Genomic DNA, 380,575 nt, shown 5'->3' with positions numbered 1-380,575 from the left:
GCCCGCTTCCTTCAGACGGATCGCCTCTTCAACCGCGATCTCGTCAAAAGGGTTCATCGACATCTTCACGTTCGAAAGCTCAACCCCCGAACCGTCTCCCTTTACACGGATCTTCACGTTGTAATCGACAACCCGTTTCACTGCGACAAGGACTTTCATCCGCGATTACCTCTTCAATGACTTCTGCAGCACGACTATGCCGCCGTGAACTCCCACCCGCATGTCAAAATCCGACATGAAAGCGGCACCGGCGCAAAACTGGGTAGTGACGCAAATGCGCTGCCTCTCCGCCGGGAACCGGCACGAAACCTAAAGACGGTTGACGTGCACGTCAATCAGGCACAGGCCGCTATATCGATTAAAATCAATTTATTCTGACAACAGGTCATTCCGAATCCGAGCAACCCGACGCCTCCCCTTTTTCGTGTCGTTTACAAGCGATGCAGCATGCTTTAGGTAACGCCTCGCAATCCGGTCGCAGCCTACCCGGTCAAAACAAGGAACCCTGACTTATGAAAACGCTCGTCGTCTGCTCCGGCGGACTCGATTCTGTTTCGCTTGCTTATAGAATAGCAGCCGAACATCAACTCACAGCCATCCTCTCCTTCGACTATGGCCAACGCCACAGGAAGGAACTGGATTCGGCCAAAGCCTGTGCCGAAAGGCTCGGCGTTCCCCATCAGATCATCGACATACGGACTATCGGCGCGAGCCTTACCGGCTCCGCCCTCACCGACGATGTCGATGTTCCCGACGGGCATTACGCTGAAGAAACGATGAAGATTACCGTCGTGCCGAACCGCAATGCAATCATGCTGGCGATTGCCTTTGGGGTGGCCGCTGCACAAAAGGCCGACGCTGTGGCGCTCGCCGTCCATGGCGGTGATCATTTCATTTATCCCGATTGCCGCCCCGATTTTATTGATGCTTTCCAGACCATGCAGGACCATGCACTGGACGGCTATGCCGACATAAAACTGCTCGCGCCTTATGTGCACGTTTCCAAAGCCGACATCGTTATCGATGGCGCAAAATATGGCACGCCCTTTGCCGCAACGTGGTCCTGCTACAAGGGTGGCGAACATCATTGTGGACGCTGTGGCACCTGTGTCGAGCGACGGGAAGCCTTTCATCTCGCCGGTATCGAAGACCCGACCTTCTATGTGGATGCCGATTTCTGGCGTGCGGCAATCGAGAAGCGGAGCGTCTGATGTTTCGCATTACCAAGGAATTTCATTTCTCCGCATCGCATCAGCTGACCGGCCTGCCGGAAGACCATCAATGCGCCCGCCTGCACGGGCACAACTATATCGTTGAGGTCGAACTCTCGGCTTCCGATCTCAACGAGCACGGCTTTGTTCGCGACTATCATGAGCTGGCGCCGTTCAAGCGCTATATCGATGATTGTTTTGACCATCGCCATCTGAACGACGTTCTGGGCCATGATCAGAGCACGGCTGAAACCCTCGCCCGGCACTTTTTTGAGTGGTGCCATGCGCGCTGGCCGGAAATATCCGCCGTGCGGGTCAGCGAAACGCCCAAGACATGGGCCGAGTACCGACCGTGACGCGGATACGGATCGCGGAAATTTTCGGTCCCACGATACAGGGCGAAGGCGTGCTCATCGGCCAGCCGACGGTATTCGTGCGAACCGGCGGCTGCGATTATCGCTGCGCATGGTGCGACAGCCTGCATGCCGTCGAGAGCCGTTTTCGTCATGAATGGAAGCCAATGAGTGTCGAGGCGATTTGGGATGAAGTGACGGCACTTTCCCGAAATAAGCCCCTGACAGTGTCACTTTCGGGGGGCAATCCGGCCATCCAGCCACTGGGACCGTTGATCGAACATGGCAGGAAAGACGGCTATCGCTTTGCGCTGGAAACGCAAGGGTCAGTTGCACAGGGCTGGTTTTCAGCGCTCGACACGCTGGTATTGAGCCCAAAGCCGCCCTCAAGCGCCATGGACACCGATTTCGATGCGCTGGCCGCATGTATCGAGGCTGCGGGCAATACGCCGCGAACGGTGCTGAAATTCGTGATCTTTGATGACGCCGATTACGCCTTTGCCAAAGAAGTGGCTAATCGGCATGCTCACCTTCCAGTCTATCTCCAGCCGGGTAATCACACTCCGCCACCGCCCGAAGCGAATGACGCTGCAATAGACATCGACGGCATCATGCGGCGGATGGAATGGCTGGTGGAAAAGATGATTGCGGATGGCTGGTACGAAGCGCACGTCCTGCCCCAGCTCCACGTGCTGATCTGGGGCAACAAACGAGGGGTTTAGACTAGCGGTTCGCGCCCGGCACCCAGAGAACATCCTGCGCGCCATTATCATTGACGGTTCGCGACGCCACGAACAGGAAATCGGAAACGCGGTTGATATATTGCAAAGCCTCCGCCGAGACGACTTCACCTTCGACACGGGCAAGCGCAACCATCAGCCGCTCGGCCCGGCGAGAGATCGTGCGGGCAAGGTGCAATGCGGCAGATGCAGCCGACCCACCGGGGAGAATGAATGAGCGGAGCGGCTGCAGATCGGAATTGAGGAGATCAATGTCGGCTTCCAGACGCGCGACCTGCGAAGCGACGATGCGCAGCGGTTCGTAGGCGAGCGGTTTCCCGTCATCCGGCGTCGACAGATCAGCGCCAAGGTCGAAAAGATCGTTCTGGATGCGTGCCAGCATGGCATCAATCTGTGCATGAGGATTGTTTTCACCGCCTGTATGGAGGCGTGCCATACCGATGCAGGCATTGGCTTCATCCACAGTGCCATAGGCTTCGACGCGCAGGTCCGACTTCAGCCGGCGCGGCCCGCTGGCCAGTCCTGTCGTGCCCTTGTCGCCTGTACGGGTATAGATCTTGTTGAGCTTGACCATGCCTTATTGACCGTTTTTCACACGGGCGTAATAGATCGCCCCGACGATCAGGACTATGGCAATGAACTGCAGGAAAACCCGCAGCTGCATCATCTTGTTGGAAAAATTGGCGTCGCCGCCGCGCATCATGTTGCGCAGGCCGATGATCAGAACGACAGCCACCGCAAACATGGCCACCATTGCCGCGCCCTTGAACAGAACGTCCATTTCATTTCCTTCCCATGCGCACTGTTCCTGACCTCATGACTGGTCGGACAGCATTCGGTAAAGCCAGCGTGCAGGCATCAGGCGCCGCGCCAGTGAACCAAGTTTCGCCGGTCTCGTCACCACGTAATGCGGGCGGGGACGCGGCGCCTCCAATGCATGAAGCAGTACAGCATAGACGGCTTCCGGTCCAAGCTTGTTCTTGGATTTTGTGCCGCCACTTTTCAATTTCGCCATCTGGCGCTGGTAAAGCTCGCGATGAACAGACGCTTCCATGTCGATATTGGCTTCCGCATGGCTGGCGGCATTGTAGGTAAAGCGCGACGCAATCGGACCGGGCTCGATCAGCGACACATCGATACCGGAACCTTCCAGTTCCATGCGTTGCGCAAGCATCAGCCCTTCAAGCGCAAATTTGGACGCCACATAAGCGCCGCGCCATTTCATGGGCACCAGTCCCAGAATCGATGAGCAATGAACGATGCGCCCGTGCCCTTGCCGGCGCATGATGGGAATCACGCGGCGGGTCAAATCATGCCAGCCGAAGAAATTGGCTTCGAATTGCTGGCGCAAGGCTTCGACCGGCAAGTCCTCTATCGCGCCGGGCTGTGCATAAGCGCCATTGTTGAACAGCGCATCAAGCGTGCCGTCAGTCTGGCGCAGCACCTCGTCGACCAGATTCGCGATCGACTGCGGCTGCGTATAATCGAGATAGTGCGCCTCAATGCCCTTTGCCCGGAGCGCATCGATATCCGCATCCTTGCGGGCGGTCGCAAAGACGCGCCAGCCTTGGCTCTTCAGCGCTTCCGCGCAATAAGCGCCGATCCCGGAGGAGCAACCGGTAATGATGATGCTGCGCTGTCGGTTCTGACCGGATCGTGCCGGAGCCATATGTTCGTTTCCCGCTGCCGTTTTGCCAAGATTGCTTGATTCGTGCCCGGTTTAAAACGGGGCCTGCCCTTGCAATCCGCGGACCGATGCTAGATTTAAGGCCTTGAAACACCGGCTGAACGCGTTTCAGACGCCAATCGCGACTTTGGGGACAAATCTGCGGATGCGAAAAATCAGACGTTTTCTCCGTCAGATCACCTGGGACGTCATTGGTCATTTCAGTTCGGACGACGGTTGGGCTTTCGCCAGCCACATTGCGCTTTCCGGCCTGATGGCGCTGTTTCCGTTCCTCATCTTCGCCACGACGCTCGCGAGCTTTCTCGGCACCAAGGAATTTGCCGATACGGCGGTGCATGTCATCTTCGACATGTGGCCGTCGAACATCGCCGCTCCCATCGCCAACGAAGTGATGAACGTGCTGACCGTCCAGCGCAGCGGGCTTCTGACCCTTAGCGTCATCGCAGCCGCCTATTTTGCCTCCAACGGCGTAGAGGCGCTGCGCATCGCACTTAACCGCGCCTATCGGGTGACAGACCAGCGTTCGATCATTTTCTGCCGCCTGCAAAGTCTCGGCTTCGTTCTGGTCGGCACGCTGAGCCTGATGGCCATCAGCTTCCTGCTGGTTCTGGCCCCGCTTGCCGTGCGTATTGCCGAACAATGGTTTCCTGACATAGCGCCGTTCACAGGCACCATCGCCTTCTGGCGCTATACGGTAGCGGTGGCGGTTCTGGTTCTGGCGCTGTTCATGGTACACATCTGGCTTCCCGCCGGGCGACGCAGCCTCGGCGACATCCTGCCGGGCATACTGGTCACGCTCATCGCCTGGCTTGCCGCTGCGATGGCCTTTGCCAAATATCTGGAAACCTTTGCCAATTACGTGACGACCTATGCCGGTCTGGCCTCGATCATGGTGGCGATCGTCTTCCTCTACATGCTGTCGGCCATTTTCATCATCGGCGCGGAAATAAACGCCGCCATCATGATTTTCCGCAAGCGAGAGCAACAGCCCGAGCTTAACTCATAAAAATCAGCGCATGATCCGGTCCGAAAACCAGTTCCCACTTTTCGGCATCATGTCCGGCGTAACGTCGTCAGCGCAACGCCGAGCGTCGTCACCACCATGCCCGCAATCTGGATCGCCGACAGCGTTTCGCCGAAAATCAGATAGGCCATGATCGCGGCCGTGCCGGGGACGAGATAGAACAGCGAAGCAACTTTCGACATTGCGCCTTCGCGTATCATGACCAGAAGTGCCAGAATCGCCCCGATGGAAATGGCAAGCGTCAGCCAGACCAGCGCAAAGATCAGCGATCGCGACCAGATCATGATGCGCGTCTCGAAGGCAAACGCACACACAGCGGTGAGAATGGCCGCAGCGATATACTGAACGGCTGTCCCGGCCTTGAGGTCGCCCGCCGTGCCGAAACGTTTCTGCCAGACCGTGCCGGTGCTGATCGCCAGCACGGCCACGAAAGCCGCCGCAAGGCTTTTGGGATCGACGCCGCTGCCCGCCGAAAATTTCGGCCATACCACCATTGCCACGCCGATGAAGCCGATGAGAAGCCCGGCCCATTGCCGCCCGCTCGCCCGTTCGCCCAAAAGAATGGCGGCGATCAGCGTGGTCAACATCGGCTGAAGACCTGCCACGAGACCCGACATTCCCGCAGGCAGACCGTGGTGAACGGCCCAGAACAAGGCGGAGAGATAAACGCCGTGGATGAGACATCCGGCAATCGCCACATGGAGAAGAACATCTCCCTTGGGCCAGATGCTCCGGCTTGCCAGCGCCCAGAGCGTCATGATGAGGGCTGCAATGGAAAAACGCACCGCCATGAAGGTGAACGGTTCGGCATAAGGCATGGAAAGCCCCGCGCCAATGAAACCGGTGGCCCAAAGCAGGACGAACATGATGGGGAAGAAACGGGCGGCCATGGCGGAACTCTCACTTTTGCGGCCCGCCTTATACCGTTTTTCGCCGATCCCCTATCGCATAAAACTGATCGCAGCGTTGAATTTGCCAAACAGCCGCTCCCATTTTATGAAGCAGCATGAACACGCAACCCGAAACGATCCACATTTTTGTCGATGCAGACGCCTGCCCGGTGAAGGCTGAAATCTATCGTGTGGCGGAACGGCACAATCTGCCGGTCATGCTGGTGGCCAACAGTTTCATTGCCATCCCGCGCGATGCGGAGCGCGTGGAACGCGTCATCGTATCGGACAAGCTGGACGCTGCCGACGACTGGATCGCCGAAAATTCCCGTCCGGGCGCCATCGTGATTACCGCCGACATTCCTCTGGCCAGCCGCTCGCTCGAAAAAGGTGCCTCGGTAATTGCACCGAACGGGCGCGTTCACACCCAGAGCACCATCGGCAACACGCTGGCGACGCGCAATCTGATGGACAGCTTGCGTTCCGCAGGCGAAATCACCGGCGGCCCTGTCCCCTTTTCACCGAAAGATCGCTCTGCATTTCTCTCGGCGCTGGATCTTGCCATCGTTCGGCTGAAACGAGCCGGTTTTGTCTCAGGCTGACCGCATCGAGGCAGTGGCGACACCCGCGCCGATCAGCAAAGTTCCGCCCGCCCGATTGAAGATGCGCAGCGCCCGTTCGCTCGAAAAGAAGCCGCGCGCGCGGGTTGCCAGAAGCGCATAAGAAAAGGCATTGAGGAAAGCGAGCACGAGGAACGTGCTTTCGAAAACCAGCATCTGGGTCAGGAAATCCCGATGCGGGCTCAGGAACTGCGGAAGAAAAGCCACAAAAAAGGTAATGCTCTTCGGGTTGAGCGCCGTCACCAGCCATGCATGAACCAGCATCCGCACCGGATGCACCTTGTCATGCCGGGCGTTTGCATGAAGGGCGCCGCCAGCCCGGAACAGCTTTATGCCGAGCCAGATCAGATAGGCCGCACCCGCCCATTTGACTGCGGTGAACACGGTTGCCGATGCCGCGAGCAGCGCACCCACGCCAAGCATGGAAAGCGTCATCGCTGTAAAATCGCCAAGCGCGACACCGACCGCCATCGGAAAAGCCGCCTTCCACCCCTGTCCCAGAGCGTAGGATACGACGAGCAATACGGTCGGTCCCGGTATTACCAGAAGCACGATGGATGCGGCGGAAAATGCGAGCCAGACTTCAAAGCTCATGGACGGTCTCCTTCCCTCACAGGAAAGAAAGCCACCGCATTTCGCTTTTGTCGAGACTAAAGATTTTTGGCCGCTTCGATGAGTTTTTTGGCTTCCGGGCTGTCCCACGGCGCAGGTCCGTTCATGGATGCTATCTGACAGCCATCCTTGTCTACGAGCAGGGTTATGGGAAGGCCAAAAGCCAGGTTCTTGCGCTTCAATTCGTTGAAGCTCGACATGGAAGCATCCCGGTGCAAGGTCAGGTTGTTGATGCCGATTTCATTGAGAAACCCCTTGGGCTTGTCGTCGGAGCCGGTATCGATGTTGATGGCGACAACGTCGAAATCGCTGCCGCCTTTCTCGCCTTGCAACTTGTCGAGAGCGGGCATTTCCTCACGGCAGGGAGCGCACCACGTCGCCCAAAGATTGACCAGCAGCGTCTTGCCCTCGAAGTCCCCGAGCGTCATCTGTTTGCCGTCCGGGCCGGTAAAGGCGATATGCGAGACGGAAATCGGCTTTTCGGCAGCGCGCATGGCTGCCACACCGCCGGTCGCAGCTGCATCCAGCGCCTTCAGCGCATCAGCTTTAAGAGCGCACTGCGCCGATGCTTCGTCGCTTTCGGCCGCAACATTCGCTGAAACATTCTGGTCAACGACATTGCCAGAAGGCCGCTCCATCACGTATACCGCCACGATACCGGCAATGACACCGGCAAGGGCGGCAAGAAGGACGATCTTGCGATTTCCCGATTTCGTCTGCTGTTCGGAATTCGCCTTTTCGTTGTCTTCTGCCATGTCGCGTTACTTCTTTCCAATATTCCGCCAAATCGTCACTCGGGGCATATGAGCATGAGCGAACAAAAATCAAGCAACCAGATGTGGGGCGGCCGTTTTGCCTCAGGCCCGGATGCGATCATGGAAGAGATCAATGCATCGATCGGCTTCGACCGCAAGCTCTATGCGCAGGATATTCAGGGCTCGCTTGCCCATGCAGCCATGCTGGCAAAGACAGGCATTATTGCGGCGGAGGACCATCGCCAGATCGAAGATGGCCTGAAAACCATTCTCAAGGAAATCGAGGAAGGCAAGTTCACATTCTCGCGCAAGCTCGAAGACATTCACATGAATATCGAAGCGCGGCTTGCCGAACTGATCGGCCCTTCCGCCGGACGTCTCCACACCGCCCGCTCGCGCAACGATCAGGTGGCCGTCGATTTCCGCCTCTGGGTCAAGCGGGAACTGGAAAAGACCGCCGCCGCGCTCAAGAACCTGATCGAAGCATTCCTGGAGCGCGCCGAAGAACACGCCGCAACCGTGATGCCGGGTTTCACCCATCTCCAGACCGCGCAGCCCGTCACCTTCGGTCATCACTGCATGGCCTATGTGGAAATGTTCGGCCGCGACCTGTCGCGTGTGCGCGATGCAATCGAGCGCATGGACGAATCGCCTTTGGGTGCGGCAGCCCTTGCGGGAACAGGCTTCCCGATCGACCGTCATATGACCGCCAAGGCGCTCGGCTTTCGTGAGCCGACCCGCAATTCGCTCGACAGTGTTTCCGACCGTGACTACGCGCTGGAATTCCTGTCGCTTGCCGCGATCTGCGCCGGCCATCTGTCGCGGCTCGCCGAAGAGATCGTCATCTGGTCCACACCGCAGTTCAATTTCGTGCGGCTTTCGGACGCCTTTTCGACCGGCTCGTCCATCATGCCGCAGAAGAAGAACCCGGATGCCGCCGAACTGGTTCGCGCCAAGACGGGCCGCATCAACGGATCGCTGGTTGCACTTCTGACCATCATGAAGGGGCTGCCGCTCGCCTATTCCAAGGACATGCAGGAAGACAAGGAACAGGTCTTCGACGCCGCCGAAAATCTGGAACTCGCCATTGCAGCCATGGCCGGTATGGTGCGGGACCTGTCAATCAATGTGGCCTCGATGAAGAAGGCGGCAGGTTCCGGCTATTCCACTGCGACCGATCTCGCCGACTGGCTGGTGCGCGAACTGGGACTTCCCTTCCGCGAGGCCCATCACGTGACCGGACGCGCCGTCGCTCTGGCTGAAAGCCGCAAGGTCGATCTGTCGAAGCTGTCGCTGGAGGAACTGCAATCGATCCATCCGGGTATCACCGATGCCGTTTTCGGCTACCTGACAGTCGAAAAGTCGGTAAAGAGCCGCCAGTCCTTCGGCGGCACGGCCCCGCAGGAAGTGCGCCGCCAGATTCGTTACTGGAAGAAGCGCATTACCAAGGCCTGACAGTCGATCAACATGACGTCATGTGGAATCATCCAGTCAACGGATGATTCCACTCTTGGAAATTTTGCGTTACAGCTAGCGCCAACAGATTTTATTTCGGGAACCAAAGCTGATGACAGGCCGCTCCGCCATTTCTTCCGTGCTTCTGATCGCCGCGCTTAGCGCCACGCTTGCCGCTTGCGGCCGCAAGGGCCCGCTTGAGCCGCCGCCATCTGCCGTCGTGACCGACGAACAGGGTCACACCAAGCCGAAACCGAAGGAAGACAAGCCAATCATCCTCGACAAGCTGTTGTAAGTTTCCGCTGTAGGGCCTTTTCTGTGAACCATTTCGAATATCGCAACGGCGTCCTTCACGCCGAAAATATCAGCCTGCCTGAAATCGCACAGGCCGTCGGTACGCCGTTTTACGTCTATTCCCGCGCGACCGTGGAGCGCCATTTCCGCGTGTTCAGCGAAGCCTTCGCCGGTATGGAAACGCTCGTTACCTATGCGCTGAAAGCCAATTCCAACCAGGCCGTCCTGAAAACGCTGGCCAAGCTGGGCGCGGGTGCCGATACCGTTTCGGAAGGCGAGATTCGCCGTGCGCTTGCGGCGGGCATCCCGGCAAACAAGATCGTGTTTTCCGGCGTAGGCAAGACGCCGCACGAAATGGACTTTGCGTTGGAAGCTGGCATTTATTGCTTCAACGTGGAATCCGAACCGGAACTCGAAATTCTTTCCGCCCGCGCCGTCAAGGCAGGCAAGGTCGCATCCGTATCGCTGCGTATCAACCCTGATGTGGATGCCAAGACCCACGCCAAGATTTCGACCGGCAAGTCCGAGAACAAGTTCGGCATTCCCCGCGTCAAGGCGCGGGAAGCCTATGCCCGTGCAGCAAGCCTGCCCGGTCTCGACGTGGTCGGCATCGATATGCATATCGGCAGCCAGATCATCGATCTGGAACCATTCGACGATGCGTTTGCCCTGATGGCGCAACTGGTCAAGGAATTGCAGGCCGACGGCCACGATATCCGCCACGTCGACGTTGGCGGCGGACTGGGCATTCCTTATCGCACTGACAATACGCCGCCACCTTTGCCCGCGGCCTATGCTGAAATCGTTGCCAGGCATATCAAGCCGCTCGGCCTCAAGACCGTGTTCGAACCGGGCCGCCTGATTGTCGGCAATGCAGGACTTCTGGTGACGGAAGTGATCTTCGTGAAGGAAGGCGATGCCAAGAACTTCGTCATCGTCGATGCGGCGATGAACGATTTGATTCGTCCCACACTTTACGATGCGTTTCACGACATCAAGCCGGTCGCCCTGCCGAAAGACGATGCCCCGCGTATCCGCGCCGATTTCGTTGGTCCGGTCTGTGAAACCGGCGATTATCTGGGCCTCGACCGGGAAGTGGCCAAACCGGCGCCCGGCGACCTGATTGCCGTCTGCACCACGGGCGCTTATGGTGCCGTGCTCTCCAGCACTTACAACAGCCGCCTGCTTATTCCGGAAGTGCTGGTGGATGGCGACCGCTATCACGTCGTGCGCCCGCGCCGAACTTATGAAGAACTGCTCGCACTCGATTCCGTGCCCGAGTGGTTATAATCCCCAGAATACAATTATCATGGCAAAGCCTCGCCTTTGCCATGATGCGTGTTATCCTGTTGCAAGATAAAAACGTGATACACGCCAGAAAGCCCAGATGACGGATCGTAGCAACGACAGGAAAGACAGGCCGCGCCTTGCGCGAGATGCTTTTCTGCGGCTGTTTTGGGGCGACGGTGCCAGCCTCCGCCGTTTACGTCTGCGCGCCTTTCTCTCAATCAGCTTCGAGCGGTTCTGGCCGCTCATCCTGCCGCTGATACTTCTGATCGGCCTGTTTCTCAGCCTCGGCTGGTTTGGCCTGTTCGGCATGATGCCGCGTTGGCTGCATTTTGGCATTCTGGCGCTTTTCGGGCTTGCCGGCCTCGTATCGATCTACCTGCTGTTCCGCTTTCGAGCCCCGATCGACAGCGACATTACAAGCCGTATCGAGGCGATCAACGGCCTCGTTCACGAACCGCTCGCCGTGCAGACGGGCCATATGGCAACCGGAGAACATGATCCATTTGCCGTGGCCTTATGGCGCGAACACCAGCGCCGCATGGCGGACCGGCTGAAAAACCTGCAATCCGGCCTGCCTTACACGCGGGTTCCCGAACACGACCCTCTTGGTCTTCGAGCGGTGGTCGCTCTCCTTTTCGTAACCGCTTTCGCTTATAGTTTCAGTCCGAACAGCGGCCGCATTGCCGATGCCTTTCATATCCGTCCGGGCAATGGCACTGCCGTTGCGCGCATCGATGCATGGGTGACGCCACCACGCTACACCGGCCGCGCTCCCGTGTTCCTGACCGCCACGAACGAAGGCGACGAGGCCGCAATCAACGTGCCGCAAGGCAGCATTCTTTCGGTCCGGGTGATTGGCGGCGGCTCTGAACGGCTTACCGCGACCGATGCGAAAGGCGAGCGCCGCGACGTCCAGCCGGTAAACGCCAGTGAAGACCAGAAGGCCCCTACAGAACATGCTGTCGTCGATGGCAGCCGCAATTTCCGCTATGATCTGCAGCAGGACGAAACCCTGGCGCTTTCCGGCACCGATGCCCGCTGGAAGTTTTCCGTTACTCCGGACAACCCGCCGACGATCCGCTTTACAAAAGAGCCGGGGCGTGCGTTGAATGGCACATTGCAGCTCTCCTACCAGATCGATGACGACTATGCGCCGGTTAAGGCCGAAGGTGAGATCGTCCCGCTCAACAACGATGAGGATGAGGAAGCCGCGCCGCTTTACGACGCGCCGGAACTGCCGCTTGCTTTGCCGCGCCGCGGCGTGAGGGACGCCACCACGTCGAAGGACCTGACCGAGCACCCATGGGCCGGCGAAAAGGTTGCGCTCACGCTGGTTGTAACCGATGCGGCAGGACAAACGGGCCGCAGTGAAACCAAGGTCATCACCTTGCCGGAGCGCCCTTTCAGCAACCCGCTTGCCCGTGCTGTCGCGGAGCAGCGCCGTATTCTGGCGCTTGACGCGACGCAGCGCGATCATGTGCTCGACATGCTGTCGGCAATAACTCTCCGTCCGGAAGAAACCATCAAGAATGCCGCCCATTATCTGGGACTGGTCACGATTGGCACACGTCTGCGGCTTGCCAGAAGCGATGACGACTTGCGTGATGCGGCGGATTATATGTGGCAGGTGGCACTCGGTATCGAGGACGGCAATCTGTCCGCCGCCGAAAAACGCCTACGGCAGGCACAGGAAGCCCTGAAGAACGCTCTGCAGAATGGCGCCTCGCAGGAGGAGATCGAAAAGCTGTCAGCAGAGCTGCGCAAGGCGATGCAGGACTTCCTGCGGGAGTTCGCCCAGCGCCAGCAGCAGAATCCGAATGCCCGCCGGGCCGCACCGGACCCCAATGCGCGGATGCTCACGGAAAAAGATCTCCAGCGCATGATGGACCAGATTGAAAATCTGGCGCGTCAGGGCTCACGTGATCAGGCGCAAGAACTCCTGTCGCAATTGCAGAACCTGATGAACAACCTGCAAATGGGGCAGGCGCAGCAGGGTCAGCAAGGTCAGGGGCAAGGCCAGCAGGGCCAGATGCAGCAGCAGATGAACAAGCTTGGCGAATTGATGCAGCGCCAGCAAAAGACCATGAACGAGACCTTCGACCTCGATCAGAAAATGCAGCGTCAGTTCGGCGGCAGCGACGGTGAAGGCGGATTCGGCGACAACATGCTCCCGGGTGATGACGGTTCCATGGGCGGTGAAACCGGAAACGGACAAGGCCAGGGCGGAAAGGGCGATGTTCCGCCCGATATGGCGGAAGCCATGCGCAAGCTGCAACAGCAGCAGAAGGACCTCCAGTCCGATCTGCAGAAGCTGATGGACGATCTGAAGGGCATGGGCATCGAACCCGGCAAGGATTTTTCGGATGCCGGAAAATCAATGGGCAATGCAACGGACGCGCTGGGCCGAAGCGAAGGCGCGGAAGCAAACGACCAGCAGGGCAGTGCACTTGACGCGCTGCGCCGCGGTGGGCGCGACATGATGCAGAAGATGCAGCAGGCCATGGGTCAGGACGGACAGGGGCAAAGCGGAGCCAACGGCAGCAGGGGCCGCGATCCACTCGGACGGCAGCAGGGCACCGGGGACAGCCTTAACGATGACGTCAAAATTCCCGGCGAAATCGATATTCAGCGCGCGCGTGAAATTCTCGATGAAATCCGCCGCAAGCTCGGCAATGCGCTGACGCCGCAGATGGAAAAGGAATATCTGCAGCGCCTGTTGAAGTTCGATTGAGAAACAGGCTCTATTCCATCACCCGACCGACATAAGGCAACTGGCGGAAGGCGTGCCCCACGTCCATGCCATAGCCGACGACAAAATAATCCGGGCATTCGAAAGCCACGAAATCGGCGTGGAGATCGACCTTGCGGCGCACGCTCTTGTCGAGAAGAACGGCGATACTGACGCTGCGAGCTCCGCGTTCCAGCATCAGTTCGCGGACGAACTTCAGCGTCTTGCCGGATTCCAGAATATCGTCGATCAGAAGCACATCGCGGTCGCGCACGTCACTGTCGATATCGCGCAGCAGACGAACTTCCGTGCTTGTCGTCCCCTTGCCGTAGCTCGAAACGGTGATGAATTCCACATCGGGTTCCACACCCGCATCATGCATTGCGCGGATGAGGTCGGCTGCAAAGATGAAGGACCCTTTCAGGATCGAAATCGTCAGCAGATTGTGGAACTTGCGTTCGGCGATGGCCTTGGCAAGCTCAAGATTGCGGCCTGCAATCTCATCCGGACTAAAGAGAACTTCGATTGTCTTGCCGCCGACTTCGGGCATCTGCTGCTTCTCCTGATCGTTCGCTTACGCGCAGACTTGGGCGGCGCATGAAGGCGCCGGAAAGGCCGCTCTATACCATGGTTTGAGGAAATTGCACCCCACCACTTGAAGATGCTCCGGCTTCTCCATTTCCCAACGTCGAGATTTCATATAGCGTGGCTTCCATGCATCCGGACATCATCGAACTGCGATCATTTTACGATACCACTCTGGGCCATCTCGCGGAACGCGCCATCCGTATGGCGCTTGCCGGATTGTGGGATCGCGTGCCGGGAGAGCGGCTTGTCGGCATGGGCTACAGCCTGCCCTATCTCGACCGTTTCAGCGCCGATACGGAGCGGACCTTTGCCTTCATGCCTGCCGGTCAGGGAGCCGTCGCCTGGCCGTCTGTGGAAAAGCCGGCGACAGCGCTCGTTTTCGACGAGGAACTGCCGCTGCCCGATTCCTCGATTGATCGCGTGCTCATGGTGCATGCCCTGGAGTACGCGGAAAACCCGACGGAAACGCTGAAGGAGATGTGGCGCGTTCTCGCGCCCAATGGGCGGCTCGTTATCGTGGTGCCGAACCGGCGGGGTCTCTGGGCCCGCTTCGAGCATACGCCCTTCGGCAGCGGGCGGCCCTATAGCCGTACCCAGCTGACGACCTTGCTGCGCGAGGCGAATTTCACCGTCAGCACTGTGAGTGACGCCCTGCACTTCCCTCCTGCCACGCGGCGTTGGATGATGCGGCCCTGTCTCGCGCTCGAAGGCATGGGGCGGCGGCTGTGGCCGGTCTTTTCCGGCGTTCTGGTGGTGGAAGCACAGAAGCGGCTTTATCAGGGGCTGCCCGTTGCCCAGCGCTCGTCGCGCCGTGTTTTCGTTCCGGTTCTTGCGCCGCAAGGAACACCTGTCGGCGGGTTGCGGAAAGTACCGGCAGGAACCGGCAAGACAGATCGTAAAAACTAGTGTGGAGCCGAATTTCGGATTCTAACGCAAACTAGGACATTTACGCACCAAGCCCCGCAAAAACGTACAGTTGCTGCGGCCGACAAGCATTATCGGCCAAGGTTTTTCTCGACTTGGACGCAATGGCGGGATATGCCCCATCAGACCTTTAATATTGACCTTTTGGCGGAGCCAAAATCATGACCGATACGCAGAACCTTACCCGTCCCCAGCCCAAGGCAGGCCTGCTCGACATCGCAGCCTACGTACCCGGCAAGGAACATGTGGAAGGCGTCGCCAAGGTCTATAAGCTCTCATCCAACGAAACGCCGATCGGTCCGAGCCCGCATGCCGTGGAAGCCTATCGACGCGCAGGCGAAAAACTGGAGCTTTATCCCGACGGGCAGGCGCTGGCTCTGCGGCAGGCGATTGCCGAAACGCAGGCGCTCAATTTAGCGAATATCATGTGCGGCAACGGCTCAGACGAACTGCTTGGCCTGCTCTGCCAGACCTATCTTGCTCCGGGCGATGAAACCATCATCACCGAACACGGATTTGCGGTTTACAAGATCCAGACCCTGGGTGCGGGTGCAACGCCGGTCACCGTCAAGGAGAAGAACGAGCGGATCGATGTGGACGCCATTCTGGCTGGCCTGTCGCCGCGCACGAAGATCGTCTTCATCGCCAATCCGGGCAATCCGACCGGGACCTATCTTCCTTTCGAGGAAGTCCGTCGCCTTCATGCCGGACTGCCCAAGCATGTGCTTCTTGTTCTCGATGCGGCCTATGCCGAATATGTGCGCCGCAACGACTACGAAGCAGGCCTTGAACTCGTTTCTTCCAACGAGAATGTCGTCATGACGCGCACCTTCTCGAAAATCCATGGGCTGCCGGGCCTGCGTATCGGCTGGATGTATGCGCCCCTGCACGTCATCGATGCCGTCAATCGCATTCGTGGACCGTTCAACATGAATTCGGCCGCCATTGCAGCAGGCGCTGCCGCTATCCGGGACCGCGCCCATGTCGACAAGTCGATCGCCTACAATGAGAAATGGCTTGGCTGGCTGACCGAGGAGTTCACAAAGCTCGGACTTCGGGTAACACCTTCGGTCACGAATTTCCTGCTGATCCACTTTCCCGAAGATGCTGCGCATTCGGCGGACAAAGCTGACGAATGGCTTTCCAGACGCGGTTATATCCTGCGTCGCGTCGGCGGTTACGGCTTTCCGAATGCATTGCGCATTACGGTTGGACCGGAAGAAGCCAATCGCGGCGTCGTCGCCGCCCTGACCGAATTTTTGAAGTAAACCAATGTCCACGGTCCATTTCAACAAGATCGCCCTGGTCGGCATCGGCCTTATCGGTTCATCGCTCGCGCGCGTCATTCGACGCGAGAAGCTTGCCGATCACATCGCCATCGCCACGCGCAGCAGCGAAACGCTGAAGCGCGCCGAGGAACTGGGGCTCGGCGACAGCTACGCCACGGATAGCGCTGAGGCCGTCAAGGATGCCGATCTCGTCATCGTGTCTGTGCCGGTCGGCTCGTCAGGCACCGTCGCGCGCCAGATCGCTGCAAATCTCAAACCCGGTGCCATCGTGACCGACGTTGGCTCCACCAAGGCGTCCGTAATTGCCCAGATGCAGCCGGAATTGCCCGACACCGTGCACTTCATTCCCGGCCACCCGCTGGCGGGAACCGAATATTCCGGGCCGGACGCGGGCTTTGCAGAACTCTTCACCAATCGCTGGTGCATTCTGACGCCCCTGCCCGATACGGATGAAGCGGCGCTGGAAAAGCTGAGCGATTTCTGGAGCGCGTGCGGCTCGCGCCTTGATCGCATGGACCCGCAGCACCACGATCTGGTGCTGGCCATCGTCTCGCATCTGCCGCATATCATTGCTTACAATATCGTCGGCACAGCCAGCGATCTGGAACAGGTGACGAAATCGGAAGTCATCAAATATTCCGCTTCCGGTTTCCGCGATTTCACGCGTCTGGCCGCCTCCGACCCGACAATGTGGCGCGACGTGTGCCTGCATAACAAGGACGCGATCCTCGAAATGCTCGGGCGTTTTTCGGAAGACCTTGCCTCGCTGCAACGTTCGATCCGCTGGGGCGACGGTGAAGCACTGTTCGATCTTTTCACACGCACACGCGCCGTGCGTCGCGGCATCATTGATGCCGGACAGGAAGTTGATGCGCCGGACTTTGGCCGTCAGGCTGCGACGCGCGCATAGGGCAGCACAACTGCCCTACTCCCTTACTGCCTTATTCCCCTGCTCCCCTAAAGAGCGGGCAACCGCCCAAGTGGAATGAAGCCGGCGCTGACCTTGCCCTTGCGAACGGCAATTTCCATCACGGGATTGCCGTTTTCGTCTTTCGGCATGGCCGAGAGAGCAAACAGCACAGTGGCTATATTGCCCCCCTGCTCGGGAAACACCGTCTGCCCCGCCTGTGCCAGCGATTGCGGGTTGACCAGCGTCAGCTTCACATCCGCATTGATCAGCCCGTCCGCATCGATGGAAAACGGTCCCGCAACGGAAACCATGGCTCCATTGGGCATGGACAGGAAAGCCTGATTGACAGTGCCGGAATGCCCGCGCAGCCGTTGATGAAACGGTGCGTCGCTCCTCGCCAGCAGGGTTGCGGCATCGGACACATCAATATCTGCCACGCCGTCGACTTCAGGGCTGGTGGCATTGCCTATGGCCGCCTTGGCGAGCTTCAATCCGGCAAAGCGGCCATTGAGCTTCAGGGCGCCATCCGCTTCGCTCATGCGGAAATCCATCTGCTCGAGCGTGCTGAGCGGTTCTGTCGTCGTGGTTTCCGTGCGCAGACCAACCGCGACTTCGCGCGCGGCCAGTTCGATTTCGGTCGGGAAAGGACGCGCCAGCCGGGTGTTGGAGTTGAATTTGCTCCAGTTCACTTCCAGCGGCGCCAGCCCCGGAAATTCGATGAAGGCGGGGCCCGTCAGGTCATTCGACAGGGAACGCGGTGCATAGACAGGAGAGCCGGAAGTAAACCGCCCGGCGCGGAACGACATGCCTTCGGAGGGGCGCTGCCATGAAATACTGTCGCAGATGACATTGACGCGCAGCGGATAGCCGCCCATGCGCAGGTCTTCGCATTTCACGCCGACACCCTGAGCGGCAAGCCTGGCCATGTCAGCCTTGGCTCGTGCTTCAAGCTTGTTTGCGATATAGAACCAGCCCGCCGTATAGCCAGCAACCAGGACAACAAGAATGACGAGGAGCGTTATAGGACGCTTTCTGGCTTTCGGTGCGTTCATTCCAGTATGCGCCATTTCAAAAGCCTTATTTATCAGTCAGTTGTTCGAGGAGCCCGCGCCGGATTCGGACCAGATCCGAAATCTCGTCAACATTGTGCTCCTCTCGACTGGTGGCCATATTATGGCAGGATTGTGCCTTGTGAAGGGAAGAGGAAGAAAAATCGAGGGATATCCGATGATTACTGGTGGAAATCGACACGCGTCAGAGTGCGTTTCAATCTGATTGAATGAGGGTGGCGCTCTTCCTATCTGTTTTGACGCGCATCTTTTCCGAAAATCATTTCACACTTTTCGGGATGCGCTCTAATCATTAGAGCTTGAATCAAAAGCGGCAGGCGATTTGCAGACCGGCCTGGCGCCTTTTGGAACAAGCTCTCATAGGCACCCCCAATGGCCACGGCTCTCGATGACAGGCAAATGAACGATTTCTGGGTTTTCGGCTATGGATCGCTGATGTGGCGACCCGGCTTTGCGCATGTGGAAACGGTCCGCGCACGTCTTTATGGCTACAGGCGCAGCCTTTGCATCTATTCGCATGTCCACCGCGGAACACCGGACCATCCCGGCCTGGTGCTGGGATTGGATGCCGGCGGCTCGTGCCTCGGTATCGCCTTTCGCGTGCCCGGCGACATGACCGGCGAAGTGATGACCTATCTGCGCGAACGTGAAATGTCGAACCACGTTTATCACGAGAAGCATCTCCGTCTGCGTCTCGCCGACGGTCGCAGTGTCGATGCGGTCACCTATGTAGCGGACCGCCATCACGTCCAATATGCCGGTTCTCTTTCAGCCGAGAACGCGGCGGCAATCGTCGCGTCCGCCCGGGGCGATTCAGGTGCCAATGTGGATTATGTCGCCAATACGCTCAAGCATCTGCGCAATATGCGCGTGCGCGACCACTGGCTGGAACACGTCAACGATCTAATCCACCGCAATATCGACCAGAATTCGACGATTTAAGCAGTTGCGAGCAGGCACAACGCTCCTCAAAAATTCCGGCGCTCAGGTTCTCAGCCCTTGTTCTTGACCGACGCAACCGCTACATCTCCGCCAATTGCCAAGGAGGCCCCCATGATCGCATTGTTCCGCACCATTGATCTGGCGCTTGATATCTATACCTATATCATTATTGCGAGCGCCATTTTCTCATGGCTCTATGCGTTCAATGTCGTCAACTCCGGCAACCGGTTCGTGGCGTCGATCGGGGAGTTTCTCTATAAGGTAACGGAACCCGTCTTGCGGCCGATCCGCAATCTTCTGCCCAATCTGGGCGGCATCGATATTTCACCGATCATCCTGCTGCTGATCATCTTCTTCATCCGCCAGTTCATGTGGACGACGCTGCTGCCGCTTTTCCTTTAAAAAGGCCTCTCCAAAAGTGGGGGTCGGAAGCTGGTACGAACGAACGATCAGTACATATACAAAAGCGCCCGGACATTGCCGGGCGCTTTTGCTTAGACGGGTCGAGAAACTGGCGCTTACTTGTTCTTGGCGCGTTCGATAGCTTCGACGATGAACTTGCGTGCGTAATCTTCGTCACCCCAGTCACCGATCTTCACCCACTTGCCGGGTTCCAGATCCTTGTAGTGTTCGAAGAAGTGCGCGATCTGCTTCAGAGTGATCTCCGGCATATCGGTATAGTCGTGGATCTTCTCATAGCGGCGCGTCAGGTGCGGCGACGGCACGGCGATGATCTTCTCATCCTTGCCGGAATTGTCTTCCATGACCAGAACGCCGATCGGGCGAACATTGATCACGCAGCCGGGAACCAGCGGGCGGGTGTTGCAGACGAGAACGTCGATCGGATCGCCATCTTCCGAAAGCGTATGCGGCACGAAGCCGTAATTGCCCGGATAGGTCATTGGCGTGTAGAGGAAGCGGTCGACGATGAGGGCGCCGGCCTTCTTGTCCATCTCGTACTTGATCGGCTGGCCGCCGACAGGCACTTCAATGATGACGTTGACGTCTTCAGGAGGATTGGAGCCGATGGAGATGGCATCAATATTCATGATGTGTCCTTTCGTGTCGGGCTCTGATAACGGGTTTCAAGGTTGCACGCAAGAAAAACGAAAGTTCTAGAAAACGCGGCGAATTGTCGTTCTCGCAACGCAATTGAACGTGATCAGGCCGTTAACATGGTGTGAAGGTTAAACGCCGAGCTCGTTCAGTCGTTGAACGGCGGTCGGCGGCATCGGGGGAGGATTTGGATCGCGGCTGGCGGCGAGCAGAAATTCGTCGCAGGCGGTTTCCGTCGTTTCGATCAACCTCTTGAGGAATTCCTCTTTCGGCAAACCCGGCGGAATGGGCGGCAGGATACGGGCCCGAACGGTTCCGGGATAACGCAGGAACTTGCGGCGTGGCCAGTAGAGGCCCGCATTATGCGCAATCGGAACAACCGGAATATTGAGCGCCTCATAGAGATGAACGATGCCGTATTTGTATTGCGGCGGAGCGCCCGGCGCACGGCGCGTTCCCTCGGGATAAATGAGGATCTGGCGGCCGTCCGCAATCGCCTTTTCCGCGCCCTTGGTGATGGAGTGCAGCGCCTTGACGCGGGAGCCCCGGTCAACCGGAATCATCTGCATCTTGGCGATATACCAGCCGAAAAGCGGAATACGCATCAGTTCCCGCTTCAGAATCAGCACGGGATCGTCAAGATAGGGCAGGAAAGCATAAGTATCCCAGGCAGATTGATGCTTCGGCGCGCAGATATAGGCGCCTTCGGGAATGTTCTCCAATCCCTCGACGACACAGTCCGTACCGACGATATGCTTTTGAAGCCAGAGATTGACCCGTGCCCACAGCTTCGGCACGATCCAGGCCTTCTTGCGGGGCAACAGGAAATAAAAGGGCGTATAGACGATCATCTGAACAAGTGTGCAGATATAAAACGCCGCATTGAACAGGATTGAGCGCAGGTAGAGAAGCATCAGTCGGCGGAGACCCTGGGCTAAAGCATTTTCGTTTCCGGGTTCCGGCAAACGATCACGCGCGAATTCTGGACTTTCTTCAGAAAGTGACGGCACCGATATATCAGGAAGATCGGCCATTTCCATCAGGAAATCGTATTCCGTGGGCGAGATCAGTTTGCCGCCGTCGCGCTTTGCTGGGGCTGCGTTCCAAACAACTCGCTTGCACCCACACGCACTACGGCGCCCAGATACTTCACATATTCGATGAACAGCACGCGCAACGTGTCGCCTTCGGCAACCCAGCTGTGTTCGCGACGTTCCCCGTTCACCACCGGATAGGGAATGAATTCCACATCCTTCATGAGATAGGACATTTCCAGCGTGCTGCGCGGAATATGATAATTATTGGTGACCAGGATCACCCGGCGATAATTGTTTGTGCGAATCCAGCGTTCACTTTCCGCGGCATTGCCGATGGTGTTGAGCGCCGACCGGTCGAGATCGACGCAGCAGTCGAACAGGCTCTGGTCGGCATGTGTCGCGCGCTGCAGCACCTTTTCGTTGGTCGATGGATGAACGCCGCTGATCAGAAGCCGCTTTCCGCGCTTGTCTTTCAGAAGATTGACCGCAGCCTGGATTCTGGACTGGCCACCGGTCAGGACGATGATCGCATCGGCAGGCTCATCGATGGCGGGAGGCTGCATGCTGGTGACCTTTTCACCGAACGCAAAGAAGCCGACGAGAAACGCCAGAAGAATGACAAACAGAACGATGGAAACCGGCTGAAAACGTCTGAACATGCGCATCATGACAGACCATAGGAAATTACCGGATGCAAGTGCAAAGGATTGGAGGGAAACGTCGTTCCGGCGGCGGCGCCAGACCACATTGCCTCTAGAGAGCCTGTTTGCCGTCTGCCTCTGTGCCACTGCATCGTCACTCGACCGGTGCCCGCCCGATAGCGCTTGCGGGATTCGCGTACCATCTCTCCTTCCATCATAGCCAGCATTGCGGCGAGAAGTCGGAGAAACGGATGAAAATCTCGTCCTGAAAGCGCCCGTGGCGGAAAAGGTCTTCATTCGGAGCGCACTCCCGGACCGTCCATGGTTGCAAGCTGGCGGATCACCGTCAGGCGGCTGGTCAGCATGGTCAGGAAACTGACCAGAATGATGATGACGGCAGCACCGATATAGCCGCTGCGCCCGATAGCGAAATTGCCGAACAAGGCAGCCGCCTGATCACCTTCAGGCGTTGCCATATGGCTCGACGCCCACCAGGAAAAGACCAGAAATACCAGCATCGCGGCCGCACCGCCGCACAGCGCACCCTTCAAGGCGGTGCGGAAGAAATGCCATTCAAATTCGCGCGCCACGAATTTCGATTCCGCACCGATGAAATGCAGCACTTCGATAATGTGGCCGTTGCCCGACATTGCGCCGCGCGTGGCGAAGATCACGGTCAGGACCGTCGCCGCGATCACGAGCGAGAGAACACCGGTCCCGACGAACACCGTCGTATGCGCCATGGAGACAAGCCTGTCGACCCAGGTGCGATGGTCGTCGAAGGTTGCAGCCGGAATGGCGCGCGTAATTTCAGCGCGCATGGTTTCAAAGTCAGGCGGTGCATTTTCATCGATGGTAACGACGACAAGGCGCGGCACAGGCAGTTCATCGATGTTGAGACCACTGCCGAGCCATGGTTCGAGCAGCCGTGCAGTCGCATCCTTATCGATAATGCTCGTGCCTTTGACGCCGGCAAAACCGCGTGCGATCTCGCTCGCCTGGGTCAGCGCCTTCTCCATGTCCTGTCCGTCGACAGGCCGTATCTGGATCGTAGCTTCGCGTGCGATCTGGCTCTGCCAGGCTGCAGCCGAAGCGCGAACGAGCGTCACACCGCCCATCGTCAGACATGCCAGAAAGGTCATGATGGCGATCACAATGACAAGTGCGGTGCCGGTAACGCTGCCATCGGGAACGATGGGACTTGGCCCATGCCGCTTCCGGCGCTTGCCGATACGCACAAGCAGCATGTCCTTGAGGTCTTCAAGACGGACCCGGACATCATCCAGCTTGCGTTGCAAGGCGTTCTTTGCATCAATCATAGATGTCGAGCCGCCCATGTTCGAGGATCATGCGCCGCGCATCGACCTGATCCATCAGGGAAAGGTCGTGGGTCGCTATAATGACAGCGGTACCCGAACGGTTCAGCTCGGTAAAAAGGCGCAGGAGACGCTTTGCAAGCGGCGGATCGACATTGCCGGTCGGTTCGTCCGCCAGAAGCAGTTCCGGCTGGTCGATCAGGGCCCGGGCAATTGCGGCGCGTTGCTTCTCGCCGCCTGAAAGGACCGGCGGAAGGACATTCATGCGATCGCCCAGCCCAACCCAGTGCAGAAGCTCCTCCACCTCATGTCGGTAGGTCGCCTCTTCCTTCCCGCGCACGCGCAGCGGAAGCGCCACATTCTCATAGGTCGTCATGTGGTCGAGCAGACGAAAATCCTGAAACACGATACCGATGCGGCGGCGCAAAAGCGGAACTTCCGCGTGATTGAGCCGCGCAACATCCTTGCCGAAAATATTGATAAGGCCGCGCGTCGGCTTCAGCGCCATGAAGAGAAGGCGCATGAGCGATGTTTTTCCCGCCCCGGAAGGGCCGGTCAGGAACTGGAACGAACGCGGCGGAATATGGAAACTGACATCGCGCAGGATTTCAGGACCCATTCCATATCGCAGGCCGACATTCTCGAAACGTATCACCGGGTTGTTTCTCTTCAATTGTCCGCGCGCTGAAGGACGCACGGATGACATCGATATCGGATCGACCTTTATCCTCTATGGTTAATGTTGCGTTAATTCAGCCCGAACGAGCCTTAAAAAATGCGTGACCGTTGCATCGGCCATGAAGCATTAACCATTATGAGCCAGTGTATGACACCGGTCGAAGGGGCGAAAACGCAAAGGAAGATGTCGTCATGATGGCGAAACGACCATCAACAGCGCAGACGTCGCGTACGCCTTCGCGTGAAAGCCATCCCGCGGCGTGGTTTGCCGCCGGTCGCGGTCCCGTCGAGGATGCCGAATTCGAAACCATCGTCCCGGTTTCGCCTCGCCGAAAATTCCCCTTCCCCGTCATCGCACAAAAGCCGCCCGCTTCGCGGCAGTTCCTGTCGGAAACCCGTCCGGCCAGCGAATGGCCGGGGTTCGGATATTGGGTTCTCGTCGCTCTCTGCGCGACAACCGCTTTCTGGATTGCAGGCGGAGATACGCTGCTTGCCGACAAGCCCGCTTCCGGCGGACAATCGATGCTGCCGCTGGTTTCGGCACTTCAGCTGACCGATCTCAAAACCAATATGCGTGAGAACCACGATGTTCTCAGCGTCGGGGGCCGCATTCAGAACACCACATCGGAAGAACGCCCTGCTCCCCCGCTGATCGTCATGATTACCTATAGCGACGGCAGCAAACGCGAACGCCGTCTGGCTTCGGGAGAAACGATGCTGAAACCGGGCGAATCTATCGACTTCGAGACGATGCTGCCAGCCCTGCGCGGCACCATCGAAAAAGTCGACGTTCGGCTGGCGGACCGGGCTTAGCAGGCGCGGCCCATACAACCCCGATCTGACTTGTTTGCTACTGCCAGCAGCCGAGATTGCGGCCCTTGAGATTGTGCGAGTCGATCTCGACCACAAGGCGCGGATCTTCACGCAGGAGGACCAATGTCGTGCGCTGTTTGAGATCGATCTTCTGCCAGCCTGCACATTCAGTCGGCATGGGGGTACTGTCGATTTTCACTTTTTCCGTCCATGCCGTCGCCGTGCAGCCGGACAGGACCGCAACGATCGGAACGACTTTGGCCGCCCCTGAAACGAGCCTTTGCGCTTTCGTCCCACGATGAGTGTTCAAGGCTGACAACTCCAATCTGCCCCGCGAAACCACCCGCCAATCGCTTCTGCGCTGGAGAGCGTCGCCCGTTCGACCTCAATGCTTATAACGTGCCGCGCCACCGTTCCGCAATATAGCTGAACTGGGTTGACGGCTTTAAAAAAGTTCGGCTGAGCGCGGTTGAATGTCCGCAGAAACCCGGTTTAGAACAGATATAAAAGCAAATTCGAATATAAGAAGAATAGCCTTCCTGTTTACTGGAACGACAGGACAAATCCACAGGAAACAAACGCCGAAGTTCAAGTTAAACATTATTGTTGAAAGAAAAAGGGGATTATATGCTTCTTGCTAAATGATTCGCATGCAGCAGTTTCACTACACCAACCCTGGGGATTTCCATGCTGAACAAATTATCGGCTGAATTTTTCGGCACATTCTGGCTCGTTTTCGGAGGCTGCGGCAGCGCAGTCCTCGCTGCGGCCTTTCCTGAACTGGGCATTGGCTTTCTCGGCGTAGCCTTCGCCTTCGGTCTGACGGTGCTTACCATGGCCTATGCCGTTGGCGGCATTTCCGGCGGCCATTTCAATCCCGCCGTCTCGTTGGGACTCATGGTGGCGGGCCGTCTCCCGGCCAAAGACCTTATCCCTTACTGGGTTGCGCAGGTTCTGGGCGCCATCGCGGCTGCGGCCGTACTCTTCCTGATCGCTTCCGGCAAGGACGGTTTCACCGCCGGAGGATTTGCTTCGAACGGTTATGCCGAGCTTTCGCCCGGCGGCTACAGCATGATGGCAGCACTGCTTATCGAAATCGTTCTGACTGCCTTCTTCCTCATCATCATTCTGGGTTCCACTTCGTCGCTGGCACCGGCTGGCTTTGCTCCGATTGCCATCGGCCTGGGCTTGACCCTGATTCACCTGATTTCGATCCCAGTCACCAATACATCCGTCAACCCGGCTCGTTCGACGGGTGTGGCTCTGTTTGCCGAAACGGCAGCACTCGGTCAGCTTTGGCTGTTCTGGGTTGCACCGCTCATCGGCGCTGCCATTGGCGCGATCATCTGGAAGGGCCTGCTCGGCAAGGATTGATCCGAAACGACAACCCTCAACAACAAGGAAAGGCCGGTTCAAACCGGCCTTTTCTGCTTTCAGGCCGCACCGCAATTTTCCAGTTCCTGCCTTACAAAATAGTTCACAAAAGTGGTTCCGATCATGGGAAGGATGCTGTAAGTAACGTCTATCTTCTTGTTGTCCCGCATTGTCCAACACAAGATCGCTTCGCACTTTTGCTGGAAATGCTTCAGATGTTATGAGCAATGTCCCCCACAACCGACGCTTCTTCTGCTGATCGTTACGCAGCGTTCCGGCATTCTGCCTTCAAAAAATATTGGGGCGCCCGTTTCCTGAGCGCTTTTGCGGTCCAGATCGTAAGTGTGTCTGTGGGTTGGCAGATCTATGATCTGACCCGCGACGCCTTCAATCTGGGCATGGTCGGGCTGGTGCAGTTTCTGCCGTCGCTGCTGCTCGTTCTGGTGACCGGCGCCGCCGCCGACCGTTTCGGCAGACGCTTCATCATGGGTCTTTCGCTCATCCTGGAAAGCATCGTGACGGCATTGCTGCTCGGTCTGACGCTCGCAGGTCTGTTTGAGCCCCTTACCGTCTTTGCGGCACTGACACTTTTTGGCGTGGCGCGTGCGTTTCTCGGACCATCCTCAGCTTCGCTCGTGGTCAACCTCGTGCCGACGGAGGATTTCGCCAACGCCGTTTCATGGAACTCCTCCGCATGGCAGGTGGCTACCATTGTCGGTCCGGTCGCAGGCGGCCTGCTTTACGGCATTTCGCCGGTGGCGGCCTACTCCGTCGCAACTGTCTTTCTGCTCATCGGTTCGGTCCTGATCTTCTCCATCCCCAAGCCAAAGCAGCACACGCTCGCCGAACAACGGTCGCTGACGAGCATGCTGGCCGGGTTCCGCTACATCTGGAAGGAAAAGATTGTCCTCGGCGCGATTTCCCTTGATCTCTTCGCCGTTCTTCTCGGCGGGACAGTGGCACTGCTGCCGATTTATGCGCGCGATATCCTCGATCTCGGGCCGTGGGGGCTTGGATTGCTGCGCTCCGCTCCCGGCATTGGCGCTGTTCTGACCGCCATCTGGCTGGCCGGACACCCGATCCGCGATCATGCTGGCCGCGTGATGTTCGTCTTTGTCGGCCTCTTCGGCTTCTTCAATATTATTTTCGGCGTTTCTACACTGACATGGCTGTCGGTCGTTGCCCTTGCGCTTGCGGGCGCCGCTGACATGATCAGCGTCTATATCCGGGAAACGCTGATGCAGTTGTGGACGCCCGATCACGTGCGCGGCCGCGTCAATGCGGTCAATATGGTCTTCGTAGGCGCATCGAACGAACTGGGTGAATTCCGCGCTGGTCTGATGGCTGCGGCCATCGGCGCCGTTCCCGCCGTTGTCATCGGCGGACTGGGATCGATCGCCGTTGCCATCGCCTGGGCTGCGATGTTCCCGCAACTGCGTAAGGCCCGGCACCTGCAAGGCCGGACCTGATCATTTGAAATGCCGGGAGTTAGGAGGCGGAGGTGCTCCGGTTCGCCTTGTCCATGCGATCCTCTATGGCATTCCGGTCATCTTGCCGGATGCCGACCAGTTCGGCCACCCGCCACATCACGTCTGCCTCGACTTCGCTCACCTTGCCGTCGGCATAAACCATTTCCCACATCAGGCCGATCAGGTCGAGGCGAGCCTGATAGTCGAGCTGCCGCTTGAGGACAGACGTGAAATCCGACAGATCGATTGCTTCCTGATCGGCTTTTTCGGCTGCACGGATCAGCCGCTTCAGACTGTCGCCCTTCAGACCATATTTCAGCGACAACATTGAAGAGAGCTTCTTGCGCTCGCTTTCACGCGTTTCACCGTCAGCATCCATGATGTGATAAAGCAGGGCAGCGGCAGCCAGTCGCGGGTCGTCATTGGAAAATTTTTCATTCCGGTCACGAAAACCGCTGGCCGGAAGTTCTTTTAGAAAATCCAGAAGACGATCGAACATTCAACCTCGCTGCCACATTCAGAGTTTGCCGACCGTATCGGCGGCGTTGGCATATTTCATCAGCAAGATTGAAGGTAACGGGCTGGATACGCCGCGCAAGGCGCTAAGCGGCCTATACAACCGTTTAGCGTCCAAGAGTTGCGCTGCGTTGTTTTTCGGCAACGATCAGCGGGGCAGAATCAGAATAGCCGCAATCCGCTCTGCGCCTTTTGAGCAGTTTGGCCTTCATCGACGCCCGGATCATCCACCACGATATGCGCGTGATGCTGCCCATCCTCTGAATCACTTGCGCCGGTAACATCAACAGGCACAGGCGGCTTCATCTCGTCGAGCTTGGGCACCGGAGGCACGGAGGGCCCCTTGACTGGCTCGGCTGCTGGCACGATGACCACAGCCTCCTCAACATCGCGAACGATCGGCTTGTTTTCGGCACGCACTGCAGCTGCCGTGACCCCGGCTTTTTCCCCCGGCTCTGCCAGAACGATCTGATTGACCGGTTTGTTTTCCACCGGTCCCTTGATTTCGGGTTTCTCCGCCTCGATAACCGGGGCCAGTTCCACCACAGGAACCTTCCACTCGAAACTGTTCAGCCGTCCGCTAACAGGCGATACCGGCGACCATTGTTCGGAAACATAGCCATCGGCGGTCCAGGCAGGATCGCGCGGTGCCTTGACGGCGCGCGCCAGCCATTCACGAACCTTGCCCTGATCGCCGGTTTCAGCTTCTTCGATGTCAGCAAGCAGCAGATAGGCGCTTTCGCGCGGCGACGCACGCAGAACCTGCTCGGCATTGTCGCGGGCAGACCGATAATCGCCAGCCTCGTAAGCCGCACGCGCCAGGGCGAGACTGCCCTCGGCATTGTTGGAGCGCAACGATACGAGATGCTTGGCACGCTTCAGGCGATCCTGTGCCGTATCACCGGATCGGGCATAGACATAGGTTGAGGCAATGTCAGGATGCGGAAAGCGTTTCCAGGCCGCTTCCAGAATTTTTGAACCTTTCCGGATATCACCATCGGAAAATAGCGCACGCGCAGCAACCACGGCGGCGGGAACCAGATCGGGTGCGAGCTTGTTCGCCTCCAGCGCAAGCGTCCGCGCCTGCGCATGATCGACATCGACGACCGCCATTGCCTTGGCTGTCAAAAGCGCGGCGCGCTCTTTCTTCACCACGTCCTTGCCGTGGCTGAGCGCCTGCTTGCGTGCATCGACAAGCTTCAGTGCGGCATCCCAGTCGCCCTCGGCACAAAGCTGGCCTATCACGGCCGACGAAGCCCATTCGAGTTGCGGGGCCTGGGCGGCGGCTTCGGCGGCATAATGGCGGGCGGCATCGCGAGCGCCCACGCGCTGGGCTTCGATATAAAGTCCACGCAAGCCGAGCAGCCGGGTCTCGGGATCGTCCACCATCGCCTCGAAACCCTTGCGGGCATCTTCCGTGCGCCCTTCGAGCATGGCCGTCTGTGCTTCCAGAAGCTTTATCAGCGGCTCCTGATCGGAACTCAACAACTGGCCTGCCTGCTTCGTCATGCGGCGCGCGGCTTCGGCATCGCCTGCACCGGCTGCGATCAGTCCGGTGGAAAGCGATTGATAGCCCCGGTCTCGCTTGCGTGCACGAAAATGACGGCGCAGCGTGTAAGGGGACTGTATGATGCTCTTGACCAGCCACCACAGGATGAGGATTGCCGCGACGATGGCAACGATCCCCGCAACGGCGGTAATCAGCGGCACATTGTAGTGGTTGCCCGCGAAAGTGACATCGAGTTCGCCCGGACGGTCCGCAAGCCAGGCAAAGCCGAAGCCAAGGGCAGCAACGATGACGAGATAGAACAGGACCCGCAGCATCGGCTCGTCTCCTATTGGCCGGAAGAGGCCGGAGCCCCGCCGGTTTCATCTGCGGACGCCTTGGGTTTCAAGCTGTCGGCAACAAGTCGCTGCACAAGCGCATCGGCATCACGCCGCGCCCGCATCTGATCGGCAAATTCCTGCGAAGTCACCTTGGCATCGGCAGGCAACTGTTCCCACTCGGTGAGCGCGCGCTCCAGATCGCCAGCCTGAAGGGCAGCTTCCATACGGGCGGTGATCGGGCCGACGCCGGTGCCGCTGACATTGCCAGCAACAGGGCGCACGCTGACCAATCCTCTGGCGCTGGCGACAAGCTGGTCCCAAATCCCGGCGTCTGGAGGCAGCTTGTTCTCTGTTGCAACAATCCGGTTTGCGACGGCACCGAACCACGCATTCAGGTCTGCAACAGTCGGGACGCCCTTGTCGGCGTGGGCGCGCAACTGTTCGATGGAGGCTTCATCCGGTGCAATCGACGCATAAGTGTCGAGTTCCGCCTTGAACGAACCGCCGCGATCGATCGCCATTTTCAACGCGTTGGCTGCTATCAGCACCGTCGCATCCGGCTGCCGGGAAGCCTGAGTGACCTTTTCCTGCAAGGAGGTCAGTTTCGATTCGAGCGATGAAATCGTGCCGGTATTTCCCGTAACTCCGGCTGTCGCCTCATCGGCCCTGTTTTGCGCGGCTGAAAGCTTGGTTTCCAGCGCGTCGAGTCGCTCTGTCAGAGCAGACGTATCGGCTGCGGCCTGCTGGCCAGTTTCCTTCGGCAATGCCGCCATTTGCTGCTGGAGATCGGCAAAGGAACCTGCAACTGCCTCCGCCTTGATTTCGGCTGCCTGCACGTTCTTTTCCAGAGCTGCAAGCTGCGCGCGGCTTGCATCGTCGAGTGGCGCCGGTGCCGGATTGCTCCGCAGATCGGCGATCTGCTGTTCCATATGCGCCAGCTGTTCCGCCGTCACTTTCGCCCCCGGAGACGGGATAACATTGCCCCATTGCAGGGCCAGCAGACCGCCAAGCCCGATCACGCCGCCCGCAATACCGGCAAGGAGATGCGACGCCCCCGCGCCGTTCTTTTGTGCAGGCTGCGGGATTTCTGGTTTCACACCTGACGTAAAGGGCGGTTTCGCATATGCCACACTTTCAGGCTTTTCCGTCTTCACGGTCTTTTCGGCGGTTGACGATTCCGCCTTGGGTGGGACGGGCTTTGCAGCTTCCGGCTTCGGGCTCTCGGATTTTGAAAAATTTCCCACCGGCTCCGCGTCTGGCGTTGCCTTCGCTGGTTCGTCAACCCGCTTCACATCCGAGGGATCGAGATTGATCGTCACGGGATTACGGGCCGATTTGGAATGTCGCGGAGTGCCGGGTTTCGCCATGGATCCTCTCGAAAGTGCCGATTGGTTGACTCAAACTCTAGCAGATAAAATCGCCAGATGAAGGAAGGTTGCGCCAAAATGAGTCAAAGTTTGGCAAACAGCCGGAAAAGTCCTTCTTCATCGGGATGGTCCGCAACAAGCGCATTTGCCCGCCAGACCGGCGGCAATCGGCCAGCTACACGGGCCGAAATGCACAGGAATCGTGTTTTCTCGTCAAAAGGCGGTTCGATTTCGCGCATCGCAGCCACGAGGCTCGTCGCTGCAACACCGGAATAGAGCATGACTGCGGCAAAAGGCGTGTCGCCCAGCGCATTTCGAAGTGCCACGCTCGTATAAGCGATCGCCTCGGTGTCGTAGACATCGACGGCATGCATATCAAGTTTCGCAGCCTTCATTTCGTCTTCAAAAACCGGCTGGCGCACCCTTCCGGCGAGATAAAGGATACGGGCCTGTTCGGGAAGTTCGCGCTGCATGGTCGCCGCAAGCCGAACCGCATCGCCGCCGCCGTCGATAACGTGGCCGAAACCGGCCTTCCGTGCGGCCTGTGCCGTTCCCTGCCCCACGGCAAAGAGCGGCAAGCCAAGAAACGGCTTCAGCCGTTCCATATCCAGATGGCGAAAGGCATTGGCGCTCGTCACTGTCAAAGCCGCAAATGAGCCTTCGGGGAAAGCGAAGGAAAGCGCAATGGTCCGGCTCAGCGGAAGCAGAACCGGTTCATAGCCCCCAGACACCAGTCTTGCGGCGGTCTCAGAGCCAGCTGGCTGTGGCCGCGTCACCAGAACACGGCCGAGCGAAATGGCGTGCGCCCGCCCCGTCAAGTCTACTCCCAGCCTTCAAAGAATTGCGGACCCGCCTTGGCGCGTATCCGCTCTGCTGCTTCCCTACCCAGTGCGGCGGCATTCGATACCGGACCCTCAGCCCTTATTTCATGCGCCTCAGACCCGTCCGGCTTCAGGATCATGCCGTGGAATGAAACCCTATCGCCGTCCACGGTTGCGAGACCCGCTATTGGCGTGCGGCAGGAACCGTCAAGGGCAGCCAGAAACGCCCGTTCACAGGCAAGGGCTATACCTGTTTCGCGATGTGCGAGAGGCGCCAGCAGCGCATCGATGCGTGTATCCCCGATACGAGTCTCGATCCCGATGGCGCCCTGTCCCGGTGCGGGCGGAAAGCTTTCCGGATCGACCAACTCGGTAATGACATCACCAAGGCCCAGACGCCGCAACCCCGCGCAGGCGAGAAATGTCCCGTCGACTTCGCCAGCTTCCAGCTTGCGCAGACGGGTATCGACATTGCCGCGAAAGATCACCACTTGTATGTCGGGTCGAAGGCGACGGATCAGGGCCTGACGACGCAATGATGACGATCCGACCGTCGCTCCTTGCGGCAGGTCGAGAAGCCGAGAGGCCGTGCGGCCGATAAAAGCATCGCGCGGATCTTCGCGCTCAAGGAAAACGGAAAGATGAAGACCGTCCGGCAGGACCGTCGGCATATCCTTGGTCGAATGGACGGCGAGATCGATTCGCCCGTCCGTCAGCGCCTGCTCGATTTCTTCGGTGAAAAGCCCCTTGCCGCCGATTTCGGAAAGCGCGCGATCCTGAATGCGGTCGCCCGCCGTCGACATGGGAACGATTTCTATGGCTTCTTCCGGAAGACCATGTGCCTCCATCAGGCGGCGACGCGTCTCGTAAGCCTGGGCGAGAGCAAGCTTGCTGCCCCGCGTGCCTATCTTCAACGTGCCATTCTTCAAGGATGCTGTTTGCATATTGCGTCGTCCATGGTACCGGATTTTTCAATGAATTATGAGACAGGCAGGGTCTAACCGCAAATGCGCATTCTTGGAATAGAAACAAGTTGCGACGAAACAGCCGCCGCAATCGTCGAACGCGGCGATCGGGGCGAAGGACGGATTCTGTCCAACGTGGTTTTGAGCCAGATCGCCGAGCACGAGCCCTATGGCGGCGTGGTGCCGGAGATTGCCGCCCGCGCTCACGTGGAAGCGCTGGACAGGCTGGTGGAACGGGCGCTGGACGATGCTGGCATGAAGCTTACCGATGTCGATGCAGTGGCAGCCACGGCAGGACCGGGACTGATCGGGGGACTGATCGTCGGACTGATGACCGCCAAGGCGCTGGCCATGGCTGCGCAGAAGCCGTTTTATGCCGTCAACCATCTGGAAGGTCACGCCCTGACGGCGCGTCTCACCGATGGTCTGGCTTTTCCCTATCTGCTGCTGCTCGTCTCCGGCGGTCATACGCAGATGGTTCTGGTACGCGGCATTGGCGATTACGAACGCCTTGGCACCACGATTGATGACGCACTAGGCGAAGCCTTCGACAAGACAGCCAAACTTCTGGGCCTACCCTATCCCGGCGGCCCGGCAGTTGAACGCATGGCGCTTCAGGGCGATCCGAAGCGATTCGCCCTGCCACGACCGTTGAAAGGCGAAGCACGGCTCGATTTTTCCTTTTCGGGCCTCAAGACTGCCGTGCGTCAGACGGCGACCGAGCTGGTGCCGTTGTCGGATCAGGACGTGGCCGATATTTGCGCCTCTTTTCAGGCTGCAGTTGCCGACACGCTGTCCGATCGGGTGGGCCGATCGCTGGAACGTTTCAGAAATGAATTTCCCGATTGTGAAACACCGGCGCTCGTCGTCGCTGGCGGGGTTGCAGCCAACAAGACGTTGCGAGCCGCGCTGGAAAGTCTTTGTGCCCGGCATGGTTTCAGCTTCATCGCTCCGCCGCTCGATCTGTGCACGGACAATGCCGCGATGATCGCCTGGGCTGGTGCCGAGCGGGCAACAACCGGAGCGCCTGATAGGCTTGATCTCGCGCCGCGCTCACGCTGGCCGCTTGATGAGAAATCAGCTCCGCTGATCGGCACCGGACGACGCGGAGCTAAGGCATGAGCGGTCGGGGCATGAGCGGAAAAACCAGCAAGATTGCCATTCTGGGCGGCGGCGCCTGGGGCACGGCCCTTGCGGCCATGGCAAGCAGCAGCGGCCACGACACATGGCTTTATGCCCGCGACGACGAGACGGTCGAGGCCATCAACCGGACACAGCGCAATCCGCGCTATCTGGGCGAAATCGCGCTTCCCGTCGCTATTCAAGCAAGCACGGATGTTGCCGCGGTCGTAGATGGTGCGGATGCCGTTCTGGCGGTCATTCCTGCCCAGGCCATGCGTACCGGGCTTTCGCAATTGAGCAGCCTCATTCCGCAAACAGCGCCCGTCGTGCTTTGCGCCAAGGGGATAGAACGCGCCACCGGGCGGCTGATGTCGGAAGTGGTGGCCGAGGTTCTGCCGAACCACCGGATTGCCGCACTCTCCGGTCCAAGCTTTGCGACGGATGTTGCTCGAGGCCTGCCGACTGCCGTGACGGTTGCCTGCGAGGATGCGGCAACCGCCGATCAGCTCGCAGCGCTTCTATCCGGCCCGGCTTTCCGTTGCTATTCGACGACCGACCTTAAAGGCGTCGAAATCGGCGGCGCATTGAAAAACGTCCTTGCCATTGCCGCCGGTGCCGCCGTCGGGCGCGGGTTTGGCGCAAGCGCGCAGGCCGCACTCGTCACGCGGGGTTTCGCGGAACTGCGCCGCATCGGACAGGCCATGGGGGCTAAGCCTGAAACGATCATGGGCCTTTCCGGCCTTGGCGATCTGATGCTGACCTGTTCCTCGTCGCAGTCGCGCAACTATTCCTACGGACTGGCATTTGGACGCGGAGAAGACCTCACCAATCGCCCGCTCGCCGAAGGCGTGGCCACCGCGCCGATTGCCGCCGAATTATGCCGCAAACACGCCATCTCCGCCCCCATCATCGATGCGACGGGCGCACTGCTGGACGGCACCATCACCATTGACGAAGCCGTGACGGCTCTGCTCAACCGACCACTCAAGACCGAGGACTAAACAACTAGAGCATTTCCTTTTTTGATTGAATCATTGGAAATGCTCTATCTATTTGTTTTATCGCATGTCTTTGACCCGAAACCGGTTCCCACTTTCGGGAGACATGCTCTAGGGCGCATCCCGAAAAGTGTGAAACGGTTTTCGGACAAGACCATGCTCCAACGGAAAGGACGATTGACAATGCTTTTTGCTCTTCTGTGCAACGACAAGCCGGACCATCTGCAAGTGCGCCTCGATACGCGCCCGGCCCATCTCGATTATCTCAAGGCTCTTGGTGACGGGTTGAAGTTCGCAGGCCCCTTCCTTGGGGAAGACGGCAAACCGAACGGCAGTCTGGTCGTTGTGGAAGCTGCCGACCAAGCCGCAGCGGAAAAGATCGCCGCCAATGATCCCTATGCATTGGCAGGGCTGTTCGAGAACGTGACCGTGCGCCCGTGGAACTGGGCAATCAACAATCCGGCCAACGCTTGAGGCTCATGACTGATGGCTTACTGGCTGTTCAAATCCGAACCCTTCAAATGGTCATGGGAAATGCAGAAAGCCCGTGGCGAAAAAGGCGAGCAATGGGATGGTGTGCGCAATTATCTCGCGCGCAACAACATGCGCGCCATGAAACTGGGCGACAAGGGCTTCTTCTATCATTCCAATGAAGGGCTGGAAGTCGTCGGGATCGTCGAGGTCTGTGCGCTGGCGCATCACGACAGCACAACGGACGATCCGCGCTGGGAATGCGTGGATATCAGGGCTGTCCGCGACATGCCGAAGCCGGTAACGCTGAAAGATGTGAAGGCCAATCCGAAGCTTGAGAAAATGGCGCTCGTCACCTCGATGCGCCTTTCGGTGCAACCGGTGACGGAAGATGAATGGATCGAAGTCTGCCGCATGGGCGGACTGGACCGAAAGGACGCTCTGGCATGAGCGTCTCATCTTCCAATCGGAACCCGCTTTGGAAAAGCATGTTCTGATGCTCGATCCGGCACATAGAACCGCGCGCGATTTCATTCTGGCCAATACCAGTCTGCAAGCGCCACCGCATGTGCCGGAAATTCGCCTGCATCTCGCCGACGAAGCCCATGACCTCTGGCACAAGACGGAGGAAGAGCTTGCCACAATCGGCCTGCCGCCGCCCTTCTGGGCTTTCGCCTGGGCGGGCGGTCAGGGTGTGGCGCGCTATATCCTCGATCATCCCGAAACAGTCAAAGGCAAGACCGTTCTCGATTTCGCGTCGGGTTCCGGCCTTGTCGCCATCGCTGCCATGCAGGCGGACGCTGCAAGCGTGCTGGCATCCGATATCGATCCCTTCGCGCTTCCCGCCATTGAGATCAATGCATCGGCCAATGGCGTGACGGTTTCCCCCACTCTGGATGACCTCATCGGCCAGGACGGCGGCTGGGATGTGGTTCTGGCAGGCGATGTCTTTTATGAAAAGCCGCTCGCCGAGCGGCTTATTCCCTGGTTTTCGAAGCTTAGCCAACGCGGCGCCCGCATCATCGTGGGTGATCCGGGCCGCGCCTATCTGCCCAAGGAAAAGCTGCAACAGCTTGCCGTCTATACCGTGCCTGTCACCCGCGCCCTTGAAGATGCGGAGGTCAAGCGCACGACCGTCTGGAGCTTTAGTTAAGCGAAACGCTTCGCGCCCGCCACGCAGACCACCACCACAGCTGCCGTCGCCACCATCCCCATGCTGACGGGTTCACCAGCAATACCGGCAGCCAGCATAAGCCCAAAGAAGGGCTGGAGAAGCTGCAACTGGCCGACACTGGCGGCTCCGCCCTGTGCGAGACCGCGATACCAGAAGAAAAAGCCGATCAGCATCGAGAACAGCGAGACATAGCCTAGGCTTATCCAGGCTGGCGTGCCGATGCCGACCCATGTCTCCGGACGCGTCATGACGCTCAGCGGCAGCATGACCGGCAGCGAGAACACCAGCGCCCAGCAGATCACCTGCCAGCCGCCGAGCCTGCGCGAAAGCTGCGCGCCTTCCGCATAGCCCAGCCCGCAGACGATAACGGCAGCGAGCATCAGCACGTCACCCAGAAGGGTAGACTGGCTCCCCTGCCCATAGGCATAGGACGCGACGATGAGGCTCCCGACCACGGAAAACAGCCAGAACATCGGACGCGGACGCTCCCCTCCGCGCAGGACAGCGAAGATTGCGGTAGCGAGCGGCAGCAATCCGATAAAGACAATCGCATGGGCGGAGGTCATGTGCTGGAGTGCCAACCCCGTGAGAAGCGGAAAGCCGACAACCACGCCGAGCGCCACCACGACCAGCGAAATCACGTCGTTGCGGCGGGGAAAAGGTTCCCGAAAGGCCAGCAGAAGCGCCAGTCCCAGCGCACCGGCAATGGATGCGCGCGCCATTGTCAGGAAGGTTGGATCGATATCGATAACGGCCAGTCGCGTTGCCGGCAGCGACCCGGAGAAAATCAATACACCCAGAAATCCGTTGATCCATCCCGCAGTTTTACTCCCAACATTTTTACGCATTGTGTCTTTTCGGCTTTCTCTAAAATCGTATAAGGATTCGCGAGACAATGCCGTGAAACTGCCGGATTAATCAGGGACAGTTTCCGGACAATTCTGACAAACTGTACTGGTACAAGGGATAGTACAGATGATTTCGACGGGCCTGCTGCGCAGCCTCGAAGCTGTAGAAGCCGCTTATGCAAGCGGCGAAATCGAGCGCGGCAAGGAGAACGCCGCCGTCGACAAAATCCCGCTCGTCGAAAGGGTGATGGGCATTATTCGCGGACGCATTACCGCGATGAGCCTCGCACCCGGCGCCAGACTGCCTTCCATCCGTCGCCTCGCCGAAACCATGAACGTGTCGAAATCCACCGTCGTCGAAGCTTATGACCGGCTGGTGGCGGAAGGGATCATCCAGTCGCGGCGCGGTGCCGGATTCTATGTTTCGGAGCGCGCGCGCCAGCCGTTTTCGCTCGCCGCCCATACACCGCACAAGGAACGCCAGATCGATCCGTTCTGGGTCATGCGCCAATCGCTGGAGGCAAACGAAGCCACCCTGAAGCCGGGATGTGGCTGGCTGCCCGATGCGTGGCTTCCGCAGGATGCGATTCGGCGCGCGATGCGCATGGTCGCCCGGGATGAAACAAGCAATCTCGCGACCTACGGCGAACCGCTGGGCTTCCGGCCCATGCGCCAGCATCTGGCCCACCGGCTCGGTGAACAGGGGATCGACGTTTCGAGTGGAGAAATATTGCTGGCCGATTCCGGCACGCAGGCGCTCGATCTCATCTGCCGCTACCTTCTGCAGCCGGGAGATACGGTTCTGGTCGATGATCCCTGTTATTTCAACTTCCAGGCCGCGCTCCTGACGCATCGGGTCAAGATCGTCGGCGTCCCCTATACCCCTACCGGTCCCGACCTCGAAGCCTTTGCGAGCGCTGCGAACGAACATGCGCCAAAACTCTATATATCCAATGCAGGGCTGCATAATCCCACCGGCGGCTCAATGACACCGGCCACGGCGCACCGGCTGCTGAAGCTCGCCGAAGCGCACGGCATCACGCTGGTCGAAGACAATATCTTTGGTGACTTTCACCCTTCGCCCGCGCCGCTGCTCGCCGAGCTCGACGGGTTCGATCGCGTCCTGCATATCGGCAGCTTCTCCAAGACGCTGTCGGCGGCCGCCCGCGTCGGCTATATCGCCGGGCGTCGCGACTGGATCGACGGGCTCACCGACCTGAAGCTCGCAACAAGCTTCGGCGGCAATGCATTGTCACCGCAGATCGTGCATGCACTTCTGACCGACGGCACCTATCGCCGCCATGTCGACAGCCTGCGCGCCAAGCTGGCCGACACCATGACGCTGACGGCCAGCCGCCTGAAAGCCGAGGGCCTCACGCTCTGGACCGAGCCGCAGGGCGGCATGTTCCTTTGGGCAAAATTGCCGGATGGGCTGGACTCTGGACAGGTTGCCCGGCATGCTCTGGAAAAAGGCGTGCTTCTGGCACCCGGCAACGTCTTCAGTCCCTCGCGCACGGCTGGCGCCTTCCTTCGCTTCAACGTCGCGCAGTCGCTGGAACCATACGTCTTTGCGGTGCTCCGCGACGCAATGCGGGACGCCCGCAGCAAAGCCGACGGCTGAAAACACCCTCGGCATTAGCGCTCTCGCATCGAAAACAATTTCAACCAAAAGAAGCACAGTCATCCGGACGGCTCCGGTTATACTCCTGCGACATGTCTTTGGAGGAGACATCGCGCATTGCATCGTCGATCTGGCGTCGAATGACATGATGCCATGACGATACAGCGCAGGGAGAACGGAGAGAGCAGGCTGGCGATGCGTTCGCGCCTGCTGGGAGGGAGTATCATTGAATACGCACCAGTCCGGGGCGGATACGCTTTCGCGTCCCGAAGATGAAAAACTATCTGTCACGGCCAATCTGGCTTACGGTTTCCAGCATGTGCTGACCATGTATGGAGGCATCGTGGCGGTTCCGCTGATCATCGGACAGGCGGCAGGCCTCAGCCCGGCCGAAATCGGTCTGCTGATCACTGCGTCGCTTTTTGCCGGCGGCGTTGCAACCGTCCTGCAAACCATCGGCATCCCCTTCTTCGGCTGCCAGTTGCCTCTGGTTCAGGGGGTCTCCTTTTCGGGCGTCGCAACGATGGTCGCCATCGTCACTTCGAGCCAGACCGGCGAGGCAGGCTTGCAGGTCGTGCTGGGCGCCGTCATCGCGGCAGCGGTGATCGGCCTTATCATCACGCCGATATTCTCGCGGATAACGCGTTTCTTTCCGCCGCTCGTCACCGGCATCGTCATCACCACCATCGGTCTGACGCTGATGCCGGTAGCAGCACGGTGGGCCATGGGCGGCGACAGCAACAGTCCCGAATTCGGCAGCATGGCCAATATCGGCCTTGCAGGCCTTACGCTGGTTATCGTTCTCATTCTCAGCAAGATGGGCAATGCCACGATTTCCCGGCTTTCGATCCTGCTCGCCATGGTCATCGGAACCTTTATCGCCTGGGCGCTCGGCATGACGGACCTTTCCCGGGTGGGCGAAGGCTCGATGATGGCGCTGCCTGAAATCTTTCATTTCGGAATGCCGGTATTCAGCCTTGCGGCAACGCTCTCGATGTTCATCGTGATCATGGTTACGCTGGTCGAGACTTCTGCGGACATTCTGGCCGTCGGTGAAATCATCGGCACGAAAGTGGATTCACGGCGTCTGGCCAACGGCCTGCGTGCGGATATGCTGTCCAGCATCCTATCGCCCGTCGTGGGCTCGTTTACCCAAAGCGCTTTTGCGCAGAATGTCGGCCTTGTCGCGGTAACGGGTGTGAAAAGCCGCTATGTCGTGGCAACCGGCGGGCTGATTCTCATCACGCTCGGTCTCTTGCCGGTAATGGGCCGGGTGATTGCCTGCGTTCCTCCGGCTGTTCTGGGCGGGGCGGGCATCGTCCTGTTCGGCACGGTGGCTGCAAGCGGCATCCGCACGCTTGCCAAGGTGGACTACGAGAACAATATCAATCTCATCATCGTGGCAACCTCCATCGGGTTCGGCATGATCCCGATTGCCGCGCCGCAGTTCTATCACCACTTCCCGACCTGGTTTGAAACCATCTTCCATTCCGGCATCAGTTCGGCGGCGTTGATGGCTATTGCGCTTAACCTGATGTTCAATGAGATCAAGCTCGGCAACAGCAACCAGATGTCGGTCTTTGCGGAAGGTACGGAACGCATCATCCGCCATCACAACATCGCAGAGCTGCATGACGGGGATTATTTCCTGAACGGCAAGCTTTACGATGCCAATGGCAACGAGGTCAAAGTCGCCGCCATACACTGAAACAACTATCTCAGGACGCGGATCACGGTCCGGTCCGTCAGATGAGGCAGGAGGCGCGCCATGTCGGCGCGCCTCAATGCTATGCAGCCTTCGGTGGGTGTATAGCCGGGGCGCGCCAGATGAAAGAAGATCGCACTGCCGCATCCGCGGCGGCGCGGCGCGATGTTCCAATCCATGACGATGCAGACATCGTAGAGATCGTCTCGTCGCCACATATCCTCATGACTTGCGGCATAAGGCAGCCTGACAGGCCGGTTGTAGTTGGCATCGGAGGGCGCATCGCACCAGCCGTCGAGACGGCGAACGCGACCAAGCGGCAGCCGTGAGGAGGGCAGCAAACCCTTGTCGCCGCGACGGTATCCATAGAGCAGCCGCATCGTCGCCAGAGGCGTCGCACCATCACCTTCACGCTTGAAAGCGCTGATTCCCCCCTTGCCAAGAGCACATTCCAGCACCAGATTGCCCGCAACAAGCAAGCCGCGAGTCTTGTGGCCCGGTTTGGCCCGCACATCAATGACGCCAATTCCCCGGCTGATTTCGTATCTGGCCAAGCCCCCGCCTCCGTGACATGCATGTTTTAAAACCGTTGGCGGCGAGAGCAAAAACCTCTTTCGCGTTTCGCCGCTTCAACTTGTCTGCATTAAATGTCATAAAACACCAAGAGCCATTTAAATCAAAGAGTAACGAGGACAGGCATGACAGGCCGTACGATACTGATTGTGGACGATGACGAAGATCTCCGTTCCATCCTCGTCGAACAGCTGGAGCTGTGCGAAGAATTCCAGATTCTGCAGGAAGACAATGCCACCAAGGGCATTCAGACTGCGCGAAACGGCATTGTAGACCTCCTGATCATGGATGTCGGCCTGCCGGATATGGACGGACGGGAAGCCGTAAAGCTGCTGCGCAAGGGCGGCTTCAAGGCGCCGATCATCATGCTCACCGGTCACGATACGGAATCGGATACGATTCTCGGCCTCGAATCGGGTGCCAACGATTACGTCACCAAGCCGTTCAAATTCGCGGTGCTTCTGGCCCGCGTGCGTGCACAGCTGCGCCAGCACGAACAGAGCGAGGATGCCACCTTCATCGTCGGCCCCTATACGTTCAAGCCCGGCCAGAAGCTGCTCATCGACGAGAAGGGCAGCAAGATTCGCCTTACCGAAAAGGAAGCGGCGATCATCAAGTATCTCTATCGCGCCGGAGACAAGGTTATCGGCCGCGATGTCCTGCTGGAAGAAGTGTGGGGCTACAATTCGGGCGTCACCACGCACACGCTGGAAACCCACGTCTATCGTCTGCGCCAGAAAATAGAAAAAGACCCGTCCAATGCGGCGCTTCTGGTCACAGAAAGCGGGGGATACAAGCTTGTCCCATGATGGACAGCGCCCGATGCAGGTGTATTGACGATCCATGGCGCTTGATGACGATATTCGCATTCTCGGCACGGTGGGCCTGTTCGAGTCTTTCACGGCCGAACAGCTGCGGTTGCTCGCCTTCGGAGCCGAACGCCTCGTTCTCAGAGCCGGTCGTGAGCTTTTCCGTGAAGGGCAAAGCGCCGACTGCGCCTATATCGTCGTATCGGGCAGCATTACCCTGTTTCACGAACAAAACGAGGGGCGGGTTGCCATCCGCCCCGTCGGCCCCGGCGCCATGATCGGAGAAATGGCCCTCATCGCCCAGACCTCGCGTCTAACCGGTGCTGTCGCCGAAGCCGAAACCGAAGTCATCCGCATCAGCCGTGCAATCTTTCGGCGTATTCTGGAAGAATATCCGGAAGCGGCAGCCGCGCTTCATTCCCACATCAGCCGCAACCTGCTGGAATTGATCGGCGAAATCGAAAAGGTCGCGCCGCGGCTCAACGACGACTGACCTTTTTCACAGCTCAATCACCCTTTTCGTGCCGATGGCGTCCAGGAAAGCCTGATCGTGACTCACGACGATGAGCGCCCCTTCATATGCATTCAGCGCGGTTTCAAGCGCTTCTATGGAATCGAGGTCGAGATGATTGGTCGGCTCATCGAGGATCAGGAGTTCGGGAAGTTCGGTTCCGCCCAGGACACAGGCAAGTGCCGCGCGTAACAGCTCGCCGCCGCTGAGCCCCCCGGCAAATCGCGAGGCTCCCTCGCCACGGAAGGAAAACCGCGCCAGCGCGGCGCGCGCTTCATTGTCGTTCGATCCGGGATTGAGACGACGATAATTTTCATAAAGAGTCTGACCGCGATCCATGAGACTCATCTGCTGGTCGAACATCGCCGTTCGCGCGGGACGGATGACGGTCCCAGCCACCGGCTGAAGCTCTCCCGTCATCAGCCGCAGCAGACTGGTCTTGCCCGCGCCGTTCGGCCCCGAGACGACCACCCGCTCGGCGCCCACGATCTTCAACGACAGATTACGGATGACCGGGCGGTCGGCCCGGGGACCACCAGAAACATTCTGCATTTCCAGCAACACACGACCGGAAGGTGGAACCGCGCCCGCCACATCGAAATGCATCGGCTTCACGCGCTCGACTTTTGCCTCGGCGTCCCGCAGCTGCTCGCTGGCACGGCTGGACTGACGTTCCGCCAGCGCGGCACCCCGGCCCTTCGACTGTTGCGCACGGTCTTCCCGTGCGTCGAGCAAAAGCTTGCTCATGCCCGCGTCAGCGCGCGACTTGCGGCCGCGCGCGTCGCTGCGAGCCTGTCTTTCGGCTGCGGCCTGAGCCTTGCGTTCGACCTGCCTGACCTCGCGCCGCGCTGTGGCGAGATCGCGTGTCGCCGTCTCGCGCTCCTCTGCCCTCTTCCCCTGATAAAAATCCCAGTTGCCGCCGTAAAGCCGAAGCCCGTCGGGGGACAATTCCGCGATCATATCCAAAGACTGCAACAGCTCGCGATCGTGGCTGACCACGACGGCCGCGCCCCGCCAGGCGGTCAGCAAGTCGGCCACAGCCAGGCGACCGGCGCGATCGAGATTATTGGTCGGCTCATCCAGGAGAATGAGATCGGGCTTATGAAAGATGAGGGCCGCGAGCGCCGCCCGCGTTTGCTGGCCTCCGCTCAAGGCTGAAAGTGGAGTGTCGGGAGTCATATCGGGCAGGCCAAGTCCCTGCAGCGCGTCCGTAAAGCGCTGCGGCAAGAGCCAGTCGGCCTCGTCCAGATCGCGCTCGCTGGCCACGCCCTGTTCGACGCGTGCTAGAATATCGAAACCGGTCCGTGCCTCGAAAAGATCCGCCAGCGTCTCGGCATCGCCACCGCCGATGTTCTGCCGCAGCACGCCGATGCTTCCGGTTGCCGTCACACTTCCATGTGTCGGAAGCAGCATCCCGCTCATGATGCGCAATAGCGTTGATTTACCGACGCCATTGCGTCCCACCAGACCGATGCGGCCTGCGGTTACACTGAAATTGACGGATTCGAAAAGAGTACGGCCATCAGCCGTGACGAAGGAAACATCCTGAAGTGTCAGAAGAGAGGACATAGCGAGCCATGGATTGGTTGAACACACTGGTCATTTGAAACAGTGCTGCATAATCCATTGCTCTTGGCTCCTTTTCTGAACTCGCCTCTATATAGAGGCTGCTGACCCGTTAATCCAGATTAAATGTCGCGATAACCGGAACGTGGTCGGACGGGCGATCCCAACCGCGCGCGTCGCGGAGAATTTGCAGGCCCTGAATGTGCTCCTCCAGGTCCACCGAACCCCAGACGTGATCCAGCCTGCGGCCACGGTCCGATTCGGCCCAGTCCTTGGCGCGATAGCTCCACCAGGTGAAGATTTTCTGGTCTGCCGGAATAAGCTGCCGCATCAGGTCGCTCCAGCCGCCTTTCACACGCAGGTCTTCCAGCGTCTCGGTTTCGATCGGCGTATGGCTGACGATCTTGAGCAATTGCTTGTGCGACCAGACATCGTTTTCGAGCGGGGCGATATTGAGATCGCCAACGAGAACCGATGAATGCCCGTCCTGCCGGTCGGCGACAATGGCGCGCATTTCCTCGAGAAAAGCCAACTTGTGCGCGAACTTCGGATTGATCTGCGGGTCCGGCTCGTCGCCCCCCGCCGGAACATAGAAATTGTGGATGCGGAGCTTTTTGCCGCCTGCCTCCACCACAGCGCTCAGGTGCCGGCAATCGCCCATGTCGCAAAAGCCGATCTTTTCCACGCCCGTCAACGGACGTTTGGATACCGTCGCCACGCCATGATAACCCTTCTGGCCGCTGATCGCGATATGTTCATAGCCGAGCGCGCGAAACCCCTTCGACGGAAACAGATTGTCGGGGCATTTCGTTTCCTGAAGACACAGAACATCGGGCTGATAATCGCGCAGAAACTGTTCGACCAGCGGCATGCGCAGACGAACGGAATTGATGTTCCAGGTAGCAACGGAAAAGGCCATGAAGATAGGACTCGCAGCAACGAAAGAGATGCCGCGAACCTAATCATTTATCCGGCAAATGCAAACGGATTGCCTGTCACAAACTGACGATTACTGACCTTTGCGCTTCATCGCGATGCGCTGATAATCGATCTTGAACATATCGTCGGTGAAACGCACGCCGCTGCGCACATTGAAGATCATGACTGTCGTATCGAGCTTCTGAGCATCGGTAATGGTCCACTGCTTCAGCTCATAGGATTTGGGATCGAACATCATGGTGATTTTCGAATCGCCGAAGATCGACTTGTCGCCCAGCACGAGCGTGGTCATGTCCGGCTCCTGCTTCACATTCTGAAGACGTCCCCCACCTAGGTCGATGCGGTCTGCCAGAAGCAGTTTCAGCGGCGTCTTGGAAAGCGGATAGAGGTCCCAGGTGTCCAGCTTGCGATTGTTGATGACGACCGATTCGCCATCCGAAATCACGCGGATCGGGGAGTTGTTATAGTTGAAGCGGATCTTGCCCGGGCGCTCGATATAGAAAGTGCCGCCAGTCTGCTCACCCTTCGGGCCGAACTGCACGAACTCGCCGGTCATGGTGCGCACCGATGAGAAATGGTCGGCAATCTGCTGTGCAGCCGCACCGCCGCCAGCGCCCTGCGCCATCGCGGCGACCGGCGCCAGAACCAGCGATGTCATGCCAAGGCCAAGCGCTCCCATTCCCAGCACGGCTGCAACACGACCAGCTTTCGCGAAGGCGGAGACACGGGAGAACATCATCGACAAACTTTCTCTTTTCATCATTCTGTTTAACTACGCCGCCAGTTGGGCGCGAGTATGGCCATCAGAAATCATCGTCGCCAGTGGGAACCAAAATTTCACGCTTGCCCGCATGATTGGCCGGGCCGACGATGCCCTCATCTTCCATGCGTTCGATGATTGAAGCCGCACGGTTATAGCCGATGCCAAGGCGGCGCTGGATATAGGAAGTAGACGCTTTCTTGTCGCGCAGCACCACGGCCACCGCCTGATCGTAAGGATCGTCGGATTCCTCCAGATTGCCGGTACCAGCCGGGCCGCTGCCGCCTTCGTCGTCATCTTCATCCTCGGTGATCGCATCGAGATATTCCGGCACGCCCTGAAGCTTCAGGTGCTGCACGATGCGTTCCACCTCGTCGTCCCCGACGAAAGGCCCGTGCACACGCTGGATGCGCCCGCCGCCGGCCATGAACAGCATATCGCCCTGGCCGAGAAGCTGCTCGGCGCCCTGCTCGCCCAGAATGGTGCGGCTGTCGATCTTCGACGTCACCTGGAAGGAAATGCGGGTCGGGAAGTTCGCCTTGATCGTGCCGGTAATGACATCGACCGACGGGCGCTGGGTAGCCATGATGACATGGATACCTGCCGCACGCGCCATCTGCGCCAGACGCTGCACCGCGCCTTCGATATCCTTGCCAGCGACCATCATCAGGTCCGCCATTTCGTCGATAATCACAACGATATAGGGCATCGGCGCCAGATCGAGCTCTTCCGTCTCGTAGATCGCCTCGCCTGTATTGCGGTCGAAGCCGGTCTGCACGGTGCGCGCGATCGGCTCACCCTTTTTCTGCGCAAGGCCAACACGCTGATTGAAGCCGTCGATATTGCGCACGCCGACCTTGGACATCTTGCGATATCGGTCTTCCATTTCGCGCACGGTCCATTTGAGCGCGACGACCGCCTTCTTCGGATCGGTCACGACCGGCGTCAGCAGGTGCGGAATGCCGTCATAGACGGAAAGCTCCAGCATCTTCGGATCGATCATGATCAGGCGGCATTCCTGCGGCGTCATGCGATACAGCAGCGACAGGATCATGGTGTTGATCGCCACCGATTTGCCCGAGCCGGTCGTACCGGCCACGAGAACGTGCGGCATCTTGGCAATGTCGGCTATGACCGGCTCGCCATTGATGGTCTTGCCGAGCGCGAGCGCCAGCTTTGCCTTCGACTGTTCAAAGTCGCGGCTCGCCAGCATTTCGCGCAAGTACACCATTTCGCGCTTCGGGTTCGGCAGTTCGATGCCGATGGCATTGCGGCCCGGAATGACGGCGACGCGCGCTGCAATCGCGCTCATCGAGCGGGCGATATCGTCGGCAAGGCCGATGACGCGCGAGGACTTGATGCCAGGCGCAGGCTCAAGTTCGTAGAGCGTGACCACCGGGCCGGGCTTCACATTGATGATCTCGCCGCGCACGCCGAAATCTTCCAGCACGCCTTCCAGCAGCCGGGCGTTCTGTTCCAGCGCATCCTTGGAAAGCGCCGGATCACGCTGGACGAGCTTCGGTTCGGCCAGGAAATGCAACGATGGCATTTCGAAAACGCCATTGTCCTTGAGGAAGGACGGCTGCGCTTCGCGCTGAGCGCGCGCGCCGGGCTTCGGCGAAGGAGCGGCCTGTTCCACGCGGGCCTTGCGGGCGCGGGGCGGCGGCGCATCGTGCCATTCCTGACCGGCCAGCGGCGCGCCGCCGTCCATGTCGTCCATATCGAAAGGCGGCTCGTCTTCAATCGGGGCAGGTGCCCCGAAACCGGGCTCGCGGCGCGGCGCATTGCGCGTTTCGGCATTGCGGCGCACCACGCGCATATCCTCGAAATCTTCGTCGCGCGGACGGCGACGGCCAAGACCCGTCAGGCGCTTGAAATTCGCAGTCGTGGTTAGCGCCAGATGGGTGAGAGCCCCCATAAGCTGGAAACCGCCACCCGTTGATGCTTCATCGTCCTCGTCTGCCGCATAATCATCTTCTTCAGCGCCACGACGCGCTGACGGCTGGGCAGGGTTGACGATTCCTGCGCCCCGCCCGACGATGCCGCTGGCAAAAAGGCAGAGCCAGAAAGCCGGTACTGCAAGGATGAGCGCAATGCCCGATGCAATGGCGCCTTGCGGGAAACTGCCGAGGAAGAGGCCCGGGAATTTCAGGATCATGTCTCCGAAGACGCCGCCGAGGCCGATCGGCATCGGCCAGCTTGCCGGAACTGAGAAGCAACTCGCGATGGCGGCGAACAACAATGCCGCGCCGAGCCATGCGAAGCTGCGCTTGGCCACGCGCCCGATGCCGCCGCGCGTCATCAGCAGCAGCGACCAGACAGCAAGCGGAAGCAGGGCCGGAACGCTCGCCAGCCCGAAAAACTGCATGGCAATGTCGGAGAACACGGCGCCCGGATACCCAAGCGCATTCGTTACCGGATTGTCGGTCGCATGGCTGAAACTCGGGTCAGCCACATTCCATGTCGCCAGCGCGCCAACAGCCATGCCGGTGAGCGCCAGAAGCCCCAGACCGAACAGGATATAGAACTGCCTGCGGAAGAGATTGGCCAGTTTCAGCCTGTCTTCCGTAATCCGCTCGTCACGCAGCGGGTATGAGGGCGAATATCCTTGCCGCATATAGCCTGTCCCGAACCGAATATCTTTGCTGGCCCGTGAGCGGAAATGCTTCGGGCACATTGAATCGGTCCGATCCTAATCGCCGGATGGTTAATTCCTCATTAACCATGCAGAGGCCGCGAACAAATCCGGTGGATGAAATGAAAAAGGCGCGGTTTCCCGCGCCTTTTTCCGCTTGAGACAATCCCGTTCTATTGAACGGATTCGCCGTGCAACGCGATGTCGAGGCCTTCGATCTCGGCCTGCTTGCTGGGCCGCAGGCCCATGATGGCCTTGACCACATAGAGAATGACGGCGGTGGCAATCGCAGTATAGACGATGGTGATGGCCGCGCCGAAGAACTGCTTGCTGATGGTAGCCCCTTCGCCCGCCGGGTTGATCGCCGCATCGGCAAAGAGGCCGGTCAGCACCGCACCGACGAAGCCGCCCACACCATGGACGCCGAACGCATCGAGCGAATCGTCATAGCCGAGCGCGTGCTTGATCTTGACGGCTGCCACATAGCAGACCGCACCAGCGACGACGCCGATGATAAGCGCGCCCATCGGATTGACGAAGCCGGCGGCAGGCGTGACGGCAACAAGGCCCGCAACGGCGCCTGAAATGATGCCAAGCACGCTTGGCCTGCCCGCGACCGCCCATTCGACGAACATCCACGCAAGGGCAGCACCTGCGGTCGCAACCTGCGTGTTGAGCATGGCGACCCCGGCAAGTGCGTTGGCCCCGACAGCAGAGCCTGCATTGAAACCGAACCAGCCTACCCACAGAAGGGCAGCGCCGATGACGGACAGGACGAGATTGTGCGGCGCCATGTTGGTATGGCCGTAACCATCGCGCTTGCCGATGATGAGCGCCGCAACCAGACCGGCGACGCCGGCATTGATATGGACAACCGTGCCGCCGGCAAAATCAAGCACGCCATCCGACGCCATGAAGCCGCCGCCCCAGACCCAGTGCGCGACCGGGATATAGACGATGAACAGCCATAGGGTCAGGAAGACCAGCATGGAGGAGAACTTCATGCGCTCGGCAAACGAACCGGCGATGAGTGCGGGTGTGATGACGGCGAAAGTCATCTGGAAGGTGATGAACACATATTCCGGAATGGTTCCGGTCAGCGATTGCATCGTGACGCCCGAGAAGAACGCCTTGGAAAGACCGCCAATATAGGAATTGAGCGAGCCGCCATCGGTGAAGGCCAGCGAATAGCCTGCGATCATCCACAGAATGGACATGAGACAGGTGATGGCAAAGCTCTGCATCACCGTGGACAGCACGTTCTTCTTGCGCACCATGCCGCCATAGAACAGCGCCAGACCCGGTATGGTCATCATCAACACCAGCGCGGTTGAAGTCAGCATCCAAGCCGTATCGCCCGTATCGAGGGTTGGTGTCGGTGCGGCGTCCTGCGCCATTGCCGTCCCGGCCATGGCGACGAGCGCAGGCAAGGTAGCCAGAAGGGCCGTTTGCTTGTTTCTTCCTGTTATGAGCATCGAATATCTCCGTCGAAGGGCGGCTTCAAACGCGGCTGCGCTGGAAAGACCGGTTCAAACGGAGAGAAACAAAATTCATGCCAGTTGGCGGAGGTCGGCAAATTAACTTCAAATTTTGTGGCATCGGCGCGGCTTACGGCGAAATTCCGGGCCGAGGATAAGCGTGGTTTCGGACCGAATGAATGACTTAAACGATTCATTCGATTCGCTTTTTACGCATTGGCAGCTCGCAAACGATCAGTGAAATGCCTTATATTTAGCCACACGCCTACCCTGTGATTAAAAAATAATCACTCCTTTTCATCGTGAACGCGGATCAAGCCTTCCTGCGCCACGGATGCGATCAGCACACCATCGCGCGTATATAACGCGCCACGGTTGAAACCCCGTGCGCCGGAGGCGCTCGGCGTGTCCTGAGTATAGAGCAGCCAATCATCGAGCCGGCACGGGCGATGGAACCACATGGCGTGATCGAGGCTCGCAACCTGCAGATCGCGATCGAATATGGTGCGGCCATGCGGATGAAGCGAGGTGTCGAGCAGCGTCATATCGGAGAGATAGGCGAGAATGGCTGCCTGCAGCGCCCGGTCGTCTGGCACGATGCCGCGCGCCCTGACCCAGACATGCTGGACGGGTTCAAGCTTCTCGCGGGAGAAATAGTGGGTGAGTGAGACAGGCTTGATCTCTATGGGCCGTTCCCGCTCCCAGTATTTGCGGACATTGGGTGGCGCCATATGGAGATATTGTTCCTTGATGTCGCGATCCCCGACGAGCTGTTCAGGCATCGGCAGTCCTTCCGGCATCGGCATCTGATGATCAAGCCCGCCTTCATCGATCTGGAACGAAGCGGACAGCGAGAAAATAGCCTTGCCATGTTGCTTGGCCAGAACGCGCCGGGTGCTGAAGCTGGAACCGTCGCGGATACGGTCCACCTCATAGACGATGGGAATGGCCGGGTCGCCGGGGCGCACGAAATAGGCATGGAGCGAATGTACATGGCGCTCGGGCTCGACAGTGCGTTGCGCGGCAATCAGCGCCTGCCCGATGACCTGCCCGCCGAACACCCGCTGCCAGCCGACCTGTGGACTGTTGCCCCGGAAAAGATCCACCTCGAGGTTTTCCAGATCGAGGATGGAAAGAAGCTCACGCATTGCCGCCGTCTGCTCGACCCCGGACTTTTCTTTCTCAGACATGGACAGCCTGCCTTCCGCAACCATATATGCTTTACAAAGTTGGAGAGGCATGTTTGAGCCTGCGCATCCATGCCTGTCAAGAAGCGGGCAGCCCAAGGGAAATGCAATCCCGTGCCAATGGTTGGGTCGGGACGGGCGGCGCGGCAAAATATCGGGTTTCATGCGCGGCGATATGTGCCAAAACACTGCGCGAAAGACGGATTCTGGAAAGGAACGACAATGGCTGGCCAGAAAAAAGTGGACGCGCCGCGCAATAACGATGTGGTGATTGCGGGCGGCGGCTATGTCGGGCTTGTCACGGCGGTTGCGATCAAATCGGCGGCGCCGCACCTCGTCCTCACCGTGATCGACGGCGCACCGGCTGGTGCCTGGAAGAACGACCCGCGCGCTTCCTCCATCGCCGCCGCTGCCTCACGCATGCTGGACCAGCTCGGCTGCTGGCAGGAAATCCTTCCCGAGGCACAGCCCATAACGGAAATGGTCATCACCGATTCGCGCACTTCCGATCCCGTGCGCCCGGTGTTCCTGACTTTTGAAGGCGAAGTCGAGCCCGGCGAACCCTTTGCCCATATGGTGGAAAACCGCGTTCTCAACACCGCCCTTCACAACAAGGCCGAAACGCTCGGCATCACCTTCCTCGAAGCCACCAGCGTGGATAGTTTCAATACGCTCCCGGAAGGAGTGACCGTCACGCTTTCAAATGGAGACACGCTTGAAACGCGCTTGCTGATCGCCGCAGATGGCGCGCGCTCCCGCCTGCGCGACCTGGCTGGCATCAAGACGGTCAACTGGGATTACGGCCAGTCCGGGATCGTCTGCAATGTCGCGCATGAACTGCCGCATGGCGGCCGGGCCGATGAGCATTTTCTCCCGGCCGGACCTTTTGCGATCCTTCCGTTGAAGGGCAATCGCAGCTCGCTCGTCTGGACCGAGCGTACCTCGGATGCCGAGCGCCTCATTCGCGAAGACGACTTCGTATTCGAAGCCGAACTGGAACAGCGCTTCGGTCATCGTCTGGGCGCCCTGCATGTCGAAGGTCCGCGCCGCGCCTTCCCGCTCGGCCTAACGCTGGCGCGTGAATTCGTGAAGCCGCGCTTCGTGCTGGTGGGCGATGCAGGCCACCGCATCCACCCCATCGCAGGTCAGGGGCTTAATCTCGGTTTCCGCGATGCTGCCGCAATCGCGGAGGTCGTGGTCGAAACCGACAGGCTCGGCCTCGACATCGGTTCATTTGCCGCTCTGGAACGTTACCAGTCCTGGCGCCGCTTCGACACTGTCCAGATGGGCGTGACAACAGATATCCTGACCCGACTTTTCTCCAACGACCATCCAGCAGTCCGCTCGATCCGCGATATCGGCCTGGGTCTCGTCGACCGGGTTCCGGTACTGAAATCCTTCTTCATCAAGCAGGCAGCCGGTCTTTCCGGCGATACGCCGCGCCTGCTGAAGGGCCAGTCCATCTGAGCGCTGGACCCGCTCCCCTGCCGCCCTATATCGGAAGCGGAAATCCCAACCGAGAGGAGAGCTTCCCATGGACAGAAAAGCAACCGCCGTCTGGCAAGGCACACTGAAGGAAGGCAAGGGCACCCTCAACACGCAAAGCGGCGCGTTGAAGGATCTGCCTTATGATTTCAAGGCCCGTTTTCAGGACGAAAGCGGTCGCTCCGGCACCAACCCGGAAGAACTTCTGGGAGCAGCGCATGCAGGCTGCTTCGCCATGCAGCTTTCCGCACTCCTGACCGAACACGGCACCCCGCCGGAAAAACTGGAAGCGACTGCCGCCGTCACGGTCGGCCCCGCAGCCGGTGGCGGTTTTGAAATCAGCCGCAGCGCGCTGACGCTGAGTGCCACGATACCCGGAATCTCGGCGGAGGATTTTGAAGCGCTTGCCACCAAGGCCAAGCAGTCCTGCCCTCTCTCCAAAGCGTTGGGCGCTATCGAGGTGACGCTGGACGCAAAACTCGTCTGAACAGGTAAAAGACACGCCAACGAAGAGCGGGCGCAAGCCCGCTTCTTTATTCGGGCAGGTGGCAGACGGCCTCGATATTGTGACCGTCCGGATCGATGACGAAGGCGGCGTAATAGTCGGGGTGATAATCGGCCCTCAGGCCGGGCTTGCCATTGTCCTTGCCGCCTGCGGCTATCGCTGCTTCATAAAAGCGGTCAACCTCGGAGCGGGTGCCAGCCGAAAATGCGACATGAAGCACGCCCTCAAGCTTCGCGCCTTTCTGCTTGCCGATCCAGAATTCCGGCTTGCCATTGCGGCCATACCCCACCCAATCGCCGAACTCCATGGCCCGGCCTATGCCGAGCGGTGCCAGCGCCGCATCATAGAAAGCCCGCGACTTGGGCATGCTGGAAATGTTGAAGCCGATATGATCGAGCATGATTGCCCTGTCTCCGATGGATATGCCTAATGAGATATCGGCGCCGCTATAAAGATCAAGCCTTCGGCGAAGATGTACCAAAGTTCAGGTAAAGAAAAAGGGGAAGGTTTGGACCTTCCCCTTTTGGTTCGTGGAACGAGCGCGCAACTACACGCGGCACTCGACCATCATCTTCTTGATCTCGGCACAAGAGGCGCGGAGGCCGGAGGCCGACAGGGACTAAAAAGACAGGCGATTGCCGCGATTACACGCGGCGCTCGACCATCATCTTCTTGATCTCGGCGATCGCCTTGGCAGGGTTCAGACCCTTCGGGCAGGTCTGTGCGCAGTTCATGATCGTGTGGCAGCGATAGAGCCGGAACGGGTCCTCGAGATTGTCGAGGCGTTCGCCCTTGGCTTCGTCGCGGCTATCGATCAGCCAGCGATAGGCCTGAAGCAGCACGGCGGGCCCGAGATAACGGTCGCCGTTCCACCAGTAGCTCGGGCACGAGGTCGAGCAGCAGGCGCACAGGATGCATTCATAAAGACCGTCGAGCTTCTGGCGATCCTCATGGCTCTGCAGCCACTCCTTCTGCGGCTCCGGCGAAACCGTCTTGAGCCAGGGCTCGATGGAACGGTGCTGAGCGTAGAAATTGTTGAGGTCCGGCACGAGGTCCTTCACCACCGGCATATGCGGCAGCGGGTAAACCTTAATGGCGCCCTTGATGTCGTCCATGCCCTTGGTGCAGGCAAGCGTGTTCGCGCCGTCGATATTCATGGCACAGGAACCGCAAATGCCTTCGCGGCAGGAACGGCGGAGCGTCAGCGTCGGATCGATCTTGTTCTTGATATAGAGAAGACCGTCCAGAACCATCGGGCCGCAATCGTCGCGATCGACATAATAGGTGTCGATGCTCGGATTGGCGTCGTCGTCCGGCGACCAGCGATAGATGCGGAATTCCGTGACGCGCTTGGCGCCATCAGGCCGGGGCCAGGTCTTGCCCTCCTGAATGCGGGAATTCTTGGGAAGTGCGAGTTCAACCATTGCTCTTTCCCTTGATTAGTAAACGCGCTTCTTCGGCGCAATCTTGGCGAGGCTGATGCCGCCTTCCTCTTCCGTCGTCAACGGATCGAGGTGGACCGGGCGATAGTCAAGCTTGACCTTGCCATCCGGCGACAGCCAGGACAGGGTGTGCTTGCGCCACTCGGCATCGTTGCGATCCGGGAAATCCTCATGCGCATGGGCGCCGCGGCTTTCCTGACGCGCTTCCGCCGAAACAACCGTGGTCAGCGCATTGGCCATCAGGTTTTCCAGCTCCAGCGTTTCCACCAGATCGGAGTTCCAGATCATCGAACGGTCCGTGACCTTGATGTCCGGCAGTTCATGCCAGAGCTTTTCCATGCGCTCGACGCCCTGCTTGAGCGATTCCGACGTGCGGAACACGGCGGCATCTTCCTGCATGGTGCGCTGCATCTTTTCGCGCAGTTCCGCGGTCGGCTGGGAGCCGTTGGCAAAACGCAGGCGATCAAAGCGCTCCATGATCCTGTCGCAGGCAGCGAGGTCGAGATCGGGAATCTTCGACTTGCGATCGATGACCTGACCGGCGCGGATTGCAGCCGCACGGCCGAACACCACCAGATCGATCAGCGAGTTGGAGCCGAGACGGTTTGCCCCATGCACCGAAGCGCAGCCCGCTTCGCCGACGGCCATCAGGCCCGGTTGTACGCGGTCCGGATCGTCGGCGGTCGGGTTCAGCACCTCGCCCCAGTAATTGGTCGGGATGCCGCCCATATTGTAGTGAACGGTCGGCAGAACCGGGATCGGTTCCTTGGTCACATCCACGCCTGCGAAAATCTTGGCCGATTCCGAAATACCCGGCAGGCGTTCATGCAGAACAGCCGGATCGAGATGGTCGAGATGCAGGAAGATGTGATCCTTGTTCTTGCCGACGCCGCGACCAGCACGGATTTCCATGGTCATGCAGCGCGAAACAACGTCACGCGAGGCAAGGTCCTTGGCCGATGGCGCATAGCGCTCCATGAAGCGCTCGCCTTCGGAATTGACGAGATAGCCGCCTTCACCGCGTGCGCCTTCAGTAATAAGGCAGCCAGCGCCATAAATGCCGGTCGGATGGAACTGCACGAATTCCATGTCCTGCAGCGGCAGGCCGGCGCGCGCCACCATGCCGCCACCGTCGCCGGTGCAGGTATGCGCGGAGGTTGCCGAGAAATAGGCGCGGCCATAACCGCCCGTGGCCAGAACCACCATCTTGGCGGAGAAGCGATGGATAGTGCCGTCATCGAGGTTCCACGCCACGACGCCGGTGCACACACCGTCGGTCATGATGAGATCGAGCGCGAAATATTCGATGAAGAACTGCGCGTTGTTTTTCAGGCTTTGGCCGTAGAGCGTGTGCAGGATCGCGTGACCGGTACGGTCGGCGGCAGCGCAGGTGCGCTGGACCGGAGGACCGTCGCCGAAATTCTGCATGTGACCGCCGAACGGGCGCTGATAGATCTTGCCTTCCTCGGTACGCGAGAACGGCACGCCGTAGTGCTCAAGCTCATAGACGGCGGCAGGCGCTTCACGCGCCAGATATTCCATCGCGTCGGTGTCGCCGAGCCAGTCCGATCCCTTGACGGTATCGTACATGTGCCACTGCCAGCTGTCCGGGCCCATGTTCTTGAGCGAGGCGGCAATGCCGCCCTGCGCGGCGACAGTATGCGAACGGGTCGGGAAAACCTTGGTGATGCAAGCCGTCTTCAGGCCCTGCTCGGCCATGCCGAGCGTTGCGCGCAAGCCCGCACCGCCAGCCCCGACGACCACCACGTCGAACTTGTGATCGACATAGGTGTACTTGCTTGCAGCGGCAGGCGCCGCATTGTTTACTGCACTAGCCATCGGGCTATCAACCTCCGAAGCTCAGCTTGAGGATCGCAAAAATGCAGGCGAAGCCGACAACAGCCGTAAAGAAGCTGTTCAGCATCACCAGCACGACCTTCATGCCTTCGCCATGCACATAATCTTCGATAATGACCTGCATGCCCAAACGCATGTGATAGACGCCGGTCAGGACGAACAGCGCCATCACGATTGCAGTGAATGGATGCGACAATGCAGCCCGGACTTCCGCATAGCTTGCGCCATTGAGCGAAACGACCAGACCGATGAAAAACATGACCAGCGGCACGAGGGCGACCGCGCTCAGGCGCTGATACCAGAAATGGCCGGTGCCTTCCTTGGCCGATCCCAGACCCCGGACCTTGCCGAGCGGGGTACGCATATCCTTGTTCATACCGTTCATGAAACCAGCTCCCCTTAGCGCACCGAATAGGCGACGACCCAGACGAGGATCGTGGCGATGACGGAGAATACGACGGTCGTCCAGGCGATCCTGGAAGCGGTGTGCTTTTCAAGGCCTGCACCCGTATCCCAGATCAGGTGGCGGACACCGCCGGCCAGATGGTGCAGAAGCGCCCAGGTATAGCCGAACAGGATCAGGCGGCCGATCCAGGACGAGAACAATGCATTGACGGTGTTGAAGCACTCTTCGCTGACCGCAGCCGAAATCAGCCAGGCCGCCAGCAGCAGGGTGCCGAAGTAAAGTGCGCCGCCTGTGATGCGATGGACGATGGACATCGTCATCGTAATGACCGGCTTGTAGATAGACAGGTGCGGCGACAAAGGACGCTGGCGCGTTACAGTCGGTTGTGTCATGGCTCTGTAGGCTTCCCTGACGTTTCTCTCCGGCCACACCCGGCTGACGATCATCAGCAAGGCAGCCGGGTTGCGGGTTCTCCCGAACCCTGGTTCGATGCCGTCCGAGACACAGGGAACCGGACTTTACGATCCCGCGCCGGTACGACCCAAGAAAATATGGCTGGACCGTGGCGTACGGCCCTATGTGGCGCTTTCTACTGCGCTTTTACCATCACGTCAAAGAAGCTTTTTCACGAAAAGACTAACAATTGGTCGCACCTGGGCGACACATTCGCGTGATTGCGGCATTCAAACGATTGAAGACCGCAACCGGCAAAAACATGTGTAATTTCATCAACTTTCAGGAAATCGATCAGTTGCCGAATCGAATCACATAGCTCGACCAGTCGGCAGCCGTGGCGATCTGTTCATAGAGCTTGCGCCCGTCTTCCGGAACGCGCGGGGCATTCAGCACCAGCTTGGACCAGCTGCGCTCCTCGGCCTTGTCGGCAAGGACGTCGATCAACGCCTTGGCGATACCCTTCCCGCGATGATCGTGGTGGACATAGATATGATCGACCTGTCCTGCACGCAGGCCCGTCACCGGTTCGGGCAGATCGTAGAAGATCACGAAGCCGACCAGATTTCCGTCGACCCGGGCCCCCAGCGTTTCAGCGGCGCGGTCCTGAAGCAGGTGCTCGGCATAAAAATCATCGGGGCGGCGTGGCGCACCGCGCTTCAGCGCCTGCGCGTAGCTTGCCAGCAGCGGCGCGAACTCATGGGCATCCCGCAGATGGAGGAGCGCAATATCGACGGCATGATCTTTGGTCATTGGACGTTCCTTGGCGTTTCCAGTTCTTCCATGCGCCGCCTGCGAAGCAGCAGCGCACCGGAAGACCGGTTCGATTGTAGCCAGCACGGATGACAAAGGTAAAGAAAGAGTTAAGATAGTCCTCATTCTCTTGGTGGTCACGGACGATGAGGCTCGAACAACGATGGCAAAACGCAGACCGGCAATGCTTGGCGTGGTTGTCGTCGGGGCGCTTGCACTGACCAGCCCCACGCTGGCCAGCGATGCGATGCGTTCCATCGATGCATCGGGGAACCTCGTCATCCAGATGCCGGATAATGGTGCCAGAATCATCCGGGTCGGAACCGTGCAGCCTGTTTCTGCGCCGCCGCAGCACTTGCGGATAATTTCTGCGCCACGCGATAATGCCATCGCCCACATCGTGGCCAAGCCCAACAGCAATTGCGAAAGCGCGGTCGTGCTGCGTGGACGCTCTTTCATGTATGGGATCGACCGCGGGGAAACGCCGGTTCTGGATCATCCGGGTTGCCGCTACGAACAGCGTCGTTCAGCGCCCGGTCATTGAACGAAGTTCCAGAACGTTTTCATCCACCAGTATCGGAAGCGCGCTGCGGACGCAGTTGCGCCCTCCCTTCTTCGCCTCATAAAGCGCACCATCCGCGCGCTTGTAGAGATCGGAAAACACGTCATCGAATTCCATTTCCGCGATGCCGAAGCTCGCGGTAAAGACAATTGCGCCATTTCGCCCGGGAATATGGATATCGCGGCAGACAAGCCGGGCCTTTTCCGCGAATCGCCATGCTGACTGGATCGTGTTTCCCGGCAGGATGATCGCAAATTCCTCACCGCCTATGCGGGCCGAAATTCCGTTCTTACCGTTCGCTGCCTTGCGCAGTTCGGCAGAGAACGCCGCAATGACGCGATCTCCCAGCGCATGGCCATGCGTATCGTTGATCGCCTTGAAATGATCGATGTCGCACAGGACCAGCGACAGGGCCTGCCGCATGCGCTTCGACTTTTCAATTGCGGCTTCGGCGCGAAACTCGAAACCGCGCCGGTTGAGCAATCCCGACAGCTGGTCCGTCTCGGAGCGTATCAGCATATTGGCGATCAGTTCCCGCATCAGGCTCAACAGCAGGAGCAAACCACCAGCAACGGAAAGAGCCGCCCCGATGGACTGCGAAAACATCGCATAGGTCGTATCGATGTAATCTCTCGGTTCTACGCCTGTCCCTCCCGCCAGCATGGCGATGACCGGCTTGAACAGAAAATGGAGGGCGCTGATGCTGAACAGCACCACCATCAAGGTATCTACGCCGTTGCGATCCACCCGCAGGATCACCCACACCGCTAGAAGCAGAATGAGGAAATAAGGCGTCTGATAGAGAAGCATGCCGAGCATCTGGCTGCGGGCGACGTCATATATGCCGTAAACCATCGCGAGCGATGCAACAGTCAGAACTCCGAGCGCGATCCACGGCACGGGCCGGGCATACATGCGTGCCAGACCGATGACCAGACAGGACAATGCCAGATAGTAGGTCGTGAAGGCGAGCATATAGCCCACGCGGGGATTGGGAATGGAAGGCATGGCAAGCTCTGTGAGGAAATAGAGCATTGCGAAAATAAAGCCGAAGGCAAAGACGGGCGCCGCCGCATTATCCCGCGCGTATACGGCTATGCCGAGGAACGCGAAAGCAAACAGACCTGAAACGGTCATGTTAATCAGAAGGATAAAGTCGGCTCCATTCATCGATTCTCTTCCCATGCCGGCTGTCAAAGTCTTCCCAGACGCCAGCCACCCCACCCCTCCATACAATCAAAGCGTGAAAAACATGCTAATATACATCTAAAGAAAAACCGCCGGGGATGAACCGGCGGTTTGATCAGTTGAAAGCCTGCGGGGGAACCTTAGTTCCACTCGCGAATGTCGACGAAATGTCCGGCAATCGCGGCAGCGGCTGCCATGGCTGGCGACACGAGATGCGTGCGGCCCTTGAAGCCCTGGCGTCCTTCGAAATTGCGGTTCGAGGTCGATGCGCAACGCTCGCCCGGCTTCAGGCGGTCGTCATTCATGGCAAGGCACATCGAGCAGCCCGGCTCACGCCAGTCGAAACCGGCTTCGATGAAGATCTTGTCCAGACCTTCGGCTTCCGCCTGTTCCTTTACCAGACCAGAGCCCGGTACGATCATGGCGCTTACGCCGGCGGCAACCTTCTTGCCAGCGGCCATGCGGGCGGCATCGCGCAGGTCTTCGATGCGGCCATTGGTGCACGAGCCGATGAACACGCGGTCGATCTTGATGTCGGTCATCTTGATGCCCGGCTTCAGGCCCATATAGTCAAGCGCACGCCACTTCGATGCACGCTTGGTCTCATCCTTGATCTCGTCGGGATTCGGAACGATGTCGGTGACGAAGACCACGTCTTCCGGCGAGGAACCCCAGGAAACGACCGGCGAAATCTTGGCAGCGTCCAGTTCGACGATCTTGTCGAAATGCGCCCCTTCATCCGAATGCAGCGTCTTCCAGTAGGAAATCGCCTGTTCCAGCGCTTCGCCCTTCGGCGCGCGCGGCTTGTCCTTGATATAGGCGAAGGTCGTTTCGTCCGGCGCGATCAGGCCGGCGCGTGCGCCGCCTTCGATCGACATGTTGCAGACAGTCATGCGGCCTTCCATCGACAGGGAGCGAATGGCATCGCCCGCATATTCGATCACATAGCCAGTGCCGCCTGCGGTGCCGATTTCACCGATGATGGCGAGCGTGATGTCCTTGGCGGTGACGCCGGGCGCCAGCTTGCCATTCACACGCACCAGCATGTTCTTGGCTTTCTTCTGGATCAGCGTCTGGGTTGCCAGAACGTGCTCCACCTCGGACGTGCCGATACCGTGCGCCAGCGAACCGAAAGCGCCGTGCGTGGACGTGTGGCTGTCGCCGCAGACGATGGTCATGCCCGGCAGGGTGAAGCCCTGCTCCGGACCGACGATGTGCACGACGCCCTGACGCTTGTCGCGCTCGGAATAATATTCGACGCCGAAATCGGCGGCATTCTTCGCCAGAGCCTCGACCTGAATGCGGCTTTCCTCGTTCTTGATGCCGTTGATGCGGTCCGGCGAGGTCGGCACGTTGTGATCGACAACGGCCAGCGTCTTTTCAGGATGGCGCACCTTGCGGCCAGCCATGCGCAGGCCTTCGAAAGCCTGCGGGCTCGTCACTTCGTGCACAAGATGGCGATCAATATAAAGGAGGCAGGTTCCGTCTTCCTGCTGATCCACTACATGGTCGTCCCAGATCTTGTCATAAAGTGTACGCGGCGCGCTCATTGCGAGAGGTCCTTTGATTAGTTCGAGAGCATTTCCAGCAAAATGTGAAACGGGTTTTGCATGGGCCAATGCGTGAAAAAAACAGCCAGAGCGATTCCTGCGCTTCAAGCCTTGGCTGGAACCGCTCTAACTTCCTGTCATATGCACCCGCCGTCACGCTTCGTCAAGAAAGTGAAACCGCAACAGGGTGTCGCAGTAACAATCTTGCGAGATGTTGGCGGAAATATGCGATATGTTACGCAACCCTTTGCTTTTGGCAAATAAAAAAGGCGACCCAAAGGCCGCCTTTTCCAAACAGATCGCTGTGAAACTTATTCAGCAGCAGCCTTGGCAGCTTCGGCCTTGGCAGCGGCAGCCTTGTCGGCTTCGCGCTCGGCCTTGGTGCGGTTGTCTTTCTTTTCAGCGATACGGGCAGCCTTGCCCGTGAGGCCGCGCAGATAGTAAAGCTTCGCGCGACGAACCTTGCCGCGGCGAACCAGTTCAACGCCTTCTACGATCGGCGAGTAAACCGGGAATACGCGCTCCACGCCTTCGCCGTAGGAAATCTTGCGAACGGTGAAGTTTTCGTTGAGGCCAGCGCCGGAACGGGCAATGCAGACGCCTTCATAGGCCTGCACGCGGGTACGCGTACCTTCGGTAACGCGAACCTGAACGCGAACGGTGTCACCTGGCTGGAAATCCGGAAGCTTGCGCTTTTCTTCGATCTTTGCTGCCTGTTCGGCTTCAAGCTGACGAATGATATCGGTCATCGTCTTTCTCCTTCTGAATTCTTCTCAAACAGTCAGAGCGCTCTGCACTTGCCACCAAGCAATCCTTGGCCCTGTGGCTATGCCTTCAAATTCAGGCAGGAGCGGTACACCATTTATTGGTTTAGGACGTATCGGGCTTTGCCCGAACGGGATATTACAATGTCGGGACTAGCCCGAACTGGCGCGGCAATACACCATTGCCGGCGATGAATCAATATCAGGACGCCAAAATCGCCTCAGATGCGGCCCAGATGCGTATCCTTGAAACCCGATCCATATTTGAGGCCGAAACCGAGTGCGCGGTCGACGCCGATATGCACGGCCCAGATCAGCGCAATTGCAAAGCAGAGCGGCCAGTTCATGGCCCAGCCGAACACCGCCACAAACACGACGCCGATCCAGCTATGGGCCATATTGTAGATGACCGCGCCGGTACGCGGCCCCTTCATATAGCCGAAGAATGAAAGATCGGGCGCAAGGATGAGGATGGCAAACAGCCACCAGCTCGCGCCGCTGACCCAATAGGCTCCGAGCGCCAGCAGTGCGAGAGAAAGACTTTCGAGCCGCTGGATCAGATTCATTTGCGCTTGCCCTCGCCATAGGCTTCCCAAAGATCGGGACGCCGCTCCCTGGTGATCCGTTCCGCCTGCTCGTGTCGCCATTTGTCGATGGCGCCATGATTGCCCGACGTCAGGATTTCCGGAATCGATCTTCCTTCCCATACCTGCGGGCGGGTATAATGCGGATGTTCGAGCAGGCCGGTCTCGAAGCTTTCCGTCTCGCCGGATTCGCGATTGCCCATCACGCCCGGCAAGAGCCGCACAACAGCATCGAGCAGCACGATGGCCGCAGTCTCTCCGCCCGACAGGATGTAATCGCCGATCGAAACTTCCTCGAGATCGCGCGCTTCAATGACGCGCTCATCCACGCCTTCGAAACGACCGCACAGAATGATCGCGCCCGGCCCGTCGGCCAGTTCGCGCACGCGCTTCTGTGTCAGCGGTTTTCCGCGCGGGCTCATCAGGAGCATCGGGCGGCGACCGTCGGCGACTGAATCCAGTGCACGGGCGATAACATCCGGCTTCATCACCATGCCGGCGCCGCCGCCAGAAGGCGTGTCATCCACCATACGGTGCCGCCCTTCCGCAAAGTCGCGAATCTGCACCGCATCGAGCCGCCATTTCGCTTCAGCGAGCGCCTTGCCGGCAAGCGAGGCGCCAAGCGGTCCGGGGAACATTTCCGGATAAAGCGTCAGCACGGAGGCATGAAAGAAACCGGCCTCGTCCGTGACCTTTGGAACTTCGGTCATCACTTCTTCGGCTTTTTCTTTTCGCCCTGCGGGCGCTCGTCCTCATCCTCGGCGATCAGTCCGGCGGCATGGGGTTCGACCAGCAATATGCCCTTGTCGAAGTCGATCTCCGGTACGGCCGCTTCCGTGAACGGAATGAGCATGGGACGCTTGCCCTTTTCGGAAAGCTCGATGAGATCGCCGCCGCCGAAATCGAACAGGGCGCTCACCACGCCATAGGACTTGCCTTCCGCATCGACCGCCAGCAAGCCGATCAGATCGGTCTGGTAGAATTCGTCTTCGTCCAGTTCGTCATCCGGCAGTTGCGAGCGGTCGATGAAAAGCGCGGTCCCGTTCAGCGCCTCGGCCGCATTGCGGTCGTTGATGCCCTTGAAACGCACGACCACGACCGTCTTGGCCGGGCGCGCTTCCAGAACTTCGTAGCTCTTGCCCTGTTCGTCATAAAGCAGGCCGTAATCGGCGATGGCCAGCGGATCGCCGGTAAAGGTCTTCACTCGCACTTCACCGCGCGTGCCATGGGCGGCACCGATGACGGCGAGTTGGATCGGGTTTTCTGGACGCGGCATTGCCAACCTTGTTTTTTGCTGCACGGAGAGAACTATTTTTCGTTCAATAGCTCTTTCGTTGGCCTTTTTCACGTCATTTCGTCACAAAAGCGCTCTTCAACCCACGAAAACCAGCCGGTAACCTATCGCTGGCAGACTGCCTTGCGAATCCAGAGTGAACGATCGGCCCGATTATGACGACGAACAGCGAATTTCTGATCCCTGCCCGCGCCGACCTCGCAGCCGCCAGGGAAGAATGGCTGAAGACGCTGAAAGATGCGCGGCGCCTGTCGGAAAATACGCTTGATGCCTATGAGCGCGATACGCGCCAGTTTCTCAATTTCCTGACCGGCCATCTGGGCGAACCGCCGTCGCTGAAGGATGTCGGCAATCTGCGGATCGCCGATCTGCGCTCGTTCCTGGCCAGCCGCCGCAACGAAGGCGTCGGCGCGCGAACGCTGGGGCGCGGACTTGCGGGCGTGCGCTCGCTGCTGCGTCATCTGGAAAAACGCGGTCTTGCCAATGCCGCAGGCGCGAGCGCGATGCGCGCGCCGCGACAGCCGAAATCACTGCCCAAGCCACTGACCGCCGAAGATGCCCGCCGCGTGGTTGCCGCCGACGGGCAACTGGCGGAGGAGCCATGGATTGCCGCGCGCAACGCCGCCGTTCTGACCTTGCTCTATGGTTGCGGCCTGCGCATCTCCGAGGCGCTCGGCCTGACGGGTGACGCATTATCCGACAGCACCGCCCTTTCCATCACCATTACCGGCAAGGGCAACAAAGCCCGCCTCGTGCCGTTGCTGCCGGTGGTGCATCGCGCTGTAGCGCAGTATCGGACGCTTTGCCCATTCGATCTTTCGGCCGACAAACCGCTGTTTCGCGGCGCCAAGGGCGGCATTCTTCATGCGGCGATCATCCAGCGTGAAATGCAGAAACTGCGCGCTGGCCTTGGCCTGCCGGACAGCGCGACGCCGCATGCGCTGCGCCATTCCTTTGCAACGCACCTTCTGGGACGCGGCGGCGATCTGCGCACCATTCAGGAACTGCTTGGCCACGCCAGCCTTTCCACGACACAGGTCTATACCGGCGTGGATACAGAGCGATTGCTGGAAGTTTACGACAAGGCGCACCCGCGCGCTTGATATTGGTCTGGCATCCGTGAAAACCGGCTCTATATTGCCCTCATGAAAAAGCTGTTTCTGACCCTTCTCCTTGCCTGTCTTGCAGGCTCCATCGCCGCTCGCGCCGACAATGCCCCTGCCGCGGCTACCTGTACCCCACACGGCGTCAACCTCATGGAAGGACTTGAGGCGAAAGACCCGGTTAGCTGGCAGGAATTGCAGCGCGAAGCCGATAAGGTTCCCAATCGCACGGGGCTCCTCTGGAAAATCGAGAAAGAGGGCATCGAGCCATCCTATCTCTTCGGCACGATACATTTTTCCGATCCCCGCGTCATGACATTGCCGAAAGCGACCGACACGGCCTATCGATCGGCGAACACGGTTGTCGTGGAAACGACGGATATGCTGGACCCGAAGTTTTTCCTGCGTGTCAGGCTCGAACATCCCGACCTGCTGCTCTTCACCGATGGCACCACGCTCAAATCCCATCTTCCCGCAGAGCAGCGTGACGAGATCGAACGGAAGCTTGCAGAACGCGGCATCATTCTCGACGCGGTCGCCACAATGAAACCCTGGGTCCTATCCAGCCTGCTGACGTTTCCCAAATGCGAGAGACAGCGCAAAAGCGAGGGCGAGAAATCGCTCGATGAAAAGCTTGCTCTCGACGCGCAGGCCGAGGGCCGCGATGTTCAGGGCCTTGAAAGTGCGGAAGAACAGCTCCTGGCGATGAGCCGGATGCCGCTCGATTTCCATGTCCGCAGCCTTGTGGCTACCATCGATTATGGTGACGGGATCGAGAATGCCATGGAGACAATGACTGCACTTTATCTCAAGGGCGAGATCGGGATGATCATGCCGACGCTCCGGAAGATTGTTCCCGACAACCTTTCCGACGAGGACTATGATTTATTTCTAAAATATCTCATTTCGGACCGCAATCACGTCATGGCTGATCGCGCCGTCCCGATCATCGACAAGGGAAATGCCTTTATTGCCGTTGGCGCGCTGCATCTGCCGGGCGCGGATGGGGTAATCGAATTGCTGCGTGCAAAGGGTTATCGGGTGGTTCCGCTATAATCGTCGATAGAGCATTTCCGGTGTTGCAGGAAATGCTCTAGCCGGCTTTCAGGTCCGTGATGCTGTTCTCGATGGCGGTTATATTGAGTTCGAGTTCGGCAATCTGTCTCAATATGGATTTTCCCGGAAGCGCTTCTTCCCGAGCCGCCTCATCCAGAAGCTTGAACTGTTCATCGCGCAGAAGCGACGAAAGTTTCTCGAAGCGTTCAATGGTTTTCAGGTTTTCTTTCGACGGCATAATGTCATTCCTCAAAATTTCGGCGTCGTCTCTGATCGCTTGTAACGATCCTGCCTTATCAGTGCTTTACAGTGATAAAGCCCGGATAGCCAGTTGATCGATCATATTTTCGATCAGCAGATCGCATCCGTGATTGGATATACATAAATGATGCGCAGTTTCTCTTGCGTTAACACCAGCGCCGCCGCCCCGCTCCGCACGTCTATTCGTACTGGCTCGTACGCATATTAGCGCTTCTGGAACTATCCGCTCTTTTTCGCATTGATATACACCGGGTTTGTTATTGCAGCGCATGACGGCACGCATTCGAGGCGGTCGGAACATCGATTGCCCGAGGACCACACGCAATGCCCGGCCAACTGTCACTTCCCGACTGTCGTTTCGATGGCGGAAGGGACCATTGGAGGACCCGATATGGTTGACCCCCTCGACCCGCGAAACAATGACCCGCGGAACAACGACCCGCGCACGACAACCGACCCCAGGCTTTCGACCCATCCGGGATGCCGCCGCCACCGCCCGCGCGCGGCGGAAGCGGCTATCTGCTTGGCGCGGTGCTGCTGGCGGCGATAATCATCCTGGCTTATTTCTTTTACCGCAACGGCAGCGGGACAGACACAGCCGCTCCACCTTCGCCTCCCCCTGCGACGCAGAGCGAGCCTGCAACACCTGCTCCGGCTCCCCCGGCCAGCCCGCCAGCGCAAAACTAGAGCGGTTCCTGTTCTGACAGAATCGTCGGAAATGCTCTAGACATCGAAAAAAGGCCCGCATCTGCGGGCCTTTTGCAGTTCCATATAATGGCCGATCACATATGGATCGGCTTGGCGAAGGTCGCCAGGGCGGATTCGCGCACGGCTTCCGACATAGTCGGATGCGCGTGGCAGGTGCGGGCCAGGTCTTCCGACGATCCGCCGAACTCCATCAGAACAGCCAGTTCGTGGATCATTTCGCCGGCATTGTAGCCGAGGATATGAGCGCCCAGGACGCGGTCCGTCGCCTTGTCGGCGAGGATCTTCACGAACCCGTCCGTGTGCAGCATGGCGCGTGCGCGACCATTGGCCGTGAACGGGAACTTGCCGATCTTGTATTCGATACCGGCAGCTTTTAGCTCTTCTTCGGTCTTGCCGACGGAAGCCACTTCCGGCTGCGTGTAAACGACGCTCGGAATGACATCGAAATTCACGTGACCGGCCTGACCGGCAATGATTTCGGCAACCGCAATGCCTTCGTCTTCGGCCTTGTGCGCCAGCATCGGACCCTGCACCACGTCGCCAATGGCATAGATGCCTTCGACATTGGTACGCCAGTGACCGTCGATGGCAACGCGGCCGCGATCATCGACATTCACGCCAGCTTCCTGCAGGCCGAGACCGTCCGTGTAAGGACGGCGGCCGGTCGCAATCAGAACGGCATCGGCTTCAAGCGTTTCAGCCGCGCCACCCTTTACCGGTTCAACGGTCACTTTCGCGCCCTTACCTGCCTTCTCCACGCCGGTCACCTTGGCGCCGAGCTTGAAGGCAATGCCCTGCTTTTCGAGGAGACGCTGGAACTGCTTCGACACTTCGCCGTCCATGGGCCCGAGCACCTTGTCGAGATATTCCACGACCGTTACCTTGGCGCCGAGACGCGCCCAGACGGAGCCAAGTTCGAGGCCGATCACGCCGCCGCCGACGACGATCAGGCTGCCCGGAACCTTGTCGAAGGAAAGCGCGCCGGTCGAGGAAACGATGACTTTCTCGTCAATATCGACCTTGACGCCGGGAATGCCGGCGACGTCGGAGCCGGTGGCGATGATGATGTTCTTTGCTTCGATTTCCTCGACCTTGCCGTCTTCGGCGGTCACGGAAACCTTGCCCTTGGCTACGATCTTGCCGGTGCCGATGAAGGACGTGATCTTGTTCTTCTTGAACAGGAATTCAACGCCGGTGACGTTGGACTTCACGGTCGCATCCTTGTGCGCCAGCATCTTGCCCAGATTGAGCTTCGGCGTCACTTCCACGCCGAGCGTATCGAAGGAATGACCGGCTTCGGCAAAAACTTCCGATGCATGCAGCAGCGCCTTGGAGGGAATGCAGCCGATATTCAGGCAGGTGCCACCGAAGGTCTTGCGCTTCTCCACAACAGCAACGGAAAGACCAAGCTGTGCAGCCTTGATCGCGGCGACATAACCGCCGGGGCCCGTACCGATGACAACCACATCGTATGACATTGAACTATCCTTCTTCAGTCTGTCCTGAACGCTTTCGGGCGACCCGGTTCATCCGGCGATGCCCTTCATCCGCTATTATTCACATGCAACCGGCATTTTTCAGGAGCCGGTCATTCCTGGTCGGGCGTGCATCCCTGAAAGCGGAACACTTCCCACTGCAGCGGCTTTTCGGGTTTTGCCGCTCCAAAATCATAACCGTCGAGCGCCGTCACCAGATCGGGCAGCAGGATCGCCTGCGCCGCCGGTTCTTCCGCCTTGGGCAGCACCTCGGCTTCCGCGCCTTCCTTCAAGGCATAGATGACGCTCTGCCAGATGCTGCAATCGTCGAGGTCTTCCGGATTGGAACCATCGCCCTTGCAGTTGAAGGTCAGCAAGGCATAGGGGCGCGCCACGCCCTCCTCCGGCCAGATCACCATGCCGCTCAGCTTGAACTCCGGCTTGTCGTTGGCCGTGATGGTGAATTCATTGGTCGGCGCCGGTGTCATTTTCAGATCATTCGGCTGCTCCGGACGGAAGGTCAGCGTGTAGGCATCGTCGCGATCGCGATAAATCGCGCGGTTCTGCGTACAAGCCGCCTGAACGGCGGTGGAGAACACCGAAAGCGCGAGCGCGGCAAAGGCGGTGGTCCTGAAAAGCTTGTGTGCAATATGCATCTGTCGGTTCTCCCTGGGTGTTCCGGCTGAGCTTTTCCGGCAGCGAATCCTCGGCTTGCGAAGATAAGGATTACATAGCCTTTTCGGTGGCAAGTTTAAGCCCCAACGCGATGAACACAACTCCGCTGGCGCGATCGATCCACTTCGAGGCGCGCGAGAAGGCCGCGCGCATCTTCGGTGTCGTCATGAAAAGGCTGACGCCGACGAACCAGGAGATCAGCGCGGTCGCCATCACGACGCCATAACCGAGCTTCACCTCCGTCGGCGTATGGGCATGAACGACCGTGGAGAAAATCGACAAAAAGAAGAACACTGCCTTGGGGTTCAGCGCATTGGCGGCAAAGCCGAGGCCGAAGGCCCTGGCGAAGCTCTGCTGCTTGCGCGGCTCCTTTGGCGAAGCCTCCACGTCGATCTTCGTCGTGCCAGCTCGCAGCGCCTTGATGCCGATATAGACCAGATAGGCCACGCCGCACCATTTGACGATGTTGAACAGGTAGATCGACTTGGAAATGATGAGCCCGAGCCCGAGCACCGTATAGGTGACATGCATCATCAGGGCGGTACCGATACCGAAGCTCGTGATGATCGCTTCACGGCGGCCATGCAGCAGCGATTGCCGGATGACCATCGCAAGATCAGCGCCGGGGGAAACGATGGCGAAGACGAAGATCGCCATCAGGGATGCAAGTTCGAAAAGATAGGGATGCATCGTGTTTCCTTCGTTGCGCGTGTTTCACGTGCAGGCTGTCATCACAGAACCAAAGCCAGAAGCATGATACCGAGCCCCATCAGGCTGATGAGCCAGACGAAGGAACGGAAATAGGGAATGCCCGCCAGATAAAGCGGGATATAGACGATGCGGCCCAGCAACCAGAGCCACGCCCCGAGGATACCCCACCCGGACGGGTCGCCTTTCAGCACGAGCGCCAGCGCCAGACCGATGAAGGCCGGATAGGTCTCGCGGAAATTGGCGGAGGCCCGTTCCGCGCGACCGGCAAACTTGCCGGAGGGTTTCAGCCCCTCGTCGCGCGGACCGGCATTCCACCGGGAGCCGAGTTCCTTCGTTGCCGCAAAGCCCTGCAGGAGGATATGAACCACCAGCAGGACGACGCTCCCGCCGATCAGCGGCAGGAACGGGGATGCGGAGAAGAGGCCCGGCTCCATCGTTCTTCCTTAGAGATCGAGAACCAGACGTTCCGGATCTTCCAGGCTTTCCTTGACGCGCACGAGGAAGGTCACAGCTTCCTTGCCGTCCACGATGCGGTGATCGTAGGAAAGCGCCAGATACATCATCGGGCGGATCACGATCTGGCCGCCGACGACAACAGGACGGTCCTGGATCTTGTGCATGCCGAGAATGCCCGACTGCGGAGCGTTCAGGATCGGCGAGGACATCAGCGAACCGTACACGCCGCCATTGGTGATGGTGAACGTGCCGCCCTGCATGTCGGCCATGGACAGCGAACCGTCGCGAGCCGCCTTGGCCAGACGTCCCAGTTCCTTTTCGATTTCCGCGATCGACATGCTGTCGGCGTCACGGATGACCGGAACCACGAGACCCTTGTCCGTGCCGACGGCCATGCCGACATGGGCGAAGTTCTTGTAGATGATGTCGGTGCCGTCGATCTCGGCGTTGACCGCCGGGATTTCCTTCAGCGCATGCGTCACGGCCTTGGTAAAGAAGCCCATGAAGCCAAGCTTCACGCCATGCTTCTTTTCGAAGATGTCCTTGTACTTGGTGCGCAGTTCCATCACCGCTGACATGTCGACTTCGTTGTAGGTCGTCAGCATGGCGGCAGTGTTCTGAGCATCCTTCAGACGCTTGGCGATCGTCTGGCGCAGGCGGGTCATCTTCACGCGTTCTTCGCGCGATGCGTCGTCAGCTGGCGACGCCGGGCGGGCAGCAGCCGGTGCGGCGGCGGCAGGAGCAGCCGAAACACCTTTTGCAATAGCGTCAAGCACATCGCCCTTCAGCACCTGGCCGCGCTTGCCCGAACCTTCCACCTGATCGGCGGAAAGGTTGTTTTCAGCAAGCAGCTTGGAGGCTGCCGGAGCAGGCTGCATGGCCGGGCCGGACGAGGCGGAAGCGGCTGGCGCCGCAGCAGCAGGAGCGGCAGCGGCAGGCTTGGCTTCTTCCTTCTTCGCAGCCGGGGCCGCAGCGGCGGCAGCGCCGTCACCGGAAATCTGGCCGAGAAGCGCATTGACTTCGACCGTGTCGCCTTCCTTGGCCACGATCTCGGCCAGCACGCCAGCAGCAGCAGCCGGAACTTCCACTGTCACCTTGTCGGTTTCCAGTTCCACCAGCGGTTCGTCGATAGCGACGGCATCGCCAACCTTCTTGAACCACTTTCCGATGGTTGCCTCGGTAACGGACTCCCCAAGCGTGGGAACGCGAATTTCGGTAGCCATGGTTTCTTCTTCCGTTGATCTTCAGTCTTTAAAGTTCGTTCGATGTGAATTGCCGGTCGGCGCTCAGCCGAGCGCATCCTCAAGGAAAGCGGCAAGCTGTGCAAGATGCTTCGACATCAGGCCCGTTGCAGGCGATGCTGCGGCCGGACGGCCCGCATAGCGCACGCGCTGATGCTTGGCGTCGATATGAGCGAGCACCCATTCCAGATACGGGTCGATGAACGACCATGCACCCATGTTCTTCGGCTCTTCCTGGCACCAGACCATTTCCGCCTGACGGAACCGCGACAGCTCGTTGATGAGCGCCTTGGCCGGGAACGGATAGAGCTGTTCCACGCGCAGCAGGTAGACGTCGTCGATGCCGCGCTTTTCGCGCTCTTCGTAAAGGTCGTAATAGACCTTGCCCGAGCAGAGAACGACGCGACGGATCTTTGCATCCTTCTGGAGCTTGATGCCTTCGTCCTTGTTGTACTGCGCATCGTCCCACAGCAGGCGGTGGAACGAGGATTCGCCCGACATTTCGGCCAGCGTCGAAACGGCGCGCTTGTGGCGCAGCAGCGACTTCGGCGTCATCATGATGAGCGGCTTGCGGAAGTCGCGCTTCATCTGGCGGCGCAGGATGTGGAAGTAGTTGGCCGGCGTCGTGACGTTCGCCACCTGCATGTTGTCTTCGGCGCAGAGCTGGAGATAGCGTTCCAGACGAGCGGAAGAGTGTTCCGGACCCTGGCCTTCATAGCCGTGCGGCAGGAGGCAGACGAGGCCGGACATGCGCAGCCACTTGCGTTCGCCCGACGAGATGAACTGGTCGAACACGACCTGTGCACCATTGGCGAAGTCGCCGAACTGGGCTTCCCACAGGACCAGAGCGCGCGGATCGGACAGCGAATAACCGTATTCGTAGCCGAGCACCGCTTCTTCGGAGAGCATCGAATTGATGGCCTCGTAGATCGCCTGACCCTTCTGGATATTGTTGAGCGGGATGTAGCGGTTCTGGGTTTCCTGATCGTAGAGAACCGTATGGCGCTGCGAGAAGGTGCCGCGCTCGACGTCCTGACCCGACAGGCGGATCGGGCTGCCTTCGGCAACCAGCGAACCGAACGCCAGCGATTCCGCCGTCGCCCAGTCGATCCCCTCGCCCGTTTCCATCATCTTGGCGCGGTTGTCGAGGAAGCGCTGGATCGTGCGGTGGACGTGGAAGTACTTCGGCACTTCAACCAGCTTCTTGCCGATTTCCTTGAGCGTCTTCATCGGCACGGCGGTCTTGCCGCGGCGCTGTTCGTCGGCGTTGTCGGCAGTACGCAGACCAGCCCATGCGCCGTCCAGCCAGTCGGCCTTGTTCGGCTTGTAGCTCTGTCCGGCTTCGAATTCGGCTTCCAGATTTTCGCGCCACTGCGCTTTCATCTGGTCGATTTCTTCCTGCTTGATCAGGCCTTCGGCGATCAGCTTTTCGCTGTAGAGCTGAACCGTGGTCTTGTGCCCGCGGATCGCCTTGTACATCAGCGGCTGGGTGAAGGACGGCTCGTCGCCTTCGTTGTGACCGAAGCGGCGATAGCAGAACATGTCGATGACCACCGGCTTGTGGAAGGTCATGCGGAATTCGGTCGCAACCTTGGCTGCAAACACCACGGCTTCCGGATCGTCGCCATTGACGTGGAAGATCGGCGCTTCGATCATCTTCGCCACATCCGACGGATAAGGCGACGAACGCGAGAAGGCCGGATTGGTGGTGAAACCGATCTGGTTGTTGATGATGAAATGGACCGTACCGGCAACGCGGTGGCCCTTCAGGCCCGAAAGGCCGAGGCACTCGGCCACGACGCCCTGACCGGCAAAGGCGGCATCACCGTGCAGCAGCAGCGGCAGAACCTTGGCGCGAGTTGCAAGCGGAACCATGTCGTCGCGGGTGCGACCGGCCAGCAGGTCCTGCTTGGCGCGGGCCTTGCCCATGACGACCGGGTTGACGATTTCAAGGTGCGACGGGTTGGCGGTCAGCGACAGGTGAACCTTGTTGCCGTCGAACTCACGGTCCGACGAAGCGCCCAGATGGTACTTCACGTCGCCCGAACCTTCCACGTCGTCCGGCGCGTAGGAGCCGCCCTTGAACTCGTGGAAGATGGCGCGATGCGGCTTGCCCATGACCTGGCTGAGCACGTTCAAACGGCCACGGTGGGCCATGCCGAAGATGATTTCCTTGACGCCCATGGCGCCGCCGCGCTTGACGATCTGTTCCAGCGCGGGGATCAGCGATTCACCGCCATCGAGGCCGAAACGCTTGGTGCCCTTGTACTTGACGTCGATGAACTGCTCGAAGCCTTCCGCTTCGATAAGCTTCGACAGGATGGCCTTCTTGCCTTCCGGCGTGAAAGCAACCTTTTTGTCCGGGCCTTCGATGCGTTCCTGAATCCAGGCCTTTTCAGCCGGATCGGAGATATGCATGAATTCGACGCCGATCGTGCCGCAATAGGTGCGCTTCAGGATGTCGAGCATTTCCGGCACGGTCGCATATTCGAGGCCGAGCACGTTGTCGATAAAGATCTTGCGGTTGTAGTCGGCAGGCGTGAAACCGTAGTTTTCCGGTTCCAGCTCGTTGTAATCGTTCGGCTTTTCGGAGAGACCGAGCGGATCGAGATTGGCGTGCAGATGGCCGCGCATGCGATAGGCGCGGATCATCATGATGGCGCGAACGCTGTCGCGTGCAGCCTGCGTGATCTCTTCGCTGGTCAGCGCTGCGCCGGTCGCGCCCTTCGCTTCGCCCTTTGCCGCCTTGCCCTTCAGCTTGTCGGTGACGTGCTTCTCGACTTCGGCCCAGTTGCCATCGAGCGCGGAAATCAGTTCGCCATTGGCTGCAATCGGCCAGTTCTTCCTGGTCCAGGACGCGCCTTCAGCGTTCTTTTTCACATCGTCGGCATTATCGCCCAGCTTCGCGAAGAAATCGCGCCACTGCGGATCGACCGAATTCGGATCGTCCTCATATTTGGCGTACAGCTCCTCGATATAGTCGGCATTGCCGCCATAGAGGAATGAGGTAAGGGCGAAAACGTCGTTGGCTTGTTCTTGCCTTGCCATAGCCTATCCGGAGCAGCGCTCCGTCTCCTTGTCAGTGGCTCATCTTGCGCGGGCCGGAAGTTTGAAACTTCATCCCTCACGCCGCCGGGGAGGAACCGCTACAGACCCCGGCATGACTAAACTCTACGCGTCGGAACGGATATCCGTCCCTCTAACCGGATCACATGACCCGCTCTTATGCCAAACCCGGCAGCGGCTTTCGCCGCAGCCGGGATATTCAGATCGTTACGCGATCTCAGCCCTTGAGGACTTCGACCAGCGTCTTGCCGAGCTGCGCCGGCGACGGCGACACGCGAATGCCAGCCGATTCCATGGCGGCAATCTTGTCTTCCGCGCCGCCCTTGCCGCCGGAGATCACGGCGCCAGCATGGCCCATGGTGCGTCCGGCAGGAGCCGTACGGCCAGCGATGAAGCCGACCATCGGCTTCTTGCGGCCGCGCTTGGCTTCGTCCTTGAGGAACTGCGCCGCATCTTCTTCAGCCGAACCGCCGATTTCACCGATCATGACGATCGACTTGGTTTCGTCGTCGGCCAGGAACATTTCCAGCACGTCGATGAACTCGGTGCCCTTGACCGGATCGCCGCCGATACCGACAGCGGTCGTCTGGCCGAGGCCTTCGTTGGAGGTCTGGAACACTGCTTCATAGGTAAGCGTTCCGGAGCGGGAAACAACGCCCACCGAACCCTTCTTGAAGATATTGCCCGGCATGATGCCGATCTTGCATTCTTCTGGGGTCAGGATGCCCGGGCAGTTCGGTCCGAGCAGGCGCGACTTCGAGCGTTCCAGACGCTCCTTGACGCGAACCATGTCCATGACCGGAATGCCTTCGGTGATGCAGACGATGAACGGGATTTCAGCTTCGATGGCTTCGATGATCGCGTCTGCTGCGCCTGCTGGCGGAACATAGATCACGGATGCGTCGGCACCGGTGCGTTCCTTGGCTTCGGCAACGGTTGCGAAGATCGGCAGCTTTTCGCCCTTGGCGCCTTCCCAGGTTTCGCCACCCTTCTTCGGATGGATGCCACCGACCATCTGCGTGCCGTAATAGGCAAGCGCCTGTTCGGTGTGGAAGGTGCCGGTCTTGCCGGTCAGGCCCTGCACGAGAACCTTGGTGTCCTTGTTGACGAGAATGGACATGCCTTAATTCCCCTTCACTGCAGCGACGATCTTCTGCGCCGCATCGTCGAGATCGTCGGCCGAAATGACGTTCAGGCCGCTCTCGTTGATGATCTTCTTGCCGAGTTCGACATTGGTGCCTTCGAGACGGACAACCAGCGGAACCTTGAGGCCGACTTCCTTGACCGCGGCGATCACGCCTTCAGCGATGACGTCGCACTTCATGATGCCGCCAAAGATGTTGACCAGAATGCCCTGGACAGCCGGATCGGCGGTGATGATCTTGAACGCCGCCGTCACCTTCTCCTTGGAAGCGCCACCGCCAACGTCGAGGAAGTTGGCAGGTTCTGCGCCGTAGAGCTTGATGATGTCCATCGTTGCCATGGCAAGGCCTGCGCCGTTGACCATGCAGCCGATATTGCCATCGAGCGCGACATAGGCGAGGTCGTACTTGGAAGCTTCGATTTCTTTTTCGTCTTCTTCCGACAGATCGCGCAGTTCCTGAATGTCGGGATGACGGAACAGGGCGTTGCCGTCGAACGACACCTTGGCGTCGAGAACGCGCACGCGGCCATCGGTCATGACGATCAGCGGATTGATTTCCAGAAGGCTCATGTCCTTCTCGGTGAAGGCCTTGTAGAGGATCGGGAACAGCTTGACGCCGTCTTCGCGAGCCTGACCTTCAAGCTTCAGCGCATCGGCGAGCTTGTTGGCGTCCTCATCCGTCACGCCCTTGGCAGGGTCGATGGCGACGGTGACGATCTTTTCAGGGGTTTCCTCGGCAACGGCTTCGATGTCCATGCCGCCTTCGGTCGAAACGACGAAAGCCGGACGACCAACGGTGCGGTCGATCAGGATCGAGAGATAAAGCTCGCGATCAATGTCGGCGCCGTCTTCGATGTAGAGACGGTTGACCTGCTTGCCGGCAGGGCCGGTCTGCTTGGTGACGAGCGTGTTGCCGAGCATTTCCTTCGCATTGGCAACCACTTCCTCGACAGACTTGGCGAGGCGCACGCCGCCCTTTGCATCGGCTGGCAGTTCCTTGAACTTGCCCTTGCCGCGTCCGCCAGCATGGATCTGGCTCTTGACGACATAAAGCGGTCCGGGAAGCGTCTTTGCCCATTCTTCCGCCTGTTCGACGGAATAGACAGCCACACCATTGGCGATCGGCGCGCCGTAGGTGTGAAGCAGGCGCTTGGCCTGGTATTCGTGAATATTCATCTGGTTGTCCTCTGCGGATTCCCGGTCCGTTGCATATTGGGATTGAACGGAACCGGTACGGATTGACAGCCGGAAAAGGCCGGAGCCGCAGGCAAGCGGCAATCCGGCCTTGTCTGGAATTTACTTCAGCGACGGAGCGATGGCGATGCAGGCTTCGCAAAGACCGGCGACGGAAGCCACCGACTTGTCGAACTGCGCCTTCTCGTCCTTGTCGAGATCGATTTCGATGATGCGCTCGACGCCATTGGCGCCGATCACGGTCGGCACGCCGACATACATGTCCTTGACGCCATACTGGCCGGAAAGCTGGGCAGCGACCGGCAGGACGCGCTTCTTGTCCTTGAGGTAGGATTCAGCCATCTGGATGGCCGACGAGGCCGGAGCGTAGAAAGCCGAACCGGTCTTGAGCAGGCCGACGATTTCCGCGCCGCCGTCACGGGTGCGCTGGATGATCTTGTCGAGCTTGTCCTGGCTGGTCCAGCCCATCTTGACGAGGTCTGGCAGCGGGATGCCGGCAACGGTCGAGTAACGGGCGAGCGGAACCATGCTGTCGCCGTGGCCGCCCAGCACGAATGCCGTGACGTCTTCAACCGAGACGTTGAATTCTTCCGAGAGGAAATAACGGAAGCGGGCGCTGTCGAGAACGCCGGCCATGCCGACAACCTTGTGCGCCGGAAGACCGGAGAACTTCTGCAGCGCCCAGACCATGGCGTCGAGCGGGTTGGTGATGCAGATGACGAAAGCTTCAGGGGCATATTTCTTGATGCCCGCGCCAACCTGCTCCATCACCTTGAGGTTGATGCCCAGAAGGTCGTCGCGGCTCATGCCCGGCTTGCGCGGCACGCCTGCGGTCACGATGACAACGTCTGCGCCTTCGATTGCAGCGTAGTCGTTGGCGCCGGTGTACTTCGCATCAAAACCGTCAACGGGCGAAGATTCGGCAATGTCCAGTCCCTTACCCTGCGGGATGCCTTCCGCAATGTCGAAAAGGACGACGTCGCCGAGTTCCTTCAGACCGGCCAGATGAGCGAGCGTGCCGCCGATCATGCCGGAGCCGATGAGGGCAATCTTGTTGCGTGCCATGATTGTTTCTTTCCTCACTTTTGATCCAGAAACGCATCAAGCCATCCGGAATCCTCCCCGGAAACGCTCAAGCGTTGGAACTGCGAGATAGGACTCTTTGGCGATAAACTCAACTCATTATTTTGCGACCAATGTTTTCAATCGGTTAGATTTATTGGTTCTTACGTAAACGTAAGATAATTTGTCAATATCAAGGCAAAAACACCCTTCCCGCCGTCGCAGACCATCCCCGACGAAGCGGCGAGGGAGCGACCGGCAAGCTGCCAATTCCAACAGCGTCGCACACCCGTCCGAAACCGGTTCCGGATTCCAGACAGGCGCCGTATCGGAAGTGCCGCGCAAACGCGCCCCGCCTCCGCATGAATTGCGTGAGCAACATAGCCCACCCGGCTTATAAGTCCAGTCTGTGGCAGTCTGATGATGGGCCGCCTGACGAGGAGGGACGCGGAAGGCCTCAACCGGCCTTGCCGGGGGGCTCGGCCAGATATTCCGCGCTCTGCATCTCGAAGAGGCGGGAAGCGGTTCGGTCGAACTCGAAGGCCTCCGTGCCCTTGCTGGCAAGATAGAGCTTTTCCGGCTGCGCTTCGGCGGAAATGAACACCCGCGCATGATGATCGTAAAGCACGTCTATCAGCAGGATGAAGCGCTTCGCCTCGTTGCGGCGCGCATAGTCCAGCACCGGCACATCCTCGATGAACAGCGTCGGATAATGCTTGACGATGGCGATATAGTCCGAGGCGCCGAGCGGCTTCGTGCAGAGCGCATCGAAAGTGAAGCGCGCCGCGCCATGCACGGAACGGGCGATCTCGATGTCGCGCCCCTTGATGCGGATGACGTCCGGCTTTTCGTGCGCGCCATTCTTTTGCGCCGCCCAGGCCGCATCCATGCGCCTGGTGGTCTCAGCACCGAGCGGCGACAGATAGACCGGCTGGCGGTCCAGCTTTTCAAGGCGGTAATCGGTGCGGGAATCCAGATTGATCACATCGACATGGCTCTTGAGAATATCGATGAAGGGCAGGAAGAGCTGCCGGTTCAGGCCGTCGCGGTAAAGATTGTCCGGCGCGACGTTGGATGTCGCCACCAGCACCACGCCACGGGCGAAGAGCGCGCTGAACAGGCGCGACAGGATCATCGCATCGGCGATGTCGGTCACGGTGAATTCATCGAAGCAAAGCACCCAGGCCTGTTGGCTGAGCGCGTCCGCCACCGGCGGTATCGGATCGTCCTGCTTGGTCTCGCCGCGCTTCAGCGCCTGGCGGTGCGCATAGATGCGCTCATGCACATCGGCCATGAAATCGTTGAAATGCGCGCGGCGCTTGCGTTCGACCGGCAGAAGCGAAAAGAACATGTCCATCAGCATGGTCTTGCCGCGCCCAACCTCGCCGTGCACGTAAAGCCCCTTGATGACGCTCGTCGCCTCCTTGCGCTTGCCGAACAGCCAGCCGAGCGCGCTCGACTTGCGTGACAGGCGCCGAGTGCAGATTTCCTCGATCAGCCGGTCGTAACGGACGGTAAGTTCGAGTTGAGCGGGATCGGCGTCCACATCGCCTGCCGCGACCATCGCATCGTAATGTTCGCGGACGGAGGGGAAGGCTTTCAGATTACCGTCGAAAGACATGATTGCTTCCGTTCAACCTTTCAATTGCAAAAACGGCGGACCATCTTGCGATGATCCGCCTGTCTCCAGAGCGCATCCCGAAACTTGCGAAGCGGTTTTCGGGCAAGATGCGCGGCAAAACAAACAATTGGGCGCCGACCTGGTTCAATCAGATCGAAATGCGCTCCAAACGAAAGAATGTCTTAGCGCGAGAGCGATACGGCCTGACCGCCCGAGGTCTGTCCGTCGAAGCGGCTCGCCCCCGAGGAATAGAGCGAGGCGACGGTGCCGCCATTCACATCATAGAGAACGAGCTGCTTGCCGTTGACGGCCCAGGAAGCGAGATTGCCGAGTTCACCGGGGCAGCGCAGCGGACCGGCGCGGAAGCCCTGGCCATATTTGGTCTGCGGCGTCGCGATCTTGCAGCTCTGGCCGCCAAGCGATGCGTTCCACACACCGGCGACGGAGCCGGGCGTCAGATCGGGCGCGGAAGCCGGCGGCAGGCTTGCAACCTGCGTGCCGGGCTGCGCGTTCGGGTTCGTGGTCGGAGCCGTCGGGAACTGCGAAGCATTGGGAGAAGAAAGATTGCCCTTCTGCACCGTGCCAGCCGGAGCGGCGGCTACGGGTGGTGGCGGCGGCGGTGGCGAAACCGTATCGAGATTGCCGAACCGGGAGCTCTGGCACCCGGCCAGGACAATGCCAGCCGCCGCGAGGCTGAGCAGACTTGCTTTCGAAATTCCCATCTGGTTCTCCATTTCCGCATTTCTCATCAGGGGTGGGGATGCCCCGGGCTTCCTACCGAAGCCCTGCAATGTGACAATATTGGACCGATAAAATGGCTATATGGTTAAAAAAGCAACACCGAATACTGTCATTTTTCCCCTCCAAACCCTTCAAGATCGCTTGAAACCGCATGATAATCCTGAAACTGGGACAGGAAGGCCACAGTTTCTCCGATATTGGGGGCTGTTCTGCAGAAACCTCCGGGCCGCAACTTTTCCCAATCTCATCCGGGTACTGGCAATTTGCGGGCTTTTCCGCCATATAGACCCTAATTGTCCCATAGGCTTCATGAGCATAAGCCGCAGGAAAACGGAACCACGATAGTTATGGCCACCAGGGCAGCCTTCGCCAAGATGAACGGGCTCGGCAATCAGATCATCGTTGCCGACATGCGCGGCCGCGCGGACCGGATCACGCCTGAAGCCGCGATCCGTCTTGCAAGCGACAGCGAGACCGCCTTCGATCAGATCATGGCGATCCATGATCCACGTACAGCGGGAACCGACAACTATATCGCGATCATCAATTGCGACGGCACACAAGCCCAGGCATGCGGCAATGGCACGCGCTGCGTGGTGCAGGCGCTGGCCGCCGAAACCGGCAGGCAGGCCTTTACCTTCGAGACCCGCGCCGGAATTCTGACCGCAACAGAACACGAAGATGGCCTGATTTCGGTGGACATGGGCAAGCCGCGCTTCGACTGGCAGGACATTCCGCTTGCCGAAGAGTTTCGCGATACGCGCATGATCGAACTGCAGGTCGGCCCCATCGACGCGCCGGTGCTGCACTCGCCGTCGGTTGCATCCATGGGCAATCCGCACGCCATATTCTGGGTCGACCGCGATGTCTGGTCCTATGAGCTGGAAAAGTTCGGACCGCTTCTGGAACATCATCCGATCTTCCCGGAACGCGCCAATATCTCCATTGCCGAGGTCACGTCGCCCGAGACGATGAACCTGCGCACATGGGAGCGTGGCGCGGGCCTCACCCGCGCCTGCGGTTCCGCCGCCTGCGCCGCAGCCGTCTCCGCAGCGCGCACGCGCCGCACGGGGCGAACTGTCACCGTCAATGTTCCGGGCGGTCCTCTCCTGATCGAATGGCGTGACGACGATCACGTCATCATGACCGGGCCGGCCGAATGGGAGTTTTCCGGCACTTTCGATCCGGCAACCGGTGAATGGAGCTGCGACGCCCAGTCTCACAAGCCATCTGACAGGGGTGCAGCCTGATGTCGGTGGAAGTCGTCACATTCGGATGCCGCCTCAACACCTATGAATCGGAGGTGATGAAGCGCGAAGCCGACGCCGCCGGACTGGGCGAGTTGAAGGACGGGGCGATCATCTTCAATACCTGCGCCGTGACGGCGGAAGCCGTGCGTCAGGCGCGTCAGGCGATCCGCAAGGCACGCCGTGAAAACCCGGAAGCGCGCATCATCGTCACCGGCTGCGCTGCGCAGACCGAAGCGGACAATTTCGCCGCCATGGATGAAGTGGACCTCATTCTCGGCAATGAGGAAAAGCTCAAATCCAACTCCTACCGGATGCTGCCGGATTTCGGCGTCAACCAGTTCGAGAAAGTACGCGTCAACGACATCATGGAAGTGCGCGAAACCGCAAGCCATATGGTCGATGCCATCGAGGGCCGCGCGCGCGCCTTCGTGCAGGTGCAGAACGGCTGCGACCATCGCTGCACCTTCTGCATTATTCCCTATGGCCGCGGCAATTCCCGCTCGGTTCCGATGGGTGCGGTGGTGGACCAGGTCAGGCGTCTCGTCGGCAATGGCTATGCCGAAGTGGTGCTGACCGGCGTGGACATGACCTCCTACGGTCCCGATCTTCCCGGCAATCTGCGCCTCGGCAAATTGGTGAAGACTGTTCTCAATCAGGTGCCGGATTTGCAGCGCCTGCGTCTTTCCTCCATCGATTCCATCGAGGCGGATGACGATCTGATGGATGCGATTGCCAATGAAAAGCGGCTGATGCCGCATCTGCACCTGTCGCTGCAGGCGGGCGACGACATGATCCTGAAGCGCATGAAGCGCCGCCACTTGCGCGACGATTCGATCCGCTTTTGCGAAACAGTGCGCGGGCTTCGTCCCGATATCGTCTTCGGCGCTGACATCATCGCCGGTTTCCCGACCGAAACCGAGGAGATGTTCCAGAACTCGCTGAAAATCGTCGAGGAATGCGGCCTCTCCCACCTGCACGTCTTCCCCTACAGCGCGCGCGAAGGCACGCCTGCCGCCCGCATGCCGCAGGTGCGGCGCGAAATCGTCAAGGAACGCGCGGCACGCCTGCGCGCGGAAGGCGACCGTGCCTATGAAAAGCATCTCGGCGCGCTGAATGGCACCATGCAGCGCCTTCTGGTCGAGAAGGAAGGCATTGCGCGCACCGAAGGCTTTACGCTGGCATCGGTTGACGGCGGCGCACCGGGCGAAATCATCGAACGTATCGTGACAGGCCATGACGGTGAAAAACTCCTCACCCGTCAGGCAGAGCCGCAAGCGGCTTGAAGCTTAAGGGCATCAGAATTCATGGCAATGGGTTTCATCAAGAAAATGTTCTCCTTCGGCAAGAAGGAGGTCGAGGAAAAACCGGTCGAACAACCGGCCCCCGATGCCGTGGAAGCGGCTTTGGAAACAGAACTTCCTGAAACCGCCGCAGCGTCTGAAGAAACGCAAGACACCGCCGTCGAAGTGGTCATTTCCGAACCGGAAATGCCGGTGATCGCCCGCGAGCCAGAGCCGATGGAAGAGCCTGCCTCTGAAACGGTTGAGGAGGAAAAGGCGAAAGCGGAACATCCGGTCGCCGAGATCGAAATCCCGATCGAACAGCCTCCGGTGATGGAACCCATCGCGGTCGAGGCACCTGCGCCAGAACCGGTTGTTGAGCCTGTTGTTGAGCCTGGGCCGGAACCGGTCTCCGAACCCGAGCAGCCCGAAGTCGCAAAAGCTCCTGATGCCCCTGTAGTTAAGGAAGAAGCAGCCGAACCCGCAGCTCAGCCGGAGGCGGCGAAGCCCAAGAAGGTAAAGGTCGCCAAGGCCGTCGAGGAACACAAGGAAGAAGCGCCGGTTGAGGCGGCGCCTGAACCCAAGCTGTCCTGGTTCGAGCGGCTGCGTCGCGGCCTGCTCCGTTCATCGAATTCACTCAGCGAATCCATCGGCGGCATTTTCACCAAGCGCAAGCTCGATGACGATACGCTGCAGGATCTCGAAGACGTGCTGATCCAGGCCGATCTCGGGCTTGAAACCGCCATGCGCGTCACCGACGCGCTTGCCTCGGGGCGCTACGGCAAGGACGTGACGGGCGAGGAAGTGCGCACCATCATGGGCGCGGAAATCGAAAAGGTTCTGGGCCCGGTGGCAAAGCCGCTGGAACTTGACCTGTCGCACAAGCCGCATGTGATCCTCGTCGTCGGCGTCAACGGCACCGGCAAGACGACGACCATCGGCAAGCTTGCGGCAAAGCTCACCGCTGGCGGCCTCAAGGTCATGCTCGCGGCAGGCGATACGTTCCGCGCAGCCGCGATCGAGCAACTGCATATATGGGGCGAGCGTACCGGCTCGCCGGTCGTCTCCTCCAAGCTCGGCGCCGACGCGGCGGGGCTTGCCTATGATGCATGGGAAAAGGCCAAGGAAGCGGGCAGCGATGTGCTGATCATCGATACGGCGGGACGCTTGCAGAACAAGGCCGAACTGATGGACGAGCTTGCCAAGATCGTGCGCGTTCTGGGCAAGCATGACCCGGAAGCGCCGCATACGGTGTTGCAGACGCTCGACGCCACCACCGGCCAGAACGCGCTTAATCAGGTCGAGATTTTCAAGAATATCGCGGGCGTCAACGGCCTCGTCATGACCAAGCTTGACGGAACCGCGCGCGGCGGCATTCTGGTAGCCATTTCGGCCAAGCATAAACTGCCGATCTATTTCATCGGCGTCGGCGAAGGCGTCGACGATCTGGAACCCTTTGCGGCCAAGGATTTTGCCCGCGCCATCGCAGGAGTTGCCTGATGGAGCATCCCGTTTTCGAGCGCGACCCGTCGCAGAAAAGTGAAGTCGAGCGCCGCGAAGTCCCGCCGCTCCTGAAGCTGGCGCTGGAACTGGGGCCGCTTCTGGTCTTCTTCTTCGCCAATGCGCGCGGTGAAATGCTCATCGAGCGCTTTCCGGTGCTGGCGTCCATCGGCGCGCCTATCTTTCTGGCGACAGCCCTCTTCATGGCGGCAACCGTGATCGCGCTTGCCATTTCGTGGTCGATGACGCGCACGCTGCCCATCATGCCGCTCGTCTCCGGCATTGTCGTGCTGGTGTTCGGCGCGTTGACGCTCTGGCTGCACAACGACACCTTCATCAAGATGAAGCCCACCATCGTCAACACGCTGTTCGGCGCGATCCTGCTGGGCGGGCTTTTCTTCGGCAAATCCCTGCTCGGCTATGTCTTCGATTCGGCCTTCCGTCTCGATGCCGAGGGCTGGAGAAAACTGACGCTGCGCTGGGGCCTGTTCTTCATCTTCCTCGCCGTGGTCAACGAACTTGTCTGGCGGAATTTTTCGACCGATGCCTGGGTATCGTTCAAGGTCTGGGGCATTATGCCCATCACCGTTGTCTTCACGCTTTTACAAATGCCGCTTATCCAGAAGCATTCACTGACGGAAGACAACAAGACCGCGTCGTAACGGGAGGACGGACACCATGAACGACATCGCACCACGGCTTGAAATCGAACAGTTCATCTGCCGCAGCGACAATTACGGCGTCCTCATCCACGATCCGCAAAGCGCGCTCACCGCTTCCATCGATGCGCCCGACGCGGCGGCTGTCGAGGCGGCGCTGAAACGGCGCGGCTGGACGCTCGACTTCATCTTCACCACCCATCACCACCTCGACCATGTGGAAGGCAATGAAGCGCTGAAGGCGAAATACGGGGTCGGCATCATCGGTCCCAAGGCCGAGGAAACGAAGATTCCGGGCATCGACCGGACCGTGAAGGATGGCGACGAGTTCACCTTCGGGCTCTTCCGGGTGAAGGCCATTGCGACGCCGGGGCATACGGCGGGCGAAATCTCCTACTATATTCCCGACGCGAAAGCCGTCTTCACGGGCGACACGCTGTTCGCGCTCGGTTGTGGGCGGCTTTTCGAGGGAACGCCGCTCACCATGTTCCAGTCGCTGCAGAAGCTGATCGCGCTTCCGGGCGACACGGCGGTCTATTGCGGCCATGAATATACCGAAAGCAATGCCCGCTTTGCGCTGACCATCGATCCGGCCAATTCCGCACTCAAGGAGCGTGCCGCAGAGATCGCGCGCCTGCGTGCCGCCGATCGCATGACATTGCCGTCAAGCATCGCGCTTGAAATGGCGACGAACCCTTTCCTGCGCTGGCACGATGCAGGCATTCGCAGCCGCCTCGGCTTGCAGGATGCGCCCGACGAAGCCGTGTTTGCCGAAATCCGCAAGCGCAAGGATATGTTCTGACATATGGTATTGAGCGCGAATCGTTCCACAGTTCGAGGTTAGAAGAATGACGGTGTTATCCCGTTTCAAGATTGCAGGCTGCGCCGTTTTCCTCGGCCTCTCGCTTGTCGCCCTGCCCGGTTCGATGACTGTCACGTTTGCCGATGACCTGCTGCTCGACGTCGCACCGAAGCAGACGCCTGCCGAGATCAATAATTTCAAGCTGAGCGAAGATTTCCTCTCGCGCATGGAAAAGGTGCAGGAACAGCTGGGCGGCATGGAACTTTCGGCGACGGAAGAGGAAGGACAGGACGCCACGCCTTCTTTCGACAAGATGGTGAAGAGCGTTGAATCCCGCCCGCAGGTCGTGGAAGTGCTCAAGGCCCAGAACATAACGCCCAGTGATTATATCCTGGGCTATTTCGCCCTGATGAGCAGCCTTGCGGCGGCTGATGCGGAGAGCGAGCCGCAGCTGGTGGACGAATTGAAGGACATCAATCCCGAACATCTCGCCTTCGGCAAGCAGTATAGCGAGCGCATCCGCGTCCTGATCGGCAAGTAAGTTTTCCGCGATTGCCAATTTCCTCATCTTGAGGTGGTATCTTGAGCTTGCGAAGGATACCGTCTCGAAAGATCGGAGATGGACCCTTCGAGACGCGGCCCTCGAATTCTCGGGCCGCTCCTCAGGATGAGGGACGGAAAAACAGAGCAGTGGGAACCGCTCTAAGTATTTTCTTCATCGCATTATCCCACGCATCGAAGCGGGATAAGAAATCAGTCCAGTGGACTGATTTCCCCCCGGGCTTCGCACTTTTGCTGGAAATGCTCTATTTTACCGCACAGGTTGCCTCAAAAGCCGCAATGCGTTGATCGTCACAAGAACGGTCGCGCCCGTATCGGCCAGAATGGCGGGCCAGAGGCCGGTGATGCCCAGCACCGTGGTCACCAGAAAGACAGCCTTCAATCCAAGCGCTATGGCAATATTCTGATGGATATTGCGCATGGTCCGCTTGGAAAGGTCGACCATTTCCTCCACATCGCCAACCCGGCCGTGCAGGACGGCGGCGTCCGCCGTTTCCAGCGCCACATCGGTGCCGCCGCCCATGGCGATGCCGACATCGGCGGCGGCAAGCGCTGGCGCGTCGTTGATGCCGTCGCCAATCTTGGCGACGATCAGACCTTCCTTGCGCAATTCGCCGACGATGCGCTGCTTGTCTTCCGGCAGAAGCTCGGCCCGCACCTCGATCCCCAGATCGCGCCCGATGGCTTCCGCCGTGCGGCGATTGTCGCCGGTCAGCATGAGGGTGCGGATGTTGGCCGCCTTCAACTCCCGCAAGCCGGCAATGGCATCGGCGCGCGGTTCGTCGCGCATGGCGATCGCACCGGCGATCCTGCCATTGGCAACCAGCACGGAAACCGTCTTGCCTTCGTCGTTGCAGGCGGCAATGCGGTTCGCCAGCGCATCCGGAATGGCTGAAATATCATTGGCGGCGCGGCGCGAACCCAGAAGCAGGTCCTTCTCGCCCACCATGCCCGACACGCCCTTGCCGCCATGGGCCTTTCCTCCCGCCACGGGGGCAAGTTTCAGGCCGCGCTGTTCTGCGGCACCGACAATGGCCAGCGCCAGCGGATGGCTTGAGCCCGCATCCAGCGACGCGGCAAGACGCAGCACTTCATCCTCGGGCAGGTCGCCCGCCAGCACATCGGTCACCTTCGGCTTGCCTTCGGTCAGCGTGCCGGTCTTGTCGAAGCAGGCCGCCGTGATCTTGCCGATGGTTTCCAGCACCGCGCCGCCCTTCATCAGAAGACCGCGCCGGGCGCCCGACGAGAGCGCGGCTGCAATTGCCGCAGGCGTGGAAATGACCAGCGCGCAGGGGCAACCGATCAGGAGGATCGCAAGTCCCTTGTAGATCCATTCGTTCCAGTCGCCGCCCGCAAGAAGCGGCGGCAGGATGGCGACAAGCGCCGCCACCACGACCACGCCCGGCGTGTAATAGGTCGAAAAACGATTGATGAAACGCTCGGTCGGCGCCTTTGCTTCCTGCGCTTCCTCGACCAGCCGCACGACGCGGGCGATGGTGTTATCCTGCGCGGCAGCCGTGACCCGGACCCGCAGCACGCCGTCGCCATTGATCGTGCCGGCAAAAACCGTGTCGCCTTCAGCCTTCCCGACCGGCGTGCTTTCACCGGTGACGGGCGCTTCATCGACCGCGCTTTCACCCGTCAGGATTTCACCATCGGCAGGCATGCGGTCGCCGGGCCGCACGGAAATCACATCGCCAACCGCGAGACTGTCAGCCGCAACTTCCGAAGTCGTCCCGTTTTTCTCGAGAAACGCAGTCTTCGGCACCAGCGCGGTGAGCGACTGGATACTGGCGCGCGCCTTTCCGGCGGCCACCCCTTCCAGAAGCTCACCGACCAGGAACAGAAACACGACGGCTGCCGCTTCCTCGGTCGCGCCAATGAACATTGCGCCTATGGCGGCAATCGTCATCAGCATCTCGATGGAAAACGGCGTACCGTTGATGGCCGCCATATAGGCGCGCCTGGCAATCGGCACGAGACCGATCAGCATCGCCGCGGTGAAAGCCCACAGCTCGATCGCCGGGTAGAGATGCCCGGCTATATAGGCGGCGACCAGCCCGCCGCCGCAGGCCAGCATCATCTGGCCTTTCTTCGAGCGCCACCACGGCAGCGGTTTTGCAGGCGCGCTTGCCTTGGGCGCAGCCCTGCCGCCGCTGGCAGCGGCAGCGGTGTCGGCAAGCGTGGTCCTGTAGCCCAGAGCCGTCACCCTGGCGGCGATTTCATCGCTCTTTGCCGTCCCGTCATGATTGACGTTCATCGCGCCATTGGTCACGGAGACAGACACATCCGTCACGCCGGGCAGGCGGCGCACGGCGGTATCGATCTTGGCCGCGCAGGATGCGCAATCCATGCCATCGACCCGAAAGCGCAGACTGTCCGGCGTTGCCGCAATCTCGCTGTGGCCGTCATGATCGTGCTCATGCCCGTGATCATGCGCATGATCGTGGTGATCGTGGTTGCCGCCGCACGCCCCGTGGTCATGGTCATGGTCATGGCGAGAATGATCGTGCGAATGCTCGTCCTTTGCCGGGGCTTTTTCCGAGGCGACCAGCTCCGCGCCATATCCGAGGCTGCGAACCTTGGCGGCAATCTTGTCGAGATCGCCCGTTCCATCATGGCTGACGGTCATCGTGCCTCCCGCAACCGAAACGGAGACATCCTTGATCCCGCGCACGCGCCGCACGGCAGTTTCGATCTTGGCTGCGCAGGACGCGCAATCCATACCGTCGATGCGAAAGCGAATCTGGTTCAGTGTTTCACTCATGATCTGCTCTTTTCAGGACTGCTCTTGAATTGTCTTGAGCAAGGTCTACATCCTCTAGTGACTAGAGGAGCAAGCGGAAAATGATCACGAATATGCCCATCGGCGAAGCATCGAAGGCGAGCGGCGTCAAAGTGCCGACCATCCGTTATTACGAGCAGATCGGCCTGCTGCCTTCCCCGCCGCGCAGTGACGGCAATCGCCGCCTCTATGACCGGAGCGACATCCAGCGGCTTCTCTTCATCCGCCATGCGCGCGATCTGGGGTTCGAGGTGGATGCGATCCGCACGCTTCTCGATCTTCAGGACAATCCCGACCAGTCATGCGCGGCAGCCGACGCCATTGCACGCGCGCGCCTGAGCGATGTGGAGCATCGCATCGCAAAACTGCTTTCGCTCAAGACGGAATTGCAGCGCATGCTGGAATGCACCGCGCATGGCCGCATCGACCAGTGCCGCGTGATCGAGATTCTCGGAAACCACGAGGAATGCGTGCACCCGAAGCATTAATCGGAACTAGAGCGCATCCCGAAAAGTGGGAACCGCCTACGCAGGGAAATCAGCCACTGGACTGATTTCTGATCCAGCTTCGATCGGATGAGATGCGCGATAAAACAAAAGACAGAGCATTTCCAACGCTTCATGAAAAACAGGAAATGCTCTGGCTGCCGGTCAGTTCACCTTTGAAAAACGGGTCGCCTGGATCTTGAGCGTGCCGATCTGGGTGCCGATCCGTGCCACGACGGGCGCATAGATGCCCGAATTGCCGAGCGATGCGAAGGAAATCGTCATCCGGCTGCGATTACTCAGGTAATCGATGGCCTTCTTGCCCTTCTGATAACCGGAAATCGGAATGAACTTCGCCGAGCAGATGACCGATTCGCCGGTAAAGCCATCGGTCGTGAACGATTCGGTGCCATTGAAGGAAAGCCTGATCTCGGCCCGCGTCTGGCCGTCGAAGACGCTCAGCGAGCGATCGCAGACTGCCCGGCCATTCTTCGCCGGAATCATGAGGGCGCTCAGCGGATCGCTGACATTCAGCAGGTCCTGCGGCGATGTTTCCACCCAGGGGTCGCGCTTTTTCACCGGAGGCTGGTTTTCCGCCGCCACGACATTGCCATTGGCGAAGCGGATCGTGGTGCTCTTGTTCTTGCGGCCATGCTTGTAGGCCAGATCGAAGCTCTTCGGCACGACCTTGCCGCCGACGGCGCTGCCGGTAACGTGCACGGTGCCGTCCGTATCGTCGAACACCCGCGCCAGACCGGAGGTCAGGAAACGGCCATTGAGGTTGTAATTCGCGCCATTGACCGTGGTTTCTATGGCGGACCGCGCAATGGAAAGCCCGAAAATGGAAATATCGTATTCCGTCCGGTAAAGATCATCGGCCCGGGCCGGGCCGCTGGCCATCGTCAGTGCCCCCAAGCTCAGGCCCGCGAAGGCCAGTCCTGCCGCAGCCGCCACACCATACTGCGCCAGCCGGTGCCGGACGGGCTTCAACACATGCGACGGTTCGATCATACTCGGCATTCCTTTCGCCTGCTTTTCCAATGAAGGTTTTCAACCACATTGGACCGCCAGAAAGTTGCGTGGGATTCTTCGATACAGTATCTGTGCAACAGGCAAAACCGGCGAAGTTATGATTGCAAGCTTTCGTGAAGACCGTTCGGAAGCCGGAAAACCGCGTCTTTGCGCGATGGATACGGAATCTCACTTGACTGCAACGGCTGCTGTCACTATAGAAACGCGACTTTCCCAATAGGCCGCCTGTCCGAGATCGCGCGCCAGCAGCATCAAACTGCGTTGATTGCTTGAATTCGGACATTCGGGTCGGGGCCTGAAGAACGTAATTGAAGGTGAGACCAAAATGTCCCGCGCTTGTGAATTGACCGGCAAGTCGGTCCAGTACGGCAACAATGTCAGCCACGCGAACAACAAGACGCGTCGCCGCTTTCTGCCGAACCTCTGCAATGTTACGCTGATGTCCGAAACCCTCGGCCAGAGCTATCGTCTGCGCGTTTCCGCCAACGCCCTGCGTTCGGTCGAACATCGCGGCGGTCTGGATGCGTTCCTCGTCAAGTCCGACGACAAGGAACTGTCGCAGCGCGCTCGCCTGCTGAAGCGTCAGATCGCAAAGAAGCAGGCTGAAGCAGTCGCTGCCTAAGCTTTCGGCCAAATGATTTGACAAAAAAGGCCGGCTCTCGTCGGCCTTTTTTGCTGGTTCCATCACCCAGGATAAAAAAATGTCAATCGAGACACCCTCTTTTTCCCGGCTTATGCCAGCGATACTGGCCATGTGCGTGGCGGTTGCCGCGTCGAATATTCTCGTCCAGTATCCGTTCCAGCATTTCGGCCTCGGTGAAGTTCTGACCTATGGTGCCTTCACCTATCCTGTCGCCTTTCTGGTCAATGACCTGACGAATCGCCGCTTCGGCCCTGCCGCCGCGCGCAAGGTCGTCTATGCCGGTTTCGTGCTGGGCGTCGTCATGTCGATCTGGCTGGCAACCCCGCGCATCGCGATTGCCTCGGGCTCGGCCTTTCTTTTCGCACAGCTGATGGACATCACCGTCTTCGACCGCCTGCGCCGCAAGACCTGGTGGAAGGCACCCTTTGCCGCCGCCATGTTCGGCTCTGTGCTCGATACGGTCCTGTTCTTCTCGATTGCCTTCGCAGCCGGATTTGCGTGGATCGACACGCTCACGGGAATGCCCGATTCGTCGCTTGCCGAACCGGCGTCCTTCCTCGGCCTCGGCGTGCCGCTCTGGGCGTCGCTGGCTTTTGGCGACTTCTTTGTGAAGGTCATCATGGGGACGCTTATGCTGATCCCCTATGGGGCAATCCTCGCCGTCTTCGCCCCGTCGCTTTATGCGCCAAGCCGGACAACGGCGGAAGAGGCATGACCAAGGGCGCTTGAAGCATTTCCAGCAAAAGCGTGAAGCGCCTTTGCGTTCGGAAATGCATCAAAATAAACTTCAAGCGTCCTTTGCTTTACCTTCTGCCAGCCCGGCGCCTGCCCTTGGCCGGAGCCGCAGCCCCCTGCTCCTCGAAAAGCGAGGCAAGCTGTTCGGTCATGGCGCCAGCCAGTTCTTCCGCATCGACGATGGTGACGGCGCGCTGATAATAGCGCGTGACGTCATGGCCGATGCCGATGGCGATCAGTTCCACCGGCGAACGCGTTTCGATTTCCTCGATCACGGCGCGCAGGTGCCTCTCCAGATAGTTGCCGGGATTGACGGAAAGCGTCGAGTCGTCGACCGGCGCGCCATCCGAAATCATCATCAGGATCTTGCGCTGTTCAGGCCGTCCAAGCAGGCGCTGATGCGCCCAGATCAGCGCCTCGCCGTCGATGTTTTCCTTCAGCAGCCCTTCGCGCATCATCAGGCCGAGATTGCGCCGGGCGCGCCGCCAGGGCGCATCGGCGCTCTTGTAGACGATGTGGCGCAGATCGTTGAGGCGACCCGGATTGGCGGGCTTGCCGCGTCCAAGCCACGCTTCGCGCGACTGGCCGCCCTTCCACGCCTTGGTGGTGAAGCCCAGAATTTCCACCTTCACGCCGCAACGCTCCAGCGTGCGGGCGAGAATATCCGCGCAGGTCGCGGCAACCGTGATCGGGCGACCGCGCATGGAGCCGGAATTGTCCAGCACCAGCGTGACAACCGTATCGCGGAAATCCGTATCGCGCTCCTGCTTGTAGGAAAGCGGCTGCGTCGGATCGATGACGATACGCACCAGACGCGCCGAATCGAGATAGCCCTCTTCCAGATCGAAATCCCACGAGCGGTTCTGCTGCGCCATCAGGCGGCGCTGCAGGCGGTTGGCGAGACGCCCCACCACGCCCTGCAGATTGGCAAGCTGCTTGTCGAGGAAACCGCGCAGACGATCGAGTTCCGCCTCGTCGCAAAGATCGGTCGCTTCGACCTCTTCATCGAACTCGCGCGTGAAGACCTTGTAATCGACATGCTCGGCAAAATTGGCGAAAGGCTGGTTCGGACGGCGCGTATCGCCCGGCGTTTCCGCGTCGATATCCTCGCTGTCGTCCATGTCGTCGGCGGAAGCGTCGGCGGCATCCATTTCGCCCTGCTCGCCTTCATCGCTCGAACTGTCGGATTCCTCGCTTTCAGCCGAATCGGAACCTTCCTGACTTTCGTCGCCGCCTTCCTCGTTCTCGTCGGAATCCGGCGTCTGTTCGTCGTTCTGTTCTTCCTCGTCGCTCGGTTCTTCCTGCGACAGCTCTTCCGCCATGTCCATGGAAGCGAGCATGTCGCGCACCGTGCGCGCAAAGGCCTGCTGGTCTTCGAGATTGTCGCCGAGCCGCGCAATGTCGGCCGCAGCCTTCTGTTCGATCCAGTCGCGCCACAGCTCCAGCACCTGCCCTGCTTCCGCCGGTGCGGCCCGCCCGGTCAGCTTCTCACGCAGAAGAAGCGACACGGCTTCCTCGAGCGGCGCATCTTCCCTCTCGGTGACGGTGGAGAAATTGGCTTTCGAATATTTATCCGCAAGCATGGTGGAAAGATTGTCCGCCATGCCCGCCATGGCGCGCGCGCCGATGGCTTCAACACGCGCCTGTTCGACCGCATCGTAAATGGCGCGCGCCTGCTTTCCTTCCGGAGCGAGGCTCGCATGAATGCGTGGGTTATGGCGCGCCTGACGCAGCGCCATGGAATCGCCAAGGCCGCGCGTGACGGCAATATCATGCGCGGTTGGACGTTTCGGCAGGTCGGGAAGGCGGGCACGATTGGCGCTCAAGGCCGGACGGTCGTTGGTAAACGCCACTTCCAGCTCATGCTCGCCGGAAATGGCGCGGACGCAAGCCGTTATCGCACGCTTGAACGGTTCGGAATCCACCGGTCCCGGTTTACGCTCGCGCGAATTATCGCCTATTCCTGACTTCTGGCCCGACATATGCCTATCCTGACTTCGCTTTCAAGCAAGGGCGAAGCTCATCGCCCCCGCACCAGACAGTGCACTGCCGCCGGATTATCGGGCGGCAGGCTTCCTCCGCATCAAGCGAGAACGATATTGGCCGCCGATTCCGGCAGTTCAACGCCGAAAGCACGCTGATAGAACTCAGCCACGGTCGCGCGTTCCAGCTCGTCGCACTTGTTGAGGAAGGTCAGGCGGAATGCAAAGCCGACATCGTTGAAGATCGCGGCATTTTCGGCCCAGGTGATGACCGTGCGCGGGCTCATGACGGTCGAGAGATCGCCATTGATGAAAGCCTGGCGGGTCATGTCGGCCACGCGCACCATCTTGTTCACGATCTCGCGGCCTTCGGCATTCTGGTAATGCTTGGCCTTGGCGAGAACGATGTTCACTTCATTGTCGTGCGGCAGATAGTTCAGCGTCGTCACGATGGACCAGCGGTCCATCTGCGCCTGGTTGATCTGCTGGGTGCCGTGATAAAGGCCGGTCGTGTCGCCGAGACCGACGGTGTTGGCGGTCGCGAACAGGCGGAAAGCCGGGTGCGGACGGATGACGCGGCTCTGGTCGAGAAGCGTCAGGCGGCCCGAGGATTCCAGAACGCGCTGGATGACGAACATCACGTCCGGGCGGCCGGCGTCGTATTCGTCGAACACCAGCGCTACATTGTGCTGATAGGCCCAGGGCAGGATGCCGTCCTTGAATTCGGTGACCTGTACGCCTTCCTTGACCACGATGGCGTCCTTGCCGACGAGATCGATACGGCTGACATGGCTGTCGAGGTTGACGCGCACGCAAGGCCAGTTGAGGCGGGCCGCGACCTGCTCGATATGGGTCGACTTGCCGGTGCCGTGATAGCCGGAAACCATCACGCGACGGTTATAGGCAAAGCCTGCGAGGATCGCGAGCGTCGTCTGACGGTCGAAAAGATAATCCGGATCAAGCTCCGGCACATAGGAATCGCCTGCCGCATAAGCCGGCACCGTCATGTCGGAATCGATCCCGAACACTTCGCGCACCGAAACCGTCGTATCCGGCAAATTGGCTATATCCCGCTCAACCTTGTTCATCATGCCTCCAGAGCGGCAGGCAGCGACCGGCCGCGAATTAATACCGGCAAGCTGCCGACCGGCAACTTTCATCCGCGGGCATGTTTTTCCGGCGCGCCGGACGGTATGCCCCTTCCGTAATTCGTTGCGGGCATCCGTGCTTGCATCCACGCCTTGGCGCGGCAGAAGAATGTCCGTCGGAGCCGTCGGCGACCGCTCCATAGTCAGCTTTCAGTCCCAAACAGGCTTTAGCAAAAACCTGCCTGCTTGAGCAATTGATAAGCCTGAATAACATCGCGAAATCTCTCTTCCGATCCGCGATCACCACCATTCGCATCCGGATGGTGCTGCTTTACCAACTCTTTATAGCGCGCCTTGATCTTATCGCCAGTCGAATTTGGTTCAAGACCGAGGGTGGCCAGCGCCTTTATTTCCAGCGTGCGGGGTTTGCGCTGCGCCTTCTGTCCCGGCGCATGCCCCTTCGCTTCCTTGAAAAGATTGAAGGGATCGCGGATGCGGTTGTGATAGGAGGCCGAACCTGACCGCATCTTGGCCACGTCGGGCGAGGTGCGCGCCTTGGCGGTGGAATTCGCCGTCGTCGACCAGGTTGGGCGGTGGCCGGTGATCGCATCCTTCTGGAATTTCGCGATGTCGCCATCGGAAAGACCGGAGAAGTAATTGAAATTCTTGTTATATTCCCGCACATGGTCGATGCAGAAGCGGAAATATTCGCCTTCACGCATCCGCCCCACAGGCGCGCGATGCGTGCCCGGCTTGTCGCAACCATCCCACTGGCAGCAGGGTGCTGAAGACTTCGCTTCCGCGGTCTTCTTGGGCTTGATGCGGATACTGTCGAAAAATTTTGAGTTCGTTGTCATCGAATCGAATTATGCGGATTATCAGTTGCTGAACAAGAATTGACATTTCGTCCGGTCGGGCTTTTGGCCATTTCAACTGGGCGAAATTTTGAAGCGGAGTGCTTTCCTGTGCGGATTTGCCCCACCTTTTGCCGCCGAAGCAGCGTTATATGAGGCACAGCGTCTATATGGGGAGAAGTGGCTCAAATGTCCATTCACAATAGCAAACAAAGCGCGATGGAAGCGAAACTGACCACGGCTTTCGCTCCCCAGCGCCTTGAAGTCATTAACGAAAGCCACCTCCACGCCGGCCATCACCATGAGGATCGCGGTCATCATGAAGTCTATGACGGCACCGGCGAAACACATTTCCGCATCCGCATCGTTGCCGACGCCTTTGCCGGAATGAGTCGCATCGAGCGCCACCGCGCCATCAACGCGCTGTTGAAGGACGAACTGGAGAGCGGCGTCCACGCGCTGGCGCTTGAGCCTTCCGCCCCCGGTGAAGCAACGCGCCGCTGAAGATTTTTTCGGAAAGAGCATGTCTTCCGAAAGCGGAAATCGTTCGGGTAAAGCCAGGCGCAAACCGGACGGATGGAGCATCTCCGCGATTCAATCGAAACGGAAATACTCTGGAGCCGGACCCTTCGGCTGTGCCTAGCAGCCGGGACCGGGAGGGCAACTTCGCTGAGCCCTATCAGGAAGCAGGCTATCCAGAGCCCGCCCCAAAACATGCAAAGCGCCCTTTCGGGCGCTTTTGCTATGCATCCAATGCCATGCGATCAAATCGATCGAACTTCGCGGAGAAAAGCAATTTCAGAATAGCATCCGATGTTGGCACAAATAGAGAAGGCTGTATCTATCTCATTATAAAGCATGCGATATGAAATTTCTCCGCAGTTTTCGTATCAGAACATAAGCTATCTACAATGAACGGCATCACATGCTTATAGATGAACATGCCCGCCGCAATACAACCTCAGTAATACATAAATCCGGCGATATTTCAAATGAAATATTCTATGCTTAAATAGAGCACGACCAGCGTTTATTAGTAATATTTGTTATTACCGTCTTTCTGCCGCCATCTGTTCTATCGGCGCGGCACCGCCGCAACGATGGGGGCCGGTTTTCCATCGGCGTCGAGCGGCACGATGCGCAACCGCGTCAGGCGGTTCCTTTCCTTCTTGAGCACAGAAAAGCGTTTCCCGTAAAAGGTGAAGGCCTGCTTCACTTCCGGGATCGTCTGCGTCTCATGAATGACCAGCCCGGCGATTGTGGTCGCCTCCTCATCCGGCAGGTGCCAGTCGAGCGCGCGGTTGATATCGCGAATCGGCAGCGAACCATCGACGATCACCGAACCGTCCGGCTGCAGGCGAACGCCCTGCATGTCGATATCGTGCTCGTCGGCAATATCGCCGACGATTTCCTCCAGGATATCCTCGAGCGTCACCAGGCCCTGCACATCGCCATATTCGTCGACAACGATGGCGATATGCGCCTTGCGGCGGAGAAAAGCGTCGAGCTGGTCCTGCAATGTCGTCGTGTCGGGCACGAACCACGGCTTGCGCGCGACCTTCATGATGTCGATGCGGGTGAAATCATTGTCGACGTCGTAAAGTGCGCGCAACAGGTCCTTGGTGTGGATGATGCCGACGATATTGTCGATATCGTCGCGCCAGAGCGGCATGCGCGTGTGCGGGCTGGCCAGAATATCGCGCACGATCTCTTCCGCCGCGGCATCGGCATTGACGGTGCCCATCGAGGTCCGGTGCACCATCACATCGCTGACTTCCAGCTCCTTGAGGTCGAGAAGGCCGCCAAGCTGGTCGCGGTCTTCCTTGATGAGCGACTTGTCGCGATGCAGCACCTCGACCGCGCCGCGCAATTCCTCCTGCGGGCTCAACATGGACCGGCCTGCGGCAAGATTGACGCCGCAGAGCCTCAGGATCGCGCGCACGATCCAGTTCACTGCGGCAGAGACCGGCCCGAGGATCAGCACCACCAGCGAAACGCTGCGCGCAACGACAAGCGAAAACCGGTCGGGACCGGAGATCGCCCAGGATTTCGGCAGCACTTCAGCGAAGATGACCAGAATGACCGTCATCGCGAGCGTCGCATAGGCGACGCCCGCATCGCCGAACAGGTTGAGGAAAATGCTGGTGGCAATCGAGGAGGCCAGAATATTGGCGAGGTTGTTGCCGATCAGAAGCACGCCGATCAAGCGGTCGCGACGGCTGATGAGCCGCTGGACCAGTCCCGCGCGCTCGTCGCCATTATGCTCGAGCGTGAGCATTCTGGCCCGCGACGCCGCCGTCAGCGCCGTTTCGGAGCCTGAAAAGAATCCGGAAAGAATGACGCAGAGCAGGATAATGCCGCACAGAACCCAGAGCTCGAAAGCCATTCGCCTTGTCCTCTTGCTTCGTATCTAGTGGATTTTCGAATTTGACCTTTGAAACAGCATCGCATTCAGGCGGCATTCAAATGTCGAATTCAGTCCACCAGACGGTCTTTCAAAAATTCCAGCACGGCTGCCGGCGGCACATCCTTGGCAATGAAGGACTGGCCGATACCGCGTGTCAGGATGAAGGTGAGCGCGCCGCGCGCCACTTTCTTGTCCTGTGCAATATAATCCATCAGTTTTTCCGCAGACGGCAAGCCGCCCGGTACGTCCGACAGGCGGTATGGCAGGCCGACGGCTTTCAGATGCCTCTCGACGCGCTCCGCATCCTCGATGCCGCACAGATTCATCTTGACGGAGAAGCGATGGGCCAGCGCCATGCCGATGGCAACACCTTCGCCATGCACGAGGCGGGCTGAATCGTAGCCCGTCGCCGTTTCCAGCGCGTGGCCAAACGTATGGCCGAGATTGAGCAGCGCCCGGTCGCCAGTCTCGCGCTCGTCGCGCGCAACGACAGCCGCCTTGCAGCGGCAGGATTCGGCGATGGCTTCCGTCCGCGCCGCGCCGCCGGAGAAAACCTCCTGCCAGTTCCGTTCCAGCCATTCGAAGAAGTCAGGGCGGTCGATCAGGCCATATTTCGCGACCTCCGCATAACCCGCGCGAAACTCACGCGGGCTCAGCGTATCGAGGACTTCCGTATCGGCCAGAACCAGTTGCGGCTGATAGAAGACGCCGACGAGGTTCTTGCCGTGCGCCGTGTTGATCCCCGTCTTGCCGCCGACCGAGGAATCGACCTGCGACAGGAGCGAGGTCGGCATCTGCACGAAATTCATGCCGCGCCGAACGATACCGGCAACGAAACCGGATAGGTCGCCAACCACGCCGCCGCCAAACGCCACGACCGCATCGCCGCGTTCCAGCCGCGCCGCCAGCACGGCATTGGTGACCGTTTCAAGCGTGCCGAATGACTTGGATTTCTCGCCCGGCGCAACGATCACCGGCGTTACATCGATGCCGGCCCTGACGAAGCTTTCGGTGAGCCGCTCCAGATGCGCCCTGGCGACATTCTCGTCCGTCACCACCGCCACGCGCACGCCTTTCAATCGCTTCGCCAGTTCTTCGCCCGCCCGGTCAACCAGCCCCTTGCCGATCAGTATGTCGTAGGAACGGTCGCCGAGCGACACGGGAACGGTGGTGACACCGGCGATGGAAGGCGCGTTCATGCATAGTCTCCGATACATATAGCGAGGCAGGCAGCCGTTAAGCCTCTAATCCTTCGAGATGACCGGCCAGAACATCGAGCAGTTCGGCGGCGATCACTTCCTTCTTGTCGTCCCGCGTCATCAGCTGGAGATCGGCCAGCGCATAGACCGGATAACGCTCGTTCATCAGCCGCAGCATGACACCGCGCGGATCGCTGTTTTTCAAAAGCGGGCGGTTCTGGCGGCGCGATACGCGCTCCATCAGAATATCGATTTCCGCATTGAGCCAGATGGAAACGCCTGCACGCGCGATTGCCGCGCGCGTTTCGGCGTTCATATAGGCTCCGCCGCCGGTTGCCAGAACCATCGGCCCGTCTTCGAGCAGGCGCATGATGACGCGGCGTTCGAGATCGCGGAACTCGACTTCGCCATAGGCTTCGAACAGTTCGGGGACGGTCATGCGCGAAACCGCTTCGATCTCCGTATCGGCATCGCGAAACGGCAGGCCGAGAAGGCTCGCCGCCTTGCGTCCGACGGTGGATTTGCCCGCGCCCATCAGCCCCACAAGCACCACGACTTTCGAACCGAGCAGATCGCGGATCAGTTCCGCTTTCTCATGTAGATTGTTTTGTTTTGCCGTGCTGCTCATTGTCCTCGTCCATTTGTTCCGGTTCCACATGAAAAACGGTTCGACGTCAATTGCTTTGATTGGTTTTGGAGGCGCGCGCGGCCGCAAGCACGGCTTTTTTGCAAGATGGGGCGCGCGGGTTCCCTTCGTCGCCGTCCTTGCTTTCGTCCAAATGCCGCAGCATAAGTGATGCATGCCAACGCTGACGCGCCTTGTCCTTTTTCTCGCTCTGGTCGCCGCCATCGTCTATGGCGCGATGTACGCGCTTGCCAATTTCGTGGAGCCCGACACGCGCGAGATCACCGTCGAAATACCGGCCTCGAAGCTGAAGCCGGTGACGATTGCGCCTCCCGTGGCCACGCCCGATCCGGCGGAAACTGCCGACACGGCCCCCGAACCGCCCCAGGCACCGCAGGAGTGAGGATGCGCGCATCGCTGGCGATCGAAAACTTTCTGGAAATGATGAGCGCCGAACGGGGTGCTGCCCGCAATACGCTTGAATCCTACCGGCGCGACCTTGAAGCGGTGGCGGAAGCCATGGCGGCGCGCGGCGTCAATCTTGCCGAAGCCGGCGCGGACCATGTCCGCAGCGCCATCGATGCCATGGCCGCGGAAGGTTTTGCCGCCACCTCGCAGGCAAGGCGCCTGTCCGCGCTGCGCCAATTCTTCCGCTTTCTCTATTCGGAAGGCTACCGGCAAGACGATCCGACCGGCACCGTCGATGCGCCGAAAAAGCAAAAGCCGCTGCCGAAGATCATGAGCGTCGAAAACGTCACGCGGCTTCTCGACCGGGCAGTGCTTGAAGCCGGTGAGCCCGGCGAACCGGCTGATCGCACTTCCGACCGGCTCCGGGCCTTGCGCCTTCATGCGCTACTCGAAACGCTTTATGCGACGGGGCTTCGCGTCTCGGAACTCGTCGGCCTGCCCGTCACCGTCGCCCGCACCGATCACCGTTTTCTGCTGGTGCGCGGCAAGGGTTCCAAGGAACGCATGGTTCCGCTTTCGCCCAAGGCGCGGGAAGCCTTGCAGCGCTTTCTCGCTTTGCGGGATTCCCTGCCCGGCAGCGATGACAATCCCTGGCTGTTCCCGGCATTCTCCGAAAGCGGCCATCTGGCGCGCCAGGTTTTTGCCCGCGAGTTGAAGGGCCTTGCCGCGCGCGCGGGATTGTCGGCCTCTGCCGTCTCGCCGCACGTGCTTCGCCACGCCTTTGCCAGCCACCTGCTGCAGAACGGCGCTGACCTGCGCACCGTGCAGCAATTGCTCGGCCATGCCGACATTTCAACGACGCAAATCTATACGCATGTGCTTGAGGAAAGACTGCATAAGCTTGTCAGCGAGCATCATCCGCTTGCCGATTAGCCGCTCTACGGTTATGAGAAAACCGAAAATTTGCAAGATGAGCCAGTAGTGAATATGTAAGGCGCCGTAAAACAGCCTTTTTCAGGCTGGTCATAGAGCGGCACGTCCCTTTGTAAAACGCACGAACAGTCAGGCCCGATGTACAATTATCTCGATTTTGAAAAACCCGTCGCCGACCTTGAAGGCCAGATTCTCGAGCTGAAGAAGCTCGCGCAGGAACAGGGCAGCGTCGAGATGAGCGACGAGATTCGTCGCCTCGAGAAGCGTTCGGCGGATGCGCTGAAGGACATCTATCGCAAGCTGACCCCGTGGCAGAAGGCGCAGATCGCCCGCCATCCGGACCGCCCGCACTGCCTGGAATATATCGACCGGCTGTTCACCGAATTCACGCCGCTTGCCGGCGACCGCAAGTTCGCCAATGACGAAGCCCTCCAGGCCGGTTTCGGCCGCTTCAACGGTCAGCCCGTCGCCATCATCGGGCAGGAAAAGGGTTCCGACACCAAGACCCGCCTCAAGCACAATTTCGGCTCGGCCCGCCCGGAAGGCTACCGCAAGGCCGTCCGCATCATGGAAATGGCCGACCGCTTCCAGTTGCCGCTCATCACCTTCGTGGATACTGCGGGTGCCTATCCCGGCGTCAGCGCCGAGGAACGCGGCCAGGCGGAAGCCATCGCCCGCTCGACGGCGGAGTGCCTCAAGCTGCGCGTTCCGGTCATCTCCATCATCATCGGTGAAGGCGGCTCCGGCGGCGCGATTGCAATCGCCGTCGCAAACCGCGTCTACATGCTCGAGCATTCGATCTATTCGGTGATTTCGCCCGAAGGTGCGGCCTCGATCCTCTGGCATGATTCGACCCGCGCCAAGGATGCCGCTTCCAACATGCGCATCACCGCGCAGGACCTGTTCGACCTCAAGGTCATCGACGGCATCATTCCCGAACCGATGGGCGGCGCGCATCGCGGCAAGGAAGCCGTGATCGACGCCACCGGCGACATCATCACCGCATCGCTGCGTTCGATGAAGGATATCGACGGCGAAACGCTGAAGCAGGAGCGCCGCCAGAAGTTCCTCGAAATCGGCCGCAATATCTGATTTTCGCCGGGAATTGGCGCGCATCCCCGCAAACTCGGCGCGGTTTTCGGGACAGGATGCGCGGTTCAAGACAAAGTGAAAAACCGTACGGGAGGCCAGGCGCCTCCCGCATTTGCATCAAGCTGCAAATTCGGCCATATTGCCGACGCGCCGGGTTTTAGCTATCTGGGCAAGGATTTATAAACGATACCGTAAGGTTTCATTTATAGGATCGGACCTTCAGGAAATCGACTTTTGCTCATAAAGTCTCTGGCGTAGCTCTAACAGACTTGATGCGACATGAAGATCAGAACCGCAATTCTAGGCTCCTTACTGGCAACCACGCTTCTTGCGGGCTGTCAGGGTTCGTCCGTATCCGACCTCAGTCTGCGGGCCGAAAAGCCGCTTCCCGAAAAGGTCGTTGCCAAGATGAAGGCGAAGGGCATGACCCGCACCTCGCCGATCATGGTGCGCATCTTCAAGGAAGAAGGCGTGCTCGAAGTCTGGAAGCAGAAGAACAACGGCAAATACGACCAGATCGCTTCCTACGAAATCTGCAAATGGTCGGGCAAGCTCGGCCCGAAATATATCGAGGGCGACCGTCAGGCGCCGGAAGGTTTCTACACCGTCCGTCCCGCCCAGATGAACCCCAACTCGAATTATTACCTGGCTTTCAACATCGGCTTTCCCAACGCCTATGACCGCGCCAATGGCCGCACCGGCCAGCACCTGATGGTGCATGGCGCATGTTCCTCGTCGGGCTGCTATTCGATGACCGACGAGCAGGTCGCCGAGATCTACGCCTTCGGTCGCGACGCCTTCAAGGGCGGCCAGCGCGACTTCCAGATTCAGGCGTTTCCGTTCCGCATGACCGCCGCCAACATGGCGCGCTACAAGAGCGATCCGAATTATTCGTTCTGGAAGATGCTGAAGCAGGGCTATGACGCCTTCGAGACCACCAAGGTTCCGCCGAAGGTCGACGTCTGCGAGAAGCGCTACGTGTTCAACGTATCGACGCCGGACGGCCAGCCCCTTTCGCCGACCGACGCCTGCCCGCCCTCGGTTGGCGGCGAGGCCATGTCCTATGCGTCTTATGAAAAGACCTATCAGTCCGCTTTCAGCGCTGCGCAGAAGGCACCGGCACCGTCCATTCAGGGCATTGCCGAAGCCAAGCTCGTCTCCGCATGGTCTGCGGCCCGCGCGCGCGGCGAAAAGGTAACGCGCGAACCGCCGTCGCTTACGCCTGCTTCGGCTGAAAAGGCCGGTGCGCCCGACATTCGTGCGCCCGACATTCGCCCGGCAACGCCGTCCGTGCAGCCGACAGCCATTGCTGCAACGCCGCAACCGGTCGCCGTTCCGGCGCAGCCCGCGACGCAGACCGCAGCCGTGCCCGCACTGCAGCCCAACCCGGCAGCAGCGCAGGCTGCTGCCCCACAGGCTTCACAGCAAGTCTCACCCCAGATCTCGTCAATGACGACCGCCAGCACGGTGGCGCAGAATGTCGAACAGGCGGCACCTGTCGCAGCCGCCGAACCGAAGAAGCCGTGGTGGAAGATCATCGGGAATTGATCGCCTTGCAGGAAGAGATTCCTGTCTACGATCTGAGGGGGCTTAAATGCCCCCTTCCGGTTTTGAAGACCCGCAATCGTCTGGAAAAAATGCCGAGCGGAGCGCTTCTCTGGGTGGAAGCGACCGATCCGCTGTCAGGCATAGATGTGCCGCATTTCTGCACGCAGGAAGGCCACGCCCTCATCACGCAGGAGCGGGAAGGCCCGCTGCACCGCTTTCTCATTCGCAGGAAGTGAATGTCAGTTCCGGGGCGAAAAGCCCGGAATGGCCAGCGGATTTTCGGTCAGCGCGGCCCGGTCCGGCCGGTCGAGGCCCGGACGTCCGAGAAACGCATCGAAAAGCTCACGCACATAGGTTTCCGGCAGATCCTTCACGATCATCACCAGAAGCGTCTCATGCTTGTCCTGCGGCCACTGCGGCAGGCGTGCAGGCGGATGGAAAATCTTCTGCACCCCGTGGATGACCACCGGACGATCCGGGTCTTCGGCAATCTGCACGATGCCCTTCACCCGCAAAAGCTTTTCCCCATGCGTCGACCGCAGAAGATCAAGGAACATGTCGAAGGTCGAGAGCGGGATCGGCGCATCGTGACGCAGTGAGAAGGACCGGATCGCATCGTCGTGGTGATGATGATGCGTGTGCCCATGATGGTGGTGGCCCTGATGGTGGCCATGATGGTGCCCGTGATGGTGATCATGGTGATGATGGTCGTGATCGCAATCCGGCCCGCAAACATGATCATGGTCATGATGCGCATCCTCATAGGCTTCCGCCTTGAGCCAGCGCTGCACATCGGCCGATTTCGTTTCCGGATTATAGAGGCCGCATTCGAAAAGCGCCGCATAGCCTGTGCGCTGTTCACCGGCTTCCAGAATGTCCGCGCCGGGATTGAGCGCACGAAGACGCGCGGTCAACGCCGCAAGTCCTGCCTGCGCTTCCGGCAGATCGGTCTTGGTGAGCACGATGCGGTCGGCCATCGCCGCCTGCTTGACGGCTTCCTCATGATTGTCGAGCGTGGCCATGCCGTTGACGGCATCCACCGTCGCCAGAACCCCGTCCAGCCTGAAAGCCTGCATGAGCACCGGATGCCCCATGATCGAATGCAGCACCGGCGCCGGATCGGCAAGGCCGGTGGTTTCGATGATGACGCGCTTCAACGCCTTGATGCGCCCGGTCTGGAGCCGGTCGATCAGGTCGGCCAGCGTATCCACCAGTTCGCCGCGCACCGTGCAGCACAGGCACCCGTCGGCAAGCTCGATCACGCCTTCGCTGGCCTGCTCGACCAGCAGATGATCGATGCTGACCTCGCCGAACTCGTTGATGATGACTGCCGTGTCGCTGAGCGCCGGATCCTTCAGAAGCCGGTTGAGGAGCGTCGTCTTGCCTGAACCGAGAAAGCCGGTCAGCACGGAAACGGGAATGGGATTTGGCATATCAGTTGATCGCGGTGGTCGTGGCGCCCGCCGAACGCTGCGGACGCGGCATCGGCACCGGAACCTGCGAAATATCGAGCTGGCTCGGCCGGGTGATCGGCCCCGGTTCGGACACCAGGCCCACGCGAACCGGAACCGGATCGCGATCCATCGCATGGATATAGGGCGAATTGATTTTCAGCTTGCCTTCGACATCGCGGCCATCCCAGCGATCGGCCATCGCTTCCTGGCTGCAGATCGCCTTGCGCATATCGGTGGCCTGATTGAGATTGCCGCCTCCCGTCGGGCGCAGCGTCGCCAGCGTCGCGCCGCCGCCGGCACTGGCGCGGAAAGCATCGGTCATCAGCTGCGCGGCCTGAACCGCGCGCGCTTCCTGCCGGTCGGCGCCCAGAACGATTGCCAGCACGGTGCGGCCATTGCGCGTGGCCGAGCTTGCAAGATTGAAGCCGGATGCGCAGACGAAGCCGGTCTTCATGCCGTCCGCACCGTCATAGCGGCCGAGCAGGATGTTGTAATTGGCCTGCACTTTCTTGCCTGCGCCCGGATCGATCGCCTCGGTCGCGAAATAATGCGCATATTGCGGAAATTCACGGCGAAGCTGTACGGCCAGAACCGCCAGATCGCGCGCCGTCGTGTAATTCTGAGGATCGTGCAGCCCGTTCGGATTGGCGAAATGCGAACCGACCATGCCGATGCGCTGCGCTTCCGCATTCATGCGCTGCACGAAGGCGGATTCGGTTCCGCCCACGGCTTCGGCAACCGCGACCGCAACGTCATTGGCCGACTTCACCAGCATGATCTTCAGCGCCGAATCGAGCGTCATGACCGATCCCGGCTTGTAGCCCATCTTGCTCGGCGGCTCCTTGGCGGCATTGACCGTCATGCGCACCGGCGACTCGAGCGTCATCTGCCCCGACTGAAGCGCGCGGAATGCCACATAGGCCGTCATCATCTTGGTCAGGGATGCGGGATACCAGCGCTGGAAGGCATCCTGCTGTGCATAGACCTTGCCGGTTGCCACATCCACTGCAATCGAGGGATTAGCCGCAGCAGACGCCAGTGCGACAGCGGAAAGGCCCGCAGCTGCAAACCAGATTTTCAGTGATTTCGACATCATTCCGTAGTTCCAATCGAAACGGCTTGCGACTTCTGCGGATTCGAATTGCGCCATAATGGGAGATTAACGATTTCTTTATCTATGCCATGTGGCGATGAAAAGGCAAACAGGGATTGCCCGCTTTCACCGAAACGTCATATCCTTGCAGGATCAAATCATGTCCATTCCGGCCCAATCCGGGGAGTCATCCAAAAATGCCAGTGCTGAATCGTGCCGTTGAATCGCAAGCGGAAATTGCCGCATGGCGGCGAAAACTGCACCAGAATCCCGAACTTCTCTATGACGTGCACGAAACCGCAAAATTTGTCGCCGAAAAGCTCACATCCTTCGGTTGCGATCATGTGGAAACCGGCGTCGGCCGCACCGGCGTGGTCGGCATCATCAGGGGACGGCACGGCGACGGCCCGGCCATCGGCCTGCGCGCCGACATGGATGCGCTGCCCATAACTGAAACGAGCGGCGTGGAATGGGCCTCGCAAAATCCGGGCAAGGCGCATTCCTGCGGCCATGACGGACACACCTCCATGCTGCTGGGCGCGGCGCAGTATCTGGCGGAGACCCGCAATTTCCGCGGCTCGGTGGCCCTTCTGTTCCAGCCTGCCGAAGAAGGCGGCGCCGGTGGCCTTGCCATGGTCGAGGACGGCGTGATGGACCGTTTCAGCATTTCCGAAGTCTATGGCGTCCACAACATGCCGGGCCTGCCGGTCGGACAATTCGCGATGCGAAAAGGCCCGATCATGGCGGCGACTGATGAATTCGATCTCTTCATCAGCGGGCGCGGCGGCCATGCGGCACAGCCGCACCGCACCATCGACCCGATCCTGGCCGGTTCGCAGCTCATGATCGCCTTGCAGGGCATCGTGTCGCGCAATACCGATCCGCTCGATTCGCTTGTGATCTCGGTGACGAAGTTCATCGCGGGCGAGGCTTATAATGTGATCCCGGAAAAGGCGACACTTTCGGGCACGGTGCGCACGCTCAAGAAGGAAACCCGCGCCTTTGCCGAACGTCGCATCCGCGAAGCCGCCGCCGGTATCGCAGCAGCCACTGGTGCTGAAATCACCGTGCGCTACAAGAACAATTATCCGGTCACCTTCAACCACGATGCGCAGACGGAGTTTGCCGCCCGTGTCGCAGGCTCGGTTGCAGGCGAAGGCAAGGTTAACGAGAATGTCGAGCCGATGATGGCGGCGGAAGATTTTTCCTACATGCTGGAAGCGCGCCCCGGCGCCTATATCTTCCTCGGCAATGGCGACACGCCCGGCCTTCACCACCCGGCCTATGACTTCAACGACGACGCCATTCCCTATGGCGTCAGCTATTTCGCATCATTGGTGGAAACGGCGCTTGCCGCCTGAAACTGAATAAATCCGCCTGCCCCGCTTTTTGCGGGGTTGGCGACCGACTTGAAAAACAGTATGTGTCTGAAAGCGTTCACGATGCCGGAATCACCGGCGAATGCGCATCGGTTGGTCCCGTAGCTCAGTAGGATAGAGCGACAGATTCCTAATCTGTAGGTCACAGGTTCGATTCCTGTCGGGATCACCACCGAAATCGGCTTTGTGAAGACTGCCGGTTTTCCGGAGAAAGCCGCCAACCTCGCCGTTCCAAAACGGACAATCCAGGAAACACCATGCTTTCATTGAATTGGTGGCAAGTCGTAATTGCCTTGCTGTCGATCTATTGGCCCCTAACGGTGCTGAGTGCAGCAGCTATTGTTGCGACAGGCTTTTTGGGCACTGAACGCACGGCATGGCGAATAGTCTGGATAATTGTGGCGCTGCTTTTATCTTCGCCGGTCTGGTGGTTTTTCCTCTTCGTCTGAGCGCAAAATGCGCCCGTTGCAGACTGGAACCAAAACCGCGCTATCCCTCATACGGCCAGTTGGCCTGCGAAAAGACCCCGCCATCGACCCAGATGGTCTGGCCTGTCACAAAACGTGCCGCGTCGGACGCAAGGAACAGGACAGGGCCGGAAACATCCTCCGGCGTTCCCACCCTTCGCAGCGGCGTGATGCGCGCCCAGGTGCCCGCATAGTCGGGCTGCTCTTCCGCCGTCCGCTCATTGAGGATCGCACCCGGCGCAACGCAATTCACCCGGATACCGTGCGGCCCGAGTTCCACCGCCGAAGCCTTGGTGAACTGCTCTATCCCGCCCTTCGATGCCGTGTAGGAAACGAGCCTGGGAAAAGCGAGCTTGTTGCAGCCGGAGCCGATATTGACGATGGCGCCGTCCTTGTCCGCCTCCACCATGCGCTTGGCAGCGGCCTGCGTATTGAGGAAACAGCCTTTCAGATTGGTGCGGATGACATCGTCCCAGCCCTCTTCGGAAAGTTCCAGCAAGGGCGCCCAGGTCTGGATGCCTGCATTGTTGACCAGCACGTCCGGCGCATCGCCGAACCAGTCGCAAACCTCGTCGAAAAAGCTTTCAACCTCGACGCGCCGTCCGACATCGCAGCCGAGCCCCAGCGCCTGACCGCCAGCCTCCTCAATGGCTTCCACGAGCGATTGCGCAGCTTCGTCGTCGTGCCTGTAGCTGAACGCCACCGTGTAGCCCGCTTCCGCAAAGGCGGAGACGAGATGCCTCCCGATGCCGGTGCTGCCTCCCGTCACGACTGCGAATTCACCCATGGCCAACTCCCTCCCGGATATATTTCCCGCACCGAATTTAATCGGTTTTCGGCAGTGGTAAACCAGCAAAAAACAAAATAGCTTTCGTGCAAATGCGAGGTGAGAAAATGAATCCCGATATCAAGGAAGCCAATGGCGCGTGCCACTGCGGCACCGTGCGTTTTCGCGTCAGATTATCCAACGGCCTGCATTCCGCGCGGCGCTGCACCTGCTCCTATTGCCGGATGCGCGGGGCCGTCGCCGTTTCCGCCGATCTGGACGGGCTGGAAATTCTCGAAGGCGAGGATGCGCTGACGCTCTACCAGTTCAATACCCGCGTGGCGAAACACTATTTCTGCTCGAAATGCGGCATCTACACCTTCCACCAGCGCCGCTCCAATCCGCGCCAGTACGGCGTGAACGCGGCCTGTCTGGAAGGCGTGTCGCCATTCGATTTCGCGGCCGTCGCGGTGAGTGATGGCGTCAACCACCCATCCGATAACCCGAACCGGAAAGGCTCGGGCGTGGTCGGCTATCTGCGCTTCGAGCCGGTCGAAAACGATTAGAGCACGGTTCCGCAAAGCGGGAACCGCCTGCGGCGAAAAACAGTCAAAAACCCGGAGCGGGACGGCGATTCCGCTTTAGGACCTTCGGTCTAGCGTCCGATCACTTTGCGTGCGTTGCGCTCCCATGAAAAGACGACCGGCGGCAGCGGGTCGAGGCCGCGAATGATGTCTGCGCCCTTTTCGCCGATCATGATGGTCGGCGCATTGGTGTTGCAGGAAGGAACGCGCGGCATGATCGAGCTGTCGCACACCCGCAAGCCCTGCAGGCCCCGCACTTTCAGATCGAGATCGACAACCGCCATCGCGTCGGTTCCCATCTTGCAGGTGCCGACCGGATGATGATCGGTCTTGGCATTGGCGCAGGCATAATCGAACAGGTCGTCATCGCTGACGACCTTCGGCCCCGGCAGGCGCTCGGCCATGACATAGGGTTTCAATGCGTCCTGCTGCATGATTTCGCGGGCGATCTTCAGGCCCTCAAGCGACATTTTGCGATCATGCGGGTCGCTCCAGTAATTGGGATCGATCAGTGGCGCCGCAGCCGGATCGCTGGAAGCAAGCCGCACCGTCCCGCGCGAGCGCGGATGCAGATAGGCGGAATTGAGCGTCACGCCGGCATTCTTGAGCTTTTCGACGCCGGCTTCGATGCCCGAACCAAGCCCCAGATGAAACTGTATATCCGGTGAGCGCGCATCCGGGTCCGCATACCAGAAGCCGCCGGTTTCAAACAGGCTCGACGCCACCGGGCCGGAGCGCAGCAATATATATTGCAGGCCCGCGCCAAGCGTGCGGTGCAGTTTCGCCACGCCGTCATAGGTATGATCGCCGGTGCATTCGGCAATGACAAACAGGTCGAGGTGATCCTGCATGTTTTCGCCGACGCCGGGCAGATCGTGCTTCACGCCAACGCCCACCTTTTTCAGATGATCGGCAGGGCCAATGCCCGATTGCAGCAGGAGTTTCGGTGAGCCGATCGCGCCGGACGCAACGATCACCTCACGGCCTGCCCGCAAGGTTTCTCCGCTCATCAGCGTGACGCCGGTGACCAGTGTCTTTTCCAGCTCGATATTGGCTACCTGCGCATTCATGCGCACGGTAAGATTCTTGCGATCCCTGATCGGCGCGAGATAGGCAAGCGAGGCCGAAGAGCGGCGGCGGTCGCGTTGTGTGAGTTGATAAAAACCGACGCCCGCCTGCTCGCGCCCGTTGAAATCCGGATTATAGGGAATGCCAAGTTCCTGCCCTGCGCGTATATAGGCATCGCAGATCGGCAGCGGCGCGGAAGGCATCGAAACACCAAGCGGCCCGCCATAGGAATGATAATCGTCGTTGAAACGCTGATTGTCTTCGGCCCGTTTGAAATAGGGCAGCACATGGCGATAATCCCAGCCGGTGCAGCCATCCTCGCCCGCCCACAGATCATAATCGGCGGCATTGCCGCGCGTATAAATCTGCGCATTGATCGAGGAGCCGCCGCCGATGACTTTCGCCTGCGTATAGCGCAGAACGCGGTTCTTCAGGTGCTTTTGCGGAACGGTTTCAAAACCCCAGCTGGCAACGCCCTTGGTCATTTTGGCAAAACCGGCGGGCATGTGAAACAGCGGATTCCAGTCGCTTCCGCCAGCTTCCAGCAGCAGCACTTTTACGGACGCATCTTCGCTCAAGCGATTGGCGAGAACGCAACCGGCAGGCCCGCCACCCACGATGATATAATCGTATTCCATCGCCCTACCCCTACAGTTTTGCAATCGACAGGCCGCCATCGACATTGATTGCCGAACCCGTCGCAAAGATGAAATCGCCACCGGCAAGCCCGGCAACAATCGCGCCGACATCGCCCGCCTCGCCCCAGCGCTTCATCGGCACTAACCCACCTTCGATCAGCCCGTCATAACGCTCTGCGACCTTTGCCGTCATATCGGTGCGGATAATGCCGGGGCGCACCTCGAACACGCCGATCCGCGCTTCGGCAAGCCGCAGCGCCAGCCCCTGCACGAAGGCAGTCAGCCCGGCCTTGCTGATGCAGTAATCAAGCCGTTCCGGCGACGTCATCACGGACGAAACCGAGCTGATGGTTATGATGCTGCGCGGAAACTGCACCTCATTTGCCGCCAGCATGGCTTTCACGACTGCCTGCGTGAAAAACATCGTGCCGCGCAGGTTCACATCCATGATCGCGTCAAAATTTTCAGGCTTCAGTCCCAGAAAATCGCCGCGCTCGACCGAACCCATGCCAGCATTGTTGACCAGACAATCAATGCCGCCAAATTCCTTCATCACCGCGGCAACGGTCGCCTCATGGGTTCCCACTGCTGCAAGATCGCTTTCAAGGAAGGCCACCTTTCCGCCCAGCGCCCGCAATTCATGAATGACGGCATCGTCACGCTCGCGATCGGTAATCGCCAGGTCGAAACCCTTGGCGGCGAGCGTGCGGGCGATGCCAAGCCCGATCCCGCGCCGCCCGCCAGTAATCAGCGCAACAGGTCTTTGACGGTTCATGCCAGCACCTCCCGGTTCAAATGGTCTGCGACGCGCAAGGCCTGCGCGGCGATGGTCAGCGCCGGATTGACCGCCGCCGAGGTTGGCAGGAAGGACGCATCGACCACATGGAGATTGGGGTGGTCGTAGGCGCGGCACCAAGGATCAAGCGGCGCTGCCGCCGGATCATTGCCGATGCGCACCGTGCCGCATTGATGCGACGGCGTGCGCCGGTCGAAGGCCCGCGACAGCACCACCGGGAAACCTGCCTGCCTGAGAGCTGATTTGAGCTTATCAACCAGCATCAGATGCGCTTTCCAGTTGCTGCGCACCCAATGCAGGACGATGCGGTCGCCATCCACGCTCACGCGGCTTTCCGGCGAGGGCAGGTCTTCGCTCATCGCGTAAAAATCGATCGTATGCCCGGCAATGCGGTGCAAAAGCCATTCCGGCACATGGCGCATGTTGGATTTCAGGATCGCGCCCGATACACGGCCCAGCAATTGCACATTGCCGAGCGGTGGCCCGCCCGCTCCATCCGACAGATAGTAATCATTGAAGCCGAATGTCTTCTGATAGACGCTGTCATTGCGATAGCGCGGATCGAAAGCGATCACGGCGCTGGAATTATGGTTCATGAAATTGCGGCCAACCTGATCGGAACTGTTCGCCAGCCCCGAACGCAGCAGGATTGCCGCCGACTGCACCGCACCCGCTGAAAGAATGACCAGCTTCGGCCGCAGCACCAGCGCCTCGCCATTCTTCACATAATGAACGGCGGTGATTGCCTTGCCATCCGGCCCCGCTTCCAGCCGCGTTACCCGCGCCGAGGTTTCCAGCCGGACATTCGGATATTGGAGCGCCTGCGCAAGGGGACAGCTTTCCGCATCCATCTTGCCATCATCGCAATTGGGATGCGCATCCCACGGCGTTTTTGCCTTGGCAAGCCAACGCTCAATATCGACGCCAAGCGGCAGTGACGCCGGATGCAGGCCCGCCTTCTTCAGCCGCGCCCGCACATCGGCAATCGGGCGTTCATCGCGGACAGCCGGATAGGGATAAACCTTTGAATGATGCGGCTCGGTCGGGTCGTCGCCCAGTTCACCGCGCACCTGGAACAGTTCTTCCGCCCTGCAATACCATGGTTCCAGCACGTCATAGGCAAAGGGCCATGCCGGAGACACGCCTTCCAGATGCGCAAGTTCCTCAAAATCCTCGCGCCGATAGCGGATCAGCACCGCGCCGAAGAATTTGGAATTGCCGCCGACATTGTAATAATTGCCGGGATTGAACGGCGCACCATTGGTCTCATACCAGAACTCTTGCGGACGAAAGAAACCGCGCTGGAAAATGGCGCGTGGATCGCGGTTTTCCGGCCTGTCCGGCAAGCGCTCCCCCGCTTCCAGAATGAGAATGTCGGCACCTGACGCAGCAAGTCCGGCGGCCATGGTTGCACCGCCGATACCCGATCCGATGATGACGATATCCGGCTGTCCTCCCAAAGCCGTCACTCCCTACTTTGCTTGCGGCATCCACCAGCCCGTCCGCGCGCCGATATGCATGTTGAGCGTCTTGGTTTCGGTATAATCCTCCACCGCATGACGCCCCAGCTCGCGGCCCAGACCCGACTGGCGATAACCGCCGAAAGGCAGCTCCGGCGTGCCGTCCATGAAGGTGTTCATCCAGACCGTACCGGCCCGCACCTTGCGGCCAATGCTCATGCAGGTATCGAAATCACGGCTCCAAACACCTGCGGAAAGCCCGTAATCAACCGCATTGGCAATGGAGATCGCCTCATCCACCGTATCGAAGGAAAACACCGACAGAACCGGCCCGAACACTTCCTCACGCGCCACGGCCATATCCGCCTTCACGCCTGCAATGATGGTCGGCCCCATATATTGGCCAAGGCCCAGATCCAGAACATCGCCGCCATGGGCGATTGCGGCACCCGCCTTTCTGGCCTGATCGACATAGGCGCCGACCTTGGCGAGATGTTGCGGCGTGATGATCGCGCCAACCTGCGTGCTGACATCGAGCGGATCGCCAACGATCACCTTTTTCGACAGATCGGCCACCCGCTCGACAATCTCATCGACAATCGAGCGATGCACGATCAGCCGCGACCCGGCATTGCAGCATTCGCCCGCATTGAACCATGCGCCGAACACAGCCGCATCGATGAAGGCATCCATATCCGCATCCGGGAACAGGATTTGCGGGTTCTTGCCGCCAAGCTCCAGCGACACTTTTTTCAGCGTTTGCGCGGCATTGGCCATGGTCAGCTTGCCCACGCCCGTGGAGCCGGTGAACGACACCATATCGACTTGCTGGTGTGTGCTCATATGCTGGCCGACATCGGCACCCGTTCCGGTGATAATGTTGACCACGCCGTCGGGAACCCCCGCTTCGGCCAGAATTTCGCCCAGCACCAGCGTCGAACCTGAAGTCAACTCCGAAGGCTTCACCACCGCCGTGCAGCCCGCAGCAAGCGCGAAAGGCAGCTTTTGGCCGACGATCAGGAACGGGAAATTCCACGGTGTGATGATGGAAACGACGCCGATCGCCTCGCGCAGCACGACGCCCAGGGTGCCATCGCCCAGCGTGTTGTAGCTTTCGCCATGCAGATCACGCGCGAGTGCGGCGGCATAGCGCCAAATGTCAACAGAACCGGCAATCTCGCCGCGCACCTGCGAAATTGGTTTGCCGGCTTCAATCGCATCGAGATAGGCAAGTTCTTCCGCCCGCGCCTCGATCAGATCGGCAGCGTTCAGCAGCACCAGCGAGCGCTGCGAGGCAGTTTTGGAAGACCAGCGCCCATCGTCAAACGCCTTGCGCGCAGCCGCCACGGCGCGTTCCACATCGGCCTTGTTTCCCGCCGGATAACGGCTGACGGTAACGCCATGGCCGGGGGCCACGCGGTCAATCGTCTGGCCGCTCTCACTTTGCACCCATTTGCCATCGATCAGCATGGAGAATTCGCGGACTTCCAGCCCGGTCAACGGCTGCGGCTTTACGATCATGCTCATTACCATTTCCCTTCAAAATTCGCTTCGCGCTTTTCGGCAAAGGAGCGCACGCCTTCCTTCAGATCGCCGGTCTTGGCGACGAGGATGGAACCCAGCGCCTCAACCGCCGTGCCATTGTCCTCGCCATTGGCGACGGACAGCATCAGTTTGGAAATTTCGAGCGCTGCGGGCCCGCGTTTGGCCACCCGCGCCGCATAATCCAATGCTGCCTGCAAGGCCGCGCCCGTTTCCACAACGGCATCGACAAGCCCATGAGAAAGCGCTTCTGTGGCTGTGAACATTTCGCCGCCCAGCACCATGCGACGCACGATCTGCGCCCCAAAACGACGCACAAGGCGCTGCGTGCCCGACCAGCCGGGCACCATGCCAAGCGAAGTTTCCGGCAGGCCAATCTTGGCCTGCTTTTCAACAATGCGAATATCGGCAGCACCTGCCAGTTCCAGCCCACCGCCAAGCGCATGACCGTTCATCGCCGCGATCAGCGGCATACGCAAAGTCGCCAACCGCTCGAACACGCGATGACCATAGCGCACCCATGCATGGCCGAACTCCTGCGGTTCCATGCCGCCCCAGGCCTTGATGTCGCCGCCCGCGGAAAAGGCCTTACCCTCGCCGGTCAGGATCGCAACCCGGACGCTGCTGTCAGCCTCCATCCGGTCACAGGCGGCAGACAATTCCTGCAACAATTCAATATCAAAGGCATTGAGCTTTTCAGGCCGCTTGATCGTCATGACGGCGATGTGGTTTTCGACCGAGATTTCTATCCGTTGAGCCATTTATGCCTCCAGCTTTCGCGCAGGCATTTGCGGCAATTCCAGCCCGATTGGTTCTTCGCGGAACAGTGCCTCATCCATGGTCTTGAGCTTGTCCGAGACAATCAGCGGAAACTCGGCCTGATCCAGAACATGCGCCTGCAAATCCACACCCGGCGCGATTTCGGTCAGCACAATGCCTTCCGGCGCAAGCTTCATCACCGCCCGTTCGGTAACATAGGTAATGTCCTGTCCCTGCGCGACGCCACGCGGGCCGGAGAAGGTGACATGCTCGACCGCATTAACCAGCTTTTTGAGCTTGCCTTCCTTCTCGATCACCAGTTTTCCGTCCATGACCGACAATTTCGCACCGGCGTTGAACATGCCGGAAAAGACGACCTTCTTTGCCCTTGATGTAATATCAACAAAGCCGCCCGCACCCGCCGTCACATGCGGACGGAATGACAGCTTCGACACATTGACCGAGCCGTCACGCCCGATCTCAAGGAAGGACAGAAGCGAGGCATCAAAGCCCGCGCCCTGAAAATAGGTGAACTGATAGGGCGACGGCATATAGGCATCGGCATTGGAGGCGCAGCCAAAGGCAAAATCCAGAAGCGGCACCCCGCCGACCGCCCCCTGCTCTATCACCCATGTCACGGCACCATGCAGGCCCTCTTCCAGCAGAATGCGCGGCACATTGGCGGAAATGCCGAAGCCGAGATTGACCGCGCTGCCCGCCTGCAATTCCTGCGCGACACGCCGCGCAATCGCCTTCTGGATATTGAATTCGGGCAGACGGAACGTATCGAGCGGGCGGAAAATCTCGCCGGAAATCGCCGGATCATAAAGCGTCTGCGTCGTTTGCTTCTGATCGGGGTCAACCACGATATAATCGACCAGAACGCCCGGCACCCGCACATCATGCGGCTTCAGCGTGCCTTCCTTGGCGATGCGCTTGACCTGCGCAATGACAATGCCGCCATTGTTGCGCGCCGCCAGCGCCTGATCCAGACCGCCCAGATAGGCGCCCTCATGTTCATAGGTAAGGTTGCCGCGTTCATCCGCGGTGGTGGCGCGGATGATCGCGACATGCGGCACGATATTGGGGAAATAGAGCCAGTCCTCGCCCTCAAAGCTGACATGCTTGACGACCGGTTCCTCTCGCGCCTTGTCGTTCATCGCCGACCCCTGACGCTTGGGATCGACAAAGGTATCAAGCCCCACCTTGGTCAGCACGCCGGGGCGCCTGGCAGCAGCCTCACGGTGCATGTCGAACAGAATGCCGGACGGGATATTATAGGCCGGAATCTCGTTATTGGTGATCATCTGCCAGATCAGCGGCGGCTCTGCGCTTGACGGCCCGGACGGATAGGACCCGCCGATGATCTTTTTCAAAAGCCCCTTCTTGGCGATGTAATCGACACCCTTGATGCCGCTCATATCGCCCGCCGCAATCGGGTGCAGCGTGGTGATGTTTTGGGGATGGCCGGTTTCGTCAAACCGTTCGCCAATGGCTTTCAGCATCATATCCGGACAGCCGAGCCCGCTCGATGAAGAAACCGAAACGATGGCATTGTCGGGAATAAGGGAAGCGGCTTCTGGAAATGAAATATGCTTGCTCATAATTCTCAAAGTCCTGAATGAACGGCGGTGGCCTTGCCGGTCTTTACGGCTTGCATGACGGCAAGCCCGGTCGCCAGCGACCAGATGCCGTCCTCCAAAGTGGCCGATGGCTGGCCCCTGCCCGCAATGGCATTGTGGAAAGAATGCAAGGCGGTTTCGTAGAGATTTTTCTGGTCGAGCGGCAGTTCATGCTCGCCGTTGTGATCGCGCAGGATGACGCTCCCAACCGGCTTTTGCGTCATGACATTGCGCGCAATGAGCGAGCCTTCGCTGCCATGCACCTCGAAGCCGGTTTCGGCATATTTGGTGGTGAAGGCATCGTGGAACTGGGCAATCGCGCCGGAAGGAAAGCGCAGCACACCCATCACGCCGTCTTCCAGCCCGTGACCGCTTAGGCCTCCCTGCTGGCTGAAAGCCACCGCTTCGACCGGGTTTTCACCCAGCACGAAGCGCAGCGTATCGGCATCATGCACGGTAATATCGAGGATCACGCCGCCGCCCGCATCGGGCCGCTCGATGCGCCAGCCTTGCAAGTGCGGCGGCAGATAGACCGCATGGAAAACCCGCGCACCCAGCACCTTGCCGATCTTGCCCGCAGCAATGGCATCACGCATGGCGCGGTGGCTTGCGCCATTGCGCAAATGATGGTTGGTGCCGGCCACGACACCCGCCTCGCGCACGGCTTTCAGCATCTGGTGCGCGTCATCAATCGTCAGCGCCAGTGGCTTTTCGCAAAGTATATGCTTGCCCGCTTGTGCCGCGGCAATCGCCTGATCGCGGTGCAGTTCATTGGTGGTGGAGATATAGACGGCATCGATTTCAGGGTCGGACAAAAGCGCTTCAAGGCTGGTCACGGAGCGGGATATGCCGTTTTCGCGGGCATAAGTTTCACCGCGCCCGGCATTGGTGCTGTAAACAGAAACGACCTCGCCACCGGTGGCGCGAATGGCTCCGATCACCCATTCCTTCGCAATCGTGCTTGCGCCTATAAGGCCCCACTTTGCCATTCGAGTTTCTCCTCCTGTTTCCGCAATGGCGCACCGCAACTTGCCCGCACCGCAAGGCGCACCGACAGGCGCTGCGCCTCCGCCTCCACCCGTTCCGAATTGATCTGTTTCAGCAAAAGCTGCGCCGCACGTTCTCCCAAGCCTTGCGGATCAACAGCCACAGTCGTCAGCGCCGGAACAGCGGTTTTGGCTTCGATCACATCGTCAAAACCAACCACGCCAAAATCCCGGCCCGGCTCAAGATTGGCGGCCCGCAGCCCGTCGCAGACGCCGAAAGCCACCGCATCATTAAAGCACACCGCCGCCGTGGGCTTCATGCCATGCCGCAGCATCTGTTCCACCACCTCAACGCCGCCGGCGCGGGACGGAGCGCTTGCAAAGACCAGCGCATCATCAAAGGCAATTCCGGCCTGCTCCAGCCCGGCGCGATAACCCGCGACACGCTCCGCAAACACCGCCGTATCGGCATAACCGCCCATGAAAGCGATGGCGCGATGCCTGAGCGACACCAGATGCTCGACCGCCTTTGCCACGCCGCCGCGATTGTCCGACACGATGGAAGAAACACCCGATCCCGGCACATCGCGCACCATCTGCACAACCGGCAGGCCGCTTTTCGCCAATGGTTTCAGATCGTTCGCCTCGGTCCCGCGCGCTGGCGAAACAATCAGCCCGGCAATGCCATGTTCGCGCATCGAGGCAATCACCTCGCGCTGCCGATCGATGCTTTCCGCCGTATTGGCCAGAAACTGCACATAGCCAGCCGACTGCATGACGCGATCCACGCCAACGGCCAGTTCGGCAAAGAAACTGTTGGTCAGATCATTGACCACAAGACCGACGATCCTCGAATTCGACTGGCGCAGATTGGCGGCGGAACGGTTATAGACATAACCCAGTTTCTCGATCGCCTCCTGCACCTTGACCCGGGTGTCAGCATGAACCAGCGGACTGTCACGCAGCACCAGCGACACGGTCGATTTCGACACGCCAGCCTCGCGTGCAATATCGATAACGGTGACGCTGCTCTTGCTCATGACTTGCTCCGGTTTATGCGGCTCATTTAATTGGAACGTTCCAATACTGTCAAGAGCAGAGCGGAAAACCGTCATTTGCCATGTGTTCGCCACAATTTGCGTTGGTTTCTAGTGCCAATTTTCTGCTGAAACACGTATTTTAGGTGCAAACCCCGTAAAATCACATTTCTGCCGCAATTTTCGACGGGATTGCCATTTGGAACGTTCTAAACTAAAAATCGGCTGACAAGCGGAGGAGCGATCATGGGCATGAACGACCAGCAACTGATCTTGCCGGATGGCAACGGGAGCCGTGTTTCCTACACGCTGAGCGGCAAGCCAACCCCGCGCCCGGCAAGCCCGCCGCAGTTCAACCGCATCGCCTATGCGGCAGCGCATGTGGTTTCCGATCCGCTGAAAGATGCCCGCCCGTGGAACGACCCGGCCATCGACTGGGACGCGACCATGGCTTTCCGCCATCACCTGTGGAGCCTCGGCTTCAAAATCGCCGAAGCAATGGACACCTCACAGCGCGGCATGGGCCTGAACTGGGCTGGCGCGCAGGAACTGATCCGCCGCTCTTTGGCAGAAGCGAAAAGCGTAGCGGGTGCCGATCTTGCCTCTGGTGCTGGCACCGACCACCTTGATCCGGCGGAAACAAAAAGCCTTGATGACGTTATCAGGGCTTATGAGACACAGGCAGGCTTCATCGAGAAGCACGGCGGGCGTTTCATCCTGATGGCAAGCCGGGCGCTGGCCCGCATCGCCAGATCGCCCGACGATTATGCCAGGGTCTATGGGCATATTCTGGCGCAGGCTCGCGAAAAGGTCGTGCTGCACTGGCTGGGCGACATGTTCGATCCACAGCTCAAAGGCTATTGGGGTTCAAAAAATTTCGATGAAGCGCTGGATACCGTCATCGGCATCATCGAGGCCAATCGCGACAAGGTGGAAGGCATCAAGATTTCGCTGCTGGAGGAGCGCTACGAAATCGCCTTGCGCAACCGCCTGCCGAAAGGCGTGCTGTGTTTCACCGGCGATGATTTCAATTATGCGCCGCTGATCGAAGGTGACGGAAACAGGCACAGCCATGCCCTGCTCGGCATTTTCGATGCGGTCGCCCCACAGGCATCCAACGCGCTTGCAGCGCTCGCCGCAGGCGACAATGCCCGCTTCCGCGCGATCATCGAGCCGACCGTGCCGCTATCGCGAAGAATTTTTGAAGCACCGACGCAATATTACAAGGCGGGTGTCGTGTTCCTCGCCTGGCTGAACGGCCACCAGAGCCATTTCACCATGCCTGCCGGAATGCAGTCGGCACGCGGCATCCTGCATTATGCCGACATATTCCGCCTTGCCGACAAGGCCGATGTGCTCGACCAGCCGGAGCTTGCCATCCACCGCATGAAAAAGCTTCTGGCCGTTCATGGCATATCGTAAAGACAGGCGGCTGTTGCCGCCTGTCCCGTCAAATCACCGCCAGCCAAGCCCCGGTGCAACATGCTTGAGGATCGCTTCGATCACATGGGCATTGTACTCGACGCCAAGCTGGTTCGGCACGGTCAGAAGCAGCGTATCGGCCTCGGCAATCGCCTCGTCTTTGGCCAGCTCCTCGATCAGCCGGTCAGGCTCGGCAGCATAGGACCGCCCGAAGACGGCCCGCAGGTCTTCCTCGATATAGCCGATGGAATCCTGCTCCTTGCCGCCATTGCCGAAATAGGCCCGGTCGCGATCATCGACCAGCGCGAAGATGCTGCGGCTCACCGAAACACGCGGCGTGCGCGTATGTCCGGCTTCCTTCCAGGCCTCGCGATAGGCACGAATCTGCCTGGCCTGCTGGATGTGCAGCGGCTCGCCTGACTCGTCCTTCTTCAAGGTCGAGCTTTGCAGATTCATGCCGAGCTTTGCGGCCCACACAGCCGTGGCATCCGAAGCCGCACCCCACCAGATACGGTCCCGAAGACCTTCCGAATGCGGCTCGATCCGCAGCAGGCCGGGAGGGTTCGGAAACATCGGACGCGGGTTCGGCTGTGCAAAGCCCTGCCCCTTCAGCGCTTCGAAGAACACCTCGCCATGCTGGCGACCCATATCGGCATCGCTCTTGCCCTCTTCCGGCGCATAGCCGAAATAACGCCAGCCATCGATCACCTGTTCCGGCGAGCCGCGGCTGATGCCGAGTTGCAGCCGCCCCTTGGAAATCAGGTCGGCGGCACCGGCATCCTCGACCATATAGAACGGGTTTTCATACCGCATGTCGATGACGGCGGTGCCGATCTCGATCCTGCTGGTCTTCGCGCCAATGGCTGCGAGCAGCGGAAAGGGCGATGCAAGCTGGCGCGCGAAATGGTGCACGCGGAAATAGGCGCCATCCGCGCCCAGCTCCTCTGCGGCGACCGCCAGATCGATGGATTGGAGAAGCGCGTCGCTGGCCGAGCGGGTTCCCGACTGGGGAGACGGCGACCAGTGGCCGAAGGAAAGAAAGCCGATCTTCTTCATGATGATGTTCCCTGAATTCGGGCGAGAGGATTGTTCCTGCCCAATATGGCGGCGCGCGCCACGAATGGAAGGGCGCGGAAAGGAACACACTGTTCAGTATTTGCACCCTCTGTTCCGTCCGCTTTTTATCGCGCGCCATGAGTTGCCCGATACCCACGCCTTGTCCGGTACATTGACAGTGCATCCGGACGCTATTAAGCCTCGAAACAGGCGGATAAACCTTCAATCTGAGGTTATTGGAGAAAAGGTGTTTGCCGATAAGCAACGCACCAAAACAGGGGAGATTTTCATGCGTTCCAAATTTCAGGCTATGCTTCTGGGCTTGCTGGCCGCAACGGCCCTCGCCACCTCGGCACAGGCCAAAGACGTCACCGTCACCGTGACCGCCATCGTGGAGCATCCCGCCCTCGACGCCGCCCGCGACGGCGTGAAGGACGCGCTGGCAGAAGCCGGCTTCAAGGAAGGCGAAAATCTCAAATTCGTCTATCAGTCCGCACAGGGCAACCCGGCGACCGCAGCGCAGATCGCCCGTCAGTTCGTCGGCGAAGCTCCGGACGTGATCGTCCCGATCTCCACGCCGTCGGCGCAGGCCGTCGTTTCGGCCACCCGCGACATTCCTGTCGTCTTCACCGCCGTTTCCGATCCGGTCGGCGCGCAGCTCGTCAAGGACATGGCGAAGCCCGGCGGCAACGTGACCGGCCTGTCCGACATGTCGCCCGTGGCTGAGCACATCAAGCTCATCAAGGAAGTGATGCCGAACATCAAGAAGCTCGGCTATCTCTACAATTCCGGTGAAACCAATTCCGTGTCGCTGCTGGCGGCACTGAAGGAAGCCGCTGCCGCCGAAGGCATCGAAATCGTTGAATCGGCCGCCACCAAGTCGGCGGAAGTCCAGGGCGCGGCCCGTGCCCTCGTCGGCCGTGCCGATGCCATGTATGTGCCGACCGACAACACCATCGTTTCGGCCCTGGAAAGCGCCGTCGGCGTCGCCGAGGAAAGCAAGCTGCCGCTCTTCACCGCCGATACGGATTCGGTCAAGCGCGGCGCGCTGGCAGCGCTCGGCTTCAACTACTACGATGTCGGCAAGCAGACCGGCGCCGTCGTGGTGAAGGTTCTCAAGGGTGAAAAGCCGGGCGACATTCCGGTCGACATCGCCAAGGGCACCGATCTCGTCATCAATCTTGGCGCCGCCAAGAAGATGGGCGTCGAATTCCCGCAGGCCGTGATCGACCGCGCCACCAGCAAGATCGACTAGACACACAGCATGACGGAAAAAGGCGGGGTCGCTCCCCGCCTTTTTCTTTGACAGGATTTGACCAGAGTTTTCGAAATGCCCGCTATTCGCATTCTTCCCGCAGACGACAATACCAATGGCTGGAGCAGGATATTGCCAACCCGCACGCCGAAGGCGGCGCTGGCAGGCGATATCAAGGCCGACTGGATCGTGCTCGGCGCGGGCTATGCGGGCGTGGCGGCCGCGCGACGGCTGGCCGGGAACCGTCCCAATGACCGGATTGCATTGATCGATGCGCAGGAGGTCGGGAAAGGCACATCGGGCCGCGCTGCGGGCTTTGCCATCGACCTGCCGCACAATGTCAGCTCCTCGATGGAGGAACTGGCCAAGTCGCAAAGCTATCGTGCGCTCGCCCGCGCCGCCATCGATCATCTGAAACAGCAGATCGACCGGCATGGCATCGATTGCGACTGGCGGCAGGATGGAAAATTTCACGCAGCGGTTTCCGATCAGGGCATGCGCGAGGTTCTTGAGCCGACCGTCAGGGAACTGGAACGCCTCAAGGAACCCTTCGACTGGCTCGAAGGCGATGCACTGGCCAAAAGGCTTGGCACGAACCATTTCAAGGCGGCGATCTTCACCTATGGCACGTCGCTTCTGAACCCGGCTGCCCTTGTGCGCGGCCTCGCCGACAGCCTGCCCGACAATGTCACGCTTTACGAAAATTCCGCGGTCACCAGGATCGATTACGGCGAGCGCATCCACATCACGACGGCAAAGGGCAGCATTCAGGCGCCTGTCATGATCCTGACGGTCAATGGCTTTGGCGAGCAGTTCGGCTTTTTCAGGCGAAAGCTCCTCAACTTCGCCGCCCATGCCAGCCTGAGCCGCAAGCTTTCCGACGACGAATACAAGGCCATTGGCGAAATCGCGCCATGGGGGCTGACGCCCGCCAATTCCTTTTCCGGCATCACCATGCGCCTCACCTCGGACCGGCGCATACTGGTGCGGCAGAACGTGCATTTCTGCCCGTCGCTCCGCCAGTCGGATGCGCGCCGTGAAACGGTCAGGCGTGAGCACAAGCGCCTCTTCGACGAGCGTTTTCCCATGCTGCCCAATGTCGATATGGAGCATACATGGACGGGCTTCATCTGCCTGTCGCGCAATGGAGCGCCGGGTTTCGGCCAGATTGCGAAGAATGTCTACACATCGCTCTGCCAGAACGGCGTCGGCATCACCAAGGGCACGATTGGCGGCATTCTTGCCGCCGACATGGCCTGCGATATCGACAATCCGCTGATCGACGACATGCTCAAGCTTGGCAGCCCCACCGGGTTGCCGCCACGGCCTTTCCTCGATCTCGGCGTGCGGGCGCGTTTCGCATGGGAGCTGTGGCGAGCGCGCGCCGAAGTGTGACCCAAATCAGCCTGGCCAGATGTTGTATCACTCCCACAGAATAGCGCTTTTTAGCGGTCTTGCAGCGATAATGCTTGCGCGCTGCCGCGTTTTGCGTTGTATCGCCAGAGCGATATAGCAAGAAACCGCAAGCAATGCGGTGAATGGAATTTGCAGTGCGCTGCGCCCGGTCGGATGCGGGTTCGCTGCAAGCATAAACCGGGGAAATGTTTCAGGTGGCAGGAACACCGGAAGCGAACTCAGAACAAACCGGTCGTGACTGAAGCTGGCCGAGCGGAACACCCGGATTTCCGGTTTCCGCAACGCCGATGATCGATGCCGCGCTGAAGCGGAAATCGTTCGTTTGGTCACGGCGAGAAACAAGGAATGACATTGTGAGTCAGATCGCCTTCTGGGGTGCGGTCGAATTGGGCCTCGTCTTTGCATTTGTAGCCATCGGCGTCTATCTGGCGTTCCGTGTCCTCGATTTCCCCGATCTGACGGTTGACGGTTCGTTTCCGCTGGGCGCCGCCGTAACCGGCGTGCTGATCCTTGGAGGCATGAATCCATGGCTCGCCGCGATCATCGCCATGATTGCCGGTGCCGCCGCCGGGCTCGTGACCGCGACGCTGAATGTGCGCTTCAAGATTCTCAATCTTCTTGCCTCCATTCTGACCATGATCGCGCTGTTCTCGGTCAATCTGCGCGTCATGGGCGCACCCAATATTTCCCTCATCAGCCAGGACACCATGCTGACGCCGTTCTTCGGCCACGGCATCCCCGAATATTATGTGCGTCCGCTGTTCCTGTTCGTGCTGGTTGCCATCGCAGTGTTCATCGTCTGGCGCTTTCTGGAAAGCGACATGGGGCTTGCCATGCGCGCAACCGGCGCCAATCCGAAAATGGCGCGCGCACAAGGTGTGCGCACCGACCGGCAGATCTATCTCGGCATGGCGCTCTCCAACGCTCTGGTGGCGCTCGGCGGCGCGCTCTTCGCGCAGACCAACGGCTTTGCCGATGTGACCTCGGGGGCCGGCACCATCGTGGTTGGTCTTGCGGCGGTCATCATCGGTGAAACGCTGCTGCGCAGCCGGTTCATCCTGGTCATCCTGCTTGGCTGCGTGCTCGGTTCGATCATCTATCGCATCGCCATCCAGTTTGCGCTTTCCAAGGGATCGGCGTTCGGCTTGCAGGCATCCGATCTCAACATCGCGACCGCCCTTCTCGTCACCTTCGCCCTGATATTGCCGCGCCTGCGTCGCGGAGGAGCATCGGCATGATCGAACTTTCCAATCTCGATGTCGTCTTCGGTCGCGGCACCCCGCTTGAAAAACAGGTCCTGAACAAGATCAGCCTGACCATGGACAAGGGCTCCTTCGTCACCGTCATCGGGTCGAACGGTGCCGGCAAATCGACCATGCTCGGCGTTCTTGCGGGCGATGTGATCCCCACCGCCGGCAAGGTCGTCATCGCCGGGCAGGACGTGACCCGCAAATCCACCGCCGACCGCGCCGGGCTGGTGGCCCGTGTGTTCCAGGATCCGCTGGCCGGAAGCTGCGGCACGCTGACGATCGAGGAAAATCTTGCGCTGGCAGCTTCGCGCGGCAAGTCGCGCGGCCTCACCCACGCGCTCAATTCCAAACGCCGCGCCTGGTTCCGCGAGCGGGTGGCAAGCCTCAATCTCGGGCTTGAAAACCGCATGCATGACCGCATGGAACTCTTGTCTGGCGGCCAGCGTCAGGCCCTCTCGCTCATCATGGCGACCCTTTCCGGCTCGGAGGTTCTGCTGCTCGACGAACACACGGCGGCCCTTGACCCCGGCATGGCCGAATTCGTCATGGAACTGACCCGCACGCTGATTGCCGAAAACAAGCTGACCGCGCTGATGGTCACGCACTCCATGCGTCAGGCGCTCGATTATGGCGACCGGACGATCATGCTGCACGGTGGCAAGATCCTGCTCGATGTCACCGGCGACAAGCGCAAGACGCTGGGCGTCGAGGACCTCATCGACATGTTCCGCAAGGTGCGCGGCCAGACGCTGGACGATGACGCGCTGCTGATCGAATAGGACATGCTCAAAAAAACTCAGGTTTTGCAAACAGCTTTGTTTCCCGGCCGTCGTTCAGTTTGAGCGGCGGCTGTTTTGTTTGAAGGCGAATTGCGCTAGTGAGTTTGCATGGCGCAGAAGAAAGCAAATGAAGTCGATAGTTTTCTGGCAAGACCGACGAGCTCTTTCCCGGTCGTGCTGCTTTATGGCCCGGACAAGGGGCTGGTGAGCGAACGTGCGCGCCGTTTTGCCGAAGCCAGCAAATTGCCGCTGGATGACCCGTTTGCCGTCATTCGCATGGAAGCCGACGAAATCGAGGCCGATCCGGCGAAACTCGCCGACGAAGCCCGCACCATCTCCATGTTCGGCGGACAGCGCCTGATCTGGATCAAGAATGCTGCCGGCCAGAAGAAGCTTGCCGAAGCGATCAAGCTGCTTGCGACCGAGCCGCCGCAGGAAACATTCGTTCTGGTGGAAGCGGGCGATCTGAAGAAGGGTGCGGGTTTGCGCAGCGCCGTCGAAAACGCGCCAGCGGGCATGGCGCTGCCCTGCTATTCCGACGACAGCCGCGGCATCGATGGCGTCATCGATGATGTTCTGGCCGAATGGAAAATGCAGATCACGCTCGACGGCCGCCAGCTTCTGCGCGCAAGCCTTGGCGGTGATCGTCTTGCCACACGCGGCGAACTGGAAAAGCTCTGCCTTTATGCACGCGGCAAGGAACGCATCGATATCGATGACGTGCGCGAAGCGGTGGGCGATGTCGCGGGCCTTTCCACCGACGAGGTGATCGACGCGGTTCTCGCTGGCGACCTGCCACGTTTTGAAATTTCCTTCGATCGCGTCGTGAAATCCGGCACGGCGCCCTTTCTGCTGCTCAACACGGCGATGCGCCAGTTCCAGCAGGTGCAGACATTGCGCCATATTGCCGACACCGAGCGCAAAAGCGCTTCCGTGGTGGTGGCTGCAGCCCGCCCGCCGATCTTCTTCAACCGCAAGAAACTGATCGAGAATGCCGTCAGCCGCTGGACCGGGGACAGCCTTGCCCGCGTCATGGAACGCCTGCAGCGCGCCGTTCTCGAAAGCCGCCAGAATGCGAGCCTTGCCATTCCCATCATTCGCCAGTGCCTGCTGGCAATCAGCGTCGAGTCCCTGCGGAATGGGCGCCGATAACAGAGCATTTCCAGCAAAAGTGCGAGCCGGTTTGCGTTGGATAATGCGCAAAAACAAAGGGATAGAGCACTCCCACTCGCGATACAGGAAATGATCCATCAATAACTTCAAGTATTTTTTCAAATGAACGAAAAAAGCTCGCCGCCAATATGGCAACGAGCTTTCATCATCATCTATTGTTTTGTAAATCAACTCTGGAGACGGCGGCAAATCTCATCGAGCTGCTCAAGAGAACTGTAGCGTATCTTGACCTCTCCACCGCGATCACGATGATTGATTTCAACCTTCATGCCGGTAACATCGGAAAGCAGCTTTTCCAGCGCCTTCGTGTCGGCATCCTTTTCAACCGGGCCCGGCTTGACTGGCCTGGCATTGGCTTCGCCACGGGCTTCCGCCTGCGCCAGCGCCTCGACCTGACGGACCGACAGACCATCCTTGACGATCCGTTCCGCCATCGCGGTCGGGTTTTCCATCGTGATGAGGCTTCGCGCATGACCTGCCGAAAGCGCTCCATCGACAATGAAATCCTGCACGGGCTGCGGCAGCTTCAACAGGCGCAGCGTGTTGGCGACATGGCTGCGGCTTTTGCCGATGACCTGCGCCAGATCGTTCTGCGTATAGTCGTGATTGTCGATAAGCTGTTGATACCCAAGCGCTTCTTCAACCGCATTCAGGTCGGCGCGCTGCACGTTTTCGATAATGGCGATCTCAAGTGCCACGCGGTCATCGACGTCGCGAACGATCACCGGGATCGTATCGACACCGGCCCGCTGCGATGCGCGCCAGCGGCGTTCACCGGCAATCAGCTCGAACCGGTCGGGCTGGCCGGGTGCGGGGCGCACGACGATCGGCTGCACGACACCGTGTTCCTTGATCGACTGCGCCAGATCCTCCAGCTCGCCTTCCGAAAACATGCGACGCGGATTGCGCGGGTTGCGCGTGACGAACTCAATCGGGACGTTCCGTTCAATGGGAACGGGCGCCTTGCGCTCTTCCACAGGGCGGTCGATTTCACCGATCAGCGCCGCTAATCCGCGGCCAAGGCGCTTTTTTGAAGGATCGTCATTCATCGCTCGGCTTATTCCTGATTGTTTCGTCGTCGAATCGATCTGGAGCGGTTGCTTTAGTTAAATCGCCCCAAGGTGTTGTTTGCGCATGATTTTGTCCGAAAACCGTTCCCACTTTTCGGAGCCATGTTCTATGCCGCCTGTAACTGCCGCTCGCGCTGGATCACTTCCGATGCGAGCTGCAAATAAGCCTGGCTACCGGCACATTTCAGATCGTAGAGAATTGCCGGTTTTCCATGCGAAGGCGCTTCCGAAACGCGCACATTGCGTGGAATGACGGTACGATAGACCTTTTCGCCCATAAAGGCGCGAACATCATCCACCACCTGCGCCGCGAGATTGTTGCGGCTGTCGAACATCGTCAGCACAATACCCTGAATCGAAAGCTCGGGATTGATTGTCGAGCGGACCTGATCGACCGTCTGCAAAAGCTGGCTCAAGCCTTCCAGCGCAAAAAATTCGCACTGCAGCGGCACCAGAACGGAATCGGCGGCAGCCATCGCATTCAATGTCAGAAGATTGAGCGAAGGCGGGCAGTCGACCAGCACATAAGAAAAGCGTTCGGCCACGGCAGAATCGAAGCGCAGAGCGTCGCGCAAGCGCCGTGTGCGGTCGGCTGACTGGGCAATCTCCATTTCGATACCAAGCAGATCGAGCGTCGACGGCACGATGTGGAGATTTGGAACATCTGTCGGCATGGCGGCATCGGGCACCGAAGCTTCCTGCGTCAGCACGTCATAGGAAGACAGAGGCCGGTTGCGACGATCGATACCAAGACCGGTGCTGGCATTACCCTGCGGATCGAGATCGACAATCAGTACGGTCTCGCCAATCGCTGCCAATGCCGTGGCCAGATTGATGGCAGTGGTCGTCTTGCCCACGCCGCCTTTCTGGTTTGCAATGGTTATGATCCTGGACATTTTGTTCATCACCGTCGCCTTGCTGCTGTCCGCCCGTTCGAAATTTCCGCTATTCAGGCGCCTTTGCGCCGAAGATTGGTGATTTCGAGTATGACCGAAGCCTGATCGATAGCACTTTGATGTTGTACCAGATCGAAACTCCAACCGACATGGCTTTCATCGATCTCGCGCTGATAATCCCGACCTTTTTGGAAAAGGGCCTTTGCGCCCCTGGTCAGCCATGGCTCTGTCAGGCCGAAAAGATCATCGAGCGAAGCCAATGCCCGCGCGGTAACCACGTCCGGCGTCTCGATTTTCTGCCACATCGTTTCAATACGCGCCGAATGAACCCGTGCCGGGACATTCAAATGTCCCGCAGCGGTGCGCAGGAACGCCGCCTTTTTCCCCGCACTTTCGATGAGATCGATAGCGCCGCCCGGTTGCTCTGCAAGGAAACAGGCCGTCACGATGCCGGGAAAACCGCCACCGGAGCCGATATCCAGCCAGTTCCGGGCGTCTCTCGCCAGCGGAAAAAGCTGTGCGCTGTCCAGAATATGGCGCGTCCAAAGCTCGTTCAAAGTGGAAGGCGAGGCAAGGTTGATCGCCTTGGACCATTTGCGAAACAGCTCTTCAAAGGCGATCAAACGGTCCGCTGTTTCACGTGAAACAGCGGGTATGATTGCTTTCAGGCTTTCAAAGCGGGTATCGGCGCTCATGCAGCGCCCTGCCCTTCAATGAGTTCTGCAGCCGCCTTATTGCGATAACCGAACTTCTTGATCTGCGCGATAAGAAGCGCGAGCGCTGCCGGCGTCATCCCGTCAACCCGCTGTGCCTCGGCAATCGTTTCCGGCTTGCGCTGCTTGAGCTTGTGCTTCAACTCGTTGGAAAGACCGGATATTCCGTCAATGTCCAACCCGGCTGGAATGAGCAGTTGTTCCTCGCGCTCCATCACCGCGATGTCGCTTTTCTGCCGATCCATATAGACGGCATATTGCGCTTCGATTTCCAGAGCTTCGCGCGCTATCGCATCGATGGCGTCCAGTTCGGGCCAGATAGGCTTCAACCGATCCAGATCGATTTCGGGATAGGACAGGAGATCATAGGCCGACCGGCGAACTCCATCCTGATTAAGATGCAGATCATATTGCTTGGCGAGATTGGGCGTAATCGTCAGCGACTGGGTCAGCGCCCGCGCCCTGCTCAAGGCCGCTTCGCGGGCTTCAAAACGCTCCTTGCGGGCGTGTCCCAATATGCCAAGCCGGTCCGCCAGCGGTGTAAGACGCTGATCGGCATTATCCGCGCGAAGCGACAGGCGGAACTCGGCCCGCGAGGTAAACATGCGATAGGGTTCACTAACCCCGCGCGAGGTCAGGTCGTCAACCATCACGCCAACATAGGCTTCGGTGCGCTGGATAATGACGGGCTCGCCGCCGGAAGCACGACGCGCAGCATTGATGCCAGCGAGCAATCCTTGCGCGCCCGCTTCTTCGTAACCGGTCGTGCCGTTGATCTGTCCGGCCAGAAACAGGCCGGTGACTTTGCGGGTTTCAAGGCTGCGCTTCAGTTCACGCGGATCGATGAAATCATATTCGATCGCATAGCCGGGTTGCAGCATAACTGCTTTTTCAAGCCCCGGTATCGTCTTCAATATGTCGAGCTGCACGTCTTCCGGCAGCGAGGTTGAAATACCGTTTGGATAGACCGTATCGTCGTCCAGCCCTTCCGGCTCCAGGAAGATCTGATGGCCGTCACGGTCGCCAAACTTGACGATCTTGTCTTCCACAGACGGACAATAACGTGGCCCAATACCCTCGATCGAACCGGAATACATGGCAGAGCGATGCAGATTGGCGCGAATGATAGCGTGAGTTTCCGGCGTGGTGCGGGTAATGCCGCAGTCGATCTGCGGCGTGGTGATCCGGTCCGTCATAAGCGAAAACGGCACCGGGTCCTCATCGGCAGACTGCATGTCAAGGCTTTGCCAATCGATGGTGCGGCCATCCAGTCGCGGCGGCGTGCCGGTCTTGAGCCGCCCGAGCGCGAAACCGAAGGAGGTGAGACGTTCGGAAAGCCCAAGCGCGGGCTTTTCACCCATGCGGCCAGCCGGAATCTTCTTCTCGCCGATATGGATCAACCCATTCAGGAACGTGCCTGTCGTCAGGACGACAGCGCCGCATGTCAGGGTTCGCCCATCGGACAGAATGACACCGGTGATGCGCCCATCCTGTTCCAGCAGATCATGGGCGCCGCCCTCGACCACCGACAGATTGTCCTGCGCGGCGATCATCTTCTGCATGGCAAGCCGATAAAGCTTTCGGTCTGCCTGGGTGCGAGGGCCGCGAACGGCTGGGCCCTTCCGGCGATTCAAAAGGCGGAATTGGATGCCGGCTTCGTCAGCGACACGGCCCATCAAACCATCGAGCGCATCGATCTCGCGCACAAGATGGCCCTTCCCCAATCCGCCAATCGCAGGATTGCAGGACATAACGCCAATAGTATCAAAGCGATGCGTCACCAGTGCGGTTCTGGCGCCAGCGCGCGCAGCAGCGGAAGCCGCCTCGCATCCCGCGTGGCCGCCGCCGATCACAATGACATCAAAGACTGTGGCTTCGGTCGAACTCATGAGGTTCATCCTGACGCAACTCGAATCCGTTTCAGAAAGATGTCTCTTTGCCACGAATGGACTTCAAACGGAAGACCCAATCGGCTGATGGTGCGATCATCCCGGCGAAAGCGCGACTCATGAATGAATGAGCGAGTCAATCGCTCCGGCGAGATTCCACAGATGTTTCACGTGAAACAATCTTCAATGCAGGTCATGCACCTGTTTCACGTGAATCATTTGCCGATGCAGAACTGGGAGAAAATGACGTCGAGTATTTCTTCCACATCAACATCGCCGGTGATGCGCCCGAGATATTGTGACGCCAGACGCATATTTTCTGCGCGTAGCTCGAGCGGGAAATTGGTTCCGTTCAATGCCTTGTCGATCTCCGCAACAGTGGATCGCAGAAGGCTAATATGCCTTTGTCGCGTAGGAACTGCGTCCTCGATCTGCCCAATCTGGGCTTCTGCAAAGTTCTGCAGATCGGTCAGCAAGGCATCGAGCCCCTGGCCCGTTCTCGTCGAGATGCGGTAGGACCACCCGCCATCTGCCTTTTCGCTGAGGTCGGCTTTAGTACCGACCGTCCAGAGAGTGGCGGGCTTCTCACCCGTTCCAATCGCGACGGGGTCGTTCATATCTTCAAGCAGCAAAACCAGATCGGCATCGGCCATTCGGGCGCGAGCGCGTTCAATGCCAATCTTTTCGACCACGCTTTCGGTCTCGCGCAGGCCCGCCGTGTCCGTCACATAGACCGGAATACCGCCTAGATCGAGCTTGACCTCGAGAAGGTCGCGGGTCGTGCCCGCTTCTTCCGATATGATCGCCACTTCGCGGCCAGCCAGAAAATTCAACAGGCTGGATTTACCCGCATTGGGTGCGCCGACGATAACAACATGCAGCCCATCGCGCAGCATGGAAGCGCGTTTGCCGCTCGCAATATGGCTCTCGATCTCTGTCCTGAGCAGGGCGAGGGATTGCCAGACCTGCTCCGAGACTGATCCCGGCACATCGCTTTCATCAGCGAAATCAAGCTCAGCCTCGATAAAGGCACGGGCACGCAAAAGACGCTGGCGCCATTCCGTATAAAGCTCGCGCTGCGTACCGGAAGCGACCTGCAAGGCAAGCCGTCTTTGTCCCTCGGTTTCGGCCGCAATCAGATCGGCCAGACCTTCGGCAATCGTCAGATCCATCTTGCCATTGGAAAACGCCCTTCGGGTAAACTCTCCGGCTTCCGCTATCCGGCATCCGGCGATTTCTCCAAGCTCCGCCAAGAGCCTTTCGACGACGGCCTTGCCGCCATGCGCATGAAATTCGGCGCAGTCCTCACCGGTAAAGCTGTTCGGACCAGGGAAAAAGAGCACCAGGCCGTGATCAATCGGATCACCATTACGGGCACGGAACAGCTTATAGGCCGCGTGACGCGGCGCGGGTAAGACGCCAATTATCGTTTCGAGTACGAATCGAACTCGTGGACCGGAGATACGCACGACAGCGACGCCAGACGGCAGACGCCCGCTCGACAAAGCAAAAATCGTATCTTGAGGGAAAGCGATCTCGCTCATTCCGTTTCCTGACCTATAATCATAAGGACAATGCAGCCAACGCGTGCTGAAGGAATGGCATATTCATTCGCACAGTGAAAGAAAAGCCTTATGACAGAGTTCGACCGCAACGCCCTCGCTGGCAGCAACCGCCTTGCCGATGAACCGAGCGCCTATCTGCGCCAGCATGCCGATAATCCCGTTCACTGGCAGCCCTGGGGCAGGCAAGCGTTGGATGCTGCGAAGGAGCTGGACCGGCCCATTCTGCTTTCGGTCGGCTATGCCGCCTGCCACTGGTGCCATGTCATGGCGCATGAGTCTTTTGAAGACCCGGATGTAGCCGCGGTGATGAACGCCCTCTTCGTCAATGTGAAGGTGGACCGCGAGGAACGGCCCGACATCGACCAGATCTATATGGCGGCACTGGGAGCAATGGGGCAGCAGGGCGGATGGCCGCTCACCATGTTTCTGCGCCCCGATGGCAAACCCTTCTGGGGCGGTACTTACTTCCCCCGGCACAAGCGCTACAACATGCCGGGTTTTGTCGATGTTCTGCACGCGGTCAATAATCTCTGGAACAAGGATAAAGAGAAAATTAACCATAATGCGCAAGCAGTGTTCGACCATCTGGAAGGCAGGCTTGCGGCCCAGATCGCCCCGGTTACCAACGAGGTGGAGCGGTTTGACGAGATCGCTACACGCATAGGCAGCCTGATCGATCCGGTGCGCGGCGGGATTGAGGGAGCGCCAAAGTTCCCGAATGCGCCTTTCATGGACAATTTGTGGCTGTCCTGGCTCTATGGCCGCAATGAAACGCATCGCGACAATTTTCTTCTTTCGCTGAAAGTGATGCTGCAGGGCGGGATATATGATCATCTGGGTGGCGGGCTCTGCCGCTATTCCACGGACGCCGAATGGCTGGTGCCGCATTTTGAAAAAATGCTCTACGACAATGCGCAATTCATTCGCCATGCGACTTACGCTTTTGCCGAGACCGGAAATGATTTGTTTCGTTTGCGAATCGAAGAGACGGTTGACTGGCTGGTCCGGGAAATGCGCCTGTCCGATGGAAGTTTTGCCTCCAGTCTCGATGCCGATAGCGAGGGCGAAGAAGGACGGTTTTACGTCTGGAGCGAACAGGAAATCGATGAGGCGCTCCGCGAGGACAGCAAAGCCTTCAAGGACTATTACGGTGTCACGCAGGGCGGAAACTGGGAAGGCCACAACCTCCTGAACCGCCTTCATGCGGTCGATGACGGCGCTATCCTGCCCCCGATGATAGAAGCGTCGCGCCAGAAACTGCTTGCGCGTCGCGAATTGCGGACACGCCCCGGACGGGACGAGAAAGCGCTGACCGACTGGAACGGGCTTGCCATCCGTGCGCTGGCCGAAGCAGGCCGCAGCTTCGGCAGGCAGGACTGGATCAATCTGGCGGTCGATGCCTATCGCGCCACAATGAGCAGTTTCCGCGATGGCCGCATCGCCCATTGCCGCATGGAAAATTCGCTTCTCTACCCTGCCCTTTCAACCGATTATGCGGCGATGATCAACGCGGCCATCGCCCTTCATGAAGCAACGAGCGAGCGGTCCTATATTGATGACGCGTTGAAGTTCAAGCAGGCGCTCGATGAGGCTCACAAGGATGGCACCGGGAATTATCGCCTCTCGGCGCTGGACGCTGATGACGTCATCCTGCACGCCTATGGCGACTATGATGAAGCGATACCCAGTGCCACGAGCCAGATCATCGAAGCGCTGACCCGACTGTTTCTGGCGACGGGCAATATCGAGCTTTATCAAAGCAATGAGGCGCTGATCGAACAGGCGCTCGGGCGAGCCTTCGCCCAGCAATATGGGCAGATCGGCATATTGAATGCCGCGCGTTTTGCTGCCGAACCGCTCTCCCTGGTCGTAGCGAGTGAAGACGATGCCGGAGAACTTGTTTCGATGGCGAATCGAAATCCCGATCCCCGCCGTGTCGACAAGTTCGTGCGTTTCGAGCCCGGCAAGCCTATAGAATTGCCCACCGGCGGAACGGCTGAGACGGAACGTCCGTCAGCCTGGTTCTGCAAGGGGCATGTGTGCCTGCCGCCCGTTGAAAACGCCGACGCGTTGCGGCTATTGCTCGGCAAAACATCGTGAAACAAAAACGCCGCGACGGTTTCCCGCGCGGCGTTTCTGAAACGCTACAATCGAGCAAGGTTTAGGTATTCATCGAATCGAAGAATTCACCATTGCTCTTGGTCTGCTTCAGCTTGTCGATAAGGAATTCGATTGCGTCGGTCGTGCCCATCGGCGCGAGGATACGGCGCAGAACGAAAATCTTCTGCAGATCGGCGCGCGGTACGAGCAGGTCTTCCTTGCGGGTGCCGGACTTGAGAATGTCCATGGCCGGGAAGATACGCTTGTCGGCCACCTTGCGGTCGAGCACGATTTCCGAGTTGCCGGTGCCCTTGAATTCTTCAAAGATCACTTCGTCCATACGGCTGCCCGTATCGATCAGCGCGGTTGCGATGATGGTCAGCGAACCGCCTTCTTCGATATTACGCGCGGCACCGAAGAAACGCTTCGGGCGCTGCAATGCGTTGGCATCCACACCGCCGGTGAGAACCTTGCCGGAAGACGGCACAACGGTGTTGTAGGCGCGGCCAAGGCGAGTAATCGAATCGAGCAGGATCACGACGTCGCGGCCGTGCTCGACAAGGCGCTTGGCCTTTTCGATGACCATTTCAGCCACTTGAACGTGACGCGCTGCCGGTTCATCGAAGGTCGAGGAAATCACTTCGCCCTTCACCGAGCGCTGCATGTCGGTCACTTCTTCCGGACGTTCGTCGATCAGGAGAACGATCAGATAGCATTCCGGATGATTGGCGGTGATCGAATGGGCGATGTTCTGGAGAAGGACGGTCTTACCGGTGCGGGGCGGAGCGACGATGAGACCGCGCTGGCCCTTGCCGAGCGGCGCCACCAGATCGATGACGCGGGGTGACAGGTCCTTGGAGGTTGGAACTTCCAGCTCCATCTTGAAGCGCTCATTGGGATAGAGCGGCGTCAGATTGTCGAAGTGAACCTTGTGCCGGATTTTTTCCGGATCTTCGAAATTGATCGAGTTGACCTTGAGCAGCGCGAAATAACGTTCGCCTTCCTTGGGACCGCGGATCGGCCCTTCGACCGTGTCGCCGGTCTTGAGGGAAAAACGACGCAGCTGCGAGGGAGAAATATAGATATCGTCAGGACCCGGCAGGTAGTTGGCGTCGGCAGAGCGCAGAAAGCCAAATCCATCCTGCAGCACCTCGACGACACCCTCGCCGATGATTTCGACGTCCTGGGCCGCCAGCTTCTTGAGGATCGCGAACATCAGTTCCTGCTTGCGCATGGCGCTCGCGTTTTCGACCTCAAGCGTTTCGGCAAAAGCCAGCAGCTCCACCGGTGTCTTGTTCTTCAGTTCTTGTAGTTTCATTTCCTGCATGGATGAGGAACTCTTTTAAAATGTAGGGAGAAAATGCAGTTGTTCGGAAAGGTGGCCACATGAAGTTGTGACCGGCATCGAAGGCCTGCTGTCTTGAAGGGAAGAGGCTTACTACATACTGATTTGCAGCATGGAGAGCAAGTCTCATGTAGGGATAGCGCGAAATTTCTGCAACAGAAAAATGGCAGAAACCGGGTCGTGTGGTGCATTTGAAGTCATCTTGCCCACAAATGGACAGGTCATCAATCACTTCAAATCCGCAAACCACACGAATTCAGGGTGTTGCCGGTGCGGTTTTTGAAACCGGAATTTCCATTTTCACGGGCATCTTCGAGAAAATTCCGGTTTCGCCACACACTGGGTCTCTTTTTGAAGTCGTTTCCAGATCAGAACGGCTTCACGATCACCAGTATGACGATCAGGATCATCAAAACTGTCGGCACTTCATTGATGATTCGCCAGTGCTTTGCCGAGCGCGTGTTGCGGTCTTCCGCAAAAAGCCGCGTGGATTTCGACAGATAGCCATGCAGGCCGGACATCAGCACGACGAGCAGCAACTTCGCATGCAGCCAGCCGCCCTGAAAACCATAGATTTCCCACGCCATCCACAGGCCGGCGATCCAGGTGACGATCATGGCCGGGTTGATGATGAAGCGCAAAAGCCGCTTTTCCATCACCTTGAAGGTTTCCGATGTTTCGGAACCGGGTTTCGCGGCGGTGTGATAGACAAAAAGGCGCGGCAGATAGAGCATGCCCGCCATCCATGCGATGACCGCGATCACGTGCAGCGATTTGACCCAGAGATAGGCGTCGGCTGGATTCACGTGAAACAATGCCCAGACGCCCAGCGCCACCACGACGAGCGCGACGACGGTGCGAATGGCTACCGCAGAACCGCGATTTTCCGGAGCTGTCTGGCTCATGATTTTCCTCCGCGAATACGGTCGATCATGCGTTGCACGTTTTCAACAGGCGCCTGCGGCGTGATCCCGTGCCCGAGATTGAAGATCAGCGGTCCCTGGCCGAGACGCTCCAGAATGGCGTCCACGCCCTCATCGAGAGCATTGCCGCCGGCCACCACGCGCAACGGATCGAGATTGCCCTGTATCGCGCCCTCGTTCTGTAGGGAAGCGGCAAAGGACAGGGGAACGGACCAGTCGAGACCGAGGGCGTCCACGCCGGTCTTCTCGCGATAGCCTGCATAAAGCATCCCTGCCCCTTTCGGGAAGCCGATGATGCGGGCTTCGGGATAGACTGCCCTCACCTTCTGGACGATCCGGGCAACGGGCTGGATGCAGAAACGTTCAAAACAGTCCTCGTCCAGAACACCAGACCAGGAATCGAAAATCTGCACCGCATCGGCACCGGCTTCGAGCTGTTCGATGAGATATTCGGCGGAAACATCGGCAAGATCGTTCAGAAGCTTTTCAAAGGCTTCCGGGAAGCGATAGGCGAAAAGACGGGCGGGCGCCTGGTCCGGGGTTCCATGACCGGCGATCATATAGGTCGCAACGGTCCAGGGAGCGCCACAGAAGCCGAGCAGCGTGGTTTCGTCGGGCAACTGCTCGCGCAGCAGCCGAACCGTCTCATAGACCGGCTCCAGCCGTTTGGCGACGCCTTCGGTCTCAAGCCAGAAAATCTCGTCGGCATCGATCGGTGTCATCAAGGGTCCCCTGCCTTCTTCAAAGCGAAGGTCGCGTCCAAGGGCATGGGGGATGACGAGAATGTCGGAAAACAGGATGGCTGCATCAAAGCCAAACCGGCGGATCGGCTGAAGCGTCACTTCGACAGCCAGATCGGGCGAATAGCAGAGGTCGAGAAAGCTCCCGGCCTTTTTCCGCGTCTCGCGATATTCGGGAAGATAGCGTCCAGCCTGGCGCATCATCCAGATGGGCGGTGGGAAGATCGCTTCACCGTCGATCACTCTCAAGACTTTGCGCTTCATGTCTTTTCCATTCCACCCTGTGTGTTGCCTCAACCGTCCTTGGTCTGAAACTTATCCAATGCGGTTCTCATAAAGAAAGGATGATTCAAGAATCTTTTGATTCTTAGAGTCTGTTGGAATCGGGGATTAAGGTCTGTCCTGTTTTTCCCCACAGTTTCCATGCGGTCATGTCATCCTGTGCAATCATTCACCGATAGTCTGACCAAAAACAATGAAAACTCAATTCCCTCTTTTAATATAAGAGGTTACCAATTGACGCAGTTCATGCGCATTTGTGGAAAAGCTGGGAATAAAGGCGGGCTTTCGCGGATTCGTGAGTCTTGTCCACATTTGTTGATGACCGCTCGCCACATGTTCGCCCGCTGTGGATGACTTGCCAAGTTTCCCACGGCCTGCCATGGCTTGTGGAAGACGTTCGGCCTTTACGCACAGCCGTCAACAGGAGGGCAACAAAACTGTGACCAGACCGCTTTCCTACTTTCATCTTCATCTGATTTCTGATGCGACCGGAGAGACTCTCCTGGCGGCGGGCCGTGCGGCAGCGGCGCAATATGCCAATGCGCGCGCCATCGAGCACATCTACCCGCTGATCCGCACCGAAAAGCAGCTGCGCAAGGTTCTCGAAGGCATCGATGCGGAGCCGGGCATCGTTCTCTACACGATCGTGGACCAGAAACTGGCGGCGATCATCGACGAATCCTGCGCCGAAATGGGCGTGCCGAGCGTTTCCGTGCTGGAGCCGGTGCTCAATACGTTCCAATCCTATCTCGGCGCGCCGGCGCATCGCCGTGCGAGCGCGCAGCATGTCCTCAATGCCGATTATTTCCGGCGGATCGACGCGCTCAACTTCACGATGGAACATGATGACGGGCAATTGCCCTTCGATATAGAGGAAGCCGACGTCATTCTGGTCGGCATTTCGCGCACGTCCAAGACGCCGACGAGCATCTATCTGGCCAATCGCGGCATCAAGGCCACCAATGTTCCGATCGTGCTAGGCATTCCCCTGCCCGAGGTGCTTTTCACGACGAAACGACCATTGATCGTCGGGCTGGTTGCGACGGCCGAACGGATTTCGCAAATCCGCCAGAACCGGCCGCTCGGCAATGTGCCGTCGCTGGATACCGGACTTTATACGGACCGCGTTTCCATCTCGGAAGAACTGGCCTATGCGCGTAATATATGCAATCGGCACGGCTGGCCGATCATCGATGTGTCGCGCCGGTCGATAGAGGAAACCGCGGCGGCTATCCTCGCTTTGCTGCGCGAAAAGACGAACAGAAGGGATCTCGATCATGTCTGACCTCATCCTCGCCTCCAAAAGCCCTTTCCGTTCGGCCTTGCTGAAAAATGCCGGCATAGAGTTTTCGACGGCAAGCGCGGAGATCGACGAGCGCGCGGTGGAAGCCCCGCTTTACGAAACGGGCGCCACGCCGGAGGAAGTCGCGCAGGTTCTGGCCGAGGCGAAGGCGCTCGATGTGAGCGAGAAGAACCCCGGCGCGGTGGTGATCGGCTGCGACCAGACATTGTCGCTGGGCGACGAGATTTTCCACAAGCCCGCCGACATGGAAGCAGCCCGCCGCCAGCTCCTGAAATTCTCCGGCATGACCCATCAGCTGAACAGCGCCGTCGTGCTGGTGAAGGATGGCGAGACCCTGTGGCGTCACGTTTCGATTGCCCGCATGACGATGCGCGACCTCGATCCGGGCTTTGTCGGGCGCTATCTCGGTCGCGTCGGCGACGCCGCGCTTTCCAGCGTCGGCGCCTATCAGGTCGAAGGACCCGGCATCCAGCTTTTCGACAGGATCGATGGCGATTATTTCACGATCGTCGGTCTGCCGCTCCTGCCGCTGCTGGCTGAACTGCGGAAGGAAAAACTGATCGATGGCTGATCAAGTCACGAAGAAGGCTTTTGTCACAGGCTTTCCCATAAAACATTCGCGCTCGCCGCTGATCCACGGTTTCTGGCTCGCCGAACTGGGGATCGACGGTTCTTATGAGGCGGTAGAGGTGAAGCCAGAGGACTTTGCCGCCTTCGCTTCCTCGCTTGCCGCAAACGGTTTTGCCGGTGGCAATGTCACCATTCCGCACAAGGAAGCAGCCTTTGCCGCCGTGGAAAGTCTGGATGATGCCGCCAGGGCCATCGGCGCGGTCAACACGCTCTGGCTCGAAAACGGCAGGCTTCATGGCGGCAATACGGATGCTTACGGATTTGCCGCCAATCTCGATGCATCGGCTCCCGGCTGGAACAAGGCCGACAGCGCCCTTGTTCTGGGTGCGGGCGGCGCAAGCCGGGCAATCGTCCATGCGCTTTTGACGCGCGGCTTCACGAAAGTCGCCATCATCAATCGCACGGTGAGCCGGGCGCAGGATCTCGCTGCCCATTTTGGACCGCGCGTCTCGGCGCATGGCTGGGACGCGGCGCAGAATCTGGTTTCGGACGCGGGGCTGATCGTCAACACGACATCGCTTGGCATGAGCGGCCATGACGAGGGCGAGACCTTTCCGCTCGATCTCGGCAAGGCGTCACCAAAGGCGGTCGCCACCGATATTGTTTATGTGCCGCTCCAGACCCCCTTCCTGAAGAAAGCCGAAGAGGCCGGACTGACCACCGTGGACGGGCTTGGCATGCTGCTGCATCAGGCCGTTCCGGGCTTCGAGCGCTGGTTCGGCAAAAGGCCGCAAGTGACGAAAGCCCTGCGTGAGCATATTCTGGCGGATATGGAAAAGGCTGGCGCTCTGGTATCTGAATCAAAAAGCGTCAGGCCGTCGTGAAATGGCGATCTTGGAACAGACAGCATGATCATCCTCGGACTAACCGGCTCCATAGGGATGGGTAAAACAACGGCGGCGAACATGTTCGCCGAAGCCGGTGTGCCGATCTATAGCGCCGACGACGCGGTGCATCGCCTTTATTCCGGCCGCGCCGCGCCGCTGATCGAGGCTGCGTTTCCGGGCAGTGTCGAAAACGGTTCGGTCAATCGGGAAAAGCTTTCCGCTGCCGTCATCGGAAAACCGGAGGCCCTTAAAAGACTGGAAGCTATTGTTCATCCGCTGGTGCGGGAGGAAGAGGAAGCCTTTCGCCGCAATGCGCAGGAAACGGGCGCGCCATTGGCGCTGATCGACATTCCGCTGCTTTTCGAAACCGGCGGCGACAAGCGTGTGGACAAGATCGTGGTCGTCTCCGCCCCCGCCGAGGTGCAGCGCACGCGCGTGCTGGCACGACCGGGCATGAGCGAGGAAAAGCTCGATGCCATTCTCGCCCGCCAGACGCCGGATGCCGAAAAGCGCGCAAGGGCAGATTTCATCATCGATACGAGCGGCAGTTTCGACAATCTGCGCCGCCAGATTAACGAGATCATTGCCGAATTGAGTGGAAAGCCGGCAGTCACTGCGCAATGACCGGCAGCGCCATGCTATAGCTATACGAGATTCTTCCCGAGAGGTTCTTCAATGCGTGAAATCGTTTTCGATACGGAAACCACCGGTCTGGAAAGACTGGAGGACCGCGTGATCGAAATCGGCGGCGTGGAACTGATCAACAAGTTTCCCACAGGCCGCACTTTCCATAAATACATCAACCCGCAGGGGCGTCAGGTTCATGCCGAGGCGCTTGCGGTGCACGGCATCAGCAACGAACAATTGCTGGACAAGCCGACATTCGCGGAAATTCTGGACGAGTTTCTCGAATTTTTCGACGGTGCGAAGCTCGTCGCGCATAATGCCATGTTCGACCTTGGCTTCATCAATGCCGAACTGGCGCGGCTCGGACAGGCGGAAATCCAGGTGGAACGCGTTGTCGACACTCTGGCGCTTGCCCGCCGCAAGCACCCGATGGGGCCGAACTCGCTCGACGCTTTGTGCAAACGCTACGGCATCGAGAACGGCCACCGCACCCTGCACGGTGCCTTGCTCGATTCCGAGATATTGGCGGAAGTCTATATCGAGCTGATCGGCGGCAAGCAGACGGCGCTTGGCCTCAGCATCGGGGGGACCGCAAGCGGCAGCAATGCAGGCGACAGCGGCGCGGCCATCATCCTTGCGGCGCGCCCAAGGCCGCTTGCCCCGCGCATTTCCGATGAGGAACGCGCGGCCCACGCAGCACTTGTGGCCAGGCTCGGCGACAAGGCCATCTGGAAGAAATATCTGTCCTAGAGCATTTCCCGCAAAAGTGTGAAACGTCTACGGGGGGAAATCAGTTCACTGGACTGATTTCTTATCCCGCTTCGATGCGTTGGATAATGCGATAAAACAAATAGTTAGAGCATTTCCAGCAAAAGTGTGAAACGGTTTTGCGTTGGATAACGCGACAAAACAAATATTCAGAGCGGTTCCACGATTCCTTTTTCACTGGAACCACTCATCCCCCAAACGAAAAAGCCCGGTCGAAACCGGGCTTTTTGCTTGATGAAGCCTGCGATCAGCTCTTCACGGCGGACTTGGCCTGTTCTTCGGCCATACGGCTCTGGAACATCTGCGCGAAATCGATCGGGTCGATCATCAGTGGCGGGTAGCCGCCATTGCGCGTTGCGTCGGCGATGATCTGGCGCGCGAACGGGAACAGGAGGCGCGGGCATTCGATGAACAGAAGCGGCAGCATGTGCTCCTGCGGGATGCCCTGAATGCGGAACACGCCGCCATAGACGAGTTCGGTGTTGAAGAGGACGTCCTTGCCGTCGACGGCCTTGGCTTCCAGCGTCAGCACGACGTCGAAATCCGTTTCGGAAAGCGGATTGGCGTTGACGTTCACGTTGATGTTGATGGACGGCGCCTTTTCGCGCGGGCGCAGCGACAGCGGCGCGCCCGGGCTTTCAAAGGACAGGTCCTTCACATATTGCGCCAGAATGTTGAGGGACGGCTCGGCCGTCGCGCCATTGCCGTTCTTTACTTCGCCCGCGGCCTTATCGCTCATTATCGGTATGCCTTCTATCGGTGATTAAAATTTGGGCCCCTCGGGCACAAGCTGCGCTTGCGCTGCCCCGAAAGGTCGGAATGTTTGGCTAGCATGTGCGCGGGCATGAGGCAAGAAAGGCTTTTTAGGTTAGTATTTGCGTATTCAATGATCCTTGCGGTCGTCTTTCCCGGGCAAGTTTTCGTTCGGCCTGGTGGTGTAATCCTCGGGATCGAGATCGATGATATGGTCCTGGCGCGGATTCTGGCCGGGGCGCTGCTGCCCGTAACCGGTCGAATAATGCGTGGACGTGGCGACGACCATGCGGCCGCGCATGAATTTTTCCCACATGAAATCCCGAATGAAGGGAACGAACAGCAGGATGCCGACGGCGCTGCTGACAAAGCCCGGCACGATCAGCAGGATCGCCGCCAGAACCAGCATGGCGCCATGCACCACTTCACGGTCCGGGACGCGCCCGGCTGCCGTTTCGGTGCGAATGCGCTGCAAAAGCCCGATGCCCTGCACGCGCAGCAGAAAGAAACCCAGCATTGCGCTCAGAATGACAAGGCCCAGAGTCGCGAAAACGCCGATCTTGCTGCCGACGATGACGAAACCGGCAATTTCGATGAAAGGCATCGCCAGCAGGATGAAAGGGGCGAAAGAGGGGGACACGGAGGTACGACCTTTGTTGTTTGGTTCCGGGTTTCAGTCTAGCCTGAATTGTAACTTTTTGAGGTTCGGAACGAAATTGAAACTGTCTGTCATGCAATATCAAATAGGTACGCGTGATCGGGATTTGAATGATGACGTAAGCCGATCTATATGTATGGAATACAGACAGGGATAGGAAAGGCGCAACGCCGGTTCCTTCAATCAGCGGCAGGCGGCATGGAATTTTTTGATTTTGGCACGATATTCTTCTTCATCGCAGCGGTGATCATCTTTCTCCAGCTGAGGAATGTTCTTGGCCGTCGTACCGGAAACGAAAAACCGCCCTTCGATCCGTATACGTCCGCGCGCAGTGCCGATGCTGCACCGGCAGGCAGCGAGACCGACAATGTCGTCTCCCTCCCGCGTAGGACGGGCGAAAAGGATTTCACCGCCATCGACAAGGCCGCTCCGGCCGGCACGCCCGTCAATGACGGCCTGCGCGCGATTTATGCCGCCGATCCCTCGTTCGATCCGGCCAGCTTCGTGGATGGCGTGAAGATCGCCTATGAAATGATCGTGATGTCGTTTGCCGATGGCGATCGCAAGGTTCTGAAGAATCTGCTTTCCAAGGATGTCTATGAAGGGTTCGTTTCGGCCATCGATGAACGCGAGGCCCGCGGCGAGAGCGTGCGTTCATCCTTCGTCGGCATCGACAAGGCGGAAATCACCGGCGCCGAGATGAAGGGATCGGAAGCGCATGTGACGGTCAACATCGTCAGCCAGATGATTTCCTCTACTTATGACAAGGACGGCAAGCTGATCGACGGCGATCCGGAAAACGTCCTCGAAATCAAGGACCTCTGGACCTTTGCCCGCGATACGCGGTCGCGCGATCCGAACTGGAAGCTTGTCGCGACCGAAGCGGAAGATTAAGAAAAAGCTTGTGAATCGGGCCGCTGACCCAACGCAGCGGCCTTTTTGTTTATGCATGATAGACGGATACGGCGATGAACGGCTTGGCGAGGATTTTGCGCCCGGTGGCTTTTTCCGATTGTCCGGGCTGGAACCGGGACGATCAGTCCGCCGCATTTGCTGCATTTCGCCGTTCAGCCGACCATGCTGCCCGCCAGACCTACAAAAGCGGCAGTCTCGGCATTGGTTTCGAAGCGCTGCAGCCGGTCTTTGCCGCTGCGCGCAGCCTCGATAATCCGGGCATGGAAGAAGCGCGTGCTTTCTTCGAACGGAATTTTCTCCCCTGCCGCATCGTGCCCGATACGGAAAAGGGCTTTGTAACCGCATTCTATGAGCCAGAGATCGAAGCCTCGCTTCAAGCCGACGACCGTTTCAAGGTGCCGTTCCTGCGCCAGCCGGACGACCTCGTGAAGGTGACGGACGAGAATCGCCCACAGGGTTTCGATCCGTCCTTTGCCTTTGCGCGCCGGACGGAAAACGGTCTGGTGGAATATGACGACCGCCGGGCGATCGAACGGGGCAGCCTTTCCGGGCGCGGGCTGGAAATCGCTTTCGTCGCCGACCGGGTCGATGCGTTTTTCGCGCATGTGCAGGGTGCAGCGCGTCTGAAACTGCGCGATGGCCAAGTGCTGCGCATCACCTATGCGGCCAAGACTGGCCATCCGTTTACCGGGATTGGCCGCATTCTGGTCGCCGATGGCGAAATCCCGGCTTCTGAAATTTCGATGCAGGCGATCCGCCGCTGGCTGGCGGAACATCCCGACAGGGCCGATGATCTCATCTGGCAGAACCGGTCCTATATCTTCTTCCGCGAAGCGCCGGTTGACGATCCGGATGCCGGCCCCGTCGCCGCCGCAAAAGTTCCGCTCACCGCCGGGCGTTCGCTTGCCGTCGACAAATTGCTGCACACATTCGGGACGCCGATCCACGTCAGCGCGCCGACTGTCACCGTCTTTGACGGAGAGCCTTTTGCGCGGCTGATGATCGCACAGGACACCGGCACGGCTATCGTCGGCCCTGCCCGGGGTGATCTCTTCGCCGGTTCGGGCGATGCGGCGGGCGAGATCGCCGGCGGCGTGAAGAACGATGCCGAGTTTTATGCGCTGGTGCCGCGCACCCTTCTGGGGGCTTGAACGGGATGGCGCGCGCGACCGACAAGCCGGAAAAGGACTATCTGCGGCCCGAAGACCGCATCTTATGGGAAATGGTCGCGAAAACCGCAAAGCCGCTGGTAAAGCCGAAGGCGGAACCGGACGAGCTTCCCGATTTCAAGACATTGATGGCGGAAGAAGAAAAGCGCCCGGCAAAGGCGAAGGTCCAGCCTGCGGCAGAGGCGGGCAAGCCGAAGAAGGGGCTCTCGGCGCTCAGCGAAATGCAGGTTCAGTCGCTCGACAAGCCGACGCACCGAAAGCTTGCGAAGGGTCGCGTCGATATTGAAGCGCGCATCGACCTGCACGGTCTCACGCAGGGAGAAGCGCACGGCCTGCTCTACGGATTTCTGGTCAGCGCCCATGCGCGCGGGCTGCGCCACGTCATGGTCATCACCGGCAAGGGCCGTTCATTCGGCAGCGAAGGCATTTTGCGGCAGGCGGTGCCGCACTGGTTCTCCACGCCGCTGTTCAGGCTTCTGGTCAGCGCCTATGAGGATGCGGCGCGTCACCATGGCGGGCATGGCGCCCTTTATGTAAGGCTTCGCCGCCAGACCCAGAACACGGCACAGCAGATATTGCCCGGAGGAAACAGGCCGCGATGACGCCATTTGGGATACGCCTGCGCGAGTTGCGGGAAGAGCGGGGGGTGACGCAGAAGGAAATGGCGGCGGCACTTCGCGTTTCACCGGCCTATCTGTCGGCGCTGGAACACGGACGGCGCGGCCAGCCGACCTGGGACCTGCTTCAGCGCATCATCACCTATTTCAACATCATCTGGGACGAGGCGGAAGAATTGCAGAACCTCGCCGCCGTGTCGCATCCGCGTGTGGTGATCGACACGTCGGGCCTGTCGCCGCAGGCGACGGAGCTTGCCAATCTTCTGGCGCGCAATATCCGCATCATCGACCGCGAGACGATCAAACATCTGAGCGAGGAAATTGAAGCCGCTCGCAAACGCCGCCGGGGAAACAGACCGGCGGGTTGAAAGCCTTCCCGGTCACTGCGGGTTGGACGGGCCGTATAATGTGTAGGATTTGGGAATGCCCATGAACCATTCCGTCGAGAGCTTCGCGTTCGGCGCGTAACCCTGGAATTCCTTGAGCGTCAGGATCTGGATTTCGTTGAAATAGTCCCGGATATGTTCTTCCGTCGGTTTTGACATGAAGCGCCAGGGCGAAATGCGCACCGCATGTCTGGCCACCGAGCGGGGAAGCCAATGCAAGGCCGGGCAGAAGAAATGCGGCTCGATGGGAAACACGAAGGCCGGTGTCTGGATGAAGAAATAGTTGGAGACGCGCTGCACCTCCTTCACCAGATTGGCCCGCAGATGCAGCGGCACATGCTCGATGACCGAATTGCAAACGGCGACATCGAAGGACTTGTCCTCGAAAGGCAGGTGCTCGCCGTCATAAAGGACGACCTTCATATGCCCGAAATCACCGCTGAAGGACCGCGCCTGGCCGTCATCGCGGATGTTGACCAGCGTGATGTCCCTCGGCACGTTGACGGCATCCTGCTTTTCCCAGAAATGGCGCGAGCCGCCCACGTCGCAAATCTTCAGCGAGGTGAAATCCGGCAGGGCCTCGCGGAAAAGCGCGCCGCGCTTGCGGCGAAAATACTCCGATGAAGAATGGACGAGCCGGTCCCAGGCGGTTGATTTGACATTGCGTTCGACACGGCTCATCTGCAGCTCTCTTCCCATCCCCGATAAATTGTAGGGATATACCTAGCTGGTTTCATTTTTCCGGTCATCAGAAAACAAGGCTAGTTGTTAAAAGAGTGTATCGCCGTCCTATTATTAGGATCACTTAAAATAAACTGCGCAACTCATCCAACTTGGAATTGACCAGCCAGCCATAGTAGTTTTCCTGCGGCAGCACGGGTTCCTGGCCGTCTGCCCTGCGCCTGGCGTTTTCACTGGCCAGCGCCCGCGCCCGGGCTTCCGCGCCGCCCGTATTGTAGAGCGTGGCGGTGAGGCCCGGATTCTTCGAAATGTCGAAATCGGCGATCTGCCGGTAGGAGTTGATCGACTGTTTCAGCGTTGCCGCGATGTATGGCAGCGTCAGGTCGGGGTCCATGATCGTCTTGTAGACCACATTGCCGTCCTCGGCGTTGAGCTTGGGCAGGCCGGAAACGCGGTTCACCATGTCCGACATCTGCAAGGCCGTCAGCGGGTTGATCTGGCCGAGGCCGAATGTCTGGCCCGCATAGAAGGGCTGGAAGAACACCGCGCTGAAGCGGTTGTTGGGATAGGCGTTGCCGCCGACCGACTTGCCGCGGAAATTCTTGTTCCAGACGTTCTCACGGCAGGACCACAGCGAATAGCTGTCCTTGTGCTTCAGGCAGTCGGCAAATTCCGGGCGCTTGATGAACTGGCCGATGCTCTCGCCATTATAGCCGAAGCTGACGCCCTGGTTCACATAGGACATGGCCTTGACGTAATAGGTCTGCAGCCGGTCATAGACATCGACATTATAGGTATGCTCGCCGACGATCGCGCCGACTATATGGATCGGATCGATGCCATAGGCCGCTGCCGTGGAACGGATCTTGGAGCGCAGCGAGGCATCCTTTTTCAGCAGACTGTAGATCTTCTGATACTTCTTCTCATAGGTCGTGCTCAGTTCGCGCGTGCGCTTGGCGGATGCTCCGGGGATCGGCGGCTGTTCCGCATTGCGGTTGCCGGGAGGGACAAGTGTTGCCGCATGGGCGCTCTGGCTGGCTACGATAAAGGCGAGGCAAAGGCCCGCAATGCGGTTCAGTGATCTGGTCATTATGCGGAAACAGCCCCGATATGGTGAAGATCTGGTAAATTTGCCGGAAAATAGAAAACCCCCCGATGCAAGTCGAGGGGTTTTTGCGCATTCCTGACAAGTGGCCGGAAGCCGTGGCTTTCCGGTCACTTACAGGCCTCTTCGTCAGAGAATGAAGCGCGACAGATCGGTATTCTTGGCAAGGCCGCCGATCTTGTCTTTGACATAGGCCGCGTCGATGGTGAAGACCGCGCCGGTCTTGTCGGGAGCGGTGAACGAGATTTCGTCCAGAACCCGTTCCATCACCGTCTGCAACCGGCGGGCGCCGATGTTTTCAACCGTTGCATTGAGGTCGACGGCGATGTCGGCCAAAGCATCGATTGCGTCGTCGGTAAAGGTGAGCTTCACCTCTTCCGTCTCCATCAGGGCGATATACTGCTTGATCAGGCTCGCTTCGGTTTCCGTCAGGATGCGGCGGAAGTCCTCGCGGGTCAGCGCGTTCAACTCCACCCGGATGGGCAGTCGGCCCTGCAATTCCGGCAGCAGGTCGGACGGCTTGGAAACGTGGAACGCGCCGGATGCGATGAACAAGATATGATCGGTCTTCACCGGTCCGTATTTGGTCGCAACCGTCGTGCCTTCGACCAGCGGCAGGAGATCGCGCTGCACGCCTTCGCGTGAAACGCCCGCCCCCATGCCGCCTTCCCGCGAGGCGATCTTGTCGATCTCGTCGATGAACACGATGCCCTCGTCTTCGGTGACCCGAAGCGCTTCCTGCACGATCTGCTCCTGATCCAGAAGCTTGTCGGATTCATCGTTGATCAGGATCGCATAGGAATCCTTCACCGTGGTCTTGCGCGTCTTGGTGCGCCCGCCCATGGCCTTGCCCAGCATGTCGGAGAGGTTCATGACGCCGATATTGGCGCCAGGCATGCCGGGTATCTCGAAGCTTGGGCCGGAGCCGGTATCGGCGACCTCGATTTCGATTTCCTTGTCGTCCAGCTCGTTATTGCGCAGCTTCTTGCGGAAGCTGTCGCGCGTCGCGGGGCTGGCGGTCTTTCCGACCAGCGCTTCCAGCACGCGTTCCTCGGCATTGAGATGCGCCTTGGCCTTCACATCCTCGCGGCGCTTTTCGCGCACCAGCGTGATGGCAACCTCGACCAGATCGCGGATGATCTGCTCGACATCACGGCCGACATAGCCGACTTCGGTGAACTTGGTCGCTTCCACCTTGACGAAAGGCGCACCGGCGAGCCGGGCGAGACGGCGGGAAATCTCCGTCTTGCCGACGCCGGTCGGTCCGATCATCAGGATGTTCTTCGGCATGACCTCTTCGCGCATCTGGCCTTCGAGCTGCTGGCGGCGCCAGCGATTGCGCAGCGCAATGGCGACGGCGCGCTTGGCGTCATTCTGGCCGATGATGAAACGGTCGAGTTCCGAGACGATTTCACGGGGGGAGAAGTTACTCATGATTATAACCCACTTTGCCACTGCTTGATGAACTCGAACGGATGCAGCAGCATGATCACGTTGAGCGTAAGGTTGTCGCGGATGACGATCAGCGCCAGAACTTCAAAGAACAGCGCGATGGCGACGGTTATTTTCGTTGGCAGTCTGGCTGCGAGCAGGAAGCCGATCAGGGCGGCAAGCGTGTCAGAGACCGAATTCACGATGCTGTCGCCGAAATAGTCCACCGAGGATGTATTGGCGCGATAGCGCTCGATGATGAAACTCGAGTTCTCGACCAGTTCCCACAGGGCTTCGATGCCGACCGCCGCTGCAAGCCTCAGGCCGAGCGGGGCTTTGGGGGCGATGATCGTGAAAAGCCAGTAGAACAGGAAGCCATGGATGATGTGCGACAGCGTATACCAGTCGGATATATGCTGCGAGTTTTCGGACATCAGCGAACCAGACCATAATTTTATGGTCCCGCATTCGCACATGGCGATCCGCCCGTCGAGGTGAAGCCAGAAGGCCTGGACCGCGAGTATGGCGAGAACGATCAGGGCGCCCAGCCCCCAGCGTTGCGCACTCGGTTTCGAGGCCTGCGCGAGCGAGCTCATTCTGCGTCCAGGCTTTCCACGATGACGTTGTGGTTGGTGTAGATGCAGATATCGGCTGCGATCTCCATCGCCTTGCGGGCGATTTCCTCGGCTGACTTGTCCGTATCGACGAGCGCGCGTGCGGCGGCGAGCGCATAATTGCCGCCCGAACCGATGGCCATCACGCCATGTTCGGGTTCAAGCACGTCGCCGGTGCCGGTGAGCGCCAGCGTCACCTTGCTGTCGGCAACCAGCATCATGGCTTCCAGCTTGCGCAGGTAGCGGTCGGTGCGCCAGTCCTTGGCCAGTTCCACCGAAGCGCGCATGAGCTGGTCGGGATATTGCTCGAGCTTGGCTTCGAGCCGTTCCAGAAGGGTGAAGGCGTCGGCGGTGGCTCCGGCGAAACCTGCAATCACATTGCCCTTGCCGATACGGCGAACCTTGCGCGCATTGCCCTTCATGACGGTATTGCCGAGCGAAACCTGTCCGTCACCGGCGATGACGACCTTGCCGCCCTTGCGAACGGTAACGATGGTCGTGCCGTAAATTGTCGTGGGATGATGTTCGATCATGGATGCTCCTTTGGCGGCACAGGCAATCCCGGAAGGCAATTGCAGATGCCCCTTGATCTAGAGCATTTCCTGTTCGCTTGAATCATCGGAAATGCTCTAACTGTTTTTAACGCGCATCCTGTTCCGAAAACCGCTTCGCACTTTTCGGGATGCGCTCTGTTGGGAAACAGGCTCCGTCAGCCATCGGCGGATGAATCGTGCTTCGGTGAGAATATTTAAGAACGTATCGATGAATTGCAAATGCCGAATTGCAGCTTGCCTGACCGGCAAAAGGAATTGGCAAAGTGGGCAAGCTGTTCTAGAACGCCTCCAAGCTATGTAATGAGGAAAGCTTATGACTGCTGAAAGCACCCGCAAGGCAAGCATCGAACGCTCCACGAAGGAAACGAGCATCGCCGTTTCCGTCGATCTGGATGGCGTCGGCAAGTTCGACATCACCACCGGTGTCGGCTTCTTCGATCATATGCTGGAGCAGCTTTCCCGACATTCGCTGATCGATATGCGCGTGATGGCCAAGGGCGACCTGCATATCGATGATCACCATACGGTCGAGGACACCGGCATCGCGCTCGGCCAGGCTATCGCCAAGGCGCTCGGCGAGCGTCGCGGCATTGTGCGCTATGCCTCGATGGACCTCGCCATGGACGATACGCTGACCGGCGCTGCCGTCGACGTGTCGGGACGCGCCTTCCTGGTCTGGAATGTCAATTTCACGACCTCCAAGATCGGTGCATTCGACACCGAACTGGTGCGCGAGTTCTTCCAGGCTTTCGCGATGAACGCAGGCATCACGCTGCATATCAACAATCATTATGGTGCCAACAACCACCATATCGCGGAATCGATCTTCAAGGCCGTGGCCCGGGTTCTGCGCATGGCGCTCGAAACCGATCCGCGCCAGAAGGATGCAATTCCCTCCACAAAGGGTTCACTGAAAGGGTAAGCCATGGCGCAATTCGTCGTTCTTGAACCGGAAGATACTCAAAACCCTGAGCAAGCCGTGTTCGTGCGCGATGGATTCCATATATGGGCGCTGGTCCTCCCCTTTGTTTGGCTGCTGGCGCAGCGTCTGTGGTTCGAAGCCTTTGCCGTGTTGGGCGTCACGATCCTGCTCGGGCTTGTCGCGACCCATTTCGGTATCGAAGGCGCGGTGCCGGTTCTGACCTTGCTGATGTCGCTCTTCGTCGCGCTGGAAGGCGCCAACTGGAAGATCGCCCGGCTGCGGCGGCGGGGTTTCGTCGAAAAGGCGGTCATCGATGCGTCCGATCTGGAAGAAGCGGAAATCCGCTATTTCTATCGCCTCCAAGATGCGGGCCAGCCGGTTGCGGACCTTGCGGACAAGCCTGGCCCTCAGCCTGCCCCTCACTGGGCGCAGCAGCCTCCTCGTCCCGCCTATTCCTCATTTGGCTCGACCATCGGGTTTGTCGGCCATCGCGGAGAAAACTGAAAATGCGTGTTGCAATCATCGATTACGGCTCCGGCAATCTGCGCTCGGCCACCAAGGCTTTTGAGCGTGCAGCACTTGAGAGCGGTATCGCGGCGCAGATCGAATTGACGGCGGATGCCGAACGTGTGGCGTCGGCTGACCGCATCGTGCTGCCGGGTGTTGGCGCCTATGCCGACTGCCGTCGCGGCCTCCATGCGGTGCCGGGCATGGTGGATGCGCTGGAAGATGTCGTGCTGAAAAAGGCGCATCCCTTCCTCGGCATCTGCGTGGGCATGCAGCTCATGTCCGAGCGCGGGCTTGAAAAGGAAGTCACCGAGGGGCTGGGCTGGATCGCGGGCGATGTGCGCGAAATGACGCCATCCGACCCGGCGCTGAAGATTCCGCAGATCGGCTGGAACAGGATTCACGTGAAACATTCCCATCCGATCTTCGAGGGAATCGAGACCGGCGAGAACGGATTGCACGCCTATTTCGTGCATTCCTATATGTTCGATGCGAAGAACAGGTCCGACATTCTGGCAGTCACCGATTACGGCGGCGATGTCACCGCGGCGGTCGGGCGCGACAATATGGTGGGAACCCAGTTCCATCCTGAAAAGAGCCAGCTGCTCGGCCTTTCGCTCATCGCCAATTTCCTGAAATGGAAGCCCTGAGACCATGATCCTTTTTCCCGCCATCGATTTGAAAGACGGTCAATGCGTGCGCCTGAAGCTTGGCGACATGGATCAGGCCACCGTTTACAACGAAGACCCGGCAGCACAGGCCAGGGCCTTCGAGGATCAGGGTTTTGAATGGCTGCATGTGGTCGATCTCAACGGTGCCTTTGCTGGCGAAAGCGTCAATGGCAAGGCTGTGGAAGCAATCCTGAAAGCCACCAAAAACCCGGTGCAGCTCGGCGGCGGCATCCGCACGCTCCAGCATATCGAGAACTGGCTTTCCAAGGGACTGCGCCGTGTCATCCTCGGCACGGTTGCCGTGCGCGATCCGGCGCTGGTGATCGAGGCCTGCAAGGCGTTCCCGGGTCAGGTCGCCGTCGGCATCGACGCCAAGGGCGGCTATGTCGCCGTCGAGGGCTGGGCGGAAGCTTCCGAGCTCGGCGTGATCGAACTGGCGAAGAAGTTTGAAGGCGCAGGCGTTGCCGCCATCATCTATACCGATATCGACCGCGACGGCGTTCTGGCCGGTATCAACTGGGATTCGACGCTTGCGCTCGCGGACAGCGTTTCCATCCCGGTGATCGCATCGGGCGGCCTCGCCTCGATGGATGACATCAAACGTCTTGCCGCTCCTGATGCCCGCAAGCTGGAAGGCGCGATTTCCGGTCGCGCGCTTTACGATGGTCGCATCGATCCGGCGGAAGCCTTGTCTGTACTGAGGGCCACAGCATGACCTTGAAAGCACGCGTAATTCCTTGCCTCGATGTTAAAGACGGCCGCTCCCGCCTGCCCGCAGCGAACAGTCCGGCAAAGGCCGGACCGCGAGGACAGGCAAAACTGAAAAGAGACGCGGCAGATCGAGGACAACCATGCTGAAAGCAAGAGTGATACCGTGCCTCGATGTGAAGGACGGACGCGTCGTCAAGGGCGTCAACTTTGTCGATCTGATCGATGCCGGTGATCCGGTGGAAGCTGCCCGCGCCTATGATGCGGCGGGCGCGGACGAACTGTGCTTCCTCGACATCACGGCGTCTTCGGACAATCGCGAGACAATTTTCGACGTGGTGGCCCGCACGGCAGAACAGTGCTTCATGCCGCTCACCGTTGGCGGCGGCGTGCGTCAGGTGGCCGACATTCGCAAGCTGCTTCTGGCCGGTGCCGACAAGGTTTCGATCAATACGGCTGCGGTCAAGAACCCGGAATTCGTTGCCGAAGCTGCCGACAAGTTCGGCGACCAGTGCATCGTCGTGGCCATCGACGCCAAGAAGGTGTCCGGCGACGGCGAGGCCGACCGTTGGGAAATATTCACCCATGGCGGACGCCAGACGACAGGCATCGATGCGGTGGAATTCGCGCAGAAGGTGGTGAGCCTCGGTGCTGGCGAAATCCTGCTGACCTCGATGGATCGCGACGGCACCAAGGCCGGTTACGATGTGGCCCTGACGCGGGCCGTGGCCGACAGCGTGCGCGTTCCGGTCATTGCATCGGGCGGTGTCGGAAATCTCGATCACATGGTTGCGGGCATTCGCGACGGACACGCGACGGCAGTTCTCGCAGCATCCATCTTCCACTTCGGCACCTATACGATTGGCGAGGCCAAGCGCTATATGGCCGAAGCTGGCATTCCGATGCGGCTTGATCCGGTTCGCTGAACAATACAGGAAATACCACAATGAGCCAGTTCACTCTTTCCGACCTTGAACGGATCGTCGCGGAACGTGCCAGCGTGACGGACGGCTCGTCCTATACGGCAAGCCTGGTGGCCAGGGGCCAGTCGCGGGCGGCGAAAAAACTTGGCGAGGAAGCCGTGGAAACGGTCATCGCCGCCGTTGAAGGCAACCGGGCAGAGGTGGTGACGGAAAGCGCCGACCTGCTTTATCACCTGCTGGTGGTTCTGAGGGTTGCAGGCGTTTCGCTTGATGAGGTGCTTCAGGAGTTGCAACGCCGCACGGCGCAGACCGGCCTTGAAGAAAAAGCCGGTCGTCCGAAAGCCTGAATGCAAATTGGACCGGAAGCTGCTAGTGCAGGATTGGCGTTGAGGGAGAGCAGCGACAATATGTGGGAAAAAGTGGATCAGCTAACGCCGTCGCGTTACTCGCCTTACCGTTTCTTTTCGGCTGAGGAATGGGCGGGCTTTCGCGCCGATACGCCCCTTACCCTGACTTATGACGAGGTCAAGCGGCTGCGTTCGCTGGGCGACCCCATCGATCTCGATGAGGTGCGGCGCATCTATCTGTCGCTGTCGCGCTTGCTGTCGGCGCATGTGGAGGCGAGCCAGCTTCTGTTCGAGCAGCGCAAGCAGTTCCTCAACATGGAGGAGTCGTTCAAGACGCCGTTCATCATCGGCATTGCCGGTTCGGTCGCGGTCGGGAAATCCACGACCGCACGTATCCTGAAAGAGCTTCTTGCCCGCTGGCCGTCGAGCCCGAAGGTCGACCTCGTGACGACCGACGGTTTTCTTTATCCCAATGCGGTCCTGCGCGAGCAGAACATGATGGAGCGCAAGGGCTTTCCCGAAAGCTACGATGTCGGCGCGGTCTTGCGCTTCCTGTCGGCGATCAAGGCCGGCATGAGCCAGGTGCGCGCCCCACTCTATTCGCATCTGAGCTACGACGTCTTGCAGGGCGAATATCAGCTCGTCGACAAGCCGGATATCCTGATCTTTGAAGGCATCAATGTGCTGCAGGTGCGCGATCTGCCGGAAGACGGCAAGATGGTGCCCTTCGTGTCGGATTTCTTCGATTTCTCCATCTATATCGATGCGGAATCGGAACTGATCCACAAATGGTATATCGACCGCTTCATGCGGCTGCGGGAGACCGCCTTCGTCAATCCGGAATCCTTCTTCCATCGTTATTCGCAGCTTTCCGAAGATGCGGCGCGTTCCATCGGCGAAGGGCTGTGGAACAATATCAACCTGAAGAACCTCAAGGACAATATCCTGCCGACGCGCCCGCGCGCCGATCTGATCCTGCGCAAGGGCAGCGATCACCTGATCGAGGAAGTCGCGCTCAGGAAGATATGAAAAAGGGCCGGTTTCCGGCCCTTTTCTTTTGGTGGAACGCAGCGGGTCAGGCGGTGCAGTCGCGCATGAAGCGCTCAAGATAAGCATCGAAGACGGCTGGTGTCTCGCGGAAGGGCGCATGCCCCGCCCCGTCGATGATGTGGGCCTTGCCTTCCCACAGATTGCCGAACCGGACTTTCGAGACGAAATCCAGTTCGACGAAAGGCTCGTCGCGCCCGTTGACCACAGCTATGGGAAGCGTCGCCGCGGCAACGATATCGCGCTGGTTTCCGCCGGTCCCGGCTGCGAACTTCTCGAACATGATGCGCCGCGCGCGCCCATCCGTGCGGGCGACAATATCGAGCAACCCCTCTTCGAACGGTTCGCCGCAGGTGCTGCGCGCATAGGATTCGACATCGCGGGCGGAAAAGACTTCCTGCCCGGCCAGCGCCATGTCGGGACCGCTCTTGAACCCCTGCCCCACTTCCTCCCGCGCCACGGGCGGCGTGCCGGTGATCATCAGGCCGCGCATGCCGGGAAAGCGCGAGATCATCTCGATGCCGATATGGCCGCCGAGCGACCAGCCGAAGACGACCGCCTCGGATATGCCGAGTTTTTCGAGAACCTCCGTCATGGCGTCGGCATAGCCTTCCATGGAATAGCTGCGGTCCGGATCGAGCGCATCGCCGGACCGGCCATGGCCCGGCAGGTCCGGCGCGATTATCCGCCAGTTCCGGCCAATCTCGCCTTCAAGCTGGGGCGCGAAGATTGCGCCTGCGCTGGAATTGCCGTGAATCATCAGAAGCGGCATCCCCTCGCCCGCGCTTTCACGAATGGCAATTCTGCCGTGGCTGGTTTCAAGCTCGCGATAATTGATCGTCATGTCATCTGTTCCCACAGTCTGGATATTTAGTCGAAGGAAACCTTTCCGCGGCCCTTCTTGATGTCGGATCGTCCGGATTTGGCCTTGAGGCGGCGTTCGATGGAGCCTTTTGTCGGTCTGGTCTTCTTGCGCGGCGGCGGCGGTGGTTCGGCTGCCTTGGCAATAAGCACGATCAGCCGTTCGCGGGCGTCCTCGCGGTTGCGCTCCTGGGTGCGGAAACGATTGGCTTCGATCAGGATATCGCCGTCCTTGGTGCCCTTCTGTCCGGCGAGCTTGAACAGCCGCGACAGGATATCCTCCGGCAGGCCGGAGCGGGCGGCATGAAACCGCAGCTGCACGGCGGTGGAAACCTTGTTGACGTTCTGGCCGCCGGGACCGGAGGCACGGATAAAACTTTCCTCCAGATCGTCTTCACGGATCGTCAGGCGATTGGTGATGCGGATGATGTTCCGGTTCTCTTCCATGACGAGGAGATATACCGCTTTGTATCCCTTATACAAAAGAAAAACCCGGCCTTTCAGCCGGGCTCTCCCTCCTCCTCAGGATGGTAAAAGCATGTCTCCAAAAAGTGGAAACCGGTTTTTGGATAAAGACATGCGTAGAAAAAGCTATTCCGCGGCGATGCGGATCGCCGGAGCCGCGTCCTTCACCTCGTGATCGACATGGCTTTCGAACTTCTCGAAATTCGTGACGAACATGTCGACCAGCTTCCTGGCCTGCGCGTCATAGGCAGCCTTGTCGGCCCAGGTCGAACGCGGATCGAGGATGGATTTGTCCACGCCCGGCACTTCGACCGGAACCGCGAAACCGAAATTCGGATCGATGCGGAATTCGGCATTGTTCAGCGAGCCGTCGAGCGCGGCTGCAAGCAGGGCGCGGGTTGCCTTGATCGGCATGCGCTTGCCGGTGCCATAGGCGCCGCCTGTCCAGCCGGTATTGACCAGCCAGCAATCAACCTTGTGCTCGGCGATCAGCTTGCGCAGCAGGTTGCCGTATTCCGAAGGATGGCGCGGCATGAACGGTGCGCCGAAGCAGGTCGAGAAGGTTGCTTCCGGTTCGGTCACGCCCTTTTCGGTGCCGGCGACCTTGGCCGTATAGCCAGACAGGAAGTGGTACATGGCCTGTGCCGGGGTCAGCTTGGCGATGGGCGGCATCACGCCGAAGGCATCGGCGGTAAGCATGATGATGTTCTTCGGCTGGCCGCCCTTGCCCGTCTTCGATGCGTTCGGAATGAAGTCGAGCGGATAGGCGCAACGGGTGTTTTCGGTCAGCGAGCCATCGTCGAAATCCGGCTGGCGGTGTTCGTCGAGAACGACGTTTTCCAGAACCGTGCCGAAACGCTGCGTGGTCGCATAGATTTCCGGCTCCGCTTCGGCGGACAGGCGGATGGTCTTGGCGTAGCAGCCGCCTTCGAAGTTGAAGATGCCGTGTTCGCCCCAGCCGTGCTCGTCATCGCCGATCAGCGTGCGGGTCGGGTCGGCGGAAAGCGTGGTCTTGCCGGTGCCGGACAGGCCGAAGAAGACGGCCGTGTCGCCGTTCGGGCCTTCATTGGCCGAGCAGTGCATCGGCATGACGCCCTTGGCAGGCAGGATGTAGTTGAGTGCGGTGAAGACCGACTTCTTCATTTCGCCGGCATAGGAGGTGCCGCCGATCAGGACGATCCTGCGGGTCAGGTCGACCGCGATCACCGTTTCGGTGCGCACGCCATAGCGTTCCGGATCGGCCTTGAAGGACGGCAGGTCGATGATCGTCATTTCCGGCACGTAGAAAGCAAGCGCTTCCTGCTCGGGGCGGATCAGAAGATTGCGGATGAACAGCGAATGCCAGGCATATTCGGTAATGACGCGGGCATTGATCTTGTTGTCGGCATCGGCGCCGCCGATCAGATCCTGAACGAACAGCTCCTTGCCCTTCGCATGTTCGATGAAATCGGCATGAAGCAGGTCGAAGGCCTCGCGGCTCATCGCCTTGTTGTTGTCCCACCAGACGTGATCTTCGGTGTCGGCGTCGCGCACGACGAACTTGTCCTTCGGCGAGCGGCCCGTGTGCTGGCCGGTGCGTGCGACGAGCGCACCCTGCGCCGACAGTTCGGCTTCGGCCCGGCGGACGGTTTCCTCATAAAGACGCGCTGGCCCAAGATTGTAAAAGACTGCGGAGAGTTCCTTCAGTCCTGAAGTGGCAATGGAAGCGGCCGTGTTGTGAATGCCGGTCTCTCTCATGATGTCTCCGCCGTGGTTTGACAATTGATCGGTCTCTTTTCGCGTCACCAGAATGAACGCAAAACAGAGGATGGCAGTCAGAAACAGATTAATCGTGGCAATTCAAATATTTAATCGATTTAAAATTTTTGAAATTTTTTTAAATCGGTTAACCTGTGTGTTATGAGCCGTTCGATTCCGGGAATGTCAGTCCTGCGGCCATTAACCAAACGGCGATTCGGTGAGACGCAGTTCCACTGCTTCTTGGGGCGCCGCCACATTTTGTACCTAATTTGTACTGCACAAGCAGGCGCATTATACTAGTATCGACGCCGAACCGGACGTTCGATCCAGGAATCCGCCAGTTTCTGGCGGCCGAAAGACGAAAAACGTCAGACGTCACCGGCTGGAGATACCGGTCGGCTTAGTTGAAGGAGAAAGGTTCGCATGAAGGAAGCCTCGGCAACGCAGACAATTGCGCTGGTCGACGACGACCGCAACATCCTGACCTCCGTGTCCATTGCGCTGGAATCGGAAGGCTATCGGGTTGAAACCTACACCGATGGCGCATCCGCGCTGGATGGTCTGATGGCGCGTCCGCCCAATCTTGCGATCTTCGATATCAAGATGCCGCGCATGGACGGCATGGAGCTTCTGCGCCGCCTGCGCCAGAAATCCGACCTTCCCGTCATCTTTCTGACCTCCAAGGACGACGAGATCGACGAGCTTTTCGGCCTCAAGATGGGCGCGGACGATTTCATCACCAAGCCGTTCTCGCAGCGTCTTCTGGTGGAGCGCGTCAAGGCGGTGCTTCGCCGGGTTGCCGCACGCGACGGCACGGCCAAGCCGACCGGGCAGCAGGCGAAGTCGCTTGAACGCGGCCAGCTGGTCATGGATCAGGAACGCCACACCTGCACCTGGAAGGGCGAACCGGTCACGCTGACGGTCACCGAATTCCTGATCCTTCATTCGCTGGCGCAGCGTCCGGGTGTGGTGAAAAGCCGTGACGCCCTCATGGATGCGGCCTATGATGAGCAGGTCTATGTGGATGACCGTACCATCGACAGCCATATCAAGCGCCTGCGCAAGAAGTTCAAGGCGGTTGACGACGATTTCGAAATGATCGAAACGCTCTATGGCGTCGGCTATCGCTTCCGCGAGGCCTGATAGATAATTGCATATCGCCAGTCCGCGAGGCCTGGCGATAGCTTAATGAGAGCAGACAGGCGACATGGTCGCAGAAACCCGGAACGACGGCCTCGTCGGCCAGAAATCGGATTTGCGCGAACGCAGGGCCCGGCGGCAGCGCTCGGTGTTCTGGCGTCGCTTCTTTGCGCCCCTGCGCAAGTTTCTCGGCCAGTATCTGTTCTCGAGCCTGACGCGCCGCATCCTGTTTCTCAATCTCGCGGCGCTGGCGGTTCTCGTTTCCGGCATTCTTTATATGAATCAGTTCCGCGAGGGACTGATCGACGCGAAGATCGAAAGCCTGCTCACGCAGGGCAAGATCATCGCAGGCGCAATCTCGGCTTCGGCGACGGTCGACACCAATTCGCTGATGATCGACCCGGAAAAGCTTCTGGAACTGCAGGCCGGGCAAAGCCTGACGCCCTCGCCGGATTCCCCGGATAACTGGGAATTTCCCATCAATCCGGAAAAGGTCTCCCCGTTGCTGCGCCGGCTGATCTCGCCCACGAGCACGCGGGCGCGCATCTATGATCGCTATGCCAACATGCTGCTCGATTCGCGCGCGCTCTATTCGCCGAGCTTCCCTTCGGCGGGACCGGTGCTGCGCTATGACCTGCCGCCGATCGAGGAAGAGACCCCTTCCATCTGGGAACGTGCCGGAACATGGATTTCACACCTGTTCTACGGCGGTGGCCTGCCGGTCTATCAGGAACAGCCGGGCGGCAACGGCCTTGCCTATCCGGAAATCGTCAAGGCGCTGGCCGGTTCGCCGCAAACGGCGCAGCGGCGCAACGAAAAGGGCGAGCTGGTCGTCTCCGTGGCCGTGCCGATCCAGCGTTCGCGCGCAATCCTGGGCGTCCTCCTGCTTTCCACCGAGGGCGACGATATCGACAAGATCGTGCAGGCCGAACGCATGGCGGTTTTCCGCGTGTTCGGCGTCGTGTCGCTCGTCATGGTCATCCTGTCGCTTTTCCTCGCATCGACGATTGCAAGCCCGCTCCGCAAGCTTTCCGCCGCCGCCGACCGCGTGCGTCACGGCGTGAAAAGCCGCGTCGAAATTCCCGATTTCTCGGAACGTCAGGATGAAGTCGGCCATCTTTCCACGTCCATCCGCGAGATGACCGATTCGCTTTATACTCGTATCGAGGCTATCGAAAGCTTTGCCGCCGATGTCAGCCACGAGTTGAAGAACCCCCTCACCTCGCTGCGCAGCGCCGTCGAAACGCTGCCGCTGGCCAAGACCGAGGAATCGCGCAAACGGCTTCTCGACATCATCCAGCACGACGTTCGTCGTCTCGACCGCCTGATCACCGATATTTCCGATGCCTCGCGTCTGGATGCGGAGCTTGCGCGCGAACATATCGACCGCGTGGACATGAAGACGCTCCTGACCAATCTCGTCACGGCAGCGCGCGAAGTGCGCCGCAACAAGGTCGGGACGGAGATCGTCTTCAATACCGGCAAGCTGCCAGCCGGAAAGAAGGGTTTTTATGTTGCCGGTCACGACCTGCGTCTCGGCCAGGTGGTGAGCAACCTCATCGAGAATGCCCGTTCCTTCGTCCCCGACGATACGGGCCGCATCGTGGTGACGCTTTCCGGCGAAGGCAGCCGCCTGCGCGTGCTGGTCGAGGATAACGGCCCCGGCATTCCGATCGAAAATATCGAGCGCATCTTCGAGCGCTTCTATACGGATCGCCCGGCATCCGAGGCTTTCGGACAGAATTCCGGTCTGGGGCTTTCGATCAGCCGCCAGATTATCGAGGCGCATGGCGGCACGCTGACGGCTGAAAACATCGTCGATCCCGCAAAGCCCGACCAGTTCAGGGGCGCGCGTTTCATCGTCGATCTGCCGGCAAGCGCATGACGCCGGATGAGGAAAAAAGCGGACTTCACGCGACGACGCTTCAGGTGCGGGGTCGCGGCGTCATGATCCTTGGACGCTCGGGCGCGGGCAAGACGGAGCTTGCGCTGACGCTTGTCGAAAGAGCGCTCCTGCGCGGCGAGGCGGCATCGCTGGTTGCCGACGACCGCACATTGCTTCATGTGGAAGACGGCAGGCTCGTCGCCAGTGTTCCCGCAGCCCTCGCCGGTGGCGTGGAGATTCGCGGCGCGGGGCTTTTCAAGGTGGCTTTCGTGGAGGCGGCGCCGCTTTATCTCGTCGTCAGGCTTGTGGATCGTGACGAGGCGGAACGCTATCCGAGCGGCGAGACATGGGAATTCGAAGGCGTTTCGCTGCCCCGGCTTCTTTTGCCGGCTTTATCGTCGAACGGTGATTCCAACGCGCTTTCGCGGGCCATCGAGGCCAGTTTGTTCTACGAAAAATGGCCTTCTGACGACGGGTGAAGCGGGCTTCGTTACGAATCGATTAATATTTCGCCGCACTGCGGCATTTTGCTTTTTTCATGGCAGCGTGGGAATTTTTCACTTGCTATCAAGATTTGCGCTGCCAAGATGCACAACTCGCCGGCGTTTTTCCGGCGTGGTTTCAGTGCCATCTGACACTCTGGCGGGGTGATGCGGCGGGCACGCGACGGGAGCTTTTATAGTATGATCGGACTCGTGCTTGTCACGCACGGAAGATTGGCCGAAGAGTTTTTGCATGCTGTCGAGCATGTAGTCGGGCCGCAGGACAATTTCGAGACCGTATGCATCGGTGCCGAAGACGATATGGAACAGCGTCGGCGGGATATCGTTGACGCGGTGGAGCGCGCCGATAACGGCAGCGGGGTCATCATTCTGACCGATATGTTCGGCGGCACGCCGTCCAATCTCGCCATTTCCGTCATGAAGGAAGGCAAGGTCGAAGTCATCGCAGGTGTCAATCTGCCGATGCTGATCAAGCTGTCGAGCGTGCGCATCGGGGGCGACATCAAGACGGCGCTGCGCGAGGCGCAGGATGCGGGGCGCAAATACATCAATGTTGCGAGCCAGGTCCTGACAGGAAAGTAATTCATGCACTCCAGCGTGCCCGTTACCGGTCAATACGAACCCGAAACCGCAGTTTCCCGATCCTTCGAGATCGTCAACAAGCGCGGCCTTCACGCCCGCGCCTCGGCCAAGTTCGTGCAGCTGGTCGATGGCTACAACGCACATGTCCGCGTGAGCAAGGACGGCATGACCGTGGGCGGCACCTCGATCATGGGCCTGATGATGCTTGCCGCATCGCCCGGCTGCTGCATTGATGTGAGCGCTTCCGGCGAGCAGGCCGATGCCGTGCTCGACGCGCTCCAGACGCTCATTGCCGACAAGTTCGGCGAAGAATGCTGAAGCACGAAACCGCTGCCGCCGTGGGAAATCTCCACGATCCGGTGGCCGTTTTCGATGCAGGGATCGGCAGTTACGCGCTGGTTGAACTGATAAGGCGCAGCCAGCCGCAGCGCGACATCATCTATTTTGCCGACCGGGCGAGTTTTCCTTATGGCGCCAAAAGCCGCGATCAGCTGCTTTCGATCATGCGCCATACGATCCGCTATCTGACCGGCCTTGGCGCGCAAACCATCGTGCTTGCGTCCAATGCGCCCTCGGTCATGGTTCTCGACGCCCTGAAAAGCGAGTTTGCCGTGCCGGTCCACGGTGTTGCGCCGCCGGTTCGCGCCGCATTTGCGGTAAGCCGCAGCGGCAAGGTTGCAGTCATGGGCGTGCGCTCCATGATCGAAAGCGCAGAGCTCGCGCGCTTTGTCCGGGCCGAGGCCAACCGTCCGGAGGACGTTGCCCTGATCAATGCGTCGGCGATGGTGGAACTGGTGGAAAACGGTGCTTTTCTTCGGCAGCCGGATGAGACCGGGCAGAAGGTCACCGCATTCTGCGATGAGATTGCCGCAAGCCATCCGCGCATCGACACGCTGACCCTCTCCAGCACCCATCTGCCATGGCTGCGATCGTTCTTCGAGACCGCGCGTCCGGACTGGCGGTTTCTGGACCCCGCAGACGATGTAATCGCCGCGCTCCCGCAACCCTTCGGCGGTTCAGGCCGCACGGTCGCCCTTGTCACGGAAAGCGACGCCTATCCCGTTTCCGGGTTTCGCCGCATGCTGGAAATATTGCAGGTCGATCTTCCTTTGACGGTCGTCGACCCAGCATCCGGCCAGCCTGCCTGATATGCACGTATAAAGATTTCTTTATATTGCGTTGTGCTTCGGCCCGCAATCTGCTAGTCAGATCGCCAGCCGGAGCGCTTTCCCGCATGGAAAGCCGCCCCACATTGGAATGCAATTCCGGTGGCTGATTACATCTTTATCGAGCTGGAACTGCCTTTTATTGGAGCACGCGATGACCGCAAGCCAAGATTTTGTCGTCAAGGATCTTAGCCTGGCCGATTGGGGCCGCAAGGAACTCGACATCGCAGAAACCGAAATGCCGGGCCTGATGGCTGCCCGCGAGGAATTCGGCAAGTCGCAGCCGCTGAAGGGCGCGCGCATTTCCGGATCGCTGCACATGACGATCCAGACCGCCGTTCTGATCGAAACGCTGCAGGCGCTTGGCGCACAGGTCCGCTGGGCTTCCTGCAATATTTTCTCCACGCAGGATCACGCCGCCGCCGCGATTGCCGCAACCGGCACGCCGGTTTTCGCCATCAAGGGCGAGACGCTTGAAGAATACTGGACCTATACCGACAAGATCTTCCAGTGGCCGGACGGCGAACCATCCAACATGATCCTCGATGATGGCGGCGACGCCACCATGTATATCCTCATCGGCGCGCGCGCCGAAGCGGGCGAGGACGTTCTGTCGAACCCCGGTTCGGAAGAAGAGGAAGTGCTTTTCGCGCAGATCAGGAAGCGCATGGCTGAAACGCCGGGCTTCTTCACGCGCCAGCGCGACGCCATCAAGGGCGTGACGGAGGAAACCACCACCGGTGTCAACCGTCTTTACCAGCTGCAGAAGAAGGGCCTCCTCCCCTTCCCGGCCATCAACGTCAATGACAGCGTCACCAAGTCGAAGTTCGACAACAAGTATGGCTGCAAGGAATCGCTCGTCGATGGCATTCGTCGCGGCACCGACGTCATGATGGCAGGCAAGGTTGCCGTCGTGTGCGGTTATGGCGATGTCGGCAAAGGCTCCGCCCAGTCGCTCGCCGGTGCAGGCGCGCGCGTCAAGGTGACCGAAGTCGATCCGATCTGCGCGCTGCAGGCCGCAATGGACGGTTTCGAGGTCGTGACGCTCGATGACGCCGCTTCGACCGCCGACATCATCGTGACCACGACCGGCAACAAGGACGTGATCACCATCGACCATATGCGCAAGTTCAAGGATATGGCGATTGTCGGCAATATCGGTCACTTCGACAATGAAATTCAGGTGGCTGCACTTCGCAACCTGAAATGGACCAATGTGAAGCCGCAGGTCGATCTCATCGAGTTCCCGGACGGCAAGCGCATCATCCTGCTTTCCGAAGGCCGCCTGCTCAATCTGGGCAACGCAACCGGCCATCCGAGCTTCGTCATGTCGGCATCGTTCACCAATCAGGTTCTGGGCCAGATCGAGCTGTTCACCCGCACCGATGCCTACAAGAATGAAGTCTATGTGCTGCCGAAACATCTCGACGAGAAGGTCGCTCGCCTGCATCTCGACAAGCTCGGCGCCAAGCTGACTGTGCTTTCCGAGGAACAGGCCGCCTATATCGGCGTCACTCCACAGGGCCCCTTCAAGTCGGAACACTACAGGTATTAACCATACATTAAGCATTGCACTACATGTTGAGATCGGGCGGTTGACAAACCGCCCGGTCTTTCTTTTTGCGTGCAAGATGCTTCACGTGGATTCGCCGGAAGGGTATTGTGTAGGCGAATCAAGGTGTTTGAGCGGGTGTTTGCGTTGCGCGTTTTTTGCCGGTTGTGGCGGGAAGCGAGAGGACGATTCATCCCCGGAATACCTCAAAACGGGTTGGTCATCGTGCACTGTGGCGGCGTGCGTATGGTCAGGCTTTGATGTGTATTGAAGTGTTTTAATACGGCCAGTCTGCCTTTGCGGCAGTTTTCATGGCCGGGTGGCGGAGAAAAGGACAACATGCCAGAGTTCGGCGCAACGGGGATTTTGCGGAATGTTTCCGCAATCGTTACTGGCAGGCAATGGCGTCCTGCTGCCCTTGTTGCAAAGCCGCTTGGATGGCTTTCTCCGAAAAAGGCCGTGATGAAGGCTTCCGTTTCTCTTGCAACGCTTTTTGCTGCCATGCCCGCCTTTGCGCAAGGCGCAGAATCGACCCGCATCGCCCTGCCCTTCGGCGGCGGCAGCGTGGGCGCTTTCGAGGTCATCCAGTTTTCCATGTTCCTCGGCGTCATGGGCGCCGCTCTCCTTTCTGCCGGATGGCTGATCCGCGAACGGTCGCGCGTTGCCGCAGAAAACAAGGAACTGCGTTCCAAATTCGCCGATCTCAATCTCGTCGCCCAGCGCAATGAAGCCCTGCTCAACCTCAAGGATCAGCGCATCGTGGTCTGGGACGGCCACAGCACGCGCGCCGAGGTTGTCGGACTGCTGCCGGACGAAAGTGCCGCCCCGCAGGATCGTTCCGCCTTTCTGGCCTTTGGCCGCTGGCTGCGTCCGCAATCGGTCGTGGCGCTAGAGCGCGCCATTGGACTGCTGCGCGAACAGGCGCGGTCTTTCGATCTTACGGTTGAAACCGTCAACGGCACCTTGCTCGACGTGCGGGGACGCACCTCCGGCGGTTTTGCCGTTGCCCGTTTCCTCAGCCTCCAGGGCGTGCAGGCGGAACGCGCGGCATTGCAGGCGCAGAACCGCGAATTTTCCGAGCGTATCGAGCTTTTCCGCCGTCTTCTCGACCGGATCGACCAGCCGGTCTGGGCGCGCGATGCTGCTGGCCGTGTGGATTGGGTCAATGCGGCCTACGCGCAGGCGGTCGACATGGCGGATGCAAGCCAGGTCATTTCCGAAGGGCGCGAGCTTTTCGGGGCGCAGGCACGCCAGCGCCTGGAGCGCGACCGTTTTGCCGAGCCCGTCCTGCAGGAACAGCTGACCGCTGTCGTGCATGGGGATCGCCGCCTTTTCAACGTGACCGATGTCAGCGCGGAAACGGGTTCCATTGGCCTTGGCGTCGATCTCACCGAAGTGCAGGCGGTGCGGGAGGAACTGAACCGCACGCTGAAAAGTCATGCCGAAACGCTCGACCAGCTTTCGACGGCAGTGGCGATTTTCGATCCCGAGATGAAGCTGCAATTCTTCAATCAGGCTTTTGCCAAGCTCTGGTCGCTCGATACGGCATGGCTGGAATCGCAGCCGAGCAACACGCTGATCCTCGACCGCCTGCGTTCGGAAGGAAAATTGCCCGAACAGCCGGAATGGCGCAAATGGAAGGATTCAGTGCTTTCCGCCTATCGCGCCGTCGAGCCGCAGGAACATATGTGGCACCTGCCGGACACGCGAACCATGCGCGTCGTCGCCAATCCGCATCCGCAGGGCGGCGTGACCTGGTTCTTCGAGAACATGACGGAAAAGTTCGAACTCGAAGGCCGTTACAACACGCTCATCAAGGTGCAGGGCGAAACGCTCGACCATCTGGCGGAAGCCGTGGCGGTGTTCGGCTCCGATGGCCGCATCCGGCTTTCCAACCCGTCCTTTGCCGATCTCTGGGCGCTGCCCATGCCGCTCATCGTCGAAGGCACGCATATTTCGTCTATCGCCAAAATCTGCAGCGAGCGCGGCGGCGACGGGCTGTGGGATGATTTCGTTTCCACCGTCACCGGCTTCCTCGACAAGCGCGACGGGCGCATGGGCCAGGTGGAACTGGACGATGGCACCATTCTGTCCTTTGCCGTGGTGCCGCTGCCCAAGGGCCAGACGATGCTGACCTTCATCGACGTCACCGACACGGTGCGCGTCGAACGGGCGCTCAAGGAAAAGAACGAGGCGCTGGAACTGGCCGACCAGATCAAGAACGATTTCGTCCAGCACGTTTCCTACGAGTTGCGTTCGCCGCTCACCAACATCATCGGCTTTACCGAACTGTTGCAGACCCCGGCTTTCGGATCGCTCAACGAACGCCAGATCGAATATCTCGACCATATCAGCACCTCGTCATCGGTATTGCTGACCATCGTCAACGACATTCTCGATCTTGCCACCGTCGATGCCGGCATCATGGAACTGGAGGTCGGCGAGGTTTCCGTCGTGGAAGCGATTTCGGCTGCCGCCGCACGGGTAGGCGAGCGGATGCGCGACCACGATATCGGTCTCGATATTGATATCGCCGACGATGTGGACGTGTTCAAGGCTGATGCCAACCGCGTCCGTCAGGTGCTTTTCAACCTCCTGTCCAACGCTACGAACTATGCGCCGGAAGGCTCCAGCATCCGGCTGCAGGTGGCGCGCGAAGGATCGGAAATCGTTTTCGCGGTCCACGATGACGGTCCGGGCATGCCGGGCGAGGTGCTCGACACGGTTTTCAAGCGTTTCCAGTCCTATCCCAATGGCGGTCGCCGCCGCGGCGCCGGGCTCGGACTTGCCATCGTCAAGAGCTTTGTCGAACTGCATGGCGGATCGGTGGATATCGACACGGGTTCCGGTCGCGGAACAACGGTGATTTGCCGTTTTCCATCGGAAACACGCAGCTTCCGCATCGCCGCCGAATAAGATAAAGGGTGCCCATGAGCGCCTCACAATCCAGCATCAGCTATTTCTTGCCCGACGAAACCGCAACGCAGCGTTTTGGTGAAGATTTCGCCCTTGCGCTTCAAAAGGGCGATCTTGTCACGCTTTCCGGCGATCTGGGGGCGGGAAAATCCTCGCTTGCCCGTGCGATCATCCGGGCAATCGCTGACGATGAAGGACTGGACGTTCCAAGCCCGACTTTCACGCTTGTGCAAAGTTACGAGGCCTTGCGGATTCCGGTCGCCCATGCCGACCTTTACCGTATTTCGCACGGCGAAGAACTGGATGAGCTGGGACTGCCGGAATTTATGGAGGATGGCGTGGTTCTGGCCGAATGGCCGGAGCAGGGCGAGGGGTTTTTGCCGGAACCGTCTTTTGCCGTCACACTGAGCCATGAAGGGGCAGGGCGGCGCATTGCCGTGTCGGGACCTGTAGCTGCCATCAGCCGTCTGGAACGTTCGCGGGCTATTCGGGCATTTCTGGACAGCCATGGCCGTTCCGATGCGACGCGTCGTTATTTCCAGGGAGATGCTGGTCCACGCAGATATGAGCTTATCGCAAGTGCCGTCGATGATGTCGAAGTTCTCATGAACGCGCCAGCGATGTCGTATGATCCGCCGTTACGTAATGGCAAATCCTACCGCCAGCTTGCCCATATTGCAGAGAACATTCAGGCTTTCGTGGCAATTGATGGTTTGCTCGCAAAGCACGGTTTTCGCGCACCGCAAATGCGTGCCATGGATATAGATGCAGGACTTTTGATCCTCGAAAATCTGGGGACCGAGGGTGTGCGGGCAGCGTCCGGCGAACCTGTTGCTGAACGTTATGAAGCCGCCGGGCGCTTTCTGGCACATCTGCACGGTATCACCTGGCCGAACCATGCGCCGGTTGCCGGCTATCCTGATCACATCATCGCCGGTTTTGACCGCGACGCGATGATGATCGAGGTCAGCTTGATCGGCCAGTGGTATGCGCCGCGCATGATGGGCAGAAAGCTGACAGAGGCAGAAAAGCAAGCTTTCGAGGCGGCATGGGATCGCGTGATCGCCGATATTGCCGATGTCGAGAAGAGCCTGCTCCTGCGCGACTACCATTCGCCGAACCTGTTCTGGTTCCCGGAGGCGCAAGGCAAGGACAGGATCGGTGTCATCGATTTTCAGGATGCGATGATCGGGCCCGCAGCCTATGACGTCGCTTCGCTGGCGCTCGATGCGCGGGTGACGATTTCGCCGGAGCTGGAACAGGCCGTAGTCGCAGCCTATTGCGATGAGCGCCGTGCGCTTGGACATGCCTTCGATGAGGCTTCGTTCCGCAAGGCCTATGCGGCCATGGGCGCGCAGCGCAATGCCAAGCTGCTGGGGCTTTTCGTGCGGCTTGACGAGCGTGATGGAAAGCCGGCTTATCTGGAGCATCTGCCGCGCATTCACGACTATCTCGGACGTGTGCTGAAGCATCCGGTCATGGCGCCCGTGGCGGCATGGTTTGAGGAATTGGGGTTGATGCAGCAGGAAGAGGCCGCGTAATGAGAACGCCGAAAATGGCCCTGGAGACGGCTATGGTTCTTGCCGCCGGTCTTGGCAAGCGCATGCGCCCCATCACCGAAACCATTCCAAAGCCGCTGGTCAAGGTGGCGGGCAAGCCCCTGATCGACTGGGGCCTCGATGCGGCCGCACAGGCCTGTATTCGCACCGCAGTCGTCAATGTGCATTATCTGGCCGACCAGCTTGAAGAGCATCTTCGGGACCGTAACGATCTGGAGATCGTGATTTCGGATGAACGCGACATGCTGCTCGATTCCGCTGGCGGCATTGTGAAGGCGCTGCCGATACTGGGAACGCAGCCGTTTTTCATTCTGAACGCCGATACATTCTGGGTCGGTGACGAGAAAGCCCCCAACCTCACGGCGCTGGCTGAAGCCTGGGATGCGGAGCAGATGGATATTCTGCTGATGACGGCGCGTCTCGATCAGGAAACCGGTTATGAAGGCAAGGGCGATTTCGTTGCCGACGATAACGGGCATCTACGCCGTGCGCGTGATGTCTCCGGCGAGCCGGTGATCTATGCCGGAGCAGGGATCATCCATCCCCGCATCTTCAATGGCGCGGAGCCGGTCGTGTCCTCGCTCAATCGTTATTTTGATGAAGCGATTGCGGCGGGTCGCCTTTATGGTATGCCAATGACCGGGCACTGGCTGACCGTCGGCACGCCGGACGCAATCGGCGAGGCGGAGGCGGCGCTTACCGCATTCGCATAAGGAGGTGGAGCGCATGAGCGCACGCAGACCCAGAGATGGGAAACAGCGCCTGTTTTCAATTCCTCCCGGCACACCGTTTTTGCCAGCTTTTGCCAGGGCGCTTCTGGAAGGGCGGCTGATAGAAGGTTTTCCCGGCAATCCTTCCGATCCGCTGGCGCTGGCCAATGCGACCATCTATGTGCCGACGCGCCGTGCGGCGCGTGCTTTGCGGTCCATTTTGGTCGATATGAATCCGGCTAAAGTACTTCCGGCAAGAGTGGCGTCCGGTTTTGCATCCGGAAATGCGTCGGAAAAAAAGAGCGCCATTTTGCCGACGATAAAACCGTTGGGCGATGTGGATGAGGACGCCGCTTTCTTCAATGCCGGTTCGTCAGGCGTGTTCGATATCAATCCGCCAATCGGCACGGCGGAACGGCTTCTGCTTCTGGCGCGATTGATCCGTCCGTGGCGGGAATCGCTGCCCTCGCATGTGCGTGCCTTGTTTGGCGTTGACGACGTTTCCGTTCCGGCGACCACTTCCGATGCGATCTGGCTTGCCCGCGATCTGGCCGGCCTGATGGATCAGGTCGAAACCGATGGGGCGAAGTGGAGCGAGCTTGCGACGATTGCCCCGGAAGACCTCGCCGACTGGTGGCAGGTCACGCTTGGCTTTCTCAATATCGTCACCAATCTCTGGCCTGACATTCTGGCGGAGCGCAAGCTTTCAAACCCGGCTGCGCATCGCAACGATCTCATCTGGAGCGAAGTTAAGCGGCTGCGCACCCATCCGCCCGCCGGTCCTGTCATCGTTGCCGGTTCCACCGGTTCCATACCCGCCACTGCGGAACTGATTTCCGCCATTGCGGACTTGCCGAATGGCGCGGTGGTGCTGCCGGGGCTGGATCGCGACCTCGACGATGCAGCCTGGCAGCTGCTGGCATCGGCAACCGACAATCCCTCGACTTACGGTCATCCGCAGTTCGGTTTGCGCAAGCTTCTGGATGCAATGCAGACCTTGCGCGATGATGTGGAACATCTGGATGACATGCCCACTTCCAAACGCCTGCGCGAGCGGGTGGTGAGCGAGGCGCTGCGCCCGGCGGAAACGACCGATGCATGGGGCAAGCTCGATATGGAGGCGGACAGCCTGCACGCTGCCGCGCAGACGATCGACCTGATCGAAGCCGCCAATGAGAGGGAGGAGGCGCTGGCCGTCGCTCTCGCCTTGCGCGATGCGATCAATGAAGAAGGCAAGACGGCGGCGCTCGTCACCGCCGACCGCAATCTGGCGCGGCGCGTGGTCGGCGAACTGGCCCGCTTCGGCATCGATGCCGACGATTCCGGCGGTCGGCATCTGCGCGACGTCGAAACCACGACATTGCTGCGCCTGCTGGTCGAGACGGTCTTCAATCCGGGTGATCCGGTTGCCCTGCTGGCGCTGGTCAAGCATCCGCTGCTTCGGCTGGAAGCTCCCCGTATCGAACGACGCCTTGCCGCAGAAACGCTTGAACTCATCGCCTTTCGCGGTGGCACGGGCCGGGCCTCCGTGCTCGATCTTCCCGCATTTTTCGACCGGCGGCTGGAGGAAAGCGCCAGCCAGACGTGGCAACCGGCATGGCATGACACGGTTACGCCGGACATGATCGCGGCGGCACGAAATCTTTGCGAAAGCCTGTCGAAAGCCGTGGCGCCGCTCGCCCCTTTCGTCATCGCCGGACGCCGAACCGAGATCGGCGAAATCGCCCGCGCCACGGTCGAGGCGCTGGAAAATCTTGCCCGGAACGAAAAAGCCAGCGTCGCGCCATTTTATTCCGGCGAACGCGGGGAACAGCTCGCCGCCTTTTTGCGCGGTCTGGTTTCAAGCGAAGCCGGGCTTGATTTCGAAGCTTCGGAATGGCCAGCCGTGCTGGATGCGCTGATGGCGGGCGAGACGGTCAAGCCGCATCCGGGCGGTCATCCGCGTCTCTTCATCTGGGGTGCGCTGGAAGCGCGTCTGCAAACCATGGATACGGTGGTGATCGGCGGTCTCAATGAGGGGAGCTGGCCTGCCCGCACCCGCAACGATCCGTTCATGTCGCGCCCGATGAAGTCGATGATCGCGCTCGATCCGCCTGAACGCCGTACCGGCCTTGCCGCCCACGATTTCCAGATGGCGCTGGGCATGGATCATGTCGTGCTGACGCGCTCACAGCGTTCCGACAATGCGCCGACGGTTGCCTCGCGCTGGCTGCAGCGGCTTGAAACGGTGCTGGGTGCCGATGTCACTGCGCAGATGCGCAGGCGCGGGTCACGTTTCATCCAGTGGTCACGTGAAATCGACCGGGCCGAAGACGTACCTTTCGTGAAAAGGCCGCAGCCCGCTCCTCCTGTCGCTGCCAGGCCGAAGCATTTTTCGGTGACGGAAATCGAGACCCTGCGCCGCGACCCTTATGCGATCTTCGCCAAGAAGATATTGAAGCTGCGGCCGCTGGAGCCTCTGATCCGCGACCCGGCTGCAGCTGAACGCGGCACTTTGTTCCACGACATTCTGGGTCATTTCACGCAAGAGGCAATCGATCCGCTGGCGCCCGATGCCGCCGACCGCCTGATGGAACTCGGTCGCATTCTTTTTGCCGATATGGACCTGCCGACGGAAATCGAGGCCGTGTGGTGGCCGCGCTTCACGGCGCTCATCCCGCAATTTCTGGCCTGGGAGCGTGAGCGCGCCTATAATGTCCAGACCCGCTTTGCCGAGATTTCCTCCGACAAGCGCGAAGTGGAAGGGCTCGGAATCACGCTTTCCGGCCGTGCTGACCGTATCGACCTGATGCGCGACGGTACCGCCGAAATCATCGATTATAAGACCGGCTCGACACCGTCGCCCCGACAGGCCCATGTGCTGCTGTCGCCGCAGCTCGCGCTGGAAGCCGCACTTCTGGTGCGCGGCGCGTTCCGGGAACTGGGCTCGGTCCGCGCTTCGGACCTCACCTACGTACGCCTCAAGGCGGGCGGCGAGGTGAAGCCGGAGTCGATCCTCAAGATCGGACGACCGCCCTCGGAGAAAACCGCACCGGCGCTTGGCGAGGAATCCTGGCAGCGGCTGGCGCAATTGCTGGCCGAGTATCAAAAGCCGGAAAAAGGTTATCTTTCCCGTGCGCTGCCATTTCGTGAAACCGATCTGACGGGCGATTACGATCATCTGGCGCGGGTGCTGGAATGGTCCGCCGGTGGCGATGCTGGCGGGGAGGGCGAGGCGTGAAGAAGAAGCTCCATATTCCGCCGGAAACATTGCTTGCGCAGGGCAGGGCCGCCGATCCGGCGGCTTCCGTCTGGGTGTCGGCCAATGCAGGTTCCGGCAAGACGCATGTTCTGACGGAACGGGTTATCCGCCTGTTGCTGGAAGGCACCGACCCTTCCAAGATTCTCTGCCTCACCTATACCAAGGCGGCGGCGGCGGTGATGCAGAACCGCGTATTCATGCGGCTTTCCGAATGGGCCGTCTTGCCCGACGAAGAACTGACCGAACGTCTGAAATCACTGGAAGGCCGCAGACCGGGCGATGCCCGTCTCGCGGCGGCGCGACGGCTGTTTGCGCGTGCGCTGGAAACGCCGGGCGGGCTTAAAATCCAGACCATCCACGCTTTCTGTGAAGCGATCCTGCACCAATTCCCGCTTGAGGCGAACATTGCCGGTCATTTCGAGATGATGGATGATCTGATGCAGGCCGCACTCGTCGGTGAAGCGCGGCGTCAGTTGCTCGAAACCGCGCATGGCGGCGGCGATATGGAACTGGCGGCTGCCTTCGCCGATGTCTTGCAGGCAGCCGGCGAGATGGGCCTGCAATCGCTTCTCGATGAAGCCGTAAGCCGGCGCAATGGTTTGCAGACCTATATCGCCGAACTGGGCGTTACCGCGCATCGCAGCGAAGCTTTGCACCAGGCATTCGGCTTTGATCCGCAAACCAGCGAAGACGATCTCCTCGCCGATCTCTGGCCTATACCGGAATTTTCCGACGATGCGCTCGATCTCATCATGTCGATCCAGAAGGGCGCGTCGCGTGCGCAGGATTTTGCGCTGCAACTGCGCCGTTTCGACAAGGTGACGGGCCAGCGCGACCGCGAAGCGGTGTTGCGCGCGGCATTTCTCAAAAGCACGGGCGAGCCTAAATCCGGCTCCTATGTCTGCTCGGCGGCGGTGAAAAAACTTCTGCCGGATTTCGAGGAGGATTTCGACGCGGCGGCGGCGCGTGTCGAACGGGGGCTCGACCGGTTGAAGGAATTGCGTCTGGTGCGGCTCAATCTGGCCGCGCTGACGCTGGTTGACAATCTGCTGCAACGCTATCACGATCTCAAACGAAAGCGCGGCCTGCTCGATTTCGAGGATCTCATCACCCGGACCGTGGCGCTGCTTGCCCGCAACGGAGCAGGGCAATGGGTGCAATACAAGCTTGATCGCGGCATCGACCATATTCTGGTCGATGAGGCGCAGGATACCAGCCCCGACCAGTGGCAGGTGATCCGCATGTTGTCGGAGGAGTTTTTCTCCGGCCTCGGCCAGCGCAATATCAGCCGCACGCTCTTTGCTGTCGGTGACGAAAAACAGTCGATCTATTCGTTTCAGGGCGCAGTGCCGGAGGATTTCGCGGCACAGGGACGGTCCGTCAGTCTGCGCGCGGAAGATGCGGAGCTGAAATTCGAGCGCGTCAGCCTCAATTTCTCGTTCCGCTCGGCCCCCGATGTTCTGCAGGCGGTGGACGAGGTTTTTGCCAGACCCGAGGCTCATCGCGGCCTTGCGGGCGCAACGGTGCATGAAGCCATTCGCGCCGATGCGCCGGGCGAGGTGGAAATCTGGGACATGCTGACGCCGGAAGAGGTGGAAGAGCCCGATGACTGGCGCGAGCCTGTCGATCATCTGGCGGCGCCTGCTGTGCGGCTCGCGGATCAGATCGCGGCCACCATTCGCCATTGGCTGGATAGCGGCGAAATTATTCCGGGCCAGAACCGGCGGATCATGCCGCGCGACATCATGGTTCTGGTGCGAAAGCGCGACCAGTTCATGCCCGCCTTGTCGCGTGCACTGAAAAACCTGTCCGTTCCGGTCGCAGGCGCCGACCGCTTGCGGCTCACCAGCCATATCGCCATTCAGGACCTGATGGCGCTCGGTCGTTTCGTGTTGCAGCCTTCGGACGACCTTTCGCTGGCATCGGCTCTGAAAAGCCCGCTGTTCGGCTGGGATGACGATCAGCTTTTCGAGCTTGCGCACCCGCGAGGCTCAAGCCTCACGCTGTTCGAGCGGCTTTATCAGGTCTCGCGTGGCGATGCGGCGCTGGCCGAGGTGCACAAGACCCTGAGCCGCTGGCGCAACATGGCCGATACCATGCCGGTGTTCGAATTCTATGCGCGCATATTGAGTGCGGATGGTGCGCGGCGAAAACTTCTGGCCCGGCTGGGGCCGGAGGCTGGCGACATCATCGATGAATTCCAGAATTATGCGCTTTCCGCGGAGCGCGCCGGTCTGCCGGGCTTGCAGGCATTCCTTGAAACGCTGGATGCGGCATCGCCGGAAATCAAGCGCGAACTCGATCAGGGCCGCAATGAGGTGCGCATCATGACCGTCCACGCCGCCAAGGGGCTGGAAGGGGCGGTGGTGTTCCTGATCGATCCGGGAAGCGCGGTCTGGACCGGCAGCCGCGCGCCAAAGCTCATTCCCTTTGATTTTTCAGACGGTAATCCGCCAGTGAAAGGCTATCTCTGGCAACCCAATGCCGGATACCAGACCGGGTTCACGGCAGCGCAGATCGATAAGCTGAAGACGCGGGCCGAGGAAGAATATCGCCGCCTGCTTTATGTCGGCATGACGCGGGCCGAGGATCGCCTCATCATCTGCGGCTATCGCGGCGCGCGCGAAAGCGGCGAGACATGGCATCGTCTTGTCGAGGATGCGCTGGCCGCCAAGGCCGAGACATTCGTGCATCCCGTGTTGAAACTTGCCGCACGGCGCTATCGCAACACGCCGCGCGGAATGGTCGAGATTGTCGATCAGGACAAGACCGAGGATCATGCGCTGCCTTCGCTGCCGCGCGACTATATGCGGCCGATAAAGCCGGAAACCGGATTGCCGCGTCCGCTGGCGCCGTCGGGCGCTTCGGCCCTGATCGAAGCGGACGAGGAACCGCCGCTCGATACGTTTTCGCCGGTTCTGGGACCGGGCAACGGGTCGCCAGCCTTTGCGCTGCGGCGCGGCACGGCGATCCATATGCTGCTGCAATATCTGCCCGATGTGCCACAGGCCGACCGCGAAACGCTTGCGCATGACTATCTTGACCGCATCGCTGCCGACTGGCCCCAAACGGAACGGCAGTTGGCATGGCAAAGCGTCAGGACTATTCTCGACGACCCGACCTACGCGCCGGTCTTTGCGCAAGGCTCACGCGGGGAAGTTGCCATCATGGGCACGATCGAGCTTGGCGGGCGCGATCATGCCGTGTCAGGTCAGATCGACCGCATCAGCGTCGGTGAGACCCGGGTGCTGATCGTCGATTACAAGACCAATCGACCGCCGCCGAAAACCATCGATGCGGTTCCTTTCGCCTATCGGGCGCAGCTTGCGCTTTATCGGGAATTGCTGGCTCCCCTCTATCCGGGGCGGATTGTCGAAACGGCGCTTCTGTTCACCGAAGGTCCGTTTCTGATGCCGTTGCCGGATGCGATTCTGGACGAGGCGTTGCAGTCACTGAAAGACTCTCAAGTAAAGGTGACGAACCAGAACTTGACGGATGGCAGCAGACACGCCACATGATATAGCGAATAAAGAGCGGAATGTGTTGTGAGTCTGGAAAGACGTCTGCCGTTCTTGGAGAGAAAAGAGGATAGCCCTATGGCAACCGTTAAGGTCGATAACAGCAATTTTCAGTCGGACGTTCTTCAGTCCAGCGAGCCTGTCGTGGTGGATTTCTGGGCGGAATGGTGCGGTCCCTGCAAGATGATCGCTCCGGCTCTGGACGAAATCGCGACCGAAATGGCCGGTCAGATCAAGATCGCCAAGGTCAATATCGACGAGAATCCGGAACTGGCCGCGCAGTTTGGCGTGCGTTCGATCCCGACGCTTCTGATGTTCAAGGACGGTGAGCTCGCCGCAAATATGGTCGGCGCTGCTCCGAAGAGCCGCCTTGCCGACTGGATCAAGGCTTCGGCTGCGTAAAACAGCATCATAAAACGAAAAAACCCGGCCTTTGTGCCGGGTTTTTGCTTATTGGGGTGGTGTGCCATTGTCTCGCAGGACTTCACCCGCAAGGTAAAGCGATCCGCCGATCAGGATACGAGGCGGCACTTCATCCGGGGGCCAGGTGTCGCGCAGAAGTTTCAACGCATTGGCAACCGAATGAACGGGCTCCGCCGAGAGATTGGCCTTCTGCGCTGAAACCGCCAGCTCATCATTGGGAATGCCCGCATCGCTGGACGGGATCGGCACGGTGAAAACATGCCGCGCCATGCCGGAAAAGGCTTCGAAATAGCCGACCGGGTCCTTGGTGTTGATCATTCCGGTGATGAGGAACAGGGGGCGCGCATTACGCTCCTCAAGATCGCCGAAAGCTTCCGCGATCACTGCGCCTGCACCCGGATTATGACCGCCATCGAGCCAGATTTCGGATGCAGCCGGAGCCATGTCGACCAGCGCCCCGTGGGTCAGCCGCTGCATGCGTGCTGGCCAGTCCACCACCATCAGCGCCTTTTCCACCGCCTTGTCGGTCAGGCTGAAACCAGCCATCTGCACGGCCTCGATTGCGGCTGCGGCATTGGAAATCTGGTGGCGTCCCGGCAGGCGCGGCAATGGCAGGTCGATCAGGCCGTCCTCGTTCTGGAACACCATGCGTCCGTGTTCCTCGAAGGCGAGGAAATCCTGTCCATAGACCGAAACCGGACAGTCGAGCCGGTCCGCTGTCGAGACAAGCACTTCGCGCGCCGCATCGAAGGGCTGGAAGCCGACGACGACCGCGCAATCCTTCTTGATGATGCCGGCCTTTTCGGCGGCTATAAGCTCCACACGGTCACCGAGATAGGCCTGATGGTCGATGGAGACGGGCATGATGAGCGAGACGGCGGGATCGGTAATGACATTGGTAGCGTCGAAACGTCCGCCGAGGCCGACTTCCATGACGACGACATCAGCCGGATGCTCGGAAAAGAGCACGAAGGCGACCGCCGTCAGGATTTCGAAAACGGTGATATGCTGCCCGTCATTGGCGGCTGCAACACGCTCTATCGCGTCGGCCAGAACATCGTCGCTGACCAGCCTTCCGCCTCCGGGCGCCCCCAGACGATAGCGCTCGTGCCAATGGACGAGATGCGGCGAGGTGTGGACGTGAACGTCGAAGCCTCCCGCTTCCAGAAGTGCGCGGCAGAAAGCCGTCGCCGATCCTTTGCCATTGGTTCCGGCAATGTGGATGACCGGCGGCAGCTTCAGGTGCGGATTGCCGAGCTTTTCCAGAAGACCGCGGATGCGGTCGAGGGAAAGGTCGAAGCCCTTTGGATGCAACTGCATAAGCCGCTCGATTGCGGCGGCGGCTTTTTCTGTCACGATCAGGCTGCCTTGCCGTTAGCTTCCGTCTTCTTGCCGTCCGGAGTATCGCTGTTGGCGGGCTGCTTGGTCATGATCTTGAGCAGGCGCGCAATCGTGCTCTTCAGTTCAAGGCGCGAGACGACCATGTCGACCATGCCGTGTTCCATGAGATAATCGGCGCTCTGGAAGCCTTCCGGCAGCTTTTCGCGGATCGTCTGCTCGATGACGCGCGGCCCGGCAAAGCCGATCAGTGCACCGGGTTCCGCGATGTGGATATCGCCCAGCATGGCATAGGATGCCGTCACGCCGCCCGTGGTCGGATTGGTCAGGACGACGATGTAGGGCAAACCGGCTTCTTTCAGCATTTCCACAGCAACCGTGGTGCGTGGAAGCTGCATCAGCGACAGGATGCCTTCCTGCATACGCGCACCACCCGAAGCGGCGAACAGGACCATCGGGCGCTTCAACTCGATAGCCTTTTCAAAGCCCTGGATGATCGCTTCGCCGGCGCCCATGCCGAGCGAACCGCCCATGAAGCCGAAATCCTGAACGGTGGCGACGATCGGCAGGCCTTCAATGGTGCCGATGCCATTGACGATCGCGTCGTCCATGCCAGTGCGGGTGCGGTAATCCTTGAGACGGTCGATATATTTCTTCTCGTCACGGAATTTCAGCGGATCGACCGGCACTTTGGGCGCTTCAAGCGTGGTGTATTCGCCATTGTCGAAGAAGAAACGCAGACGGTCCTTTGCCTTGATGCGCATGTGATGGCCCGAGGACGGGATCACGAACTGATTGCTCTCAAGGTCCTTGTGAAACACCATTTCACCGGTCGACGGATCCTTGATCCAGAGGTTTTCCGGCATTTCACGGCGGCCGAGCATCGAATTGATCTTCGGACGAACGTAGTTGGTGATCCAGTTCATGACGTTTGGTTCCGTTTCTTGTTCTTCGGCAAAGAGCTTGTCAGGCGCTTAAATGGACGATTTGTTGGGCGGCTTCAAGGCGTGTGGCGCGCACGCTCTCTGCAAGAGCGTGGACAAGCCGGGTTGCGGCGGCGACTGGATCGCCCTTCGCCTTGCCGTTTTCGTCCAGTTCACCGGCAATCGCGTTGACAATCGCCGTGCCGACGACGACGCCATCGGCATGGGTGGCGATGGCTGCTGCCTGCTCCGGCGTCTTGACGCCGAAACCGACGCAGATCGGCAGGTCAGTGCTCTTCTTGATGTGGCGCACGGCTTCGCCGACCTTTGCCGTATCGGCAATGGCTGATCCGGTAATGCCGTTCATCGAGACGTAATAGACGAAGCCCGATGAATTGTGCAGCACCTTCGGCAGACGCTTGTCGTCGGTGGTCGGCGTGGTGAGGCGAATGAAATTGATGCCGGCCTTCATGGCAGGAATGCAAAGCTCGGCATCCATTTCGGAGGGAAGATCGACGACGATCAGCCCGTCCACGCCGGCTGCCTTGGCGTCGGCCAGGAAGCGCTCCACGCCATAGATATAGATCGGATTGTAATAGCCCATCATGACGATCGGGGTGGTGTCGTCTTCCTTGCGGAATTCTGTCGCCATGTGCAGCGTCTTCGCCAGCGTCTGCCCGGCATTGAGGGCGCGCAGGCCAGCGGCCTGAATGGCGGGGCCGTCTGCCATCGGATCGGAGAAGGGCATGCCCAGTTCAATCACGTCCGCACCGGCCTTCGGCAGGGCCTTCATCACCTTGAGCGAGGTTTCCAGATCGGGATCGCCGCCCATGAAATAGGTGACGAGCGCCGGACGGCTCTCGGCCTTCAGTTCAGCGAATTTGGTGTCGATGCGAGTAGTCATACCGTGCCCCGTGGCAAAGTGCGCGCCAGATAGTCGGCAACGGGCTTGCCCGCCATCGCCGTTTCCATCCATGCGCGCCGTTCAAAGTCTATGATTCCCAGTTCCCACACGCAGGCCATCAAAAGCGGCTGTGCGGGCATGAATTCCACCTCGTCGCCGAGTTCCGACTGCCAGAGGATTTCCGTCGCGATGCCGCCCTCAAGCCACCAGTGCAGGAGCAGCCACAGGCCTTCCTCACCTTGATGCAGAATGGCGAAACCCACGCCCAGATGTGGCAGGGCGGCCAGTTTTTCAGCGGCGGTCTCGATCTGTCTGCGGGCGAGGCCGACAGCGGCTTCCGCGACAGGATTGGCCGGATCGGCTTCGATGATACTGAGCTTGATCGTCGCCGGACCGCACGTCGCCAGACCGTCGAACCATGCGGCACGCGGCTTGTAGACGGAGATTTCGGCGACGTCGCTAACCATGTCAGATGTCCATGCCGAGAAGCTTGCCGACCGTGTGGACATCCTTGTCGCCACGACCGGACAGATTGACGATCATGACCTGATCCTTGCCCATGGTCGGGGCCATTTTCACGGCCTGCGCGATGGCATGGGCGGATTCGAGCGCCGGGATGATGCCTTCGGTGCGGGTGCAAAGCTGGAATGCGTCGAGCGCCTCATCATCGAGGATCGGCACATAGTCGACGCGCCCGCTGTCCTTGAGCCACGAATGTTCGGGACCTACGCCCGGATAATCGAGACCAGCAGAAACGGAATGGCCTTCGAGAATCTGGCCGTCATCATTCTGGAGAAGATAGGTGCGGTTGCCATGCAGCACACCGGGACGGCCGGCGCTCATCGAAGCGCAATGTTCCTCCCCGTCGAGACCGCGTCCGCCTGCTTCGACGCCGACGATCTTCACGGAGGCATCGTCGAGGAAAGGATGGAACAGGCCGATGGCGTTGGAGCCGCCGCCAACCGCTGCCACGATCACGTCCGGCAGGCGTCCTTCCTGTTCGAGTATTTGCTGGCGCGCCTCATTGCCGATCACGGACTGGAAGTCACGCACCAGTTCCGGATAGGGATGCGGACCGGCGGCGGTGCCGATCAGATAATAGGTGTCTTCGACATTCGTCACCCAGTCACGCAGGGCTTCGTTCATCGCGTCTTTCAGCGTGCCGTTTCCAGCGGTGACGGGCTTCACTTCGGCACCGAGCAGCTTCATGCGGAACACATTCGGCTTCTGGCGCTCGACATCGGTCGCGCCCATATAGACGACGCAGGGCAGGCCGAAACGCGCTGCAACGGTGGCAGACGCCACGCCATGCTGGCCAGCGCCGGTTTCGGCGATGATGCGGGTCTTGCCCATGCGCTTGGCAAGCAGAATCTGGCCAAGACAATTGTTGATCTTGTGGCTACCGGTATGGTTCAGGTCTTCGCGCTTGAAGTAGATTTTTGCGCCGCCCAGATGCTTCGTCAGGCCTTCGGCATAATAGAGCTTGGAAGGACGACCGGCATAATAGGTGGAAAGCGCGGAAAGCTCAGCCTTGAATTCAGGGTCGTTCTTCGCCGTTTCATAGGCTTCCTGCAATTCGAGGATCAGCGGCATCAGTGTTTCGGCAACGAAGCGTCCGCCGAAAATACCGAACATGCCCTCTTCATCCGGGCCTGTTTTATAGGAATTGGGTTCAACCGGCTTGTTCAACGCTTTCGCTCCGTCATTTCAGGCTGTCTGCGGGCGTCAGCGACAGCCCGGAAAAAATTCTCGATGAGACGCACATCCTTTTCGCCGGGCGCGCGCTCGACGCCGGACGATATATCGATACCCGGCGCCTGCGTCTTGTGCAGCGCTTCGGCGATATTGTCCGCATTCAATCCACCGGAAAGCATGTAATCGATATCGGCGTCAAGCGCAGCCAGAAGTTCCCAGTCGAATGACACACCGTTGCCGCCCGGAAGGTCTGATCCCTTCGGCGGCTTGGCGTCGAACAGGAAGCGGTCGGCTATGCCCTGATAGGCTGCAATCGCGGTAAGATCGCTGGCTTCACGCACCGAAAAGGCCTTCATGACCGGCAGGCCATAACGCGCCTTGATGAAGGCTACGCGTTCCGGCGTCTCATGACCGTGCAGCTGCAGAATGTCGGGCTTCACCGCTTCCACGATCTCATCCAGCGTTTCATCGTCGGCGTCGACCGTAACGGCGACCGCAAGCGCTCGTCCCCTGACCGCACCGCGCAAGCCTGCCGCTTTCTGCGGTGTTATATGGCGCGGGCTTTTGGGAAAGAAGATGAAACCGATATGCGTCGCACCGCCGTCGAGGGCGGCGGCAACGGCGTCGGGGGTTTTAAGCCCGCATATCTTGATATCGAGAACCATGGTTTTCCGTCGCATAAATCGGGGGGCTACTCAAGCTATTCCGTCCATTCCCATCTATTCGGAGACCGGATGGCCATCAAAACCCTGTGCGATCAGAAAATCATACGCCTCCATGACCTCAAGGGGAACTGCCTGCGCGATCTGGTAGCCCTTGGCGGGATACTCCAGGATACGCTGCAGGTCGCCCGTCATCTCATGGACAAGCATTTCAACCGGATGATCAGCCGTCGGCTGGTCCTCGAAGGCGGTGAGCGGCGCGGTGATGCTTGCGCGCGCTTCCGGCCATTGCCGGGCCACGGTCGCCAGAACGCGGCGCTGGGTCTGCGGCTTGGTCACGAGGATGGCGCTGACGGCGCCGGGGGCGAGTTTTTCGCGGCTGAATCTTACGTTTTCGCCGATATTGGTGGCGTTGGGCTCGATCGTGATAGCTTTTTCCGGCACGCCGCGCCTGATGGCTATCTCGGCAAAGGCTTCCGCTTCGCTGTTCTTATAGAGTTTCTCCGTCCAGTGACCGCTTTTGCCGGTGAACACGAGCCACGTCGCCATGCCCTCCAGAAACAGATCGGCAGCCCTTTCGGCCACGCGTGGATCGTAGCTGCCCAGCCCGATGATCACATCGGCGGTTTCAAGCGGATCATAGATGCAGTGATAATCCCACAGCACCCGGGCGGCGTTCAGTACGGATGATTTCATGTGAAGTCGATTGCCTGCAATGCGCTGCCATTGCGCTTCAGCCAAGCCTTGCAGCGCTCCGTATCGGGGCAAAGCTCATGGCAGAGTTTCCAGAATTTCGGCCCATGGTTCATCTCGATGAGATGAGCCACCTCATGGGCGACAAGATAGTTGATCACCGGGGCAGGCGCCATGCCGATGCGCCAGGAGAAGGAAAGGACACCGTCCGAGGTGCATGATCCCCAGCGGCTTTTCGTATCCTTGAAACGCACCGCCTTGGCCTTGCGGCCCACAGTGGTGGTGTGACGGACGACAAGCGCCTCGATCTCGCGCCTCACGTCGCGCTTGATGTGATCGGCAACGCGGCGCGGCAGATGTGCCGGGTCACCATGGACGAGTAGAATATTGCCTTCGAGAAGCTCGGTCGTGCCGCGTCCCGGCTGGTGCACGATCTTGTGTGGAACGCCACGCAGGGGAATTTTGATGCCGGCGCGCACGCCCGGCTGGTCCGGCAGTTTTGCGATGCGGCTTTCGATCCAGCCCTCGTGGCGGTTGAGGAAGCTCAACACTTCGCGCTCGGGAAGTCCGGGCGGAACCGTGACGCGCAATCCCTTGCCGCCTGCTTCTATGCGCAGGGTCAGCCTTTTGGCGCGCGGATTCTCGAAAACGCGCAAGGGAAGTTCCCGTCCGGCGACCGCGTGAATGCGTTCGCTGCGAACTGTCGTCGTTCCAGCGGATGCCCCTTTACCGCTGATTTGCCGAAGAAAGGAAAGGCCCATCGTCCAAGAATAAGCGATTCGCTCCGGAGCGCATCCCGAAAAGTGCGAAGCGGTTTTCGGGATACGACTTGCGTGGAACGTGTTGAAAAGGCCGGTATTTCTGTGAAAAACAGGAAAAACGGCGCGGTCATGCCGCGCCGTCCAATGATTTTTGAGGTCTGTTTCATCGATCAAAGATCGGTGATGTCGTCCTTGCCGCCTTTCGCGCGCGGGGCAGGCGTCTTCTTCGAGGCCGCACGGCGCTCGGCCATGAAACGGTCGAACTCTTCCTTGTCGCGGGCGCGGCGAAGTTCGGCGGCATAGGCCTCGAATTCGGCGCGTGCTTCTTCAAGCTTGCGGCGTTCTTCGGCCAGTCGCTCCAGCTCGGCGCGACGCCAGTCGTCAAAAGCCTCGTTGCCAGTTGTGCCGCCGAAGTTGAAGCTTTCGCCCTTGCGGCAGTTGCGGAACGAGCCGAACACGGAATCAGTCTTCTCGTTCATGCCGCGCTTGAATCCTTCGAGGCGATCACCCCACAGGATATAGGCGAGCATGGCAAGGCCAAGCGGCCAGAACAGGAAAAAGCCGAGCACCATCAGCGCAATCGTGGCTGGCGTCCATGCCGGGCGGATCAATGCAGTGTTGGTCATGGTCTGCTCCGTCAAAAAGCGCATGCCATTCAACCGTTCGACAATCGTCCGGCCACATGCGCGAAACCAGGGCCTGCCAGCCCACCCCTATGGGGATTTTCTTCTGGCGGCTTGACTTCGACGTGGTGAAAAGATTGCGGCTTTTCAAGAATGCAACCGGAGGATTCAGGCTGCACGCCCCGTAACCAATGTGATTAATTCGAAATTTTTTTACGAAGATGTTCGAGAAAAGTCACGCAAAGCCCGGCTATCAGCGCCCAGAAGGCGGAGCCGATGCCGAAAAATGCCATGCCGGAGGCTGTCACAGCAAAGGTTATGGTCGCCGCAAGCCGCTCCTGTTCATCCTTGAGCGCCAATGACATCGCATTGATGAAAGGGCCTGTCAGCGCCAGACCGGCAACAAGGGCGATGAGTGTCACCGGCAATACGGCGAAGATCGCGACCAGTGATGCCCCGAAAAGGGCAAACACCACATAGATCGCGGCATAGACCGGGCCGGTGAGCCAGCGCCTGGAGGCATCGGGATGCGCGTCTGGATTGGTGCAAAGCGCTGCCGAAATCGCGGCAAGGTTGGTGGTCGACGCGCCGAATGGAGCCGTCAGCAGGGAAAACAGGCCGGTTACGCGCAGGCAGGCGCTGGTCGGCGGCTCATAGCCGGAAGCGCGCAGCACGGCGAAACCCGGCAGGTTCTGCGAAGCCATGGTCACCAGATAGAGCGGGATCGCAATGCCGACCATCGCGCCCATGTGGAACTCGGGCCAGATGAGGGTGAGCGTGGAAATCTCGGGCGCGGGCAGGGCGGGCGACCGCCCCGTGACCAGAGCAAAGACCATGCCGATGACCAGAACGGCAATGACGGCGAGCGACGGATTGAACAGGCGGATGACGAAGAACAGCGCCACCAGTGGCAGAACGAACACCGGATCGCCGGGCACGGTCTTGGCGGCGGCAATGACGAAACTGAGCAGCACGCCTGCTAGCATGCCCGACGCAACGGAAGCCGGGATGCGCGAAACGAGCACCGACAACTGGCGGATAAGCCCGGTGGCGACGAGCGCCAGTGCAGTCACGATGAATGCGCCGACTGCTTCCGGCATGCTGAAACCGGCGCTGGCTCCGATGAGCGCCAGGCCCGGTGTGGACCAGGCTGCGATGATCGGCATCTTGTAGCGGATGCTGAGCCAGGCGGATGAGGCAGCAATCGCAAGGCATATCGCCGTGACCCAGCTTGCGGTTTCGGCCTGTGTGGCGCCCAGCACCTGCGCGGCCGCAATGATGAGCGCCAGCGTGCCGCCGAAGCCGACAATGGCTGCGACCGCGGAGGAAGCGAAAACCGAAAACCGCATAACTGTGCTCCGTTACGATTTTTCGCCGATGCGTTCCGCCAGACCGGACACGGTGCGGATGAGGAGATCGAGATCCTGCGGTCGTGACAGGCGATGGTCGCCATCGCGCACCAGCGTCAGGGTCACGTCGTCGACGGGCAGGTGTTCCACCAGCGTCAGCGCGTGCCTGTAGGGAACATCCGGGTCCTGCATGCCCTGCAGGATGTGGACCGGACAGCCGGTCTCAATGATGCCGTTGAGAACCAGGTTCTTTCGTCCGTCCTCGATCAAGGCGCGGGTATAGATATAGGGATTGGGCGAATATTCGGAGGGTTCTTCGAAATAGCCTTTTTCCTGAAGATCGTTTTTCTGCGCTTCGGAAAGCGTGGGTTCAACGAGCACGGCTGTAAAATCAGGAGCGGGTGCTACCAGCACGATCCCGGCGGGCGGGTTGCCTTCCTTCATGAGTTCCTGCGCCATGCGCAGCGCAATCCAGCCCCCCATGGAAGAGCCGACCAGAATCTGCGGACCTTTGGCATATTTGCGATAGACGGCGAGGCTTTCGTTCAGCCAGCGCGAGATGGTGCCCTGATTGAAATCGCCGCCGGAGGAGCCGTGGCCGGAATAATCGTGGCGTAAGGCGCTGTGCCCGGTCTCCGCCGCCCATTCGTCGAGAACGACAGCCTTGGTGCCCAGCATATCCGAACGATAGCCGCCGAGCCAGACGACACCCGGAGACTTGCTTCCGGCTCTGTGATGCAGCGCGATTTTCGCTCCGTCCACGTCGATGAATTCCGGCCCCGCAACGTTCATGTCAGATCTCCTCGATTTGCCGGATTGTTTTGGCATGTTCGGAAAAGAGAGAAAACCCGCCATCTGAAGCGAGGCCCTTGAAATGACGGCAAATGTGACCGATATGCCGCTTGTCCGCCGCGAAATGATGATAAAAAGAACGTTTATCACGCGGGGGTGATTTTTCCTGACAAAGATGCTATTGACTTCGCCGCCTGCTTGACGACATTTCCGCGATCAACTGCGGTTTGATCGGGGACATGCCGTCTGGCAGCAAGCATCCGACCGCATGAGACGTAACAATTAGGAGATAACGACCATTCGCCGACCCTTTAGAGCGACGCCGGTTCAGAAAGACGGACCGCGCTCCAACCGTGATATCCGGGTTCCCCGGGTTCAGCTTATCGATGCCGAAGGCCAGAACCATGGTGACGTTTCCATTCAGGAAGCGCTGGCCATGGCGGAAGAAGCCGGTCTCGATCTCGTTGAGATCGTGCCGAATGCCGAGCCTCCGGTTTGCAAGATCGTCGACCTCGGCAAGCTGAAGTATCAGAATCAGAAAAAGGCCGCCGAAGCGCGCAAGAAGCAGAAAACGGTTGAAATCAAGGAAATCAAGATGCGACCGAACATCGACACCCATGACTATGAGGTGAAGATGAAGGCTGCTCAGCGTTTCTTTGAGGAAGGCGACAAGGTCAAGGTTACCTTGCGTTTCCGCGGACGCGAAATGGCGCACCAGGAACTTGGCATGAAGCTTTTGCAGCGCGTCAAGGAAGACACTGTTGAAATTGCCAAGGTCGAGTCCGAGCCGAAGCTTGAAGGCCGTCAGATGATGATGGTTCTCGCTCCGCGCTGAACATTTCGAAATGCCTTGGAAAAGCCGCCTTCGGGCGGCTTTTCATTTCCCCGGACAATTTTGGGATCATGGAACGCAATGAAGACTTTGGGCGAACTGGGGAAATATCAACAGCGGCGGCGTTTTGCGATCGGTGCGGTCATCGTGCTTCTGGTGGTGGCGCTGCTTTTCGTAGGCTCGCGGTCGACCGGGCATTTTCATGAATATATCGAGGCTTTCGGGCTCAGCCTGATCGTTGCAGCCATTATCGGCCGCATGTGGTGCACGCTCTATATCGGCGGGCGCAAGAGCGCGGAAATCGTGCAGAGCGGTCCCTATTCGGTCACGCGCAATCCGCTCTATGTCTTCAGCAGCATCGGTGCGATGGGTATTGGCGCGCAGACCGGCAGTCTCACCATCGCCATCACTTTCGGCGTGCTTTGCTACCTCGCTTTCTCGGTCGTCATCCGGACGGAAGAGAAGTTCCTGAAGCAGAATTTCGGCAAGCCTTATGAAGCCTATTGCGCCAGTGTTCCGCGATTCTTTCCGAATCCTTCGCTTTTTCGTGACGACAAGGAACTGATCGTCCGCCCCGACCGGCTTTACCGCACGTTCACGGATGGTCTGGTGTTTTTCGTCGCCTATCCGTTTTTCGAGTTCGTGGAATATTTGCAGGACACCAATGTCCTGCCGGTGCTTCTGCATCTTTATTGACGTCCGGAGTGCGATTCAGCCCAATTCGGGCATTGCGTTTTGCGGTCTTTGAGCCTATAAGGCCGCGTTCGAACCGCCCGGCAGGGCATGCCGTGGCGGTTTCGTATGCTTTTCGGGCTTGGTCAGTCCGGAAGTGAAAACAGAGTTCCGGTCGGTCGCAGATACCGATGCCGCTTGAAGCACGAGGCGTGGAGTGCCGCAGGCACGACGGGGACTAAACAAAGGAGTAGCAAAATGCCCAAGATGAAGACCAAATCGGCCGCCAAGAAGCGGTTCAAGATCACCGGCACCGGCAAAATCAAGGCCGCAGCTGCTGGTAAGCGTCATGGCATGATCAAGCGTTCGAACAAGTTCATTCGCGATGCACGCGGCACCATGGTTCTCGCCGATGCCGATGCAAAGATCGTGAAGCAGTTCCTGCCGAACGGCCTCTAAGATTAGTCTGAGAAGGAGATCATAACATGGCACGCGTAAAACGCGGCGTTACCGCCCACGCAAAGCACAAGAAGGTTCTGGATCAGGCTGCTGGTTTCCGTGGCCGTCGCAAGAACACCATCCGCACCGCCAAGGCTGCAGTTGACCGTTCGAAGCAGTATGCTTACCGCGACCGCAAGAACCGCAAGCGCTCGTTCCGCGCTCTCTGGATCCAGCGCATCAACGCTGCTGTCCGCGAGCAGGGCCTGACCTACGGCCGTTTCATCGACGGTCTTGCCAAGGCTGGCATCGAGATCGACCGCAAGGTCCTGTCCGATATCGCAATCCACGAACCGGATGCGTTCGGTGCGCTGGTTGCATCGGCAAAGAAGGCTCTCGAGTACCTCAAGAACACCGAGACGCCGAACGCTTTTGAAGGCGCTGTCCGCTAAGCCAGCCGCCTTTCCCAAGCAGTATCGATAAATTTGGGGACCCGCGCTGGCTCGGCTGGCGCGGGTTTTCCCTTTTGGGGAGTTCAAACCGGACATGAAGGATGAACCGGGCAAGCTGCGACTGGATCTGGATGCGGACGATCTCCGCAGCCTGCTGGTTCTGCTCGTCCAAAGCCAGGGCAAGCGCATTTCCAGCGCTGTCATCGGCGGCCATCGTGTCTGGATCAAACGCTATGATGCCGAAAGGCGCCCGCTCCCGAAGCGTCTGCACAGCCTGATTTCGCCGCTTCTTCCATACCCCTTCCTGCGCAGCCCGAAGGATGTCGGAGAAGCAGGCATGGCCGATCGCGAAGAGCGCAAGATGAGTGCTTTCCTGCAGGCTGGCTTCCAGGTGCCAAGGATCGTCTACCGCCATGGAGCGGTGATGGTTTTGAGCGATGTTGCGCCGATCATCCAGGATCGGCTCGACCATCTGCGCCATGATGACCCGCAAGGACATGACGCGCTTCTCATCCATTGCGCGCGTGCGTTGGCTGACGCGCATGCGGTCGGGCTTTGCCACGGGCGTCCGCACCCGCGCGATTTCTTCGAGAAGAACGGCGTTGCCGGTTTTCTGGATTTCGAAGAGGAGCCGGAGACGGTCATGCCGCTTGCCGCCGCGCAGGCGCGCGATGTCTGGCTGCTGTTCTTCCAGATCACCGCGCAGGCGCGCCTTGCAGAGACGCCGCAACAGGCATTCGCAGCTTACCGGACGGTAGCACCGGGAGCAGTGCTTCCGGAATTGAAGAAAATCGTCGGATTTTTCCGATTTACCATCGCGCCGTTGCGGCTGTTCCGCCGCATTTTTCTTGGCGGCGACGGAAGACGGCTACTGCAGGCGATGGAATTTTTTGACGCAAATCTTGATGCGTCTCACCAATCAGGTCAAAGAGAGTAACGACAAGGCTTCTTTGGCTGCAAAGCAAAATATGTGGAGCGCCAAGGCGCGACAGGGATTGAACCAAGAGGCGTGGAGCGCCGCAGGCGCGACAGGGATTTAAACAATGAGTGATCTAGAACAACTCGAACGGCAGATTCTCGAAGACATCGCGGCGGCGGCTGACGAGCCGGCGATTGAAGCCGTGCGTGTCGCGGCCCTGGGCAAGAAGGGCTCGGTTTCGGAAAAGCTGAAGACGCTGGGCAGCATGACGCCGGAGGAACGCCAGGCGCAGGGGCCGGCCATCAACGGCTTGAAGAACCGGGTCACCGAGGCGCTGACGGAGCGCAAGACGGAACTGCGCCGTCAGGCGATTGCAGCGCGCCTTGAGCGCGAAAAGGTCGATGTAACGCTGCCTGTGCGTGAAAGCGCTGCGTCGCGCGGCCGCATTCATCCGATCTCGCAGGTGATCGACGAGATCACGGCAATCTTCGCCGATATGGGGTTCTCGATTGCCGAAGGCCCGGATATCGAAACCGACTATTACAATTTCACCGCGCTGAACTTCCCCGAAGGCCATCCGGCGCGTGAAATGCACGACACGTTCTTCTTCAATGCGGACGAGAAAGGCGAGCGCAAACTTCTGCGCACGCATACCTCGCCGGTGCAGGTGCACACGATGGAGAAGTTTGCTGCGATCCGCGACAAGGAAGGCCGCGACGAGCCGATCCGCATCGTCATCCCCGGCAAGACTTACCGCATGGATTCCGACGCGACCCATTCGCCGATGTTCCATCAGGTGGAGGGACTAGTGGTCGACAAGTCGGCGAATGTCGCCAACATGAAGTGGGTTCTGGAAGAGTTCTGCAAGGCCTTCTTTGAAGTGCCTTCGGTGAAGATGCGCATGCGCCCGAGCTTCTTCCCCTTCACCGAGCCATCGGTTGAAGTGGACATCCAGTGCGACCGTTCCGGCCCGCATGTGAAGTTCGGCGAAGGCAATGACTGGCTCGAAATTCTGGGCTGCGGCATGGTGCATCCCAATGTGCTGCGCGCTTCCGGCTATGACCCGGACGTTTATCAGGGCTTTGCCTGGGGCATGGGGATCGACCGCATCGCAATGCTGAAATACGGCATGCCTGATCTGCGCGCCTTCTTCGACGCCGATGTGCGCTGGATCGAACATTACGGTTTCCGTCCGCTCGACATTCCGACGCTTTTCGGCGGACTGAGCGCATGATGCAACTGCCCGAACCTTATCGCGATGCCGTGACCTTCGCCTTTGGCGATTCGCCGGAACTCGCCGATGAGCTGCTTGCGCTGGTGCTCGCGGGTCGGAAGACCGCGACCTGTGCCGCGCTTGCCTCATTCGGGGAAGACGGCGAGCCGATGCCGGTCATCGGACGTCGCGATGTGGTTCTGGACGGTCGGGGCCGCCCTGCCGTGGTGATAGAAACCGTCGAACTGACGGTCCGCCGCTTTGATGAAGTTGATGCCGCGTTTGCGGAAGATGAGGGGGAAGGCCCACTGGATGACTGGCGAAAAGGGCACGAAGCCTATTTTCGCCGCAACGGCGGCTTCTCTCCGGACATGAAATTGCTTTGCGAGCGCTTTCGCGTGGTCGAAGTGCTCAAACGCTGAAATTTAGGAAAGAACACGATCATGAAATTCACGCTTTCCTGGCTCAAGGATCACCTTGAAACCGATGCGACACTGGACGAAATCGTCGAGAAACTGACCGATATCGGTCTGGAAGTGGAATCGGTCGATGACCGCGCAGCTTTCAAGGCCTTCAAGATCGCCAGGGTTTTGACGGCAGTCCAGCATCCGGATGCCGACAAGCTGCGCGTGCTTTCCGTCGATGCGGGCGACGGCAAGCCGGTTCAGGTGGTCTGCGGTGCCCCCAATGCACGGGCCGGTCTGGTCGGTGTTCTGGGCCGTCCGGGCGACTATGTTCCCGGCCTGGATGTCACGCTTTCCGTCGGCAAGATTCGCGGTGTTGAAAGCTTCGGCATGATGTGTTCCGAGCGCGAGCTGGAGCTTTCCGACGAACACAATGGCATCATCGACTTGGCCGAGGATGCTCCGGTCGGCACCAGCTTTGCGACCTATGCCGGGCTGGACGATGCGGTGATCGAGATTGGCCTGACGCCAAACCGCGCAGACTGCACCGGCATTCATGGCATCGCACGCGATCTTGCAGCGGCCGGTCTCGGCACGCTCAAGAACACGCTGCCGGAAGTCGTGAAGGGCGAGGGCGAAACCCCGGTCAAGGTCATTCTGGATCAGGATGCGGAGCACCCGTTCTGCACCGGCTTCGCGCTGCGCATGGTCAAGGGCGTCAAGAATGGCCCAAGCCCGAAATGGATGCAGCAGCGTCTCAAGGCGATTGGTCTGCGTCCGATCAATGCGCTGGTGGACATCACCAATTACGTGACCTTCGATCAGGGCCGTCCGCTGCATGTCTTCGATGCGGCCAAGGTCAAGGGCAATCTGACGGTGCGTGCTGCGAAGGATGGCGAAACCATTCTTGGTCTCGACCAGCGGGAATATAAGTTCAAGCCCGGCATGTATGTGATTGCCGATGAAAACGGCCCCGAATCGATTGCCGGCATCATGGGCGGCGAACATTCGGGCTGTGATGAGAACACCACCGATGTGCTGATCGAGTCCGCTCTGTGGGACCCGCGCATGATCGCGCGCACGGGTCGCGAACTCGGCATCGTTACCGATGCGCGCTATCGCTTCGAGCGTGGCGTCGATCCGGAAATGATGGTGCCCGGAGCAGAAATCGCGACCAGGATGGTGCTGGAACTGTGCGGCGGCGAGCCAACGGTTCTCGATGTTGTCGGCTATGGCAAGCCGGAGCCGCGCGTGGTCGATTTCCCGGTGTCGGAAGTCAAGCGCCTGACGGGCATCGACGTGCCCTACGAAACGTCGCTCGATATTCTGAAGCGCCTGGGCTTCGGGGTCGAAGGCGATGGGAAGGTCATCAAGGCAATTGTTCCGTCATGGCGCGGCGATGTGGAAGGCAAGGCCGACCTCGTTGAAGAAGTCATGCGCATTCACGGCATCAACCGGATCGACCCACAGCCGCTGCCAAGCCATGGCGCGGTCAACGGCCGTATCCTGACGACATTGCAGATCAGGACGCGTCATGCCCGCCGCATGCTCGCCTCGCGCGGCATGATGGAAGCTGTGACCTATTCCTTCATTTCTGAAGCGCAGGCGAAGGCGTTTGGCGGCGGTAAGCCGGAACTGGAGCTGGCGAACCCGATCGCGGCCGATATGTCGGACATGCGCCCGTCGCTGCTGCCGGGGTTGCTTGCCGCTGCCCAGCGCAACGCAGATCGCGGTTTTGGCGATACGGCGCTGTTCGAGGTCTCAGGCATCTATGAAGGCGACACCTCGGATAGCCAGCGTCGCGTTGCGGGTGGCGTGCGTCGCGGTACGGCCAAGGTCGACGGCTCGGGCCGTTTCTGGGCCGGCAATGCCGCGCCCGTCGGCGTGTTCGACGCCAAGGCCGACGCGCTCGCAGCACTGGAGGCCGCCGGTGCGCCGGTAGATCGCATCCAGATCGAGGCTGGCGGTCCCGAATGGTTCCATCCGGGCCGCTCGGGTACGCTGAAACTCGGGCCCAAGGTCGTGCTTGGTTATTTCGGCGAGTTCCATCCGGATACGCTGGAAGCGCTCGATGTTTCGGGCGCGCTTTGCGGCTTCGAAGTCTATATCGACGCGATCCCTGAGCCGAAGGCTAAATCCACACGCACCAAGCCTGCGCTCAACCTCTCGCAGTTCCAGAGCCTCAAGCGCGATTTCGCGTTCGTGGTGGATGCAGACGTGGAGGCGGGCAATGTCGTGAAGGCAGTCTCGACTGCCGACAAGAAGCTGATTGTCGGCGTTCAGGTCTTTGACGTGTTCACGGGTGCATCGCTCGGCGAAGGCAAGAAGTCTATTGCGGTCGAAGTGCTGTTGCAGCCGCAAGACCGCACATTGACGGATGAAGATCTGGAAGCGCTGTCGAAACAGGTTGTGGCAAGCGTTGCCAAACAGACCGGCGGCGTTCTTCGCGGGTAAAACCGCCATGTGATGAAGTTGAAAGCGCCAGCCCCGATGAATTCGGGCTGGCGCTTTTTGCATTCGGAAATATGATCGTGGAATTATGCAATAAATTTTTTTGAGTTTATAATTGCCGGAAAAGGATAGATATGCGCTATTTTCAGGCCGTATTCATTTTGTTTTTATTTTCTCTTTCTGGGTTGTCTTTCAGTACGGCGTCCCCACAATCAAGGCTGGATGAAATCATGGCCCGCGGTGTGCTGAAAGTTGGCACACCGGGCGATTACAGCCCGTTCAGCTTCAGGGACCCGAAGACCGGAGCGTTCACCGGACTTGGTATTGATCAGGCCCAAAGTCTGGCAAAGGCTCTGGGTGCGCGTCTGGAAATCGTCGAAACATCCTGGCCGACACTCACGCAGGATTTTCGCGACGACAAGTTCGACATCGCGATGGGTGGTGTTTCCATCACGCTGGAGCGGCAGAAGATCGGTTTGTTTTCCCGTCCCTATGTGGAGGATGGGAAGGCCCCGATTGCACGCTGCGCCGACAAGGATAAATTCAGGACAATTGCCGAGATCGATAAGCCCGGCGTCAAGGTTATCGCCAATCCGGGCGGAACGAATTCGATCTTCGTCCACGACAATATCAAACAGGCGCAAATCATCCCGTGGAAGGACAATAAGAGCATCTTTGATGCGCTTGCCGCCGGAGAGGGCGATGTGATGATTACCGACGGCGCGGAAACGTACTATCAGCAGAAGCAGCATCCCGGCATTCTATGCGCTGTTGATGTGGAGAAGCCATTCAACCATATCGACAAGGCTTACTGGATACAGCGCGATCCATACTGGGCCGCATTCGTCGACCAGTGGATCGACTTGTCAAAAAGGGATGGCAGCTTTGATGCGATCCGTGACAAGTGGCTCAACTGACGAGATTAGAGCATTTCCAGCAAAACTGTGAAACGTCTACGCGGGGAAATCAGTTCACTGGACTGATTTCTTATCCCGCTTCGATGCGTTGGATAATGCGATAAAACAAACAGTTAGAGCGGTTCCGGCGATTGTGTCAGAACAGGAACCGCTCTAGGCTTGCCGCTCACACGGGTGGGAATGGCCATCAATGCCATATCGATGATCTTTTGTACCGCGGCGCGCGAATTGCCGTCGCGGGCTTCAAAAGAAATGCTCTGCTGGATCATGTGATAGAATTCGGTCATCTGCACGATATCGGCGTCGGCTGGCAGGTCGCCCGCGGCTGCCGCTTGCTGCAGGCGGTTTGAAAGCCGCTCGTGATTGGCGTGACGGATGGCCTGGAGAAATTCCTTCACAGGCACATTCTCCGGTTTGCACTGGATCGAGCAGACGCTGATCATGCAGCCGCCCGCCGGGCAGGCAAAGGCGCTGTCGGCGGATTTCTCCAGCCATTGGCGCAGGCCGTCATGAATGGTGGGCGCATTTTCAAGCGCGTCGAAAGGGACGGCACCGATGGTGCGGCGATAATAGTCGACAGCTTCACGGAATGCCTGCTCCTTGTTGCCGAAGGCGGCATAGAAGCTTGGCGGCGTGATGCCGATGGCGGTCGTGAAATCGTTGATCTGGGCGCAGTCATAGCCCTTGGCCCAGAAAACCTTCATCACCTTGTCCAGCGCCGCATCACGGTCGAAGCTGCGCGGACGTCCGCGTGGAACCATTTTTCTCCCTTTCTATAATCATCCTTATATAATTCTCTTGACCCCTTCGGGCAAGTCGATATTAATTATGTAATCAATACTATATAAATAGGATTCGTCCCATGAACGATACGTGCGATTCTGCCCTGGCGGCGGAAGGGGTCCCTGCGTCCGCGCAAAAGGCACGGGCAATCCCGCTCGTCGTCTATTGTCTCAGTCTCGGCGTTTTTGCGCTCACGACTTCCGAACTCATGATTTCGGGAATGCTGCCCTCCCTTCAGGTGGCGTTCGACCGTTCCATTGCCGATATCGGCAATCTCATCTCGCTTTACGCGCTGGGCATGATGATCGGCGGGCCGCTGGTAACGATATTGTTTCTGGCGCTGAAGATCGAGAACAAGCGCGGGCTCCTGCTTTTGCTGGTCTTTTATGCCGCCGCGCAAAGTGTAGCCGCTTCCACAAGCAGTTTTCAGGTTCTGCTGATCGCGCGTGTGCTGACCGGGATGGCTGCGGCAACGAGCTTCGGGCTGATGCTTGCCATCACGGCGCAGCTTGTCGGACCGGAACTGCGCGGGCGCGCTTCCTCGCTCGTCTTCGCAGGCCTCATGCTTTGCACCGTCTTCGGCGTCCCCATCGCAACGGCAATCACCAATGCGTTCGGCTGGAGGGCGAGCTTCTGGGCCATTGTTGTTCTGATCCTCGCCTGTGCGCTCGTCATTGCAATCAAGATCGAATCTTCACCCGATGCGCCGCAGGCCGATCTGCGTTCCGAACTGAAGGAAATGCGCAAGCCGAAACTCTGGGCCGCCTACGCCACAAGCGCGCTGGTCATCGGTTCTTCCTTCGCCGTCTACAGCTATCTGTCGCCGATCACGGTGCAGCTTGCAGGTTTCTCGGCCATGCAGGTGCCATTGCTGCTTGCCGTTTACGGCGGCGCCAATATCGTCGGCAATTATGTCACCGGGCGCTTTGCGGATCGCCACACGATCCCGACTATCGCCATCGGCCTCGTTCTGATGCTGTCTGCCATGCTGATTTTTGCGCTTTTCGCAGAATTGAAGCCCGCTGCAATTCTCGCCATTGTGATGATCGGCCTGACGGGCATTGCCCTCAACCCCGCCTTCATTGCGCGGGTGATGCGGATCGCTCATCCCGGAGCGCTGGTGAACGCGATGCATGCATCGGTCATCAATATCGGTCTCGGGCTCGGGCCGTGGATCGGCGGACAGGCGATGGAGGCCGGCTATGGCCTGCATGCGCCGCTGTGGGTGGGCTTCGCCATGACGCTGGGCGGTCTTCTGACGCTCGCTCCACCAGCCTTGCGCCGGATGTAAGGAGGAAGGGAGCCCGTGGGGCTCCCTTTTTGTTTGGGGCATCCAATCAGAGGCCGGTCAGCGCAAGCTGGTGTTCGTTGTAACGCTCGCCTGCAATCAGGTTCGGCGTGGACACTTCGTCCAGGCGTTGCAGCTCTTCCGGCGTCAGCACAACTTCGACGGCTTTCACATTGTCTTCCAGATGGCGGATTTTGCGCACGCCGGGGATTGGCACGATGAAATCCCCCCGGCTCAATACCCAAGCCAGCGCCAGTTGTGCCGGCGTGACCTGCTTTTCCTGCGCGATCTCCACGATGCGATCCACCTGCCGGTTGTTGGCTTCCAGATTGCCCGGCTGGAAACGCGGCAGCGTCTTGCGGAAATCGTCTTCTGCAAGGTCCGACTGCGAGCGCACCGTGCCGGTCAGCATGCCGCGCCCGAGCGGGCTATAGGGGACGAAACCAATACCGAGTTCGCGACAGACCGGCAGAACACCATCTTCCGGATCGCGAGCCCATAGCGAATATTCGCTTTGCAGCGCGGCGATGGGATGGACCGCATGCGCGTGGCGCAGCGTGGAGGCGCTCGCTTCGGAAAGACCGATCGCCCGAATCTTCCCCTGATCGATGAGGTCCTTCAAGGTGCCGACCACATCTTCGATCGGCACGGACGGGTCGACGCGGTGCTGGTAGAACAGGTCAATCACATCGATACCGAGCCGCTTCAGGGAAGCCTCGGCCACGTCGCGAATATGTTGGGGACGGCTATCGACACCCTTCATCTGCCCGTCTTCGATCCTGAAGCCGAACTTCGTTGCAATCGTCACCCGCTCCCTGAAGGGCTTCAGCGCCTTGCCGACGAGTTTCTCGTTCTCGAACGGGCCATAGACCTCCGCCGTATCGAAAAAAGTCACGCCGAGATCGACGGCGCGGTGCAGTGTGCGGATCGCGTCCTGCTCGTCCTGTCCGCCATAGGCATAGGTCATTCCCATGCAGCCGAAACCAAGGGCGGAAACGCTCAATTGCGGGCCGAGTTTGCGCTGTTGCATTGTAGTTCCTTTCGAATGACTGATTGAAAGTACTGAAATTTGTGCGGGAAATCGGGAGGCGAACCGGCTGGAGACACATTCGGGGCGGCTGCAGTCCGGAGGGATCATGCCGTGAACCATAAAACAGGGCGATCAGTTCGATAATACCGATTTATTTTCACGGGTTGTTCTGTAATTTATAACAATGAATCGAAGCCAACTGTCACAGCTTGCCGTTCTTGCTGCCGTTGCCGCGCATGGAAGTTTTCGCGGCGCGGCGCGGGAACTGGCGATTGCCCCCTCTGCCGTCAGCCATGCGGTGGCCACGCTGGAGGACAGTCTGGGCGTGCGCCTTCTGGCGCGCACGACGCGCAGCGTCGCGCCAACGGAGGCGGGCCGTCGGCTTCTGGAGCGGCTTGCGCCCGCGCTGGCGGAAATCGATCAGGCGCTGGGCGCGGCGCTGGAAACCAAGGACCGCCCGGCGGGGATCCTGCGCATTTCCTCCCCGCTCGTCGCCACGCAGTTGATACTTGCGCCTCGCCTTGGTGAATTCGCCCGGCTCTATCCCGACATCACTCTGGACCTGCGCATTGACAACGCCTTCACCGATATCGTCGCTGCCGGTTTCGATGCGGGTGTGCGGCTTGGCGAAAATCTGGAAGCCGACATGATCGCGGTGCGACTCGGCGGCCCGCAGCGTGGCGCCGTGGTGGGATCGCCCGCCTATTTCGAAGCCCGTCCGGCCCCTTCGCATCCGCGCGATCTGGCGCGGCACCGCTGTTTGCGTCAGCGCTTTCCGGGAGGGCGGCTCTATCGCTGGGAGTTCGAGAAGAACGGTCAGATCGTGGAAATCGGCGTCGAAGGGCCGTTGATCGCCAACGACAACGGCATACTGCTCGAGGCGGCGCTCGCCGGTGCGGGACTGGTCTGGCTGTTCGAGGACTATACGCGGGATTTTCTGGCCGAGGGTCGGCTGGTCCGGGTTCTGGAAGACTGGTGCGCGCCCTTCGAGGGTTTCCACCTTTATTATCCAAGCCGCCGCCAGATGCGCCCGGCCTTGCGCGCATTCATCGACTTTTATCGCCATGGAACAGGAACCGACAGATGAACACGCTGCCGGAGCATCTGCGCTACGCTGGTCTCTCGCCTTCACAGCAGCGGAATGTCTTTTCGCATATGGTGCTGGAAAGTCCGATGCTGGCGGACGCGCTGCATCGGCTGCAAGACCTGGGCGTAAAGGCGTCCGGGTCCTGGCTCGTCTCGGGCGCGCTCTACAACACCATCTGGAACCGGCTGACCGGACGGCCCAACCTGCATGGAATCAAGGATCTCGACATCATCTATTTCGACGGCGGCGATCTTTCCTGGGAAGCGGAGGATGCGGTTATCGCACGGGGCGCCGAGGTCTTTCGCGGGTTTCCGCTTCCCGTCGAGATACGCAATCAGGCACGGGTGCATCTGTGGTTCGAAAAGCGTTTCGGACAGCCTTATCCGCCGCTTCGTTCCGCGACCGAATCCATAGAGCGTTATTCGACGATCGCCCATTGCGTAGGGGCAAGGCTGGCCAAAGACGGCGAGACGGCAGAGGATGGGCTCAACATCCACGCTCCTTTCGGTCTCGACGATATTTTTTCGTTTCGCATTCGGCCCAATCGTGCCATCGATAACCGCGAAACGCATGAAATCAAGGCGGCCCGCGCGCTGCAATTCTGGCCGGAACTGACCGTTCAGGGCTGGGACGCGCCAGAGTGAATTCATAAGAACGAGGGAATTGCATGTTTCGTTGGGGTATTCTTTCCACCGCCAGGATCGGTGTCACGCAGGTGATTCCCGCACTTTGCGCGTCCGAAAATGGCGTCGTTCATGCCATCGCAAGCCGTGATCAGTCACGTGCCCGATCGGTTGCCGACCGCTTTGGTGCGCCGCTGGCATTCGGTTCCTATGAGGAGCTCCTCGCAAGCGACGCCGTCGACGGCGTCTATATTCCGCTGCCGACTTCGCAGCATATCGAATGGAGCCGCAAGGCAGCCGAAGCGGGCAAGCATGTCCTGTGCGAAAAGCCGATTGCGCTCAAGGCCGACGATATCGACCAGCTCATCGCGGCCCGGGACAAGCATCAGGTCACGATAGCCGAAGCCTTCATGGTCTATTACCATCCCCAGTGGATCAAGCTGCGCGAACTTTTGGCCGAAGGCGCCATCGGCAGGCTCCGCCATGTGCAGGGTGTCTTTTCCTACTTCAACGTCGATCCAGACAATATGCGCAACCAGCCGGAACTGGGCGGCGGTGCTCTGCCGGACATCGGCGTCTATCCGACCGTCGTCACCCGTATGGTCACTGGTCAGGAACCGCTGTCGGTCCAGGCGTCGGTGGAATATGATCCCGCCTTCGGCACCGACCGCTATGCCAATGTTTCGGCCCGTTTCGACGGCTTCGATCTGACCTTCTACGTCGCGACGCAGCTTGCAGGACGCCAGACAATGGTTTTCCATGGCGACAAGGGTTTCATCGAAGTCTATGCGCCGTTCAATACCGGTAAATATGGCCACGGCAGCATCGCGCTTTTCGATGCCGGACACACACGAGCCAGCGAATGGTCGTTCGGTGATGTCAATCATTACCAGCTTCAGGCCGAAAGCTTTGTGCGGGCCGCACGCGGCGATGGGGATGCGCGGCTGTTCTCGCTCGAAAATTCCAGTGCGAACCAGAAATTCATCGACGCGATCTATCGTGCGGGCAAAACCGGCGGGAGCGAGACAGTCCGTTGATCCTGTAAGGAATATCGGGCAAGGAATCTGTCTTTGTCCGGTTCTTGTGACTTGCAGTGAAAAACCGCGTTTCTTATATACGCCTCGCACAGGGCATTGATGTGCGTCTGGAAACCGGGACCGGTATCCGGATATGCATCGTGAAAAGAGCATTGTGAAACCGATAGGAACCGCCCATGGAACGCTCGGTAGAGGTCTTGGCGGTTTGCTGAATGGAGAGAAATATGGCTAAAGTTATTGGTATCGATCTGGGAACGACCAACTCCTGCGTATCCGTCATGGACGGCAAGAACGCGAAGGTCATCGAAAATGCCGAAGGTGCGCGTACAACCCCTTCGATCGTTGCATTCAGCGATAGTGACGAACGTCTCATCGGCCAGCCTGCAAAGCGTCAGGCCGTCACCAATCCGGAAGGTACCATTTTTGCGGTCAAGCGCCTGATCGGCCGCCGCTTTGACGACCCGATGGTCGCCAAGGACAAGGACCTGGTTCCATACCAGATCGTCAAGGGCGACAATGGCGATGCCTGGGTTGAAGTCCACGGCAAGAAATATTCCCCGTCGCAGGTCTCCGCGATGATCCTTCAGAAGATGAAGGAAACCGCTGAATCCTATCTCGGCGAAACGGTCACGCAGGCGGTCATCACCGTTCCGGCCTACTTCAACGACGCTCAGCGCCAGGCAACCAAGGATGCCGGCAAGATCGCCGGTCTTGAAGTGCTGCGCATCATCAACGAACCGACTGCGGCAGCGCTTGCTTACGGTCTGGACAAGAACGATGGCAAGACCATCGCTGTCTACGACCTTGGCGGCGGCACCTTCGACGTGTCGGTTCTTGAAATTGGCGATGGCGTCTTTGAAGTGAAGTCGACCAACGGCGACACCTTCCTCGGCGGTGAAGACTTTGACATGCGTCTGGTCGAATACCTCGTTTCCGAGTTCAAGAAGGAAAGCGGCATCGACCTCAAGAACGACAAGCTCGCTCTGCAGCGCCTCAAGGAAGCTGCCGAAAAGGCCAAGATCGAACTGTCGTCCTCGCAGCAGACCGAAGTGAACCTGCCGTTCATCACGGCGGATGCCACCGGTCCGAAGCACCTTGCCATCAAGCTGTCGCGCGCCAAGTTCGAAAGCCTGGTCGACGATCTCGTCCAGCGCACCATCGAGCCTTGCAAGGCTGCGCTGAAGGATGCCGGTCTCAAGGCTGGCGAAATCGACGAGGTTATTCTGGTCGGCGGCATGACCCGTATGCCGAAGATCCAGGAAGTCGTTAAGGCCTTCTTCGGCAAGGAACCGCACAAGGGCGTCAATCCTGACGAAGTCGTCGCCATGGGCGCGGCAATTCAGGCCGGCGTTCTACAGGGCGACGTCAAGGACGTTCTGCTACTCGACGTGACCCCGCTTTCGCTCGGCATCGAAACGCTGGGCGGCGTGTTCACCCGTCTGATCGACCGCAACACCACGATCCCGACCAAGAAGTCGCAGACCTTCTCCACCGCCGAAGACAACCAGTCGGCCGTGACGATCCGCGTCTTCCAGGGCGAGCGTGAAATGGCTGCCGACAACAAGATGCTCGGCCAGTTCGACCTCGTCGGCATTCCGCCCGCACCGCGTGGCGTGCCGCAGATCGAAGTGACCTTCGACATCGACGCCAACGGCATCGTCAACGTTACGGCCAAGGACAAGGGCACCGGCAAGGAACACCAGATCCGCATTCAGGCATCCGGTGGTCTGAGCGATGCCGACATCGAAAAGATGGTCAAGGACGCCGAGGCGAATGCCGAAGCCGACAAGAAGCGCCGCGAGGCAGTGGAAGCCAAGAACCAGGGCGAAAGCCTCGTTCACTCGACCGAAAAATCGCTGAGCGAATATGGTGACAAGGTTTCGGCTGACGACAAGAAGGCCATTGAGGATGCGCTTGCAAGCCTCAAGACCGCGCTCGAGGGCGATGATGCCGACGACATCAAGGCCAAGACCCAGACGCTCGCCGAAGCTTCCATGAAGCTCGGTCAGGCCATGTATGAGGCCGCTCAGGCTGCTGAAACCGGTGCTGCCGGCGGTAGCGAAGAGAAGGCTTCAAACGACGATGTTGTCGACGCCGATTATGAAGAAATCGATGACGACAAGAAGAAGTCGTAATTTCAGGCTTAATACGCTCAAGCCCGGGGTTTGCCCCGGGCTTTTGCCAATTTTCGAGATGTTCATATTCGCAGGTTTTGTATAAGCCTGCATGTTGGCCGGTGTCGGTGGAATACCGATGGAAATATCGGGCAAAGCCTCCATTTGAAAAATCGCTCTGGCCTGCATACATCTTGAAAAGCACGAGACGGTTTCGGGCAAAGTGGGTGTTGATACTGAAACCCGGAGTGCTCCTCCGACATATGGGTCGGGAAAGGCACTTCGATTGATGAACAATTGGAAACGCTGGCCCCTGACAAGTGTTGAACGCTTCGGGGCGTGTCGCACGAATCTGGGGACCGGTTTCGGGATACGATGTCCGTGAAAGCAAAAGGCGCGTTCCTGTCGCCGGGATAACGAACTGATGAAGATCGACTACTACGAAGCTCTGGGTGTTGAAAGAACAGCAGACGACAAGACGCTGAAGACAGCCTTTCGCAAACTCGCCATGGAATATCATCCGGATCGCAATCCGGATAATCCGGAAGCTGAACGCAAGTTCAAGGAAATCGGCGAGGCTTACGAAACGCTGAAGGACCCGCAGAAGCGTGCCGCATATGACCGGTTTGGCCACGCAGCCTTTGAAAATGGCGGCATGGGCGGCGGTTTCGGCAACGGTTTTGCCGGCGGTGGCGGCTTTGCCGATATCTTCGAGGACATTTTTGGCGAGATGATGGGCGGCGGTCGCCGTCGCTCCAATGGCGGACGCGAACGCGGCGCCGATCTTCGCTACAATATGGAAGTGACGCTGGAAGAAGCCTATGCGGGCAAGACCGCGCAGATCCGCGTTCCGACGTCCATCACCTGTGACGAGTGCTCCGGTTCCGGCGCGAAGGCCGGTTCACAGCCGACCACCTGTACCATGTGTTCGGGTTCGGGGCGCGTCCGCGCTGCCCAGGGCTTTTTCTCGGTCGAGCGCACCTGCCCGACCTGTAACGGCCGCGGGCAGATCATCAAGGACCCGTGCGGCAAGTGCCACGGCCAGGGCCGCGTCACGCAGGAACGTTCGCTGTCGGTCAATATTCCGGCAGGCATCGAGGATGGTACGCGTATCCGTTTGGCCGGTGAAGGCGAAGCTGGCATGCGCGGCGGCCCGTCGGGCGATCTCTACATTTTCCTTTCAGTCAAGCCGCATGAGTTTTTCCAGCGCGACGGCTCGGACCTCTACTGCAAGGTGCCGATCTCGATGACGACGGCAGCGCTCGGCGGCCAGTTCGAAGTGTCGACGCTCGACGGCACCCAGACGCGGGTCAAGGTTCCGGAAGGCACGCAGAACGGCAAGCAGTTCCGCCTCAAGGGCAAGGGCATGCCGGTCCTGCGGCAGGCAGCCGTCGGCGATCTTTATATACAGATCGACATCGAGACGCCGCAGAACCTGTCCAAGCGTCAGCGCGAACTGCTCGAAGAGTTCGAAAAACTTTCCTCGCAGGAGAATAGCCCGAAATCAGCCGGGTTTTTCTCAAGGATGAAAGAATTCTTCGAAGGTATCGGAGAATAGAAATGGGAGCCTTTCGGCTCCCTTTTTTGTTCTTTTCCTTATTCACGCCTTGCTTAGGGAATTCAAAGCGGCATAAACTTGTCCAATAACGACAATGGGAGCAGCGAGAATGGCAGGACAGCTCGGCAGGAAACTGGCCGCTAAGTTCGATGAGGAGATTCGTTTTTTCAAGGGATGGATAGACGGGCCGAAAGCTGTCGGCGCCATCCTGCCCACGAGTTCCGTTACCGCGCGCCGCATGGCGAGCGTCATCGACACCGGTTCCGGCCTTCCGGTTCTTGAACTTGGACCGGGTACGGGCGTCATCACCAAGGCGATCCTGAAACAGGGCGTGAAACCTGCCGACCTTTATTCCATCGAATATTCGCAGGACTTCGTGGATCACCTGAATACGATCTTTCCGGAGGTCAACATCATTCAGGGTGATGCATTCGATCTTGACAGCGCGCTGGGCGAGAAGAAGGACCAGAAATTCGACTGCATTATTTCTGCCGTGCCGATGCTCAATTTCCCGATGGACCGGCGCATCCAGCTCGTTGAAAGCCTGCTTTCGCGCATTCCGCGTGGACGGCCCCTGATGCAGATCACCTATGGTCCCTTGCCGCCGGTTCCCGCCGGCCGCGGCAATTATACCGTTCAGCACTATGATTTCGTGGTGCGGAACGTGCCGCCGGCGCAGCTCTGGGTTTATCGCAGCCCACTGGTGTAAATTCTCGCGAGGCTTTCATGACTGCACGTATTCTCGTCTTCGCGGGTTCGGTTCGTATCGGCGCTTTTTCCGGACATATGGCTGATGCAGCCGAAAAGGAGTTGCGGATGCAGGGGGCTGAGGTCACACGCATCACGCTCGCCGACTATCCGCTGCCGATCATGGATCAGAACCTGGAAAAGGAACATGGCGTTCCCGAGAATGCGATGAGGCTCGGTCGTCTGTTTGCCCAGCATGACGGGCTGATGATCTGTTCGCCGGAATATAACGCCTCGATCCCGCCGCTTCTGAAAAACACCATCGATTGGGTCAGCCGCATCTCGAAGGATGGCGACCAACCATTCAGGCCTTATGCCGGTCTGACGGTGGGTCTCTGTTCGAGTTCCGACGGCGTGTTTGCGGGAATGCGAGGGCTTTATCACCTGCGCGCCGTGCTGATGAATGTCGGAGTGCAGATCGTCACGGAGCAATGCTCCGTCGGTCATGCATCCATGGCGTTCAATGAGGATGGAACGCTGAAAGAAGAGCGCAGCGCCAGGATGCTTTCTGCTGTCTGCCGCAGCCTCATCACGCGGGTGGAAGAAGCAAAAAGCTGATTCCATCTCTTTCGTAATGGGTCCTGTTGTGCGAAGAGAGTAAAAATCACCACGGAGACTCTCATGACGACGACAGATTTGCGCGATCAGCTGATCGTGGGCCTTGACGTGCCGACTATTACTGAGGCGGAGAAGGTAGTCGAAGAGTTGGGAGACGCCGTTTCCTTCTACAAGATCGGCTACCAGCTCGTATTCGCGGGCGGTCTCGATTTCGCAAAAAGCCTTGTCGCGGCGAAGAAAAAAGTCTTCCTCGACATGAAGCTCCTCGATATCGACAACACCATTGCGAAGGGCGTCGAAAATGTCGCGAAAATGGGCGTTTCCATGCTCACGCTTCATGCCTACCCGAAAGCGATGCGGGCAGCAGTGGAAGCCGCAAGGGGATCAAACCTCTGCCTCCTGGGCGTCACGGTTCTGACCTCAATGGACAATGCGGATCTGCGGGAAGCCGGATATTCCGACGATCCGGAAACGCTGGTGCTGAAGCGGGCCCGTCAGGCGCGCGAGGCGGGCATGGGCGGCATTGTCGCTTCTGCCGCCGAGGCTGGGGCCATCCGTCAGGCGGTCGGCCCGGACATGGCCATCGTCACGCCGGGCATTCGTCCAGCCGGTTCGGAAAAGGGCGACCAGAAACGGGTCATGACACCTGCCGATGCATTGAAAGCCGGAGCCAGCCATCTGGTCGTCGCACGCCCGATTGTCGGCGCGACTGATCGTAAAGCGGCGGCCCTTGCCATTCTGGAAGAAATGCGCTCGGTTGCGTGAAGGAGTTACTGGAGGAGAGAGCATGACCAAAGCTTACTGGATTGCCCGCGTGGACGTCCGTGATCCCGAGCGATACAAGGACTATGTGTCGACGGCGAAACCGGCATTTGAGCGTTATGGCGCAAATTTCATCGCACGCGGCGGCAAGGCTGAAGCCGTTGAAGGGCCGGGCCGCGCGCGCAATGTGATCATCGAATTCGAGACCATGCAGCACGCGCTCGATTGCTACAATTCTCCGGAATATCAGGCGGCGAAGGCGATCCGGCAGACAGTCGCCGATGGCGAGATCATCATCGTCGAAGGTGTTTAGATCAAAGGGCCCCAAGGGCCCTTTTTATTTGCTATTCAAAGCCGAACTGGCGGATCGTGCCGTCCGGCAACTGTGAGATCAAGCAGTAATACCTTTCCGGCATGGGGATCGGACCGGCGGGCCTCATCGTCCAGGCCTTCATGGGCGCTCGTCACGATCAGCGCCGTCGCATCCGGCCCGACAAAAGCTGGGCACGATGGCTGGCCCACAGGCAGTGGAACGGAGCGGATCAGGCGGCCTTGCGGTGAATAGGCATTGAGCGATCTGCCGCCCCAGCAGGCATTCCACAGCGTGCCTTCGGCATCAACAACCGAGCCATCGACACCGCCCTCTTCGGTTCGGTGGTGGAAGACGCTTTTGTCGGATACCGGCAATCCGGTTTCGGGGTCCGTATCAACCCGCCAGATGATGTTGCGATCCGTATCGGCAAAATAGGCGATCTGTCCGTCAGGGGAAAAGCAGATCGAATTGGTGATCGTGATGCCGGAAAACAGCTTTTTCACCTGACCTTCGCGATACCACCAGATGGAGCCTGCATCGGGTTCGGCTTTTTTGCCCATCGTGCCGATCCAGAACGATCCCGAAGGATGCACGCGCGCGTCGTTGGAGCGGGTGACTTCATTGTCTGCTTCAAGCGGGTGATGAAGGGTGAGGCGCCCATTGGCGCGCTCACGAATGAACAGGCCGTGTTCGCTGACGATCAACTGCCGGTCGCGGTCGATCACGGCGAGAGCGCTCGCTTTCATGCCGAGCGCATGGACGTGGGTTTCGCCGCTGTCCCAGTTCTTCTCGATCAGTTTCTGACCGAGAATGTCGAACCACCAGACATTTCCGCTCAAGGGATCATAGCCGGGGCCTTCGCCCAGTTCTGCTACATGGTCGGCGAACAGCGTAGTTCTAACAACGGTCACATTTTCCTCCCGAAACGCCAGCAGCGATTTGCAGCTACAGTGCCAGCATAGACAATGGAAGAAAACTGATCCAGTTCAGCTTCACACATTGAAAAGGCGCAAGCGCAGCCCACGCCGGATTGGGAGAAAGGACTATGTTGCCTGGTCATTCCGTTTTAGATTTCCCGCAACTTCGAATCGCGAGGAAATCATGGCTCTCAAAGTCGCGGTCCAGATGGACCATATCAGCACGTTGAATATCGCGGGCGATACCACATTCGCCCTTTCGCTCGAGGCGCAGAAGCGCGGTCATGAGCTTTACCATTATACGCCGGACCGGCTTTCAATGCGCGATGGCGTCGTATCCGCCCGCCTCGAAAAGATGGAAGTGCGCGACATCAAGGGTGATCACTATACGCTGGGCGAGCCAATTCGTCGCGACCTGTCGGAAATGGATGTGGTGCTTCTGCGTCAGGACCCGCCTTTCGACATGAACTATATCACCACCACTCATCTTCTGGAGCGGATTCACCCGAAGACATTAGTGGTCAACGACCCGGCATGGGTGCGCAACAGTCCCGAAAAAATCTTCGTGACGGAGTTTCCCGACCTCATGCCGGAAACGCTGATCACCAAGGACCCGCAGGAAGTCATGGATTTCCGTCGCGAGTTCGGCGACATCATCTTGAAGCCGCTTTACGGCAATGGCGGTGCTGGCGTGTTCCATCTGGCCGATGGCGATCGCAACCTGACCTCGCTTCTGGAAATGTTCGGTCAGCTGTTCAAGGAGCCGTTCATTGCGCAGCGCTATCTGAAGGACGTGCGTGCTGGCGACAAGCGCATTATCCTGATCGATGGCGAACCGGTAGGGGCAATCAATCGCGTGCCGTCGGAAACCGATGCCCGTTCCAACATGCATGTCGGTGGGCGTGCCGAACAGAGCAAGTTGACGCCGCGTGAACGCGAGATCTGCGAGCGCATTGGCCCATCGCTGAAAGAGCGCGGCTTCATTCTGGTCGGCATCGATGTGATCGGCGACTACATGACCGAGATCAACGTCACCTCGCCAACCGGCATCCGCGAAATCCAGCGTTTCGACGGAACCAACATTGCGGCCTTGTTCTGGGAGGCGGTGGAAGCCAAGCGGTAGGAACTGCCCTCACTTCGTTCTCTTATTGTTCTTGAATTCGCCGCTCGCTCGTGCTTAACTCTCTGAGTTGTATTTGGACTTTAACTCACTTGAGAGATGTGGTGCGTGGCGAGCGGGGGCACATGGTCGCGCGGGTTGGGACGGTTGCTTTTCAGGGCATAGAGGCTGTGCGTGTCGACGTGCAGGTGATGGTGGCGCCGGGCAAGATGGGCATGTCCATCGTCGGCCTGCCGGACAAGGCTGTGGCGGAAAGCCGGGAGCGGGTGCAGGCGGCCCTGCATGCTTCCGGCCTGTCCATGCCAACCAAGCGGGTGACGGTCAATCTGGCGCCTGCTGACCTGCCGAAAGAAGGGTCGCATTATGATTTGCCCATTGCCGTCGGGCTTATGGCGGCGATTGGCGCCATTCCAGCGGATGCGATCCAGTCCTATCTCGTTCTGGGTGAATTGTCGCTCGACGGTTCGATAACATCGGTGGCGGGTGTCCTGCCCGCTGCAATCGGCGCTAACCGGGAGGAGAAAGGGCTTATCTGCCCCCATTCCTGCGGTCCGGAGGCAGCATGGGCGGGGGCCGACATCGACATATTGGCACCGCGCAGCCTCATCGCCCTTGCCAACCACTTTCGCGGCACGCAGGTTTTGACCCGGCCCGAACCATCCATGCGGATTTCCGGTGAAACGGAACTCGATCTTGCCGACATAAAGGGGCAGGAGACCGCCAAGCGGGCGCTTGAAATCGCCGCCGCTGGCAACCATAATTTGCTGCTTGTGGGGCCGCCTGGATCAGGCAAATCCATGCTCGCCCAGCGATTGCCATCCATTCTGCCGCGTCTTTCTCCGCGCGAATTGCTGGACGTGTGGATGATCGCCTCGATTGCGGGTGAGCTTTCGGGCGGAAAACTGTCGGACCGTCGTCCGTTCCGCGCACCGCATCATTCGGCATCAATGGCGGCAATGGTTGGCGGCGGACTGCGCGCACGGCCCGGCGAAGTATCGCTTGCGCATAATGGCGTGCTGTTTCTGGATGAGTTTCCGGAATTCTCGCCGCAGGTGCTGGATTCGCTGCGCCAGCCGCTTGAAACCGGCGAATGTCTGATTGCCCGCGTCAATCACCGCACCAGCTATCCGGCGCGTTTTCAATTGATCGCCGCCATGAATCCCTGCCGTTGCGGCATGGCGGGCGAACCGGGGCATGTCTGCGCGCGCGGGCCGCGTTGTCAGGCTGATTATCAGGCCCGCATATCGGGCCCGCTTCTGGATCGTATCGATTTGCGGGTGGATATGCCCGCTGTCTCCGCCTTCGATCTCATCAAGCCGTCCCGCTCGGAAACAAGCGGGGCGGTCGCGCAACGCGTCGCCCGCGCCCGCGCAGTACAGAGCGAGCGCTATTCCGCGCTCGGTCTGGAACCCTCCATGACCAACGCCTATTGTTCGGCCAAACTGATAGAGGAGGTCGCGGAGCCGGATGCGGCAGGACTGAAGCTTTTGCGCGATGCGAGCGAGCAGATGCATTTTTCCGCCCGCGCCTATCATCGTATCCTGAAAGTGGCCCGCACGCTGGCGGATCTCGATGGAAGCGACAAGGTGGGTCGCATTCATCTGGCCAGTGCCATCTCCTACCGCATGGGCGCGGAAAGGCTGGTTCCAGCAGCCTGACCACCCTTTACGAAGGCACGAGCGGCTTGGTTCCAGTGCGCGATTGCACGCGAATCTCGCCATTGTTGAGAAAGAGGCATGTATCGAACAAAGCAAGATCAAGCGGATTGGGAAGCCGGACATCCTCGATCCCCGGACACGGCTTTGTTGCTGGATCAAAGAAACGGTCGATTTGGGATATACACAGAATGGTGAGCCTTCGCTCGGAAGCAAAAGATCTGAGTGCCGCAATCTGGGTCGACAGGGCAGGCTTGTCTCGCTTGTGATCCAAAATCTGCAGATAATCAATGACCACAACGGTTCCAATTGGGGCGTCATCGAGTTTGGCGATTATATAATCGGCGCAGATGGCATCGGAGCAATCGAAGCGGAACAGATGCCGAAAATCATCCTGTTTACAATCGAGTGCCTGGAAGCGCGCGGCGATATCTCTTTCCGAGTAATCGAGCGAAAAGAACACGCCGCAATTGCTGCCTCGCATGGCTTCTATCATTATATCCAGGCTCAACAGGGTCTTGCCATGACCCGGTCTCGCACCGATCAGCACCATGTTGCCGGGTTTGAGAAAGCTGTAGATCTCACTGGCAGAAACGGGAGCGGATGACTTGTTGACGAGCAGGCTCCAGCTTCTATAGCCTTCCTGCGCCGCAATGCGATCAAGCGCAGCATGGAACGGAATATCAGCCTCGTTTGCCAGACGTCTGGCGTGCCGCTTCAGGTGATAGATAGGGGACGATGACCGCATCGATAAACCTCCTGTGACGAGCTGTCGCTGCAGTCCCTCCTTGTGCATGTGCCCGAACAGTTGGTTCGATGATTTATTCTTCCTGCATGAAAAAATGCTTTCCCGAACGGAGGGGGGAGGCTTGGAAGAAGCCAGAATCAAAGCATAGCGTAAACAGCCCGCCCGGGAAACCACATGTTAGCGATGTCCTTGATGAAATTCAGCGTGGCGCTATCGGTTTCCAATGATGGAGGACAGTTCTTTCCTCACATGAATAGCACCAGTAGTGTCCCTGATGGGGCTGGTCATATTGGCGGCTGATCGGGAGTCCCGCAAGATAACAGAGAAGTATCGTGCCGGAGCCGCCATGGCCGATAATGGCAGTATCGTGCGAAGCCGAGAGCCGTTCCACGTATTTGAAGCCCCGCGTGATGCGGTATTGTACATCAATGGCCCGCTCCCATCCGCGAATGCTGTTGTCTGGGGCTGAAAAGAACTGGTCGGCCACCATTTCGTGCTGGTCGGGAGGCAGAAAGCCGGTGGAGCTTCGGTCGGTTTCACTAAAACGATCGTCGGTCGCAGGAACTATTCGTAAAACACCGGCCAGGATTTCGGCGGCTTCAATTGCCTTTGTTTCAGTACTGGACCAGATCGACCCGATCGATTGCAGCTCAGGCCGACCGGCAAAAGAACTCATCCGTTCGATACCACGCTCCGAAATGTTCCATGAGGGAACAGGCTTTGCCGGATCGACGATGACTTCCGGATGCGAGATGAAATAGATTTTTGCCACGCGCCGCCCCGCAATAATCACATCGTTATGAGGCTAAGGGCGCGAAAAGCGCCCGTTGCCAGCCCTATCCGGCTCATATTCCAAACGTCACAAGACCATTCTCGTCGATTGCCCAGGCCGGGTTCCAAGCAATTTCCCAGGCGTGATCGTCGGGGTCGGCGACATAACCGCGAAAACCGCCATGGATTGGCACGTCGGCCCGGCGCAATAATTTGCCGCCAGCCTCAACCAGCCGGTTCATCAGCGGCGTGACCTCGGCTTCCCGCTCCACATTGTGAGCAAGCGAAAAGGCACCCGGTTGCAAGAGACCATCTCGGTCCATGTCGGATTCGAGCGCGAATTTCAGAAAGGTTCCGAGAACGAAACCGTTCATCTGATAAAAGATGATTTCGTCATTCTCGAAAACCGGAATCCAGCCGAAGCCTTCCGTGTAAAAGCGACGTGAGCGCCCGAGATCGGCGATGCCAAGTGTGATGACGGAGATTTGCTGTTTCATAACCAAGACCTCTTGTTCTCCAATGCACCATTGCATTGGAGTGGAAGGTCAAGGGACTCGACGCATCTGCCAAATGCGGCAATCGCGAAGGCCAGGACCCGCTTTGCAACGGGGATCGGGCTAACCGCACCGATCTCTCCTTTTTAGACCCGGAACGGATAGCACATTCCGGGGCCTTTTCCAAACAGATGGAGAGCTCTCGATGTCAGCGCACTGAGCCGACGAGGAGATTGTCGGGACCTTCAATGGTAACCCAGCGACCGGTGTCGTTCGCGGCCTGACGCTTCAGATACGTGTAATCCGTCTCGTTCCAGCGCATGACTTCGTCCGTCAGGTTATCAAGAACGAAATCGCCGCGATCAGTGCGAACGGTGAGGACCGCGTGCCCTTCGCCGTCCGGCTTGCGTACGACGGTGATCAGAAGATCGGTGAGCGGGATGCCGGCCTTCTGCAATTCACGCTGCTTCAGCAACACGTAATCTTCGCAGTCGCCAACGGTCGTCGGATAAGCCCAGTATTCCTCGACGCCGTAGATTTCCATGTCGGTCATCGGCTTGATGCGCTCGTTGATCGCAAGGTTGATCTCGACGATGCGCTGCCAGTTCGAATGGTTGAGTTGGAGCGCGCGGGTGTCTCGGCTGGTGATGCCGCATTCCTTGGGCTCGCGCTTGCAGAATTCATAATGTCCGATCGGCTGCGAGGTCAGCTTGCCGGTCTGCATGAAGTCGCCGGAGGCTGCTTCCGCACCAAAGCTTGCCATCAGCAGCGAGACTGCGAAACCGGCGGCTGCCATAATCTTTGTGGTCGAGCGAACAACGCAAAACATACTCAACGCCCTTTGGCTCTCGCCATTACTCATTTATTAACGAAACGTTAATGTCTGAAATAGTCCGGAGTCAATTCGGTTTGCCTCGCGATCGCCTGACTTCTTAATTAATGGTTAATACGGGTGGTTCCCAATAATGCAATCTGTAATTGAAATTGTCAGCTCTCGGAAAGCCAGCTTCGACGGTAAAAATTACCCATAATTTTGCCACGGTCCGGGCGCTTGTTTTTTGCCTCGAATGAGCCAATTGTTGGTGTTCGACCGGATCGGAACGATCCCTTTGCAAAGGCCAGAAGATGACAGGCGCAACGACGCGCAAGGCCACGGCAGACGACATAGATGCGCTCCTGCGCATCGAGGAACGCTGTTTTGAGACAGACCGGATTTCCCGCCGTTCCTTTCGCGCCCTCATCGCGCGGCCGACCGCAGAAACCATTGTTGCAACGGTGGATGGCACAGTCATCGGCTATGCGATGATCCTGTTTCGCCATGGCACTGCGCTGGCGCGGCTCTATTCGATAGCCGTCGATCCGGAGGCAAAGGTCAAGGGCGTCGGCTCGCTTCTGCTGCAGGCGGCGGAAACAGCGGCTTATGACCACGACCGTCCATTGCTGCGGCTTGAGGTGCGCGAGGATAACGAGCGCGCCATTGGGCTCTACAAGCGGCACAGCTACCGTCCCATCGGGCGCTATCTCGATTACTATGCCGACCATTCTGACGCGCTGCGATTTGAAAAGACGGTTCGCGGTGACATTTCGCCGGTCACCGCCTTTCCCTATTACGAGCAGACGACCGATTTCACCTGCGGCGCGGCCTGCCTGATGATGGTGCTGGCCCGGCACAATCAGGAGACCCGACTTGATCCAGTGCTGGAAGTCCGTCTGTGGCGCGATGCGACTACCATCTACATGATGTCGGGGCCCGGCGGTTGCGAACCCTTCGGACTTGCAGTCGCCGCGCATGAACGCGGACTGAAAGCATCGGTCATCGTATCCATCGAGGATATGCTTTTCCTGCAATCGGTGCGTTCGGAAGAAAAGCGCAAGGTCATGCAACTGGCCCAAACCGATTTCCGGCAGCGCACGGAAGCCTATGCCATACCGGTGGATTATCGCAGCTTTACCCTGCACGACATTCTGACGGCCCTGCGCCGTGGAGCGGCAGTGATCGTGCTTGTCAGCGGTTATCATATGTTCGGCAAGAAAGTGCCGCATTGGGTGCTCGCTCATGGCGAAGACGGGCGTCACATTCTCATTCACGACCCCTGGGTGGAGGAAGAGCTGGGCGAGACCATCGCCGATGCCGCAAATGTTCCTGTTCCCTTTCACATTTTCGACCGTATCGCACGGTTCGGCAGTGATGGGCTCAGGGCAGCCGTTATTCTGGAAAAAAGGACGGACTGATGACGATCTGCGTCATTCTGGTAGGACGCCTCTCGGATATCGATAATGGGGCGACGCCGCACAAGGTCATGACCACGCGTGATTACCTCGCACATCCATCGCTCTTCAATGGCCAGTTGCGCCCGCGGATCATCAATCTGTCGCGCTCCTACGCTTATCAGAGCCGCGGCTATTATGCTTCGCTTCTGGCGGAAGCGCGGGGACACCGCATCATCCCTTCCGTGGAAACCATGATCGATCTCTCGGAACGGCGGCTTTATGAAAACGCCATTCCCGAACTTGAAGACATGCTGAACAAGGCGCTCGGCAAGCATCCGCAAAAGGCGCCCGAGACAATCCACGTGCATTTCGGACTTGCCGACAGCCCCGACTTTGAAAAATTCGGACGACTGCTCTTCGACTGGTTTCGCGCACCATCGCTGGAAGTATCCGTCAAGCCAGGTGAATGGGCCCGAATCCAGAAGATCGGCTTTGCCAACATCGCCAAGTTTTCCAAGGATCAGAAGGAGCGTTTCGAGGAGGCACTCGACCGATATACCCAGCGCGAGTGGCGCGCGGCGCGCCCAAAGGTGCCAGCGCGCTATTCCTTCGCAACGCTGTGCGACCCGAAGGAAGCGATGCCGCCGTCAACCGTTTCAACGCTGAAGCACTGGGCAAGGATCGCGGCAAGGCTCGGCGTGGAAGTGGAACCGATCGGCAAGCGCGATCTGCCCCGGCTCGCCAATTTCGACGCATTGTTCATCCGCGAGACGACGTCGATCTCCAATCACACCTATCGTTTCGCCCGCCGGGCGCAGCAGGAAAACATGCCGGTGATCGATGACCCGATGTCCATGATCCGCTGCACCAACAAGGTTTATCTGCATGAATTGATGCAGGCCAACGAGGTGGCGGTCCCGCCGACGGTGATGATCGCGGGTGAGGAGGACCTGGAACGCGCCGCCGACATGCTCGGTTTTCCGATGGTCATCAAGATACCTGATTCGTCATTCTCGCGCGGCGTGAAGAAGGTGAAGGATTTCGGCGAACTGAAAGCGCTTGCTGCCCTGTGGCTGGAGGACAGTGATCTCCTGCTGGCGCAAAAATACATGCCGACGAAGTTTGACTGGCGCGTCGGCGTTCTGGACGGCAAGCCGCTCTTCATCTGCCAGTATATGATGGCCAAGAACCACTGGCAGATTGTCAAGCACGATACGGGCGGCAAGCCGCTGGAAGGCGGGTTTCGATCCTATGCGCTGGGCGACGCGCCGCCATTGGTGCTGGAAACCGGCTTACGCGCGGCACGGTGCATTGGCGACGGGCTTTATGGCGTCGATCTGAAGGAAACGGACGATGGGGTGGTCGTGATCGAAGTCAACGACAACCCTAATCTTGAGCACGGGATCGAGGATGCCGCCGAAAAGGACGAGGTCTGGATCAATCTGACCCGCTGGTTCACCGACAGGCTGGATCGGAGATAGCATTCCCCAAAAGCGAAAACCGGCTTTTAGGGGAAGAATATGCCGAAAACAGTGGGAGGGAGCATTTCCAACGATCAAATCTGGATCGGAAATGCTCCATGTCCAGCGACTGAACGCGACCTTGCTGGATCACAAAGGCGTAAAGCAGACCTTGGTGTGTCCTGCGCCTATGAAGCCGAGCCGGCCTGCGGCACCCTTGGACAGGTCCAGGACACGTCCCTTGATGAACGGGCCGCGATCGTTGATGCGCACGACAAGCGACTTGCCGTTTCTCTGATTGGTAACCTTGACCTTGCTGCCAAGCGGCAGGGTGCGGTGTGCTGCGGTCAGGCCGGACGGGTTCATGCGTTCACCCGAAGCCGTACGGGAAGTGAGGGCGTACCAGGAGGCACCGCCGCATTGCTGTGCTGAAGCCTCGATTGCGGTGGCCGCGAGAAGACCGGTTGCCGCAACGGCAAGCATAGCCATACGGGTCTTGAAAGTCATGCCAGTTCCACTAGTTGTTAACGGGGTGTCCCACAGTTGTCGCTGAGAAAGACGGTTCCGAACTGGAATCTAAATGTGGCGCTGGCGTGGTTCGAATGAGAACATTATGCGATAACTGAATCTATATCCCGCAGGGAAAATCATCCTATACTGACCGTTGTTTACTTAATGGCTTAAACACAACAAAGGAATATTAGGAAGTGTTCGCGCCATTTACTGTAAAGCTGTTTACGATTCGTTAGGAATCTGCGGCGGCACTTCGCTGTGCCTTGATTTCGCGCGCCCGTTGCAAGAAAAGCTGCTTTCGTGGGTGGCAGCTGTCCCCGGCCGCGATGCAATTTTTATTTGCAAGGTAAGTTTTCAGCGTCGGGGGCAAAGTTGACGAAATGAGGCGTTTTGGGGGCAAAAATGCAATTTCTGACTGTGCTCGAGAAGCTCTTGTCGAATTTTGAAAGTTATCCACAGGCCCGAAAGAGGGTGAGATGACGTTTCTTTGACTGCTATCACCCTGCACGAAAGCGTTGAATTCCTGCTATAAGCGTTCAGACCAGACGACGGAACGCCATGCAGGACCACCCGGAAAAAGACAGGATCGACGCCGCTTCGCCCGCAATCTCGGCGAGCAAGCGGATCGTCTATCTTTGCCTCGGCTTTCTCATGCTCGGACTTGGCATTGTGGGTGCCTTCCTGCCGGTCATGCCGACAACGATCTTCATCATTTTTGCTGCATGGTTCTTCGCGCGGTCGTCGCCGAAGATCGAGGCCCGGTTGCTCGCGGATCAACGTTTCGGACCGTTGGTCATAAAATGGCGCGAGCGTGGTGCCATTCCGCCGCGCGCCAAGCTCTACGCCTGTCTTGGCATGGCATTCGGATATGGAATTTTCTGGTGGGGCGCCAAACCTGGCTGGCTGCTGGCAACAGTAGTAACACTGTTCATGCTGGGCTCTGCCGCCTATGTGTTGTCTCGCCCGAACGAGTGAGTTTAGATCATGATTCCGAAAGGTGGGATCCAGTTTCAGGATTAAATCATGCTCAAACAAAAGGTTAGAGCGGGGAATAACTCAACTTAAAGGCGTCGCGTTCCAATCACCTACGGGGTCACGTCGAACCCGAACCATTTTTCGGATAGCCTTTTGAGAGTGCCATCGGCCTTCGCCGCCATGATTGCAGAATCGAATTGGCGCTTGAGATCAGCTTCGTCCTTGCGCAGACCGACAGCGACCCCGCGCCCGAGCAGGCCGCCTTTGAAAAAGCGGCCCGGTCATGACGACGTCGGAATAGGCCTGCGTCTTCTGGATCGTGTTCAGATAGGATCGGGCGGTGGCCTGCATGTCGATGCGTCCGTTTGCGAGATCGAGATCGACCTGCTCGGCGGTTTTATACTCGCGGATAGTGGTTCCTTCTCTGAAATATGCATTGATCAGAGATTGGGCTATTGATCCACTTACGACACCGACGGTCGCTCCCTTTATCGCGGTATTCACATCTTGAAGGGCTTGCTCCGTTTCATGCTGATTGCCCGAAAGGTCCAGGTTCTCCTCCATGTGAGGCAGCTTGCTGTACGGACCGTCGCGCAGGGTGGCGAAGACTTGCGGCGTGCGGCCGTAGGATACGGAGAAATCGATGACTTTCTCACGCGTTTCTGTTGCTGACAGCGCTCCCATCACAGCATCGGCTTTGCCAATCTGCAGGCTTGTTACGATGGCGTCGAAGGGAATGGCGATAAAATTGCATTCGACTTTCATCGTCTGGCAAAGGTGCTGGCCCAACTCGACCTCATAGCCGTCGAGCGTGCCATCGGACCGCGTGAGATTATAGGGCCGAAAATATCCTTCGGTAGCAATGGTGAGCACACGGCTTTGAGCATGGGACTGCGACGGGGAGCTCGCGAGCGCAATGATCCAGACGAGGTTGAACAGACTTGAATAGATCACTGTGGAAACCTTGTATTGTCACTTTGTCGTTCAAAGCATAGGTCTGGAGAGGCGGCTGGGTAAATTGGCTGGAAATTGGGAGCCGTTATTCGGTGGGCCGGTCGATCATTCGAAACCGACACTCAAGCGGTGGACGAACGCCGCATTATTCTTTGCCGGTTCAAGGCGCGTCAAAACCCCACAAAATCACTGGCAAGCGGCTCTGATACAAACCTGTAACAATAGTGTCATATGAATGTAATATAGAGCGCGTAGAGGGCTAACGACGCCACATCGTCATATGTCTTTTACAACAGGAGCCGCAGCTCATGAACAAGATGATTTCCTCGACCGCAGCGCTTGCCATCGCTGCCGTTATGTCGGTTTCCGCCGCTCAGGCGCGCGATCAGATTCAGGTTGCCGGTTCCTCGACCGTTCTGCCTTATGCAAAAATCGTCGCCGAAACCTTCGGTGAAACCTTCCCGAACTTCAAGACGCCGGTTGTTGAATCGGGCGGTTCGGGCGCAGGTATCAAGGAATTCTGCAAGGGCGTCGGTGAGAACACCATCGACATCGCCAATGCATCGCGCGCCATGAAGGACTCGGAACTGAAGTCGTGCATCGACGCCGGCGTCAAGGACGTTCAGGAAGTGCGCTTCGGCTATGACGGCATCGTTTTTGCGACCGACGCCAAGGGTCCGGATTGGAAGCTGAAGCCGGAAGACGTCTACAAGGCGCTCGCAGCCAAGCTCGTCGTGGACGGCAAGCTGGTCGACAATCCGAACACCAAGTGGAACCAGGTCAACCCGAACCTGCCGGATTGGGACATTGCTGCCTACATCCCGGGCGAAAAGCACGGCACCCGCGAAGTCTTTGAAGAAAAGGTTCTGGCTGACGGCTGCAAGCACTCCGGCGCTCTGGACGAAATCAAGAAGGCCGGCCTCGACGACAAGGCTGCCGCTTCCGCCTGTATCGCAGTGCGCAAGGACGGCAAGGCCGTGGACATTGATGGCGACTACGCTGAAACGCTGGCCCGCATCGACTCCAACAAGACCGGCGTTGGCGTTTTCGGCCTCTATTTCTTCGAAAACAATGCCGACAAGCTGAAGGTTGCCACCGTCAACGACGTTACTCCCTCGGCTGCAACGGTTGCTTCGGGTGAGTATCCGGTGTCGCGTCCGCTGTTCTTCTACGTGAAGAAGGCGCATCTCGGCGTCATCCCCGGCCTCAAGGAATACGTTGAGTTCTTCCTCAACGACCAGATGATCGGTCCTGACGGTCCGCTCGCCGAATATGGTCTGGTTCCGGCCCCGGATGCAGAACGTGAAGCACAGCGCGCTGCCTTCTCCGAAGGCAAGACGTTGGCTGCGAAGTAAGTTTTGATCTGTGGAACGCGGGGATGAGGAATCTCCGCGTTCTTCTCCTTTCGCGCCTTTGTATTATGACAGGCGCATTCGCGTGGAACGGCGTGGGTGGAAGCTGCACCTCAACGCCATCCGCATTCATCAGGGCAACCGGGGAAATTGAATGTCCTTCTTTCTGGTTCTCGTCAGTATCGTTGCAATCGGGCTGATCGGATTCTTCATAGGCCGCCAGCGTGCCGTTGCACTGGACAAGGCGCAGTCTGCTTCCGCAAAAGCTTCGCCGACCGAGAAAATGCATTCCCGCCCGCATTATCATGGCTGGTGGGTTTTCCTCGTTTCAGCATTGCCTGCGGTTCTGTTCCTCGCCATATGGGCCGTAGGAACGTCGGTTTATCTGGATCACAGTGCGACCGCCCGCTTGCCGGATGCCGTTGAGGAAGGGTCTTTCACCAATCGCAGCCTGCAACTCGGCATGGTTCGCGGTCTTGCCAGCGGGCTTGACCGGCTGACGCCTGCCGAACTTGAAAATTTCCCGTCGAACTATCAGGACGCCCGCACGCTTCTGGGGGCAAAGGGCGTGGCGCTCGCGACCGAGGGCCAGGACTATATGGTGCCGATCGCGCTTTACCTGAAAAAGGCAACGGCCCTCACGCACACCATCGGTTCGGCTGTTTCCCTGGTGATCGCCGTGGCCGGCCTGATTTTCGGCCTCTCCACGATCAGCCGGCGCATGCGCGCACGCAACAATGTCGAGCGGATCGTTCTCTGGGGCCTGATTGCAGCCTCCGGCATCGCCATCCTGACGACCATCGGCATCATCTGCTCGATGCTGTTCCAGACCATCAGCTTCTTCCAGTCCGTTTCGCCGTGGGACTTCTTCTTCGGCACGGTGTGGGACCCGCGCTTTGCCGCTGCCGGTTCGGGCGGCGAGACCGGCCAGTTCGGTCTCATCCCGCTTCTGGCAGGCACGCTCTATATCGCCTTCGTGGCCATGCTGTTCGCGGTTCCGGTCGGATTGTTCTCCGCCATCTACATGGCCGAATATGCTTCGCCGCGCGTACGCACCATCGTAAAGCCGGTTCTGGAGCTTCTGGCGGGTATTCCCAGCATCGTCTACGGCTTCTTTGCGCTCGTGACCGTTGGACCTTTCCTGCGCGATCTGTCCATCGCCATTGCTGGCGGGCAGGGTTTCATCATGGCGCAGAGCGTTCTGACCGCCGGCCTCGTCATGGGCGTGATGCTGATCCCGTTCGTGTCTTCGCTTTCCGATGACATCATCACTGCCGTGCCGCGTGCGTTGCGCGACGGCTCGCTTGGTCTTGGCGCGACCCGTTCCGAAACCATCAAGCGGGTGGTCCTTCCGGCGGCATTGCCGGGCATCGTAGGCGCGCTTCTGATGACTGCTTCGCGCGCCATCGGCGAAACCATGATCGTGGTTCTGGCGGCAGGTGTTGCGGCCCGCATCAACATCAATCCCTTCGAGGCGATGACCACCATCACCGTGAAGATCGTCAACCAGCTCACCGGCGATCTTGAGTTCAATTCGCCGCAGACGCTGGTGGCCTTTGCACTCGGCATCACGCTTTTCGTCCTGACGCTGATCATGAACATCTTTGCGCTGCACATCGTGCGCAAGTACCGGGAGCAGTACGAATAATGACCGATACGACCTTTAATGCCAGCGGCGCCGCGGCACAGCCGACGCGTCGCGATATCGGACTGAAACGCCGCTACGCTGCCGAACGTCGCTTCCGCTATTACGGTATTGCTGCGATTGCCATCGGCGTATTCTTCCTGTGCGCGCTCCTGTTCTCGGTTTTCTCCAAGGGCTATACCGCCTTCTGGCAGACGACGCTTTATCTGCCGGTAAAGCTTGAAGAGAGCGTGATCGATCCGGGCAACAAGCGCGCGGCCGATCCGAATGTGCTGATCACGGCCAATTATCCGCTGCTGGTGCGCAACGCTCTGGCTGAAAAGCTTGGTGTTTCGACGACAGATCGACCGGCAATGCGGGACCTTGGCCGTTTCTATTCGGACGGCGTGCGCATTCAGCTGCGCGAGATCGTGATGAACAACCCCTCGCTCATCGGCACGACACAGGTCGTTCCGGTTCTGGCGGGCGCGGACATCGATTCCGCCTTCAAGGGGCAGATCGATCTTTCGGTGCCGGAGGCGAATCGCAAGGTTTCGGACCGTCAGGTGGGATGGATGAGGACGCTTTCGGAAGAAGGCGTGATGAAGGAGTCCTTCAATACGGGCCTCTTCACCTTCGGCGCATCCAGCCGTCCGGAAACCTCCGGTCTCGGCGTGGCATTGGTTGGTTCGCTCTACATGATGCTCATCGTTCTCGGCCTTTCCCTGCCGATTGGTGTTGCTGCTTCGATCTATCTGGAAGAGTTCGCCAAGAAGAACCGCTTTACCGACATGATCGAGGTGAACATCAACAATCTGGCGGCGGTCCCGTCCATCGTGTTCGGCCTGCTCGGGCTTGCGGTGTTCATCAACTTCTTCGGCCTGCCGCGCTCCGCCTCGCTGGTCGGCGGTCTGGTACTGACATTGATGACGCTTCCAACCATCATCATCGCGACCCGCGCCGCCCTTCGCGCCGTGCCGCCATCGATCCGTTCCGCGGCCCTTGGCCTTGGCGCGTCGAAAACGCAGATGGTGTTCCACCATGTTCTGCCGCTTGCCGCACCCGGCATCCTGACCGGCACGATCATCGGCCTTGCCCATGCGCTTGGTGAAACCGCGCCGCTTCTGCTGATCGGCATGGTGGCCTTCGTCGCCGACGTACCGTCAACGCCGATGGAACCGGCTACTGCTTTGCCGGTGCAGATCTATATGTGGGCAAACGAAGCAGAGCGAGCCTTTGTGGAACGCACGTCAGGCGCTATCATCGTCCTGCTTCTGTTCCTTGCCGTGATGAATATTGCAGCAATCATTCTGCGCCGCCGCTTCGAGCGCCGCTGGTAAACGGGAGTCGAAAGCTATGAACCTGATGACTGAACGATCTCTCGAGAAAGCCGTAGGAGAAAAAATGAACGCCAACGCCAGTTCCATAAAGATGCGCGGCGACAAGGTCTGCGTGTTTTATGGGGAGAAGCAGGCTCTGTTCGACGTCGATCTGGAAATCCAGGAAAAGATGGTCACAGCGCTGATCGGCCCTTCCGGTTGCGGCAAGTCTACCTTCCTGCGTTCGCTCAACCGCATGAACGATACGATCGAAGGCTGCAAGGTCGGTGGCAAGATCACGCTCGACAACGAGGACATTTACGATCCGAAGATCGATGTCGTCGAACTGCGCGCCCGCGTCGGCATGGTGTTCCAGAAGCCGAATCCGTTCCCGAAGTCGATCTATGAAAACGTCGCATACGGCCCGCGCATCCACGGTCTCGCCCGGACCAAGGCCGATCTGGAGGAAATCGTCGTGACGAGCCTGAAGAAGGCGAGCCTGTTCGAGGAAGTGAAGGATCGTCTGCACGATGCGGGCACCGGTCTTTCCGGCGGCCAGCAGCAGCGCCTTTGCATTGCGCGCGCGATTGCGGTCAGCCCGGAAGTCATCCTCATGGACGAACCGTGCTCGGCGCTCGACCCGATTGCAACGGCGAAGGTGGAAGAGCTGATCGACGAACTGCGCCAGAACTATACGATCGTGATCGTCACGCACTCCATGCAGCAGGCCGCGCGCGTTTCGCAACGCACAGCCATGTTCCACCTCGGCAATCTGGTCGAAGTGGGCGACACGGAAACCATGTTCACCGCGCCGACCGAAAAGCGCACGCAGGACTATATCACCGGACGCTTCGGCTGATCCGGAACTGCGTTTCAACAGACAGTGCGGCTTCCCCGCAATTTATATTACGAGGTCTACTATGCCGTCTCAGCATACCGTTCGCTCCTACGACGAGGAATTGAAGTTTCTCACCCACAAGATCGCCGAAATGGGCGGACATGCGGAACGTATGGTCGAGCAGTCGGTCGCCGCTATCGTCAATGCGGACAACGCGCTCGCACAGCGCGTCATCTCCGACGATCTCATCCTTGACGCCAGCGAGCGCGAGATCGACGACAAGGCCGTGATGATCATCGCCAAGCGCCAGCCCATGGCCGTAGACCTGCGCGAGATCATCGGTTCGATCCGCATCTCGGCCGACCTGGAGCGCGTCGGCGATCTGGGCAAGAACATTGCCAAGCGTGTTGCCGCCGTTTCGGAATCGCGTCAGCCGGTAAAGCTCTATCGTGGTCTGGAAACGCTGGCCGAACTGGCGCTGACCCAGCTCAAGGACGTGCTCGACGCTTATGCGTCGCGTTCGGTGCAGCAGATCAATGTCGTCCGTGACCGCGATGACGAGATCGACGCCATGTACACGTCACTGTTCCGCGAATTGCTGACCTACATGATGGAAGATCCGCGCAATATTTCCGCCTGCACGCATCTTCTGTTCTGCGCCAAGAATATCGAGCGTATCGGCGATCACGCGACCAACATCGCGGAGACCGTTTATTACATCGTGACCGGCCTGCAAATGCCGGCTGAGCGGCCCAAGGAAGACCTGAGCCACGGTATTGTCGTGGATGAGGCGCGTAAACCCTGAACTGCATCCGACCGGACCTGGAGTGATCCCGAGTCCGACGGCTGAGAATGAGTGAATAGCGCGGCGGCACGCGGTCGATTGGGGGGATTGTATCCACCGCCCGCCGCATTTGGATAGGGAAATACTGGATGTCACAGGCACCCAAAATCGCTGTGGTAGAAGACGAAGAGGCGCTGAGCGTGCTACTTCGCTATAATCTTGAGGCAGAGGGCTACCAGGTCGATACCATGCTGCGCGGCGACGAGGCCGAAATCGCATTGCGCGAGAATGTGCCGGATTTGCTTATTCTGGACTGGATGCTGCCAGGGGTTTCGGGCATCGAATTGTGCCGCCGCCTGCGCCAATGGCCGGAAACCGAGCGCCTGCCGATCATCATGCTGACGGCGCGTGGCGAGGAAAGCGAACGCGTCCGCGGGTTGAGCGTCGGCGCCGACGATTATGTGGTAAAGCCGTTTTCGACGCCGGAACTTCTGGCGCGCGTCAAGGCGATGCTGCGCCGGTCCAATCCGAGCATTCTTTCGCATGTGCTGAAAGTGGGCGACCTTGTTCTGGACCGTCAGCAGCATCGGGTTTACCGCAAGGAAAAGGAAGTCCGTCTCGGACCGACTGAATTCCGACTGCTCGAATATTTCATGATGTCGCCCGGCCGTGTCTTCTCGCGCAGCCAGCTTCTGGATGGCGTCTGGGGTCCGGACATCTATGTGGACGATCGCACGGTGGACGTCCACGTCGGACGGCTGCGCAAGGCGATCAATGTCGGTCGCGCGCTCGATCCGATCCGCACCGTTCGCGGTGCCGGTTATTCTTTCGGTTGATCGACACCGTCATTCAAACTCTCAGATATAGCTCCTGATCGGCCCGCCATTTTCATCGTGGCGGGCCGTTTGCGGATGGTCAGCCTGCGGCAACGTTGATCCGATTCGCATAGGCCCGACCAAAACTGCGCGCCAATCACGCATTTTCACGCGATGTTACAAATCTGTTTTCAAAGTTGACAGCGACCAATGGAACCCATGGGAAACAGAATTTTTGCAGATCATTCGAAGCAGCGCGGATGTGGTGGGGAAAACCATCCAAGCAAAAGCGAATTAAGGCAGCGATATGGCGTGTATTGCGGGAATTTGTATCGCATTAAATCAATGCCTTATCTGAATTCGTAATTCTTGTTAATAAATTATTAATATATTTAAAGGGCTTGTAGGCATATTCGCACTCTCGATTCGGATTTCGTTTCAGGCGGGTTGACCGCCGCCTGCATCGTTGGGATTTGACCCTTCGCCTTTTTTTGGCCTAAAAATTCCAAAACCTTGAATTCGATTGAGCGACAGTAGGACGTATGATTTTGATCTTCGTCCTCTTTGACTTGCACCGCGGTCAGACGTTCGCGCGCATCATTCCGGATGTGTCTGCCTGAACGAATGACTGGATCAGTTAAGGGTCCTAACATGAGATTGAGCCATTGACGCGCGCCGCGAAGTGGAAATTGCCCGTTCTTGTCGGGCTGGTGGTTGCGCCTTTCGTGGTCACCGGATGCACGACGACCGGAACCACGGGAAAAGCCAATTCGGAAAAGACGGCGGCCAACCACGTCAAATCCGTCAATGGCGTGAAGACCTACACCTACACAGCGCGTGACAAGGAATGCCTTGAGCGCGCGATGTTCTTCGAATCGAACCGTTCGAGCCCCGACGGGCTTCTCGCTGTCGGCACGGTCGTCATGAACCGTCTCGCATCGGGCCGTTATCCCGATACGATTTGCGGCGTCGTTGGCCAGAAGAACCAGTTTGCGCCGGGCGTCCTCACCCGCAGGATGGATTCCAAGGCGTTGCCTGATGTTCAGGCAACTGCCGATGCAGTGTTGAAGGGGCAGCGCCATCCGAAACTCAAGAACGCCCTGTTCTTCCATACGGCGGGCCTGAGGTTCCCTTACAACAACATGCACTATGTGCTCGTCGCCGGTGGCAATTCCTTCTACGAAAAGCGCAACCGCGACGGCTCGCTGCAGAACCCGGTCCCGCAGGAGCCATACAATCTTGCCCTCGCATATTCGCCGCAATCGCCTTCCGTTCCGCAGGATCCATCTTATGATGTGACCCTGCCGCAGACCGGTCCGGTTCCGGGAACGGAACCGACTGTTCAGGTGGCACTCGCGGAGGCTTCCAAGGCTCAAAGCGCAGACCAGAACAGCGGCGTCGGTCCTCAGGCGCGCAGTGACCGTCTGGCGCGTCATCGCGATGTTGCGGTGCCTCAACAGGAACAGCATATGCAGATGGCGTCCTACCAGCCGCAATTCGATACGACGGCCCCGCAGCCGACCTCGCTTGGCTATGCTCCGGCGAGCCAGAAGCAGGCTGACGCCATCGGCGCGCTTCTTCTCTCCCAGGATCGTCCCGAAGCTCCGCTCTAGGAAGCGCATTTATAATCGGATGCTCTGCAACGCCGGTCTGCTCCAACCAGACCGGCGTTTTGATTTCAATGGCAGATTGCAGTTGTTTTCAGCGAAGGCGTCAGGGCCGATAGACCGGACGATAGATCATCATCGGAGCATCATAGAAATCGACCTGATTCTGCCAGGCGCGCCTGTCGGCCCTGCGATCGAGGTCGAGCCGCATGAGGCAATTGGCGAAAGCGTCGGTCCTGGGTTTGAAACCATAGCTTTGGCAGGTCTGCTCGTCAGCTGCACGGCGCTGTTCGGGCGTCATCGTTACGCAGCCGGTCAGAAGGCCGGTAATGCCCAGTAAGATAAGCACTTTCTTATTCATTGCTGTCTGCTTTCTTCTGCAACTGACCGCGTGAATACTATAGCGTAAAGGCAGGAAAAAAGGTGGTGAAATTATGCCGTCTGATAAACTGTCGGTGATTCCCTATCGAAAGAGGTCTTCCACCCATGGCTCCTGAACAGCTGAACCCAGTCATCGATCCGGTGAAACTTGAACGTCTCGCGGAAGTCGCCGTTCGTGTCGGTCTGCAATTGCGCGAGGGGCAGGATCTCGTCATCACCGCCCCGGTCGTGGCGCTGCCGCTGGTGCGCCTCATCGCCAAGCATGCCTACAAGGCCGGAGCCGGGCTGGTAACGCCGTTCTTCGCGGATGATGAAATGGCGCTTGCCCGGTACGAGAATGCATCGGATGCGAGTTTCGACCGTGCGGCAAGCTGGCTTTATGAAGGCATGGCAAAGGCCTATTCGGACGGCGCTGCCCGTCTGGCCATCGCAGCCGACAATCCGATGCTGCTTTCAAGCCAGGATCCGGCCAAGGTTTCACGCGCCAACCGCGCCAATTCAAAGGCCTATCAGCCGGCGCTGGAAAAGATCGCCGGTTTCGACATCAACTGGAACATCATCTCCTATCCCAATCCGGCATGGGCGCAGCTCATGTTTCCAAACGAACCGGAAGATGTTGCGACCCGCAAGCTGGCCGATGCGATCTTCGCGGCGTCGCGCGTCGATGTCGACGATCCGGTCGGCGCCTGGGCGGCGCATAATGCAGCACTTCGCACCCGCACCCGCTTCCTGAACGGCAAGGCTTATAGCGCCCTGCATTTCAAGGGGCCGAACACTGATCTGACTGTTGGGCTTGCCGACGGCCATGAATGGCACGGCGGCGCGTCCACTGCCAAAAACGGCATCACCTGCAATCCGAACATCCCGACGGAGGAAGTGTTTACGACCCCCCACGCTCTTCGTGTCGAAGGCTATGTGACCAGCACCAAGCCTTTGTCGCATCAGGGCACCTTGATCGAGAATATCGTGGTTCGCTTTGAGGGCGGGCGGATTATCGAGGCCAAGGCGAGCCGTGGTGAAGAGGTGCTCAACAAGGTGCTGGATACGGATGAAGGCGCCCGTCATCTGGGCGAAGTGGCGCTGGTGCCGCATTCCTCACCGATCTCGCAGAGTGGGCTTTTGTTCTACAACACCCTGTTCGATGAAAACGCAGCAAGTCATATCGCGCTCGGCCAGTGCTATTCCAAATGCTTTATCGACGGAGCGAAGATGACGCCGGAACAGATCAAGGCGCAGGGCGGCAACGCGAGCCTTATCCATATCGACTGGATGATCGGCTCCGGCCAGATCGACGTCGACGGCATCAACGCGGACGGAACCCGCGAGCCGGTGATGCGCGGCGGCGAATGGGCTAACTGAGTATAGCCAGACAACAAAGGCCGGGATTTCCCGGCCTTTATAGAAACGACGGTTGCCAGGCCGTCAGGCTCTCATATTAGTTCGTTTCCTGAACATGGGCCTCGAGGAACCACAGCGCCTTGTCGAGGCTGCGGGACGCGGCGGTAAAGATGTCCGCCGTATCGTCGTCCCCCGCTTCATCTGCATCCTTGATCGACTTGCGCAGCAGGTTGGCGACATCGCCATAGCGCTCGATCAATGCCAGCAGATGGTCGTGAACGGCATAGATGTCGGTCGGATAAGGCTTGAGCTTGCTTTCCTTGGCAACCACCTGCGTCGTGCCGTAGGCCGTGCCGCCGATCTGTACGGCGCGCTCGGCAATCGTGTCGACATGGTTGTCGAGATCGGCACGGAAGCCATCGAGCATTTCATGAACGGCGATGAATTGCGGCCCCTTGAGATTCCAGTGAGCCTGCTTGGTGATGAGGGCAAGATCGATTGTCGCGGCGAGGTTTTGGTTAAGCAGCGCGATCATTGTCGTCTTCGTATTGGAAGGAAGATCGTTGCGGGTTGCATGCATCGACTTCTGGGGCATTTTATCCTCACATCCTTTTGCTCGATCCGGCTAGGAGAGACTGGGAGAATGTCGCTCATGGTCGTGGGCAGCTGTTCCAACACAAACGAACCCGCCAGATCCTTACAAGGCTCGATTGCCGGAGGGCCTTCGTTACCTTCAAGGCAACGCAAAACATTCCCGCACCCGGTGGGAAAATGCATGCCGACAGATTTTGTTCCGTGGGTCGGTTAAAAAACGGGACCGATTGGGCTTGCACCAAGTTGCGGCTTGTCGCAGCGCGAAATCTGATTTACCCGGTTGCGCATGAAAATACTCGCGCTTGATACTGCCGCTTCGTGGTGTTCCGTTGCCGTCTACGATTCCGATGGCGATCTCGTGCTTGCCGATGTGAGCGAAAACATCGGCAAAGGACACGCGGAAGTATTGATGACCTATGTAGAACGCGCTTTGACGGAGGCGAAACTATCGCTCCGCGACATGGATCGCATGGCGGTCAATATCGGGCCGGGATCGTTTACCGGTGTGCGTATCGGCGTTTCGGCGGTGCGCGGCTTTGCATTGGCCCTCGGCGTTCCGGCGCTCGGCATCACAGCCTTCGAAGCGCTGGCCGCTGAAAGCCGGCTCACGAAGCCTGAAAAGCCGGTGCTCGTCCTCCTCGACGCGCATCGCGGCGAAATTTATGCGCAATCATTCGATGCGAAGGGTTTGCCAGGCGCGAAGCCTCTGGTCCTGTCACGGGAGGAGGCAGAGGCCCTTGCCGCTTCCCAGGCCGAAAATACGGTTCTAGCGGGTTCTGCTTCCGTTTCAATCAATGAGGCGGTTGGCGGACGTTTCGCGCTCGGCCCGTCAGAGCCGACCGCGACAATCGGCGTTTATGCGCGTCTCGCAGGCTCGCGCCAGCCGGGGGATGCGCCGAAGCCGCTTTACATGCGCGGGACTGATGCAAAGCCACAGGTCGGGTTTGCGCTGCCGCGGAAGAGCGCTGGGGAATAGCCGATGATGGGCTTGCCGTTCGGCCGTTTCGGTCGCAGGGAGGTTTCGATAGAACCGCTGAACGCACAGGACAGCCATGCGATCCAGCGCATTCATGCCGCCGCCTTCCATCATGGCTGGAGCTCCGATGATTTCAGGTCGCTGATTGGCGAAAACACTGTGTTCGGCTTTGTGGCGCGTGCGGAAGGCAAGCCGAACGATGCGTGCGGCTTCGTGCTGGCCCGTCTGGTCGCAGGAGAAGCGGAAATCCTCACAATCGCCGTCGCGCGCGTCGTGCAGCGGCAGGGCGTGGGGCGCGCGCTCATGGATGCCGTGCTGCGCCATCTCTACCAGGAACGGGCCGAAACGCTTTTTCTCGAGGTGGACGAGGCCAACGTCGCCGCGCAGGCGCTTTACCGCCGCCTCGGCTTCCGGAAGGTCGGCGACCGTCCTGCCTATTACGAAACGGCGAATGGGCGTTCGGCGGCCCTCATCTTGCGGCGTGACCTGAAGAGGGCGCCATGATCGGCGCGATACGGATATTCCTGGTCGTTTCGGCCATGGTTGCGCTGAGCCTGTCGCTGATTCCGGTGCAATATCTGTTTTTGAAACTGAAGAACGGCTGGAAACGCAGCCTGCCGAACTTCTTCCACCGCGTCGTGGCGAGGCTTTTCGGCTTCCGCATCAGGACCGTCGGCCAGATGCACGAAGGCCGCCCGCTTCTCCTTGTCGCCAATCATACATCATGGAGCGACATTGTCGTGCTGTCGGCCGTAGGGCAGGTGTCCTTCATCGCTAAATCGGAAGTGCGCGACTGGCCCGTCTTCGGCATGTTCGCCGTCTTGCAGCGTACCGTTTTCGTGGAGCGCGAGCGGCGAGGCAAGACCGGAGAGCAGACCTCGGAGATTGCGCGGCGTCTGGCGACCGACGACGCAATGGTGTTGTTCGCCGAAGGCACGACATCGGACGGCAATCGCGTTCTGCCTTTCAAGACGGCGCTTTTCGGTGCCGCGCACGCCGCAATCAGGGAAGCGAATGTGCCTGAAGTCATGGTTCAGCCGGTCGCCATCGCCTATACGGGGGTTCACGGCATGGCGATGGGCCGCTATTTCCGCCCCATTGCGTCGTGGCCGGGCGATGTCGAACTGATGCCGCATCTCAAAGGCATCTTGCGAGAGGGCGCGATAGACGTCGAGGTGCGTTTCGGGGAACCCATTGTGGTAACGGCCGAGACAGATCGCAAGGCGCTCGCTCGCACAATGGAAAACCGGGTGCGCGCGCTTTTGCAAAGCGCATTGCTGGGGCGTGATATCCCCGAAGAGTGACAGCCGTCAGATTGTCACCTTCCAAAATGACGACAAAAGCTGTAGATAGCCGCGCATGAGCGACAATATCACCGAACTCGACCCCGCGGCAGAGCGCCCGAATGCGCGCAAGGTTTTCGTAAAGACCTATGGCTGCCAGATGAACGTCTACGATAGCCAGCGCATGGCCGACAGCCTTGCAGCGGAAGGCTATGTCGCGACTGATACGCCGGATGATGCCGATCTGGTTCTGCTCAATACCTGCCATATTCGTGAAAAAGCGTCGGAAAAGCTCTATTCCGCGCTTGGCCGTCTGCGCAAGATGAAGGATGCGCGCGAAGCGAATGGCAAGGAACTGACCATCGGCGTTGCGGGCTGCGTGGCGCAGGCGGAAGGACAGGAAATCCTGCGCCGTGCGCCGAATGTCGATCTGGTCATCGGGCCGCAGACCTATCATCGCTTGCCTAATGCGCTTGCGCGGGTTCGCAGCGGCGAAAAGGTGGTGGAGACCGAATACGCTATCGAGGATAAATTTGAACATCTGCCATCGCCGAGGCGCGAGGAAACCCGCAAGCGCGGTGTTTCAGCGTTCCTGACCGTGCAGGAGGGCTGCGACAAGTTCTGTACCTTCTGCGTGGTTCCCTATACGCGCGGCTCGGAAGTTTCGCGCAGTGTGAAGCAGATTGTGGCGGAGGCCGAGCGCCTTGCCGACAGCGGCGTGCGTGAATTGACCCTGCTCGGCCAGAACGTGAATGCCTGGCACGGCGCTGGTGACGATGGTCGCGAATGGGGCCTGGGCGAACTTCTGTTTCGTCTGGCGCGCATTCCGGGGATTGCCCGCCTTCGTTACACCACCAGCCATCCGCGCGACATGGATGACAGCCTGATTGCCGCCCATCGTGACCTGCGCCAGCTGATGCCTTATCTGCATCTGCCGGTACAGTCCGGCTCGGACCGCATTCTCAAGGCGATGAACCGCCGTCACAAGGCGGATGAATATGTGCGCCTCATCGAGCGTATCCGCGAAGTCAGGCCGGATATGGCGTTGTCGGGTGATTTCATCGTCGGCTTCCCCGGTGAAACCGATCAGGATTTCGAAGACACGATGCGGCTCGTGCGCGAGGTCAATTACGCGCAGGCCTATTCGTTCAAATATTCGCCGCGTCCCGGCACGCCGGGTGCCGATCTTGACGATCATGTCGAGGAAGCGGTCAAGGATGAACGCCTCCAGCGGCTTCAGGCACTATTGTCCGAACAGCAATATGCGTTCCAGGATTCCATGATCGGTCGCGAGATGGATGTGCTGCTCGAAAAGCCGGGTCGCGTTGCGGGCCAGATGGTGGGCCGTTCGCCATGGCTGCTGCCTGTCATCATCGATGACAATCAGGACCGGATCGGCGACATCATTCATGTGAAAATCACGTCCACAGGCACCAACAGCCTTATTGCGCAAAAACTGGCCTGAAGGCATGATGATGCCGAGGCAGAAAATTTCGGCGTATTGAGTCGCTTGCCGGTAATCCTGTCGAGACTATGATTGCAGTGTGTGGACGGTTTGCGTTCATGCATAGTCTGGTCTGAAAAGTCCCCTACTTTTCAGGATTGTGCTTTAAGGAGATACGGTTGAGCGCTACGGAAAAGCTGAAGTCTGCCAAGCCAACCAATCAAACGCAAAAAAGCCCGACGACCGGGGCCTCGGATATGGCCCATATCGTGCTCACCTTCGACAACAACCGTCTTGCCAGCGCGCTTTACGGTCAGTTCGATGAAAACCTTGCCCGTATCGAACAGAAGCTTGGCGTGGATGTCCGCTCCAAGGGTAACCAGTTGTCGATCCGGGGTGAGCCGACCGCGACCGAGCAGGCGCGGCGCGCGCTCGATCATCTTTATGCCACGCTGCAGAAAGGTCATGAGCTTGGACCATCCGATGTGGATGGCGCACTCCGCATGGCAATCGCTGCCGATGACCAGTTGACGCTGCCGACCATGGAAAACAAGGGCAAGCTTTCCGCAGCCCAGATTTCCACGCGCAAGAAGACGATCTTTGCCCGCACGCCGACGCAGGATGCCTATATGCGGGCACTCGACCGGTCGGAGCTGGTGTTCGGCGTCGGACCGGCCGGTACCGGCAAGACCTATCTTGCCGTTGCTCATGCCGCCATGCTTCTCGAACGCGGTCTGGTGGAACGCATCATCCTGTCCCGCCCCGCTGTCGAGGCGGGGGAACGTCTGGGCTTCCTGCCGGGCGACATGAAGGAAAAGGTCGATCCCTATCTGCGCCCGCTTTACGATGCGCTCTACGACATGATGCCGGCGGAAAAGGTGGAACGTGCCATTACCGCGGGTGTGATCGAAATTGCACCTCTTGCCTTCATGCGTGGGCGTACGCTGGCGCATTCTGCGGTCATTCTCGATGAGGCGCAGAACACGACCTCCATGCAGATGAAAATGTTCCTGACCCGCCTTGGCGAGGGTTCGCGCATGATCGTGACCGGCGATCCAAGCCAGATCGACCTTCCGCCGGGGCAGAAATCGGGCCTCGTGGAAGCACTTCGCGTGCTGGATGATGTCGAAGGCGTCATCAAGGTGCGCTTTACGGAGAAAGACGTTGTTCGCCATCCGCTGGTGGCAGCAATCGTCGGCGCTTACGACCGCGACGGGAAACAGCACGCGCGTTCGGAATGATCTTGCAATTGCCTGCTGGAATCACGATTTAACAAAGGCTGTCTGTCTCTTGGCAGGCAGCTTTCCAGAGCATGATTCCGAAAAGCCGAACCGCCTGCGCAGGGAAATCGGTCCACCGGCTGATTTCTGATCCTGCTTTGATCGGGAAAATTATGCTCAAGCAAAGGCTTCTGTGCGTCTGATTGGACGCACGGCGCTCTAATAACTGAAAGGATGATGCGGCTAACCAGCATGGAGAGCCGCCGCAGAACGTGTCAAATAACGCGATCCATATCGATATCATGATCGAAGCCGGCAACTGGCAGGACGAAAACGCCCTTGAAGGGCTCGTCAGAAAGTCCGTCGAGGCCGCCTGGTCCAACCTTGGACTGAAAAGCGCAGCAAGCGAACTCAGTGTCGTCTTCACGGATGATGCATCGATCCAGACCCTGAATGCCGAATGGCGTGGCAAGGACAAGCCGACCAATGTGCTGTCGTTTCCGGCATTTCCGGTCAAGGCCGGATCGCAGCCGGGACCGATGCTGGGCGACATCATCATCGCGCGGGAAACCCTCGAGCGAGAGGCTCTTGAAGAGGGAAAGCCGCTCGAAAACCACCTTGTACACCTTGTCGTGCATGGCTTTTTGCACCTTTTGGGTTACGATCACGAAACCGATGCGGAAGCGGAGGTGATGGAGGGCCGCGAGCGTGAAATCCTTCATGCTCTTGCCATCCCCGACCCTTATGCTGTATCCGATTGAGACCTTAACAACGATTGACCATGGCTGATCAAACATCGCACCCCCCGTCCGCTGGCGAAAATCGCAGCGAGACTCAAGACGCCGAAGGGCAAAGTACGCAGCGGTCCGTAGTGGCCGAAAAGCGTTCCCTGTTGTCGAATATTTTCCCGTTCATGCGCTCGCGCCAATCATCTTCGCTGCGTGAAGATCTGGCCGATGCCCTTTCCAGCACGGCAAGCGAACAGGATTCAGCATTCTCGCCCGAAGAAAAGGCGATGCTGCACAATATCCTGCGCCTGCGCGAAATCCGCGTTGAAGACGTGATGATTCCGCGCGCCGACGTCGAGGCCGTGGAAATTTCCACGCCGCTCTGGGAAGTGCTGGAGCTTTTCGAAAAATCCGGCCATTCGCGTATGCCGGTCTATGCCGAAACGCTGGACGACCCGCGCGGCATGATCCATATCCGCGATGTTCTCAACTACATCACCAAGCAGGCCCGTCAGAAGACCACGCGCCGCAGTACCACGCGCAGCAAGGCGACAGCCGAAGACAAGGCCGCCAAGTTCGACATGGGCCGCATCGATCTCACCAAGACGATCGGTGAACTCAATCTCATGCGCAAGGTCCTGTTCGTGCCGCCATCCATGATGGCGAGCGGATTGATGGCGCGGATGCAGGCGACCCATATCCAGATGGCTTTGGTCATCGACGAATATGGCGGCACCGATGGTCTGGTCTCGCTGGAAGACATTGTCGAAATGGTCGTCGGCGATATCGAAGACGAACATGACGACGAAGAAATCATGATCGCCGAAGAAGCCGACGGCGTGTTCGTCGTGGATGCACGCGCCGATCTGGAGGAACTGGCCGCAAAGATCGGCCCGTCTTTCGAAGTTGGCGAGCATGGCGAGGACGTCGATACGGTCGGCGGTCTGATCTTCTCGGTTCTCGGGCGCATTCCGGTTCGCGGCGAGGTCGTTCAGGCAATTCCGGGCTACGAATTCCACGTGCTGGAAGTCGATCCGCGCCGGGTAAAGAAAGTGCGTATCGTGCCGCTTTCCGCGGCTGACCGTCGCCGCCAGCAACGCGCTGTCGTATCCGCCAAGCCGGGAGAACAGCCCGCACAAGCCGAAACGGCAACCGACGCCCCCAAAGAGGCCGGATGATCGAAAGGCTGGCGGGGAAAATCATTCTGTCGAGCGGCTGGCGTCGTGCGCTGGCCGCTTTTCTGAGTGGTGCCTTCGCCACACTGACTCAGCCGCCCTTCGATATCTTTGTGGCGGGCTTCATCTCTTTTCCAATTCTCGTCTGGCTGATCGATGGCGCTATCGCCAATGCGAATGCCGGTCCGGTCAGGCGCCTGCTTCCCGCAGCAATGGTCGGTTGGTGGTTCGGCTTCGGTCATTTCGTTTCCGGGCTGTGGTGGATCGGCACGGCGCTGCTCATCGATGCGGACCAGTTTGCCTGGGCCCTGCCGCTGGCGGTTTTGGGCCTCCCTGCATTTCTGGCTCTGTTCTACGCGCTTGCGACGATGGTCGCGCGTGTCTTCTGGTCTGACGGCTTGGGGCGCATCGTTGCGCTTGCGTTCGGCTTTGCGCTGGCGGAGTGGCTGCGCCTCTTTCTGTTCACCGGTTTCCCGTGGAACGCCATCGGCTATGCCATCATGCCAACGCCGCTTCTGATGCAATCGGTCGCCGTGCTTGGCCTCACCGGGATGAGCGCCCTGGCAGTGTTTGTCTTTGGCGCACCAGCATTGCTGATCGGCGGGCGGTTTGCAAAGACGGGCATTGCATTTGCCCTGATACTCTTCGCTGCCCATATCGGCTTCGGTGCGTGGACGCTTTCACAAGCGCCCGCATTGGGCGAGGAAAAAACCTCGCTCGCGGTTCGTATCGTTCAGCCATCCATCGCCCAGACCATGAAGTGGGATAATGCCGAACGCCGGTCCATTTTCGACAAGCTGGTATCCCTGACGGCGGAAGCACCCGCCGAAGGCAAGCCGAAGCCCGATGTGATCATATGGCCCGAAACGGCAGTTCCTTATATCCTCACCTCAACGCCCGAGGCTCTTTCGCGGATCGGCGAAGTTCTGCAGGACGGTCAGGTGCTGCTTACCGGTGCCGTTCGTGAAGAAAAGGCATCCGGTGGCGGCGAGCCGCGCTATTATAATTCCATTTACACGATCGATGACCGGGGCGTCATCGTTGATGCCGCCGACAAGGTGCATCTCGTCCCCTTCGGCGAATATCTGCCTTATGAGAATTTTCTTCGCAAGCTTGGGCTTCAGGAAGTGGTGGAAATGCCCGGCGGGTTTACCGCCGGCACCACGCGCCGGGCGCTGACCGTGAAAGATGGCACAAGCTTTCTGCCGCTGATCTGCTATGAGGCGATTTTCCCGGACGAACTCGGCTATTCCGGACAGGCGGCAGGCGCCATCATAAATGTGACGAATGACGCGTGGTATGGCGATACGCCGGGACCATACCAGCATTTTCGACAGGCACAGGTGCGGGCCGTGGAGCAGGGGCTGCCCCTCATTCGCGCAGCCAATAATGGTCTTTCAGCGGTGGTGGATGCTTATGGTCGAATCACTGACGGCCTTGCGCATGATGCCGTCGGGGTCATTGACGCTTACCTACCGTCAACTCGTGCACCATTTTGGAGCACGCCGCCCGGCTCGCGACAATCTCTGGTAGCGCTGTTAACCTTACTCGCGGTGAGCGTGGCTCTCCGACTGCCAATCGGCAGGCGTTTTCATTGACAGACTAATATTGTTACGATGTTATGGCTCGGCGGCGACGGTTTTTGCGGAAAATCGTCAGACTACCTCCCAAAACTTATTGTTATCGCTGTTCAGATGAACAGAGCATGAATGAAAGCTCGCAGCTGCGAGGAGTGACAGTTGTATGATTGAGAATAAAAAGAAGCCCAACCCCATTGACGTGCATGTCGGCAGCCGCATCCGTCTTCGTCGTAACATGCTGGGCCTCAGTCAGGAAAAACTAGGCGAAAATCTCGGCATTACCTTTCAGCAGATCCAGAAATACGAGAAAGGCACCAACCGCGTCGGTGCAAGCCGCCTTCAGGCGATCTCGGCAATTCTGAATGTCCCGGTCTCCTTCTTTTTTGAAGACGCACCAGGTTCCTCGAACCAGGCCGGTTTTGCAGAAGATAATGAAGCGACCTACGTTGTCGACTTCCTGAATTCCAATGAAGGCGTTCAGCTGACCCGCGCCTTCACGAAAATTTCAGATCCGAAAGTGCGCCGCAAGATCATCGATCTCGTGAAGTCGCTCGCTGCGGACGCTGACTGACTGCATATCCTGAAAAGGCGATAGGTGCGGGGCATGGCCGTGCCCCGCCGGACTTGGCGCTTCATGGCGCCGGAACAGTCGGAAAATGCCGTGCGGAACGAATTTTCGTGCCGAGGCGCTGTCGCAACAAGAATATGCATTGACGGTTTAATCCCAACTTCGCTAACACATTACCGTGCCCGGAACGCTGGAACCTGTTCCGGGCGCTACTGTGTTTCCATGGCGGAGATATTCTCCGTTGGATTTTCAAGAGGGGTTACCCGTGTCGCGCAGTTCTTATCTCTTCACCAGCGAATCTGTGTCCGAAGGCCATCCGGACAAGGTTTGCGACCGCATCTCCGATGAAATCGTGGACATGATCTACAAGGAAGCGCGCCGCACCGGCGTCGATCCGTGGTCTGTCCGTGTTGCCTGTGAAACGCTTGCGACCACCAATCGCGTCGTCATCGCCGGCGAAGTGCGCGTGCCGGATACTTTCCTGAAGAAGAATAAGGACGGCACCATCGCCCATGATGCTGCCGGGCATCCGCTCATCAATCCTTCGCGGTTCCGTTCGGCGGCCCGCAAGGCGATCCGCGAAATCGGTTACGAACAGAACGGCTTCAACTGGAAGACCGTGAAGATCGACGTGCTTCTGCATCCGCAATCCGCCGACATCGCGCAGGGCGTGGACAACGCTGCTGACCGTCAGGGCGAAGAAGGTGCGGGCGATCAGGGCATCATGTTCGGCTATGCCTGCCGTGAAACCCCCGATCTCATGCCGGCGCCGATCTATTATTCGCACAAGATTCTGGAAAAGCTGTCCGAAGCCCGCCACAAGGGCGAGGGCGACGCGGGCAAGCTCGGTCCTGACGCCAAGAGCCAGGTCACGGTGCGCTACGAGAACGGCAAGGCCGCCGAGGTTACGCAGATCGTTCTTTCCACGCAGCATCTGGATGCAAGCTGGGATTCGAAAAAGGTCCGTTCGGTTGTCGAACCCTATATCCGCGAAGCGCTCGGCGACCTTCCGATAGCCGCCAACTGCAACTGGTACATCAATCCGACCGGCAAGTTCGTCATTGGCGGACCGGACGGCGATGCCGGGCTGACCGGCCGCAAGATCATCGTGGACACTTACGGTGGTGCCGCTCCGCATGGCGGCGGTGCATTCTCCGGCAAGGACACGACCAAGGTTGACCGTTCCGCCGCTTATGCTGCCCGTTATCTCGCCAAGAACGTGGTTGCCGCCGGACTTGCCGACCGCTGCACGATCCAGCTTTCCTATGCCATCGGCGTTGCACAGCCGCTGTCGGTCTATGTCGACCTGCATGGCACCGGCAAGGTGGCCGAATCTGCGGTCGAGGAAGCGCTGCGTGAAGTCATGGACCTGTCGCCGACGGGCATCCGCAAGCATCTAGACCTTAACAAGCCGATCTATGCCAAGACCTCGTCTTATGGTCATTTCGGCCGCAAGCCGGGCCGTGACGGTTCCTTCTCCTGGGAGAAGACGGACCTGACCAAGGCTCTGAAGGCTGCGGTGGCGTAAGTTCCGGCGGGAAGTTGCATCTAAAGCCGCTTGGCATTATGTGTGCCGACGATTTTCGAGGAGCGCGGTCTTGGATCGCGCTCTTCTGCTATTGGAGCACATCCCGAAAAGTGTGAAACGGTTTTCGGACTAGATGCGCGTCAAAATAGATGGATAGAGCACCAGATATGATGCCCACGGATAAAGTATGACTGAAGAATCTCATCCTCTGCGCGGTGCCGGAAATTTCTTCGGCCGTCGCCACGGCAAGCCTTTGCGGAGCCACCAGAAGAACCTGTTCGAGGATCTTCTGCCGCGCCTGAAGATCGATGTCGAAAATCCGGCACCGCAGGATTTGCGCACGCTCTTTGACGCAAAGGTTGATGCCGTGCGTCTGGAGATTGGCTTCGGCGGCGGTGAGCATCTGCACCACGAAACCGGCCGCTATCCGCAGACAGGCTTCATTGGCGTCGAACCGTTCATCAACGGCATGGCCAAGATGCTGGCGGCACTGGATGCAGAGCCGCGGCAAAACCTGCGCCTCTATGATGAGGATGCGACGGCGGTATTGGACTGGCTGCCGGATGCTTCCCTGACGGGCATCGATCTTTTCTATCCCGATCCATGGCACAAGCGCCGCCACTGGAAACGCCGTTTCGTGAGCGACGCCAATCTGGACCGCTTCGCTCGCGTGTTGAAGCCCGGCGCGAAATTCCGTTTTGCTTCGGATATCGAACATTACGTCAACTGGACGCTCCAGCATTGTCGCCGCCATCTGGCGTTCGACTGGCAGGCGGACGGTCCGTCCGACTGGAATGATGCCTATGAAGGCTGGCCGGGCACGCGCTATGAAGCAAAGGCTTTTCGCGAGGGACGCCGCGCCGCCTATCTGACCTTTATCCGCCGTTGAAGCAGCTGGGCGTAAACGGAATGAATCGAACAGCAGAAGCGGTCTTGAAAAAATCCGCTTCCGCTGGTATATAGGTTTCAAATTCTTGGTCGTTTGAACAAGAGTGGGCCCTCCCGGACCCGCTCTTTTTTGTTACTTACGGCTCTGTAAAAAGGTTTATCGAGTGACGGAACAGGAACAGGCAATTGAAGCCGCAGGCCCGGATGAGCGTATCATTCGCGAAACAGGCATCGATGCAAAAGTAGCAGGCATTGTGGAGCCGGTGCTCAATACGCTGGGTTTCCGCCTTGTGCGTGTGCGCCTTTCCGGCCTCAACGGCCAGACCTTGCAGATCATGGCCGAGCGTCCCGACGGCACGATGACGGTCGACGATTGCGAGTTGGTCAGCCGCACCGTTGCGCCGGTTCTCGACGTGGAAGATCCGATCAATGGAAAATACCATCTGGAGATTTCCTCTCCCGGTATCGACCGCCCTCTGGTCCGCAAGTCGGACTTCGCCGACTGGGCCGGTCACATTGCAAAGGTGGAAACTTCCATCGTTCATGAAGGCCGCAAGAAGTTTCGTGGCCGTATCGTTCTGGGCGATGCGGAATCCGTCGTGATCGAAAGCGATCAGATTTCCTATGGCAGCGAACCTGTCGTGCGCATTCCATTCGATCTGATCTCGGATGCGCGCCTCGTTCTGACCGATGACCTGATCCGCGATGCGTTGCGCAAGGACAAGGCCCTGCGCGAAGGCCGCATTCCGGGTGACGATCTCGGTAGCGATGAAGCGGACGGGCAGTCCGACGCAGCCGCATCGGACGAAGCAGAAGATAAAGAATAAGTTTCAGGCGTCCGGCATCTTGAGGAGCCGGATGCGACACCAAGGAGAGTCCAATGGCAGTCAGTGCTAACAGGCTGGAGCTTCTGCAGATCGCCGATGCGGTCGCACGCGAGAAGTCGATCGACCGCGAGATCGTTCTTGCGGCCATGGCCGATGCGATCCAGAAGGCGGCGCGTTCACGTTACGGCCAGGAAAGCAACATTCGCGCGGACATCAATGCGAAGTCCGGTGAGATCAAGCTGCAGCGCCTGCTCGAAGTCGTTGAACACGTCGAGGATTACGCGACGCAGATTTCGCTCTTCACCGCCCGTGATCGCAACCCGGACGCACAGATTGGTGATTTCATCGCTGACCAGCTTCCGCCGATGGATTTCGGCCGTATCGCCGCGCAGTCGGCAAAGCAGGTCATCGTGCAGAAAGTGCGCGAAGCCGAGCGTGACCGCCAGTATGACGAATACAAGGACCGTGTCGGCGAAATCGTCAACGGTACTGTGAAGCGCGTCGAATACGGCAATGTGATCGTTGATCTGGGCCGTGGCGAAGCCATCGTGCGTCGTGACGAACTGATCCCGCGTGAAGCTTTCCGTTACGGCGACCGCATCCGCGCCTATGTCTACGACGTGCGTCGCGAACAGCGCGGTCCGCAGATTTTCCTGTCGCGTACCCATCCGTCCTTCATGGCGAAGCTTTTCACCATGGAAGTGCCGGAAATCTACGACGGCATCATCGAAATCAAGTCGGTTGCCCGCGATCCGGGTTCCCGCGCCAAGATCGCGGTCGTCTCGCGTGACGCTTCCATCGATCCGGTCGGCGCCTGCGTCGGCATGCGCGGCTCCCGCGTTCAGGCCGTCGTCGGCGAACTGCAGGGCGAGAAGATCGACATCATTCCGTGGTCGCCGGATGCGGCTTCCTTCATCGTCAATGCGCTTCAGCCTGCTGAAGTTGCCAAGGTTGTTCTCGATGAAGATGCCGAACGTATTGAAGTTGTCGTCCCGAATGACCAACTATCACTTGCAATCGGTCGTCGCGGTCAGAACGTGCGTCTGGCTTCCCAACTCACCGGCTGGGACATCGACATCCTGACGGAAGACGAAGAATCCGAACGTCGCCAGAAGGAATTCGCCGAACGTTCGACCCTTTTCATGGAAGCGCTCGACGTCGACGAGATGGTCGGTCAGGTTCTGGCTTCCGAGGGCTTTGCCTCGATCGAGGAACTGGCCTATGTCGAGCCGGGCGAAATTGCCTCCATCGATGGCTTCGACGACGATACGGCTGGCGAAATCCAGGAACGCGCCCGCGAATATCTGGATCGCATCGAAAGCGAACAGGATAATCGCCGCAAGGAACTGGGCGTCGCGGATGAACTGCGCGAACTGCCGGGCATCACCACGGCGATGCTGGTGGCTGTCGGTGAAGACGGCGTGAAGACGATCGAGGACTTTGCCGGTTATGCTGTTGATGATCTGGTCGGCTGGCGTGAACGCAAGGACGGCGAAACCGTCGCCCATAGCGGCATCTTCTCCCCGTTTGACGTTTCGCGCGTCGATGCGGAACAGATGGTGCTGACTGCGCGTTTGAAGGCAGGATGGATCACGGAAGAAGAACTGGCATCGGCTCAGGAAGAAGAAGCCGAAGCTGGCGAAGAGGAAGCAGCTTCTTAAGAAGCCTGCTGGAACAGGAGGGCCGCGTGGCTCTTACGTCTGGTTCATTTCAGGCGTAAGCTGTGCGGCTCTCGCAATTGAGTTCTGAAAATGGCCGTCGTTCATCCGGATTGATCGGCCAGTCCGGCTTTCGAGGGCGGTGGTGGCCGTCCTGAGCATCCACCCGAAAAATCGGTTGGGATTTTCGGAAAGCGCGATGCTTGGATTCATCGGTTTGGAGCGTCCTTTGTGCGTTTATGAGGACCCATGGCGCTCTAACGGGTTGTGGTGGGTCTTTCGCTCTGGTACAGCGCCCGCGTTGGGTCCGATGTGCGGGCAGACCGCGATGTGGCAAGACTGGAGTACGCGTGGAGCAGGATATGAATGACAGAACCTGTATCGTAACGCGCGAAAGCGGTTCTGCCGATGATTTGATCCGGTTCGTGGCTGGTCCCGATGGTTCCGTCGTGCCGGATCTGAAACGAAATCTGCCGGGCAGGGGATGCTGGGTCAAGGCCGAGCGCCGTCTGGTGGATGAAGCGGTCAAGCGCAAGCTTTTTGCGCGGGCGCTGAAAGAAGGTGTAACGCCGCAGGCGGATCTTGGCGCGCTGGTTGACCAGCTGCTGACGAAATCTGCTCTCGGCAGTCTCGCTCTGGCCCGCAAGGCCGGTGCTGTGGTGTCGGGCTCGACCAAGGTGGATCAGGCAATCCGTACTGGGGCAGCCGCCATGGTGTTGCACGCAAGGGAAGCCGCTGCCGACGGCGTACGCAAGCTTGATCAGGCTCGCCGTGCCGTGGTGCATCTGGATGGTCCGGAAATCCCTTCGTTCTCTCTTTTTACGGGAGAAGAAATGGATTTGGCATTTGGGGGCGGAAATGTGATACATGCAGCCGTACTTGAAGGAAAGGCGGCAGCCGGGTTCGTAAAGCGGGCGCTTATATTGCATCGCTATCGCGGTGAAAGCGCATCGGACTCGGAGTAGAGTGCAGCTCTGGAGGGGGTTGGCAGGCCCCGGATGGGATTGCACGTTGAAGCGGATGACTGGAGCTTTATCCAACATGACCGGGTCGCGTTGGATAATGCTCGAGTAGAGCGGCCGGAGCCGCGAAGGAAACGGAAACGTAATGAGCGATAAAACGAACGACGACAAGACGCTGAGCGTTAATACGAAGAAGACGCTGACCATGAAGCGGCCAGGCGTCGAGCAGAGCACCGTGCGCCAGAATTTCAGCCACGGCCGCACGAAGGCTGTCGTCGTTGAAACGAAGAAGCGCAAATTCTCGCGGCCTGACGAGAAGCCGGAAGTCGAAGCGGCGGCCCCACGGCCTGCTGCTCCTGCCCCGGCGGCTCCTGCGCCTGCAGCCCCTGCACCGGCTCAAGCCGCGCAGCCTGCCCAGGCTGCACAGCCCGCTCCGGCAGTGCGTGCGCCAGCACCTGCAACTCCGGCACCCAAGCCGGCGGCACCTGCTGCTTCGGTAACGAAGCCGCATGTCGCGCAGCAGCGCCCGATGCAGCAGCGCCCCGGTGGACAGCAGGCACAGCGCCCGCGTCCGTCCGACCGCTCCGGCATGGTTCTCAACACGCTGTCGCGCTCAGAAATGGATGCGCGTCGCCGCGCACTCGAGGAAGCACAGGTACGCGAAGTCGAAGAACGCGCCCGCGCTGTCGAGGAAGCCAAGCGTCGCGCCGAGGAAGAAGCACGCCGCGCCAAGGAACGTGAAGAATCTGCCCGTCGCCAGGCGGAAGAGGAAGCTCGTCTCAAGGCCGAGGCTGATGCCCGCCGCAAGGCCGAGGAAGAAGCCGCCAAGCGTATGCCGCAGCCCGAAGCCCGCACCGAGCGTCGCGATGACGCGCGCCCGGCGCCGCAAGGCAATCGTCCGCGTGAGGCCGGTCGTCCTCAGGGCAGTCGCCCACCGCAAGGTGGCCGTCCGCAACAGGGCGGGCCGCGTCCGATGGCGCCAAGCCTTGCCGATGCGGCTCCGATTCCGGGCAAGCCGCTTCCGCAGAGCCAGCTTCGCAAGCCCGGTCAGTCGGATGACGATGATGACCGTCGCGGCGCAGTCCGTCGTGGCACCCCTGCCAAGCCGGAAGTGCGTGCACCGAAGGTTGTGAAGGGCGAAGATGACCGCCGTCGCGGCAAGCTCACTCTCACGAGCAATCTTGAGGAGGAGGGCCGTTCGCGTTCGCTTTCGGCGATGCGCCGCCGTCAGGAAAAGTTCAAGCGTTCGCAGATGCAGGAAACCCGCGAAAAGATTTCGCGTGAAGTGACCATTCCTGAAACCATCACGTTGCAGGAACTTGCCCAGCGTATGACCGAGCGCTCCGTCGACATCATCAAGTACCTGATGAAGCAGGGCCAGATGATGAAGCCGGGCGACGTGATCGACGCCGATATGGCGCAGCTGATCGCTGAAGAGTTTGGCCACACCGTCAAGCGCGTTGCGGAATCGGACGTCGAAGAAGGCATCTTTGGCGTTGCCGACAACGAAGCCGCACTGGTTTCCCGTCCTCCGGTCGTGACCATCATGGGCCACGTCGATCACGGTAAGACCTCGCTGCTCGACGCCATTCGTCATGCCAACGTCGTGTCCGGCGAAGCCGGTGGCATCACCCAGCATATCGGTGCCTATCAGGTCGAACAGAACGGCCAGAAGATCACCTTCATCGATACGCCGGGCCACGCCGCATTCACCGCGATGCGTGCCCGTGGTGCGCAGGCGACCGACATTGCCATTCTGGTGGTTGCCGCCGACGACAGCGTGATGCCGCAGACGATTGAATCGATCAACCATGCCAAGGCGGCTGGTGTCCCGATCATCGTGGCGATCAACAAGATCGACAAGCCTGCTGCCGATCCGCAGAAGGTTCGCACTGCCCTGCTGCAGCACGAAGTCTTCGTGGAATCGATGGGCGGTGAAGTGCTCGACGTGGAAGTGTCGGCGAAGAACAAGATCAACCTCGACAAGTTGCTTGAAGCAATTCTGTTGCAGGCTGAAATTCTTGACCTCAAGTCCGATCCCACGCGTACGGCTGAAGGCGTCGTCGTTGAAGCCCAGCTTGATCGTGGCCGTGGTTCGGTTGCAACCGTTCTGGTTCAGACCGGTACGCTGCATCCCGGCGACATTCTGGTCGCGGGCAGCGAATGGGGCCGCGTGCGCGCTCTGGTCAATGACCGTGGCGAGCATGTCAAGGAAGCCGGTCCGGCAATGCCGGTCGAAATCCTCGGCCTTCAGGGTACGCCGCAGGCGGGTGACCGTTTCGCAGTCGTTGCCAACGAAGCCAAGGCGCGTGAAATCGCCGAGTACCGCCAGCGCCTGGCGCGCGACAAGGCCGTCGCTCGCCAGTCCGGTGCACGCGGTTCGCTCGAGCAGATGATGAACCAGCTTCAGGTTTCAGGCACGAAGGAATTCCCGCTCGTCATCAAGGGTGACGTGCAGGGTTCCATCGAAGCCATCACCAATGCGCTGGACAAGCTCGGCACCGACGAAGTTCGCGCCCGCATCGTCCATTCGGGCGCAGGCGGCATCACGGAAAGCGACGTGTCGCTGGCCGAAGCCTCCAACGCCGCGATCATTGGCTTCAACGTCCGCGCCAACAAGCAGGCACGCGACGCGGCCGATCAGCAGGGCATCGAAATCCGCTACTACAACATCATCTATGATCTCATCGATGACGTTAAGGCAGCTATGTCGGGTCTTCTGTCGCCGGAGCGTCGCGAAACCTTCCTTGGCAATGCCGAGATTCTCGAAGTCTTCAACATCACCAAGGTCGGCAAGGTTGCCGGTTGCCGTGTCACCGAAGGCAAGGTCGAGCGTGGTGCAGGCGTCCGCCTCATTCGCGACAACGTGGTTATCCACGAAGGCAAGCTCAAGACGCTCAAGCGCTTCAAGGACGAAGTGTCGGAAGTCCCGGCCGGTCAGGAGTGCGGCATGGCGTTCGAGAACTACGACGACATTCGCGCAGGCGACGTCATCGAAGCCTTCCGCGTCGAACACGTTTCGCGCACACTCTGATTACTGTCTCGCCGGGCTGCCGTAAGGCGGCCCGGCTTTTCATTATCCGGTCCAGAGGGTCTGACTCCCGGCTGGATTGTGGTAAGTTGCGTATTATTACGCCTGCCAATTTGTAGTCATGTTGTCGGACAGTCCTTCGCGGCTGGATGCCGATTGGCGGCTGTTTATCGAGGATATAGCCATGGCACGTTCTCCAGATCCAAAAGGCTCGGGCGGCCTTTCCCAGCGCCAGCTCCGCGTCGGCGAGCAGGTGCGCCACGCATTGGCGCAGGTGCTGCAGCGCGGGGAAATCCGCGACGATCTCATTGCCCGCACCGTGATTTCCGTTTCGGAAGTGCGTATGTCGCCCGACCTCAAGATCGCGACCTGCTTCATCACCCCGCTCGGGGATGCCGACACGCAGGCCGTTATCAAGGCGCTCGCCGCAAATGCAAAGTTCATTCGCGGACGCATGGCGCCCAGCCTCAGCCAGATGAAGTACATGCCCGAATTCCGCTTCCGGGCCGATACCAGCTTTGACAATTTTTCCAAGATCGATGCGCTGCTCCGCTCGCCGGAAGTCGCCCGCGACCTTGGGCATCACGATGAAGAAGACCGGGGGGCAGACAAGGCTTCCGGCAATGGAGACGAGTAAAGCATGGCAAGACGGGGCAAGAAAAAAGGTCGCCCGATATCCGGCTGGGTTATTTTCGACAAGCCGAAAGGGATGGGATCGACCGAGGCGGTCTCGAAGATCAAGTGGCTGTTCAATGCCGAAAAGGCCGGCCATGCCGGTACACTCGATCCGCTTGCTTCCGGCATGCTGCCCATAGCGCTTGGCGAAGCGACCAAGACCGTGCCTTATGTCATGGATGGAACCAAGATCTACCGTTTTACGGTGACCTGGGGCGAGGAACGTTCCACCGACGATCTGGAAGGCCAGCCGACCAAGACAGCGGACAAGCGCCCGTCGCGCGCGGATATCGAAGCGCTGCTGCCCAATTATACGGGCGTCATTTCACAGGTTCCGCCGCAGTTCTCGGCTATCAAGATCGACGGCGAGCGCGCCTACGACCTCGCCCGTGAAGGCGAAACGGTCGAAATCCCTTCCCGCGAAGTCGAGATCGACCGTCTGGAAATCGTGGGCATTCCGGATGCCGACTGCACCGAGTTCGAAGTCGAATGCTCCAAGGGCACCTATGTGCGCTCGCTGGCGCGCGACATGGGGCGTGACCTTGGCTGCTACGGCCATATTTCGGAGCTGCGCCGCATCGAAGTTGCCCCGTTCACGGAAGAGGATTCCGTGACGCTGGCAGAATTGGAACAGGCATGGCCGCCGCTCCCGCCGAAGGATGAGGACGGCAATATCGCGGAGCCGGCTCCTCGCCGGGATTTTTCGGCGATCGACGCATTGGTCATCGATACGGGTGCTGCCCTCGACTGCCTGCCGCAGGTGGCGCTTTCCGACGATCAGGCGCAGCGTGTGCGTCTCGGCAATCCGGTGATCCTGCGCGGACGCGATGCACCTCTGGAGGCAGATGAAGCCTGTGTCACCACACGCGGAAAACTGCTCGCCATCGGCTATATCGAACATGGACAGTTCAAGCCGAAGCGGGTTTTCACAACCGGCTGACGTTTCGTCGGAAGATGGCGGTGAGGCGGCAAATTGAATTGAGACTGGCATTCCTGCCAATTTTGCACTATATGCCCCTCATCGATCATGCGTAACAGCATGTCAGATCGTGTAAATGGCCCGCGCTGGACGACATCCCGGCCCGGGCGTCTGGTTTTCCTCTCATCTAGAAAGGGTGTTACGATGTCGATTACTGCTGAGCGCAAGCAAGCACTTATCAAGGAATACGCCACCAAGGAAGGCGACACCGGTTCTCCTGAAGTACAGGTTGCCGTTCTTTCCGAGCGTATCGCCAACCTCACCGAACACTTCAAGGGCCACAAGAATGACAATCATTCGCGTCGCGGCCTCCTGAAGCTGGTTTCGCAGCGTCGTCGCCTTCTCGACTATGTCAAGGGCATTGACGAAGCGCGTTATCAGGCGCTGATCGGCCGTCTCGGCCTGCGCCGCTAAGGTTGAAATCGGGCGACGCCTCAAAACGTCGCCCGTTTGATTTATCGGGCATTTGGTCGTGCGGATAGCCGCGAACCGATCAAATGCGACTGTGAGCATGTCTCCCAAGAGCGGGAACCGGTTTTGGGACGAAGACATGCCTGGAAACAACAGATTGAGCTGAAGCGCGAACATATGTGAGCGCATCCGCTCTATCGGGCGAACGCCCGCTGGCATGAAACGACGCACAGGGTGCATTCCGTCATGCCTATGCAGAGCCCACAAGGCTCATGACCTGGACCAGTCATGGGGCAGGATTGCAGGCAGTTCGTGTCAGAGCGTATTCGGAATTGAATGTTCTGACACTTACGAACTTCCCGTTGTCTTGCCCGTGGCCCGTCCGCCAACCGAGGCGATGCCTTCAGGCGCTTTTGCGCGGCATCACCACATGAGGACAAGATATGTTCAATACCCATAAAGTAGAAATCGAATGGGGCGGTCGTCCGCTCACGCTCGAAACCGGCAAGATCGCCCGTCAGGCTGACGGCGCCGTTCTCGCAACCTATGGCGAAACCGTCGTTCTGGCGACTGTCGTTTCTGCCAAGGAGCCGAAGCCAGGCCAGGATTTCTTCCCGCTGACCGTCAACTATCAGGAAAAGACCTATGCCGCCGGCAAGATTCCTGGTGGCTACTTCAAGCGTGAAGGCCGTCCGAGCGAAAACGAAACGCTGGTTTCGCGCCTGATCGACCGTCCGATCCGTCCGCTTTTCGTCGATGGCTATAAGAACGACACGCAGGTTGTCGTCACCGTTGTCCAGCACGATCTGGAAAACGATCCTGACGTCCTTTCGATGGTTGCCGCTTCCGCAGCGCTCACCATTTCGGGCGTGCCTTTCATGGGCCCGATTGGCGGCGCACGCGTCGGCTACATCAACGGCGAATATGTTCTGAACCCTAATATCGACGAAATGCCAGAATCGAAGCTCGATCTGGTCGTCGCGGGTACGTCGGAAGCCGTGCTGATGGTCGAATCCGAAGCACAGGAACTCTCCGAAGAAATCATGCTCGGCGCCGTTGTTTTCGGCCAGAAGGGCTTCCAGCCGGTCATCGATGCGATCATCAAGCTCGCTGAAGTTGCCGCCAAGGAACCGCGCGACTTCCAGCCGGAAGACCTGTCGGCTCTCGAAGCCAAGATGCTGGCCGTTGTCGAAAACGATCTGCGCGACGCTTACAAGATCACCGAAAAGCAGGCCCGTTATGCCGCCGTCGATGCCGCCAAGGCAAAGGCGAAGGAACATTTCTTCCCCGAAGGCGTGGAAGAAACCGAAATGTCGCCGGAACAGTTCGCGACCATTTTCAAGCATTTGCAGGCCAAGATCGTTCGCTGGAACATTCTCGACACCGGCAGCCGCATCGATGGCCGCGATCTGAAGACCGTTCGTCCGATTGTATCGGAAGTCGGCCTCCTGCCACGCACCCACGGTTCGGCCCTGTTCACCCGCGGTGAAACGCAGGCTATCGTTGTTGCCACGCTCGGCACCGGCGAAGACGAACAGATGATCGACGCCCTGACCGGCACCTACAAGCAGCCTTTCATGCTGCACTACAACTTCCCGCCTTACTCGGTTGGTGAAACCGGCCGCATGGGTTCGCCGGGCCGTCGCGAAATCGGCCATGGCAAGCTTGCCTGGCGCGCAATCCATCCGATGCTGCCTTCCGCTGAACAGTTCCCTTACACGATCCGCGCCGTTTCCGAGATCACGGAATCGAACGGCTCGTCCTCGATGGCAACCGTTTGCGGCACGTCGCTGGCTCTCATGGATGCAGGTGTTCCGCTTGCACGTCCGGTTGCCGGCATCGCCATGGGCCTGATCAAGGAAGGCGAACGCTTCGCCGTTCTGTCGGACATTCTGGGTGATGAAGATCACCTCGGCGACATGGATTTCAAGGTTGCCGGTACGGAAAACGGCATCACCTCGCTGCAGATGGACATCAAGATCGACGGTATCACCGAAGAGATCATGAAGGTCGCTCTGGAACAGGCCAAGGGCGGTCGCGTTCACATCCTCGGCGAAATGGCCAAGGCTCTGTCGACCTCGCGTGAAGAGCTCGGCGAATTTGCTCCGCGCATCGAAGTGATGAACATCCCGACCGACAAGATCCGCGATGTTATCGGTTCTGGCGGCAAGGTCATCCGCGAAATCGTGGAAAAGACCGGCGCCAAGATCAACATCGAAGACGACGGCACGGTGAAGATCGCTTCGTCGAACGGCAAGGAAATCGAAGCCGCCAAGAAGTGGATTCATTCGATCGTTGCCGAACCGGAAGTCGGCGAAATCTACGAAGGCACGGTCGTCAAGACCGCTGACTTCGGCGCTTTCGTGAACTTCTTCGGCCCGCGTGACGGTCTGGTTCACATTTCGCAGCTGGCTTCCGACCGCGTTGCCAAGACCACCGATGTGGTCAAGGAAGGCCAGAAGGTCTGGGTCAAGCTCATGGGCTTTGACGAGCGCGGCAAGGTTCGCCTGTCGATGAAGGTTGTCGATCAGGAAACCGGCAAGGAAATTGCCCAGGAAAAGAAGAAGGAAGAAGCCGACGCTGAATAAGCGTCGCATCTTCTGTGAAATCGGAAAGCGCGCCGCGAGGCGCGCTTTTTTGTTGCATGGGATTCATTTCAAGACCATGGATGATGCCCATGATTATACCGGCACAACAAACTCTCTTTCTCCCCTTCGTTCAGGGCATTCTGGATATGCCTGCAGAAGGCCAGTCCTTTCTTGGCTGCGGTCTTTCTGCGGATCGGCGCCTTGAAGATGAATGGAAACAGGCGCTCACTTTCCTGCAACCCTGGCGCCCTGACTGGCTGGCCTTGGAAAAGGAAGGTTTCAAGGCAGTACCCAGATTAGGCGCCAGATTGGACGAGGAGCGCCGTTTCGCCGGCGGACTACTGTTGCTCGGAAAACATCGCGGACGCAACGAGGCGTGGTTTGCGGAGCTTCTGGCGCGTGTTGAGCCGGGCGGATGGATCGCCGTATCGGGCGACAAGAAGCTCGGCATCGACAGTTTTCGCAAATGGGTGGGCAATATTGCCGAAATCAGCGACCGCATGTCGAAGAACCATGCCGTGGTGTTCTGGCTCAGGAGGCCTGCCGACCTTACCGACGATTTCATCGCCGCCCTGAAGCCGCTTACCGCCAATATCGACGACGTGTTCCAGACCGAACCCGGCATGTTTTCGCACGGCGTCATCGACAAGGGCTCGGCCTTGCTCGTGCCGCATATGGAAAAGATCGTTTTCGGCAATGTCGCCGATCTGGGCGCTGGCTGGGGCTATCTGGCTGCGCAATGCCTGAAGTATGCTGATCGCATCAAGGCAATAGACCTTTATGAGGCTGATTTTGAGGCGCTGGAAGCCGCACGCGGCAATCTGGAACGGCTGGGCCCATCGGTGCCGATCAGCTTCAACTGGTTCGATGTGACGAGCGAGAAACTGACGGGCATCTATGACACCGTGGTCATGAACCCGCCTTTCCACGAGGGGCGGGCGACGGATGTGTCGCTTGGACAGGCATTCATTGCCGCGGCAGCTTCACGGTTGAAAACCGGCGGGCGTCTGCTGATGGTCGCAAATCGTCAACTGCCTTATGAGACGACCCTCAAAGGGCTGTTCAAGAATGTGACCCTTCTTGAGGAGGCAAACGGTTTTAAAATCTTCGATGCGAAGAAATAAAACAAAAAACCCGGCGTTTCTGCCGGGTTTTTTTATTGAGTGAAGCGGGCTTAGTCGCCGCGTTCGGCGTCGGAGCTTTTCAGCTCTTCCAGTGTGGGCATGGAGACGATGTTGTAACCGGAATCCACATAGTGGATTTCGCCGGTAACGCCGCTCGAAAGATCTGACAGCAGATAGACTGCCGATTTGCCAACATCATCGATATCGACGGTGCGGCGCAGCGGAGAGTTACGGCGCTGATAGCTGAAGATCGCGCGTGCATCGCCGATGCCGGCACCGGCCAGGGTGCGCACCGGGCCCGCCGAAATCGCGTTGACGCGGATGCCCTGCGGGCCGTAATCGGCGGCAAGATAACGAACCATGGCTTCAAGTGCTGCCTTGGCAACGCCCATGACGTTGTAGTTCGGGATGGTGCGGGTCGATCCGCCATAGGTCAGCGTCAGGATCGAGCCGCCGTCCTTCATGAGCTTTTCGGCGCGTTGTGCCATTTCCGTGAAGGAGTAGGCGGAAATCACCATGGTGCGGCTGAAGTTTTCGCGCGTGGTGACGTCTGCGTAGCGACCCTTCAATTCGTTCTTGTCGGAAAAGCCGATAGCGTGAACGATGAAATCGAGCTTGCCCCACTTCTTTTCGATTTCGGCAAAGACCGCATCGACCGATGCTATATCTTCAACATCGCAAGGCAGCACGAAATCCGAACCGACCTGTTCGGCAAGCGGCTTCACGCGCTTGCCCAGCGCATCGCCCTGATAGGTGAAGGCGAGTTCTGCACCCTGTGCTGCGAGTTGTTTTGAAATTCCCCAGGCGAGTGAGTGATTATTCGCGACCCCCATGACGAGGCCGCGTTTGCCTTTCATCAGACCTTCCATATTTTCCCTCTCCCTCAGCCCTGGTAACGCTGGAAAACCAGCGTTGCATTGGTGCCGCCAAATCCGAAGGAATTGGAGAGCACGGTATTGAGCTGAGCGTTGTCAATGCGCTTGCGAACGATAGGCATGTCCGCGAAGGCAGGGTCCAGTTCTTCGATATGTGCGCTTTCGCAAATGAAATTGTTCTGCATCATTAGGAGCGAATAGATCGCTTCCTGCACGCCTGTGGCACCCAGCGAGTGGCCGGTCAGCGATTTGGTTGCGGCAATTGGCGGGCATGCATCGCCCGAACCAAAGACCTGGCGGATCGCTTCGATTTCCGGTGCGTCGCCGGCAGGGGTCGAGGTTGCGTGCGGGTTGATATAGTCGATCTTGGTCTTGACGGTCGAAAGCGCCATCTTCATGCAGCGGATCGCGCCTTCACCAGACGGAGCGACCATGTCGTAGCCGTCGGATGTTGCGCCATAGCCGACGATTTCGCCATAGATCTTGGCGCCGCGAGCCAGTGCGGTTTCCAGGTCTTCCAGCACCAGAACACCGGCGCCGCCTGCGATCACGAAGCCGTCGCGGTTCTTGTCATAGGCGCGCGATGCGGTCGACGGCGTGTCGTTATATTTGGACGACATGGCGCCCATGGCGTCAAACAGGACCGAAAGCGTCCAGTCGAGGTCTTCGCAGCCGCCCGCGAACATGCGGTCCTGCTTGCCATACTGGATCATCTCGAACGCATTGCCGATGCAATGGTTCGACGTCGCGCAGGCAGAGGAGATCGAGTAGTTGATGCCCTTGATCTTGAAGAAGGTCGCAAGCGTTGCCGAAGCCGTCGAGCTCATGGCTTTCGGCACGGCAAACGGACCGACGCGCTTGGGGCCCTTTTCGCGGGTGATGTCGGCAGAATCGACTATGGTGCGTGTCGAGGGGCCGCCGGAACCCATGATGATGCCGGTGCGGTCGTTGGAAACTTCCTCGTCGGAAAGCCCCGCATCGGCAATCGCCTGATCCATGGCAATGTGGTTCCAGGCCGTGCCGCGGCCGTGGAAGCGCATCGCGCGCCGGTCGACGAGCGCTTCGACGTCGATATTCGGGGCACCGTGCACCTGGCAGCGGAAGCCGAGTTCGGCATATTCCTCAGCGCGGGAGATACCGGACTTCGCTTCACGCAGCGAAGCCGTGACTTCTTCGGTGTTGTTACCAATCGAGGATACGATCCCCATACCCGTTACGACCACACGCCGCATCGCGTTCTCCTTTACACCTGATCCGTGAGCGACGTGCCGTCATGCGGACTGCCGCCTGTTCGCGGTTACATAGGTGCGATCTTCGCATGTTTTGAGCGCGGCCGCATGAAAACTGTTCACTTTTTTGCAGTCGCGCTCGTGAATGATGATGATTGGGGCGCCTTACTGGCCCTCGCTGTCCTTCGACAGGCCGACGCGCAGGTCGGTTGCCCGGTAGATGGTTTCGCCATCGGCTTTCAGCCAGCCGTCAGCCGTGCCGAGCACGAGGCGGCCGCGCATGACGCGTTTGAAATCAATGCCATATTCAAGAAGCTTGGTATGCGGGCGCACCATGCCCTTGAACTTGACTTCACCGGTGGAGAGGGCCATGCCGCGGCCCGGTTCGCCCAGCCAGCCGAGGAAGAAGCCGGTCAGCTGCCACATGCCGTCAAGGCCGAGGCAGCCCGGCATGATCGGATTGCCCATGAAATGGCATGGGAAATACCAATCGTCGGGGCGCACGTCATATTCGGCGCGGATATAGCCCTTGTCGAACTCGCCGCCGGTTTCGGAAATATCTGTGATGCGATGGACCATCAGCATCGGAGGCAGGGGAAGCTGAGCATTGCCGGGGCCGAACATCTCGCCGCGCGCGCAGGCCAGGAGTTCTTCATACCCGTAGCTTGATTTCTGTTCTGCCATTACGCCTCCCTTGAGGTTCATTCTGTATCGACCGGCAATCCGGCCCGATTGTAGGTTTCACCGGAACATCCCTACCACAGACTGTTTCCGGCAGTAAAATCATGCATTGGATTAATCCGGGGTTTATCCGAAAAACCGCGCATTTCCCAAGGCTATTGATAGTTATTTCGCAACGGCATATATCAATGTCAGTATGCAATGGGCAACAGCCCGTTTGACGATTGATGATTTTGCAACAAGCTCGTGACGGTACCAACGGTGAATATGCAGTCTTCACATACCCACTCGACGGTCTCGATGGAAGAGCAGCTCCGCCGCGCGGGCCTGCGTCCGACGCGCCAGCGCGTTGCGCTTGCGAGCCTGATCTTCGCGCAGGGCGATCGCCATCTGTCTGCGGAAGACCTGCACGAAGAGGCCGTCATGGCCGACGTGCCGGTGTCGCTGGCAACGGTTTACAACACGCTGCACCAGTTCACGGAAGCCGGTATGCTGCGCATTATCGCAGTCGAGGGCTCGAAGACCTATTTCGATACGAATATCTCGGATCACCAGCATTTCTTCCTCGAAGGGGAAAATGTCGTGTTCGATATTCCACACGGTGAAAAAGGCCAGCCTACGGTTGCCAATATGCCCGACGCACCGGATGGCATGGAAATCGTCAATGTCGACATCATCGTTCGCCTGCGCCGCAAGGGCCAGTAACGGCGTCTTTTTTCGATGGGGAATGAAAGAAAGCGGCCATGGCCGCTTTTTTTGTTGCCTATTGGCGCGCTTGGGGCTGAAAAGGAAAGAAATTCTGATGTCCCGATTGAATCGCCTCCCACGTTAAAGTCGGGCCTGTACCAAGGAGATATCATGCGCAAACTACTCGTTGCGGCAACCATTCTTGCCGTGTTCACCGCCGGCAGCGCCTTCGCAAAGACCGTCCGGATCGGGGTCACGCCGGGGCCGCACGCCCAGATCATGGAAAAGGTCAAGGAAGTCGCCGGGAAGAACGGCCTGGAACTCGATATTCAGGAATTCTCTGACTACGTCATTCCAAACATGGCGCTTGCGGATGGCGCGCTGGAAGCCAATTCGTTCCAGCACAAGCCCTATCTCGACAATCAGGTGGCCGATCGCGGCTTCGACATTGTGAGCGTTGCCGAAACCGTCAACTTTCCGATGGGGCTTTATTCGAAGAAACTGAAGAATATTTCGGAGCTGGCCGACGGCGCGACGATTGCGATCCCCAATGATCCGACCAATGGCGGACGCGCTCTGCTCGTGCTTGCCGAAAACGGAATCATCAAGCTCGATCCGTCCAAGGGGCTGAAGGTTAGCGCTCTCGATATCGTGGAGAACCCGAAGAACCTCAAATTCGTTGAGCTCGATGCCGCGCAGCTTCCGCGTTCGATGGAAGATGTCGATGCCGCCGTCATCAACACCAACTATGCCATGGAAGCAGGCCTCAATCCGGCAACCGATCCGCTGGTGCGGGAAGGCGAGAAGGCGCCCTACATCAATATCCTTGTCGTTCGTACCGCAGACAAGGATGCCGACTGGGTGAAAACCCTGATTTCCTCCTATCACAGCGACGAAGTGAAGGAATTCATTGCCACGACATTCAAGGGGTCGGTGATCCCGGCCTGGTGACATTTGCGTTGTTTAGCGGGGCGGTTTTCGCCCCGCCGCGCGAAGTCCAACTCGGTCAGTTCCGCAGGAGTGGGATCAGTCGAAAACCTCGCCAGGATAAACGCCCCACAGGTCCGATTGCTTTATCCAGCCACGGACCCCGCCCATGTCCAGGCGGCACCATTGACCGGTGCACTCGCGCACGGTCCCGACCACGCCCGGCTCGATCTCGGCGGCAAGCGCCGATGTTTCGCTGGCATCGCGGCGCATATTGATCATCGAACCCTGATTGTTCTTGAGCCACGGAGCGGTGATGGCGGTTCGCTTGCCGGAGAGCAGCGACTGGTAAACCCAGCCTTCCGTGCCGTCCGCATCGCGGATACGGCGCCAGTTATCGTATTCCTGGATGATCTCGACCGGCAATCCAGCCTTCATGAAAAGCCATGAAACCGCATAGTCACGCCCGGGTCCGACGCGCAGATTGACGCGGGCCGGTTTAAGGCTGACGAAACGCGGTACGGGAAGCCCGCTGGCGCCCACGGAGGTGCCGGCGGGTTCCGCAGCCTGTGCGCCATGGTTTTGGGAGGCGCCAAGCGGCGCCAGAAAGAGAAAAAATGCCAGAAAGCCAAGCATGGCCATCATGAAGCGTTGCGAAAGTACTCTGTACAAACTGCGACCTCTCGCCGTCCTGTCACGACAGAACGGTAGCGGCTTCGGCAGTTTACGGGGGCTGCGAGGCGACGGTGCCGTCCTGTTTTCAGATCGTGCATCCATCTGTGCGTTACAGATCGATATCCGACCGAATTATTTGATTTTTAACGCCTGTCTTCGGAAAGCCATTGCAGGTTTTCCAGGAGGCGCCTGAAGTTTCCGGTTTTTCTTTGTCTTTGCCGCTTCGCCTTGATAGAGATGTTCAGCCGAAGCAATATCCCATATTGCACCGCCTTGGTTAAGGAGGTCTCAACATGAAGCTTCGGTTAACGCATTTTCGGGAAATGTGGGAGTAGGTTTCCCTTGGAAATGTGCAGGAAATTTCTTGGAGCGCGCCCTGTCGGTTGGTTACAATACAGGCCGTTCCAGGGGCTTTGCTCAACAATGGGGTGGAGATGTCGAACAAGAAGAAACCGCTGGTCGTTCTTACGCGAAAATTGCCGGACCCAGTGGAAACCCGGATGCGGGAACTGTTTGATGCGCGTCTGAATATAGACGACCACCGCATGAATCAGCCGGAAATCATCGCTGCGATGAAAGAGGCGGACGTTCTGGTGCCCTGCATCACGGATGTCATCGACGCCGCGGCAATCGAGCAGGCTGGGCCCAATCTCAAGCTGATCGCGAATTTCGGCAACGGCGTGGACAATATCGACGTCACCGCCGCTGCAAAGCGGGGCATAACCGTCACCAATACGCCGAATGTCCTCACCGAGGACACCGCGGACATGACCTTGGCGCTTCTGCTCTCGGTGCCAAGACGTCTGGTGGAAGGCGCCAATGTGCTCGGTGAGCGCCACGGGCAGTGGCCGGGCTGGTCGCCGACCTGGATGCTCGGACGGCGCATCTGGGGCAAGCGCCTCGGCATTGTCGGCATGGGGCGTATTGGCACGGCCGTCGCCCGCCGCGCCAAGGCTTTCGGGCTTTCCATTCACTATCACAACCGCAAGCGCGTCAATCCGCAGGTGGAGGAGGAACTGGAGGCGACCTATTGGGATAGTCTCGACCAGATGCTGGCCCGGATGGACATCATCTCGGTCAACTGCCCGTCCACGCCTGCCACCTTCCATCTGCTCTCTGCCCGTCGCATCGCGCTGATGCAGCCGACCGCCTATATGGTCAACACGGCCCGCGGCCAGATCATCGACGAGAATGCGCTGATCGACCTGATCGAGCAGGGCAAGCTGGCCGGCGCCGGTCTGGATGTGTTCGAGAACGAACCTGCGGTCAATCCGCGTTTGCTGGCCCTTGCGGAAAAAGGCAAGGTCGTCCTGCTGCCGCATATGGGGTCGGCCACCATGGAGGGGCGCATCGACATGGGCGACAAGGTCATCATCAATATCAAGGCTTTTGTCGACGGGCATCGCCCGCCCGACCGCGTATTGCCGAACCGGGTTTAGCTTTTCCGGTTCGCGGTCTTCATTTGGTCGGCGTTCTTGCCGTCAATGAAGCGCAGCACCGTCTGCGCATAAAGGCGCGGATTTTCGACCGGCACGCCATGTCCGGCATCGGGCAGGATAATCAGTTGCGCGCCCGGTATCTGGCTGGCGATGAATTCCGTATGTTCGCGCGAGATGGCCGTATCATGGTCGCCGATGACAATCGCCGTGCGCACGCGAATGTCCGAGAGTTCCTCGCCGGTATAGTTCGGCTCGTTTGCCCACAGCGCATGGATTTCCCTGTCGATGCTCTCATAGTGGCGCAGTTCCGGTATCGGCTTTCCCTCTGCGCGGGCTTCGGCATAGCCGGTATTGCCATCAGGCGTCACGTTCGCCGCCTGCGCGAACAGGCTTTTCAGCCGTTCGGGGTAGCGCATGGCGATGTCGAGACCGATAATGCCCCCATCGCTCCAGCCGACGAGATCAACCTTGTCGATGCGGAGAAAGTCGAGCAGCGCCACATAATCGTCAGCCATCAACCCGTAGGTGATGGGATCTTTGGTGCGGGTGGAACGCCCCTGTCCGCGACTGTCCGCAACGATCACCATGTGATGACGCGCGAGAATCGGCAGTTGGGCATCCCACACGTGCTGGTCGGACAGACCGCCGGGAATGAGCAGGATTGGCGATCCCTTTCCAACGATCCGGTAATACATTTCGATGCCGTTGACCTCGGCAAAGGTGGGAGGCGAGGCGGGAATGGCCATGCGCGCAACCTTCTCAGTCGAAACGGGGGAAGGAAAAGACAAGACGAGGCCGATCAGCAAGGCGGCTATCGTCGATGTCGTCTTCCCCTTCATGAATTCCCTGTCTTATTTTCAGGGTCTGCGGATAAGCGTCGGCAGATTGTAGAGATAGGCGATGCGCTTGATCGCGTCCTGCAGCGGTTCCAGCGTAACCGTCATCGTATGGCCGCTCGCATGGATCAGCATATCGGGCGATGCGCAGATGGCGACATGGCCCTTCCAGAAGACGAGATCGCCGCGCTGCAGATTTGAATAGGTCGCATCGGGCTCGACGATTTCACCGAGCGCATCCTGCTGCATGTCGGAATCGCGCAGAACCTTTCTGCCCGCCACCCACATGGAGAGTTGCACGAGGCCGGAACAATCGATGCCGAAACCCGACGTGCCGCCCCACAGATAGGGCGTGTGGAGGAGCGTTTCGGCAACGGTCACATAATCCGCCGCATGTTCGCTCACCGGGGCAAGATGGCTTGCAATCAGTGCCTCGCCGCTTTCCAGCAGCGCATATTTCGTGCCGCGCGTCTCGGCAGCCCCGACGATGCGCAGGCGTGAACCGAGCGACAGCGCCTTGGTGTGCGGGAAACGGAGATCGGAGCCGGGATAAACAAAGGTGCGCGGCACCACCACCATATGCGTGGCCTCGCCTGCCGGACGTTCCAGCGCGGCAGAGGAGACGTAACCGGTATAACCGTCGCGTTCGGCCTGCACCCACGACCAGCCGTCCATTTCCTCGAAGACGCGGACGGAATCGCCAAAGATCATCTGGGTCTGCGGTCCGCTGTCCATGCGCGGTTCGCCCCGCAGATCGACAACCGGGGCGGAAACCTGCATCGGCGTTCCGGCGGCAAAACGCGCAGCTTCCACCTGACCGGTCAGCCTTTCATCGGCGAGGTCGGGACGGTAGGCGTTGAGACGGCGGTCGAGCATGGTCAAAGTGGTAACTCCCTGGCTTTGGCGATCACCAGATCGCCCAGTTTTTCGACATAAAGTGCACCGGCGACCGTCCTCTTTACTAGCACATTTCGCCGGTCTTTTTCATCACGATGCCGGGAGACGAACTCAAGCGCGCCCATCGTGTCGAGCGCGCGGGTGATAACCGGCTTGGTGACGTTCAGTTTCGCTGCAAGTCCCCGCACTGTATGCGGCGGGGGCTCCAGATAGATGGTCAGGAGAATGGCTGTCTGCCGCGTGGTGAGATCGGGCATCTCATCACGCACCTGTTCCAGCGACAGGGTTCTCAGCAATGTCAGCGCCTGCAACGGCTTCAGCTCAATTGGCATCCGGTCCCACCCAAACGGGGATTGTTTCGGAACCGTTTTATTCAATCTACTTTCGGCGTTTCAGGCAAGCGGATTCAGCGCGCCGGATAGCGTTCCTTCAAAAGCTGGTAAAGAGCGCGTATTGCCTGCGCTTCGCCGCCGACCGGAGAGGCGGGCTTTTCAACCGGCACCCAGCCGAAAATGTCGAAATGGGCCCAGCTTCGAGCCTTTTCGATAAATTTGCTGAGGAAAAGCGCTGCCGTCACGGATCCGGCGAACCCGTCGGTAGTGACATTGTTGATGTCGGCGATTCGCGAGGAAAGTTTTTGCGCATAGGGCTTCCAGAGCGGCATGCGCCATAGCGGGTCCGCTGTCGCTTCCGCGCATTGAGCGATGGAAGCGGCAAGCCTGTCATCATGCGTATAGAATGGCGGCAGGTCGGGGCCAAGCGCGACACGCGCAGCCCCCGTCAGCGTCGCCATGTCGATCACGAGTTCAGGCTCTTCCTCGTCGGCCAGCGTCAGGGCGTCGGCAAGGACCAGTCGGCCTTCCGCATCGGTATTGCCGATTTCGACGGTCAGTCCTTTTCGACTTTGCAGCACGTCGCCCGGCCGGAAGGCATTGCCGGCAATCGAGTTCTCCACGGCCGGGATGAGCACCCGCAGCCGCACCGGCAATTGCGCATCCATGACCATGGAGGCGAGACCCAGCACATTGGCGGCTCCGCCCATGTCCTTTTTCATCAGGAGCATGCCGCTTGCCGGTTTGATGTCGAGACCGCCGGTATCGAAGCAGACGCCCTTGCCCACCAGCGTGATTTTCGGGTCGCCCGCCTTGCCCCAGCCAAGATCGATCAGGCGCGGGGCAATGGCGCCAGCGCGACCGACCGCGTGGACCATCGGAAAATTCTTTTCCAGAAGCGCATCGCCTTCCGTGACGGCAATGTCGGCCGTGTATTTTTTCGCCAGTTCACGGGCGGCGTTTTCGAGGGCATCCGGCCCCATGTCGTTGGTCGGCGTGTTGATGAGGTCGCGCACCAGCGTCACCGCGCTGGCGATGCGGCGGAGTTCGGCTTCGTCCAGGCCGTCCGGCAAGGCCAGTCGGATCGCCTTGCCATTGGCCTTGCGATAACGCGTGAAATCATAGCCGCCCATCAGGAAGCCCAGAACCGCAAGCGCTGCATCGTCCACCGTGCCGTCGATATGCCAGTCGCCTTCCGGGAGGCTGCGCGCGAGCTTTCCGGCCAGAAGCTGCGACTGGCCGGTCTTTTCATCGCCGGTCCCAAACAGTGCACCCGATACCGATCCGTCCGCGCCGGGGAGGGCGAGTACACGTCCGGCTTCGCCATCAAAGCCATTGGCGTTGGCCCATGCAACTGCCCCGGCGGGAAGGCCGGAGGTGTCCAGACCGCCTTTCGGCGTAAACCAGATGGGGCGGCTTTGTTCGGATTTTCGGGAAAGAAGTTCGACAGACATGATGCTCTTTCTGGCCAGTAAGCGATGTCCGGCAAAAGCGCTGGGATTTTGTCGGAAGTTCATAAAAACAAGCAGATAGCGCATGCCGAAAAGTGTGAAACGGTTTCCGGACAAGATGCGCGCCAAAACAAACAGATAGCGCGATTATTGCCGCGCGGAAACCGAAACCGCAATCGCTTTGTTAACCAATCATTAGGGTTAACGGATTATTGATTTATCAGGAATTGGGCTTGAGGGGGCATGGGCGCATCGTCCGGCCTTGATCATGTCTCCGAATCCCGAACCGGTTTCGGGATGAGACATGCATGAAACGAGAGACTGAAGCATGTTGGATCACGACACGCTTCGGCAGGAGAGGCGGGATGCTGAACATCGCTCGAAAAGACGCTATCGCAACACGTCTTGGCTTCGCCTGCATTCTTTCGGCATTGGTTCTTTCCGGCTGCACATCGGTTGACCGGACGACGACAGGCTCGGTGCGCCGCGCGGCAACGGTGGCGACTTTCGATCACATGAACGACGCGCAGCTTGCCGCAATGGCCGGGCGGCTTGGCGCGCAATATGAACGCAATCCGAAGGACCGCCAGACCGCGCTCAACTATGCCAATGTGCTGGGCCGCCTTGGCCGCAACGATCAGGCGTTGGCGGTCATGCGGGCACTCGCCATAGTCTATCCGAAGGACCAGGCTGTTCTTGCGGCCTATGGCAAGGCGCTTGCGGGTGCGGGCCAGTTTGACGGAGCGCTCGACGCCATTCGCCGCGCGCAGAATCCGGCCTATCCCGACTGGAAGCTGGTTTCCGCGGAGGGCGCCATCCTCGACCAGATGGGCAGGAAGGAAGAAGCCCGCGCGACTTATCAGAAGGCGCTGCAGCTTCAGCCAAATGAACCGTCGATCATCTCCAATATGGGGATGTCCTATCTTCTGGCCGGTGATGCCCGGACGGCAGAAACCTATTTCAAACAGGCCGCAGCCGCGCCCGGTGCCGATAGCCGCGTGCGCCAGAACCTCGCCCTGTCGGTCGGTCTGCAAGGCCGCTTTCAGGAAGCCGAGGCGATCGCCGCGCAAGAGATTTCTCCGCAACAGGCAAAGGCCAATACGGATTATCTCCGGTCAATGCTCGCGCAACAGAACTCCTGGAACATGCTCAAGGACAAGCCGAAGGGCTGAACCCTCCTATCAGTTCCCTCCGAACAATCCGCCCTGCGCCGATATCTGGATGAAGGCTGGACCGAGGATGACGATAAAGAGCACCGGCAGGAAGAAAACAATCATCGGAACGGTAAGTTTCGGCGGCAGGGCCGCAGCCTTCTTTTCCGCTTCCAGCAGACGCAGGTCGCGGCTTTCCTGAGAAAGCGTGCGCAGCGCCTGCGCGACCGGCGTGCCGTAACGCTCCGCCTGAATCAGCGCCTGCGTGACCGATTTCACCGGTTCCAGACCGGTGCGATTGGCGAGATTTTCATAGGCTTGACGGCGTTCCGGCAGGAAGGAAAGCTCGGCATTGGTCAGCATCAGTTCTTCAGCAAGCTCGACGGACTGGATGCCGATTTCGTCAGCCACCCGGCGAAAGGCGGCTTCGGTGGACATGCCCGATTCAACGCAGATCAGCATCAGGTCGAGCGCATCCGGCCAGGCCCGCCGGATGGATTGCTTGCGTTTGGTTGCGCGATTCGAGACGTAGAGGTTGGGCGCGTAAAAACCGGCATAGCCTGCAAAAATGCAGACGAGAAGGCGAACGAAGAACGTCTGGTCGGCAAGCACCCCGAGTACGAAAATGTAGATGGCGGCAATGGCCATTGCCCCGAACGGCAGCACGAAACGCAGGAACAGGAAGATATTGAGCGGGTTTTGCCCTCGGAAGCCAGCCTGCCGGAGCGAAGCGACCGTCTTTTCGTCGGCCAGAGCCCGTTTGAGATCAAGCTTTTCGACGAATTCCCGGATGCCGGGCTTCTGCTGATGACGCAGGCTGCCGCGACGGTCGCTTTCGGCTGCCAGACGGGCCCGCTCGCGTGAGCGAATGGCTTCGCGTTCGGTGGCGACCGATTTCATGCGCGATTTGAGCGCGCTGCCGCTCAATACCGGCAGGAGGATGGTCACCACGGTAGCAAAGACCGCGACCATGATCAGCGCGCCGATCAGAAATTGGGGGTCGGACAATTTCTGTGTGAGGAGAGAAAACATATCCGGTGCCTCACATATCGAAGTTGATCATGTTCTTCATGATGAAGATGCCTGTCAGCATCAGCACGCCTGCAATGCCCAGGAGCATATGGCCGGTCGAAGACGTGAAAAGTAGCGTCATATAGAGCGGGCTTGTCAGGTAGACGAGAACCATGACGATGAAGGGCAAGGCGCCGATAATTGCAGCCGAAGCCTTGGCTTCCATGGAAAGCGCATTGACCTTGGCCTTCATCTTCTTCCGGTCGCGCAGAACCTTTGAAAGATTGTTGAGCGCCTCGGAAAGATTGCCGCCCGCCTGTGCCTGTATCTGGATGACGATGGCGAAGAAATTGGTTTCGGGGCAGGGCATGGAATCGGGCATCTTGCCGACCGCCTCGGGGATGGAAAGCCCGATCTGCTGCGCCTCGACGACCTTCTTGAACTCGCTCTTGACCGGTTCGACCGCCTCGCTCGCAATGAGCCGCAAGCCGTCATTGAGCGGGAGCCCGGCGCGGGTCGCGCGCACGATGACATCGAGCGCATTGGGAAATTCCTCGAGGAACTTCTTCAGTCGCTGCTTGCGCCTGTGCAGCACGAACCAGCGCGGCAGGCCGAAGAAACCGGCAATCGCTATACCGGGCAGGAAAAGCAGCGGCGCACCGAAGAGCAGTGCGACGAATGTGGCGAAAAACGCAGCCGCACCGGAATAAAGATAGAATTTCTGCAAGGTCAGCGTGAGCCCCGCCTGGGTCAGCAGAATGCGCAGGGGCGGATATTTCTGGTTCTTCTCGCGCTGCTTTTGCCGAGCTTCCAGATCCTTGATATTGTCCTGCAGCTGCTTGCGGCGCTTCTGGATGTCGGCATTTCTGTCGCGTTCGCTGCGCGTTATCGCCCGTTCCGAACCGCTGTTGCGCACGGTTTCGAAGCGACGCGCCGCATGATCCTTCTTGCCGAGCTTTTCATAAAAGAGCGCATAGAACAAAGCCGCGCAGGCGATGACGGCAAGCACCACGAACATCACAATGCTGGCGGACCCTGTCATGCACTGGCCCTTTCCATGCCGTCGAGCACGGAGGCAAGGCGGCTATCCTCATTATAGTAGCGGGCGCGCTCCCAGAAGGCGGGTCGTCCGATGCCGGTCGAGCTATGGCTGCCGAGAATGCGGCCGGAAGCGTCTTCCCCCTTGATATCGTAGAGAACGAGATCCTGGGTCGTGATGACGTCGCCTTCCAGCCCAACCACTTCCGTAATGTGGGTGATGCGGCGGGAACCGTCGCGCAGGCGTGCGGCCTGGATGATGATATCGACCGAACCGACGATGATCTCGCGCACGGTCTTTTGCGGCAGCACATAGCCGCCCATGGCGATCATGGCTTCCATGCGGTTGAGGCATTCACGCGGGCTGTTGGCGTGGATCGTGCCCATCGAACCGTCATGGCCCGTATTCATGGCCTGCAGGAGATCGAATACCTCGGGTCCGCGCACTTCGCCCACGATGATGCGTTCGGGCCGCATGCGCAGGCAGTTTTTCACCAGGTCGCGCATGGTGACTTCGCCTTCGCCTTCCAGATTGGGCGGGCGGGTTTCCAGACGCACCACATGCGGCTGCTGCAATTGCAGTTCTGCCGAGTCTTCACAGGTGATGATGCGTTCGTGCGCGTCGATATAGCGTGTCAGGCAGTTCAGAAGCGTGGTCTTGCCCGAACCGGTGCCGCCGGAAATGATGACATTGCAGCGCACCCGGCTGATGATCTGCAGCAGTTCCGCCCCGGCATTCGATATGGCGCCGAACCGCACCAGCTGGTCGAGCGTCAGCTTGTCCTTGCGGAATTTGCGGATGGTCAGGGTGGGACCGTCGAGCGACAGCGGCGGTGCAATGACGTTGACGCGCGAACCGTCGGGCAGGCGGGCGTCACAGATCGGGCTCGATTCGTCCACGCGTCGTCCGACCTGACTAACGATGCGCTGGCAGATGTTGAGAAGCTGCTGGTTGTCGCGAAAACGGATGCCGGTTTCCTGCAGCAGACCGTCCACTTCGATATAGGTCCGGCGCGAGCCGTTCACCATGATATCGGCAATGTCGTCGCGGGAAAGAAGCGGCTCCAGCGGACCATAGCCCAGCACGTCATTGCAGATGTCATCGAGCAGTTCCTCCTGCTCGGCAATCGACATGACGAAGTTCTTGATGGCGATGATGTCATTGACGATGTCGCGGATTTCCTCGCGCGCGGCATCGGGCGCCATGCGGGACAATTGCGACAGGTCGATCGTATCGATCAGCGCCGAGAAGACCTGTGATTTGGTGTCGTAATAGCTCTCGGTCTTTTCGCGGCCATGACCGCTGGATTGCTGCGTGCCGGGCTGATGCGAGCCCGTCGGCCCGGATGTTTTCGCGAGCGTGCCCGGCTGGGCCGCCTGCGTGCGGGATGGCTGCACGACCGGTTGGGCCGGTGCGGGCATGGCGGCTGGCGCGGCAGGTTTGGGCGCGGGCGGTCGCGTTCCGCTTTCCGGCCTGTTTCCCGTATCGTTGCCTCTTCTGCCGAACATGATTCCCTGCCGTTACTTGGTCTTGCGTGCAAACTTGCCCAACAGGCTCGATATGCCGCTCTTCTTGCGCGGTTGCACATCGGCCCTGCCGGTCACGACATGCGCAATGTGGCCGATGGCTTCGGCAATCGGGTTTTCCGGATTGGTCTCCGCGATCATCCGGCCATTATTGGCGGCATTGCCGAAAAGCTGCGGATCGAAGTCGATGGTGGCGATGGGATCGATGCCGAGCGGTTCCGCAAAATCGGCGATTGCGATTTCCGGCCGCTTCGGAATGCCCATCTGGTTGAGGACGAGATGCGGCTTCACATCATTGGGGCGCAGCTGCGCCAGCGTGTCGAGGAGGTTTTTCGTGTTGCGAAGATTGGCAAGATCGGGCGTTGCGACGATCACCACTTCATCGACGCGCATCAGGGTGGTCCGCGTCCATCCGCTCCAGCCATGAGCTACGTCCAGCACGACCAGCGGAGAACTGCGCTGGGCGACGTCGATCAGTTCGGCAAAGGCGTCTTCGGCGAAGTCGAATGTCCGCTCCAGGCTCGAAGGTGCCGCGAGGATCGACAGATGGTCCCCATATTGGACGAGCAGCCGGTCGAGATAGACCTCGTCAATGCGTTCCGGTGAAAAGACAGCATCGGCAATGCCGAGCGTCGGGTCCTGATCGAAGTTGATATTCGCCGTGCCGAAGGGCAGGTCCATGTCCGCCAGCACGACATCGTGCCGGAACATATTGGAGATCGACCAGGCGACATTATGGGCGATGGTCGATGCGCCGACGCCGCCTTTCGCGCCGATGAAGGCGATGGAGCGGCCAAGCGGTTCCGCACCTGGATCGAGAAAGATCGATGAGACGATGGCCAGAATGTCGGCGAGCGACACAGGCGCCACGATATATTCCGAAACGCCGCGCCGCAGCAATTCGCGATAAAGCCAGACTTCGTTGGAATGGCCGATGACCATGACCTTCGAGCCGGGATCGCAGACTTCCGACAGCTGCTGCAATTCTTCGAGCAGCACATTGGGTTCGGACGCCGATTCGACGATGATCAGATTGGGTGTGGAGGCGGTCTGATAGAATTCGATTGCAGCCGCAATGCCGCCCATCATGACTTTCAGATGGGTCTTTGCCATGCGCCGGTCGCCGCCTGCGCGCTCGATCGGAATCGCGACGCTTTCGTTCACGCAGAAAGCCTGGATGGAAATGCGCGGAATAGGGCGCACATTTTCAAGCATGATCGGGGCACGGCCTGTTTCCGGTGCTTCGTCCTCCGGTTCGAACGCGAAGTTGCTCATGGCGCCCTCTTAATACTCGGCCTGCTGGCTGCGGGGTTCGCGCCAGTTTTGCGTCTGCGCAGGCGACATTTTCACATAGCCCTGATTGCCGTTGAGTCGTGCCGTCGCGCGATCCGAATCGATAGGCGTCATGGTGCGCGGTCCAAGAAGATCGGCCGGATTGGCGACCTGCGCGGCCAGATTGTTCTGCGAGGCGCAGCCGAAATTGGCGTAATGCTTGTTTTCAGGGGTGCTGGCGAGGTCATCCGGCCAGCGACCGCACGGCGTCGTGCCGGCCGTTATCGCATAATAGCTGATGCGGATCGGGGCTGCCGCATCCGGGCTTTCGACCGGATAGTTTTCGATGGCGATATTGTTTGCCTTGATGCCGCTGTTCCGCAGCGTTGCCGCTACCTCTGTGCTCAACCGGTATGCGGCGGCCTGATTGGACGCGCCTGAAGGCACCAGAACATAAAGCATGCCGGAGCCGCTGCGCCGGTAATTGGCGATTGCGCCCTGAACGATGCCGCGCTGCATCGGGCTCAGCTTCTGGTCGGCCTGTGCGATCGGAATATCGGTAACCTGTTCCCGCTCGGCAATCGTGATCGGGTGATTGGTGCGGTAATCGTCCGGTAGCGCGCCCACGGTGACGTGCTGGCGGTTCGCGCAACCCGCAAGAAGGACCAGCGACAGGGCGACGAGCGCTGGTCGGGCGGAAATCCTGCAAAAGCCTCTGACTGAATAGGTCATGATCTGTCCCCGCTCACTTGTAGATATAACCGACGACGCCGTTGTAGCGACCGGGCGGCAATTTGGTTTCCATCGTGCCGTAAACGCGATTGACCTTGCCGAGGATGTATCCCGCGCCATCGCTGGCCGGGTTGAGATTGTCGTCAGGCCGCGCAAGTTGCTGGCGGGCGACTGGTCGCGCCAGATAAGGCGTGACGATCACCACCAGTTCGGATTCGTTGCGAATGAAATCCTTGCTGCGGAACAGCGCGCCGAGGACTGGAATCTTGGTGAGGCCCGGAAAGCCCGAAACCGACTGGCGCACTTCATCGCGGATCAGGCCGCCGATCATCATGGAGCCGCCGGACGGCAGTTCGACAGTCGTGTCGGCAACGCGCTTTCGCAGCGACAGGACGCTCGCGCCCACGCCTTCCATCTTGTTGGTCGTGCCGGCGCCTTCCGTTGTCGGCTCCGAGACGGAGGTTCTGATTTTCAGGCTGATGCGTCCCGGCCCCAGCACGGTCGGCATGAATTCCAGACCGATGCCATAATTGATCTTGGCCAGCTGATTGGTGCGTTTTCCGTCGTCGTCATAGGTCACGCTGTTGATGACATTATATTCGCCGCCGACATTGAAAGCCGCCTTTTCACCGGAGATTGCGGTCAAGGTAGGCTCGGCGAGGGTCTTCATCACGCCTGCCGATTCCATCGCCCGCAGATAGGCGGAAAAGTTGCTCGTCGCGAGGCCGAACCCGGTATCGGAAAGGTTGTTGCCAATGGCGCCTGCGATATTCTCGGAAATCCCGCCGTAGGAAATACCGTTCGATACACCGCTTCCGGTCATGTTGACGCCAAGCTGCTTCATGACGGAGCGGCTGACCTCGGCGACGGTGACTTTCAGCGTCACCTGATCCTCGCCGACAATGGTGAGCATATTGACGATGGCGCTCTGACGACGCCCCCAGTCGGGATTGTTGATGGCGACACCGCCGCCATCGGTCGGGGCCGAGGCCGTGGTTGAATATTGACCGGTTGTTGCTTCGCCACCGGAAACGAAAAGACCGGCAAGCTTTGCGGCCTGCGCCGAATCCTGCGGGGTCTGCACGGTTCCGGTCAGCACCACATTGTCGTTGATGAGTTCGACGCGAATATCGGAACCCGGGATGAGGCGCTTCAGCTGGGACGAAAGCCCGCTCACGTCCCGCTCGATCTCGACATCGATCGATGCGACCTGCTCGCCATTCGGTCCGAAGACGAAGATATTGGTCTGTCCGACCTGCTTGCCGAAAAGATAGATGCGCCGCGACGTGCGCGTCACAGCATCGGCTATCGTCGGATTGGAGACGAGAACGTCATAGGCGTCCTGCGGGAGATCGAGGACAACCGATTTGTTGAGGCCGAGCTTGATCGTCTGCGAACGCTGCTGGCTACCAACCTTGACGATGCCTGCCGCCGCCATTGCATTCATGTCGGCCAGAGGCAGGGAAACAAGCGCGCCGGCCAACAGCGCGATCCTTGCGGAATATGGGCGCACGCGGTTTGTCTTTCTCATGAGCGCGGTCCTATTTCTGTAACGCTGCCGGATTTGATGACCTTGACCGTCCCGCTGCGGGTGGGCGAAGAAACCAGATAGTCCGCCTGCTTGATATCCCTGTTCTCGACATCCTGTGTCGAGCGAAGCGCCAGTGTCAGGCGGTCTGCCATCTGCTGGGCAACGGTGATGATTTCGGCCTGTTCCGGCGTCACTTCCAGCGTCGCGGTCTGGCCAACCATGACCTTGCGGCCCTGCTCGTCTTCCTGGATGGCCTGGTCGATTGCCAGAACCCGCACATTCTGCAGCACGGTTTCGGTGGTGAAGGGTGTGAGCGACTTGTCGCCATTGTCCGGCTTGCGGCGGGTCATGATGACATCGACGAAATCATTGGGAAGAATGAAGCCGCCCGCCGAACTTTCGGCATTGATCTGCGTCGCGACGGCGCGCATGCCGGGCGGCAGGATGGACGACATGAAGCTCTGTCCCGGACCGATGAGCTTGGCCTTGCGGATCGGTTCGCCCGTGAAGAACTGCAGCCGGACCGTGGCGCCGCTCAGTTGATTGATGGCATCGGGTTCGCTCGCGCGTGTGATATAGCCTTCGCTGATCGCCTCGGCCGGCCAGGGCTGCCAGCGCATCTGCGATGTGAGCTCCGCGCCGACACCGAGATTTTCGGTGGCGACGAGCACGTCCTCCAGTTTGATCTGCGGTGCTTCAGGCGCGGCGACGACAGGCGCAGGCGGCGGCGTGGCAAGGTTCATGGCAATATAGCCAGCGCCACCAGCCGCAAGAACGGCTACTCCTAAAATGAGCAGTCGAGCTGATTTCATGATATGCCCCGCGCAAATCCCCACGCCTTGATGACGTGTTCCAAAATTGCACTGGCAATCGTGTAATTATGGTTAATATAATCTTATTCGCATAAAGAAAGATGGAAATTACACGTAGGCGTTGTGCGCCAAAGCGTTCAAAACATCCCCGCCATATAGGCTTTCATCGATTCTCCGACGGGCGTCAGCGGAAATGTCCAGAGACCGGCAGCGCCAAGCGCAATGCCGTAGGGAATGCCTACATCCTTGCGGGCGAGCGTGCCCATGAATGCAAAGCGGTCAGCCAGAAGCGGGCGCGGAACCATCCGGTAGAGGATGATCGTGAGCGTGAGCACGCCGCCGAGGATCGAAACCATCACGAGATAATCCATGAGGCTGGGATCGGGGCCGTACCACAAGGCCGTCGCCGCGATCAGCTTGGCGTCACCGCCACCCATGGCGCGAAGGCAGAAGAGTGCAAAGGTGATGATGAGCGCGATGCCGCCAACCGCCAGATGCCAGCCGAAATCGGAAAGGGAAATGCCGCACAGTGGCGCGAGCAGGAGAAAACCGAGGGTCAGCCCGATGGAAACACGGTTGCTGATCGTCATCGACGTCAGGTCGGTGACCATGGCCGTCACCATTGCCAGAGCGAAGATTGCCGTCATGGCCATTGCTGTCATTGCCGCCCCCGCGTCGCCTGTCACCCCACCGTCTGCACGGAATTGTCCTTATGCCTAGCGGTTCGTCGCCTGTTCGAACTGTCTCGCCGTTTCGTTGAATTTGTCGCCGACACTGCCGGCCATGAGCGCGACGCCGCTTATGATCGCAATGGAAACGAGCGTGCCGATCAGCGCATATTCGATCGCTGTCGAACCGGCCCTGTTCTTCATGAAACGCGTCATCAATGTCGGCATCGCATGCTCCTCGCTGTCCCGATCGCGCTGGTTTTTGGGAGTGCGCTTTAATTTCGGATGTGCTGAAGCATAGGAGAGAGGAATTGTGGCCTTCTTAACAGGTATGGTTAACGAAGTGCTGCAACGCTCGCGAGACGGCGGCAATCGCGCGATTGGTTAATCTTTGACGAATTGCGGGCGCGGTCTGCACCGAGGGGAGGCAACTTAATCCTTCCTTCACCAATCCCGTTCATTCTTTGCTCATTATATTGATGGGCTTCATGAGCTTGGCCCATTCTATCAGCGGGGGAATGTCGCGTGGGGCGTCGTTTGTTTTCTTTGGGTGGCTTCGGCGTGGTGCCTGCCATGAGCGCGGCTTTCATGGCCGTGATTGCGGTCGCACCGGCATCCGCGGAAGACTATATCGCCCTTGAAACCAGCCAGGCGCGCATTTTGCGGCTGGCGCGTCCCGCCGACAGCGTCGTGATCGGCAATCCGTCGATTGCCGATGCAGTCGTTCAGGACGCGCAGACCATCGTCCTGACCGGCAAGGATTTCGGCGTCACCAATATTGTCGTCATGGACAAGCAGGGCGAACCGATCCTCGACCGTGAACTGGTCGTCTCCCGCAACACACGCGGAACGACGCGGATTTATCGGCAGGCCGAAGTGCAAACGCTTTCCTGCACCCCCTATTGCGAAAAAGCTTCGACGAAGAACGGCTTCGACGACAAATAGCGATATTCATGCGTGAGGCCGCGCTTGCGTTAATACTCTTTCAGGTTGTCCTGTTGTAACTATACGCCCAATCGAATTCTTGATCGAGTTCAGGCAGAATTGGGTGGGGTTATGACTTTGGAGATCTTGGCGCGTCGCCTTGCGCGGGTGGGCGTATGCCTGCGCCGTTTCCCTCGTGCGCAAAATGGCGTGGCAGCGGTGGAATTCGTGCTGCTCATCGTTCCGTTCCTCCTCATCGTCTTCGCGACGATCGAGATCGGCGTAAGTTTTGCGGCTCGCCAGGTCATAGCCAATGCGACGGAGACCGTGGCTCGCAAGTTGCAGACGTCGGGCAGGATCGGAGGCATCCAGATCAAAGACGCCCCGGTCAGCGTAGACGCCCTGCGCAATGAACTTTGCCAGCAGATGCAGTTCATGGTCGCGTCCGGCTGTCCCAATCTTTCGTTCAATCTTGGAACCTATGAAGGGTTCGGCCAGGTTCCGACGGACACGATTCTCGATGAAGAGGGCAAGCTCACGCGGACTGGCATTACCGGGACGAGCGGAACCTCCACCATCAACCAGCTCAACGTTGTTTACGCATGGCCGGTGCTGACGAACATCCTCTATCTGATGCAAAGCCCCCATGCTGCAGGCGGCACGATGCCGCTTTTTGCAACGCTTACCTGGCAGAACGAGCCTTTCCCGAACTGAGATAACCAACGCGCCCCGAAACCGGTTCAAACTTTTCGGGATGCATTCCAGAGGGATCACCAGAGCGATCACCGGAGCGATCATTGTCATGCGTAACTATCTTCGGAATTTTCTGAGTGACCGGCGCGGCCTGGGCGCGGTTGAATTCGCGCTCATCGCGCCGCTCCTGCTTCTGATTTACCTGGGTTCCGTCGACCTTGCCGATGGGGTGGATACCAACAAGAAAGTATCGCGCTCGGCGAGCGCCCTTGCCGATCTGGTCGCCCGCCAGTTGTCGGTCACGAAGAATGATCTGGACGACATGTTCAATATCAGCCGGACTTCGCTTCTGCCCTATGGGCGGACCAGCCCGAAGATAAGGATCACCGCGATCAGGATCGATGGCACCGCCAACAACCTGACGCCGAAGGTCGACTGGTCCTACGCCAATGCGGCGGATTTTGCCGTCAAGAAGGGTAGCACCGGCACCATTCCCTCCACGCTCGTGAGTGAAGGTTCTTATTTCATCAAGGTCGATGTCGAACTTGACTACAAGCCCCTCAATTCATGGATTTCGACGAGCATTCCGATGAGCGAAACCTATTATCTGGCGCCGCGCTATACGAACACGATCCCCTGCACCAATTGCTGAGCATCTTGGCATTGCGGGCAAAACTCAACATATAAGGGCAAAGCCGATGCACGGCTCTTGTTCAGGATCAGTTTTCAATGCCCGAATTACCAGAGGTCGAGACGGTTCGCCGTGGTCTGCAGCCCGTCATGGAAGGCGCGACCGTCAGCCAGGTCGAACAGCGCCGCCCGGACCTGCGCTTTCCCTTTCCAGACCGTTTTGCCCAACGTCTTTCCGGCCGGCGCATTTCAGCGCTCGGGCGCCGCGCAAAATATCTCACGATCCATCTTGATGACGGCCTTTCCGTCATCAGCCATCTGGGCATGTCGGGGTCGTTTCGCATCGAGACGGATGAGGGTGGCGATACGCCCGGCCAGTTCCATCACGAGCGTTCCAAGCTGAGTGCGCATGATCATGTGGTGTTCCACCTTCAGCGTGCCGATGGTGGCTCTGCCCGCGTGGTCTATAACGATCCGCGGCGGTTCGGTTTCATGCTCTTTGCCGAAGAAGGCACGCTCGACAGTCATCCGCTGCTTGCGGGCCTTGGCATAGAGCCGACGGGCAATCTGCTTTCGGGCGCTGTCCTGTCGGATCTCTTCGCGGGCCGCAAGGCACCCCTCAAGGCTGCGCTGCTCGACCAGCGGCTGATAGCCGGTCTCGGCAATATCTATGTCTGCGAGGCGCTCTGGCGCAGCCGCCTGTCGCCCATGCGTGCCGCCGGTTCCGTCGCACAGGACCCCGAAACCATGGAGCGGCTTGCTTCCGACATCCGAATCGTAATTGCGGAAGCCATTGCCGCAGGCGGCTCAACCCTTAAGGACTATATTCAGGCAGATGGCGCGCTCGGCTATTTCCAGCACTCCTTCTGCGTCTATGGTCGCGAGGGCGAGCCTTGCCGAAATCCTGCCTGCAACGGCTTTGTGGAACGGGCGGTACAGTCGGGACGTTCGACTTTTTTCTGTGCCTCCTGCCAGCAATGAATGCTTGAAAAAGAAGTCCTGCCAGTCCACTTTGCCCGCCAACCAGCCAGCCGTTGATGGAGGAGTTCAAATTCATGGCCTATGAAACGATCATCGTTGAGACGCGCGGCAGCGTGGGCCTCATTCGTCTTAATCGTCCGCAGGCGCTCAATGCGCTGAACCGCAAGGTGCTTGAGGAATTGACGGAAGCTCTCGGGGCTTTCGATGCGGACGGCAAGATCGGCGCAATCGTCCTCACCGGCTCCGAAAAGGCTTTTGCCGCCGGTGCCGACATCAAGGAAATGCAGCCTATCGATTTCGTGGACGCCTATCTTCAGGACATGTTCGCCGACTGGCAGAAGGTGGACCGTGTCCGCAAGCCGATCATCGCGGCGGTTTCGGGCTATGCGCTCGGTGGCGGCTGTGAACTTGCCATGATGTGCGATTTCATCATTGCCGGCAGCAACGCCAAGTTTGGCCAGCCCGAAATCACCCTCGGCGTCATGCCCGGCATGGGCGGCTCGCAGCGTCTCACCCGCTATGTGGGCAAGTCCAAGGCAATGGATATGTGCCTGACCGGACGCATGATGGATGCGGCGGAAGCCGAACGCAGCGGCCTGGTCTCGCGGGTGGTCGCGCCGGAAGAGCTTCTGGAAGAGGCTTTGAAGGCTGCCGAACGCATTGCATCCTTCTCGCGTCCTTCCGTGCTGATGGTCAAGGAAGCGGTCAACCGCACCTATGAAATGACGCTGAGCGAAGGGCTTCGTTTCGAGCGTCGCCAGTTCCACTCCCTGTTTGCGACGGAAGACCAGAAGGAGGGCATGGCGGCCTTCATCGACAAGCGCACGCCATCGTTCAAGAATCGCTGATTGATCGGATTGGTGGCCGACCGGCTGCCCCGACAAGAGCGTCGTGGAAGTCTTCCGGCTGCTTCCGCTGAGCTTTTATTGGGCTTTTGGGCCGGATTTGCGGCTCTATGATCGAGCTTTGGGGCAGAATCCACGTTGACGCCGCGCCAAAGCTGATCTATAAGCCCGCCCACGGATCGGCGGCCCAAAGGATTTTTCTCGGCTGCCCTAGAGGTTTTGTGCCCGGCGGTTTTTGCCCCTGGCTAGCTGACAGAAAAAAGAGAGGCATTTATGGCCAATACTCCTTCGGCCAAGAAGGCAGTGCGCAAGATCGCTGCCCGCACCGAAATCAACAAGTCCCGCCGTTCGCGCGTTCGCACCTTTGTGCGCAAGCTCGAAGACGCTCTCCTGAGCGGCGACAAGCAGGCTGCAGAACTCGCATTCAAGGCTGCTGAGCCTGAGCTGATGCGCGCAGCTTCCAAGGGCGTGATGCACAAGAACACCGCTTCGCGTAAGGTCTCGCGCCTTGCCCATCGCGTTAAGGCTCTCAACGCCTAATATTCATCCATTCTTATGGATCAGTTTCGAAACCCGGCTCATTGTTAGCCGGGTTTTCTTTTTTGAGCGTTTTTTGGACAACCGGCGTTCTTTCTTTCCATCTCCAATTGAAGAGATATTTCAATGACTAGCTGGAATTTTTGAGAGGGGCGTCAATCCTGTGAGTGTTGATTTGATTAGTATTTTCAAATGGTTGCAGATTCTTATCCACTGTTATCCACAGGCGGGTTTAGGGACTCGGAAGTGGGTTTGAGTCAAGAATTTTTTTTAAATTTATTTTTCGGACGGAACATATCAGGACCACCTAAAAATTGTCCTATGAAAACGCATTGAATCCAAAGGTGTTATTTCGCTGGCATCCGATTCCCCCCTGTTGTGGGGAGGCCCTGCAAGAGCTTTCAGTAAAAAAATGTGGTTTTCTGAGGCTTGCCCTTTGCTGCGAGGCTTCGCTAAAGTCAGGACATAAGAGGGGTGGGCCATCGGCCCGGAGTTAGCATCAAATAACGAGTTTGTCGGCGTGGGTGTCACAGCCCGCGGGTGTTATATTCTGGTCGTAAGGTCCTGATCCTCATGGTTGATTGCTTACCATTCATTAACCGGAATGCCGTTTTAGGCATGTCCCCGACAATTGAATGGTTGTGGCGGATTTCTTTCCGGGCAATCAGCCTCCGATAAAAGTGTTGTGAGTCGTAAAAAGGTCGCCGGGAAGGAGTATCCGGGTGTTGGTCCTGATGGGACCGTTTGAGTTTGTGTTTGGCCCAGAGCTTTCGAGCCGGGCTTTGTGAGTGAGTACCTGCTGGCCAGACGGATGATAATCCGCGGCGCGGACAGGAAAAAATGACAAGCGCCAGAAAACGGCGCGTACGAATGTGAAGGCAGGCGAGACGATGGCAATGATGACCGGCAAATCGACGGCAACGATGGGTGATGATGCACATGCGAACCGTATCCACGGATCTTCTGCTACCGGAAATGACAAGAGCCTGGTCGAGTTGAGCGGCAACGCTGGTGATGAGGTTTTCGAGCGCCTTACGGCAAAGCTGAAAGCCCGCGTCGGCACCGAGATTTATTCCAGCTGGTTCGGTCGTCTGAAGCTCGACGACATCTCCAAGAGCATTGTCCGCCTGTCGGTTCCGACGGCCTTCCTGCGCTCTTGGATCAACAATCACTATTCCGAACTGCTGACCGAGCTGTGGCAGGAAGAAAACCCGCAGATTCTGAAGGTTGAAGTCGTGGTTCGTGGCGTAAGCCGCGTGGTGCGCAGCGCCGCTCCGGTCGAAGCCTGCGAAGCTTCCGAGAACAAGCCGGTCGTCGCCCCGCGCGAAAAGATGGTGTTCCCGCTCGGCCAATCCTTTGGCGGCCAGCCGGTGGGTGACAAGCGCGGTTCCGCCGTTGTCGCAGAATCGGCGGCGGCTTCGGGTGCCGTGCTCGGCTCGCCGCTCGATCCCCGTTATACGTTCGACAGCTTTGTCGATGGCGCATCGAATCGCGTGGCGCTCGCCGCTGCCCGGACCATTGCGGAAGCCGGTTCCAGCGCCGTTCGCTTCAATCCGCTGTTCATCCATGCTTCCGTCGGTCTCGGCAAGACTCACCTTCTGCAGGCGATCGCCGCCGCCGCGCTCCAGCGCCAGGAAAAGGCCCGCGTCGTCTATCTGACGGCAGAATATTTCATGTGGCGCTTCGCCACCGCCATCCGCGACAACAATGCGCTGTCCTTCAAGGAACAGCTTCGCGATATCGACCTTCTCGTCATCGACGACATGCAGTTCCTGCAGGGCAAGTCGATCCAGCACGAGTTCTGCCATCTCCTGAACACGCTGCTCGACAGCGCAAAGCAGGTCGTTGTTGCCGCCGACCGCGCGCCTTCCGAACTGGAATCGCTCGATGTGCGTGTCCGTTCGCGTCTTCAGGGCGGCGTTGCGCTTGAAGTGGCCGCGCCCGACTATGAAATGCGCGTCGAAATGCTGCGCCGCCGTCTGGCCGCAGCGCAGGCTGAAGATCCGAGCCTCACGATTGGCGAAGAGATTCTCTCCCATGTTGCCCGCACCGTCACCGGATCGGGCCGTGAACTGGAAGGCGCTTTCAACCAGCTTCTGTTCCGCCAGTCCTTCGAGCCGAACATCTCCATCGACCGTGTCGATGAACTGCTCGGTCACCTGACCCGCGTCGGCGAACCGAAGCGTATCCGCATCGAGGAAATCCAGCGCATCGTCGCACGGCATTACAATGTCTCGAAGCAGGACCTGCTGTCGAACCGCCGCACGCGCACCATCGTCAAGCCGCGTCAGGTGGCAATGTATCTTGCCAAGATGATGACGCCGCGTTCCCTGCCGGAAATCGGTCGCCGCTTCGGCGGTCGCGATCACACCACGGTCCTTCACGCCGTGCGCAAGATCGAGGATCTGGTCGGCGCCGATACCAAGCTCGCCCAGGAACTGGAGCTTCTCAAGCGCCTTATCAACGATCAGGCCGCCTGACCGGCCCCGGCGTCGGCCCGAGCATCGATCCCGGCATCGGCCCGAAAATCAGAATCGATTTTCGGAATGCTCGATGCGGCGATCCGACCTTCCCCGCTATCAACGGCGGTTATCAACAAAAAGCCCGGGCCCTGTCGCTTTCCGACACGGCGCGGGCTTGCTTTTCTCCTTAAAAATCTGCCACTTTAACGGACCTTCTGGCGCCCCGGGCGCCTTATCGACAGGGGCCGCCTGCCTGCCCGTCAGATGCAGTTGCCCTGTCCCAGCGAGCGAGTGCGTTTGAACATGCGTGTTACCCTAGAGCGATCGAACCTTCTCAAATCTCTCAATCACGTCCACCGCGTCGTGGAACGCCGCAACACGATACCGATTCTGTCGAACGTGCTTTTGCAGGCTGAGGGCGCAAGCCTCGCGCTCAAGGCGACCGATCTTGATCTTGAGGTCAATGAAGCGACGGCCGCCATGGTGGAGCAGGCTGGCGCCACGACGGTTCCGGCGCATCTCCTTTACGACATTGTCCGCAAGTTGCCCGACGGCGCCGAAGTCATGCTCTCGACCAACCCGGATGGCGGTTCCATGTCGGTCATATCCGGCAAGTCGTCCTTCCGCCTGCAGTGCCTGCCGCAGTCCGATTTCCCGGAATTGACCGCTGGCGCCTTCACCCACTCCTTCCGGATCGAGGCGCAGGCGCTGAAGCGTCTCATCGACCGCACCCAGTTTGCGATTTCGACGGAAGAAACCCGCTATTACCTCAACGGCATTTTCTTCCACGCCATCGAAAGCGATGGTGCATTGAAGCTCCGTGCTGTCGCGACCGACGGCCACCGTCTGGCGCGCGCCGAGCTGGAAGCGCCGTCCGGCACCGAAGGCATGCCCGGCATCATCATTCCACGCAAGACGGTCGCCGAACTGCAGAAGCTGGTCGATGTGCCGGAAGTGGTCGTTACGGTTGAACTGTCGGATGCCAAGATCCGCTTCACGGTCGGCTCGGTGGTGCTCACCTCGAAACTGATCGACGGTACCTTCCCGGATTACCAGCGTGTGATTCCATCCGGCAACGACAAGAAGCTCACTATTGGTCGCCAGGAGTTCGCAGCCTCCGTCGACCGCGTCTCGACCATTTCCAGCGAACGTGGCCGCGCAGTGAAGCTCTCCATCGCCGATGGCCAGTTGACGCTTACCGTCAACAACCCCGATTCCGGCAGCGCAACCGACGAGCTTGCTGCCGATTACGATGCCGATCCGCTCGATATCGGTTTCAACTCGAAATACCTGCTCGATATCACCAGCCAGCTTTCGGGTTCCGATGCGGTCTTCATGCTGGCCGATGCCGGTTCACCGACACTGGTGCGCGATACGGGCGATGAAGATGTGCTGTACGTTCTCATGCCTATGCGTGTTTAAAGAACAGAAAAGTGAATAGGCCCGAGTCTGATCAAAGCCGCCCGGATCGCGTTTCGATCCGGCGGCTTAAGCTTGTCAATTTCCGCAACTATGCGGAACTGTCGTTGCCGCTTGGCCCGGGCCACGTGGTGCTGACCGGCGAAAACGGCTCCGGCAAGACCAATCTGATCGAAGCGGTTTCCTTTCTGTCGCCGGGGCGCGGCCTGCGGCGCGCTGCCTATGACGATGTCGCACGCACCAGTTCGCTCGATGGCTTTGCCATTCATGCCGCGCTTGATTGCATGATCTATGGCGAGGCTGAAATCGGCACCGGCACCGCTGGCGGCGGCGAGGGTGGCCGCAAGGTCCGCATCAATGGTATTGCCGCTTCCGGCGACGATCTGCTCGATTATGCGCGCATTCTCTGGGTGGTGCCGTCGATGGATGGGCTGTTCACAGGAGGCGCTTCCGACCGGCGGCGTTTTCTGGACCGCATGGTGCTCGCCATCGATACCGCGCACGGCAAGCGCGTGCTCGATTATGAACGGGCGATGCGCAGCCGCAACCGGTTGCTGAGCGACGGCAACGGTGACGACCAATGGCTGGATGCGATAGAAAGCCAGATGGCTGAACTGGGCACGGCCATCGCAGCCGCCCGCGCCGAAGCCATGCGCCTGATCGCGGCGATGATCGAGCGGCTGCCCGCCGAAGGACCGTTTCCCAAGGCTGACTGCTTTCTGGAAGGAACGCTGGAGCAGAGAATCAGTGTCGAGGCGGCGCTCGATCTTGAAGAGGATTTCCGCCGCACCCTGCGCGATGGGCGCGCACGCGACCGGGCGGCGGGCCGCACGCTCGAAGGGCCGCATCGCACCGATCTGATCGTCCAGCATCGGCCCAAGGCGATGCCTGCCGCACTTTGTTCCACGGGCGAGCAGAAGGCCCTGCTGATCGGTCTGGTGCTTGCTCATGCGCGGCTGACGGCGGAGCTTTCCGGCATGGCACCCATACTTCTGCTCGATGAAATCGCCGCGCATCTCGATACGGGACGCCGCGCCGCACTCTTCGGCATCCTTAATGAGCTTGGCGGGCAGGCCTTCATGACCGGCACCGATCGGGCGCTTTTTGAGGCGCTTGAAGGGGAAGCGCAATTTTTCAATGTGGCCGCTGGCACGCTTACCCCGCTCTGAGGCAAAATATCCGCTGACAGCGGGTCGGCAGAGGCATATGTTTGCCGACCATGAACGCACCATCGAAGCCCTTTTCATCCGAAGAACTCGAACGCTACGCGCGCCACATCGTGTTGCCGGAAATCGGCGGGCCGGGCCAGCAGAAGCTGAAGGCCGCCCGCATATTGATCGTCGGCGCAGGCGGTCTTGGCGCGCCTGTGCTGCAATATCTGGCAGCGGCGGGTGTCGGCACGCTCGGCATCATCGACGATGACACGGTTTCGCTGTCCAACCTGCAGCGGCAGGTCATCCACGATACGCAAAGCGTCGGCCAGCCGAAGGTGGAAAGCGCGCTCGCCACCATTGCCCGCATCAACCCGCATGTGAGGGTAGAAGGGCATCAGCTACGCCTCGATGCGGACAATGCCGAAGCCCTGATCGGCAATTACGACGTTGTGGTGGATGGTTCGGACAATTTCACCACGCGTTATATTCTGGCCGATGCCGCTGCCAAAGTCGGTCGCCCGCTGGTGACCGGCGCCATGGGCCGTTTCGACGGCACGGTCACGGTGCTGATGCCATACGCAAACGGCCCCGATAGCACGCCCAACCCGTCCTATCGTGATCTTTTCCCGGAAGCGCCGCCGCCCGGAACGGTGCCGACCTGTGCGGAAGCCGGAGTGCTGGGCGTCCTGCCGGGTGTGATCGGCAGCCTGCAGGCAATGGAAGTCATCAAGCTCATCACCGGCACCGGCGAGCCGCTGGTCGGTCGGCTGCTGCTCTATAATGCGCTCAATGTCCGCTTCGAAACCATTCGCTACAAGGCGCGCAAACCGAAATGACGGCTCTGCGTGTCGAAGTTATTGGCGGGAATTTCGAGCAGTGGGAAGAACTGCTCGGCATGATCCGCGACGGCTTCGCCTATATGGACGGCGTGATCGATCCGCCCTCGTCAGCAGGTTTGCTGACGGCGGAAAATTTGCGGCAGAAGGCCGAGGAAGAAACCGGCTTTGCAGCCTTCCTTGATGGCAGACTTGTCGGCTGTGTCTTCATACGGGAAAAGGCCGACGGCTTTTATCTCGGCAAGCTTGCCGTCGCATCCGCTTTTGAGGGAAGAGGCATTGGGCGATTGCTGATGCAAAAGGCGGAAGATGTTGCGGTTGCAAAAGGCAAGCCCTCGATTGAGTTGCAGGTGCGTATCGAGCTTGCGCGCAATCGGGCGGTGTTTGAGAAGCTCGGATATCGCAAGATCGCGGAAACCGCGCATCCGGGCTATAGCCGCCCAACATCCACAACCATGCGCAAGGAGATCACGCGTGGCACTGACATTAACCGATGAAGAGCGGTCGATAGCGGCTGGCGATCAGGGAGAAGGCGCTGCGATGGCGATGCGCATCGTGGCCGACACTGCGCGGCTGATGGGCGCGCCGCGTCTTATCCCTGTCGCATCGGCGCATATCGACGGTGCGCTCTATCACGGCGATAGCGGAACGCTTTTTGCTGAGAAGCTTGTAGAAGGTGGCGCGAAGGTCAGGGTGCGCGCCACACTCAATGTCGGTTCCATCGATCTGACCGGCTGTTCTCATAATCTTTTGCCGGCTCACGAGGCGGATATGGCCAGGCGCATGATGCGCGCCTACATCAAGCTCGGCTGCGAGCCGACATGGACCTGCGCGCCTTATCAGGCGGGCCACAGGCCGGCACAGGGAACCGATGTCGCATGGGGCGAATCCAATGCCGTCGTGTTCTGCAACTCGGTTCTGGGCGCGCGCACCAATCGCTATGGCGATTTTCTGGATATCGCCTGCGCCATTGCAGGACGCGCCCCCGATTATGGTCTTCATCGCACCGAAAACCGCCGCGCTACGGTGGTGATCGATATTTCGGCGCTCGATCCTGCCTTCCTGTCTTCGGAGGTGGCCTGGCCCATTCTCGGCAATCTGTTCGGTCGCAGCGTGGGAACCAATATTGGTGTGGTCGCGGGCAGTCCCGTCCACCCCGATGAAGATGATCTCAAGGCCTTCGGTGCGGCCTCGGCATCGGTGGGCGCGGTCGGATTGTTCCATATTGCGGGCGTGACGCCGGAAGCCCCCGACCTTGAAACGGCCTTGCAGCATCAGGAACCGGAAAGCGTCATCCGCGTCACGCGAGACATGGTCGAGGCGACGCGCAAGCGCCTTTCGACTGTCGAGCGCGTGGACCATATCGATGCGGTCGCCATTGGCAGTCCGCATCTTTCGATAACGGAATTTGACCGTCTGGAGTGCGCCATAGCGCAGCGCAAGCTCGCTGTCCCGCTCTATGCCTGTACGGGCCGCCATGCGCTGGCCGAGCTGGAGAAAGACGGGCGCAGGCAAGGACTGGAAAGGGCAGGCGTCGTCATCGTCGCTGATACTTGCGTCGTCGTCACACCTATTTTGCCAGCTAAGGATGACGCCATTCTGATGACCAATTCCGGCAAGTTCGCCCATTATGCCCCCGGCAATACCGGCTATGGCGTGCTTTACGGTTCGCTGGAGGAATGCGTGGAAAGCGCTGTCGCTGGCAGGCCGGTTTTCGGGAGGCAGGCAGCATGAGCATCGGGAAAACTTCTATACTCGTTGCTGGCAGTGCCGCTGAGGCGCAGGCGCTGGTTCTCTCCGCGCCGATCAGCTTCTGGGGCGGTGTCGATCCGAAAAGCGGGCGGATTGCCGATGTGCGCCATCCGGAACATGGGCAAAGCATCGCCGGGCGCGTGCTGTGCCTGCCGGGAACCATCGGTTCGTCGTCAGCCGCTGCCGTCCTGCTGGAACTGGTCCATAGCGGCCACGCGCCCGCAGCCTTTGTCCTGCACGAGCCTGATGCGATCCTGCTGCTTGGCCTCATCGTTGCCCGTGAAATGGGCCATGACGTGCCCGTCGCCGTTGAACTCGACCGCGAGGCGCAAAAGCAACTCGTCGGCCATCAGGTGGCGGTCGGCGAGGATGGAACGATTGGGATTACTGCTTAACGAGATCGGGCTTATGCGTCTTTTTCGCCGTCACCATCCTGAGCCTGTCGAAGGGCTGACGGCAGGCGTTGTGCGTTTTCCCTCAGCCCTTCGAGACGCCTCCTTCGACAAGTTCAGGAGGCTCCTCAGGATGAGGGAAAAGAGACTACAAAGGCGACTCTAATATTGCGTGTTGCGGTCCACGACGTGCTCCAGCGTCCCGTCGCGCTCGAAGGCTTCGATCTGCCGGATGATCTGCGGCACAAGGGCGGTGGCGGATGAGCTTGCCGCCGCATGCGGAGTGATCGTCACGCGCGGATGATCCCAGAGCGGGCTGCTGGCCGGCAACGGTTCCTGCGTGAACACGTCGAGGGAAGCTGCCGAAAGAAGTCCGCGATCAAGTGCTGCCAGAATATCCGCCTCGTTCTGCAATCCGCCGCGTCCGGCATTGATCAGCACCGGAGCGCCGAGCGGCCCGTCGCTCTTCAACTGCGCGAACATCGACATGGAGAGGATGCCCTTCGTGTCGGGCGTCAGCGGCAGCAGGCAGACGAAGATGTCGGCCGTCTTGAGGAACTTCGCAAAGCCGTCCTTGCCATGATAGGTCTGAACGCCATCGATTTCCTGCGGACGGCGGCTCCAGCCGGTGACATTGAAGCCAAGGGTTTTGAGCTTTTCAGCCGCATCGCGGCCGAGCACGCCAAGACCCATGATTCCGACCGTTACCTCATGCGCGGCTGGCTGGCGGCGATCTTCGTGCCAGACATGGTTCTGCTGCTGCTTGCGATAACGCTGTCCGAGACGGTGATGATCCAGCACCTGCCAGACGACATATTCCGTCATGCGCATGGTGAGATCGTCGGAGATGATGCGCACCAGCGGCACATCGGGAATCCGGTCATCGCGGAAGACGTGATCGACGCCTGCACCCAGCGAGAAGATGACCTTCAGATTAGGCAGGTTGGCAAGCGAGCCGGGCTTCTGCTTCCACACGAGCGCATATTTGATGGAGGGATCGTTTTCCGCACGATCCGTCACCACCGGACGGTCCGGCGCGTGATCGCGAAACGTCTTCAGCCAGATTTCCGGGTCCCAGTCTGTGATCGCCAGAAGGATATTGCCTTTGGTATCGGTCATTGCCTCACTCCCCCTTCGGTCGCCTCCATATGGAAAGCTGCTGCCATCAGTGTCTTGGTGTACTCGGTCTGCGGATTGGCAAACACATCTTTCGCCGCGCCATATTCCACCGCCTTGCCGTTGCGCATCACCAGCACGTCATTTGCCAGAGCCCGCACCACTTTCAGGTCGTGGCTTATGAAAAGATAGGCGAGATCATGCTTCTTCTGCAATGCGCGCAGCAGATCGACCACCTGCGCCTGCACGCTCATATCGAGCGCCGAGGTCGGCTCGTCCAGCATGACGAATTTGGGGTTCAGCACCATGGCGCGTGCAATGGCGATGCGCTGGCGCTGTCCGCCGGAAAATTCGTGCGGGTAGCGGAAGCGTGTTTCCGGGTCGAGGTTCACCTCGTTTAGCGCGGCAACCACGCGCGCATCGCGGTCGTCCGCTGAAAGCTTCGGCTCGTGCACAAGAAGCCCTTCGGCGATGATGTCGGCGATGGTCATGCGCGGAGACAGCGAGCCGAACGGGTCCTGAAACACGATCTGCATTTCGCGGCGCAACGGGCGCATGTCCTTGAAGCTGAACTTCGCGATGTCGCGCCCGTCGAAATTGATCTCGCCCCTGGATGAGATCATGCGTGAAAGCGCCAGGCCAAGCGTCGTTTTGCCGGAACCCGATTCGCCAACGACGCCGAGCGTCTGGCCGGCGCGCAGGTTCACGTCGATCCCGTCCACCGCCTTCACATGGTCGACGGTCTTGCGCAAAAAGCCCTTCTTGATCGGGAACCAGACGCGAATATCCTTGCCTTCCATCACCGTTCTGGCAGCGGGATCGGCGGCGGGCGGTTCGCCCTTCGGTTCGGCGGCAAGCAGGTGCCTGGTGTAAGGATGCTGCGGGTTCTCGAAAATATCCCGGGTCGGCCCGGTCTCGACGATCTTGCCCTTGCTCATCACGCAGACCCTGTCGGCGATCTTGCGCACGATGCCGAGATCGTGGGTGATGAAGAGCATCGACATGCCCTGTGCGGCTTTCAGTTCGGCAAGCAGCTTCAATATCTGCGCCTGCACGGTAACATCGAGCGCGGTGGTGGGCTCGTCGGCGATCAGCAGCTTCGGCTTGTTGGCAAGCGCCATTGCGATCATGACGCGCTGTCGCTGCCCGCCGGAAAGCTGGTGCGGGAAGGCGGACAGGCGCTTCTCCGGTTCGCGAATGCCGACTTCGTTGAGAAGTTCCAGCGTTCGCGCCCGCGCTGCCTCAATGCCCATGCCCTGATGCATTTTCAGGATTTCGCCGATCTGACGCTCCACGCTGTGCAGCGGATTGAGCGAGGTCATAGGCTCCTGAAAGATCATCGTGATGTCGTTGCCGCGCACACGGCGCAGTTCCGGCTCCGAGGCCTTCATCAGGTCGCGGCCATTGAAGAGAATTTCACCGGAAGGATGGCTCGCGGACGGATAGGGCAGCAATTTCAGGATCGACAGGGCCGAGACGGACTTGCCCGATCCCGATTCGCCCACCAGCGCTACCGTTTCGCCTTCGGCAATGTCGAAGGATACCCGGTCGACGGAAATGCGTTCCTCGCCATTCTGGCGGAATGCGACGGACAGATCGCGGACGGACAGCAGCGTTTTATTTCCAGAATCGTTCATTGATCCGCTCATCGGCTCGCTCATTGAAATGCCTTTCGCGGATCGAAGGCGTCGCGTGTTGCTTCACCGATGAAGATCAGGAGCGACAGCATCAGCGAGATGACCACGAAGCCGGTAATGCCGAGCCAGGGGGCCTGGAGATTGTTCTTGCCCTGAGCGAGGAGCTCGCCCAGCGAAGCCGAGCCGGGCGGCAGGCCGAAGCCGAGGAAGTCGAGCGAGGTGAGCGTGGTGATCGAGCCGTTCAGGATGAAAGGCAGGAAGGTCAGTGTCGCCACCATGGCGTTGGGCAGGAGATGCCGCCACATGATCGTGCCGTTCTTCACGCCGAGCGCGCGCGCTGCATTCACATATTCAAAATTTCGCGCCCGCAAAAATTCCGCGCGCACCACGCCGACGAAGGCGACCCATGAGAACAGGAGCATGATGCCGAGCAGCACCCAGAATCCGGGCGGCAATATCGCCGCGATGATCAGCAACAGGTAGAGAACCGGGATCGAGGACCAGATTTCAATGAAGCGCTGGAACAGAAGATCGACCCAGCCGCCGAAATAGCCCTGAACCGCGCCTGCCGTCACGCCGATAATGGCGGAGAAGAAGGTAAGGATCAGGCCGAAAAGCACGGAAATGCGGAAGCCGTAGAGCGCGCGCGCAAAGACGTCACGCGCCTGATCGTCGGTGCCGAGCAGGTTGAAATTACCGAAACGGCAATTCGGGTCTTCCACGCCCTGCGGGTAACGCTGGCAGCGCTCTTCCGCCGAATAGAGCCAGAACGGCCTTGACGGAGCCGCTTCCGGTATTTCGTTGTTCACGGTGTTGTAGGAATAGCGGATCGGTGGCCAGATGGCCCAGCCATGGGCATTGATCTCGTCCTGTATCACCGGGTCGCGATAATCGGTGACGGCATAAAAGCCGCCGAATCTTTCTTCCGGATAATCGACGAAAACCGGCATCAGCAGCTCGCCCTTGTAGGAAACGAGGATGGGCCGGTCATTGGCGATGAACTCGGAACAAAGCGCTGCGATAAGCAGGAACAGGAATATCCAAAGTGACCAGTAACCGCGCTTGTTCGCCTTGAAATTCTGCCAGCGGCGCTTGTTGAGCGGCGACAGAAACGGGCGTTTCACGGGAACGGCGGGCGACAAGGGGGTGTCGGTCATCAGACGTCCCTCCGGTCAAAGTCGATGCGCGGATCGATCCACGTATAGGTGAGGTCGGACAGGAGGCCGACCAGAAGGCCGATCAGCGAGAAGATGAAGAGATTGGCGAACACCACCGGATAATCGCGGTTGATGACCGACTGGTAGCCAAGCAGGCCAAGCCCGTCGAGCGAGAAGATCGTTTCGATCAGAAGCGAGCCGGTAAAGAAGGCCGAAATGAAGGCGCCCGGAAAACCGGCAATCACGATCAGCATCGCATTGCGGAAGACGTGGCGATAGAGAACCTGATTCTCGGTCAGCCCCTTGGCGCGTGCCGTGGTCACGTATTGCTTGCGGATTTCTTCCAGAAACGAATTCTTGGTCAAAAGCGTGGTGGTGGCGAAGGCGGAAAGCACGAGTGCGGTCACCGGCAGCACCATGTGCCACAGATAGTCGCCGATCTTGCCCCAGAACGACATCTGCGCGAAATCCGGTGAGGTGAGACCGCGCAGCGGGAACCAGTCGAAGAAAGAGCCGCCCGCAAAAAGCACGATCAGCAGGATGGCGAAAAGGAAGCTCGGGATCGCATAACCGACGATGATGACGGCGCTTGTCCAGGTGTCGAAGCGCGAACCGTCCTTGATCGCCTTGCGGATGCCGAGCGGAATCGAAATCATGTAGGACAGAAACGTCAGCCACAGGCCGAGCGAGATCGAAACCGGCATCTTCTCCTTGATGAGGTCGATCACGCTGATATCGCGGAAATAGCTGCGACCGAAATCGAAACGCAGATAGTTCCACAGCATCTGGCCGAAACGTTCCAGCGGCGGCTTGTCGAAACCGAACTGCTTTTCCAGATCGGCGATGAATTGCGGGTCAAGCCCCTGCGCGCCGCGATATTTGGAATTGACCGAGCCGCTGTCGACAGCGCTTTGCCCGAAATCGCCGCCACCGCCCGAAAGGCGGTCGAGAGCATCGCCGCCCTGTCCGGAAAGCTGCGCGATCACCCGTTCGACCGGACCGCCGGGGGCGAACTGAACGACGGCGAAGGAAATGGCCATGATGCCGAAAATCGTCGGGATCATCAGAAGCAGACGGCGGAGAATGTAAGCGCCCATCAGCCCGTTTTTCTCCGCAGGTTCGATTCAGTCTTGTGGCTTGCCAACAGCTTCTGCCTTTTCGTCATTCACAATCATTGCTTTATCCACCACAGCGTCTCGACGGGAAAGCCGTAATCGGGCTTCGGCTCCTTGAAACCGAACCGGTCCCAATAGGCCACGAGATGATTCGCTGTCGTCCAATTTGGAATCCAGTCGCGCCGGATACGCAAGTACCGATCGAGCACCCGCATCGTGGCGACGAGTTCTTCACGCGTCGAAACCTTGCCGATATCCGCAATCAGCGCATCAATCAACGGATCTTCCGTGCCGGGAAGATTATAGCTGCCCGGCACCCTGGCCGATTCGGAGCCGAATATGCCGGCAAGCGATTCCTGTGTCGGCGTGGGGCTGAACTGCAACGCCATGCCCACCATGTCGAACTGGAAGTTCTGCATCCGCGCTTGATACTGGCTTGCATCGACAAGCCGGTTGCTTGCATCGATGCCGATGGCGCGCAATTTCTGCACATAGGGATTGTATACGCGAGAAAACCCCTCCGAATTACTCAGGATTTCCAGCGCGAACTTCGATCCGTCCTTGTCATGGAACTGGCCGTTCCTGCGCTCGAAACCGGCTTCCTCCAGCAACTTGATGGCCTGCGCGAACTGTTTCCGGTCCCGTCCTGTTCCGTCGGAAACCGGCATCAGCACGGCCTCCCCGAAAACCGCGTCCGGCAGTTTGCCGCGATAGCGTTCAAGCACCTTCAGCTCATCGGGCGTCGGCAGGCCGCTCGCCTGAAAATCCGATCCGTTGAAGCAGGATTGCGAGCGGGCATAGACATTGTAGAAAAGATGCTCGTTGGTCCATTCGAAGTCGAAGCAGAGCGCGATTGCTTCACGCACGCGCGGATCGCGGAAGCGTTCGCGGCGCTGGTTCAGCGCCCAGGCCTGCATCAGCGGGCGCTTTTCCGGCGGAAATGTGCGCTTGACGACCTTTCCCTGCTGGATGGCCGGGAAATCATAGGCCGTCGCCCAGTTCTTGGAGACGGTTTCCTCGCGATACTCGATGCTGCCTTTCTTGAAGGCTTCGAATTGCGGCTGGCGGTCGCGGAAAAACTCGATGCGAATACGGTCGAAATGGTTGAAGCCCTTCTGCACCGGCAGATCCTTCGCCCAGTAATCCTCGACGCGCTCATACTCGATGAACTGGCCGGCGGCGAAGTTAGCGACCTTGTAGGCACCGGAACCCAACACCGGCTCCATGGTCGTGGCTTCAAAGTCGCGATCCTTGAACCAGCTTTCCGACAGGATCGGCACGGTCACGGCGTCGAGGATGGCATTGGGTCCGCGCCCTTCGACGAAGCGCATGCGCACTTCCCGATTGCCGGTAGCCTCCACCTTTTCCACGCCAGCCAGATATTGGCGCAGCGTCGGATGGCCTTTCTGCTTGATGGTCTTATAGGTGAACAGCACGTCCTTCGCCGTGATCGGCGATCCATCGTGAAAGCGCGCTTCCTTGCGAAGCTTGAAAGTGCAACTGCGGCGGTCTTTCGAAAGCGTCGCACTTTCCGCGATGAGGCCATAGACAGAATCCGGCTCATCCAGCGCCGAAGCCATCAGCGTATCGAAGGTCAGTTCCATGCGCGGCGGCGCATCGCCCTTGAACGTGAAGGTGTTGAGCGTGTTGAACGTGTCGGTGTTCTGGTTCCAGACCCAGTATGACGGCGCGAAATTGAAGGTGCCGCCCTTCGGCGCTTCGGGGCTGGCATAGTCGAAATGGGTGAAATCAGGACCGTATTTCAGGTCGCCGAAAGCCGAAAGTCCGTGCAGGGCCTTTCCCGTCGGTATGTCGGCAAAGGCCCTTGGTGGCAGGAACGCCGCAAAAGCGGCACCTCCCGAAAACCCCAGAAAATGGCGGCGATTCATGCGAAGGCTTGTCATTCTCGTCAGCCCTCATTCACTGCCGGTTTTGAGCTTGGCTTCCTTCGCAGGGTCAATCCACCAGGAGAACGGGTCAATCCCCATATAATCGGGCTGCTTTTCAGGCATCCCGAACTTGTTCCAATAGGCCACGTTGATCTTGTCGGAATACCATTGCGGAATGACGTAATAGTTCCACAGCAAAGCCCGGTCGAGCGCGTGGGTCGAGGCGACGAGTTCGTCACGGTCCTTGGCATAGATGACGCGGTCGATCAGCTTGTCGATTGCCGGGTTCTTGATGCCTGCATAATTGCGGCTGCCTTTGAAGTCGGCAGCTTTGGAGCCCCACATGTCGCGCTGTTCATTGCCGGGCGAGGCGCTTTGCGGGATGACGGAGGTGATGACATCATAGTCGAAATCGTTGACGCGGGCCTGAAATTGCGCCGTATCGACGATGCGCACCGTCGCGTTGATGCCGATCTTGCGCAGGCTTGCGGCGAACGGGTTGTAGATGCGCTCGTCGGTCGGATCCTTGCCCAGAAATTCGATGGTGAACGGGTTGCCCTTGGCATCGACGAGCTTGTTGCCCTGCAATGTCCAGCCCGCTTCCGAAAAGAGTTTCAGGGCGGTGCGCAGGTTATCGCGCGTTGCCTGCGGCGTGTCATAGACCGGCAGCTTGAATTCCTTGGTCAGCGCCTCGGCGGGAAGCGAATCCTTCACCGTTTCCAGTATCGCCTGCTCTGCCGGCGTCGGCGGGCCGCTCAGTTCCAGTTCATTGCCCGCGAAATAGCTGTTGATGCGCTGGTACTGGTTGAAGAACAGCAGCCGGTTCATCGATTCGAAATCGAAGGCATAGGTCAGGGCCTGACGCACCTTCGGGTCCTTGAACTTGTCGCGGCGCATATTGAGGAAATAGCCCTGCATGCGCCCGACGGCATGGTAGGGGAAAGAGGCCTTCACGACATCGCCGCGCTGTACTGCCGGGAAATTATACTGCTCGGCCCAGCGCTGGGCGCGATTCTCGTTGCGATAATCATACTGGCCGCCCTTCTTGAAGGCTTCCCAAGTCGCGTCCTCGTTGAAATAATATTCGTAACGCAGCCGGTCGAAATTGTTGCGCCCGACATTGACGGCCAGATCCTTCCCCCAATAGTCGTCGACGCGCGCCCAGGTGATGGAGCGTCCGGGCGTCATGCTCTCGATCTTGTAGGCGGCGGAGCCGAGCGGGATTTCGAGCGTCGGGCGGGTGATGTCGCGCTGCTTGCCCTGCGCGTCCTTGCCCTCCCACCAGTGCTTGGGGAGAACGGCAAGCTGCCCCATGATTTGCGGCAATTCGCGGTTGCCCTTCTGGCTGAAGGTGAATTTCACCTCATGTTCGCCGGTCTTTTCCGCCTTCTCCACGTCGCCATAATATTTGTTGTACATCGGCGACTGCTTCTTCAGCACATCGAACGACCAGATCACGTCATCGACCGTGATCGGCTGGCCGTCATGCCATTTCGCCTTGGGATTGAGCTTGAACTTCACCCATGAAAAGTCGTCGGGATATTGCAGGGCTTCGGCGATCACGGGATATTGGGTCGAGGCCTGATCGGCCGAATCCGTCATCAGCGTATCGTAAAGCATCCCGCCGCCGAAGTCCGACAGGCCCGTGGCAGGAACTCCTTGCACCACGAACGGATTGAGACTGTCGAAGGTGCCGACGGCAACCATGTTCAGCGTGCCGCCCTTCGGCGCATCCGGGTTCACATAGTCGTAATGCTTGAAATCGGCTGGATATTTGGGCTCGCCAAGCAGGCTGGAGGAATAGCGCCATTGGGGTTCCGCGTCATTTGCGTGAACCATAGAAACCGTGCTCGCAAGCATGGCTACCGCGAACGCACCCGCCCAAAAAGCTCTCATCCAGCCTCTCCGTTCCTGTTTCGGATATATTAGGAGAAGTCTTATGGGATTTTGCGGAGGAAGAAAGGCATGCGGGCAAGAAATTTGATGCGGGCAAGAAAAAAGCCCGGCGAGCCGGGCTTTGATCACTTTGTCTCGTTGGCTTAATTCGCCGGAGCCGGTTCCGCAGGCTTCTGTTCGCCGCCTGCCGGTGCGCCAGAAGGTGCGCCGCCTTCGGCTGGCTTTTCGCCTTCGGCCGGCTTGGCATCGCCGCCAGCAGCAGGTGCGGCATCGGCGGTCGGCAGCGGGGCAGGGTTGTCGGACAGCGTGCGCAGATAAGCGATCAGGTCGGCGCGTTCGTTGTCCTTCTTGTCGCCGGCAAAGCCCATGGCCGTGCCCTTGATGAAGCCCTTCGGCGAGGTCAGGAACTTGTTTAGATGTTCAAAGTCCCACTTGTTGCCCGCAGCGCCGAATTCCTTCATCGCAGCCGAATAGCCGAAACCTTCAACGGAGGCAGCCGGACGGTTCACGACATCCCACAGATGCGGACCCACCTTGTTGGCGCCACCCTTTTCACCGGTATGGCATGCAGCGCAACGCTTGAAGACGGTTTCACCGCGTGCCGGATCGGCAGACTGCAGCAAGGTCGCAATCGAAACTTCTTCCTTGGCCGGTGCAGCTCCCCCTTCGCCGGTCGAGGCTTCCGCCGCTTCGATGGCAAAGCCCGGCTTCTCAGGCGCAGGCGAGTGAAACAGCGAATCGGACAGGATGCCCGTCGTCATGACAACGAAAACCGTTGCCAGAAAAGCCATGATAAACTTGTTAGTCCGGGTTGAATTCATCGCCGGTCAGCGCTCCCTCTACCAAAACGCTCTCCCCGAGAACGCTCTCCTAGCCGGCATGCAAACCTTTAATAAAGGTCACAATTCTCTCCCCGGCATCGGGCGGAAACTAGGTCTTTTGCCAGGGCGATGCAACACCTATAAGGGTGGCCGGACCCGTGACTTTTTGACACTTTTGATGCATTTCCAGCACCGGCGAAGCGCGTTACAAGGCGTTCGCGACCTTATTATTCTCAAGAGGCGATCATGCTGCAGACCTTAAAGACCCTCACGCTGATTCCCGCACGGATGGCCTCCACGCGCCTGCCGAACAAGCCGCTTGCCGATATTTGCGGCAAGCCGATGATCGTCCATGTGGCCGATCGCGCAGCGGCTGCGAAGCTGGGCCGGACGGTGGTTGCTACCGACAGCGAGGAGATTTTTTCGGTCGTGACCGCACATGGCCACGAAGCGATCATGACGCGCGAGGATCACGAATCCGGTTCCGACCGCATTTATGAAGCGCTTTTGAAAGTCGATCCCGCGGGCGAGGTCGATGCGGTGATCAATGTTCAGGGCGACCTGCCGACCATTGATCCGGACATCATCCGCCGCGCGCTTCTGCCGCTGGAAGACGGACCTGCCGACATTGCGACGCTTGGCGTCGAAATCGAGGAAGAATCGGAAAAGACCAATCCGAGCGTGGTGAAGATCGTGGGCTCGCCGCTGGCAGGCAACAGTCGCCTGCGCGCGCTCTATTTCACTCGCGCAACCGCGCCCTATGGCGAAGGTCCGCTCTACCATCATATCGGCCTTTACGCCTATCGCCGCCCGGCACTCGAACGCTTTGTGAAGCTTGGGCCGTCGCCTTTGGAAAAGCGGGAGAAACTGGAACAATTGCGGGCTCTCGAAGCCGGAATGCGCATCGATGTGGAACTGGTGAAGACCGTGCCTCTGGGCGTGGACACGCAGGCTGATCTTGACCGAGCGCGCCTTCTTGTCGCAAAGGGTATCTGACGACCGCCGTCGAGCGGCAATTGAGAAAGCATGGACACGATGAAGACCAACAGGATTTCCTTCCAGGGTGAAGCGGGCGCAAATTCCGATACGGCGTGCCGCAACATGTTTCCCGACATGGAGCCTTTGCCGTGCCCGACTTTCGAGGATGCCTTCAACGCGGTTGAAACCGGCGCCGCCGACCTTGCGATGATCCCCATCGAGAACACGCTGGCCGGTCGCGTCGCGGATATTCATTATCTGCTGCCGCTTGCCGACATGCACATCATTGGCGAATATTTCCTGCCGATCCATTTCCAGCTGATGGTGCTTCCGGGCGTCAAGCGCGAGGAAATCAAGACCGTTCACAGCCACGTCCATGCGCTCGGCCAGTGCCGCAACGTCATCCGCCAGAATGGCTGGAAAGGCGTCATCGCGGGCGATACGGCAGGGGCCGCGCGTCTCGTCGCCGACATGAAGGACCGTTCGATGGCGGCGCTTGCGCCAAGCCTTGCTGCCGATCTCTACGGCCTCGATATTCTGGAAGAAAATGTCGAGGATTCGGAAGACAACGTGACCCGCTTCGTGGTCCTGTCCAAGAACAAGCAGTGGGCGCCGCGTCCGGAAAACGGCGAGCGCATCGTGACGACTTTTGTCTTCCGCGTGCGCAACGTCCCGGCGGCGCTCTACAAGGCGCTGGGCGGCTTTGCCACCAATGGCATCAACATGACCAAGCTCGAAAGCTACCAGATCGGCGGGCGTTTCATCGCCACGCAGTTCTATGCCGATGTCGAGGGGCACCCGGAAGACCACAATCTCCAGCTTGCGCTGGAGGAACTGCGCTTCTTCACCAAGGAAGTACGCATTCTCGGCGTCTATCAAGGCAGCGATATTCGCGGCACGCAGTTGCTCGCCGCCGAGTAATTCAGAGAATACCGGGCGGGATCAGTTTTCCGCCCAGGCTTTTATCAGATGGGTTGCGATGGCGCCGGATGGCGGCACCCGCAACCCGTTTTCATGTGTACCCGTCAGCATGGTGCGCACTTCGGCCCTGGAGAACCAGCGGCCGTCTTCCAGCTCCGAGCGGTCGATGGTGAAATCGTCGCTCAAGACCTCGGCATGACAGCCGATCATCAGCGAATAGGGAAACGGCCAGGGCTGGCTCGCGTGATAGGCGACGCGGCCGATGGAGAGCCCCATTTCCTCCACACTTTCGCGGCGCACGGCGGCCTCGATCGTTTCGCCATGCTCGATAAAGCCTGCAAGACAGGAATAGGAGCCGGGCGCGAAATGCGGCCCGCGTGCCAGAATACATTTCTCGCCGCGCACCGGCAGCATGATGGCTACCGGATCGGTGCGCGGAAAATGTTCGGCGCCACAGTTCGGGCATTGCCGCTTGGCCCCGCCGGCACGCATGTCGGTTTTCGTGCCGCAGCGCCCGCAGTATCGGTGATTGGTGTGCCACGCGGTGAGCGCCGCCGCCTGCGCCAGCGCGCCGAGCAGGTCGGCTGAAACCAGCCCTTCCGTATAGATGCTGCGATAATCCTGCAGCCGGAACGGCGCTTCCATCGTTTCCGGATCAAGCGGGGTCGTCAGCGCCACGATGGGCATGCCGTCCTGAAGGCCGAGCAGGATGGGCTCTTGAAGATCGGCCGCAAATTCCTTCGCCTCGCCGAGGCGGAACAGCGCGCGCGGCGCTTTCTCATCGGCATAGTCGAGAAGCAGCCTGTTGCCGCCCAGCAGCATGATTCGCGTTTCGGGAAGTTCCAGCGCCGAGAAGGCAGAATCATCCTGCCGCTTTTCGGACTGGCGGTCGATCCGGTTGCCGGAGAACCCGACAGATCGACTCGGTTCTATTTCCGGCAGGTCGTAGAGACGGAAAGCCATGGTGCTCTCGAATATTGTTCAGGGGGATCAGAAGCCCGTCCCGAAACTGTGAATGGCTTTTCGGGACAGCGGCGTGTTCAACCAGATCTACAGCGCCGCAAGAATATCGGCGATCAGCCGGTGGGCGTCCTTTTCGTCATAGGGCTCGCGGGTGCCGAAGCCCCAGACGGGGCCGGGCCAGCCCGCATCGCCCTCGCTGCGGGCGATCACATGCAGATGCAACTGGCGCACGATATTGCCGAGCGCGCCGGTATTGATCTTGTGGCACACCGTCACGGTCTTGAGCGCCTGCGCCACGATGCCGGTCTCGAACGTCAGCATCGTCTGGTCCAGCGGGGTCATGTCGTGAATTTCAGTGAGGTCAGGGCGGCGCGGCACCAGGATCAGCCACGGCCAGCGCCGGTCGTTCATCAGCCGAAGCTCGCACAGGCCGAGCTTGGCGACAAAAAACGTGTCGGCATTGAGCCGTTTATCGAGTTCGAATTGTTCCATAAGCGGTTTCTATCAGTTTTTTTCGCCCGGCGCTTGCTTTTTGCACGGTGCCCTTCTTGCATTTTGCTTCACAATTGACGATATGCAAGCCGGGAGGTTGGTGGTGGACGAGCCACTCGCCAACCGGGTCAGGTCCGGAAGGAAGCAGCCCTAACGAGCCACGGCACGGGTCATCGTGCCAGCCTCCCACCCTTTCTCACGACGCCGACGACTGTTGATGGGCAGCCTCTTTGGTTGACGTCGCTCATGCGTCCGGTCCAAACTGGCGACTGGGAAAAAGCGGAACAGGAAGAACGGAAGGGCAGCTCATGGACACAAAATCCGCCGGCTTTGCTGCCGATGGGGCCTATCGCGTTCTCGCCCGCAAATATCGCCCCCAGAATTTCAGCGATCTCATCGGCCAGGAGCCGATGGTCCGCACGCTCAAGAACGCGTTCGAGACGGGTCGCATCGCGCAGGCCTGGATGCTCACCGGCGTTCGCGGGGTCGGCAAGACCACGACGGCGCGCATTCTGGCGCGCGCGCTCAACTACAAGACCGATACGATCGACCAGCCGACCATCGACCTTTCCGTGCCGGGCGAAAACTGCCAGGCGATCATGGAAGGCCGCCATGTCGACGTGATCGAGATGGACGCCGCCTCGCATACCGGCATCGACGACATTCGCGAGATCATCGAGCAGGTGCGTTACCGCCCGGTCTCCGCGCGCTACAAGGTCTATATCATCGACGAAGTGCACATGCTTTCCACTGCCGCCTTCAACGGCTTGTTGAAGACGCTGGAAGAGCCGCCCCCGCACGTCAAGTTCATCTTCGCCACCACGGAAATCCGAAAAGTGCCGATCACGGTCCTGTCGCGCTGCCAGCGCTTCGACCTGCGCCGCATCGAATCGGGCACGCTAGCCGCACATCTGCGCCGCATCGCGGAAGCGGAAGAGATCGCGGTGGACGACGCGTCGCTCGCCATGATCGCCCGCGCAGGCGAAGGCTCGGCCCGCGATTCGCTGTCGATCTTCGATCAGGCCATTGCGCATGGCGCGGGCACCGTCACGGCGGAAGCCGTGCGCTCCATGCTGGGCCTTGCCGACCGCGCCCGTATCATCGACCTTTTCGAGATGCTGATGCGCGGCGATGTCGCTGGCGCTCTGACCGAGTTTCGCGCGCAATATGATGTGGGCGCCGATCCGTCGGTCGTGCTGACCGATCTTGCCGATTTCAACCATCTGGTGACGCGCCTGCGCTTTACGCCGGATGTGGCGGAAGACATGTCGCTGTCGGAAGACGAGCGTGTGCGCGGCCGCGAATTCGCGCAGAAGCTTTCCGTCCGCGTGCTGTCGCGCACCTGGCAGATGCTGCTCAAGGGCATTGCGGAAGTCGACACGGCGACGAGGCCGGTACAGGCTGCCGAAATGCTTTTGATCCGGCTTGCCCATGCAGCCGATCTGCCGACGCTGGACGAAACGATCCGCGGTCTCGACAATGGTTCGGTTGCAGCGCCGCGCCCGCAGCCGGGCAACCCGCGCCCGAATGGCGGCGGCGGTCAGCCTGAAGCGCGCTTTGCCGCCGATGCGGTTGGCTCGTCTTCGATGGCTCCCGCCTCCGGCGGTCCGGCCACGGCCATGCGTATCGTGGAAACGCCGCCGCAGCCGGTTGAGCCATCGGTCGCGCCGCAGCAATTCGTCGAGCCCACGCCGCAACCTTCCGTTCCGGTCAACAGCCTGCACGATGTCGTCGCGCTTGCCGACAAGCACCGCGACATGCAGTTCAAGATTCTGGTCAAGAGCTGTGTGCGCCTTGCATCCATTGCACCCGGCCGGCTCGAAATCGGCCTGACCGACGACGCGCCGAAATCGCTGCCGAGCGACATTTCACAGCGCCTCCTGAACTGGACCGGCATTCGCTGGATCGTTACCGTCGCCCGCGACGTGGCGGGGCAGACCATTTCGGAGGCGGAGATCGAGCGCCGCGACAATCTGGTGACCGACGCCCGCGCCGATCCCGATGTTGCCGCCATTCTCGCGGCCTTTCCGGGCGCGAAGATCACCGACGTGCGCATCGCCGTGCCGGAACAGAATGACGACGAGGACATTGACCTCGATGCAATACCTGAAACACCCGGTACGCTGTCTGAAGACGACTGAATTACGGAATGATGGAGTAAACCCATGCGTGACATGATGGGCATGATGAAGCAGGCGAAGGAATTGCAGGCCAAGATGAAGGCCATGCAGGACGAGATCGCCAATCTGGAGGCCTCGGCCTCTTCCGGCGGCGGGCTGGTGACGATCACCCTGTCCGGCAAGGGCACCCTGTCGGCGCTGAAGATCGACCCGACTTTGATGAAGGAAGAAGAGGTGGAAATCCTCGAGGACCTGATCATCGCGGCGCATAACGACGCCAAGGCCAAGCTGGAAGCGGCCATGGCCGAAAAGACGCAGTCGCTCACCGCCGGCCTGCCGATCCCTCCGGGGTTTAAGCTGCCGTTCTAGGGGAATAGGGCAGTAAGGCATTAGGGCAGTATGTTTTTCTGCCTGAACCGCGGCTGCCCTCTGCTTTCCCTATTGCCTTACTGCCCTACTGCCTTATTGCCTTAAAAGATGTCCAAACGAATAGCCGGTCCAGAAATCGAACGTCTCATCCAGCTCCTGGCCCGTGTGCCGGGGCTTGGGCCGCGTTCGGCCCGTCGCGCGGCGCTGCATCTCATCAAGAAGAAGGAAGCGCTTCTGGTGCCGCTTGGTGGCGCCATGCAGGAGGCCGCCGAAAAGGTGCGCATCTGTTCGTGCTGCGGCAATGTCGACACAAGCGATCCGTGCACGATCTGCACCGATGAGCGCCGCGACCCCGCCACCCTCATCGTCGTGGAAGACGTGTCCGATCTCTGGGCATTGGAACGGGCAGGTACGATGAATGTGCGCTATCATGTTCTGGGCGGTCGCCTGTCTCCGCTCGACGGCATCGGCCCGGACGATCTCAACATCAAGGGACTGGTGGAACGCGTCGCCGCCGGTGAAATCAGGGAAGTGATACTGGCAGTCAACGCCACCGTCGAAGGCCAGACCACCGCGCATTACATCACCGACCAGCTTTCGAGCTTCGATGTGCGCGTGACACGGCTGGCCCACGGCGTTCCGGTCGGCGGCGAACTCGATTATCTGGATGAAGGCACGCTTGCTGCCGCCTTGCGGGCAAGAACCACCCTTTAGAACTCATGGAGAAGGCATGGCAGCGGGAAATTGGAAGCATAGCCTGAAGATTGGTCTTGCACTGGTTGCCAGCCTTGCCGTTTCTCCCGCCATGGCCGCGCCGTCCAAAGCGCAGGTTGAAAACCAGTATCGCAACTGGCTGGAAAAGGATCTCTGGCCGGAAGCGAAGGCGGCAGGCGTATCCCGCGCCGTGTTCGATCAGGCCTTCGCCGGTGTCTCGATCAACTGGAAACTGCCCGATCTCGTCATTCCCGGCGAAAAGCCCTCGACGCCGAAAGAGCAGAAACAGGCTGAATTCGGTGCGCCCGGCAAATATTTCAATGCCAGGACGATGAGCGCCGTCACAAGCGGCGGACAGGCGCGCTATGGCCAATATGCCAGCCTCCTGAAGCGCATCGAACAGAAATACGGCGTTCCGGGGCCGATCCTGCTCGCCGTCTGGGGCCGCGAATCCGGCTTCGGCACGGTCAAGATTCCCTACAATGCCTATGAAGTTCTCGGCACCAAGGCGTTTATGGCGACCCGCAAGGACATGTTCCGCAAGGAACTGATCGCCGCGCTCGAAATCGCCTCCAGGGGCTATATCGATGAAAGCGCCATGAAAAGCTCATGGGCGGGCGCGCTCGGTCAGCCGCAATTCATGCCGACTTCCTATCTGAAGCACGCCGTCGATTTCGACGGCGACGGCAAGCGCGACATCTGGAATTCGGTCCCCGATACGCTCGCCTCCATCGCCAATTATCTGAAACTGCATGGCTGGCAGAAGGGGCGCGACTGGGGTTTTGAGGTCAACGTTCCGCAGAACGTGTCCTGTTCGCTGGAAGGGCCGGATCAGGGCAAGACGATTGCCGAATGGGCAAAGCTCGGCATCACGCGTGTGAATGGCAAGCCATTTCCGGCCAATGAAATGAAGGGCGAGGGCTTCCTGCTCATGCCCGCCGGTCGCTATGGCCCGGCCTTCGTGGTGAGCCCGAACTTCTACGTGCTCAAGGACTATAATATGAGCGATCTCTATGCGCTCTTCATCGGCCATGTCGGGGATCGCATCGCCTATGGCGCGGGCGATTTCAGTCGCGCATGGGGCGATGTCGGCTCCATGTATCGCTCCGATATCGGCGCGATGCAGAAGCGCATGCAGGCGCTGGGCTATGATGTCGGCAAGCCGGATGGCCTCCCCGGCTTCAAGACCCGCCGCTCCATTGGCCTGTGGCAGGCGAAGAACGGCATGGCCTCCACCTGCTTCCCGCAGCCGGAATTGTTGCGTCAGATCCGCTGATCTCAGCCGCTTAGCAAATGGGCGAAAGACTGAAGCGCTTTCGTCCTGTAGCGGTCATTGTGCTGCAGCATGAGAAACTGGCGTTGCGGCAGGGCAAAGTCTGCCTTCACCAGTGTTCCGGCTTTCAGATGCGGAGCGGCGACAAGTTCCGATATGGCGGTTACATAATCGCCGGAGCGCACCGCCGAACAGATGGCCTCGTTCGAGGGCAGTTCCAGCGCCACATGCAGCCGCGCCGGATTGTAGCCGGAAGCGCGCATGGCATCCTCGAAAACGCTGCGCGTTCCCGATCCCTGCTCTCGCAATATCCATTTCCCCTCGAAAAGCCGGTCCCAGGTCAGTTTCCCGCCCGCGGCCCAGTCATGGTCGGGACGCGCCACGAGAATAAGCTGGTCGCTTGCAACCTTGGTGATCGACAGCGACGGAGCCTGCACCGCGCCTTCCACAAGGCCGATATCGGCAACGCCTTCCTCTGTCGCCTGGGTCACACTTTCCGTGTTTCCGAGCGTCAGTCGTACATCGATCAGCGGAAACTCGCTGTGAAACCGTGCCAGAAAAGACGGCAGCCAATAGCTGGCAATGGTCTGGCTGGCATGGATGGCAAGAATGCCGCGCTTGCCGCCGCCAAGTTCGGAAAGCATCCGCTCGGCGGAACGGGCGCGGGCCAGCGTCGCGCGGGCCTCGTCCAGAAACAGGCGTCCGTCGCCGGTCAGTTCGATCCGCCGGCCGATGCGGTTGAAAAGCGTTGCGCCGTAGCGATCCTCCATGGTCCGGATGGCCGAACTGACCGCCGATGGGGTCAGATGCAGGGCTTCCGAGGCCCGCGTCAGGTGTTCGCGCTCGGCAACTTCAATGAAAATTCGCAGTTGTTCCAGTGTCATAGCAATGATCGTTCGATTTTTCCGAATGAAATATGACATATAATGAAATGGATTGAACAGGTAAAATCGGGCATCTGATCGGAAAATATTTCTTTTCAGTGCAGTATTCAGAAAATGACCTACTCAAAGATCCAGAACATCCTCCCGGGACTTGGCCTGAGCGTCGCTGTTGCAATCGCGGCGATCGGAATTGAGAGGGTCGAGGAACATTATGCGGGGCGCGCCTGGCTCGAAGCGCTGGTGATCGCCATTCTCCTCGGCACGCTCGTGCGGACGTTCCTGCGTCCGGGGCCGCAGTTCAACAAGGGCATTGGCTTTTCGGCCAAGCTGCTTCTGGAGATCGCCGTGGTGCTGCTCGGCGCGTCCATCAGCGCCAGCGCTGTCGTGGCTGCGGGGTCAGGGCTCATTTTCGGCATTGCCGGCGTCGTGGTGCTGGCGATTACACTCAGCTACGGGATCGGACGCCTGCTGAAGCTTCCGCACCGCATGGCCGTGCTGGTCGCCTGCGGCAATTCCATTTGCGGCAATTCCGCCATTGCCGCAACCGCACCGGTCATCGGTGCGGAAAGCGAGGACGTGGCGGCTTCCATCGCCTTCACTGCAATTCTCGGCGTGGCGGTCGTGCTGCTCCTGCCGCTGCTGGTGCCGCTTCTGGGGCTGTCGCACACGCAATATGGCGTGCTGGCGGGGCTTACCGTCTATGCCGTGCCGCAAGTGCTGGCCGCCACCGCCCCGGTCGCCACGATCAGCGTGCAGCTTGGCACGCTGGTGAAGCTCGTGCGCGTGCTGATGCTGGGACCGGTCATTCTGGCTCTGGCGCTACTTGCCGGAAACAAGGACGCGAATGCCAAGCCTAGCTTCTTCCAGCTTGTTCCTTGGTTCATCCTCGGCTTCCTCGGCATGATGGCGCTGCATTCGCTGCATCTGATACCGGAATCGATCCTGCCCGGTATCCAGTCTGCTTCGACTATCCTCACCATCGTTTCCATGGCGGCCCTTGGCCTCGGCGTCGATATCCGTTCGGTGGCTTCCGCCGGTGGCCGCGTCACGCTGACGGCAGTGCTTTCGCTGGTGGCTCTCGGCGCCATCAGCCTTGGCCTGATCCATATGCTCAGTGTTGCATGAGCAGTTCAGATTTTGAGCAGATCCAATAATGGATCAAAGGAGTAGAGCGCCGCTCGGCGTCCCGCCGCCGGTTCGACCGTGCGGAGCAGGCCAGCCTCGACAAGTCGGCGCGACAGGGAACGTGCTGATGCCGCCGGAATGCCGGACCGCCCGACAAAGCGGTCATTTCGGAAGACCGGACTCGCGAAGACATAATCAAGCACTTGGTCATGGAATTGTGAGTTCAGGACTTCGCGGAACCGTTCCCGCATATCGTTATACAAGGCAAAGATACTGTCCGCAGTTCGAATATTCACCGGGGCTTGCTCGCGCATGGCCTGGAGAAAGAACACCACCCAACCCGTCCAGTCCCCGCTGGCAGACACCCCTCTCATCTTCTCGATATATTCGTTCTTATGCTCTTCAAAATAACCGGAGACAAAGAAGTTTGGCTGACTGATGATACCCAGCTTCCAGAGCATCAGGGTTATGAGCATGCGCCCGATTCTGCCATTGCCATCTTCAAAGGGATGAAGGGCCTCGAACTCCACATGGGCCAGCGCTGTGCGAATGAGGGGACGCATTTGATTTTCGTTTATGAAGCGAACCAGTGCGGCCATGGCCGGCCCCAATTGCTCGGGCGATATCGGAACGTAGTATATTTTGCCCCGACGCTCGTCGCCAATGTAGTTCTGCTCGGTCTTGTAAGTGCCAGGACGTTTTTGAGCGCCTCGTCCGATGAACAGCAATTGTTGATGCGCTGTGCGTATCAGGTGTTCATTCAGGGGGGCGCCATCGGCCAATGCCTGCTGTGCGTTGCTTAAGGCACGGGCGTACAGGAAGGTTTCAATATCGTCGTTGCGCGCTTCGCGATAAGAATCGCCTGCCCCTGCATCTTCCTCGGCTTCAAGCCGATAGAGCTCCTCGATGGTCGAAATCGTGCCTTCCATTCTCGATGAACTCACAGCATCCTGGCGGCGGAGCGGGGCAAGGAATAATTCGCTGTTCACCAATCCGGACATTTTGGCGTCATAGCGCGCCAGCGCCGCCGCGGCCTCTTCGAGAGGGCCAAGCAGACGTTCGTAATCAAGACGTGCCGGAGGAAATTCGCCGGTATGGTAATAAGCAGCATCCGACAGGTCATAACGGTTGATGATCATTTTGAGGGCTATTCTCACATCAAACAAGTTTGATGGGAACGTAATAGCATCAAAGAGTTTTGACAACAGAATTCCGGCAGATTCCGTCATCAAGCCGCTTTGATGCTATTGGAGGTATAGCAAACAGTCTTGACGACATCAGGATTGCTCGCATCGCCAGTTCATATCGTTCAAACGAAAAAGCCCGCCATAAGGCGGGCTTTTCCATGTTTGGTCGAAGAGGGGAAAGATTAGTTCTTTTCCTGCTTCTTCAGAGCGGCGCCGAGGATGTCGCCGAGCGAAGCGCCGGAGTCGGACGAACCGTACTGAGCGACAGCTTCCTTTTCTTCGGCGATTTCGAGCGCCTTGATCGAGACCTGCAGCTTGCGGGTCTTCTTGTCGAAGGCGATGACGCGGGCGTCAACCTTCTGACCGACCGTGAAGCGTTCCGGACGCTGTTCGTCGCGGTCACGCGACAGATCCGAACGCTTGATGAAGCTTTCCAGATCGTGGTCGACGAGACGGACTTCGAGGCCACCGTCGGTAACGGCGGTCACTTCGCAGGTCACAACGGCGTTCTTGCGCAGTTCGCCCGAAGCTGCTGCTTCGCCGACCTTGTCGCCGGAAAGCTGCTTGATGCCGAGCGAGATGCGTTCCTTCTCGACGTCAACGTCGAGAACGACAGCCTTGACGACTTCACCCTTGTTGTACTCTTCGATGACCTGTTCGCCCGGACGGTTCCAGTCGAGGTCGGAGAGGTGAACCATGCCGTCAACGTCGCCGTCGAGGCCGATGAACAGGCCGAATTCGGTCTTGTTCTTGACTTCGCCTTCAACAACGGTGCCAACAGGGTACTTCTGGGCAAAGGTCGTCCACGGATTGTCGAGGGTCTGCTTGAGGCCGAGCGAGATACGGCGCTTGACCGGATCAACTTCGAGCACAACGACTTCGACTTCCTGCGTGGTGGAAAGAATCTTGCCCGGATGGACGTTCTTCTTGGTCCACGACATTTCGGAAACGTGGATGAGGCCTTCGATGCCCGGCTCGATTTCGACGAACGCACCGTAGTCGGTGATGTTCGTGACGGTGCCGGTGATCTTTTTGCCGATCGGGTACTTCGCGCCGATGCCATCCCAAGGATCGTTCTCGAGCTGCTTCATGCCGAGCGAGATACGATGGGTTTCCTGGTTGATGCGGATGATCTGCACCTTGACCGTCTGGCCGATGGTGAGGATTTCCGACGGATGGTTGACGCGGCGCCATGCCATGTCGGTCACGTGCAGCAGACCGTCGATGCCGCCGAGGTCGACGAACGCACCGTAGTCGGTGATGTTCTTGACGACGCCTTCAACGACCTGACCTTCTTCAAGGTTCTGGACGATTTCCGAACGCTGTTCCGCACGGCTTTCTTCAAGAACGGTACGGCGCGAGACAACGATGTTGCCGCGACGCTTGTCCATCTTGAGGATTTCGAACGGTTGCGGGACGTGCATGAGCGGGGTGACGTCGCGGATCGGACGGATGTCGACCTGCGAACGCGGCAGGAAGGCAACAGCGCCGTCGAGGTCGACGGTGAAACCACCCTTGACCTGATTGAAGATCACGCCATCGACGCGCTCGCCATTGGCGAACTTCTGCTCGAGCTTGACCCAGCTTTCTTCACGGCGTGCTTTTTCGCGCGACAGGACAGCTTCGCCCAGAGCGTTTTCGATGCGCTCGACGTAGACTTCCACTTCGTCGCCCGGCTTCAGCGAGCCGTCTTTGCCCTTTGCGCCGAATTCCTTCAGCGGCACGCGGCCTTCGACCTTCAGACCGGCGTCGATGATCGCCATGTCCTTTTCAATGGCCACGATGCGGCCCTTGACGACATAACCTTCAGCAAGGTCGTTCGTGGCAAAGGATTCCGCCAGCAGCGACTCGAAGTCTGCGAGGGATGGATTGAATTCTGACATGAATACTCCTGGTGCATCCGGGAAATTCATCGGATGCAGCGCCGGGGGTTAGTGTTGCGTTATGCCCGACCTCGGCCCCGTCTTTGCAGACAACCGGCGCGTGGAACGCGAAGTCAGGCTTTTCAGTATGAGTGCAGCCTATATAGGTCCGAACTCAGGATAATCCAGCGTTTCGAGGCATAATGATACCGAAAAGCCTTGAAACCTGCCGGATTTCATCCCCGATGCTGCGCCAAAGCGTGATCGATCAGCTTTTTTGCGGCCAGAAATGCCGCTTCTATACTCATTTCGCTCGTATCAAGCAAGTGCGCGTCTTCCGCGGGCTTCAAGGGAGAATCGATCCGGTTCGTGTCACGCTCGTCGCGCTTCCTGAGATCGGCGAGGATTTCCGCAAGATCGGCCTTCTCGCCGCGCGCCACGATTTCCTCATGGCGGCGCTCGGCACGCACTTCAGGCGATGCCGTGACGAAGAGCTTTATCGCCGCATCGGGACAGACGACGGTGCCGATGTCGCGCCCGTCAAGCACGCTCGAGGGCAGGGCATTGGCAAAATTGCGCTGCGCTTCGACGAGCGCCCGCCTGACCTTCGGCATGACGGCGACCTTGGAGGCCGCCTCGCCGATCGTGTGGGCGGAAAGGACGGCCTTGTCCATCTCGCGCAGGTCGAGATTGCGTGCTGCCTCAGCCGCCACCGCCTCGTCGTCGAGCGGCAGGCCCTTGTCGAGAAGCGCCTTGGCGACGGCGCGATAGGTCAGCCCCGTATCCAGATGAGGCATGCCGTAGTGAATGGCGATGCGCCGGGCAAGGGTTCCCTTGCCCGAAGCGGCCGGTCCGTCGATAGCGACTACAAAGTTCATTTTTCTTCTTTATGAGATCGTTCTAAACCAATCTCGAACGGTAAGCTCGAGTCGCAGTTTCTCATCGTCTGACATTTCACAACAATGAGCGATGGGACCACGAAGGACGTTTAGTCGATTTAGAATCGTAGAAACAGCACTTTTTGAGCTAAAGATTGGCTCAAAAAGATCCCAATTACTCGTGATGAGAGTCGATAACTCACCAAAAGTCGTGTAGTCGATATCATGCTCAGACCTAAGGTCAAAACCTGAATCTAATTCTTTCTTTTTTCTAGCGGCAACTTCAGTTGATACCCCGGGCGGGACACGCGCAGACGTCCACCAATTTTGCCCGGTGGCTTCCATCATTGTTTGCGAGACGAGTCTTCTAATGGAAATTTCCAAGCAATAGAATATCTCATAATATTCGGACATCATTGAAGCTTGATTTCGAATTTCCTTCTCGAATTGATCATAATCCTCGAGTTGTCTTTTGCGGCGAAAAGCTCCATTCAAACCAAGATCAAACCCAGTAGATTTTGATACGCCATTCATCTCATCGGAGATTTGGAGTGCAGACATTCCGAATGCTCTGATTAACGTTTCTGGGTTTTTAGCCATCGGTTTCTCGCAGCAAATTTTCTCTCAGACTTTTAAATATTGCATTGAAGACAGCTATGTCGGTTGTCGCAGGTAAATTCAGATTAATTGTGTAGCCCAAGTTTAAGCCGATTCCCCCGCCAGTCAGTGGAGTATCTTTCTGCGCCGACGAATCTTGGGTCGGGTCAAAGCGTCTTTCCTCGATAAGGATAGGTGTTGAACCAAAATCTGCGAGAGATTTTAGCTGCTTTATACATGAGAAAATCAGAGATACTGCATTAGAGTCGTGAGCTTGACCGGTTTCTTCTACTATAAGCCCTTGAAGCTCCTTATCGGAAAGGTCGTACATATATTCATTTCGTCTGAATAAAGGTTCGTACGCGGTGCGTATAGCTTGCGCAATTGCTTGACCGGATGTGGATGGATTCCTAAACTGATTATAGAGAGGTGTTGGTGTCCCATCGCTACTTGCGAGGCCAATTTTCTTCAGAAATGAAGTCATTTGATCCCCGGACCCCCCGGGGATTTTCAGTACAGTTTTAACGAAGTCTTGAGAAAGCTTAGGCGGCGTCGCTGCTCTAGCAATTCCTTCTAAAGCTTTTTTGATATTTCCTGATGCTGTTACGTATGGAAGATTGGACATTAAACCCCCGCTGAGACCAACCGGTAATAATGCCCAATCTCGCAAATAATATTTTCGCTGTCGAGTGACTAGAGTATGCTCAACTCGATCTTTGCGCCCAATCCCGGCATCATGTCCATGAATTCGGGGAAGGACGTGGCGATCATGTTACTGTCGTCAACCGTCACCGGCTTTTCCGCCGCAAGGCCCATCACGAGGAAGCTCATCGCGATACGATGATCGAGATGGGTTGCAACCGTGCCGCCGCCCAGTCCCTTGCCGTCGGGGCGGCCGCGAACCGTCAGCGACATCTCGCCTTCGGTGCAATCGACGCCGTTGGCTTCAAGGCCGCGTGCGACCGCTGCCAGACGATCCGATTCCTTGACGCGCAGTTCGTCGAGCCCGTCCATCACGGTTTCGCCTTCCGCGAAGGAGGCGGCAATCGCCAGGACCGGATATTCGTCGATCATCGACGGCGCACGTTCCGGCGGAACGACGACGCCCTTGAGCTTCGAAGCCCTGACGCGCAGATCGGCGACGTCTTCGCCGCCTGCAAGACGGGCATTGAGCACTTCGATATCGGCGCCCATTTCCTGCAAGGTGAGGATGAGGCCGGTACGGGTCGGGTTCATCAGCACGTTGCGGATGGTGACGTCGGAACCTTCCACCAGAAGGGCGGCAACGAGCGGGAAGGCGGTCGATGACGGATCGCCCGGCACGTCGATGGTCTGGCCGACAAGCTTGCCCTGGCCGGTGATGCGGATATGGCGCACGCCATCCTTGTCGGTCTCGACCGTGAGGTCGGCGCCAAAGCCCTGCAGCATCTTTTCGGTGTGGTCGCGGGTCATGACCGGCTCGATGACGGTGGTGACGCCCGGCGTGTTGAGACCGGCGAGCAGCACGGCGGATTTTACCTGCGCGGAGGCCATCGGCACGCGATAGGTGATCGGATTGGCCGTCTTCGGGCCGATCAGCGTCAGCGGCATGCGGTCGCCATCGGCTGCTTCCACCTGAACGCCCATTTCGCGCAACGGGTTCAGCACGCGGCCCATCGGGCGCTTCGACAGCGAGGCGTCGCCGATAAAGGAGGTCTTCATGTCATAGGTGCCGACAAGGCCCATGGTGAGGCGCGCGCCGGTTCCGGCATTGCCGAAATCGAGCGCAGCTTCGGGCTGCAACAGGCAGCCATTGCCGACGCCGTTGATGATCCAGACATCGCCCTCTTTACGGATTTTCGCGCCCATGGCCTGCATGGCGCGGCCTGTATTGATGACGTCCTCGCCTTCCAGAAGGCCGGTGATGCGGGTTTCGCCCGATGCGAGACCGCCAAACATGAAGGAGCGATGCGAGATGGACTTGTCGCCCGGAATGCGGATTTCGCCCGTGAGTGCCTCCGAGCGGCGGGCGGTTGCTGGTTTCGGGGATGCAGAATGGGACATGGATTTTTCACAGTCACATTTTGGCGCGATCACGCGCCGGGATTGAGAGATAAGCGGGGCTTCCCTAGCATAGTAATATTGTGTGGTCATCCGCGAATACGCGGCGCAGGCGACACGGAGGCGGAAGAGTCTGCATATGCGCGTGCGTTTGGCTTTGACAAACGCGCCAAATTGCGTTTATGCACCGGACAACACTGTAAACGCGCTTGAGACTTGCCCCTTGCCATATGGTTCAGTGAGCAGCATGGTGATGGGCTGTATGCTTCGAGGCAGGCATCCCGGCGCGATAATATGAATTTGTGTCCCCGTGCAAATTAACGAGGCTAGACGTGGCAAAAGCTGAACTTGGTACCAAGCGTATCGACCCGGAAACGGGCAAGAAATTTTACGATCTCAATCGTGATCCGATCGTTTCGCCTTACACCGGCATTTCCTATCCGCGGTCCTATTTCGACTCCACGCTTGAAAGCCGTGTCGTTGAAGAGGAAACCGAAGAGGAAGAACTGGATACGGCACTGGAAAAGCCGGATTTCGTCTCGCTCGAGGACGCCGACGACGAAACCAAGGGCGGCGGCGACGATCTGCCGGATATCGACGACGACGATGTCGATCTGGGCGACGACGATGACGACACCTTCCTCGAAGAAGAGGAAGACGAGGACGACGACATGTCGGGCATTCTCGGTGGCGGCGTCGGCGGCGACGACGAAGAAGGCTGATCCGTTCAGCCGGTCCGGACATGATGCTTTTGCGAGGCGGCCTTCGGGTCGCCTCGTTGCGTTTGGGCGCCTCTTGCATGAAGACCGCCGCGATCTGTGAATTATTTTTGGCAGATGTGAAAAGAGTTGCGATTTAGCTCTTGATCTTCTCGCGAACGCCATTTAATAAGCCGCCACACCGGGCAGCAAGTCCTGCCTGGCCCACCTCGAAAGAGGTCTGATGGGGCCATAGCTCAGCTGGGAGAGCGCCTGCATGGCATGCAGGAGGTCAGCGGTTCGATCCCGCTTGGCTCCACCAAATTTTCCTTCCCGACAAGCCAGTCACATACCAGTTCGATCATCGCGACAGCTGTCACCGAACGAGCGATTTTGCGCGCTGGAAAACCCCGCGACATTCGACCGGATTTCCCGGACGGCCATGCTCGACAACTCCCAAAAAATTGGTAAGTAGAGTTTCGTAAAAGTAATTTTGCATGGCTTTTGTGAATGAATAGGCTTCCTGATTTCGATGGGTTGCGGTTTTTATTATGTATAGGAATCGCCGTCTTTCATTTTTCCTTCCGAATTCCGGTGAAGAATGAAACATTGAATGAATTTATATTAGCCTTTTCTTATTTTACCGATGTCTTCTTTATCGTCTCCGGGCTCTTTCTGGCGCGGCGGCGGAATTATCTTTGGAGCTGGCCCCGTTATGTGGCTTTCGTCGGCAAGCGGCTGGCGCGGATTTATCCGCTGCACGTGGTTGCCTTTTCCTGTTTCGCGCTTCTATCCGCCCTCGCGGCGGCGGGAATCCTGCACCCTCTGGGCGAGCACAGTTCAAGCTGGCGCGACGGACTGGCCCAGTTGCTGCTGGTCCACAATTGGGGATTGGGCCACACCTCCTCCTACAATTATGTCAGCTGGTCGCTGAGCGCGCTTCTGGCCATGTATCTGGCTTTCCCGCTGTTCGATATGGTGTGCCGCCGTTTCGGGAGCTGGGTCCTGGTGGGCGTCATTGTTGCGACTGTGGCAGGCGAATATCTGGCGCAAAAGCTCGGCGTCCTGTCGCTTACCCGCATTCAGCTGTCCAATGTGGGCGTCTTCCGGGCCTTGCCTTCCTTTCTCTTCGGGATGTGGCTTGCCCGCAGGGAACATCCGGCCATGCCGGGGGCGGTCGTCAAAAGCCTGCTTGCCGCCTGTCTCGCCGTCTTTCTGTTCTGCCACCCCGAAAACGGCCCGGGCGAACCCCACACGCTGGAAGGTCCCTTGCGGCTGGCATTCATTTATACGGGCATCTATGTGCTCTATCTCGCATCCAGTCAGGGGATTTATACGCCGCTGCAATGGCGCGGGCTGGCAAGCCTCTCCCGTTACAGCTTCGGTATCTTCATCCTGCATCCGCTGGTCGGGATGATGTTTTTCCGAATGGCGCCGGAGCGATGGAGCGAGACGACGGCGGGCGCGGTTCTGGTCATCTGTGGGGCTGCTGTCGCCAGCGTGTTGACGGCGGCAGCTGCCTATCACCTGTTCGAGAATCCGCTCCACCGCTGGCTGGTGAAAAGGCTCGATGTTTGGGTCGGCGGATATGAGCGCGGCTCTGCCGAAGCCACGCAAGACTGCCTGCCTGTCGTCCGATAGGCAGGCGTGCCACTCGATCGGTCAGGCCGTGCGCGTCGTGCCGCTGTCCTGCCGCATCAGATAGAGCGATGCGCCGACGATCAGCGCGGCCCCCGGCCAGAAGTTGATGCCCGGCGCGGCGGCAAAAACGATCCAGCCGAAAATCACATTGATCGGCAGTCTCAGATCGTCAAACGGCTGCAGATAAACCGCATCCGCGATCGAATAGGCTGCAATCTGGAAATATTGCGCCAGGGCAGTGAAGGCCCCGATGACGATCAATATCGACCAGATCTCGACGCTCGGCGCGGCGATTGCCGTCATGCTGAGGCCGGATGCCAGCCAGAGCGCTGCATTGATGGGGGTGAGCAGCACCAGCATATAGGCCGAAATGCTGGCGGGCCTTTCAAAACGGGTCAGATATTTGGTCATCACCGAATAGCCCGCCCACAGTGCGGCGGCGAGGACCGGCAGCAGCGAATAGACCGTATAGGAATCCGACCAGGGCGCGATGATGACCAGCGCGCCGACAAAGCCGGCGAATGTGGTGAGCAGCCGCGCCGGCGTGACCTTTTCCCGCAGAAACAGCCGCGCGCAAAGGATGACGAAGAACGGCGAGGTCATGGACAGGGCGACCACCTGCCAGATCGGCACATGGGTCAGCGCGTAAATCCAGACCTGCACGCCGGCGGCGGCCAGCGCGACGCGCATGACATGCAGGCCGAAGCGGCTGGTGCGCAGGGCTCCCGCGCCATCGCGAACGAGCATGGGCAGTGTCAGCACCAGCGCGATCACATATTGCCAGAAGGCGATGATGACGGATGGAATGCCGGTACGCGTTCCCGCCCATTGGGTGGCGACGTTGACTGCGGCGTAGGCCGAACAGGCCGCGACCATCAGCGCTGCGCCGCGCACGGTCGGTTTCAAAGTTGGGGCAGAGGCAAGTTGGCTCAACGGTTTCTTCCTTCGGAGCATTTTGCAGCCAGATGAAAACATCTGGCGACGCAAAGATGCGGCAAAACGATAGGGCGCGTTCCGGTTTCGGCGGAACTTGCCCTGGCAAGCCTGTTACCTCAGGGTACGGGAAGAAAAACAACACAATGAAGACGGCAAGCCGTCCGGCACGCGCATGCTTCCAACCTCGTTCTCTTTCATCCGGACTATGACCGTCGGCTTCGGAATTGCACCGAATCTGCTGACCCTGACACATTTGCCGTGACAGGCGCTCGCGGGCTTCGGGTCCTTGACCCGTTACCGCCGGTGGGGAGTTTCACCCCGCCCTGAGAACTGGATATCTTTCTTGCGCCGAAGGCAGGAACTGCACTCCGGCGCTGGCTTTAAATAGGCCACGCTTTTTTGCATGGCAAGACAGTCGCTGCTCATGCGGCAATGATGCGTTGCTGATGCCTCTTCTTGCGCCCTTGACCGCCAGCCCATGGGAAAAGCATGGACGGATCGGAAACTCTCTTCTAGAAATCCGTGACGGAGTTGATCGGGAGAGGATCTGCTCCGCATGGTTCTGGGAGGAATGATGAGCACCAACGCAGTCCCCACGCAGCTTTCGCATGACCGCCCCCTGTGGCAGCCGGATGCGGGGCGCATCGCCGCCAGCAATCTGGAGCAGTTCCGCATTCGCGCCGAACAGCGCACGGGCCTGAGCCTGCCGGATTATGCCGCGCTGCATCGCTGGTCTGTCGAGGATCGCGCCGGTTTCTGGCAGCTTGTGTGGGATTTTTGCGAGGTCGTCGGCGAGCGCGGCAATACAGCCCTTGTCGACAAGGGCCATATGCGGGAGGCAAGGTTCTTTCCGCAGGCGCGGCTCAATTTCGCGGAAAACCTGTTGCGCCATGAGGGCGAAGGAGAAGCCATCGTCTTTCGCGGTGAGGACAAGGTCGAACGGCGCCTGAGCTGGGACGATCTCCATGCGCTGGTGTCGAGATTGCAGCAGTTCATGCTGGCGGAGGGTGTTGAGCCCGGCGACCGTGTCGCGGGCATGATGCCCAACATGCCTGAGGCGGTTGCCCTCATGCTGGCCGCTTCGTCCATCGGCGCCGTCTGGTCTTCCTGTTCGCCGGATTTTGGCGTGCAGGGCGTGCTCGACCGTTTTGGCCAGATCGAGCCGAAGCTTTTCTTCGCTTGCGACGGCTACTGGTATAACGGCAAGCGGATTGACGTGGCCGGCAAGATTGCCGAAGTGACGGCAAAACTGCCGGGGCTGAAGCGGGCCGTCATCGTCACCTATCTGGGCGAAGCGGAAGCCGTGGCAGACAAGGCGGAAAAGGGTATTGCGCTCGATGCGGCCTTGGAGCCATTCGGGGCCAGGGCCGTGGAGTTCACCCGGCTGCCCTTCGATCATCCGCTTTATATCCTGTTTTCGTCCGGCACGACGGGCATTCCCAAATGCATCGTGCATCGCGCGGGCGGCGTGCTGTTGCAGCATCTGAAGGAACATCGCCTTCATGCGGATATTCGCGAGGATGACCGCTTCTTCTATTTCACCACCTGTGGCTGGATGATGTGGAACTGGCTGGCTTCGGGCATCGCCTCCGGCGCAACGCTGCTGCTCTATGACGGTTCGCCCTTCTATCCCGACGGCAATGTGCTCTTCGATTATGCCGCCGCCGAGGGCATGACCTATTTCGGCACGTCGGCGAAATTCATCGATGCCGTGCTGAAAGCCGGGCTGAAGCCCGGTGAGACGCATGATCTGTCGGCGCTGCGCACCATTTCGTCCACCGGTTCGCCGCTGTCGCCGGAAGGCTTTGCCTTCGTCTATGACGCGATCAAGAGCGACGTGCATCTTGCCTCCATTTCCGGCGGCACCGATATCGTGTCCTGCTTCGTGCTCGGCGTCCCGACGGAACCGGTGTGGCTCGGCGAAATCCAGGGCCCGGGCCTTGGCATGGCGGTCGATGTCTGGAACGACGATGGCAAGCCGGTGCGGGGCGAGAAGGGCGAACTGGTCTGCACGAAAGCCTTTCCCTGCATGCCGCTGGAATTCTGGAACGATCCGGAAGGCGCGAAATATCAGGCCGCCTATTTCGAGCGTTTCGACAATATCTGGTGCCACGGCGATTTTGCCGAATGGACCGGGCATGACGGTATCGTCATTCATGGCCGTTCGGATGCGACGCTCAATCCCGGCGGCGTGCGCATCGGTACGGCGGAAATCTACAATCAGGTCGAGCAGATGCCGGAAGTCGCGGAGGCGCTCTGCATCGGGCAGGACTGGGACAAGGATGTGCGGGTGGTGCTGTTCGTGCGGCTTGCCGGGGGTGTCGCGCTGGACGACGATCTCAAGGCCCGCATCAAGGCGAAAATCCGTACCGGCGCCACGCCGCGCCATGTCCCGGCGAAAATCGTCGCCGTCCGCGATATTCCGCGCACCAAGTCGGGAAAGATCGTGGAGCTGGCCGTGCGCGACATCGTGCATGGACGCGAGGTGAAGAACCGCGAGGCGCTGGCCAATCCGGAAGCCCTGGAGCTCTATCGCGACATTGCCGAGCTTCATGAGGACTGATTTGACCATCCTGCAACTGTTTGGAATTGCCGGGTAGCGAGCGCAACAAAATTTCGTTATCCGGCAATAAATAGCCACAGAACGCCGCGCAAGGCCATTGCCTATTTGACCGCCACGGGACACTCTGCCTTCAACATAAGCCATCCTGCAGAGGATGGTCGCCGGGCAGAACTTGTGGAGGACGAGTATGTTTGCATCGGGCATCAATTTCGGTCTTGGCGAGGAGATCGAAGCCCTTCGCGATACGGTGCGCCGTTTTGCGGAAAGCCGCATTGCGCCGCTGGCCGCTGAAACCGACCGCAACAATCAATTTCCCATGCATCTGTGGCGTGAACTGGGCGAGCTTGGTGTGCTTGGCATCACCGCGCCTGAAGACTATGGCGGCGCCGGCATGGGCTATGTTGCCCATTGCATCGCGATGGAAGAAATCAGCCGCGCTTCCGCCTCCATCGGCCTCAGCTACGGTGCGCATTCCAATCTCTGCGTCAACCAGATCACCCGCAACGGCTCGCCCGGACAGCGCGAGAAATATCTGCCGAAACTCATTTCCGGCGAGCATGTCGGCGCGCTGGCCATGTCCGAGCCGGGGGCCGGTTCCGACGTAGTTTCGATGAAGCTTCACGCCGAAAAGCGGGGCGAGCGCTATATTCTCAACGGCAACAAGATGTGGATCACCAACGGCCCCGATGCCGATGTGCTGGTGGTCTATGCCAAGACCGATCCATCGGCAGGCCCCCGCGGGATCAGCGCCTTCATCGTCGAAAAAACCTTCAAGGGCTTTTCGACCGCGCAGAAGCTCGACAAGCTCGGCATGCGCGGCTCCAACACCTGCGAACTGGTGTTCGAGGACTGCGAAGTGCCTGCCGAAAACCTGCTGGGCGTCGAGGGCAAGGGCGTCAATGTGCTGATGTCGGGCCTTGATTATGAGCGCGTGGTGCTGGCGGGCGGGCCGCTCGGCATCATGGCGGCGTGTCTTGATGTCGTGGTGCCCTATGTGCATGAGCGCAAGCAGTTCGACCAGCCAATCGGCGAATTCCAGCTCATGCAGGGCAAGCTTGCCGACATGTATGTGACCTTCAACGCCTCGCGCGCCTATACCTATGCGGTGGCGGCGGCCTGCGACCGGGGCGAGACCTCGCGCAAGGATGCGGCGGGCTGCATCCTCTACACGGCTGAAAACGCCACGCAGATGGCCTTGCAGGCGATCCAGGCGCTCGGCGGCAATGGCTATATCAACGATTATCCCACCGGACGCCTGCTGCGCGATGCCAAGCTTTATGAAATCGGCGCAGGCACTTCGGAAATCCGGCGCATGCTGATCGGGCGGGAACTCTTTCAGGAGACCCGTTGATGGCGGTTCTCAAATCTGAAATTTCCACCCGAAGCGCCAGCTTCGAGGCCAACCGAAAGGCGATGCTGGCGGCGATCGACGTGGTGGCGGAAGCCTCGCGCATTGCGATCGACGGCGGCGGCGAGAAAGCCCGCGAACGCCATGTTTCGCGCGGAAAGCTGCTGCCGCGTGAGCGTGTGGCGCAATTGCTCGATCCGGGTTCTCCCTTTCTCGAAGTAGGACTGACGGCGGCACATGGCATGTATGACGGGGCGGCTCCTTCGGCTGGCATCATCACCGGCATCGGGCGCGTCTCGGGCCGCGACTGCATGATCGTCTGCAACGATGCGACGGTGAAGGGCGGCACCTATTATCCGGTGACGGTGAAAAAGCACCTGCGTGCGCAGGAAATCGCTGGCGAAAACCGCCTGCCCTGCATTTACCTGGTCGATTCCGGCGGAGCCAACCTGCCCAATCAGGACGAGGTTTTCCCGGATCGCGACCATTTCGGGCGCATCTTCTATAATCAGGCGCAGATGTCGGCGGCGGGCATTCCGCAGGTCGCTGTCGTCATGGGTTCATGCACGGCAGGCGGTGCCTATGTGCCCGCCATGAGCGACGAAACGGTGATCGTGCGGGGGCAGGGCACGATCTTTCTGGCAGGCCCGCCACTGGTCAAGGCTGCAACCGGCGAGGTGGTGAGCGCGGAAGATCTCGGCGGCGGCGATGTGCACACGCGGCTTTCCGGTGTCGCCGATCATCTGGCCAATGATGACGCCCATGCCTTGCAGATCGCGCGCGCCATTGCCGCCAATCTCAACAGCGAGAAGCGCGGCTTCATTTCGCGTGGCGATGGCGCTGCTCCGCTGTACGACCCGGAGGAGCTTCTGGGCGTCGTTTCCGCCGATACGCGCATTCCCTATGATGTGCGCGAGGTGATTGCGCGGCTGGTCGACGGTTCGGATTTCGATGAATTCAAGGCGCGCTACGGCACCACTCTGGTGTGCGGTTTTGCCAGCGTCTACGGCATGCCGGTCGGCATTATTGCCAATAATGGCGTGCTGTTTTCAGAGGCAGCGCTGAAGGGCGCGCATTTCATCGAGCTTTGCTGCCAGCGCAATATTCCGCTGGTGTTCTTGCAAAACATTACCGGCTTCATGGTCGGGCGCAAATATGAGGCCGAAGGCATCGCGAAGAATGGCGCCAAGCTGGTGACGGCGGTGGCAACCGCCAATGTGCCGAAGATCACCATGCTGATCGGCGCATCCTATGGCGCGGGCAATTACGGCATGGCGGGGCGGGCCTATTCGCCGCGCTTCCTGTGGACATGGCCGAACAGCCGTATCGCGGTGATGGGCGGCGAACAGGCGGCAGGCGTGCTTGCAACCGTCAGGCGCGACGGGATCGAGCGTAAGGGCGGCACATGGTCGGCGGAGGAGGAAGCGGAATTCAAGCGTCCGACGCTGGAGATGTTCGAGCGCCAGAGCCACCCGCTCTATGCCTCGGCGCGGCTTTGGGATGACGGCATCGTCGATCCGCGCAAGAGCCGCGAAGTGCTGGGCCTGTCGCTTTCCGCCACGCTGAACGCGCCGGTCGAGCCGACGCGTTTCGGCCTGTTTAGAATGTGAGGCAATCAGATGTTTAGCAAAATACTGATTGCCAATCGCGGAGAAATTGCCTGTCGGGTCATCCGCACGGCGCGCAAACTGGGCATTGCAACGGTTGCGATTTATTCCGATGCGGATGCCGGTGCGCTGCATGTCGAGATGGCCGATGAGGCGGTGCGGGTCGGCCCTGCCATTTCCGCGCAGAGCTATCTGAATGTCGAGGCGATCATCAAGGCCGCAAGGGAAACCGGCGCGGAGGCCATCCATCCGGGCTATGGGTTTCTTTCCGAAAATGCCGGTTTCGTGGATGCGGTCGAGGCGGCGGGCCTCACTTTCATCGGCCCTTCGGCCAGGGCCATTCGCGCCATGGGGCTGAAGGATGCCGCCAAGGCGCTGATGGAAAAGGCGGGCGTGCCTGTCGTTCCGGGTTATCACGGCGATAATCAGGATGGAGCCTTCCTCAAAAGCGAGGCCGACCGCATCACCTATCCGGTGCTCATCAAGGCGCGCGCGGGCGGCGGCGGCAAGGGCATGCGCCGTGTCGATCAGCCAGACGATTTTGCGGCAGCACTCGACAGCGCGCGGCGCGAGGCGGAAGCCTCGTTTGGTGACAGTGCCGTGCTGGTCGAAAAATACATGGCGAAGCCGCGCCATATCGAGGTGCAGGTCTTTGGCGACAGCCACGGCAATGCCGTGCATCTGTTCGAGCGCGATTGCTCGCTGCAACGCCGCCACCAAAAGGTGATCGAGGAAGCGCCTGCCCCCGGCATGACGCCGGAAATGCGCGCCGCCATGGGCGAGGCGGCGGTGAAGGCCGCGCTCGCCATCGGTTATTGCGGCGCGGGCACGGTGGAGTTCATCGCCGATGTGTCGGAAGGGCTGCGACCGGACCGCTTCTTCTTCATGGAAATGAACACGCGCCTGCAAGTGGAGCATCCGGTCACGGAAGCCATCACCGGGCTTGATCTGGTCGAATGGCAATTGCGTGTGGCTTCCGGCGAGGCGCTGCCGAAACGTCAGGACGAACTTTCCATAAACGGCTGGGCCTTCGAGGCGCGGCTTTATGCGGAAGACCCGGCGCGTGATTTTCTGCCTGCCACCGGCAAGCTCGCTCTGTTCGCGCAGCCTGAAAATGCCCGTGTCGATTCGGGTGTGCGAACCGGCGATACGATCACGCCGTTCTATGATCCGATGATCGCAAAGATCATCGCCCATGGCGCAACGCGCGATGAGGCACTCAACCGGCTTGATGCGGCACTAAACAAGACCCGGATTGCGGGCCTCGTCACCAATCGCCAGTTCCTCTCGGCGCTTTGCAAGCTCGAAGCTTTCCGCACCGGCGATGTCGATACGGGCCTGATCGGGCGCGAGGCGGCGGCGCTTTTCACCGCTGAGCCGCCTTCGGATATTGCCTTTGCGCTGGCCGCGCTTGGTGCGCTCGACCTTCTGGATACGCCGCAAGAAGGTGATCCATGGGTTAGCCTGTGCGGGTTCCGGCTGTGGGGCGAGGCATTGCGCTCGATTCTGCTCGATCATCACGGCGAGCGCCGCATGGTCAGCTTTACGGCCAGAGGCGGCGGGCATTTCGGCTTTGCCTTCGGCGAACTGGAAATCCGCGCCCATGAAAACGGGCTGGTTCGTTTTGCTGTCGATGGCCGCATGAGGGAGGCATCGGTCTCGCGCATCAGGCATGATGTGACGGTGCAATTCGAGGGTCGGGACACCATATTTCATCATGTGCAGTCGATAGGCGCGGAAGAGGATGCTTCAAGCGAAAGCCGCATCCTGTCGCCGATGCCGGGGCGGGTAGCGCTGGTTTCCGTCGTGGAAGGTGCAAGCGTCGCCAAAGGCGATCCGCTGGTGACGATGGAAGCGATGAAGATGGAACTGTCACTGACCGCGCCGCGCGACGGCAAGATTGCATCCGTAACCGTTGTGGCGGGCGATCAGGTCAGTGAAGGTGCATTGCTGGTCGAGTTGGAGGAGCAACATGGCTGAACACGTGGAAATTGTGGAAATGGCTGCGCGTGATGGCCTGCAGAATGAGAAGCGGTTTGTGCCGACAGCCGACAAGATCGCGCTGATCGACCGCCTGTCCGATTGCGGCTATTCGCGCATCGAGGCGACGAGCTTCGTCAGCCCCAAATGGGTGCCACAACTGGCCGACAGCACGGAAGTGATGGCCGGGATCAGGCGCGCCGACAGCGTGCGTTATTCGGCGCTGGTGCCCAACATGAAGGGCTATGAGGGTGCTGCTGCCGCCAATGTCGATGAGATTGCGGTTTTCATTTCCGCCTCGGAAGGTTTTTCAAAGGCCAATATCAACTGCTCAATCGCTGAAAGCATCGAGCGCCTGTCTCCGGTTATCGGCGCTGCGATCAATGACGGCCTGGCCATTCGTGGCTATGTGAGCTGCGTGGTCGAATGCCCCTATGACGGGCCGGTGGCCCCGCAGGCGGTTGCCGATGTGACCGAGCAGCTCTTTTCGCTCGGCTGTCACGAGGTGAGCCTTGGCGACACGATCGGGCGCGGCACGCCGGACAAGGTTGCCGCCATGCTCGATGCGGTGCTGGCCATCGCACCGGCGCACAGCCTTGCCGGTCATTATCACGACACTGGCGGGCGGGCGCTCGACAATATCCGCGTCAGCCTGGAAAAAGGCCTGCGCGTGTTCGATGCTTCGGTTGGCGGTCTTGGCGGCTGTCCTTTTGCGCCGGGCGCGAGGGGCAATGTCGATACGGTTGCCGTTGTCGAAATGCTGCATGGATCAGGGTTTGAAACCGGCCTTGATCTGGACAAGCTGAAGCAGGCCTCCTTGTTCGCGCAAAGCCTGCGTCAGGATAAAGCCGCATGAAGGAATTCGAGACGCTTCAAATCGCTGTCGATCAGCGCGGCGTCGCGACGCTGACGCTCAACCGGCCCGACCAGCATAATGCCCTGTCCGGCCTGATGATCGATGAGCTGACGACGGCAGCGCTGCATCTGGCGGATAATGAAGCCGTGCGCATCGTGATCCTGACCGGCGCGGGCGCGAGCTTTTGCGCGGGCGGCGACCTTGGCTGGATGCAGGAACAGGTCAAGGCGACGCGCACGCAGCGCATCGAGGAGGCGCGCAAGCTTGCCCTCATGCTGAAAGCGCTGCGCGACCTGCCGAAGCCGTTGATCGGTCGCATCAACGGGCAGGCCTATGGCGGTGGCGTCGGCCTCATCAGCGTGTGCGATGCGGCAATCAGTATTTCCGGCGCGCGCTTCGGGCTGACGGAGACGAAGCTTGGCCTGATACCGGCCACCATCAGCCCCTATGTGGTGGCGCGTATCGGCCAGGCCAATGCGCTGCGCACATTCACCTCGGCGCGGCTGTTCGATGCCGAGGAGGGGCGGCGCATCGGCCTGTTGCACGATGTGGTCGAGGCGGAGCGTCTCGATGCGGCGGTGGAGGCGGAGATCAAACCCTATTTCGCCACCGCGCCCGCAGCCGTTGCCGCATCCAAGCGGCTGGTCCATGCGCTGGGCGCACCGATCGACGAGACGGTGATCGACATGACGCTTACCCGCCTTGCCGACACATGGGAGACACCGGAGGCCGCGGAAGGGATCGCGGCCTTTTTTGCGAAGAGATCACCATCATGGAAGAAGGAGGGAGGAGCCAGTTAGGAGGAGGCGGTTTTTCGTTGTATTTGCGGGTACTTGGCCCCTTGCAATCGGAAGCCGGAAATGCATTCTTATTACATCATGAAAGCTCGCTCCCGTTCCGGAGCATGATTCCGAAAGGGCGAATGCTATTTCGGATAATATTATGGCTCCGGCCTCTTCGAGGCGGCGGTGCGGCGTGCTTTTGAAGCGCATCCCGAAAAGTGTGAAACGGTTTTCGGGCAAGATGCGCGTTGATGCATATGATTTGGAGCGTCTGGCGCTCTGGATCACCCCTTTGAGATCATGCGATGAACAAAAGGGAGGGCCCGGCAATTCGGCAGCGCGGATGCGCTGAGATTTGACCGGCATGGGTTGTCTCGGGGCCGTCGGAGGACGCCGCCCCACCAAAGGAGAAAAAGAATGAACCTGAAACTTCTGTCCAGCGTGGCTTTCGCAGCTACACTCGGCTTTGCCAGCGCCGCCTATGCAGACATCACCATCGGCGTCGTTGCACCGCTGACGGGTCCTGTCGCCGCTTTCGGCGACCAGGTGAAGAAGGGCGCGGAAACCGCCGTCGAAGTCATCAACAAGGCTGGCGGCATCAAGGGCGAGAAAGTCGTTCTGAAGTTTGCCGACGATGCCGGTGAACCGAAGCAGGGTGTTTCCGCCGCCAACCAGATCGTCGGCGACGGCATCAAGTTCGTTGTCGGCCCGGTCACGACCGGCGTCGCCATTCCGGTTTCCGACGTTTTCGCGGAAAACAACGTCCTGATGGTCACCCCGACCGCCACCGGCCCGGACCTGACCGCGCGCAATCTGGAAAACGTGTTCCGCACCTGCGGCCGCGACGACCAGCAGGCCGAAGTCATGGCCGATTACGTCCTGAAGAACCTGAAGGACAAGAAGGTCGCCGTGATTCACGACAAGGGCGCCTATGGCAAGGGTCTGGCCGACGCTTTCAAGGCGGCGATCAACAAGGGCGGCGTCACGGAAGTGCATTATGATTCCGTCACGCCGGGCGACAAGGATTTCTCCGCACTCGTCACCAAGCTGAAGTCTGCCGGTGCCGAAGTGGTCTATTTCGGCGGCTACCATGCCGAAGGCGGTCTCCTGTCGCGCCAGCTGCACGATGCCGGCCTCCAGGCCCTGGTTCTCGGCGGGGAAGGCCTATCCAACACCGAATATTGGGCAATCGGCGGCACCAACGCGCAGGGCACGCTCTTCACCAACGCCAAGGACGCCACCAAGAACCCGGCCTCCAAGGATGCCATCGAGGCCCTGAAGGCCAAGAACATCCCGGCTGAAGCCTTCACCATGAACGCCTATGCCGCCGTGGAAGTCATCAAGGCTGGCATCGAACGCGCCGGCTCCGCCGATGACTCGGCTGCCGTCGCCAAGGCTCTGCATGACGGCAAGCCGATCGAAACGGCTATCGGCACGCTGACCTACGGCGCCAGCGGCGACCTCAGCTCGCCGAGCTTCGACATCTTCAAGTGGGATGGCGGCAAGATCGTCGGCCTCGAATAAGGTCATTGCCTGAAAGAGAGCGCACCCCGAAAAATGTGAAACGGTTTTCGGATAGGATGCGCGGCTCATATAAACAGAAAACGCCGGGGTTTCGCCCCGGCGTTTTGCGTTTGTGGAGCGGCAGGGTCAGGAGCCGGTATAACCGAGTTCGGCTTCGATAGCCTCGAATGTCTTTTCCATCGCATAGGTAGGGCTCAGCGGAAAACCGAAATGCCCGTAGGCGATGGACAATTGCCGTTCGGCCTTGCTTTCGCTGCCCTTGGCGATTGCCGCCACATAGAGCGCGGCAGCAAGCCCCGTGCGGTCGGAGCCCGATTTGCAATGGATAAGCACCGGCTTTTCCGCATTCTGCATCAGCGCGATCAACTGTCTGGTCTGTGCAGGATTGAGTTGCTTGCTGGATGACATTGCGAAATCGGTGTGGCTGATGCCGAGCGTCTTCGCGGCGGCAATCTCCTCATCGTACCATTTCGATCCGGGTTCGGCGCCGCGCAGATTGATGATCGTCTTTATGCCGTAAAGCTTCTGCATTGACGCGATGCGCGCGGGGTTGGGCTGGTTGGAGCGATAGGCCTGCCCGACGACGATGGCGTGGATATTGCCCTTATATTGCAGTGTGTAGAGATAGCCGCCCATGACGCTTCCGCCGATGAGCAGCCCAAGCCCGGCCAGCCGGACGTAAGTAAAGGACCAATCGATATATCTGCGAAAGAACGACATAATGGCCTCATCCGAATGAAAGAATATAATAAAATAAACCGCGTAGAAATTTTCTTCTTGGTTTTCGCGGAAAATATACTAAGAATTTGACCTAATCTTGTCCTTGGAGGCAAGAGTTTGATGTTTATGTTTAAGTTATTTTTTAATTAGGGTCCCGCAGTTGCGTGCGGGAAATTTGTTGGAACAGGCGTCTGTCCGGTGTCGGGTGTCGGTTGAACGGACGGTTTTTCGCGGCTTAAGCTTCGGTTAACCATGTCTGTTTAATCTGTGACCGTGGATGGGGCAGTTAGCGGAGCAGGTTTATGCAGCGCTACAGATTTGACGATAAAAGAATTCTGATCGAGGCAATTGTTGAGTTACTCAACCGGGGCGTTGAGCCCGACGAACTCGATCTCGTATTGAGCCGGATCGGTCCGGTCGATCTCGATTTGATGCGGCAATGCCTGATCGAGGTATGGAACTACAATCATCCCGAACTGGCTGAAGCGCCGATGGCGGCCTGACGGCAAGTTCTGCGGGACAGGCATCGGACCGCGAAGCGGGGTGAATGCCAACGGAATTGAGCGCGATGCGGCGCTCGCACGGGAATACGGCAGTTGCCGGCACGGTTTGGGGCCGAAACTGTCGGGGCAGGGCCGGGTTGGACCGGTTTTGGAGCAATCTGGCCACTGCCCGCAATGTCATATTCCTGAAACGCAGACGGGTTATATCCATATGCGTATCGGGAATTCACTTGGGATCGTGACCACGGATGTACTGGCGCAACTCAGGTGAAAGCGGAAGGTCGGGTTCAGCCCGGCCTTTTTCGCGTCGAGCGCATGTCTCCCGAAAGCGGGAGCTGCCTTCGAATTTTTGCTGAAAATGTTTTATGAAAGACATTGCCTGCCGCCATTCCCGGAGGCGGCGCGATCTTCTTCTGTCAGGAAAGCGGTTCATGATACGCCATATCGTCCTCATCAAATTCAGGCCCGAACTCGAAGCCGCGCAGATCGAAGAGAGGTTGCAGTCGGTCGTCGCGCTCAAGGACAAGATCGGCGGCATCCTGTCGGTCACGGCAGGCGAAAACAACAGTCCTGAAAATCTTGAAAAGGGATTTCGCCACGGCTTCGTCGTGGATTTCGCGGATGGCGCGGCGCGTGACGCCTATCTTCCGCATCCCGAACACGCAAAGGTCGGCAAAAGCCTGGTCGAAGCAGCCGAGGGCGGCATCGAGGGCATATTGGTGTTCGACTACGCGATCTGAGTTTTGCCGAGCCACGCGGCGTGGCTCGGACGGCGCCCAGCATTTCCAGCAAAAGTGCGAAGCGGTTTTGCGTCCGGAAATGCGGAAGACAAAAAGCATTTCCAGCAAAAGTGGGAAACGGTTTTGCGCTCGGTAAAGCCAATAGCGAAAACGGTTCTGACGATTCTGTCAGAACAAGAACAAGGCTAAAGCACCAGTCCGCCCACGCCCATGCGGGACAGGTCGTCGGCGGTAAGCGCAATCCCCGCCATCAGGCGATCCAGCACCCGGTCGAGACTGTTTTCGCGGGCGCTGCGCGCCGATCCGGGCGCGGCGACAATATATTTGCCGTCGTGCTGGCCCAGAACCAGCAGATTGCCGGGATCGACCGGCATGCCGATGCGCAGGATTTCGCCGCCCGAAATGCGGATCGATTGCGGCACGATATCCGCCTCGTCGGCAACCGCCGAAGCGCTGAAAATCACGATGATGTCGCAGGCCCTGCCCACGTCCGCGATGGCCGAAGCCAGCGCCGCCTGATCGTGCGCGACGCGCTTTTCGCAAACAAGCGTCCCGCCATTGCGCACCGCACGCTTTTCCATCAGCTCGCGGGTCTTCTCCAGAACCGCCTCGCGTATGGAAGGAAGGCGCGACTGGATCAGGCCGATCCGCGCGCCATTGAAGGCGCAGACATGCAGCGCGGGCCGAGCATCGAGGCTTATCTCATGCAGGAGCGTCTCCGGCACGGCAAAAGGAATGATCTTGACGGTGGCGATCATCTGACCGGCTTCCACCCGCACATGGTTGCGCAGCGTCGCGATGGAAATGCGCGCATCATGTGCGTTGATGGCATCAATACGGTCTGCATCTGCCAAAAACATGCCGTTCTTCCGGGCGTGCAGGTTGACGCGCCCGGTCGTGGCGTTGCCGGTTTCCACATCGGCGGAAGCAATTATGCGCGCGATGGCAAGTGCCGCCTCGTCCTCGCCGATGTCGCCCTGTTCCATACGCGCGGCCAGCACCGAGCCTACGCCCGCCTCCCGCAGCAGGGCGAGGTTGAGCGCATCGAGAACCGTGCCTTTGCGCAAGGTGAGCGCACCCGCAGTCGTCGCATAGCCGAGGATCGCGCCTTCGGCCTCATCGAGCGGCATTTCGGCAAATATCATCTCTACCCCCAATTCCCCCCCCACTTCCCTCGTGAAATTCCAATAGAACATAATCCAACCGGAGTGAAACCCGGAGGATCGAATTATGCGTTGGCAGGCCCGTTAAAGCGCGTTTCGACCTGGTTGGATCAGATCGGCGCTCCAAATTATTCTGTTTCGAGCATAATCTTATCGATCCTCGTTTCACTCCGGTCGGATTAAGCTCTAAACCCGCGCGGCGATTGAGGATTTCGTGAATCCAGTGAGAAACACGTGACCGTCGGTTCACGGCGGATTCGGTAAAATCCCATCACGATCCCGTTCATTCGTAGGAAAAACGGTGGTTTTCATCTTGCAAACCCCGCGTTTTGGGCCTAATCGCTGCGCCGCATCCTGATGGCTGGCGGCCCTTAACCGCTCCAAGACAGCGCCGCATCGGCACCGGGCCGGATTGTTCCGGCGGAAGGCCGCTTTTGGGCGCGACATTACGATCCAGCACAATTTTCGTCAGACACGTGACAAACGCGACTATTCGTTATAACGGTACTTTTGGAAATTTCAGAATTTACCGAAAACTAGGAAATGACGCATGCGCCGGAGGTGACACTCTGCGCGCAGGATGGAAAGACAAATGAAACACGGCACCCCCCGGACGATCGTTTCGTTCGCCGTCATGGCCCTCACGGCGTTTCTCGCCGGCTGCGAGAACCAGGTCCTTCTGTCCCCGAAAGGGGAAGTCGGCATGGCAGAACGCGATCTTATCTTCTTTGCGACCGGCATCATGCTGCTTGTCGTGCTTCCCGTCATCTTCATGACGCTCTACTTCGCCTGGAAGTATCGCGCCTCGAACGAGAAGGCGGATTACCAGCCCGACTGGCACCACTCGACCAAGATCGAGCTTGCCGTCTGGCTCATCCCGATGGCGATCATTGTGGTTCTGGGTACGGTCACCTGGATCAGCACCCACAAGCTCGACCCGTATCGTCCGCTGGAATCGAACGCGAAGCCGATCAATGTCGAGGTCGTCGCGCTCGACTGGAAATGGCTTTTCATCTATCCCGACCAGGGCATCGCCACCGTCAATGAAATGGCAATGCCGGTCGATGTGCCGGTCAATTTCAAGCTGACCTCCAGCAACATCATGAACTCCTTCTTCATTCCGCAGCTCGGCAGTCAGGTCTACACCATGCCAAGCATGCAGACGAAGCTGCATCTGGTTGCCAATCATGAAGGCGAGTTCGACGGTATCTCCGCCAACTATAGCGGTCAGGGTTTCGCCCAGATGCGCTTCAAGGCGCATGCCTACAACCAGGCCGACTTCGACAAGTGGGTGGCCGATGTAAAGGCCAAGGCGAATGGCGAAGAGCTGAGCCGCGACCGTTACGCCTCGCTGGTCCAGCCGAGCGAGAAGGTTCCGCCGCAGTTCTTCACCTATAGTGACCAGGCGCTGTTCCACAACATCGTGAACCGCTGCTGGGACGGCAAGTCCGTCTGCCTCGACGATGAGATGCATCGTCAACAGATGATCCGCGAAGCGCGCGCCAACCTGCGCAAGTCCTCGCCTGTCGATTTCAGCCAGTGGGCGAGCGACATCATCTGCGCAGTCCAGCCGCAGCGCCTCTCGCAGCTCGAAAACTGATGTGCCGATAGGCCCGTGACCTCGCAAGAGGTCGCGGCCATCCGCATTCAATCCCTTGTTTCACGCGGTTCCGGAACGATGGCCTTCATGCGCCGTCCCGGAATTGCTCCAATCGAAGCGTGATAAAAATGTTCGGAAAACTTACGCTCGAAGCGATACCCTTTCACGAGCCAATCATCATGGTCACTTTGGCCGCGGTGGCTGGCGGGGCGCTCGCTATTCTGGCAGCCATAACCTACTACCGCAAATGGGCGCCGCTCTGGAACGACTGGCTGACGTCGGTCGACCACAAGCGCATTGGCGTGATGTATATCATCCTCGCACTCGTGATGCTGTTCCGCGGCTTCTCGGATGCCGTGATGATGCGCGCCCAGCAGGCGCTCGCTTCCGGGGCCAATGAGGGCTTCCTGCCGCCGCACCACTACGATCAGGTCTTCACCGCCCATGGCGTGATCATGATCTTCTTCGTGGCGATGCCCTTCATCGTCGGCCTGATGAACTTCGCCGTGCCGCTTCAGATCGGCGCGCGCGACGTGGCTTTCCCCTACCTCAATTCGCTCAGCTTCTGGCTGACGGTTGCCGGTGCGATCCTCGTCAACATCTCGCTCGGCGTCGGCGAATTCGCCAAGACCGGCTGGCTGGCCTATCCGCCGCTTTCCGGCAAGGAGTTCAGTCCGGATGTCGGGGTGGATTATTATATATGGGCCTTGCAGATTTCCGGCATGGGCACGCTGCTTTCGGGCGTCAACCTCATCACCACCATCATCAAGATGCGTGCGCCCGGCATGGGCATGATGCAGGTTCCGGTCTTCACCTGGACCGCGCTCTGCTCCAACGTGCTGATCGTCGCGGCCTTCCCGATCCTCACCGTCACGCTGGCGCTCCTGTCGCTCGACCGCTATCTGGATTTCCACTTCTTCACCAATGATGCCGGTGGCAATCCGATGATGTATGTGAACCTCATCTGGATCTGGGGTCACCCGGAAGTCTACATTCTGGTACTGCCGTGCTTCGGCATCTTCTCGGAAATCGTGGCCACCTTCTCCGGCAAGCGCCTGTTCGGCTACAAGTCGATGGTTTACGCCACCGTCGCCATCACCATCCTGTCGTTCCTCGTCTGGGTCCACCACTTCTTCACCATGGGCGGCGGCGCCAACGTCAACGCCTTCTTCGGCGTGGCGACCATGATCATCTCCATCCCGACAGGGGCGAAGGTCTTCAACTGGCTCTTCACCATGTACAAGGGCCGCGTGCGCATGGAAACGCCGATCATGTGGACCATCGGCTTCATGTGCACCTTCGTCGTCGGCGGCATGACGGGCGTTCTGCTCGCGGTTCCACCGGCGGACTTCGTGCTGCACAACTCGGTGTTCCTGATCGCCCACTTCCACAATGTGATCATTTCGGGCGTTCTGTTCGGCTGCTTTGCCGGCCTCGTCTACTGGTGGCCGAAGGCTTTCGGCTTCAAGCTGAACGAACGTCTGGGCAAGAACGCCTTCTGGTGCTGGCTCGTCGGCTTCATCCTCGCCTTCATGCCGCTCTACGTGCTCGGCCTGATGGGCATGACCCGTCGTTTGAACCATACCGAAAACCCGGCATGGCACATCTATCTCATCGTTGCCGCCATCGGCGTTGCGATCATCCTTTGCGGCATCGTGTTCCAGGTTCTGCAGATCGCTGTTTCGATCCGCGACCGCGAAAAGCTGCGCGACAACAATGGCGACAGCTGGGGTACGGGCCGCACGCTCGAATGGTCGCTGGCTTCGCCGCCTGCCTTCTACAACTTCGCCGAAGTTCCGCATGTGCGCGATCATGACGGCTGGTGGGACATGAAGCAGAACGGCTATGTGCGCCGCACCGAAAAGTTCGCGCGCATCCACATGCCGAAGAACACCGGCACTGGCTTCATCATCGGCATGCTGAACATCCCGCTCGGCTTTGCCCTGGTATGGCACATCTGGTGGCTGGTGATCGCCTCCGCCCTCGCTGTGCTGGCCGTCGCCATCGCTCACTCCTTCAATAATGACAGAGACTTCTACGTCTCGGCCGATGAGGTGCAGGAAGTCGAAGACCTCCGTACCCGGCAACTGACTGCTCAGGAGGCCTGATTCCGATGAGCGCAAGCATTTCAACCGCCGCTCCGTTCCTGGGCGGAAACGAGCACCCCGCCCACGAGGATCATCATGATGCAGGGTCGACCACGCTGGTCGGCTTCTGGATCTACCTGATGAGCGACTGCGTCCTGTTCTCGGGGCTCTTTGCAACCTACGCCGTTCTGGCGCACCAGTTCGCGGGCGGTCCGACCGGCCGTGAACTGTTCGACCTGAACTTCGTCCTGATCGAAACCATGCTCCTGCTGGTGTCGTCGCTGACCTATGGTCTGGCAACGCTTTCGATGTTCAAGAAGAACCGTGCCGGCCTTCTGTTCTGGCTGGGCATCACCTTCCTGCTGGGCGCAGCCTTCCTCGCGATGGAAGTCTATGAGTTCAATCACCTGATCCATGAAGGTGCAGGTCCGGGCCGCAGCGCCTTCCTGTCCGCCTTCTTCGCGCTGGTGGGAACCCACGGTCTTCACATCACCTCCGGCCTGATCTGGATTCTGGTGCTTTCCGCCCAGCTCCTGCGTGACGGCCTGACCGAAAAGAACCAGACGCGCGTGATGTGCCTCAGCCTCTTCTGGCACTTCCTGGACATCATCTGGATCGGCGTCTTTACCCTTGTCTACCTGCTGGGTGTACTGTGATGAGCTCTGCACACGAAACACATGACCACGCCGCTCACGGCAGCCTGAAGTCCTATCTTATCGGCTTCGTGCTGGCGGTCGTCCTCACCGTCGTTCCCTTCATGCTGGCCATGAACGGCTACTTCACGCCCGCGACCACCGCCGCCATCGTGCTCGGTCTCGCCGTCGTGCAGATACTGGTGCATCTGGTTTATTTCCTGCATCTCGATCCGAAGTCGGAAGGCGGCTGGAACATTCTGGCGCTCATCTTCACGGTCATCATTCTGGCCATCGTGCTTGCAGGCTCCATCTGGGTCATGCACCACCTCGATACCAATATGATGCCGATGTACATGTCGCCGGAAGACGTGCGCAACCTGCCATAAGCTTCGCCAAGGGCATTCCCTGCACCGCAATACTTGCGGGGAATGCTTCTGCGAACCTCGCGAAACAACTGGCCTGACGGCCCGTGATCGCGGCTTTATCCTCCCTCTCTCCCCCAAAGCCGCGTGGCGCCCCGGTTCATTCCGGGGCGCCTTTCTTTTGCGCGATCGACAACCAAAGCCGCATGGTTAAAGATAAAGTAAAATTTATGTAAAATTGTTTATATTGTCGGTAAAGCAAAGACGATGGTTGAATTATCCAAGTGTAGAAAAGTATAATATACGGCATTGATTTACCATTATTGAGTCGGATATTTGCATCCATGCCAATATTGGCGTAGTATCGATTTTGTTTGATACTTTATTGCGTCTCTGCGTACTCGCAAATCTGGAGTATATGTGATGTCATTATTTAAGAGAGTGCTTAATAAAAATCATGTTATCGGCGCCGCCGTTGCGGCTGTTGTTCTGATCACGCCCGCCGTTGCTTTCGCGGCGACGGCCTATGTTTCGGCTGCTGTCAATATACGCTCCGGGCCGGGCGCAAATTATGCCCGGCTGGCGGCGCTTCCCGCGGGTGCCGCCGTCAATGCCGGTTCCTGCCGCAACGGCTGGTGCCAGGTCTATAGCGGCAACGGCACCGGCTGGGTGTCGGCGCGTTATATCCGCTTCGGTTCCTATGGAGGCCAGGCCTATGCCGCGCCGTCCACGACGACCGTGGTCGTCGATAATGGCTATTATGACGGCTGGGCGCCGGGCTTCGGCGCTGGCCTCGGTGTCGGCTGGGCCACCGGCGGCTATTGGGGTCCCGGCTATTGGGGACGAGGCTGGCGCGGCGGCCCGAACTACTACAATGGCTGCATTGGCCGTAACTGCCAGTCCTGGCGCGGCGGGCATAATCGCTGGGATCCGCGCTGGGGCGTCGGCCCTGCATGGCGGACCCGGCAGGCTGGCCATTACTGGGGCCCGGGTCCGGTAAGGCCGCGCTTCAACGCCGGCGGCTTCAATCGCCCCGGTTTCAACAGGCCCGCATTCAATCACGGCTTCGGCGGATTCGGCGGCGGTCATTTCGGCAATGTGCGCCCGATGCATGCTGGCCGCTGATCGCAACCCCTAATCGAATCGGCTCTGTCAGGTCATCCTCCTCCCTCCTCCCGTGACCTGATGGGCGGCCCGCCGACACCCCGCCGGCGGGCCGCGCTTTTTGGGAATTTTCGATAATCACCGGCGAATGCGCGGCGCTGTCCGCTCAACCTGCGCGAGCGGTTGCAGGAGTGTGGTAACGTTAATACTCCGTTGACTGAAATGGTCCATATCTAGCGTTGTCGCTTGGAGTTCTGTTCTCCCCATGGTAATCCCTGAAACGTCCTGGGCTGGGGGTGTGAACGGGACGCTGCCAGGCGACCGCATAGACAGGAACCGGACAGTAACGCGTATGACTTGGAGTAACAGGACGATACAGGGAAAGAGCATCGCCATGCTTTTGCTGGCGGCGCATTTTTCCTCGCTCACGGTGTCGCCTGCGCTGGCATTCGAGCTGTTCGGAATCCGCCTGTGGGGCGAGGACAAGAAGGAAGACCCGGATATCATCGACCCGAAGACCTATACGGTCGAGGTCACGACCACGGGCGACCGCAAGAATGCGGACGGCACTGAAGCCGATCTGAAATCCATCATCGAAGGCGCGTCGGGCCTCGTCGCGGATGCGGAGCGGCCCGCTTCGGGTTCCGCCGGACTGCTCGCCAAGGCGCGCGGCGACTATCGCCGCATCCTGGCCGCGCTCTATGGCGAGGGCCGCTATGGCGGCACCATTTCCATCCTTGTCGATGGCCGCGAGGCGAACGAAATTCCGCCCGATGCGGATATTCCAAACGATCCGAAGATCGCCATCACCGTCGATCCCGGCCCGCAATTCCTGTTCGCGCGCACCGCGATCTCCAATATAGCGCCGCCGCCGGTCGACAAGCGCGATCAGGTACAATCGCCCGAAGAAGCCGGTTTTGCACCGGGACAGGTGGCGCGTTCGGGCACGGTCATCCGGGCCGAGCGTCTCGCCGTCGAGGCATGGCGCCAGCAGGGCTACGCCAAGGCGCGCGTTACCGATCAGGACATCGTGGCCGATCATGCCGACAACCGGGTTTCCGCCGATATTTCGCTCGATCCGGGCCAGAAGGCGCATTACGGGCCGGTCAGCGTTGTCGGAACGGCGCGCATGGACCCGCAATTCGTCGCCTGGATGACGGGGCTGAAAGAAGGCCAGGAATACGATCCCGACGATATCGAGAAAGCAAAGAAGCGTCTCGGCCGCATGGAAGTCTTCCGCGCCATGAGCTTCGAGGAAGCCGAAAAGATCGAGCCGGACGGCAGCCTGCCGATGACGCTCAACGTGCAGGAGCGCAAGCCGCGCCGCTTCGGCTTCGGTGCCGAATATTCGACCATCGACGGCTTCGGCCTCACCGGATACTGGATGCACCGCAACCTGTTCGGGCGCGGCGAGCGCCTGCGCTTCGACGCCAAGGTCAGCGGCATCGGCGGCACGCAGGACAATTCCTTCGACCCGAAGAACTTCACCTATCTTCTGGGGACAACTTTTACCAAGCCGGGCGTCTATACGCCGGACACGGATTTCGTCGCATCGCTCGACGCCAAGCGCGAAGTGCTGGACGCCTATACCGAAACCTCGGTCAATGCGAAGACCGGTTTCACGCAGATATTCAGCGATGAACTGTCGGGCGCGCTCTATGCCAAGGCGAGCCATGGCCGCTTCAACGACGATGTGTATGGCGACCGCACCTTCACGACGGCGGGTCTGGAGGGCAATCTCCTCTATGACAGCCGCAACAACAAGCCGGACCCGAGTTCGGGCTTCTATCTGGAAGGCAACATCCAGCCTTTCTATGAATTCCAGTATGGCAATTTCGCCACCCGCTTCACCGCTGAAGGCCGCACCTATTACGGTTTCGGCGCGAAGGACCGGGTGATTCTGGCGGGTCGCCTGAAGGTCGGTTCGATAGTCGGCGCATCCGCTGCGGACTTGCCGCCAAGCCAGCTCTTCCTGGCAGGCGGCGGCGGCTCGGTGCGCGGTTACGGCTATCGCAATATCGGCGTCAGCGCAGGCAATGGTGAGATCGTCGGTGGGCGTTCGCTCGTCGAGGCCAATGGCGAAGTGCGCGCCCGCATCACCGATTCGATCGGGGCGGTGGCATTCGTCGATGCCGGCTATGTCGGTGAAAAGTCGTTCCCCGATTTCTCGGAACAGATGCGTGTCGGCGTCGGTGGCGGTCTGCGCTACCTGACCGGCCTTGGGCCGATCCGCCTTGATGTCGCCGTTCCGCTCAACCGCCGCTCGGGCGATCCGAGCTATGGCTTGTACGTAGGTATAGGACAGGCGTTTTGACCAGATTTCTCGCAATCATCGCCTTCGTCGCTTTCGCCATCACGGCAGTCATCTTCGGCTGGCCGGAACAGCAGAAGCAGTTGCAGGCTCAAGCTCAGGTTCCCGCTCAGGCTCAAGATCAGGCCTCTGGACAGGAACAGGCAGAAGCACCAGCAGAAGAAGAGAAATCCTATTTCCTGTCCTTCGTGGAAAGCCAGCTTTCCGCGCCCAACCGCCGCATCTCCATTTCCGGCATCAGCGGCGTTCTGTCTTCGGAAGCAACCGTCGGCTCGATCACCATCGCCGACCGCGAAGGCGTGTGGCTGCGCATCGAGAATGCCAAGCTGAACTGGAGCCGCACCGCGCTCCTGGTCGGGCGTCTCAGCATCCAGTCGCTTGCCGCCGAACGCATCGACGTCATCCGCAAGCCATTGCCGGACAACAGCCTGCCGTCTCCGGAATCGTCCAGCTTCAGCCTGCCGGAACTGCCGATCTCGATCAATCTCGACCAGCTCGCCATTGCGCGCCTGCATTTCGGGCCCGACATTTTCGGTCTCGAATCGGAAGTGTCGGCCAATGGTCGCCTGTCGCTTGCCGATGGCTCGCTGGATTCCAGTTTCGATATCAAGCGCCTCGACGGTCCGGGCGGCACTTTCGCTCTTCGCGCCGCCTATGCCAATGCCGACCAGAAGGTCGATCTCGACCTGAAAGTCTCGGAACCGGCCAATGGCATCGTCGCCAATCTGCTGAACATCGATGGCCGCCCCCCGGTCGATCTCACCTTGACGGGCGCCGGTCCGCTCGACGGGTTGAAGGTCGATCTTGCGCTCGACACCAATGGCAGCCGCACGCTGACGGGCCAGTTCACGCTCGACCGGCAAGGTCAGGCGCCCGATGGCGGCCGTGTTTTCTCCGCCCGTTTCAACGGTCCGATCGCGGTTCTGGTGCCGCCGGTATTCCGCGATTTCTTCGGTGCCGAAACGGTGCTCTCCGCCGATGGCTTCCTCAAGGATGCAGGTGGTTTCCGTCTCGACGATCTGGCGTTGAACAGCGCGGCCCTGAAGCTCAAGGCTTCCGCCGAAACCGGCAATGACCGCTTCCTGAACAAGCTGCACATCGATGCTTCCATTGCCGATGAAGGCAAGGGCCGCGTTCTCCTGCCGGTCAAGGGGGCTGAAACCTATATCGACAATGCGAAATTCCAGGTCGCTTTTGGGGATCGCCCGACCAATGACTGGACGGGAACGCTTGCCATTGCCGGTCTCAGGAACGCCACGATTTCTGCTGAAAGCATCGCGCTCGACATGGGCGGCGTTGCCGAAAACCTGAATGACGCCACCAATCGCCATATCACCTTCAAGGTCAATGGCGGGGTGGACGGCATTTCGGCGGAACGCGCCGAAATCGCCGAGGCGCTCGGCAACCGGATCGCGCTCGCCGTCGACGGCGCATGGCGCGCCGGTTCCCCGGTCGATCTGACGCAGGCCAACATCTCCGGCAACGGTCTCAGCCTTGATCTCAAGGGCAATATCGACGACTTCGCCTTCAATGGCGATATCGCCGCCAAGGTGGCGAGCCTCGCGCCTTTCGGCGCTCTGGCTGATCGTGACCTTGCGGGCAGCATCGATGTCAACGCCAGGGGCATCGTCCGCCCGATCAGCGGCGCTTTCCAGCTCGACCTTAGCGGCACGGCGCAGAACATGCGCACCGGCACGCAAGCCGTCGACCGCATTCTCGATGGCGCGGTTACGCTGGGCGGTGCTCTTGGCCGCAGCGCGGAAGGTTTTTCGGCGCGCGATTTCCGCATCGGCAACGAGTTGAGCGAAATTACCGCCAACGGCTCCTTTGCCTCCGACAAGGCCAATTTCGATTTCGGCGTCATGCTGTCCGATCTCAAGCTTCTTTCCGATCAGGCGTCGGGCCGGATGACGGTCAAGGGCAGCGCGCGCGGCGACGACAAGCTGATCGCGCTCGCATTGCGCGCCGATGCGCCGCAAGGCACTCTGGCCGGGCGCAAGCTTTCCGAAGGCGGCCTCGATTTCAACGCCATGCTCGACGGCAACGCCACGACGGGTGCCGCCTTGTCCGGCAAGCTTGCGGGCAGCGCCTTCCTCAACGGCCAGCGCGTCGATCTGGGGACGCTGATCGATATCGTCAATGACGAAAAGCGCCTGACCGATCTCGTCTTCAACGCGGGCGGCGCGCATCTTTCCGGCAATGTGACCCAGAACGCGAAAGGCCTCCTGACCGGCGCGCTGAAGCTCGACGCCCCGGATATTTCCACGGCCGCAGCCCTGGCGCTTGCCGAAGCGACCGGCGCCGCCAATGCCGACATTACGCTTGACGCCAGTGACGGTCGCCAGAATGCATCCGTCACCGCAAACGCCAAGGGCATCAAGGTCAATGGCAACCGCATCACCTCGGCTGATATTGCGCTGACGGCGCGGGACCTGTTCGGTGTGCCGGTGGTCGATGGCAATGCCGCGGCGCGCGACATCATGGTCGGCACCTTCGGCATCGACAGCTTTGACGCCAAGGCCAATGCGACCGGGTCGAAGACCGATTTCACTGCCAATACCAGACTGAAGATCGGCACGGTTGCCAGCGCCGCCGGTTCGCTTGAGCCGAAGGATGGCGGTTTCGAACTGGGGCTCGCCTCGGCCAATGTGAAGCAGGGCACGCTCAGCGCCAATCTGGCCGCGCCCGCCACCATTTCCATGAAGGGCGAGGAAATCTCCTTCGGGGATATCGTCATCAATACGGGCGCGGATGCCAGCGCCGGTCAGGTCAAGGTCAACGGCGTCGTCGATGGCCGTCTCGATCTTTCGGTGGCGCTTTCCAATCTGCCGCTGGCGCTCGCCAATACGTTCAAGCCGGAACTGGGGCTTGGCGGCACGGTCAACGGCACGGCCCGCATCACCGGCACCAAGGAAGCGCCAAATGTCGCCTTCGACATGGCGGCGCGCGGCGTGACGGCAGCCGAACTCAAAAAGCAGGGCATTGCCGCTCTCAATGCCGATGCCAAGGGCACCTCGGCCAATAACCGGCTCAATGTCGATGCGCATGTCACCGGAGGCGGCGGCATCGATGTGCGCGCCAATGGCGGCGTGCCGCTTGGAAAAGGTGATCTCGCTCTCGACGTCAACCTCGCCAATCTTCCGCTAACGGCGCTCAACGGTGCGGTCAAGGGACAGGATCTCGCGGGCAATGTCACCGGCACGGCGCGGGTCACCGGCCCGCTCACCAACCCTGCGGCGACCTTCAACCTGCGCGGCACCGGCCTTGCGGCGCGGCCGCTGCGGGAAAACGGACTTGCGCCTCTCACCTTGCAGGCTGCGGGCAGCTATGCGGCCATGGCCATCGACTTTTCGTCGGTCACCGTCGACGGTCCGCGCGGCCTCAACGTCACCGCCAGCGGCAAGGTGCCGTTCTCGGGGCAGGGGCTTGGCGTCAATGTCAATGGCAGCGTTCCGCTGGCGCTCGCCAATCGCTTCCTTGCGGATCGCGGCGCGCAGGCAAACGGGACGCTGACGCTGACGGCCAGCGTTTCGGGCGGCTTCAACCGTCCGCAATTGCGCGGCATGTTCTCCACCAATGGCGCGACTTTCATCGATCCCGATACCAATGTCCGCCTCAACAATATCAATGTCATGGGCAGCATGGATGGCGAAACCATCACGCTGCGTCAGGTCAATGCCGCGCTTGGCAGCGGCGGATCGGTTTCCGCAAGCGGCACGATCTCGACCAACGCGGAAGCAAACTTCCCGGCCAATATCGAGATCAAGCTCGATCGCGCCCGCTATGCCGACGGCAAGCTGGTCGTGGCGACCGTCAATGGCGGGATTACGATCAATGGGCCGCTGATGCGCGATCCGCTGATCTCAGGCCGCATCGACGTTGACCGGGCCGAAATCTCCGTGCCGGAAAATCTCGGCGGCGGCGCGGCCTATGTCCCGGTCCGCCACAAAAACACGCCGAAGAATGTTCAGGTGACGCTCGATCGCGCCCGGGTTGAAACGCGCCGCAGCCGGGTGCCGACCCCGACAGCGCGCCCAACCGTGCCGCGCCTCGACGTTCTCATCAATGCGCCGAACCAGATTTTCGTGCGCGGTCGCGGTCTCGATACGGAACTGGGCGGACGCCTTCGCCTGACCGGGCCGGTGACCGATATCAAGCCGGTCGGCTCCTTCGACATGATCCGTGGGCGCATCGGCATTCTCGGCCAGCGCATCACCTTCGACGAAGGACATGTCACGCTGGTGGGCGATCTCAATCCGCAGCTCAACTTCGTGGCCCGCTCGGAAGGCAATGAAATCACGGCAATCGTGACGGTGACGGGTACGGTCGACAATCTCGACATCAAGTTCTCTTCCACGCCGGAACTGCCGCAGGACGAAGTGCTGGCGCAGCTGATCTTCAAGCGCTCCATCGGCGAATTGTCGGCGTTCCAGATCGCACAGCTTGCCGCTGCCGCAGCCGAACTTGCGGGCGGTTCCAACAACTCGCTGATGAACAAGCTGCGCGCCGGGACAGGTCTCGACGATCTCGACGTGGTGACGGATGAGAAGGGCCAGACGGCGGTTCGCGCCGGACGTTATATCCGCGACAATATCTATCTGGGCGTCGAAGCAGGCTCGGGCGGCTCGACCAAGGGCACGATCAATCTCGACATCACCCGCAACCTCAAGGCCAAGGGCGCACTGGGTGCGGAAGGCGATTCCAGCGGCGGCATCTTCTACGAAAAAGATTATTGATCGCCGCAGTACAATAGTCGCATGGGGCCGGGTTTTTTGACCCGGCCTTTTGCCATCTGGGCGCAACTTCAGATAGTGAAAAGGCGTAAAAGCCACAATTTCGCCACCAAAAAACCACTTCTGACACATCTTCCCCGTATTTGCCTTGATGTTTAAATCGATTGAATGGCGGGGATCGCTGCAATTTAAGCTTTAAACTGCAATTTTCAGACACGTTTGCGCGAGTTGTTTAACCGTTCTTCAACCATAAGAACGCAAATTGCTGTTCAGTATGGCGGTCGCGTTGCGGCTGTTTTTCAACCGTCGTTTCATCCCTTGTTTCAGGGTCAGTTGCATGTCGAAGTCGCGTGATGATCTAAGCCGCCGCCATTTCCTTTTCGGCACCGGAGCCATCCTCCTCACCGGTGCTGCCGGCTGTTCGCAGACGATGGATATGTCGGCCTTCCAGATGAATGTCGATCCGATGTCGACGGGCGGGATCACGCCGATGCGCCCGCAGATCAGCGTCGACAGGGCCATCACTACGCCGGACGTCATGTATGCGTCGGTGAAGGAAGGGCCCTATGATCTCCCGGCCATTCCTTATGACAAGGTGCCGAAGCAGTTCCGCCGCCAGATCGTGCCGGACCCGACCGGGCAGGCGCCGGGCACCATCGTGGTCAGCCTCAAGGACCACTATCTCTATTACGTCCTGCCGGGCGGCGAGGCGCTACGCTATGGCGTCGGCATCGGCAAGGCCGGTTTCGAGTGGCAGGGCACCGCCAATGTCCAGTACAAGAAGCAATGGCCGCGCTGGACCCCGCCGCCGGAAATGATCCAGCGCAAGCCGGAACTGGAAAAGTACCGCAACGGACAGGAACCCGGCCCGCAGAACCCGCTCGGCGCCCGCGCGCTCTATATCTACCAGAACGGCCGCGACACCGGCTATCGCATCCACGGCTCGCCGGAATGGTGGTCGATCGGCCAGTCCATGTCCTCGGGCTGTATCCGCCTGATGAATCAGGACATCATCGATCTCTATAATCGCGTGCAGGGCAAGGCGCCGATCATCGTCGGCTAGAGCGGCTCCTGTTCCAACGCATCGAAGCGGGATAAGAGATCAGTCCAGTGAACTGATTTCCCCGCATAGACGTTTCACAATTTTGCTGGAAATGCTCCAGGGCCGGACGTCGCTGGAGTGAAACCGACCGTTTCGGGTCAAACAAAAAGGCCGCGCCAGATCAGGCGCGGCCTTTTCCGTTTCAGTTTGAAAAGCTTATTCGAAGCGCACCGACTTCGGCATGGCTTCGCCAAGCCTGACGAAATGGCGCAGTTCGGCGCGCAGGTTTTCCGCCGAAGCCATATGGATATGGCTCTGCGGCGCGACCTGGTTCTGCACGACCTGCGTGGATACGCCCGGCATGACAAACGCTCCTGCGGTCAGGACGAGGGCGGCGGCAATGCCGAGGCGTCGTTCGGTTCTGGCCTGCATTTCTATCTCCTTGCGCCGATGGACGGCGGCTTAAAATATCGAATCACGTTCATTCGCAGACGCTGGGACATTTCAGTCGGGAGCCCGTCAGGGGCCGTTCAGTGAAAAGTCGCGCGCGGCGTAAAATTCAAGGCGCTGTCGATGGCATGGATCGGTATTGGCAACAAAGTCTGGCCGAAATCAGCCAGCGTGTCGGCAAAATTGCGCGCAGCCCCTGCCACATCGTCGCAGCGGCGATGACAGGCAATGGCTTCAAGGCAGGTATCGAGCAACAGCGCGTCCCGGTTCTGGATGCCGGAAATCAGCCCCAGCGTCAGGCATTCCTCGCGGCAGACATGGTGCGAATCGAAGGGGAAGGCCCGCAAGGGACAGCTGGCGCAATGACGCAGAACGCGGATGAAATGCGACAGCTCGCCCACCGCCCGCCTGGCCTCGGAGGCCCCAAGCACTTCCGAATAGAGGCCCCAGGTCATTTCCCACGGGATGATCGAGCCCGTCTCGAAACCCGCGGTCCAGCGGCGATAGCCTTCCAGCACCAGCTTTTCCGGCAGGCGGTCGAAATAGCCTGCGGTGTTGGCACCGTTCAGTTGGGATATGCGCATATTCATGTCCGCCTCCCGAAGAAGGAGCGGAACGAACACGAGGCTGCGGATGCGGAGCTAAGCCCGCCCGTCCGGAAACGTTCCGTTTCCCCTCGCACATTGCAATATCCGGTCGGCAGGAGACGAAGCTGCAAGGGCAGGCCGTCGACATTTGCGGACCGGCATTCGCCGAGACCAATCATAGGGTCCTCCAATCGAAAGGGTTCAAGGCCCAGACATCAAAGGTTGTGAATTTGCACCATCCATAAAAGCCCGAAAATCCATCTGGAGTCAATTACTCAAGTTTAAAATCTTGTTGGATTTCAATTGTTTGGAATTATTCTAGACTCTAATAGTCATGTTTACAGCATTCAGGAAGGAACGCAACCGCTGCGGGGGTTCAGCGGTTGCGGCAAACGGGCGCATAATGCGCGAGGGAGAGACAACGCGGATCATCCGCCCCTTTGCTCACCACAGTCGCATTCTCCGGGACGCCGGGCTGCAAAGAGCAATCGGTCTGCGCATCCTGCCCGCGTCACTTTCTCCGCCGCATGATCTTTTGCGAAAAGCCTGCGGCCTTTCGGGATCATGTCCGGAAATACGCTCCGCGCGGTACGCGAAAATTACTCTTCCGCCACGGCCTGACGAATATGCGACCGCAGTGTCGGGGGCATCCCGAACCTTGAAACGGTGTCGGGATGCGCATCAGAGCTTTTCGACCTGTATGGATCAGACCGGCGCTCTGACTTCTTCAAGCATGATCTTGATCGATCCTCGTTTCACTCAGGCCGGATTGCGCTCTGGAGACGCGCCGGCAGGGTGCACTCGGGTCGAACCATGCTCTAGTGACCCGAATGGTCTTCGTCCTTCTGGCCGCTTTTCGCGGTGACGGGGAAGTCGATCGTCACCTTGCCGGCCTTTTCGAATTCCAGCGTGACGGAAACAGTCTCGCCTTCCTTGTAGGGCTTCTCCGGCTGGATGAACATGAGGTGGTAACCGCCGGATTTCAGCTCGACCTTCCCGCCTGCCGGAATCTCCAGGCCGCCTTCAAGCTGGCGCATCTTCATCACGTCGTTCTGCATCGACATTTCGTGGATTTCGACGCGCTTGACGTCTTTGGTGGTCACCGAAACCAGCTTGTCGGCCTCCTTGCCGTCATTGGCGATGGTGAGAAAACCGCCAGCAACCTTGGCGCCGGGAACCATGGCCCGCACCGAGGGAGCCGTGATTTCCAGTTCACCGAGCCTGGTCGGGGCCGCCGCCTGCATGGAGGCATGGTCCATCTTGCCCATCTGGCCATGATCGCCGTGACCGCCGCCATGTTCGCCGTGTCCGTCATCGGCACCGACGACCTTCACCAGAAGCTGCGGCGCGGGATGTTCGAGATCGTGCGGGTTCTGGCCTTCCTTGGGAATTTCCGTCCAGGCAACCGATGCGGCGCTTCCGCAAAGCTGCGTCACGGGGAAGGAGAGGGTGGTGTCCTTGTCGAACTTGGCAAGCTGGCCGACGACGGTGAATTCGTCATAGAAATCGCCCGGCAGGCTGCCATCGGTGAAACGCACTTCGCGAATGCCGGAGGTCACGTCCTTGCCATGCACCTTGTAGCTCCGGGCATAGTCGCCCTTGGCGGTCTCGATCTTCCAGCCGGCCTTGGCCTGCGGCTGGGCGGAAACGAAGCCCTCGGGAAGCTCGATCTTCACTTCGGTCGTGGCCATGCCGTCGCAGCCATGCGGCACGCGGAAGGTCGCCTTGTAGAAGCTGCCGGCCTTGGCTTCGCCCTGGTCGAGCGAGGAATGGGCCTGTGCCAGACCTGCGGAAGCGCACAGCGCGGCAAGCGAGATTGCGGAGGCGAAAAGACGATGGTTCTTCATTGTTTCAAACCTGAATAATCATTGGTAGGCACGCCGAAACGGGGTTCGGGCGCGTTCAATTCCGAATGCGGGGGCATTCATTCAAAAGATCATATTCAGGCGAGAGGCGGCGCTTGCGGCGGTGCCGATGGCGGGTAGGTGCTGTGCCGCAGGATGGGCTGCGGCGGCACGATGCCGTCGGCCATGGCGATGTGCGGGGCGGCACCGGTGGAACCGGCTGGCGCGGGGCACAGGAAGGCGGAGGAAATCCGGCAGGCTTCGCAACCATTGTTGCTGAAGTGCTTGTCATGGCCCTTCTGGTCCGGATCGGAGCCATGATCGCCGATGCAGAGCACCGGATAGCTGCCATCCGGCAACTGGTATTGGGCCAGCAGGTAGCTGTCGGGCGCATTGAGGTCGACGGGCTTGTGCGCAAAGGCGACGAACATCAGGGCGAATACGCTGAGTATGCGTATCGCCAGAGACATCCGATATTGGCCGATGCTCGTCTTCAACTCAAAGCTTCTCCATGCAAGCCGAGATTACGTATCCCATGCAGCCCGTCTTTGCCAAGCATCAAACAGAAACGGCGCGAATTGGTCGCGCCAGCGGTTTTCTCCAGACTTGCCTTAAAATTATCCCGCAGGCGGGCAGGTACTATAAGATGGCCTCTGATCCTTGCTGTTTCTGTCAGGATCAATTAGGCTCACTTTTGGGGTAGAACAGGCGGGGGATACGAAAAGATTGCATAAATTTCACATTTGAAGAATTGAATTGCCGATGGCGGGGGCATAATTGGTAGTGATGATAAAGAAACGCAAAGGGACTAATCCGATGTTCTCGAAATCCTTCAAAGAAGGGTTCGCGTCCGGTTTTGGAGCGCCCTTCTCCTTCTTTGCAAAAACACGAATAGAGCGTCCACGCCAGTATAGCGTCAATGTTTACAAGGCTTGGGCGGATGCAGGGATGTTTCTTTCGCGAGCCACTGAAAAACAGGGCTCTCTAATTGAATCCGAAACCAGAAAAGCAAGAACAAAAAGGCGTGGCCACAAAAGCGCCGCCTGAAATAACGACGCTCGCGGAAGAAATTTCAAGGCAGATCGGTCCGCTTCTGCCACAGCAACAACGAGAGGCTGTTCTGACCAGAATAGTCTCCGTCATGTCCAACGAGCAGTTTTCAGGTCCAATCGCCCACCCGAAGCATCTTCGCGAATATGAAGATATTGTACCGGGTTCGGCTGAACGCATAATAAGCATGGCCGAAAAAGCGCAGGACCATAACCGGCGGATGGAAGAAAAGATCGTCGATCATCAAATAAACGATGCGCGGCGCGGGATGAATTATGGTTTTGCCGGGCTTGTACTTCTCGTCCTGCTGGCTTTTATTGCTGGTATGTTTCACAATAATCTGCTGGCGACGTTGCTGCTGAGCACGGCTGCTTTCGGCGCTGTCGCTCACTTCATCAATGGGCGCTTGACCAACGGCAAAGCTGAAATCCCAGAAAAGAACTGAGTATTTCCGGAAAGCAAGAAGCGCGACCGGGGCCGTTTACGAGTTGTCGCCGAACTCTTTATCCGGCGACAACTTATGGCTGGCGGCTAGAATGTTAACGCACCGCGCCCCTGACAGAGAGTAAGTGGCCTTGTGTTCGACAGTTCCGGGCCGTCCTTTAGAGCGCGTTTCGATCCGATTGGATCAGATCGCCCGCTTCTTCATCTGTTCGGCAATATAATCCGCCTGACGGATGGCGAGCGCCACGATGGTCAGGGTCGGATTTTCCGCCCCGCCGGTGGTGAACTGGCTACCGTCGGAAACGAACAGGTTCTTGATGTCATGCGTCTGCCCGTGCTTGTTCACCACGCCATCCTGCGGCTTTTCGCTCATCCGGTTGGTGCCCAGGTTATGCGTTGACGGATAGGGCGGCGTCGGGAAGGTGCGGATCGCGCCGACGGCCTCGTAAAGCGCCTTGCCCTGCGCATAGGCATGGTTGCGCATGGCAATGTCGTTGGGATGGTCGTCATAATAGACATCGGGAACCGGCAGGCCGTGTTCGTCCTTCACATCCTTGCTGAGCGTGATGCGGTTTTTCTCCTGCGGCATGTCTTCGCCGACGATCCACAGGCCCGCCATGTTGACATAATCGTCAAGCGCCGAGGTGAAGCCGCGTCCCCAGCCGCCCGGATTGAGGAAGGCCGCCATGAAGGGCAGGCCGAGCGAGATGGTTTCCATCTCATAGCCGCCGACGAAACCGCGTTTCGGATTATGCGCGGCCTCGTCGCGGATGATGCCCGCCATGGTCGTGCCGCGATACATGTGCACCGGCTTTTCGAATGAGGCATAGACCGAGCCGGTGGTGTGGCGCATGTAGTTGCGCCCTACCTGTCCCGAGGAATTGGCAAGGCCGTCCGGGAATTTCGACGAGGCCGAGTTCAGCAGGAGGCGCGGGCTTTCGATCGAATTGCCGGCCACGCAGACGACGCGCGCTTTCTGGAAATGCTGCTTGCCGTCCTTGTCGGCATAGAGCACGCCCGTCACCTTGCCAGCCGCATTGTGCTCGATCTTGAGCGCCGTGCATTCCGGGCGAACTTCCAGCCTGCCGGTTTCCTCGCCCTTCGGGATTTCCGTATAGAGCGTCGACCATTTCGCGCCCCATTTGCAGCCCTGGAAGCAGAAGCCGGTCTGCTGGCAGCCCATGCGGTCGTCGCGTGGGGCGGAGTTGATCGCCATGCGGCCCGTATGGCATTCCTTGTAGCCGAGCTTGTCGGCGCCCGCCTTCAGAACCTTGAAATTATTGTTGCCCGGCAGACCCTCGATCCCGTTGGTGCGGGTGACGCCCATCTTGTCCTCGGCCTTGACGTAATAGGGTTCCAGTTCGGCGAGCGTTATCGGCCAGTCAAGCAGGTTCGCCCCTTCGACCTTGCCGTAATGGGTAAGCGTCTGGAACTCGTAATCCTGAAAGCGCAGCGATGCGCCCGCCCAGTGCGTGGTGGTGCCGCCGACGGCCTTCACGATCCATGCGGGCAGGTTCGGGAAATCGTGCGACACGCGCCAGCTGCCCGATGTGGTGCGCTTGTCGAGCCAGGCGAGCTGGTCGAAACTGTCCCATTCGTCATTGATGAAGTCTTCGAATTCGTGGCGTTTTCCCGCTTCCAGAATGACGACGTCGATGCCTTTCTGGGCCAGTTCGTTGCCGAGCGTGCCGCCGCCTGCGCCCGAGCCGATGATGACGACGACCTTATCGTTCTTGAGATCATATGGAGCAGCCATTGTTTCCTCCCAATGCTCTCCCGTTTCCGCAGGCAAGGCGCTTGCAGGACGGGGATGCCGCTTTGAAATTGGTGTGTTCCGGCGCCAGGGCGCTTACAGCCATTCGATATCGTCGAAGCCGCGCTGGATGTAGCCGCCCTTGGAATAGGCCTCGCCCTCGTAGCCGAAGAGCGGCCAGATTTCCTTCTGGTTATAGAGGCCGGTCACAAGCCCGCTGCGCACCTTCTGGAAGAAGGGGCTTTTCTCGATATCGCGCAGGATCGCGACGCGCTCCTCCTCCCAGCCCAGACCGAGATAGCCTCCGGCTCCGGCCCGCTTGTCCAGATCGGCGACACCGTCCTCGATCAGCTTCTTCAGCGTCTCGTCCTTGGCGGAATCCGCGTCATAGGGCTTGACGGCGATGGCGTAGAAACGGTCGGGCAGCTTGTCGTGCGGGTAGATGTCGCGCGCGAGCTGGATCAGGGTCGCCATGGTTTCGGGCTTGAGCGTGGCGGTCTCGAGCGCCCATGCGAATTGCGGGCAGATAACGGCGTTGCCGCTGATGACCAGCATGGCCCCGAGGCTGAGGCCCGCGCCGCGCTTGAGAATGTCGCGGCGCGACAGCGTCTTTTTCTCCCGGGTGGAAAGACCGTCGAAAACGGTTGTCATTCGGTTCTCCTCCATTGCTTGCCCGTCCGGAATGGGCGGGCTGGCTGTGCGTTCCCGGAGATTTCCACCACCGGGAGCGCTGGCATTCGCATCCTTCAGGGCCGCTCCTCCCGGCCATGAAGGATGATGGGGCGGGCCTACTGGTAACGGCCCCCGCGTTGCAGAACTTCGATCTTGTAGCCGTCCGGGTCTTCCGCGAAGAAGAAGCGGGCAAGCTGCACGCCATTGTTCTTGAAATCGACGAGCTTGCCGACCTTGAAGCCAAGTTCGCTGAAGCGGGCATGTTCGGCATCGACATCATCGACCACGACGGCAAGATGGCCGTAGCCGTCGCCCAGGTTGTAAGGCTCGGTGCGGCCCTTGTTGACCGTCAGTTCGACTTCGAAATCGGCTTCGGCATTGCGCAGATAGATCAGCGTGAAGGTTTCGAAATCGATGCGCTCGGCAATATCGAGGCCAAAAGCCTGTTTGTAGAAGGAAACGGATTTTTCCTCGTCGAGAACACGGATCATCGAATGAATGGCTTTGGCCACATGCTACTCCTGTTTCTTTCGCCGCTTCGTCAAATGCGGCTTGCGATTGTCTTGCTGGTTGTCGATTATGGAAGAAAAAACCACGGCGTGGTGGCAATCGGCTACCACAGCCAGTTTCGTGCTCTTAATGAATGGAGGAACCCATGTGCAAGGTTTTCGCCGAGCAGGACCCGGAAGGCTACCGGCAGATCAACCGCTCCGTGCGCATAGGCGGCCATTCCACCAGCATTCAGCTGGAGGCCACCTTCTGGCGCCTGCTGGACGAGATCGCGGCCAGCCAGAACCTGACCACGCCCCGCTTCATATCGACGCTTTACGATGAAGCGCTGGAGGCCAATGGCGCGATCCCCAACTTCGCCTCCATGCTGCGCACGACCTGCGCGCTTTATCTCATGGGCCACCGTCCCGAGGCGGCCGTTTGTGAGGAAGCGGCCTGAATGAATATTGGCCTCTTGGTGAAATGGGAATAGGGGAGTAGGGGAGTATGGGAACAGGCAGTAAGGCAATATGTTCTCAAACATACTCCCTTACTCCCCTATTCCCTTACTGCCTTCGTTAAAGGAATCGAAATGGCAAGCGTAACACGCGAACAGGTTCAGGAGCGGCTGCGGGCCGTGACGGGACCGGATTTCGAAAGCGATGTCGTGTCGCTCGGTCTGGTGTCGGATATCTTTATTGCCGACGGCAAGGTCTTCTTCTCCATCACGGTTCCTGCCGAGCGCGCCGACGCGCTGGAGCCGATGCGGCTTGCCGCCGAGAAGGCGGTGAAGGAAATTCCGGGCGTCACCGGCGCGCTGGTCACGCTCACCGCCGAAAAGAAGGGCGGACGCACCAGCGACGACGCGCCCCCGCCACCAAAACCCCAAGCTAGACCAGCAGCCGCACCGGCGCAGCACCGCCATCCCGCGCCGCCGCAGCGCGCGGCAACGAAGCCGGGCATTCCGGGCGTCGGCGCGATCATCGCGGTTGCATCGGGTAAGGGAGGCGTCGGCAAGTCCACCACGGCGGTCAATCTGGCGCTTGGCCTTGCCGCCAACGGGCTTAAGGTCGGCATTCTCGACGCCGATATTTACGGGCCGTCCATGCCGCGCCTGCTCGGCCTTTCCGGCCGCCCGGAAACGGTGGAGGGCCGCATCCTGAAGCCGATGGAAAATTACGGCATCAAGGTCATGTCCATGGGCTTTATGGTCGACGAGGAAACGCCGATGATCTGGCGTGGCCCGATGGTCATGTCGGCGCTGACGCAGATGCTGCGCGAAGTGGCCTGGGGCGAGCTTGATGTGCTGGTGGTCGACATGCCGCCCGGCACCGGCGACGCGCAGCTCACCATGGCGCAGCAGGTGCCGCTTGCGGGTGCCGTGGTTGTTTCGACGCCGCAGGACCTGGCGCTGATCGATGCGCGCAAGGGGCTGAACATGTTCCGCAAGGTGGATGTCCCGCTTCTGGGTATCGTCGAAAACATGAGCTACTTCATCGCGCCGGACACCGGCGCGCGCTACGATATTTTCGGCAATGGCGGCGCGCGCAGGGAGGCCGAACGTCTCGACGTGCCGTTCCTCGGCGAAGTGCCGCTGCATATGGATGTGCGGGCCTATTCGGACGCCGGAACGCCGATCACGGTCAAGGAGCCGGAGAGCGAACACGCGAAAATCTACCGCGATATCGCGGCCAAAGTCTGGGACAACATGAAGGGCGGCAAGGGGGCTGGGAAGCCAGCGCCGGCGATTGTGTTTGATTAAGGGGTTAAGGCAGTAGGGCAGTAAGGCAGTATGTTAAGGGAATAGGGGAGTAAGGGAGTAGGGGAATATGTTTGGTTGCGGACGACCGCAACGCACATATCCTTCTCTGCCCTACTGCCCTACTGCCCTACTGCCCTACTGCCCTACTGCCCTACTGCCCTACTGCCCTACTGCCCTATTCCCCTAATCATGTAACCACCGACGGCTCCGCCCGTCCGCTGCGCTTCTTCACTTCCGCGATCTGTTCTGCCGCTTCGATGTAGGGAGCCAGCGTTTCCTGCGTGTCGAGATTGTGCCGGGCGGTGTCGGCCTCATAGCGCTCGACATAGATGCGGATGGTGGCGCCCGACGTGCCGGTGCCGGACAGGCGCAGCACCACGCGGCCGCCTTCCGGGAAATAGATGCGGATGCCCTGATGTTCGCTGATCGAGCCATCGACCGGATCGCGATAGGCGAAGTCGTCGGCCTTCTCGATCGTGAGGCCGTTGACCGTCGTGCCGGGCAGGGAGGCAAGCTTGCCGCGCAGGTCGGCCACCAACTGTCTCGCGATGTCGGAATCGACCGCTTCATAGTCGTGGCGGGTGTAATAGTTGCGTCCGAAACGCGCCCAGTGCTCCTCGACGATTTCCTTCACGCTCTGCTTGCGCACCGCCAGAATATTGAGCCACAGCAGAACCGCCCACAGGCCGTCCTTCTCGCGCACATGGTCGGAGCCGGTGCCGGAGCTTTCCTCGCCGCAGATCGTCACCTTGCCGTTGTCGAGCAGATTGCCGAAGAACTTCCAGCCGGTCGGCGTTTCAAACATGCCGAGCCCGAGCTTTTCCGCCACGCGGTCGGCGGCGGCGCTGGTCGGCATGGACCGGGCAATGCCCTTGATGCCGTCCTTGTAGCCGGGCGCCAGATGCGCATTGGCGGCGAGCATGGCAAGCGAATCAGACGGGGTGACGAAGATGCCGCGCCCGATAATGAGATTGCGGTCGCCGTCGCCATCGGAAGCCGCGCCGAAATCCGGCGCATGATCGGACATCAGAAGATCGTAGAGATCCTTGGCGTAGACGAGATTCGGGTCCGGATGATGCCCGCCGAAATCCGGCAGCGGCACGAAATTGACGACGCTGCCCTTTGGTGCGCCAAGGCGCTTCTCGAAGATTTCCGTGGCGTAGGGGCCGGTCACCGCGTGCATTGCGTCGAACTTCATGCGGAATCCGCCCTTGATCATGGCGCGGATGGCGTCGAAGTCGAACAGGCTCTCCATCAGTTCGGCATAATCGGTAACGGGATCGAAGATGACGACCTCGGTGTCGCCGATCCGTGTGGTGCCGATCGTGTCGATATCGACATCGGCCACATCGGCGATCCTGTACTGGTCGATCACCTTGGAGCGGGCGAAGATCGCCTCGGTAATCTTTTCCGGCGCAGGCCCGCCATTGCCGATATTGTACTTGATGCCGAAATCTTCATTCGGCCCGCCGGGATTGTGGCTGGCCGAAAGGACCATGCCGCCGAAAGCCTTGTATTTGCGGATCATGTTGGAGGCGGCCGGCGTCGAAAGAATGCCGCCCTGACCCACCATGATGCGGCCAAAACCGTTGGCGGCGGCAATCTTGATCAGCTTCTGGATCACTTCGCGATTGTAATAGCGACCGTCGCCGCCGACCACGAGCGTCTTGCCGGTAAAACCTTCCAGCACATCGAAGACCGACTGGATGAAGTTTTCAGCGTAGTTCTGCTGCTGGAACACCGGAACCTTCTTGCGCAGGCCCGAAGTGCCCGGCTGCTGGTCCTGGTAGGGGGTGGTCGCGATTGTCGTTACGGTCATGTTTTTCCCGGTTGATTCAATCAGTTGGTACGATACACCTTGTCGGCATTTGCGGTCATTGCAAGACAACATAGATCAAACTTATTGATTGAAAATAACAAAGCGTGTGTTTGTCGCTGGCCATGCTACAAATTCCGTCATGACGGACAATGCTCGCCCCATCGCTGGCCCGCGCGATCAGATGCGCCTGAAACGCGACGATGCCACCGGCCTCGAAGCCGTGGCGGCGCGCTTTCACAGCCACGCCTATGACATGCATTTTCACGACGAATGGCTTGTCGGGGTGACACATGCGGGCGTTCAGGATTTTTTCTGCCGGGGCAGGCGGCGGCAAAGCACGCCGGGGCGGGTGATTCTCATCGAGCCGGGCGAACGCCACGACGGGCAGGCGGTGGCGGCGGACGGCTTTGCCTATAATATGCTCTATATGCCGCAGGCGCTGATCCGCGATGCCATGGGCGGCAATGATGCGCATATCGGCTTTCGCCAGACGCTGGCCGATGACAAGGAACTCTTCCATGCGGTCGCCCGCGCCTGCGAGGCAATCTTTCTGGAAGCGCCGCGCCTGATGATCGAGGATTGCCGCGACCGGGTGACGAACCATCTTTTCCGGCATCTTTCCCAGCATATGGGCCACGACGCGGCTGAAAAAGCGGCGGCTCCGCATCCGGTCGCAGCCCGCACGATGGATTATCTGCGCGCGCGCTTTGATGAGGAATTCGGCCTTGATGAACTGGCGGAAGCGGTGGGAGCCGCCGACCGTTTCCAGCTTTCACGCGGGTTCCGGCGCGCCTACGGTACCTCGCCGCATGCCTGTCTGGTGCAGTTGCGCCTTGCCGAAGCCCGCCGCCTGCTGCGTGAAAAAGTGCCGCCGGCGGAGGCCGCAGCACTCAGCGGCTTTGCCGACCAGAGCCATATGGGGCGATGGTTCCGTCGCGCCTATGGCATGACGCCTGCCGCCTATCGCCGGGGGCGCACAAACGTTCCAGAAATTGCAGCCGCAAAGGGCTAGTTCTTTCCTCGAACAGAGGAAGACCCGATGATTTTTGAAACCAAAGTAGCCATTCTTGTCCTGCACGATCTGCCCGTCTGGCAGAAGTTGAACGTAACCGCCTTCATCGCGACCGGCATATCCGGCGCGGTTCCGCAGGCAATGGGCGACCCTTATGAGGATGCGGCAGGCCGCAGGCATACGCCTCTGCTCGGCCAGCCGATGCTGATCTTCTCGGCAACGCCGGACGTGCTGCAACGGGCATGGCAGCAATCGATCCAGCGCGATCTCGTCCGTGCGCCCTATGTGCGCGCCATGTTCGAGACCGGGCACGACGTCGCCAACCGTGCTGTGTTCAAGGCCGAAAATGCCGATGCCCCCGATCTGGTCGGCCTTGCGCTTTATGGTCCAAAGAAGGATATCGACAAGGCGATCAAGGGAGCTAGCTTGCATCCTTGAACAGCACGCTCTGGTCGAACAGGTAGCGGTTGGAAAGCGGCAGGCTTGCCGCGCCCATCGCCTTGGCATGGACGCCAACCTTGCCCTCGATGATCTCCGGCGCCCGCAGGCCCTGCAAATCGAGGCATGAAAGCTCGATGCGGGTCGCTTCCACGATGCGGTGGCGCACATTGCCCGGCAGCCAGCCATCGATGACGGCGGCGGGAAAGTCGATGACGGAGGCGGCGGCCACTGCCGCATGCGCCAGCCCGCGTGCGGCAAGCGCCACCCATTCGTCGAGCGGCGTACCGAAATTGCGCCAGTTTTCCGGCGAAAGCCACAGATCGTCGGAGGGCAGGTGCCGCTCCTGCAACATGCGTTCGAGGACGAACAGCGAGGCCGTGTCGATAAGCTGCAAGGTCTCGCCGCGTTCCCACGTGCCGCGCATGCGCATCGGCATGGAGCCGAGCGCGCCCGCATTGCCGGTGCGCCCGGGATAGAGCGTGTTGTTCAGCACCACGCCGCCGCCGATGAACGACCCGATGAAGAAATAGACGAAATCGGTGAATTCTGGTCCGCGGCCAAAAGTCAGTTCCGCGCCGCAGGCCGCCGTTCCGTCATTCTGGATGAAGACTGGAAACGAGAAAGCATGGGCGAAATCGCTGACCAGATCGGCGCCAAGCCATGCATCAAGATCTTCGGCTGGCGCACCCACTTCCTCGACCCAGTTCCAGAGTTCAAAGGGCAGGGCAATGCCAAGCCCGGCGATGCGGTCGCGCCTGGCCGGTTCGAGCGCGGCTGTGAAGGCGTTGACGCTGTCGATGGTGAAGCTGCGGATTTCGTCCGGCACCGGCCAGCGATAGGTGATGTGCCGCCGCTCGCGAATCGCGCCCAGAAAATCCATCAGGATGATTTCCGCGCTGCGCCGCCCGATCTTGAGGCCGAAGGAGAAAACCCCGTCGGCGGCAAGGCGCATCGGCATGGAAGGCTGGCCGACACGGCCGCGCACCCGTTCGCCCTGCGTGATGAGGCCGTCCTTTTCCAGCGCGCGGATGATGACGGAAACCGTCTGCGCCGAAAGCCCGGTCAGGCGGGCAATGTCGGCGCGGGCAAGCGCGCCGTGCCTGCGCACCAGCGCCAGAACCAGCCGCTCATTATAGGCGCGCACGCCGATCTGGTTTGAACCGCGATTGACGTTCGCGCCGGGCCCGGCGAATTGCTGCATGGCGGGACCCGGAGTTCCTGAAAGCGTTCGCGAAATTATGCCGGAAGGCGTTGCGGGAACGCTTTCGGCTGATCCGCTGTCCGGCTCGCGTTCAACTTTATGCCTGACCATAGCCTCTCCCAGATTCCGGCCCATGGGATGCAATCGGAATGCGGCCATGGCGTGCGGGAATTCCTAAACCAAACATCGAAGGAGAAAAACCCCTGACGTGCGGGACATCAAATAAAACAATCGCTTAAGATAGGCGCGGATGAAGCTGACAGCCTGTCGCCCGCTCGTTTCGCGCTTTCTCCTCCGTCAATCAGAGTGACACAGCACATTAATAAATCAAGTGGATTTATTAATTGACTCTGTTTTAAAGCCGTGTTTTGCTTCTCCGGTGCCGGGAAGAGGAACCGGCTTCAATCTGGGAGGAGTCCATGAAGAAGACAGTTCTGTCGGCAGCCTTTGCTGCCTTCGCGCTTGGCGCTGCCGCCATTCCATTGAGTTCGGCCAACGCCGCCGATGCCGGCGCGTGCCTCATCACCAAGACCGACACCAACCCGTTCTTCGTCAAGATGAAGGAAGGCGCGGTCGCCAAGGCCAAGGAGCTTGGCGTCAATCTCAAGACCTATGCGGGCAAGATCGACGGCGATTCCGAAAGCCAGGTCGCGGCCATCGAAACCTGCATCGCCGATGGCGCCAAGGGCATTCTGATCACCGCTTCCGACACCAAGGGCATCGTGCCGTCGCTGCAGAAGGCGCGCGAGGCGGGCATGCTCATCATCGCGCTCGATACGCCGCTTGAGCCCGCCGACGCGGCGGATGCAACCTTCGCCACCGACAACTTCCTCGCCGGTGAGCTGGTCGGCAAATGGGCGGCGGCGACGCTTGGCGACAAGGCCAAGGACGCGCATGTGGCCTTCCTCAACCTCACCGCATCGCAGCCGAGCGTCGACGTGCTGCGCGATCAGGGCTTTGCCACCGGTTTCGGCATCGATCCGAAGGACAAGACCAAGCTCGGCGACGAGGACGATCCGCGCATTGCCGGTCGCGACCTGACCGACGGCAACGAGGAAGGCGGACGCCGCGCGATGGAGAACCTTCTCCAGAAGGACCCGAACATCAATGTCGTCCACACCATCAACGAACCTGCCGCCGCCGGTGCCTATGAGGCGCTGAAGGCCGTCGGGCGCGAAAAGGACGTGCTGATCGTCTCCATCGATGGCGGCTGCCCCGGTGTGAAGAATGTCGAGGCTGGCGTGATCGGCGCGACCTCGCAGCAATATCCGCTGCAGATGGCGGCGCTCGGCATCGAAGCGATCAAGAAGTTTGCCGATACGGGCGAAAAGCCGAAGCCGACCGAAGGCAAGGATTTTGTCGATACGGGCGTGTCGCTCGTCACCGACAAGCCGGTCGACGGCGTTCCGTCGATCGATACCAAGACCGCGCTCGGCAAGTGCTGGGGCTGACAGGCTCTTTGGGTTCTGGTTCGGCGGATCGGAAGGTCTGCCGGGCCAGGGTGAAGGCAGGAGACAGAGATGAGTGAGCCACAGGCGGCTTCCGCTGCACAAAAACCGTCCATGCAGGACTATGAAAAGACGCTTTCGCAGAGCGCGGCCGAAGTCGCCTCCTTCGATGCGGGCGACCGGTCGCTGCTTTATCGGATGCGGAGTTTCCTGCATCACAATCCCGCTGCCGTGCCGCTGATCGTACTCGTCCTGTCGCTGCTGATCTTCGGCGTCACGCTGGGCGGCAAGTTCTTCTCCGCCTTCTCGCTGACGCTCATCCTGCAGCAGGTCGCCATCACCGGCATTGTCGCGGCGGCGCAGACGCTGGTGATCCTCACCGCTGGTATCGACCTTTCGGTCGGCGCCATCATGGTGCTGTCCTCGGTGGTGATGGGCCAGTTCACCTTCCGCTACGGTCTGCCCGCCGAGCTTGCTGTTCTCTGCGGCTTTGCCACGGGCGCGCTCTGCGGCTTCATCAACGGCTTTCTGGTCGCCTATGTGCGCCTGCCGCCCTTCATCGTGACGCTCGGCATGTGGCAGGTGATCCTCGCCACCAACTTCCTTTATTCCGCTAACGAGACCATCCGCGCGCAGGAAATCACGGCGGAAGCGCCGATCCTGCAATTCTTCGGCGAGAGCGTGCGCATCGGCGGCGCGGTCTTCACCTATGGCGTCATCGCCATGGTGCTTCTGGTGCTGCTGCTCTGGTATGTGCTGAACCACACCGCCTGGGGACGGCACGTCTATGCCATCGGCGACGACCCCGAGGCGGCGCAGCTTTCCGGCGTCTCGGTCAAGCCTATCCTCATGTCGGTCTATGTGCTGGCGGGTATCATCTGCGCGCTGGCAGGCTGGGCGATGATCGGCCGTCTCGGCTCCGTTTCACCCACAGCGGGCCAGTTCGCCAATATCGAATCCATCACCGCCGTGGTGATCGGCGGCATATCGCTCTTCGGCGGGCGCGGCTCCATCCTCGGCACCATGTTCGGCGCGCTGATCGTCGGCGTGTTCTCGCTGGGCCTGCGCCTGTGGGGCACCGATCCGCAATGGACCTATCTCCTGATCGGCGTTCTCATCATTGCCGCCGTCGCCATCGACCAGTGGATCAGAAAGGCTGCCGCATGAAAACGAACACCACGCCTGTTCTTTCCGCCCGGGGGCTGGTCAAGCGCTATGGTCGCGTCACGGCGCTCGACCATGCCGATTTCGACCTCTATCCCGGCGAAATCCTCGCGGTCATTGGCGATAATGGCGCGGGCAAGTCCTCGCTCATCAAAGCGCTGTCCGGCGCGATCAAGCCGGACGAGGGCGAAATCCTGCTCGACGGCAAGCCGGTCAGCTTTCATTCGCCGATGGAAGCACGGCAGGCAGGCATCGAGACAGTCTATCAGAACCTTGCCTTGTCGCCCGCGCTTTCCATCGCCGACAACCTGTTTCTCGGCCGCGAAATCCGCCGCAAGGGGCCGCTCGGCTCGCTGTTCCGCATGCTGGATCGCGGGGCGATGGAAAAGATCGCCCGCGAAAAACTCTCCGAACTGGGCCTGATGACCATCCAGAACATCGGCCAGGCGGTGGAAACCCTTTCGGGCGGCCAGCGCCAGGGCGTTGCGGTGGCGCGTGCCGCCGCCTTCGGTTCCAAGGTGGTCATCATGGACGAGCCGACTGCGGCGCTCGGCGTCAAGGAATCGCGCCGCGTGCTGGAACTCATTCAGGACGTGAAGCGGCGCGGCATGCCCATCGTGCTCATCTCGCACAACATGCCGCATGTGTTCGAGGTCGCCGACCGCATCCACATTCACCGGCTGGGACGCCGCCTGACGGTCATCGACCCCAAGGAATATTCCATGTCGGATGCGGTGGCGCTGATGACCGGCGCGATGAGGCCGAAGGAAGCTGCTTGAGCTTCTGATATGCTGGCAGGACGAATCACGGAAACCGGACATGACGCCTATCGAGCGCGAAGCCCTGCCTTCGGAAATTCTTGCGCGGCTGGCGGAAACTGACGGACGCCTGATCGTGGCCGTTGCAGGCCCGCCGGGAGCCGGAAAATCCACCATGTCCGATTATCTGCTCCATGCCATCAACAAGGGCGGCGAAGCGCCGTCCATCGTTGTGCCCATGGACGGATTTCACCTCGATGATGCCATTCTCGACAGGCGCGGATTGTTGAGCCGCAAGGGTTCGCCGCCAACCTTCGACTGCGCCGGGTTTGCGGTGCTGCTGCAACGGCTGAAACAGGCGGACGGCGAAGTCTTCATCCCGGTCTTCGACCGCTCGCTGGAGCTTTCCCGCGCCGCCGCATCCGTGGTCGGGCCGGAGCATCGCGTGCTTCTGGTGGAAGGCAATTACCTGCTGCTCGATCAGCAGCCATGGGCGCAGCTTGCTCCCTTCTTCGATCTGACGGTCTATCTGGACGTGCCTTTCGACGAACTGGAGCGCCGCCTGACCGATCGCTGGCTCGGCTTCGGCTTCGATGCCGAAACCGCCCGGAACCGCGCCCTTTCCAACGATATTCCCAATGCCGAACTCGTGGTCGCGCAATCGCGCAAGGCGGATTTTGTCGTGGTCTCGGACGGGCGATAACAGGGAATTGCGTCTTTCAAGGGTTGCGGCGACGCGCTTGCGTCTGCATGATGGCAGAAATCGCTTCATCAGTTTCCGACCGGAATAGTTCCCCATGACGACATATGTTTTTGCGCCGCCCCCGCAGCCGTTTCTGCCGGTGAAGGGAACGGACGCGCTCTTTCCCGTGCATCGCATCTATTGCGTCGGCCAGAACTATGCCGATCACGCCATCGAAATGGGCGGCGATCCGACCCGCAACCCGCCGTTCTTCTTCCAGAAGAACCCGGACAGCCTGGTGATCGGGGGCGACGACTTCCCTTATCCGCCGAAGACCGAGGACGTGCATCACGAGATCGAACTCGTGGTGGCGCTGAAGACCGGCGGCACCGACATTTCCGTCGAAAAGGCGCTGGACCATGTTTATGGCTATGCCGTCGGCATCGACATGACGCGCCGCGACCTGCAGGCCGTGGCCAAGAAGGCGGGCCGCCCGTGGGAAGTGGCGAAGGCTTTCGAGCACTCCGCGCCCTGTTCGGCCCTCGTGCCGGTGTCGGAAATCGGCCACCCGGAAAAGGCGGCGATTTCGCTTTCCATCAATGGCGAGACGCGCCAGTCGGGCGACCTCAACCAGATGATCTGGAAGGTGGCGGAGACCATTTCCTACCTGTCGTCGCTCTTTGAGCTGCGCCCCGGCGATCTTATCTTTACCGGTACGCCTGCGGGCGTGGGCCCGGTCAAGCGCGGCGACCGTCTGGAAGGCAAGGTGGATGGTGTGGGGGAACTGTCCGTAACCGTAGTGTGAAAATATGCGGAGGAGCATGAATGAGCACCTATCTTCCCGATGACGTGCACGACGCTCTGGAGCGCTTCATCGCCGAAAGGCATCCCGGTCTCAACCAGACCGAGGCGATGACGCTTATCCTGCGCAAATGGCTGGTGCGCGAGGGCTATCTGTCGGCGGAGCCCGAACACGGCACCCCGCCGGAGGAACTGAACGCGACCAATGACGATTGAACAAGGCAGCAAGTGACTATGGCCAAACAGCCGCCGGAAGGAGCGGGCCGCAAGGCCGCGCTCGGGCGACGCCTTTTGATTCTGACAATTCTGGCAATTCTGCTCGTGATCGCGCTCGTCTGGACGAGCATTTATCTGTTCGATCCCCATGGCGGTCTGGACTTCGATGATCTTGCTATTTTTGCGTTTAATTTCAATGCGGTAGATATGGTGCTGCACCGCCTCGCGTGAGCGCGTTAATATTTTTGTTACCATTTGAAATATTCATTTTGGCCGCGCCCGGACGTTTAGCGCTTCCGTTTGCCGCCTTTTGCATGGTACACGACTGTCATCGACCGAAAGAATATTGACTGAAACGGGTGTCCCGCGATGCCCGCAAAGCCAAGAGGATCTGGATGGCATTCGAGGACATCAAGGCGGAAATTGCGCTGCTTTTCGAGCAAATGGTGAATCAGCCGCAAGACGCTCATGAAATCCGCGAAACGGTTCGCGAGAAGCTCAATGCGCTGCGCGCAAGCGGCTTGCCTCTGCCGGCCGATCTGGTCGAGCTTGAAAAACGCATCGAACAAGATTTCGATTCCTGAGAACGGGTCCGGTCATGCGTCTCCAGCTTTCTTCTTCTTCCGCTGATATGGTCCGCAAGGGCATTCTGCTTCTGGGTTGCGCCGTGGCGCTCAGCGCCTGCAACACCACCGATGGCGGCAAGCCGGTGAAAACCGCGCTGATCACGCAGACCGATACATCCGGCACGACCGTTGCCGCCGCAGGAAGCGCCGCCGGTGCCACGGCAGATGCCGCAGGCACGGCGACAGCCGATGCGGGCGCTGCTGCCGCTGGAACGCAGACCGTCGCGGCGGTGACCGATCCTTCCGATCCGGTCCTGCCCGCCGTCGTTCCCATTCCCGGCATTCGCGGCCAGTCCGAACCGATGATGGCCTATGCCGGTGCGCAGGCCGCCGCTTCCCCGGCATCCGTTGCCGCCAACATGGCTTTCGAGACGCCGGACAGCGCGCCCAAGGATCTGGACACGCTCATCACCAAATATTCCGTCGCCTATGACGTACCGGAACGCCTTGTGCGCCGGGTCGTGCATCGTGAAAGCCGGTTCAATCCGGGTGCGCGCAACGGACCCTATTGGGGCCTGATGCAGATCAGCCATCCGACCGCGCGCGGCATGGGATATACGGGCGCGGCCAAGGGCCTGCTCGATGCGGAAACCAATCTGAAATATGCGGTCCGCTATCTGTCCGGCGCCTACAAGGTGGCGGGCGGCGACGAAAGCCAGGCGGTCCGCTATTATGCGCGCGGCTATTATTACGATGCCAAGCGCAAGGGGCTGTTGCAGGAAACGGGCCTTGACGGCAGCTGGAAGCGCAGCGGCCCGACCCGTGAGGCAGCGGCTTCCATCCAGCCCGCATCATTGCCGGAAGGTGCCGCCGCACCGCTTCCGGGCGTGGCTCCCATCCAGGCTTCCTACACACCGGCGGCTCAATAACGAACTGTCATCTTGACGCTGCAATCTAATGGCAGTTTCCTGTTGAGAGCGCATTTCGATCTGATCTGATCGGACCGGCGCTCTATCTCCATGTTTTAACCGCATCTTTTCCGAAAACCGTTCCACACTTTCGGGATGCGCTCTGGAACCGACGACAGGAAGACCGCATGAATGTGAGATTGCCGCACCCCATCAAGTGGAAATATGACCGGGCCGAATTGTGGGCCGACGGCGTCATCCATGTTCTGGGTGTGGGGCTGGCGCTTGTCGGCGCGGTTGCCATGCTGGTCCATTTCCTGCCGAATATGCCGGCAGTGACCTCGATCTCGTCGGGCGTCTACCTGCTGAGCCTTCTGGCGGCGCTCGGAATTTCGGCTGTCTACAATATCTGGCCGGTCTCCCCGACCAAGTGGCTCCTGCGCCGTTTCGACCATTCGGCGATCTATCTGCTGATTGCCGGAACCTACACGCCCTTTGCCATGCATATGGGCGACCGTGCGCTGCCGCTGCTGCTTTTCGTCTGGAGCGTGGCTTCGGTCGGCATCACGCTGAAACTGTTCATGCCGGGACGTTTCGACCGGCTGTCGATCCTGCTTTATCTGGCGCTCGGCTGGAGCGGCGTCATGGTCTATGACACCATGGTGCAGTCGCTGCCGCCAGCGGTCTTCTGGCTGATCGCAGCCGGTGGCATGGTCTATTCGCTGGGCGTGATCTTCCATGTCTGGGAGCGGCTGCGGTTTCAGAATGCCATCTGGCACGGCTTTGTCGTGGTGGGCGCGGCGCTGCATTATTGTGCGGTGTTCGTTGTCGGTACATGGAACTGAAGCCCGGTCTATTTCGGCTCTGACGGCCTGCAAACGGCACACCTCTGCGCTTCCGGTGCTCATGTACCCTAAAGTACACTCCGCTCCGGTTCTCGAATTGCACCATTTTCGTCGCGTCATAGCCAAAATGGCCAACGGGCTTCGAGCGCGTGATTGCTCAATGAAAGTCGCGTGAGTTCGGCATGATTTTTACATTTCGCGGATGATGCGCCATCTGGGATGGGGCGACGAGACGCTGCGCTTCGCGTCCGCTCATCTCGATCAGCGCTGCCGAACGGTCCTGCAATTTCGCCGCCACCAGATGCACCACCCCTTCGGGGCTGCGCTGGATGCGGCCTTCGATATGGATCAGCCGCGCCCCCATCACTTCGCGGCGAAACGCCTTCATGATCTTCGGCCAGACGACGATATTGGCGATGCCGGTTTCATCCTCGATGGTGAGGAACACCACGCCCTTGGCGCTGCCGGGGCGCTGGCGCACGGTGACGACGCCCGCCACTTTCATGCGGCGTCCGTCGGCGCCTTCCTGCACGGCGCGGCAGGTGGAAACGCCTTCCGCCGCAAGCCCCTCGCGCAGATATTGCAGCGGATGCCCTTTCAGCGAAAGCCGCGTCGTCTCGTAATCGGCAATCACATGCTCGGATGCCGCCATTTCGGGAAGTTTTGTGCGCGGTTCCTCCGCCAGTTCGCTGGTCGCGGCGGCACGGAACAGCGGCAGCGTTTCGTCATTGGGCAGGCGGCGCACGGCCCACAATGCGGCGCGGCGGTCGATATCGAGCGAGCCGAAGGCGTCGGCATCGGCCAGAAGCGTGAAGGCGCGCCGGTCGAGCCGCAGCCGCCGGTGCATGTCCTCGATGGTACGGTAGGGCTCCTGCCGGTCGGCAATCAGGAGTTCGGTGTCACGTTTGGAAAAACCGTCGATCTGGCGGAAGCCGAGCCGCAGCGCCAGGCGAATATCGGGCGTTTCCTCCAGAATATTATCCCATTGGCTGAAATTCACGTCGACGGGCAGCACCGTCACGCCATGCTCGCGGGCATCGCGCACGATCTGGGCGGGCGCGTAAAAACCCATGGGCTGGGAATTGAGAAGAGCGGCGGCGAACACTTCCGGATGGTGGCATTTGAGCCATGCGGAAATATAGACCAGATGCGCAAAGCTCGCCGCATGGCTTTCAGGAAAGCCATATTCGCCGAAGCCCTTGATCTGGTTGAAGCAGTTTTCGGCAAAGGTCCGGTCGTAGCCGCGCCTGACCATGCCTTCGATCATCTTTTGCTCCATCGTGTGGATGGTGCCCATCTTGCGGAAGGTGGCCATGGCGCGGCGCAGCTGGTTGGCCTCATCGGGGGTGAATTTTGCGGCCTCCATGGCAATGCGCATCGCCTGTTCCTGAAAAAGCGGGACGCCTTTGGTCTTGCCGAGAATCTGCCGCAACTCGTCCGGCGGGCCGTGCTCCGGCGCGGGCGATGGCAAGGTGGAGGGTTCCTCTTTGTTTCGCCGGCGCAGGTAAGGATGCACCATGTCGCCCTGAATGGGGCCGGGGCGCACGATGGCGACCTCGATGACGAGATCGTAGAACTCACGCGGTTTCAGGCGTGGCAGCATGTTCATCTGGGCGCGGCTTTCCACCTGAAACACGCCGAGCGAATCGCCCGTGCACAGCATGTCGTAGACGCGCTTGTCTTCGCGCGGCAGATTGGCCAGCGTCAGCTTTTCGCCGCCATAAAGCTGCGGCTTGTGCTGGTGAATGAGGTCGAAAGCCTTGCGGATGCAGGTGAGCATGCCGAGCGACAGCACATCCACCTTCATCAGCCCCACCTCATCGATATCGTCCTTGTCCCATTCTATGAAGGAGCGCTTGTCCATTGCTGCCGGGCCGATGGGCACGGTCTCGTCCAGACGGTCGCGGGTGAGCACGAAACCGCCGACATGCTGCGACAGGTGGCGCGGAAAGCCGATCAGCGTGATGGCCAGTTCCACCGCACGCCGGATAATCGGATTGTCGGGGTCGAGACCCGCCTGCCTGATATGCTGCTTGTCGATGCCGCCGCCGGATATGCCCCAGACCGTATTGGCAAGCGCCGCCGTCACGTCTTCGGTCAGGCCCAGCGCCTTGCCGACATCGCGGATCGCGCTGCGGGACCGATAGCTGATGACGGTTGCGACAATGGCTGCGCGGTCTCTGGAATAGCGCTTATAGACATATTGCATCACCTCTTCGCGCCGATCATGCTCGAAATCGACGTCGATATCCGGCGGTTCCTGGCGCTCGGCGGAAATGAAGCGCTCGAACAGGAGGTCCACTTCCGTCGGGTTCACGCCGGTAATGCCAAGGCAGAAGCAGACGACGGAATTGGCCGCCGAACCGCGCCCCTGACACAGAATTTTTTCCCGGCGGGCATAGTTCACAATGTCATAGACGGTGAGAAAATAGGGCTCGTATTCAAGTTGGGCGATCAGTGCCAGTTCCTTGTTGATGAGGCTCTGCACCTTTGGCGGGATCGTGTCCGCGCCGTAATGACGGGCAGCACCTTCCCAGGTGAGGTCATAGAGATGCTGCCGTGCTGTCTTGCCGGGCGGAATGGGTTCATCGGGATAGGCATATTTCAGCTCATCCAGCTGGAAGGTGATGGGCGCGACGAAATCGGCGGTCGCTGCGACCGCTTCAGTGTAATCGCGGAACAGCCGCAGCATTTCCTCTGGCGGTTTCAGGTGACGTTCGGCATTCTTTTCGAGAAGCCGCCCAGCATCGAAAACGGTCGTGTGGTGGCGGGTTGCCGTCAGCACGTCCTGAAGCGGGCGGCGGTCTGGGTGATGATAAAGCACGTCATTGGTAGCGAGCAGCGGCACATTGGCCTCGGCTGCAAAACGGGCGCTGCGTTCTGCGCGGCGTCCGTCCTGTCCCTGATGCGGCATGGTGAGCGCCAGCCAGACGGAGCCAGGGGCAGCTTGCGCAATCTCCGTCAGGCGGTCGGCAAAGTCCGGCCTGTCGTCCTCGGGAGGAAAGACCGCGATCTGGAATTGCCGGGCGCGAAACAGAAGGTCGCTCCATTCGAGATGGCATTCGCCCTTGGTGGCGGCGCGGGTCTTGCCTTCGGTCAGCAGGCGGCACAATTGCCCATAGGCGGCGCGATCACGCGGATAGACGACCATGTCCGGCGTTCCGTCGGTGAAGGACAGGCGGCAGCCGATGAACAGCCGGAAATCGCTCTTGTCGCGAAATTCCTTCCATGCCGCATGGGCGCGCACCACACCGGCCAGCGTGTTGCGGTCGGCAATGCCTATGCCGGACAGGCCAAGCGCATGGGCCTGCAAAACCAGTTCCTGCGGATGCGAGGCGCCGCAAAGGAAGGAAAAATTGCTGGCAGCAGCCATTTCAAAAAACTGTGCCATCACGCAAACAACCCATGCAGAAACCAGCGCGGATGATTGAGGCCGTCATAAAGCCCCTCGCGAAAAATCCAGAAACGCTGGCCGTTTTCGTCCTCCACCCGGTAATAATCGCGCAGTTCCGGCACGTCCTGGCCGATTGCACGCCACCATTCCGGCTCGATCCGTTCCGGCCCTTCGGCAAGGCGCACCTGATGGCGCACCCGCCGCCACAGGAAGAAGGAAGGCGGACTGTCAGGCACTTCCGCCACGCTTTCGATCAATTGCGGCGGGCGAAACAGTTTTATGGGGCGCGCGGGCGGATCGCCGGGAAGCATTGGGGGAAGCGCCGGGGGAAGCCCTGAGGGAAGCATCGGAACGCTTTCATGACCGGCTTCGCCCTTGCCGTCCGTATGGAGGGCAGGGCGCAGGCCGAAGGCGCGTTCGGGAATATGGGTGTTGCGCGAAAAGGAGACGAGAACGCGGTCCTGTCCAAGCCGCGCCGAAAGCCGGTCGACAAGCTGGCTGAAACCCGCTTCATCCTCCTCATGCTGGTCGAGCCCCGTCTGGCGCTGGGCGACGGGTGCGCAGCGCAACGCCGCCAGCCGGATCATGTCGAAGCCGAAACCGGCGTCGAGGGGAGAGGTCAAGGCGTTGAGCCTTTCACGCGCAAGGCGCAGGAAAACCCTGTCGTCGCGCAAGGGCTGGCCGGTTTCGATATGGATATGGCGCACGTCGCCATCGACACGGAAGAAGGAGGCCTCGATCAACAACGCGCCCTTGCCCTCCGGTTCAAGCTGCGCAAAAAGCGCCTGCGCCAGTTCCTGCAAAATGTGTTCGACCAGCTCCATCCCCGTGACGGGTTCCGACAGGCGGCGTTCGGCGGTGCGGAGCGGCAGGATGCGCAAGGGGGAAATCGGCGCGCGCTCGCGCCGCGCCAGCCGATCGAGCCGAGTCGCAAGATCAGTGCCGAAGCGGGCGGTGAGCGCGGCGCGCGGAAGCCCCATCACATCGCCGATGCGTTTCAGCCCGGCGCGCTTGAGTCCGGTTTCGGCGGCTTGCGTCAGTTCAAGCGCGGAAAGCGGCAGGCGGGGAAGCTGCCGGTCGGCCTCCGCCTTGCTGAAGACGCCGCCCTTCGTTCCCCGTGCCAGAAGGCGTGCGGCAAAACTGTTGTCGGCAATCGCTGCCTGCACCTTCAGCCCGGCGCGTTCGATGCGGCCGATGGCGTCGGCGCGCATGGCGGCGAGCCCGCCGAACAGATGCGCGCAGCCGGTTATGTCGAGCATCAGCCCATGCGGCTCATCATAGGCGACGAGCGGCGTGTAGCGCTCGCACCAATGGGCAAGGCGCTTGAGCAATGCCGCATCCTGTTCTGGTGCTGCGGCCGCCACTTCCAGCCTTTCCACGCGGGCGCGGGCATCCGTCAGCGCCATGCCGGGGAAAAGACCGAGCCTTGCCGCCGCCGCATCCACCGCCGTCAGGCGCAGCGCATTGGCCGTGCGCTCGGTCACCACCAGGGGCGGGCGCTCCCTGCCGTCATGCGGAACGGCGCGGCGAAGCCGGTCGGTCGGCAGAAACGGAAACCACAGGGCGAGAAACAAGCGTTCTGCCGTCCCGTTCTCGTGCACCAAATTCAAGGGTTTCATTGTTCCATTCCATGATCCATTGTCCGCATGTGCCGTGGCGGTTGCGCTCCAGCACGGCGGAAAAGGCGGGCTTTCCCGGCGCACTCGCTCCGCTTGAACGCGATGGCGCGGGCGCCACCCGCCAGCGGCTGACGGCAGCGCTTTGCACCGCCGTCCGGTGGCTCCTGAGCAGGATGACGGGCAGCTGAGCGGTTTCTGTTGCAAGAAGCAGGCGGCGCGAGGCGGTGAGGTCGAGACATTTCGGCTGGCCTGTCACCGAGGCGACGACGCCGGAAACAAGATGCGAGGCCTTGCCGCCGCTGCCCGCTTCCAGCGCATCGTTTGCCGCTTTCAGCACATCCTGCGCCGTGGGGCAGCGCACGATCAGAAGCCGCGACGGATCGATGCCGAAGGCATGGAGCCCCGGCGGATAAAGCCCGCCATATTCGCTTGCAGCCTTTTCCTCCTCGATCCAGATGATGGGGCGCCGATATTGTGTGGAGTGCTCTGCCGCGCGGGCGGCAAAGGCGAGCGCAAAGCCGGTCGCCGCCATATGCGCGCCCGGATTTTCGGCAAAGACCTCGTGCAGCGCATCGCCCGCCAGACCATGCGGAAAGGCGGCATCTGCCCCGGCAAGGCCAAGCGTGAAACTGCGGGCGCGCGCAAAACCGCACCTGTCCTCGCTTCCTGTCCTGCTGGCAAAACTGCCTTGCGGATCATTGCCTGCAATGGCCGTAACCATGCGCCGCAACGCCGCGATGTCGATGCCGCTCACGTTCGATTCCTGTCAAATTGTTCTCTATTTGTTCTAGTATTGAATCGAGCGAGGCAAGAGTCAAGCGGGATCCGTCGGCGGAATCAGTCGGCGGGATCAGCCAGGAGCATGTGTGGATAAGAAAAATCCTTCCCTGGAGCGCCCTGCGTCCATTTGGACGCATAAAGGTCGCTCTCAGAGGGAAGCATTTATCGGCATGGGCGATCAGCTTGGCGCCACAGTTGCAAATTCGTCGGGCCGTGGCGAAAGAGTGATTTTCGAGTACCGGAGCGGAGCGTATTTGAAGGTAGGCACCGGAACGCAGACAAAGCGCTGTTTCAGCCCGGCATCACGAAGAATGCACCTGTAGTATCAGGCGGCTTCCCGGAAAGGCACGCCTGCCAGTTGCGCCAGATGGCCGGGAAGGTCGGTGCCAGCGCCAGCCGCATTGATCGTGTCGAAATAATCATGCCAGCCGGTGGCGGTGATTCCGGCAATCAGCATGTCGAGGGCTGCTTCGTCCGGGAAACGCCAGATAGCGAAGAAATTCTGACCGGGCGCAAAAGGCTTTGTCGCGTCGACAGGCCCCAACGCCAAAGCCTCGATACCGAGCGCCGCAAGTCCGCCTATGCCCGCGCCGACTTTCTCGAAGAAGGCCTGCCGGCCTTCAGCATCGAGTGCGTGCCAGCTCGATTTTGGGGAATAAAGCTCGGCGAGGTAATAGGTCATGTCATATCCCTTAGGGTTTCATTGATCTTGAAGGAGCGACCGGCGTCGGTGCGGCTCCAGATGCGGCGCAGCAAGGTGCTGAGAAGCTGCTGTTCGCCTGACGAGAGATCGCTCATCAGGCTTGCAATCCATGCGGTATGTTGTTCGAAAAGCTGTTGCGCCAGCAGCGAGCCTTCGGATGTCAGCCGGACAGTCAGCTTGCGGCGGTCCGCGCTATCCGCGTGGCGCTTGAGGAAACCATCACGCTCCAGCCCGTCCAGCAGGCCGGTGATGGTGGCGCGCGTGACGCCTGCGCGTTCCGAAAGCGCGTGCGGCGAGAGGCCCTCGGGCGCATCGTGCAGCAGAAACAGCAGGACGAACTTGCCCTCCGAAAGCTTGTGCGGCGCCAGCCGGCTGGCGCAATCCCGGTCAATGGCCGCAGCAAGCGACAAGACTTCAAAACAGGCTTTCAGCGCGTCGGTGGACGGGCTGTGCCGGCGTTCCATTTCGCCCAGAAGGGCACGATGTTTTTGCTCGATAATTTCCATACGGTGCCTTATAGTAAAGTGCCGTATTAAATGCAAATGATTTGATTGGCTGAGGAGGAAGAGTAGAAAGCTTGATCGATGCGCATATACGGTTTATATATGGTTCGTATATCAAACTCTTATTTCGGACACTGTTATGGGTATCGTAAAGATCGGTGACGAGCTGCATGAAGAACTGCGCAAGGCGAGCGACGTCATGTGCCGTTCGATCAATGCGCAGGCTGAATACTGGATGAAGATCGGCATGCTGGCGCAGGCCCATCCCGACCTGTCGTTCAACGAGATCGTGCAGATGCAGTTGCGCGCAGCGCAGGTCGAGCTGCCGGTTTTGTCGGTTCTGGCAGTGCAGCCGTCATGACCAAGACGCCGGCCGAAGTGGAAAAGATGGCGGCATCCGGCGCGCTGCTCGCCTCAGTTTTTGCCCTTCTCGACCGCACCCCGCTGGCGGGCATGACCACGATGCAGGTCAACGATCTGGTCGAGGACTACATCACCCGCGAATTGCAGGCGCGGCCTGCCAGTAAGGGGCAATATGACTATCCTTATGTGCTGAACAGCTCGAAGAACGAGGTCGTCTGCCATGGCATGCCGTCGAATGACGAGATCATTCAAAACGGCGAGATCATCAACTTCGACATCACGCTGGAAAAGGACGGCTATATCGCCGATTCCAGCAAGACCTACATGGTCGGAGAAGTTGCGCCCTTTGCCTCACGGCTGGTCCGCGTGACCTATGAGGCGCTGTGGAAGGGAATTGCCGCCGTGCGCCCCGGCGCGACGCTCGGCGATATCGGCCATGCCATCGAACGCCACGCCAAGCGGCATGATTACAGCATCGTGCGGGAATATTGCGGCCATGGCATCGGTCGCGAAATGCACGAAGAACCGCAGGTCCTGCATTTCGGCAAGCCCGGCACCGGGGTTCGCCTGCGCGAAGGCATGGTGTTCACCATCGAGCCGATGCTCAATCAGGGTACGGCCAAGGTGAAGCAGGAAAAGGACGGCTGGACGGTAGTCACGCGTGACGGAAAACTGTCAGCGCAGTTCGAGCATACGGTCGCCGTCACGGCCAATGGCGTGCGGGTGCTGACCTTGCGTCCCGGTGAGGAAAAGATGCTGGCGGCAATCAAGAACGCAGCCTGACATTATCAAATTTTGCCGGTCATCCAGAGCAGAAAGACAATCGTCCCGCCCACGCTCATTCCAGCGGCAAGAATGGTCCCCGCGATGACGGGCGCGAGTTTCAGGACCGAAACATGGGGCGTGATTTCCAGCCGGAAATTCGCCCTGATCTTTTCAGGGGTCAGGCAGGTGATTTCGTAATCCCCGGCTGTCATGCAGTCGAAATATCCCAAAACATGGGAAGCATTGCCGCGCATATCCGTCCGCCGGACGCTCAACAGGAAGCGGCTTGTGGAATGATAGGCAATCGGCGCGCCGGTCGCGCGCGCCTTGATGGCAAACTGCGTTGAGAAATAGGCCGTGCCGGGGAAAATGGTAAACGGCGGAAACACGATGCTGATCGCGTATCGCCCGGCGTTTGGCAAATGAAAGACGTGTGGCCGGGCGTTGCCCGCAAACTGGTGGCGGACCTCGGGCGCAATGATTTTCCATAGAATGGAAATGCAGCGTACCAGCAGATAAATGCCAAGCAGAATGCAGGCAGGCAGGGCCAGATAGACAGACAAGATTCACGTCCTGCTCGAGAGCATTTCCAGCAAAACCGTTTCACACTTTTGCGTTGGATAATGCGATAAAACAAATAGTTAGAGCGGTTCCGGCGATTCTGTCAGAGCAGGAACCGCTCTAAAAAAAAGCCCGCCGGGAGGGCGGGCTTTTGTCCGGGTTGGATATGCTTATTTGCGATCACGCGCGGCGAGCGTGCGCAGACGCAGCGCATTGAGCTTGATGAAGCCTGCGGCGTCCTTCTGGTCGTAAGCACCCTGATCGTCTTCGAAGGTGACGAGCTTGTCGGAATAGAGCGACTTTTCCGATTCACGGCCGATCACCATCACATTGCCCTTGTAGAGCTTGAGCGTGACTTCGCCTTCGACATGGCGCTGGCTGTGATCGATTGCCGCCTGCAGCATTTCGCGTTCCGGCGAGAACCAGAAGCCGTAATAGATGAGTTCCGCATAGCGCGGCATCAGCTCGTCTTTCAGGTGCGCCGCACCACGGTCGAGCGTGATCGATTCGATGGCGCGGTGTGCGGCAAGCAGGATCGTGCCACCCGGCGTTTCGTAGACGCCGCGCGACTTCATGCCGACGAAGCGGTTTTCCACGAGGTCGAGACGGCCGATGCCGTTGTCGCGGCCATAGTCGTTGAGCTTGGCAAGCAGTGTCGCAGGCGACAGGCGCTCGCCATTGATCGAAACGGCGTCGCCCTTTTCAAAGCCAATCTTGATGATCGTTGCCTTGTCGGGCGCGGTTTCCGGCGAAATGGTGCGCATATGCACATATTCGGGAGCCTCGACAGCCGGATCTTCCAGAACCTTGCCCTCGGACGAGGAGTGCAGCAGGTTGGCGTCGACGGAGAACGGCGCTTCGCCCTTCTTGTCCTTGGCGACGGGGATCTGGTGCTGTTCGGCGAATTCCAGCAGATGGGTGCGGCTCTTGAACGACCAGTCGCGCCAGGGGGCGATGATCTTGATGTCCGGGTTCAGCGCGTAAGCGGACAGCTCGAAACGAACCTGGTCGTTGCCCTTGCCGGTCGCGCCATGCGCGATGGCGTCGGCGCCGGTCTTCCTGGCGATGTCGATCAGGTGCTTGGAGATCAGCGGGCGGGCAATCGAGGTGCCGAGCAGGTAGACGCCTTCATAGACGGCATTGGCGCGGAACATCGGGAAGACGAAATCGCGCACGAATTCTTCGCGCACGTCCTCGATGAAGATTTCCTTGATGCCCAGCATTTCCGCCTTCTTGCGGGCCGGTTCAAGTTCTTCGCCCTGGCCGAGATCGGCGGTAAAGGTCACGACTTCCGCGCCCAGTTCCGTCTGAAGCCACTTCAGGATGATCGAGGTGTCGAGGCCGCCCGAATAGGCGAGAACGACTTTCTTAACGTCTTTCCACTTGCTCATAATTCACTTCCGTCTGATGCGGTGGCGGTTGGAGCGGAACTCCAACAGATATATCCGCAAGTCTTTTATCAGTTGCCAAGCCGCGTGCAAGCCGACGAACTGCGACTTATCGCGAAAACTCATGCGTATTACGTGATCTTTGGTTCGCCAACTTCATAAATGACGAGATTGCGGTCGCCGATGCCAAGTTCGGGCCATGTCGCGCGCCACGCGGCGATATGGGGGGAGGCGAAATGCCGGTCGAGCGAGGCGCGGTCGCGCCAGAATTCCTTGACGTGGATCAGGCCGGGCTCCAGCACGTCCTCGGCATAGCCATAGTCCACGCAGCCATCCTCCGCGCGGCTGGCCGAGATCATGGCCCGCATGGCTTCGCGCGCCCGCTCGAGGTTTTCCGGTGGCAGGCGGACGGTCCCCACGATCAGCAGCATTCCGGTCTCCATTCCACTGTTCCCTTTGCCGGGAAATTATTCTAGCGTGCGCCATCTCTTGGAGCACATTTCGATGTCTTTTCTGACGAACCTGACCTTCATCCCCGAATGGACGATCTTTGTCCAGTTCGCGATAGCAACCGCGATCCTTTCCATCACGCCCGGCCCCGACATGACGCTGTTCGTGGGGCGCGCCCTTTCCGAAGGCAAGGCGGCAGGCTTTGCCTGCATGGCTGGCGCCAGCACCGGCATCGTCATTCACACCACCATGGTGGCGCTCGGCCTTTCGGCGCTGATCATCGCTTCTCCGGCTGCCTTCACGGCGCTGAAAATCGTAGGCGCGGGCTATCTGGTCTTTCTGGCCGTGCAGGCGATCCGCAAGGGATCGGCCTTCTCGCCGGAAAAGAATGGTGGCAAGAAGCATACGCTGTTCCAGAACTGGCTGACCGGGCTCGGCATCAACCTGCTCAATCCGAAGATCATCCTGTTCAACATGACCTTCCTGCCGCAGTTCGTCTCGGCCCATGACCCGCATGCCATGGGCAAATTGTTCTTCCTCGGCCTGTCGTTCATTCCGATGGCGCTGCCCTTCACCATTCCGATGGTGGTGGCGGCGGACCGTTTCGCCGGGCTCCTGAAAAAGAACCCGACCGTGACGCGCATCGTGGATTGGATGTTTGCAGGCGTATTCTCGGCCTTCGCGCTGAAGATCATCACCGCACAGGCGAAATAGAGCATTTCCAGCAAAAGTGCGAAGCGGTTTTGCGCAGGATAATGCGAAAAAGATGGATTTTATTCTGCCGGGCGGGATAGAAGCCGTCCGGCATTGCGGCCTGCGAGCAGCCAGTAGACGAAGCTGCCGACGACGCCGGCGCCTGCTATTGCGGCAATCCAGAGCGAGCTTTCCTGTACGCTCCGGTTATCGCTGAACGGAAGCGATGCGCTAGCTGCCGCAAGCCCGATCAGTGCGCCCGCAACGCAGTAGAACAGCGACGATTTGTAACCGCGCGCTTCCGCCAGGATGATCAGGATGAGGGCGGGCACGAAGCTGAACCCGCCGGCCAGTACCGCAAGCGCGAAACCGCTGACGAACACGGCGCTCCAGAAGCTGGTGGCCGCGAAGAACGAACCGGCATCCGTATCGCTCGCCATCATGACGAAATCGTTCATGAAGGAATCGATGCCGAGGGTACGGAACAGGATGGCGGCCAGAAACCAGCCTGCCGCCAGCACAGCGCAGCAATAGCCGAACACGACGACGACGAAGCGCATGATATAGTCCAGAGTATCGTTCAAGCGCGCTCCCCCATTGGACTGTTATTCACCATGCCCGGCGATCATCATGGCTTCGAGCGCAAGGCGCTCGCTCTTGCGCATGCGCTCGGATTCCGACTTGAGCTGGCCGCAGGCGGCGAGGATGTCGCGGCCGCGCGGCGTGCGGATCGGCGATGCGTAGCCAGCCGCATTCACATAATCGGCAAATTTCTCGATCTGCTCCCATTCCGAGCACTGGTAATTCGTGCCGGGCCAGGGGTTGAACGGGATCAGGTTGATCTTGGCCGGAATGCCCTGCAACAGCTTTACCAGAAGTTTGGCGTCCTCAAGGCTGTCATTGATGTCCTTGAGCATCACATATTCGAAGGTGATGCGCTTGGCATTGGACAGGCCCGGATATTCGCGGCAGGCCTTGATGAGCTGTTCCAGCGGATACTTCTTGTTGATCGGCACCAGAATGTCGCGCAATTCGTCGCGCACGGCGTGCAGCGAAATGGCGAGCATGACGCCGATCTCGTCGCCGGTGCGATAGATTTCCGGCACGACGCCGGAGGTCGAAAGCGTGATGCGGCGCTTGGAAAGGGACAGGCCGTCGCCATCGGAGGCGATCAGCAGGGCCTTCTTCACTTCCTCGAAATTATAGAGCGGCTCGCCCATGCCCATCATCACGATATTGGTGATCTTGCGCCCTTCGGCAGGCACCATTGCGCCGTCCGGCGTATCCTTGTCCGGAAAATCGCCAAGCCGGTCGCGGGCGGTCAAAAGCTGCGCCAGAATTTCTTCCGAGGTGAGGTTGCGCACCAGCTTCTGCGTGCCGGTATGGCAGAACGAGCAGGTGAGCGTGCAGCCGACCTGGCTGGAAATGCACAGCGTGCCGCGGCCTTCCTCAGGGATATAGACGCTTTCGATTTCGACGGGGCGGCCAGCACCGCGTGGCGGAAAGCGAAACAGCCACTTGCGGGTGCCGTCCTGCGAAATCTGTTCCTCGACCACTTCGGGCCGCGCAATGGTGAAATGCTGCGCCAGAAGGGCACGCAAATCCTTGGATATATTGCGCATGTCGGCGAAGTCGGAAACGCCGCGCACATAGAGCCAGTGCCACAGCTGGCTGATACGCATTTTCGTCTGGCGTTCCGGCACGCCAACCTTGATCAGCGCTTGCGCCATTTCCTCGCGTGACATGCCGATAAGCGACGGCTTTGCCTCGAGGCTGGCGCGCGCATGGCGGGCAAGCTGGTCGCGCGTATCATCAATGGTAAGGTCGAACGAAATGGACATCTGTTTTCAACTGTTGGAGACGACCGCCGGAAGCGCGCCGATAAGCTTCGCCAGACAATCTGGCCCGAAATCATGGATAAATAGGGTCCGGCACCTGGCTTTTCGACCCTTGTTGCGCGCGCTCTTAGCACACAATATCGCATTCGTCATCCTACATGGAGTCTTGTCTGCCATGCACGGGTGCAGGAATGGCCGCGCCAAACAAAAAGCAACGGTGTTAGGTGTCAAGCACCGTTGCGTTTGCGTCCCGGATTCTCGCGTTGAGGATAATGATCATTTTTCGCATGACGGCGACGAGTGCGACTTTGCTCGGCTTTCCCTTTTGCTTGAGGCGCTGGAAGAACGCCTTCAT

366 protein-coding genes, 2 tRNA genes, 1 other RNA gene, 2 pseudogenes and 1 riboswitch are annotated in these 380,575 nt (G+C 59.4%); of the genes and pseudogenes, 201 read left to right on the top strand and 170 right to left on the bottom strand.

Annotation, left to right across the window (positions count from 1 at the left end):
- Positions 1–159, bottom strand: a pseudogene (locus tag ACOWVS_RS11560) (electron transfer flavoprotein subunit beta/FixA family protein); the annotation flags it as partial.
- 353 nt (positions 160–512) lie between these two features.
- Here ACOWVS_RS11560 and queC point away from each other — a divergent pair.
- The 3 genes from queC to queE are packed head-to-tail and all read left to right on the top strand — an operon-like array spanning position 513 to position 2,286.
- Positions 513–1,211, top strand: a complete 699-nt coding sequence (queC, locus tag ACOWVS_RS11555; protein WP_063619712.1) for a 7-cyano-7-deazaguanine synthase QueC — start codon at positions 513–515, stop codon at positions 1,209–1,211.
- The gene (gene queD, locus ACOWVS_RS11550) at positions 1,211–1,567 is read left to right on the top strand and encodes a 6-carboxytetrahydropterin synthase QueD (RefSeq protein WP_006467910.1); all 357 of its coding nucleotides are present in this window, start codon (positions 1,211–1,213) and stop codon (positions 1,565–1,567) included. The genes queC and queD overlap by 1 nt, the downstream gene beginning before the upstream one ends.
- Positions 1,546–2,286 carry a 7-carboxy-7-deazaguanine synthase QueE gene (gene queE, locus ACOWVS_RS11545; protein ID WP_063619714.1) on the top strand — a complete coding sequence of 247 codons (741 nt, stop codon included), beginning with the start codon at positions 1,546–1,548 and terminating at the stop codon, positions 2,284–2,286. Before queD ends, queE begins: the two co-directional genes overlap by 22 nt.
- Before the next feature lies 1 nt (position 2,287).
- Here the strand turns inward: queE and ACOWVS_RS11540 are convergent, their stop codons facing one another.
- The 3 genes from ACOWVS_RS11540 to ACOWVS_RS11530 are packed head-to-tail and all read right to left on the bottom strand — an operon-like array spanning position 2,288 to position 3,973.
- The gene (locus ACOWVS_RS11540) at positions 2,288–2,878 is read right to left on the bottom strand and encodes a cob(I)yrinic acid a,c-diamide adenosyltransferase (protein WP_063619716.1); all 591 of its coding nucleotides are present in this window, start codon (positions 2,876–2,878) and stop codon (positions 2,288–2,290) included.
- 3 nt (positions 2,879–2,881) lie between these two features.
- Positions 2,882–3,085 carry a twin transmembrane helix small protein gene (locus ACOWVS_RS11535; protein ID WP_006467913.1) on the bottom strand — a complete coding sequence of 68 codons (204 nt, stop codon included), beginning with the start codon at positions 3,083–3,085 and terminating at the stop codon, positions 2,882–2,884.
- Positions 3,086–3,118: 33 nt separating this feature from the next.
- Complete coding sequence (locus tag ACOWVS_RS11530; protein ID WP_063619718.1) at positions 3,119–3,973, bottom strand: SDR family oxidoreductase; 855 nt, start codon at positions 3,971–3,973, stop codon at positions 3,119–3,121.
- Positions 3,974–4,136: 163 nt separating this feature from the next.
- Between ACOWVS_RS11530 and ACOWVS_RS11525 the strand changes: the two genes are divergently transcribed.
- Complete coding sequence (locus tag ACOWVS_RS11525) at positions 4,137–4,997, top strand: YihY/virulence factor BrkB family protein (protein WP_006470933.1); 861 nt, start codon at positions 4,137–4,139, stop codon at positions 4,995–4,997.
- A 47-nt stretch (positions 4,998–5,044) separates the two neighbouring features.
- On the opposite strand, the gene ACOWVS_RS11520 is transcribed toward ACOWVS_RS11525, so the two are convergent.
- The gene (locus ACOWVS_RS11520) at positions 5,045–5,905 is read right to left on the bottom strand and encodes a DMT family transporter (RefSeq protein ID WP_075041799.1); all 861 of its coding nucleotides are present in this window, start codon (positions 5,903–5,905) and stop codon (positions 5,045–5,047) included.
- Between the two features lie 116 nt (positions 5,906–6,021).
- On the opposite strand from ACOWVS_RS11520, the gene ACOWVS_RS11515 reads away from it, so the two are divergent.
- Positions 6,022–6,507, top strand: coding sequence for a YaiI/YqxD family protein (locus ACOWVS_RS11515; RefSeq protein WP_063619722.1), 486 nt, complete (start codon positions 6,022–6,024; stop codon positions 6,505–6,507).
- Here ACOWVS_RS11515 and ACOWVS_RS11510 read toward each other — a convergent pair.
- Positions 6,499–7,119 carry a LysE family translocator gene (locus ACOWVS_RS11510; protein ID WP_063619724.1) on the bottom strand — a complete coding sequence of 207 codons (621 nt, stop codon included), beginning with the start codon at positions 7,117–7,119 and terminating at the stop codon, positions 6,499–6,501. The genes ACOWVS_RS11515 and ACOWVS_RS11510 overlap by 9 nt on opposite strands.
- Before the next feature lie 56 nt (positions 7,120–7,175).
- The gene (gene tlpA, locus ACOWVS_RS11505; protein ID WP_063619725.1) at positions 7,176–7,892 is read right to left on the bottom strand and encodes a thiol:disulfide interchange protein TlpA; all 717 of its coding nucleotides are present in this window, start codon (positions 7,890–7,892) and stop codon (positions 7,176–7,178) included.
- 54 nt (positions 7,893–7,946) lie between these two features.
- Between tlpA and argH the strand changes: the two genes are divergently transcribed.
- From argH to ACOWVS_RS11485, 4 genes are all read left to right on the top strand, one after another.
- Positions 7,947–9,347 carry an argininosuccinate lyase gene (gene argH / locus ACOWVS_RS11500; protein WP_063619727.1) on the top strand — a complete coding sequence of 467 codons (1,401 nt, stop codon included), beginning with the start codon at positions 7,947–7,949 and terminating at the stop codon, positions 9,345–9,347.
- A gap of 112 nt (positions 9,348–9,459) precedes the next feature.
- On the top strand, positions 9,460–9,642 hold the full coding sequence (gene lptM / locus ACOWVS_RS11495; protein WP_021587436.1) for an LPS translocon maturation chaperone LptM: 183 nt from the start codon (positions 9,460–9,462) through the stop codon (positions 9,640–9,642).
- 23 nt (positions 9,643–9,665) lie between these two features.
- Positions 9,666–10,931 (top strand): diaminopimelate decarboxylase, encoded by a 1,266-nt coding sequence (gene lysA / locus ACOWVS_RS11490; RefSeq protein ID WP_063619729.1) that lies wholly within the window; start codon positions 9,666–9,668, stop codon positions 10,929–10,931.
- 97 nt (positions 10,932–11,028) lie between these two features.
- Positions 11,029–13,662, top strand: a complete 2,634-nt coding sequence (locus tag ACOWVS_RS11485) for a TIGR02302 family protein (protein WP_063619731.1) — start codon at positions 11,029–11,031, stop codon at positions 13,660–13,662.
- 10 nt (positions 13,663–13,672) lie between these two features.
- On the opposite strand, the gene hpt is transcribed toward ACOWVS_RS11485, so the two are convergent.
- Complete coding sequence (hpt, locus tag ACOWVS_RS11480; RefSeq protein WP_063881783.1) at positions 13,673–14,209, bottom strand: hypoxanthine phosphoribosyltransferase; 537 nt, start codon at positions 14,207–14,209, stop codon at positions 13,673–13,675.
- A gap of 164 nt (positions 14,210–14,373) precedes the next feature.
- On the opposite strand from hpt, the gene ACOWVS_RS11475 reads away from it, so the two are divergent.
- The 3 genes from ACOWVS_RS11475 (at position 14,374) to ACOWVS_RS11465 (ending at position 17,370) form a co-directional block, all read left to right on the top strand.
- The gene (locus ACOWVS_RS11475) at positions 14,374–15,153 is read left to right on the top strand and encodes a class I SAM-dependent methyltransferase (protein ID WP_006470935.1); all 780 of its coding nucleotides are present in this window, start codon (positions 14,374–14,376) and stop codon (positions 15,151–15,153) included.
- Positions 15,154–15,332: 179 nt separating this feature from the next.
- A complete protein-coding gene (gene hisC, locus ACOWVS_RS11470; RefSeq protein WP_006467927.1) occupies positions 15,333–16,439 on the top strand; it encodes a histidinol-phosphate transaminase in 1,107 nt (368 codons plus the stop codon).
- 4 nt (positions 16,440–16,443) lie between these two features.
- On the top strand, positions 16,444–17,370 hold the full coding sequence (locus ACOWVS_RS11465) for a prephenate/arogenate dehydrogenase family protein (RefSeq protein WP_006467928.1): 927 nt from the start codon (positions 16,444–16,446) through the stop codon (positions 17,368–17,370).
- 47 nt (positions 17,371–17,417) lie between these two features.
- On the opposite strand, the gene ACOWVS_RS11460 is transcribed toward ACOWVS_RS11465, so the two are convergent.
- Positions 17,418–18,437: a DUF2125 domain-containing protein gene (locus ACOWVS_RS11460; protein WP_063619735.1), complete on the bottom strand. Its 1,020-nt coding sequence runs from the start codon at positions 18,435–18,437 to the stop codon at positions 17,418–17,420.
- 375 nt (positions 18,438–18,812) lie between these two features.
- Between ACOWVS_RS11460 and ACOWVS_RS11455 the strand changes: the two genes are divergently transcribed.
- Entirely contained in the window at positions 18,813–19,382 is a 570-nt protein-coding gene (locus tag ACOWVS_RS11455) for a gamma-glutamylcyclotransferase (RefSeq protein ID WP_063619737.1), read from the top strand.
- 111 nt (positions 19,383–19,493) lie between these two features.
- Positions 19,494–19,784, top strand: coding sequence for a YggT family protein (locus ACOWVS_RS11450; RefSeq protein ID WP_006467933.1), 291 nt, complete (start codon positions 19,494–19,496; stop codon positions 19,782–19,784).
- A 116-nt stretch (positions 19,785–19,900) separates the two neighbouring features.
- Here the strand turns inward: ACOWVS_RS11450 and ppa are convergent, their stop codons facing one another.
- The 5 genes from ppa to ftsE all read right to left on the bottom strand — a co-directional run bounded on the left by ppa (position 19,901) and on the right by ftsE (position 24,051).
- Positions 19,901–20,431 carry an inorganic diphosphatase gene (gene ppa, locus ACOWVS_RS11445; RefSeq protein ID WP_006467934.1) on the bottom strand — a complete coding sequence of 177 codons (531 nt, stop codon included), beginning with the start codon at positions 20,429–20,431 and terminating at the stop codon, positions 19,901–19,903.
- A 138-nt stretch (positions 20,432–20,569) separates the two neighbouring features.
- A complete protein-coding gene (locus ACOWVS_RS11440; RefSeq protein WP_021587444.1) occupies positions 20,570–21,352 on the bottom strand; it encodes a lysophospholipid acyltransferase family protein in 783 nt (260 codons plus the stop codon).
- A 152-nt stretch (positions 21,353–21,504) separates the two neighbouring features.
- Positions 21,505–22,413 carry a YdcF family protein gene (locus ACOWVS_RS11435; RefSeq protein ID WP_063619739.1) on the bottom strand — a complete coding sequence of 303 codons (909 nt, stop codon included), beginning with the start codon at positions 22,411–22,413 and terminating at the stop codon, positions 21,505–21,507.
- Complete coding sequence (locus ACOWVS_RS11430; protein ID WP_063619741.1) at positions 22,410–23,435, bottom strand: cell division protein FtsX; 1,026 nt, start codon at positions 23,433–23,435, stop codon at positions 22,410–22,412. Before ACOWVS_RS11430 ends, ACOWVS_RS11435 begins: the two co-directional genes overlap by 4 nt.
- Positions 23,428–24,051 (bottom strand): cell division ATP-binding protein FtsE, encoded by a 624-nt coding sequence (gene ftsE, locus ACOWVS_RS11425; RefSeq protein WP_025092146.1) that lies wholly within the window; start codon positions 24,049–24,051, stop codon positions 23,428–23,430. Before ftsE ends, ACOWVS_RS11430 begins: the two co-directional genes overlap by 8 nt.
- Positions 24,052–24,302: 251 nt before the next feature.
- Between ftsE and ACOWVS_RS11420 the strand changes: the two genes are divergently transcribed.
- Positions 24,303–24,923, top strand: a complete 621-nt coding sequence (locus ACOWVS_RS11420; protein WP_210272946.1) for a hypothetical protein — start codon at positions 24,303–24,305, stop codon at positions 24,921–24,923.
- A 37-nt stretch (positions 24,924–24,960) separates the two neighbouring features.
- Here ACOWVS_RS11420 and ACOWVS_RS11415 read toward each other — a convergent pair whose 3' ends face one another.
- Positions 24,961–25,233: a hypothetical protein gene (locus ACOWVS_RS11415; RefSeq protein WP_021587450.1), complete on the bottom strand. Its 273-nt coding sequence runs from the start codon at positions 25,231–25,233 to the stop codon at positions 24,961–24,963.
- Positions 25,234–25,610: 377 nt separating this feature from the next.
- On the opposite strand from ACOWVS_RS11415, the gene aqpZ reads away from it, so the two are divergent.
- Positions 25,611–26,297, top strand: a complete 687-nt coding sequence (gene aqpZ / locus ACOWVS_RS11410; protein WP_021587451.1) for an aquaporin Z — start codon at positions 25,611–25,613, stop codon at positions 26,295–26,297.
- A gap of 227 nt (positions 26,298–26,524) precedes the next feature.
- Complete coding sequence (locus ACOWVS_RS11405; RefSeq protein ID WP_006467944.1) at positions 26,525–27,766, top strand: MFS transporter; 1,242 nt, start codon at positions 26,525–26,527, stop codon at positions 27,764–27,766.
- Between the two features lie 19 nt (positions 27,767–27,785).
- Here the strand turns inward: ACOWVS_RS11405 and ACOWVS_RS11400 are convergent, their stop codons facing one another.
- From ACOWVS_RS11400 to hemC, 5 genes are all read right to left on the bottom strand, one after another.
- Positions 27,786–28,265 (bottom strand): TerB family tellurite resistance protein, encoded by a 480-nt coding sequence (locus ACOWVS_RS11400; protein WP_063619745.1) that lies wholly within the window; start codon positions 28,263–28,265, stop codon positions 27,786–27,788.
- Between the two features lie 179 nt (positions 28,266–28,444).
- Entirely contained in the window at positions 28,445–30,106 is a 1,662-nt protein-coding gene (locus ACOWVS_RS11395; RefSeq protein WP_063619746.1) for a heme biosynthesis protein HemY, read from the bottom strand.
- Positions 30,107–30,117: 11 nt separating this feature from the next.
- On the bottom strand, positions 30,118–31,476 hold the full coding sequence (locus ACOWVS_RS11390; RefSeq protein WP_075041800.1) for a COG4223 family protein: 1,359 nt from the start codon (positions 31,474–31,476) through the stop codon (positions 30,118–30,120).
- 83 nt (positions 31,477–31,559) lie between these two features.
- Positions 31,560–32,294: a uroporphyrinogen-III synthase gene (locus tag ACOWVS_RS11385; protein WP_063619748.1), complete on the bottom strand. Its 735-nt coding sequence runs from the start codon at positions 32,292–32,294 to the stop codon at positions 31,560–31,562.
- A 2-nt stretch (positions 32,295–32,296) separates the two neighbouring features.
- A complete protein-coding gene (gene hemC, locus ACOWVS_RS11380) occupies positions 32,297–33,241 on the bottom strand; it encodes a hydroxymethylbilane synthase (protein WP_063619749.1) in 945 nt (314 codons plus the stop codon).
- A gap of 63 nt (positions 33,242–33,304) precedes the next feature.
- On the opposite strand from hemC, the gene tsaD reads away from it, so the two are divergent.
- From tsaD to ACOWVS_RS11355, 5 genes are all read left to right on the top strand, one after another.
- Complete coding sequence (gene tsaD, locus ACOWVS_RS11375; protein WP_063619750.1) at positions 33,305–34,384, top strand: tRNA (adenosine(37)-N6)-threonylcarbamoyltransferase complex transferase subunit TsaD; 1,080 nt, start codon at positions 33,305–33,307, stop codon at positions 34,382–34,384.
- Between the two features lie 11 nt (positions 34,385–34,395).
- Positions 34,396–35,385 carry an NAD(P)H-dependent glycerol-3-phosphate dehydrogenase gene (locus tag ACOWVS_RS11370; protein WP_063620049.1) on the top strand — a complete coding sequence of 330 codons (990 nt, stop codon included), beginning with the start codon at positions 34,396–34,398 and terminating at the stop codon, positions 35,383–35,385.
- 180 nt (positions 35,386–35,565) lie between these two features.
- A complete protein-coding gene (locus ACOWVS_RS11365; RefSeq protein ID WP_063619751.1) occupies positions 35,566–35,856 on the top strand; it encodes a YciI-like protein in 291 nt (96 codons plus the stop codon).
- 12 nt (positions 35,857–35,868) lie between these two features.
- Positions 35,869–36,303, top strand: coding sequence for an EVE domain-containing protein (locus ACOWVS_RS11360; protein WP_063619752.1), 435 nt, complete (start codon positions 35,869–35,871; stop codon positions 36,301–36,303).
- Positions 36,304–36,349: 46 nt separating this feature from the next.
- Positions 36,350–37,006, top strand: a complete 657-nt coding sequence (locus tag ACOWVS_RS11355; RefSeq protein ID WP_063619753.1) for a class I SAM-dependent methyltransferase — start codon at positions 36,350–36,352, stop codon at positions 37,004–37,006.
- Here the strand turns inward: ACOWVS_RS11355 and ACOWVS_RS11350 are convergent.
- On the bottom strand, positions 37,003–37,875 hold the full coding sequence (locus tag ACOWVS_RS11350; RefSeq protein WP_063619754.1) for a DMT family transporter: 873 nt from the start codon (positions 37,873–37,875) through the stop codon (positions 37,003–37,005). The genes ACOWVS_RS11355 and ACOWVS_RS11350 overlap by 4 nt on opposite strands.
- Before the next feature lie 127 nt (positions 37,876–38,002).
- Between ACOWVS_RS11350 and ACOWVS_RS11345 the strand changes: the two genes are divergently transcribed.
- Both ACOWVS_RS11345 and ACOWVS_RS11340 read left to right on the top strand, forming a co-directional pair.
- The gene (locus ACOWVS_RS11345; protein ID WP_063619755.1) at positions 38,003–39,496 is read left to right on the top strand and encodes a PLP-dependent aminotransferase family protein; all 1,494 of its coding nucleotides are present in this window, start codon (positions 38,003–38,005) and stop codon (positions 39,494–39,496) included.
- 226 nt (positions 39,497–39,722) lie between these two features.
- On the top strand, positions 39,723–41,204 hold the full coding sequence (locus tag ACOWVS_RS11340; RefSeq protein ID WP_075041801.1) for a nucleobase:cation symporter-2 family protein: 1,482 nt from the start codon (positions 39,723–39,725) through the stop codon (positions 41,202–41,204).
- Positions 41,205–41,209: 5 nt separating this feature from the next.
- Here ACOWVS_RS11340 and ACOWVS_RS11335 read toward each other — a convergent pair whose 3' ends face one another.
- Positions 41,210–41,755 (bottom strand): L,D-transpeptidase family protein, encoded by a 546-nt coding sequence (locus ACOWVS_RS11335; RefSeq protein WP_021587466.1) that lies wholly within the window; start codon positions 41,753–41,755, stop codon positions 41,210–41,212.
- A 144-nt stretch (positions 41,756–41,899) separates the two neighbouring features.
- On the opposite strand from ACOWVS_RS11335, the gene ACOWVS_RS11330 reads away from it, so the two are divergent.
- A complete protein-coding gene (locus ACOWVS_RS11330; protein WP_006467959.1) occupies positions 41,900–42,583 on the top strand; it encodes a response regulator transcription factor in 684 nt (227 codons plus the stop codon).
- Positions 42,584–42,617: 34 nt separating this feature from the next.
- Positions 42,618–43,076: a cyclic nucleotide-binding domain-containing protein gene (locus ACOWVS_RS11325; protein WP_006467960.1), complete on the top strand. Its 459-nt coding sequence runs from the start codon at positions 42,618–42,620 to the stop codon at positions 43,074–43,076.
- A 6-nt stretch (positions 43,077–43,082) separates the two neighbouring features.
- On the opposite strand, the gene ACOWVS_RS11320 is transcribed toward ACOWVS_RS11325, so the two are convergent.
- The 6 genes from ACOWVS_RS11320 to tesB all read right to left on the bottom strand — a co-directional run bounded on the left by ACOWVS_RS11320 (position 43,083) and on the right by tesB (position 51,662).
- A complete protein-coding gene (locus ACOWVS_RS11320; protein WP_063619756.1) occupies positions 43,083–44,663 on the bottom strand; it encodes an ABC-F family ATP-binding cassette domain-containing protein in 1,581 nt (526 codons plus the stop codon).
- A gap of 109 nt (positions 44,664–44,772) precedes the next feature.
- Positions 44,773–45,579 carry an exodeoxyribonuclease III gene (locus tag ACOWVS_RS11315; protein WP_063619757.1) on the bottom strand — a complete coding sequence of 269 codons (807 nt, stop codon included), beginning with the start codon at positions 45,577–45,579 and terminating at the stop codon, positions 44,773–44,775.
- A gap of 90 nt (positions 45,580–45,669) precedes the next feature.
- Positions 45,670–46,338 carry an outer membrane lipoprotein carrier protein LolA gene (locus tag ACOWVS_RS11310; RefSeq protein WP_170873257.1) on the bottom strand — a complete coding sequence of 223 codons (669 nt, stop codon included), beginning with the start codon at positions 46,336–46,338 and terminating at the stop codon, positions 45,670–45,672.
- Between the two features lie 64 nt (positions 46,339–46,402).
- The gene (locus ACOWVS_RS11305; protein ID WP_075041831.1) at positions 46,403–48,976 is read right to left on the bottom strand and encodes a DNA translocase FtsK; all 2,574 of its coding nucleotides are present in this window, start codon (positions 48,974–48,976) and stop codon (positions 46,403–46,405) included.
- A 191-nt stretch (positions 48,977–49,167) separates the two neighbouring features.
- The gene (locus tag ACOWVS_RS11300) at positions 49,168–50,469 is read right to left on the bottom strand and encodes an ammonium transporter (RefSeq protein ID WP_063619759.1); all 1,302 of its coding nucleotides are present in this window, start codon (positions 50,467–50,469) and stop codon (positions 49,168–49,170) included.
- Positions 50,470–50,759: 290 nt separating this feature from the next.
- Positions 50,760–51,662 (bottom strand): acyl-CoA thioesterase II, encoded by a 903-nt coding sequence (tesB, locus tag ACOWVS_RS11295; RefSeq protein ID WP_063619760.1) that lies wholly within the window; start codon positions 51,660–51,662, stop codon positions 50,760–50,762.
- Between the two features lie 219 nt (positions 51,663–51,881).
- Between tesB and ACOWVS_RS11290 the strand changes: the two genes are divergently transcribed.
- The gene (locus ACOWVS_RS11290; RefSeq protein WP_025089932.1) at positions 51,882–53,126 is read left to right on the top strand and encodes a ubiquinone biosynthesis hydroxylase; all 1,245 of its coding nucleotides are present in this window, start codon (positions 51,882–51,884) and stop codon (positions 53,124–53,126) included.
- Positions 53,127–53,193: 67 nt separating this feature from the next.
- Entirely contained in the window at positions 53,194–53,631 is a 438-nt protein-coding gene (locus ACOWVS_RS11285) for an OsmC family protein (protein WP_063619761.1), read from the top strand.
- Positions 53,632–53,677: 46 nt separating this feature from the next.
- Here the strand turns inward: ACOWVS_RS11285 and ACOWVS_RS11280 are convergent, their stop codons facing one another.
- From ACOWVS_RS11280 to ACOWVS_RS11255, 6 genes are all read right to left on the bottom strand, one after another.
- Entirely contained in the window at positions 53,678–54,049 is a 372-nt protein-coding gene (locus ACOWVS_RS11280) for a VOC family protein (protein ID WP_006470952.1), read from the bottom strand.
- Positions 54,050–54,293: 244 nt separating this feature from the next.
- Complete coding sequence (locus ACOWVS_RS11275; RefSeq protein ID WP_006467970.1) at positions 54,294–55,073, bottom strand: succinate dehydrogenase iron-sulfur subunit; 780 nt, start codon at positions 55,071–55,073, stop codon at positions 54,294–54,296.
- 15 nt (positions 55,074–55,088) lie between these two features.
- Positions 55,089–56,930 (bottom strand): succinate dehydrogenase flavoprotein subunit, encoded by a 1,842-nt coding sequence (gene sdhA, locus ACOWVS_RS11270; protein WP_006467971.1) that lies wholly within the window; start codon positions 56,928–56,930, stop codon positions 55,089–55,091.
- A 7-nt stretch (positions 56,931–56,937) separates the two neighbouring features.
- Complete coding sequence (gene sdhD / locus ACOWVS_RS11265; RefSeq protein WP_021587476.1) at positions 56,938–57,333, bottom strand: succinate dehydrogenase, hydrophobic membrane anchor protein; 396 nt, start codon at positions 57,331–57,333, stop codon at positions 56,938–56,940.
- A 14-nt stretch (positions 57,334–57,347) separates the two neighbouring features.
- Positions 57,348–57,746: a succinate dehydrogenase, cytochrome b556 subunit gene (gene sdhC, locus ACOWVS_RS11260; protein ID WP_006470953.1), complete on the bottom strand. Its 399-nt coding sequence runs from the start codon at positions 57,744–57,746 to the stop codon at positions 57,348–57,350.
- A gap of 355 nt (positions 57,747–58,101) precedes the next feature.
- Entirely contained in the window at positions 58,102–58,560 is a 459-nt protein-coding gene (locus ACOWVS_RS11255; RefSeq protein ID WP_006470954.1) for a GNAT family N-acetyltransferase, read from the bottom strand.
- Positions 58,561–58,723: 163 nt separating this feature from the next.
- Here ACOWVS_RS11255 and ACOWVS_RS11250 point away from each other — a divergent pair, with 163 nt between their 5' ends.
- On the top strand, positions 58,724–59,104 hold the full coding sequence (locus ACOWVS_RS11250; protein WP_230349483.1) for a hypothetical protein: 381 nt from the start codon (positions 58,724–58,726) through the stop codon (positions 59,102–59,104).
- On the opposite strand, the gene ACOWVS_RS11245 is transcribed toward ACOWVS_RS11250, so the two are convergent.
- The 6 genes from ACOWVS_RS11245 to rimM all read right to left on the bottom strand — a co-directional run bounded on the left by ACOWVS_RS11245 (position 59,087) and on the right by rimM (position 64,484).
- Positions 59,087–60,292 carry a GGDEF domain-containing protein gene (locus tag ACOWVS_RS11245; protein ID WP_006470955.1) on the bottom strand — a complete coding sequence of 402 codons (1,206 nt, stop codon included), beginning with the start codon at positions 60,290–60,292 and terminating at the stop codon, positions 59,087–59,089. The genes ACOWVS_RS11250 and ACOWVS_RS11245 overlap by 18 nt on opposite strands.
- A 158-nt stretch (positions 60,293–60,450) precedes the next feature.
- Entirely contained in the window at positions 60,451–61,860 is a 1,410-nt protein-coding gene (gene leuC, locus ACOWVS_RS11240; protein WP_006470956.1) for a 3-isopropylmalate dehydratase large subunit, read from the bottom strand.
- A 311-nt stretch (positions 61,861–62,171) separates the two neighbouring features.
- The gene (gene rplS, locus ACOWVS_RS11235; RefSeq protein ID WP_006467977.1) at positions 62,172–62,609 is read right to left on the bottom strand and encodes a 50S ribosomal protein L19; all 438 of its coding nucleotides are present in this window, start codon (positions 62,607–62,609) and stop codon (positions 62,172–62,174) included.
- A gap of 236 nt (positions 62,610–62,845) precedes the next feature.
- A complete protein-coding gene (locus ACOWVS_RS11230) occupies positions 62,846–63,190 on the bottom strand; it encodes a DUF4260 domain-containing protein (RefSeq protein WP_021587480.1) in 345 nt (114 codons plus the stop codon).
- Positions 63,187–63,918, bottom strand: coding sequence for a tRNA (guanosine(37)-N1)-methyltransferase TrmD (trmD, locus tag ACOWVS_RS11225; protein ID WP_063619762.1), 732 nt, complete (start codon positions 63,916–63,918; stop codon positions 63,187–63,189). Before trmD ends, ACOWVS_RS11230 begins: the two co-directional genes overlap by 4 nt.
- Complete coding sequence (gene rimM / locus ACOWVS_RS11220) at positions 63,918–64,484, bottom strand: ribosome maturation factor RimM (RefSeq protein WP_063619763.1); 567 nt, start codon at positions 64,482–64,484, stop codon at positions 63,918–63,920. Before rimM ends, trmD begins: the two co-directional genes overlap by 1 nt.
- Positions 64,485–64,657: 173 nt before the next feature.
- Here rimM and ACOWVS_RS11215 point away from each other — a divergent pair, with 173 nt between their 5' ends.
- Together ACOWVS_RS11215 and ACOWVS_RS11210 are read left to right on the top strand one after the other, a co-directional pair.
- Complete coding sequence (locus ACOWVS_RS11215) at positions 64,658–65,605, top strand: tyrosine recombinase XerC (RefSeq protein ID WP_006467980.1); 948 nt, start codon at positions 64,658–64,660, stop codon at positions 65,603–65,605.
- Positions 65,606–65,647: 42 nt separating this feature from the next.
- Positions 65,648–66,661: a TraB/GumN family protein gene (locus ACOWVS_RS11210; RefSeq protein ID WP_063619764.1), complete on the top strand. Its 1,014-nt coding sequence runs from the start codon at positions 65,648–65,650 to the stop codon at positions 66,659–66,661.
- Positions 66,662–66,698: 37 nt separating this feature from the next.
- Here ACOWVS_RS11210 and ACOWVS_RS11205 read toward each other — a convergent pair whose 3' ends face one another.
- From ACOWVS_RS11205 to ACOWVS_RS11150, 12 genes are all read right to left on the bottom strand, one after another.
- On the bottom strand, positions 66,699–66,899 hold the full coding sequence (locus ACOWVS_RS11205; RefSeq protein ID WP_006470960.1) for a hypothetical protein: 201 nt from the start codon (positions 66,897–66,899) through the stop codon (positions 66,699–66,701).
- A gap of 805 nt (positions 66,900–67,704) precedes the next feature.
- A complete protein-coding gene (lpdA, locus tag ACOWVS_RS11200) occupies positions 67,705–69,108 on the bottom strand; it encodes a dihydrolipoyl dehydrogenase (RefSeq protein ID WP_075041803.1) in 1,404 nt (467 codons plus the stop codon).
- 110 nt (positions 69,109–69,218) lie between these two features.
- A complete protein-coding gene (locus ACOWVS_RS11195; protein ID WP_063619766.1) occupies positions 69,219–69,761 on the bottom strand; it encodes a hypothetical protein in 543 nt (180 codons plus the stop codon).
- Positions 69,762–69,831: 70 nt separating this feature from the next.
- Positions 69,832–70,470 carry a LysE family translocator gene (locus tag ACOWVS_RS11190; RefSeq protein WP_063619767.1) on the bottom strand — a complete coding sequence of 213 codons (639 nt, stop codon included), beginning with the start codon at positions 70,468–70,470 and terminating at the stop codon, positions 69,832–69,834.
- 41 nt (positions 70,471–70,511) lie between these two features.
- Entirely contained in the window at positions 70,512–70,925 is a 414-nt protein-coding gene (locus ACOWVS_RS11185) for an MAPEG family protein (RefSeq protein WP_063619768.1), read from the bottom strand.
- A gap of 9 nt (positions 70,926–70,934) precedes the next feature.
- Positions 70,935–72,170 carry a 2-oxoglutarate dehydrogenase complex dihydrolipoyllysine-residue succinyltransferase gene (gene odhB / locus ACOWVS_RS11180; protein ID WP_063619769.1) on the bottom strand — a complete coding sequence of 412 codons (1,236 nt, stop codon included), beginning with the start codon at positions 72,168–72,170 and terminating at the stop codon, positions 70,935–70,937.
- A gap of 63 nt (positions 72,171–72,233) precedes the next feature.
- Positions 72,234–75,236 carry a 2-oxoglutarate dehydrogenase E1 component gene (locus ACOWVS_RS11175; RefSeq protein ID WP_075041804.1) on the bottom strand — a complete coding sequence of 1,001 codons (3,003 nt, stop codon included), beginning with the start codon at positions 75,234–75,236 and terminating at the stop codon, positions 72,234–72,236.
- A 235-nt stretch (positions 75,237–75,471) separates the two neighbouring features.
- Entirely contained in the window at positions 75,472–76,374 is a 903-nt protein-coding gene (gene sucD / locus ACOWVS_RS11170) for a succinate--CoA ligase subunit alpha (RefSeq protein ID WP_006467990.1), read from the bottom strand.
- Positions 76,375–76,377: 3 nt separating this feature from the next.
- Complete coding sequence (gene sucC, locus ACOWVS_RS11165; protein WP_006470964.1) at positions 76,378–77,574, bottom strand: ADP-forming succinate--CoA ligase subunit beta; 1,197 nt, start codon at positions 77,572–77,574, stop codon at positions 76,378–76,380.
- 120 nt (positions 77,575–77,694) lie between these two features.
- The gene (mdh, locus tag ACOWVS_RS11160) at positions 77,695–78,657 is read right to left on the bottom strand and encodes a malate dehydrogenase (protein ID WP_006470965.1); all 963 of its coding nucleotides are present in this window, start codon (positions 78,655–78,657) and stop codon (positions 77,695–77,697) included.
- Between the two features lie 454 nt (positions 78,658–79,111).
- The gene (zapE, locus tag ACOWVS_RS11155) at positions 79,112–80,275 is read right to left on the bottom strand and encodes a cell division protein ZapE (protein WP_063619770.1); all 1,164 of its coding nucleotides are present in this window, start codon (positions 80,273–80,275) and stop codon (positions 79,112–79,114) included.
- Between the two features lie 182 nt (positions 80,276–80,457).
- Positions 80,458–80,997, bottom strand: a complete 540-nt coding sequence (locus ACOWVS_RS11150; RefSeq protein WP_063619771.1) for a protease inhibitor Inh/omp19 family protein — start codon at positions 80,995–80,997, stop codon at positions 80,458–80,460.
- Between the two features lie 366 nt (positions 80,998–81,363).
- On the opposite strand from ACOWVS_RS11150, the gene dapF reads away from it, so the two are divergent.
- The 6 genes from dapF to ACOWVS_RS11120 are packed head-to-tail and all read left to right on the top strand — an operon-like array spanning position 81,364 to position 87,048.
- Positions 81,364–82,266 carry a diaminopimelate epimerase gene (dapF, locus tag ACOWVS_RS11145; RefSeq protein ID WP_063619772.1) on the top strand — a complete coding sequence of 301 codons (903 nt, stop codon included), beginning with the start codon at positions 81,364–81,366 and terminating at the stop codon, positions 82,264–82,266.
- The gene (gene mtaB, locus ACOWVS_RS11140; RefSeq protein ID WP_063619773.1) at positions 82,266–83,549 is read left to right on the top strand and encodes a tRNA (N(6)-L-threonylcarbamoyladenosine(37)-C(2))-methylthiotransferase MtaB; all 1,284 of its coding nucleotides are present in this window, start codon (positions 82,266–82,268) and stop codon (positions 83,547–83,549) included. The genes dapF and mtaB overlap by 1 nt, the downstream gene beginning before the upstream one ends.
- 21 nt (positions 83,550–83,570) lie before the next feature.
- Entirely contained in the window at positions 83,571–85,046 is a 1,476-nt protein-coding gene (gene ftsY, locus ACOWVS_RS11135; protein ID WP_075041805.1) for a signal recognition particle-docking protein FtsY, read from the top strand.
- Positions 85,046–85,708: a septation protein A gene (locus ACOWVS_RS11130; RefSeq protein ID WP_006470971.1), complete on the top strand. Its 663-nt coding sequence runs from the start codon at positions 85,046–85,048 to the stop codon at positions 85,706–85,708. Before ftsY ends, ACOWVS_RS11130 begins: the two co-directional genes overlap by 1 nt.
- A gap of 16 nt (positions 85,709–85,724) precedes the next feature.
- Positions 85,725–86,507, top strand: coding sequence for a hydroxyacylglutathione hydrolase (gene gloB, locus ACOWVS_RS11125; protein WP_025089914.1), 783 nt, complete (start codon positions 85,725–85,727; stop codon positions 86,505–86,507).
- A 46-nt stretch (positions 86,508–86,553) separates the two neighbouring features.
- Complete coding sequence (locus tag ACOWVS_RS11120) at positions 86,554–87,048, top strand: hypothetical protein (RefSeq protein WP_075041806.1); 495 nt, start codon at positions 86,554–86,556, stop codon at positions 87,046–87,048.
- Positions 87,049–87,318: 270 nt separating this feature from the next.
- Here the strand turns inward: ACOWVS_RS11120 and ACOWVS_RS11115 are convergent, their stop codons facing one another.
- On the bottom strand, positions 87,319–89,835 hold the full coding sequence (locus ACOWVS_RS11115) for a heavy metal translocating P-type ATPase (RefSeq protein WP_075041807.1): 2,517 nt from the start codon (positions 89,833–89,835) through the stop codon (positions 87,319–87,321).
- A gap of 83 nt (positions 89,836–89,918) precedes the next feature.
- On the opposite strand from ACOWVS_RS11115, the gene ACOWVS_RS11110 reads away from it, so the two are divergent.
- Positions 89,919–90,341 carry a MerR family transcriptional regulator gene (locus tag ACOWVS_RS11110; RefSeq protein WP_170873258.1) on the top strand — a complete coding sequence of 141 codons (423 nt, stop codon included), beginning with the start codon at positions 89,919–89,921 and terminating at the stop codon, positions 90,339–90,341.
- Positions 90,342–90,503: 162 nt separating this feature from the next.
- Here ACOWVS_RS11110 and ACOWVS_RS11105 read toward each other — a convergent pair whose 3' ends face one another.
- On the bottom strand, positions 90,504–91,349 hold the full coding sequence (locus tag ACOWVS_RS11105; RefSeq protein WP_075041809.1) for a DUF3108 domain-containing protein: 846 nt from the start codon (positions 91,347–91,349) through the stop codon (positions 90,504–90,506).
- A gap of 346 nt (positions 91,350–91,695) precedes the next feature.
- Here ACOWVS_RS11105 and rpmB point away from each other — a divergent pair, with 346 nt between their 5' ends.
- Positions 91,696–91,992 (top strand): 50S ribosomal protein L28, encoded by a 297-nt coding sequence (gene rpmB, locus ACOWVS_RS11100; RefSeq protein WP_006470974.1) that lies wholly within the window; start codon positions 91,696–91,698, stop codon positions 91,990–91,992.
- A 79-nt stretch (positions 91,993–92,071) separates the two neighbouring features.
- The gene (locus ACOWVS_RS11095; protein ID WP_025089910.1) at positions 92,072–92,728 is read left to right on the top strand and encodes a queuosine precursor transporter; all 657 of its coding nucleotides are present in this window, start codon (positions 92,072–92,074) and stop codon (positions 92,726–92,728) included.
- A gap of 88 nt (positions 92,729–92,816) precedes the next feature.
- Here ACOWVS_RS11095 and cobT read toward each other — a convergent pair whose 3' ends face one another.
- From cobT to ACOWVS_RS11080, 3 genes are all read right to left on the bottom strand, one after another.
- Entirely contained in the window at positions 92,817–94,730 is a 1,914-nt protein-coding gene (gene cobT, locus ACOWVS_RS11090) for a cobaltochelatase subunit CobT (RefSeq protein WP_006468007.1), read from the bottom strand.
- A 101-nt stretch (positions 94,731–94,831) separates the two neighbouring features.
- Positions 94,832–95,818 (bottom strand): cobaltochelatase subunit CobS, encoded by a 987-nt coding sequence (gene cobS, locus ACOWVS_RS11085; protein ID WP_006470975.1) that lies wholly within the window; start codon positions 95,816–95,818, stop codon positions 94,832–94,834.
- Positions 95,819–96,045: 227 nt separating this feature from the next.
- Entirely contained in the window at positions 96,046–96,675 is a 630-nt protein-coding gene (locus ACOWVS_RS11080) for a J domain-containing protein (protein WP_006470976.1), read from the bottom strand.
- Positions 96,676–96,861: 186 nt separating this feature from the next.
- Between ACOWVS_RS11080 and ACOWVS_RS11075 the strand changes: the two genes are divergently transcribed.
- Complete coding sequence (locus ACOWVS_RS11075; protein ID WP_063619779.1) at positions 96,862–97,176, top strand: BolA family protein; 315 nt, start codon at positions 96,862–96,864, stop codon at positions 97,174–97,176.
- A 571-nt stretch (positions 97,177–97,747) separates the two neighbouring features.
- Here ACOWVS_RS11075 and ACOWVS_RS11070 read toward each other — a convergent pair.
- The 3 genes from ACOWVS_RS11070 to ACOWVS_RS11060 form a co-directional block, all read right to left on the bottom strand.
- The gene (locus tag ACOWVS_RS11070; protein ID WP_006468010.1) at positions 97,748–99,058 is read right to left on the bottom strand and encodes an HlyC/CorC family transporter; all 1,311 of its coding nucleotides are present in this window, start codon (positions 99,056–99,058) and stop codon (positions 97,748–97,750) included.
- A gap of 89 nt (positions 99,059–99,147) precedes the next feature.
- Positions 99,148–100,278 (bottom strand): 3-dehydroquinate synthase, encoded by a 1,131-nt coding sequence (gene aroB, locus ACOWVS_RS11065; RefSeq protein WP_063881787.1) that lies wholly within the window; start codon positions 100,276–100,278, stop codon positions 99,148–99,150.
- A 37-nt stretch (positions 100,279–100,315) separates the two neighbouring features.
- Positions 100,316–100,906 carry a shikimate kinase gene (locus tag ACOWVS_RS11060; protein ID WP_006470979.1) on the bottom strand — a complete coding sequence of 197 codons (591 nt, stop codon included), beginning with the start codon at positions 100,904–100,906 and terminating at the stop codon, positions 100,316–100,318.
- Positions 100,907–101,078: 172 nt separating this feature from the next.
- On the opposite strand from ACOWVS_RS11060, the gene ACOWVS_RS11055 reads away from it, so the two are divergent.
- The 5 genes from ACOWVS_RS11055 (at position 101,079) to ACOWVS_RS11035 (ending at position 105,120) form a co-directional block, all read left to right on the top strand.
- Positions 101,079–101,306, top strand: a complete 228-nt coding sequence (locus tag ACOWVS_RS11055; RefSeq protein ID WP_021587506.1) for a hypothetical protein — start codon at positions 101,079–101,081, stop codon at positions 101,304–101,306.
- 2 nt (positions 101,307–101,308) lie between these two features.
- Positions 101,309–102,244 (top strand): site-specific tyrosine recombinase XerD, encoded by a 936-nt coding sequence (gene xerD, locus ACOWVS_RS11050; RefSeq protein WP_063619781.1) that lies wholly within the window; start codon positions 101,309–101,311, stop codon positions 102,242–102,244.
- 138 nt (positions 102,245–102,382) lie between these two features.
- The gene (locus tag ACOWVS_RS11045; RefSeq protein WP_006468015.1) at positions 102,383–103,336 is read left to right on the top strand and encodes an acetyl-CoA carboxylase carboxyltransferase subunit alpha; all 954 of its coding nucleotides are present in this window, start codon (positions 102,383–102,385) and stop codon (positions 103,334–103,336) included.
- 279 nt (positions 103,337–103,615) lie between these two features.
- Positions 103,616–104,884, top strand: coding sequence for a L,D-transpeptidase family protein (locus ACOWVS_RS11040; protein WP_063619782.1), 1,269 nt, complete (start codon positions 103,616–103,618; stop codon positions 104,882–104,884).
- Positions 104,863–105,120: a sulfurtransferase TusA family protein gene (locus ACOWVS_RS11035; protein WP_006470981.1), complete on the top strand. Its 258-nt coding sequence runs from the start codon at positions 104,863–104,865 to the stop codon at positions 105,118–105,120. Before ACOWVS_RS11040 ends, ACOWVS_RS11035 begins: the two co-directional genes overlap by 22 nt.
- Positions 105,121–105,123: 3 nt before the next feature.
- On the opposite strand, the gene ACOWVS_RS11030 is transcribed toward ACOWVS_RS11035, so the two are convergent.
- Together ACOWVS_RS11030 and ACOWVS_RS11025 are read right to left on the bottom strand one after the other, a co-directional pair.
- Positions 105,124–106,317, bottom strand: coding sequence for a CobW family GTP-binding protein (locus ACOWVS_RS11030; protein ID WP_075041810.1), 1,194 nt, complete (start codon positions 106,315–106,317; stop codon positions 105,124–105,126).
- 1 nt (position 106,318) lies between these two features.
- The gene (locus ACOWVS_RS11025; protein WP_006470982.1) at positions 106,319–107,434 is read right to left on the bottom strand and encodes a D-alanyl-D-alanine carboxypeptidase family protein; all 1,116 of its coding nucleotides are present in this window, start codon (positions 107,432–107,434) and stop codon (positions 106,319–106,321) included.
- A 194-nt stretch (positions 107,435–107,628) separates the two neighbouring features.
- Between ACOWVS_RS11025 and ACOWVS_RS11020 the strand changes: the two genes are divergently transcribed.
- From ACOWVS_RS11020 to ACOWVS_RS11010, 3 genes are all read left to right on the top strand, one after another.
- Complete coding sequence (locus ACOWVS_RS11020; RefSeq protein ID WP_075041811.1) at positions 107,629–108,792, top strand: M20 aminoacylase family protein; 1,164 nt, start codon at positions 107,629–107,631, stop codon at positions 108,790–108,792.
- Between the two features lie 113 nt (positions 108,793–108,905).
- Positions 108,906–108,982 (top strand) — tRNA-Arg (locus tag ACOWVS_RS11015).
- Between the two features lie 85 nt (positions 108,983–109,067).
- Positions 109,068–109,259: a hypothetical protein gene (locus tag ACOWVS_RS11010; protein ID WP_025089899.1), complete on the top strand. Its 192-nt coding sequence runs from the start codon at positions 109,068–109,070 to the stop codon at positions 109,257–109,259.
- Between the two features lie 40 nt (positions 109,260–109,299).
- Here ACOWVS_RS11010 and ACOWVS_RS11005 read toward each other — a convergent pair whose 3' ends face one another.
- Complete coding sequence (locus tag ACOWVS_RS11005; RefSeq protein WP_063619785.1) at positions 109,300–110,064, bottom strand: SDR family NAD(P)-dependent oxidoreductase; 765 nt, start codon at positions 110,062–110,064, stop codon at positions 109,300–109,302.
- 107 nt (positions 110,065–110,171) lie between these two features.
- Between ACOWVS_RS11005 and ACOWVS_RS11000 the strand changes: the two genes are divergently transcribed.
- The gene (locus ACOWVS_RS11000) at positions 110,172–110,609 is read left to right on the top strand and encodes a GFA family protein (RefSeq protein WP_063619786.1); all 438 of its coding nucleotides are present in this window, start codon (positions 110,172–110,174) and stop codon (positions 110,607–110,609) included.
- A gap of 89 nt (positions 110,610–110,698) precedes the next feature.
- Here the strand turns inward: ACOWVS_RS11000 and ACOWVS_RS10995 are convergent, their stop codons facing one another.
- Genes ACOWVS_RS10995 through ACOWVS_RS10960 form a run of 8 tightly spaced genes read right to left on the bottom strand, consistent with a single transcriptional unit; the run spans position 110,699 to position 120,538 of the window.
- Entirely contained in the window at positions 110,699–112,333 is a 1,635-nt protein-coding gene (locus ACOWVS_RS10995; RefSeq protein ID WP_063619787.1) for a GMC family oxidoreductase, read from the bottom strand.
- A 10-nt stretch (positions 112,334–112,343) separates the two neighbouring features.
- On the bottom strand, positions 112,344–113,108 hold the full coding sequence (locus ACOWVS_RS10990; protein ID WP_063619788.1) for a 3-ketoacyl-ACP reductase: 765 nt from the start codon (positions 113,106–113,108) through the stop codon (positions 112,344–112,346).
- A complete protein-coding gene (locus ACOWVS_RS10985; protein WP_063619789.1) occupies positions 113,105–114,589 on the bottom strand; it encodes a GMC oxidoreductase in 1,485 nt (494 codons plus the stop codon). The genes ACOWVS_RS10990 and ACOWVS_RS10985 overlap by 4 nt, the downstream gene beginning before the upstream one ends.
- A 12-nt stretch (positions 114,590–114,601) precedes the next feature.
- Positions 114,602–116,122, bottom strand: coding sequence for an aldehyde dehydrogenase family protein (locus tag ACOWVS_RS10980; protein WP_075041812.1), 1,521 nt, complete (start codon positions 116,120–116,122; stop codon positions 114,602–114,604).
- Positions 116,116–116,892: an enoyl-CoA hydratase/isomerase family protein gene (locus ACOWVS_RS10975; protein ID WP_063619791.1), complete on the bottom strand. Its 777-nt coding sequence runs from the start codon at positions 116,890–116,892 to the stop codon at positions 116,116–116,118. Before ACOWVS_RS10975 ends, ACOWVS_RS10980 begins: the two co-directional genes overlap by 7 nt.
- Complete coding sequence (locus ACOWVS_RS10970) at positions 116,893–118,494, bottom strand: acyl CoA:acetate/3-ketoacid CoA transferase (RefSeq protein WP_063619792.1); 1,602 nt, start codon at positions 118,492–118,494, stop codon at positions 116,893–116,895.
- Between the two features lie 5 nt (positions 118,495–118,499).
- Positions 118,500–119,501 (bottom strand): Gfo/Idh/MocA family protein, encoded by a 1,002-nt coding sequence (locus tag ACOWVS_RS10965; RefSeq protein ID WP_063881789.1) that lies wholly within the window; start codon positions 119,499–119,501, stop codon positions 118,500–118,502.
- Positions 119,480–120,538: a LacI family DNA-binding transcriptional regulator gene (locus ACOWVS_RS10960; protein ID WP_063619794.1), complete on the bottom strand. Its 1,059-nt coding sequence runs from the start codon at positions 120,536–120,538 to the stop codon at positions 119,480–119,482. The genes ACOWVS_RS10965 and ACOWVS_RS10960 overlap by 22 nt, the downstream gene beginning before the upstream one ends.
- A gap of 249 nt (positions 120,539–120,787) precedes the next feature.
- Between ACOWVS_RS10960 and ACOWVS_RS10955 the strand changes: the two genes are divergently transcribed.
- Positions 120,788–121,957 carry a dihydrodipicolinate synthase family protein gene (locus tag ACOWVS_RS10955; RefSeq protein WP_063620051.1) on the top strand — a complete coding sequence of 390 codons (1,170 nt, stop codon included), beginning with the start codon at positions 120,788–120,790 and terminating at the stop codon, positions 121,955–121,957.
- 33 nt (positions 121,958–121,990) lie between these two features.
- Here the strand turns inward: ACOWVS_RS10955 and ACOWVS_RS10950 are convergent, their stop codons facing one another.
- Entirely contained in the window at positions 121,991–123,013 is a 1,023-nt protein-coding gene (locus ACOWVS_RS10950) for an LLM class flavin-dependent oxidoreductase (protein ID WP_025089888.1), read from the bottom strand.
- Positions 123,014–123,302: 289 nt separating this feature from the next.
- Here ACOWVS_RS10950 and ACOWVS_RS10945 point away from each other — a divergent pair, with 289 nt between their 5' ends.
- Positions 123,303–124,268, top strand: coding sequence for an ABC transporter substrate-binding protein (locus ACOWVS_RS10945; protein ID WP_006470995.1), 966 nt, complete (start codon positions 123,303–123,305; stop codon positions 124,266–124,268).
- Between the two features lie 75 nt (positions 124,269–124,343).
- Positions 124,344–125,663 (top strand): NAD(P)/FAD-dependent oxidoreductase, encoded by a 1,320-nt coding sequence (locus tag ACOWVS_RS10940; protein WP_063619795.1) that lies wholly within the window; start codon positions 124,344–124,346, stop codon positions 125,661–125,663.
- Between the two features lie 27 nt (positions 125,664–125,690).
- Here the strand turns inward: ACOWVS_RS10940 and ACOWVS_RS10935 are convergent, their stop codons facing one another.
- Entirely contained in the window at positions 125,691–126,026 is a 336-nt protein-coding gene (locus ACOWVS_RS10935) for a hypothetical protein (protein ID WP_128006136.1), read from the bottom strand.
- Between the two features lie 11 nt (positions 126,027–126,037).
- On the opposite strand from ACOWVS_RS10935, the gene ACOWVS_RS10930 reads away from it, so the two are divergent.
- The 3 genes from ACOWVS_RS10930 to holA all read left to right on the top strand — a co-directional run bounded on the left by ACOWVS_RS10930 (position 126,038) and on the right by holA (position 128,865).
- Complete coding sequence (locus ACOWVS_RS10930; protein WP_006468035.1) at positions 126,038–126,922, top strand: ABC transporter permease; 885 nt, start codon at positions 126,038–126,040, stop codon at positions 126,920–126,922.
- Positions 126,919–127,713: an ABC transporter ATP-binding protein gene (locus ACOWVS_RS10925; RefSeq protein WP_021587534.1), complete on the top strand. Its 795-nt coding sequence runs from the start codon at positions 126,919–126,921 to the stop codon at positions 127,711–127,713. The genes ACOWVS_RS10930 and ACOWVS_RS10925 overlap by 4 nt, the downstream gene beginning before the upstream one ends.
- A 108-nt stretch (positions 127,714–127,821) precedes the next feature.
- Positions 127,822–128,865: a DNA polymerase III subunit delta gene (gene holA / locus ACOWVS_RS10920; RefSeq protein ID WP_063619797.1), complete on the top strand. Its 1,044-nt coding sequence runs from the start codon at positions 127,822–127,824 to the stop codon at positions 128,863–128,865.
- A 188-nt stretch (positions 128,866–129,053) separates the two neighbouring features.
- On the opposite strand, the gene ACOWVS_RS10915 is transcribed toward holA, so the two are convergent.
- From ACOWVS_RS10915 to mnmE, 5 genes are all read right to left on the bottom strand, one after another.
- Entirely contained in the window at positions 129,054–129,935 is an 882-nt protein-coding gene (locus ACOWVS_RS10915; RefSeq protein WP_063619798.1) for a ParB/RepB/Spo0J family partition protein, read from the bottom strand.
- Positions 129,936–130,063: 128 nt separating this feature from the next.
- Entirely contained in the window at positions 130,064–130,861 is a 798-nt protein-coding gene (locus ACOWVS_RS10910) for a ParA family protein (RefSeq protein ID WP_006470999.1), read from the bottom strand.
- A 44-nt stretch (positions 130,862–130,905) separates the two neighbouring features.
- Positions 130,906–131,547 carry a 16S rRNA (guanine(527)-N(7))-methyltransferase RsmG gene (rsmG, locus tag ACOWVS_RS10905; protein WP_063619799.1) on the bottom strand — a complete coding sequence of 214 codons (642 nt, stop codon included), beginning with the start codon at positions 131,545–131,547 and terminating at the stop codon, positions 130,906–130,908.
- Complete coding sequence (mnmG, locus tag ACOWVS_RS10900) at positions 131,544–133,454, bottom strand: tRNA uridine-5-carboxymethylaminomethyl(34) synthesis enzyme MnmG (RefSeq protein ID WP_075041833.1); 1,911 nt, start codon at positions 133,452–133,454, stop codon at positions 131,544–131,546. The genes rsmG and mnmG overlap by 4 nt, the downstream gene beginning before the upstream one ends.
- Before the next feature lie 215 nt (positions 133,455–133,669).
- On the bottom strand, positions 133,670–134,998 hold the full coding sequence (gene mnmE, locus ACOWVS_RS10895; protein WP_075041814.1) for a tRNA uridine-5-carboxymethylaminomethyl(34) synthesis GTPase MnmE: 1,329 nt from the start codon (positions 134,996–134,998) through the stop codon (positions 133,670–133,672).
- Positions 134,999–135,088: 90 nt separating this feature from the next.
- On the opposite strand from mnmE, the gene ACOWVS_RS10890 reads away from it, so the two are divergent.
- Positions 135,089–137,119, top strand: coding sequence for a thioredoxin domain-containing protein (locus tag ACOWVS_RS10890; RefSeq protein ID WP_063619801.1), 2,031 nt, complete (start codon positions 135,089–135,091; stop codon positions 137,117–137,119).
- 61 nt (positions 137,120–137,180) lie between these two features.
- Here the strand turns inward: ACOWVS_RS10890 and rho are convergent, their stop codons facing one another.
- The 3 genes from rho to hemE all read right to left on the bottom strand — a co-directional run bounded on the left by rho (position 137,181) and on the right by hemE (position 140,391).
- Entirely contained in the window at positions 137,181–138,446 is a 1,266-nt protein-coding gene (rho, locus tag ACOWVS_RS10885; protein WP_006468044.1) for a transcription termination factor Rho, read from the bottom strand.
- A 386-nt stretch (positions 138,447–138,832) separates the two neighbouring features.
- Positions 138,833–139,369, bottom strand: coding sequence for a protoporphyrinogen oxidase HemJ (gene hemJ / locus ACOWVS_RS10880; protein ID WP_021587542.1), 537 nt, complete (start codon positions 139,367–139,369; stop codon positions 138,833–138,835).
- A complete protein-coding gene (hemE, locus tag ACOWVS_RS10875) occupies positions 139,366–140,391 on the bottom strand; it encodes a uroporphyrinogen decarboxylase (protein WP_063619802.1) in 1,026 nt (341 codons plus the stop codon). The genes hemJ and hemE overlap by 4 nt, the downstream gene beginning before the upstream one ends.
- A 457-nt stretch (positions 140,392–140,848) precedes the next feature.
- On the opposite strand from hemE, the gene ACOWVS_RS10870 reads away from it, so the two are divergent.
- Genes ACOWVS_RS10870 through dnaQ form a run of 5 tightly spaced genes read left to right on the top strand, consistent with a single transcriptional unit; the run spans position 140,849 to position 144,546 of the window.
- Positions 140,849–141,694, top strand: coding sequence for a pyruvate, water dikinase regulatory protein (locus ACOWVS_RS10870; RefSeq protein ID WP_006471003.1), 846 nt, complete (start codon positions 140,849–140,851; stop codon positions 141,692–141,694).
- Positions 141,687–142,283: a Maf-like protein gene (locus ACOWVS_RS10865; RefSeq protein WP_006468048.1), complete on the top strand. Its 597-nt coding sequence runs from the start codon at positions 141,687–141,689 to the stop codon at positions 142,281–142,283. Before ACOWVS_RS10870 ends, ACOWVS_RS10865 begins: the two co-directional genes overlap by 8 nt.
- On the top strand, positions 142,276–143,166 hold the full coding sequence (locus ACOWVS_RS10860) for a shikimate dehydrogenase (RefSeq protein ID WP_063619803.1): 891 nt from the start codon (positions 142,276–142,278) through the stop codon (positions 143,164–143,166). Before ACOWVS_RS10865 ends, ACOWVS_RS10860 begins: the two co-directional genes overlap by 8 nt.
- A 24-nt stretch (positions 143,167–143,190) precedes the next feature.
- Complete coding sequence (gene coaE, locus ACOWVS_RS10855; protein ID WP_063619804.1) at positions 143,191–143,793, top strand: dephospho-CoA kinase; 603 nt, start codon at positions 143,191–143,193, stop codon at positions 143,791–143,793.
- 51 nt (positions 143,794–143,844) lie between these two features.
- Positions 143,845–144,546: a DNA polymerase III subunit epsilon gene (dnaQ, locus tag ACOWVS_RS10850; protein WP_021587547.1), complete on the top strand. Its 702-nt coding sequence runs from the start codon at positions 143,845–143,847 to the stop codon at positions 144,544–144,546.
- A gap of 265 nt (positions 144,547–144,811) precedes the next feature.
- Here the strand turns inward: dnaQ and secB are convergent, their stop codons facing one another.
- Positions 144,812–145,303 carry a protein-export chaperone SecB gene (gene secB, locus ACOWVS_RS10845; protein ID WP_006468052.1) on the bottom strand — a complete coding sequence of 164 codons (492 nt, stop codon included), beginning with the start codon at positions 145,301–145,303 and terminating at the stop codon, positions 144,812–144,814.
- 144 nt (positions 145,304–145,447) lie between these two features.
- Positions 145,448–145,957 carry an FxsA family protein gene (locus tag ACOWVS_RS10840; protein WP_063619805.1) on the bottom strand — a complete coding sequence of 170 codons (510 nt, stop codon included), beginning with the start codon at positions 145,955–145,957 and terminating at the stop codon, positions 145,448–145,450.
- A gap of 216 nt (positions 145,958–146,173) precedes the next feature.
- On the opposite strand from ACOWVS_RS10840, the gene ACOWVS_RS10835 reads away from it, so the two are divergent.
- From ACOWVS_RS10835 to ACOWVS_RS10820, 4 genes are all read left to right on the top strand, one after another.
- The gene (locus ACOWVS_RS10835; protein WP_006472846.1) at positions 146,174–146,869 is read left to right on the top strand and encodes a Tim44/TimA family putative adaptor protein; all 696 of its coding nucleotides are present in this window, start codon (positions 146,174–146,176) and stop codon (positions 146,867–146,869) included.
- A gap of 74 nt (positions 146,870–146,943) precedes the next feature.
- Positions 146,944–148,041, top strand: a complete 1,098-nt coding sequence (locus tag ACOWVS_RS10830) for a murein transglycosylase A (protein WP_063619806.1) — start codon at positions 146,944–146,946, stop codon at positions 148,039–148,041.
- 5 nt (positions 148,042–148,046) lie between these two features.
- Positions 148,047–148,661, top strand: a complete 615-nt coding sequence (locus ACOWVS_RS10825; protein WP_006472845.1) for a Smr/MutS family protein — start codon at positions 148,047–148,049, stop codon at positions 148,659–148,661.
- A complete protein-coding gene (locus ACOWVS_RS10820; protein ID WP_006468057.1) occupies positions 148,658–149,044 on the top strand; it encodes a helix-turn-helix domain-containing protein in 387 nt (128 codons plus the stop codon). The genes ACOWVS_RS10825 and ACOWVS_RS10820 overlap by 4 nt, the downstream gene beginning before the upstream one ends.
- A 12-nt stretch (positions 149,045–149,056) precedes the next feature.
- On the opposite strand, the gene ACOWVS_RS10815 is transcribed toward ACOWVS_RS10820, so the two are convergent.
- From ACOWVS_RS10815 to hslV, 5 genes are all read right to left on the bottom strand, one after another.
- Positions 149,057–149,743 carry a class I SAM-dependent methyltransferase gene (locus tag ACOWVS_RS10815; protein WP_063619807.1) on the bottom strand — a complete coding sequence of 229 codons (687 nt, stop codon included), beginning with the start codon at positions 149,741–149,743 and terminating at the stop codon, positions 149,057–149,059.
- Between the two features lie 124 nt (positions 149,744–149,867).
- Entirely contained in the window at positions 149,868–150,833 is a 966-nt protein-coding gene (locus ACOWVS_RS10810) for a DUF1402 family protein (RefSeq protein WP_006468058.1), read from the bottom strand.
- 144 nt (positions 150,834–150,977) lie between these two features.
- A complete protein-coding gene (gene hslU, locus ACOWVS_RS10805; RefSeq protein ID WP_021587552.1) occupies positions 150,978–152,282 on the bottom strand; it encodes an ATP-dependent protease ATPase subunit HslU in 1,305 nt (434 codons plus the stop codon).
- 2 nt (positions 152,283–152,284) lie between these two features.
- Entirely contained in the window at positions 152,285–152,875 is a 591-nt protein-coding gene (locus ACOWVS_RS10800) for a DUF2585 domain-containing protein (RefSeq protein ID WP_063619808.1), read from the bottom strand.
- Positions 152,872–153,426 (bottom strand): ATP-dependent protease subunit HslV, encoded by a 555-nt coding sequence (gene hslV / locus ACOWVS_RS10795; RefSeq protein ID WP_006468061.1) that lies wholly within the window; start codon positions 153,424–153,426, stop codon positions 152,872–152,874. Before hslV ends, ACOWVS_RS10800 begins: the two co-directional genes overlap by 4 nt.
- A 334-nt stretch (positions 153,427–153,760) precedes the next feature.
- Here hslV and hisB point away from each other — a divergent pair, with 334 nt between their 5' ends.
- The 7 genes from hisB (at position 153,761) to coaA (ending at position 158,554) form a co-directional block, all read left to right on the top strand.
- Entirely contained in the window at positions 153,761–154,369 is a 609-nt protein-coding gene (hisB, locus tag ACOWVS_RS10790) for an imidazoleglycerol-phosphate dehydratase HisB (protein ID WP_006468063.1), read from the top strand.
- 3 nt (positions 154,370–154,372) lie between these two features.
- Entirely contained in the window at positions 154,373–154,873 is a 501-nt protein-coding gene (locus tag ACOWVS_RS10785; protein ID WP_063619809.1) for a DUF2628 domain-containing protein, read from the top strand.
- 2 nt (positions 154,874–154,875) lie between these two features.
- The gene (hisH, locus tag ACOWVS_RS10780; protein ID WP_063619810.1) at positions 154,876–155,526 is read left to right on the top strand and encodes an imidazole glycerol phosphate synthase subunit HisH; all 651 of its coding nucleotides are present in this window, start codon (positions 154,876–154,878) and stop codon (positions 155,524–155,526) included.
- 4 nt (positions 155,527–155,530) lie between these two features.
- The gene (gene hisA / locus ACOWVS_RS10775; RefSeq protein ID WP_021587555.1) at positions 155,531–156,262 is read left to right on the top strand and encodes a 1-(5-phosphoribosyl)-5-[(5-phosphoribosylamino)methylideneamino]imidazole-4-carboxamide isomerase; all 732 of its coding nucleotides are present in this window, start codon (positions 155,531–155,533) and stop codon (positions 156,260–156,262) included.
- A gap of 136 nt (positions 156,263–156,398) precedes the next feature.
- Positions 156,399–157,181, top strand: coding sequence for an imidazole glycerol phosphate synthase subunit HisF (gene hisF, locus ACOWVS_RS10770; RefSeq protein WP_006468068.1), 783 nt, complete (start codon positions 156,399–156,401; stop codon positions 157,179–157,181).
- A 20-nt stretch (positions 157,182–157,201) separates the two neighbouring features.
- Complete coding sequence (locus ACOWVS_RS10765; protein ID WP_063619812.1) at positions 157,202–157,525, top strand: phosphoribosyl-ATP diphosphatase; 324 nt, start codon at positions 157,202–157,204, stop codon at positions 157,523–157,525.
- Positions 157,526–157,585: 60 nt separating this feature from the next.
- A complete protein-coding gene (gene coaA / locus ACOWVS_RS10760) occupies positions 157,586–158,554 on the top strand; it encodes a type I pantothenate kinase (protein ID WP_021587557.1) in 969 nt (322 codons plus the stop codon).
- A gap of 46 nt (positions 158,555–158,600) precedes the next feature.
- Here coaA and ACOWVS_RS10755 read toward each other — a convergent pair whose 3' ends face one another.
- From ACOWVS_RS10755 to ACOWVS_RS10745, 3 genes are all read right to left on the bottom strand, one after another.
- Complete coding sequence (locus ACOWVS_RS10755; protein ID WP_063619813.1) at positions 158,601–159,416, bottom strand: alpha/beta fold hydrolase; 816 nt, start codon at positions 159,414–159,416, stop codon at positions 158,601–158,603.
- A 26-nt stretch (positions 159,417–159,442) separates the two neighbouring features.
- Positions 159,443–159,880, bottom strand: a complete 438-nt coding sequence (arfB, locus tag ACOWVS_RS10750; RefSeq protein ID WP_063620053.1) for an alternative ribosome rescue aminoacyl-tRNA hydrolase ArfB — start codon at positions 159,878–159,880, stop codon at positions 159,443–159,445.
- Between the two features lie 144 nt (positions 159,881–160,024).
- A complete protein-coding gene (locus tag ACOWVS_RS10745; protein ID WP_063619814.1) occupies positions 160,025–161,635 on the bottom strand; it encodes a phosphoenolpyruvate carboxykinase in 1,611 nt (536 codons plus the stop codon).
- 426 nt (positions 161,636–162,061) lie between these two features.
- On the opposite strand from ACOWVS_RS10745, the gene ACOWVS_RS10740 reads away from it, so the two are divergent.
- From ACOWVS_RS10740 to trxA, 13 genes are all read left to right on the top strand, one after another.
- Entirely contained in the window at positions 162,062–162,781 is a 720-nt protein-coding gene (locus tag ACOWVS_RS10740) for a response regulator transcription factor (protein ID WP_006468074.1), read from the top strand.
- A gap of 64 nt (positions 162,782–162,845) precedes the next feature.
- Positions 162,846–164,663, top strand: coding sequence for a stimulus-sensing domain-containing protein (locus ACOWVS_RS10735; protein WP_063619815.1), 1,818 nt, complete (start codon positions 162,846–162,848; stop codon positions 164,661–164,663).
- Positions 164,660–165,142: an HPr kinase/phosphorylase gene (locus tag ACOWVS_RS10730; RefSeq protein WP_063619816.1), complete on the top strand. Its 483-nt coding sequence runs from the start codon at positions 164,660–164,662 to the stop codon at positions 165,140–165,142. Before ACOWVS_RS10735 ends, ACOWVS_RS10730 begins: the two co-directional genes overlap by 4 nt.
- A gap of 204 nt (positions 165,143–165,346) precedes the next feature.
- The gene (locus tag ACOWVS_RS10725) at positions 165,347–165,748 is read left to right on the top strand and encodes a PTS sugar transporter subunit IIA (RefSeq protein ID WP_006472522.1); all 402 of its coding nucleotides are present in this window, start codon (positions 165,347–165,349) and stop codon (positions 165,746–165,748) included.
- A 3-nt stretch (positions 165,749–165,751) separates the two neighbouring features.
- The gene (locus ACOWVS_RS10720; RefSeq protein WP_025089868.1) at positions 165,752–166,066 is read left to right on the top strand and encodes an HPr family phosphocarrier protein; all 315 of its coding nucleotides are present in this window, start codon (positions 165,752–165,754) and stop codon (positions 166,064–166,066) included.
- Positions 166,060–166,896: a glutamate racemase gene (locus tag ACOWVS_RS10715; protein WP_063619817.1), complete on the top strand. Its 837-nt coding sequence runs from the start codon at positions 166,060–166,062 to the stop codon at positions 166,894–166,896. Before ACOWVS_RS10720 ends, ACOWVS_RS10715 begins: the two co-directional genes overlap by 7 nt.
- A 172-nt stretch (positions 166,897–167,068) precedes the next feature.
- Entirely contained in the window at positions 167,069–168,469 is a 1,401-nt protein-coding gene (gene ahcY / locus ACOWVS_RS10710) for an adenosylhomocysteinase (protein ID WP_021587566.1), read from the top strand.
- A gap of 459 nt (positions 168,470–168,928) precedes the next feature.
- Positions 168,929–171,382, top strand: coding sequence for a PAS domain-containing sensor histidine kinase (locus ACOWVS_RS10705; protein ID WP_245670648.1), 2,454 nt, complete (start codon positions 168,929–168,931; stop codon positions 171,380–171,382).
- A 14-nt stretch (positions 171,383–171,396) separates the two neighbouring features.
- A complete protein-coding gene (tsaE, locus tag ACOWVS_RS10700) occupies positions 171,397–172,923 on the top strand; it encodes a tRNA (adenosine(37)-N6)-threonylcarbamoyltransferase complex ATPase subunit type 1 TsaE (protein WP_075041815.1) in 1,527 nt (508 codons plus the stop codon).
- The gene (locus tag ACOWVS_RS10695) at positions 172,923–173,654 is read left to right on the top strand and encodes a nucleotidyltransferase family protein (protein WP_075041816.1); all 732 of its coding nucleotides are present in this window, start codon (positions 172,923–172,925) and stop codon (positions 173,652–173,654) included. Before tsaE ends, ACOWVS_RS10695 begins: the two co-directional genes overlap by 1 nt.
- A 13-nt stretch (positions 173,655–173,667) precedes the next feature.
- Entirely contained in the window at positions 173,668–176,871 is a 3,204-nt protein-coding gene (gene addB / locus ACOWVS_RS10690; protein WP_075041817.1) for a double-strand break repair protein AddB, read from the top strand.
- Positions 176,868–180,410, top strand: coding sequence for a double-strand break repair helicase AddA (gene addA, locus ACOWVS_RS10685; protein WP_075041818.1), 3,543 nt, complete (start codon positions 176,868–176,870; stop codon positions 180,408–180,410). The genes addB and addA overlap by 4 nt, the downstream gene beginning before the upstream one ends.
- 78 nt (positions 180,411–180,488) lie before the next feature.
- Positions 180,489–180,812, top strand: a complete 324-nt coding sequence (trxA, locus tag ACOWVS_RS10680) for a thioredoxin (RefSeq protein ID WP_075041819.1) — start codon at positions 180,489–180,491, stop codon at positions 180,810–180,812.
- 48 nt (positions 180,813–180,860) lie between these two features.
- Here the strand turns inward: trxA and ACOWVS_RS10675 are convergent, their stop codons facing one another.
- From ACOWVS_RS10675 to ACOWVS_RS10625, 11 genes are all read right to left on the bottom strand, one after another.
- Positions 180,861–182,153, bottom strand: a complete 1,293-nt coding sequence (locus ACOWVS_RS10675) for a bifunctional folylpolyglutamate synthase/dihydrofolate synthase (protein ID WP_170873259.1) — start codon at positions 182,151–182,153, stop codon at positions 180,861–180,863.
- A 38-nt stretch (positions 182,154–182,191) separates the two neighbouring features.
- Positions 182,192–183,097 (bottom strand): acetyl-CoA carboxylase, carboxyltransferase subunit beta, encoded by a 906-nt coding sequence (accD, locus tag ACOWVS_RS10670; protein ID WP_006468087.1) that lies wholly within the window; start codon positions 183,095–183,097, stop codon positions 182,192–182,194.
- A gap of 40 nt (positions 183,098–183,137) precedes the next feature.
- Positions 183,138–183,998: a tryptophan synthase subunit alpha gene (gene trpA / locus ACOWVS_RS10665; RefSeq protein WP_063619825.1), complete on the bottom strand. Its 861-nt coding sequence runs from the start codon at positions 183,996–183,998 to the stop codon at positions 183,138–183,140.
- Positions 183,995–184,465, bottom strand: coding sequence for a hypothetical protein (locus tag ACOWVS_RS10660; protein WP_063619826.1), 471 nt, complete (start codon positions 184,463–184,465; stop codon positions 183,995–183,997). Before ACOWVS_RS10660 ends, trpA begins: the two co-directional genes overlap by 4 nt.
- A 1-nt stretch (position 184,466) precedes the next feature.
- Positions 184,467–185,687, bottom strand: a complete 1,221-nt coding sequence (gene trpB / locus ACOWVS_RS10655) for a tryptophan synthase subunit beta (RefSeq protein WP_006468089.1) — start codon at positions 185,685–185,687, stop codon at positions 184,467–184,469.
- Positions 185,684–186,358, bottom strand: coding sequence for a phosphoribosylanthranilate isomerase (locus ACOWVS_RS10650; RefSeq protein ID WP_063619827.1), 675 nt, complete (start codon positions 186,356–186,358; stop codon positions 185,684–185,686). Before ACOWVS_RS10650 ends, trpB begins: the two co-directional genes overlap by 4 nt.
- A gap of 54 nt (positions 186,359–186,412) precedes the next feature.
- On the bottom strand, positions 186,413–187,051 hold the full coding sequence (locus ACOWVS_RS10645) for a YdcF family protein (RefSeq protein ID WP_021587578.1): 639 nt from the start codon (positions 187,049–187,051) through the stop codon (positions 186,413–186,415).
- Positions 187,048–187,809: a M48 family metallopeptidase gene (locus ACOWVS_RS10640; protein WP_031347132.1), complete on the bottom strand. Its 762-nt coding sequence runs from the start codon at positions 187,807–187,809 to the stop codon at positions 187,048–187,050. The genes ACOWVS_RS10645 and ACOWVS_RS10640 overlap by 4 nt, the downstream gene beginning before the upstream one ends.
- Positions 187,810–187,979: 170 nt before the next feature.
- Complete coding sequence (locus ACOWVS_RS10635; protein WP_031347133.1) at positions 187,980–188,435, bottom strand: DUF2852 domain-containing protein; 456 nt, start codon at positions 188,433–188,435, stop codon at positions 187,980–187,982.
- Positions 188,436–188,629: 194 nt separating this feature from the next.
- Positions 188,630–189,781, bottom strand: coding sequence for a benzoate/H(+) symporter BenE family transporter (locus ACOWVS_RS10630; RefSeq protein ID WP_021587581.1), 1,152 nt, complete (start codon positions 189,779–189,781; stop codon positions 188,630–188,632).
- Between the two features lie 12 nt (positions 189,782–189,793).
- Entirely contained in the window at positions 189,794–190,573 is a 780-nt protein-coding gene (locus tag ACOWVS_RS10625; RefSeq protein WP_031347134.1) for an alpha/beta hydrolase, read from the bottom strand.
- A gap of 298 nt (positions 190,574–190,871) precedes the next feature.
- On the opposite strand from ACOWVS_RS10625, the gene infC reads away from it, so the two are divergent.
- The 9 genes from infC to ACOWVS_RS10580 all read left to right on the top strand — a co-directional run bounded on the left by infC (position 190,872) and on the right by ACOWVS_RS10580 (position 198,871).
- Positions 190,872–191,408 carry a translation initiation factor IF-3 gene (infC, locus tag ACOWVS_RS10620; RefSeq protein ID WP_075041821.1) on the top strand — a complete coding sequence of 179 codons (537 nt, stop codon included), beginning with the start codon at positions 190,872–190,874 and terminating at the stop codon, positions 191,406–191,408.
- A 78-nt stretch (positions 191,409–191,486) separates the two neighbouring features.
- Positions 191,487–192,101: a methyltransferase family protein gene (locus tag ACOWVS_RS10615; protein WP_021587584.1), complete on the top strand. Its 615-nt coding sequence runs from the start codon at positions 191,487–191,489 to the stop codon at positions 192,099–192,101.
- Positions 192,102–192,335: 234 nt separating this feature from the next.
- Positions 192,336–192,536: a 50S ribosomal protein L35 gene (gene rpmI, locus ACOWVS_RS10610; protein ID WP_006473268.1), complete on the top strand. Its 201-nt coding sequence runs from the start codon at positions 192,336–192,338 to the stop codon at positions 192,534–192,536.
- Positions 192,537–192,562: 26 nt separating this feature from the next.
- On the top strand, positions 192,563–192,967 hold the full coding sequence (rplT, locus tag ACOWVS_RS10605; RefSeq protein WP_006468099.1) for a 50S ribosomal protein L20: 405 nt from the start codon (positions 192,563–192,565) through the stop codon (positions 192,965–192,967).
- Positions 192,968–193,061: 94 nt separating this feature from the next.
- Positions 193,062–193,904 (top strand): serine/threonine protein kinase, encoded by an 843-nt coding sequence (locus tag ACOWVS_RS10600; protein WP_021587585.1) that lies wholly within the window; start codon positions 193,062–193,064, stop codon positions 193,902–193,904.
- A 106-nt stretch (positions 193,905–194,010) separates the two neighbouring features.
- A complete protein-coding gene (gene pheS / locus ACOWVS_RS10595) occupies positions 194,011–195,120 on the top strand; it encodes a phenylalanine--tRNA ligase subunit alpha (RefSeq protein ID WP_021587586.1) in 1,110 nt (369 codons plus the stop codon).
- Positions 195,117–195,521 (top strand): ASCH domain-containing protein, encoded by a 405-nt coding sequence (locus tag ACOWVS_RS10590; RefSeq protein WP_021587587.1) that lies wholly within the window; start codon positions 195,117–195,119, stop codon positions 195,519–195,521. Before pheS ends, ACOWVS_RS10590 begins: the two co-directional genes overlap by 4 nt.
- A 21-nt stretch (positions 195,522–195,542) precedes the next feature.
- Entirely contained in the window at positions 195,543–197,957 is a 2,415-nt protein-coding gene (pheT, locus tag ACOWVS_RS10585) for a phenylalanine--tRNA ligase subunit beta (protein WP_075041822.1), read from the top strand.
- Between the two features lie 227 nt (positions 197,958–198,184).
- The gene (locus ACOWVS_RS10580) at positions 198,185–198,871 is read left to right on the top strand and encodes a transporter substrate-binding domain-containing protein (RefSeq protein ID WP_345567095.1); all 687 of its coding nucleotides are present in this window, start codon (positions 198,185–198,187) and stop codon (positions 198,869–198,871) included.
- Positions 198,872–198,984: 113 nt separating this feature from the next.
- On the opposite strand, the gene ACOWVS_RS10575 is transcribed toward ACOWVS_RS10580, so the two are convergent.
- The gene (locus ACOWVS_RS10575; protein WP_021587590.1) at positions 198,985–199,632 is read right to left on the bottom strand and encodes a TetR/AcrR family transcriptional regulator; all 648 of its coding nucleotides are present in this window, start codon (positions 199,630–199,632) and stop codon (positions 198,985–198,987) included.
- Positions 199,633–199,733: 101 nt separating this feature from the next.
- Here ACOWVS_RS10575 and ACOWVS_RS10570 point away from each other — a divergent pair, with 101 nt between their 5' ends.
- Positions 199,734–200,945 carry an MFS transporter gene (locus ACOWVS_RS10570; protein ID WP_021587591.1) on the top strand — a complete coding sequence of 404 codons (1,212 nt, stop codon included), beginning with the start codon at positions 199,734–199,736 and terminating at the stop codon, positions 200,943–200,945.
- Positions 200,946–200,991: 46 nt separating this feature from the next.
- On the opposite strand, the gene ACOWVS_RS10565 is transcribed toward ACOWVS_RS10570, so the two are convergent.
- Entirely contained in the window at positions 200,992–201,972 is a 981-nt protein-coding gene (locus ACOWVS_RS10565; protein ID WP_021587592.1) for an aldo/keto reductase, read from the bottom strand.
- A 184-nt stretch (positions 201,973–202,156) separates the two neighbouring features.
- Between ACOWVS_RS10565 and ACOWVS_RS10560 the strand changes: the two genes are divergently transcribed.
- The 9 genes from ACOWVS_RS10560 to ACOWVS_RS10520 all read left to right on the top strand — a co-directional run bounded on the left by ACOWVS_RS10560 (position 202,157) and on the right by ACOWVS_RS10520 (position 210,771).
- Positions 202,157–203,059, top strand: coding sequence for a LysR family transcriptional regulator (locus ACOWVS_RS10560; protein ID WP_021587593.1), 903 nt, complete (start codon positions 202,157–202,159; stop codon positions 203,057–203,059).
- Entirely contained in the window at positions 203,056–203,703 is a 648-nt protein-coding gene (locus ACOWVS_RS10555) for a nucleotidyltransferase family protein (protein ID WP_021587594.1), read from the top strand. The genes ACOWVS_RS10560 and ACOWVS_RS10555 overlap by 4 nt, the downstream gene beginning before the upstream one ends.
- A 23-nt stretch (positions 203,704–203,726) precedes the next feature.
- Positions 203,727–204,719 (top strand): Gfo/Idh/MocA family protein, encoded by a 993-nt coding sequence (locus ACOWVS_RS10550; RefSeq protein ID WP_021587595.1) that lies wholly within the window; start codon positions 203,727–203,729, stop codon positions 204,717–204,719.
- Positions 204,720–204,943: 224 nt separating this feature from the next.
- Positions 204,944–206,854 (top strand): molecular chaperone DnaK, encoded by a 1,911-nt coding sequence (gene dnaK, locus ACOWVS_RS10545; RefSeq protein WP_021587596.1) that lies wholly within the window; start codon positions 204,944–204,946, stop codon positions 206,852–206,854.
- Positions 206,855–207,257: 403 nt separating this feature from the next.
- Complete coding sequence (gene dnaJ / locus ACOWVS_RS10540; protein ID WP_006468111.1) at positions 207,258–208,391, top strand: molecular chaperone DnaJ; 1,134 nt, start codon at positions 207,258–207,260, stop codon at positions 208,389–208,391.
- A gap of 109 nt (positions 208,392–208,500) precedes the next feature.
- Positions 208,501–209,100, top strand: coding sequence for a phospholipid N-methyltransferase PmtA (gene pmtA / locus ACOWVS_RS10535; protein ID WP_006472612.1), 600 nt, complete (start codon positions 208,501–208,503; stop codon positions 209,098–209,100).
- A 17-nt stretch (positions 209,101–209,117) separates the two neighbouring features.
- Positions 209,118–209,696, top strand: a complete 579-nt coding sequence (locus ACOWVS_RS10530; protein WP_021587598.1) for an NADPH-dependent FMN reductase — start codon at positions 209,118–209,120, stop codon at positions 209,694–209,696.
- A gap of 63 nt (positions 209,697–209,759) precedes the next feature.
- Positions 209,760–210,461 (top strand): orotidine-5'-phosphate decarboxylase, encoded by a 702-nt coding sequence (pyrF, locus tag ACOWVS_RS10525; RefSeq protein WP_021587599.1) that lies wholly within the window; start codon positions 209,760–209,762, stop codon positions 210,459–210,461.
- A 22-nt stretch (positions 210,462–210,483) separates the two neighbouring features.
- Positions 210,484–210,771, top strand: a complete 288-nt coding sequence (locus ACOWVS_RS10520) for a DUF1330 domain-containing protein (protein WP_006472613.1) — start codon at positions 210,484–210,486, stop codon at positions 210,769–210,771.
- Positions 210,772–210,806: 35 nt separating this feature from the next.
- Here the strand turns inward: ACOWVS_RS10520 and ACOWVS_RS10515 are convergent, their stop codons facing one another.
- The gene (locus ACOWVS_RS10515) at positions 210,807–211,682 is read right to left on the bottom strand and encodes an SMP-30/gluconolactonase/LRE family protein (RefSeq protein ID WP_021587600.1); all 876 of its coding nucleotides are present in this window, start codon (positions 211,680–211,682) and stop codon (positions 210,807–210,809) included.
- Between the two features lie 190 nt (positions 211,683–211,872).
- On the opposite strand from ACOWVS_RS10515, the gene gshB reads away from it, so the two are divergent.
- Positions 211,873–212,811, top strand: coding sequence for a glutathione synthase (gshB, locus tag ACOWVS_RS10510; RefSeq protein WP_021587601.1), 939 nt, complete (start codon positions 211,873–211,875; stop codon positions 212,809–212,811).
- A gap of 122 nt (positions 212,812–212,933) precedes the next feature.
- Entirely contained in the window at positions 212,934–214,466 is a 1,533-nt protein-coding gene (locus ACOWVS_RS10505) for a YifB family Mg chelatase-like AAA ATPase (protein ID WP_021587602.1), read from the top strand.
- A 7-nt stretch (positions 214,467–214,473) separates the two neighbouring features.
- Here ACOWVS_RS10505 and ACOWVS_RS10500 read toward each other — a convergent pair whose 3' ends face one another.
- From ACOWVS_RS10500 to ACOWVS_RS10485, 4 genes are all read right to left on the bottom strand, one after another.
- Positions 214,474–215,211, bottom strand: a complete 738-nt coding sequence (locus ACOWVS_RS10500; protein WP_021587603.1) for a DNA helicase — start codon at positions 215,209–215,211, stop codon at positions 214,474–214,476.
- A gap of 199 nt (positions 215,212–215,410) precedes the next feature.
- Positions 215,411–215,983, bottom strand: a complete 573-nt coding sequence (locus ACOWVS_RS10495; RefSeq protein WP_075041835.1) for a histidine phosphatase family protein — start codon at positions 215,981–215,983, stop codon at positions 215,411–215,413.
- A 73-nt stretch (positions 215,984–216,056) separates the two neighbouring features.
- Positions 216,057–216,479, bottom strand: coding sequence for a VOC family protein (locus ACOWVS_RS10490; RefSeq protein ID WP_021587605.1), 423 nt, complete (start codon positions 216,477–216,479; stop codon positions 216,057–216,059).
- A 205-nt stretch (positions 216,480–216,684) separates the two neighbouring features.
- Entirely contained in the window at positions 216,685–217,305 is a 621-nt protein-coding gene (locus tag ACOWVS_RS10485; RefSeq protein ID WP_006472618.1) for a transglutaminase-like cysteine peptidase, read from the bottom strand.
- Positions 217,306–217,601: 296 nt separating this feature from the next.
- On the opposite strand from ACOWVS_RS10485, the gene ACOWVS_RS10480 reads away from it, so the two are divergent.
- Together ACOWVS_RS10480 and ACOWVS_RS10475 are read left to right on the top strand one after the other, a co-directional pair.
- Complete coding sequence (locus ACOWVS_RS10480; protein ID WP_021587607.1) at positions 217,602–218,708, top strand: GNAT family N-acetyltransferase/peptidase C39 family protein; 1,107 nt, start codon at positions 217,602–217,604, stop codon at positions 218,706–218,708.
- Positions 218,708–220,168: a RimK family protein gene (locus ACOWVS_RS10475; RefSeq protein WP_021587608.1), complete on the top strand. Its 1,461-nt coding sequence runs from the start codon at positions 218,708–218,710 to the stop codon at positions 220,166–220,168. The genes ACOWVS_RS10480 and ACOWVS_RS10475 overlap by 1 nt, the downstream gene beginning before the upstream one ends.
- Positions 220,169–220,297: 129 nt before the next feature.
- Here the strand turns inward: ACOWVS_RS10475 and ACOWVS_RS10470 are convergent, their stop codons facing one another.
- A complete protein-coding gene (locus ACOWVS_RS10470; protein ID WP_006468123.1) occupies positions 220,298–220,654 on the bottom strand; it encodes a septal ring lytic transglycosylase RlpA family protein in 357 nt (118 codons plus the stop codon).
- A gap of 564 nt (positions 220,655–221,218) precedes the next feature.
- Here ACOWVS_RS10470 and ACOWVS_RS10465 point away from each other — a divergent pair.
- Complete coding sequence (locus ACOWVS_RS10465; RefSeq protein ID WP_021587609.1) at positions 221,219–221,635, top strand: YbaN family protein; 417 nt, start codon at positions 221,219–221,221, stop codon at positions 221,633–221,635.
- Positions 221,636–221,745: 110 nt separating this feature from the next.
- Here ACOWVS_RS10465 and ACOWVS_RS10460 read toward each other — a convergent pair whose 3' ends face one another.
- Both ACOWVS_RS10460 and ACOWVS_RS10455 read right to left on the bottom strand, forming a co-directional pair.
- Positions 221,746–221,817 (bottom strand): hypothetical protein, encoded by a 72-nt coding sequence (locus ACOWVS_RS10460; protein WP_376787004.1) that lies wholly within the window; start codon positions 221,815–221,817, stop codon positions 221,746–221,748.
- Between the two features lie 28 nt (positions 221,818–221,845).
- A complete protein-coding gene (locus ACOWVS_RS10455) occupies positions 221,846–222,589 on the bottom strand; it encodes a transporter substrate-binding domain-containing protein (RefSeq protein WP_021587610.1) in 744 nt (247 codons plus the stop codon).
- A gap of 308 nt (positions 222,590–222,897) precedes the next feature.
- Between ACOWVS_RS10455 and ACOWVS_RS10450 the strand changes: the two genes are divergently transcribed.
- The 7 genes from ACOWVS_RS10450 (at position 222,898) to ACOWVS_RS10420 (ending at position 230,934) form a co-directional block, all read left to right on the top strand.
- Entirely contained in the window at positions 222,898–223,944 is a 1,047-nt protein-coding gene (locus ACOWVS_RS10450) for a PstS family phosphate ABC transporter substrate-binding protein (RefSeq protein WP_021587611.1), read from the top strand.
- A 151-nt stretch (positions 223,945–224,095) separates the two neighbouring features.
- Entirely contained in the window at positions 224,096–225,589 is a 1,494-nt protein-coding gene (gene pstC, locus ACOWVS_RS10445; RefSeq protein ID WP_021587612.1) for a phosphate ABC transporter permease subunit PstC, read from the top strand.
- On the top strand, positions 225,589–226,905 hold the full coding sequence (gene pstA / locus ACOWVS_RS10440) for a phosphate ABC transporter permease PstA (RefSeq protein WP_006473263.1): 1,317 nt from the start codon (positions 225,589–225,591) through the stop codon (positions 226,903–226,905). Before pstC ends, pstA begins: the two co-directional genes overlap by 1 nt.
- A 64-nt stretch (positions 226,906–226,969) precedes the next feature.
- Entirely contained in the window at positions 226,970–227,743 is a 774-nt protein-coding gene (pstB, locus tag ACOWVS_RS10435) for a phosphate ABC transporter ATP-binding protein PstB (protein WP_006468128.1), read from the top strand.
- Positions 227,744–227,804: 61 nt separating this feature from the next.
- On the top strand, positions 227,805–228,527 hold the full coding sequence (phoU, locus tag ACOWVS_RS10430) for a phosphate signaling complex protein PhoU (protein WP_006468129.1): 723 nt from the start codon (positions 227,805–227,807) through the stop codon (positions 228,525–228,527).
- Between the two features lie 128 nt (positions 228,528–228,655).
- Positions 228,656–229,342, top strand: coding sequence for a phosphate regulon transcriptional regulator PhoB (gene phoB, locus ACOWVS_RS10425; RefSeq protein WP_006468130.1), 687 nt, complete (start codon positions 228,656–228,658; stop codon positions 229,340–229,342).
- A 644-nt stretch (positions 229,343–229,986) separates the two neighbouring features.
- The gene (locus ACOWVS_RS10420) at positions 229,987–230,934 is read left to right on the top strand and encodes a cell wall hydrolase (RefSeq protein ID WP_021587613.1); all 948 of its coding nucleotides are present in this window, start codon (positions 229,987–229,989) and stop codon (positions 230,932–230,934) included.
- Positions 230,935–231,034: 100 nt separating this feature from the next.
- On the opposite strand, the gene ACOWVS_RS10415 is transcribed toward ACOWVS_RS10420, so the two are convergent.
- Positions 231,035–231,289, bottom strand: coding sequence for a hypothetical protein (locus tag ACOWVS_RS10415; protein WP_021587614.1), 255 nt, complete (start codon positions 231,287–231,289; stop codon positions 231,035–231,037).
- A 125-nt stretch (positions 231,290–231,414) separates the two neighbouring features.
- Between ACOWVS_RS10415 and ACOWVS_RS10410 the strand changes: the two genes are divergently transcribed.
- Entirely contained in the window at positions 231,415–232,668 is a 1,254-nt protein-coding gene (locus ACOWVS_RS10410; protein ID WP_021587615.1) for an aminopeptidase, read from the top strand.
- A gap of 76 nt (positions 232,669–232,744) precedes the next feature.
- On the opposite strand, the gene dps is transcribed toward ACOWVS_RS10410, so the two are convergent.
- Positions 232,745–233,242: a DNA starvation/stationary phase protection protein Dps gene (dps, locus tag ACOWVS_RS10405; protein ID WP_021587616.1), complete on the bottom strand. Its 498-nt coding sequence runs from the start codon at positions 233,240–233,242 to the stop codon at positions 232,745–232,747.
- A 285-nt stretch (positions 233,243–233,527) separates the two neighbouring features.
- Here dps and tsaB point away from each other — a divergent pair, with 285 nt between their 5' ends.
- The 20 genes from tsaB (at position 233,528) to ACOWVS_RS10305 (ending at position 256,886) form a co-directional block, all read left to right on the top strand.
- Positions 233,528–234,217: a tRNA (adenosine(37)-N6)-threonylcarbamoyltransferase complex dimerization subunit type 1 TsaB gene (gene tsaB / locus ACOWVS_RS10400; RefSeq protein WP_075041825.1), complete on the top strand. Its 690-nt coding sequence runs from the start codon at positions 233,528–233,530 to the stop codon at positions 234,215–234,217.
- A gap of 3 nt (positions 234,218–234,220) precedes the next feature.
- Positions 234,221–234,721, top strand: coding sequence for a ribosomal protein S18-alanine N-acetyltransferase (gene rimI / locus ACOWVS_RS10395; protein ID WP_021587618.1), 501 nt, complete (start codon positions 234,221–234,223; stop codon positions 234,719–234,721).
- A complete protein-coding gene (locus ACOWVS_RS10390; RefSeq protein WP_021587619.1) occupies positions 234,718–235,521 on the top strand; it encodes a lysophospholipid acyltransferase family protein in 804 nt (267 codons plus the stop codon). Before rimI ends, ACOWVS_RS10390 begins: the two co-directional genes overlap by 4 nt.
- A gap of 55 nt (positions 235,522–235,576) precedes the next feature.
- Entirely contained in the window at positions 235,577–236,965 is a 1,389-nt protein-coding gene (gene miaB, locus ACOWVS_RS10385) for a tRNA (N6-isopentenyl adenosine(37)-C2)-methylthiotransferase MiaB (RefSeq protein ID WP_021587620.1), read from the top strand.
- Between the two features lie 158 nt (positions 236,966–237,123).
- Complete coding sequence (locus ACOWVS_RS10380; protein ID WP_021587621.1) at positions 237,124–238,185, top strand: PhoH family protein; 1,062 nt, start codon at positions 237,124–237,126, stop codon at positions 238,183–238,185.
- Between the two features lie 251 nt (positions 238,186–238,436).
- On the top strand, positions 238,437–238,925 hold the full coding sequence (ybeY, locus tag ACOWVS_RS10375) for an rRNA maturation RNase YbeY (protein WP_021587622.1): 489 nt from the start codon (positions 238,437–238,439) through the stop codon (positions 238,923–238,925).
- A gap of 20 nt (positions 238,926–238,945) precedes the next feature.
- On the top strand, positions 238,946–240,070 hold the full coding sequence (locus ACOWVS_RS10370; RefSeq protein ID WP_031347143.1) for a hemolysin family protein: 1,125 nt from the start codon (positions 238,946–238,948) through the stop codon (positions 240,068–240,070).
- Positions 240,067–241,665, top strand: a complete 1,599-nt coding sequence (gene lnt, locus ACOWVS_RS10365) for an apolipoprotein N-acyltransferase (protein WP_021587624.1) — start codon at positions 240,067–240,069, stop codon at positions 241,663–241,665. The genes ACOWVS_RS10370 and lnt overlap by 4 nt, the downstream gene beginning before the upstream one ends.
- A 145-nt stretch (positions 241,666–241,810) precedes the next feature.
- On the top strand, positions 241,811–242,218 hold the full coding sequence (locus tag ACOWVS_RS10360) for a helix-turn-helix domain-containing protein (protein WP_006468145.1): 408 nt from the start codon (positions 241,811–241,813) through the stop codon (positions 242,216–242,218).
- A gap of 262 nt (positions 242,219–242,480) precedes the next feature.
- Positions 242,481–243,743 (top strand): methionine adenosyltransferase, encoded by a 1,263-nt coding sequence (gene metK / locus ACOWVS_RS10355; protein ID WP_006473099.1) that lies wholly within the window; start codon positions 242,481–242,483, stop codon positions 243,741–243,743.
- A gap of 187 nt (positions 243,744–243,930) precedes the next feature.
- Positions 243,931–244,632 carry a tRNA (guanine(46)-N(7))-methyltransferase TrmB gene (trmB, locus tag ACOWVS_RS10350; RefSeq protein ID WP_021587625.1) on the top strand — a complete coding sequence of 234 codons (702 nt, stop codon included), beginning with the start codon at positions 243,931–243,933 and terminating at the stop codon, positions 244,630–244,632.
- A 163-nt stretch (positions 244,633–244,795) separates the two neighbouring features.
- A complete protein-coding gene (gene rimP, locus ACOWVS_RS10345) occupies positions 244,796–245,458 on the top strand; it encodes a ribosome maturation factor RimP (protein WP_021587626.1) in 663 nt (220 codons plus the stop codon).
- A 53-nt stretch (positions 245,459–245,511) separates the two neighbouring features.
- Positions 245,512–247,119, top strand: a complete 1,608-nt coding sequence (gene nusA / locus ACOWVS_RS10340; RefSeq protein WP_006468151.1) for a transcription termination factor NusA — start codon at positions 245,512–245,514, stop codon at positions 247,117–247,119.
- A gap of 347 nt (positions 247,120–247,466) precedes the next feature.
- Entirely contained in the window at positions 247,467–248,081 is a 615-nt protein-coding gene (locus ACOWVS_RS10335) for an RNA-binding protein (RefSeq protein ID WP_312352258.1), read from the top strand.
- Between the two features lie 142 nt (positions 248,082–248,223).
- Positions 248,224–251,112 carry a translation initiation factor IF-2 gene (infB, locus tag ACOWVS_RS10330; protein WP_021587628.1) on the top strand — a complete coding sequence of 963 codons (2,889 nt, stop codon included), beginning with the start codon at positions 248,224–248,226 and terminating at the stop codon, positions 251,110–251,112.
- Between the two features lie 181 nt (positions 251,113–251,293).
- A complete protein-coding gene (gene rbfA / locus ACOWVS_RS10325) occupies positions 251,294–251,746 on the top strand; it encodes a 30S ribosome-binding factor RbfA (protein ID WP_031347144.1) in 453 nt (150 codons plus the stop codon).
- Between the two features lie 3 nt (positions 251,747–251,749).
- Complete coding sequence (gene truB / locus ACOWVS_RS10320; RefSeq protein WP_021587630.1) at positions 251,750–252,724, top strand: tRNA pseudouridine(55) synthase TruB; 975 nt, start codon at positions 251,750–251,752, stop codon at positions 252,722–252,724.
- 183 nt (positions 252,725–252,907) lie between these two features.
- Positions 252,908–253,177, top strand: coding sequence for a 30S ribosomal protein S15 (gene rpsO / locus ACOWVS_RS10315; RefSeq protein ID WP_006473093.1), 270 nt, complete (start codon positions 252,908–252,910; stop codon positions 253,175–253,177).
- 440 nt (positions 253,178–253,617) lie between these two features.
- The gene (pnp, locus tag ACOWVS_RS10310) at positions 253,618–255,762 is read left to right on the top strand and encodes a polyribonucleotide nucleotidyltransferase (RefSeq protein ID WP_021587631.1); all 2,145 of its coding nucleotides are present in this window, start codon (positions 253,618–253,620) and stop codon (positions 255,760–255,762) included.
- A gap of 89 nt (positions 255,763–255,851) precedes the next feature.
- A complete protein-coding gene (locus ACOWVS_RS10305) occupies positions 255,852–256,886 on the top strand; it encodes a class I SAM-dependent methyltransferase (protein ID WP_031347145.1) in 1,035 nt (344 codons plus the stop codon).
- A 50-nt stretch (positions 256,887–256,936) separates the two neighbouring features.
- On the opposite strand, the gene fabI is transcribed toward ACOWVS_RS10305, so the two are convergent.
- The 3 genes from fabI to fabA form a co-directional block, all read right to left on the bottom strand.
- Complete coding sequence (fabI, locus tag ACOWVS_RS10300; RefSeq protein WP_021587633.1) at positions 256,937–257,755, bottom strand: enoyl-ACP reductase FabI; 819 nt, start codon at positions 257,753–257,755, stop codon at positions 256,937–256,939.
- 14 nt (positions 257,756–257,769) lie between these two features.
- On the bottom strand, positions 257,770–258,993 hold the full coding sequence (gene fabB / locus ACOWVS_RS10295; protein ID WP_021587634.1) for a beta-ketoacyl-ACP synthase I: 1,224 nt from the start codon (positions 258,991–258,993) through the stop codon (positions 257,770–257,772).
- 162 nt (positions 258,994–259,155) lie between these two features.
- Positions 259,156–259,674 (bottom strand): 3-hydroxyacyl-[acyl-carrier-protein] dehydratase FabA, encoded by a 519-nt coding sequence (fabA, locus tag ACOWVS_RS10290; protein ID WP_006473091.1) that lies wholly within the window; start codon positions 259,672–259,674, stop codon positions 259,156–259,158.
- Between the two features lie 264 nt (positions 259,675–259,938).
- On the opposite strand from fabA, the gene irrA reads away from it, so the two are divergent.
- Together irrA and ACOWVS_RS10280 are read left to right on the top strand one after the other, a co-directional pair.
- Complete coding sequence (irrA, locus tag ACOWVS_RS10285; protein ID WP_025090646.1) at positions 259,939–260,376, top strand: iron response transcriptional regulator IrrA; 438 nt, start codon at positions 259,939–259,941, stop codon at positions 260,374–260,376.
- Positions 260,377–260,529: 153 nt separating this feature from the next.
- Positions 260,530–261,309, top strand: coding sequence for a MetQ/NlpA family ABC transporter substrate-binding protein (locus ACOWVS_RS10280; RefSeq protein WP_021587636.1), 780 nt, complete (start codon positions 260,530–260,532; stop codon positions 261,307–261,309).
- Positions 261,310–261,384: 75 nt separating this feature from the next.
- Here the strand turns inward: ACOWVS_RS10280 and ACOWVS_RS10275 are convergent, their stop codons facing one another.
- The gene (locus tag ACOWVS_RS10275) at positions 261,385–261,930 is read right to left on the bottom strand and encodes an SH3 domain-containing protein (RefSeq protein ID WP_021587637.1); all 546 of its coding nucleotides are present in this window, start codon (positions 261,928–261,930) and stop codon (positions 261,385–261,387) included.
- 464 nt (positions 261,931–262,394) lie between these two features.
- Between ACOWVS_RS10275 and ACOWVS_RS10270 the strand changes: the two genes are divergently transcribed.
- Positions 262,395–263,399, top strand: a complete 1,005-nt coding sequence (locus ACOWVS_RS10270; protein ID WP_006473087.1) for a 2-hydroxyacid dehydrogenase — start codon at positions 262,395–262,397, stop codon at positions 263,397–263,399.
- Here the strand turns inward: ACOWVS_RS10270 and ACOWVS_RS10265 are convergent.
- The 4 genes from ACOWVS_RS10265 to ACOWVS_RS10250 all read right to left on the bottom strand — a co-directional run bounded on the left by ACOWVS_RS10265 (position 263,396) and on the right by ACOWVS_RS10250 (position 266,918).
- Positions 263,396–264,238 carry an alpha/beta fold hydrolase gene (locus ACOWVS_RS10265; RefSeq protein ID WP_021587639.1) on the bottom strand — a complete coding sequence of 281 codons (843 nt, stop codon included), beginning with the start codon at positions 264,236–264,238 and terminating at the stop codon, positions 263,396–263,398. The two genes, ACOWVS_RS10270 and ACOWVS_RS10265, sit on opposite strands and share 4 nt — an antisense overlap.
- A gap of 18 nt (positions 264,239–264,256) precedes the next feature.
- Positions 264,257–265,111, bottom strand: a complete 855-nt coding sequence (locus ACOWVS_RS10260; protein WP_031347147.1) for an NlpC/P60 family protein — start codon at positions 265,109–265,111, stop codon at positions 264,257–264,259.
- 2 nt (positions 265,112–265,113) lie between these two features.
- Complete coding sequence (locus ACOWVS_RS10255) at positions 265,114–265,464, bottom strand: MarR family transcriptional regulator (RefSeq protein ID WP_006473086.1); 351 nt, start codon at positions 265,462–265,464, stop codon at positions 265,114–265,116.
- 74 nt (positions 265,465–265,538) lie between these two features.
- Positions 265,539–266,918, bottom strand: a complete 1,380-nt coding sequence (locus tag ACOWVS_RS10250; RefSeq protein WP_031347149.1) for a leucyl aminopeptidase family protein — start codon at positions 266,916–266,918, stop codon at positions 265,539–265,541.
- A 362-nt stretch (positions 266,919–267,280) separates the two neighbouring features.
- On the opposite strand from ACOWVS_RS10250, the gene ACOWVS_RS10245 reads away from it, so the two are divergent.
- The gene (locus ACOWVS_RS10245) at positions 267,281–268,087 is read left to right on the top strand and encodes a tetratricopeptide repeat protein (protein WP_021587642.1); all 807 of its coding nucleotides are present in this window, start codon (positions 267,281–267,283) and stop codon (positions 268,085–268,087) included.
- A 9-nt stretch (positions 268,088–268,096) separates the two neighbouring features.
- On the opposite strand, the gene ACOWVS_RS10240 is transcribed toward ACOWVS_RS10245, so the two are convergent.
- The 9 genes from ACOWVS_RS10240 to ACOWVS_RS10200 all read right to left on the bottom strand — a co-directional run bounded on the left by ACOWVS_RS10240 (position 268,097) and on the right by ACOWVS_RS10200 (position 276,885).
- A complete protein-coding gene (locus tag ACOWVS_RS10240) occupies positions 268,097–269,098 on the bottom strand; it encodes a type II secretion system F family protein (RefSeq protein WP_006468174.1) in 1,002 nt (333 codons plus the stop codon).
- Between the two features lie 10 nt (positions 269,099–269,108).
- On the bottom strand, positions 269,109–270,119 hold the full coding sequence (locus tag ACOWVS_RS10235) for a type II secretion system F family protein (RefSeq protein WP_021587643.1): 1,011 nt from the start codon (positions 270,117–270,119) through the stop codon (positions 269,109–269,111).
- Complete coding sequence (locus tag ACOWVS_RS10230; protein WP_021587644.1) at positions 270,116–271,624, bottom strand: CpaF family protein; 1,509 nt, start codon at positions 271,622–271,624, stop codon at positions 270,116–270,118. Before ACOWVS_RS10230 ends, ACOWVS_RS10235 begins: the two co-directional genes overlap by 4 nt.
- Before the next feature lie 12 nt (positions 271,625–271,636).
- Complete coding sequence (locus ACOWVS_RS10225; protein WP_021587645.1) at positions 271,637–272,917, bottom strand: AAA family ATPase; 1,281 nt, start codon at positions 272,915–272,917, stop codon at positions 271,637–271,639.
- A 9-nt stretch (positions 272,918–272,926) separates the two neighbouring features.
- On the bottom strand, positions 272,927–273,646 hold the full coding sequence (locus ACOWVS_RS10220; protein ID WP_021587646.1) for a CpaD family pilus assembly protein: 720 nt from the start codon (positions 273,644–273,646) through the stop codon (positions 272,927–272,929).
- Positions 273,647–273,659: 13 nt separating this feature from the next.
- On the bottom strand, positions 273,660–275,177 hold the full coding sequence (locus tag ACOWVS_RS10215) for a type II and III secretion system protein family protein (protein WP_021587647.1): 1,518 nt from the start codon (positions 275,175–275,177) through the stop codon (positions 273,660–273,662).
- Positions 275,174–275,989: a Flp pilus assembly protein CpaB gene (gene cpaB / locus ACOWVS_RS10210; protein WP_021587648.1), complete on the bottom strand. Its 816-nt coding sequence runs from the start codon at positions 275,987–275,989 to the stop codon at positions 275,174–275,176. Before cpaB ends, ACOWVS_RS10215 begins: the two co-directional genes overlap by 4 nt.
- Before the next feature lie 137 nt (positions 275,990–276,126).
- Positions 276,127–276,651, bottom strand: a complete 525-nt coding sequence (locus ACOWVS_RS10205) for an A24 family peptidase (RefSeq protein WP_031347151.1) — start codon at positions 276,649–276,651, stop codon at positions 276,127–276,129.
- 54 nt (positions 276,652–276,705) lie between these two features.
- The gene (locus ACOWVS_RS10200; protein ID WP_006473080.1) at positions 276,706–276,885 is read right to left on the bottom strand and encodes a Flp family type IVb pilin; all 180 of its coding nucleotides are present in this window, start codon (positions 276,883–276,885) and stop codon (positions 276,706–276,708) included.
- A gap of 297 nt (positions 276,886–277,182) precedes the next feature.
- Between ACOWVS_RS10200 and ACOWVS_RS10195 the strand changes: the two genes are divergently transcribed.
- The 13 genes from ACOWVS_RS10195 to ACOWVS_RS10135 all read left to right on the top strand — a co-directional run bounded on the left by ACOWVS_RS10195 (position 277,183) and on the right by ACOWVS_RS10135 (position 289,285).
- A complete protein-coding gene (locus ACOWVS_RS10195) occupies positions 277,183–277,602 on the top strand; it encodes a pilus assembly protein N-terminal domain-containing protein (RefSeq protein WP_031347152.1) in 420 nt (139 codons plus the stop codon).
- A gap of 111 nt (positions 277,603–277,713) precedes the next feature.
- Positions 277,714–278,295, top strand: a complete 582-nt coding sequence (locus ACOWVS_RS10190) for a TadE/TadG family type IV pilus assembly protein (RefSeq protein WP_021587651.1) — start codon at positions 277,714–277,716, stop codon at positions 278,293–278,295.
- 88 nt (positions 278,296–278,383) lie between these two features.
- Positions 278,384–278,926, top strand: a complete 543-nt coding sequence (locus ACOWVS_RS10185; protein ID WP_021587652.1) for a TadE/TadG family type IV pilus assembly protein — start codon at positions 278,384–278,386, stop codon at positions 278,924–278,926.
- A gap of 77 nt (positions 278,927–279,003) precedes the next feature.
- Entirely contained in the window at positions 279,004–279,885 is an 882-nt protein-coding gene (gene mutM / locus ACOWVS_RS10180; RefSeq protein WP_021587653.1) for a bifunctional DNA-formamidopyrimidine glycosylase/DNA-(apurinic or apyrimidinic site) lyase, read from the top strand.
- A 74-nt stretch (positions 279,886–279,959) separates the two neighbouring features.
- Complete coding sequence (locus tag ACOWVS_RS10175; protein ID WP_006473077.1) at positions 279,960–280,733, top strand: enoyl-CoA hydratase; 774 nt, start codon at positions 279,960–279,962, stop codon at positions 280,731–280,733.
- Positions 280,734–281,003: 270 nt separating this feature from the next.
- A complete protein-coding gene (rpsT, locus tag ACOWVS_RS10170; protein ID WP_006465717.1) occupies positions 281,004–281,270 on the top strand; it encodes a 30S ribosomal protein S20 in 267 nt (88 codons plus the stop codon).
- A gap of 893 nt (positions 281,271–282,163) precedes the next feature.
- Positions 282,164–283,747 carry a chromosomal replication initiator protein DnaA gene (gene dnaA / locus ACOWVS_RS10165; RefSeq protein WP_025090663.1) on the top strand — a complete coding sequence of 528 codons (1,584 nt, stop codon included), beginning with the start codon at positions 282,164–282,166 and terminating at the stop codon, positions 283,745–283,747.
- Positions 283,748–284,032: 285 nt separating this feature from the next.
- Entirely contained in the window at positions 284,033–285,151 is a 1,119-nt protein-coding gene (gene dnaN, locus ACOWVS_RS10160) for a DNA polymerase III subunit beta (protein WP_006473075.1), read from the top strand.
- An 11-nt stretch (positions 285,152–285,162) separates the two neighbouring features.
- Entirely contained in the window at positions 285,163–286,317 is a 1,155-nt protein-coding gene (recF, locus tag ACOWVS_RS10155) for a DNA replication/repair protein RecF (RefSeq protein ID WP_021587657.1), read from the top strand.
- A 50-nt stretch (positions 286,318–286,367) separates the two neighbouring features.
- On the top strand, positions 286,368–287,138 hold the full coding sequence (locus ACOWVS_RS10150) for a molybdopterin-synthase adenylyltransferase MoeB (RefSeq protein WP_021587658.1): 771 nt from the start codon (positions 286,368–286,370) through the stop codon (positions 287,136–287,138).
- Positions 287,135–287,635, top strand: a complete 501-nt coding sequence (locus ACOWVS_RS10145) for a GNAT family N-acetyltransferase (RefSeq protein WP_021587659.1) — start codon at positions 287,135–287,137, stop codon at positions 287,633–287,635. Before ACOWVS_RS10150 ends, ACOWVS_RS10145 begins: the two co-directional genes overlap by 4 nt.
- The gene (locus ACOWVS_RS10140; RefSeq protein WP_031347154.1) at positions 287,613–288,872 is read left to right on the top strand and encodes an aconitase X; all 1,260 of its coding nucleotides are present in this window, start codon (positions 287,613–287,615) and stop codon (positions 288,870–288,872) included. Before ACOWVS_RS10145 ends, ACOWVS_RS10140 begins: the two co-directional genes overlap by 23 nt.
- The gene (locus tag ACOWVS_RS10135) at positions 288,869–289,285 is read left to right on the top strand and encodes an aconitase X swivel domain-containing protein (protein ID WP_075041826.1); all 417 of its coding nucleotides are present in this window, start codon (positions 288,869–288,871) and stop codon (positions 289,283–289,285) included. The genes ACOWVS_RS10140 and ACOWVS_RS10135 overlap by 4 nt, the downstream gene beginning before the upstream one ends.
- 159 nt (positions 289,286–289,444) lie before the next feature.
- On the opposite strand, the gene ACOWVS_RS10130 is transcribed toward ACOWVS_RS10135, so the two are convergent.
- The 7 genes from ACOWVS_RS10130 to ACOWVS_RS10100 all read right to left on the bottom strand — a co-directional run bounded on the left by ACOWVS_RS10130 (position 289,445) and on the right by ACOWVS_RS10100 (position 298,913).
- Entirely contained in the window at positions 289,445–290,401 is a 957-nt protein-coding gene (locus ACOWVS_RS10130; RefSeq protein ID WP_021587662.1) for a 2-hydroxyacid dehydrogenase, read from the bottom strand.
- Entirely contained in the window at positions 290,398–292,047 is a 1,650-nt protein-coding gene (locus ACOWVS_RS10125; protein ID WP_052018880.1) for an ABC transporter ATP-binding protein, read from the bottom strand. Before ACOWVS_RS10125 ends, ACOWVS_RS10130 begins: the two co-directional genes overlap by 4 nt.
- Positions 292,048–292,055: 8 nt before the next feature.
- Positions 292,056–293,192: an ABC transporter permease gene (locus tag ACOWVS_RS10120; protein WP_006465728.1), complete on the bottom strand. Its 1,137-nt coding sequence runs from the start codon at positions 293,190–293,192 to the stop codon at positions 292,056–292,058.
- A complete protein-coding gene (locus ACOWVS_RS10115; protein WP_021587664.1) occupies positions 293,192–294,289 on the bottom strand; it encodes a microcin C ABC transporter permease YejB in 1,098 nt (365 codons plus the stop codon). The genes ACOWVS_RS10120 and ACOWVS_RS10115 overlap by 1 nt, the downstream gene beginning before the upstream one ends.
- A gap of 74 nt (positions 294,290–294,363) precedes the next feature.
- Positions 294,364–296,211 (bottom strand): extracellular solute-binding protein, encoded by a 1,848-nt coding sequence (locus tag ACOWVS_RS10110; protein WP_021587665.1) that lies wholly within the window; start codon positions 296,209–296,211, stop codon positions 294,364–294,366.
- A 12-nt stretch (positions 296,212–296,223) separates the two neighbouring features.
- The gene (locus ACOWVS_RS10105) at positions 296,224–298,092 is read right to left on the bottom strand and encodes an extracellular solute-binding protein (RefSeq protein WP_021587666.1); all 1,869 of its coding nucleotides are present in this window, start codon (positions 298,090–298,092) and stop codon (positions 296,224–296,226) included.
- Positions 298,093–298,235: 143 nt separating this feature from the next.
- Entirely contained in the window at positions 298,236–298,913 is a 678-nt protein-coding gene (locus ACOWVS_RS10100; protein WP_021587667.1) for a c-type cytochrome, read from the bottom strand.
- Positions 298,914–299,159: 246 nt separating this feature from the next.
- Here ACOWVS_RS10100 and ACOWVS_RS10095 point away from each other — a divergent pair, with 246 nt between their 5' ends.
- Positions 299,160–299,909: a 3-deoxy-manno-octulosonate cytidylyltransferase gene (locus tag ACOWVS_RS10095; RefSeq protein ID WP_021587668.1), complete on the top strand. Its 750-nt coding sequence runs from the start codon at positions 299,160–299,162 to the stop codon at positions 299,907–299,909.
- Between the two features lie 39 nt (positions 299,910–299,948).
- Positions 299,949–300,812: a prephenate dehydratase gene (locus ACOWVS_RS10090; protein WP_036593082.1), complete on the top strand. Its 864-nt coding sequence runs from the start codon at positions 299,949–299,951 to the stop codon at positions 300,810–300,812.
- Positions 300,813–300,833: 21 nt separating this feature from the next.
- On the opposite strand, the gene nudC is transcribed toward ACOWVS_RS10090, so the two are convergent.
- Both nudC and ACOWVS_RS10080 read right to left on the bottom strand, forming a co-directional pair.
- Positions 300,834–301,775 (bottom strand): NAD(+) diphosphatase, encoded by a 942-nt coding sequence (nudC, locus tag ACOWVS_RS10085; protein WP_021587670.1) that lies wholly within the window; start codon positions 301,773–301,775, stop codon positions 300,834–300,836.
- 87 nt (positions 301,776–301,862) lie between these two features.
- Positions 301,863–302,267, bottom strand: coding sequence for an HIT domain-containing protein (locus ACOWVS_RS10080; protein ID WP_021587671.1), 405 nt, complete (start codon positions 302,265–302,267; stop codon positions 301,863–301,865).
- Between the two features lie 92 nt (positions 302,268–302,359).
- On the opposite strand from ACOWVS_RS10080, the gene ffs reads away from it, so the two are divergent.
- The 5 genes from ffs (at position 302,360) to ACOWVS_RS10055 (ending at position 306,746) form a co-directional block, all read left to right on the top strand.
- An RNA gene (gene ffs, locus ACOWVS_RS10075) (signal recognition particle sRNA small type) lies at positions 302,360–302,457 on the top strand.
- Between the two features lie 118 nt (positions 302,458–302,575).
- The gene (locus ACOWVS_RS10070; RefSeq protein ID WP_075041827.1) at positions 302,576–304,408 is read left to right on the top strand and encodes a DNA polymerase III subunit gamma/tau; all 1,833 of its coding nucleotides are present in this window, start codon (positions 302,576–302,578) and stop codon (positions 304,406–304,408) included.
- A 24-nt stretch (positions 304,409–304,432) separates the two neighbouring features.
- Positions 304,433–304,756 (top strand): YbaB/EbfC family nucleoid-associated protein, encoded by a 324-nt coding sequence (locus ACOWVS_RS10065; RefSeq protein ID WP_006465738.1) that lies wholly within the window; start codon positions 304,433–304,435, stop codon positions 304,754–304,756.
- A gap of 108 nt (positions 304,757–304,864) precedes the next feature.
- Complete coding sequence (recR, locus tag ACOWVS_RS10060) at positions 304,865–305,470, top strand: recombination mediator RecR (protein WP_021587673.1); 606 nt, start codon at positions 304,865–304,867, stop codon at positions 305,468–305,470.
- Positions 305,471–305,486: 16 nt separating this feature from the next.
- Positions 305,487–306,746: a lytic murein transglycosylase gene (locus ACOWVS_RS10055; RefSeq protein ID WP_021587674.1), complete on the top strand. Its 1,260-nt coding sequence runs from the start codon at positions 305,487–305,489 to the stop codon at positions 306,744–306,746.
- Between the two features lie 2 nt (positions 306,747–306,748).
- Here the strand turns inward: ACOWVS_RS10055 and ACOWVS_RS10050 are convergent, their stop codons facing one another.
- Positions 306,749–307,627: a LysR family transcriptional regulator gene (locus ACOWVS_RS10050; RefSeq protein ID WP_021587675.1), complete on the bottom strand. Its 879-nt coding sequence runs from the start codon at positions 307,625–307,627 to the stop codon at positions 306,749–306,751.
- A gap of 114 nt (positions 307,628–307,741) precedes the next feature.
- Here ACOWVS_RS10050 and ACOWVS_RS10045 point away from each other — a divergent pair, with 114 nt between their 5' ends.
- On the top strand, positions 307,742–308,752 hold the full coding sequence (locus ACOWVS_RS10045; protein ID WP_021587676.1) for a YeiH family protein: 1,011 nt from the start codon (positions 307,742–307,744) through the stop codon (positions 308,750–308,752).
- Between the two features lie 5 nt (positions 308,753–308,757).
- Here ACOWVS_RS10045 and ACOWVS_RS10040 read toward each other — a convergent pair whose 3' ends face one another.
- The 6 genes from ACOWVS_RS10040 to aroA all read right to left on the bottom strand — a co-directional run bounded on the left by ACOWVS_RS10040 (position 308,758) and on the right by aroA (position 315,319).
- Entirely contained in the window at positions 308,758–309,981 is a 1,224-nt protein-coding gene (locus ACOWVS_RS10040) for a Fic family protein (protein ID WP_244634806.1), read from the bottom strand.
- 140 nt (positions 309,982–310,121) lie between these two features.
- Entirely contained in the window at positions 310,122–311,822 is a 1,701-nt protein-coding gene (rpsA, locus tag ACOWVS_RS10035) for a 30S ribosomal protein S1 (protein ID WP_006471225.1), read from the bottom strand.
- A gap of 215 nt (positions 311,823–312,037) precedes the next feature.
- On the bottom strand, positions 312,038–312,679 hold the full coding sequence (gene cmk / locus ACOWVS_RS10030) for a (d)CMP kinase (protein WP_021587678.1): 642 nt from the start codon (positions 312,677–312,679) through the stop codon (positions 312,038–312,040).
- Between the two features lie 9 nt (positions 312,680–312,688).
- On the bottom strand, positions 312,689–313,279 hold the full coding sequence (locus tag ACOWVS_RS10025; protein WP_021587679.1) for a Swt1 family HEPN domain-containing protein: 591 nt from the start codon (positions 313,277–313,279) through the stop codon (positions 312,689–312,691).
- On the bottom strand, positions 313,272–313,901 hold the full coding sequence (locus tag ACOWVS_RS10020) for a DUF5343 domain-containing protein (protein ID WP_031347162.1): 630 nt from the start codon (positions 313,899–313,901) through the stop codon (positions 313,272–313,274). The genes ACOWVS_RS10025 and ACOWVS_RS10020 overlap by 8 nt, the downstream gene beginning before the upstream one ends.
- Positions 313,902–313,969: 68 nt before the next feature.
- Positions 313,970–315,319: a 3-phosphoshikimate 1-carboxyvinyltransferase gene (gene aroA / locus ACOWVS_RS10015; RefSeq protein ID WP_021587681.1), complete on the bottom strand. Its 1,350-nt coding sequence runs from the start codon at positions 315,317–315,319 to the stop codon at positions 313,970–313,972.
- Positions 315,320–315,648: 329 nt separating this feature from the next.
- Between aroA and ACOWVS_RS10010 the strand changes: the two genes are divergently transcribed.
- The 3 genes from ACOWVS_RS10010 to ACOWVS_RS10000 all read left to right on the top strand — a co-directional run bounded on the left by ACOWVS_RS10010 (position 315,649) and on the right by ACOWVS_RS10000 (position 317,655).
- The gene (locus ACOWVS_RS10010; RefSeq protein ID WP_006471224.1) at positions 315,649–316,038 is read left to right on the top strand and encodes a TIGR02300 family protein; all 390 of its coding nucleotides are present in this window, start codon (positions 315,649–315,651) and stop codon (positions 316,036–316,038) included.
- Between the two features lie 222 nt (positions 316,039–316,260).
- Positions 316,261–316,336 (top strand) — tRNA-Ala (locus ACOWVS_RS10005).
- A 188-nt stretch (positions 316,337–316,524) separates the two neighbouring features.
- Entirely contained in the window at positions 316,525–317,655 is a 1,131-nt protein-coding gene (locus tag ACOWVS_RS10000; protein ID WP_031347164.1) for an acyltransferase family protein, read from the top strand.
- A 21-nt stretch (positions 317,656–317,676) separates the two neighbouring features.
- On the opposite strand, the gene ACOWVS_RS09995 is transcribed toward ACOWVS_RS10000, so the two are convergent.
- Positions 317,677–318,588: a DMT family transporter gene (locus ACOWVS_RS09995; RefSeq protein WP_266063936.1), complete on the bottom strand. Its 912-nt coding sequence runs from the start codon at positions 318,586–318,588 to the stop codon at positions 317,677–317,679.
- A gap of 185 nt (positions 318,589–318,773) precedes the next feature.
- Positions 318,774–318,926: riboswitch (FMN riboswitch) on the bottom strand.
- A 239-nt stretch (positions 318,927–319,165) separates the two neighbouring features.
- Between ACOWVS_RS09995 and ACOWVS_RS09990 the strand changes: the two genes are divergently transcribed.
- From ACOWVS_RS09990 to ACOWVS_RS09960, 7 genes are all read left to right on the top strand, one after another.
- The gene (locus ACOWVS_RS09990) at positions 319,166–321,154 is read left to right on the top strand and encodes an acetoacetate--CoA ligase (RefSeq protein ID WP_031347168.1); all 1,989 of its coding nucleotides are present in this window, start codon (positions 319,166–319,168) and stop codon (positions 321,152–321,154) included.
- 187 nt (positions 321,155–321,341) lie between these two features.
- A complete protein-coding gene (locus ACOWVS_RS09985; protein ID WP_021587685.1) occupies positions 321,342–322,505 on the top strand; it encodes an isovaleryl-CoA dehydrogenase in 1,164 nt (387 codons plus the stop codon).
- Positions 322,505–324,112, top strand: coding sequence for a carboxyl transferase domain-containing protein (locus ACOWVS_RS09980; protein WP_021587686.1), 1,608 nt, complete (start codon positions 322,505–322,507; stop codon positions 324,110–324,112). Before ACOWVS_RS09985 ends, ACOWVS_RS09980 begins: the two co-directional genes overlap by 1 nt.
- A 9-nt stretch (positions 324,113–324,121) precedes the next feature.
- A complete protein-coding gene (locus tag ACOWVS_RS09975) occupies positions 324,122–326,089 on the top strand; it encodes an acetyl/propionyl/methylcrotonyl-CoA carboxylase subunit alpha (RefSeq protein ID WP_021587687.1) in 1,968 nt (655 codons plus the stop codon).
- On the top strand, positions 326,082–326,945 hold the full coding sequence (locus ACOWVS_RS09970; RefSeq protein WP_021587688.1) for a hydroxymethylglutaryl-CoA lyase: 864 nt from the start codon (positions 326,082–326,084) through the stop codon (positions 326,943–326,945). Before ACOWVS_RS09975 ends, ACOWVS_RS09970 begins: the two co-directional genes overlap by 8 nt.
- Positions 326,942–327,745, top strand: coding sequence for a crotonase/enoyl-CoA hydratase family protein (locus ACOWVS_RS09965; RefSeq protein WP_021587689.1), 804 nt, complete (start codon positions 326,942–326,944; stop codon positions 327,743–327,745). Before ACOWVS_RS09970 ends, ACOWVS_RS09965 begins: the two co-directional genes overlap by 4 nt.
- 399 nt (positions 327,746–328,144) lie before the next feature.
- Positions 328,145–329,251, top strand: a complete 1,107-nt coding sequence (locus ACOWVS_RS09960; protein WP_021587691.1) for a branched-chain amino acid ABC transporter substrate-binding protein — start codon at positions 328,145–328,147, stop codon at positions 329,249–329,251.
- Between the two features lie 126 nt (positions 329,252–329,377).
- On the opposite strand, the gene ACOWVS_RS09955 is transcribed toward ACOWVS_RS09960, so the two are convergent.
- Positions 329,378–329,971 carry a tyrosine-protein phosphatase gene (locus tag ACOWVS_RS09955; protein ID WP_021587692.1) on the bottom strand — a complete coding sequence of 198 codons (594 nt, stop codon included), beginning with the start codon at positions 329,969–329,971 and terminating at the stop codon, positions 329,378–329,380.
- Between the two features lie 302 nt (positions 329,972–330,273).
- Here ACOWVS_RS09955 and ACOWVS_RS09950 point away from each other — a divergent pair, with 302 nt between their 5' ends.
- Both ACOWVS_RS09950 and ACOWVS_RS09945 read left to right on the top strand, forming a co-directional pair.
- The gene (locus tag ACOWVS_RS09950; RefSeq protein WP_006465760.1) at positions 330,274–330,474 is read left to right on the top strand and encodes a hypothetical protein; all 201 of its coding nucleotides are present in this window, start codon (positions 330,274–330,276) and stop codon (positions 330,472–330,474) included.
- A gap of 431 nt (positions 330,475–330,905) precedes the next feature.
- Complete coding sequence (locus ACOWVS_RS09945) at positions 330,906–331,214, top strand: Dabb family protein (RefSeq protein WP_025090690.1); 309 nt, start codon at positions 330,906–330,908, stop codon at positions 331,212–331,214.
- A 185-nt stretch (positions 331,215–331,399) separates the two neighbouring features.
- Here ACOWVS_RS09945 and ACOWVS_RS09940 read toward each other — a convergent pair whose 3' ends face one another.
- A complete protein-coding gene (locus ACOWVS_RS09940; protein ID WP_021587694.1) occupies positions 331,400–332,359 on the bottom strand; it encodes a molybdopterin-binding protein in 960 nt (319 codons plus the stop codon).
- A 610-nt stretch (positions 332,360–332,969) separates the two neighbouring features.
- Here ACOWVS_RS09940 and cyoA point away from each other — a divergent pair.
- The 8 genes from cyoA (at position 332,970) to ACOWVS_RS09900 (ending at position 346,272) form a co-directional block, all read left to right on the top strand.
- Positions 332,970–333,977 carry a ubiquinol oxidase subunit II gene (gene cyoA, locus ACOWVS_RS09935; RefSeq protein WP_021587695.1) on the top strand — a complete coding sequence of 336 codons (1,008 nt, stop codon included), beginning with the start codon at positions 332,970–332,972 and terminating at the stop codon, positions 333,975–333,977.
- A gap of 128 nt (positions 333,978–334,105) precedes the next feature.
- Entirely contained in the window at positions 334,106–336,085 is a 1,980-nt protein-coding gene (gene cyoB / locus ACOWVS_RS09930) for a cytochrome o ubiquinol oxidase subunit I (protein WP_006471212.1), read from the top strand.
- Between the two features lie 5 nt (positions 336,086–336,090).
- Positions 336,091–336,720, top strand: coding sequence for a cytochrome o ubiquinol oxidase subunit III (cyoC, locus tag ACOWVS_RS09925; protein ID WP_006465767.1), 630 nt, complete (start codon positions 336,091–336,093; stop codon positions 336,718–336,720).
- Entirely contained in the window at positions 336,720–337,085 is a 366-nt protein-coding gene (gene cyoD / locus ACOWVS_RS09920) for a cytochrome o ubiquinol oxidase subunit IV (RefSeq protein ID WP_006471211.1), read from the top strand. The genes cyoC and cyoD overlap by 1 nt, the downstream gene beginning before the upstream one ends.
- 399 nt (positions 337,086–337,484) lie before the next feature.
- The gene (locus ACOWVS_RS09915; RefSeq protein ID WP_031347174.1) at positions 337,485–338,186 is read left to right on the top strand and encodes an SH3 domain-containing protein; all 702 of its coding nucleotides are present in this window, start codon (positions 337,485–337,487) and stop codon (positions 338,184–338,186) included.
- Positions 338,187–338,559: 373 nt separating this feature from the next.
- A complete protein-coding gene (locus tag ACOWVS_RS09910; RefSeq protein WP_075041829.1) occupies positions 338,560–340,479 on the top strand; it encodes an autotransporter assembly complex protein TamA in 1,920 nt (639 codons plus the stop codon).
- Positions 340,476–345,212, top strand: coding sequence for a translocation/assembly module TamB domain-containing protein (locus tag ACOWVS_RS09905; protein WP_075041830.1), 4,737 nt, complete (start codon positions 340,476–340,478; stop codon positions 345,210–345,212). Before ACOWVS_RS09910 ends, ACOWVS_RS09905 begins: the two co-directional genes overlap by 4 nt.
- 334 nt (positions 345,213–345,546) lie before the next feature.
- Positions 345,547–346,272: a L,D-transpeptidase gene (locus ACOWVS_RS09900; protein ID WP_006471206.1), complete on the top strand. Its 726-nt coding sequence runs from the start codon at positions 345,547–345,549 to the stop codon at positions 346,270–346,272.
- A gap of 195 nt (positions 346,273–346,467) precedes the next feature.
- Here the strand turns inward: ACOWVS_RS09900 and ACOWVS_RS09895 are convergent, their stop codons facing one another.
- From ACOWVS_RS09895 to ACOWVS_RS09880, 4 genes are all read right to left on the bottom strand, one after another.
- Positions 346,468–346,683, bottom strand: a complete 216-nt coding sequence (locus ACOWVS_RS09895) for a hypothetical protein (RefSeq protein WP_006465772.1) — start codon at positions 346,681–346,683, stop codon at positions 346,468–346,470.
- Positions 346,684–346,781: 98 nt separating this feature from the next.
- Complete coding sequence (locus tag ACOWVS_RS09890) at positions 346,782–347,291, bottom strand: hypothetical protein (RefSeq protein ID WP_021587700.1); 510 nt, start codon at positions 347,289–347,291, stop codon at positions 346,782–346,784.
- 815 nt (positions 347,292–348,106) lie between these two features.
- Positions 348,107–349,135 (bottom strand): DUF1775 domain-containing protein, encoded by a 1,029-nt coding sequence (locus ACOWVS_RS09885; RefSeq protein ID WP_021587701.1) that lies wholly within the window; start codon positions 349,133–349,135, stop codon positions 348,107–348,109.
- Positions 349,136–349,230: 95 nt separating this feature from the next.
- A complete protein-coding gene (locus tag ACOWVS_RS09880; protein WP_021587702.1) occupies positions 349,231–349,629 on the bottom strand; it encodes a hypothetical protein in 399 nt (132 codons plus the stop codon).
- Positions 349,630–350,120: 491 nt separating this feature from the next.
- Between ACOWVS_RS09880 and ACOWVS_RS09875 the strand changes: the two genes are divergently transcribed.
- A complete protein-coding gene (locus tag ACOWVS_RS09875) occupies positions 350,121–350,627 on the top strand; it encodes a DUF2335 domain-containing protein (RefSeq protein WP_021587703.1) in 507 nt (168 codons plus the stop codon).
- Positions 350,628–350,810: 183 nt separating this feature from the next.
- Here ACOWVS_RS09875 and ACOWVS_RS09870 read toward each other — a convergent pair whose 3' ends face one another.
- The 3 genes from ACOWVS_RS09870 to ACOWVS_RS09860 form a co-directional block, all read right to left on the bottom strand.
- Positions 350,811–352,382 (bottom strand): GMC family oxidoreductase, encoded by a 1,572-nt coding sequence (locus ACOWVS_RS09870; protein ID WP_006471204.1) that lies wholly within the window; start codon positions 352,380–352,382, stop codon positions 350,811–350,813.
- A 93-nt stretch (positions 352,383–352,475) separates the two neighbouring features.
- The gene (locus ACOWVS_RS09865) at positions 352,476–353,030 is read right to left on the bottom strand and encodes a twin-arginine translocation pathway signal (RefSeq protein WP_021587704.1); all 555 of its coding nucleotides are present in this window, start codon (positions 353,028–353,030) and stop codon (positions 352,476–352,478) included.
- Positions 353,031–353,167: 137 nt separating this feature from the next.
- Positions 353,168–353,563, bottom strand: a complete 396-nt coding sequence (locus tag ACOWVS_RS09860) for a VOC family protein (RefSeq protein ID WP_021587705.1) — start codon at positions 353,561–353,563, stop codon at positions 353,168–353,170.
- A 143-nt stretch (positions 353,564–353,706) separates the two neighbouring features.
- Between ACOWVS_RS09860 and ACOWVS_RS09855 the strand changes: the two genes are divergently transcribed.
- Entirely contained in the window at positions 353,707–354,000 is a 294-nt protein-coding gene (locus tag ACOWVS_RS09855; RefSeq protein ID WP_006471202.1) for a ribbon-helix-helix domain-containing protein, read from the top strand.
- A gap of 132 nt (positions 354,001–354,132) precedes the next feature.
- On the top strand, positions 354,133–355,302 hold the full coding sequence (gene apbC / locus ACOWVS_RS09850; RefSeq protein WP_006465780.1) for an iron-sulfur cluster carrier protein ApbC: 1,170 nt from the start codon (positions 354,133–354,135) through the stop codon (positions 355,300–355,302).
- 187 nt (positions 355,303–355,489) lie between these two features.
- On the opposite strand, the gene ACOWVS_RS09845 is transcribed toward apbC, so the two are convergent.
- The gene (locus ACOWVS_RS09845) at positions 355,490–357,121 is read right to left on the bottom strand and encodes an alpha-D-glucose phosphate-specific phosphoglucomutase (protein WP_021587706.1); all 1,632 of its coding nucleotides are present in this window, start codon (positions 357,119–357,121) and stop codon (positions 355,490–355,492) included.
- Between the two features lie 139 nt (positions 357,122–357,260).
- Between ACOWVS_RS09845 and ACOWVS_RS09840 the strand changes: the two genes are divergently transcribed.
- Both ACOWVS_RS09840 and ACOWVS_RS09835 read left to right on the top strand, forming a co-directional pair.
- Complete coding sequence (locus ACOWVS_RS09840; RefSeq protein WP_031347177.1) at positions 357,261–358,133, top strand: AraC family transcriptional regulator; 873 nt, start codon at positions 357,261–357,263, stop codon at positions 358,131–358,133.
- Between the two features lie 27 nt (positions 358,134–358,160).
- On the top strand, positions 358,161–358,571 hold the full coding sequence (locus ACOWVS_RS09835) for a DUF2000 domain-containing protein (protein WP_021587708.1): 411 nt from the start codon (positions 358,161–358,163) through the stop codon (positions 358,569–358,571).
- Here ACOWVS_RS09835 and ACOWVS_RS09830 read toward each other — a convergent pair.
- Entirely contained in the window at positions 358,555–359,886 is a 1,332-nt protein-coding gene (locus ACOWVS_RS09830) for an ROK family transcriptional regulator (RefSeq protein WP_021587709.1), read from the bottom strand. The genes ACOWVS_RS09835 and ACOWVS_RS09830 overlap by 17 nt on opposite strands.
- Before the next feature lie 308 nt (positions 359,887–360,194).
- On the opposite strand from ACOWVS_RS09830, the gene ACOWVS_RS09825 reads away from it, so the two are divergent.
- From ACOWVS_RS09825 to trhA, 10 genes are all read left to right on the top strand, one after another.
- Positions 360,195–361,226 (top strand): sugar ABC transporter substrate-binding protein, encoded by a 1,032-nt coding sequence (locus ACOWVS_RS09825; protein ID WP_021587710.1) that lies wholly within the window; start codon positions 360,195–360,197, stop codon positions 361,224–361,226.
- Between the two features lie 69 nt (positions 361,227–361,295).
- Positions 361,296–362,390 (top strand): ABC transporter permease, encoded by a 1,095-nt coding sequence (locus ACOWVS_RS09820; RefSeq protein ID WP_021587711.1) that lies wholly within the window; start codon positions 361,296–361,298, stop codon positions 362,388–362,390.
- On the top strand, positions 362,387–363,166 hold the full coding sequence (locus ACOWVS_RS09815) for an ATP-binding cassette domain-containing protein (RefSeq protein ID WP_021587712.1): 780 nt from the start codon (positions 362,387–362,389) through the stop codon (positions 363,164–363,166). The genes ACOWVS_RS09820 and ACOWVS_RS09815 overlap by 4 nt, the downstream gene beginning before the upstream one ends.
- A 40-nt stretch (positions 363,167–363,206) precedes the next feature.
- Complete coding sequence (locus ACOWVS_RS09810) at positions 363,207–363,848, top strand: nucleoside/nucleotide kinase family protein (protein ID WP_021587713.1); 642 nt, start codon at positions 363,207–363,209, stop codon at positions 363,846–363,848.
- Between the two features lie 94 nt (positions 363,849–363,942).
- On the top strand, positions 363,943–364,632 hold the full coding sequence (locus ACOWVS_RS09805) for a fumarylacetoacetate hydrolase family protein (protein ID WP_021587714.1): 690 nt from the start codon (positions 363,943–363,945) through the stop codon (positions 364,630–364,632).
- 20 nt (positions 364,633–364,652) lie between these two features.
- A complete protein-coding gene (locus tag ACOWVS_RS09800) occupies positions 364,653–364,844 on the top strand; it encodes a hypothetical protein (RefSeq protein WP_006465790.1) in 192 nt (63 codons plus the stop codon).
- 18 nt (positions 364,845–364,862) lie between these two features.
- Complete coding sequence (locus tag ACOWVS_RS09795) at positions 364,863–365,075, top strand: hypothetical protein (RefSeq protein ID WP_006472953.1); 213 nt, start codon at positions 364,863–364,865, stop codon at positions 365,073–365,075.
- Positions 365,076–365,239: 164 nt separating this feature from the next.
- The gene (locus tag ACOWVS_RS09790; protein ID WP_006472952.1) at positions 365,240–365,428 is read left to right on the top strand and encodes a hypothetical protein; all 189 of its coding nucleotides are present in this window, start codon (positions 365,240–365,242) and stop codon (positions 365,426–365,428) included.
- A gap of 14 nt (positions 365,429–365,442) precedes the next feature.
- Positions 365,443–366,339 carry a lytic transglycosylase domain-containing protein gene (locus ACOWVS_RS09785; protein WP_021587715.1) on the top strand — a complete coding sequence of 299 codons (897 nt, stop codon included), beginning with the start codon at positions 365,443–365,445 and terminating at the stop codon, positions 366,337–366,339.
- A 167-nt stretch (positions 366,340–366,506) separates the two neighbouring features.
- Positions 366,507–367,163 carry a PAQR family membrane homeostasis protein TrhA gene (trhA, locus tag ACOWVS_RS09780; protein ID WP_021587716.1) on the top strand — a complete coding sequence of 219 codons (657 nt, stop codon included), beginning with the start codon at positions 366,507–366,509 and terminating at the stop codon, positions 367,161–367,163.
- Positions 367,164–367,320: 157 nt separating this feature from the next.
- Here trhA and ACOWVS_RS09775 read toward each other — a convergent pair whose 3' ends face one another.
- The 5 genes from ACOWVS_RS09775 to ACOWVS_RS09755 all read right to left on the bottom strand — a co-directional run bounded on the left by ACOWVS_RS09775 (position 367,321) and on the right by ACOWVS_RS09755 (position 374,165).
- Positions 367,321–370,554 carry an error-prone DNA polymerase gene (locus ACOWVS_RS09775; RefSeq protein WP_021587717.1) on the bottom strand — a complete coding sequence of 1,078 codons (3,234 nt, stop codon included), beginning with the start codon at positions 370,552–370,554 and terminating at the stop codon, positions 367,321–367,323.
- Positions 370,554–372,131, bottom strand: coding sequence for a Y-family DNA polymerase (locus tag ACOWVS_RS09770; RefSeq protein ID WP_021587718.1), 1,578 nt, complete (start codon positions 372,129–372,131; stop codon positions 370,554–370,556). The genes ACOWVS_RS09775 and ACOWVS_RS09770 overlap by 1 nt, the downstream gene beginning before the upstream one ends.
- The gene (locus ACOWVS_RS09765; protein WP_021587719.1) at positions 372,067–372,930 is read right to left on the bottom strand and encodes an ImuA family protein; all 864 of its coding nucleotides are present in this window, start codon (positions 372,928–372,930) and stop codon (positions 372,067–372,069) included. The genes ACOWVS_RS09770 and ACOWVS_RS09765 overlap by 65 nt, the downstream gene beginning before the upstream one ends.
- Positions 372,931–373,281: 351 nt before the next feature.
- A complete protein-coding gene (locus tag ACOWVS_RS09760) occupies positions 373,282–373,638 on the bottom strand; it encodes a DUF6616 family protein (protein ID WP_021587720.1) in 357 nt (118 codons plus the stop codon).
- Positions 373,635–374,165, bottom strand: coding sequence for a MarR family winged helix-turn-helix transcriptional regulator (locus ACOWVS_RS09755; protein WP_021587721.1), 531 nt, complete (start codon positions 374,163–374,165; stop codon positions 373,635–373,637). Before ACOWVS_RS09755 ends, ACOWVS_RS09760 begins: the two co-directional genes overlap by 4 nt.
- Positions 374,166–374,301: 136 nt before the next feature.
- Between ACOWVS_RS09755 and ACOWVS_RS09750 the strand changes: the two genes are divergently transcribed.
- Positions 374,302–374,523, top strand: a complete 222-nt coding sequence (locus ACOWVS_RS09750) for a ParD-like family protein (protein WP_021587722.1) — start codon at positions 374,302–374,304, stop codon at positions 374,521–374,523.
- Positions 374,520–375,308 carry a type I methionyl aminopeptidase gene (gene map, locus ACOWVS_RS09745; RefSeq protein WP_021587723.1) on the top strand — a complete coding sequence of 263 codons (789 nt, stop codon included), beginning with the start codon at positions 374,520–374,522 and terminating at the stop codon, positions 375,306–375,308. The genes ACOWVS_RS09750 and map overlap by 4 nt, the downstream gene beginning before the upstream one ends.
- A gap of 5 nt (positions 375,309–375,313) precedes the next feature.
- Here the strand turns inward: map and ACOWVS_RS09740 are convergent, their stop codons facing one another.
- The 3 genes from ACOWVS_RS09740 to ACOWVS_RS09730 all read right to left on the bottom strand — a co-directional run bounded on the left by ACOWVS_RS09740 (position 375,314) and on the right by ACOWVS_RS09730 (position 377,670).
- Entirely contained in the window at positions 375,314–375,853 is a 540-nt protein-coding gene (locus tag ACOWVS_RS09740; RefSeq protein ID WP_021587724.1) for a hypothetical protein, read from the bottom strand.
- A gap of 168 nt (positions 375,854–376,021) precedes the next feature.
- Positions 376,022–377,242 (bottom strand): argininosuccinate synthase, encoded by a 1,221-nt coding sequence (locus ACOWVS_RS09735; RefSeq protein WP_006465803.1) that lies wholly within the window; start codon positions 377,240–377,242, stop codon positions 376,022–376,024.
- Between the two features lie 128 nt (positions 377,243–377,370).
- A complete protein-coding gene (locus tag ACOWVS_RS09730; RefSeq protein WP_031347184.1) occupies positions 377,371–377,670 on the bottom strand; it encodes a putative quinol monooxygenase in 300 nt (99 codons plus the stop codon).
- Between the two features lie 73 nt (positions 377,671–377,743).
- Here ACOWVS_RS09730 and ACOWVS_RS09725 point away from each other — a divergent pair, with 73 nt between their 5' ends.
- The gene (locus tag ACOWVS_RS09725) at positions 377,744–378,403 is read left to right on the top strand and encodes a LysE family translocator (RefSeq protein ID WP_006472946.1); all 660 of its coding nucleotides are present in this window, start codon (positions 377,744–377,746) and stop codon (positions 378,401–378,403) included.
- A 59-nt stretch (positions 378,404–378,462) separates the two neighbouring features.
- On the opposite strand, the gene ACOWVS_RS09720 is transcribed toward ACOWVS_RS09725, so the two are convergent.
- The 3 genes and pseudogenes from ACOWVS_RS09720 to ACOWVS_RS09710 form a co-directional block, all read right to left on the bottom strand.
- The gene (locus ACOWVS_RS09720; protein WP_021587726.1) at positions 378,463–378,966 is read right to left on the bottom strand and encodes a hypothetical protein; all 504 of its coding nucleotides are present in this window, start codon (positions 378,964–378,966) and stop codon (positions 378,463–378,465) included.
- A 21-nt stretch (positions 378,967–378,987) separates the two neighbouring features.
- Positions 378,988–380,223 (bottom strand): 23S rRNA (adenine(2503)-C(2))-methyltransferase RlmN, encoded by a 1,236-nt coding sequence (gene rlmN / locus ACOWVS_RS09715; protein WP_021587727.1) that lies wholly within the window; start codon positions 380,221–380,223, stop codon positions 378,988–378,990.
- Positions 380,224–380,440: 217 nt separating this feature from the next.
- Positions 380,441–380,575: pseudogene (locus ACOWVS_RS09710) on the bottom strand (IS110 family transposase); the annotation flags it as partial.

It is taken from the genome of Brucella sp. IR068, from assembly GCF_049065885.1.
Classification (GTDB): domain Bacteria; phylum Pseudomonadota; class Alphaproteobacteria; order Rhizobiales; family Rhizobiaceae; genus Brucella; species Brucella intermedia.
The sequence above is the reverse complement of the archived record's forward strand: the minus strand, read 5'-3'. Positions and strand labels throughout refer to the sequence as shown.

Coding starts and splice junctions, on each gene's coding strand:
- ACOWVS_RS10810 (WP_006468058.1), bottom strand. CDS start 150,833: ATGACCAGATCACTGAACCGCATTGCGGGCCTTTGCCTCGCCTTTATC.
- ACOWVS_RS10860 (WP_063619803.1), top strand. CDS start 142,276: ATGGCTGATCAAGTCACGAAGAAGGCTTTTGTCACAGGCTTTCCCATA.
- ACOWVS_RS10415 (WP_021587614.1), bottom strand. CDS start 231,289: ATGAATAAGAAAGTGCTTATCTTACTGGGCATTACCGGCCTTCTGACC.
- ACOWVS_RS10650 (WP_063619827.1), bottom strand. CDS start 186,358: ATGGTTCTCGATATCAAGATATGCGGGCTTAAAACCCCCGACGCCGTT.
- ACOWVS_RS10145 (WP_021587659.1), top strand. CDS start 287,135: ATGACGGCTCTGCGTGTCGAAGTTATTGGCGGGAATTTCGAGCAGTGG.
- ACOWVS_RS10835 (WP_006472846.1), top strand. CDS start 146,174: ATGGAATTTTTTGATTTTGGCACGATATTCTTCTTCATCGCAGCGGTG.
- ACOWVS_RS10915 (WP_063619798.1), bottom strand. CDS start 129,935: ATGAATGACGATCCTTCAAAAAAGCGCCTTGGCCGCGGATTAGCGGCG.
- mnmE (WP_075041814.1), bottom strand. CDS start 134,998: ATGAGCGAGATCGCTTTCCCTCAAGATACGATTTTTGCTTTGTCGAGC.
- ACOWVS_RS09885 (WP_021587701.1), bottom strand. CDS start 349,135: ATGAAGAACCATCGTCTTTTCGCCTCCGCAATCTCGCTTGCCGCGCTG.
- ACOWVS_RS10470 (WP_006468123.1), bottom strand. CDS start 220,654: ATGACTTTCAAGACCCGTATGGCTATGCTTGCCGTTGCGGCAACCGGT.
- ACOWVS_RS11075 (WP_063619779.1), top strand. CDS start 96,862: ATGTCCATTCACAATAGCAAACAAAGCGCGATGGAAGCGAAACTGACC.
- rpsO (WP_006473093.1), top strand. CDS start 252,908: ATGTCGATTACTGCTGAGCGCAAGCAAGCACTTATCAAGGAATACGCC.
- fabI (WP_021587633.1), bottom strand. CDS start 257,755: ATGGAAGGTCTGATGAAAGGCAAACGCGGCCTCGTCATGGGGGTCGCG.
- ACOWVS_RS10970 (WP_063619792.1), bottom strand. CDS start 118,494: ATGAGCAAGCATATTTCATTTCCAGAAGCCGCTTCCCTTATTCCCGAC.
- ACOWVS_RS10800 (WP_063619808.1), bottom strand. CDS start 152,875: ATGAGCTCGCTCGCGCAGGCCTCGAAACCGAGTGCGCAACGCTGGGGG.
- ACOWVS_RS11000 (WP_063619786.1), top strand. CDS start 110,172: ATGAATCCCGATATCAAGGAAGCCAATGGCGCGTGCCACTGCGGCACC.
- ACOWVS_RS10110 (WP_021587665.1), bottom strand. CDS start 296,211: ATGACAAGCCTTCGCATGAATCGCCGCCATTTTCTGGGGTTTTCGGGA.
- trpA (WP_063619825.1), bottom strand. CDS start 183,998: ATGACTACTCGCATCGACACCAAATTCGCTGAACTGAAGGCCGAGAGC.
- ACOWVS_RS11355 (WP_063619753.1), top strand. CDS start 36,350: ATGCTCGATCCGGCACATAGAACCGCGCGCGATTTCATTCTGGCCAAT.
- ACOWVS_RS10660 (WP_063619826.1), bottom strand. CDS start 184,465: ATGGTTAGCGACGTCGCCGAAATCTCCGTCTACAAGCCGCGTGCCGCA.
- ACOWVS_RS10730 (WP_063619816.1), top strand. CDS start 164,660: ATGACGCCGGATGAGGAAAAAAGCGGACTTCACGCGACGACGCTTCAG.
- pstC (WP_021587612.1), top strand. CDS start 224,096: ATGTCCTTCTTTCTGGTTCTCGTCAGTATCGTTGCAATCGGGCTGATC.
- ACOWVS_RS10630 (WP_021587581.1), bottom strand. CDS start 189,781: ATGCGGTTTTCGGTTTTCGCTTCCTCCGCGGTCGCAGCCATTGTCGGC.
- pstA (WP_006473263.1), top strand. CDS start 225,589: ATGACCGATACGACCTTTAATGCCAGCGGCGCCGCGGCACAGCCGACG.
- ACOWVS_RS10755 (WP_063619813.1), bottom strand. CDS start 159,416: ATGACGATCAATTATCGCGAGCTTGAAACCAGCCACGGCAGAATTGCC.
- ACOWVS_RS09810 (WP_021587713.1), top strand. CDS start 363,207: ATGACGCCTATCGAGCGCGAAGCCCTGCCTTCGGAAATTCTTGCGCGG.
- ACOWVS_RS09940 (WP_021587694.1), bottom strand. CDS start 332,359: ATGATATTTGCCGAAATGCCGCTCGATGAGGCCGAAGGCGCGATCCTC.
- ACOWVS_RS11450 (WP_006467933.1), top strand. CDS start 19,494: ATGATCGCATTGTTCCGCACCATTGATCTGGCGCTTGATATCTATACC.
- ACOWVS_RS10120 (WP_006465728.1), bottom strand. CDS start 293,192: ATGACCGACACCCCCTTGTCGCCCGCCGTTCCCGTGAAACGCCCGTTT.
- ACOWVS_RS10925 (WP_021587534.1), top strand. CDS start 126,919: ATGATCGAACTTTCCAATCTCGATGTCGTCTTCGGTCGCGGCACCCCG.
- ACOWVS_RS09945 (WP_025090690.1), top strand. CDS start 330,906: ATGATACGCCATATCGTCCTCATCAAATTCAGGCCCGAACTCGAAGCC.
- ACOWVS_RS11120 (WP_075041806.1), top strand. CDS start 86,554: ATGACGGTGTTATCCCGTTTCAAGATTGCAGGCTGCGCCGTTTTCCTC.
- ACOWVS_RS10505 (WP_021587602.1), top strand. CDS start 212,934: ATGGTCGCGCGGGTTGGGACGGTTGCTTTTCAGGGCATAGAGGCTGTG.
- cobS (WP_006470975.1), bottom strand. CDS start 95,818: ATGAACAAGGTTGAGCGGGATATAGCCAATTTGCCGGATACGACGGTT.
- ACOWVS_RS10890 (WP_063619801.1), top strand. CDS start 135,089: ATGACAGAGTTCGACCGCAACGCCCTCGCTGGCAGCAACCGCCTTGCC.
- ACOWVS_RS10225 (WP_021587645.1), bottom strand. CDS start 272,917: ATGAGCAACTTCGCGTTCGAACCGGAGGACGAAGCACCGGAAACAGGC.
- ACOWVS_RS11205 (WP_006470960.1), bottom strand. CDS start 66,899: ATGCCGTCGAAAGAAAACCTGAAAACCATTGAACGCTTCGAGAAACTT.
- ACOWVS_RS10370 (WP_031347143.1), top strand. CDS start 238,946: ATGGCTGATCAAACATCGCACCCCCCGTCCGCTGGCGAAAATCGCAGC.
- ACOWVS_RS11245 (WP_006470955.1), bottom strand. CDS start 60,292: ATGAATGGAGCCGACTTTATCCTTCTGATTAACATGACCGTTTCAGGT.
- ACOWVS_RS10485 (WP_006472618.1), bottom strand. CDS start 217,305: ATGTTTTGCGTTGTTCGCTCGACCACAAAGATTATGGCAGCCGCCGGT.
- ACOWVS_RS10785 (WP_063619809.1), top strand. CDS start 154,373: ATGGCGCAATTCGTCGTTCTTGAACCGGAAGATACTCAAAACCCTGAG.
- sdhA (WP_006467971.1), bottom strand. CDS start 56,930: ATGGCTAGTGCAGTAAACAATGCGGCGCCTGCCGCTGCAAGCAAGTAC.
- pheT (WP_075041822.1), top strand. CDS start 195,543: ATGAAATTCACGCTTTCCTGGCTCAAGGATCACCTTGAAACCGATGCG.
- miaB (WP_021587620.1), top strand. CDS start 235,577: ATGAGCGACAATATCACCGAACTCGACCCCGCGGCAGAGCGCCCGAAT.
- ACOWVS_RS10940 (WP_063619795.1), top strand. CDS start 124,344: ATGCCCGCTATTCGCATTCTTCCCGCAGACGACAATACCAATGGCTGG.
- accD (WP_006468087.1), bottom strand. CDS start 183,097: ATGAACTGGATCACCAACTACGTTCGTCCGAAGATCAATTCGATGCTC.
- rsmG (WP_063619799.1), bottom strand. CDS start 131,547: ATGAGCGCCGATACCCGCTTTGAAAGCCTGAAAGCAATCATACCCGCT.
- ACOWVS_RS11395 (WP_063619746.1), bottom strand. CDS start 30,106: ATGCTGCGGGTCCTGTTCTATCTCGTCATCGTTGCTGCCCTTGGCTTC.
- addB (WP_075041817.1), top strand. CDS start 173,668: ATGAGCGCACGCAGACCCAGAGATGGGAAACAGCGCCTGTTTTCAATT.
- ACOWVS_RS10555 (WP_021587594.1), top strand. CDS start 203,056: ATGAACACGCTGCCGGAGCATCTGCGCTACGCTGGTCTCTCGCCTTCA.
- pstB (WP_006468128.1), top strand. CDS start 226,970: ATGAACGCCAACGCCAGTTCCATAAAGATGCGCGGCGACAAGGTCTGC.
- mtaB (WP_063619773.1), top strand. CDS start 82,266: ATGTCGGTGGAAGTCGTCACATTCGGATGCCGCCTCAACACCTATGAA.
- gloB (WP_025089914.1), top strand. CDS start 85,725: ATGAACGACATCGCACCACGGCTTGAAATCGAACAGTTCATCTGCCGC.
- ACOWVS_RS11020 (WP_075041811.1), top strand. CDS start 107,629: ATGCCAGTGCTGAATCGTGCCGTTGAATCGCAAGCGGAAATTGCCGCA.
- cyoD (WP_006471211.1), top strand. CDS start 336,720: ATGAGCTCTGCACACGAAACACATGACCACGCCGCTCACGGCAGCCTG.
- ACOWVS_RS11520 (WP_075041799.1), bottom strand. CDS start 5,905: ATGGCCGCCCGTTTCTTCCCCATCATGTTCGTCCTGCTTTGGGCCACC.
- rbfA (WP_031347144.1), top strand. CDS start 251,294: ATGGCACGTTCTCCAGATCCAAAAGGCTCGGGCGGCCTTTCCCAGCGC.
- phoB (WP_006468130.1), top strand. CDS start 228,656: ATGTCACAGGCACCCAAAATCGCTGTGGTAGAAGACGAAGAGGCGCTG.
- rpmB (WP_006470974.1), top strand. CDS start 91,696: ATGTCCCGCGCTTGTGAATTGACCGGCAAGTCGGTCCAGTACGGCAAC.
- ACOWVS_RS10205 (WP_031347151.1), bottom strand. CDS start 276,651: ATGACAGCAATGGCCATGACGGCAATCTTCGCTCTGGCAATGGTGACG.
- ACOWVS_RS10740 (WP_006468074.1), top strand. CDS start 162,062: ATGAAGGAAGCCTCGGCAACGCAGACAATTGCGCTGGTCGACGACGAC.
- ACOWVS_RS10995 (WP_063619787.1), bottom strand. CDS start 112,333: ATGGAATACGATTATATCATCGTGGGTGGCGGGCCTGCCGGTTGCGTT.
- ACOWVS_RS10390 (WP_021587619.1), top strand. CDS start 234,718: ATGATCGGCGCGATACGGATATTCCTGGTCGTTTCGGCCATGGTTGCG.
- ACOWVS_RS10600 (WP_021587585.1), top strand. CDS start 193,062: ATGAAGGATGAACCGGGCAAGCTGCGACTGGATCTGGATGCGGACGAT.
- ACOWVS_RS11305 (WP_075041831.1), bottom strand. CDS start 48,976: ATGCGGCAAGGATATTCGCCCTCATACCCGCTGCGTGACGAGCGGATT.
- hslV (WP_006468061.1), bottom strand. CDS start 153,426: ATGATCGAACATCATCCCACGACAATTTACGGCACGACCATCGTTACC.
- trmD (WP_063619762.1), bottom strand. CDS start 63,918: ATGACCGAAGTTCCAAAGGTCACGGACGAGGCCGGTTTCTTTCATGCC.
- argH (WP_063619727.1), top strand. CDS start 7,947: ATGAGCGAACAAAAATCAAGCAACCAGATGTGGGGCGGCCGTTTTGCC.
- ACOWVS_RS09785 (WP_021587715.1), top strand. CDS start 365,443: ATGCGTCTCCAGCTTTCTTCTTCTTCCGCTGATATGGTCCGCAAGGGC.
- ACOWVS_RS10480 (WP_021587607.1), top strand. CDS start 217,602: ATGACAGGCGCAACGACGCGCAAGGCCACGGCAGACGACATAGATGCG.
- dapF (WP_063619772.1), top strand. CDS start 81,364: ATGGCCACCAGGGCAGCCTTCGCCAAGATGAACGGGCTCGGCAATCAG.
- cpaB (WP_021587648.1), bottom strand. CDS start 275,989: ATGAAATCAGCTCGACTGCTCATTTTAGGAGTAGCCGTTCTTGCGGCT.
- sdhD (WP_021587476.1), bottom strand. CDS start 57,333: ATGAACGGTATGAACAAGGATATGCGTACCCCGCTCGGCAAGGTCCGG.
- ACOWVS_RS09830 (WP_021587709.1), bottom strand. CDS start 359,886: ATGGTCAGGCATAAAGTTGAACGCGAGCCGGACAGCGGATCAGCCGAA.
- ACOWVS_RS10865 (WP_006468048.1), top strand. CDS start 141,687: ATGTCTGACCTCATCCTCGCCTCCAAAAGCCCTTTCCGTTCGGCCTTG.
- hisH (WP_063619810.1), top strand. CDS start 154,876: ATGCGTGTTGCAATCATCGATTACGGCTCCGGCAATCTGCGCTCGGCC.
- ACOWVS_RS09890 (WP_021587700.1), bottom strand. CDS start 347,291: ATGAATATGCGCATATCCCAACTGAACGGTGCCAACACCGCAGGCTAT.
- ACOWVS_RS10950 (WP_025089888.1), bottom strand. CDS start 123,013: ATGAAGAAGATCGGCTTTCTTTCCTTCGGCCACTGGTCGCCGTCTCCC.
- queC (WP_063619712.1), top strand. CDS start 513: ATGAAAACGCTCGTCGTCTGCTCCGGCGGACTCGATTCTGTTTCGCTT.
- tsaD (WP_063619750.1), top strand. CDS start 33,305: ATGCGCATTCTTGGAATAGAAACAAGTTGCGACGAAACAGCCGCCGCA.
- ACOWVS_RS09760 (WP_021587720.1), bottom strand. CDS start 373,638: ATGACCTATTACCTCGCCGAGCTTTATTCCCCAAAATCGAGCTGGCAC.
- trmB (WP_021587625.1), top strand. CDS start 243,931: ATGACTGAAGAATCTCATCCTCTGCGCGGTGCCGGAAATTTCTTCGGC.
- ACOWVS_RS10250 (WP_031347149.1), bottom strand. CDS start 266,918: ATGTCTGTCGAACTTCTTTCCCGAAAATCCGAACAAAGCCGCCCCATC.
- ACOWVS_RS11535 (WP_006467913.1), bottom strand. CDS start 3,085: ATGGACGTTCTGTTCAAGGGCGCGGCAATGGTGGCCATGTTTGCGGTG.
- ACOWVS_RS11255 (WP_006470954.1), bottom strand. CDS start 58,560: ATGACCAAAGATCATGCCGTCGATATTGCGCTCCTCCATCTGCGGGAT.
- ACOWVS_RS11210 (WP_063619764.1), top strand. CDS start 65,648: ATGAAAAAGCTGTTTCTGACCCTTCTCCTTGCCTGTCTTGCAGGCTCC.
- ACOWVS_RS11275 (WP_006467970.1), bottom strand. CDS start 55,073: ATGGTTGAACTCGCACTTCCCAAGAATTCCCGCATTCAGGAGGGCAAG.
- holA (WP_063619797.1), top strand. CDS start 127,822: ATGGCGCAGAAGAAAGCAAATGAAGTCGATAGTTTTCTGGCAAGACCG.
- ACOWVS_RS09825 (WP_021587710.1), top strand. CDS start 360,195: ATGAAGAAGACAGTTCTGTCGGCAGCCTTTGCTGCCTTCGCGCTTGGC.
- ACOWVS_RS10640 (WP_031347132.1), bottom strand. CDS start 187,809: ATGGGCCTTTCCTTTCTTCGGCAAATCAGCGGTAAAGGGGCATCCGCT.
- aroB (WP_063881787.1), bottom strand. CDS start 100,278: ATGAACGCGCCTTCCATCGCCGGTGTCACCACCGTTCCCGTGTCGCTC.
- ACOWVS_RS10490 (WP_021587605.1), bottom strand. CDS start 216,479: ATGAAACAGCAAATCTCCGTCATCACACTTGGCATCGCCGATCTCGGG.
- ACOWVS_RS10150 (WP_021587658.1), top strand. CDS start 286,368: ATGAACGCACCATCGAAGCCCTTTTCATCCGAAGAACTCGAACGCTAC.
- ACOWVS_RS11435 (WP_063619739.1), bottom strand. CDS start 22,413: ATGAAGACCTTTTCCGCCACGGGCGCTTTCAGGACGAGATTTTCATCC.
- ACOWVS_RS10530 (WP_021587598.1), top strand. CDS start 209,118: ATGACTGCACGTATTCTCGTCTTCGCGGGTTCGGTTCGTATCGGCGCT.
- ACOWVS_RS10635 (WP_031347133.1), bottom strand. CDS start 188,435: ATGACCAACACTGCATTGATCCGCCCGGCATGGACGCCAGCCACGATT.
- ACOWVS_RS09800 (WP_006465790.1), top strand. CDS start 364,653: ATGAGCACCTATCTTCCCGATGACGTGCACGACGCTCTGGAGCGCTTC.
- ACOWVS_RS10125 (WP_052018880.1), bottom strand. CDS start 292,047: ATGAGCGGATCAATGAACGATTCTGGAAATAAAACGCTGCTGTCCGTC.
- ACOWVS_RS09990 (WP_031347168.1), top strand. CDS start 319,166: ATGAGCACCAACGCAGTCCCCACGCAGCTTTCGCATGACCGCCCCCTG.
- ACOWVS_RS10245 (WP_021587642.1), top strand. CDS start 267,281: ATGCTGAACATCGCTCGAAAAGACGCTATCGCAACACGTCTTGGCTTC.
- ACOWVS_RS10830 (WP_063619806.1), top strand. CDS start 146,944: ATGAACGGCTTGGCGAGGATTTTGCGCCCGGTGGCTTTTTCCGATTGT.
- ACOWVS_RS10815 (WP_063619807.1), bottom strand. CDS start 149,743: ATGAGCCGTGTCGAACGCAATGTCAAATCAACCGCCTGGGACCGGCTC.
- ACOWVS_RS11315 (WP_063619757.1), bottom strand. CDS start 45,579: ATGGCCTTTTCCGTTGCTACCTGGAACATCAATTCCGTTCGTCTGCGC.
- ACOWVS_RS09805 (WP_021587714.1), top strand. CDS start 363,943: ATGACGACATATGTTTTTGCGCCGCCCCCGCAGCCGTTTCTGCCGGTG.
- ACOWVS_RS10570 (WP_021587591.1), top strand. CDS start 199,734: ATGAACGATACGTGCGATTCTGCCCTGGCGGCGGAAGGGGTCCCTGCG.
- cmk (WP_021587678.1), bottom strand. CDS start 312,679: ATGAACTTTGTAGTCGCTATCGACGGACCGGCCGCTTCGGGCAAGGGA.
- ACOWVS_RS10975 (WP_063619791.1), bottom strand. CDS start 116,892: ATGGCTCAACGGATAGAAATCTCGGTCGAAAACCACATCGCCGTCATG.
- dnaK (WP_021587596.1), top strand. CDS start 204,944: ATGGCTAAAGTTATTGGTATCGATCTGGGAACGACCAACTCCTGCGTA.
- rplS (WP_006467977.1), bottom strand. CDS start 62,609: ATGACCGATATCATTCGTCAGCTTGAAGCCGAACAGGCAGCAAAGATC.
- cobT (WP_006468007.1), bottom strand. CDS start 94,730: ATGTCGGGCCAGAAGTCAGGAATAGGCGATAATTCGCGCGAGCGTAAA.
- hisA (WP_021587555.1), top strand. CDS start 155,531: ATGATCCTTTTTCCCGCCATCGATTTGAAAGACGGTCAATGCGTGCGC.
- ACOWVS_RS10045 (WP_021587676.1), top strand. CDS start 307,742: ATGACCTACTCAAAGATCCAGAACATCCTCCCGGGACTTGGCCTGAGC.
- ACOWVS_RS11485 (WP_063619731.1), top strand. CDS start 11,029: ATGACGGATCGTAGCAACGACAGGAAAGACAGGCCGCGCCTTGCGCGA.
- ACOWVS_RS10000 (WP_031347164.1), top strand. CDS start 316,525: ATGAATAGGCTTCCTGATTTCGATGGGTTGCGGTTTTTATTATGTATA.
- ACOWVS_RS11080 (WP_006470976.1), bottom strand. CDS start 96,675: ATGACAACGAACTCAAAATTTTTCGACAGTATCCGCATCAAGCCCAAG.
- ACOWVS_RS11185 (WP_063619768.1), bottom strand. CDS start 70,925: ATGGAGCCGGGCCTCTTCTCCGCATCCCCGTTCCTGCCGCTGATCGGC.
- ACOWVS_RS11405 (WP_006467944.1), top strand. CDS start 26,525: ATGTCCCCCACAACCGACGCTTCTTCTGCTGATCGTTACGCAGCGTTC.
- ACOWVS_RS10580 (WP_345567095.1), top strand. CDS start 198,185: ATGGCCCGCGGTGTGCTGAAAGTTGGCACACCGGGCGATTACAGCCCG.
- ACOWVS_RS11230 (WP_021587480.1), bottom strand. CDS start 63,190: ATGAATCTGATCCAGCGGCTCGAAAGTCTTTCTCTCGCACTGCTGGCG.
- ACOWVS_RS11150 (WP_063619771.1), bottom strand. CDS start 80,997: ATGGGAATTTCGAAAGCAAGTCTGCTCAGCCTCGCGGCGGCTGGCATT.
- pmtA (WP_006472612.1), top strand. CDS start 208,501: ATGGCAGGACAGCTCGGCAGGAAACTGGCCGCTAAGTTCGATGAGGAG.
- ACOWVS_RS10105 (WP_021587666.1), bottom strand. CDS start 298,092: ATGAGAGCTTTTTGGGCGGGTGCGTTCGCGGTAGCCATGCTTGCGAGC.
- ACOWVS_RS10725 (WP_006472522.1), top strand. CDS start 165,347: ATGATCGGACTCGTGCTTGTCACGCACGGAAGATTGGCCGAAGAGTTT.
- pheS (WP_021587586.1), top strand. CDS start 194,011: ATGAGTGATCTAGAACAACTCGAACGGCAGATTCTCGAAGACATCGCG.
- ACOWVS_RS10960 (WP_063619794.1), bottom strand. CDS start 120,538: ATGAGCAAGAGCAGCGTCACCGTTATCGATATTGCACGCGAGGCTGGC.
- ACOWVS_RS11030 (WP_075041810.1), bottom strand. CDS start 106,317: ATGCCAAATCCCATTCCCGTTTCCGTGCTGACCGGCTTTCTCGGTTCA.
- ACOWVS_RS10625 (WP_031347134.1), bottom strand. CDS start 190,573: ATGAACGTTGCGGGGCCGGAATTCATCGACGTGGACGGAGCGAAAATC.
- phoU (WP_006468129.1), top strand. CDS start 227,805: ATGCCGTCTCAGCATACCGTTCGCTCCTACGACGAGGAATTGAAGTTT.
- ACOWVS_RS11290 (WP_025089932.1), top strand. CDS start 51,882: ATGGCTGGCCAGAAAAAAGTGGACGCGCCGCGCAATAACGATGTGGTG.
- ACOWVS_RS10980 (WP_075041812.1), bottom strand. CDS start 116,122: ATGGTAATGAGCATGATCGTAAAGCCGCAGCCGTTGACCGGGCTGGAA.
- pnp (WP_021587631.1), top strand. CDS start 253,618: ATGTTCAATACCCATAAAGTAGAAATCGAATGGGGCGGTCGTCCGCTC.
- ACOWVS_RS11300 (WP_063619759.1), bottom strand. CDS start 50,469: ATGCTCATAACAGGAAGAAACAAGCAAACGGCCCTTCTGGCTACCTTG.
- ACOWVS_RS11115 (WP_075041807.1), bottom strand. CDS start 89,835: ATGAGTGAAACACTGAACCAGATTCGCTTTCGCATCGACGGTATGGAT.
- ACOWVS_RS11530 (WP_063619718.1), bottom strand. CDS start 3,973: ATGGCTCCGGCACGATCCGGTCAGAACCGACAGCGCAGCATCATCATT.
- recR (WP_021587673.1), top strand. CDS start 304,865: ATGTCCAAACGAATAGCCGGTCCAGAAATCGAACGTCTCATCCAGCTC.
- aqpZ (WP_021587451.1), top strand. CDS start 25,611: ATGCTGAACAAATTATCGGCTGAATTTTTCGGCACATTCTGGCTCGTT.
- ACOWVS_RS11320 (WP_063619756.1), bottom strand. CDS start 44,663: ATGTCCTCTCTTCTGACACTTCAGGATGTTTCCTTCGTCACGGCTGAT.
- trhA (WP_021587716.1), top strand. CDS start 366,507: ATGAATGTGAGATTGCCGCACCCCATCAAGTGGAAATATGACCGGGCC.
- ACOWVS_RS09855 (WP_006471202.1), top strand. CDS start 353,707: ATGTGCAAGGTTTTCGCCGAGCAGGACCCGGAAGGCTACCGGCAGATC.
- aroA (WP_021587681.1), bottom strand. CDS start 315,319: ATGTCCCATTCTGCATCCCCGAAACCAGCAACCGCCCGCCGCTCGGAG.
- tlpA (WP_063619725.1), bottom strand. CDS start 7,892: ATGGCAGAAGACAACGAAAAGGCGAATTCCGAACAGCAGACGAAATCG.
- ACOWVS_RS11070 (WP_006468010.1), bottom strand. CDS start 99,058: ATGGCTTTCGAGCTCTGGGTTCTGTGCGGCATTATCCTGCTCTGCGTC.
- ACOWVS_RS09900 (WP_006471206.1), top strand. CDS start 345,547: ATGTCGAAGTCGCGTGATGATCTAAGCCGCCGCCATTTCCTTTTCGGC.
- queE (WP_063619714.1), top strand. CDS start 1,546: ATGGGCCGAGTACCGACCGTGACGCGGATACGGATCGCGGAAATTTTC.
- ACOWVS_RS10575 (WP_021587590.1), bottom strand. CDS start 199,632: ATGGTTCCACGCGGACGTCCGCGCAGCTTCGACCGTGATGCGGCGCTG.
- leuC (WP_006470956.1), bottom strand. CDS start 61,860: ATGAGCGCGCCGCGTACACTTTATGACAAGATCTGGGACGACCATGTA.
- ACOWVS_RS10080 (WP_021587671.1), bottom strand. CDS start 302,267: ATGGAACAATTCGAACTCGATAAACGGCTCAATGCCGACACGTTTTTT.
- ACOWVS_RS09950 (WP_006465760.1), top strand. CDS start 330,274: ATGCAGCGCTACAGATTTGACGATAAAAGAATTCTGATCGAGGCAATT.
- ACOWVS_RS11540 (WP_063619716.1), bottom strand. CDS start 2,878: ATGGTCAAGCTCAACAAGATCTATACCCGTACAGGCGACAAGGGCACG.
- dnaQ (WP_021587547.1), top strand. CDS start 143,845: ATGCGTGAAATCGTTTTCGATACGGAAACCACCGGTCTGGAAAGACTG.
- ACOWVS_RS11515 (WP_063619722.1), top strand. CDS start 6,022: ATGAACACGCAACCCGAAACGATCCACATTTTTGTCGATGCAGACGCC.
- ACOWVS_RS09840 (WP_031347177.1), top strand. CDS start 357,261: ATGACGGACAATGCTCGCCCCATCGCTGGCCCGCGCGATCAGATGCGC.
- ACOWVS_RS11005 (WP_063619785.1), bottom strand. CDS start 110,064: ATGGGTGAATTCGCAGTCGTGACGGGAGGCAGCACCGGCATCGGGAGG.
- ACOWVS_RS11010 (WP_025089899.1), top strand. CDS start 109,068: ATGCTTTCATTGAATTGGTGGCAAGTCGTAATTGCCTTGCTGTCGATC.
- ACOWVS_RS10220 (WP_021587646.1), bottom strand. CDS start 273,646: ATGACCTATTCAGTCAGAGGCTTTTGCAGGATTTCCGCCCGACCAGCG.
- ACOWVS_RS10095 (WP_021587668.1), top strand. CDS start 299,160: ATGCTGCAGACCTTAAAGACCCTCACGCTGATTCCCGCACGGATGGCC.
- sucC (WP_006470964.1), bottom strand. CDS start 77,574: ATGAATATTCACGAATACCAGGCCAAGCGCCTGCTTCACACCTACGGC.
- ftsY (WP_075041805.1), top strand. CDS start 83,571: ATGGCAATGGGTTTCATCAAGAAAATGTTCTCCTTCGGCAAGAAGGAG.
- ACOWVS_RS10945 (WP_006470995.1), top strand. CDS start 123,303: ATGCGTTCCAAATTTCAGGCTATGCTTCTGGGCTTGCTGGCCGCAACG.
- ACOWVS_RS10955 (WP_063620051.1), top strand. CDS start 120,788: ATGAACGACCAGCAACTGATCTTGCCGGATGGCAACGGGAGCCGTGTT.
- ACOWVS_RS09975 (WP_021587687.1), top strand. CDS start 324,122: ATGTTTAGCAAAATACTGATTGCCAATCGCGGAGAAATTGCCTGTCGG.
- cyoA (WP_021587695.1), top strand. CDS start 332,970: ATGAAACACGGCACCCCCCGGACGATCGTTTCGTTCGCCGTCATGGCC.
- ACOWVS_RS10050 (WP_021587675.1), bottom strand. CDS start 307,627: ATGACACTGGAACAACTGCGAATTTTCATTGAAGTTGCCGAGCGCGAA.
- ACOWVS_RS09730 (WP_031347184.1), bottom strand. CDS start 377,670: ATGCTGCTGATCGTGGGGACCGTCCGCCTGCCACCGGAAAACCTCGAG.
- ACOWVS_RS10040 (WP_244634806.1), bottom strand. CDS start 309,981: ATGACGGAATCTGCCGGAATTCTGTTGTCAAAACTCTTTGATGCTATT.
- ACOWVS_RS09820 (WP_021587711.1), top strand. CDS start 361,296: ATGAGTGAGCCACAGGCGGCTTCCGCTGCACAAAAACCGTCCATGCAG.
- lnt (WP_021587624.1), top strand. CDS start 240,067: ATGATCGAAAGGCTGGCGGGGAAAATCATTCTGTCGAGCGGCTGGCGT.
- lpdA (WP_075041803.1), bottom strand. CDS start 69,108: ATGTCATACGATGTGGTTGTCATCGGTACGGGCCCCGGCGGTTATGTC.
- ACOWVS_RS10520 (WP_006472613.1), top strand. CDS start 210,484: ATGACCAAAGCTTACTGGATTGCCCGCGTGGACGTCCGTGATCCCGAG.
- ACOWVS_RS10735 (WP_063619815.1), top strand. CDS start 162,846: ATGGTCGCAGAAACCCGGAACGACGGCCTCGTCGGCCAGAAATCGGAT.
- hemE (WP_063619802.1), bottom strand. CDS start 140,391: ATGAAGCGCAAAGTCTTGAGAGTGATCGACGGTGAAGCGATCTTCCCA.
- ACOWVS_RS11175 (WP_075041804.1), bottom strand. CDS start 75,236: ATGGCAAGGCAAGAACAAGCCAACGACGTTTTCGCCCTTACCTCATTC.
- ACOWVS_RS10705 (WP_245670648.1), top strand. CDS start 168,929: ATGAAGGCTTCCGTTTCTCTTGCAACGCTTTTTGCTGCCATGCCCGCC.
- ACOWVS_RS11360 (WP_063619752.1), top strand. CDS start 35,869: ATGGCTTACTGGCTGTTCAAATCCGAACCCTTCAAATGGTCATGGGAA.
- ACOWVS_RS11095 (WP_025089910.1), top strand. CDS start 92,072: ATGTCAATCGAGACACCCTCTTTTTCCCGGCTTATGCCAGCGATACTG.
- ppa (WP_006467934.1), bottom strand. CDS start 20,431: ATGAATATTGATGCCATCTCCATCGGCTCCAATCCTCCTGAAGACGTC.
- ACOWVS_RS10475 (WP_021587608.1), top strand. CDS start 218,708: ATGACGATCTGCGTCATTCTGGTAGGACGCCTCTCGGATATCGATAAT.
- ACOWVS_RS10065 (WP_006465738.1), top strand. CDS start 304,433: ATGCGTGACATGATGGGCATGATGAAGCAGGCGAAGGAATTGCAGGCC.
- ACOWVS_RS11420 (WP_210272946.1), top strand. CDS start 24,303: ATGATGGCGAAACGACCATCAACAGCGCAGACGTCGCGTACGCCTTCG.
- ACOWVS_RS10410 (WP_021587615.1), top strand. CDS start 231,415: ATGGCTCCTGAACAGCTGAACCCAGTCATCGATCCGGTGAAACTTGAA.
- hemC (WP_063619749.1), bottom strand. CDS start 33,241: ATGCAAACAGCATCCTTGAAGAATGGCACGTTGAAGATAGGCACGCGG.
- ACOWVS_RS11215 (WP_006467980.1), top strand. CDS start 64,658: ATGACGACGAACAGCGAATTTCTGATCCCTGCCCGCGCCGACCTCGCA.
- ACOWVS_RS09965 (WP_021587689.1), top strand. CDS start 326,942: ATGAAGGAATTCGAGACGCTTCAAATCGCTGTCGATCAGCGCGGCGTC.
- ACOWVS_RS09755 (WP_021587721.1), bottom strand. CDS start 374,165: ATGGAAATTATCGAGCAAAAACATCGTGCCCTTCTGGGCGAAATGGAA.
- ACOWVS_RS11370 (WP_063620049.1), top strand. CDS start 34,396: ATGAGCGGAAAAACCAGCAAGATTGCCATTCTGGGCGGCGGCGCCTGG.
- ACOWVS_RS10825 (WP_006472845.1), top strand. CDS start 148,047: ATGGCGCGCGCGACCGACAAGCCGGAAAAGGACTATCTGCGGCCCGAA.
- ACOWVS_RS10745 (WP_063619814.1), bottom strand. CDS start 161,635: ATGAGAGAGACCGGCATTCACAACACGGCCGCTTCCATTGCCACTTCA.
- ACOWVS_RS10615 (WP_021587584.1), top strand. CDS start 191,487: ATGAAGACTTTGGGCGAACTGGGGAAATATCAACAGCGGCGGCGTTTT.
- ACOWVS_RS11195 (WP_063619766.1), bottom strand. CDS start 69,761: ATGCATATTGCACACAAGCTTTTCAGGACCACCGCCTTTGCCGCGCTC.
- ACOWVS_RS10305 (WP_031347145.1), top strand. CDS start 255,852: ATGATTATACCGGCACAACAAACTCTCTTTCTCCCCTTCGTTCAGGGC.
- ACOWVS_RS09960 (WP_021587691.1), top strand. CDS start 328,145: ATGAACCTGAAACTTCTGTCCAGCGTGGCTTTCGCAGCTACACTCGGC.
- ACOWVS_RS11525 (WP_006470933.1), top strand. CDS start 4,137: ATGCGAAAAATCAGACGTTTTCTCCGTCAGATCACCTGGGACGTCATT.
- ACOWVS_RS10020 (WP_031347162.1), bottom strand. CDS start 313,901: ATGTCCAATCTTCCATACGTAACAGCATCAGGAAATATCAAAAAAGCT.
- ACOWVS_RS10465 (WP_021587609.1), top strand. CDS start 221,219: ATGCAGGACCACCCGGAAAAAGACAGGATCGACGCCGCTTCGCCCGCA.
- ACOWVS_RS10910 (WP_006470999.1), bottom strand. CDS start 130,861: ATGAACAAAATGTCCAGGATCATAACCATTGCAAACCAGAAAGGCGGC.
- ACOWVS_RS10270 (WP_006473087.1), top strand. CDS start 262,395: ATGTCGAACAAGAAGAAACCGCTGGTCGTTCTTACGCGAAAATTGCCG.
- ACOWVS_RS11025 (WP_006470982.1), bottom strand. CDS start 107,434: ATGATGTCGAAATCACTGAAAATCTGGTTTGCAGCTGCGGGCCTTTCC.
- ACOWVS_RS09895 (WP_006465772.1), bottom strand. CDS start 346,683: ATGCAGGCCAGAACCGAACGACGCCTCGGCATTGCCGCCGCCCTCGTC.
- nudC (WP_021587670.1), bottom strand. CDS start 301,775: ATGGCTTTCCGTCTCTACGACCTGCCGGAAATAGAACCGAGTCGATCT.
- ACOWVS_RS10135 (WP_075041826.1), top strand. CDS start 288,869: ATGAGCATCGGGAAAACTTCTATACTCGTTGCTGGCAGTGCCGCTGAG.
- ACOWVS_RS10240 (WP_006468174.1), bottom strand. CDS start 269,098: ATGTTTTCTCTCCTCACACAGAAATTGTCCGACCCCCAATTTCTGATC.
- ACOWVS_RS10550 (WP_021587595.1), top strand. CDS start 203,727: ATGTTTCGTTGGGGTATTCTTTCCACCGCCAGGATCGGTGTCACGCAG.
- ftsE (WP_025092146.1), bottom strand. CDS start 24,051: ATGGGTCCTGAAATCCTGCGCGATGTCAGTTTCCATATTCCGCCGCGT.
- ACOWVS_RS10820 (WP_006468057.1), top strand. CDS start 148,658: ATGACGCCATTTGGGATACGCCTGCGCGAGTTGCGGGAAGAGCGGGGG.
- ACOWVS_RS11475 (WP_006470935.1), top strand. CDS start 14,374: ATGCATCCGGACATCATCGAACTGCGATCATTTTACGATACCACTCTG.
- rplT (WP_006468099.1), top strand. CDS start 192,563: ATGGCACGCGTAAAACGCGGCGTTACCGCCCACGCAAAGCACAAGAAG.
- ACOWVS_RS11325 (WP_006467960.1), top strand. CDS start 42,618: ATGGCGCTTGATGACGATATTCGCATTCTCGGCACGGTGGGCCTGTTC.
- ACOWVS_RS11105 (WP_075041809.1), bottom strand. CDS start 91,349: ATGATCGAACCGTCGCATGTGTTGAAGCCCGTCCGGCACCGGCTGGCG.
- ACOWVS_RS11310 (WP_170873257.1), bottom strand. CDS start 46,338: ATGATGTTCTCCCGTGTCTCCGCCTTCGCGAAAGCTGGTCGTGTTGCA.
- ACOWVS_RS10265 (WP_021587639.1), bottom strand. CDS start 264,238: ATGAAGGGGAAGACGACATCGACGATAGCCGCCTTGCTGATCGGCCTC.
- ACOWVS_RS10100 (WP_021587667.1), bottom strand. CDS start 298,913: ATGAATTCAACCCGGACTAACAAGTTTATCATGGCTTTTCTGGCAACG.
- nusA (WP_006468151.1), top strand. CDS start 245,512: ATGGCAGTCAGTGCTAACAGGCTGGAGCTTCTGCAGATCGCCGATGCG.
- mutM (WP_021587653.1), top strand. CDS start 279,004: ATGCCCGAATTACCAGAGGTCGAGACGGTTCGCCGTGGTCTGCAGCCC.
- secB (WP_006468052.1), bottom strand. CDS start 145,303: ATGAGCGATAAGGCCGCGGGCGAAGTAAAGAACGGCAATGGCGCGACG.
- ACOWVS_RS09845 (WP_021587706.1), bottom strand. CDS start 357,121: ATGACCGTAACGACAATCGCGACCACCCCCTACCAGGACCAGCAGCCG.
- ACOWVS_RS10450 (WP_021587611.1), top strand. CDS start 222,898: ATGAACAAGATGATTTCCTCGACCGCAGCGCTTGCCATCGCTGCCGTT.
- ACOWVS_RS10965 (WP_063881789.1), bottom strand. CDS start 119,501: ATGGCAAAGTGGGGCCTTATAGGCGCAAGCACGATTGCGAAGGAATGG.
- lptM (WP_021587436.1), top strand. CDS start 9,460: ATGACAGGCCGCTCCGCCATTTCTTCCGTGCTTCTGATCGCCGCGCTT.
- ACOWVS_RS09750 (WP_021587722.1), top strand. CDS start 374,302: ATGGGTATCGTAAAGATCGGTGACGAGCTGCATGAAGAACTGCGCAAG.
- rimI (WP_021587618.1), top strand. CDS start 234,221: ATGATGGGCTTGCCGTTCGGCCGTTTCGGTCGCAGGGAGGTTTCGATA.
- ACOWVS_RS09790 (WP_006472952.1), top strand. CDS start 365,240: ATGGCATTCGAGGACATCAAGGCGGAAATTGCGCTGCTTTTCGAGCAA.
- ACOWVS_RS10715 (WP_063619817.1), top strand. CDS start 166,060: ATGCTGAAGCACGAAACCGCTGCCGCCGTGGGAAATCTCCACGATCCG.
- ACOWVS_RS11400 (WP_063619745.1), bottom strand. CDS start 28,265: ATGTTCGATCGTCTTCTGGATTTTCTAAAAGAACTTCCGGCCAGCGGT.
- infB (WP_021587628.1), top strand. CDS start 248,224: ATGAGCGATAAAACGAACGACGACAAGACGCTGAGCGTTAATACGAAG.
- ACOWVS_RS09795 (WP_006472953.1), top strand. CDS start 364,863: ATGGCCAAACAGCCGCCGGAAGGAGCGGGCCGCAAGGCCGCGCTCGGG.
- apbC (WP_006465780.1), top strand. CDS start 354,133: ATGGCAAGCGTAACACGCGAACAGGTTCAGGAGCGGCTGCGGGCCGTG.
- trxA (WP_075041819.1), top strand. CDS start 180,489: ATGGCAACCGTTAAGGTCGATAACAGCAATTTTCAGTCGGACGTTCTT.
- ACOWVS_RS11330 (WP_006467959.1), top strand. CDS start 41,900: ATGACAGGCCGTACGATACTGATTGTGGACGATGACGAAGATCTCCGT.
- zapE (WP_063619770.1), bottom strand. CDS start 80,275: ATGTCTTTCGACGGTAATCTGAAAGCCTTCCCCTCCGTCCGCGAACAT.
- hisC (WP_006467927.1), top strand. CDS start 15,333: ATGACCGATACGCAGAACCTTACCCGTCCCCAGCCCAAGGCAGGCCTG.
- ACOWVS_RS09985 (WP_021587685.1), top strand. CDS start 321,342: ATGTTTGCATCGGGCATCAATTTCGGTCTTGGCGAGGAGATCGAAGCC.
- dnaN (WP_006473075.1), top strand. CDS start 284,033: ATGCGTGTTACCCTAGAGCGATCGAACCTTCTCAAATCTCTCAATCAC.
- ACOWVS_RS11390 (WP_075041800.1), bottom strand. CDS start 31,476: ATGGCGAAACCCGGCACTCCGCGACATTCCAAATCGGCCCGTAATCCC.
- ACOWVS_RS11430 (WP_063619741.1), bottom strand. CDS start 23,435: ATGATTGATGCAAAGAACGCCTTGCAACGCAAGCTGGATGATGTCCGG.
- ACOWVS_RS10175 (WP_006473077.1), top strand. CDS start 279,960: ATGGCCTATGAAACGATCATCGTTGAGACGCGCGGCAGCGTGGGCCTC.
- mdh (WP_006470965.1), bottom strand. CDS start 78,657: ATGGCACGCAACAAGATTGCCCTCATCGGCTCCGGCATGATCGGCGGC.
- ACOWVS_RS09980 (WP_021587686.1), top strand. CDS start 322,505: ATGGCGGTTCTCAAATCTGAAATTTCCACCCGAAGCGCCAGCTTCGAG.
- rho (WP_006468044.1), bottom strand. CDS start 138,446: ATGCAGGAAATGAAACTACAAGAACTGAAGAACAAGACACCGGTGGAG.
- ACOWVS_RS09725 (WP_006472946.1), top strand. CDS start 377,744: ATGTCTTTTCTGACGAACCTGACCTTCATCCCCGAATGGACGATCTTT.
- ACOWVS_RS10130 (WP_021587662.1), bottom strand. CDS start 290,401: ATGACCGATACCAAAGGCAATATCCTTCTGGCGATCACAGACTGGGAC.
- dnaA (WP_025090663.1), top strand. CDS start 282,164: ATGATGACCGGCAAATCGACGGCAACGATGGGTGATGATGCACATGCG.
- gshB (WP_021587601.1), top strand. CDS start 211,873: ATGGCTCTCAAAGTCGCGGTCCAGATGGACCATATCAGCACGTTGAAT.
- ACOWVS_RS11350 (WP_063619754.1), bottom strand. CDS start 37,875: ATGCGTAAAAATGTTGGGAGTAAAACTGCGGGATGGATCAACGGATTT.
- odhB (WP_063619769.1), bottom strand. CDS start 72,170: ATGGCTACCGAAATTCGCGTTCCCACGCTTGGGGAGTCCGTTACCGAG.
- ACOWVS_RS11055 (WP_021587506.1), top strand. CDS start 101,079: ATGCCAACGCTGACGCGCCTTGTCCTTTTTCTCGCTCTGGTCGCCGCC.
- xerD (WP_063619781.1), top strand. CDS start 101,309: ATGCGCGCATCGCTGGCGATCGAAAACTTTCTGGAAATGATGAGCGCC.
- ACOWVS_RS09970 (WP_021587688.1), top strand. CDS start 326,082: ATGGCTGAACACGTGGAAATTGTGGAAATGGCTGCGCGTGATGGCCTG.
- ACOWVS_RS10070 (WP_075041827.1), top strand. CDS start 302,576: ATGGACACAAAATCCGCCGGCTTTGCTGCCGATGGGGCCTATCGCGTT.
- ACOWVS_RS09735 (WP_006465803.1), bottom strand. CDS start 377,242: ATGAGCAAGTGGAAAGACGTTAAGAAAGTCGTTCTCGCCTATTCGGGC.
- ACOWVS_RS09815 (WP_021587712.1), top strand. CDS start 362,387: ATGAAAACGAACACCACGCCTGTTCTTTCCGCCCGGGGGCTGGTCAAG.
- hisF (WP_006468068.1), top strand. CDS start 156,399: ATGCTGAAAGCAAGAGTGATACCGTGCCTCGATGTGAAGGACGGACGC.
- ACOWVS_RS10200 (WP_006473080.1), bottom strand. CDS start 276,885: ATGCCGACATTGATGACGCGTTTCATGAAGAACAGGGCCGGTTCGACA.
- ACOWVS_RS11460 (WP_063619735.1), bottom strand. CDS start 18,437: ATGGCGCATACTGGAATGAACGCACCGAAAGCCAGAAAGCGTCCTATA.
- rpsA (WP_006471225.1), bottom strand. CDS start 311,822: ATGTCAGAATTCAATCCATCCCTCGCAGACTTCGAGTCGCTGCTGGCG.
- ACOWVS_RS10090 (WP_036593082.1), top strand. CDS start 299,949: ATGAAGACCAACAGGATTTCCTTCCAGGGTGAAGCGGGCGCAAATTCC.
- ACOWVS_RS10235 (WP_021587643.1), bottom strand. CDS start 270,119: ATGACAGGGTCCGCCAGCATTGTGATGTTCGTGGTGCTTGCCGTCATC.
- fabB (WP_021587634.1), bottom strand. CDS start 258,993: ATGCGGCGTGTGGTCGTAACGGGTATGGGGATCGTATCCTCGATTGGT.
- ACOWVS_RS09915 (WP_031347174.1), top strand. CDS start 337,485: ATGTCATTATTTAAGAGAGTGCTTAATAAAAATCATGTTATCGGCGCC.
- ACOWVS_RS10565 (WP_021587592.1), bottom strand. CDS start 201,972: ATGCAACAGCGCAAACTCGGCCCGCAATTGAGCGTTTCCGCCCTTGGT.
- ACOWVS_RS10560 (WP_021587593.1), top strand. CDS start 202,157: ATGAATCGAAGCCAACTGTCACAGCTTGCCGTTCTTGCTGCCGTTGCC.
- ACOWVS_RS10025 (WP_021587679.1), bottom strand. CDS start 313,279: ATGGCTAAAAACCCAGAAACGTTAATCAGAGCATTCGGAATGTCTGCA.
- ACOWVS_RS10275 (WP_021587637.1), bottom strand. CDS start 261,930: ATGATGGCCATGCTTGGCTTTCTGGCATTTTTTCTCTTTCTGGCGCCG.
- hisB (WP_006468063.1), top strand. CDS start 153,761: ATGACTGCTGAAAGCACCCGCAAGGCAAGCATCGAACGCTCCACGAAG.
- cyoC (WP_006465767.1), top strand. CDS start 336,091: ATGAGCGCAAGCATTTCAACCGCCGCTCCGTTCCTGGGCGGAAACGAG.
- ACOWVS_RS11455 (WP_063619737.1), top strand. CDS start 18,813: ATGGCCACGGCTCTCGATGACAGGCAAATGAACGATTTCTGGGTTTTC.
- ACOWVS_RS10720 (WP_025089868.1), top strand. CDS start 165,752: ATGCACTCCAGCGTGCCCGTTACCGGTCAATACGAACCCGAAACCGCA.
- rimM (WP_063619763.1), bottom strand. CDS start 64,484: ATGCCGCGTCCAGAAAACCCGATCCAACTCGCCGTCATCGGTGCCGCC.
- ACOWVS_RS11250 (WP_230349483.1), top strand. CDS start 58,724: ATGGCAAAACGCAGACCGGCAATGCTTGGCGTGGTTGTCGTCGGGGCG.
- truB (WP_021587630.1), top strand. CDS start 251,750: ATGGCAAGACGGGGCAAGAAAAAAGGTCGCCCGATATCCGGCTGGGTT.
- coaA (WP_021587557.1), top strand. CDS start 157,586: ATGTGGGAAAAAGTGGATCAGCTAACGCCGTCGCGTTACTCGCCTTAC.
- ACOWVS_RS11510 (WP_063619724.1), bottom strand. CDS start 7,119: ATGAGCTTTGAAGTCTGGCTCGCATTTTCCGCCGCATCCATCGTGCTT.
- ACOWVS_RS10990 (WP_063619788.1), bottom strand. CDS start 113,108: ATGAACCGTCAAAGACCTGTTGCGCTGATTACTGGCGGGCGGCGCGGG.
- ACOWVS_RS11130 (WP_006470971.1), top strand. CDS start 85,046: ATGGAGCATCCCGTTTTCGAGCGCGACCCGTCGCAGAAAAGTGAAGTC.
- ACOWVS_RS09865 (WP_021587704.1), bottom strand. CDS start 353,030: ATGACAACCGTTTTCGACGGTCTTTCCACCCGGGAGAAAAAGACGCTG.
- sucD (WP_006467990.1), bottom strand. CDS start 76,374: ATGTCCATTCTCGTCAACAAGGACACCAAGGTTCTCGTGCAGGGCCTG.
- ACOWVS_RS09835 (WP_021587708.1), top strand. CDS start 358,161: ATGATTTTTGAAACCAAAGTAGCCATTCTTGTCCTGCACGATCTGCCC.
- ACOWVS_RS10765 (WP_063619812.1), top strand. CDS start 157,202: ATGAGCCAGTTCACTCTTTCCGACCTTGAACGGATCGTCGCGGAACGT.
- arfB (WP_063620053.1), bottom strand. CDS start 159,880: ATGGAAGAGAACCGGAACATCATCCGCATCACCAATCGCCTGACGATC.
- rpmI (WP_006473268.1), top strand. CDS start 192,336: ATGCCCAAGATGAAGACCAAATCGGCCGCCAAGAAGCGGTTCAAGATC.
- rlmN (WP_021587727.1), bottom strand. CDS start 380,223: ATGTCCATTTCGTTCGACCTTACCATTGATGATACGCGCGACCAGCTT.
- dps (WP_021587616.1), bottom strand. CDS start 233,242: ATGCCCCAGAAGTCGATGCATGCAACCCGCAACGATCTTCCTTCCAAT.
- ACOWVS_RS10215 (WP_021587647.1), bottom strand. CDS start 275,177: ATGAGAAAGACAAACCGCGTGCGCCCATATTCCGCAAGGATCGCGCTG.
- ACOWVS_RS11440 (WP_021587444.1), bottom strand. CDS start 21,352: ATGCTTCTCTACCTGCGCTCAATCCTGTTCAATGCGGCGTTTTATATC.
- ACOWVS_RS10115 (WP_021587664.1), bottom strand. CDS start 294,289: ATGGGCGCTTACATTCTCCGCCGTCTGCTTCTGATGATCCCGACGATT.
- ACOWVS_RS11040 (WP_063619782.1), top strand. CDS start 103,616: ATGAAGATCAGAACCGCAATTCTAGGCTCCTTACTGGCAACCACGCTT.
- coaE (WP_063619804.1), top strand. CDS start 143,191: ATGATCATCCTCGGACTAACCGGCTCCATAGGGATGGGTAAAACAACG.
- irrA (WP_025090646.1), top strand. CDS start 259,939: ATGCAGTCTTCACATACCCACTCGACGGTCTCGATGGAAGAGCAGCTC.
- pyrF (WP_021587599.1), top strand. CDS start 209,760: ATGACGACGACAGATTTGCGCGATCAGCTGATCGTGGGCCTTGACGTG.
- ACOWVS_RS10280 (WP_021587636.1), top strand. CDS start 260,530: ATGCGCAAACTACTCGTTGCGGCAACCATTCTTGCCGTGTTCACCGCC.
- ahcY (WP_021587566.1), top strand. CDS start 167,069: ATGACCGCAAGCCAAGATTTTGTCGTCAAGGATCTTAGCCTGGCCGAT.
- ACOWVS_RS10190 (WP_021587651.1), top strand. CDS start 277,714: ATGACTTTGGAGATCTTGGCGCGTCGCCTTGCGCGGGTGGGCGTATGC.
- queD (WP_006467910.1), top strand. CDS start 1,211: ATGTTTCGCATTACCAAGGAATTTCATTTCTCCGCATCGCATCAGCTG.
- tsaB (WP_075041825.1), top strand. CDS start 233,528: ATGAAAATACTCGCGCTTGATACTGCCGCTTCGTGGTGTTCCGTTGCC.
- ACOWVS_RS11280 (WP_006470952.1), bottom strand. CDS start 54,049: ATGCTCGATCATATCGGCTTCAACATTTCCAGCATGCCCAAGTCGCGG.
- rpsT (WP_006465717.1), top strand. CDS start 281,004: ATGGCCAATACTCCTTCGGCCAAGAAGGCAGTGCGCAAGATCGCTGCC.
- fabA (WP_006473091.1), bottom strand. CDS start 259,674: ATGGCAGAACAGAAATCAAGCTACGGGTATGAAGAACTCCTGGCCTGC.
- ACOWVS_RS11190 (WP_063619767.1), bottom strand. CDS start 70,470: ATGCATCCCTATCTTTTCGAACTTGCATCCCTGATGGCGATCTTCGTC.
- ACOWVS_RS10645 (WP_021587578.1), bottom strand. CDS start 187,051: ATGAAATCATCCGTACTGAACGCCGCCCGGGTGCTGTGGGATTATCAC.
- ACOWVS_RS11365 (WP_063619751.1), top strand. CDS start 35,566: ATGCTTTTTGCTCTTCTGTGCAACGACAAGCCGGACCATCTGCAAGTG.
- map (WP_021587723.1), top strand. CDS start 374,520: ATGACCAAGACGCCGGCCGAAGTGGAAAAGATGGCGGCATCCGGCGCG.
- ACOWVS_RS10590 (WP_021587587.1), top strand. CDS start 195,117: ATGATGCAACTGCCCGAACCTTATCGCGATGCCGTGACCTTCGCCTTT.
- tsaE (WP_075041815.1), top strand. CDS start 171,397: ATGAGCGCCTCACAATCCAGCATCAGCTATTTCTTGCCCGACGAAACC.
- tesB (WP_063619760.1), bottom strand. CDS start 51,662: ATGTCTGAGAAAGAAAAGTCCGGGGTCGAGCAGACGGCGGCAATGCGT.
- sdhC (WP_006470953.1), bottom strand. CDS start 57,746: ATGACACAACCGACTGTAACGCGCCAGCGTCCTTTGTCGCCGCACCTG.
- ACOWVS_RS09955 (WP_021587692.1), bottom strand. CDS start 329,971: ATGTCGTTCTTTCGCAGATATATCGATTGGTCCTTTACTTACGTCCGG.
- ACOWVS_RS11060 (WP_006470979.1), bottom strand. CDS start 100,906: ATGAGCAGCACGGCAAAACAAAACAATCTACATGAGAAAGCGGAACTG.
- ACOWVS_RS10500 (WP_021587603.1), bottom strand. CDS start 215,211: ATGCGGTCATCGTCCCCTATCTATCACCTGAAGCGGCACGCCAGACGT.
- cyoB (WP_006471212.1), top strand. CDS start 334,106: ATGTTCGGAAAACTTACGCTCGAAGCGATACCCTTTCACGAGCCAATC.
- ACOWVS_RS10260 (WP_031347147.1), bottom strand. CDS start 265,111: ATGCTCGACCGCCGTCTCAACGCCTACCGTCCCGACCTCGCCGATGAA.
- ACOWVS_RS10675 (WP_170873259.1), bottom strand. CDS start 182,153: ATGCAGTTGCATCCAAAGGGCTTCGACCTTTCCCTCGACCGCATCCGC.
- hpt (WP_063881783.1), bottom strand. CDS start 14,209: ATGCCCGAAGTCGGCGGCAAGACAATCGAAGTTCTCTTTAGTCCGGAT.
- ACOWVS_RS11285 (WP_063619761.1), top strand. CDS start 53,194: ATGGACAGAAAAGCAACCGCCGTCTGGCAAGGCACACTGAAGGAAGGC.
- dnaJ (WP_006468111.1), top strand. CDS start 207,258: ATGAAGATCGACTACTACGAAGCTCTGGGTGTTGAAAGAACAGCAGAC.
- ACOWVS_RS10360 (WP_006468145.1), top strand. CDS start 241,811: ATGATTGAGAATAAAAAGAAGCCCAACCCCATTGACGTGCATGTCGGC.
- hemJ (WP_021587542.1), bottom strand. CDS start 139,369: ATGAGCCAGACAGCTCCGGAAAATCGCGGTTCTGCGGTAGCCATTCGC.
- ACOWVS_RS10185 (WP_021587652.1), top strand. CDS start 278,384: ATGCGTAACTATCTTCGGAATTTTCTGAGTGACCGGCGCGGCCTGGGC.
- ACOWVS_RS11465 (WP_006467928.1), top strand. CDS start 16,444: ATGTCCACGGTCCATTTCAACAAGATCGCCCTGGTCGGCATCGGCCTT.
- hslU (WP_021587552.1), bottom strand. CDS start 152,282: ATGAGTAACTTCTCCCCCCGTGAAATCGTCTCGGAACTCGACCGTTTC.
- ACOWVS_RS10255 (WP_006473086.1), bottom strand. CDS start 265,464: ATGCCAATTGAGCTGAAGCCGTTGCAGGCGCTGACATTGCTGAGAACC.
- ACOWVS_RS10695 (WP_075041816.1), top strand. CDS start 172,923: ATGAGAACGCCGAAAATGGCCCTGGAGACGGCTATGGTTCTTGCCGCC.
- ACOWVS_RS10230 (WP_021587644.1), bottom strand. CDS start 271,624: ATGTTCGGCAGAAGAGGCAACGATACGGGAAACAGGCCGGAAAGCGGA.
- ACOWVS_RS11345 (WP_063619755.1), top strand. CDS start 38,003: ATGATTTCGACGGGCCTGCTGCGCAGCCTCGAAGCTGTAGAAGCCGCT.
- ACOWVS_RS09910 (WP_075041829.1), top strand. CDS start 338,560: ATGCTTTTGCTGGCGGCGCATTTTTCCTCGCTCACGGTGTCGCCTGCG.
- ACOWVS_RS11045 (WP_006468015.1), top strand. CDS start 102,383: ATGTACAATTATCTCGATTTTGAAAAACCCGTCGCCGACCTTGAAGGC.
- ACOWVS_RS10055 (WP_021587674.1), top strand. CDS start 305,487: ATGGCAGCGGGAAATTGGAAGCATAGCCTGAAGATTGGTCTTGCACTG.
- ACOWVS_RS09870 (WP_006471204.1), bottom strand. CDS start 352,382: ATGGCTGCTCCATATGATCTCAAGAACGATAAGGTCGTCGTCATCATC.
- ACOWVS_RS09775 (WP_021587717.1), bottom strand. CDS start 370,554: ATGGCACAGTTTTTTGAAATGGCTGCTGCCAGCAATTTTTCCTTCCTT.
- mnmG (WP_075041833.1), bottom strand. CDS start 133,454: ATGAGTTCGACCGAAGCCACAGTCTTTGATGTCATTGTGATCGGCGGC.